This window comes from Bradyrhizobium sp. CIAT3101, assembly GCF_029714945.1.
Taxonomy (GTDB): domain Bacteria; phylum Pseudomonadota; class Alphaproteobacteria; order Rhizobiales; family Xanthobacteraceae; genus Bradyrhizobium.
The window spans coordinates 115,344-573,246 of record NZ_CP121634.1 but is presented as its reverse complement, the minus strand read 5'-3'; the positions used below and the strand labels follow the sequence as shown (position 1 = coordinate 573,246).

The window sequence follows — 457,903 nt, the reverse complement described above, 5'->3', positions numbered from 1 at the left end:
GGACGAGATCGACCAGCTTTCGGAGTTCCTGCAGAAGCTGACGCCGTTGTCGCGCAGCTGTCTGCTGAGCGAACTCGAACGGCTCGAACTGTGCGGCATCGACATGCCGGGCTCGACCGAGATCCAGGCGAAGCTGCGCGCCGAATTCCGCAAGGACGGATCGACCCAGGCGCGCGCCACCAATCCTTCGCGCTATTTCTTCGCGCCGCTCGAGCTGTTGCTGATCGACGGTGCGCCCGAGCACGCCAATGCGGGACGGATCTCGCGCAACACGCTCACCCCGATCTGGGAGTGGATTTGCCGCGACCTGCTGCCGACCATGGCGCGCGACTACGTCAAGGCGATCAACGACCAGGTCACCGCCAACAATCCCAAGGAAGTGCAGAAGATCGCGACGACCTTCCAGGGCAAGGTCGTCAAGGTGCTCGAGAACACGCTCGCCTCAGCCGAGAGCACCGAGTTCGCGCGCGGCAAGCTCGCGCAATACACGGCTTCGCGCACTGCCTTCGACGACGTGAAGAAGATGCAGCAAGTGCTGCGCGCCGGCGACGCATTGGCGAAGTTCAACGAGAAGCTGCCCGAGACCATCACGAAATTCGACGACGGCCAGGTCGCCCAGATCACTGCGCAGCTCGACGCTTTCAAGAAGGCCAATCCCGGTGCGCTGCCCTTTGCGCTGGCGCTGGTGGCGAGGCGCCTGAAGACATTCTGGCAACTCACATACCTTGCGACCAGGGCGGCCGCGAGCAAGAGCGCTGCCGAGGTTGCCGCGGCGCCCTATGCTTGCGTCGTCCCCATGGTGCTCGACCGGCTCGACGACAAGCGCCTCGCCCTGCGGATCGCACTCCGCCACAACCGTTTCCTCGTCGCACGCGATCTGCTCACCGAAATCTACGACGCCGAATATTCGCTCAAGCTTCGCATCGACGGCATCGAACAGAGCGAATGGGGCGTCCGGCTGCAGCAATTGATGGACGCAATCGCGGCGCTGGTGTCGGCCGAGGTCAGCCGCTTCCCCGCCAATGTCGGTCACATCCTGGGATCGCGCCGGCTACGCAGCCAGGATACGCTGGGCGGCAAGCTGAGCTATCTGGCCTGGAAGGGCCGCGACGCCATGCAGGACGGCGCGGCGGCATTTCGCAAATTGATCGGGGCGACCTAGTTCCCCGGCATTCTCTCTAGGCTATTCGGGCGCGTGCGGCAGGCACAGGAAGCGATCGAGAAATCGCCCTGACATCACGAATCTGAACCACCAATAGATCAACCGCCGCGTCGTCATAGCTGCAATCCTTGACAGCCCACCACCGGCTGATGGAACCAATAGCGCAGCTGTCGCAATACGCATGTGAGCTGCTTCACACTTGTCGGCTCGGCGCCTGCGCGAGTTGTCGCATAACCGTCACGCGCGACAGGCAAACATGCGCGCATCGCGCGAAAATGAATTCGTGGACGGAGTGTATCGCTTCTATCCTGCGCCGCATCGCATGCTGCGATGGAAGGACATTCGCGATGAGATCGATCCGACTGACGTTGACCCTCATGATGTGGCTGGCTGGTGCATGCGCGCTCGCGTCAACGACGATGGCGCAGACGGCACCGCCCCCGGGCAACGCCGCACCGACGGCCGACAATGCCGTTCTGCTCACCGTCTTCTTCAAGCACGACCAGTCGCGCCCGCTCAGTGAGCTGAATGCGCAACTCGACAAGCAAGGCTTCCGCAAAGCCTTTCCACCGGCGGGCGTAGAGGTCGTGAGCTGGTACGTGATGATGGGCGTAGGCCAGGTGATCACGCTGCGGCTGCCGGCCTCGCGGTTGCGCGAGGTCAACCGCATCATCGAGGACACCGCGTGGGGTCCGTACCGCACCGAGTTCTATCCGACCTACGACTACAAGGCGGTCGGCATCGCCGAACACGACAAAGCGGCAGCCAATTGAGGCGTCCATTATTCAATTGGGCGAAGCACGCGCAGCTTCGTCCAATTACAGGACACGGCCCCACGCGCCACCGAACAGAGCACCGGGAAAATCCTGCATGATTGTCGCACGCACGAGCGCAACGCACGGACAGACGTAAACACTTCCCGAAAGAGGTCCGAACAATTTTAGGAATGATGGGGGCTTTAACGTTACCCAGATAATTCAACAATCGGCTGAAGCCCTCCTTATTTGAAACTGCTCCCGTCGCTAACACCGGCCGCGGAACGGGAGTGGTTTGAGATGGACGACAGGATCAGTGAGCTCGCCGGACGAAGGCTGAAGACCTTCGGACGGCGGAAGATGATGCCGCGCGCATGCGTGGCCGACAGCAAGCGCCATCTGCGCGCCTTCATGAGCGAAGTGCTCGAGGACCTCGGTTTCGTCACGAGCGAATGCAGCAGTGCAAGCGAGCTGCAGACCATGCTCGCCACCGACCTGCCGGACCTGATCCTGCTCGGCATCGCCGCCGACGGCATCGAGCCCGGCCAATTCCTGGAGACCCTGGTGCGCGAGGCCTTCGACGGCAAGGTTCTGACCGTCGGCGCCCGCGAGTCGATCATCGTGAAGGCCGTGCAGCAGGTCGGCGAGGAATACGGGCTTGCGATGCTGCCGCCGCTCACCACGCCCTTTGCCGCGGAGACGTTGCGCGAGCGCGTCGCGATGCTGCTGCCGGAGGAGCCGGCGCCGAGCCCGGCCGTGCATGTCGGCGAGGCCCTGCATGCGGGCTGGCTCGAGCTCTGGTACCAGTCGAAAATCGACGCGCGCTCGCTGGTCCGCTGCGGCGCCGAGGCGCTGGTGCGGATGCGGCATCCGACCTGGGGCGTGGTGCCGCCGGCCTATTTCATCCCGGAGGAAGACGATCCGCATTTCCGCGACCTGTCGGAGTTCGTGATCGAGCGCGCGCTGCAGGACTGGCACTATCTTCTGGAGCGGCAGAGCGCGGTCGATCTCTCGATCAACCTGCCCGCGCCTTATCTGAAGGAGCCGCAGGCGGTGCGCGATCTCTGCCGCCGGGTACCAACGCATCCGGCCTTCGGCGGGCTGACGATCGAGATCGCCAGCGCGGAGGCGCTCGACGATCTCGCCTTCCTCACCGAGATCGCGCGCGAGATGCGCTTCCACAATATCGGTCTGTCGATCGACAATCTCGGCGCCAACTGGCCGGCGCTGATGGGGCGGGACAGGATCCCCTTCATCAAGCTGAAGGCCGACCGGCAATTCGTCACCGGCTGCGGCAACGACCGCCTGAAGCGGACGGTGTGCCGCCACATCGTCGAGCTCGCGCAGGGCTATGGCGCGCGCGCCGTCGCCGAGGGCGTCGAGAGCCGCGGCGACCTGATGGCGGTCAACGAGCTCGGTTTCGACATGGTGCAGGGCTATCTGTTCGGCAAGCCGATGCCGCTGAAGAAGTTCGCAAGAAACACGCAGACGCGAACGGTGATGGCACAAGAGTGAGGCACGAAGGCCTCACGCGTATCGCCGTGCGAAGAACACGCAGACGACCACGAGCGCGGTCGCGGCGATCATGCTCCATGCGACCGGCTCGTGCAGCAGGAAGCCGGCCAGCGCGAGACCGAAGAAGGGCTGCAGCTGCTGCAACTGGCCGATGCGCGCGATGCCGCCGATCGCGAGCCCGCGATACCAGAAGATGAAGCCGACGAACATGCTGAAGATCGAGACGTAAGCGAGCCCGATCCAGGCAGGCAGGCTGACGCCGCTCCATGCCTGTGGCCAGGTCCAGATCATGACGGGTAGCATCAACGGCAGCGCCAGCAGCAAGGCCCATGAGATCACCTGCCAGCCGCCGATCCGGCGCGACAGCGCGGCCCCCTCGGCATAGCCGAGCCCGCACAGCACGATCGCGGCCACCATCAGGAGATCTCCGGCGACCGATGCGGTGCCGCCATTCGAGAGGGCAAAGCCCGCCACCGTGGCGCTGCCGAGAATCGCGAACAGCCAGAACAGCGGCTGCGGCCGCTCGCCGCCGCGCAGCACGGCGAAGATCGCGGTCGACAGCGGCAACAAGCCGATGAAGACGATCGAATGCGCCGAGGTGATGTGCTGCAGCGCCAGCGCCGTCAGCAGGGGGAAGCCGACCGCGACGCCGATGGAGACGATGACGAGCGAGGCGAGATCCCTGCGCTCCGGCCACGTCTGGCGCAGCAGGCCGAGCACGGCCGCACCGATCAGCGCCGCGATGATCGCGCGCGCCGACGTCAGGAACAGCGCCGAGAAGCCGCCGACCGCGACGCGCGTCGCCGGCAGCGAGCCGCTGAAGATGATGACGCCGAGAAGCCCGTTGCCCCAGCCGCTGCCCGCAGATTGCATGTCCGTCCCACTGTCTTGAGTTGCCATCATCAGCCTTTGGCGGTGGCAAGACCAGCCACAATCCAGTACAATCTCGCCAAACTGTATGGGTGTGGAAGGCAGTACACCTTGAGCATCGAAGCCCGCATGAAGGGTCGCGGCGGTACGCGGACCATCGACGTGATGAGCGCGATCCGCGCCAAGATCGCCGGACGCGCACTCAGTGCCGGCGACCGGCTGCCGTCGATCCGCAGCCTTGCCGCGACGATGGGTGTCGCGCCGTCCACGGTGGTGGAAGCCTATGATCGTCTCGCCGCCGAAAGCCTGATCCGCGCGCGCCGCGGTTCGGGCTTCTATGTGTCGCCGACGGTCACGCCGCCACTCGCATTGACCGAGGTCGAGCCGCGCCGCGATCGGGCGGTCGATCCGTTCTGGGTCTCCCGGCAATCGCTCGACACTGACGCCGCCGTGCCAAAACCCGGCTGCGGCTGGCTGCCGCCGGAGTGGATGCCGGAAGCGGCACTGCGGCGCGCCGCCCGCGCGATTGCCCGCACCGACGCGAGCGTGCTGACCAATTACGGCTCGACATCCGGCTTGCTTGCGCTGCGCCGGCTGCTGCTCGCGCGCCTCGCCGAAGACGAGATCGAGGCCTCGCTCAGCCAGCTGATGCTCACGGGCTCGGGCACGCAGGCAACCGACCTGATCTGCCGCTTCCTGCTCCGCCCCGGCGACACCGTGCTGGTCGACGATCCCTGCTACTTCAATTTCCGTGCGCTGCTGCGCGCGCATCAGGCGAAGATCGTCAGCGTGCCCTACACGCCGTCGGGCCCCGACGTCGCGCGCTTCGAGCAGATCCTTGCCAGCGAACGGCCACGGCTCTACATCACCAATTCAGCGCTGCATAATCCGACCGGCGCGACACTTTCGCTGCAGACCGCCCATCGGCTTTTGACCGCGGCGGCCGCGCACGACCTCACCATTATCGAGGACGACATCTTTGGCGACTTCGAGCCGGAGCGATCGCCGCGCCTTGCCGCGCTGGATGGCTTGAACCGGGTGATCCGGATCGGCAGCTTCTCCAAGACGCTGTCGGCCTCGGTGCGCTGCGGCTACATCGCCGCGCGGGCCGACTGGATCGAGCATCTCGTCGACCTCCAGGTTGCGACCAGCTTTGGCGGCCCGAGTCCCGTGGCGACGGACATCATCGCAAGAGTGCTGGCCGGCGGCAGCTATCGCAAGCACATGGACGAGCTCAGGCAAAAGCTCACGCGGACGCGTCGTGACGTCGCGCGAAAGCTTGGGGCACTGGGCATCGAGCCCTGGCTGATGCCGCGCGGCGGCTTCTTCCTGTGGTGCCGTCTCGCCGATGGAAAGGATGCCACCGCCGTTGCGCGTGCCGCGCTCGAGGAAGACGTCGTGCTCGCGCCCGGCAACGTGTTCAGCGTGTCGCAATCAGCGTCGAATTCCATGCGATTCAACGTGGCGCATATGAGCGATCCGCAGATGTGGGACGTGCTGCGGCGGGCGTTGAAAGCGGGCTCCAGATAGCCGGCAGCTAGTACCACGGCTCCTCATAGATCGGCTCGCCGTCGAGCAGCAGCCGCTTGATGGCCGCGCGGCCCGAGGGCAGCACGGCGGCGACGACGCGCAGCTTCTGCTGGTTACGGGCCTGCTCGAGCTTCCTGCCCTCGCCTTCCGGCACGAAATAGCTTTCGAGGCCGTACCTGATCGTCAGCTTGTCGCAGAAGATACGGCTGGTCGAACCGCAGGAATAGCTGACGCGGCCCCGGATCAGGACTTCGGGCGCCGCAACCGTCACAGGCTCGGCATGCACGGAAACGGCCTGGTAGAGGCCGTTGGCATCCGGCGCGAGCTTGACGAACACGACGGGATTGCGTTCGGCGGTCGGCTGGCCGGCGAGCGCACCCGCCGGCAGTTGCGAGATATCGTAGCCGAGCACGACATAGTCGCCGCGCAGGAGATCGCGAGGATCGACCGGCCGGGTCTGCAAGGTCACCTCACGGCCTTCGCGCAGGATCCGCACGCGGTCGACAACCATCAGAACCAGCAGCGCGCATTGAAGCAGGATGGCGGCACCGAACAGCACGGCCTTCGGGATACGTTGCCACAGCGCGGCGAACTTGATCATCGTTCAGCCCTCCGCAGCGCGCGATTGAGCGCGGTTGCGAACACGACGGCGATGATGCCCGCCACCGCCAGGAAGGCTGAGCGGCGCAGCAGCGAGCCCTTCACCGCCCAGGTGATCGCAGCGATGACGCCGGCGATGCCGAGCCAACCCGCGACGATGCGCGGACGAACGTCGTCGAGCACGCCGGAGACGACGAGACAGAGCATGGCGCAGAGCAGTGCGGCATAGGCGAACCATGGCTCGCCGGCGGCGGATGCCGGCCAGATCGGGGCCGCGACCAGCACGAGGCCAATCGCACAGGCTGCGAGGACTTCGCCAACGCGCTTTGTGATCGCGGCGGACGCGAGCGCAAGGATCACACCTGCGACGCCGCACACGATCGCCCACGGCGGCTGGGCCGCCATCGTGGCCGTCCGAAGGCGGAAGAGATCGTCGACCGTCGTCACCTCCAGGAAGGCGACGATAGCCAGCGAAAATGCGCCATAGATCGACAGAACAGATCCAAGCTGGCGCGCCCGCGGCGACGGCGCCGCGGCGATCGCGAGCCCCGCGCCGAACAGCAGGGCCGCGCCGTTCGCCAGCAAGAAGGACGGCTGGGCACCGTCGAAGTCGAAGCGAAGCGACGTGGCGACCCACCACGGAAGCACCGCAACCGCGACGAGATGGGCAGCCACGCGGGAATTCCACGCGAGCGCGACGGCGGCGGCGATGAGCCAGACCACCACGAACTGAAGATGGAGGGCGTCCGGCGCATCATAGACGCGCATGCAGGTCCAGATGCAGGCGGCCGCGAGTCCGACCGCCAGCGCGCCGCGCGAGCCGGTCAGCAGCGCCGCGGCAAATGCGCCGATCGACCACAACAGCATGCCGCCGGCAAAATCGTCGCCGAGATGATACATCTGGCCGACCAGCGCGATACCGGCGCCGAAGACGATCGCGCCGATGCTGGCGCAGAGGTCGGCGAGAACGATGCGCCCGGTCGCGGCGAACCACGCCCCGAGGCCGCCGGCGACGACCATACCGGCAAGCAGGATCGCGAACCGCAACAGCCGCGCGATCTCGGTCCAGTGCGCCGCGACGAAGGCGAGGAATGCGGCTGCAATCAGCAGGCCGCCGACGATGGCCACGACGACCGCGATGTTGATGCCCGGCGAAAGCGGCGGCAGCGCATTGCGAATGGAGGCGGCGGCCGCCGGCGCGATCACGCCATCGGCCTCCCATCTGGCGAGATCGGCTTCGAGGCGCTGCCGATAGGTCTTGTCGAACATCGTCGTTGATCACCTGACGGCCTGCCCACGGCTGGCTTCCTGCCGCCGCGGGAGGTTGGTCGGACCGCGCCGGTGGCAGGTTCATCGCGACCGACGATCGATGTGATCGCCAACAACCCTGACCAAAAAAAGCATCAGAACATTCAAGCAGATGCCATGGGCGCGTCACATCATCAAGGTTTTGCTGAATCGCCCGACGCAGCCGGCGAAAAACATCATCGCGATTGGACAGGATTTGACAACCGCGACATAGTCGAGGTCGTGGTGATGAGCCAACGGGAGCTTGCCATGGACGTGCCGACCTCTGGTAATGAGCCTCAGGGCACACAAGAGGCGGCAGGCAGCCCGCCCGAAAATGCGCGCTCGGCGACGCGCACGCCTTCGATCATTGTCGGTGCTGTTGCAGCAATCGTCGTCGGGCTTTCGATCTTCTATCTGCTGCGGCCGGAGCCGCTGCTGGTGCAGGGCGAGGTCGATGCCACGCGGCTCGACATCGCCGCGCGCGTTGATGGGCGGGTCAAGGAAATACCGGTCGAGCGCGGCCAGAATGTCACCGCGAATGCGATCCTCGTCCGCATAGACAATCCCGAGACGCTGGCCAAGCATGACCAGGTGAAGGCCGCAAAGGCCGTGGCGGACGCCCAGCTCGCAAACGTTCTCGTCGGAACGCGGGTCGAGGTCGTGGCCGCCCGCAAGGCGGAGATGGATCGCGCGCAGGCAGCTCTGGTCCTGGCGCAAAAGACCTTCGACCGCACCCGCACCTTGACCGAGCAGGGCAACGCACCGCAGGCCCGTCTCGATCAGGTCACCGATGCCTTGCATGAGACCGAGCGCGCGCTCGATCAGGCCAAATCCGCCCATGAGCAGGCGGTGAACGGCTACACGAAGGAAGAGCGCGCGATCGCCAAGGCCAATGTCGAGAAGGCGGAGGCCGATATCCAGAGCGTGCAGTCGATCATCGACCAGCTCGTGGTCTACGCGCCTGTCGCGGCGCAGATTTATCAGCGCAACGTCGAGCCAGGCGAATACGTTTCGCCGGGCGTGCCGCTGGTGACCCTGATCAATCTGGGTGACGTCTGGGTCCATTTCGACCTTCGCGAGGATCTGATCAAGGGGCTGAAGGTCGGCGACAAGTTCGATGTTCGCATTCCAGCGCTCAACGACCGCAACGTCACCGTCGAGGTCAAGCTGATCGCCACCAAGGGCGAATATGCGAGCTGGCGGGCGACGCGCGCTTCGGGCGATTTCGACTTGCGAACGTTTTCGATCCGCGCCTACCCGGTGCAACCGGTGCCGGAGCTGCGGCCGGGCATGAGCGCCTATCTCGACTGGCGGTCGCGGCAATGAGGCTCGGCGCAAAGCCTGGTTTTTTTCTGGTCGCGCAGCGCGAGTGCCGCTGGCTGTTTCGCGATCGCGTGGCATTGCTGCTGATCTTCGGCGTGCCGCTGTTCGCATTTGTGGTGCTCACGACCGTCTTCAGCCATCCGGTCATCCGCGGACTCGGCGTCAGCGTGGTCGACGAAGACAGGTCGGACGCATCGAGCGCCATCGCCGAATATGTCGCGGCGTCACCGAGCCTGGATATCGTCGACCGTCCCGGCAATCTGTCGTCAGCTGTCCAGGACATACGATCCGGCAGGGCGATCTCGGCGATCTACATTCCGCCCGACTTCGAGCGCGATCTGAAGGCTCAGCGTCGCCCGCAAATCGTCGGGTTCTATAATCAGCAATTTCTCACGGCTGCCGGCATTGCGTCCTCGGGACTGAACGATGCGTTGTCCGCTGCGGCCAACGTTGCAGCGCCTGCCACGCGCGCCGCACCCGGGCCGGCCTCGACGGGAACCTTGACGGTGGAAACGATCGCGCTCGTCAATCCGCAAAAGAACTATGCGCAGTTCCTGCTGCGTGCGTTGCTGCCGACGATCATCCACGTCGTGATCACGCTGGCCGCGAGCTATTCGGTCGGCTCCGAATTTCGCCGCCGCGACGCACGGGCCTGGCTCGAGAGCGCGGGTGGCGATCCACTGGTCGCGCTGGTCGGCAAGCTCGCGCCGCTGTTTTGTATTTTTGTCGTGATCATGCTGGCCGAGCCGCTCGTCCTGGAGGGCGTCCTGGAGATTCCCTTCAGGGGCGATCTGCCGTTGATCGTCGCGGCCGGCTCGCTGCTGATCATTGCGTATCTCTCGCTCGGCGCTCTGCTGCAGTTGCTCACGCGCGACCTCGCGTCAGGGCTTGGACTTGCAGGCCTGATCGCGTCTCCCGCGTTCGGCTATGCCGGCGTCGGCTTTCCCACCATCGGCATGAACGCCTTTGCGCAAACCTGGAGCGCGATCCTGCCGCTGCGCTGGTACATGGCCGTGCTGCTGGGACAGGCGGCGCGGGGATTGCCCGTCTCCGCATCAGCCGTTCCGTTCGCCGCACTGGCCGGCCTCGCGCTGCTGTTCGCGGGCCTCGCCTGGTTGCGCATGGCGAGCCTCAATCGCAGCGGTTGGTTTGCGGCGGCACGGCCCGCCGAACCGGCCGAGACAGCTCCGGCGCCGCGCGGCATCGGTGGCGCCTTCACCGCCGAGTGGCGGCGCGTGCTCGGAATGAAGAGCGCCTTCAGCGTGATGTTTCTGGCGCCGCTGGTCTACGGCATCTATTATCCGCAACCCTATCTGAACCAGATCCTGCGTAAGCTTCCGATCGCGGTCGTCGACAACGATCTCAGCGAGCTCAGCCGGCGGATCGTCGAAAATCTGGATGCCAGCGGTGCGCTGAGTGTCGTGGTTCGCGCCCGCACCGTTGCGGAGGCCCGTAACGCCATCGATCAAGGCAAGGCCTTTGCGGCCGTCGAGATACCCGCAGATACCGAGCGCGACGTGCTGAGGGGCATCACCGCGCATCTCCCGATCTACGCCGATGCCACTTACTTGTTTATGTTCAGATCGACAGCCAGCGGCGTGGCTACCGCCATCGGCGCATTGACGTCCGAGCTGGTTTCGCGCGGCGCGCGCTCTGACGGCAGCCTGGTCAAGGCAAAGCTCGCCGGCACGAGCCCGGCCGACGTCCTGCTGCAGCCTATCTTCAATCCCGTCGGCGGCTATGCGAGCTACATCGTCCCGGCTGCGTTCATGCTGATCCTCCAGCAGACGCTGCTGATTGGTGCTGCGATGTTGACCGGGACGGCGCTGGCATCGGCCGGCGGGGCGGTCGCCGGCGTGCTCGGCCGTGGTGTCGCGCATCTGACCATCTACCTTCCGGTGCTCGCGCTCTATCTCATCGTGCTGCCGCGCATCTATGGCTTCTCGACCCTCGGCCATTTGCCGGAGATCTTTGCGCTCGCCACCATCTTCTTGCTGGCGACGAGCTTCATGGGGCAAGCCGTCGGGGCATGGTTCACACGGCCGGAGAACGCGACGCTTCTTCTCCTGGCGACCAGCCTGCCGCAGTTCTTCACCGCCGGCTTCGCATGGCCGCGCGAGGCGATCCCCGAGGCTGCCCGTGCGCTAGGGCAGATATTCCCCGCCGACCACGCCATCGACGGCCTCGTCCGCATCAACCAGCTCGGTGCCGGCATCTGGGAGGTCAGCCATGACTGGCTCGGCCTATGGTGCCTGGCGATCGCCTATTTCGCGCTCGCGGTCATCTCGGCATTTGCGATCAAGAGGGGACAGGGACATGGCTAGGCGTGCCGCCATCGTCGGAGTTGCGCTCGTGCTCGTCGCGGGCTTCTTGTACTACGCGACACGCCGTCCAGCATCGTCGCCGGCCATCGTCGGCGTCGTGCGCGCCACGGAAATTCGGGTCGAGCCGGAGGTGAACGGCCAGCTGGTCTCGATCGAAGTCAAGAAAGGTGCCGCGGTGAAGGCGGGGGACGTCCTGGCGCGGCTGTCGGCAGTGGAATTGACGGCCCAGGCGGATCAGGCGCGCGCTGCGCTCGGGTCCGCGGTCGCAAGCCGCGACAATATCTATGCCGGTGTGCGCCGCGAGCAGGTCGACGTTCTCAAGGCTGCGATCTCCAAGGCGGGCGCGCGGCTCGACTATGTGCAGGCCCAGTTCGCGCGAACGAGCACGTTGGCGCGCCAGAGCTTCGAGTCACAACAGTCGCTCGATCAGGCCGAAAACGACGTCGCCGCAGCGCAGGCCGATTTGGCGCAGGCTCAGGCGAATTATGATGCCGCTGTCGCGGGCCCGACCCGGGAGGAGCGCGCGATTGCCGATGCGGAGGTGCAAGCCGCAGCCACCGCGGTCACGGTTTTGGAGCGGCGCCTCGACAAAATGACCCTGCGCGCGCCCGCCGACGGTGTGGTCAGCGTCGTCGCAGCCGAGATCGGCGAAAACATTCGCGCCGGCCAGCCGATCCTGATGGTCGAGGCATCAGGCAGACAATGGCTCTCGTTCAACGTCCGCGAAGACCATCTCGGCGGGCTCGCGATGGGCAAGACGGTGAACGTGCTGCGGAACGGCGACGCAGCCGCCATCAAATCGGTCATCACCGAGCTACGGCCGATCGGCGTATTTGCGACCTGGCAGGCTGAACGCGTCGTCGGCGACCACGACCGCAACACGCTTCGCCTGCGCCTCGATCAAGACGGCCGGCAAACGGCTCTCGAGCCCGGCATGACGGTCTGGATCGAGTAGCCGCCGCGGCTAGTTCGCCTTGATGCCGGCCTCGCTGATGAGCTTGCCCCATTTCGTGCTCTCGCTCTGAATGAAGCGGCCGAACTCTTCCGGAGACGTTGGTGCGGGCTCTGCGCCGAGGGTTCGGATCTTCTCGGCCACCGACGGGTCCTTCAGGGCTTTCACGAAAGCCGCGTTCAGCCTGGCGACAATGTCGGGAGGCGTGCCTGCGGGCGCGACCAGCCCGAACCAGCCGACGGATTCGAAACCCGCAATGCCGCTCTCGGCCAGCGTCGGCACCTTGGGCAGGGATGGAACGCGACGCGCCGACGACACACCGATCGCGTTGAGCTTGCCGTCGAGGATCAATTGCATCGACGCGGGAATATCCAGCACTGCGAAGGGCACATGGCCCGCGAGAACGTCGACGGCCGCGGGCGCTGTGCCGCGATACGGGACCAGCTCCATCTCGATCCCGGCCTTCTGCGTGAACAGCGCGGCCGTCAAATGCATCGCCGTCGAATTGCCGCCATGGCCGATCGACAGCGCGCCGGGCTTCGCCTTGGCAAGCGCGATCGCCTCCGCAACATTGTGCGCGGGAATGTCGGCCGACGAGACCAGCACGAAGGGGATTTCCGCAAGCAGCGTGATCGGCGCGAGATCCTTCGGATCGAACGGCATCGACGAATTGAGATGCGGGTTCACTGTCAGCGCGCCCGCCGGCGCGACGCCGAGCGTGTAGCCATCGGGCTTGGCCTGCGCGACCGCCGCCATGCCGATATTGCCCCCTGCCCCCGCACGGTTCTCGATCACCAGGCTCTGCTTGAGCTCGGCGGTGACGAGCGGCTCGAGCGCGCGGATGACGGTGTCGGCGCTGCCGCCGGGCGGGAAGGTCACGATGATCTTGATCAACTGCTCCGGATAGGCCGCATCGACTGCCTGCAACGGCAGCGCGGCGAGAACCGCGCCCGACAGCACGGCCAGAATACGGCGCCTTGCAACGTGAAACACGCTCTCCTCCCTGGTACCTTTTATGAGTTGCTTACGCCGCCGCGCCGGTGAGACGCGCCAGCAAGGCTTGTGGATCTTCCGGCGCCGCCTGCCCGCGCCAGGCGATGTGCTGGTCGGGCCGGACCAGCACGAGCTTCTCGGCATAGGCGCCGTTGGCCTCGTCTGGCGCGACGTCGATCAGTGCGAGCGGAACGCCACGCGCGTCCGCTGCGGACCGTAATCGCGCCACATCGATCGCCGGATCGAACCGCAACAGATTGTAGCCTGGCCCGAAGGCATCATAGAGCGATCGCCCGTCGCGCAGGAAAACGTGCGGCGCGCGGGCGCCCGGCACGGTCGAGGGCGTGAAGCTGCCCATCGCGTAGGGAGGCGGGGTCTCGCCGTCATAGGCAATGATCGGCGAGGTGTCGTAGTAATAGCCGAAGTTCAGTCCGGCGCAGCAATATTGCTGCACGTTGAGATCATAGGCTGCTCTCGCCAGCGCCGCGCGCGCCGCCTGGCCGCGCGGCGTATCGTCCTCGATCTCCGCGGAGACGCCGCCGCGCTGCGCCATCATCTTCATGGCGTGATCCATCGCAAAGCGCGACACCTGATCGGTGATGGGCTGGCGCTCCGCCTCGTAGGCATCGAGGATCGAGGCCTGCGCCCAGCCGTTCAGATGCGCCGCCAATTGCCAGCAGAGATCGACGGCATCCGCAATGCCGGCATTCATGCCGTAGCCGGCATAGGGCATCCAGAGATGCGCGGCGTCGCCGCAGATGAAGACCCTGCGGTCGCGGAAGCGATCGGCCACCAGACGGCGCCCGACCCAGTCTTCCTTGCTCAGGATCTTGTACTCGAAACGCTCGTCAACGCCGAGGATCGCCCGGATCGACCAGTCACGATCGACCGAATCGAACTCGGGCTCGTCGGGCTTGAGATGGTTGTGAATCAGCCAGCGGTCGTGGCCGTCGATCGCTACCGTGGTGCCCGAGCGCCGCGGATTGAGCGACAGCACCATCCAGGCCGGCTTGTGCGCGCCCATCAACGCCTTCAATTGCGGCGCTTCGATAAAGGTCGATTGCACACGCTGGATCACCGGCGTTCCGGACAGGCTCGCGCCGATCGACTTGCGAACCAGCGAGCGGCTGCCGTCGCACCCGATGACAAAACCGGCTTCGATTCGGAGCGTCTCTCCGCTGTCGAGATTGCGCCCATGCGCGACCACGTGGTCATCGTCCTGCTCGATCTCGGTGATTTCCGTGCGCGCCAGAATGGTGATGCGCGACTGGGCGGCGGCGTGCGCGAACAGGATCGGCTCGAGATAGACCTGATTGATCCGGTGCGGCGGCTCCGACGTCGGCCACCAGGTATCGGGGCCGCCGGTCGCGCTGTAGCGGCGCGCGCGGGACGGAATGTCGATGCGGCAAAGCTCGATGCCGGTCGCCGTGGTCCGGTAGGAGCAATCGTTCGGGAAGTCCGCGGGCAGGCCTGCATCGCGCAGCTTGGCCGCCACGCCGAGCCTTCGGAACACCTCCATCGAGCGCGCCGAGACGTGATTGCATTTGACGTTGGGCGGATCGCCGGCATGACGGATCTCGGCGACGACGACGTCGATGCCGCGCGAGGCCAGATCCATGGCCGCGGTCAATCCGACCGGGCCGGCGCCCACGATCAGGACCTGTGTCCTCATGCTCGTCTCCATCCCAAGACCGCGATCCCAGAGCCGCGGACTTTGCCGCTGGCGCAGCATGCATTTTATTGCAGGCTCGCTTATAAGATAAGCCGGAAAGAACTCATCAATTCATGAGCTTGACCTATGAATGTCACTCTGCGGCAGCTGCGGGCTTTCACCGGCGTGTACCGCACGCGCAGCATCACGCGGGCGGCGCGCGAGCTCGGAATCACGCAATCCGCCGCAAGCCTCCTGATCCAGCAGCTCGAGGTCCAGCTCGGCGTCAGGCTGTTTGACCGCTCGACGCGCTCCGTGCAGCCGACGCCCGCGGCCGACGAGGCCTATCATTCCGCCGAACGGATGCTGGGCGACGCGCTCGGCCTGTCACGTCGCATGCGCGACCTCGCGCAGGCGCGCGCCGGCCGCGTCGCGTTTCTGGCCTCGGCCGGCGCCGCATCGTCGCTGCTGCCGCGAGTGCTAGCCACATTCCGCACCGCTCATCCCGACATTGAAATCGACATGCGCGACATGGCGGCCGACGATCTCGTGCCACGCATGATGTCGACGGACGCGGAATTCGCGATCGGCAGTGTGGAAGGTGAATTCCCCGAGATGACGATCGAGACCCTGACCCGCGGGCGCCTGAGCGCAATCGGCCGGCGCACGGCGGACTTCGCCGCGCGGCGCTCCCTGACATGGGACGAGCTGGCGGAGCGGCCGACGATCGCGATGCGGCGCGAGACCCGCATCCGCATGCAGATCGATCAAGCGCTGAGCGCGCAGGGCAAGCGCCTCACGCCCACCCATGAAGTGACACTCATCAACACCGCACTCGCCATGACGGCGCAGGGACTGGGACTTGCCATCCTTCCCGCCACGATGCTGCCGGCCGATCAGTTTCCGACCCTGATCGCGAGGCCTCTGGTGCGGCCGGCCATCACGCGGCCGGTGTCGCTGCTTCAGCGTCAGGGTCGATCGCTGTCGCCGGCAGCGCAGGCCTTTGTGGCGACGGCGCGAACGGTGCTGGCGCAGCGATCCGGGTGAGCGCTACTCCGCGAGATTGTGCTGCTGCCAGCGCAGCAGATAGGCCTGCAATCGCCAGATCAACGCGGACAGCGCAACACCGACCAGCATCAGCACGATGACGGCGACCATCATTCCCGAGGCTTCGGCGCGCGCCTCGGACTCGATGATCAGGCGCCCGATGCCCCGCTCCGCGCCGATGAACTCGCCGACGATCACCCCGATCAGGGCGAAGGAAATCGCAGGCGTCAGCGAGGCGAAGACCCAGGCCATGGTCGAGGGGATGACCACCGTGCGGGTGATCTGCCACTCGCTGGCGCCGAGCAGCCGCGCAGCATTGACAAAGCCCTCGTCGATCGAGCGCGCACCCTCGAACGTGTTGAAGAAGACGAGAAACACCACCACGATCCACGACGTGACGATCTTCGAGGTATCGCCAATGCCGAAAGCCAGCACGATGATCGGCGCCAGCGCGATGCGGGGAATCGAATTCACCGCCGTGATGAACGGCTGGAAGATGGCGCTCAGCCGATCCGAACGGCCGAGCACGAGGCCGGCGGCAAAGCCGCTGCTGACGCCGGTGACGAAACCGAAAAACGTGTTCTTCAGGGTGACGGCGGTCGCGATCCAGAGATTGTTTTCGGATCGCGCCATGCAGCGGCCGAATTCGCCATTGAACCAGCCGTTGAACACGCCGAGCTTCGACTTGAGGCAGCTCAGGATCAGGAAGTGCTCGAAGATGTCCGATGGCTTGGATATGAAATAGGGATCGAGCAGATCCGGCACCAGCCAGGGAAGACGGCCGTGCAGATCGTAGCCCCACTGCCAGATCGACAGCAGGCCGAGGCAGATCAGCGCCTGCCATGCCAATGTTCTGCCGGGATGGCGCGCGCGTCTCATGGCTTGCGGCCCTTGATGAATTCTTCCCCAAGCGAGTGCCAGATCAGCTGAAACAGCTCGGCATAACGCGGGGTTTCCCGGATCTTCACCGCGTTACGCGGGCGGGCAAAATCCACCGCAAAACTCTCCTTGATCCGGCCGGGCCGCGCAGAAAACAGGATGATGCGATCCGCCAGCGTCAGGGCCTCGCCGAGATCATGGGTCACGAACAGCACGGTCTGCTGCTCGCGTTCCCAGATGCGCAGCAGCACATCATGCATATCAATCTTGGTGTGGGTATCGAGTGCCCCGAACGGCTCGTCCATCAGCAGAACCTGCGGCTCGACAACCAGCGTTCGCATCAAGGCCGCGCGCTGGCGCATGCCGCCCGACAAGGCGGACGGATAGGCGTTACCAAAGCCTTCGAGCCCGGCATGCTTCAGACAGGCATTGACCCGATCCTTCCGCTCAGCGGCCGGGACGCCCGCCAGCTCGAGGCCATAACCGATATTGTCGGCGACGGTGCGCCAGGGAAACATCGTATCGCGCTGGAAAACGTAACCGACATCAGGCGTCGCCTTCCCGTGAACGACGGGCGTTCCGTCAATCAGGATCTCGCCGCTGGTTGGTTTGAGCAGCGTCGCGATCATGTTGAGCACGGTGCTCTTGCCTGAGCCGGATGGTCCCAAAAGAGCGACGAATTCGCCGCGCCGGACACTGAAGGAAACGTCGCGCACGGCCTCGATGGCGGCCCCCGCCAGCTGGAAGGTCTTGCACAATCCGCGCACGTCGATGCGCTGCGTCTCGGGCGACGCAACGAACTCCGACGCATGCATGGCCTGCACGGTCAAGCCGGATAGGCCTTGCGAGCCGCTTCGATGAAGCTGGTGTTGACGACGTCGGCCATCGCGAGCGGCTTGATGCCGGTCATTTCACGGAACCAGACCTTCTCACCGCGCGCAAAGCTCGCCGCATCGATGATGCAGTCATAGTCGGTGACCTTCTTCATGACACCGATGTCGAGAAGATTCGCCTCGCGCGACGTACTCCCGACATAGGGCTCGATCGCATCATAGATCTCTTCCGGAGAATGCCCCTTGATCCACTGGGTGGCGCGCCACAACGCCGTGACGAACGCCTGCATCTTCTGCGGGTCCTTGTCGATGGTCGACTGCAGCGTGAAGTGCGACGTCACCGGGACCTTGCCGCCGATATATTTGGCCCAGACCGCCTCGTCCGTTCCATCGAACAACAGCGCGCCCCAGCCCTGCTCGACCGAATCCTTCAGGATCGATGGCGAGTTGATGAGAACATCGACCTGTTTCGTTTTCAGCGTGCCCATCATGGTGTCGACATTGCCAGTGCCGATCCAGGTCACCTTGTCGTCCAGCCCCATGGTTTCCATGTAGTAGGAGGCCCAGACGTGGTTGGTGCCGCCCAGCGACGACACCGAAACGATCGGCTTGCGCCCGTCAGGCCTTTTCCACTTCACCAGCGCATCCAGCGTGGTGATGCCCTGATCGAACAGGTCCTTGCGGATGATGAAGATCGCCGCGTTGCTGCGCGTATCGACCGGCATCAGGACGCGCGCACTGCGACCGTGATTGCTGAGCTGCATCGGGTGGGTGATGTCGCCGATGCCGATATCGCCTTGCGACGAGGCGATGATCTCGCGCGTCTTCACGCCACTGCCGCCCTGGATCAGCTTGCAGTCGAGACCAGCGTCCTTGAAGAACCCGGCCCGGTCGGCGACGAATTGGGACTGATAGATCGGTATGGCCACCGGATAGATCGCCCGACCGGACGGGCTGTCCGCCCACGCCCGTCCTGCCGCGATGGAAGCGCCTGCTCCGGCGACAATCGTCAGCGCGGACCGTCTGGTGACCGTGGTCTTCATCACGCGTGCTCCCTCTCCTTGCCCGCGACTTTGTCGAGCGCGTTCAGCACCGCATCGCCCATCTCCTGGGTCGACAGTCTTTTTGCGCCGGGTTCGGCGATATCGGCCGTTCTCGCGCCGCCGGCGAGCGCCGTATCCACGGCCTTCTCCAGCAGCGTGGCATCATCGGGCCGATTGAGGGTGATGCGCAACATCATTGCGACGCTGAGGATCGAGCCGAGCGGATTGGCGATGCCCTTGCCCGCAATGTCAGGCGCGCTGCCATGAACCGGTTCATAGAGCGCCTTGCGGCGGCCCAGCCGGTCCGGCGGGCCGAGCGAGACCGACGGCAGCATGCCGAGCGAGCCGGACGCCATCGCCGCGCAATCGGAGAGAATGTCGCCGAAGATATTGCAGGTCACCATGACGTCGAACTGCGAGGGCGCGCGGACGATCTGCATGGCGGCGTTGTCGACATAGAGATGCGTCAGCTCCACATCCGGGAATTCCGCCTGATGCAGCGCGATGACTTCCTCGCGCCACAGCACACTGGTTTCCAGCACATTGGCCTTGTCGACGGAGCAGACCCGGCCCTTGCGCGTCCGCGCCAGCTCGAACGCGGTGCGCGCCACCCGGCGGATCTGGCTGGTGGTGTATTGCTGGGTGTTGAAGCCGCGACGCTGGCCGTCAGGCAGCGTTTCGATGCCGCGGGGCTCGCCGAAATAGATGCCGCTGGTAAGCTCGCGGATGATGATGAAGTCGACGTCCTTCAGCACAGCGGCCTTGAGCGGCGCAGAGTCCGCCAACGCCGGATTGGCGACGATGGGCCGCAGATTGGCATAGAGGTCGTACTTGCTACGCAGCGACAGCAGGCTTCCCGCCTTGCGCGCCGCCGGAGGCACTTCCGTGGTTTCCGGTCCACCCGTCGCGCCCCAGAGGATCGCGTCGGCCTCCTCCATGGCCTCGACGGTGTCATCGGGCAACACCTTGCCCGTCGCGAGATAGGGGATGAGACCATATTGCGCTTCGCGCAGGACCACCGGAGCACCGCGGCGGTCCGAAAACCATTTGAGAATGCGATGGGACTGGTCGGTCACCTCCGGACCGATGCCTTCACCACCGACTACAGCGACCTTGATCGTGTTCGAGAGCGTGTTCATACCGTTTGTCCTGAAAAATGAATCCACGGCCGCGCATTGCGGTCGGAAGCCTGGAAGGCGCGGATCTCGGGGTCGCGCCGCAGCGTCAGCGAAATCTCATCCAGGCCTTCGAGCAGCCCTGCGCGCCGGCGCGGATCGATCTCGAAGACGTGCCGCACGCCCGATGGTGAGGTGACCGTCTGCTCCTGAAGGTCGACACTGAGGCGCCCGGCGCCCTGGCTCGCTTCGATCTCGGCCGCGAGGCCATCGATGACGGCCTTGTCCAGCACCACCGGCAGGATGCCGTTCTGGAAACAGTTGGCGAAGAAGATGTCGCCGAAGCCGGATCCGATGATGGCGCGGACGCCCATCTCCTGCAGCGCCCACACCGCCGCCTCCCGCGACGAGCCGCAGCCGAAATTCGGACCCGTGACCAGGATTTCCGCCGCGCGATAAGGCTCGCGATTCAGGATGAACGCCGGATTGTCTGAACCGTCAGGCAGATAGCGGAGCGATCCGAACGCCCATTTGCCGAGACTGCCGCGGACGGAGTTTCCGATCATCCGGTTGATGCTGATGATGACATCGGTGTCGACATTGGTGCGCATGATCGGCGCAGCAATCGCGGTCAGCTTGGTGAAGGCCTGCGCCATCTAGCGCTCCATCGTTCGGACATCGGCGATGGCACCGGAGACCGCCGCCGCGACGGCCATGGCCGGGCTCGCCAGATGCGTGCGGGCACGCGGCCCCTGCCGGCCGATGAAATTCCGGTTCGAGGTCGACACCGAGCGCTGGCCGGGCGGTACGGTTTCGCCATTTGCGGCAAGGCACATCGAGCAGCCGGGCTCGCGCCATTCGAAACCTGCCTCGATGAAGACCCTGTCGAGCCCCTCAGCCACCGCATCGCGCTTGACGGTCTCCGAACCCGGCACGACCCAGGCCCGCACGCCCGGCGCCACCTTGCGGCCACGCGCGACCTCGGCCGCGGCGCGGAGATCGCTGAGGCGGCTGTTGGTGCAGGAGCCGATGAAGACCCAATCCACCTTGGTGCCGGCAATCGGCGCGCCCGGCGTCAGGCCCATATAGTCGAGCGCGATCTCGATCGCGCCGCGGCGCGCCGGATCGGCAATATCTGCGGGATCCGGAATACGGCCATCGACACCGAGGACATGTTCCGGACTGGTGCCCCAGGTGATCTGGGGGATGATCGTGGCGACATCGATCGACACCTCGCGATCGAACTTGGCGTCACTGTCGCTTTGCAGCGTTCGCCACGCCGCGACGGCCTGCTCCCACATCTCGCCCTTCGGCGCATAGGGACGGCCGCGGATGTACTCGAACGTCGTCTCATCCGGCGCGATCAAGCCCATCTTGGCGCCGAGCTCGACCGACAGGTTGCAGATGGTGAGCCGCCCTTCGATCGGCATGGCTCTTATCGCGCTGCCGGCATATTCGACAGCGTAACCGGTGCCGCCGGCGGCGCCGACATGGCCGATCAGAGCGAGGATGAGATCCTTCGCGGTGACGCCGAACGGCATGCGGCCGTCGAACGTGACACGCATGGTCTTGGGCCGCCGCTGGATGATGGTCTGGGTCGCCAGCACATGCGTGAGCTCGCTGGAGCCGATGCCGAAGGCGAGCGCGCCGAGCCCGCCATGGGTGCAGGTATGGCTGTCGCCGCAGACGATCAGGCAGCCGGGCAGGCTGAGACCGAGCTCCGGACCGATGACATGGACGATGCCCTGCCCGGGCTGGTCGATATCGAACAGCTGGATGTGGCTTGCCGATGTCTCGGCCCGCAACGCCGCCAGCAGATCCCAACCGGTCTTGATGGTGCCGGCGCGCCCGGACGCGGTCGAAATCGCGTGATCAGGCGTCGCGAAGGTCAGCTCGGGATTGTGGACCGGAATGTTGCGGCTCTTGAGGTCGATCAGGCCGCGGGAGCCGCCGAGGTCATGCAGCAGATGGCGATCGACATGAAGCAGATCAGTGTCATCGCTGACTTGCGCGATGACATGCTGGTCCCAGATTTTGGCCAGCAGCGTGCGACCACGCGTGTCCACGATCCGTCCTCCCTGTTCGGCATCTGACGTGCCGTGTTGCTGCCGATCATGCCGGCCGACAGCGATGTTGGGAAGCAGGATAGAAGTCCGTCGCGGAAATGTGCAGTGACGGTTGGGCAGGGAGCCATCGCGGCCGGCGATGGCAGGCCTCGCTCGCGCGCGACGTCAGCTTCTGCCGCGCACCACCGTCAGCCGGTCGGAGACGCCGCGCGTGACGAGACCGGCATCATCGTGGCTCCGCAAATGGTCCACCAGCAGCTTCGTCACCGGCGGCAGCGACTTGTAATCGCGCACGCCCATCACCAGCTCGCGGCGCGCCCAGGACTCATCGAGCGGGATGGTGACGAGACTGTCGACGCCGTAGCGGTCGCGCACGATCTCGAGCGGAACGATTCCGACCCCCATCCTGGCATCGACGACGCGGAACAGCGCATCGAAACTGCTGACGCGGATGCGCACCTTCATGTGCTGCCCGAGCGCCGCGGCGGCCCTGACGCACAGCGTCTCGATCGAGCTGCCCTTCTCCAGGCTGACGAAGTCGAAATCGACCAGCTCGCGGAAGCGAACGCTGCTCCGAGCCGCCAGCGGGTGGTCGCGCGTAACCAGCGCGACCAGGCTGTCGCTGCGATAGGACAGCAATTCCAGATCCTGTCCGTCGATGTTGCCGCCGAAAATGCCGATGTCGGCCCGGTTCTCCACCACCGCGCGCACGATCGCGGGGCTGAGATCCTCCTCGATGTCGATATGGACCAGCGGATGCCGTTCCAGGAACAGGCTGAGCTCGTCGGCCAGCGCTTCGAGGATCGCGGACTTGTTGGCACAGACCCGGATCAGCCCGCGCTTGCCCTGCCGAAATCCCGTCAGCTCGGCCTCGAGCTTGCTGAGGTTTCCCAGGATGATTCGGGCATGCTCGAGCAGGGCAAAGCCTGCAGGTGTCGGCTCGATCCCTTTCGAATGGCGGTGCAGCAATTCGACCTGGAAGCGCTCCTCGATATCCGAGATGCGGCGGCTGACCGCGGACGCAGCGATGTTCTTCTTCTCCGCCGCCTTCGCGATACTCTGCTCCTCGACGATCGCGGCGAAGAGCTGCAGCGTGAGGAGATCGATTTTGGCGGTCATCCGGAGGGTCCTCGGGCGGGTCTCAGACGAGCCATTGTGGAGAAGCTTGGCGGTCGGTCGCAAGTGCGGCGTCAGATTGCAGTCCGCTAGGGGACGCGACACCATTCAATATGCGAGGGCGGGGCTTTCAGGCCGTTTGTTTTGGCGGAGAGGGGGGGATTCGAACCCCCGATAGGCTTGCACCTATGCCGCATTTCGAGTGCGGTACAATCAACCACTCTGCCACCTCTCCTAGGCGCCAAATCAGGGGCGGACCCCCGCGGTTGGGCGTGTTCTAGGCGAGGATGGCGGGACAGACAAGGCGCGAAAGGGGAAAATCGCTGCCTCTTTCTCTGCACCCCTCGCCTGGAGCCCCGTTTCCATGGGAACGGGACTCTCAATTCTTATTTTGCCGCGTTTCTTGACGCGAACCGGCGTCCACTTCGCTTGAAAACGCTCTGCTTGGAAGGAACTGCCGTGGAGCACCTCAACATCAAGGCCAATGGCGCCGAATTCCACGTGGTTCGCGCCGGAACGGGCAAACCGCTGCTCTTGCTGCATGGTTGGCCGGAATTCTGGCTGACCTGGGAGCCGGTGATATCGAGGCTTTCGGACCGGTTCACGCTGATCGCGCCCGACCTGCGCGGGTTCGGCGACAGCGACAAGCCGGACGGGCCCTTTGGGCCGGACGGCCATGCGGCCGACATGCTGGCCGTGATGGAGGGGCTCGGCATCGCGCGATTCGGGGTCGTCGGCCATGACGTCGGCGGCGCTGTGATGCAGCCGCTGGCGCGGCGGGCGCCCGAGCGGCTCGCCGGGCTGCTCTTCTTCGATTTCGTCTATCCCGGCATCGGGCCGCGGATGGCCGCGCCCGACCGGCTCAACCACATCTGGTATCAATCCTTCCACCAGATGGAGATGGCGCCGCGGCTTGTCGGTGCGAGCCGCGAGAGCTGCCGGCTCTATATCGCGCACTTCCTGAAGAACTGGGCGCATCGCAAGGACGCCTTCGATGACGTCCTCGACCGCTTCGGCGACAACTACTTCAAGGACGGCAATCTCGTCGGCGGCTTTGCGCATTATCGAGCCTCGCATGCAGGCCGCGTCGCGATGATGAAGGGCGAAGCGCCGCAGCTTCCGCCAATCGAATTGCCGACCTGCGTGCGCTGGGCCGAGCACGATCCGCTGTTTCCCTATGAATGGACCGACCGGCTGGGAGAGACGTTCAGCGAGCTTGATCTCGCGATGTTTCCGGGCGTCGGGCACTTCCCGCATCGGGAGAATCCGGATCGGGCGGCGGCCGAAATCGCGGGGTTCTTTCAGCGCATCGGCTGGAGTTGAACAGCGGAAGCGCGGCGAGATGCTCACCTGCGGCCATCCTTCGAGACGCCCGCCGTTGGCGGGCCCTCAGGATGAGGTCGCGTTGTGTGGCGAGATATCAGACGTCAGAGGCGTTCAGAGAACGGGTGGGACCGCCAGACGCGGTAAACACTGGCGGTCCCGTGCCGCTCATCGAAATGCTGGCCAGGAAGGGCGGCTTCGCAGGCCCGCTTGAGGCGACGATTCGACCCTAGCGTGCAGCCGCTGCGCCGCAACGCAATCCGCTCCTTAACCTAACCAGTCAAGGTTACTCCTTGCCGTTCTTGTTGTTTTCCTTGGCCTTTTTCTTGGCGGCGTCCTTGCCGTTCTCCGCAGCGTCCTTGCCGTTGCCGCTGTCCTTGCGGCGATTGGTGAAGCGCGCATTGCCCAAGCCGGTGCCGATGGTGAGCACGCCCCAGCGCTCGACATCCTGCATGAACGGCACCTCCGAGAGGCCCTGAACCACGCCGTCATTGTGCATCAGGATCGCGGTGTCGTGCTCGCCGATCTCTGGAATGCCCTCGATCAAGCTCGCCGGGAGGTTGAATTTGCTGCTCTCCCAATTGCCCGGCAGGTTCTGCGCGCCCTTTTCGATCGAGCCGTCCTCGTTGATCACGCCGGGACAGGCGATGCCGATGAAGGGCGCAATCTTGAAGCCTTCGGTCTCGGCTTCCGTGATCAGTCCCTTCAGCATCTTGATGAGACGCTTCACCGCGCCTTCGCGCGTCGGCTCATCGTCGGCATGACGCCACAGCTCCGACTTCCAGACCGACGCCTTCGACAGATCCTTGGCCTTCTTCCAGCGCGTCTCGACCACGCCGCAGCGGATATTGGTGCCGCCGATATCGACCGCGAGAATCGCGTCATGCGCCTCGAAAATCCACGACGGCGCCAGATGCAGCGTGCCGATCAGGCCGGCTTCATCCGGATGCGCGCGGATCGGCACCAGGTCGATCTTGAAATCCTCGGCCTTGAGGATGATGTCGGTGCGCGCGATCGCGAGCTCGCCGAGCCGCGAGTCGCGAAAGCCGCCGCCGACCACGATGCGCTCGGTCTTCGCCCAGGCCTTGGTCTTGAGGAAACGCCGCGTGACGTAGGCGAGCTCCTGGGCGAATTCCTCGATCGCGCTGTGCACCACGGCGGAGGCCTCGGTGTCGTCGCCGACCAGCATCGCGTCGAGCACCTTCTTGCTGATGCTCTCCGACGGCTCCTTGCCGAACGGATCCTCGCCGGTCTTGCGCAGCGGCTTGCGCCAGCGGTCGAGGATCTTGCGGAACGCGCCCTTGCTGGCACGATCGCCGAGATAGCCGTCCTCGTCCTTCATCTCGATGTTGAAACTGTCGACATCCACCGACGGCAGCCGCCCGGCGCCGTGATGGGCGATGCCCGTCGTCCTGACCAGCTCGTCTGTTGCCATGGAAAGCCCTTGCCCGAATGCCAATTCGCGGGGACAACGGCGGTGGAACCCGTTGGTTGCAGCGCGGGCCGAGATTCGGTGCCCGGCGGGGAAAGAGCCCAAATCCTTCCAATCCGGGCCGTTTTCGGCAGTTTTCCTTGACTCTTCGGGTTTGGCGGCTATAAGTCCCACAATCGGCGCGGGGCGTTTCTCGCGCCGCTTGTTTTTGCGTGGGTTTTCAAAGGGATAACTCCCACCCGCACAAAACTCAGTAAACCCATAGCGACTGACAAAAAGCCGGCCCCTGACGTGACAGTCGTGAGGCCGGGATTGAACACGAAGGAAAACAACGATGTTCGCAGTCATCAAAACCGGCGGCCGGCAGTACCGCGTCGTTCCGGATGATGTCCTGGAAATTGGCAAGATCGAAGGCGAAGTCGGCACGATCGTGCAGCTGAGCGAAGTTCTGGTGGTCGGCGGTGACACGCCGGTGCTGGGCCTGCCCACGGTGGCCGGTGCGACCGTGGCGGTCGAGGTGCTCGACCACAAGCGCGGACCGAAGGTCATCGCGTTCAAGAAGCGCCGCCGCAAGAATTCGCGCCGCAAGCGTGGCTACCGTGACGAGATCACGGTCGTTCGCATCAGCGAGATCCTGACGGACAATGCGAAGCCCACCAAGGGCCCGCGTCCGAAGAAGGAAAAGGTCGCGAAAGAAGAAGCAGCCGCCGCATAAAATCGATCACGCCAATTCACGAATTGATGCGTGAGAAATTTTGAAATGATTCCGTCAAGGAATTGACCTAAGACATACGCAGGATTTCGGAGACGAGCCATGGCTCACAAAAAAGCAGGCGGTTCATCGCGCAACGGTCGCGATTCAAAGGGTAAGCGCCTTGGCGTCAAGGTGTTCGGCGGGGAGCGCGTGATTCCCGGCAACATCATTGCGCGTCAGCGCGGCACCACCTGGCATCCCGGCCTTAATGTCGGCATGGGCACGGACCACACTCTGTTCGCCAAGATCGAGGGCCGTGTTGAATTCCAGGCCAAAGCCAACGGTCGCACCTTCGTAGCGGTGCTCCCGCTCGCAGAGGCTGCTGAATAAACGGTGGATCTAATTTGGAGTCCGCCGGGTCCTTGACCGAACCGGCGGAGTCCAGAGATCAAGAGATCGACGGCTCCAGGGGAGGCAGGGAAACCGGCCTCCCCTTTCGTTTGTCGTGTTCACTTTTCCCTTAGTGACTTTGACGGAGCCGGACATGTTGCAGGACTTTTCGAGCGTGACTCTGCGGGAGGCGAGACCGAGCGTCGTCGCCACCGAGCGGCTGACCTTGCGGCGGCCGACCCTCGCCGACGTCAGGCCCATCGCCCTCCTCGCCAACGACCGCCGTGTCGCGGAAAACACCCGCCGCCTCCCGCATCCCTATTCTCAGGACGACGCCGTCGCGTTCATCCGCGCCACCGCCGCACGCGGCAGCGAGAGCGTGTTCCTGATCGAGCACGACAGCGGGCCGGTCGGCATGGTCGGCATCGACCGCTCCACGCCCGACAATGCCGAGCTCGGCTACTGGCTCGGCGTCGAACATTGGGGCCAGGGCTTTGCCACCGAGGCCGCACGCGGCGCGATCGACTTCTTCTTCGAGGAATTCGAGGACGACCATCTCTATGCGGGGGCGCGCGTCACCAATCCGGCCTCGCGCAACGTGCTGGAGAAGTGCGGCTTCCAGTGGAGCGGCGTGCAGCTGCACCGCTTCCTGGCGCTGGGCTCCTCGACGCCGGTCGACTGCTTCCGCCTCTCGCGCGGCGTCTGGTCGTCGCTGAAGAGCTGGAGCAGCGCGCGGCGGATGAGGTAGGGCGGGCGTTGCGTCATTCTCCACTGCCGTCCCCGCGAACGCGGGGACCCATAACCACAGGGCGGCGTGTGAGGCAAAACTCCCACTCCGAGTCTTCGCCAAACCACGCCCTGTGGGTATGGGTCCCGGATCTGCGCTTCGCTTGTCCGGGACGACAGTGAGCTACACCGGCGGATTGACCTCTTCGCTCGCACGCCCGAGATCGCGCTCACGCAGAAAGATGTAGAACCCGGCGCCGATGATGATCGCGGCGCCGACGATCGTGGCCACCTGTGGCACATCGCCGAACACCACGAAGCCGAAGATCACGGCCCAGACGATCATCGAATATTGATACGGCACCACCACGCTCGCCGGCGCCAGCTTCAGCGACCGGTTGACGCAGAACAGCGCGGTGACCGAGATGCATCCGGCCAGCGCGAAGAATACGAGGCTGCCCGGCGTCGGCGGCACCCAGTGGAACGCCGACAGCGCTGCGCCCAATGAAAACGTCCCGATGAATTGCGAGGACGCCATCACGATGTCGGGCGTCTTGCGCAGGCTGCGCGTGATCAGCATCAGGGTTGCAAAGGAAAGACTGCCGCCGAGCGCGATCAGCGCCGGCAGGCTCACCGTCTGCGCCGACGGCCGCAACGCGATCAGCACGCCGCAAAAGCCGATCAGGATCGCCGTCCAGCGCCGCCAGCCGACCCGCTCGTGCAGGAAGATCGCCGACATCGCGGTGACGAAGATGGGCCCGGCGAGATAGTAGGTGACGACGTCGGCGAGCGGCAGATAGACGGTGGCGAGGAAGAAGGCGGCGACCTCCAGCGTCGACAGCACGACGCGAAACAGCTGAAGCCACGGCCGCTCCAGATGCAGGAACTGATGACGCTGCCGCCAGATCAGCGGCGCCAGCAGCAGCAGTGCCGCGCAGGCGCGCAGGAACAAGAGCTGCCCGACCGAATACGTCCCGACCAGGAACTTGCCCATGGCGTCGCCGAACGAGAACATGGAGATCGACAGCACCATGAGGGCGATGCCGGCCAGGCGCGCCGAGCGGTCGTCATAGGCGGAAAGATTTTTGAAGAAGGGCATCGCTGTCGATCGTGGAAACGCGTCATTGCGAGGAGCTCTTGTGACGAAGCTCGCAATGACGGGCGGAGAGAGCGTCGGAAACCGGCGAATAGAGTCGCTTGCGGTCGTTTTAATGACGTGGGCCGCCGCGACAAGCCCGCGCAAGCCGAATTGAACGGATTGTCGCACTCTTCGCGCCGCGGTAGCGATAGATGCCTCACCGAGAAAAGAGCCGCAGACATGACCGACTTCGACCCCGCCCAGCACCGCATGATCACGGCGCAACGCTGGTTTGAGGATTTCGTGGTCGGCGAGCGTTTCGTGCTGCCGAGCCGCACCCAGACGTCGGCGGTATTTGCCGCATTCCAGACCGCGAGCGGCGACACCCACCCGGTGCACTACGACGTGGAATATTGCCGCGCCCGCGGCATGCCGCATCTGCTCGCCCATGGCTTCCAGACGCTGATCCACACCGCGCCCGGCGCCGGCCTGTTTCCGTTCATGGTGGAGGAATCCCTGGTCGGCTTCCTCGAGCAGTCGAGCCGGTTCCTCAAGCCCGTGTTCGCCGACGACACCATCTATCCGGCGCTCGAGGTGACCGAGCTCGTACCCGGCCGCACGACGGGTGCGGTGACGCTCAAAAGCACCGTGTTCAACCAGCGCAAGGAGCTGGTGCTTGAAGGGATGCAGAAATTCCTGATCCGGCGCCGCCCGACCGGTTAATCAAGGGCGCAAATTCGCGGAATTTCGGCCGATTTGCGGGGTCATCCGGGTTGCCGCGCGGGACCGGCTGGCCTACCTATGGCCCATGAAATTCCTCGACGAAGCAAAGGTCTATATCCGCTCCGGTGACGGCGGGAACGGCTGCGTGGCGTTCCGCCGCGAGAAGTTCATTGAGTTCGGCGGTCCCTCCGGCGGCAATGGCGGCCGCGGCGGCAATGTCATCATCGAGGTCGCCGACGGCCTCAACACGCTGATCGACTACCGCTACCAGCAGCACTTCAAGGCCCAGAAGGGCGAGAACGGCCAGGGCTCGGACCGCCACGGTGCCAACGGCAAGAACATCGTGCTGAAGGTCCCCGTCGGCACGCAGATTTTTGACGAAGACCGCGAAACGCTGATCCACGACTTCACCAATGTCGGCGAAAAGTTCGTGCTCGCCGAGGGCGGCAATGGCGGCTTCGGCAACGCGCATTTCAAATCGTCGACCAACCGCGCGCCGCGCAACGCCAACCCCGGCCAGCCCGGCGACGAGCGCTGGATCTGGCTGCGGCTGAAGCTGATCGCGGATGCCGGTCTCGTCGGCATGCCCAATGCCGGCAAGTCGACCTTCCTGTCCAAGGTCAGCGCGGCGCGGCCGAAGATCGCCGACTATCCCTTCACCACGCTGCATCCGCAGCTCGGCGTCGTGAACGCCGACGGCCGCGAATTCGTGCTCGCCGACATTCCCGGCCTGATCGAGGGCGCGCATGAAGGCACCGGCCTCGGCGACCGCTTCCTCGGCCATGTCGAACGCTGCCGCGTGCTGCTGCATCTGATCGACGCCACCTGCGAGCATGCCGGCAAGGCCTACAAGACCGTGCGCAAGGAGCTCGACGCCTATGGCGGGCTGCTCACCGACAAGATCGAGATCGTCGCGCTGAACAAGATCGACGCGGTCGAGCCGGACGAGCTGAAGAAGCAGAAGGACCGCTTGAAGCGCGCTGCCAAGAAGACGCCGCTGCTGCTCTCGGGCATCACCGGCGACGGCGTCAAGGAAGCGCTCCGCGCGCTCGTCGAGGTGATCGGCGAGGCCCCGGTCTCGGCCAAGGCCAAGAGCGCGGCTGAAGCGGAGCCCTGGTCGGCGTAATTGTCGTCCCGGCGAAGGCCGGGACCCATACCGCGTGATCTATCGGTTGCGGGCGGTTGCAGTACCGAACGACGAATCTTCGCCAAACTACTCCCTGTGGTTATGGGTCCCGACCTTCGCCGGGACGACAGTGGAGCGTATGACTCGGGGCATGCGCATCACTGGCTTGTCTTCGCTGGCGCGATAGCGCAGCATCAAACAATCAAGAAAATGCAGGGTCGACGCATGGCGCGCGCAAAAAACGTTCTCTGGATCATGTGCGACCAGCTTCGCTATGATTATCTCGGCTGCACCGGCCACCCCACGCTGAAGACGCCGAACATCGACGCCATGGCCAAGCGTGGCGTGCTGTTCTCGAAGGCCTATGTGCAATCGCCGATCTGCGGCCCGTCGCGGATGTCGTTCTACACCGGACGCTACATGCGCTCGCACGGTTCGCACTGGAACGGCTGGCCGCTGCGCGTCGGCGAGCCCACCCTTGGCGATCATCTCAAGAAAATCGGCGTCCGCAACGTGCTGGTCGGCAAGACCCACATGGCGCCCGACCTCGAAGGCATGAAGGCGCTCGGCATCCCGCCGGAATCGATGATCGGCGTACACGTCGCCGAGTGCGGTTTTGAACCCTATGAGCGCGACGACGGCCTGCACCCGACCGGACGGCCGCGTCCGAAATACGACGAGTATCTGCGCCAGCAAGGGTTTGAAGCCACGAACCCGTGGGAGCACTGGGCCAATTCAGGCGCCGCGGAAGACGGCTCGCTGCAGAACGGCTGGCTGCTGGTGCACGCCGACAAGGCCGCGCGCGTGCCGGACGAACATTCCGAGACGCCCTACATGACGCGGCGCGCGATGGACTTCATCAGCGAAGCCGAGACCGACGGCCGGCCGTGGTGCCTGCATCTGTCCTACATCAAACCGCACTGGCCCTACATCGCGCCCGAGCCCTATGCGAGCATGTATTCGACAGATGACATGATCCCGGTGATCCGCTCCGAGCGCGAGCGGCAAAATCCGCATCCGGTATTCGGCGCCTATATGGACATGCGCTACTCCCGCAACATGGCGCGCGATGATGCGCGGGAGAAGGTGATCCCGACCTATATGGGCCTGATCACCCAGATCGACGACCAGATGGGCGTGCTGATGAAGTTTCTGGAGGAACGCGACCTCCTGGAGACCACCATGATCGTGTTCACCTCCGATCACGGCGATTATCTCGGCGATCACTGGATGGGCGAGAAGGATCTGTTCCACGAGCAGTCGGCGAAGATCCCACTCATCATTATCGATCCGTCGAAAGAAGCCGACGCCACGCGCGGCACGCGCAGCGATGCGCTGGTGGAAGGAATCGATCTGGCGCCGACCTTCGTCGACTATTTCGGCGGCAAGGTGCCGGGCCATATTCTCGAAGGCCGCTCACTGCTGCCGCTGCTGCGCGGGCCGACGCCGCCTAATTGGCGCAAGGTGGCATTCTCGGAATACGACTACGCCATGCAGGACGTACGGCTGAAGCTGAACCAGCCGATCGAGCGCTGCCGCCTGTTCATGGTGTTCGACGGCCGCTGGAAATATATCCACGCCTCCGGCTTCCGCCCGATGCTGTACGACCTCGAAGCCGATCCGCAGGAGTATGTCGATCGCGGCGACGATCCGGAGTGCGCCGGCATCATCGCGCGGCTCCAGGCCGAGCTGTTCGACTGGGCGCTGCATCCGAACGACCACATCACCACGCCGCGCGAGAAGATCGCGAACTATGCCGACAACCAATTGCAGGTGAAAGGCGGGATCCTGATCGGCGTCTGGGATGAAGCCGAGCTCGCTGCGATCAAGGACGACATCGCCCAGCGCGCGAAGATGTAGACCCTCATGGTGAGGAGGCGCGAAGCGCCGTCTCGAACCATGCAGGCCCCCGCTGCAGCAGCCGGGCCTTCATCCTTCGAGACGCGCGCAAGGGCGCGCTCCTCAGGAGGAGGGGATAGAGCGCGAAGCGCGTCTCAATTCTCGATCTTGTACCCCGTCGCCTTCACGATCGGCTGCCAGAACGCCGTGTTGGCGGCGAGCTCTTTTGTCAATCCATCCGCGCTGCTGCCGACCGGAATCAGCCCGATCGCCGTCAGCTTCTCCTTCACGTCGGGCTTCGCCAGCGCCGCACTCGCGGCCGCGCCGAGCTTGCTCGCAAACTCTGGCGGACTGCCGGCGGGAAGCCACATGCCGTACCAGGCGTCCGCGACGAGATCGATGCCGCTCTCCTTCAGCGTCGGAACGTCAGGCGCGAACGGCGAACGCTCCGCGCTCGAAACACCGATGATCTTCACGCCCTTAGCGCGATGCTGCGGCAGCGCATCCGCCAGCGTGGTGATCCCAAAGGAAATGTGTCCGCCGATGATGTCGTTGAGGATCGGCGCACTGCCGCGATAGGGCACGCGCGTCAGGGGAATGCCGAGATCCTTTTCCAGCTTCGAGCCGGCGAAATGCGGAATGGTGCCGTTGCTCGGGACGCCAAACGAGGTCTTGTCGGGATGCGCCTTCAGCCACGCGACGAACCCCTTGAAGTCGGCGACATCCATGGCCGGGCCGACCACCAGTGCGAACTCGAACCGCGCAAGGAGCGACACCGGCATGAAATCCTTCGCCGTATCGAAGCTCGGCGTCGTTTCCACCATCGGCAGCAGGTACATGGTCGGCCCGGTCGTCACCAACACCATGCTGCCGTCGGGGCTTGCACCTTTCACCGCCTTGATGCCGATCAGGCCGTCACCGCCGGTGCGGTTCTCGACCACGATGGTCCGTTGCAGCACGGGCGCGATCTCCTGCGCGATCAGCCGGCACAGCGTGTCGCCGCCGGCGCCTGCCGCGAACGGGAAGATGATTTTGCTCAGCCCGGCCTGCGCGCGGGCCTCGCCGACCTGCGACAGCAGCGGCAATCCGAAACATCCGACCACGAATTTGCGGCGATCCATTCGTTTCCTCGTCCAGCCCACGATTGATTGGCGGCATTAGAACCGGGCTGGCACGCAAGACAAGGCCGACCTTCGCCGTTTACCGTCCCGCCCGCCTTGCGCCGGCCATCGTCCTGCTGCAAAAGCAGGCCTTAGCCGGCGCCGCTCTCCGCTCCGCCGTTTCCAGAGCAATTCGTCACACGCGCCGACACATACGCACATGGCCAGCCCCGAACTCAATCAATTCCGCCGCATCGTCGTCAAGGTCGGCTCCGCACTGCTGGTCGATTCCGACAGGGGCGAGGTACGTGCGTCCTGGCTCGCCGCACTCGCGGACGACATGGCCAAGCTGCACGAGCAGGGCCGCGACGTCCTCGTCGTCTCCTCGGGCTCGATCGCGCTTGGCCGCAGCCGGCTCAAGCTGCCGCGCGGACCGCTGAAGCTGGAGGAAAGCCAGGCGGCCGCTGCCGTCGGACAGATCGAACTGGCGCGGATCTGGTCGGAGGTCCTCGGGGCGCACGGCATCGGCGCCGGACAGATTTTGGTGACGCCTGGGGACACCGAGGAGCGCCGCCGTTATCTCAACGCCCGCTCCACCATCGGCAAGCTGCTGGAGTGGCGCGCGATCCCCGTGATCAACGAGAACGACACGGTCGCCACCAACGAGATTCGCTACGGCGACAATGACCGCCTTGCCGCGCGCGTCGCCACCATGGCGAGCGCCGATCTGCTGGTGCTGCTCTCCGACATCGACGGGCTCTACGACGCCCCGCCGAAGAACAATCCCAACGCCAAGCTGATCCCGGTGGTCGAGAGCATCTCCTCCGAGATCGAGGCCGTGGCGGGAGATGCCGAATCCGAGCTGTCGCGCGGCGGCATGCGCACCAAGGTCGAGGCGGCCAAGATCGCCACCACCGGCGGCACGCATATGCTGATTGCATCCGGCAAGATCGAGCATCCGCTGCAAGCGATCGCCAATGGCGGCCGCTGCACCTGGTTCCTGACGCCCGCGAACCCCATCACGTCGCGAAAACGCTGGATCGCGGGCACGCTGGAGCCGAAGGGGACGCTGACCATCGACGCCGGCGCGGTGACGGCGCTGCGCGCCGGCGCCAGCCTGCTGCCGGCCGGTGTGATCAAGGTCGAGGGCCAATTCGCCCGCGGTGACGCCGTGATCGTCCGCGGCCCCGACACCAGCGAGATCGGCCGCGGCCTGATCGCCTATGACGCCGAAGTCGCCGAGCGGATCAAGGGCCGGTCCTCCCCGGACGTGATGACGATCCTCGGCATCAGCGGCCGGTCCGAGATGATCCACCGCGACGATCTGGTGGTGGGCGGGTAACTCGGGCTATTGCATATCGTCGGCGCCAATATCCTGACGACCATGCATGACGCGGATGACCTCGATGCCGTCAGGCAACGGGACGTAGAAAATCACGTAGTTGCCGACGGCGAAGCTGCGCAGGTCCAGGCGCAACTCTCTGCGTTCTCGCCCGGCGAGCGGACTTTCCAGAAGCATCTCGAAAATCTCGCCGATGCGCGCGATCTGCTGGTCCGCGGCCCGAACACTGTCCGATGCGATGAAATCCCAGATTGAATCGAGATCTTGATCGGCTTGCGGGGCTTTGCGGAATCTATTCGCCACGTTTGCGCGCGGCCAATCGTTGCCGTCCCCGCGCCTTGATGTCGTTCATCCACTCTTTGGGATCGACCTCTTCCATCGGCCCGCTATCAAATCCCTTCTGGATTTCCTCCCGCAGCACCTCCAACTTGAGCTTGCGCCGCTCTTCGCGTTCCTCGACCAGACGAAGCCCTTCGCGCATCACCTCACTGGCGGTGGCGTAGCGGCCGCTCTCGACCAGGTTGTCGATGAGGTCCTCGAAATGCTTGCCAATGCTGTAGCTGCTAGCCATGGGAAGCTCCCTATCAAATAATGATACTTATTGATATCCGAGCTATTCGCAAGCCCTTGTCCGACTACCCGCGCAACCCCGGCCATTGGCCGACCCGATGGCGCAACCGGGGAGACCTGCCATACCCTCCCCGCCCTTCGCAGGCGCGGGATTTCCGTGCTAGGACACTGCCTTAGCAGAAGGTTGAACTCCCCATGGCCGCCCCTCTCAAAGCCGTTGACGGCAATGCCGATCTTCAGGCGCTGATGTCCGATCTCGCCACCCGTGCCCGCGCCGCCGCGCGCGTGCTGGCGCTGGCGCCGCCGGAGCAGAAGAACCGGGCGCTGGAAGCCATGGAGCGGGCGATCCGCAGCAATGCTGCAGCGATCCTCGCCGCCAATGCCGAGGACGTCGCGGAGGCTCGCGCCTCCGGCAATGCCACCTCCTCCTTCATCGACCGCCTGACGCTGACGCCTTCGCGTGTCGAAGGCATGGCCGCAGGCATCGCCGTCGTGCGCGGCATCGCCGATCCCGTCGGCATCGTGACCGAGAGCTGGCAGCGGCCGAACGGCATGACCATCGAGCGCGTCCGCGTGCCGCTCGGCGTCGTCGGCGTGATCTTCGAGAGCCGGCCCAATGTTGCGGCGGATGCCGGCGTGCTGTGCTTGAAGTCCGGCAATGCCGTGATCCTGCGCGGCGGCTCCGACAGTTTCCGCTCGTGCCGTGCCATCCATGAATGCCTGGTGCAGGGCCTGCGCGAAGCCGGCCTGCCCGAAGCCGCGATCACGCTGGTGCCGACGCGCGACCGCGCGGCGGTCGGCATGATGCTGTCCGGCCTCAACGGCGCCGTCGACGTGATCGTGCCGCGCGGCGGCAAGAGCCTCGTCGCGCGCGTCGAGCAGGAAGCGCGCGTGCCGGTGTTCGCGCATCTCGAAGGCGTCAATCACGTCTACATCGATGGCAGCGCCGATCTCGCCATGGCGAAGTCGATCGTGCTCAACGCAAAAATGCGCCGCACCGGCGTCTGCGGCGCGGCCGAAACGCTGCTGGTCGATCGCGCCGCGGCGGCGAAGACCCTGAAGCCGCTGATCGAGATGCTGATCGAGGCCGGCTGCGAGGTGCGCGGCGATGAAACAGTGCAAGCGACGAATGCGCGCGTAAAACCTGCCAGCGAAGACGATTGGGACACCGAATATCTCGACGCGATCATCGCGGCCAAGGTGGTCGACGGCGTCGACGGCGCGATCGCGCACATCCAGGATCACGGCTCGCATCACACCGATGCGATCGTGAGCGAGAATGAATTGGCTGCGAAGAAATTCCTCAGCGAAGTCGATTCCGCGATCGTGCTGCACAACGCCTCGACGCAGTTCGCCGATGGCGGCGAGTTCGGCTTCGGCGCCGAGATCGGCATCGCCACCGGCCGCTTCCATGCGCGCGGTCCCGTGGGGGCCGAGCAGTTGACCAGCTTCAAGTATCGCGTTCACGGCACAGGGCAGACGCGGCCGTAAGGCATGGCGCGAGGCGTGGGGCATTGAGTAACAATTTCGTCGCGCCACGTTTCTTCGCGCAGGCCATACCGCCCTACACGGAAGGCATGCGTATCGGCCTGCTCGGCGGCTCGTTCAATCCGCCGCACCAGGCCCATCGCGCGATCAGCCAATTCGCGCTGAAGCGCCTTCAGCTCGATCGTGTGTGGTGGCTGGTGACGCCGGGCAATCCGCTGAAGGAGAACGGCACGCTGCACGAGCTCGGCGCGCGCATGCAGGCGGCGCGCGACGTCGCCAACGATTCCAGGATCGAGGTGAGCTGTCTCGAATCCGTCATTCGTACCCGCTATACTATCGACACGATCAACACCTTGCGCCGCCGTCTCAGTGGCCTGCGCTTTGTCTGGATTATGGGCGCCGACAACCTCGCTCAATTCCATCGTTGGCAGCACTGGCGGCGCATCGCCGACCAGGTGCCGATGGCGGTCATCGATCGCCCGCCGCAGAGTTTTCGCGCCCTTGCCTCACCCGCTGCGCAGGCGCTTGCGCGCTATCGCCTCCCCGAGAATAAGGCAGCATTGCTTGCGGATCAGCGGGCACCGGCCTGGGTGTTCCTGACCGGTTTGAAGCTCAACCTGTCCTCGACGGGCTTACGGAACCCGGACGGGAGCTGGAAAGGTACGAAGTGAGACAGAGTTGTGGGGGACTACGGGCTCTCTGGCATATTGAAACCCTTAACCCCACATGATGTAGTGTAACCGGTGAGGGACGGATTCGGCCCTCGCGATACAGTGAAAGGAATGGTCCCTGGCCACGTCTGTATTGTCCAAGTCTGTTTTACCCAAGGCTACGAAACCGACGCGTAAAACATCGACCAAAGCTGCGGCCTTGAAGGCGCAACCCGACGCCGACAAGACGCTGAGCCTGATCCTCTCCCGCCTCGAGGATATGAAGGCGGAAGAGACGGTCACCATCGACCTTCGCGGCAAATCGGCATACTCCGACTACATGATCGTCACCACGGGCCGTGTGAACCGGCACGTTGGCGCGATCGCGGAGAACGTCGCGAAAGGCCTCAAGGAAACCGGCATCAAGAATATCCATGTCGAGGGCTTGCCCAACTGCGACTGGGTGCTGATCGATTCCGGCGATGTGATCGTGCACGTGTTCAGACCCGAGGTCCGCGAGTTCTACAATCTCGAGAGATTGTACACGCAGGGCCCAGGGGCGGCGAAGGCGATCTAGGCGCGGTCCGAGAGGCGACTGGCCGATTTCGAATCGGCCGACGCGCATGCTAGCGTCGTGCGCGCGCGGATTGCGCGCGGTCTGGAAACGCGACCCTAAGATCTCATGCGTGTTGCCGTCATTGCAGTGGGCCGGCTGAAGCAAGGGCCGGAACGGGAGCTTGCCGACCGGTATTTCGAGCGGTTCGACGAGGCCGGCCGCAAGCTCGGATTCCGCGAACTCACCATCCACGAAATCCCCGAGAGCCGCGCGCGCGACACTGCCACACGGATGGCCGAGGAGGCCGCGGCGATCGCCGCGCATATTCCCGAAAAATCGATTCTGGTGGCGATGGACGAGCGCGGGCAAAACCTCGATTCCACCGTATTCGCACGGAATCTCGGACGCTGGCGCGACGAGGGCGCCGGTCATACTATCTTCGTGATCGGAGGGGCGGACGGACTTTCGCCCGAATTGCGCCGTAAGGCCAAGCTCGCGATCGCGTTCGGCTCTGCGACCTGGCCGCACCAAATGGTCCGCGTCATGCTTCTGGAACAGCTGTATCGGGCCGCCACCATTCTGGCCGGCCACCCCTACCATCGCGCGTGATTCGCGCCACAACGAGCACTTTGCCCAAGAATCCTGTCCAACAGATGCGAGCGCCGATCCTCAATTTGCTGCTGATTGCGAGCTGCGCCGGCGCAAGCCTCTTCGCCGAAGAAAGCCTCGCGCAAGCCCAGTCGGCGGCACCGGCGCCACAGACCGCAGCCATCTCGCCCGACGCCATCAAGCAGCGCGAGCAGGAGCTGGAAGCCGCGCGCGCAAGCAAGAAGAGCGCGGAGGAGGCGCAGGCCAAGCTGAAGGCCGAGATCACCTCGCTCGGCCAGGACCGCACCCAGCTCAATCAGCAATTGATCGACACCGCCGCCAACGTCCGCACCGTCGAGACCAAGATCGACGAGGCCGAGACGCGGCTGCGCACACTCAACGGCCGCGAGCAGCAGGCGCGCGCCTCGCTCGATTCGCGCCGCGCCGACATCGTCGAGGTGCTGGCGGCGCTGCAGCGTGCCGGCCGGCGCACCCCGCCGGCGCTGCTGGTGCGGCCCGAAGATGCGCTGCAATCGCTGCGCACCGCGATGCTGCTTGGCGCCGTCGTGCCGGAATTGCGCGGCCGCGCCGAGAAGATTGCCGGTGAGCTCGGCGAGCTCGTGAGCTTGCGCAAGAACATCGCCGCCGAGCGCGACCAACTCGCCTCCGATCGCGACAAGGTCCGCAGCGAACAGACCCGGCTCACCGCGCTCGTCGACGAACGGCAGCGCCAGCAGTCCTCGCGCGAAAAGGACCTCGACGCCGAGAATTCGCGCGCCATCACGCTGTCAAAGCAGGTCGGTGATCTCCAGGGGCTGATCGCCAAAATGGAGCAGGACCTGCAGAGCGCGGCCAAGGCGGCCGAGAAGGCGGCCGAGGTCGCAAAGCAGGCCGAGGCCAAGGCAGCCGCGGCCGCCAACGCCAAACCCGGCCCAGCCGTGTTCAAGGACCGTTCCCGGACCAGCCCGGCCATCCTGTTCGCCTCGGCCAAGGGGCTCCTGCCGCTGCCGGTTAACGGTAACAAGATCAGGGACTTTGGCGGTTCCGACGGGGTCGGCGGGGTCCAGAAGGGCATTTCGCTGGCAACCAAGCCCGGTTCGCAGGTCACAACGCCGTGCGACGGCTGGGTGGTCTATGCCGGCCCGTTCCGCAGCTATGGACAACTCTTGATCCTCAACGCCGGGGGCGGGTATCATGTCCTGATCGCCGGGATGGAGCGCATTTCGGTAAACATCGGACAGTTTGTGCTCACGGGGGAGCCGGTCGCGACCATGGGGTCGACCTCTCAAGTCGCCTCCATTCTCGCCACCAACGCGAGTCAACCTGTGTTGTATGTCGAGTTCCGCAAAGACGGCACTCCAATCGATCCAGGCCCATGGTGGGCCGCAAATGAAGGCGAGAAGGTTCGCGGATGATGCGCAAGACTTCAGTTATCCTCCTCAGCGCTGCGACCGGTGCGGCGCTGACGCTGTTCGTGACCCAGCCGCGTGCGGTGTTCATGGGCTCCAGCGCGCGAGCCGCGACCGCTGACACCTATCGCCAGCTCAACCTGTTCGGCGACGTGTTCGAGCGCGTGCGCTCCGACTATGTCGAGAAGCCCGACGACACCAAGCTGATCGAATCCGCCATCAGCGGCATGCTCACCGGCCTCGACCCGCATTCGAGCTACATGGACGCCAAGAGCTTCCGCGACATGCAGGTGCAGACCCGCGGCGAGTTCGGCGGCCTCGGCATCGAGGTCACCATGGAAGACGGCCTGATCAAGGTGGTCTCTCCGATCGACGATACGCCCGCCTCGCGCGCCGGCGTCATGGCCAACGACATCATCACCAATCTCGACGATGAAGCGGTGCAGGGCCTGACCCTGAACCAGGCGGTCGAGAAGATGCGCGGCCCCGTCAACACCAAGATCAAGCTCAAGATCATCCGCAAGGGCCAGGACAATCCGATCGACGTCACGCTGGTGCGCGACAACATCCGCGTCCGTTCGGTGCGCGCGCGCGTCGAGGCCGACGACATCGCCTATATCCGCATCACCACCTTCAACGAGCAGACCACCGAAGGCCTGAAGAAGGAGGTCGCCAACCTCTCGACCCAGATCGGCGACAAGCTCAAGGGCTACATCATCGACCTCCGCAACAATCCGGGCGGCCTGCTCGAGGAGGCCGTCACCGTCTCCGACTCGTTCCTGGAGAAGGGCGAGATCGTGTCGACCCGCGGCCGCAACGCCGAGGAAACCCAGCGCCGCACCGCGCATGCGGGCGATCTCACCAAGGGCAAGCCGGTCATCGTGCTGGTCAACGGCGGCTCGGCCTCGGCGTCGGAAATCGTCGCCGGCGCGCTGCAGGACCACAAGCGTGCGACCATCGTCGGCACGCGCTCGTTCGGCAAGGGCTCGGTGCAGACCATCATCCCGCTCGGCTCGGGCAACGGCGCGCTGCGCCTCACCACGGCGCGCTACTACACGCCGTCGGGCAAGTCGATCCAGGCCAAGGGCATCGTGCCCGACATCGAAGTGCTGCAGGACGTGCCGGACGAGCTGAAGTCGCGGACCGACACCAAGGGCGAGGCTTCGCTGCGCGGCCATCTCAAGAACGACGGCGACGAGAAGACCGGCTCGCAGTCCTACGTCCCGCCGGATGCCAAGGACGACAAGGCGCTCAAGCTCGCCGACGATCTGCTCCACGGCATCAAGAACAGCGCCTCCGCGGCGCCCGCGCCCGGCACCACCGACAAGGCGGCCGCCGACAAGCCCAAGGCCGCGAACTAAGTCGCAAGCACAGTCATCTACGGAAAAGGGCGGCTCCCGGAGCCGCCCTTTTTGCTTGGGAGCTCATGTTGGGACTCCTGGCATCCCCGGCCTATCCCGGCCTGCCGCCGCTTGACCTCGGCGTGGTATCGTCGGTGGAGTGATTCGGGATCTCGCATGACTGAAACGGCCGATGATCTGAGCGCCCCGCTCGGACAGGACAAGCCGCGCCGGAAACAGCGGCTGCGGCTGCCGTTCACGGCCATGCAGGCGCTGGCCGTGATGCTCGGCCTGTTCCTGGTCGCCTTTGCCGGCTTCGCCATCTTCAACAAGGACCCGCTTGGCGGCGAGCCGATGACGCGGATCGCGATCCGCGATTCCAAGGGCACTGACGAGAAGCCCGCCGCCGAGGCAGTTGCGGCCGGTCATGGTCAGGACAGCAAGCACGCGACCAAGGAAGCGCCGAAGGAAGCGGCTTCCGGCGAGCAAAAGACCGTCACCATGATCGACGGCTCGACCGGCGCTCGCCACGACGTGGTGATCGGCGCAGGCGACGGCGCCGATAAAGGCGAGGCGGCGTCCGCAGCACCCGCCGTCATGGCCGGGATCGATCCAAAACTGCTGGAGAAATCCCGCTACGGCATGATCCCCGCGATCTCGGGCGATCTCAAGCCGTTCAACGTCTACGCAGCGGAGGCCGACCGCGCCAAGGCCGCGAAAATGCCCGTGGTGGCGATCGTGATCGGCGGCCTCGGCGTCGGCGCCGCCAAGACCACCGATGCGATCATGAAGCTGCCGGGCGCGGTGACGCTGGCCTTCACGCCCTACGGCGCCGACCCCGGCAAGCTCGCCGAGCGCGCCCGCGCCCAGCGCCACGAGATCTTCCTGCAGATCCCGATGGAGCCCTACGACTTCCCCGACAATGATCCCGGTCCGCAGACGCTCCTGACCTCGCTCACCGCCGACCAGAACACCGACCGCCTGTACTGGCACCTGAGCCGGATCCAGGGCTATGCCGGCATCACCAATTTCATGGGCGCGCGCTTCGTGGCGACGGATGCGGCGATGCAGCCGATCATCCGCGAGGCGTCCAAGCGCGGGCTCGGCTTCTTCGACGACGGCTCCTCGCCACGCAGCATCGCGCCGCAGGCCGCAGGAAGCCTCGCCGTGCCGTTCGGCAAGGGCGACATCGCGCTCGACGCGGTGCCGACCCCGACCGAGATCGACCGCGCCCTCAACAAGCTGGAATCGGTGGCGAGGGAACGCGGCGTTGCCGTCGGCACCGCCTCTGCGCTCCCCGTCTCGATCGAACGGGTCAGCGCCTGGATCAAGACATTGAGCGACCGGGGTATCCTATTGGTGCCATTGACAACCGCGATGCTGAAATCAAAATCCAGCTAAATCAACGAATTGGTACGGCGCGGGCCCCCACGGCCCAGCCGGCAGTACGCGAGGGGTTTGGCGGAATGGCGCGTTACGAGGATCTGCCCTACCGAACCTGCGTCGGGGTGATGCTGATCAATGCGAAGGGGCTGGTGTTCATCGGCCGTCGTGCCGGCGGGATCGAGCATGTCGACGACAGCCACGTCTGGCAGATGCCGCAGGGCGGAGTCGATCCCGGCGAGGACAATTGGGATGCCGCCAAGCGCGAGCTCTACGAAGAGACCAGCGTGCGCTCGATCGAGCGGCTCGGCGAGGTGCCGGACTGGCTGATCTACGACATCCCGCGCACGGTGGCCGGGCGCGCCTGGAAGGGCCGCTACCGCGGCCAGCGCCAGAGATGGTTCGCGGTCCGCTTCACCGGCAAGGACAGCGAGATCAATGTCGAGAAGCCCGGCGGCGGCGGCCACAAGGCCGAGTTCGTCAGCTGGCGCTGGGAGCCGATGAAAAACCTTCCCGGGTTGATCATCCCGTTCAAGCGCCCGGTCTACGAGCGCGTGGTGAAGGAATTTTCCGCGCTCGCCGATGACTAAATCAAATTGTCATCCCGGCTTTGATGCTAAGGCACCGGCTGGGCTGACAACGAGAGCTTCCGCGTGACGAACGAAAAACCCTACCGTCCCAATGTCGGGATCGCGCTGTTCAATGCCGACGGCCGCGTGCTGATCGGGCACCGCTTCAAGGGCGACGGCCCCGAGATCATCCTGCCCGGACTCGACTGGCAGATGCCGCAGGGCGGCGTCGATGAGGGCGAGGTGTTGCGCGATGCCGCCATGCGCGAGCTCTGGGAGGAGACCAGCGTCGTCAGCGCCGATTATCTCGGCGAGACCGACTGGCTCACTTACGAATTCCCGCCCTATGACGGCCCGCAGACGCATCGGCTGGCCAAGTTTCGCGGCCAGCGCCAAAAATGGTTCGCGCTGCGCTTCACCGGCAAGGACGATGAGATCGATCCGCTGACGCCGCGCAACGGCCAGCCCGCGGAGTTCGACGCGTGGCGCTGGGAGCGGCTCGACCGCGTCGCCGACATCGTGGTGCCGTTCCGCCGCGAGGTCTATCGCGCGGTGGCGCGAGAGTTTGCGGCCTTCGCCGGGTAAGTAGACGAAATCAACCCCATGCACAGTAGAACGGGGGTTGAAATCATGAGCGAATTATTGCCGGAAGTTTGCGCGTGCGCGTGTGAGGGACGCACCACTCTCTCATTCCCTCCCCCCTTGCGGGGGAGGGGCAGGGAGAGGGGTGCCACACAGGGATTCTGTCGGGCCGGCATCGCTTATGTGCATTGATCATCGGGAGTCTTTGCTGGGCCACCCCTCTCCCTAGCCCTCCCCCGCAAGGGGGGAGGGAACGCACCGCCGTCGGGGCGCTCAGTCGGGCCAAGCACCGGAAGCACTAGTTCGTCGGACCGACCGTGAACGGGCCGATGGCGATGACGTGGCAGTCGCTGTCGTGCTTGACGCAGTCGGCCAGTGCGCCGTTGACGGCGGTCTGCTCGTCGGCGGCCTTCAGGCCGAGGCCGGGACGGCCCGCGGTGCCGACGGCGACCGCGTTCCAGCCCATGCCCTCGCCGAGCTTGCGCACCACCTCGTCCCGCGCATCGGCCACGATGGAGGAATTGGTCGCGGCGTGGAAGAAGCCGTTCGGCTTCAGCAGGGTCGGGATCGGCACAACGAAATTGTCGTCGACCGCCACGATCATGCAAGCCGAGCCCGCGATCGCGCCGCAGGACTCCAGTGAACGCCGCGCGGTCTCGTCGACCGACGACGCCCCCAGCACCATGAAATATTGCCCGCCCGGTCCGAGCGCGACCGAGCGCGATTTTGCCGCCGGCGCATAGATGTTCTCGACGCGAGTCCTGGCCTGATCACGCAGCATCGGAAAGTCCTTCGATGCGAACGGGCGCTCGGTCATGGTGTCGTGCCGCACCCAGGGCTGCGGCGGCATCGGCGGATTGCCATGGCTGTAGACGACCTTGTTGCCGACCGCATAGAGCTCGCAGCGCCGCGGCGATTGCGCGGCATCCGCGCGCTTCTGGCACTGATCGAGCGCCATGTTGCGCGCGGCCTCCTCGTTCGGCTGATTGAGCGCGGAGCCGTTGAAGCCGCCGATGTTCAGGGCGAAGGCCTTGTAATCGCCGGCGGCGGCATATTCGTTGCTGAGGAAGGCACGCTGGCGCTCGCCGAGGAACGGCACAGCGTCCACGGCAATCTTGCCGCCCGACGCGGCCGGCGGTGACGGCATCGGTGCCGGTGGCGGTGTCACGGCTGCCGTTTGTGTCGGTGTCGCCGTCGGCACGGGCGACGGCGTCGGCGCCTTCGCGGCCATCGTCGGCGTGGGACTCGGGGATGGCGCAGCGACGGGGCTGGGCAACGGCGCAGCCGCAGTCGATGACAACTGGGCGGTCTCGAGCTTGGTGAAATAGAGGAAGCCGCCGACGCCGATGGCGACGACCGAGACCACGCCGACGACCAGCGGCCACATCCAGTTCGGCGCGGGTGCAGCCTTGGCGACCTTCTTCACCTGCGGCGTCGTGTAAGTCCCGTCCTCGCGCCGCATCGCCACCATGTAGGCGTGCACCGGCGTCGGGATGTTCTTCACCTCCTGCGCGCCGATGTCGGCGAACTGCACCGACAGCTTGTTGGCGACCTGCTCGTGCACGGCACGCGAGACGCAGATGCCGCCGACCTCCGCCAACCCCTCGAGCCGGGCCGCGATGTTGACGCCGTCGCCGAGCAGATCGCCGTCGCGCTCGACCACGTCGCCGATGGTGATGCCGATGCGGAACGACATCTGCCGGCTCGGCGGATAGGCCATGTTACGGGTCCGCAAGCTCTCCTGAATGTCGATCGCGCAGCGCACCGCGTCGACCGCGCTCGGGAATTCCGCGAGCACGGCATCACCTGCGGTGTTGAAGATGCGACCGTTCGCTTTTGCGATGAAATCGTCGATGACTTCGCGGTAGGACGCCAGACGCCGCAGCGTCTCTTCCTCGTCTTCCGCGACCAACCTCGAATAGCCGGCAATATCGGCTGCAAAGATCGCTGCGATCTTGCGTTTCATCTGCAAATGCCCTGGAACAAAATCCGCGAGCGCAGAATGCCGTTATCTCCGGCGCGGTGCAACAAAGTTCAGCGCCCGCCACAACCGTGACGAGCGCTGAACTTATTCAGGAATTTCGCGTGAGCCCCGAAGCCGCGCTCCGGGGCTTAGTGCATGGCCGTCGAGCTGAGCTGCTGCTGGATGCTCTTGTAGTGATCGAGCCGCTCGAGGGCCTGATCGAGCTCGTTACCTTCGTGCTCCTTCAGCCCTTCTTCCATCTCCGAGATGGTCTCGGCGAACTGGGCGCGGTCGAGCTCGTCCAGCGAGGTCGCGACGTCGGCGAGCACGGTGAGGCCCTTCTCCGAGACTTCGGCAAGGCCGCCGAGCACGATGATCTTCTCGTGCTTGCCAGCGGTGGTCACGGTGAGGATGCCGGGGCGGATGGCAGCCACGACCGGCGCATGACCTGCCAGCACGCCGAAGTCACCCTCGACGCCGGGAATGTCGACCTGGTCGACTTCGCCCGAGAACGCGAGCTTTTCCGGAGAGACGAGATCGAAGTGGAAGGTGGCCATTGAGATGCCTTGCGAAACGTGAGTAGCGAATAGCGGGCGATTGAAACAGGAAGCGGCTCCTCACCGCTCCCTATTCGCACTTCGCCAGCTTAGGCAGCTTCCGCCGCCAGCTTCTTGCCCTTCTCGACCGCCTCTTCGATGGTGCCGACCATGTAGAAGGCGGCTTCCGGCAGGTGGTCGTACTTGCCTTCCACCAGGCCCTTGAAGCCCTTGATGGTGTCGGCGAGGTCGACGAACTTGCCCGGCGAACCCGTGAAGATTTCGGCGACGTGGAACGGCTGCGACATGAAGCGCTCGACCTTGCGGGCGCGGGCCACGGTCAGCTTGTCCTCTTCCGAAAGCTCGTCCATGCCGAGAATGGCGATGATGTCCTGGAGCGCCTTGTAGCGCTGCAGCACCTGCTGGACCTGACGGGCGACCGCGTAGTGCTCCTCGCCGACGACCAGCGGGGAGAGCATGCGCGAGGTCGAGTCGAGCGGGTCCACCGCCGGATAGATGCCCTTTTCAGCGATCGAGCGCGACAGCGTGGTGGTCGCGTCCAAGTGCGCGAACGAGGTCGCGGGCGCCGGGTCGGTCAAGTCGTCGGCCGGAACGTAGATGGCCTGCACCGAGGTGATCGAGCCCTTCTGCGTGGTGGTGATGCGCTCCTGCAGCGCGCCCATGTCGGTGGCGAGCGTCGGCTGATAACCCACGGCCGAAGGAATACGACCGAGCAGCGCCGACACTTCCGAGCCGGCCTGGGTGAAGCGGAAGATGTTGTCGACGAAGAACAGCACGTCCTGGCCCTTGTCGCGGAAGTCTTCCGCGATGGTCAGACCGGTGAGCGCGACGCGGGCGCGGGCGCCCGGGGGCTCGTTCATCTGGCCGAACACCAGCGCGCACTTCGACTTCACGCTCGGATCCGGATTGTGTGGATCGGCGTTGACCTTGGACTCGATGAACTCGTGATAGAGGTCGTTGCCCTCGCGGGTACGCTCGCCGACGCCGGCGAACACGGAGTAACCGCCGTGCGCCTTCGCGACGTTGTTGATCAGCTCCTGAATCAGCACGGTCTTGCCGACGCCGGCGCCGCCGAACAGGCCGATCTTGCCACCCTTCGCATACGGAGCAAGAAGGTCGACGACCTTGATGCCGGTGACGAGAATTTCAGCTTCGGTCGACTGGTCGGTGTAGGTCGGCGCTTCCTGGTGGATCGCGCGCAGGCCTTCCGACTTGACCGGACCGGCTTCGTCGATCGGCTCGCCGATGACGTTGATGATGCGGCCGAGCGTGCCTTCACCGACGGGAACGCGGATCGGCGAACCGGTGTCGCTGACTTCCTGGCCGCGGACCAGACCTTCGGTGGTGTCCATCGAGATGGTGCGGACGGTGGACTCACCGAGATGCTGGGCGACTTCGAGCACCAGGCGGTTGCCGCCGTTCTTGGTCTCGAGCGCGTTGAGAATGGCCGGCAGGTGGCCTTCGAACTGCACGTCGACGACGGCGCCGATGACCTGGGTGACGCGACCGAGCTGGGCTGCCATTGAATGTCTCCTTCGATCCGAATTTGTAGACCACGGTCGGCTGGTTGACCGGGATGTTGAGTTTGACGGGTACCGATGCGTCTTCGCTAGACGGCTTCGGCGCCCGAGATGATTTCGATCAGTTCCTTGGTGATCTGCGCCTGACGCGTGCGGTTGTAGACCAGCGTCTGCTTGCGGATCATTTCGCCGGCGTTGCGCGTCGCATTGTCCATCGCGCTCATCTGAGCGCCGTAGAACGAGGCGTTGTTCTCGAGCAGCGCGCGGAAGATCTGGACCGCGAGGTTGCGCGGCAGAAGACGGGTGAGAATCTCGTCCTCTTCCGGCTCGTATTCGTAGGACGTCGTGTTGGCGGCACCGCCCTCCTCGACGACCAGCGGGATGATCTGCTGGGCGGTCGGGATCTGCGCGATCACCGAGCGGAAGCGCGAGTAGAACAGCGTGCAGACGTCGAACTCGCCGTTGTCGAAACGCGCCAGGATCTTCTTGGCGATGTCCTCGGCGTTGACGAAGCCGATCTGGCGCACGCTGCGCAAATCGAGATGCTCGACGATCTGCTTGTCGAACTGGCGGCGAAGCTGCTCGTAACCCTTGCGGCCGACGCAGAAGAACTTCACTTCCTTGCCCTGGTTCATCAGGGCCAGCGCGCGCTCGCGGGCGAGACGCACGATCGACGAGTTGAAAGCGCCGGACAGGCCACGCTCGCCGGTGCAGACCAGCAGCAGGTGAACCTGGTCGCGGCCGGTGCCGGCCAGCAGCGTCGGCGCGCCGGGCGAACCCGCGGCCGCGCTCGCGATGTTGGAGATCACCGCGCTCATCTTGTCGGCATAGGGACGTGCAGCTTCCGCGGCGGTCTGCGCACGGCGCAGCTTCGAGGCCGCGACCATCTGCATGGCCTTGGTGATCTTTTGCGTCGCCTTGGTGGAGGCGATGCGCACGCGCATGTCTTTAAGTGACGCCATTCTTCGTTCACCCCGGCGGTTCGACTGATGCGTCGGACCGCTAGCCTGTCCCTATCGCAATGCCCGGCCGGGCGCCGGGCACGCTTGATATTGTTTTGCCTCTCGCGAAGCGATCATGGCCGGAAGATCCGGCCATGAGGCTCTGCTTAAGCGAAGCTCTTGGCGAAGCCTTCGACCACCGACTTCAGCTTGGCAGCCACGTCGTCCGAGAGGTCGCGGCTGTCGCGGATCGAGTTGAGGATGTCGGTGTTCTTGCCGCGCAGCAGCGAGAGCAGACCGTCCTCGAACGCACGCACCTTGTTGACCGGGAGCGGATCGAGATAGCCGTTGGTGCCGGCCCAGATCACGCAGACCTGCTCTTCCATCTTCAGCGGCGAGAACTGCGGCTGCTTCAGGAGCTCGGTGAGGCGCGAACCGCGGTTCAGCAGGCGCTGGGTCGAGGCGTCGAGGTCGGAGCCGAACTGCGCGAACGCCGCCATTTCGCGGTACTGCGCGAGCTCGCCCTTGATCTTGCCGGCGACCTTCTTGGTGGCCTTGGTCTGCGCCGACGAACCGACGCGCGACACCGACAGACCGACGTTCACCGCGGGACGGATGCCCTGGAAGAACAGGTCGGTTTCCAGGAAGATCTGACCGTCGGTGATCGAGATGACGTTGGTCGGAATGTAGGCCGACACGTCGTTGGCCTGGGTTTCGATGACCGGCAGCGCCGTCAGTGAGCCCGAGCCCTGGTCCTTGTTCAGCTTCGCCGCGCGCTCGAGCAGGCGGGAGTGCAGATAGAACACGTCGCCGGGATAAGCTTCGCGGCCCGGCGGGCGGCGCAGCAGCAGCGACATCTGGCGATAGGCGACGGCCTGCTTCGACAGATCGTCATAGATGATGACGGCGTGCATGCCGTTGTCGCGGAAGTACTCGCCCATGGTGCAGCCGGTGAAGGGCGCGATGTACTGCATCGGCGCCGGATCCGACGCGGTGGCGGCAACGACGATCGAGTATTCGAGCGCGCCCTGCTCTTCCAGCACCTTCACGAACTGGGCAACCGTCGAACGCTTCTGACCGACTGCGACGTAGACGCAGTACAGCTTGATGTTCTCGTCGGGCTGCGCGTTGAGCGGCTTCTGGTTCAGGATGGTGTCGAGCGCGATCGCGGTCTTGCCGGTCTGACGGTCGCCGATGATCAGCTCGCGCTGGCCACGGCCGATCGGGATCAGGGCGTCGATCGCCTTGAGGCCGGTCGCCATCGGCTCGTTCACCGACTTGCGCGGAATGATGCCGGGCGCCTTGACGTCGACGCGCATACGCTTGTCGGCCTGGATCGGGCCCTTGCCGTCGATCGGGTTGCCGAGACCGTCGACAACGCGGCCGAGCAGGCCCTTGCCGACCGGCGCGTCCACGATGGCGCGGGTGCGCTTGACGGTCTGGCCTTCCTTGATCTCGCGGTCGGCACCGAAAATAACGACACCGACGTTGTCGGTTTCGAGGTTCAGCGCCATGCCGCGGGTGCCGTTCTCGAACTCGACCATTTCACCGGCCTGGACGTTGTCCAGACCATAGACGCGGGCGATGCCGTCGCCGACGGACAGCACCTGTCCGACTTCGGAGACTTCAGCTTCCTGGCCGAAATTCTTGATCTGGTCCTTGAGGATCGCGGAAATTTCCGCGGCGCGGATGTCCATCAGCCTGCCTCTTTCATCGCGTGCTTGATCGAATTGAGTTTGGTGCGAAGCGAACTATCGATCATGCGGCTGCCAAGCTTCACGACGAGGCCACCGATGATCGAGGGATCGATCTTCACGTTGAGCGCGACGTCCTTGCCGGTCACCGACTTCAGGGCAACCTTGAGGGCGTCGAGATTCTTGTCCGAAAGCGCTTCCGCAACCGTGACGTCCGCGGTCGCCTCGCCCTTGAACTTGGCGACGAGGGCGCGGTAGGCGCGGATGACGTCAGCCACCGCGAACAGGCGGCGGTTGGCGGTCAGCACTTTCAGGAAATTGGCGGAGATGCCGGCAATGCCGGCCTTGTCCAGGACGGCCGAGAGGGCCTTGGACTGGGCGTCAGCCGCGAAAACCGGACTGCGGACGAGGCGCTTGAGATCAGCGCTTTCGTTCAGCAGACCCTCGAACTTGTCGAGATCGGCTTTGACCTCGTCGACCACCTTCTGGTCGCGGGCCAGTTCAAACAAGGCCGTTGCATAACGGCCGGACACACCTGAAACGGACGTATCTTCTGCAGCCACAGACGCGCTCTTTTAGCTGTCAAATTCGCAAGGGAAAAACCGTCGCCACAACGCGGCGCCTAGCGATCCAAGCCCTTGGAATTCAAGCGGGACTTTGATTCTCGGCCGACACAGGACGTGCCGGGTCCGTTAAAATCGCGGCTTTGCTAACATAGCAGGCGCGCACGTGCAACATGACGGCAACCTAAAGGCTTGGGTGTTTCTCGCCAGTTCGTCGCACACTGCGATCATCCATTGCCGGCTGCGATGAAGCTACCCTGAACCTGCCATGCCACGGAATTGCCACGACCGTTACGTCGGCAACCGGCCCGTTGGTTCCTGCCTCCAGCGCATAGCGGCCATGAACACGGATCGCTGAGGCGTGACCGAAGCCGCCCGGGCCTCGACCTCGGAATACTTACCTAATTCTAAACGCAAAGCATAACAACTTCGTTTTACAGTATTCGTGAGTAATCGATCCGTTAACAAATCATTAAAGTGAAAGATTACGGAACTTCGGCTGAATATCGATTCAGATCACAAGATATTTCAGCATGCCGCCGAACGGGTTTACTGCCCAATTCACGCCTCATTGAGAATCGAAACGCCAAACCGCTCACAAACTGATGGGGGCTCCATTAGCCACACATGTGGCAATACTAGTGTAGGGACCAATAAATGCTGTCTTTGACCCGGCCGCGTACGGCGATCGCTTTCGTCGCCGCGACTCTCCTCGTGGGGGGAACCGCAACCGAAGCTTCCGCCAAATCCCGGCATCACCACCGCTATTCTGCGCATCATCACCGCCACCACGCCGAGAACGATTCCAACGCGACCTCCGATTGGCGCAACGCCAATGCGTCGATGACGCCGACGTCGGGCACGGGCCGCAGCTTCTCGGGCATGGCCTCCTATTACGGCAACGAGTCCGGCAGCCGCACGGCGTCGGGCGCGCGCTTCAACCAGAACGCCATGACCGCGGCGCACCGTTCGCTGCCGTTCGGCACCAAGCTGCGCGTCACCCATGGCGGCTCGAGCGTCATCGTCACCATCAATGACCGTGGCCCGTTCGTGCGCGGCCGCGTGCTCGACCTCTCCACGGGCGCTGCCCGCGCCATCGGCCTCACCGGCGCCGGCGTCGGCCGCGTCACCGCGGAAGTGATCTCGTAAGGCGCAGTTTAGCTGCGCGAAATAAGCCCGCCGTCTTGGGGGACGGCGGGCTTTTTGTTTGTCTCGTCGTAGCGCGGCTGCACCGCGACGGCTGCCGTAGGGTGGGCAAAGGCGCGGAGCGCCGTGCCCACGATTTCTCGCGATGGAAAGAATTCGTGGGCACGCTTCGCTTTGCCCACCCTACGAAGGCTCGCAGCCCTTACAAAAAGCTCTGTGGATCGACGTCCACCTCGAGCTTCTGATTGCCCTTCGGCTTCGGACATACCGCGAGCCAGTTCCGCAAATAATCCGACAGATCGAACCCCCGCGCCGCCTTCACCAGGATGCGGAAGCGGTAGCGGCCCTTGATGACGGCGAGCGGGGCTTCGGCGGGGCCGAGCACCACCACGCGCTCGTCGCGCGGCGCGAGCGCAACGAGGCGGCGGCCCAGGCCTTCCGCGCTCGGACGATCGCCCGCCGAGATGATCAGGCTCGCGAGCCGGCCGAACGGCGGATAGAGCGTGCGCTCGCGCAGATCGATCTCGCTGTCGTAGAAGGCCTCGCGGTCGCAGGCAATCAGCGCCTTCATCACGGGATGATCGGGCTGATGGGTCTGGAGATAGCCGACGCCGCGGCCCTGTTCGCGCCCCGCACGCCCGATCACCTGGTTCAGCAGCTGCCAGGTGCGCTCCGCCGCACGCGGATCGCCGTTGGACAGACCGAGATCCGCATCGACCACGCCGACCAGATTGAGCCGCGGAAAATTGTGGCCCTTGGCGACGAGCTGCGTGCCGATGATGATGTCGACACGGCCCTCCGCGATCTCGGCAAGCTCGCTGCGCATCGTCTCGATCGAGGTGATGAGATCGCTCGACAGCACCATGGTGCGCGCATCCGGAAACAGCGCGGCCGCTTCCTCCTGCAGGCGCTCGACGCCGGGGCCGACCGCGACCAGCGATTCCTCCGCCGCGCAATGCGGGCAGGCGTGCGGACGCGGCATCGAGAAGCCGCAATGGTGACAGACCAGGCGCTGGCGAAAACGGTGATCGACCAGCCAGGCATCGCAGATGGTGCAGGCGAAGCGATGGCCGCAACCGCGGCAGAGCGTCAGCGGCGCATAGCCGCGGCGATTGAGGAACAGCAGCGCCTGCTCGCGCTTCTCGACCGCTTTTTTGATCTCGGACGCCAGCCGCGGCGAGATGAAGCGGCCGCGCGCCGGCGGCTCGCGACGCATGTCGATCGCCTCGATATGCGGCATGTGCTGGCCGCCGAAGCGCGACGGCAGCGCGACGCGCTGATAGCGGTTCTTGCGCGCATTCACCTCGGATTCGACCGACGGCGTGGCGGAAGCCAGCACGATCGGGATCTTTGCGATATGCGCGCGCACCACCGCCATGTCGCGGGCGTGGTAATGCACGCCCTCGTCCTGCTTGTAGGCCTGGTCGTGCTCCTCATCGACCACGATCAGACCGAGATTGGCGTAAGGCAGAAACAGCGCCGAGCGGGCGCCGACCACGACAGGGGCGGTGCCTTCCGAGATCGCCGCCCAATTGCGGGCGCGGGTGCGCGGCGTCAGCTCGGAGTGCCACTCGATCGGCCGCACGCCAAAGCGTTGCGCGAAACGGTCGAGGAACTGGCCGGTGAGCGCGATCTCCGGCATCAGGATCAGCGTCTGCCTGCCGCGACGAATCGATTCCGCGATCGCCTCGAAATAGACCTCGGTCTTGCCCGAGCCGGTGACGCCGTCGAGCAGCGCGACGTGAAAGGTGCCGTTGGCCGCGAGCGCGCGCATCGCATCGACGCCGGCACGCTGCAGCGGCGAAAAATCCGGCCGGCCGAACTCCGGATCGGGCGGCGGCGGCGGAGGCGGCGGCGGCATCGGCTCGACCGTGAGCGTGCCTTCGTCGACCAGGCCGTCGATCACGCCGGCCGACACGCCGGCTTCCCTGGCGGCCTCGGATTTGCCGTGCAGCAGCCGGTCCGACAGCACCTCGAGCACGCGCTGGCGCGCCGGCGTCAGCCGCCGCGGGAGATCGCCAACCAGGCGCACGCCGGCGCGCACGCGCTCGGGGCCGAGATTCTCGCCCATCCGCAGGCACATGCGCAGCACCATGCCGCGCGGGCTGAGCGTGTAATTGGCGACCCAGTCGACGACCGCGCGCAGCTCGGGTTTGAGCGGCGGAAGATCGAGCTTCTCGTTGACCTCCTTGAGGCGGTTGTGCAGGCGCGGATCGGGATTGGCGTTTTCCGCCCAGACCACGGCGAGCACCTCGCGGGCGCCCAGCGGCACGCCGACGAGATCGCCGGCCTTCAGCTCCATGCCGCGCGGCACCTTGTAGGAATAGGTCTGGTCGAGCGCGACCGGCACCAGCACGTCGACCATGCGGGTCGCGTTGGCGGGGGCGGTTGGGCTGCGCGACGAATGATCCATGGAGGGAGAATCGGAACCCCGGGGGCAGTGAGGCTAGCGCCGTGGAGCCGCCTTAGCGAACAGTAAACTGGTGTGATGCGATATACTGTGCGGAATCATTCCGTCCAGAGCGCATGAGCAAAGCAGCCGCCCCCCTTATCGAGCTCGCCAGCGCCGATCCCTCGATCGCGCAGGAGATGACGCGCTGGCTGGCGCATCTCGGCGCCGAGCGGCGGCTGTCGCCGAAGACGCTGGAGGCCTATGGCCGCGATCTCAGGCAGTGCCTGGATTTCCTGTGCAGCCATTGGGGCGAGCGCGTGACGCTTGAACGGTTTTCGTCGCTGGAAGCGACCGACGTCCGTGCCTTCATGGCGATGCGTCGTGCCGACGATATTGCCGGCCGTTCACTGATGCGCGCGCTCGCGGGCCTGCGTTCCTTCGGCCGCTTCCTCGAACGCGAGGGCAAGGGCAAGGTCGGCGCGCTCTCCGCCATCCGCGCGCCGAAAGTCGCAAAAACCCTGCCGAAGCCGCTGCCGATGGCATCGGCCAAACGCCTGGCCGACGCCGACGAGCGCGCCGGCGAGGATCGCGAGACCTGGATTCTGGTGCGCGACGCCGCGGTGATGGCGCTGCTCTATGGATCGGGCCTGCGCATCTCCGAAGCGCTCGGCCTGAAGCGCCGCGAGGTGCCGAAGCCGGGCGAAGGCGACGTGCTCGTCGTCACCGGCAAGGGCAACAAGACGCGCATGGTGCCGGTGCTGCAGAACGTGCTGGCGCTGGTGCAGGAATATGTATCGATGTGCCCGCATGCGCTGCCGCAGGACGGACCGATCTTCGTCGGCGCACGCGGCGGACCGCTGAGCCCGCGCATCATCCAGCTCGCGATGGAGCGGCTGCGCGGCGCGCTCGGGCTACCCGACAGCGCCACGCCGCATGCGCTCCGGCACTCCTTCGCCACGCACCTGCTCTCGCGCGGCGGCGACTTGCGCGCGATCCAGGAATTGCTCGGCCATTCCTCGCTCTCGACCACGCAGATCTATACCGGCATCGATTCTGAACGATTGCTGGAAGTCTATGCGAGCGCGCATCCAAGACGCTGAACCCTGACATCAAGCTGTCATCGCCTCCATGCCTCTTGCGCAGGCCGCGCGGTTCGGTCAATCGTTACCGGACCGACACAGGAGGGGACTCATGAGCGCACACGAAAGCATGGAGCACGCCGAGCATGCCGAGCACGCATCCGGCGAGAACAAGAAGATCGCCCTGCTGATCGCGGTGCTGGCGCTGTTCCTGGCGATCTCGGAAACACTCGGCAAGGGCGCGCAAACCGAGTCCATCAGCAAGAATGTCGAGGCCTCCAATCTCTGGGCCTTCTTCCAGGCCAAGAGCATCCGCCGCACCGTGGTCCAGACCGCCGCCGACCAGGGCAAGCTGACGCTGGGCGCCGCCACCGACGACGCCATGAAGGCCGCGGTGCAGAAGCAGATCGACGACTGGCAGAAGACCGCGGCGCGCTACCGCTCCGAGCCCGAGACCGGCGAAGGCACCGAGCAGCTCGCCGAGAAGGCCAAGGAAGCCGAGCATCAGCGCGACGAGGCGACCGCGAAATATCACCACTTCGAGCTGGCGTCGGCTGCCTTCCAGATCGGCATCGTGCTGGCATCGGCCACCATCATCACCGGCATGCTGCCGCTCGCCTGGATCGCCGGCCTGCTGACGCTCGCTGGCCTTGGCATGACCGTGCTCGGCGCATGGGCGCCGCATCTGTTGCATCTGCACGGGTAGGGTTGCAGTCCGCCGTCGTCCCGGCGAACGCCGGGACCCATACCGCGTGATCTATCGATTGCAGACGGTAGAGGTACCGAACGACGAGTCTTCGCCAAATTCTTCCCTGTGGTTATGGGTCCCGGCGTTCGCCGGGACGACACAGGAGAGCTAGCGCGCCTCGTGCACGCTCTTGCGGAAGCGCTGGATCAGACGGAGCGTGCGCGAGGACCAGCCTTCGCCGTTGCCCTTGATCAGCTCGCGGATGCGCCGCTTGATCGGCTCGACCAGCTCGGTCGCCTTGGCGCGCACTTTCAGCACCAGCTCGTAGAGCCGCTCGAACCAGTGCATCTCCAGAAGCTTGTCGCGCGTGACGTCGAACACGAAGGCGGTGACGCCGACGCCGAGCATCTTGGCGAACAGGATCGTGAACACCGCGCTGGTCCAGTATTCATGCGTGAGCAGCCACAGGCCGACCAGCTTGAGCGGAAACAGCGGAATGATCGGGACCGCGAAGACGATCAACGTCATCGCCGGCGACAGTGCGTCGACGCGCTCCGACAGCCAGGCCTTGAACCGGGCGAGCGGGATCAGTGCGACAACCCGCGCGACGATCGGTTCGAGGTGGTCCCACAGCCAGGCTTCGATCAGGAAGATGATCGCCAGCAGGACCCAGACCGGTTGAAGAAGGCGGCGCAGCATGTGTTTCCCGCCCGATTTAGCCCTGGGCGCGGACCTACATATGGATGGCCCGCTTGCCGACTGCAAGCGCGGCTTCCTTGACGGCCTCCGAGCGGGTCGGATGCGCGTGGCAGGTGCGGGCGAGATCTTCCGCACTGCCACCAAACTCCATGAGAACGCAGGCCTCATGGATCATTTCGCCGGCCTCGATGCCGATGATGTGCACGCCGAGCACGCGATCGGTCTTCGCATCTGCGAGAATCTTCACAAAGCCATCGGTGGTCTGGTTGACCTTGGAGCGGCCGTTGGCGGTAAAGGGAAACTTCCCGACGGTATAGGCGACGCCCGCCTGCTTCAGCTCGTCCTCGGTCTTGCCGACGGAGGACACTTCCGGAGTGGTATACACGACGCCTGGGATAACGTCGTAATTCACGTGGCCGGCCTGGCCTGCGATGATCTCCGCAACGGCCACGCCTTCATCCTCGGCCTTGTGCGCGAGCATCGGGCCGGCGACGACGTCACCGATGGCGTAGACGCCCTTCACGCTGGTGGCGAAATGCGGATCGATTTGCACGCGGCCGCGGGGATCGAGCGCGACGCCGGCTTCCTTCAGACCGAGGCCATCCGTGTACGGCACACGGCCGATGCAGACGAGCACGACGTCGGCCTCCAGCGTCTCGGCGGCACCGCCGGCGGCGGGCTCGATCGTCGCCTTGAGCGTCTTGCCTGAGGTGTCGACAGCGGTGACCTTGGCGCCGAGCTTGAACGCAAAGCCCTGCTTCTCGAGGATGCGCTGGAATTGTTTTGCAATTTCGCCGTCCATGCCGGGCAGGATGCGGTCGAGGAATTCGACCACGACGACTTCGGCACCGAGACGCTTCCAGACCGAGCCGAGCTCGAGGCCGATCACGCCGGCGCCGACGATGAGCAGCTTGCCGGGGACCTTGTCCAGCGCCAGCGCGCCGGTCGACGACACGATGCGCTTCTCGTCGATCTCGATGCCCTTGAGGCGCGCGATGTCGGAGCCGGTGGCGATGACGATGTTCCTGGTCTCGATCACCTGCGACTTGCCGTCGGCGGAGACCTCGACCTTGCCGGTGCCCAGGATCTTGCCGGTGCCCTTGAGCACGTCGACCTTGTTCTTCTTCATCAGGAACTCGACGCCCTTGACGTTGCCGTCGATACCCTGCTGCTTGAAGTTCATCATCGTCGGCAGATCGAGCTTCGGCGCGGAGACGCTGACGCCCATCTTCGCGAAGGAATGCCCGGCTTCCTCGAACATCTCGGAGGCATGCAGCAGCGCCTTCGACGGCATGCAGCCGACATTGAGGCAGGTGCCGCCGAGCGTGGCGTTCTTTTCGACGACGGCGACCTTCATGCCGAGCTGGCTTGCGCGCACCGCGCAGACGTAACCGCCAGGTCCAGTGCCGATGACGACGAGATCGTAGGTAGCCATGAGAGAAAGTCCCGTAAGTTTAGCGTGATGAGGATGTGTCAGCGTCCGCCGGCGCGTCAGCGTCCGCCGGACACATCGAGAATGGCTGAGGTGACGTAAGAGGCCTCGTCCGACATCAGCCAGACGATGGCATTGGCGATTTCGTCCGCGGTGCCGACGCGCTTCATCGGCACCATATGGGCCAGGCGGTGGTGCCGATCGGGCTCGCCGCCGGAGGCGTGGATGTCGGTATCGATCAGGCCGGGGCGAATGCCCGCGACGCGAATGCCTTCGGCCGCGACCTCGTAACCGAGGCCGATGGTGAAGGAATCGATCGCGCCCTTGGACGCCGCGTAGTCGACATAGGTATTCGGCGCGCCAAGCTTGGCAGCAACCGATGACAGATTGACGATGACGCCGCCCTTGCCGCCGTGCTTGGTCGACATCCGCTTCACGGCTTCGCGTGCGCAGAGGATCGAGCCGGTGACGTTGACCGCCAGCACGCGCTGGATGCGCTCGGCCGACATCTCGTCGACGCGCACCCCGCTCTTGCCGACAATGCCGCCATTGTTGACGAGCGCGGCCAACGTGCCGAACTTGTCGGCCTGCTTGAACAGATCGATGATGTCGCCTTCTTCAGCGACATCGCATTTCACAGCGATCGCCTTGCCGTTACCGGCTTCGATCTGCGCGACCACCTCGTCTGCGGCCGCCTGGTTGCTGGCATAGCCGACCACGACGCGGTAGCCGCGCGCGGCCGCCGCAAGCGCGGTCGCGCGACCAATGCCGCGGCTGCCGCCGGTGATGACAACGACCTTATCCGTCACGCGCGCCTCCATGGTTCGACAGGCGCCGTCACCCGAAAGAGCGACGGCGCTCGCAGAGCATCAGCGATCAGAGGTCCAGCACCAGACGCGCCGGATCTTCCAGGCTCTCCTTGACGCGAACCAGGAAGGTGACGGCTTCCTTGCCGTCGATCACGCGGTGATCGTAGGACAGCGCCAGATACATCATCGGGCGAACCTCGATCTTGCCGCCGACCACCATCGGACGATCCTGGATCTTGTGCATGCCGAGGATGCCGGACTGCGGCGCGTTCAGGATCGGGGTCGACATCAGCGAGCCGTAGATGCCGCCATTGGTGATGGTGAAGGTGCCACCCTGCATCTCGTCGATCTTGAGCTGGCCGTCACGGGCGCGGCGACCGAAATCGGCGATGCCCTTCTCGATGTCGGCGATCGACTTGTTGTCGCAATCGCGCACGACCGGCACGACGAGACCCTTGTCGGTGCCGACGGCGACGCCGATGTGGTAGTAGTTCTTGTAGATCAGGTCGGTGCCGTCGATCTCGGCGTTGACCGCCGGGATGTCCTTCAGCGCCTGCACGACGGCCTTGGTGAAGAAGCCCATGAAGCCGAGCTTCGAGCCGTGCTTCTTCTCGAACGCATCCTTGTAGTGAGCACGCAGCGCCATCACGTTGGTCATGTCGACCTCGTTGAAGGTCGTCAGCATGGCCGCGGTGTTCTGCACGTCCTTGAGGCGGCGCGCGATGGTCTGGCGCAGGCGGGTCATCTTGACGCGCTCTTCGCGGGCGGCGTCATCGGCCGGCGAAGCGCTGCGCACCTGCACGGCGGCGGCGGGCTGGTTGACCGGGGTCGGCGCGGACGCCGCACGCTCGATCGCGGCGAGCATGTCGCCCTTGGTGACGCGGCCGTCCTTGCCGGAGCCCGGAACGGTCGAGGCATCGACGCCGGTCTCGGCGGAAAGCTTGCGCACCGACGGGGCGAGCGGCGCATCGGCCGGCGGGGCCTTCGCGGCCGGAGCCGGAGCGGGGGCAGCAGCGGCGGGAGCCGGAGCAGCAGCGGGCTTGGCGGGCGCGGCGGCGGGCTTTGCGCCGGCGGCACCTTCGGTGATCTGTCCGAGCAGCGCGCCGACTGCAACAGTCGTACCGTCAGCAGCGATGATCTCGCTCAGCGTGCCCGCGGACGGCGCCGGGACTTCGATGGTGACCTTGTCGGTCTCGAGCTCCACCAAGGGCTCGTCGACGGCGACGGCGTCGCCGGCCTTCTTGAACCAGCGGCCGATGGTGGCCTCGGTGACGGATTCGCCGAGCGTCGGCACACGAATTTCAGTCATGGTCTTTTCCTTAAGGGATCGCCAATGCGGTCGTGAATTCGGGGGGTGTCATCGGCCGGCGAAAAGCAAGCCATCCAGCAAGCCGGGACGCATCGCATTCACGAGGTCGTCACGACTTACCGGATGCCCCGCCTTGTGGGCGGGGCATGACGCAGTTCGAAAAGATCAGCTCAATGCTTCGTCCAGGAACGCCTTCAGCTGCGCCTGATGCTTGGACATCAGACCAGTGGCGGTCGCGGCGGAAGCGGCGCGGCCGACATAACGCGGACGCCGGCTCACACCGTTCACCTGGTTCAGCACCCATTCCAGATAGGGCTCGATGAAGTGCCAGGCACCCATGTTGCGCGGCTCTTCCTGGCACCAGATTACTTCCGCCTTCTTGAAGCGGGACAGCTCGGCCACCAGCGCCTTCAGCGGCACCGGATAGAGCTGCTCGACGCGCATCAGATAGATGTCGTCGATGCCGCGCTTCTCGCGCTCCTCGTAGAGGTCGTAATAGACCTTGCCCGAGCACAGCACGATGCGGCGGATCTTCTCGTCCGGAACGAGCTTGATCGCCTCGTTCGGCAGCATCTGGGCGTCATCATACAGGATGCGGTGGAAGGTCGTTCCCTTCGCGAGCTCCTCGAGACGCGAGACGGCGCGCTTGTGACGCAGCAGCGACTTCGGCGTCATCAGGATCAGCGGCTTGCGGATCTCGCGATGAAGCTGACGGCGCAGCACGTGGAAGTAGTTCGCCGGCGTGGTCGGGTAGACCACCTGCATGTTGTCTTCCGCGCACATCTGCAGGTAACGCTCCAGACGCGCCGAAGAGTGCTCCGGTCCCTGGCCCTCATAGCCGTGCGGCAACAGGCAGACGAGACCGGACATGCGCAGCCATTTGCGTTCGCCCGAGGAGATGAACTGGTCGAACACGACCTGCGCGCCGTTGGCGAAGTCGCCGAACTGGGCTTCCCACAGCGTCAGCGTGTTCGGCTCGGCGAGCGAGTAGCCGTATTCGAAGCCGAGCACGGCTTCTTCCGACAGCAGCGAGTTGATGACCTCGTAATGGCCCTGCTCGTGGCCGAGATGGTTGAACGGCGTGTAGCGGCTCTCGTCCTCCTGGTCGATCAGGACCGAGTGACGCTGCGAGAAGGTGCCGCGCTCCGAGTCCTGGCCGGACAGGCGCACGTGGTGGTTCTCGTTGAGCAGCGTGCAGAACGCCAGCGCCTCACCGGTCGCCCAGTCGATGCCGGCACCGGTGTCGATCGCCTTCGAGCGATTCTCGAGGAAGCGCTGGATGGTGCGATGGACGCGGAAACCGTCCGGCACCTTGGTGATCTTGCGGCCGATGTCCTTCAGCGCGGTGATGTCGACACCGGTGACGCCACGACGCGCGTCCTCTTCCTGGTCGGCGATCTTGAAGCCCGCCCACTTGCCGTCGAGCCAGTCGGCCTTGTTCGGCTTGTAGGACGTGCCGGCTTCGAACTCGGCATCGAGCCGCGCGCGCCAGTCGGCCTTGGCCTTGTCGACCTCGCCCTCGGTCATCACGCCTTCGCTGACCAGACGGCGGGCGTACAGCTCCAGCGTCGAGGGGTGAGCCGCGATCTTCTTGTACATCACCGGCTGGGTGAACGCCGGCTCGTCGCCTTCGTTGTGGCCATGCCTGCGGTAGCAGAACATGTCGATGACGACGGGCTTGTGGAATTTCTGCCGGAACTCGGTCGCGACCTTTGCCGCGAACACCACGGCTTCCGGATCGTCGCCGTTCACGTGGAAGATCGGCGCGTCGATCATCTTCGCCACGTCCGACGGATACGGCGAGGAGCGCGAGTAACGCGGATAGGTGGTGAAGCCGATCTGGTTGTTGACGATGAAGTGCACGGAGCCGCCGGTGCGGTAGCCCTTCAGATCCGACAGGCCGAAGCATTCCGCGACTACGCCCTGGCCCGCGAACGCCGCGTCGCCATGCATCAGGAGCGGCATCACCGAGATGCGCTGATCCGGCGGATCGCCGTGCTGGTCCTGCTTGGCGCGGACCTTGCCGAGCACGACGGGATCGACGATCTCGAGATGCGAGGGGTTGGCGGTCAGCGACAGATGGATGCGGTTGCCGTCGAACTCGCGGTCCGAGGACGCGCCGAGGTGGTACTTCACGTCGCCCGAGCCTTCGACCGCGTCGGGATTGGCCGAGCCGCCCTTGAACTCGTGGAACAGCGCGCGATGGGCCTTGCCCATCACCTGGGTCAGCACGTTGAGGCGGCCGCGATGCGGCATGCCGAGCACGACTTCCTTCACGCCGAGATTGCCGCCGCGCTTGATGATCTGCTCGAGCGCGGGGATCAGGGATTCACCGCCGTCGAGGCCGAAGCGCTTGGTGCCGGTGAACTTGGTATCGCAGAACTTTTCGAAGCCTTCGGCTTCGACGAGCTTCATCAGGATGGCGCGGCGACCTTCGCGGGTGAAGGAGATTTCCTTATCCGGCCCTTCGATGCGCTCCTGGATCCAGGCCTTCTGCGCAGCGTTGCTGATGTGCATGAACTCGACGCCGAGCGTCTGGCAGTAGGTGCGCTCGCAGATCGCGGTGATTTCGCGCAGATTGGCGTATTCGAGACCGAGCACGTGATCGAGAAAGATCTTGCGGTCGAAATCGGCTTCGCTGAAGCCGTAGGTGCGCGGGTCGAGCTCTTCGCGGTTGCGCGGGGCTTCGATTCCGAGCGGATCGAGCTTGGCGTGGAAGTGGCCACGCATGCGGTAGGAGCGGATCAGCATCAACGCACGCACAGAGTCGCGCGTGGCCTGGAGGAGGTCGGCGGAGGAGATGTCGGCGCCCTTGGCCTGCGCCTTGGCGGCGATCTTGTTGCCGACCGCCTTCTCGACCTCGGCCCAGTTGCCGTCCAGCGCGGAGGTCAGGTCGTCCTTTGGCGTCTGCGGCCAGTTGGCGCGCTCCCAGGACGGGCCTTCGGCGTTCTTGCGGACGTCGGCCGGCTGGTCATTGAGGCTCTTGAAGAACTCCTGCCACTCGGCGTCGACCGAGGACGGGTCCTTCTCGTAGCGGGCGTAGATTTCGTCGATGTAGGTGGCGTTGGTGCCCTGCAAAAAGGATGAGAGGGCAAAGGCTGCGTTCGCGTCCTGGCGAGACATACTTGAGTTCCTGGCGATTTCGGTTCGCGCATAACAAACGGCGCTGGCGTCGGGCTCCCCGGCAGAGGCCCGACGCGACTGGCACCATTTACCCTATTTGCTGCGAAACTTCGCCCGGAAAAGCACGAAGGAGTGAATTAACCCTTCAATTTTTCGGCAAGCGTGTGGCCAAGGCGTGCGGGAGACGGCGACACTGTAATCCCTGCGGATTTCATCGCGTCGGTCTTGGAACCGGCGTCGCCCTTGCCGCCCGAGATGATCGCACCGGCATGGCCCATGCGGCGGCCGGGAGGGGCGGTGACACCGGCGATGAAACCGACCATCGGCTTCTTGCGGCCACGCTTGGCCTCGTCCTTGAGGAACTGGGCGGCGTCTTCCTCGGCCGAGCCGCCGATCTCGCCGATCATGATGATCGATTCGGTCTTGGGGTCGGCCAGGAGCATTTCGAGGACGTCGATGAACTCGGTGCCCTTGACCGGGTCGCCGCCGATGCCGACCGCGGTGGTCTGGCCGAGGCCCTCCTGGGAGGTCTGGAACACGGCTTCATAGGTCAGCGTGCCCGAACGGGAGACGATGCCGACGGAGCCGGTCTTGAAGATGTTGGCCGGCATGATGCCGATCTTGCACTCGCCGGCGGTCATGACGCCCGGGCAGTTCGGCCCGATCAGGCGCGACTTGGAGCCGGCCAGCGAACGCTTCACGCGCACCATGTCGATCACCGGAATGCCTTCGGTGATGCAGACGATCAGCGGGATCTCGGCGTCGATGGCTTCGCAGATCGCGTCGGCCGCGCCCGGCGGCGGCACGTAGATCACCGATGCATCCGCGCCGGTCTTCTCGCGCGCCTCGCGCACGGTGTCGAACACCGGCAGGTTCAGATGGGTCGAGCCGCCTTTGCCCGGCGAGGTGCCGCCGACCATCTTGGTGCCGTAGGCAATCGCGGCTTCGGAGTGGAAGGTGCCGTTCTTGCCGGTGAAGCCCTGGCAGATGACCTTGGTGTTCTTGTCGATCAGGATGGACATGAGGTCTGCTTTCGCGAAACTAACGAGTGAGAGGTCAGTGGATGCGGCGGTAGACGCCAGTGAGCACGTCAGCCCAGCCTTCCGCGTCCGGCGAGAACTGGATCTTCAACGAGTAGGAATTGTCGTCGATGATCTCGTAGACGTGGCGCGCATTGCCGCGGAGCGAGCCGCGCACCAGCGTCAGGGTCTTGCCGACCCACCCGCCGGAGGCGGGCGCGGGCGGCGTGTAGCCGAGTGAATCGTACCAGAACAATTTGTAGGTCCGGTCGTCGCGGTCCCAGGTGAAGATGCCGTGGGTGGCGAAGCTCCGCTTGCCGTCACGCATCTGCACCGCGTCCTGGATCAGGTAGAAGCCGTTGAGGTCCATGCGCGCCACGACATGAGAGGTGGCGGAGCCACCCTCCGTCCAGCGCGACGGAAAGACCACCTCTTCACCATTCCATTCGCCGGCGAACGCCGACAGGCGCATGTGCTCGGTGAGGGGGGATGATGCGGCGAGATGGTCCTGGGTCATGGCCTTAGCCTCCCTTGACGGCCTTCACGATCTTCTGCGCGGCGTCGTCGAGATTGTCGGCCGGCACCACGTTCAGGCCGGATTCACGGATGATCTTCTTTCCGAGCTCGACGTTGGTGCCTTCGAGGCGAACCACCAGCGGAACGCTAAGGCCGACCTCGCGCACGGCGGCGGTGACGCCCTCGGCGATCACGTCGCACTTCATGATACCACCGAAGATGTTGACCAGGATGCCCTTCACGTTGGGATCCGCGGTGATGATCTTGAACGCGGCCGCGACCTTCTCCTTGCTGGCGCTGCCGCCGACGTCGAGGAAGTTCGCCGGCGCCATGCCGTAGAGCTTGATGATGTCCATCGTCGCCATGGCGAGACCGGCGCCGTTGACCATGCAGCCGATATTGCCGTCGAGGGTGACGTAGTTGAGGTCGTACTTGGACGCCTCGATTTCCTTGGCGTCTTCCTCGGTCTCGTCGCGCAGCGCGAGCACGTCGGGGTGACGGAACAGGGAGTTGTCGTCGAACGACACCTTGGCGTCGAGCACGCGGAGCTGGCCCTGCTTGGTCACGACCAGCGGGTTGATCTCCAGCATGGCCATGTCCTTGGCGACGAAGGCCGCGTAGAGCTGCGCGGTGAGCTTCTCGGCCTGCTTGGCGAGGTCACCGGAGAGCTTCAGCGCGTTGGCGACGGTGCGGCCGTGATGGCCCATGATGCCGGTCGCGGGATCGACCGAGAAGGTGACGATCTTTTCCGGGTTGTTGTGCGCGACGTCCTCGATGTTGACGCCGCCTTCGGTCGAGACGACGAAGGAGACGCGCGAAGTCTCGCGGTCGACCAGGATCGAGAGGTAGAACTCCTTGTCGATGTCGGAGCCGTCCTCGATGTAGAGGCGGTTGACCTGCTTGCCGGCGGGGCCGGTCTGGATCGTCACCAGGGTGGCGCCGAGCATCTGCTTGGCGAATTCGGAGACCTCCGCGGCCGACTTGGCGATGCGAACGCCGCCCTTGTCGCCGGCCGAGGCTTCCTTGAACTTGCCCTTGCCGCGGCCGCCGGCGTGGATCTGGCTCTTCACCACATAGACCGGACCCGGCAGCGCCTTGGCGGCGGCTTCGGCGTCGGCGGCCTTCAGGACCGGAACGCCCTTCGAGATCGCTACGCCGAACTCGCTCAGCAGCGCTTTGGCCTGATATTCATGGATATTCATATGATCGCTCCCTGAACCCGCGGGCGGAGACCCCTAGGGGCCCACCTCAGTCTTGTGGCTGGCATACCATATACCACGAGAACTGCAACCCGGATTCTTTGACATCGGAAATCTTGGAACCGGCCCCCGTCCCGGCTAGCCGGGGCCCGGAAATGAAACCGCCGAAGACCGGGTTTCGATCTTCGGCGGGGATTGCTTGCCCTTAGCGGCCGAGAAGGTCGGGTGCGATCTTCTTGCAGGCGTCTACCAGGCCCTGCACTGCGCCGACCGACTTGTCGAAGGCCTCGCGGTCCTTGCCGGCGAGCTCGATCTCGACGACGCGCTCGACACCCTTGGAGCCGATCACGACGGGGACGCCGACATACATGTCCTTCACGCCATATTCGCCGTTGAGGTAGGCGGCCGACGGCAGCACGCGCTTCTTGTCACGCAGATAGCTCTCGGCCATCGCGATCGCCGAAGCGGCGGGCGCGTAGAAGGCCGAGCCGGTCTTGAGCAGATTGACGATCTCGGCGCCGCCGTTGCGGGTGCGGTCGACGATCTCGTCGAGGCGCGCCTGCGAGGTCCAGCCCATCTTGACGAGGTCGGGCAGCGGGATGCCGGCGACGGTGGAGTACTTCACCAGCGGCACCATGGTGTCGCCGTGACCGCCGAGCACGAAGGCGGTGACGTCTTCAACGGAGACGTTGAACTCGTCGGCCAGGAAGTAGCGGAAGCGCGAGGAGTCGAGCACGCCGGCCATGCCGACGACCTTCTTGTGCGGCAGGCCCGAGGCCTTCTGCAGCGCCCAGACCATGGCGTCGAGCGGGTTGGTGATGCAGATGACGAACGCGTCGGGGGCGTACTTCTTGATGCCGGCGCCGACCTGCTCCATGACCTTGAGGTTGATGGAGAGGAGGTCGTCGCGGCTCATGCCGGGCTTGCGCGGCACGCCGGCGGTGACGATGCAGACCTTGGCGTTGTCGAGGGCTTCGTAGGAGTTCGCGCCGGTGTAGTGCGCGTCAAAACCGTCGACCGGCGAGGACTGCGCGATGTCGAGCGCCTTGCCCTGCGGCACGCCCTCGGCAATGTCGAACATCACGACGTCGCCCAGTTCTTTCAGGCCGATGAGGTGAGCCAGCGTTCCGCCGATCTGACCGGAGCCAATCAAAGCAATCTTGTCGCGCGCCATGTGAACCTGTCCTTTAGACACGTGAGGAGGGGAAAACTGAGAGGGTGGTTATCCCTTTCGCTTCCGCCGTTCAAGTCGCCCAATGCCCAATTGTCGGGCTTGCTGCGCATCCGAGCGCAACCCTGTCATTCCCGGGCGCGCGTGGGCGTTAACCCGAAAGTCACGCACCAGATTTCGAGCTCGCCCGCGAAGGCCGGCGCGGCGGAATGACAGCGCTGGCAAATAGGACTTAAGTCTCGACCAAACCCTTGGTGGAGCCGCTGGCGGTGGAATCCTTGCGGCCGTGAGGCAGCGCCAGATAGGATTCCGAGCTCATCTCGATCAGACGCGACGAGGTCCGCTTGAACTCCATCGCCTCGTTGCCTTCGTGGGCGAGGTAGAGCGAGATCGGGTTGGCATCGGCCGAGGCCATCAGCTTCACGGCATTGTCATAGAGGGTGTCGATCAGCGTGATGAAGCGCTTGGCGGCGTTGCGCTGGGAGAAATCCATCACTGGAATATGGTCGACCAGGATCGTGTGATAGTCGTGCGCCAGCCTGAGGTAGTCGGATGCGCCGAGCGGCTTCTCGCAGAGATCGGCGAAGCCAAAGCGCGCCACACCATGGGCCGAGCACGGCACGTGCAGGGTGCGGCCCTTGATCTGGATGTCGCGCGACTTGCACTTGGCGTTGCCGGTCATCTTCGCCCAGGCTTTGTTGAGCGCAGCATCGGCGTCGCCATCCGCAGGCGTCAGCCACATCGGCACGCCCTGAAGTTTTTCCAGCCGGAAATCGGTGCGCGCATCCAGCCGTCGCACGTCCATGTGGTCGGTGATCTGCTTGATGAAGGGCAGGAACAGCGCGCGGTTCAGGCCGCCCTTGTAGAGATCGTCGGGCGCGACGTTGGAGGTCGCGACCACGACGGTGCCGAGCTCGAACAGCTTCGCGAACAGGCGGCCGAGGATCATCGCGTCCGCGATGTCGGTGACGTGGAATTCGTCGAAGCAGAGCAGCCAGCTTTCCTCGAAGATCGCATGCGCGGTCAGCGCGATGACGTCGCCGTCGGCGATCTCGCCGCGCGCGATGCCCTGGCGATAGTCGTAGATGCGCTCATGCGCTTCCGCCATGAATTCGTGGAAATGCGCGCGCCGCTTGTGCTCGACGGTGGAGTGCTGGAAGAACAGATCCATCAGCATGGTCTTGCCGCGGCCGACCTCACCATGGACGTAGAGTCCGCGCGGCGCCTCATCCTTGTCGCCGCCGCTGAACAAGCGGGCGAGCAGCCCCTGCTTGCGCTGCGGCTTGTAGTTCGCGAGCCGCAGGTCGAGCGCCGTGTAGGCCTCGGCGACGTCGGCCTGCGCGGCATCGGGCTCGATCGCGCCGGAGGCGATCTGGGCCTGATATGCTTCGCTGAAGGAGGAATTCTGGGTGGAGAGCATCGCTCCTTACCGCCAGAGACCGGCGGAAATTGCAAGCCGTCAATTGGTGCGGGGCGCTATGCGTTCCCCGTCCCGCTGCGCAGAGCGGGGACCCACTGTTTCGTACATCGTCGCGAGCGACCTACTCGCACAGCTCGTAGGCGTCCTCGACCACATAGGGGCCGCCGCCGGTCGACGCACGCGACGAGAACAGCACGAACCGCTCCGCCATGAACGCCTTGCTCGGGAAGTAGCCGCGGATCGAGAGATAGTCGGCGACGTCACGGTCGGTGGCGTCGTGCAGCCGGGCCAGCGTGACATGCGGAATGAATTTGCGCCCTTCGGGATCGAGGCCGATCCGCTGCATCATGCGTTCGAGCTCGGCCTGCAATTCCATCAGCGGCCTGCTCGGCGCGATGGTGGCGACCACCGCGCGCGGCTTGCGGCCGCCGAAGCTTTGCAAGCCCTGCACTTTCACTTCGAAGGGCTTGCGGTCGACACGAAACAACATCGATGCGATCTCGTTGGCGGAGATGCCGTCGATGTCGCCGATGAAGCGTAATGTAACGTGATAATTTTCGGGATCGATCCACCGGGCGCCGGGAAGGCCGCCCCTGAGATTGGAAAGCGACTGGCCGATCTCGGCCGGAATTTCCAGACCAGTGAACAAACGCGGCATCGTTTCTCACTCCCGATGCTTGGGTACGGTCCTCTCAGCAAGGACCCTATCCAAATTAGAGCCGGCGACGAATCACCGGTACCCTGATTCCTATCGCAGTTGTGTGACTCTGCGAAGTGTTGCCAAGGCTACACCGGGAAAACCCTGGGTGTTAGGGTTAGCATTGCCTGCTTTTCAACGGCGCTGCTCGCCGATCGTGCGCAGGAATGCCTCCACCGTGGGCAGCATCTTGTTGACGACGATGTCGACGCCTTCAGCGGTCGGATGAATGCCGTCGGCCTGATTGAGCTTGGCATCGGCCGCGACACCTTCGAGGAAGAAGGGATAGAGCGGCAGATCGAACTGTTTTGCCAAATTCGGATAAATCGAATTGAAGCGCGCGCCATAGTCTGCGCCGAAATTCGGCGGCGCCAGCATGCCACACAGCATCACGGCGATCTTGCGCGCCCTGAGACGCGTAACGATGTCGGTCAGCGCCGCGCGCGTCAAGTCGGGATCGATGCCGCGCATCGCGTCGTTGGCGCCGAGCTCGACGATGACGCCCTCGGTTCCCTCGGGCACCGACCAGTCGAGCCGGTCGCGGCCGCCGGACGAGGTGTCGCCGGAGACGCCCGCGTTGATCATGTCAACCGCTATGCCTTTGGCCTGCAAGGCCTTTTGCAGCTTGGCCGGAAACGCCTCCTGGGCCGGAAGGCCGAGACCGGCGCTCAGGGAATCGCCCAGAACGACAAGCTTGATCGGCTTTGTCGTTTCTGCCCAAGCCGGGCCACCGACCGTCATCAAAGCGAGCATCAACACGGCTATGTGCATGAAGAAACCGTAACGCCTCTCGACCGCGCGTGCGGAGTTGCCATATGACCGGACCATGGACAGTCGCATCGAATCCTCTTCGCTCGCCGGCACCGCGCCGGACACCATCGCCATCTCCAACGTCAATCTCTCATTGGGGTCGGGGGCGGCACGCGTTCACATCCTCAAGGATATCAGCTTGCGCGTCGGCTCGGGGGAGACGATCGGCCTGATCGGCCCGTCAGGCTCGGGCAAATCCACGCTGCTGATGGTGATGGCGGGGCTGGAGCGTCCTGATAGCGGAGAGGTGGTGGTGTCAGGCACGCCTTTCAATGCCCTCGACGAGGACGCGCTCGCCCGCTTCCGCGGCCGCCAGGTCGGCATCGTCTTCCAGTCCTTCCATCTGATCCCGACCATGACGGCGCTGGAGAACGTCGCCGTGCCGCTCGAGCTCGCCGGCAATCCCGATGCCAACAAGCGCGCAGCCGAGGAGCTGCAATCGGTCGGGCTCGGCGATCGCCTGCATCATTATCCGACGCAGCTCTCCGGCGGCGAGCAGCAGCGCGTCGCGCTGGCGCGCGCGCTCGCACCCGATCCCGCCATCCTCGTCGCCGACGAGCCGACCGGCAATCTCGACGAGGCGACCGGCAAGCAGATCGTCGATCTCCTGTTCACCAAGCATGCCGAGCGCGGCATGACGCTGGTGCTGGTCACGCACGATTCCTCGCTCGCGCATCGCTGCGATCGCGTGATCCGCCTGCGCTCGGGCCGGATCGACACGCAGACGACCAACGCATGAGCATTGCTGTCGAACCGTTTGCGAAGCCGAACGGCGTCGCGCTGTCGCTGCGCTATGCCTTGCGCGAATTGCGCGGGGGCTTGCGCGGCTTCTACGTCTTCATCGCCTGCATCGCGCTCGGCGTGATGGCGATCGCCGGCGTCGGCTCGGTGTCGGCGAGCCTCAGCGACGGCCTTGCCCGCGAGGGACGCACGCTGCTCGGCGGCGACGTCTCCTTCGTGCTGTTCCAGCGCGAGGCGAAGCCCGAAGAAGTGGCCTTCCTGCGCTCGCGCGGCACCGTCTCCGTGGCTTCCACCCTGCGCGGCATGGCGCGCGCGGCCGACGGCAAGCTGGCGCTGGTCGAGATGAAGGCGGTCGACGACACCTATCCGATGCTCGGCCAATTGACGCTGGCGCCGCAAGTCCCGCTGACCGATCTGCTCGCGATGCGCGACGGCGCATTCGGTGCCGCCGCCGACCCGACGCTGCTGGCGCGGCTGTCGCTCAAGATCGGCGACCGCGTCACCATCGGCTCGGCGACGTTCCAGATCCGCTCCAGCGTCGAGGCCGAGCCCGACAAGCTCGCCGGCGGCATCGGCTTTGGTCCGCGCTTCCTGATCAGCGAGGTGGCCCTGCGCGCCACCGGGCTGATCCAGCCCGGCAGCCTGGTGCGCTGGGTCTACCGCGTCAAACTGCCGGACACCGCCAACAGCGATCGTGCCACCGACGCCTTCATCGCGGACGCGCGCAACGCCGCGCCGCAGGCCGGCTGGGAAGTCCGCAGCCGTTCCAATGCCTCGCCGCAGCTCGAGCGCAATATCGGCCGCTTCACGCAATTCCTGACCCTGGTCGGCCTCGCCGCCCTGCTGGTCGGCGGCGTCGGCGTCGCCAACGCCGTGAAGAGCCATATCGACCGCCGGCTCGAGGTGATCGCGGCCTTCAAGGCCGTCGGCGCCACGGGCCGCGACGTGTTCGGCATCTACCTCGCGCAAGTCGTCCTGCTCGCCGGGATCGGCTCGGTGATTGGGCTGGCGCTCGGCGCGGCGATGCCGTTTGCCATCGTCGGCCTGTTCGGCAAGCTGTTGCCGCTGCCGGTGGTGCCGGCGGTGCATGCCGACGAGCTCGCGCTGTCCTTTGTCTACGGCCTGCTGACCGCGCTTGCCTTCGGCCTGTGGCCGCTCGGGCGCGTGCACGACGTGCCGGTCGCCGCACTGTTCCGCGATACCATTGCTTCCGAATGGCACCGGCCGCGCTGGAGCTATCTCGCATTCATGGGCGTCGTGGTCGTCCTGCTGGTTGCGGTCGTGATCGGCCTGTCCTTCGACAAGCGCATCGCTGCGGTGTTCGTGGCCTCCTCCGTCGTCGTGTTCGCCGTGCTGCGCGGCGTCGCCGCCGTGCTGATGGCGATCGCGCGCCGGCTGCCGCGCACGCGCTTCACCATGCTGCGGCTGGCGATCGCCAACATCCACCGGCCGGGCGCGCTGACGCCCTCGGTCGTGCTCTCGCTCGGCCTTGGGCTGGCCGTGCTCGTCACCATCACCCAGATCGATGGCAATCTGCGCCGGCAGTTCCTGGCCGCGCTGCCCGATCGCGCGCCGGCGTTCTACTTCATCGACATTCCGAGCACCCAGGCCGCACCGTTCGACGATTATCTGCGCCAGATCGCCCCCGGCGCGAAGGTCGAGGACGTGCCGATGCTGCGCGGGCGCATCGTCGCCGCCCGCGGCGTCCGTGCCGAGGATCTCAAGCCCACCACCGATTCCGAATGGGTGCTGCAGAGCGACCGCGGCCTGACCTATACCGGCGAGCTGCCGAAGGGCTCCAAGGTGGTCGAGGGCGAATGGTGGGGCGCCGACTATTCCGGCCCGCCGCTGGTCTCGATGGAGAAGAAGATCGCCGACGGCCTTGGGCTGAAGCTCGATGACGAAATCGTCGTCAACGTGCTCGGCCGCGACATCCCGGCGAAGATCGGCAATCTCCGCACCATCGACTGGCAGGGGCTCGGCATCAATTTCGTGCTGGTGTTCTCGCCGAACGCGTTCAAGGGCGCGCCACACACCCACATCGCGACGCTGACCGAAGCCGGCGGCGATGCGACCGGCGACGGCAATATCATCAAGCAGGTCGCGGACGCTTACCCAATGGTGACGAGCGTGCGCGTGCGCGAGGTGATGGAGACGGTCGGCGCGGTCGTGACCAATCTCGCACTCGCCATCCGCGGCGCCAGCGCCGTGACCCTGATCTCGGCGATCCTGGTGCTGGGCGGCGCGCTCGCCGCCGGCCATCGCCACCGGGTCTATGACGCGGTGATCCTGAAGACGCTCGGCGCCACGCGGCTGCGGCTGCTCGGCGCCTATGCGCTCGAATATCTCCTGATCGGGCTTGCCACCGCGGTGTTCGGCGTGATCGCCGGCAGCATCGCGGCCTGGATGATCGTGACGCGGCTGATGACCCTGACCTTCGTCTGGCAGGCCGGCAGCGCGGCCGGCGTGGTGGTTGCCGCCCTGGTCGTCACCGTCGGGCTCGGGCTCGCCGGCACGCTGCTGGCGTTGAACAAAAAGCCCGCCACAGTGTTGCGCAATTTGTGACAAAAGGTAGCGGGTGACTACGCTGGAGCGGAATCGCACGATTCCTGCAATTAACCACGCCTGCTCGCCTGAATTGCGCGCCAAGGGCGACATTCGGCCGCGCGTGGACGGTTGCAGCGAATGTGTTAGTTTCCCACATATCGGATGGGTTCGGAGACCCGATTGTTAGCCAAAATTAATGTCGGCAGACATCGGTATCCGAGATAGAATTAGACGACCCGGCGGCATGGCAACCCTCGTGCCGGACCGGGCAACCAACGGGAATTCGACCATGTCGGACCTAGACCGCAATTACGCTTCTCCTTTCGGCCGGGCCGCCGGGCGTGTTGACGCCGCGACGGTCGACGCCGGTCTGCGCGCCTACATGCTGCGCATCTACAATTACATGAGCATTGGCCTGGCCATCACCGGTCTGGCCGCGCTCGGCGTTTACATGGCTGCCGTGACTGACGTTCCGACCCCGGAAGCCGTCCGCGTCGGCAAGCTGTTCCTGACGCCGTTCGGCTACGCGATGTTCGTGAGCCCGCTGAAGTATCTGTTCATGCTGGCGCCGCTCGCCATGGTGTTCGTGATCTCGGCCGGCATCAACCGTCTCGCCCCCTCGACCGCCCAGATCCTGTTCTGGGTGTTCTCGGCGCTGATGGGCATCTCGCTGTCCTCGATCTTCCTGGTGTACACGCACACCTCGATCGTGCGGGTGTTCTTCATCACCGCGGCGACCTTCGGCGCGCTGAGCCTCTACGGCTACACCACCAAGCGTGACATGAGCGGCATGGGCTCGTTCCTGTTCATGGGCCTGATCGGCATCATCATCGCGAGCCTGGTCAACCTGTTCCTGGCCAGCACGGCGTTGCAGTTCATCGTGTCGGTGGTCGGCGTCCTCGTGTTCGCGGGCCTCACCGCCTGGGATACGCAGCGCCTGAAGAACGACTACATCTACGGCTACGCCTCGGCCGGCGGTGACATCGCCGAGCGTGCGGCGATCTCCGGTGCGCTGTCGCTGTACTTGAACTTCATCAACCTGTTCACGCTGCTGCTGCAGCTCCTCGGCCAGCGCGACTAAGCGCCAGACCCGAGAGAACGGACACGAACCCCGGCCGAAAGGCCGGGGTTTTTGTTTGGGCCTGGCTCTCGTCGATGCCAGCGACGACTTGTCCGCAAAAGCCTTTGGCGAAGACGGAGGCAATCCAGAGCCCCGACGCGGACGCATTTCTGGATTGCTTCGCTGCGCTCGCAATGAGGGGTAAGGAAGCATCCCTGCCCCTTCCAGCCGTGGCGGGAACGCTCTAATCTTCCCCCATGTCCGCACCCGAAATCAGGCCCACCACCGAGGCCGACCTCCCCGCCATCACCGCCATCTATCAGCAGGCCGTCCGCGAGGGCACCGCGACGTTCGAGCTGGAACCGCCCGACCTCGCCGAGATGACGCGGCGCTACCGCGCGCTGGTCGACGGCGGCTATCCCTATTTCGTCGCCATCCTCGACGGCCGCGTCGCCGGCTACGCCTATGCGGGCGCCTACCGGCCCCGCCCGGCCTATCGCTTCACGGTCGAGAACTCGATCTATCTCGACCCCTCCTTCCATCGCCGCGGCATCGGCTCGATGCTGCTGGAGCGGCTGATCACCGAATGCGAGGGGCGCGGCTTCCGCCAGATGATCGCGGTGATCGGCGATTCCGCCAATGCCGGCTCGATCGGCGTGCACACCAGGGGCGGCTTCAAGATGATCGGCACGCATCCGAATGTCGGCCTGAAATTCGGCCGCTGGCTGGATACGGTGATGATGCAGCGCGATCTGGGCGAGGGCGCGAAGACGGTGCCGGGGAAGTAGGTCTCGTAGGGTGGGCAAAGCGAAGCGTGCCCACGATCTGTGGCGATAGAGAAAGAGGGTGGGCACGGCGCTTTGCGCACCCTACGGCACTGATCGTGTGGTCAGACCACCGCCAGCTTCCGGTCGATCACCAGCAGCACGCGGTCGAGCTCGTGGCCGCGGCGCAGGATCAGGCCGGTCGCCGTGATCACGCTGTACATGCCCTGCTTGCGGGCCAGCCGCGGATCCTTCTCGATGCGATAGATCGGCACTTCGGAGGCGCGGCGATAGACCGAGAACACCGCACGGTCCTTCAGGAAGTCGATGGCATAGTCGCGCCACTCGCCGTCGGCCACCATGCGGCCATAGAGATTGAGAATTCGGTTCAGCTCGAGCCGGTTGAACGTCACCCGGTTCGGCTGGGCGTTCGCAGCGGCGGGGCGCGCCACTGCGCGCTGCTCGCTCGGATCGGCATCCTCCGGCGTCAAACTCATGCAGCGCCTCCTGTCGCATCAGCACGACCCGCCTCCGCGAAGACCGTCCCCGGAGCCGCGGATCATGACAATTGCATGATTGCGCCAACCGTTCCCCACCGCAAGGGCCTCTTGAAAGACCTCTTGAGGGACGGCTGCTCAGCTCGCCCGGGTTGCGAATCATGACACACGCAACGGTGGAACTTCTCAGCGGCAAACCGTCACGGGATCGTTAGCAGGAATCACAGGATCGCCGCTTTTCCGCCCATCGCCCGCCGCCCTGCATTGCGAAAAGACTTGTGTGCGTTGACCCGGTCCTTTCGGTTCCGGATTCCTCAGCCCCCAGCCCCCCGGGGTCGGACAGGATCGGGTCTGTACGCGCGACAAGGAGGGCCAACGCAAGTTGGTCCTTTTTTGTTTGTGTCGGGGTGTTCCCGCCGACGCACTCCCTCTCTCCGAACATGTGCGCAGGAAAAACTCTCCCCTCATCCTGAGGAGCCGCGAAGCGGCGTCTCGAAGGATCGAGGCCCGAGATGCGTCAGCGGGCCTGCATGGTTCGAGACGCGCGCAAGAGCGCGCTCCTCACCATGAGGGGCTAGACTGATCGTATATCAGGAAGAAGTTCGAAGCGCGCTTCAGTGCAGCGACGTGTACGCCGCGCCCAGCATCGCACCGGGCTTCTCGCGGCTGCCGTCCTGGACATAGACCACCGCGCCGTCGACGCCATCGCGCGAGGTGAGATTCTCCAGCGGGACCGTCCAGCTTTCCGGATGTCCGTTCCAGTCGCCGACCTTGAGCAGATTGCGCACGACGTTGTGGTAGGTGATCTGCTGACCGCGATTTTCGCCGCGGCTGATTTCGATCGGCACCGACTTCGCAATCGAGCAGATCCAGACCTCGCCGTGCGAGATCGCCGGCTCCTTGCTCGCCGCCACCGACACGTTGATCTGTTTGCCTGCCAGCGACATCGTCACCGGCACGCTCATCACGCCTGTGCCCGCGTCGGTCTTGCCGATCGCGCTTTCGATGCCGGCGCGATCGCTGCCGATGACGTGGGTGGCGCCGTTGACCACGACCTGCGGCGTGTAGACCTCGCGGTCACCGCGCATGCGTGAATAGGCGCGCTGCCGCGCCGAGAAACGTGAATCCGCCAGCGTGTCCTTCCAGCCGAGATAGTCCCAATAGTCGATCGGCATGCTCAGCGCGATGATCGAAGGATCCTTGGCGAGGTCGCCGATGACCTTGTCGGCGGGCGGGCAGGACGAGCAGCCCTGCGACGTGAAGAGCTCGACCACGGCGCGGGGATCGGCCTGGGCGGGACGGATGACAGCGACGATTGCGCAGATGCCGAGCGCTCCCGACCAAAGTGCGCCGGACCATCGCGAAACCAAATGAGAAGCCATCATTCCAGTCATGTCGAACGTCACATCTCGTCGTCGGGGAGGGATATCCTATCGCCTGATGGTCACCGTAATCTTACGGGCGCGGCACATTCAACCGTCCGATGCGAACTGTTCGCCGGGCGGGCCCATCTGAAACATGCCGCAAACGTACAAAGGCGGCCTTGTGATAGGCCGCCTTCGTTTAACCTTCTACTCACGTCGCGGTGAGCCACCGTTCACAAATTCGCGCTTAGGCCGCGAGCTTGCGCAGCACATAGTGCAGGATACCGCCGTTCCGGTAGTAATCGAGCTCGTCCAGCGTATCGATGCGGCAAAGCAGCGAAACGCGCTGCAACGAACCGTCGCCGGAGACGATTTCCGCGGTCAGCTTCTGGCGCGGCTTCAGGTCGCCGACCAGGCCACGCAGCGTGACCTTCTCGTCGCCCTTCAGGCCGAGCGACGACCAGGAGGTGCCGTCCTCGAAGGTCAGCGGCAGCACGCCCATGCCGACCAGGTTGGAGCGATGGATGCGCTCGAAGCTCTGGCAGATCACGGCGCGAACGCCGAGAAGACGCGTGCCCTTCGCGGCCCAGTCGCGCGACGAGCCGTTGCCGTATTCGGCGCCCGCGAACACCACCAGCGGCACCTGCTCCTGCTGGTACTTCATCGCGGCGTCGTAGATCGACATCTGCTCGCCGTCGGGCCAGTGCTTGGTGAGACCGCCTTCCGGAATGTTTCCATCCGCGCCCTTCAGCATGAAGTTCTTGATGCGGATGTTGGCGAAGGTGCCGCGCATCATGACTTCATGGTTGCCGCGACGCGTGCCGTACTGGTTGAAGTCGGCGGGACGCACCTGGTGCTCGCTGAGATATTTGCCAGCAGGCGAGGTGAGCTTGATCGAACCGGCCGGCGAGATGTGGTCGGTGGTGATCTTGTCGCCGAACATGGCGAGGATGCGCGCCTCGACGATATCGGTGACGGGCTCCGGCTCCTTCTTCATGCCGTCGAAATAGGGCGGGTTCTGCACATAGGTCGACGACATGTTCCAGCGATAGGTCTCGCTCTCGACCGTCTTGATCTTGCGCCAGTTGGTGTCGCCCTTGAACACGTCGGCATACTTCTTCTTGAAGATCGACGCGGTCACGAACTTCTTCATGAAAGCGTTGATCTCCTTCGTCGTCGGCCAGATGTCCTTGAGGTACACCGGCTTGCCGTCCTTGCCTTCGCCGAGCGGCTCGACGGCAAGGTTCTTGGTGACGCTGCCGGCGAGCGCGTGTGCGACGACCAGCGGCGGCGAGGCCAGATAGTTCGCCTGCACGTCCGGCGAGACGCGGCCTTCGAAGTTGCGGTTACCGGAGAGCACGGCGGCGGCGACGATGCCGTTGTCGTTGATCGACTTCGAGATCTCTTCCGGCAGCGGGCCGGAATTGCCGATGCAGGTGGTGCAGCCGAAGCCGACCAGGTTGAAGCCGACCTTGTCGAGATCTGCCTGCAGGCCGGAATCGGCGAGATAGCCCGCGACCACCTGGCTGCCCGGAGCCAGCGAAGTCTTCACCCACGGCTTTGCCTTCAGGCCCTTGGCGGCGGCGTTGCGCGCCAGGAGGCCGGCGCCGATCAGCACGCTCGGGTTCGAGGTGTTGGTGCAGGAGGTGATGGCGGCGATCACGACGTCGCCATGGCCGATCTCGTAGTTCTTGCCCTCGACGGCAAAGCGCTTGTTGGGCTCCTCCGCCTTCTTGTACTCGGTGCCGAGCGCGAGCGAAAAGCCTTCGGCGACCGACGGCAGCGCGATGCGGCCTTCGGGACGCTTCGGACCGGCCATCGACGGCACGACGTCGGCGAGATCGAGCGTCAGCGTTTCCGTGAACACCGGATCAGCCGACTTGGCGGTGCGGAAGAGCCCTTGTGCCTTCGCATAGGCCTGCACCAGCGCGACGCGCGGTGCGGCGCGGCCGGAGGTCTTGAGGTAATCGATCGCGGCAGCGTCGACCGGGAAGAAGCCGCAGGTCGCACCATATTCCGGCGCCATGTTGGCGATGGTCGCCTTGTCGGCGACGGAGAGATTGTCGAGGCCGGGGCCGAAGAACTCGACGAACTTGCCGACCACGCCGAGCTTGCGCAGCATCTGCGTGACGGTCAGCACGAGGTCGGTCGCGGTGACGCCTTCCTTCATCGCGCCCTTCAGCTTGAAGCCGACGACGTTGGGCAGCAGCATCGACAGCGGCTGGCCGAGCATGCAGGCTTCCGCCTCGATGCCGCCGACGCCCCAGCCGAGCACGGCGAGACCGTTGACCATGGTGGTGTGGGAGTCGGTGCCGACGAGCGAGTCGGGATAGGCGACCTCGAAGGTGCCGGTCTTCTTGCCGACCGTCATCTTCTCCTTCTTGGTCCACACCGTCTGGGAGAGATATTCGAGATTGACCTGGTGGCAGATGCCGGTGCCGGGCGGCACGACTGAGAAGTTCGAGAACGCCTTCTGGCCCCACTTCAGGAACTCGTAGCGCTCCTGGTTCTGCTTGTACTCCTCGGCGACGTTCTTGCCGAAAGCCTTGTTGTCACCGAAGAAGTTCACGATCACGGAGTGGTCGATGACGAGATCGACGGGGACCAGCGGATTGATCTTCTCGGCATCGCCGCCGAGCTTCTGCATCGCGTTGCGCATCGCGGCGAGATCGACCACAGCCGGCACGCCGGTGAAATCCTGCATCAACACGCGCGCCGGGCGGAATGCGATCTCATGCTCCAGCGACTTCTTGCGCAGCCACTTCGAGACCGCGACGATGTCCTCTTTCTTGACCGAGCGGCCGTCCTCATTGCGGAGGAGGTTCTCGAGCAGGACCTTCATCGAATAGGGAAGTTTCGAAATTCCCTTCAGACCATTCTTCTCGGCCGTGGGCAGGCTGTAATACACATAGGTCTTGGCGCCGACCTTGAGGGTCTTTTTGCATTTGAAGCTGTCGAGCGAGGTCATGTAGGAAATCCCAATTGTTAGTTATACCCGGCAGGGGGTATTTTAACACCGTCAGCGAATCCGGCTGGGTCGCTTGCAGGGGCAGGTTGAGTTGCTGCATCAAGTAGTTCCGGGCTTATAGAAGCTTTCTAACCGCGCCGCCACAGCCACAACAGTACCGAGCAAGTCGCGAGCCACAAATTCTGATGCGCTACCCCAAGGTTTCCTGAGGCATGGCTTGAGCGGGTTGAGACCAGGCCAGATGCAGCTGTCCGGACGCGGGGTGACTTGCGTGCGGGGCGGCCGCGAGGTGTTTTCGGGGCTCGATTTCGAGGCGGTCTCCGGCGAAGCCGTGGCGGTGACGGGGCGCAACGGATCGGGCAAAACCTCGCTGCTGCGGCTGATTGCCGGCCTGCTCATTCCGGCCGGCGGCACAATCGTACTGGACGGGGGCGACGCCGACATGACGCTGCCCGAGCAATGCCACTATCTCGGCCACCGCGATGCCCTCAAGCCCGCGCTGAGCGTGGCTGAAAATCTGTCATTCTGGGCTGATTTTCTAGGCGGCGAGCGCGGCGACGCCACTCAAAGCCTCGCCACCGTCGGCCTCGACCACGCCACCCATCTGCCCGCGGCCTTCCTGTCGGCCGGACAGCGCCGCCGGCTGTCGCTGGCCCGGCTGCTGACGGTCCGCCGCCCGGTCTGGCTGCTGGACGAACCGACCAATGCGCTGGATGCCGCCGGCCAGGACATGTTCGGCGGGTTGATGCGAGACCATCTCGCCCGCGGCGGGATGATTATTGCCGCAACGCATGGGCCGCTCGGCATCGAATCGCGGGAGCTGCGGATCGGGGTGACGGCATGAGGCAGCCCGACCCTCAGCTTTCCAAGCGGCCCGGCCGAACTCTCTCCGTTCCCTCCCCCCTCTCGTCCGCCGAAGCCCGCCTTCGGGCGAAGGCGGATGCGGGGGAGGGTCAGGGAGGGGGTGCCGCACGGCAAGGCATTTCGGTTCTAGCGTTGCCGACGCAGGCGCCCGGTTGTTGGCGGCCCGCTTCTCAAAAACATCTCTCCCGGGGCTACCCCCCTCCCCGACCCTCCCCCACTGTTCAGACCGGGGAGAAGGTGGACAGGTGTTCGGAGACATCGTGGACACTTTCGAGCCGTCCGTCGAGAGGTCGGATGTCGGCGGTTGCAATCGTCTGGGTTCTGAAGAGGACGTCGAAGACGCCATCCTCCATGGTTGGCCGGAATGCGATGTCTTTGCCGCGGAAGGCCTTCGGGACTTTGAGATTGCGACCGCGGAAGCTGACGTGACCGCTCTGCTGAACCCGGCGCACAGCGTCGTTTGGTGCGTATTCGAAGGGCGCGATCGTCTCGACATAATCGCGCGGGCTCGGTTGATAGCGGCTGGCCGGCACTGCGAGCTGGAGCGCTTCGTGCGGCCGTTGCGTGTTATAGACGGTACGCCATCGCTCGAAAGCCCGCTGAGCGGCAGCGATATCGGCGAAGGCAGGAGCCGACAACACTTCGGCCTTGAGGCTGCGGTGGAAGCGCTCGTCCTTGCCCATGGTCTGCGGATGATAGGGCCGGGAATGGCTGATCTTGACGCCATGCTCGATCAACCAGACGCCAAGCGGGGTAAACGGGCTGCCCGGACCGTCGCCCCAGGGCGAACCGTTGTCGGTGATCATCCTCTCGGGCAGGCCATAGCGGCGGAAGGCCGCGATGAGGTGCTGCCTGACCGTCTCGGTCTGCTGGTCGGCGCACGCCGCCAGTGTCACCGAAAAGCGCGAATGATCGTCGAGCACGGTCAATGGATGAAGCCGGCCGGTGTGCATGGCCACGTGGCCCTTGAAGTCCATCTGCCACAACTCGTTCGACCGCGACCGCTCGAAGCGAGTGAAGGTGGGCGAGCCGCCACCAAACTTGCCCAGTTCCACCCCATGACGCTTCAGGATTGCCGTCACCGTCGAGGGCGACGGAACGGCTTCCTGCCCCAGATCCTTCAGCCGCCTGGCGATCTTCCGCCCGCCCCAGGCCGGATGCTCGGCTCGAAGCGCAAGCACGGCCTCCTCGATCGCCGCAGCACTGCGTGCCGGCGACGTCTGTGGCCGCCGCGACTGCTCTTGAAGCCCGCTCATCCCGGCCGCTCGCCAACGCTCCAGCCACTTGTAGCCGGTCGTCGGGCTGATGCCGAACCGACGGCACAACTGCCGAACATTGGCTCCCTCGTCCGAGGCCAGCACGACAAACTCCGATCTCGCGTCCATCCGGGACACCTCGTGGAACGGCATCCGACAGCCTCCTTACTGAGCTGTCGAAAGTGTCCACGATGTCTCCGAACACCTGTCCACCTTCTCCCCGGTCTGAACACCCACAAGGGGGGAGGGAGCACAGTGTGCCCGCGGCCGGCGCACGACCTTAGGGGGGCCACCCCATGACCGCCCTCGCCGCCCTCATTCGCCGCGACATCCGGATCGCGCTCCGCGTTGGCGGCGGGGCGCTGATCGGCGTGCTGTTCTTCCTGACCGTGGTGGTGCTGATGCCGTTCGCGGTGGGGCCGGACCTGGCGCTGTTGTCGCGGCTGGGACCGGCGATCCTGTGGCTCGGGGCACTGCTGGCGAGCCTGCTGACGCTGGACCGGCTGTTCATGGCCGACCACGAGGACGGCTCGCTCGACCTGATCACGATGAGCCGGACGCCTCTGGAACTGGCCTGCGCGGCCAAGGCGCTGGCGCATTGGCTGGCGGCCGGCCTGCCGCTGATTGTCGCAACCCCGGTGCTGGGCCTCTTGCTCAACCTCGACATGGTCGCGACCGGTGCAGTGGCGCTGACGCTGCTAGCGGGCACGCCGGCGCTGACCTTTACCGGCATGATCGGCGCGGCGCTGGCGGTGACCCTGCATCGCGGCGGCCTCTTGATGGCCGTGCTGGTGCTGCCGTTGTCGATTCCGGTCCTGATCTTCGGGGTTGCGGCCTCGCAGGCCGCGATCGTCGGCCCCATGACGTTCGGCGCGCCGTTCTCGATCCTCTGCGCACTGTCGCTGGTCAGCCTCGTGATCGGCCCGTTTGCGGCGGCGGCGAGCCTGAAACATGGACTGGACTGAATGAGTTCGGCTGCCTTGACCCCGATCAACTTTCGCTACGCGCATTCGTGCTGATTGCGTGAGCGCCGACCTGTGATTATCAGATTACCATGACGCTGATCGACCTCGCCAATCCCACCAGGTTCCTCGCGCTCTCAGCGCGGGTGCTGCCGTGGCTCGCGGCCGCGACCGTCATCCTGCTCGCGATCGGCCTCTATCAATCGGCGTACGCGCCCGACGATTATCAGCAGGGCGCGACCGTGAAGATCATGTTCATCCACGTGCCCAATGCGTGGCTGTCGATGTTCGTCTGGGGCGTGATGAGCGTGGCTTCACTGGGAACATTGGTTTGGCGGCATCCGCTCGCCGACGTCGCCGCGAAAGCCGCAGCTCCCATCGGCGCAGCCTTCACCTTCCTGGCGCTGCTCACGGGCTCGCTGTGGGGCCGCCCCATGTGGGGCACCTATTGGGAATGGGATGCGCGGCTGACGTCGGTGCTGATTCTCTTTCTGATGTATCTCGGCCTGATGGCGCTGTGGCGCGCGGTGGAAGATCCCTCGCGCGCGGCACGTGCGGCCGCCGTGCTGACGCTGGTCGGCGCGATCAATCTGCCGATCATCAAATTCTCGGTCGATTGGTGGAATACGCTGCATCAACCGGCCTCGGTGATGCGCATGGGCGGCTCGACGCTCGACAAATCGTTCCTGATTCCGCTTCTCGTGATGGCGATCGCATTCACGCTGCTGTTCGTCACGCTTCACCTGGCTGCGATGCGCAACGAGATTCTGCGACGCCGTGTCCGCTCGCTGCAGATGATGCAGGCGAGCCGCGTCGCGTTTTCAAGCGAGTTGAGCCCCGGTTCGCGTCAAGGAAACGCGTCAGAGGGAGCTGCATGACGATGTCGCTTGGTCCCTACGCGTCCTTCATCGTGACATCCTATGCGGCCGCAGCCATCGTCGTTGCGATCCTGATCGGCTGGGTCATCATCGACTATCGCAACCAGACGCAGCGTTTGCGCGCGCTCGACCGCAGCGGCGTCACCCGCCGCTCGGGCCGCAGCGCGACGGACACACCAAGAACGACGACATGAGCGAGCAATCGACCTCGGCACCGCCGCAGCGCCGCACCTTTCTGATGGTGCTGCCGCTGCTCGCCTTCATCGCCCTTGCCGTGCTGTTCTGGTTCCGGCTCGGCAGCGGCGATCCTTCGCGCATTCCGTCCGCGCTGATCGGCCGGCCCGCGCCGCAGACCACGCTGCCGCCGCTCGAGGGATTGCAGGCCGGCGGCGCGCAGGTGCCCGGGCTCGATCCCGCCGCGTTCAAGGGCAAGGTCAGCCTCGTCAATGTCTGGGCGTCGTGGTGCGTGCCCTGTCACGACGAAGCGCCGCTGCTGACCGAGCTCGCCGGCGACAAGCGCTTTCAGATGGTCGGCATCAATTACAAGGATGCGCCCGACAACGCGCGGCGTTTCCTCGGCCGCTACGGCAACCCGTTCGACCGCGTCGGCACCGACGCCAACGGCCGTGCCTCGATCGAGTGGGGCGTCTATGGCGTGCCGGAGACCTTCGTCGTCGGCCCCGAGGGTACCATCGTCTACAAGCTGGTCGGCCCGATCACGCCGGAGAATTACAGGGCGGTGCTGCTGCCGCAGATGGTGAAGGCGTTGAAGGCGGGGAGCTGATGCAGCTCTCGTGCGCGAGGCACTCGGCCACACACACCGCAGTCATGCCCCGGCTTGACCGGGGCATCCAGTACGCCGCGGCCTCTCCGTATCTCACTGTTGTCTCTGGAATACTGGATCGCCCGATCAAGTCGGGCGATGACAGATGAGGGTGGGTTGCGCGCCTTCGCTCGCGAAAGACCCTCACCCCTTCCGCACATCTCCCGCCTCGGCCTCGCTGGTCTCCAGCGAGACCGGCTCGACGCCGTAGCGCTTGGTCAGCGGCATCTGGGCGATGGCGAAGATCATGGTGATGGGCGTGACGCCGAACACCTTGAAGTTCACCCAGAAGTCCGTGCTCTGGGTGCGCCAGACGATCTCGTTCAGCACTGCCATGCCGGCGAAGAACAGCGCCCAGCGCAGCGTCAGGATACGCCAGCCCTGCGGCGTCAGATTGAACATCTGGTCGAACATCACGGCGATGAAGGAGCGGCCGAACAACAGCCCGCCGCCGAGGATCGCGGCAAACAGCCCGTAGATGATGGTCGGCTTGACCTTGATGAAGGTCTCGTCGTGCAGCACCAGCGTCAGCGTGCCGAACACCAGCACGATCACGCCGGTCACGATCGCCATGATCGGGATGTGGCGCGTCACCACGTAGGAGGCGACCATCGCCGCCACGATCGCGACCATGAAGGCGCCGGTCGCGGCGAACAGATTGAACTTCGCATTGACGAAGAAGAACACGAGCAGCGGACCGAGCTCGGTCGCAAGCTTGAACAGCGGATGCGGCTGGGTCTTGTCCATTCTCTAGCTTTCGATTCCGGCGATCGCGCGGGCGAAATCGCGCGCGGTGAACGGCGCGAGATCGTCGACGCCTTCGCCGACGCCGATGAAATGCACCGGCAGTTTGAATTTTTCCGCAAGCGCCACCAGAATGCCGCCGCGGGCGGTGCCGTCGAGCTTGGTCATCACGAGGCCCGTCACCCCTGCAGTGCGATGGAAGGCCTCGACCTGCGACAGCGCATTCTGGCCGACGGTTGCGTCCAGCACCAGCAGCACGGCATGCGGCGCAGTGTCGTCCACCTTGCGGATGACGCGCACGACCTTCTCGAGCTCGTTCATCAGTTCGGCCTTGTTCTGCAAGCGGCCGGCGGTGTCGATCAGGAGCACATCGACGGCCTGCTCTTTCGCCGCCGTCAGCGCATTGAAGGCGAGGCTCGCCGAGTCCGAGCCCTGCGCGCCGGCAATGACCGGGGTCTTGGTGCGCTCGCCCCAGACCTTGAGCTGCTCGATCGCGGCTGCGCGAAACGTGTCGCCGGCAGCCAGCATCACTTTGCGGCCTTCGGATGCGAATTTCTGCGAGAGCTTTCCGATGGTGGTGGTCTTGCCGGAGCCATTGACGCCGACCACGAGGATCACGAACGGCTTCCTGGCCGCATCGATCTCGAGCGGTTTTGCGACCGGCGCCAGCACCTTCTCGACCTCGGTCGCGACCACGTCCTTGACCTCGTCGGCCGAGATCGCCTTGTCGTAGCGCCCGGTGCCGACAGCGTCCGCGATCCGCACCGCGACCGAGGTGCCGAGGTCGGCGCGCAGCAGCACGTCCTCGATGTCGTCGAGCATGGCGCGGTCGAGCTTGCGCTTGGTGACGAGGTCGGCGACCGCGGTCCCGAGCGAGGACGAGGTGCGCTTCAGCCCGTTGGACAGGCGGCGCCACCAGCTCAGCTTGGGGGGATCTGACGTGGTATCGTTCATGGCGGGGGTGTGTTAGCCGTTCCCGCCCCTAAACGAAAGTCTTGTCCAAAGGTCCTGCAATTGCTCGATGTTCCCGAATTGACCGCCGACGAGATTTTGGCGCGCGTGCTCCACCGCGACGGGCTGATGCTGATCATCGACAAGCCGGCCGGCCTGCCGGTGCATCGCGGTCCCAAGGGCGGCGCCAATCTGGAGGACTCCTTCAACGCGCTCTGTTTCGGCCTGCCGCGGCCGCCGGTGCTGGCCCACCGGCTGGACAAGGACACCTCCGGCTGCCTGGTGCTCGGCCGCCATCGCAAGGCGACCGCCTCGCTCGGCCTGCTGTTCAAGCATGGCAAGATCGGCAAGACCTACTGGACCGTGGTCGAGGGTGGCCCTGCCGAGGACGAAGGCACCGTCGACATGCCGCTCGGCCGGCTCAACGCCGAGCGCGGCTGGTGGCAGAAGCCTGATCCGGAGGGGCAGAAGGCCGTCACCAATTGGAAGGTGATGGGCCGGGGCGACGGTTTCACCTGGCTCGCCATGGAACCGGTGACCGGCCGGACCCATCAATTGCGGGTGCATTCGTCAGCGACCGGCTGGCCGATATTCGGCGATAACATTTACGGCAACGGTCCGCGTTTCGGCGAGCCGAAGCTGCACCTGCATTCCCGCGAGATCGTGGTGCCGATCTCCCGGAACAAGGACCCGGTCCGCGTGGTCGCGCCGGCCCCGCCCCACATGCACGAGAAGCTGCGCGCCTGCGGCTGGAACGGGGAATAACCCTGTCAGTCCCTCATGGTGAGGAGCGCGGAACGCGCGTCTCAAACCATGAGAGCCCCGCTGTTGCAGCCGGGCCTCTATCCTTCGAGACGCCCGCTTTGCGGGCTCCTCAGGATGAGGAGGAGTGCTCGGCTACCAAGCCATGGTTTACGAAACGTTCAGTGCTCGTCTCTAATGATAGCGGTTGCTTAGAACAAGCTTCCCATCCGCTCAGGACGAGCAACGCGTCATGTCCAAGGCCGAGCTATCGATTGTCGACGAGGTCGAATCCGCCATTCGACTGGGCTCCCCGGAAAAGGGCCTCGAAACGGCCCGGCGCGTCACCGACCTGTTCCTGTCCTCCGCCGGAAGTTTTGACGACGAGCAGGTCGCGCTGTTCGACGACGTGCTCGAACGCCTGATCGGCACCATCGAGCTGCGCGCCATCGCCGACATGGGTGCACGCGTCGCGCTCGCCGAGATCAGCGCCCAGCTCGCGCCGGTCGCGCAGGCCCCGCCCTCCGTCATCCGCCGCCTCGCCAACAATGACGAGATCCGTATCGCCGGTCCGGTGCTGCAGGAATCCGCACGCCTCGACGACGGCGAGCTGGTGAGGATCGCATCATCCAAGGGCGAAACGCATCTGCTCGCGGTCGCCGGCCGCTGGTGGCTGAAGGAAATCGTCACCGACGCGCTGCTGGCGCGCCGCTATCCCAGCGTCAGCCGGCGTCTCGCCGCCAATCCCGGCGCGCGCATGTCCGGCAAGGGATTTGCCGTCGTCGTCGGGCAGGCCGAGAGCGATCCCGAGCTCGCGGTGAGCGTCGGCGTCCGCGTCGACCTGCCGTCGGACCTGCGCCGCCAATTGCTGCGTTCCGCGACGGATACGGTTCGCACCCGGCTGCTGTCGCGCGCGCCGCCCGATCTGTTCGACGAGATCCAGAGTGCGATTGCCGCCGTCACGGTTGGCGTCGAACGCGAGATGTCCGGCGTCCGCGATTTCGAAGGCGCCAAGCGGGCGATTGCCAGTCTCAAGGCATCCGGTCAGCTCAACGAGGCGACGCTGCTCGGCTTTGCAAGACACCGACGCTACGAGGAGGCCGTGGCGGCTCTCGCAGCCTTGTCAGGATCGACCGTCGAGGTGATTCGTCCGCTGATGCAGAGCCTGCGCGAAGATGGCCTGCTGGTGCCGTGCAAGGCGGCGCAACTGAGCTGGGAAACCACCGCCGCCGTGCTCGAAAGCCGCTTTGCGACAGGCGCCATGAAGCCGGCGGATGTTGCGAGAGCGCAGAGCAATTTCGCCCGCATGTCGCCGGAGAATGCACGACGCACGCTGCGGTTCTGGCAGGTACGGGCGTCGTAGCTATATCGTGAGCCGCTCGCCATCGGAGCCGGCGATCCTGAGCGGCACGACGCTGCCGACGCGCTCGCCCGCAATCGCCACCGGCAGATAATGCTCGGTGCGCCCCTGCTCCTCGCTCTCGGTCAGCACGTCGCGCGTCGCGCCGATCTCGGCTTGCAGCCGCTGCCGTAACGCGGCCTCGCCCGCTGCGCGCAGCCGCTTCGCGCGCGCCTTGATCGCACCGCCCGCGACCTGCGGCATCCGTGCGGCCGGCGTGCCGGGACGTGGCGAATAGGGGAAAACATGCAGGAATGTCAGGCCGCATTCCTCGACCAAATCGAGCGAGCGCGAGAACATCTCCTCGGTCTCGGTCGGAAAGCCCGCGATGATGTCGGCACCGAAAACGATGTCAGGGCGCAGCCGGCGCACCTGATTGCAGAACGCAATCGCATCCTGCCGCAAATGCCGCCGCTTCATGCGCTTCAGAATCATGTCGTCGCCGGACTGCAGCGACAGATGCAGATGCGGCATCAGCCGCGCATCGTCGGCGATGGCATCCAACAGATCGATGTCGGCCTCGATCGAATCGATCGAGGAGATGCGCAGCCGCTTCAGCTCCGGCACATGCCGCAGGATCTGCCTGGTCAGCATGCCGAGCTTTGGTGCGCCCGGCAGATCGGCGCCGTAGCTGGTGAGATCGACGCCGGTCAGCACGATCTCGGCATGGCCGCGCTCCACCAGCGCCCGCACCTGATCGACCACCGCGCCCATCGGCACCGAGCGCGAATTGCCGCGGCCATAGGGAATGATGCAGAAGGTGCAGCGATGGTCGCAGCCGTTCTGCACCTGCACGAACACCCGCGGCAGGCGGCTCGCAAAACCGTCGATCAGATGCGGCGCCATTTCCCTGACAGCCATGATGTCGCTGACCGCGATCTTCTCGCTGGCGCCGAGATCGAAGGCATCCCGCGCCGCGCGCCAGGCTTCACCGCGCATCTTGTCGTCATTGCCGACGACGCGGTCGACCTCGGCCATCTCGGCGAACATATCGCTTTGCGTCTGCGCCGCGCAGCCGGTGACGACGATGCGCGCACCGGGCCGTTCGCGTTTCAACTTGCGGATCGACTGCCGCGCCTGCGCCACCGCCTCGTTGGTGACGGCGCAGCTGTTGATGACGATGGTATCGGAAAGACCGGCGCCCTCCGCTTCGCGGCGGATCACCTCGGCCTCGAAAGCATTGAGGCGGCAGCCGAAAGTGACGACCTCGACAGCCATTACCCGGCCGGCGCGAACAGCGCCGGATCGAAATTGCCTTCAAATTCGAAGGTCGCGGTGCCCGTCATCAGCACGTGGTCGTCGCGCTCGCGCCATTCGATGCCGAGCTTGCCGCCCGGCAGCGTCATCTCGACCTTGCGTTCGGTGCGCTTCAGGCGTGCGGCCGCAACCGCGGTCGCACAGGCCGCCGAGCCGCAGGCCCGGGTGAGACCCGCACCGCGCTCCCAGGTACGCATCGTGATGTGCTCGCGATCGACGATATGAGCCAGCGTGATGTTGGCGCGCTCGGGAAAGATCGGATGATTTTCCAGGAGCGGACCAAAGCGCTCGAGATCATAGGCGTTGACGTCGTCGACCCAGAAGATCGCGTGCGGATTACCCATGCTGACCACGGACGGCGAATGCAGGATCGGCTTGTCGATCGGCCCGATCTGCAATTCGATGTAGCGGGTGTCGCGAAACTCTTCCGCCAGCGGAATGTCCTGCCAGCCGAACTTCGGCGCGCCCATATCGACGGTGTAGAGGTCTGACGCCGGGCCCTGCCAGGCATTGAGCAGGCCGGCCGCCGTCTCGAAGGTCGCCGTGGCCTGTCCGCTCTTCTCGAAAATGCGGCGAACCACGCAGCGCATGCCGTTGCCGCAGGCACCGGCTTCGGAGCCGTCATTGTTGTAGATGCTGATGAAGGCTTCAGTGCCGTCGAGCCGAGGCTTCTGCAGCACCATGAGCTGGTCATAGGGGACGCCACCGTCCGCGGAGGCCACCGCGCGGGCGTCGTCCGGCGTGACCTTCCCTGCGGAATCGCGCATGTCGACAACGACGATCTCGTTGCCGATGCCGTTCATCTTGGCAAATGCGTGGTTGGCCAGCGCGCTCATGAAAATTCCTGAATTTCGCCTGCCTTATATGGCGATCCTTGCCGGCTTGGCCAGTGTTTTGCCGTCGAGACCCAGGGCGCCTGCCATGACGCATCTGTCATGGGACGAATTCGGCGCTTGCGTGTTAGAACGGCGCGGTTCGCGCGAGCCGGGATGTACGGCCGGGTTAAGGCCTTGGTGGGCAAGGTCTGGGGAGAATAAAATGAATGGTTTTCGTCGCATCGCTCTGGCCGCGCTGATCCCGGCAGCAGCATTATCGCTGGGTCTGTCCGGCGCTCACGCCCAGACCCCGAGCCCGGCACCCGCCGCGTCGGCCAGTCCCTCGCCGGCGCCATCTGCCACGCCCTCCCCGGCCGCAAGTGCCACGCCGGCCCCCGCCGCAACCCCCGCGCCGGCCCCATCGCCGGCGGCCAGCGCCTCGCCGAGCCCGGCAACCCCGCCGCCCGCCGCGGCCGCCACCCCCGCCCCGGTGCAGACCGCCGATCCCTTTGGCCTGGAGACCACGCTCGAGGCCAAGAAGGTCGTGATGGTCAAGGGCACTGCCAATTGGGACTCGGCCTTCGACACCCTGGTCGACGCCTTCAAGGCGCTGAACGCGCTGCTCGACAAGCAGGGCATCAAGCACGCGGGCAATTCGATGATCGTCTACACCTCGACCGACGACACCGGTTTCACCTTCCTTGCCGAGATCCCGATCGAGCAGGATCCCAAGAACCTGACCAAGGACATGAGCATCGGCAAATCGCCGGAGGGCAAGGCGCTGAAATTCGTCCATCGCGGCTCCTACGACAACATGGACAACACCTATGAGGCGATCACCAATCACCTCGACGACAAGAAGCTGGAAGCCAAGGACACGTTCATCGAGGAATACCTCACCGATCCCCTGAAGACGGCCGAGGACAAGCTCGTGATCAATGTGTTCGTACCGCTGAAGTGAGACCGATGAAAAAGCCCGCTGCCCTCGCCGCCCTTCTCGCCGCCACGCTGCTGGCCGCGCCCGCACGCGCCGACGATTTTCCATCCGCCATCACCGTCAGTGGCGAGGCGACGGTCTCCGTCGCGCCCGACCTCGCGCAGATCGATGCCGGCGTCGCCAACGATGCCAAGTCGGCGAAGGAAGCGTCCGACGCCAACAACGCCGCGATGGGCAAGGTGCTGCTGGCGCTGAAAGGCGCGGGGATCGACGAGAAGGATTATCAGACCTCGCGGCTGTCGCTGCAGCCGCAATACGGCCAGAACAAATCGACAGGCGCCTCGCCGGTCGTCGGCTTCCGCGCCTCGAACCGCGTCACCGTGAAAATTCGCGACGTGACCAAGGTCGCCGGCATCATCGACACGCTGGTCGGTGCCGGCGCCAATGACATCGGCAACATCTCGTTCGAGGTGACGCAGGCCTCGAAACTGCTCGACGATGCCCGCGAACGAGCCGTGGCCGATGCCCGCCGCAAGGCCGAGATCTATGCCAGGGCCACCGGCGTCACGCTGGGCGCACCGCTCAGCGTCTCCGAAGGCGGCGCTCCGATGCCGCTGTTCAAGGGCCGCATGGCCGCAGCCCCGATGGCCGCGCCCTCGGCCGTCGCGCCGGGTGAGGAAACACTGTCGGTGACGGTGAATGTGAGCTGGGCGATCAAGCCGAAAGAGCAGTAGGCCGTAAAGGGCACGCTGCGCACAACAGCAACGGTGTCGTCCCGGCGAAGGCCGGGACCCATACGCCGCAGCTGTTGTTGTTGCGCAAGACGATCATTGCCTATCTTCGCCAAACCGCTGCTGCGGCGTATGGGTCCCGGATCTGCGCTTCGCTTGTCCGGGACGACAGCGGAGAATGAAGCTCAATCTCTGCTAAATCTCCACCACCTGCCCCGGCTTCATCGCGACGAACCGCTCCTGCGGAATCTTTGCGGCGTCGAGCGCTTCCACCAGCGCCTTGGCCGGCGCATCGATCGCCTCATCGGTCAGCTGGAACGTGCCGTGATGATGCCCGAGCGCCTGTTGCGCACCGCAATCATCCATCGCTTTCACGGCGTCTTCCGGATTCATGTGTTGGTCGCGCATGAACCAGCGCGGCTCGTAGGCGCCGATGGGCAGGATCGCCAGGCGCAGCGGCCCGTGCTTCTCGGCGACGCGGCGGAAATGTCCGCCATCGCCATAGCCGGAATCGCAGACCACGTAGATTTTCCCCGCCGGCGTCTCCAGCACGAAGCTCGCCCACAGCGCCTTGTTGCGGTCGAACATGCCGCGTGCCGTCCAGTGCCGGGTCGGCACCAGCGTTACGGCGATGCCGCCGCCGAGCTCGACGCGGTCGTGCCAGTCGCGCGCCTCGGCCTTGATGGCGGAGTCGGCGCTCCGCATCGTCACGTCATTGCCGAGCGGGGTGACGACGCGCGGCGCAAAATTCTTCGCGAGCCGCGACAGTGTCGTGATGTCCAGATGATCGTAGTGCCCGTGCGAGACCAGCACGACGTCGATCTTCGGCAGCTTCTCGAAAGCGATGCCGGGATCGTTGTGCCGTTTCGGCCCGGCCCACCCCACCGGCGAGACCCGCGAGGACCAGACGGGATCGACGAGAATGTTGAGGCCACCGGTCTGGATCAGCCAGCTGGCGTGGCCGACGAAGGAGAGCCGCACCTTGTCGCCGTCGACGCCCGCCGGCGGCGTGTCGGCATGAGAATTAGGCACCCAATCCGGCCAGGCCTCGCGCTTCCGCCGCCCGCCGAACTGCCAGCGGAACACCTCTCCGAGCGATCTCGGCGGCGCGCCGTTCGGATCGAAGAAGTGCAGGCCGTCGAAATGATCGGAGACAGGGCCGTCATAATTTTTCATGCGGGCGATCCAAAAGGACGGGATTCCGACCAGCGCGGCCCCGCCTGCGAGCAGTCCAAAGAGGCGGCGGCGGGTGATCTGCACGGGTCGGACTTCAGGGATGGTCGGGGCGGTAAGACATCTCCGCCTATATGGGCGGGGCCGCAGGAAAAGGAACCCGCCCCCAAAACGATCACGTTTTCAGTATCTTGCCCTGGCAACGGGCCTCCAGCCCCCTAACTTTCCTTGACTTTCGGGCGTGAGCGGCGTTTAACCCGCCCACTTTCTCGGAAAGGCTTTCTTTTCGACCCGCCGCCTGGCCCCGGAGGCCAGAGGTCAACGCCCGACAGCGCTGTGCGCCCTCGGGCGTAAAGGTGTTTGGAAGATCGCCTTTCCGGCGGGCATGACAAGGGACAATTGCATTGTTCGACAATCTGTCGGAACGGCTTGGTGGCATTCTCGATCGTCTGACGGGGCGCGGTGCGCTGACCGAAAAGGACGTCGACGCCGCGATGCGCGAGGTGCGCCGCGCGCTGCTCGAGGCCGACGTCGCGCTCGAGGTCGTGCGCAGCTTCACCGAACGCGTCCGCGAGCAGGCGATCGGCGCCACCGTCGTCAAGTCGGTGACCCCCGGCCAGATGGTGGTCAAGATCGTCCATGACGAGCTGATCAACACGCTCGGCGCCGAAAGCCAGACCATCGACGTCAACTCCGTGCCGCCGGTGCCGATCATGATGGTCGGCCTGCAAGGCTCCGGTAAGACGACCACCACCGCAAAGCTCGCCCGCCGCCTGGTCCAGCGCGACAAGCGCAAGGTGCTGATGGCCTCGCTCGACGTCTATCGCCCGGCGGCGATGGAGCAGCTCGCGGTGCTCGGCCGCGATCTCGACATTCCGACGCTGCCGATCGTCGTCGGCCAGCAGCCGCCGCAGATCGCCAAGCGCGCACTCGAGGCCGGCAAGCTCGGCGGTTACGACATCGTGCTGCTCGACACCGCCGGCCGCACCACGCTCGACGAAGAGATGATGGCGGAAGCGGCCGCGATCAAAGTGGCTGCCAACCCGCATGAAGTGCTGCTGGTCGCGGATAGCCTCACCGGCCAGGACGCCGTGAATCTCGCGCGGTCGTTCGATCAGCGCGTCGGCCTCACCGGCATCGTGCTGACGCGCGTCGACGGCGACGGCCGTGGCGGCGCTGCGCTGTCGATGCGCGCGGTCACCGGCAAGCCGATCAAGCTGATCGGCACCGGTGAAAAGACCGATGCGCTGGAAGATTTCCATCCCGATCGTATCGCCGGCCGCATCCTCGGCATGGGCGACGTCGTTTCGCTGGTCGAACGCGCCGCCGCCAATATCGACGCGGAGAAGGCGGCGCGCACTGCCGAGCGCATGCGCAAGGGTCAGTTCGACCTCAACGACATGCGCGAGCAGCTGCTGCAGATGGCGAATATGGGCGGCATCAGCGGCCTGATGGGCATGATGCCCGGCATCGCCAAGATGAAGAACCAGATCGCGGCCGCCGGCATCGACGACAAGATTTTGAAGCGCCAGGTCGCGGTGATCGATTCCATGACGCGCGACGAGCGCCGTCATCCCGACCTGCTCAAGGCCAGCCGCAAGAAGCGTATCGCTGCAGGAAGCGGCCAGAGCGTCGAGCAGGTCAACAAGCTGCTGAAGATGCACCGGAACATGGCCGACGTGATGAAGGCCATGGGCTCTGGCAAGCGCGGCCCGCTCGCCGGCATCGCGCAGGCGATGGGCTTCGGCGGCGGCATGAAGATGCCGTCTCCGGACGAGATGAAGGCGCTGCAGGAGAAGATGCAGAGTGGCGGCGGACAGGGTCTGCCCAGCCTGCCGAAGGATTTGCCGGCCGGTCTTCGCACCGGTCTGCCGAACGTTCCTGGACTGACCGGGCTGAGCGGCAAGCCGACGCTGCCGGGCCTCGGCGGTTTTCCAGGCAAGAAGAAATGAGGAATTCGTCGCGAAGGACGCAAGTCTCGCGCGGCGCGAAAATACCAATCAACCGAACAAAACGTACTTTGAAGGAGAACTGAATGTCCGTCGTTATCCGCCTCGCCCGCGCAGGCACCAAGAAGCGCCCCGTCTATCACGTCGTCGTCGCCGACTCGCGCTTTCCCCGCGATGGCCGCTTCATCGAGCGTCTCGGCTATTTCAACCCGCTGCTGCCGAAGGACAACGAGACCCGCCTGAAGCTCGACATGGACAAGGTGAAGGCCTGGCTCGCCAAGGGCGCGCAGCCGTCGGACCGCGTGTCCCGCTTCCTCGATGCCGCCGGCGTCAAGAAGCGCGAAGCGCGCAACAACCCCGAGAAGGCCGTGCCGCGCAAGGAGCGCAAGGCGCAGGCCGAAGCCGCAGCGAAGGGCTAAGGCTCATCCATGTCGGCGCTGATCTGCGTCGCGCGGATCGGCGCCGCGCATGGCGTGCGCGGCGCGGTCAAATTGTGGACCTTCACCGAAGATCCCTTTGCCGTGAAGCGCTACGGTCCGCTGCTCTCCAAGGACGGCAAGCGCCAGTTCGAACTGGCGCAGGTCCGCGAAGCCAAGGACCATCTGGTCGCGACCTTCAAGGGCGTCACGACCCGCGATGAGGCCGAGCGCCTCAACGGAATCGAACTCCACGTCGCGCGCGAAAAACTGCCCGCGACCGACGAGGACGAATATTACCACGCCGATCTGATCGGGCTCGCCGCCGTCACCACGGCAGGCGATGGGCTCGGCCGCGTGCTCGCGATCCATAATTTCGGTGCCGGCGACATCATCGAGATCGCGCCCCTCAAGGGCCCGACGATGCTGCTGCCGTTCACCAACGCAGTGGTGCCCGAGGTCGATCTCGACGGCGGCCGCGTCGTGATCGAGCTGCCCGAGGTGATCGAGGGCGACGATCCGAAATCGTCGTCATGACGGCACTGTAACGGCACGCTGACCATTCTCCGCAGCGGGGCTTGCGTTTGGCATCCGGCTGGTTCACGCTTGGGTTGCACCTTCCAACCCAGCGATTCCTGACATCCGGAGATAATCATGCTGCGCCGCTGTCTTCTGGCAACGATTGGCCTGCTCGCGTTTGCGGGGGCCGCAAAAGCCCAGACTGCCGCCCAGCCACCCGCGCCGGCGGCCCAGGCCACGTCATCGCAAGAGACGATGGAAGAGCCGGAAATCGGCGATCACTGGACCTATGAGGTGCGCGACGAGATCACGGGTGATCTCAAATCGACGATCACGCACACCATCACCGACATCTCGCCGACGGAGATCGGCATCAGGCTTGCTGTTCTCGGCAAATCCGACCTCGGTTTTCAGAGCTACGATCGCGCCTGGGACATGATCACCAACGGCATCTGGCGATCGACGCCCAATGACGGCATGGGCATCCGCGCTCCACTCGCGGTCGGCAAGAGCTGGCCGGTGAAGGCCACCGACTTCAACAGCTCCAACGGCATAAGCCTGAAGCGGACGGGCACGGCGAAGGTGACGGCTCAGGAGAGCCTCACCACCCGCGCCGGAACGTTCGAGACCTACAAGATCGAAATCGCGATCGAGTCTCGCAATGCCAACGATACCACCAAGAAATATCTGTCCGAGCAGCAGATCTGGTACGCGCCGTCGATCAATCACTGGGTGAAGCGCGCCAGTGTCAGCCGGTCCGACGGCCGCGTCCGCGACCGCAGCATGGCCGAGCTGGTCGAGTACGGGCGCCGCTAGTCGATCAGGCTGCGAACAGAGACATGGTGGGGGACGTTACGATGCTTCGCAAATCGATGATGGCGATTGCCTGCCTGCTTGTTGCAAGCACATCAGCCTGGGCCGCTGACGATGCGACCGCGACTCCGTCGGCGCCTGCCGCGGCAAAGCCGGTGACGGCCATGGAGGAGCCGCTCCAGGGCGACTTCTGGACCTTTGAGTTGCGCGATGAGATCAGTGGAAAGATCACTGCAGTCCGCACGCACCTCGTCACCGAGGTCTCGCCGAGCGAGATCAGCATCCGCGTCACGACCCAAGGCAAGGAAACCGAGGGCATGATCGTCTTCGATCGATCGTGGAACGTGAAGACATCGGGCGAATGGAAATATCAGCCCGGCGACGGCAGCGGCATCCATACGCCGCTGAAGGTTGGCGACAGCTGGAGTTTCTCCGCCGACGACGTCAACAACGCCAAAGGCTACATCTGGAAGCGCTCGGGCCGTTCGAAGGTGGTCGGTCAGGAGACCGTCACGACCAAGGCCGGCACGTTCGAGACCTACAAGATCGAAGCGACGTATCTGCGACGGCCGACCAACGACCCGACGCGGAAGAACGACATCACCACCGTGGTCTGGTACGCGCCGGCCATCGACCACTGGGTGAAGCGTTCCCTTGCCTCGCGGGCCAACGGCCATTTGCTGCTCAACAACACCTTCGAGCTCGTCGAATACGGCCGCAAGAACTGAGGCCGACGGGGCCTCGACCTCCCGGCCGCAATGCCCTAACCAGCGGCCATGAGCAATCCCTCCCCCTGGCGCGCGACGGTGCTGACGCTGTTTCCGGAGATGTTTCCGGGGCCGCTCGGCGTGAGCCTGGCCGGCCGGGCGCTGGCCTCCGGCCTCTGGGAGATCGAGGCGCGGGACATCCGGGCTTCCGCCACCGACCGCCACCGCAGCGTCGACGACACCCCCGCCGGCGGCGGCCCGGGCATGGTGCTGCGCGCCGACGTTCTCGCGGCGGCGATCGATGCCGCTGGAACCGGCCAAGATCCGTCAAAAGCCCGGCCAAAGCTGCTGATGAGTCCCCGGGGTCGGCCATTGACCCAGGCACGCGTTGCCGAACTCGCCCGGGGCCCCGGCCCCCTGATCGTCTGCGGGCGGTTCGAGGGGATCGACCAGCGGGTGATCGACGCTCGCGCCCTCGAGGAGGTCTCGATCGGCGATTACGTGCTCTCGGGAGGCGAAATCGCAGCCCTGGCCCTGATCGACGCCTGCGTCCGGCTGCTGCCGGGGGTGATGGGCAAGGAAGCCTCGGGAACCGAAGAGAGTTTTTCCGACGGCCTGCTCGAATACCCCCAATATACCCGCCCGCAGCTGTTCGAGGGGGTTCCGATCCCGGAGATCCTGACCTCGGGCGACCACGCCAAGGTTGCCGCCTGGCGGCGGGCGCAATCGGAGGCCCTGACAGAGGCCCGGCGGCCGGATTTATGGGCCCAAATCCCGCCGAAAGCCCCGAATCGGCCGAGGCGCCAAAAAACGCCAAAAAACAAGACAGACGGGTGACAAACGCTCCGGCTTGCCTTATAGGAGCGCCCACATCCGCAATGGCTGGATAAACGAATTTCGCGCAGCCCCCGTTTCCAAGGCTGGGCGCGCCGATGGAGATTTACCCATGAACCTGATCCAACAGCTTGAAAAAGAGCAATTCGACAAGCTCTCCGCCACCAAGGACATTCCGGAATTCGGTCCCGGCGACACCGTGATCGTCAACGTGAAGGTCGTCGAAGGCGACCGCACGCGCGTGCAGGCCTATGAAGGCGTTTGCATCGGCCGTTCCGGCGCTGGCCTCAACGAGAGCTTCACCGTTCGCAAGATCTCCTACGGTGAAGGCGTGGAGCGCGTGTTCCCGGTGATGTCGCCGATGATCGACTCGATCAAGGTGGTGCGCCGCGGCAAGGTGCGTCGCGCCAAGCTCTATTACCTCCGCAACCTTCGCGGCAAGTCGGCCCGCATCGTCGAGAAGCAGGACCGCCAGACCGCGGTCGGCGAGTAAGCCCCGCCACCAGGCAAGTTTTCGAGAGCGCGGGGCAAAACCCCGCGCTTTTTTGTTGCGTCAGCCGTGCGTGTCAAAGCTCTCGCGCTTCCAACTCGGCCTGCTATATATTCTTGGAATGTTTCCAGATCTGACCAGCTTCGTAGCTCCCCAGCGCATCGTCATCGACGATCGCTCGCGGCTGCCTGGCCGGTTCTTCGGACGCTTCGCGACCTCGGCAACGTCAGAGCTTAGTCCCGCAGCTTAAAGGCTGCGCTGAAGACTGCCCTGTTGCCCCGCGCGTGACCGCGCATATCCGCTGACACACATTGTTCGGAGCTGAAGCTCATGTCCAAGCCGACCACATTGTACGACAAGATCTGGAACGACCATCTGGTGCACGAAGCCGATGACGGCACCTGCCTGCTCTACATCGACCGTCATCTGGTGCACGAGGTGACCTCGCCGCAGGCGTTCGAAGGCCTGCGCGCCACCGGCCGCAAGGTCCGTGCGCCCGAGAAGACGCTCGCCGTCGTCGACCACAACGTGCCGACCACCGATCGCACCAAGCCGAATCCCGATCCGGAGAGCATCGAGCAGATCAAGGCGCTGGCCGACAATGCCAAGGAATTCGGCATCGAATATTACAACGAGTTCGACAAGCGCCAGGGCGTCGTCCACGTCATCGGCCCCGAGCAGGGCTTTACCCTGCCTGGCACCACCATCGTCTGCGGTGACAGCCACACCTCGACGCATGGTGCGTTCGGCGCGCTCGCACACGGCATCGGCACTAGCGAGGTCGAGCACGTGCTGGCCACGCAGACGCTGATCCAGAAGAAGGCGAAGAACATGCGCGTCACCGTCGACGGCAAATTGCCGGACGGCGTGACGGGCAAGGACATCATCCTGGCCATCATCGGCGAGATCGGCACCGCCGGCGGCACCGGCTACGTGCTGGAATACGCCGGCGACGCGATCAGCGCGCTGTCGATGGAAGGCCGCATGACGGTCTGCAACATGTCGATCGAAGGCGGCGCCCGCGCCGGCCTCGTTGCGCCCGACCAGAAAGCCTATGACTTCCTGCGTGGCCGCCCGAAGTCACCGAAGGGCGCGGACTGGGATGCGGCGATGCGCTACTGGGAGAAGCTGCGTTCCGACGAGGGCGCACATTTCGACAACGAGCTGCGCCTCGACGCCGCAAAGCTGCCGCCGATCGTGACCTGGGGCACATCGCCTGAGGACGTCATCTCGGTGACCGGCATGGTGCCGGATCCCGACCAGATCGCGGACGAAGCCAAGCGCCTCTCCAAGCATCGCGCGCTGAAATACATGGGCCTGACGGCGGGAACGAAGATCACCGACATCAAGCTCGACCGCATCTTCATCGGCTCCTGCACCAACGGCCGCATCGAGGATCTGCGCGCTGCCGCCAAGATCGCGGAAGGCAAGCATGTCTCTGGTCACGTCAACGCCATGGTCGTGCCGGGCTCCGGTCTCGTGAAGGAGCAGGCCGAAGCTGAAGGTCTGGACAAGATCTTCATCAAGGCCGGCTTCGAATGGCGCGAGCCGGGCTGCTCGATGTGCCTCGCGATGAACCCCGACAAGCTGGCTCCGGAAGAGCGTTGCGCCTCGACCTCGAACCGCAATTTCGAGGGACGCCAGGGCTTCAAGGGCCGCACCCATCTGGTGTCGCCGGCAATGGCGGCGGCAGCGGCGATCGCCGGTCACTTCGTCGACGTCCGGGATTGGCGCTGAGCCACTCCCTGCAATTGTAGTGATCGCGGCAAACGGTCGTTAATCCGCGTCACCCACATTGTGTCCTCGCGACGATTTCGCGGGGACACCTCATGGCCAACAAGCCCGAATATGTCGATCTGATCAGCGATGCGACCCGCCAGCACCGGCGGCGCGCAGCGCCGCTACGCATCGTCGCCAAGCCCGAGGTCGAGGAGACATCACGGCTCAGCCATTGGCCACCAGCGATGTTCAAGCGGTGGAAGGTCGAGAATTTGATGCCGTGGAAATCCACGTCGTGGAGGCTGAAGGACTAGCTCCAGGCAGCTCGATGAACAAAGGGCGCCGCTGGGGCGCCCTTTTCATTTCCGCACTCACCAATAGCGGTACGGATAGTGCCAGCGATGCCAATGGTGCCAGCGGCAGATGCGGCGCGGGCCGTAATAGGTCCAGACGATCCGGCAGCGGCGCGGATAGTGGTAGGCGGGATAGTAGCCGCCGTAGTAGCGGCGGTGGAAATGGCGATAGCCGTAGTGCGGGCGATAATAGCCGCCGCCCCAGTGACGATGATAGCCACCATAATGGATGCCGCCGCCATGGAAGGCGGGCGCGGCGCGGAAGCCACCGCCGTGGAAACCACCACCATGGAAACCACCGAAATGGCCTCCGCCGCCGTGGAAACCACCGCCGCCGTGAAAGCCTCCGCCATGTCCGCCACCGCCATGTCCACCGCCGCCGCCACCACCGTGGCGGACCTGGATCATCATGTCGCCGCTTGCAGCTTTCGGCAGCGGCAGCGCGGTCGGATTGATCGGCGTCATCGCTTCAGCGCGACGCGCAGCCCCGCCCGACAGCATCAACGTGGCAATGGCCGCAAGCCCGAGCAAGCGCAACGCGCCTGTCCGCGGACCCAATATCCTCAGCATGGAATTTCTCCCTGAACGTGAACAGCGTCATTGCGGCGCCGCGTCTCGCGCCATCGCTGTTCAATTGCAGCCGCTCCCGAGATTAAGCTAGGGACAGGGACGTGAATGCGCCATGAATGAACGACGTTCCGCGCAGTGCCAGAACAAGGTGCACGGACAAAAGGAATTCGGGAGATGACCGTCTACGCGATTGCGCAGCTGAAGATGACGGATCGCGCGGCCTATGACCGCTACCAGGCGCGGTTCTTCGACGTGTTCAGGAAGTTCAATGGAAGGCTGCTCGCCGCTGACGAGCAACCGCGCGTGCTCGAAGGCGCATGGCCGCATGACAAGCTTGTCATGATGTCGTTTCCCGACGAGGCTGCATTCCTCGCCTTCTCGAACTCGCCCGACTACCAGGACATCTCGCGTGATCGCAAGGCAGGCGCGCAAGCGACGGTGCTGCTGGTGAAGGGATTTGCGCCTGCGGCCTGAGGTATCACCAAAACGGCCCGTAGCCGATCACAAAGGGTGCGGGCACGCCGTAAGGATAAGGCCGATAATACACGGGCCGCGCGTAATAATGCGGATCAGGGCGCGGCGTGTAGCGCGCAACATCGTAGCGGACGTGTCGTCGCCCATCGAACACCGCGCGCCCCGCCGAGGCATCCGGAAGCTTCGTCACGCGCTGCGCAGCGGAAGCGTGAGGCAGGCCCGCGGCGAGCCCGACAACAACAGCCAATGCGATCCATCTCGTCATAACGACCTCCGCCCGCAGCATGAGGGCAACGCGCGGCCGCCTGCAAGTTAAAACAGGCCCGTCATGCGGGCCTGTCCTCAACGCGACCCGCGCATCACCAGCGGCGATGATGATGCCAGCGGTGTCCGCGCCAATGACGCGGGCGCCAGTGATGGCGATGCCAGCGCACCTCGGTCGTCGGCCTGGCTTCATCCTGCACCGATTGCGCGGCGCCGGGATTGATCAGCGACACCGCCTGCGCGCGCTCCACCGGCGCGGCGAGGACGAACAGCGCGCCAGCGGCCGCGAGGCCGAGCATTTTCATTGACTGCATTTCGTTGGATCTCCTGACATCGTTGCGGGTGCACGCACGGATCAGGCGTCGCGTCGCAGGCTCGGCAAGCGCCGAACCTGGAACCGCGGGCCTGAATCTGTTATGGATGAAACGCGCCCCGGACTTGAATGCAGAGAACACGGGCTAGGTTCCTCGGCAGCGGCGCAACATTTCACGCGCCACCAAAACCAGCCGTCAGCGACGTACGTATCTTCTGGTCGAGCGAATGCAGGAGATGGTCATGGCAAGTTTCTTGGCAAGTTTCTTGGCAAGTTCCAGCAGACTGCGGATATCTCGCCTCGCGATCACAGCGAGCGTGCTGCTCGGCGCGAGTTCGGCGCTGGCCTCGCAAGGGCCCGGCGTCGAGGGCGGCACGGCCAGCCCGCTGACGCAGCTCGTGATGGCGATCCTGGTCTATGGCGCCTCTGCGCTCATCGTCGGCGCCGGGCTGATCGGCGCGCTGCGCGGGCACTGAGCGCGGATCAGCCGCGACGCCAGTAGCAGCTCATATGCGGCACGATCACCGTGCCGCTTGGCCGGAATTCCTGCACATAAACGGCGTTGCACTCGCGGACCGCATCCGGGCCCGGGTTGTATCGCGGATAGACGCCGTCCGGGGTGTAGTAGGGCGTGACGCGCAGGCGGGTCTGGGGCCGCTTGCGCGGCGGCGGGACGTCGTCGGGCGAGACCGCCTGGGCCATACGGAGTTCGGTGCCGGCCGTCTGGGCAAGAGGCTGGGCATGGGCACCACCAACGCAAACCAGCGAAAACAACCCCATGCACAGTAGCGTCAGCGCTGTGTTTGCTCGCATTTTATCGCCCACCTGACCCGTCCCCCATCGAGGCCCCAAGCTCCCCGTTTTGGCGGCGCCCGTCAACCTCGCGCGCTTATAAAGCCGGATGCATCAGCGGGAAACCCGCGCTAGAGCCCTTTCCGTTCCGATGGGATCGGAAGGGGGCTCTAGATTCTTTTTTGTCGCGTTTTCTTTACGCGAACCGGTAGCCACTTCGCTCGAAAACGCTTTATGAGAACCCTATGTGGACGGACCTGAAAGCGCCCTCGCTGGCCGAGATGGAAGTGACGGCGCACGACATTTTCGAGCGCCTGCCGGCGGAATTTCGCGGCCTCTGCGAAGGCGTGATCATCCGCGTCGACGACTTCCCCACCGAGGAGGTCCTGGACGAGATGGAATGCGAGAGCGAGTTCGACCTGCTCGGCCTGTTCCAGGGCGTCGGCCTGCCCCAGCAGAGCTTTGGCGACGTGGCGCGGCTGCCCAACATGGTCTGGCTCTACCGCAGGCCGATCCTCGACTACTGGGCCGAGCACGACGAGACCATCGGCCATATCGTCCGCCACGTCTTGATCCACGAGATCGGCCACCATTTTGGCCTCTCTGACGCCGATATGGAGGCGATCGAGGCTCAGGCCGAGTAGGGCGCGGACGTCTCGAGGCGCGCTGCAGGGAGAAGCATCGTCAGCCGATAGTCGGACCAACCCGCGAGCGACAGCGACACCTGCTGATAGTGCAGCAGCCCCATGGTCGGGTGATCGAACGTGCGCTCGCCTCCTTCGCGCGCCAACACTCCCTGCGTTTCCCAGCAGCGTTCGAAGTCGGGGCTTCCCAGTCTCAGTTCCTCGACCAGCCGGCGAATCTCCGGATCGTCGGAGTAGGCCGTCACCGCGGCGCGGAACTCCGCGACGACGCGACGTGCGCGGGCGGTCCAGTCAAGGATCAGGGTTCGCGCCTCGGGCCTGAGGAAGATGTAGCGCAGCAGATTTTTCTCGCCGTCTGCATCAAGCCATCCCGCAAACAGCAGCGACGCCTTCGCATTCCAGCGACGCGCGCGCCACGTGCGATCGAGGATGTAGGCGGGTCCATCGATTGCATCGACGCAGGCCAGGATCTCCTCGGGCGGATCATCCCTAATGCCGGGACGTTCGGGATCGCGCTTGCCGGCGACTTCAAACAAATAGCTGCGCTCGGCTCGTGACAGGCGCAACCCGCTGGCGAGGCGCGCAAGTGCCGAGGCCGAGACGGACACGTCGCGCCCCTGCTCGATCCATGTGTACCAGGTGACGCTCAAGCCGCAGAGCTGGGCGACCTCCTCGCGCCGCAGCCCGGGCGTGCGCCGCCGTGGCCCGGCGGCGAGGCCGAATTCGGCCGGCGACTGGCGCTCCCGGAGCGCCCGCAGGAACGCACTGAGCGAGAGAGCCGGGGCGGCCGGGTCTTGTCCGATCATGGTGGTATTTATACCAGCATAAGTTAGATCCTTAAACCGGTATTAAGTAGGTGTTAGGCTTTCTGTCCAGACTTCGTCGCCGCGCAAAGGACGCAGGACATGGGCAAGCAATTCGCGAAGATCGAACCGGAGCACCGGGCTTTCATCGAGCGTCAAAAAATCTTCTTCGTCGCGAGCGCCCCGCCGAAAGGGCGCATCAACGTGTCCCCCAAGGGCCTGTCCTCGTTCCGGGTGCTCGGAGACAATGACGTCGCCTACCTCGATTGCACCGGTAGCGGCAGCGAGACCCGCGCGCACCTGCTTGCCTCCGACGACAAGCGCCTGACCATCATGTTTTGCGCCTTCGAAGGACCCCCGGTGATCCTGCGGCTCTATGGCCAGGGCCGGTCGCTGATGCGCGGCACGCCGGAGTACGCCGATCTCGCTCCTGGGTTCGAGGACATGACCGGAGCACGCCAGATCGTGCGCCTCTCGGTCGAGCTGGTGCAGACATCGTGCGGCATGGGCGTGCCCCTGTTCGACTACAAGCAGGAGCGCGGCAGCCTGGTGCGCTACTGGACGAAGCAGGGCGTCGACAATCTGCGCAAATACTGGGGCCTGAAGAACATGAAGAGCATCGACGGCCTGCCGACCGGCTTTGTCCCCGAGAGCATGGCCCCGCCACCCTGACAGACCAAGATTGCCGAATCCGGCCTAGGATTTGCGCGCCAACCGGGCTAAACAGCCCTCCCCTGAGTTCCAACCGGGAAGCCCAAGATGGACAAGTTCACCACGCTGGAAGGCGTCGCGGCGCCGCTGAAGATCATCAATGTCGACACCGACATGATCATTCCGAAGCAGTACCTCAAGACCATCAAGCGCACCGGCCTTGGCAAGGGACTGTTCTCCGAGCAGCGCTACAAGGACGACGGCAGCGAGAATCCGGATTTCGTCCTCAACCAGCCCGCCTATCGCACCTCGAAGGTGCTGGTTGCCGGCGACAATTTCGGCTGCGGCTCGAGCCGCGAGCACGCGCCCTGGGCGCTGCTCGATTTCGGCATCCGCTGCGTGATCTCGACCTCGTTCGGCGACATCTTCTACAACAACTGCTTCAAGAACGGCATTCTGCCGATCCGCGTGTCGCAGGAAGACCTCGACAAGCTGTTCGACGACGCCGAGCGCGGCGCCAACGCGACGCTGACGATCGACCTGCCGAACCAGGAAATCCGCGGTCCCGACGGCGGCAAGGTCAAGTTCGAGATCGACCCGTTCCGCAAGCACTGCCTGATCAACGGCCTCGACGACATCGGTCTCACGATGGAGAAGAAGTCCTCGATCGATACCTATGAGGACAAGCTGAAGCGCGAACGCGCCTGGGCTTGATCTCAAGTCTCATTCGAAGCCCCGGTGCGAGACGCGCGCCGGGGCTTTTTCTTTGCCTTTGATATCCCGTATATCTCTGCCTCATGCTGCCCGAGATCGTCACCTTCTGGCATGGCCCGATGGACGCGCTGCGCCAGACCTGTCTGCGCTCGCAGCTCGCTGCCGGCCACAAGGTCACGGTCTACAGTTTCGACACCATCCCGGGTCTGCCCGCCGGCGTCGACAATGCCGATGCCGAGGCGATCCTGCCGCACGCATTCTCCGAACGGCTGCGGCCACCGCAGCCGGACGGTAGCTGGCGCGACTGGACCACGCTGCAGTTCAGCGATTTCTTCCGCATGAAGCTGATGGCGAAGCGCCTCGGCCTCTGGCTCGATGCCGACGTGCTGCTGCTCAAGCCGGTCGAGATCAATCCGGCAAGACCTTATTTCGCCTGGGAGCGGCCGCGCCAGCTCGGCAATTCCGTGATTTATCTGCCGCCGGAGCACGGCATCGTCGCCGCCTTCGAAGAGCTGATGGAGCAGGAGGAGCTGACGCCGAACTGGCTGTCGGCACGCCACCGCATCACCTTCCTGATGCGCCGCCTGCGCGGCGGCTCGAACCGTCTCTCGGATATTCGAGTCGCGATCTACGGGCCGGCGGCACTGACCGCGCTCGCCCGCCGTACCGGCGAATTGCAGAACGCGCTGCCGAAGCAGTCGTTCTACGCAGTGCACGCGGAGCCAAAATTGTTCTTCGATCCTTCGAGCTATCTCGGCCTCGTCACCGATCCCGAGATCATCGGCCTGCACATCTCCCCCAAGGGCCGCGGCGGCGAGAAGCCGATTCACGGTAGCCTGTATGCGTGGGCGACGGAGCGGTTTGGCTGAACGCCAATTCTCCGCTGTCGTCCCGGCGAAGGTGGTTGTTGCGACACTGCCGCACACCTCCGCGACACGAGAGCCGCTTCCTCGATCCCTTCCCAATTTGATCCAGCGCAACGCGCGTCTGCACCATTGTGCCTAGTCTGGCTCCCATCGCACGCGCCCCATGGAGCTTCGCATGAGCACCGCAAGCAGGCCCTATCCCATCGTCCAGGACCTCATCGAATCCTTTGCCGGCTGGCTGAAGCATCGCCGCGAGCTGAACGAGTTGCGGCAGCTCGATCGCTCCGATTTCGACCGCATCGCCAACGATCTCAGGATCGCACCCGACGATCTCGAAGACCTCGTCCGCCACGGCCACCACGCCGCCGACGAGCTGCCGCAGATGCTCGACCGGCTCGGCATCGACAGCGACCGCCTGCAGCGTGCGCAACCGCTGCTGCTGCGCGACATGGAGCGGGTCTGCTCGCTGTGCCATCACAAGGCACGCTGCAACCTGGAGCTCGTCACCGGCACTGCCGCCGAGAACTACCCCGGCTATTGCGGCAACGCGTCGACGCTGGAATCGCTCGATCGCGCCGAAATCGCGCCGCACTGAGGCGACGCGACGAGGGTTCGCTTCGCGTCAGAAGTCGACCGACATCGACAACCACAGCGTCCGCGGCATGCCGCTGATCACGTAGCCGGTCGGGTTGCCGATCCAGTAGCGGTTGTCGAACAGGTTGGTGACGGACGCGCGGAACGTGGTGGGCCGCCCGGCCAGGCTGGTCGCATAACGCGCACCGATGTCGAAGGTCATCCAGGCCGGCACGCTCTGGATGTTGTCCGAGCTGACATAGGCCCGGCTGGTGTAGATGGCGCGCGCCGTCGTTGTCAGTCCAGGCAGGAAGGGCGCATCCCACTCGATGCCGAGATTGCTCTGCCAGCCCGGCGCACCGATCGCATGATTCCCGTCATAGAGATGGCCATCGGTCTTGGTGAGGCGCGCGTCGAGATAGGTTACGCCGCCCAGAACCCGAATGCCGGGGCCGACCTCGCCGAAGGTATTGAGCTCGATGCCGCGATTTCGCTGTTCGCCGTCGAGGCTGTAGATTTTTGAAACGGGATCGGTGACGCCGCTGGGCAGGCTGATCTGGAACGCCGCCAGGCTTGCGCCGAATCGCCCGAGATCGAGCTTGGTCCCGACCTCGTACTGCTTGGTCTTGAACGGAGCGAACACCTGGTTGGTGTTGGCCGCACCGGACGGAGGCGTCGGCCCGGGCGTGAGACCTTCGATGTAGCTCGCATAAAAGGACACTTCCTTGATCGGCCGCACCAGCAGTGCCACGGAGGGCGATGTGGCGCTTTGATCGTAGTGGGTCGTCTCCAGCCCGCTGACGCTGTCGTAGTTGTTCGCGACGACCTGCTGCTGCCGGGCCCCGACGATCACCTGGAGCATCCCGTTCATCATCGAGAGGGTGTCGGCGACACCAACGCTGCGAAGTCCGAGAAAAGCCGACTTGCCTTCCGGGAATGAAGAGACCGGCGTGCCCGGGCTCGCCAGGATCGTCGGCGCGTAGATGTTCGTCAGGTAGTTTCCATAGTTGGTCTGGCCGAGCCAATCGGTACGGTTCAAAGCGCTGCCGCTGACGACCACCTCGTGACTGACCGGACCGGTGTCGAAACGGGCCCGCACACCGGCTTCGCCGGACACGCCCTCGGACTTGCCGGTCTGGAAGCGCGACGTTGAAAGTGCGTCACCCGACGTCGTGAGGAGCGTCGCGCCCGGCGCCTCCCGCTTGTCGTAGCCGAACTGATTTCCGCCGATGGCGCCAAACACGGTCACGTTGTTCGACAGATCATATTCGGCGCGCGTCAGGCCGGTGAGGCTCTTTGCGCGGGCATAATCGAAGGGCTGGGCGAGATTGATGCGCGGATCGGGCGCATTCGGCACTGCGATGCCCTTGACCGGGGTATAGCCACGCGCCGCAGCCTTCATCCAGTCGTCTTGATAGATGACGTCGGCAGACCATCGGAATCGCTCGCCCCGGTAATCGACGCCGAGCGAGCCGACACCGTCACGCACCGACTGGCGATCGATCGTGGTGTTTCCACCATCGATCCCGCCATTGAACCGGACGCCCCATTCCTTCTGATCGCCGTAGCGGCGCGCCACGTCGACCTCCGTGCCGAAGCGGGCGTTCGAGATATAGCCGACGGTCAGGCGCGTCAGATCCTCGTCGGCACGCTTGGTCACCACATTGACGCTGCCGCCGATGCTTCCCTGCGGGGCCATGCCGCTGAGGAACGCCGCCGGGCCCTTGAGCAGTTCAATGCGTTCGATCGGCGCCGGGTTGATGCGATAGGCCGGCACGAGACCGTACAGCCCGTTCAACGCGATCTCGCTGTTTTCGACGCGGAAGCCGCGAATGGTCAGCGCGTCATAGCGATTGCTGCTGCCGATGGCAGCGCGCACCGACGGATCGGAATTGGTGAGAACTTCCGCGACGCTGGTCGCCTGCTGGTCACGGATGGTCTTCTCCGTATAGCTGGTGAGGCTGTACGGCGTTTCCATATAGTCCTTGTTGCCGAGCAGGCCGAGCCGGCCGCCGCGCGCGATTTGCCCGCCGACATAGGGCACCGGCAATGCGGCACGCTGCGCACCGACTGTCGCCGGTGCTGCTGCCGCCGGCGCGCTTTCGCCGCGACCGGCCTGACGTCTCGACCGCGCCGGACTAGACGCATGCTGCCTCCGGGCGGGCGCAGCGCGGTGCTCGGGCGCGGACACGGTCACGGGAGGAAGTGGCTGCGCAGTTCCAGCCGACGATGGACGGTCCGATTGCTGGGCGAACGATGCGGTCGTGGTCAGCAGCATCGATACGCACACGAATCCAATCGTGCGCGTGCACTTCAAGTCGTAAATCATAACACCCCGGAGACTTTTCTTATTGATGCCCCGTCTCATCGCGCCGACGAGACACGATGTGCAATAAACAGCGAGACGCGCGTCGCCTAATAGAAGGCATCTAATATTTTGAGAGCGATCCGGCGCGTCGCGCACTGGAGAACGTCATCGACTGATGTTTCGATTCCACACGGCGACAGGCGCGACACTTGAAATTTCTGCGCGCGTTCGCATGACACGCTTCCGCGCAACGTCGAAACGAAGCCTGCATGGACGAGCTGTCGTGAGACGGATGTGAGTAATTGTCGCAGCCGCCGGACGCCAATCTGGAATCGTTCAAACGCGCCGATATCGTGCCTCACCGAGGGGCTGGTGCAGATATCCTGAATGGCATTGTAGTCGCGGGCTGGAGGGGTATGGTGTCGGGCATCCTGGTGCGAACGAAGCCGCATGACCAACCCAGCCGAGAACGGGACGAAGAAGCGACGGTGGCTTTTCCGTTTGGCAATTGTGCTGCTCGTCTATCTGGCGCTGGCGTATTTCCTCGTGCCCCTGCTGTGGATTCACCACGAGCACGAGGCCGGACTTGCTTCGTTGCCGATGGTGACCAGGACATCGGACGATATCCCCGCCGATCCCCTGAACGTCGGTATCGTCGGCAACGACGAAGACCTCGTCCGCGCCATGAATGCGGCCGGATGGTTTGCCGCCGATGCCGTGACCCTGCGTTCGAGTGTCGAGATCGTCGGGAGCGTGGTGCTGGATCGCCCCTATCACAACGCTCCCGTCAGCCCGCTCTACTATCTAGGAAAGAAGGAGCAATTCGCTTTCGAGAAGCCCGTCGGGCGCAGCGCGGATCGACGGCATCACGTTCGGTTCTGGAGGGCCCTCGACAAGGGTGACGACGGTCGACCGGTCTGGCTTGGCTCGGCGACCTTCGACCGGGGTGTCGGACTAAGCCACGACACGGGACAGGTCACTCATCACATCGATCCCGACATCGATGCCGAGCGTGACCTCCTGATGACCGATTTGCGCAAGGCCAACGTCGTCAGCAATTTCTTTCAGATCTCGGGCATAGGCCCGACGCTGTTCGGCCGAAATGGCGGTGGCGACCCCTACTACACCGACGGCGAGATCCATGTTGCCGTGCTGGTGCCGGGCGCGGCAAATGGACCTGCCGATCCGCCGACCATCCCACCGCCTTCGCTCATCGCCCTGAAGGACGCCGTGTGGCACGGCATCGCCGGCCAGGCCAAAAGCGAGCCCTAGCCCTTCCCCATCGCCGCGATCGCAAGGCTGAAAAATATCCGTCACGATTGCGCTTCCCACCGCGAAGCCGACGATTTGATTAAGATCCGTCACGCCTCGTTACAAAGGCGCGGACGGACAAGCCCGTGGCGCTTGTTCGACGGCACGTAAGACAATCCCGCTTACTCAATTGCACCGCCTCGGAACATCTCCGAGTTGTGAACGTGCGGAACCTATTAGCTGACGAGAGACGTTTCGGTCTGTGTTAAACGTTGGCCGCGCATATCAAGCGGATCAGGGGCAGCACTTCAAATCAGAACAGGAGTGTTCAATGTCAGACCTTGTTGCGATCGTATACCCATCCGAAGCCAAGGCAGAAGAAGTTCGGCAGAAGATACTCAAGCTCCAGAAGGAATATCTGATCGCGATCCAGGATGCCGTGATCGCAGTCAAGACAGAGGATTCCGTCAAGCTCAATCAGCTCGTGAACACTGCGATGATGGGCGCCGCAAGCGGCAGCTTCTGGGGACTGCTGTTTGGAATGGTGTTCCTGAATCCTCTTATCGGCGTGGCCCTCGGTGCCGGCGCAGGCGCATTGGGTGGCGCGCTGACCGATTTCGGCATCAAAGATAACTTCATGAAGGATCTCGCCGCGAAGGTGAAATCGGGCGACGCCGTTCTGTTCCTGCTCATCAAGAGCATGACCGCAGACAAGGTTCTCAATGAGATCAAGGATGCGGGAGGGACGGTCCTCAAGACCTCGCTCGATGAAAAGAAGGAACAACACCTGCGCGATACCCTCGCAGCCGCCAGTCAGTCCAAAGCGGCCTAGCAAGGCTGCCTGGTGATGCAATCCGTCATTCCGGGGCCCGCGCCGCGCGCGGGAGCCCGGAAATCCATGATCGCCGCGCCGCCAGGTATCAGCGAAGAGCAGCGCGATCGCACATCGCCGTGACGATGTCGATCGGATGACTGGGCGTGCGCCCTAGCCCTTCCCCATCGCCGCGATCGCATCCGCGATCTCGATCGTGCGTCGCGCCATGTCGGCGTGCAGGCGCTCGACCATTGCGCCGTCGAGCCGGATCGCACCGCGCGAGACGTTTTCCGGCAGCTCGAACGCCGCGATGATTTTTCGGGCGCGCGCGATCTCCTCGTCCGGCGGGGTGAAGATCGCGTTGCAGGCCTCGATCTGCGACGGATGAATCAGCGTCTTGCCGTCGAAGCCGAGATCACGGCCTTGCGCGCATTCGGTGGCAAAGCCGTCGGGATTGTTGATGTCGCTATAGGGGCCATCGAGGATCTCGAGGCCGGCGGCGCGCGTCGCCAGGATGCAATGGGTGATCATCGGGAGCATCGCGGCGCGGCCCGGCATCATCTTGATGCGCGTCTCGCGCGAGATGTCGTTCGGGCCGAACACGAAACCGGAGAGGCGCGTCTTCGGATCGCGGCCGGCCACCGCCAGCTCCTCGGCATGCAGCACCGCGCGCGCGGTCTCGATCATGGCCCAGACCTTCACGGTCGGCGCCGCGCCGAGCTCGGCGAGATGGTGGCCGATGGTCTGGAGATCCTCAATGCTTGAAACCTTGGGAACCAGGATACCGTCCGGCGACGCCTTGGCCGCCATCGCGACGTCATCGGCCCACCATTGCGTGTCGAGGCCGTTGGTCCGGATCAGGATCTCGCGCTTGCCGAAGCCTTTTGCGGCGATCGCGGCGGCGATGCCGTCGCGCGCCACCGCCTTGGCGTCGGGAGCGACGGAATCCTCGAGGTCCAGGATGAGGCCGTCGGCGGCGAGATTTCGTGCCTTTTCAAGGGCGCGGGGATTGGAGCCGGGCATGAACAGGTGGCTGCGGCGCGGGCGGGTCATGCTACGTTCCTTCCGGTGTCGTCGTCTCTATTATGGCCGAAGCCGATAGCATCTGGCCTGCCTATTCGAAAGGCTTGTTCGCGCTACCGGTATATGATTAGGCATAGGCCATGATCACATTCCCGAAGCATTTGCTGGAAGGCTACAACGCCTTCGCCACTCAGCGGCTGCCGGCCGAGCAGAACCGCTATCGCGAGCTGTCGGTGAAGGGACAGTTCCCGGAAGTGATGGTGATCGGCTGCTGCGACAGCCGCGTCGCGCCGGAGACCATTTTCGACGTCGGCCCGGGCGAATTGTTCGTGGTCCGCAACATCGCCAACCTGGTGCCGGTGTATCAGCCCGACGGCAACGCGCACGGTGTCTCGGCCGCGCTCGAATATGCCGTGACGGTGCTGAAGGTGAAGCACATCGTCATCCTCGGCCACGCGCAATGCGGCGGCATCCGCGCCTTCGTCGACAAGATCGAGCCGCTGACGCCCGGCGACTTCATCGGCAAATGGATGCAGATGTTCATCAAGCCGGGCGAGGTGGTCGAGCAGCGCGACCACGAGACCATGGCGCAATTCGTCGAGCGCATCGAGAAGGCCGCGGTGTTCCGCAGCCTGGAAAACCTGATGACGTTCCCGTTCGTGCGCAAGGCCGTCGAGAGCGGCCAGATGCAGCTGCACGGCGCCTATTTCGGCGTCGCGGAGGGAACGCTGTTCGTGCTGGACAAGACGAGCAAGGAATTCAAGAGCGCGCGGAGCGTGGTGTAGGGCTGCGTCGGCGCGGTTTGAATTCGTAGGGTGGGCAAAGGCGCAACGCGCCGTGCCCACCATCTCTCCCGATTGAAACAGGTCGTGGGCACGCTTCGCTTTGCCCACCCTACGAGACCTGTTACGCCGCCTTCTTCTTCGCGCTGATGAGCTTGCGGTTGATCAGGACTTCCGCGATCTGGATCGCGTTGAGCGCGGCGCCCTTGCGCAGATTGTCCGACACGCACCAGAGCACGAGACCGTTCTCCACCGTGGCGTCCTCGCGGATGCGGCTGATGTAGGTCGCGTCCTCGCCGGCCGCTTCATACGGCGTGGCGTAGCCGCCGGGCTCCTGCTTGTCGATGACGAGACAGCCCGGCGCCGTGCGCAGGATGCTGCGCGCCTCGTCTGCGCTGATCGGATTCTCGAACTCGATGTTGACGGCCTCTGAGTGGCCGACGAACACCGGCACGCGCACGCAGGTCGCGGAGAGCTTGATCTTGGGATCAAGAATCTTCTTGGTCTCCGCCATCATCTTCCACTCTTCCTTGGTGTAGCCGTCCTCCATGAAGACGTCGATGTGAGGGATGACGTTGAAGGCGATGCGCTTGGGGAATTTCTTACTGACCAGTTCCTGGTTGGTGTAGACGGACTTGGTCTGCGCGAACAACTCGTCCATGCCGTCCTTGCCGGCGCCCGACACCGATTGATAGGTCGACACCACGACGCGCTTGATGGTGGCCTTGTCGTGCAGCGGCTTCAGCGCGACCACGAGCTGCGCGGTCGAGCAGTTCGGGTTGGCGATGATGTTCTTCGTCTTGAAGCCGGCGGTCGCATCCGCATTCACTTCCGGCACGATCAAAGGCACGTCCGGATCCATGCGCCAGGCCGAGGAATTGTCGATCACGACCGCGCCGGCGGCGCCGATCTTCGGCGACCATTCCTTCGAGACCTCGCCGCCGGCCGACATCAGGCAGATGTCGACGTCGGAGAAATCGTAATGCTCGAGCGCCTTGCACTTCAGGGTGCGGTCGCCATAGGAGACCTCGACACCGACGCTGCGGCGTGACGCCAGGGCCACGACCTCGTCCGCGGGGAATTTGCGCTCATCCAGAATGTTGAGCATTTCCCGTCCGACATTGCCGGTCGCGCCGACGACTGCGACTTTGTAACCCATCGTTCACTCTCCGATGAAAAAGCCCGTTCCTGAAGCTGACGCTTAAACAGGAAGAGCAGCGCTTCTATGCGAGAACCGGCCTCAAGACAACGTTGGACCATGCCTGAAGGCCGTGGATGCAATCGCCTGAGGCCAGCACGGCCGCAACGCCCACCCAGATCCATCTGGCGCTTGCCAATTTCGCCGACGAGGTCGTCGGCACGCTGGCACGCCTGCTCGCCTATGTGGGGGCGCTGGCGCTGTTTGCCATCCTCGCGCTTGCCGGGCTCGGTCAGCTGCCTGACCTGCGCGACGACGAGCCCGCGGAGAAGCCAGGCTGGGCCGACGCCTCCCGCTCGCACCCGGCCTTTGCTCTTAGCCGGCTCGATTCATCAGATAAAACAGCCTCTTACACCATTTTCAGGCACCCCGAGGGGGGCCGGCGCGACGTGATGCGCTGGACCGGCGAGGCCGACAAGCCTTTGGCCGAGCTCGAGATCTACCGGGAAGGCAGCGAATTCGACGTGACGCGGCCGGCGGCCGCGGGCCTCGCCGTCCAGATGGGACTGGGTGGGGCCACCGCGCTCGAGCAGGCCGGCCTGATCGACACCAAATTCGGCCCCGTTGCCCTGTTCCGGCCGACCGGCACAGCGGACGGGACGCCGGCCTGCCTCGGCTACCTCAAGCGCAACGAGGAGCCGGGCTTGCAGATCTCCGGCTTCTCCTGCCAGGGCGACACGATGCCGGCACGCCGCGCGGCGATCGCCTGCACCCTGAACCGGCTGACGCTGCTCACCTCCGGCAACGAGCCGAAGCTCGCGGAATTGTTCGCCCATGCTGAGCTGAAGCGGCGCTCCTGTGACGCCGGCGGCTCGGCGGACTGGCTGCTGGGTGCCGCCAATGCGCAATTGCGCGGCGCTCTTTGATCCTCATCAAGCTCAAGTCACTGGTACGCATGCAACTTTTGCCGGCGCGCACGATTATTCCGGCGCGGTGTGACTGAATTGACCTAGTTGCGGCCACCCCGGCCGGGCTAGTATGGGGTGAAATCGACTGGCGGCTTGCCGCCTGAAGGGGACGTGATGAGCTCGAATTTCTTTGCCGCGAACAAACTGGCGACGTTGCTTGCGGCGGGCGCCGCGATTGCCGTGGCCTTCGCGACACCGGCTGCGGCCGACACCAAGACCAAGCAGCGCTATGACGATCGCGGCCGGCCGATTTACGGCCCGAGCGGCCCCAATGCGGTCTACCAGCAGGGTCGCACCCGTATCTATGTGAGCAAGCGCTCCTGGCTCGACGGCGGCACCGAGGTCAATCCGGGCGACCGCAAGTTCAGCGACTACGCCTTCCCGCCGGCGGTGGGCTATCCGTCCTTCGCCCGCGAGAACAACAACCGCCCGATCGATCGCCAGCCGCTGCCGACGCCGTCCGATCTCGGCGGCTATCCGCAGAATTTCCCGCTGTACTGAGCGGATCTCACGACCGAATTAAAAGGCCGGGCTCACGCCCGGCCTTTTTGTTTTGGGAGATTATGAATTGGCCGCCGGATCGTATCGCCGGCAAAACTCCTCGATCGCCTCCGAGCGGAAATCGGCGAGGCGCTCGAAGATGAGCTGATCCGGCCAATCCCACCAGGCGATGCGGCGCAGGCTGGCCGCGACGGCATCGTCAAACCGCTTGCGGATGGCGCGCGCGGGAACGCCGCCGACGATCGTATAGGGCGCGACATCGCGGCTGACGACCGCGCCGGCGCCGATCACCGCACCGTCGCCGACCGTGACGCCCGGCAGCAGGATCGCGGCATGGCCGATCCAGACATCATTGCCGACGATGACGCGATCGCCGCGGCGATCCGCGAAGAAGTCGCGGTCGCGCGACGCGCTCGCCTCGTAATATTCCGGGACATAGGTGAAGCGGTGCTGCGAGGCGCGGCCCATCGGATGATTGGGCGCGCCGATGCGCACCGAGTTCGCGATCGCGGTGAACTTGCCGATCACGGCGTCGGCGACATCGCAGTTTTCGCCGAGATAGGAGTAGTCGCCGAGCGTCGCGTATTCGATGCGCGTATGGCTCAGGATCTCGCAACGGCGCCCGATCTGCGCCTCGCGCTGGCGCACCGTCTCATGGATGATGGTTTCCGCGATCTTGGGGCGGGAAGAGGCGTCCATGAGCCAGGCTCCGAGAGCAGGTGCCGCAGGGTGGGCAAAGGCGCACCGCACCGTGCCCACCATCTTTCTCTAATCGCACTCAGAACGTGGGCACGCTTCCGCCTTGCCCACCCTACGAGAGCTGCGTTTGCCGCTTAAGCGTGCAGCTTCTGCAGTTCCTTCAGGATCGCTTCGCCCATCTGCGTGGTCGAGGCAGCGGTCGTCCCTTCCGACTTGATGTCGGCGGTGCGCAGGCCGCTCGCCAGCACGGCGGCGATCGCGGCGTCGACCTTGTCGGCGAGCGCGCCCATGTCGAAGGAATAGCGCAGCGCCATGCCGAACGACGAGATCATCGCGATCGGATTGGCGAGACCCTTGCCCGCGATGTCGGGCGCCGAACCGTGCACGGGCTCGTACAGCGCCTTGCGCTTCTTGCTCTTGACGTCGACTTCGCCGAGCGAAGCGGACGGCAGCATGCCGAGCGAACCGGTCAGCATCGCCGCGATGTCGGACAGCATGTCGCCGAACAGATTGTCGGTGACGATGACGTCGAACTGCTTCGGCCACTTCACCAGCATCATGCCGCCGGAATCGGCGAGCTGATGCTCGAGCGTGACATCGGGATATTCGCGCTTGTGGACCGCGGTCATGACCTCATTCCAGAGCACGCCCGACTTCATGACGTTGCGCTTCTCCATCGACGTCACCTTGTTCTTGCGCTTCTTGGCAAGCTCGAAGGCGACGCGGCCGATGCGCTCGATCTCATAGGTATCGTAGACCTGGGTATCGACGGCGCGCTTCTGGCCGTTGCCGAGATCGGTGATGGTCTTGGGCTCGCCGAAATAGACGCCGCCGGTGAGCTCGCGCACGATGACGATGTCGAGACCCTCGACCGCCTCGCGCTTCAGGCTCGAAGCGTCGGCCAGCGCCGGATAGCAGACGGCCGGACGGAGGTTGGCGAACAAAGCGAGATCCTTGCGCAGGCGCAGCAGGCCGGCTTCGGGGCGCACCTCGTAAGGCACGGCGTCCCACTTCGGGCCGCCGACCGCGCCGAAGATGATGGCGTCGGCGGCGAGCGCCTTGACCATGTCGCCCTCGGAGATCGACACCTTGTGGGCGTCATAGGCCGAGCCGCCGACCAGGCCCGTATCGGTCTCGAATTTGGCGATCCCGGCCGAATTGAGCCAATCGATCAGCCGCTTCACCTCGCCCATCACCTCGGGGCCGATACCGTCGCCGGGGAGCAGCAGCAATTTGTGGGTCGCCATGGTCGTTCTTCCTCCGTTTCGTCATGGCCGGGCTTGTCCCGGCCATCCACGTCTTGCCTCAACAGCGCCGAAGACGTGGATGCCCGGCACAAGGCCGGGCATGACGGCATCTCGTGAATTTCGGCCGGAGTGCTAGAGCGGCGTTGCGCGCTTGGCAAGACACCATTGCCGCCGCGCGGCTGTGCAAGCCGGGCAGGGCCTGCCACACTGAGGGTCGCCGGAGTACCCCTTGCTCGCCCCAGATCGACCCCCGCCCGTCGCACATCCCGCGCGGCTGATCCTGACCCTGTCGCTGGCCGCGACCGTCGGGCTCGGCATCGGCCGTTTTGCCTATGCGCTGGTGCTGCCCGACATGCGGGAGGACCTCGGCTGGTCCTACTCGGCGGCTGGTTTCATGAACACCATCAACGCCGTCGGCTACCTCGTGGGCGCCCTGGTGGCATCCCGGCTGATCCAGCGCGTCGGCTGGGCGGCGGCGATCCGCGGCGGAACCGTGGCCTGCGTCGCCGCGCTTGCGACCTGCGCGTTGACGGGCAATTTCATCGCGCTGAGCCTGGCGCGCCTCGCGCTGGGCCTGGGGGCCGCGGCCGGGTTCGTCGCCGGCGGCGCATTGGCCGCAACCATCGCGCAGTCGCGCCCGGAGCGGGCCAATTTCCTGCTGAGCCTGTTCTATGCCGGCCCCGGCATCGGCATTCTTTCCTCCGGGCTGATCGCGCCGTTCACGCTGCAATATTTCGGGCCCGGCTCGTGGTGGATGGTGTGGTGGGCGCTGACGCTGCTCTCGACCATCATGACCGTGCCGCTGTTCCTGGTCCGGATCGAGAGCGGCGCGCGTTTCTCGGAAGATGGTCACGGCTCATTCCGGATCCTTCCCGCATTGATCTATCTCGCCGCCTACTTCCTGTTTGGCGCGGGCTACATCGCCTACATGACCTTCATGATCGCCTATGTGCGCGACGGCGGCGGCGGCGCGGCGGCGCAAGCCGGCTTCTGGGGCCTGATCGGCATGAGTGCGTTCGTGACGCCCTGGGTCTGGCGCGGCGTGCTCGCGCTCGACCGCGGCGGTCTCGCCACCGCGATCATTCTCGGCACCAACGCGATCGGCGCCGGCCTGCCGATGCTCGGACATTCGACCGCGTGGCTCGCGACCTCGGCGGTGGTGTTCGGCGTCGCCTTCTTCGCCGTGGTCGGCTCGACCACCGCCTTCGTGCGCTTCAACTATCCGAGCGAGGTATGGCCGCGCGCGATCGCGGCGATGACGATCTCGTTCGGTGTCGGCCAGACGCTCGGCCCGATCGTGGTCGGCGCCATCACCGATGCGCTCGGGAGCCTGAGTTACGCGCTGAACGTCTCGGCGGCGCTGCTGGCGCTGGGGGCGGTGCTATCGTTGCTGCAGAGGAAGGTGGGGCCAGCCAGATAGACGGTGCTGTAGGGTGGGTTAGCCGAAGGCGTAACCCACCAACTTTGTTCGGCAAGCGCGGATGCATGGCGGATTACGCTTCGCTAATCCGCCCTACGGCAGCGGTGCAAGCCGTCAGCTTCCGCTGTACGAATTGTATCCCTGGTCTTCCCAATAGCCGCCCTTGTAGTCGTTGGTGACTTCCATCGAGACGACGTATTTCGGGTTCTTGAAGCCGAGCTTTGTCGGCACGCGGATCTTCATCGGGAAGCCATAGGCGCGCGGCAGGATCTCGCCCGCGTATTTGAACGTCATCTGCGTCTGCGGATGCAGCGCGGTGCGCATGTCCAGCGGCGAATTGTAGCCATCCTTGTCGGCGCATTGGAACCAGACGTATTTCGCGCGGGTGTCGGCGCCGATCAGTTTCAGGAAATCGCGCAAGGGCGTACCGGTCCAGCTGCCGATCGCACTCCAGCCTTCGACGCAGATGTGGCGGGTGATCTGGGTGAACTGCGGCAGCTTGGTGAGCTCGGGCAGCGTCCACGATTTCTTGTTGTCGACGAGGCCGCGCACCTCGAGCTTCCAGTCATCGGCCTCGATCTCGGGCGCATCATCGAGATCGTAATAGGCGTTGAACGGAAACGGCTTTGTAATCGCGCTCTCCGGAAACGTCGGCGCCAGCGCGTCGGGATTGAAGATGAAATCCTGCACGGCGTCGTTGAATTTCGAGATCTTCGCCAGCATCGTGTCCGCCGAGGACGAGTCGATCACGTCGCAGCCGGTGAGCAACGTCAACGCGCCGAGGCTGGCGCCGCCGGCGATGAAACGGCGGCGGGTGACGTCCGGCATGGTCTTGAGGGAGTCCTTGATCAGCAGCCGCTTGTCGACGCCGGGGATCAGGAAGGGACGCTTGGCCATATCGATTCTCACATCTTTTGTTTGAGCATGATCTTGCCGGAAAACCGCTTCACACTTTTCCGGATCATGCTCTAGCGACCGATGATCATCGCGCGCAGGCTCTTCGGCACTAGCAGCGCGAGCAGCACATGAATGACCAGGAAGGCGCAGATCGCGGCCATGCAGAAGAAATGGACGTAGCGCGCGGTCGGGTAATCGCCGAACAGCGTCACCAGCCAGTGCAATTGCACCGGCTTCCACATCGACAGGCCGGACAGCACGATCAGGACGCCGACGACGATGATGCCGGCGTAGAGCGCTCGCTGCACGTAATTGTAGACGCTGAGATCGTCATGGCTGAGCTTGAAGGTCAGCGCCGCCCTGACGTCGTGGAGCACGCCCGCCGGCGTGATCGGCAGCAGTTTCTTGCGGAAACGGCCGGAGACGAAACCGGTCACGAGATAGGCGAGGCCGTTCACCATCAGCAGCCACATCGCCGCAAAATGCCAGAGAAGACCACCACCGAGCCAGCCGCCCAGCGTGTACTCGCGCGGGAAGCTGAAGCCGAACAGCGGCGAGGCGTTGTAGATCTGCCAGCCCGACAGGATCATCAGGATCATGGCGACCGCATTGGTCCAGTGCATCACGCGGACCCAGACCGGCTGGATCGCCTTGGCCGGCTTGGCGCCGATGTGCTCGTCCGTGACTGTAAGGCTCGACATGATGGTTCCGTCCTGAACGTCGTGTGTCAGCGATTATACGCCGCTCCGCCCGCCTTCGTTACGCCGGGCCGGGACACGAATCGCCGGCCATGGCGGTCACAATAAAGCGAGCCGGGTCTCCCCGGCTCGCTGTTTCGCCGCATCCTGCGGGGGGATGAAACAGGGGTGCGCGGTGTTACGTTGCCGGCATCAGCACGGTGTCGACCACATGGATCACGCCGTTGGACTGGTTGACGTTGGAGATCGTCACCATCGAGGTTCCGCCCTTGGCGTCGACGATCCAGACCTTGCCGTCCTGCTTCTTGACGGTCAGTTCCTCGCCCTCGACGGTCTTGAGCTTCTTGCCGTCGGTCAGGTCGGAGGCCTCGAGCTTGCCGGCCACGACATGGTAGGTGAGGATCTTGGTCAGCGTCGCCTTGTTCTCAGGCTTGACCAGGGTGTCGACGGTGCCGGCCGGCAGCTTGCCGAAAGCGGCGTTGGTCGGCGCGAACACCGTGAACGGGCCCTTGCCTTCCAGCGTCGGCACCAGACCGGCCGCCTTCACCGCCGCGACAAGCGTGGTGTGATCCTTCGAGTTGACGGCGTTCTGGACGATGTTCTTCGACGGGAACATCGCGGCGCCGCCGACCATGACGGTCTTTTCCTCGGCGCGAGCGGGCGCGATGACGGTCGCGGTGATGGCCAGCGCGCTGAAGGCAGCAGCGGTGAGATAGGCAATGCGCTTCGACATGGAGAAACTCCCGATTGGATTGTGACCGGCGATTCGCCGGCGTTTGCGTTGGGGCAACAACGGCGACTGCGACCGTTTGACGTGAAGCAGCAGCGCGTCGTTGGCCGAACTACGGGACGGTTTGCGAAGGGGTTTCGAGGAATAATTTATTGTGATGCGTGAAACTATGGGGCGGTGTGACCGTGTGGGGTGAGCGCGCGCTCCAAACTCAGGTGCCGTAGGGTGGGCAAAGGTGCGAAGCGCCGTGCCCACGATCTGTCTCGATCACGAAAAATGCGTGGGCTCGCTTCGCTTAGCCCACCCTACGGCAGCGTGCCCGTTACAGCAGCGCGCCGTTGCGGCAGTGTGCCTCCGCTAATCCCTGTTGTTCGGCGTCTGAATGAACCCGCGATTGTGCGTCGGGCTGATCAGGAGTTCGTTGATGCAGACACGTGGCGGCATGCTGGCGATGAACGCGATGGTGCGTCCCAAATCTTCCGACTGCAGCATCTTCGCCTGCTCTTCCTCGCTCGGCACCACCGGGCGCAGCTTCAGGATCGGCGTCGCCACCTCGCCCGGCATCAGGCAGCAGGCGCGCAAGCCATTGACGCATTCGTCCATGTTGAAGGAATGGGTCAGTGCCAGCACCGCATGTTTGGTCGTGGTGTAAGCGGGCCCCGGCATCTTGGAGACGTGGCGACCGGCCCAGGACGAGACGTTGATGATCGAGCCGTCCTGCTGCTTGCGCATCGTCGGCAGCACCGCGCGCATGCAATAGAGCACGCCATTGAGATTGACCTGGACCAGCCTGTCCCAGCCCTCCAGTTCCATGTCCTTCCAGTTGCGCTTGGGGACGTTGATGCCGGCATTGTTCACCAGCAGGTCGATGCGGCCGTGCTTGGCGACGATGTGATCGGCCGCCTTCTGGGCTTCGGTCGCGTTTGACACGTCCAGCGCCAGCGCCTCGGCAGCCCCGCCGGCCTTGGCGATCTTCGCAACCACGGTATCCAGGGCTGACTGCCGCCGGCCGGAGACCACGACGATCCAGCCATCGGCCGCAAGCGCCTCGGCGCCGGCCTCCCCGATCCCGCTGCCGCCGCCGGTGACCCAGGCTACGCGTTTCCCATTTTTGGTCATGCAAACTGTCTCCGTTGCTTCATTGGGGCGGTTTTTGCTAATCCAGCCCTCGGTTTTGACCGGCCTTGTCGTACGAGCTTTGTCGTACAAGCCTTGCGGTCGAGGAAATCTTGCATGAACCCAGCTGCCAACGCCAATCTGTTTTCCCGCCTGTTCGATGGCCTCGACGATCCCAAGCGCCTCGCCATCGAGACGCAGGACGGCGCCCATATCAGCTATGGCGATCTGATCGCGCGGGCAGGCCAAATGGCGAATGTGCTGGTCGCGCGCGGCGTGAAGCCCGGCGACCGCGTCGCGGTGCAGGTCGAGAAATCAGTGGCCAATATCGTGCTGTATCTCGGCACTGTCAGGGCCGGCGCGGTCTATCTGCCGCTCAACACCGCCTATACGCTGAACGAGCTCGACTATTTCATCGGCGATGCCGAGCCGTCGCTGGTGGTCTGCGATCCCTCCAAGGCCGAAGGCCTCGCGCCGATCGCCGCCAAAGTGAAGGCCAAGGTCGAGACATTAGGGCCCGACGGCAAGGGCTCGCTGACGGAAGCCGCCGGCAAGGCGAGCCACGAATTCGCGACCGTCTCCCGCGCAAACGACGACCTTGCCGCGATCCTCTACACGTCGGGCACCACCGGCCGCTCCAAAGGCGCGATGCTCAGCCACGACAATCTTGCGTCGAACTCGCTCTCGCTGGTCGATTACTGGCGCTTCACTGACAAGGACGTGCTGATCCACGCGCTGCCGATCTATCACACGCACGGCCTGTTCGTGGCGACCAACGTGACGCTGTTCTCGCGGGCGTCGATGATCTTCTTGCCGAAGCTCGATCCGGACCTGATCATCAAGCTGATGGCGCGCGCCACCGTGCTGATGGGCGTGCCGACGTTCTATACGCGCCTGCTGCAAAATCCCGCGCTGTCGCGCGAGACGACCAAGCACATGCGGCTCTTCATCTCGGGCTCGGCGCCGCTGCTCGCCGAAACCCATCGCGAATGGTCGGCGCGCACGGGCCACGCCGTGCTCGAGCGCTACGGCATGACCGAAACCAACATGAACACGTCGAACCCCTATGACGGCGAGCGCGTTCCCGGCGCGGTCGGTTTCGCCCTCCCCGGCGTCTCCGTGCGCGTGACCGAGCCCGAGACCGGCAAGGAATTGCCGCGCGAGCAGATCGGCATGATCGAGGTGAAAGGCCCGAACGTGTTTAGGGGTTATTGGCGCATGCCGGAGAAGACCAAATCGGAATTCCGGCCCGACGGCTTCTTCATCACCGGCGATCTCGGCAAGATCGACGACAAGGGCTACGTCCACATTCTCGGCCGCGGCAAGGACCTCGTGATCTCCGGCGGCTTCAACGTCTATCCGAAGGAAATCGAGAGCGAGATCGACGCCATGCCCGGCGTGGTGGAGTCCGCCGTGATCGGCGTGCCCCATGCCGATTTCGGTGAGGGCGTCACGGCGGTACTGGTCTGCAACAAGGGTGCCGATGTAACTGAAGCCGCGGTGCTGAAGGCACTCGACGGACGCATCGCAAAGTTCAAGATGCCCAAGCGCGTCTTCGTCGTCGACGAGCTGCCGCGCAACACCATGGGCAAGGTGCAGAAGAACGTGTTGCGGGATACTTACAAGGATATTTACGCGAAGAAGTGAGGAGCAAGTGCTCCAAGGCTGGAGATGCATGAAGCGCGCGCAGGCTGTCCGGATCAACGACCACCTTCTTGATGCCTACAAGGCCCTCGACCAGGCCGGAATGGCCATCGCAGCACTTGGCAAGACCGAGCGGATTGAGCTCGAAGAATGGCTCGACGGAATCGTTGGCGCACTTGAGGACAAGCTGCTCCAGCCGATCTACGATCAGCATCCGGATCTGGAGCCGCCAAAATCCGATCGGGAGCCGCTAAGGTATATCTGCGAAGTCACGTGGGACGAGGTGCAACTCCCGCCTGGGGTAACCGAGCAGCAATTCGACGAGATCATTTTCTCGGTCATGAAGTCGACCTGGCGGAAGACCGCCATGATGGTCTCCTATGTGATGGAACGCTGCGAAGAGCTTGGATTGCCGATCGAAGACAAGATGATTGCCGCGCGATTGAAGGTGCTTTCCGATTCCGATCGCATCGAAGGCATCGGCGATCTCCAATCGTGGTTCCACAGCGAAGTGCGGTTGAAGGACTAGTTCGGAGTCCGTAGGGTGGGTTAGCCGAAGGCGTAACCCACCTCTTAACTTTCCGCAGCGACAGAAGTGGTGGGTTACGCTGCGCTAACCCACCCTACGATGCCGGTGCTCGCGGCGGCTACTGCCCACCCACCAAACTCATCACAAACCGGCTGCCGACGATAAACAGATAGCATCCGAACGCGACCTCCAGCGTCCGCTTCGACATTGCATGTGCGGCCTTCACACCGAGCGGTGCCGTCACGAGGCTCATCGGCATCACCAGCACGGCACCGATCAGCGAGACATAACCGAGCGCGAACGGAATCTGCAGCGCGGAGACGCTGGGGTACGTCGCCGCCGCGGGCCAGCCGGCATAGATGTAGCCGAGCGCGCCGGGGATCGAGATCAGCACCGCGAGCGCCGAGGAGGTCGCGACCGCCTGATGGATCGGACGTCCGTAGAACGTCATCAGCAGGTTCGAGAACAGGCCGCCGCCGATACCCATCAGCGTCGACAGAATGCCCACGCAGAATCCGTAGACGCGCATCAATGGGCCCTTCGGCAGATCGTCGCCGAGCTTCCAGCCTTCGCGCGCGAAGATCAGGCGGACCGCCGCCGAATAGGCGACGCAGACGAAGACGATCTTGAACAGCCGCTCCGGCGCGTAGCGCGCGACGACGCTGCCGACGACGACGCCGATCAGAATCGGAAGCCACCACACGCGCAGGATCGTCATGTCGACGGCGCCGCGCTTGTAATGCGCCTGGAATGAACGGATCGAAGTCGGGATGATCACCGCAAGCGAGGTGCCGACGCAAAGCGGCATGCGCACGTCCAGCGGCACGCCGGCAATGCGAAAACATTCGTAAAACACCGGCACCAGAATCGCGCCGCCGCCGATGCCGAACACACCGGCCAGAAACCCGGAGAGCGCGCCGACTGCGATCAGCAGCAGCGCGAGTTCCACGAGTTCACGAATATCAAGACCTGCAATCACCCGGACCTGCCCCGACAACCGGCCGCAACGTCTCCGATTCGTCCGTTCGGAATGAGTTGCGCATGAAGCTGTAGGCGATCCGATCTGCGCGGTCGACACGACGCGCCTTCCGGCTGGGGTGGAATGCAAGTTGCGCATATCCGCCGCCGGACGGAAAATCGATGCGCAGGACGGAAATCGCGGATGGTCCGTCGGTGAACCGCGTTGCTTCGGGGCGCATGAACTGACTGGTTCGAACCGTGGCGGGCGCGCGGCGGCTTAGAGCCGTTCCAATAGTAATTTCAATGGGCCTCGCCCACCGCCATAAAGAGTGAATTAATGTTCGATTGTTCGTCGGTGCACCATCGATCTGGTATACCAAGGCCCTGATTGGCTTGTTGCATCAACGCCGTAAGGCTGAACGACGATTCGATTTATGGCGATTTGGTGATTGCGCCGGCCAAATCGACTCCGTAAATAGAGCCGACCTTTCGCGATCCCCGCGCGCCCCCTGCTGGGCCGCCATAAACATCAAAAGCCCATGACCGCACGGATCGAACGACCGCTTTCACCACACATGCAAGTCTACCGCTGGACGTTGACGATGGCGCTGTCCATCGTCCACCGCGCCACCGGTATCGCCCTCTACGTCGGAACCCTGCTGCTGGCCTGGTGGCTGATCGCTGCAGCCTCCGGCCCGGCCGCCTATGCCCACGTCCAGGCCTTCACCGGCAGCATCATCGGCCGGCTGATCATGTTCGGCTACACTTGGGCGCTGATGCACCATATGTTGAGCGGTATCCGGCACTTCGTGTGGGACCTTGGCTACGGCTTCAAGGCCAATGAGCGCGAAGCGCTGACCTGGGGCGCCCTGATCGGCGGCATCGCCCTGACGGTGCTGATCTGGATCATTGCCTACGCGACCGGAGGTGGACGATGAGCACGGCTGATACGCCGAAGCGCAGCATGCGCACCCCGCTCGGCCGCGTCCGCAACCTCGGCGCCGCGCATTCCGGCACGTCCGATTTCTGGCGCCAGCGCCTGACGGCGGTGGCGATGGTGCTGCTGATGCTCCCCGTGATCGTCGTCATCATGATGCTGCTCGGCCGCAACCAGGCCTATGCGAAGCAGATCCTGGGCTCGCTGCCGATCGCCATCATCATGGTGCTCTTCATCATCGCCAGCGCCTGGCACATGAAGATCGGCATGCAGGTCGTGATCGAGGACTACGTCCACAACGAGAAGCTCAAGCTCGCGACGATCATGCTCAACAATTTCTTCTCGATCGCGGTCGCGCTCGCGTCGATCTACGCGATTCTCCAACTGTCATCCGGAGTGTAACCCATGGCCAATGCGACGAATGGCAAGGGCAACGGCGCTCCCGCCACCAACGGCAAAGCCTATCCGATCGAGGACCACACCTATGACGTCGTCGTGGTCGGCGCCGGCGGCGCGGGCCTGCGCGCCACGGTCGGCTGCAGCGAAGCCGGCCTGAAGACGGCCTGCATCACCAAGGTGTTTCCGACCCGCTCGCACACGGTCGCGGCGCAGGGCGGCATCTCGGCTTCGCTCGGCAACATGCACAAGGACGACTGGCGCTGGCACATGTACGACACCGTGAAGGGGTCGGACTGGCTCGGCGACCAGGACGCGATCGAATACATGGTGCGCAACGCACCCGACGCGGTCTACGAGCTCGAACATTGGGGCGTGCCGTTCTCGCGCACCGAGGACGGCAAGATCTACCAGCGTCCGTTCGGCGGCATGACCACCGAGTTCGGCAAGAGCCAGGCGCAGCGCACCTGCGCCGCCGCCGACCGCACCGGTCACGCCATGCTGCACACGATGTATGGCCAGTCGCTGCGTCATGCGGCCGAGTTCTTCATCGAGTTCTTCGCCATCGACCTGATCATGGACGACCAGGGCACCTGCCGCGGCGTCATCGCGCTCAAGCTCGACGACGGCACGCTGCATCGCTTCCGCGCCCAGACCGTCATCCTCGCGACCGGCGGCTACGGCCGCGCCTACGCCTCCTGCACCTCGGCGCACACCTGCACCGGCGACGGCGGCGGCATGGTGCTGCGCGCCGGCCTGCCGATGCAGGACATGGAGTTCGTGCAATTCCACCCGACCGGCATCTATGGCTCGGGCTGCCTCGTCACCGAAGGTGCGCGCGGCGAAGGCGGCTACCTCGTCAATTCCGAGGGCGAGCGCTTCATGGAGCGCTATGCGCCGTCGGCGAAGGACCTGGCGTCGCGCGACGTCGTCTCGCGCGCGATGACCATCGAGATCCGCGAAGGCCGCGGCGTCGGCAAGAAGAAGGACCACATCTTCCTTCATCTCGACCATCTCGATCCCGCGGTGCTCGCCGAGCGCCTGCCGGGCATCTCCGAATCCGCAAAAATCTTCGCCAATGTCGACGTGACGCGCGAGCCGATCCCGATCGTGCCGACCGTGCACTACAACATGGGCGGCATCCCGACGAATTATCACGGCGAAGTGCTGACCAAGAAGGACGGCGACGACAACGCCATCATCCCGGGCCTGATGGCGATCGGCGAAGCCGCCTGCGTCTCCGTGCACGGCGCCAACCGCCTCGGCTCGAACTCGCTGATCGATCTCGTCGTGTTCGGCCGCGCCGCGGCGCTCCGTCTCGCCGAGAAGCTGACGCCGAACGCCAAGCAGCCCGAGCTGCCGGCGAACTCGGCCGATCTCGCGCTCGGCCGCCTCGACCATTATCGCTACGCTTCGGGCGGCACGCCGACCGCAAAGCTGCGCGAAGGCATGCAGCATGTGATGCAGAACAACTGCGCCGTGTTCCGCACCGGCGACGTGCTGAGCGAAGGCCAGCACCTGATCGAGAAGGTCCACAGCGGCATCACCGACATCGCCGTGTCCGATCGCTCGCTGGTGTGGAATTCGGACCTGATCGAGACGCTCGAATTCGACAATCTGATTTCGCAGGCGGTGGTGACGATGGACTCGGCCGCCAACCGCACCGAGAGCCGCGGCGCGCATGCGCGCGAGGACTTCTCCGCGCGCGACGACAAGAACTGGATGAAGCACACGCTGGCCTGGCTCGACGACAACGGCAAGGTCAAGATCGAGTACCGCCCGGTTCACGACTACACCATGACCAACGACGTGCAGTACATCCCGCCCAAAGCGCGCGTGTACTGAGCGAACAGCGAAAGCCTTATCGAAATGGTTGAATTCGCACTTCCGAAGAACTCCAAGATCACCGGCGGCAAGACCTGGCCGAAGCCCGCGGGCGCGACCGAGACGCGCGAGTTTCGCGTCTATCGCTGGAATCCGGACGACGGCAAGAATCCGAGCGTCGACACCTATTACGTCGATACCAACGATTGCGGTCCGATGGTGCTGGACGGCCTGATCTGGATCAAGAACCACATCGACCCGTCGCTGACCTTCCGCCGCTCCTGCCGCGAAGGCGTCTGCGGCTCCTGCGCCATGAACATCGACGGCCAGAACACGCTGGCCTGCACCCGCTCGATGCACGACGTGAAGGACGGCGCGGTGAAGATCAACCCGCTGCCGCATCAGCCGGTGGTGAAGGATCTCGTTCCCGACCTCACCAATTTCTACGCCCAGTACGCTTCGATCGAGCCTTGGCTGAAGACGACCTCGCCGACGCCGCAGAAGGAATGGCGCCAGACCCACGAGGATCGCGAGAAGCTCGACGGCCTCTACGAGTGCATCCTGTGTGCCTGCTGCTCGACCTCGTGCCCGAGCTATTGGTGGAACAGCGACCGTTATCTCGGTCCGGCCGCGCTGCTGCAGGCCAACCGCTGGGTGTCCGATTCGCGCGACGAGGCCACCGGCGAGCGGCTCGACAACCTCGAGGACCCGTTCCGGCTCTATCGCTGCCACACCATCATGAACTGCGCCAAGGCCTGCCCGAAGGGCCTCAACCCGGCCGAAGCCATCGCCGAGCTCAAGCTCAAGATGGTCGAGCGCCAGATCTAGGCGCTGATCACGCTGTAGTCCCCCGGCCAGGATGGCCGGGGTATGCTACGACCGGGCCTGCTTCGGGTAAAATTTACCTTATCCCGCGTCGCGGGCGAATCGACGGACCACAACCTCCGGTTCCAGCCATAAGTCGCTTCCTTCCCGGCGTCAGATTCAAGTAAGCTTCCCGTCGGGGGACCGGGAGCGACCTTGCAGGGCGCACAACGCAATTCGCTGAGACTCTTGCAGTGGATGATGGCCGCATCCCTGGCGCTGCCGATTGCGCTGTTCGCCATCGCCTCCACCATCTCCTACAATTCGACGCGCGACATCGCCGACCGTGAGATCGAGCGCACGCTCGATGTCGCCCATGAGCACGCGCTCAAGGTGTTCGAGACCATCGACCGCAGCCTCGCCGAGATCAACGAGGTCGTGCGCGACCTTCCCGACGACGTCATCCGGTCGCGGGAAGGCGCGCTGCACCGGCGCCTGAAGCAACTGACCGACGCGCTGCCGCAGCTCAAATCGGCCTGGATCTTCGATGCGAACGGCAAATCGCTGGTCAACAGTCTGGCGTCGCCGGCGCCGGATCAGAGCTTTGCCGACCGCGATTACTTCTATGCCCATGTCGACCAGAGCATCGGCACCTTCATCGGCGCCTCGCTGACGCCGCGGCAGCCCTACCAGGGTGCGCGCTTCTTCGGCGTCAGCCGCCGCCGCGCAACCGACGATGGCAGCTTCACCGGCGTGATCCAGGCGTCCGTGCTGCCGGAATATTTCGAGAGCTTTTACGCCAGGATCGGCACCGATCCCGGCTCCTTCTTCGCGATGGGGCGCACCGACGGCGTGCTGCTGGCGCATTTCCCGCGGCTCGACCACCAGATCCAGCTCGACCCGAACGGTCCGGTCGGCCGGAGCATCGCGGCCCATCCCGATCATGGGCTGATGACCATCGCCTGGCCGTCGGACGGGATCGAGCGGCGCATCGGCTACCGGCGCGTCGCCGAATATCCGATCTATGTCAGCGCCGGCCTCGAGACGTCGGCGATCCGCGCGCGCTGGCTCGCCACCATGAGCCAGCATCTGGTGTTCGGCGTGCCCGCGACCGCGCTGCTGTTCATCCTGCTGGCCTTCGCCTTCCGCCGCACCCAGACTCTCCAGACCGAGGCGGCCAGGCGGCGCGAAGCCGAGGACGCACTCAAGCACAGCCAGCGGCTGGAGGCGCTGGGCCAGCTCACCGGCGGCGTCGCGCACGATTTCAACAATCTCCTGACCGTGATCCGCGCGTCCGTCGATCTGTTGAACCGGCCGCAAATCAGCGAGGAACGGCGGCAGCGCTACATCACGGCGATCGCCGAGGCGGTCGCGCGCGCGGCCAAGCTGACCTCGCAGCTCCTGGCCTTCGCGCGACGCCAGACCTTGAAGCCCGAAGTGTTCGACATCGGCGACCGCATGCAGTCGCTGCGCGACATGCTCGCCACGCTGCTCGGACCGGCCATCGAAATCGTCACGCAGCTGCCGATCGAGCCCTGCCTCGTCAATGCCGATGCCGGCCAGTTCGAGACGGCCATGATCAACATGGCGACCAATGCGCGCGACGCCATGCAGGGCAAGGGCCGGATCGTCTTCACGGTGCACGCGGCGACGAATGTTCCGGACACGCTGGCGCACCTCTCGGGAAGTCACGGATTTGTCTGCGTCGCCGTCAGCGACAGCGGCATCGGCATTCCCGCCGCCCAATTGGGCCGCATCTTCGAGCCGTTCTTCACCACCAAGCAGGTCGGCCAGGGCACCGGCCTCGGCCTGTCGCAAGTGTTCGGCTTCGCCCGGCAATCCGGCGGCGAGGTGACCGTCATGAGCGAAGTCGGCCAGGGCAGCACCTTCTCGCTCTATCTGCCGCGCGTGCCGGCGGCGCTCTTGCCGCGCAGCCAGGCGCCGACCACGGCGCCGGCCGTCGCCGGCAGCGGCATGTCGGTGCTGGTCGTCGAGGACAATATCGAGCTCGGCAATTTCGCCGCCGACGGACTGACCGAGCTCGGCTACAGCATCACGCTGGTCGACAACGCCACGGATGCGCTCACCGAGCTGGTCGGCGCTACCGATCGTTTCGACGTCGTGTTCTCCGACGTCGTCATGCCCGGGATGACCGGGCTCGATCTGGCCCAGGCGATCCGCGATCGCGGCATCGGCGTGCCAATCGTGCTGACCACGGGCTACAGCCACGCTTTGTCCCAGGACGGCGTCGCCGGCTTCGAGCTCGTGCAAAAGCCCTATTCGATCGAGGAGCTGTCGCGGGTCCTGCACCAGGCGGCGCGGCTGAAGCGGGTGCGTGACGGCGCTGCCGAGTGATCGGCCCAGCGGAACTCAACGGAACCGGCTGATTTGTCTGGCGTTATCCGGCCATGCAAAAGCCAGCCGCAAAGCGCGAACAGGGCAGGAAGCCGCCCATCGTCGACATCAAGGGCGAGGACGGCGATGCGATCGCACCGCCGCCGCCCGAAGTGGTCGAGCCTGATTCAGACCTCTCGCCCGAAGAGATCGAGCAGGCGCGCAAGGATTATCTGCTGACGCGGTTCTGGATCAGCGCGCGCGGCTTCTGGGCACGCAAGGGCGACCGCCTCGCCTGGCCGTTCTCGATCGGGCTCGTCGTGCTGATCGTCCTCACCGTCGGCTTCCAATACGGCATCAATGTCTGGAACCGCGCGATCTTCGACGCCATCGAGAAGCGCGATGCGACCACGGTCTTCCATCTCACCGCGGTGTTCTTCCCGCTCGCGATCGGCAGCATCGTGCTCGGCGTCGCGCAGGTGTTTGCCCGCATGGGCATCCAGCGGCGCTGGCGTGCCTGGCTCACCAACAGCGTGCTGACGCGCTGGCTCACCAACGGGCGCTATTACCAGCTCAACCTCGTCGGCGGCGACCACAAGAATCCGGAATACCGCATCGCCGAGGATCTGCGCGTCGCAACGGACTCGCCGGTCGACTTCCTCGCCGGCGTGACCTCGGCCCTGCTGTCGGCCGCGACTTTCATCATCGTGCTCTGGACCATCGGCGGCGCGCTCACCGTTACGATTGGCGGATCGTCGATCACCATTCCCGGCTTCCTCGTGATCGCCGCGATGCTCTATGCGGGCATCGCCTCGGGCTCGATCCTGGTGATCGGCCGTCAATTCGTGCAGGTCTCCGAGGACAAGAACCAGGCGGAGGCCGATTTCCGCTACACGCTGACGCGCGTGCGTGAGAACGGCGAGAGCATCGCGCTGCTCGGCGGCGAGGAGGAAGAGCGCGGCGGCATCGACCGCAATTTTACCAGCGTGCTGCGGCAGTGGGCGCGGCTCGCGGGCCAGCACATGCGCACGACGCTGGTGTCGCAGGGTTCGAGCCTCGTTGCGCCCGTGGTCCCGCTCCTGCTCTGCGCGCCGAAATTTCTCGACGGCAGCATGACGCTGGGGCAGGTGATGCAGGCGGCCTCCGCCTTCACCATCGTGCAGAGCGCGTTCGGCTGGCTGGTCGACAATTATCCGCGTCTCGCCGACTGGAACGCCTGCGCCCGCCGCATCGCCTCGCTGATGATGTCGCTCGACGGCCTCGAGCGCGCCGAGCAGGGCGACGGCCTCGGCCGCATCAAGCGCGGCGAGACCAGCAACGAGACGATGCTGGAGCTGAACGATCTCTCCGTCACGCTCGACGACGGCACCGCCGTGGTCGGCGAGACCGAGGTGGCGATCGAGCCCGGCGAGCGGCTTTTGGTCGCCGGCGAATCCGGTACCGGCAAGAGCACGCTGGTGCGCGCCATCGCAGGCCTGTGGCCATGGGGCGACGGCAGCGTCAATTTCCATCCCGACCGGCGGCTGTTCATGCTGCCGCAGCGGCCCTACGTGCCCTCAGGCAGCCTGCGCCGTGCAGTGGCCTATCCCGGCGCCGAGGACGACTGGACCGTCGAGGAGATCGGCGAAGCCCTGCACAAGGTCGGCCTCGACCATCTCAAGGAGAAGATCGAGGAAGAAGGGCCGTGGGACCAGACGCTGTCAGGCGGCGAAAAACAACGCCTCGCCTTCGCGCGGCTTCTGCTGCACAGCCCCGACATCGTCGTGCTGGACGAGGCGACCTCCGCACTCGACGAGAAGAGCCAGGACAAGATGATGAAGATGGTCACCGACGAACTGCGAGAGGCCACCATCGTCAGCGTCGCGCATCGTGTCGAGCTCGAGGCGTTCCACAGCCGCAAGATCGTGCTGGAGCGCCGCAAGGGCGGCGCCAAGCTCGTCAGCGACATCGACCTGATCCCGCGCAAGGGCAAGCGCAAGCTGCTTGGGCGATTCCTGCGTCAGCGGAAGCCGGCGGCGAAAAAGGCGGCGTAGCACTCTCTCTCCGTCGTCCCGGGGCGCGAAGCGAACCCGGGACCCATACCCACAGGGAGGAGTTTGGCGAAGACTCGGAGTGGGAGTCTCGCGTCACACGCCTCCCTGGGGTTATGGATCCCGGCGTTCGCCGGGATGACACTGAAATTGTAGCTCACCGCAAAACCGGCTATGCATGCGCCGCCTGCAACGAGGATCGCCTGCTTGACGCCCGACAATGCCCTTTCATCCGCGCCATTCGGCGCGTTTGCGCCGAATGCCGCGCAGGCCGCGATCATTCGCCTCACGCAGGGATCGGGGCTGAAGCGCGGCGCGTTCCGGCCATGGATGTCGCGGCTGGTCAATCTGCTCCGCGGCGGCCCGATCGACGTGCAATATCAGGGCGCCTCGTTCCGGTTCTATCACCAGGGCAGCGCGACCGAACGCGGCGCGTTGTTCAACCCCGACTACAATCTCGACGAGCTCGACTTCCTCCGCCAGCACACGCAAGCCGGCGGCACGTTCGTCGATGTCGGCGCCAATGTCGGCACCTTCGCGCTGGTGATGGCGCGGCAGGTCGGCACCAACGGCAAGGTGGTCGCGATCGAGCCGCATCCGCTGACGTTTGGACGGCTCTCGTTCAATCACGCCGCATCGAAGGCGACGCAGGTGCGCCTGGTACAGGCCGCCGCGGGCGATCGCGACGGCGAGCTGATGATCGAGAGCGGCGGCGGCAATCTCGGCGCCACGCACGTCGTCACCGGCCCGGCCAGCACTGATGCGATCAAGGTGCCGTCGCTGCGGCTCACGCGCATTCTGGACGAGGCCGGCGTCACACAGGTCGATTCGCTCAAGATCGACGTCGAGGGTTTTGAGGACCGCGTGCTGATCGGCTTCTTCCGCGACGCGCCGCAGGCGCTGTGGCCCCGCGCGGTCGTGATCGAGCATCTGTCACAAAACGAGTGGCAACAGGATTGTATCGCCGACATGGTCGCGCGCGGCTTTACGATCGCGCGCAAGACACGAAGCAATACGTTCCTGTCACGCTGACGACGAACCACGGAGGTTACGATGATCGATCACCTGGGCCTCTCCGTCTCCGACTATGAGGCCGCGAAAGCGTTCTACAGCAAGGCACTGGCTCCGCTCGACTACAGCCTGATCATAGAGGTGACGGAGGCGCAGACCGGTCACGCCGCGGCAGCCGGATTCGGCGCCGGCGGCAAGCCCGACTTCTGGATCGGCGGCGAAGGCGCGATGAACAAGCCGGTGCATGTCGCAATCCTCGCGAAGGACCGCGCCACCGTCGATGCGTTCTACAAGGCTGCGATGGCCGCCGGTGGTCGCGATAACGGGCCGCCCGGCCTCCGCCCGCATTATCACGCGAACTATTACGGCGCCTTCGTGCTGGACCCCGACGGCCACAACATTGAGGCGGTCTGTCACGCACCGGAATAGCGCGGCGCGACCAAAGCGCGATGAGGCCATCTCATCGCGCTTCAGGTCGTTGTTTGAGCATGATCTTCTCGGAAAACCGCTCAGCACTTTTCCGGATCATGCTCTCGGAACATCGGCGCGGCATCATCGTTGTCGTTGTCCGGACAACTGATCTTTGTGATGCCGATGCCGATTGAACCGCCCGAGATACCGCCATCGACACCCGGCACGCCCAGCGAGCCACCGCCCGGAATTCCGCCGGGCAATCCGCAGCCTGAAATCACGCCGCCGGTGCGCGAGCCCGGCGAATCACCGCGGCCCGATGAATTGCCGGGTCGCATGCCCGAAGAGATTCCGTCGCGCGGACCGAGCGGTCCGCTCACGCCGAATCCCGCGACGGATGCCAATTCGTCGCAGCATCACATGTGAGACGCGAGCGATCACATGTGAGGCGATTGCAACATGCGTCTGAATGCGCAATGAACGTTGTCATAGTGACGTGATTTGCGTGCAGAAATAAATCGGGCCGCGACCGCTTCGCCCGCCACAATGCGGCCTAACGCGTAGCCGTTCATTCCAACACTTCGTCAAACCAAGACTTCGTCAAAGAACCTTCCGGGGAAGTTGAACCACATGACCAACCTTCGTCTCTTGCTGCTTGCCACGACGGCTCTGACCGCGATGCAATTTGCAAGCTCCGCATCGCATGCGCAAAGCGCGCCGCCGCTCGTGGTCGCGCAGGCCCAGCCAGAATTGGGCCCTGACGGAAAACCGAAGCAGCCTCCGAAGGAAGCGCCAAAGGGTCCGCCGCCCGCCGCGCGCCCGGCGGCACCGCCTCCGCCAGCCGCACCACCCCCTGCTCCGCCCAAGGCACCGGCCGCGCCGCCGCCGGCGGCTGCCCCGCCGCATCCGCCCGCCGCACCTCCGCCGGCTGCTGCGCCCGCACGTCCGACGCCACCGCCTCCGCCGCCCGCGACGCATCAGGCTCCGCCGCCACCCCCGCCGCCGCCTGCTGCCCCCAAGGCGCCGACGCCGCCTCCGGCCGCGGCTCCGCAACAGCACGCTCCGACACCGCCGCCGCCTCCAGCGGCAGCCCCGCAGCAGCACGCACCGACGCCGACTCCGCCGCCCGCGGCAGCACCGGCGCGCCCGGCGACCTCGCCGACACCTCCGCCTCCGCCTGCGGCAGCCACACCACCTTCAGCGGGACCTGCCGCACGGCCTGCGCCGGCGGCGACGCCAGTTCCGACCCCGACGCCCACTCCGTCGCCCGCAGCACCGGCAGCTCGCCCGGCCACGACGCCTGCTGCCCCGACGACCACTCCGACCGCGACGCCGGCGCCCGGCACCACGCCGCCCGGACGCCCCGGCGGCGCTCCTCCGGCTGCAGGGGCACCCGCTCCAGGCGCCACGCCGGCGCCAGGTGGCACCCCGACGACGCCGTCCGGACGTCCCGGCCCCGGTGGACCGCCGGCCGCAGGAACACCCGCTCCAGGCGCCACCCCGGCCCCGACGGCAACGCCGGCTCCCGGCGGCGCGGTGACCCAGCCTCCCGGACGTCAGGGTGGAGCGCCTGCCGGCGCGCCGGCAGCCGGTGCGCCGCCTGTGGCACCGCAGGCCGGCGCCGGGCCGCGTCCGCCGGCGCCGCCGCCCGGCGCCGCGGCGCCGACTGTCGTCCCTGCGACGCCAGCCGCAGCACCGCCGCCGGACAAGGCGCAATACGCCCCGCCGACGGTTCAGCCGGCCTTCCGCGCCGCGCCGACCATTGCCGCTCCGCTGCCGCCTCCGCCGCGTCCGCCGCAGCGTGACCTGACGCCGCTTGCGTTCGGCGCGGGCGTCGTGGCCGGTGCCGTGATCGGCGCTACCATCGCCGACTACCGCAATCAGCGGCAGGAGGTCGTCGAAGGCGGTCGCACCGTCTACACCGAGCCGGATCGCATCATCATCCGCGACCCGGGCGGGCAGGAATACGTCCGCGGCAACGATCTCTATCGCTTCCGCTACGGTGCCCGCGACATCCGCACCGAGACTGTCGGCGGCGAAACCCGCACCGTCGTGATCCGTCCCGATGGCAGCGAGGTGATCACCGTGGTCGGTCCGGACGGCTCGCTGCTCCGCCGAATCCGCCGGGACCCCCGCGGGCAAGAGCTTGTCATCATCGACAACAGCTACCGCGATCCGCGCGCGGTCGGCGGCTTCTATGTCGACGTACCGCCGCCGGTCGTGAACATTCCCTATGATCGCTACATCGTCGATGCCCAGGAAGCGACGCCGGACGTGATCTACGAGACCATGGAGGCACCGCCGGTGCAGCGGATCGAGCGGCGTTATTCGCTCGACGAGATCCGCTACTCGCCGAACGTCCGCATGGCGATGCCGAGCATCGACGTCAACACGATCAACTTCGAGACGGGATCGTGGACCATTCCGCCGGATCAGGCGGCGCGGCTGCAGGTGATCGCCGACGGTCTCAACCGTGCGATCCAGCGCAACCCGCGCGAGGTGTTCCTGATCGAGGGACACACCGACGCGGTCGGCAACGACGTCGACAATCTGTCGCTGTCGGATCGCCGTGCGCAGTCGGCGGCCGAATTGCTGACCCAGCAGTTCGGCGTGCCCGCGGAGAACCTGACGTCGCAGGGCTACGGCAAGCAGTACCTGAAGGAGCAGACCGACGGGCCGAGCCGCATCAACCGGCGCGTCACCGTCCGCCGCATCACGCCGCTGCTCAATGGTGGCACGGCCTCGTTGCCGCCGCCCCCGCCCGGCACCACGCCGCCGCGCCAGTAAGGCGATCGCAAAAAGAGAATGGCCGGGAGCGATCCCGGCCATTTTTATTTTGGATGTTTTGCGCGACGTTGCGGAACGGCGCGAACTCGTAGGGTGGGCAAAGGCGCGTAGCGCCGTGCCCACGATCTCCTCCATCATGGACAGATGGTGGGCACGGCGCGCGAAGAGCGCCTTTGCCCACCCTACGGCACTACTCCTTGTCGTTCTCGAGCTTGAAGATCTGCGAGCCTTCACTGCCCGAGAGCAGGCCGGTCTTCGCATAGAGACCGAGCTTGGTCCGCGTGTCGGCGATGTCGAGATTGCGCATGGTGAGCTGGCCGATGCGGTCGGCCGGCGTGAAGGCGGCGTCTTCGACCTTCTCCATGCTGAGCCGCTCCGGCGCATAGGTGAGGTTCGGGCTCTCGGTGTTGAGGATCGAATAGTCGTTGCCGCGACGCAGCTCGAGGGTGACCTCGCCGGTGACGGCGCGCGCGACCCAGCGCTGCGCGGTCTCGCGCAGCATCAGCGCCTGCGAGTCGAACCAGCGGCCCTGATAGAGCAGGCGTCCCAAGCGCATGCCGCTGATGCGGTACTGCTCGATCGTATCCTCGTTGTGGATGCCGGTGACGAGCCGCTCATAGGCGATGTGCAGCAGCGCCATGCCGGGCGCTTCGTAGATGCCGCGGCTCTTCGCCTCGATGATGCGGTTCTCGATCTGGTCGCTCATGCCGAGGCCGTGACGGCCGCCGATCGCATTGGCTTCGAGGAACAGCGCGACGGGATCAGAGAAGGTCTTGCCGTTCAGAGCGACGGGCTGGCCCTCCTCGAAACGCACCACGACCTTCTCGGCTTTGACGTTGCAGTCGTCACGCCAGAACGGCACGCCCATGATCGGGTTGACGATCTTGATGCCGCTGTCGAGGCTTTCGAGGTCTTTTGCCTCATGGGTGGCGCCGAGCAGATTGCTGTCGGTCGAATACGCCTTCTCGGCGCTCATCTTGTAGGCAAAACCCTGCGCCGTCATGAACGCCGACATCTCGGCGCGGCCGCCGAGCTCGTCGATGAACTGCTGGTCGAGCCAGGGCTTGTAGATGCGCAAGGACGGGTTGGTCAGCAGGCCGTAGCGGTAGAAGCGCTCGATGTCGTTGCCCTTGAAGGTCGAGCCGTCGCCCCAGATGTTGACGCCGTCTTCCTTCATCGCCGCGACCAGCATCGTGCCGGTGACGGCGCGCCCGAGCGGCGTGGTGTTGAAATAGGTGATGCCGCCGGTCGAGATGTGGAAGGCGCCCGACTGGATCGCGGCGATGCCCTCGTGGACGAGCTGGGTGCGGCAATCGACCAGCACGGCCTTTTCAGCGCCGAACGCTTCGGCCTTGCGCGGGATCTCGTTGTAATCGGCTTCGTCGGGCTGGCCGAGATTGGCGGTATAGGCGTAGCAGCGCGCGCCCTTCTGCTTCATCCAGAGCAGCGCCGCACTGGTGTCGAGACCGCCCGAAAACGCGATGCCGACTTTCTCACCCTTGGGCAGGCTTTTCAGGATCGTGGTCATGGGGCTTCCAATCGGGTCTCAAGGGGCTGATGGCGGGGTGTGGTTGACCGCGCGAATATCAAATTTCGCTGACCTCGGCACCCCTTTAATGGCTCAAATCGACGGTGCGGGGCCGGTCTTGCCGCCGAACAGGCGCTTGCGGAGGCGGTAGGCGGGCATGTTCAGCCGGGTCAGGGCGGCATCGACCGCCTCGTCCGAAAACCGGGTCCGCGGCCAGCGGTAGATCAGTGCGTAGCCGAACCAGATCACGACGAAGGCGACGAGGCCGGCGGTCGCGACATCGGTGAAGAAATGTCCGCCGAAGGCCATGCGGAGCCCGCTGGTCGCGGCGCCGAACACCACTGCGCCGGCATAAGCGAGCGGCCGCCATGCGGGCGGCGCGAGCGCGGCGGGCGCCAGCGTCCAGAACGCCGTCGCGCCTTCGCCCGAGAAGAACGAGCAGTTGCGCGCGCAATCGCCGCGCGGATCCCACCACGCCACGAACTGCTGATCGCCGGCAAATTCGGTCACCACCACCGGCCGCGGCCGGCCCCAATAGGTCTTGAAGGTGAGATTGGTGAGGATGCCGGCCGACAGGATGATCGTGACGAGCAGGAACACGATCGCGCGCCCCGACACCATCAAGGGACGATCGGGCCGGATCATCTTGACCACGAGTGCGACCAGCGGAGGCAGCACGAACGCCCAGGACACCCACATCGCAGCGTCGCGCGCAATCCCGGCCCATTCGTTCAGCTTGAGCGGAAAGGTTTTTGTCTCGGGGTCGAAGAACAGCGCGGCGAGCTTGAGATCGAGCTCGGGATAGAGGCCGAAAACGACGCCGATCACGAGCCACAGCGCCAGGGCGATGAAGAGTCCGGTACGGTTCATGGCGCGCGGTTTAGCGGAGGCAAGCGAGGATGAAAACCCCGGAATCCGTCATTGCGCGCGCCGCTATTCCGGCCTCGAATTCAACGGCAGCGGCGGAGGCGGCTTGCGCGGCGGCGGCGGGATGCGCCAGGCGCCGGCATTGCGGCCGGCGATGAGCCAATACGCGACGCCGGCGACGATGCCCGCGCCGGTCATGATTTCGAGGTGACGGCGCACGATGCCTTCGAACTGAAACGTATCGGGGTGGAACGGGATCAGCCCGAGATAGCAGGCGAGCCCGACGAGGCCGCCGCCGACGGCATAGGCAAGCGCGCTACGGATATAGAGCGCCTCGGTGATCGCGACGATCACCGCCGCCGGCACCAGCGCGAAACCCGAGACGAAGATGAAGCCGAAGCCGAGCAGGATGTCGATCGTGCCCTCGTCGACAGGGCCGGCGCCGAGATCGGAAAATTCCGGGAACAGCAGCGCGCCGACGACGATCATGCCGCCGACGAAACAGGCGGCGAGAAAGCCGATGAAGATGACGACGAGGCGGCCGATCAGGGACATGACGCAAAAACCACCACTGCCGTCATTGCGAGGAGCACTTGCGACGAAGCAATCCAGACTGCTTCCGCGGCGACATTCTGGATTGCTTCCGCCTTCGCTCGCAATGACGAGGAGGCGACAGCACGAACAGATCTAGCTAATCCGTCATCGCCATCGCGCGCAGCGCCTGGCGCTCGCGGGCCGACAGCTTTTCGGTCTCCGACTTGAGCTGGCCGCAGGCGGCGAGAATGTCGCGGCCACGCGGGGTGCGCACCGGCGAGGAATAGCCGGCGTTGAAGATGTATTCGGAGAATTTTTCGATCTGGTCCCAGTCCGAGCATTCATAGGCCGTACCGGGCCAGGGATTGAACGGGATCAGATTGATCTTGGCGTGAATGCCCTTGAGCAACTTGACCAGCAGCTTGGCATCGTCGAGCGAATCGTTGACGCCCTTGAGCATCACATATTCGAAGGTAATGCGGCGTGCGTTCGAGGCGCCGGGATAGTCGCGGCAGGCCTGCAGCAGTTCCTTGATCGGGTATTTTCGGTTGAGCGGCACCAGCTCGTTGCGCAGCTCATCGCGCACCGCATGCAGCGAGATCGCGAGCATGACGCCGATCTCCTCGCCGGCGCGCACGATGTTCGGCACCACGCCCGACGTCGACAGCGTGATGCGGCGGCGGGAGATGCCGATGCCTTCATTGTCGCCGACGATCAAGAGCGCATCACGCACCGCGTCGAAATTGTAGAGCGGCTCGCCCATGCCCATCATCACGATGTTGGTGACGCGGCGCGTGCCGTCCTCGCGATCGGCCCAATCATTGAGGCGATCGCGCGCGACCATGATCTGACCCACGATCTCGCCGGCGGTGAGGTTGCGCACCAGGCGCTGCGTGCCGGTGTGGCAGAACGAGCAATTCAGGGTGCAGCCGACCTGCGAGGAGACGCAGAGCGTGCCGCGGTCGGTCTCGGGAATGTAGACGCACTCGACTTCATGCGCCTTCTCGACATTGTCGCCGCTCGGCAGCCGCAGCAGCCATTTGCGGGTGCCGTCATTGGAGATCTGCTCGGCCACGACTTCGGGCCGGTCGACCGTGAAGTGCTGCGCCAGCTCGGCACGAATGCCCTTCGAGATCGAGGTCATGTCGTCGAAGCTCTGGGCACCGCGGAAATAGAGCCAGTGCCACAGCTGCTGCACCCGCATCTTGCGCTGCGCGGGCGCAACGCCGATGTCGCCGAGTCGATCGGCAAGCTCGGTGCGCGACAGCCCGATCAGCGACGGTCTTGCCGGCGGCACATAGGTTTCGAGTGGGGTCTTCTCCACCAGGATTGCGTCGCGCGGCTCGGTCGTCGGTTGCATCGGTTGCCTGATATCTCTCGTCATGCCCGGGCTCGTCCCGGGCATCCACGTTGTTCTGGCCCGTGGCTAGCACGTGGATGGCCGGGAAAAGCCCGGCCATGACGGCTGTACCTTTGGGATACGTCTATATAGCAACCGGAACCGCCGATTGCGACCGTGGCTATTGCCTAGCCCTAAAGGCTTAAGCGGGCAGCCTTAACGCCGGCAATCCTGCGAGATCCGGTCCAGCGCCTGGGCGAGCCCCTTCAGCGAGAACGTGTCGGTCGTCTCCGTCCCCTTGGCCGAGACGCCCTTGACCACGAGATCGGCGGATTTGCGCATGGCCTCGACCATCCGCTCCTCCTCGGCTGCATTCTTGATCCAGAGGCCGTCGCCCTGCGTGTACATCGCGAACGCGGCGCCCCCGACCTCGACCGAGGATTCCGAGCCCGGCTTCAACGCATAGCCGATCATGACCGAGACTTCGTTGTTCACCTTCTCGGCCGGGCGGGTCGAGACGAAGGCATAGGCGGGATCGCGTGGCCGGTTCGGCGGATTGGTCTTCGACGACGAAGGCTTGGCCAGCGCAAAACAGACCTTCTTGCCGTTGGGCGTCGCCGAATAGGCGCCCCAGGTGCCGAACTGGCCGATCAGGGTCGGCTCGGCGCCGCCCGCAACCGCCGCGGCAGGGGCAGCCGGTTTGCTCTCGGGCTTGGCAGCGGTTTTTGCGGCGGCAGGGGCTGCCGGCTTAGCCGCAGCCTTCGGCGCCGGTGGCGCGGGCTGCGCCGTCTGCGCCCGCGCGGAATCGGTGATTCCACAGGCCATCACGCCAGTCATCAAAGCTAAAATCAGCACCCGCCACATGCTGGAGTGGTTCCCTCAATATTGTGACTGGAAGATGGCCCGGCCGTGGGTTGTCCCCGTCGCAGGGATAACCGGGAAAGTCCAATTTGGGAAGGCAGTTAGCGGGTCAGCCCTTGGATCGCGCGGCGCGTTGCTCGGCCCATTGCGCATCGGTCCAGCGCAACAAATCCTCGGCGCCGGAACTGCGCAAATGCGCGCCACCGTCGATCACCACCATCTCGCCGTTGATGTAGCCGGCGCGGTCCGAGACCAGGAAGCTGGCGAGATCGGCGAGTTCGCTGTGCTCGCCGGTACGGCCCAGCGGATTGCGCGAGGTCCAACCCTCGTCGCGGCCCTCGGGGCGGAGCTGGCCCGATGCGCCGGCGGTCGGGAACGGTCCGGGTGCAATCGCGATGGTGCGGATGCCCTTCGGGCCCCACTCGACCGCAAGGCTCTTGGTCATCGCCAGCACCGCCGACTTCGCCATCGCCGAGGGAACCGTGAAGGCGCGGCCGGTGATGGTCGAGGTCGAGAGGATCGACAGCACGACGCCATTGTGCCTGCCGTCGATCCAGCGCTTGCCGGCGGCGAGCGTGCAGTACATCGCACCATGCAGCGTCGGCGCCAGGATCGCGTCCGCCGCGCGGAACGACAGATGCTCGCTCTGCGCGATGAAGGTCGCGGCAGCATTGTTGACGAGGATGTCGAGCGGCGCCTCGCGCCAGATCGCATCCATCATGTTGTCGACGGCGGCACCATCGCGCACATCGCACGCGATTGTCGTGACCTTGCCGCCGGTCTCTTGGCGCATCTCGCTCGCCGTTGCTTCGAGCCGGTCGAGCTTGCGGCCGCAGATCACGAGCTCGGCGCCGAGCGCGAGAAAGCGACGGCCCATCGCGGCACCGAGGCCGGAGCCGCCACCGGTGACGAGGATGCGCTTGCCCTTGAGCAGACCTGTTTCAAACATCGTTTGAATCCTTCTTTTTGTTCTTCGGTCCTTGCGAGCGCAGCGAAGCAATCCAGAGTCCGTGTCACGGAAAAAATCTGGATTGCTTCGCTTCGCTCGCAATGACGGAAGGATAGGCCTTCGCATTGCTCAAGACAAAGAATCCGGATTGTCCGGTCGCAGTAAATCCGGCAGAAACAGGCCAACCATAACTCCACTCGAAACGCCCCAAGGTGCCGCCATGAAAGCCATCCTCTGCTCGCAATATTGCCAGCCCGACGATCTCGTGCTCGCCGATGTGCCGGATCCGGTGGCTGGTCCCGGCGAAGCCGTGATCGCGATCAAGGCGGCGGCGCTGAACTTCTTCGATATCCTGATGATTCAGGGCAAGTACCAGATCAAGCCGCCGTTCCCGTTCTCGCCGGCCGCTGAAGTCGCAGGCGTGATCGAGAGCATCGGCCCCGGTGTCACCGACCTCAAGGTCGGCGATCGCGTTGTCGCCTCTTGCGGCCACAACGGCGCGCGCGAAAAGATCGCGCTGCCGGCGGCAGGAATCGTGAAGATCCCCGACAATCTCGACTATGACCGCGCGGCCGGCATCATCATCATCTACGGCACCGCGCTGCATGCGCTGGAAGATCGCGCGAGCCCGAAGCCGGGTGAGACGCTCGCAGTGCTGGGCGCTGCCGGCGGCACCGGCCTCGCTGCTTGCGAGCTCGGCAAGCTGATGGGCCTGAAGGTCATCGCCTGCGCCTCGTCGGACGAGAAGCTCGCATTCGCCAAAGCGCATGGCGCCGAGCTGACGCTGAACTACGGCAAGGAAGATTTGAAGGAAGGCCTGCGCAAACTCACCGGCGGCAAGGGCGTCGACATCATCTTCGATCCGGTGGGTGGTGCCTATGCCGAGCAGGCGCTGCGCTCAATCGCCTGGGAAGGCCGCTTCCTCGTGATCGGCTTTGCCGCCGGCGACATTCCCAAGATGCCGCTGAATCTCGCGTTGCTAAAGGGCTGCGACATCCGCGGCGTGTTCTGGGGTGCCTGGACCCGGCAGAATCCGGAGAAGAACCGCGCCAATCTCGAGAAGCTCGTGAAGTGGACGGCGGAAGGAAAGATCTCTTCCCATGTCGACCGCACCTTCCCGCTGGCGCAGACCGCCGACGCATTGAAGGTGCTCGCGGGACGCCAGGCCATGGGCAAGGTGATCCTGCATCCGTGAGGCGACACAATCGCAATGACTGCCCCGGCGAATAGTCCTGGCGAAAGCCAGGACTATTTTGGAGCGTGCGATCGCGCCTCCACCTCGTCCACGCCGCGCTCGGGCGCGGCGCCGTCTGGTTGAGTCCTCCTCAACCATCGCCGCCAAAATTGCGGTGTATTCCCCCGCTCCGCCTCAATCAAACCCAACTATTTCCCAATTCGCGCCAACCGCCGTCGTTTTTTGGGCTGATTCAAATTGCGATTTACCGGTTCCAGTTTGCCGGGGCGCTTCTGGACAACAATAAAAAGACTGAAGCCGGGAATGCCCCTGCGTTGCGTAGTAATGGGGAGCATCACCATGGAGACGACGGCAAATCGCCCGTCGAAGGAGTCGAGAGCGCTCGACTTCAATCGAGCCGCATCACATCCGTCGACCGCGTCCTTTATTCGTGCGCGCGCCGCGCGGGCCGATCTTTCGCAGGACGATCCAATTCCACTGTTCTTGTCCGATCCGCTCGGTGCGCCGGACCCAAGCGAATATGCGCCCGTGGAGGTGCGTTCCAGAATGGTCCCGCGTGTGCTCGCGGCCGTTCTGGCGGCATCCGCCCTGGCAGTCCTGGTCACACTGTTTCAGTCCGACTTTCGCAACCTCTTGCCCGCCAGTGCCGGTAACTGGGTGGGCTTCGCGCCGGAGCAGGCCATGGCGAAGGCCAGCGCGCCGGCCATCCCGCAGACCCCGCTCAAGGATCCGGCCCGCGCGACCGACCCGAGGCCGGTGAGCGCCGACGCGCAGAATGTCCCTGCACCGTCGACCCCGAGCCGCGAAGCGATCGCGACCGCCTATCAGACGGCACTGCAAGCCCAAACGCCTGTGGCCCTGCCCGCGCCCGTCGCGGCGGCGCCTGCACCGCCTCCCCCGGTCAAGACGCTCGACGCCGACACGCTGGCCGGGCTGATGACGCGCGCGAAGAGCCTGTTGAAGATCGGCGATATCGCGGCGGCCCGCCTGCTGCTCGAACGCGCGGCCACTGCGCAGGATGCGACGGCGGCGCTTCTGCTGGCGCAAACCTATGATCCGGCGGTGCTCGGCACACGCGACACGCGGAGCGTCAATGCCGACGCTGCGGCAGCTCGCGACTGGTATCAGAGAGCCGCAGCGCTCGGATCGTCCGAGGCAGAACAGCGCCTCGCTCTCCTCTCGAACTAGAACGGTTCAGGTGACATCATGCGTAACACTTTGAGAATGGCGCTTGCCGCCATCATGACGATCTGTGCCATCGCCGCACGCGCCGAGCAGACCGAATATGACCCGGCCAAAGTCTCGGACAGCCTGAAAGCCATCTTCCAGTTCGGCTCGAGCTCGACCAAGCAGGCGTTGAACGCCAACACCGTCACGCTGATCACCGGCACGATCGGCGGCACCTATGTGCAGTTCGGCGCCGACCTCGCCTCCGTGCTCGACGACGGCAACAAGATCCGCGTCCTGCCGATCGTCGGCCGCGGCTCGGTGCAGAGCGTCGCCGACATCCTGTTCCTTCAGGGCGTCGACCTCGGCGTGGTGCGCGCCGATACGCTCGACTATCTCGAGCGCAAGGGCTTTGCCAAGGACATCAAGCGGCAGTTCACCTATGTGACGAAACTCTACAACGAGGAGATGCAGGTGATCGCGCCGAAATCGGTCGCGACGCTGAAAGACCTCGAAGGCAAGACGGTGAGCGTCGACCTGCCGAATGGCGGCACCTTCGTCACCGCGCTCACCGTGTTCGAGCGGCTCGGGATCAAGGCCAAGTTCGTCTATGTCGAGCAGCGCATCGCGATGGAGAAGCTGAAGGCCGGCGAGATCGATGCCGTGATCGTGGTCGGCGGCAAGCCGTACAAATCGGTTTCGACCTTCGGCAATGACGGTCGCTTTCACCTTGCGAAGGTCGACTATGCCAAGCCGCTCCAGAACGACTATCTGCCGGCGACGCTGACCGCCAAGGACTACCCCAACCTGATCAAGGACGGCGAGAGCGTGGACACTATCGCGGTGCCGGCGGTGCTCGCGGCCTATAATTGGGCGCCCAACACCGAGCGCTATCGCAAGATCGCGCTGTTCGTGGACGCGTTCTTCACCAAATTCCCCGCGCTTCAGAACCCACCGTTCCATCCCAAATGGAAGGAGGTTTCGCTCGCGGCGCCTCTGTCCGGCTGGAACAGGTTGCCGGTGGCGCAGCAATGGCTCGACCGGCACGGCGTCGAGCCGGTGACACAGCAACGCTTCGAAGCGTTCCTGAAGCAGAGCCCGACAGGCGCGAAAGTGTCCGACGCGGACAGGGAAACGCTGTTCAAGCAATTCCAGGCGTGGGATGCGGAGAAGGCGCGGGCGGAGAAGAAGTAGCTTTCTCAAAGTCGTCCTGGCGGAAGCGAGGACGACGCCCGCTTCTACGCCACTTCAGCCTCATCCACCCCGCGCTTGAGCGCAGCGCGCGCGGCCTCGCGATGCTCCGTCGTGATATGGCTGGCGACCATGCGAATGGCCGTCGCGAGCACGGCGGCGTCATCGGTGAAGCCGAGCACCGGCATCACGTCGGGAATGAAGTCGAACGGCAGGATGAAATAGGCGATCGCACCCAGCAGCGACGCCTGGACATGGCGCGGCGTCTGGCGGTCGAACGCACAGTAATAGGCGGCGAGCAGATCTTCGGCAAACGGCAGATGCGCGACGACGCGCTTCAGCTTGCGCCAGAAACGACGACGCACGCTTTCGCGATCTTCCGCGAGCCGATCGGCCGGCTCGAAGCCGACGCTGTGTTCGGCAACCATCTTTGGAAACTCCCGCTCAACCCGGCGCGGCTGAAGGCCGCATCCGACAACGATCACAAGATGGGGATGCGGCTCCGGCCCGCAAGGCGTCAGGCCTGCGTCAGCCTGGCAATCGCGTTCATCGCCGTGGCAAGCTGAACGTCGAGCTTGGTGACGCCGCCGGCGTCATGGGTCGACAGGACCACCTCGACCGTCTTGTAGACATTGCGCCATTCGGGGTGGTGATCCATCTTCTCCGCGACCAGCGCCGCGCGGGTCATGAAGCCGAAAGCCTCGTTGAAATCCTTGAAGACAAAGGTCTTCCCGATCCCTTTGCCGTCCTGGACCTCAGCCCAGCCGGGAATACCCCCTAACGCCTGCTTGCGTGCATCCGCCGATAGAAGCTCTGCCATGGTGACCTCCGTTTTCAGGGGAACTTTACCCTAACACCGTGCTTACGCCCCGGGTTCATGCGGCAATTCGCCGATCCGCTAACCATGACGGAGATGTAACCCTGCGGAACAAGAAATTTGCTACAATTGCGGGCGTAAATCGCCGGCCAAGATGAAACTGAGCCTGAAGCGCCTGTTTGGGAGATCGATGACCGGGGCATCCGACCTGGCCGAAACGCCCTCTCCGCCTTCGCCGCGATCCGCGGCGCGGAAGACGGCGCTCGTGTCGCTGGCGCTGGTGTTCGCCATCGTCGGCGCACTGGTCGGCGGCTACTATTTCGCGATGCGACCGGTGACGCTGAAGATTGCGGTCGGTCCCGCCAATAGCGACGACGTCAAGGTGGTCCAGACGCTGACGCAGGCCTTCGCGCAGAGCAAAGGCTTCGTGCGGTTGCGCCCGATCCAGACCGACGGCGCCACCGCCAGCGCGGACCTGCTCGCCGAGGGCAAGGCCGATCTCGCCATCGTGCGCGGCGATCTCGATGTCCCCAAGAACGCGCAAGCCGTCGCGACGCTGCGCAAGAACGTCGTGGTGCTGTGGTCCGTGCCCGGCAAGGGCAAGAAGAAGGGCGCGAAGATCACCAAGATCGCGCAGCTCGCCGGCCACCGCGTCGGCGTCGTCGGCCGCACCCCGGCCAACGTCAATCTGCTCAAAGTGATCCTGCAGCAATACGGCGTCGATCCCGCCAAGGTCGAGATCGTGCAATTCCCGGCGAGCGAAGTCGCCGAAGCGATCAAGGCCCAGAAGGCCGACGTCTATCTCGCGGCCGGCCCCGTCAACAGCAAGATCACGGCGGACGCGATCGCCGCCTCCGCGAAGGATGGCGGCACGCCGACCTTCCTGGCGATCGATTCGGCGGACGCGATCGCGCAGAACCATCCGGTCTATGAGGCGTCTGAAATCCCGGCCGGCACGTATGGCGGCTCGCCCGATCGTCCCGACGACGAGGTCAAGACCATCAGCTTCTCGCACCACATCGTGGCGCGCAAAGGCCTGTCCGAGACCACGGTCGCGGCCTTCACCCGACAGCTCTTCGCCGTACGCCAGCAATTGCTGACCGATTTCCCGCAAGCCGCGAAGATCGAGACGCCCGATACCGACAAGGATGCGGTGATCCCCGTGCACCCGGGCGCGGCCGCCTTTGTCGACGGCGAGGAGAAGACCTTCCTCGACAAGTACAGCGACTACATCTGGTGGAGCCTGATGGCGCTTTCGGCCACGGGCTCGATCGGCGCCTGGTTCGCGGGCTATCTGAAAAAGGACGAGCGCGACAACAACAGCCATCTGCGCGAACGCCTGCTCGACATGCTCGCCGCCGCGCGCAAGAGCGAGACGGCTGACGAGCTCGACCAGATGCAGGCCGAGGCCGACGAGATCCTGCGCGACACGCTGCGCTGTTACGACCACGGCGCCATCGAGGAAGGCGCACTGACCGCCTTCAACATCGTGCTCGACCAATTCCACGCCGCGGTCGCCGACCGCAAGGCGGTGCTGTTCAGCCTGCCGCAGAACCTGCAGCGCACCGGCGCGCAATTCCGGGCCGCCGGCAACGCATAAGCGCTTGCGCGCGTAATTGCCGCGTCACATTGTCTCAATATAGCCTCGGACTTCATCCTGGCCACCGCCGTCTCGGCGGGCCCGCCGCGCGATATCGAGAGCATCGCCATGAAGATCAAATTCTCCCGCCGCCGTTTCCTCACCACCAGCGCCGGTGCGCTCGGCGCGATCGCGATGCCGCATCTGTCGCGCGCGGCCGACCGGCCTGCGGTCAGCCACGGCGTGCAGTCCGGCGACGTCACCGTCGACGGCGGCGTGGTCTGGGCGCGCACCGACCGGCCCGCGCAGATGCTGGTCGAGGTGGCGACGACGGATACTTTCAAGGATGCCCGCGCGCTGCCGCCGATCGCAGCCCTGCCGGAGAGCGACTTCACCGCGAAGATGCTGGTGGACAATCTTCCTGCCAGCCAGGACATCTTCTACCGCGTCCGCTTCCGCGATCTCTCCCACACCGCCATCGAAGGCGAGCCGGTGGTCGGCCGCTTCCGGACCGCGCCGGCCGACCGCCGCGACGTCAGCTTCGTCTGGGGCGGCGACGTCGCCGGCCAGGGCTGGGGCATCAATCCCGATGACGGCGGCATGGTCACCTTCGCAGCCATGCGCAAGCACCGGCCGGATTTCCTGCTGCATTCCGGCGACACCATCTACGCCGACGGCGTGATCCCCTCCGAGGTCAAGCTTGCCGACGGCAAGGTCTGGAAGAACGTCACCATCCCCGAGAAGGCCAAGGTCGCCGAGACGCTGGACGAGTACCGCGCCGCGCACAAATACAATTTCACCGACGACAATGTTCGCGCCTTCAATGCCGAGGTGCCGATCTTCGTGCAGTGGGACGATCACGAGGTGACCAACAACTGGTCGCTGTCGAAGGATCTGCCGTCGACCTACAAGGTGCGCGACATCTCGCTGCTCGCCGCGCGCGCGGGGCGCGCGTTCCACGAGATGTATCCGATGCGCGAGAGCATCGTCGAACCGGGCCGGGTCTATCGCAAGATCTCCTACGGCCCGCATCTCGACGTGTTCGTGCTCGACGAGCGCAGCTATCGCGGCGGCAATGGCGCCAATCTCGAGACGGAGTACGGACCGGCCAGCTATTTCCTCGGGCCGGAGCAGATGGCCTGGCTGAAGCGCGAACTGCTCAACTCGCGCGCAACGTGGAAGGTGATCGCCTCCGACATGCCGCTCAGCCTGATCGTCTATGACGATGCTACCAACAAAAAGGGCTCGGAAGCGTTCGCGCAAGGCGACGGTCCGGCACGCGGTCGCGAGTTGGAGATCGCCGACATCCTGCGCTTCATCAAGATGGCGCCGATCAGGAACACGGTGTGGCTGACGGCGGACGTGCACTACGCCGCCGCGCACTACTACGATCCGAACAAGGCGCAATTCCAGGATTTCGAGCCGTTCTGGGAATTCGTCTCGGGCCCGCTGCACGCCGGCACGTTCGGTCCGAACGAGCTCGACAACACGTTCGGACCCGAGGTGCGTTTCATCAAGGCGCCGGGCCTCGACAAGCAGAACCTGCCGCCGTCCGCCGGCATGCAGTTCTTCGGTCACGTCAAGATCGACGGTGCCTCCGGCCAGATGACGGTGACGCTGCGCGACCGCGCCGATGTCGCGCTGTGGTCGACCACGCTCGATCCGAAGTTCACCTGAGACTACCGCGCCGTCACACGCCGCGTGCCTGCAACGCCGCCTCCAGCGCATCACTGGAGCACGGCTTTTGAAGCCGCGGACGCACGGCAAATTGCGCCGGGATGCTGGTCTCGGCGCCGTAGCCGGTGACGAAGACAAAGGGAATCTCGAGGGCTGCGAGCCGCTCGGCGATCGCAAAGCTCTTCTCGCGGATCAATTCGACGTCCAGCAGTGCGAAGTCGGGCGCGCGCGTCGTGATCGCATTCAGCGCCTGCGCCACCGAACCCACGGTGCGCACGTTGGTCACGCCAAAGCCGAGCAGTCGATCCTCGAAATCGATCGCGATGATCGGATCATCCTCGACGATCAAGACGTCGGCAGGGATGGCGGCCGCGCCGTCGGGGGAAACGGGTATCATGATCCTGGCTGCTATCGAGGGCTGCATTTTTCTACCGATCTGGACAGCCTCATACCGACGCCTGCGCCCAGCGCATCGGAGGGTTCCCGGAACGAAACTCACCACAGAACAGTTTTGACGTCTGTCCACATGTGCACACAACGGACGGACGGAACTGACTAGAGTTGGGAAGGAGAGCAGGGGATTTGCGATGGACGTGCGGATCAGCAAGACAAACGAGATCGACAGCCGCCCTGCCAACAATCTGCTACGCCGCCTCAATCCGGCGGATTATGCGCTGCTCGCGCCGCATGTTGGCGTTGACAACGTCGGCGCGAACCATTTGCTCTACAGTCCCGGCGACGATGTCCAGGTCGTGCACTTTCCCTGCGGGCCGTCGCTTGCGACGTTCCTCGTCCCGAACGAAGACGGCCGCGATGTCGAGACCATTCTGGTTGGCCGCGAAGGCGCGGTGGGCGGCATCGTCAGCGAGGGATTTCTGCCGGCCTATACCCGCATCTGCGTGAAATTCGGCGGCCCGTTTGCACGCATTCACGTCGGCAAGCTGGAGGCGGCCAAGGCGCGCTCGCCGTCGCTGCGCAACATCTTCGCGCGCTACGCCGACTGCATGCTGGCGCAGATTTTCCAGTCGACGGCCTGCAACGCCATCCACTCGATCGAGCAGCGCACGGCCAAATGGATCATCGCGGCGATGGAGCGGACCGGCGACGAGAGCAGCGTGCCGCTGACGCACGAGCAGCTCGCCACCTTGCTCGGGGTCGGGCGCAGCTACGCCAGCCGCGTGCTGCAATCGTTCAAGGCCGAAGGCGTGCTCGACACCAGGCGCGGCGCGATCCTGGTCCGCAACCACGACGGCCTGCGGCTGCGTGCCTGTCTCTGCAACGACGCCGTGAAGATGCATTTCGAGGAGGTGCTGCGCGGGGTCTATCCGACCGAGGAGACAAACAGCAGCTCCCCCCAGGGCTAGCCGGGGCGGCCGTCCCGCGAATAAAGGGCCGATTTGGCCCACTATCGCCCAAGCTCCGGGGATTCCCGGACAAAATTCAATCAACCAACCCCGAAAGAACGCATTGTTTTTTGGCGTTTTTTCCCTATATTGCGCCGCAAACGCATAGGCTACCCGGTCGATATGGCCGGGTTTCCTTTTAGGGCGTAGCAGGCCCCGTTTTTCACGTTTCAGCGTTGTCCGAGAAGAGGTCCCGGCTTGACCGGCGAGATCGCGCTTAACCCATTGTCCGACCGCAAAGAAGCTCACTCATGAATCTTCGTAACGTCGCCATCATCGCCCACGTCGACCACGGCAAGACGACCCTCGTCGACAAGCTCCTCCAGCAGTCCGGTACGTTCCGCGAGAACCAGAAGGTCACGGATCGCGCCATGGACTCCAACGATCTGGAGCGCGAGCGCGGCATCACCATTCTGGCCAAGGCGGCCTCGGTGCAGTGGAAGGACACCCGCGTCAACATCGTCGACACCCCAGGCCACGCCGATTTCGGCGGTGAGGTCGAGCGCATCCTGAACATGGTCGACGGCGCGCTGGTGCTGGTCGACGCCGCCGAAGGCCCGCTGCCGCAGACCAAGTTCGTGGTCTCCAAGGCGCTCAAGGTCGGCCTCAAGCCGATCGTCGTCATCAACAAGGTCGACCGTCCGGACGCGCGCCCGACCGAAGTCATCAACGAAGTGTTCGACCTGTTCGCGGCGCTCGACGCCAGCGAGGAGCAGCTCGACTTCCCGATCCTCTACGGGTCGGCCAAGCAGGGCTGGATGGCCGAGAGCCCGGAGGGTCCGCAGGACAAGGGCATGGAGCCGCTGTTCGACCTGATCCTGCGCCACGTCGCGCCGCCGAAGGTCGAGGAAGGTCCGTTCAGGATGATCGGCACCATTCTCGAGGCCAACCCCTATCTCGGCCGCATCATCACCGGCCGCATTTCCTCCGGTCAGCTCAAGCCGAACCAGGCGGTCAAGGTGCTGAACGCCGAAGGCAAGCTGGTCGAGTCCGGGCGTATCACCAAGATCCTGGCGTTCCGCGGTCTCGAGCGCACGCCGCTCGAGGAAGCCGAAGCCGGCGACATCGTCGCGATCGCGGGCCTGACCAAGGGCACCGTCGCCGACACCTTCTGCGATCCCACCGTCGAGGTGCCGCTGCCGGCGCAGCCGATCGATCCGCCGACCGTGTCGATGTCGTTCATCGTCAACAACTCCCCGCTCGCCGGCACCGAAGGCGACAAGGTGACGAGCCGCATGATCCGCGATCGTCTGCTGCGCGAAGCCGAGGGTAACGTCGCGTTGCGCGTGGTCGAGGCCGCCGACAAGGACGCGATGGAAGTCTCGGGCCGCGGCGAATTGCAGCTCGCGATCCTGATCGAGACCATGCGCCGCGAGGGCTTTGAGCTCTCGGTGTCGCGCCCGCGCGTCGTGTTCCAGAAGGACGAGGCCACCGGCGGCGCCTTGGAGCCGATCGAGGAGGTCGTGATCGACGTCGACGAGGAGCATTCCGGCGTCGTCGTGCAGAAGATGAGCGAGCGCAAGTCCGAGCTGATCGAGATGAAGCCGTCGGGCGGCAACCGTCAGCGCCTCGTGTTCTACGCGCCGACCCGTGGCCTGATCGGCTACCAGGGCGAACTGCTCACCGACACCCGCGGCACCGCCATCATGAACCGCCTGTTCCACGGCTACGCCCCCTACAAGGGCGAGATCCAGGGCCGCCGCAACGGCGTGCTGATCTCCAACGACCAGGGCGAGGCGGTGGCCTACGCCATGTTCAAGCTGGAAGACCGCGGCCCGATGATGATCGAGCCCGGCTGGAAGGTCTACAAGGGCATGATCGTCGGCGAGCACACCCGCGACAACGATCTCGAGATCAACGTGCTCAAGGGCAAGCAGCTCACCAACATCCGCACGACCTCGAAGGACGAAGCCGTGCGCCTGACCCCGCCGATCCGCATGACCCTCGAAAAGGCGCTGGCCTATATCGAGGACGACGAGCTCGTCGAGGTCACCCCGAAGTCGATCCGCCTGCGCAAGAAGCATCTCGACCCGAACGAGCGCAAGCGCGCCGAAAAGGCCAAGGAAGCGGTGGCGTAAGCCGCCGCACGCCGCGGTGCCGTAGGGTGGGCAAAGCGCAAGCGTGCCCACCACTTTGAATTCCCAATGAACAATGGTGGGCACGGCGCAAGAGCGCCTTTGCCCACCCTACGAAACTGGATCACGCGCTTTCGCGGGTGATGACAGCTCGTGTTGTGGTGGCCCTCCAGCGAACGTGCTAGAGCCCACCCATGTCCTTCCCCTCTTCCGTCGACGTCGCGATCATCGGCGCCGGTGCCGCCGGCCTCGGCGCAGCGCACGCGCTGGCAGGCTCCGGCCGCTCCGTGATCGTGCTGGAGGCGCGCGACCGGCTCGGCGGCCGCGCCTGGACCGTGCAGGCCTCGCCTGAGGTCACTTTCGACGTCGGCTGCGGCTGGCTGCACTCGGCCGACAAGAACTCCTTCGCTCCCATCGCACGCGCGCTCGGCTTCGAGCTCAACAAGGACCTGCCGCCCTGGCGCGAGCGCGCCTATGGCAATGCGTTTCCGCAAAGCGACCGCGACGACTTCATGTGCGCGATGGACGCGTTCTACGAGCGGCTCTGGCAGGCCGCGCAGAAGGGCATGGATCAGCCCGCGAGCCTGAGCCTCGAGCCCGGCAATCGCTGGAATCCGATGATCGACGCGATCTCGACCTATATCAACGGCTGCGAACTCAAGGACATGTCGACGCTCGACTGGGACGCCTACGAGGACAGCGAGCTCAACTGGCGCGTCCGCCGCGGCTATGGTGCGCTGGTTGCGGCCTATGGCGCACCATGTCCCGTCGCGCTGAACTGCAACGTCACGCTGATCGATCATTCGAGCAAGCACGTTCGCATCGAGACATCACAGGGCACGCTGACCGCAGCCAAGGTGATCGTCACCGTGCCGACCAACCTCATCGCCGATGAGGCGATCCGTTTCTCGCCGCCCCTGCCGGTCAAAGTCGATGCCGCGCGCGGCCTGCCGCTCGGCGTCGACGACAAGGTGACACTGGCACTCGACGATGCCGAAGCCTTCCCGAAGGAAGGCAATTTGCGCGGCGCCACCATGCGCACCGAAATGGGCACCTACCACATCCGCCCGTTCGGCCAGCCCTGCATCGAAGGCTTTTTCGGCGGCAGCTTTGCACGTCAACTCGAAGCCGCCGGCGAAGGCGCCATCGCCGCGCACAGCATCGACGAGATCGCGGGCTTCCTCGGCAACGACATCCGCCGCAAGCTGAAGCCGCTGTACGAGTCGCGCTGGGGGCATGATCCGTTCGCGCGAGGCTCCTATTCGCACGCGCTGCCGGGGCATGCGGGGGACCGCGCGGTGCTGGCCGCACCGGTGGATGGACGGTTGTTCTTCGCGGGCGAGGCGACCTCGCCGAATTTCTTCACGACGGCGCATGGCGCGCGGGATAGCGGGGAGCGGGCAGCGAAGGAAGTTTTAGCTGCGAAGCGCTAGCCTATCCCCAGCGTCGTCCCGGCGAAGGCCGGGACCCATACCGCGTAATCTCTGGATGAACCTCGATCGCAGTACCGCGGATTGATGCCTTAACTTCTAGCCTTCGCCAAACTCAGGCCTGTGGTTATGGGTCCCGGCCTTCGCCGGGACGACATCGGGTTTGTGGCGCCGCTATCGAGTCACTCGATCACCCTTGCCCGTAAATCTGCATCCGGCACGAAACACACCTCGTACTTGCCAAAGATGCGATAACGGTTGTGCGCGATGAGGCTGTAGGCCGCATTCCGTAGCGGTTTTGGCACGGCAAACAGGACTCGCGTCCAGCCCCAGCCGGGAAGCAGCGAGAGCACCGTCAGCGCGGCATCGGACTTCATGAACACCTCGCCGCTGTGAACGACGGCGTTCGTATCAGGATCATCCGGATCGATACCGAACGTCCGTGCGAACTTCGCGCCATAATCCGACTGGATCGGCGTGAATCGAAACCGCTTTGCCGTGTCGCGCTGCGCGACGAATCGGACCCAGCGCGAGCAGAAGATGCAGACGCCGTCGAACAGGATCACGTCGTCGTCAGGCCATTTCGGCATCAGCGATTATCCAGCATCAGAAGTGCGACCAGCATGAGCACGATAGCCGGCCCTGTTTTTACCAGCGCGCCGAGCGGCTCGATCCAGAGGTCGGGCGTCAGGATCGCTGCGCCGAACATATAGCAGAGTGAGGCGACGATGCCCGCAACGAGCCCGACCGCAGCCGTGCGGCGGAAGGCGATCAGCACGCCGATGCTCATGTCCATCAGGCTGGTGCCGATGGTGATGGGAGCGACCAGCGCCGGCGGGAAGCTGTGCGCGGTGAGAATCCCGGCGGCGGCATGATACGACACGAACAGCGCGATGAAGCCGGAGGCGATCCAGAACACGACGAGGCTCGCAAAGATCAGCGCCTTGACCAGGAACAGCCGCGCGAACCACTTATCCTGGATGGTGGCGGGATGATGCCCGATCGTCTCAGCCAGCGTCTTCGGCACGATGCCGGTCGCGGCGATCCACGCCGAGGGATCACCGCTCACGCCGCGGCGCAGCTCGGCGATGGCGGTGGAGCGCATCGGGGGCATCCAGCCGAGGTAATTGGCGAGATCGCCAATTCTTGCGCCGAGATCGAGCATGAAGAACGGCATCGCGACATGCGGCCAGCCGGCCGTGCCGAACGCATGCCGGAACTGCTTGACGACAGCGGCCATCGTGATCGGCTCGGATTGCATCAGGTCCCAGCTCACCGCTTTCACGGATGCATCGTCGATCTCGCGCACGGCGAGCCAGGCGATGGTGGCCGAAATATCCTCGACCGCGACCGACTGGAATCGTGTTGCCATCTCCTTATCCGGCAGATCGAGCGGAAAGGCGGCGAGGGCGCGCAGCATGGCGCTGCCGCCATAGGCCGACGGTGCGACCACGAAGCCGGGCCGCAGGATGGCGTGAGAAATGTGGGACGTCGCAATCAGGCGCTCGGCCTCACGCTTGGTCGTCGCGAAGGCGGTGCGATCGGCTTCGGCCGTTCCGGGAATCGAGATGTGCACCAGCCGGATCGCACGACCGCTGCCGGCGATGGCCTGAAGCAGGCGCGCGACGAAATCGCGATGCACGGCACTGGTATCGCTGCCTGGGCCATCCTGAAGCACCCCGAGGCAGTTCACCACGACATCCACGTCATGCTCGCTCAGCAGGCGTGTCAGCGCGGAGGCGTCGAGGTTGAGGATCGGCAGCGCGATATCGAGCGCACTCATTGCCTGCGCGGGCGACAGGCTGCGCGCCAGACCGACCACGCGAAACCCTCGCGCGCGCAGATCGTCGGTGACGAAGCGGCCGATCAGGCCGGAGGCGCCGAGCACCAAAATGGTTCGCTGGTTCATCGCGTCCTTCAAAACGGTTTTGCGATCATCAGCCAGAGGATCGCCATCGTGGCGCCGAAGCCGGGGAAGCCGAACGCGAACCAGCGGCGGAACAGGGTGAAATAGCGCTGCGGCAGCGCCATGCGCTGCTCGGCGGCCTTGCGCGCGAGATCGCGCATCTCGATCTGCATGAAGACGACGGGGATCCAGAACAAGCCTGCAAAGATGTACAGCGCGAGCGAGGCCAGCAGCCAGCGCTCGGTGATCGGCGTCGCCGAGAGCATCATCAGCAGGCCGCCCGTGACCGGCTGCAGGATCACGGCCGACAGCGTGAAGATCGCATCCGCAATCACCACCACGGACGCCGTGCGCGCGATGAACGCCGCGTCGTTGGTGCGATGGGCCATCAGCATGAAGAAGGCGATGCCGGTTCCGGTGCCGAGGATGACGATGGCGCCGAGCACGTGCAGATATTTGACCAGGAAATACAGCGTCATGGCTTCTTGGTCGCCACAGGCTTTGGCAGGTTCAGCGCGCGCGCGAGCTCGCTGCTTGCGGCCTGGACGCCGGCATCCAGCTCGATCATCCAGTGGCCCTCACTGCCCACGGCCGGCAGGATGCGGACATCGTCCTTGCCGCCGCCGCCGCGAAACGCATTCGCGATCTCTTTCGAAAAGGCCGGTGTAAAATAACTGTCATTGGCTGCGACCAGCGATGTGACGGGAATGCGCGCCGCCTTGCCGAATTCGGCCGCAGCCGCGAGCAGCGTATGGGGCGCGCAAACCTTGTTCGGTTCGTCATTGGCGTGACCGCCGCGTCCGGGCGCAAACGCAATGATGGCGGAGATCGTCTTCGGATCGGCATCGGCAAGCGCCAGCGCGCCCCAGCCGCCTGCGGAATGTCCGATCACGACGGCTGCATCCTTGCGGATAAAATCCTGCTTCTGCAGATAGTCCAGCGCCAGCGAAATTTCCTCAGCGGTGGCGCGGCCGGCGCGGGCGTAGTCCGCTTCGTCGCAGCCGCCCTGATCCTCGACATAGCGGCCACCGGTCGCGCCATGGCCCAGCCGCTCCGGCACCAGCACGGCAAAGCCGCGCGCGACGAGAAACGCTGCGAGCGCGCGATATTCCGGCTGCGGCATTTGCGCGCGACGCAGCACGTTCTGCGTCGATGCATGCGCGATCACCGCAAGCCGGAACGGACCGCTACCTGCGGGACGAAACAGCAGCGCGCGCGCGGCAATGTCGGTATCCGGCGACGGCACCCGCCATTCCTGGCGGCGGAACGGCGCGCTCTCCGCGCCCGATGCCCCGAACGTGATCTGCGCGCACACAGGCGACGCCGTCAGCAGGACCAGCAGAGACAGGAGCGCAGTTGTGTTGAAGAGCCGCATGAATGGCCGAGGGCGAACACGGATAGTGCAGGCGAGACTAATCGGAACGAATCACTCTGGGCGGACTTTCTGCGTTGCCATCGGCGTTCATTCGTTGAGACCGCGGAGTTTTGCACCGGTGCATGGCAGTCCATTGCCGCACGAAATGGCGTCTTGTCTTTTTTCGGTACAACATGGTTAAAATACTGATGCAGAAAGTCCACACGTTAACCGATAATTAACGATAGGTCTTGCCGCCGGCGCGGCGACTTGGTTTGATCACGCCCATGAGCACAACCCTGATCGAGGTCCGGCCGGCCAAAGCTGCAGATGCAACTGCGGTGGCGTCCACCCATGACGAAGCCTGGCGTTCCGCCTATCAGGGCATCATTCCCGGCGCCGAGCTGGAGAAGCTGATCAACCGCCGCGGTCCGCAATGGTGGGACAGCGCGATCCGCAAGGGCAGCCGCGTCAGCGTGCTGGTGTTCGGCGACAAGATCGCAGGCTACGCCAACTACGGTCGCAACCGCGCCCGCAGCCTGCATTTCGACGGCGAGATCTACGAGCTCTACCTGCGTCCGGAATTCCAGGGCCTCGGCTTCGGCCGCCGCCTGTTCACCGCCGCGCGCCGCGACCTCATGCAGAGCAATCTGAAGAGCATGGTGGTGTGGGCGCTCTCGGACAACGATCCCGCGACCGAGTTCTACCGGGCGCTGGGCGGCCGCATGGTGGCGCGCTCCTCGGAGCGGTTCGGGCCGAAGTCGCTCGACAAGGTTGCCTTCGCTTGGACCAATTGAGCTGCTGAAAGCTTAATCGGCAGTGCTATCCATCCGTCGATACCGTCCGCCTGCTGCGCCGGTGATCGCTGGATTCATTATTTCACAAAAACACGATGGATCAGCGGGCCAAGCCCGCGTATGACAGCGCCGAAAATCGCTGCCGGGCGAGATTTAACTTCGGCAAATAACGGAGCCTTTCTAATGCGTATCGATGCGGTCTCGATCGGAAAAAACGTCCCCGAGGACGTCAATGTCATCATCGAAGTCCCCGTGGGCGGCGAGCCGATCAAATACGAGATGGACAAGGAAGCCGGCACGCTCGTCGTCGACCGCTTCCTCTACACGCCGATGCGTTACCCCGGCAATTACGGCTTCATCCCGCACACCCTGTCGGATGACGGCGATCCCTGCGACGTGCTGATCATCAACACCCGCGCCATCATTCCCGGCGCCGTCATGAGCGTGCGCCCGGTCGGCGTGCTGTTCATGGAAGACGAGGCCGGCGGCGACGAGAAGATTCTGGCGGTGCCGTCGTCGAAGCTGACGCAGCGCTACGACAAGGTGAAGTCGTATTCCGACCTGCCCGACATCACGCTGCAGCAGATCCAGCACTTCTTCGAGCACTACAAGGATCTCGAGAAGGGCAAGTGGGTGAAGATCACGCGCTGGGGCGGCCCCGAGGAAGCCCAGAAGCTGATCCTCGAAGGCATCGAGCGCGAGAAGAAAAAGAAGGCGTAAGCCTTGCTCCCTCGCCCCGCTTGCGGGGCGAGGTGCTACACCGCCGGCTTCGGCAGGCCCGCGATCGCGCAAGCCGCGCGCAGCGTATTGACGAGCAGGCAGGCGACCGTCATCTGGCCGACGCCGCCCGGCACCGGCGTCACCGCACCGGCCACGCCCAGCGCTTCCTGATAGGCGACATCGCCGACGAGGCGGGTCTTGCCGTCGTCCTTCGGAATCCGGTTGATGCCGATATCGATCACGGTCGCACCCGGCTTGAGCCAGTCGCCGCGCACCATCTCGGGCCTGCCGACAGCCGCGTAGACGAGATCGGCCTGCTTGACGATCCCGGGCAGGTCGCGCGAGCGCGAATGCGCGATCGTCACCGTCGCGTTCTCGTTCAGCAGCAATTGCACCAGCGGGCGACCGACCAGATTGGAGCGGCCGATCACGACGGCATTCATGCCTTCGAGAGACGGGTGCACGCTCTTGGTCAGGATGATGCAGCCGAGCGGCGTGCAGGGCGACAGCGCCTCGAAGCCTCCGGCCAACCGCCCGGCATTGTTCGGATGCAGGCCATCGACATCCTTGGCGGGATCGATGGCATTGATCACGGCCTCGGTGTTCAGCCCCTTGGGCAGCGGCAGTTGCACGAGGATGCCGTGCACGGCGGGATCGCGGTTGAGCTTTGCGACCACCGCCAGCAGATCGGCCTGCGAAACGTCGGCCGGCAGCCTGTGCTCGAACGAGGCCATGCAGGCGGCTTGCGTCTGCGTATGCTTGGAGCGGACATAGACTTCACTGGCGGGGTCGTTGCCGACCAGAACCACTGCGAGGCCCGGCACCAGATTGTGCTCGCGCTTGACGCGGGCGACCTCGTCCGCGACGCGGGCGCGAAGGTCTGCCGCGATGACCTTTCCATCGATGATCTTGGCCGTCATGTCAGTTCCCTTGGTCTGTCGATTTGACGGAAGCGAGCTCGTGCAACGCCTCGGTAAGCCGTGCGGGATCACCCGCGACCGCGATTTGCTTCAGCCGCGACGTCGCCCCCGACAAGAGACTGACGCTGGCCTTGGGCACGCCGAGCGACTTCGCCAGCAGCGCCAGAACCGCGCGATTGGCCTCGCCGCCATCGGCGATGGCCCGCACCCGCACCTTTAACACGCTGCGGCCGTCGGAGAGCTGCTCGATCCCTTCGATGCCGTCACGCCCGCCACGCGGCGTCACGCGCAATGCGATGCTGACGCCCGTGGTGGAGGCACGCCAAGGAACCATCAAGGAACCATCAAGGGACCATCGAGGCTCCGCCACGGTTCCGCCGGGCTACGGCACGTTCGGATAGACGTACTCGGCAAGATAGAGCTGGATCAGCCAGAGCACGAAGAAGGCGACGATCGGAGACAGATCGAGCCCGCCCATCGCGGGCAGCCTGCGCCGAATCGGACCCAAGACCGGCTCGGTAATCCGATAGAGAAACTCCCACACGGCACCGACGAACTGGTTGCGCGTGTTGACGACGTTGAACGCGATCAACCAGGACAGGATTGCCGATGCGATCAGCAGGTAGATGTAGAGATTGATGATCTGGATCAGAATGAAGACTATCGGGCGCATCAGCGAAACACTCTCTGGGCCTGTGTCGTTGGTCGGCGTTTGGGGTGGTGTTTAGGTTGTCTTGGCTAGATATCGGTTCCCCCCGGCCCAAACAAGGGAAGTCGGTGCCCGGATGGCTAAAACCGGGTTACACCCGTCCTTGACTTGACCTTGGCGGGGACTTAAATGGCGCCCGGTTGTCGGCCGCGTTTACCAGAGCGGCCAGCAAAGGGGCCATAGCTCAGCTGGGAGAGCGCGTCGTTCGCAATGACGAGGTCGGCGGTTCGATCCCGCCTGGCTCCACCAGCCTTAGCTCGCTTCGCGAGCTACGGCTCGGCAAGCCAGCTTGGCTGCTTCGTAGCGAAGTGAGCGAAGGCTGCCGCGCCGAAGCCCGCAGGGCGAAGGCGGGCTCTATCGACAGCTCCTCTCCCCCTACTTCCCCGTAAACCTCGGCGGCCGCTTCTCCATGAAGCTCGCGACGCCCTCGCGGAAATCGCTCCCGTTCAGCGCCACCATCATCTCCCGGTTGGCCTCGATGGTTGCCTCGGCCAGGGTCTGGAACGGTACCTCGTAGAGTTGGCGCTTGATCACGGCCATCGCGCTCGGCGAAACCATGTCGGCGAGGTCGCGGGCATAGGCGTAAGTCTCCTCGCGCAGCTTTTCGGGCGAGCAGAGCCGGTTGACCAACCCGATTCGAAGTGCCTCTTCGCTCGGAACACGGCGCGCCGAGAGCAGCAGATCCATCGCATTGGCGTGACCGACGATGCGCGGCAGCATCCAGCTGATGCCGTGCTCGGCAATCAGGCCGCGCCGCGCGAAGGCCGTCGTAAACACGGTGTTGTCGGCGGCAAAGCGCAGATCGCAATAGAGTGCGTGGACAAGCCCGATGCCGGCGGTCGCGCCGTTGAGCATCGCAATGACCGGCTTGCCGATCGACGGATAGAAGCCATAGCGCGTTTGCCAATCCGGCCGACGGTTCATGTCGAACGGCGGCAGGTTCGAGGCGCGCCTGACGTCGTTGGGATCGAGCCCTTTCAGCGCATCCATGTCGGCGCCGGCGCAGAAGGCGCGGCCCGCCCCTGTCAGCACGATGACGCGGACATTGTCATCGGCGCTTGCGGTTTCCATCGCGTGGCGCACGTCGCGCTCCATCACCGGCGTCCACGCATTCATCCGGTCGGGGCGATTGAGTGTGATGGTCGCGATCCGGTCGCTCACCTCGTAGAGAATATGCTCATAGGCCATCGCGCTCTCCCTTTGTCTCGGCACGCGTTCGCGCGTGCTCGTTGGCTGCGAGCCTAGCATATCCAGGGATGAGGCAAGGACTTGCGCCAAGGACTTATGCCAAGGACCTGCGCAATAGCGCGATCTACTCGGCGGCTTGCGCCAGCACCGGGCGGCGCGTCAGCCAGCCGCGGATGAAGTGGTCGAGCCAGGCGCGTTCCGCGGCGTCATGGACTGCGCGATCTGCAAAATGATGATGCCGTTCGCGCGCGCCGGGCGCGCTGAGACCGTCATAGCCGCGCGTGGTCCAGCAATGCATCATCGCGTAGGTCACGTCGGGATGAAACTGCACGCCGAAGGCGTTGCCGGTGCGGAACGCCTGGATCGGGAAATCATCGCCTTCCGCCAGCAATTCGGCACCGCGCGGCAACTGAAATCCTTCGCGATGCCAGTGATACACCTGCGCCGGCCAGTCCGGGCAGAGCGCGCGGCCGGCCGCAGTCGGGCGGATCGGATAGTAGCCGATCTGGGTCAGCGCCTGCGCATGCGGCGCGACGCGTGCGCCGAGCTGCATCGCCAGCATCTGCGCGCCCAGGCAGATGCCGAGGAACGGCCGCTGCTCGCGAAGTGGAATTTCGATCCAGTCGATCTCGCGGCGAACGTAGTCGTCGGGATCATTGGCGCTCATCGGGCCGCCGAAGACCACCGCGCCGGCATGCCGGTCGAGCGTGTCGGGCAGGGGATCGCCGAAGCGTGGCCTGCGAATATCGAGGCGGTGGCCGAGCGCGCGCAGCGCATTGCCGACGCGGCCGGGTGTCGAGGATTCCTGGTGCAGGACGATCAGAACCGGCAGGAGGGGTTCGGAGGCGGCCGCGCTCGGCGTCCTTCCGGGGAAGGGCACCACCTCTGCGCCACCAAACCTGTCCGTCCGAAACGACATGGCCTCTGCGAGTGCTATCGGTTCAAGCCGCCAGCATAGCTAAGCGACGGTTAACATCGTGTGAGTTTGCGCACACGCGCACCGATATTGAAGCAAGCTCCGGGCCACTACGGGGGCTTTGCAGAGCGTTTTCGAGCGAAGTGGGCACCGGCTCGCGTGAAGAAAACGCGTCAAAGCAAGAATCTAATGCCTCTGCCGCTGAAACCGGCTGGTGGCGGACAGGATGAAGCCGCGCGGGAAGAAGCGCAGCGCGAACGGTACGATCTTGATACCGAGACCGGGCAGCACTGCCCGTTTGTTCGCCATCAGGCCACGATAGGCCTGCTGTGCGACATCGGCGGCCGGGACATTGAGAATCGCCGTATCGTGGCCGGCGCCAACGCCGGCGCGCCCCTGGAATTCGGTCTGCACCGGTCCCGGGCACAGCACGGTGACGCGAACGCCGCGCGGCGCGAGCTCCGCCCGCAAGGCCTCGGTGAGCGAAATCACATAGGCCTTGGACGCGTAATAGACCGCCATGCCGGGTCCCGGCAGGAAGCCCGCGACGGAGCCGACATTGAGCAGGCCGCCCTTGTTCCTGATGAGCTGGTCGGCAAAGCGCAGCGACAGGTCGGTCAACGCGCGGACGTTGACGTCGACGATGCCGACCTGCTCGTCGCGGTCGCGCTCGATGGCGTCACCGAACACGCCGAATCCGGCATTGTTGACGAGATTGTCGAGCTCGACCTCTTCGGCAGCGAGTGCGGCGGCGATCCTTTCGCCGGCATCGGCCTGCTGCAGATCGCAGGCGATCACGATCGGCTTCTTGCCGCACTTGGAGGTGAGCTCGTTTGCGAGCGCCTCAAGCCGGTCGGCACGTCGCGCCGTCAGCGCGAGCCGGTGTCCGTTCGCGGCAAATACACGCGCCAGCTCCGTGCCGATGCCTGCCGAGGCACCGGTGATCAACGTTACCCGCTCAGTCACGATCGCAGTCTCTTGAATTGAAGTTTTTTGGCCCCGTAATGGCGGAACTGGAGCATAGGCCACACGCGACAGGCAAGCGGCGCCGGCGGCATGGCGGCCTGAGCGGGCAACAGGGAGCGGCAAAAACGGCGGATTTACAGGGGATTCCGGAACCGGGAGGTCCGGTGGTCACATTAAAGTTTCGTCATGTGGTCCATACAACCAGGAATCATGCCGCGCTGGCGATCGTTCAGCCGCCGACGGCGTTGTCCTTGACCTGACCGCCGGCGCGCTCCGCGACGGCATGCTTCAGATCGATCCGGTCGCGCTGGGAGATCCCGAGCAGGTCGGAGGCACGCCAGACGACGTTGTCCTCGAACTCGGTGACCTGGCCGTCGGCATAGACCAGCTCCCACATCATCTGGACGATGCGCTTGCGGCCCTCTTCGTCGAGCGAGCGCATGATCACGCTGGTAAAGTGATAGAGATCGACAGCCTCGCCCTCGACCTGGGTCGCATCCGCAATCAGCCGGTCAGCCGTGCCCCGATCGAGCTTGAAATGGCTTTCGATCAGATTGTGCAGCTTGCTCTGCTCGGCCTGCGTCGGCTGGCCGTCAAGCGAAACCACGTGGACCAGCAGCGCGGTGGCCGCCAGCCGATAATCGCTGTCGCCGAAGGCGCGGTCCTGGGCGTGAGGTGCAACAATGTCGGCGATGAACTGGCGCAGGCCGTCGAGCATAAGATCCTACCGAAATCGATGGCGCGGCGAGGCCGCTACCAGCCTTATATGAGCGGAAACCCAACCGGCGCAACGTGCGTCAGTGCCGCGCGCTGATTACGTTTCGGCAATCTGGATGACGGTATTCCGGCGAAGGCCGGGATCCATAACCACAGGCCACCGTGTGGCGAAGGCTCTGGCAACGACCATCCTGCCCATTTCAGAAATCACGCGGTATGGGTCCCGGCCTTCGCCGGGACGACCAACTACGGTATCTCGTACACCACCATCTTGTCGGCGATGCCGCGCAGCGCCGCCTGCTTCTGGATCGGCTTGATGGCGCGCTGCTGCAGAACCTCGGCGACCGCCGGCGCATCCAGCACCGGGCCGGTGATATGGATCTCCTGCGCGGTCGACAGGCTCTGCACACGCGCGGCGATGTTGACGGTCTGGCCGAAATAATCCTGCCGCTCGTTGAGCATCACCGCGAGGCACGGGCCTTCATGGATGCCGATCTTGACGATGAGATCATCGGTGCCGCGCTGCTTGTTGAGCTCATCCATCGCCGCCCGCATCCGCAGGCCCGCGACGATGGCATGCTCGGGACGGACGAAGGTGGCCATCACGGCATCGCCGATCGTCTTCACCACCGCACCCTTCTCGGACGAGATGATCTCGAGCAGCGCGTGGAAATGCGCACGCACGAGATCGAAGGCGGCGAGATCGCCGACGCGTTCGTAGAGCGCGGTCGAGCCCTTCAGGTCGGTGAACAGGAAGGTCAGCGAGGTGATCTGGAGCCGCTGGTCGAGACTGAGATTGTCAGCCTTGAAGACATCGCGAAACGTCTGGTTCGACAGCATGCGCTTGGCGGTGAGGAACGGCTTGCGCTGCCCGATCAGATGATGGAGCGCCTCGGCCGCGATGAACACCGACGGCAGCACGCGCACGCCGGCCTGGTTCTCCAGCGACAGCCGCAGCGGCCCCGGCCGCATCGTCGTGGTTCCCGTCGGCGCCTGCACCTTGTTGTACATGATCGAGAGCTGCTGGCGGTCCTTGGTCGGCTCGCCCTGGACGTCGATGAACTGGGCGGCGTGGGTCACCGGCTCGAAGATGATGATGAAGTCGTTCGGGAGTTGCAGCGACATCGTCGCCTTCTCCCCGGCCGGTAACTCCATCGTATCCAGCGTCACCTCGTTGGCCAGTGTCGCAAACGATTCCTTGTTGAAGTCGACACCGGAGCTCCAGAACACCTGCTTGAAATACTCCCACACCGGAAGCGTATCGGGATCGTGCGCGGCGATCCGCCGGACGCGCGGATTCACGGTGAAGGAGACTTCGACCTGATCGTCGACCGAGGCCTTGTAGCCGCAGGCGCAGAGCGCGCAGTGATAATCGTCCGGCTTGAGCGCCTTCAGCGTCGTATGGGCGCCAAGCACGCCGCCGCAGCCGGGGCACAGCACGTTCCAGCCGAGATCGAACAACCCGAGCCGCGCCGAATGCAGGAAGGTGGAGATCGCGTGCTCTTCATCGACGCCGTGCTGCGTGGCGAAGTCGAGCACATTGACGCGGTTGAGCTCGTGATCCTCACCATCCTTGATGAGGCGCGCAATCGCATCGACCACCTTTGCGTCGGCGGTCTGCTTCAGAACGGATAGCTGGGCCTGGATGTCGCTCATGACGCAACTCTATTTGGGGTGGATCACGCCGAGGGCCAGAACCTGTCACCGGCGCGTGATGCGGAACAGGGGTGAATGGTCAGGCTGGGTCGTCACGACGCCACACGGAATGACCGGTGTCGCGTCCGCCAGTTCGACGCGGAACGCGCCGATCAGCCGGGCCAGCGCCAGCACGGACTCGGCTTGCGCGAAGGGCGCGCCCATGCAGACGCGCGGACCCGCGCCGAACGGCAGATAGGCGAAGCGATCGGGCGCCTCTTTCGTCATGAACCGTTTTGGAATGAACGCGTTCGGCTGATCCCACAGCTTCTCGTGCCGGTGCAGCAGCCATGGCGCGATCATGATGATGTCGCCCTTGCTGACCTTGGCACCGGCCACAACGTCCTTGTCGCGCGCAGCGCGGGCGACAAGGAACGCCGGCGGATAGAGCCGCATGGTCTCGTCGACCACGGCGCGGGTGAATTTTTGCCGGTCGATATCAGCCATGCTGTCGAGATGCTCGCCGCGGGTCTCGGAGGCGACCTCCTCCTGCGTATCCGGATCGAGCGCCAGCAGATAGAGCGCCCAGAACAGCGCGGTCGCGGTCGTCTCATGACCCGCCAGGATCATGGTCGCGACCTCGTCGACGAGCTGCGCATCGGAAAAGCCCTTGCCGGTTTCAGGGTCGCGCGCCTCGTCCATGAGATCGAACAGATCGCGTGGCGGCGCGCCGTCCTGCTTGCCTGCCGCGCGCCGCTCGGCGATCAGCATCGCGACGAATTCGGTCCAGCGCGTGCGGAAACGGGCGCGAGCCCGATCCATCGGCGTCGGCCAGGAGACCGGCAGCACCATGTCGAGGAAGTAGGCCCGCCCGAGCCGCTCGGCATATTCCATGACGAAGTTGCGCAAGGTCGGACCGTGCCGGTCCATGCCGAACGAAAACATCGTGCGTCCGGCGATCTCCAGCGTCATGCGCTGCATGACCTCGCGCAGATCAATCGGCTCATTGGTACGAACATCCAGCTTCGCGATGGTCTCGTCGAGCACCGCCGTCATGTGCGGGACGAGATTGGCGGTGGCGCGCGGCGTGAACGCCGGCGACAGCGTGCGCCGTTGAAATGTCCAGGCGTGGCCTTCGGCGAGCAGGAGACCCTCGCCGAGCACCGGACGCAGCATGCGGATGCCGGCCGGCGTTCGCGTGTAGTTCTGATAATTGCTGAGCAGAACGTGCCGGATCGCATCCGGCTGGTTCAGGATGAAGCTCTTGTGCAGGAAGAAGCGGCCCTGGATGATCTCTTCCTCATAGGCGCGCTGCCCCCAGGTCGCGATCATGTTCTGGCGGATCACCGCCAGCCGGCCGAAGAACGACAGATTGTCCGGCGCGCGCGGCGGTGTCGGGGGGATGATGGGCCGACGCACGCTGGCGATGTTCATGGCTCTCTCCCGCAGATATGACGCAGGCAATTAGCTAATAAGTCATCTCGGCAACCGCAATCCTGTTCTCGGCGGCCGGCCAGGCGCGGGCCACAATTCGTTCTTCGTTGAACTGGGCCACGATGTTACGCCGGCCATCGCTGGCCGGAAGGCGCAAGGTCGCTGTCGCATCCGTAGGCACGCCCGGATGGACGTCGGCGGGCTCCTTGCCGTCAAACAGGACGGTATCGCGCGGCAGGCCGAAATAGCCGCGCGGGCGCGACATGATCACGACCGCTCCGGCATCCTTGTCCGCGGGAAGGAACGGGCGCGCGGCGCGCAAATGCACGACGTCGGAAGAGCGCGGGAACGGCGAACGGTAGAAGTGCGTGATCGGGGCGTCCGGCGACGTCAGGACGATTTCGAGCGGCGACGTGGAATCGACCGAGGCCACCCCCCAGCGGCCGTTGGCGCCCGTCGTCGAGCGATGCACCACGCCCCTGCGCTCGCCGCTCTCGCGGTCGACATAGTTGACCTCCACCACCGCCCCGGCGACCGGGCGATTGGTCGGCACGCCGTCCACCGCGCCCGTGACCAGTCCGCTGAGCTGGACGGCGTGCTCCGGCGTGATCGCGATGCGTGCAGGCTCACGGCCGGCGATGAACTTGTAGATCTCGCGGAAGGCGCGCGGGTGATACGCCGTCTCGCGATGGTCGATCGTGCCGAGCACGCGATTGGTCGCGCCCTTCAGCTCCGGTCCCTCGACGGTGACATTGGTCGGCACGCCCGGCTTGCCCATGAAGCGGCCATCGGGTTGCGCATATTTGTCCATGCCGTCGCTGCGCAGGGTGAGGAAAGCCGTGCCCGGCGTCACCTCGCTGTCGCCGCCGTTCAGGCCGCTCAGGAAGGGGCCGCGTCCGTTGAACTCGTTGCCGAGGAGATCATCGAGCGCAAACACGCCGTGATTGGGCGTGCCGCACAGGACTGCGTGGCTGACATCGCCACCGCCGCCGTTCTTGATGACGTTGCGGATGGAATTGCCGCCACGCGAATTGCCGACCAGCGCCACACGCGCCGCGCCGGTGCGGCGCTTCAGCTCGGCGATGGCGGCCGCCAGCTCGCGGCGCTGATCCTCGGTGGAGGAGCGGTTGGCCTGCTCGACCGTATCGTCGGCGCGCGCGGTGGGATTGGTGAAATTGATCGCCATCATCCGGTCGCGCGCGATGCCGTTGCATTCCATCCGCCACAGCGTCGTCATCCACAGCGCATCGTAGTCGCCATTGCCGTGAACGAACAGGATCGGCGGCACCTCAGGGTTGCTGCCGGGATCTTTGGCCGCGGACGATGTTTGCGCCAGCGCATCGCTGCGAAAGTTCGCAACCGCGAAAGCCAGGCCACCTGCACCCTGCAGGATCGTCCGTCGTGACAGCATCATCTTCTCCTCCCCGGCAAAACCCGTCTTTGCACTGCTTATAGCCGCCTAACCACTGGACAGCGAAGGACTTTCGCAGGCATCACTGACGACGCCGGAATCATCGAAGCCATTTCTGCCAGACGACTTGGAAGAGGATATGACCGAGCAGACGAACCGCCAGAGACAGTCCGCCGACGGCATCACCGCACCCCTGCGGTACACCATATTCCGGCGCATCTGGCTCGCGAGCCTGCTCTCCAATCTCGGCCTCCTGATCCAGGGCGTGGGTGCGGCCTGGGCGATGACGCAGATGGCGGCTTCCGCCGACAAGGTGGCGCTGGTGCAGACCGCCCTGATGCTGCCGATCATGCTGATCTCGATGCCGGCCGGCGCCATCGCCGACATGTATGACCGCCGCATCGTGACGCTGGTCTCGCTCATGATCGCGCTGACCGGCGCATCCGCCCTCACCATCCTGGCCGGGCTCAAGCTCATCACCCCGGAAGCGCTGCTGGCCTTCTGCTTCGTCGTCGGCAGCGGCAATGCGCTGTTCGGACCGGCCTGGCAGTCCTCGGTCAGCGAACAGGTGCCGCCCGAAGCCCTGCCGTCGGCGGTCGCGCTGAACGGCATCAGCTACAACATCGCGCGCAGCTTCGGTCCCGCAGTGGGCGGCGTCATCGTCGCCTCGCTCGGCGCGGTTGCGGCCTTTGCATGCAACGCGATCCTCTATCTGCCGCTCCTGGTGGTGCTGCTGCTCTGGCGGCGCGTGGTCGAGCCCTCGCGACTGCCGCGGGAGAAGCTCAATCGCGCGATGGTGTCGGGCTTCCGCTACATCACCAACTCGCCGCCGATCAAGATCGTGCTGCTGCGTACGCTGGTGATGGGCCTGATCGGCGGCGCCATCATGGCGCTGATGCCGCTGGTGGCCCGCGACCTCCTGCATGGCGGCGCGCAGACCTACGGCATCATGCTCGGCGCCTTCGGCATGGGCGCGGTGGTCGGCGCGCTCAACATCCACGAATTGCGCAAGCGCATGAGCGGCGAGGCGGCGATCCGCGCCTGCACGATCTCGATGGCGTTCGCGATGGCGGCGATTGCCTTGAGCAGCGAGCCGGTGCTGACCGCGGCCGCGCTGGTGCTGGCCGGCGCGGTCTGGATGGCCGCGGTGGCGCTGTTCAACATCGGCGTGCAGCTTTCGGCGCCGCGCTGGGTCGCGGGACGCTCGCTCGCCGCGTTCCAGGCCTCGATCTCCGGCGGTATCGCAATCGGCGCGTGGGGCTGGGGTCGTCTCACCGACTATGCCGGCGTCGAGGTCGCGCTGCTGACCGCGGCGGGCCTGATGCTGGTCTCGCCCTTGCTCGGCGTCTGGCTGACGATGCCTCGCGTCGGCGCCCGCAACGAAGACGCGGATGTGCTGGCCGATCCCGAGGTCAGGCTGTCACTGACCGGGCGCAGCGGACCGCTGGTGGTGGAGATCGAATATCGCGTCGCCCAGGAGAACGCGCGCGGCTTCCACAACGTGATGCAGGACGTCCAGCTGTCGCGGCAGCGCAACGGCGCCTATGGCTGGTCGATCGCGCGCGACATCGCCGATCCGGAATTGTGGACCGAGCGTTATCACTGCCCGACCTGGTTCGATTACCTGCGCCAGCGCAACCGTTCGACCCAGTCCGAACGCGCGCTGCATCAGCAAGCGATCGATTTCCACATCGGCCCCGATCCGGTGCGGATCCGCCGCATGCTGGAGCGGCCGTTCGGTTCGGTGCGCTGGAAGGAAGAAACGCCGGACCGCGCCAGTGCCGAGGTGCTGCCGGTGGTCGCGACCGCGGCAGGAAGCAGCACGTAGGCCTTACTGCCCGTGATCCGTCAGCACCTTGTCGCAGGCCTTGCTCAGCTTGGTGCGGTTCTGCTTCAGGCAGGCGAGCACGGCGCTATCGCCATTGTTCATCACGGCGCGGCAATGACGCGTGACGTCGCGCGCGCAGGCGTCGTGGCCGGGCTGCTGTTGCTGCTGCGCCGAGGCGCCGGATGCGCACAGAACCAAAGAAACAATGAAAAGAAATCTGGTCATCGCGTAATGCCTCGTAGCCGGTAGATATGCGGGCGAAGCTAGTGCGACGATCCCCTAGCCGCAACGGCTTTATTGGCAGGCCGACGGTGCAGGCTGATTAGCGCCTCCGCGTGGCCCCGGCTTGACGCCGGGGCGCATCGCGAGGGGGAGCTGACTAACGCAACGACGCGATCGTTGCGCGCTTACTGACCGTCCTGGGCGTCAGCGACCTTGCGTGAGGCGCCTTTGGCGAGGTCCTTGTCCATCACCGCGCGGCAACCGGAGCTCAGATCCGAACGATGCTTCATCATGCACGCGGTGATCTTCGGGATGTTGGGGATCTCCGACGAGCACAGGCGGAAGGCATCGCCGGTGCACATCTGCTGCGCTTCGGCCGAGAAGGCGAAGCTCGAGGTGGTCGAGATGATCGAGACGATGGCGGCAAAGCCCAGAGCCAGGCTGGTGTCGCGGATCTTGGCGGTAAACGACGTCGTCATTTGAAGCTCCCATTGGCACCGCGGGACGCGGGCCCGTTGTTGATGGGAATGACCATGCTCCCGGAAAATCCTTTCCACTGTGATGACCGTCACGGGCGGCCTGCCCTCCGTGAGGTCGGTCACTTTGGCGCACCTGCCTGAAATTCCTCCGCAACCGCTGTCGCGTTGGTGTCACGTTAACTGTTCCTTCGCATTAATGACCGGGCGCGCGGGAAATTCCGCCGGTTTGGTTGCGTATTTGGAAAGAGTAACGATGCGTAATGCGTTGGGCCTGATGCTGGCCAGTGTCCTTGCGGCGGTCGTGATCGCCGGGGGTTGGTATTTTTATTCCTCTCGCGCCGACCAGGGCGCTCCCAAGACAACAGCTGCCCGTGCCGCCGATCCGCTCCCGGCACAGGCCAAGCTCGCCGCCAAGGATGACGTCGAGACCACGGCGGCACTCGCGGGCAAGCCCGCCGCTCCTGCCGCAGCGTCCGCACCTGCGCCGGCACCGGCCGTGGCGCCGGTTCAGCAGACCACGACCTGCACCAATCCGAATGCCTTGGGCGTCGCGCGCGTGGTCGAGATCGACACCACCGGAGGTCCGGGCTTCGGCTTCGAGCAGTACAAGCAGTTCGATTTCCTCGCCGACAAGGAGGTCGTGCTGACCTTCGACGACAGCCCCTGGCCGCACAACACGCCGGCCGTGCTGAAGGCCCTGGCCGATGAATGCACCAAGGGCCTGTTCTTCTCGGTCGGCAAGCACGCCACCTGGCATCCGGAGATCCTGCGCCAGGTTCTGGCCCAGGGCCACACGGTGGGCACGCACACCTGGTCGCACCTCAATCTCAACGGCAAGAAGATGACGGAGCAGCAGGCCAAGGACGAGATCGAGAAGGGCTTCAGCGCGGTGAAATGGGCGCTCGGCACCAACCCGTCGCCGTTCTTCCGCTTCCCGCAGCTTCAGCAGAATCCGGCGCTGGTGAGCTATCTCGGCAGCCGCAACGTCGGGATTTTCTCGACCGACCTCGACTCCTTCGACTTCCGCAAGGAGAGCACGCCGGACAAGATCATCAGCAACGTGATGACCAAGCTCGACAAGCTCGGCAAGGGCATCATCCTGATGCACGACTTCCAGAAGCGCACCGGCGAAGCGCTGCCGACGCTGCTCGCGCGCCTCAAGGCCGGCGGCTACAAGGTCGTGCAGATCAAGGCGAAGACGACGTTCGACTCGCTGCCCGAGTATGACGAAGCCGTGCTCAAGGAATTGAAGGTGCCGGCGACCAATGCGACGAACGCGCGCCCGGTGTCGAGCGTGGTGCAGACGGTCTCGCAGCGCTAAGCGCGTCGGGTCTCAATAAGCATGATGGCCGGGCTCTGCCCGGCCATTTTATTTTGAGGGCTTCGCACCGATTACCAATAGATGCCGTGGCGATGCAGCTCGGCGATGATGCGCCCTTCGGTCCACCGCTTGTGCCGGGGCTTTTCGGCCTTCGCCGTCGTCTTCGCCTTCGGCGCAGGGTTGCTGGTCGTGACCGGCGCCGAGGCCGTCGTCGTGGTCGCGGCGGGAGCCGGCGCCACGGCGGGTTCGGCCGCCGGGATCGCCGGCGGGCGGTCGACATATTTCGGCGCTTCGACCGCCGGGGCGACTTCGCTGATTTGCGTGGTCGTGGTGGCTTGTGGAGCGGCTGTGACCGTGGACAGCGACAGGCTGCGGTCGCCTGCCTGAGCCGATGCAGAGACCAGAACCATGGCGGCAACCAGAATGATCTTGCGCATGTGACATCTCCCCGTGTTTGCGTGACCGGGACAGTACGGGAGGCCTGCGCGAGGTTATGTGATGGAAATCACGCTGGGCGACCCGCGCGTTAAGCCGAGCTCAGCATCCGCGTCGATGGAGCTGTCGGCCGCGAGGCGCAGCAGAATTACTTAGAATGAAAAATTGCGACGAGCGTGGCGGTGGCAAAGCCCGCGGCCAGAGCCGCCCATTCTTTTTGGGTCAATGCCATCACGCCGAATGCGCTGGCGCAGCCGAGGATGCTTGGAAAACCGCCCTCGAGGCAGGCCGCCGCGACGAAAGCGATGAAAAGATTGCCCGGCGCCAGTCGGAAGAATCTCACGAGCGTCCTGTCTTCGCGCATCAGCCCGGCTGCGAGAAACCCACCTGACCGCATGACGTAACTGACGAGGCCGAGCACGCCGATTGCCGCAAGAGTTCGCCAATCAAGCATGATCCCCCCGCAACATGCTGAATCCTGTTCCGACCGCGCCACCGATGAGCATGGCCCAGTTCGGCGCCATGAAGCGACTGACGAGGACTGCGGTGATGGCAGCCAAAAGCCAGGGAAGTATAGAGCGCTTGCCACGCCACTGGCTTGGAAGCAGCGTGGCGATGAAAGCGGCTGGCAACAGCGCGGCGGCAATCGCGATTGGACCGTCAGGTTGCAGAGGCAAGCCGTAGCCTAAGGCTGTTCCGCCCACCCAACCGATCGCCATCGGTGCGCTCGCGCCCAGGAGATAGCCAGCATCGGCATCATTGCGTTCCGCGTCGGCGGTCGTCATCAACCATGACGCATCCGCCAAGAGGAACAGGATCGGAAGCGTGATACGCTTGCGAAGCCTGCCGAAGAGTTGATGGAGGTGGGCCCCCATGACCAGATAGCGTGCGTTGGTCGCCACGCACGCGATGACCATGGGTATGATTGGTGGGGCCGCAGCCCACATTCCGAGCGTGACGGCCTGCGCTGTGGCGGAGTAGACAACGACGCTGAACAGCACCGCAGGAACAAAGCCAAGTCCAACACCGCGATAGGCGACACCCATGACCACGCCCGCGAGACCGTTGCTGAGAAGGAACGGCAACGCCTTGACGAAACCACGCCTGAACCCGGCGCGCGAGCAGCGGGCCGTTGCCGCAGGGATGGCTTCGTTTATAATGGCCATGGGCATTAGATAAGCCACGACCGCAGCAGCCATGTCAAGGGATCCCCTCCGAGCAGCAACGCAGTTTTTTGGCGGGCGGGTTTGCCTGGATTTCGGGAACACGCTTGACTGGCGAACATCTGACGACCCGCAGGAGCTGATACCCGATTACGCCGCGTTCCTCGGATGGTGCGCGCGTCGCGGAATCATGTCGGCGTCGGCGGTCGAGGCTTTGATTTCGGCCAACAAGCGGGAGCCATCCGCCGGGGCTGCGGCATTGGCAGAACTTGTGTCCTTGCGTCAGGATATCTGGAAGATTTGTGACGCCCTGCGCGGCAATAGGCAGCCAGACTTGGGTCTCGTGAACGAGCTTCTCTCGCAAGCGCCGCCTCAGCCGGGTCTTGTTGACCGTGGCGGAGTGTTCTTGCACGACCTTCCGGGGCGTGATGTCCGCGAACCACTTTGGCCGTTGCTGTGGTCTTTGAGCGCCGTTCTGACGTCGACAGACGCGGGACGAATTGGTTGCTGCCAAGCAGCCGGCTGTGGCTGGTTCTATGTCGATGAGAGCCCGAACCGAACCCGGCTGTGGTGTTCGAGCGAGATATGCGGAAATCGCGAGCGAGCGCGGCGCGCTTATACGAAACGCCGGAAGGAAAATCCTCCCAAGGCGGCTCGACCACGACAGCGCAAATGATCGATTCCTGGCGGCGCAACAGGCGCGCGAGCGACCGCCGATCGTCGGTGTGGAAGATGCCGCGTCGAAAAACGGAAAATGGTGCCGCAAGAGGGACTCGAACCCCCGACCCCGTCATTACGAATGACGTGCTCTACCAGCTGAGCTATTGCGGCGAACCCTGCGGGGCCCGGGCGATGCCGGCCCCGATACACGCGCCCCTGATATCGGGCATGGCCCGAATTGGCAAGAACAAGCGGCAGGCGAAATAGGCCTCACGCGCCCCAACGGGACCAGAATCCGCGCCAACCGCCGGCCTGGGCCTTCGCATGGTCCCTGGGCGTGCCGATTTGTTCCGTAAATTCATCGCTGGGGCCGTCGTCATCGATGCCGGGATCATCCGGCGCGCGGACGATCGGGATGACGGCCTGGATCGGTGCCTGGGTGGGCTTGCCGAGGTCCGCACGGGTCCGGAACACCGGGGTTGCCGCGACCGGCGATGATTCGGCGGCCTCAGGGGCCGGCTTGATCGGCTCGGCGGGTGCCACCACCGGTTCTTCCGTCGCCGCCGGGGGCGCGTTGTCCTGCGCGGCCGGAGCAGGGGCAGGGGCTGGGGTCGGGGTCTGGACCTCTGCGATCACGGCCGGTTCCACCGGCGCCTCGCTAACCACCGTCACCCGCTTCGGCGGCGGGGCGGCGAGCATGGCTTCCTCGAAGGCCGAGGACTCGATCGTGGTGCCCTTGTCGGATGGCAGGCTCGCCACCGGCGTCTGCCACTGGAAGGCATCGAGCCGGCCGGTGACCGGGGAGACCGGACGCCAGCGATCGCTGACATAGCCATCCGCGGTCCAGGCCGGGTCGTGACGGGCCCGCACCGCGCGCAAGGTCCAGGCACGGGCACGGCCGCCGTCGCCATGCTCGGTGCGTTCGAGCTCGGCCATCAGCAGCGCCACGCGCTGGGTCGGATCGTTGACGTAAGGCGCCAGCACCTCGCGCGCACGGGCGAACTCGGTCGCATCGATCGCGGCACGCGCGATCGCAAGCTGCCCCTCGACATGCCCAGCCTTGTCGGCGGGCGTTTTCGCCGCAAGCGTCTCGACCCGCTGCAGGCGCTGCCGCGCGGCATCGCCGAGCTTCACATGCGCATAGGCATCGGCAAGGTCGGGATGCGGATTGGCGAGCCAGGCCGCCTCGACCAGCTTCATGGCGCGGCGCACCTGGTGCGCCTCGCTCTCGAATTTCGCGGCGAGCACGGCGGCCGGCACCAGGGTCGGCGCGAGCTTGACGGCTTCCATCACGCTCTCGCGCGCGACATCGCGGTCCATCGTCTCCAACTCCAGCGCGCGCGCCGTCAGCAGCACGCCGCGCTGCCGGCGATAGCCCTGCTTGTCGATCAGGCCTGCAGACAGATTCGAATCCAGGATCGCGAGCGCGCCGCTCCAGTCGCCGCGCGCACAGCGGAAGCCGAGCACCGCGTGCGAGGCCCAGGTCGAGGACGGCGACAGCTTGATCGCTTCCTCCGCGATCATTACGGCACCGACCGCATCGTCGGCGCGCTGTGCCTCGATGAACAGGCCGCGCAAGCCGAGCAGCCGCGTGTCCTCGCGCTCGGCCATGGCGCGGAAGGCGCGCTGCGCCTCGTCGCGATTGCCGTCGAGCTGGGCCGATTGCGCATGCAGGAGAAGCGCGAGCGGATCGTTCGGCGCATGCCGCCGCGCCGCGTCGGCGTGGCGGCGAGCCAGCGCGGTGTCGCCATGACCGATCGCGAGCAGGCCGTGGGTGATGGCGTGGCGGCCACGGGCGTGACGCTTCTCGTGCCGGCGGCGGCGCATGCGCCCCGGCGTGCGCCAGATCATCGTCACGATGCTCCAGAGCAAGACGATCAGGACGGCGAAGATGCCGAGGCAGAGCACGAACACCGGAATGCTCGGCGAGGCCCGGAAACCGCCCCAGGTCAGCACGACATCGCCGGGCTGATCGGCAACCCAGGCCGCGCCTGCGCCTGCGAGCGCAATCAGAACAAGGAAGAAGACGATGCGAAGCATGACTGTTCCTATACGCGCGGATTGTTGCGCGAATCTTATTGAGCGGGCTTGGCGAGACCAGCGAGAGCGTCGTCGGCGAATTTGCGGGAGGCCGCGAGCGCGGCATCGCGCGCGTCGGCCTTGTCGAGCCAGGCTTGCGCAGGCGCGCGATCGGCATCCGGCAGCGTCTTCAGCTCGCGCCGCGCCTCGCCGAAATCGTTGCGCAGCGCTGCGGCCGTGATGCGCGCGACGATGGCGCCGCGGTCGTTGCCGACCCCGTCGGTGCGCTCGATACGGACGAGCTTCGACGCGCCCGCCTGAAGGCGCTCGACGATGCCGGCATTGCTGCTCGGCGTCTCCGGCGGCGGCGCCAATTTCGGCACGATGTTGAGGAGCTCGCGCGTCAGCGCGACCGGCGTCGGAATGCCCGACGCGGCAAACGCATCGAGCGGCTTCAGCAGTTCGGGCTTGGCGGCGAACGACCGCGCAGCCGTGAGCTGTGCCTCATAGGGATCGTTGTGGCGGACGGCGACATCGAGCAGGGTGGCGGCGACCACGTAGCGCAACGGCTTGTCGTCCGCCGCCTTGGCGTCGGCGATCTTTTCGCCCTGCTGCGCGAGCTCGGCGCGCGCGGTGGTGCTAGCGCGCTCGAGCTGGGAGATGCGGTCGTCGAGGGCGGCAAGGCCGGACGAGGCTGCTGCATCGCGCGGCGCGGATTTCGCATCGTTCAATGCGCTCGCGGTCTTGTCGGATTGCGCGCGCAAGCCGGCGATGTCGCCGCGCAGGGTGCCGACGGATTTCTCCAGCGCATCGAGCCGCGCGACGATGGCCGGATCGGCGGCGGGCTTGCCCGCCTTGGCTTCGACTGCGGCGACGCGACCGCTCAGCGCATCGATCGCGGCACTCGTCACTTGCGGCGCGGCCGGCGGCGCCTGCACTGCGGGCCAGCCCAATGCCCAACCGACCGCGATCACGACCGCGGCTGCGGCGGCGCCGGAAAATGGCGCGATGATCCAGGGCGAAATGGCGCTCGATGCAATGGCAGCCTGCGCCTCGCCAGGCTCCGGCTCGGTCTTGGCTGTCTCAACCTTGGCTGTCTCGACCTTGGCCGTGTCGACTTCTGCGTCTTCGGCGGCGGTCTGCGCGGCGTTTGCCTGTTCGGCCGATGGCTGCGCCTCCGGCTCAGCCGCCACATCCTGCGGCTGGGTGGAGACTTCGGTCGCCTCGAGGTCGATGGTGGGCGGGGTGCGCTTGGCACGGCCGGACTCGGGGGCGAGTCCTACGTTTTCACGCTTGCCTGCGTCTTCCGGCTTGTCGTCGGCCATCGTGACGGTTCCTCACACTTTCATACCAGAGACGAGCCCGATTGCCTCGGATTCGGCCCGTCCTCTTACGCCAAACGGGTCCGCAAAGCACGCTCCAAGGCGTCAAACAGGGCATTTTCGTCCGGGGTCGCGGCCACCAGGACCTGCGATGCCCCGGCATCACGCAGCACGCTGGCGACCGTCTCGGACAGGCAGCATTGCGGGATCGCCAGTGCCGAGATTTCGACGCCTTCGTCCCGGGCCGCGTCCAGGAAGGCCCGCGCGCTGCGCCGGGAGTAATGCAGCACCGCCTCGATACCATGCGCGGCAAAGCCGTCGCAGACGTCGCGCGGCAGAAGCTTGACCGGGGCCATACGGTAGGTCGTCTGAGTGACCACGCTAAACCCTTCCGCGCCGAGCTCGCCGCCGAGATCCCGCGACAGGTCGGCGCCCGCAAGATAGAGCAGCGTACTCTTTTTCTTCAGCACCTTGTCGCGCGCGCTCTGCATCACCTTGTCGCGCAAGGACGCGGCGTCGCCGCCGGCGACGATCACATCCGCAAAGCCGACTTCGCGCGCCACGGCAGCCGTGTGCTCGCCGACCGCGAACAGCGGCAGCTCCACGAGGCCGAGGTCCCGCAATTGCGGCGCGACGGCGCGGATCGCATTGGCCGACGTCACGATGATGGCGCTGTAGCCCGCCTCACTCTCGTCATGGAAAGCCACCGGCTCGAACTTGAGCACCGGCGCGAGCAGCACCACATGTCCCCGCACGCGCAGATTTTCCGCCGTCGCCTCATTGTCGGGATGCGGCCGTGTGACAAGAATGGACATCGCTTGTGTTCCCGGACCACGTGGCGGTGACGCATTCGAGGGATGGCTGCGCGTGACGATTGCGCAAGCCGACCCCGGAATGCTACCGCGTTACCAGAACTCTGCTTTACGGATGAGCGCAAGGGCGCAAATTGGATAACAATTCGCCAATGCTGGTACTGGGCATCGAGACCACCTGCGACGAGACCGCCGCGGCCGTGATCGAGCGCGCGCCTGACGGGAGCGGCAGGATCCTGTCCAATATCGTGCGGTCGCAGGTCGAGGAGCATGCCCGCTTCGGCGGCGTCGTGCCGGAGATCGCGGCGCGCGCCCATGTCGACGTGCTCGACGGCATCATCGACCGTGCCATGCACGAGGCCGGCATCGACTACGCCCAGCTCGACGGCGTCGCGGCCGCTGCGGGACCGGGCCTGATCGGTGGCGTCATCGTCGGGCTCACCACCGCGAAGGCGATCGCGATGGTGCACGACACGCCTCTGGTTGCGGTCAACCATCTCGAGGCGCATGCACTGACGCCGCGCCTGACCGATGCGATCGAATTTCCTTACTGTCTGTTCCTCGCCTCCGGTGGCCACACCCAGATCGTCGCTGTCACCGGCGTCGGTCAATATGTGCGGCTTGGCACCACCGTCGATGACGCGATCGGTGAGGCCTTCGACAAGGTCGCGAAGATGCTGGGCCTGCCCTATCCGGGCGGTCCGCAGGTCGAACGCGCGGCGGCGAACGGCGATGCGGGGCGCTTTGCTTTCCCGCGGCCGATGCAGGGACGTCCCGATGCCAACTTCTCCCTGTCGGGACTGAAGACGGCAGTCCGCACCGAAGCGAGCCGGCTGGCTGAGATCACGCCGCAGGACGTCAACGATCTCTGCGCGAGCTTTCAAGCCGCTGTGCTGGATTCCACGGCCGACCGGCTGCGGGTCGGTCTCCGGCTGTTCCGCGACCAATTCGGCGCGCCGCGCGCGCTGGTCGCGGCCGGCGGTGTCGCCGCCAATCAGGCGATCCGCGGCGCATTGTTCGACGTCGCCAGCGAGGCGCAGACGCAGCTGATCATGCCGCCGCCCGCACTCTGCACCGACAATGGCGCGATGATCGCCTGGGCCGGCGCCGAACGCCTGGCGCTCGGCATCACCGATACGATGGAGGCACAGCCGCGCGCGCGCTGGCTGCTCGACGCCAACGCCACCGCGCCCGCAGGCTACGGCAAGACGCGGGCGGGATACTGAATGTCGTGGTGTCGCTACGAGCTCCATTTCACCTCTCCCCGCTTGCGGGGAGAGGTCGACGCGCTCGGCAGCGCACTTGCGCGCCTGAGCGCGGCGGGTGAGGGGGGCTCTCCGCGAATCCATCTCTCACCGAATTTGTGCAGAGAGGCCCCTCACCCCAACCCTCTCCCCGCAAGAGCGGGGCGAGGGAGTAGAGAGATCGCGCCATGACCGCGTTCCAGTCCGTCGCGGTGATCGGCGCGGGTGCCTGGGGTACGGCGCTGGCGGCGGTGGCCGCACGTGCGGGGCGGAACGTGACATTGTGGGCGCGCAACGCGGAACACGCCGCGCGGATCGCATCGACCCGCAACAATCCGCGGCTGCCGGGCGTGCGGCTGGCGCCCGAGATCGTGGTGACGAGCGAGCTCGCGCTGGCGGCGCGCGCGGACATGCTGCTGATCGCGACGCCGGCGCAGCATCTGCGCGGCGCGGTCAACATGCTGGCCTCGCACGTCACGAAGCCGGTGCCGATCATCGCCTGTGCCAAGGGCATCGAGCACGGCACCCACAAATTCATGACCGACGTGATTGCGGAGGCCGCGCCGCATGCGCAGCCCGCAATCCTGTCGGGCCCCAGTTTTGCCGACGACGTCGCGCGCGGCCTGCCGACGGCAGTGACGCTGGCGGCAAAGGACGAGGACTTGGCGAGCGCCCTGGTGCAGGCCCTTGGCTCGGCGACCTTCCGCCCCTATCACACCACGGACGTCCGCGGCGTCGAGATCGGCGGCGCGGCCAAGAACGTGCTCGCGATCGCCGCCGGCATCGTGGTCGGCCGCAACCTCGGCGCCTCCGCGCTCGCCGCATTGACGACACGCGGCTTCAGCGAACTCGCACGGCTCGGCCGCGCCTATGGCGCGCGCACCGAAACGCTCTCCGGCCTCTCCGGCCTCGGCGACCTCCTCCTCAGTTGCTCGACCGCGCAGTCGCGCAATTTCGCACTCGGTATCGCGCTCGGACGCGGAGAAGCTGCCCCCGCCGGCAAGCTGGCGGAGGGGGCATTCACCGCGCCGGTGCTGGTTGAACTCGCGGGCGCAGGGCATGTCGACATGCCGGTCTCGCAAGCGGTCGCTGCCATCCTGAACGGTCAGCTGACGATCGACGCTGCGATCGAGGGATTGCTGACGCGGCCGTTCAGGGCCGAGGAGTAAGGCGACCTCGGCATCTCAGGTAGCACTTCACGGCCTGTACACGCTGGTCTAGCCTGGCGGCACACCGCAGGATCCCGGTCCAACAACAACGAAACGGATCCCAGGGGAAAACGCATGCGCAAACCGCATCGCGCGATCGTTTCGATCGCCATCACCACACTTGCCGCCATGACATTACCCGTCGCTGCCTACGCCCAGGCCGCGATCTCCTATAACGAGCTCGCCAAGAATGAGGCGGCCGCCAATGCCGACAACGGCAAGCGCGTCGCACCCGTCAAATCGATCGCCAATCCCTCCAACGACGTCAGCGCCGACATGCAGGCCATGATCGGCGCGCCGTTTCCGCCGCATTTCAATGCCGACCCGAAGACTCCTACGGAATGGAAGGAGCTGATCGACCGCCGCGCCAAGCTGGCGATCGCCGGGATCCCCGCGATGAAGGAGAAGCTCGGCGTCAAGGTCGAGGAGACCAGGATCGCCGGCGTGCATTGCTTCATCGTCACGCCGAACAGGATCGCGCCCGAAAACCGGCGTCGCCTGCTCGTTCATGTCCATGGCGGCGGCTATGTGTTCGGGCCGGGCGAAGCCGCACTGCCGGAAGCGATCATGATGGCGGGCTTTGGCGGCTTCAAGGTGATCTCGGTCGACTACCGCATGCCGCCCGACTTCCCCTATCCCGCCGCGATGGACGATGCGATGGCGGTCTGGAAGGAAGTCACCAGGGATCACGATGCCCGCCGGATGGCGATCTTCGGCACGTCGACGGGCGGTGCCATGACGCTTGCGATGGTGCTGCGGGCGAAGGACGAGAAGTTGCCGAAGCCGGCCGCCATCGCACCGGGCACGCCCTGGGCCGATATCGACAGGATCGGCGACACCTATGCCAGCAACGAGTGGGTCGACAACGTGCTTGTGACCTGGGACGGCTGGCTTGGCCGCGCCGCAAAACTCTATGCCAACGGCACAGATCTGAAGAATCCCTACATCTCGCCGATCTACGGCGACTTCAAAGGTTTTCCGCCGACCATCCTGACATCGGGCACGCGCGATCTGTTCCTGAGCAACACTGTTCGCACCCATCGCAAATTGCGCCGCGCGGGCGTGATCGCCGACCTCAACGTCTATGAAGGCCAGTCTCACGCGCAGTACCAGTTCAACATCAATGTGCCGGAGACGAAGGAGGCATTCACCGATATCGCAAAATTCTTCGATCGATATCTGAAGGAGTAAGTCGCGCGATGGATAGCGGATGCCCGCGCTTGTCGCAGGCATCCGCGTGGCTGTATGGTCGCGGCACGAGAGGCGCGCATATCCGGGAATGAGGCAGGTTGCGATGAACTATTGGCTGGTGAAATCCGAACCATCGGTGTGGTCCTGGGACCAGCAGGTCGCGAAGGGCGCCAAGGGCGAGGCCTGGACCGGCGTGCGCAATTACACGGCACGCATCAATCTCGTGAACATGAAGAAGGGCGACAAGGCGTTCTTCTATCATTCCAACGAGGGCAAGGAGATCGTCGGCATCGCGGAGATCATCAAGGAGGCCTACACCGATCCCACCGACAAGACCGAAAAGTTCGTCTGCGTCGACATCAAGGCCGACAAGCCCCTGAAGACACCGGTGACGATGGCGGCGATCAAGGCCGAGAAAAAACTCGCCGACATGGCGCTGGTGAAATATTCACGACTCTCGGTGCAGCCGGTGACGGCCGAGGAATGGAAGCTGGTTTGCAAGATGGGCGGGATGTAGGCCAGCTGTCGTAGCCCGGATGGAGCGAAGCACAATCCGGGACATCGCAAACGCGGCCGGCCCCCGGATTTCGTTGCGCTCTATCCGGGCTACGATATCGGAGCTTGCGTCTCCGGCAGCGTGAGCACCTCGCATGGCGAGGCGATGCCGCGCAGCTTGTGCAGTCCGAGCGCGACCAGGGGCATGTCCGTCTCGGCTGCGAGTGCGCCCGATACCAGCACGGTCCTGCCGAGCGGCTTGCACAGGCCTTCGAGCCGGCTGGCGAGGTTGACGGCGGGACCGATCGCCGTGAAGTCCAGCCGATTGGCGGCGCCGATATTGCCCCAGAGCATCTCGCCGAGATGAAGCGCGGCACCGAACGCGAGCGGCGGCAATCCTTGCGCGCCGCGCTCGGCATTGAGATACGCCATCCCGGCTTCGGCTGCACCTGCCGCGCGCAGAGCGGCCTCGCAGGCGCGACGCGGTGACGCCTCGACCACCGGAAAGATCGCGAGCATGCCGTCGCCGATGAATTTGAGCACCTCGCCGCCGAAGGCATGAACGGCACCGGCGATGCGATCGAACCAGGCATCGAGCGCCGCGATGACATCGGCCGGCGGGCTGGCTTCCGACAAGGTGGTGAAGCCTCGCAGATCGGCATAGAGCAGCGCAGCCTGGATGGTCTCGCCGAGGTCGCGCCGCAACGGCGCCGCCAGCACCCGCTCGGCGCTGCGCTTGCCGAGATAGGCCTCCAGCGTGGCCCGCAAGGTGGCGCGCGCAGCGAGCACAGCGAGCGGCGTCGCGGCAAAGCGCGCGGCCTGGCGCAGTTGCTCGATTTCGCCGGCCGTGAACGCACGCGGCCCGATCCAGCCGAGCAGCGGCCCATCGCGCCCGACAACGTCTTCATGGACTTCGCCGCCTGCGATGTCGCGCAGCCAGCGGCGGCCGGCATCGTTGGGCAAATCGGGCGCGAGCCCGCCGGGCGCAAAGCCAAGCGCCTCGATCACCCGGCCGTTGTCCGCCCGCCACAGCCATGTCCGCTTGGCGATCAACGGGTGCGGCACCTCCAGCGTCAGGCTGCCTGCCGCAAGCGGCACACCATCGGCGAGCAGGTGCGCGCCGAGTTCCGCGAGCAGGCGATCGGCGCCGGGACTATCCGATGCGGCATCGACGAGCCAGGCGAGGGTCGGAGACAGTTGCATCAGACGATGATGGCGAAGGTCGGCGGTGTTTGTCACGGGCAATCCTTGACGGGCTGCTTTGGCGCCGCCATGTGCCAGTATCAGCCCAGGGATGATCGCCGATGACCGAGCCGTTCGTATTGCGACGCGAGACGCAGATCGCAGCCCCGCGCGCCACCGTCTTCGCCTATTTGACCGACCCTGAGAAAATCCTGAGCTGGATGGGCTCGGACGCCACCACCGAGCCGCATCCCGGTGGGCTCTATCTGCTCAAGGGAATCGGCCCGCGTGCCAGCGTCGCCCGCGGCGCCTTCCGCGAGGTCGTGCCGGTGCATCGCCTGGCCTACACGTTCGGCTGGGAGGGCGGCCAGGAGGTGCCGCCCGGCTCGAGCCTGATCGAGATCGACTTGATCGAACACGACGGCGGCACGCTGCTGCGCATGACCCATAGCGGGTTGCCGACCGAGGAGCAGGTGGCCGCCCACGCGAAAGGGTGGGCGCATTATCTGGCACGACTCACGAACGCAGCCGCGGGCCGCGATCCCGGTCCGGACAAGGGTCTTTCGGACAATATGTAGCGATGCGGCGGGTTACACCGCCGCGGTCGCGACCACCTGCTGCAACAGCTGCTCGCGCCGGGCCTGCGAGCGCTGGCCCTTCATCGTCGCCGCAAAACGCTCGAGGATGCCGTCCTCGAAGGCGGTGACGATGGTGTCGTGGACGTAGCTCTTGCGGCAGATCGCCGGCGTATTGGAGAGCTTGTCGGCGGCGGCGCGGATCGCATCCAGCACCTGCTTCTTGCGGCCGCGCTGGCTGGTCGCCGGCGTGATCCGCGACAGCGATTCCACGACGACGGCCGAGGCCATCAGCGTACGAAAATCCTTCAGCGAAATCTTGATGCCGGCGATCTCGCGCAGGAACGCATTCACCTGCGTGGTGCTGACCGCGCGCACGATACCGTAGGCATCGCGATACTGGAACATGCGCTTGCCGGGAACGCCGTTGAGGATGCCGATGGCGCGCACCAGCTTGGCCGCGTCGCACTCCTTGCGCACGGCCTTGCCGCCCTTCGCCTTGAAGGTCAGCACGAAAGAATCGTCTTCGAGCGTGACGTTCGACTTCAGCATCGTGGTCGCGCCGCGGGTGCCGTTGAGGCGGGCATAGGATTCGTTGCCGGGACGGATCGCGGTACGCGCAATCAGCTCGATCACCGCCGAAAGCGCGAATTCGCGCGTCGGCTCGTCGCCCGACAGGAACGCCGAGACCTTGCGCCGGATCTTCGGCAGCGCGCCGACGAGCTTTTCCAGGCGATGCGCCTTGCGGTGCTCGCGGACCTTCTCCCAGTCGGCGTGATAGCGATATTGCAGCCGGCCCGCGGCATCGCGGCCGACCGCCTGAAGATGCGAGCTCGGATCAGCCGAGTAGCGCACCTCGCGATAGGCCGGCGGCACCGCCATGGCGTGCAGCCGGCGGATGGTGCGGGCGTCGCGGATATGGGCGCCGTTGGGGCGGACGAAGGAATAGCCCTTGCCGCGGCGGATGCGGCGGATGGTCAGCTCGTTCTGGTCGCCCAGCCGCAGGCCGAGTTCCTTGGCGAGCGCCTCGACCGCCGCCGGGGAGGCGGAATCGAACACCTTTTTGGGGCTGGGACGGGTGGAACCGGCCGGTTTCGGCCATTGTCCGAGGGCTTTGGCCAGCGCAATGGCAGCAGGATCGGCCGAGGCAGGCCGCATCGTCCCGAGATTCTGCTGATCCATCATAGTCTTACGCCTTGGCCCTGTCTGGTACCGTTCAATGCCGCTGTTCTGATGTTTGTTCCAAGCCTCGCTTGGAGGGCCTCTTTGGACCCGGGTTAGCCACTTAGGGTGTTCCGAACCGCATTGCGAGTCCCGAATCAGTGAAAAGCGGTTCCTAAATACCGCCTGCGACGCATGGGCGCCCTGCGCAGCCCTGTTCCGGAGATCTGGGTAAAGAGCCCAAAACCTCTGCCGGTCTGTTTCAGATTTGCGACAGCCGGCCTTTGCCGCTTGATTTCCCGCATGGCCGGCCGATCACCGAAGGTCCAGCTTGTGCTCCTTGTCGGGTCCGGTTAGCCCGACGCATAATCGGTGCAACGATCAAGTCGGCTTGCGCATCGCCAGCGTTTGGCTTGCCGTATGTGGAGGGAAACATGTCCGAGAAGATTTACGACGTGCCCGCGGAATGGGCCAAACGGGCCTGGGTCGACCAGGCCAAGTACAAGGACATGTACGCCCGCTCGATCGCGGACCCGAACGCCTTCTGGGCCGAGCAGGCCAAGCGCATCGACTGGATGCACGCACCGACGAAAATCGAGAACGTCTCCTTCGCGCCCGGCAACATCTCGATCAAATGGTTCGAGGACGGCATCCTCAACGTCGCCCATAACTGCATCGACCGCCATCTCGCCAAGCGCGGCAACCAGACCGCGATCATCTGGGAAGGCGACGATCCCTCGCAGTCCAAGCACATCACCTACAAGGAGCTGCACGACGAGGTCTGCCGGATGGCCAACATCCTGCGCACCCGCAACGTCAAGAAGGGCGACCGCGTCACCATCTACCTGCCGATGATTCCGGAAGCAGCCTACGCGATGCTGGCCTGCGCCCGGATCGGCGCGATCCACTCGGTGGTGTTCGCAGGCTTCTCGCCCGACAGCCTCGCCCAGCGCATCAACGACTGCCAGTCCAAGATCATCATTACCGCGGACGAAGGCCTGCGTGGTGGCAAGAAGGTGCCGCTGAAGGCCAATGTCGACGCGGCGATCGCCAAGGCCGACGGCGTCGACTGGGTCGTCGTGGTCAAGCGCACCGGCGGCAAGATCGAGATGAACCCGACGCGCGACCTCTGGTACCACGAGGCCGCCGCCATGGTGACGACCGAATGCCCGGTCGAGCACATGCACGCCGAGGACCCGCTGTTCATCCTCTACACCTCGGGCTCGACCGGCCAGCCCAAGGGCGTGCTGCACACCTCGGGCGGCTATCTCGTGTTCGCGTCGATGACGCATCAATACGTGTTCGACTATCACGACGGCGACATCTACTGGTGCACCGCCGACGTCGGCTGGGTTACCGGCCACAGCTACATTCTCTACGGGCCGCTCGCCAACGGCGCGACCACGCTGATGTTCGAAGGCGTGCCGAATTACCCGGATAATTCGCGATTCTGGAACGTCATCGACAAGCACAAGGTCAACATCTTCTACACCGCGCCGACCGCGATCCGCGCGCTGATGCAGTCGGGCGACGAGCCGGTGAAGAAGACCTCGCGCGCGAGCCTGCGCCTGCTCGGCTCGGTCGGCGAGCCCATCAATCCGGAAGCCTGGGAATGGTATCACCGCGTCGTCGGTGACGACCGCTGCCCGATCGTCGACACCTGGTGGCAGACCGAGACCGGCGGCATTCTGATCACGCCGCTGCCGGGCGCGACAAAACTCAAGCCGGGTTCGGCAACGCAGCCGTTCTTCGGCGTGGCGCCCGAGATCGTCGACGCCGACGGCAAGGTGCTGGAGGGTGAGACCACGGGCAATCTCTGCCTGACCCGTTCATGGCCGGGCCAGATGCGCACGGTCTATGGCGATCACGCCCGCTTCGAGCAGACCTATTTCTCGACCTACAAGGGCAAATACTTCACCGGCGACGGCTGCCGCCGCGATGCCGATGGTTATTACTGGATCACCGGCCGCGTCGACGACGTCATCAACGTCTCTGGCCATCGCATGGGCACCGCGGAAGTCGAGAGCGCGCTGGTCGCGCATGAGAAGGTGTCGGAAGCCGCCGTGGTCGGTTATCCGCACGACATCAAGGGTCAGGGCATCTATGCCTATGTGACGCTGATGGCCGGCGTCGAGCCGAGCGACGAGCTGCGCAAGGAACTCGTCACATGGGTCCGCAAGGAAATCGGCCCCATCGCGGCACCAGACCAGATCCAGTTCTCGCCCGGCCTGCCCAAGACCCGCTCGGGCAAGATCATGCGCCGCATCCTGCGCAAGATCGCCGAGGATGAGCCGGGCAGCCTTGGCGACACCTCGACACTCGCCGATCCTGCGGTGGTCGACGACCTCGTGAAGAACCGGCAGAACAAGAAGTCGGCGTAGGAACGGCCTCGTGCCCCGGACGCAGCGCAGCGCTTCTTCAGCGGTGCGCTGCAGAACCGGGGCCCATCTATCCACGAAAAGAAGAAGCTGGGTCCCGGCTCTGCGCAACAGCGCAAGAGCGCTGCAGCGCGTCCGGGACACGAGACTGCCTTTCGCGCCAACGTCGTCCCAAACAAACCCCCGTTCACGCCCTCACGCACTTGTCAGGACGGACGCCGGCGCGGCGGCATCTTTGCCGCCGAGTGTTGTTTTCAAGTCATTTACTTTGTTTCGAACATTTCCTTTGTTCCCCCTGCTGGCTGGCCCTCGGCGGCCGTGCGTGGAAACCATCCGGTTAACAGGTGCGGTTAAGAATCTCTGGGCGAGCAGGCGATTGCCGGTTTTTGCGTCATTTTGAACGATGGGAAATATCGATGTCGATGAAGGTTGCTGTGGCGCTGGCCGCCACCATCGGGGCAGGGGTCTTGATGTCGACGGCTGCCGAGGCGCGGCCTGAAATGGTGGGGACGCACGTCGCCAACTATTCGCCCGGCACCATCGTGGTCAAAACCAGCGAGCGCCGGCTCTATCTCATTCTCGATGACGGCCACGCCGTGCGCTATCCGGTCGGCGTCGGCAAGTCCGGCAAGCAGTGGGCCGGTACCACCCGCATCGACGGCAAGTACCGTAATCCGGCCTGGTCGCCGCCCGCCGAGGTGAAGCGCGACAAGCCGCAGCTTCCCGACGTGATCCCGGGCGGCTCGCCGTACAATCCGATGGGCGTTGCTGCGATGACGCTGGCTGGTGGCGAATATGCCATCCACGGCACCAACGTGCCGGGCTCGGTCGGCGGCTTCGTCTCCTATGGCTGCATCCGCATGCTCAACGACGACATCACCGATCTCTACAGCCGCGTCTCCGTCGGCACCACGGTGGTCGTGGCGCGCTGATCGTCGCAACCCAAACAGAGTTTGAAAGAGCCGCGTTTCGACGCGGCTTTTTTTGTTACCAGAAACGCCAGCCGCGCGTGCACCAGCCGTCGCGATGACCGCCATTGTAGCTGCGCGCGAAACCGCCAGCGAGCATCGCCGCCGAAACGTTGGCGGTCCGTCTGGTCGCGACATCGGCGAGAACGCGCCCGTATTTCTCCGAGCCGAGATTGTAGATGGTGACGCCGCCCTGGCCGAGCAGATTGCGCAGCGCCCCGGTGGCCGCTTCCGCCTTGTCCAGCTCGTCCTGGCAGGACGCCTTCATCTCGGGCGCATCGATGCCGCGCAGACGAATCCGTGCAACGAGATCGCGCCCGTCGCGTTGATGCACGCGCGCGAGAAAGGTGTCGCCATCGATGGTACGGATAACGTCGATCGGCAGGCGGCTGTCGGGATTGCCGGACTGCTGCAGGATGATCTCGGCATCCTGCGCGCGCTCGTCAGCCGGATGCGGAATCCGCCAGTCGGTGCCGTGCCGGAAGGTGAGCACGACCGCCATGACGATGCCGACCACGAACATCCACGGCAACAGTCCGGAGAAGCGACGGCCAAACGGCGAACCGCCATAAGACGGCCGATAGGAGCTATCTGGATCGAAGCGCGGCATCCGCGCACGCTAGGGCTGAGTCGGCCAAATCGACAAGTCAGCTTGAAAAGACCAGCGTCTCAGAAATCCGAAGCGATGCCCTTGCGCTCCCAATCGCCGTAGCGCGTCGGCTCAGGTCCCTTCGGCCCCTGCAACTCCTTCGGTGCCGCCTCGGCATGAACAGCGGCGGCTTGCCGGCGCGCCTCGGCTTCGGCCAGCGCGCGCTGGGCGGCCGGCGGCAACGGCTTGCGATCGGGAGCGGGAGGCTGGTCGTTCATAATCCGGGTCCTAGCGCAGGATCGCGACATGCGCGACGTCCAATTACGCATTGCTGAAATGGCCGCGACGGGCTGAAATCGCCAGAGGCCATTCTTACATTTGGCATATTCGCATGCCACAGCTGGTGTTCTTAAGGCATGCGCCCATATTGGCGGAACTGCCGCTCGCTCAGAACCTTACTTCCGCATGCCATCTCAACGTTTTGCCCCTCCGTCCGAAGTGCCTGGTCTCGCGGCACGGCGGATCGCTGCCGACATCGTCGACGGCGTCCTGCACAAGCACCGCACGCTCGATGACCAGCTCGACGGTTCCGGCGCTCATCCCGGACTGAAGACGCTCGCCGACCGTGACCGCGCGCTGATGCGGCGGCTGGTCGCAACCATCCTGCGCCGCCTCGGCACGCTCGGCCATGTGCTGTCGCGCCTGCTCGACAAAGGCATTCCCTCCGAGGCACCGCGCGCGCAGAGCGCGCTCCTGATCGGCGCTGCCCAGATTCTCTGGATGGACGTGCCGGATCACGCCGCGGTCGATCTCTCGGTGCGCCTGGTGCAATCCGACCGGCGCGCCGCGCGCTATGCCGGCCTCGTCAACGCCGTGCTGCGCCGCTGCGCGCGCGAAGGCCAGGCGCTGGTCGAGGAAGTCTCGACGCAATCGCTCGATCTGCCGCCCTGGCTGCTGGCGCGCTGGAGTGCGCATTACGGCGAGGCGACTGCGCGGGACATGGCGCTCGCGCTCGGCCACGAACCGTCGCTCGATCTCACCGTGAAGTCCGACGCTGCACAATGGGCGAGCCGGCTGCATGGCGAGGTGCTCCCGACGGGATCGGTGCGCACGCTGCTGCATGGCTCGGTGACCATGCTGCCCGGCTTCGCCGAAGGACAATGGTGGGTGCAGGACGCCGCCGCCGCGCTGCCGGTCCGGCTGTTCGGCGACATCAAAGGCAAATCCATTGCCGATCTCTGTGCTGCACCTGGCGGCAAGACCGCGCAGTTGGCGCAGGCCGGCGCGCATGTCACGGCGATCGACCGTTCACCCGCCCGGGTGGCACGCCTGCGCGAAAACCTGACCCGGTTGTCGCTCCAGGCCGAGACTGTCGTCGCCGACGCCGTGGAATGGGCGGGCCCGGCGGATGGCCTCGACGGAGTTCTGATCGACGCGCCCTGCACCTCGACCGGGACGATCCGCCGGCACCCCGACGTCGCGTGGCTGCGGCAGGAATCCGACGTCGCCGCGATGACGGTTCTCCAGCAGCGGCTGCTGAAGAAATCCGTTTCGCTGCTCAAGTCCGGCGGGACGCTGGTCTACTGCACCTGTTCGCTGGAACCCGAAGAAGGCGAGCGGGCCGTCGCGACGCTTCTCGCCGCCGAGCCTGCGCTTCGCCGCGTGCCGATCGAGGCCAGCGAGGTCTCCGGGCTCAGCGAGATCATCACCGCCGAGGGCGATCTCCGGACCCTGCCGAGCCACCTGCCGCACGCCGACCCGAAGCTCGGCGGGCTCGACGGATTTTTCGCGGCCCGGCTCGTTAAATCCTGATTTTGCACCGGATTTTGCTACCACTGGACTGATTCGGGGCCATTCAAGGTGGTGTCCGCGGTCCGATTTTGGGATTAATAAGGATTCGTCGGAATCCTCTCCCCCTTCAAGGCAAGGCGTGTCGGTCGCTCAACGCAGACGTATCTCGACGCTGGTGATGAACCGCTTCGCGCGGAACATGCTCGCGCGCGCGAGCGGCGGTCCGGTTGCGCTGTCGCGGGTCTGGCCCGGCCGCACCGATCGGCTGATCATTGCGCCGCATGATCTGCGCACCGCGGATGCGACCCGCGCCGCCGAGATCTATGCCGGGCGCTTCGTCTTCGCCGGCAAGATCGTCAACTGCCACGGCCGCTCGATCTTCGATCTCGATCCGCCCTCGGAGGATTGGGAGGTCGCGCTGCTCGGCTTCGGCTGGCTGCGGCACCTGCGCGCCGCCGACACCGCGCTGACCCGGGCGAATGCGCGTGCGCTGGTCGAGGACTGGATCAGCAATCCCGCCAACAAGCGCCGGCCCGTCGCCCGCCGCGCCGATGTGCTGGCGCGGCGCGTCATCTCGCTGCTGTCGCAGGCGCCGCTGGTGCTCAATGACACCGACAACAAATTCTACCGCCGTTATCTGCGCGCGCTGGCACGCGAGATCCGCTTCCTGCGCTTCACCATGGTCAACATCCCGGACGGGGTGCCGAAGCTCCAGGTGCAGATCGCGCTGTGCTACACGACGCTCTGCCTCGCCAACCAGGCCCGCCACATCCGCAGCGCGTCGAAAAAGCTCTCCGACGAATTGCAGCGGCAGATTCTCCCCGACGGCGGCCACATCTCGCGCAACCCGGGCGCGCTGATCGAACTGCTGATCGACCTGCTGCCGCTGCGTCAGACGTTTGCCGCGCGCAACATCGCGCCGCCGCCGGCGCTGCTCAATGCGATCGACCGCATGATGCCGATGCTGCGCTTCTTCCGGCACGGCGACGGCAATTTCGCGCTGTTCAACGGCATGAGCGCGACGCCGTCGGATCTGCTCGCCACGCTGCTTGCCTATGACGACACCCATGGCGCGCCGATGGCGAACATGCCGCACACCGGCTTCCAGCGGCTCGATGCCGGCCCGACCACACTGATCATCGACACCGGCCCGCCGCCGCCGCCCGGCGTCAGCCACGACGCGCATGCCGGCTGCCTGTCGTTCGAACTGTCCTCCGGCATCAGCCGCATCGTCACCAATTGCGGCATGCCGACCACCGGCCGCGACAATTGGCGGCCGTTCGCGCGCGGCACCGCGGCGCATTCGACGCTGACCTATCACGAGACGTCGTCCTGCCAGTTCGTCGAGATGTCGGCGATGAAGCGGCTGTTGCACGGCGCGCCGATCATCAGCGGCCCCCGTGAGGTGGAGAGCTATCGCGAAGTCGTGCAGGACGGCACGCTGCTCACGACGTCGCATGACGGCTATCTCGCCAAGTTCGGCGTGATCCATCGCCGCGTGCTGATGGTCGCCAATGACGGCGCGCGGATCGACGGCGAGGACACGCTGTCGCCACCGCAGGGCGCGCGCCTCAAGGGCGCCGACGCCGATTTCGCGCTGCGCTTCCATCTGCATCCCGCGGTGAAGGCGAGCCGGCTGTCGGATGCGCGCGGCGTCATGCTGGTGCTGCCGAACCGCGACGTCTGGACCTTCGAAGCGCTCGACGACAAGGTCGATCTCGAGGACAGCGTGTTCCTGGCCGGCAATGACGGCCCCCGCCGCACCGCGCAGATCGTGATCCGCCAGGATGCGCGCCAGGGGCCCTCGATCCGCTGGAGCTTTGTGCGTTCCTCGGCCTCGCCGGCGGTCACCAATGCCCGCCGCAACGCCCGGCGCGAACCGGAACTTCCGCTGTAAACAGGCGCGATTCGGTCCCATCTGATCGTTGTGAAGGGCCTCGAAAGCTGCTATCGAGCGCTCGTTCGCGCGACTGGCGACCTTGGATGGAGCACCATCGGGAAGCGCGACACATATCCGCCGCGCGCCTGGGCATAGACACTCCTTAAGACAGAGGATCTTGCTCATGACTGACCATCCCCGCCGCGTCACCCGCGCCCTTCTCTCCGTCTCCGACAAGACCGGCCTGATCGAATTCGCCAAGGCGCTTGCCGCGCACGATGTCGAGCTGGTCTCGACCGGCGGCACCGCGAAAGCGATCGCCGCGGCCGGCCTCAAGGTGAAGGACGTCTCCGACCTCACCGGTTTCCCCGAGATGATGGACGGCCGCGTCAAGACGCTGCATCCGAAAGTGCATGGCGGCCTGCTTGCGATCCGCGACAACAAGGAACATGCCGAGGCGATGAAGGCGCACGGCATCGCACCGATCGACCTGCTCGTCGTCAACCTCTATCCTTTCGAAGCGACCGTCGAGAAAGGCGCGGGCTTCGAGGATTGCATCGAGAACATCGACATCGGCGGTCCCGCGATGATCCGCGCCGCCGCCAAGAATCATGACGACGTCGCCGTCGTGGTCGAAGCGGACGATTACAAGGCCGTGCTCGACGAGCTCGCCGCCAACAAGGGCGCAACGACGCTCAAGCTGCGCCGGCGGCTTGCCGCAAAGGCCTATGCGCGTACCGCGGCTTACGACGCTGCGATCTCGAACTGGTTCAACCGCCAGCTCGAAATCGACGCGCCCGATTTCCGCGCCTTCGGCGGCAAGCTGATCCAGTCGCTGCGCTACGGTGAGAACCCGCACCAGACCGCCGCGTTCTACGCGACGCCCGACAAGCGCCCCGGCGTTTCGACCGCGCGGCAGCTGCAGGGCAAGGAGCTCTCCTACAACAACATCAACGACACCGATGCGGCCTATGAATGCATCGGCGAGTTCGACACCAAGCGCACTGCGGCCTGCGTCATCGTCAAGCACGCCAATCCCTGCGGCGTCGCCGAAGGCGCGAACCTCGTCGACGCCTATCGCAAGGCGCTGGCCTGCGATTCGACCTCGGCCTTCGGCGGCATCATCGCGATGAACCGCGCGCTCGATGCCGATACCGCGCGCGAGATCACGAAAATCTTCACCGAGGTGATCATCGCGCCTGATGCCAGCGAGGAAGCGATCGCCATCATCGGCGCGCGCAAGAACCTTCGCCTGCTGCTCGCCGGCAGCCTGCCCGATCCGCGTACTGCTGGTCTCACCGCAAAGACCGTCGCAGGCGGTCTGCTCGTGCAGAGCCGCGACAACGCCGTGGTCGACGACATGACCTTCAAGGTCGTGACCAAGCGCGCCCCGAGCGATGCCGAGATGCGTGACCTCAAGTTCGCGTTCCGGGTCGCAAAACACGTCAAGTCGAACACCATCATCTACGCCAAGGATCTCGCCACCGTCGGTATCGGCGCGGGCCAGATGAGCCGCGTGGATTCAGCGCGGATCGCCGCTCGCAAGGCGCAGGATGCGGCCAACGAGCTGAAGCTCACCGAGCCGTTGACCAAGGGTTCGGTCGTCGCGTCGGATGCATTCTTCCCGTTCGCCGACGGCATGCTCGCCTGCATCGAAGCCGGCGCGACCGCCGTGGTGCAGCCCGGCGGTTCGATGCGCGATGACGAGGTGATCAAGGCCGCCGACGAGCACGGCATCGCCATGGTGTTCACGGGAACGCGGCATTTCAGGCACTGATACTGATCTCGCCACACGTCGTCCCGGACAAGCGCAGCGAAGCGGAGCGCTGATCCGGGACCCATACCCCCGAAAAGGTGTTTGGCGAAGACTCGGAGTGGGGCTCTCGCGTCAAACTTGTCACTGTGGCTATGGGTCCCGGCCTTCGCCGGGACGACAGCGGAGAATGGGGCAAGAGAGGAGCTAGGACTCCCGCACCCGCATCAGCAGCGCAAACCCTGTCACGAAGAACACCACCAGCACGGCCATGCCGGCCTTCTGGCTCGCGGTGGCCGCGGTGATCACGCCGATCAGCAGCGGTCCGATGAAGGACGTCACTTTTCCGGTCAGCGCGAACAGACCAAAATACTGCGCGATGCGATCCTTCGGCGCGAGATGGATCAGGAGCGTGCGTGACGCCGCCTGAAGCGGGCCGCCGGCTGCACCGATCAGGCAGCCCAGCACGATATAGGCACGCTCGGCGGCGGCGGCGAACATCGGACCGCCCGGGACCGGCGGCGCGACCTTGACGAACAGCACGCTATCCTTGTCGACCAGCAGGATCGCCGCGACCGCGATCAGCAGGATCAGCAAGCTGCCGGCAATGACGCGCTTCGGCCCGAGGAAGTCGTCGAGCTTGCCGCCGAGCCATGCACCGAAGGTGCCGGCGACAGCGAGGATGATGCCGAAGGTGCCGATCTGGATGGTGTGCCAGCCGAAGGTGCCTGCGGCATAGATACCCCCGAACGCGAACAGCGACACCAGGCCGTCGGTGTAGATCATGTTGGCGAGCAGAAACGCCGCGAGCGATTTCTGCTTCGGCAGATCCTTCAGCGATCGCTTCAGATCCGCCAGGCCTTCATGCAGCGCCTCGCGCACCGGGCGCTTCGCCGGATAATCCGGCGTGAACAGGAACATCGGCGTCACAAAGACGATGAACCACAGCCCGGTCAACGGTCCCGCGGCACGATCGCCCTCGTGGGTGGCGGGGTCGAGCCCGAACAGCGGCGTGAAGCCGAGCAGCGTGCGGCCGGTCTCCGGATTGGCCGCGAGGAAACCGAGCACGATGATCAGGCTGACGATGCCGCCGATATAGCCCGTGGCCCAGCCGGTGCCGGAGAGACGGCCGATGCGCTCCGGCGGCACCAGGGTCGGCATCATCGCATTGTTGAAGACGGTGGCGAACTCGGCACCGACACTGGCAAGCGCGACCGCGATCAGCAACGGCGGAATGATGGCGTGATTGCCGGGCTTGCCGATCCACAGCGCGCAGGAGGCCAGCACGAGCACTGCGCCGAACGCGGCGATCCACGGCTTGCGGCGGCCGGCGGCATCCGCGATGGCACCAAGCACGGGTGACAGCAGCGCGATCGCCATGCCAGCTGCTGCCATCGCAAACCCCCAGAGCGATTGACCCGTGGCGGGATCCGGCGCGATGCTGGTGGCGAAATAAGGTGCGAACACGAAGGTCGTGATCAGCGTGAAATAAGGCTGCGCGGCCCAATCGAAGAAGATCCAGCTGACGACAGCGGCGCGCGGCGGATAGGTCCGCGAGGCGCCGGCCATGCGCGCCTCCGGGGCGATCGTCGTCATCAAGCAGTCCCCATCACAAACAGTTTTGTCTCTCTTAGCGCAAACCGTATAGCATTACAGCGACACCTTTGAATTGGCCTGAAGGCCCCGCGGAAATTTGATGATGTCACTATTTTCGACACGCCGGACGTTTTTCGCTTTCATCGCCACTCTGGCGTTTGGTCTTGCATCGGCGACCGCGCAGGATGCGCGACGGGCTTATGTCCCGCCCGCGCTCGACACGGTGCATGCCGTTCCCGCCGAACACGGCATGGTGGTGGCGCAGGAGAAGATATCCGCGCAAGTCGGCGCCGACATCCTGCAGCGTGGCGGCAATGCCGTCGACGCGGCCGTCGCGACCGGCTTTGCGATGGCGGTAACTTACCCGCGCGCCGGAAATATCGGCGGCGGCGGCTTCATGGTGATCCATTCCGCCGAACGCAACGAGGACATCGCGATCGACTACCGCGAGACCGCGCCGGCGGCGACCACGGCACAGATCTTCCTTGGAGCCGACGGCAAGCCTGATCCCGCCAAGTCGCGCGATTCCGGACTTGGCATCGGCGTGCCCGGCACGGTCGCCGGCCTTGCTTTGGCGCTCGAGAAATACGGCTCGGGTAAATTCACGCTGGCGCAATTGCTCGAACCGGCGATCGCGCTCGCCCGCGACGGATTCATCGTCACCGATGACATCGCCGATACCCTCCCGGGATGGTACCCGCGGCTGGCACGCTGGCCGTCCTCAACGAAAATTTTCGCAAAGCCGGATGGCAGGCCGTTTGGCGAAGGCGACAGGCTGGTGCAGAGCGATCTCGCCGACACGCTGGCGAGTGTCGCAGCGCAAGGACCACGCGGTTTCTATGAGGGCCCCGTAGCGGAGAAGCTCGCCAAGGCCGTGTCCGATGCCGGCGGCATCATGACCTCAGCCGATCTGAAGGCCTATCAGGCCGTGATCCGTTCGCCGGTGCGCGGCACTTATCGCGGCTACGACATCGTCTCGATGCCGCTGCCGTCGTCAGGCGGCGTCGTGCTGGTGGAATCGCTCAACATCCTCGAAGGCTTTCAGCTCCCGGATCTGAAACAGGGTTCGCCGGCATCGCTGCATTTGTTGATCGAAGCGATGAAGCGCGCCTATGCCGATCGTGCGCGCTATCTCGGCGATCCGGCCTTCGTCAATGCACCGATCGAAACGCTTACCGCGAAGAACTATGCGGCCAAACTGCGTGCGAGCCTCTCGACCGATCGCGCGACGCCGTCGAAGGAGATCGTTTCCGCTCCGCCCGCACCGCGTGAAGGCAGCAACACCACGCATTTCTCCGTCGTCGACAGCAGCGGCAACGCCGTCAGCAACACCTACACGCTCAACTTCAGCTACGGCGTTGGACTCGTCGCCGATGGCACCGGCGTGCTGCTCAACAACGAGCTCGACGATTTCACCGCCGCCGTCGGCGCCTCCAACGCCTATGGCCTCGTCGGCTACGAGCCAAATCTGCCCGGGCCCGGCAAGCGGCCGCTGTCCTCGATGTCGCCGACCATCGTGCTGAAGGACGGCAAGCCGGTGCTGGTGACAGGCTCGCCCGGCGGCAGCCGCATCATCTCGACCGTGCTCCAGGTGATCGTGAACGTGCTCGACTACAAGATGGACGTCGCCGCCGCCGTCGCCGCACCGCGGCTGCATCATCAATGGCTGCCGGACGAGGTGCGCATCGAGCACGGCTTTCCCGACGATGTCCTGTTCGAGCTGAAGGCGATGGATCATCTCATCGTCGAGCCGATGGGACAGACGTCGGCCAATTCGATTGCCATAACGCCGACCCCTCGGGGCACCCGATCCACGCACGCGCGGCGCGGAAGCGGCAGGACAGTAACCCTGCCCCTGCAACCCCGCCCCTGCATGGCACGACCGCGCGCGCTGGCTTGCGCCGGCCGCCGCGCGTGCTACCACCGCCCGGCCAAACGAATTTGCCGGGGAAACGCACATGACCACAGCCGATCCGACTGGGCGCATCGAACGCGCCGAGATCGAGGACACCAGCCTTCTCGCCTTCTATCGCGACATGAACGCGCCGGAGCGAAGGACGTTCTGGGCCTGCGCTGCGGGCTGGGCGCTCGACGGCATGGACTTCATGATCTATCCGCTGGTGATCGGCACCATCATCGCACTGTGGAAGGTCGATGCGGCCTCAGCCGGTCTTGCCGGCACGGTGACGCTGCTGGCGTCCGCCATCGGCGGCTGGCTCGGCGGTTATCTCTCCGATCATATCGGGCGGGTCAGGACGCTCCAGATCACCATCATCTGGTTCTCGTTCTTCTCTCTGGTCTGCGCGGTCGTGCAGAATTTCGAACAGCTGTTGATCGCGCGCGCGGTGCTTGGTCTCGGCTTCGGCGGCGAATGGGCGGCGGGCGCCGTGCTGATGGGCGAAGCGATCCGGCCGCAATATCGCGGACGCGCGGTCGGCTCGGTGCAATCGGGTTGGGCGGTCGGCTGGGGCCTTGCGGTGCTGTCGCAGGCGATCCTGTTCTCACTGATGCCGGCGGAGACGGCGTGGCGCTGGATGTTCGTGATCGGCGCGCTGCCGGCGCTGCTGGTGTTCTACATCCGCCGCTCCGTCACCGAACCCGAGATCGCGGCGGAGGCCCGCGCGAAGCAGGCCGCGGCCGGCGACCGCCCCGCGCTCTGGGAGATCTTTTCGGGCCCGATCCTGAAGACCACGATCCTGGCGTCGCTCGCGGCGACGGGCTGCCAGGGCGGCTACTACGCGATCACCTTCTGGGTGCCGCAGTTTCTGACCAAGGAACGGCATCTGTCGATCGTCGGCTCCACCGGCTATCTCTCGACGCTGATCATCGGCTCTTTCATCGGCTATCTCGTCGGCGCCTGGCTCGCCGACCGGATCGGGCGACGCAACCTGTTCCTCATCTTCTCGATCGGCGCGATGGCGATCGTGCTGCTCTATACGCAGCTGCCGCTCACCAACGAGATCCTGTGGGTGCTCGGCTTCCCGCTCGGCTTCTTCGCCTCGGGCTATTTCTCAGGCGTCGGCGCGTTCCTGACCGAGCTCTATCCGACGCGGTTGCGCGGCTCGGGCCAGGGCTTTTGCTACAATTTCGGCCGTGGCATCGGCGCGCTGTTTCCGTTCCTCGTCGGCGCGCTGTCGGCATCGACATCGCTCGCCAACGCGATCGCGATCTTCGCAGTGGTGGCTTACGCGCTGTTCTTCATCGCCGCCTTCGCGCTGCCGGAGACGCGCGGGCGCGTGCTCCACGCGGACTGACGGATCATCGCGGGGCGGTGAGGAAGCTTACCGCCCCACCTGGTACGGCCCGCCCTTCTCGAGGGCACGCGCGTAAGCCGGCCGCGCATGGATGCGCTCCAGGAACGCCATCGCCTTGGGATGGCCCTGCTCGAGCCCGCCGCGCGCTTGGGCTGCTTCAAGCGGAAAGCTCATCTGGATGTCGGCCGCGGTAAACTCGTTGCCGGCGAACCATTCGCTCTTGCCGAGCTCGCCTTCCCAATAATCCATGTGCTGCTTGAGCTGCGGATTGACCAGCGCGGTGAGCGCCTGGTTCGAGACCTTGCGCACCAGCGGACGAAGCAGCGCCGGCGCGCGCTTCGGCATCAGCGTGAACAGCAGCTTCAGCAGCAGCGGCGACATCGCCGACCCTTCCGCATAGTGCAGCCAATAGGTGAAGCGCAGCCGCTCCGGCGTGTTCGGCGGCGGGATCAGTCGGCCGTTGCCGTAGGTCGCGATGAGATATTCGATGATCGCGCCGGACTCGGCGATGGTGTTGCCGTTGTCGGTGATGACCGGTGACTTGCCGAGCGGATGGATCGCCCGCAGCTCCTTCGGCGCGCGCATGTCGGGCTGGCGCTGATAACGCACGATCTCGTAGGGGACGCCCAACTCCTCGAGCAACCACAGCACCCGCTGCGAACGCGAATTGTTGAGGTGGTGGACGGTCAGCATCGCGAGATCCTCGGGGCTTAAGCGTGGTCGGTCGGTCGCGTAGGTGCCAGCCCGGGACCGCAATGTCGAGCCATCCGGATGGATATTTTCATCCGGGTATATTGACCTTCGCAATTTACCCGGGTATTAAATCGCCCAAGATCGTCAATATGGCAATGATTTCAATGCAGAAGATTTTCACCGCTTTCCAGGGACCGCGTCGTCTGGTGTCCGGGCCGGCAGGAGAGGTCGCGCTGGTCGTCAAGCGGGTGGCGCCGCGGCCGGACGAGCCGATCATCATCTTCGAGGACGCCACCGGCCGATCGATCGACTTCGATCTGCGCGGCGGCGACCGCGAGGTGCTGGCGCGCCTGGCCAAGCTGATCCCGCCGCCGGTCGAAGAAGATGCACCACCGACCGAGCCGCGCGGGCGCGGCCGGCCGAAGCTCGGCGTGGTCGCGCGCGAGGTGACGCTGCTGCCGCGACACTGGGAGTGGCTCGGCGCGCAGCCGGGCGGTGCTTCGGTCGCGCTGCGAAAACTCGTCGACGAGGCGCGACGCGCGAGCGGCGACAAGGATCGGGAGCGGCAGGCGCGCGATGCGGCCTATCACTTCATGTCGACCATGGCCGGCAATCTCGCGCAGTTCGAGGAAGCCTCGCGCGCACTGTTCGCAGATGACCGGCGGCGCTTCACCGGACTGATCGCCGACTGGCCGACCGACATCCGCGACCACATCGTCAAGCTCGCCTACAGCGACCGCGCGTAAACCGCGCGGCGCTCTCCAACACCCCCATCGACGGCCGGGCCGCGCGTGCTTCGCGCGGCAACGGCTTCGCTTGCCCTGATGAAAGGCCCATCCATGTCCGCTCCGACACCGCTCTGGAAACACTTCCTGCGCTTTCTCGCACCGTTGATGCTGAGCAACGCGTTGCAATCGCTGTTCGGCACCGTCAGCAATGTCTATCTCGGCCAGATGATCGGCGTGAACGCGCTCGCGGCGGTCTCGGTGTTCTTCCCGGTGTTCTTCTTCCTGTTCGCCTTCGTCATGGGCCTGAGCACCGGCGCGACCGTGCTGATCGGCCAAGCCTATGGTGCGGGCAAGCTCGACAGGATCAAGATCGTGGTCGGCACGACGCTCGCCGTCGGCCTGCTGCTCTCAATATCGGTGGGACTGACCGGCGGCCTGTTCAGCCGGCAGCTGATGATGCTGCTCGCAACGCCCACGGACATTCTCGACCAGGCCAGCCGCTACGCGCGCATCATGCTGCTGACGATGCCGCTCGGCTTCACCTTCCTGCTGATGACGGCGATGATCCGCGGCGTCGGCGACGCAGTGACGCCGCTGCTGGTGCTGGCATTGTCGACGGCGATCGGGCTGATCCTGACGCCGATGCTGATCCGCGGCACTTTCGGGCTGCCGGCGTTCGGCATCACCAGCCCGGCCTGGGCGGCCGCGATCTCCAATGCAGTGACGCTGCTTGCGCTCGCGGCCTATCTGCTGCGGAAGAAGCACGCGCTCGCGCCGGATTTCTCACTACTGCGACAGGTGCGGCTCAATCGCGCTATGATCGGACAAATCCTCGGCATCGGATTACCCAGTGCGGTCGGCATGGTGGTGATGGCGATCGCCGAGCTGGTTCTGCTCGGCCTCGTCAACGGCTTCGGTTCGGATGCGACCGCGGCTTACGGTGCGGTCAACCAGGTGATGGGCTACACGCAGTTCACGGCAATGTCGATTTCGATCGCCGTCTCGATCCTCGGCGCGCAAGCCATCGGCGGCGGCGACCGGGCGCGGCTCGACGGCATCGTCCGCACCGGACTGACGTTCAACCTCGTGCTGACTGGCGGGCTCGTGGCGTTGATCTATCTGGTGCCGCGCGCCGTGCTCGGTATCTTCATCACGGACGGCGCCGTGCTCGATCTGGCGAAGGGGCTGCTCTTCGTCGCCCTGTGGAGCTCGGTGCCGTTCGGCCTTGCGACCACGTTTTCCGGCGCGATGCGCGCGGCGGGCGTGGCGCTGACGCCGATGCTGTTGTCGATATCAGCCATCGTCGCGATCGAGCTGCCGGCGGCGGTGATCCTGAGCCGCACCATCGGCCTCGAGGGCGTATGGGCCGCCTATCCGATCGTGTTCTGCGCCATGTTCGTTTTGCAGATGGGCTATTACCTCCTGGTGTGGCGCAAGAAGGCGATCCAGCGCCTGGTCTGACCCTCAAGATATTATGACCATCATTAAACGGTGGACCTGTGGCGCGCCCTGCGCCACAATGGATGAAAAGTGATGTCAGGGAGAACGATTTTGACCCGCACAGCCCCGCAATTCCTGTTCGATTTCGGCAGCCCGAACGCCTATCTCAGCCATCTGGCGATCCCGGCGATCGAGCAACGCATCGGCGTTAAATTCGAGTATGTGCCGATCCTGCTCGGCGGCATTTTCAAGTCGACCAACAACAAATCGCCGGCCGAAACGCTCGCCGGCATCAAGAACAAGCGCGAATTCCAGCAGGTCGAGACCGAGCGCTTCCTGAAGCGATTCAAGGTCCAGCCTTACGTCTTCAATCCCAACTTTCCCGTCAACACGCTGAACCTGATGCGCACCGCGATCGCGGCACAGCTCGAAGGCGTGTTCGAGAAGTACGTTGACGCCGCCTTCCACCACATGTGGCGCGAGCCGAAGAAGATGGACGATCCTGAAATTGCCGCGAAGGCGCTGGCGTCCTCGGGCCTCGATGCTCAAAAGCTGTTCGCCCGCGCCCAGGAGCCGGAGGTGAAAGGCAAGCTGATCAAGAATACCGAGGAAGCGGTCGCGCGCGGCGCGTTCGGCTCGCCGACCTTCTTCGTCGGCAACGAGATGTTCTTCGGCAAGGAGCAGCTGCGCGAGGTCGAGGAGATGGTGCTGGAGACGTAGTCTCCACATCTCCAGCGACAGAATGTGATCGCGGCACCATTCTGGATTGCTTCGCTTCGCGGGCAAGGGCGATTATAGATAGACCGCCAATAGCAACAATAAGGACTTTCCCATGCGTATCCTCGTGGTCGGCGCCGGCGCCATCGGCGGCTATTTTGGTGGCAGGCTGTTGCAGGCCGGCCGCGACGTCACCTTCCTGGTCCGCCCCAGGCGCGCCGGCGAGCTCGCGAGCGACGGCCTCGTCATCAAGAGCCCGAATGGCGACGTGACCTTGAAGAACCCGCCGACCGTGCAGGCCGACGCGCTCAAGGAAAAATTCGACGTCGTGCTGCTGAGCTGCAAGGCGTTCGACCTCGACGATGCCATCAAGTCATTCGCGGCCGCAGTCGGTCCGAATACCGCGATCATCCCGATGCTCAACGGCATGAAGCATCTCGACACGCTCGATGCCAAGTTCGGCAAGGAGCGCGTGCTCGGCGGTCTCTGCGCCATTGCCGCGACATTGAACGAGAAGCGCGAAGTGGTGCAGCTGCAGCCGATGCAGGCGATCAGCTACGGTGAGCGCGATGGCAAGCCGTCGGACCGCGTCAAGGCGATCGACGAAGCCTTCAAGAGCGGCATTGTCGGCGCCACCGCCAGCCAGAACATCATGCAGGACATGTGGGAGAAGTGGGTGTTCCTGTCGTCGCTCGCAGCTTCCACCAGCCTGATGCGCACCTCCGTCGGCAACATCCTCGCCGCGCCCGGCGGTCGCGACTTTTTGCTCGGCATGCTCGACGAAACCAGCTCGATCGCTACCGCGTCGGGCTACACGCCGGGCGGACCATTCTTCGAGCGCGTGAAGGGCAATCTCACCACCGAGGGCTCGCCGATGACGGCCTCGATGTTCCGCGACATCAAGGGAGGCTTTCCGGTCGAGGCCGACCACGTGATCGGCGACCTCATCGCGCGCGCAGATGCCGCCAAGGTCCCGGTGCCGAAGCTGCGAATCGCGTACACGCATCTGAAGGCGTATGAGAAGCAGCGCGCGGGGTAGTTTACCAACCGCATACTCCGGGGTCGTCCCGGCGAAAGCCGGGACCCGTAACCACAGGGTGCGGTTTGGCGAAGACCGATAGTTGTTCAGCTTTCCGCGGTACTCATACTTCCAATCTCGGATGGAGCACGCGGTATGGGTCCCGGCCTTCGCCGGGACGACAGCTGGACTTGTCGCAACAGCACCGCAGCGCTATTTGAAATACGCGAGATAGTGCGAGACCGCGGTGATTTCCTCTTCGCTCATGTGATAGGCGACGTCGGCCATCGCGGCGCCGCCGCCGCCGACGCGCTGGCTGCTCTTGTAGTCTTGCAGCGCCTTGACGAGATATTCCTCGCGCTGACCCGCAAGCCGCGCGACGGCCTTGGTGCCGGCAAAGCTGTCCGTATGACATGAGGCGCAGCGGCGGCCGACCGCGACCTGCGCGCCCTTCTTCGAGAGGTCCGGGTCCTTGTCTTCCGCCGGCTTCGGCGGCGTCATCGCAGCGAAATAGGCACCGAGGCTGCGGATATCCTCGTTGGTGATCTCCTGGGCGATCGGCTGCATCTGCTCGTTCTTGCGTGAGCCGGCGCGGAAGAACACGAGCTGCCATTGCAGGAATTGATCGGGCTGACCGGCCAGCGAGGGAATGTTCTCGGTCTGCGAGATGCCGTTCTCGCCGTGACAGCCGGAGCAGACGGCCGCCTTCTCCTGGACCGCGGTATTGTCGGCGGCGCCTGCAGAGAGGGCGCCAAGCGTGAGGAGCGCAGCCGCGCTGATTGCGTGCGAGATGATCTGCCGGCGCATGATGGAATTCCGATCTGTCGACTGCGTCATTCCGGGGCGCGCGAAGCTCGCGCCCGGAATCCATAACCCCCAGTCGAGGGTATGAGTTCCGGAGTTGCGCTGGCACGCATTCCGGAACGACATCGAAGTTGAAATGAAAGAGGCTGCGGCGGCTCCCGGCCACCGCAGCCTCGTGTCGTCGTACGCTACTTCTTGCTGTAGCTGATGCGATAGATCGCGCCGGCCCAATCGTCGGCGACGAGGATCGAACCGTCCTTGGCGAGGATGATGTCATCGGGGCGGCCGAGATAGCCCTGGTCACCCTCGATCCAGCCGGAGGCGAACACCTCCTTCTTGGCATTCTTGCCGTCGGGTCCGACGATCACGCGCGTGATGTTGCCGCCCTGGTACTTGTGACGATTCCAGGAGCCGTGCTCGGCGATAAAGATGTTGTTCTTGTACTCGGCGGGGAACTGGTCGCCGGTATAGAACTTCATGCCGAGCGGAGCGACGTGGGCGCCGAGGTTCAGCACGGGCGGCGTGAACTCGGAGCATTTGTGGCCCATGGCGAACTTCGGATCGGGAAGGTCGCCCTGGTGGCAGTAGGGATAGCCGAAGTGCTCGCCCATCTTCGAGACCATGTTCAGCTTGTCTGACGGCAGATCGTCGCTGACCCAGTCACGGGCGTTCTCGGTGAACCAGTATTTTCCGGTGCGCGGATCGACGTCGCCACCGACCGAGTTGCGGACGCCGAGCGCCACGATTTCGGCGTTGCCGGTCTTGGGATCGACGCGCCGGATCTGCGAGACGCTGGTCGGGGGAATGCCGACGTTGAAGGGAGGTCCGAACGGAATGTAGAACCAGCCGTCCTTGTCGGCCGCGAGATACTTCCAGCCATGCGCGGCGTAGGACGGCATGTCGTCATAGACGACCTTGCCCTCGCCGGGATTGTCGAGCTTGTTCTCGATGTCGTCGTAGCGGATCAGCTTGTCGACCGCGATGACGTAGAGCGCACCGTCCTTGACGGCCAGACCCGTGGGCATGTTCAGCCCTTTGAGAATGGTCTTGACCTCTTTCTTCCCGCCATTGTCCTTGATGGCATAGACGTTGCCGAGGCCGAACGAGCCGACGAACAGCGTGCCCTTGTCACCCCAGGCCATCTGCCGCGCGGCCAGCACGCCGGAGGCGTAGACCTCCATCTTGAAGCCCGCCGGCAGCTTCACCTTCTTGATGATGTTGGCGAGCTCGGCATCGGAGGCGCCGGTCGGCGGACCCGAGGGCGGCGCGAGGCCCTTCTGCGCCTCGGTCTCGTCGCCGAGGAACCAGTCATCCGGCGGATGGGTCCAGAATTCCTTGGTGCCGGATTCGTACTTCTTCAGGGCCCGGCCCTTGTCTTGTTGTGCATTGACAACGCTGGTCCCGGCAAGAAGGGCAACCGCTGCAAGCGCCAACACGGATCGATGGATGATCGATTTCATCGCGTCACTCCCCTAAGGCAGCCGTCAGGGCTGCACGTTATTTTGTTCTGATAGTTCGAGAGGCGAAGTTTGGAGTCTGTCGAGGTGGCAGACGCAAAAAGGTTAGCACATCTGCGAACGGTGAAAAGCGCGTCACGTGCACTGCAGTTGCGCTCAATAAAAATTGAGACGGATCTTCCATTCGAACGCACGAGATAACGACAACAATCTCGCTGCAACGCGGAATCGCAATGACGTGCGCCTCATTTGCAGGCAGCAGAATGGTCGACCAATCCAGAACCGCGAAAACAACCCCATGCACAGTAGAACGGTCGAGACCGGACGATGCGCGGTGCCACCAGCCACGCAGCTGAAACATCGTGCGATTTGACAAAAGCGGCGACTGTTTGGCGGAGGGACAGGTTCGTCGTCAAATTGCGCGTCGTGATCCCCTTTCCCGGCCTGCGCCGCACGAGCTGCATGCGGGCACCACGCAGTGAAGCCGTTCACATATGGCATCGATGATCCCTGCTAGCCTTGCCGCGGGGCCGCGCTTGACTTTCGGAGTTTCCAATCAACTCGCGTTTTAGTAGCTTGAGAAGGTAACACTTCCCTTCGTTGCACCCGATCGACTGGGAATTGAGAGGTCTGATCCCCTTCCTGCCTGGACGATGAGAATGTCGGATTCAGGAGATTTGCTGGAATCATGTCTCACCGGGGGTGGAGAGATGGGCGCTGCCATGCGCCAATTCGATTGGTCCAGCACCAGGCTCGGCACGCCTGATCGCTGGCCGGAACCTCTGCGGATCTTTTTGAAAGTCCTTCTGACGACCAATCACCCGATGCTGGTCTGGTGGGGACCGGACCTGATCCAGTTCTACAACGACGCCTTCTCCGCGATCGCAGCGAACGCACTCCAAAAGCCGGCGCTCGGGACATCCGGACGCTCCTATTGGCGGGCTCTTTGGTCGGTTATCGGTCCTGACGTCGAGCACGTCATGAGCGGCAAAGGCGGCGTTTGGCGAGAACATCGATTGATGCCGGCGGACCTCGCCGGGTCACAGCAGCACTACTGGACCTACAGTTTCAGCCCGATCGAGCAGGGAGACACTGTCCAGGGCGTGCTGGTTGTCTGCCGCGATGAGACCCAGGAATATCGGGCGACGCTGGCCCTGTTGGCACGCGAGGCGGAGTTGGCTCGCGTTCAGCAGATCGGAAAGATCGGTGGCCTTGAGGTCAATCTCACCGCCGGCTTCCGCAATCGTCGCTCGCCCGAATACCTCGCCATCCACGGCCTGCCGCCGGAAGCCGCCACCGAAACCCACGAAGATTGGGTGAGGCGCATCCATCCGGAGGACCGATCCAGGGCCGAAGGCACGTTTCTCGACGCCATCAACGGCGACGTCGAGGGCTACTCGATACAGTACAGGATCATTCGGCCCTGTGACGGCGAGACGCGGTGGATTCTCGCGAAGACGGAGATCGAACGCGACGACAACGGAAAGGCCGTCCGCCTGGTCGGCGCTCACGCCGATGTCACGGATCAGGTGCTAGCCGAGCAAGCGCTTCGCCAAAGCGAGGAAAAATACAAGAAGCTGGCGCAGGAGCTTTCCCAATCACTCGAAAAACTGCGCGCCACGCAGGACCGGCTCATTCAAGCGGAGAAGCTGGCATCACTCGGCCAGCTGACCGCCGGCATCGCACACGAGATCAAGAATCCGCTGAACTTCGTCAACAATTTCGCCCGGCTATCGAGCGACCGGGTAGCGGAGCTGATGGCCGTTCTCGGCGACGCCACGACGCCTTCGAAGACGGTCGTCGACATCAATCGCCTGACGATCACCATCCAGAACAATCTCGCGAAGATCGTCCAGCACGGCAAACGGGCGGACAGCATCGTCAACAACATGCTGATGCACTCGCGCTCCGGATCGGGTGATCATCGCCCCATCGAGATCAACGGCCTCCTGGATGAGACTCTCAATCTGGCGTTCCATGGTGCACGGGCGCAACGACCAGGCTTCAGCGTGAAGCTGCAGCGCGAGCTCGACGATGACGCCGGGAAACTCGACCTCTACCCGCAAGAGATTTCCCGCGTCTTCCTCAACCTGATCTCCAACGGCTTTTACGCCGCAACCCATCGTCGGACCGACAGCTCGGGAAAAGACTTTGAGCCGATGCTGAGCGTCAAGACCGTCAATCTGGGCGATTCAGTCGAGGTGCGAATCCGCGACAACGGCGACGGCATCTCGCCGCTGATCCGAGACAAGATCTTCGATCCCTTTTTCACGACCAAGCCCGCAGGCGAAGGGACCGGCCTCGGCCTGTCCATCTCGCATGACGTGGTGGTGAAGCAACATGGCGGCACCATCGATGTCGAGACGGAGCCGGGCGACTTCTGTGAGTTCATCGTACGCCTGCCCCGCGGAAAGCTCGAATAAGCCCGGATTGGAATTGCCATGACCGCAACGGTTCTTGTTGTCGATGACGAGCCCGATCTGAAGGATGTCATCCTTCAGCATTTCGAGCGGCAGATCGGCGATGGACAGATCAGCTTCCTGTTCGCCCATGACGGGCTGGAGGCGCTGCAGTCCGTGCAGGGAAATCCTCAAATCGAGGTCGTGCTGCTGGATCTGAACATGCCCCGGCTGGACGGCCTGTCCACGCTGCAGAAACTGCAGCAGGCGGACGACATGAAATCGACGATCATCGTTTCGGCCTATGGCGACATGGAGAATATCCGCGGCGCGATGAACCGGGGGGCCTTCGACTTCGTGACCAAGCCGATCGACCTCGAAGACCTGGAGCTGACGCTCAAAAAGACAATACGTCACGTCGGCATGATGCGCGATATTCGCAGGCGTCAATTGGAAGCCGAGCGCGCCCACACATCCCTTTCGCGCTATTTTTCTCCCGAGCTTGCCACACGCCTGGCCCGCGGCTCGGAAGGCGACGGCATGAACGCGCACTCTCGCGAGATCGGTGTGATCTTCACCGACATCACCGGCTTCCTGTCTCTCGTCGAGAAGATGCCGCCCTCGATTCTGGGCGACTTGCTGAACGAGTACATATTCGGCATGACCGAGATCGTCTTCAACTATGAGGGCACGGTCGCGAAGGTGGTGGGTGACGCGATCCAGGTCCTGTTCAACGCGCCGGCCGACCAGGCGGACTACGCAACGCGTGCCATTTCCTGCGCGCATGCACTCGATGGCTGGGCCGAGAATTTCAGGTTGCGCTGGAAGCAAAGGGACGTCGATTTCGGCTCGACCCGCATCGGCGTACATGCCGGCACGGCGCTCGTTGGCAATTTCGGAGGAGAAAGGTTCTTCGACTACACCGCTCACGGGGACACCATGAACACGGTTGCGCGGCTGGAGGCTGCGAACAAGTTCCTGGGAACCAGGATTTGCGCAAGCGGCGCCGTCGCCGGCCGGGCGGACCGATTCCATGGCCGGCCGATCGGCGAGTTGATGCTGCGCGGCAGGAGCGAGCCCATCCAGGCTTTCGAGCCGATGTCGGCCGCGGACTTCGCGACCGAGAACACCGCCGGCTATCTCAAAGCCTATGCCAAGCTGGAGGGAAAAGAGGCGGATGCCCTGCCGGCCTTCGCGGCGCTGGTCGCAAACAACGCGGGCGATCGCCTGGCCGGATATCACCTCAGGCGCCTGCTGAACGGAGCCGGCGGCGTGCAGATCCGTTTGGAATGACGGCCAGAGCTACCCGGCGACAGGATACGGCCCGTCGTCAAACTGCCTGTCGTGATAGCCCTTCGATCCCACCTCACGCGCCAGGGAGCTGCGGACATCGGAGCCATCGCGCAGGCTGCTCAGCACATGGACGAAATCGAATTCCGGATGCCAGCCCAGTTCGCGCCGTGCGCGCGCGTTGACATAGACGCGGTCGATCCCGGGAAATAGCCGCCAGCCCCGCGCCGCGTAGAGCTGGGCGCAATCCGGGTAGAGCTCGCGCACGACGCCGGCAGCATCACGCGCGAGCGCAGCGAGATGGTGCTGTCCGAACGGGGTTGTCGCCGACACGATATAGCGGGCGAACTCGATCTCCGGCGCTCGCGCTACGGCCAGCAGATGGGCGCTGACCGCGTCCGCTATGTCCAGCCGCCGATAGAGCAGCTCGTTGGCTTGCGCGTTGTCCAGTGGGTAAGCCGACCGCATCGCGGGATCGTCGTCGTCCTCCGGAAAGAACCGCGAGGTCCGCAACACGACGACCGGCAAGCCGCTCTCGCGAAAGAACAGCTCGCACAGATTCTCCGCCATCAGTTTTGTGGTGCCGTAGATGTTCTTCGGCACCGACGGCAGCTCCTCGGTGACCCACACCGCCGCCTGCCCGGCCTCGGGCCTGAGCTGCGAACCGAACGCGCTGGTCGTGCTGGTGAAGACAAAACTCGTCACGCCGGCGGCGACAGCCGCCTCGAGCAGATTGAGCGTCCCGGTGACATTGGTGTCGACAAAGGCCTGCTTGCCGTGGGTCGCCACATGCGGCTTGTGCAGCGTCGCGGTGTGGATGACGGCGGAGACACCGTCCATCTGCGCCCGGACGAAGCCGGGATCGCCGATCGAGCCGACCGCATCGGTGAAAGGCGATGCTTTCAGGTCGATCCCGCGCGCAGACGACCCGCGGCGCCGGAGCGTCCGAAGAATAGCCTCGCCGAGGTGGCCGGCACTGCCGGTGACCAGAATTGTCATGGGAGACCCAAGCCAGCCGCCAGCGGCGTGGAAAACCACGGCCCGACCCGGTTTGGCTGGATGCGCTGGGAAAAATTGGAGCGGGCGAAGGGGCTCGAACCCTCGACCCCGACCTTGGCAAGGTCGTGCTCTACCACTGAGCTACACCCGCATCCTGTGTCGGTCGCGTGACGCGCCGGCAACGGCTGTCGTATGCCAAAAGCGGGAGGCGATTGCAACAGCTACCGGCGGCATCAATACGTTTTCGGGGCCCCAATATGCGCCCAAATCCGGTCGAATCACCCCAAAATGCCCAGGAACCACCGAATCGCCGCGGACGGATTGAAATTCGGCCGACCCGGCCCAATTTTAGGGCCTGAAACGAAGCATATGTGATGGCGACGTGCTAAAGACCCGCCATTCCAGACATCAGACGAGGGGATCCCGTGACGATCATCGACCAGGGTAACGGAGCGAGCCCGGCTGCAGCCGATCTGATCAAGGACACCACCACACAGACCTTCGTGAAGGACGTCATCGAGGAATCGAAGCGCCAGCCGGTGCTGATCGACTTCTGGGCGGAGTGGTGCGGCCCCTGCAAGCAGCTCACCCCCGTGCTCGAAAAGGCCGTCAAGGCGGCCAAGGGCAAGGTCAAGCTGGTCAAGATGAACATCGACCAGCATCCGGCGATCCCGGGCCAGATGGGCATCCAGTCGATCCCGGCCGTGATCGCCTTCGTCAACGGCCAGCCCGCCGACGGCTTCATGGGCGCGGTGCCGGAGAGCCAGATCAATGCCTTCATCGAAAAGGTGACCAAGGGCGTGACGGCACCCGGCGAGCCCAACATCGCCGAGATTCTGCAGGAGGCCGAGGCCGTTCTCGCCGAGGGCGACGCCGCAGCCGCCGCCCAGATCTACGCCGAGGTGCTCCAGTACGATTCGACCAACATCGCAGCGCTTGCCGGCCTCGCCAAATGCTACGTCACCTCCGGTGCGATGGAGCAGGCCAAGCAGACCCTGGCCATGGTGCCGGAATCCAAGCGCAACGATGCGGCCGTGAAGGCCGTGCAGACCGCGATCGACCTCGCCGAGCAGGCGGAACAGCTCGGGCCCGTCACCGAGCTGGAACAGAAAGTCGCCGCAAACCCGCTCGATCATCAGGCCCGCTTCGATCTCGCCACCGCGCTGAATGCGCAGGGCAACCGTGCCGCCGCCACCGAGCAACTGCTCGCGATCGTCAAGCGCGACCGCAAATGGAACGACGACGGCGCCCGCAAGCAGCTGGTGCAGTTCTTCGAGGCCTGGGGCGGTGCGGACGAAGCGACCGTCGAGGGGCGCAAGCGCTTGTCGACGATCCTGTTTTCATAGGATTAGCGCGTCAGCGGGGACCAGATGCCGATCAACATCGAATATCGCGGCCCCGCCGACCTTCCGGAAATCATCCCGGTGTTTCCCTTGCCGGGCGCGCTGCTGTTGCCGCGCGGCCAGATGCCGCTCAACATCTTCGAGCCGCGCTATCTGGCGATGGTCGACGACAGTTTTCGCGATGGCCATCGCCTGATCGGCATGATCCAGCCGGACGCGGCGCATTCGCCGAAAAATTCCGATAAGCCAGCGCTGTTCCGCGTCGGCTGCGTCGGCCGTATCACCCAGCTCGCCGAATCCGGCGACGGCCGCTACATCCTCGAGCTCACCGGCGTCGCACGCTTCAAGGTGGTCGAGGAGCTCGAGGTGCTGACCGCGTACCGGCAGTGCAAGGTGGACTTCTTCGCCTACGTCGACGACTTCACCGCGCGCAAGGGCGAGGACGACGTCGATCGCGAGGCGTTGCTGACGGTGCTGGCGGATTTCTTGAAGGCCAACAACCTCAAGGTCGACTGGGAAGGCGTCGAGAGCGCGCCCAACGAGGCGCTGGTCAATGCGCTGGCGATGATGTCGCCTTACGGCCCCGCCGAGAAGCAGGCGATGCTGGAAGCACTGGATTTGAAGACCCGCGCCGAGATCTTGATCGCGGTGACCGAGATGGACCTCGCCAAGAAGCGCACCAGCGGCGATCCACCGTTGCAGTAAGACTGAGCCTGTCAGCCTCCAACTCCGTCATGCCCCGGGCAAAAGCGCGAAGCGCGTCTTCGCGGTAGACGTCCCGGGCATCCACGTTTTTCGTGCTGCAGGTAAGACGTGGATGGCCGGGTCGAGCCCGGCCATGACGAGGAAAGAGTTTCGCGCCTAAGAACTCTACGAATGATGGCGGATGCGCTTGCGGCCCGTGATCATCGCGCGGATCAGATTCTCGCGCTGAAGCAGGCCCATCGCGACCACGCCGACGATGTGCAGCACGACCAGGACGATCACGGCGTCGGATGCGTAAGCGTGGGTGTCCTCGATCCACCAGACGCCGAAGAAGGTGACGGTCACCGACAGGGCGCCCGTGATCGCCGAGACGGTGAGCGACAACAGCAGCGCGACCAGCATCAACGTGCCGGCGGGATTGAGCCCGATGTAGCGGCCGGTGATGCCGCGACGCAGATTCCAGAGATAGTTGGGCGCAGCGCGAAGCCTGACACCGATCATGCGAAAGCGCGCATAGCGGCTGCCCCAAAATCCCCAGACCAGGCGGAACGCCAAAAGCCCGATGACGGTGTAGCCGACGATGCGGTGAAGGCTGTCGTAGACGGTGGGCGTGAACCACGCGGCCAGGACACTGGCCGCGAGCGCCCAGTGCCAGAGCCGCAGCGGAAGGTCCCAGACCGCCACCGTCCGATCCGCGGGGCGTCGGTCGGACACCCCGCGCGTCTCTCGCAGCGCTTTGTCGTTCAAGCCGGGACCACCCTTGACCACCCTTTGGCGCAGAGGCCTACTTGGCGATCGTGTGCTTCAGGCTGAGATCTTCCGGGCTGTAGAACAGCTCGTAGAGCTTGCCTTCCTTGACGCCGTAGACCTCATAGCACGAGCCTTCGATCTTGGAGCGGCGCACTTCGTAGCCCAGTGCCTTGGCCTTGGCTTCGGCTTCGCTCGCCGGCTTCCACGACGCCTTGTCGAGCTTGGTGCAGTTCTTGAAACCGTCGGCCATCGCCGTCGACCCCATGCCGATCCCGACCGTCAGTGCGATGGCAAGAACACGAATGACTCTCACGAATGTCTCCTCCTCTGTCGTGTGCGCGAAGCGCGCCCGAAGGAAACAAAGGGGAGGGTGAAGTCAATCGGGGTTCGGAGCCGCGACGCCTTAGAGATATTCTAACGGTCGCCAAAACATCAGCGCGGTCCGAGGGCAGGGCGGGTTTTGCGGCGCGCTGCGGCCTTACGTCTCACGGATTCGACGGGCTGCAATTCCGCACCGCCCTCAGTAGCCGGCCACCGCCATCGCCACGACCACGCTCAGCGCCATCCAGCCGAAATGGCGGCCACGCGTCGCCCATGCGTTGGCGCAGGCGGAGAAGCCGAACACGCAGATCATGGTGAGGACGATCCAGCGGCGCGCCGGCGCGGAGTCCATCCAGGGCGTCGCGATCAGGAGCACGCCGCAGCCGATCCAGGCGACGGTCGAGGCCTGCCAGACCAGGCGGATCAGGGTGCGGAGCCGCGGCGGCTCGATCGTGGCGCGGGGGAAAACCTTGGTCTCGCCGAGGACGCCGTGGATGACGGCCACCACGATGGCAAGGATTCCAGCGCACTGGAGCAAGAGATCACGCATCGACGCCTCCATACATCTGTGTATGGTGAGATAGAGGCTGGCCTGCCGCCTGTCAATACACTAGTGTATGGCCCGACTTCGGAACCCGACATGACCGACCAGCTTTCCGCCGACGACTGGATCAGCCAGGGCCTCAAGGCACTCACCAGGAGCGGCTTCACCGCGCTGAAGGCCGATCCATTGGCAAAAGCCATGGGCGTCTCCCGCGGTAGCTTTTACTGGCATTTTGCCGATCTCGGCGCGTTCCACGCGGCCATCCTGAAGCGCTGGCGCGAGATCGCCGCCGAGGAGATCATCGCGCGCGTCGAGGCCGACAGCGACGAGCCGCTGACGGCGCTGCTGCGCCGGACCTTCGGCGCCCGGCTCGACCTGGAGCGCGCGGTGCGCAACTGGGCGGCGTTCGATCCGGCGGCGCAGGCGGCCGTCCGCGCCATCGACCGCCGCAGGCTCGACTATATCGAGGCCCTGCTGCAACGCCGCGGATTCCCCGCCTCAAGCGCGCAGGCCCGCGCGCAGATCCTGTACTGGACGTTTTTGGGCTATGCGCTCTCGGCCGCGCCGGTGCCGGCCGCACGCCTGCAGGGCCTGCTCGACGAGATCCAGCGGATGGTCTCGGCCTAGCCCGCGATGGGCGGGCGAATTATTCTATGCTACAGGCAGCCGATCGCCGGAGACCACGATGAACACGCCCACCGAACGTCCCGAAAACAGCGTCGATCCCAAACTGCTGGAGATCCTGGTCTGCCCGCTGACCAAGGGCCCGCTGGAATTCGACGCGGCCAAGCAGGAGCTGATCTCGCGGTCCGCAAAACTCGCTTATCCGATCCGCGACGGCATCCCGATCATGCTGCCGGAAGAGGCGCGCAAGATCGATTGAGACCGACGCGAGATTTACGCGATAGCGTCGCAATAGTCTCGCTGTCGTCCCCGCGAACGCGGGGACCCATAACCACAGGGCGTGGTTTGGGACGAAGCTGGTAACTCCGAATATTCGCAAAACTCTTGCTGCGGCGTATGGGTCCCGGATCTGCGCTTCGCTTGTCCGGGACGACAGCGGAGAACGAGGCGCCGGCGGGAACTCGATGGCTACAGCGCCTCGCCCTTCAGCAACTTCGGAATCTCCCCCGTCAAACCCGCCGCCTGGCGGATGAACAGATTCTTCAGCGGCGGGGTGCGGTCGACGATACCGAGGCCGATATCGCGCACCGTGCGCAACAGCGTCGACTGGTTGGAGAACAGGAAGTTCAGCGAGTTGGTGGCAACCCCCATCGCCATGGTGTCGAAGCGACGCCAGCGCTGATAGCGCTCGAGCACATCGGCGCCGCCGAGATCCATGCCGAGCCGCGCGGCATCGACCACGACCTCGGCCAAGGCTGCGACATCCTTCAGCCCCATGTTGAGGCCTTGCCCCGCGATGGGGTGGATGACGTGGGCGGAATCGCCGACCAGCGCGAGGCGCTCCGCGACGAAGGAGCGCGCCACGAAATAGGACAGCGGGAACGCACGTGGCTTGTCGAGCGCCTTGATCTCGCCGAGATGCAAACCAAAACGGCGTTCGAGCTCGCCGTGAAACTCTTCGTCGCCGAGCGCAATGATGCGCGCGGCCTCGGCGCGGCGCTCGGTCCACACCAGCGACGATCGCTTGCCTGCGAGCGGCAGGATCGCAAAGGGGCCCGCGGGCAAAAAGTGCTCTTCGGCGCGGCCGTCGTGATCGCGCTCGTGGCCGACGGTGACGACGATGCCGGATTGATCGTATTCCCAGCCATGGGTGGCGATGCCGGCCCGCTCGCGCAGCTTCGACTTCGCGCCATCGGCGGCGACGAGCAAGCTCGCGGCAATCTTGCTGCCGTCGCCGAGCGTCACATCCACGCCATCGGCGCTCGCGTCGTAGGACGCAACAATCGTCGCGCGGAGATCGATCCCTTCGGCTTCGGCGCGGACGACCAGCGCATCGATCAGGCGGCGGTTCTCGACCATATGCGCAAAGGGCTCGCCGGGCGCGACGTCACCGGCGAAATTCAGGAATGCCGGGCGGGTGGCGTCCTCGAGCTTGGAATCGGTGACGACCATGTCGAGGATCGGCTGGGCCTCAGCCTTGACGTCGTCCCAGGCGCCGAGCGCCTCGAACAGGCGGCGGCAGGCCGCGACGATGGCGGTGGCGCGGGGATCACGGCTCGGCCGTGTGGCGAGCGCGGGATCGGCGACGATGACGGGAATCTCGGGCCCGAGCCCCTGGCGCAAGGCAAGTGCAAGCGCCAGGCCCGCAAACGCGCCGCCGCCAATGACTATGCTATTCTGTGACATACAAAATTCCCGGCCAATTCTCGGGTCTTGCTAGCAGACTTGAGGTGGGCGAAACAGTGCGGTGAAACAAGGGCGGAACGCCCTCATTGTGTCATTCCGGAGCAGCGAAGCTGGAATGACGATGCGAAAGCTGAATTCCATGTCCAAGAGCCTGATCGACCTGATCTCGATCCTCGACCTCGAGCAGCTCGAGGTGAATTTGTTCCGCGGCAACAGCCCGAAGACGAGCTGGCAGCGGGTGTTCGGCGGACAGGTGATCGGACAGGCGATGGTCGCGGCCTGCCGTACCGTCGAAGGGCGGCTGCCGCATTCGCTGCATTGCTATTTCATCCTGCCGGGCGATCCGCAGATCCCGATCATCTACCAGGTCGAACGGCTCCGCGACGGCAAGAGCTATTCGACCCGCCGCGTCACCGCGATCCAGCACGGCAACGCGATCTTCTCGATCATGGTGTCGTTCCATGCCGAGGAAGCGACCGCGTTCGACCACCAGGAGAAGATGCCCGACGTGCCACCGCCGGAAAAGCTCACGGCGGAGGAGGTGGCGAAGCAGCCGATGTTCCGCGAGATGCCGGACTTCATCCGCCGCTACTACGAATCGGATCGCCCGATCGAGCTGCGCCCGGTCGAGCTCGGCCGCTACTTCGGCCAGAAGATCGAGGACGGCCGTATCCATGTCTGGATCAAGACGGCGGCGACGCTGCCGGACGATCCGGCGCTGCACATGTGCGCACTCGCCTATGCCTCGGACTTCTCGCTGCTCGATGCGATCATGGCGCGCTATGGCCGCACGCTGTTCGACAAGCGCATGATGCCGGCGAGCCTCGACCACGCGATGTGGTTTCACCGCCCGTTCCGTGCCGACGAATGGCTGCTCTACGCGCAGGATTCGCCGAGCGCGCAAGGCGGCCGCGGTTTGACCCGCGGCTCGATCTTCAAGCCCGACGGCACGCTGGTGGCGTCCGTAGCCCAGGAAGGCTCCGTGCGCGAGCGGCGGAGCTGATCGCGCCCCAAGCGCGAACAATCGCGCTCGGGGCTGTTTGGGTCGTGCTTACATCGCGCCGCGCGGCGCGAGCTCGGTCTGCGATGCGAACCAGTTCATGATCCAGCGATAGACCCACGGGATCGGGATGATGAAGCTGCACAGGATCGCGGCCACGATTCCGCGCCAGAGAATCCCGAGACCGCTGCCGCGGAAGATGATCTCGCGACGCGTGCCCTGGATGTTGCGATAGGTCCAGCGCAGCTGTGCCGCGGCGACCCAAGCCCATCCGATGATGGTGATGATGGAGATCGCGAACAGCAGGTTCCAGCCGATATAGGCCAGCACCGAGCCGGTGAAGCTGAGGCCGAGCGGCTGCCCGTTGGAGGCGATGTTCGCAATCATCCATTTCAGCAGCATCCAGTAGAGGACGATCTGGACGATGTAGAATGCGGTGCTCAGAATCTGGCTGCCGATGTAGCCGATGACAATGGCTGCGACGATGAAGCCGAAGAACCACGGCACGATCGCCATGGCAGTGCCGGTGAAGGAGAGGTTCGGCCGCCCGGGGACCCTCACGTAGGACACGATCCATTGCGTGTACCAGACGAACAGCCACGGAATCGGGATGATGAAGCACGAGCCGATCAGCATCACCAGCGTGCGCCAGGTGAAGTCGAGGATGCCGAAATCGACCGACAGCGATCCGCCGGCCGCACTGCCGGCACCGGCATAGCTTCCGCCGCCCATCATCGGCGGCCCTCCGGCGGGAATGATCGGCGGCGCGCCGCCGCCTGCCATCAGACCGGGAATTTCGGCCGCCTTCTGCCAGCCCGCCATGCCCTCGGACCAGACCAGCGTATCGCCGCGCACGACGCCCTGGGCGATCAGGTCGCGGAATTGCCCCTCCGGATAGGGCCCCTGCTGCTTGCCCTCGGATGCGTAGAACCAACTCGCCATGAAGCGCCCCCAAAATACTTATGTACCGCTCGACAGGTGCGGGTTCACCGCATCCATGCGAAAAATGCATTGTGAAGGATGAACCGTTGCCCTGTACAGAGGCGGCCGTTCACATGGCCTCCCTTGGCCAAACGTTTTTCCGCTTCAATCTGCAAGTTTTTTGTGCCATTTGCCCGGAAAGATGCCAGATTGACGCGGCGCCGGGGACATACGGCGCGGCGCATCCCCGGGGAATAGGCCTGACCATGAAACTCGTCGTCGCGATCATCAAACCCTTCAAGCTCGATGAGGTCCGCCAGGCCCTGACGGCGATCGGTGTCCACGGCATGACCGTGACCGAGGTGAAGGGCTATGGCCGCCAGAAGGGTCACACCGAGATCTATCGCGGTGCGGAATATGTCGTGAACTTCCTGCCGAAGCTGCGGATCGAAATCGCGGTCGCCTCCGACGTCGCCGACAAGGCGGTCGCCGTGATCACCGCGACCGCCCGCACCGGGCAGATCGGCGACGGCAAGATCTTCGTCACGCCGATCGACCACGCGCTGCGCATCCGCACCGGCGAGACCGACAGCGACGCGCTCTAGATAAATACACGCCTTCTTCGATCGCACCGGGCAACGACGCCATAGCGTGCGACGCCAATTGATGCCGGGGGAAATGACATGGCGGGATTGTTGCGCCGCGTAGCCGCTGTGGCTGCGCCGATCGGATTTGCGTTGGTCATGGCTTCGCCGGCGCGCGCCGCGACGGGCGAGATCAACACCGCCGACACCGCCTGGATGATCGTCGCCACCGCGCTGGTGCTGATGATGACGATCCCGGGGCTCGCGCTGTTCTATTCCGGCATGGTCCGCAAGAAGAACGTGCTCGCGACCATGGCGCAGAGCCTCGCCGCGGTGACGATCATCTCCATTCTCTGGGTCGCGTTCGGCTATTCGCTGTGCTTCGTCGGCGACGGCCCGTGGCTCGGTTCGCTCGACCGCTGGTTTCTCGCCGGCATGACCATGGACAGCGTCAACCCGGCGGCGAAGACGATCCCGGAAGCGCTGTTCATGCTCTACCAGATGACGTTTGCGATCATCACGGTGGCGCTGGTCGCGGGCTCCGTCGCCGACCGGATGCGGTTCTCCGCCTATCTGCTGTTCTCCGTCGCCTGGTTCATCTTCGTCTACATTCCGCTGGCGCATTGGGTGTGGGGCGGCGGCTTCCTCAACAGCATGGGCGTGCTGGATTTCGCCGGCGGTCTCGTCGTGCATCTGTCGGCCGGCACCGGTGGCCTCGTCGCTGCGAAGGTGATGGGGCGGCGTCACGGCTACGGCACTGAAAATCTCTCGCCGTTCGATCTCTCGCTCGCGGTGATGGGCACCGGCCTGCTGTGGGTCGGCTGGTTCGGCTTCAACGGCGGCTCGGCGGGAGCAGCCAATTCGCGCGCGGTGATGGCGATCATCGCAACGCATCTGGCGGCCTGCTCCGGCGCGTTGACCTGGGGCGCGATCGAATGGTCGACGCGGCGCAAGCCGTCCGTGCTCGGCATGATCTCGGGCGCGGTCGCTGGCCTCGGCACCATCACGCCGGCGTCCGGCTTCGTCGCGCCGTGGCACGGCATCGTCATCGGCATCGCCGCAGGCGGGATTTGCTACTGGGCCTGCACCTGGCTGAAGCACCGCTTCAACTACGACGATTCGCTCGACGTGTTCGGCGTGCACGGCATCGGCGGACTGACCGGCACGCTGCTCGCCGGCGTGTTCGCGACCAGCGCAATCGGCGGCACCGCCGGCCTGCTCGAGGGTCATCCGCAGCAATTGCTGATCCAGCTCTACGGCGTCGCCGTCACTTTCGTCTGGTCGGCGGGGGTGAGCTTCATCCTGCTCAAGCTGGTCGGCCTGTTCGTGCCCTTGCGCGTGTCGCGCGAGCACGAGCTCGAGGGACTCGATATCTCGCAACACGGCGAAGCGCTCCAGTAAGCGGGACTGTCAGGAAGGGCTTGCGCAACACATAAGCACGTGCTTATGTGTCGGCATGATCGAAGCGGACATCTTCAAGGCGCTGGCGGACCCGACGCGGCGCAAGGTCTTTGAGAAGCTCGCCGGCGGAAGCCTGAACGCCAGCGCCTTGCGCGACGGTTTGGAGATCAGCCAGCCGGCGATGTCGCAGCATCTTTCGGTGCTGCGCGCGGCAGGGCTCGTGCGCGAGCAGCGGCAGGGCCGCTTTGTGAATTACGAAGTCGACCCCGACGGAATCGTGGCGATCGGGGCATGGCTTGCGCGCTACCGCGCCTATTGGCCGAAGCGCATGGAAGCACTCGCTGACCTCCTGAAGGATATGGATCAATGAGCGACGCAGTCGAAACTGATCGTCCCGATGCAAAGCTGGTGCTCGAATATGAATTCGATGCGCCGCCGGCAAAGGTCTGGCGCGCCGTGACCATTCCGGCCCTGCGCGAGCGCTGGCTGCCGGATTGCGACCTTGCGGGCGCCGAGCCGGAATCAACGATCACAGGCGAAGAGGTGCGCTACCGGCTGCGCGATTCAGAACCGCCGTTTCGCGAGAGCCACGTCATCTTCCGGATCGAGCCGAACGAGGACGGCGGCACGCGCTTCCGGATCATCCAGCAAGCCTGCGAGGTCACGCTCCCGCGAGCAGCCAACAGCAATTGCTGCCTGATGCGCGCGGCTGCCTGACACCAACTAAGACTTCATCACCTGCAGACATGGAGGTCGCCGATGCGCGACATGCTTCAGCTCGTCCCTATGGTCGTCGAACAATCCGCGCGCGGCGAACGATCCTTCGACATCTATTCGCGGCTCCTGCGCGAGCGCATCATCTTCCTCAACGGCGAGGTCAATGATGCGATGTCGGGCCTCGTATGCGCGCAGATGCTGTTCCTGGAGGCGGAGAATCCGAACCGGCCGATCAATCTCTACATCAACTCCTATGGCGGCGTGGTCACCTCCGGGCTCGCCATGTACGACACCATGCAGTTCATCAAGGCGCCGGTTCATACGCTGTGCATGGGCACCGCGCGCTCGATGGGGTCGTTCCTGCTGATGGCCGGCGAGCCCGGTCACCGCGCCGCGCTGCCCAATGCGAGCCTGCACGTGCATCAGCCGCTCGGCGGCTTCCAGGGCCAGGCGTCCGACATCCTGATCCATGCCAACGAAATGCAGGAGACCAAGCGGCGCATCACCCGGCTCTATGCCCAGCACTGCGGGCGTACCGAGGAAGAGGTGGAGCGGACGCTCGACCGCGACCATTTCATGACCGCCCAGCAAGGGGTGGAGTGGGGATTGGTCGACCGGGTCTTTGCCGAGCGCGAGGCCGCCTGACGGTCCAAGTCCAGGTCCAGGTCGGTTGCGCGCATCCCGTGAGCACACCGAGGGCCGGTTCGACATTTCGCAGCGCAGAGGGGCCCCTGGGGGGACCTCTCCTGTAATAAAATACCTTCAACCTGCCCGACGCGTGGGCAGCAATTGTGTCGGCAGCCTGTCGTGCCCGATTTTTGATCAGGCCTGACCACGGATTGAGCGCGACGTAATAGCGCACTGCACCGCAATACCCGTCAAACGCGAAAACCCCCGCTTTCATAGTCCGTTAGGCAAGCCGCCCGATCTGGCACGGCATTTGATTCTAAGGGTCCCGGCTGTGCCCGCGTAGTGAACTTCTCCCTCGTGGCGAACCAGTCGAGAAACGCCCGGCCACGTCCGGACCGGGCCCAAGCGGGGATAGGACCCATGAAAATTGTTATGGCGATTATCAAGCCATTCAAGCTGGAAGAAGTCCGTGACGCCCTGACCGCCATTGGCGTTCACGGTCTCACGGTGACGGAAGTCAAGGGGTATGGCCGTCAGAAAGGCCACACGGAAATCTACCGCGGCGCCGAATATGCCGTGAGCTTCCTGCCCAAGATCAAGATCGAAGTCGCTGTCGCCTCCGAGCAGGTCGACAAGACCATCGATGCCATCACGTCGGCTGCAAAAACCGGACAGATCGGCGACGGCAAGATCTTCGTCATCAACCTCGACCATGCGGTCCGTATCCGCACCGGCGAGGCCGACGCCGCGGCCCTTTGATTTCGCGCTCAACCAAAATCCAATCAGGAGTAAATGAAATGACGTTTAAGCGTCCCTATGGCGCGGGATTGGCGGCTCTCGCAGTCGGCCTGTTCGCTGCGACCGCGGCCTATGCCGAGCCAACGGTCAACAAGGGAGATAACGCCTGGATGCTGACATCGACAGTGCTCGTGCTGTTGATGACGATCCCGGGTCTCGCGCTGTTCTACGGCGGCCTCGTTCGTTCCAAGAACATGCTCTCGGTCCTGATGCAGGTGTTCTACACCGTCTGCGTCGTCACCGTGATCTGGGCCGTGTACGGCTACAGCCTCGCCTTCACCGGCGGTTCCGACTTCATCGGCGGCTTCTCCAAGGCCTTCATGATGGGCGTCACCACCGACTCGAAGGCCGCGACCTTCTCGGTCGACGCCAACATCTCGGAGCTCGTCTATGTGTGCTTCCAGATGACCTTCGCGGCGATCACGCCCGCCCTCATCGTCGGCGCCTTCGCCGAGCGCATGAAGTTCTCGGCGATCGCCCTGTTCATCCCGCTCTGGGTCACGCTGATCTACTTCCCGATCGCGCACATGGTCTGGTACTGGCCCGGCCCGGACGCGATCCAGGACGCTGCCAAGGCTCTGGCCGCTGCGGGTGACGCGGCTGCGAAGACCGCGGCTCAGGCCAAGCTCGACGAGATCAACGCCGACGCCGGCTGGATCTTCAAGAAGGGCGCGATCGACTTCGCTGGCGGCACCGTGGTGCACATCAACGCCGGCATCGCAGGTCTCGTCGGCGCTCTGCTGATCGGCAAGCGCACCGGCTACGGCAAGGAGCTGATGGCTCCGCACTCGCTGACCATGTCGATGATCGGCGCCTCGCTGCTCTGGGTCGGCTGGTTCGGCTTCAACGCCGGCTCCAACCTCGAAGCCAACGGCGGCGCTGCCCTCGCCATGACCAACTCCTTCGTCGCCACCGCAGCCGCCGCGCTGTCGTGGATGTTCGCGGAGTGGATCGTGAAGGGTCATCCGTCGGTGCTCGGCGTCATCTCCGGCGCTGTCGCGGGCCTCGTGGCCGTCACCCCTGCCGCCGGCTTCTCCGGCGTGATGGGTGCGATCGTCCTCGGCCTCGTGGTCGGCGTGGTCTGCCTGTTCTTCTGCACCGTCGTGAAGAACGCGCTCGGCTACGATGACTCGCTCGACGTCTTCGGCGTGCACTGCATCGGCGGCATCGTCGGCGCACTCGGCACCGGCATCCTGGTCAATCCGGCTCTCGGTGGTGCGGGCATCATCGACTACACCGCGATCCCGCCCAAGGTTGCCGATTACGACTTCGCCGCGCAGATGATCTCCCAGATCGAAGCCGTCTGCACCACGCTGGTGTGGTCGGGCATCGGTTCGGCGATCCTCTACAAGGTCGTCGATGTGATCGTTGGCCTCCGCGCCAATGTCGAGAGCGAGCGTGAAGGCCTCGACATCACCGACCACACCGAGCGCGCCTACAACATGTAACCTCTCCTCCCGGACGCGATCTCTCCTCGGGGATCGCGTCCACAACTACGGTTTGGGCACATACCCGGCAATGCCCCGACCGTTGAGGGGCTCCAGCGCAAGTTGGAGCCCCTTTCTTTTTGGCGGGATTCTTTTTGACCCGCGCGAAGCAGAAAAAGATTGCCATTCCAGGTAGCCGGCGCAGAAATAACGACCACAACGAACAACAAAACGGGAGGTCGTCATGCGTTTGGAAGGCGGATGCTATTGCGGCGAAGTGCGCTACGTGGCCGAGGGCGATCCGATGATGCAGGCCCAATGTCACTGCCGCGAGTGCCAGTACATTTCGGGCGGCGCGCCCAACACCTTCATCGCCATGCCGGCGGCAGGCTTCAGCTACATCACCGGCCAACCGAAGCAATTCACCCGCAAGGACCTCGAGCGCGCGGTCACCCGTGAATTCTGCGCCGAATGCGGCACCCATCTGGTGACCAAGGTTCCGGGACTGCCGGCGGCCATCCTCAAGGTCGGCACGCTGGACGAACCCAAACAGTTCCATCCGCAGATGGCGATCTACACCTGCGACAAGCAGGAGTTCCACGCGATCCCCGCGGGCATGGCGACCTTCGAGAAGCTGCCGGCACACTGACCGGCACCGCCTGTCGGCGGATCAACACCGCGGCGGCGATTGCGTCATCGACGCGATCGCGCCGCGGCGACGCGTATAAGCCATGCATCCCGTTGTTATCCGGCCTCATTATTCCCGCTCTGGACGGGTCGGCCGACCGATGGTTAATCGCGTCTTAACCTCGCCCTATCTATGGTGAACTGAACCGCTTTCCCGCCGGCGCCTGCGCGCGACCGGCCGTTCCGAGAGTACTGGCGCCCAGAATGGTCATGACCGCTTCATCCCGTGCGCCGCAGGCCAGTGGAAGCTCCGACACCGAACGCTCGCCCTTTGTCCGGCTGAACGAGCTGTTGGCGCCGCATCAGCCCGGTAAACCCTTGATTTCGCTCGCAGTCGGCGAACCGCAGCATCCGGTGCCCGATTTCGTCGGTCCGGTGCTGGCCAAGCATATCGCCGATTTCGGCCGTTACCCGATGAACCAGGGCACCGAGCCATTCCGCCAGGCAGCGAGCGCCTGGCTGTCGTCGCGCTTCAAGCTGCCGCGGCCGCTCGACCCCAAGGCCGAGATTCTCGTGCTCAATGGCAGCCGAGAGGGGCTGTTCCTCGCCGCGATCGCGGCAGCGCGCTATGTCGGGCCGAAGCCCGGCAAGCCCGCCATCCTGATGCCGAACCCGTTCTATCCGGTCTATGGCGCCGGCGCCGGCGCCGCGGCCTGCGAGTCGGTCTATCTGCCGACGACGCTCGACAACGGGTTCCTGCCCGATCTCGACGCCATCGACGAAGCGACCCTCGCGCGCACGGTGGCGTTCTATCTGGCGTCGCCCGCCAATCCGCAGGGCTCGGTCGCATCGCGCGATTATTTCACGCGCCTGAAGAGCCTCGCCGATCGCCATAACTTCGTGATCCTGAGCGACGAGTGCTACTCCGAGATCTACACCCGCGAGGCACCGGGCAGCGCGCTTGAATGCGCGGGCCCCGATTTCACCCGCGTGGCTGCGTTCCAGTCGCTGTCGAAGCGCTCCAACCTGCCGGGCCTGCGCGTCGGCTTCGCCGCCGGCGACAAGAAGCTCATCGGCATGTTCCTGGAGCTGCGCAACATCGCAGCGCCGCAGGTGCCGGTGCCGCTCCAGCATGTCGCGACCGTTGCCTATGGCGACGAGGCCCATGTCGAGGAGAACCGCCGGCTGTACCGGATCAAGTTCGATCTCGCCGACCAGATCATCGGCAATCGTTACGGCTATCGCCGGCCCGACGCCGGCTTCTGCGTCTGGCTCAATACGTCCGAGATCGGCGACGACGTCTCGGTGACTCTCAAGCTTTTCAAGGAAGCCGGCGTGCGCGTGGTGCCCGGTTCCTATCTGGCGCGGCGTCAGCCCGACGGCTTCAATCCCGGTGCCGGCTACATTCGCCTGGCACTGGTGCAGGATAGTGAGACCACGGCGCAGGCGCTGCACCGGCTGGTCGAAACTCTGGGTTAGGCGGGCCCATGAGCATGTCGGCAATCGAACGTGTGATTCCCCTGGTCGGCCATCTGCCGCCCTCGATCCGCGAGGCGCTGAGCCGGCGCGTGCGCGAGCTCACCGGCCTCGGCCTGATCACGCTGTCGGGTGTCGCGTCCGCCGCGCTGATGACCTGGTCGGTGCAGGATCCGAGCCTCAGCCACGCGACCTCGCGGCCGATCCACAACATCCTCGGCTATGCCGGCGCCATCGGCGCCGACCTTGCGATGCAGATCCTCGGGCTCGGCGCGATCATGCTGATCCTGACGGTCGCGGTGTGGGGCTGGCGGATGATGACGCATCGCCCGTTCGACCGCGAGGCGCTGCGGCTCGGCTCCTGGATTCTCTGCACCGTGATCGCGGCGGGCTTCGTCAGCTGCTGGCCGCATGGTGGCGCCTGGCCGCTGCCGACCGGGCTTGGCGGCGTGGTCGGCGATGCGCTGGTGCGCGCGCCGGCGGTGATCTTCGGGCCTCCCGGCGTGATCTATCGCATGGTGCTCGGAATCATCCTGTTCGTCGCGCTCGCTGCGACCTTCCTGATCGCCTGCGGGCTCGGCGCCCGCGAGCATGACGAAGAGCTCGCGGAGATCGAGGACGACGACAAGCCGCTCGATGACGAGGAGAGCGATCGTGGCTCGGTATCGCTGGGCTGGCTGTTCCACGCGCTGATGAGCACCAAGGCGCGGCTGATCTGGCTGTTCGGCGCGGCCTACCGCTCGCTGGTGTCGAGCGGCTCGAAGACCAAGGCCGTTTCGTTCAGCCGGCAGGAACCCAATCTCGGCGGCCGCGCCGCGCCCTCGATCTCACCGCAGTCCGAGGACGAGGAGCACGAGGACGAGCAGGAAGAAGAAGAGGAAGACGAGGAGGAGGAGGAAGAGGAAGAGGCGCCCGCGCGCGCGACGCGCAAGAAGGCTGCGCCGAAAGCCGCTTCCAAGAAATCCTCCGACAAGTTCGAGCTTCCCTCCGTCTCCGTGCTCGCTGCACCGAAGGCCGGCGATCGCCAGCCGCTCAGCAAGGCCGAGCTGGAAGCCAATTCGCGTTCGCTCGAAGGCGTGCTGCAGGATTTCGGCGTGCGCGGCGAGATCGTGAAGGCCAATCCGGGCCCGGTCGTCACGCTGTACGAACTCGAACCTGCGCCCGGCATCAAGTCGTCGCGCGTGATCGGGCTCGCCGACGACATCGCGCGTTCGATGAGCGCGCTGTCGGCGCGCGTCGCCGTCGTCCCCGGCCGCAATGCCATCGGCATCGAGCTGCCGAATGCGCATCGTGAAAAGGTCTATCTGCGCGAGCTGCTGGTCGCCAAGGAGACCGTCGACACGGTTGCAAAGCTGCCGCTCTGCCTCGGCAAGACCATCGGCGGCGATCCCGTCATCATCGACCTCGCGCGCACGCCGCACATGCTGATCGCCGGTACCACCGGCTCCGGCAAGTCGGTCGCGATCAACACCATGATCCTCAGCCTGGTCTATCGGCTGCGCCCGGACCAGTGCCGGCTGATCATGGTCGATCCGAAGATGCTCGAACTCTCCGTCTATGACGGCATTCCCCATCTGCTCACCCCGGTCGTGACCGATCCGAAGAAGGCGGTGGTCGCGCTGAAATGGGCCGTGCGCGAGATGGAAGAGCGCTACAAGAACATGGCTAAGCTCGGTGTGCGCAACATCGACGGCTACAACACGCGCCTGGGCGAATTGAAGGCCAAGGGCGAAGAGCCGACGCGCACCGTGCACACCGGCTTCGACAAGGAAACCGGCAAGGCGATCTACGAGGAAGAGAAGCTCTCGCTCGATCCGCTGCCCTACATCGTCATCATCGTCGACGAAATGGCCGACCTCATGATGGTCGCCGGCAAGGACATCGAAGGCGCCGTCCAACGTCTCGCGCAGATGGCGCGCGCCGCCGGCCTGCATGTGATCCTCGCGACGCAGCGTCCGTCGGTCGACGTCATCACCGGCACCATCAAGGCGAACTTCCCGACCCGCATCGCCTTCCAGGTCACCTCGAAGATCGACAGCCGCACCATTCTGGGCGAGATGGGCGCCGAGCAGCTGCTCGGCCAGGGCGACATGCTCTACATGGCCGGTGGTGGCCGCATCAGCCGCGTGCACGGTCCCTTCGCCTCGGACGATGAAGTCGAGAAGGTGGTGCGCCACCTCAAGACGCAGGGCCAGCCCGAATATCTCGAGGCGGTTACGGCCGAGGAGCCGACCGAAGACGAGGACGGTGGCGCCGTGTTCGACGCCAGCGGCATGGGCGCGGATGGCGGCGGCGACCTGTTCCAGCAGGCCGTTGCCATCGTCAAACGCGACCGCAAGGCCTCGACCAGCTACATCCAGCGCCGCCTGCAGATCGGCTATAACCGCGCCGCATCGCTGATGGAGCGCATGGAACTGGAAGGCATCGTCGGCCCCGCCAACCACGCCGGCAAGCGCGAGATTCTGGTCGAGGAAGAAGACAGCCATATGTGAGGCAAGCCGCCTCAAAGTCCTATTTCACGCAAAATCGTTATCTGCTTTTGCCCGAAATCACGCTAAAACGACGCCCAGCCATACAGGACGACGCGTTGACCCAACATCCGGACATTCGATTCGCGGCTTCTTTTGCCACGCGCGGCGCGCGCGTGGCGGCCGTGCTTCTCGCCACCGCCGCGATGGTGACCTCGGCGTCGATGGCGCAGACGGTCCCCGTGCCGAAGCCGGCACCGAAGGCCCGCGACGCGGCTCCGCCGTCGGGCGGACCGTCGATCACCGGCGCGACGCAGACACCGCCGAATCCGATCATTCCCGATCCGCGCCGCAACGTGCCGAGCAGCATCTTCCAGACCTTCGACGACAAGCAGAAGGCGCAGGCGGCCAAGGTCAGCGCCTACCTGTCGTCGCTATCGACGCTGGTCGGAAACTTCGTCCAGGTCGGCCCCGACGGCAGCAAGACACAGGGCGATTTCTACATCCAGAAGCCGGGCAAGCTGCGCTTCGAATATGATCCGCCGAGCCCGATCGACATCGTCGCCGACGGATCCTCGGTGGTGGTGCGCGACCGCAAGCTCGCGACCCAGGACGTCTATCCGCTGTCGCAGACGCCGCTGCGCTTCCTGCTGTCGGACCGCATCGACCTGATGAAGGACACCAACGTGGTCAACGTGACCGCCGACGATCTCTTCATCAGCGTCACCATCGAGGAGAAGCAGGCGCTGGTCGGCACCAGCCGCCTGCTGCTGATGATCGGCGCCAAGGACGGCCAGCTCAAGCAATGGACCGTCACCGATCCGCAGGGCTACGACACCACGATCGCGGTCTACAATCTCGATGCCGGCAAGAAGCTCGATCCCAGCATGTTCAAGATCGACTTCACCAATTACAGCGTGCCGTCGCCGGGGTAGGCACCGCCCCTGTGGACAAGCGATTCCCCCACGCCAATCCATGCTAAGACGCAATTCCCATGCGTCTTTCCCTGACAACCTGGAACATCAATTCGGTGCGGCTGCGCATCGATCTGGTCGCGAAGTTTCTCAAGAGCGCGCGGCCGGACGTGCTGTGTCTCCAGGAGACCAAGTGCATCGACGACGCCTTTCCGCTGAAGCGCTTCAAGCGGCTCGGCTACGAGCACGTCGCGCTGAACGGGCAGAAGGGCTATCACGGCGTCGCCATCGTCTCGAAGATTCCGTTCGAATCCACGGACATCCGCACCTTCTGCGACAAGGTGGATTCGCGTCATATCTCGGTGTCGTTCGGCGAGAAGGCGAGCATCGCGAAGCCGCTGGTGCTGCATAATTTCTACGTGCCTGCCGGCGGCGACATTCCCGATCCCGCGCTGAACGAGAAGTTCGACCACAAGCTCCGCTTCCTCGACGAGATGAAGACGTGCGAACCGCTGCATCCGCGCGGGGAGGATCGCCACATCCTGGTCGGCGATCTCAACGTCGCGCCGCACGAGAACGACGTGTGGTCGCACAAGCAACTGCTGAAGGTCGTTTCGCACACGCCGATCGAGACCGAGAAGCTGCAGGCCGCACTCAGCGCCGGCGAGTGGGTCGACGTCGCGCGCGACCGCATCCCGATGTCGGAAAAGGTCTACACGTGGTGGAGCTATCGCTCCGCCGACTGGACCGTCGGCGACCGCGGCCGCAGGCTCGACCACATCTGGGTCTCGCGCGCGCTGAAAGACGCGATCCAGGATTTCAAAATCTTGCGCGATGCGCGAAGCTGGGAACGGCCGTCAGACCACGTGCCGGTGACGGTGACGCTGGACGTCTAGGCCTTCGGAGACGACGATGGGCACGCCCGCACCGTCAGAGCCCCCAGAACCACCGGTTCGTGCGTGGTGGAATTCCCGTTTCGTCGTGCCGGGATTGATGTTGCTGAGCACGGTCCCGTTCTGGTTCGTGCAAACGCCGCCGCTGATCGATTACCTCGCTCATATCGGCCGCTACCATGTGCAGCTGCACCTGGCGGACTCGCCGGCGCTCCAGCAGAGCTGGGATTTTCACTGGCAACTGGTCGGCAATCTCGGCGTCGAATTGCTCATCGCGCCGCTGGCGCCTCTGCTCGGTCTCGAACGCGCGGCCTGGCTGATTGCGCTGGCGCTTCCGCTGCTCATGATCTCCGCGATCGGGCGTATCAGCCGGGCGCTGCACGGCGAGCTCACGCCCTTTGCCATTGCGGCCGCATGGTTCGCGATGGCCTATCCGTTCCAGCTCGGCTTCGTGAATTACTGGCTCGGCTGTGCGCTCGCGTTGCACGTTTTCGCGTCCTGGGTCGAGACGACAGGGAAGAACGGCTCGCTGGTGCGCGTCGCGCTGTTCGCGGCGGCCGCCTGCCTGGTCTGGCTCGCTCACGCCTATGGCTGGGTCGTTCTGGTCGTCCTCGTCGGCGCCTTCGAGCTCTGCCGCAGCTGGAATCGTGCGCCGGCAGCATGGCCTTCCATGGTGCTCGTCATTCTGCGACGCGCCTGGCCCGTCATGATTCCCGCTTTGCTCATGATCGTCTGGCGGCAAGGCAATGGCGCCGCCGCGACGGGGCATTTCTTCGACATCAGTACGAAGATCACTGGACTGGTCTGGACGCTGCGTGACCAGAATATCTGGCTCGATACGCTGAGCCTGCTGCTGGCCATCGGCCTGCTGTACTTTGGAATCCGCAGCCGCGACGTCAGGCGCAATCCGGCACTGTTGGTCGGAGCCGCAAGCCTCCTCATTCTGATCCTGCTGATGCCAGGCGAGATGTTCGGCGCGGTCTATGCCGATGTGCGGCTATGGCCCATCTTCTTCATCGTCGGCCTCACCGCCATCGCGCCCACCGACCGCCTGCGGCGCGGCGCCGCGATGATCGCCGCCATGACGCTGGCTGTTTTTGCGATTCGGATCGCCGCCATGGCTGCCGGATTTGCGGCCTATGATTCCGGTTACGCGCAACATTTGCAGGCCCTAAACGACGTTCCGCGCGGCGCAAGCATCGCCGTCCTGACACGGCCGCCAAGCTGCGAGCGATGGCGTGCGCCGCGTGTCGCGCATCTGGGGTCGCTCGCCATCGTCCGGCGCGACGCCTTCGTCAATTCGCAATGGGACGCATCGGGTGGTCAGCAACTCCTGACACCGCTCCGTGCACGCGGCACCGCGTTCAACGCGGATCCGTCTCAGTACATCGAGGCCCCCCCGGGCGACTGCGATGGCGATCTGAGCGCCGCGCTCGCGCAAAGGATCGCGCAAATTCCGCGCGATCGCTTCGATCATGTCTGGCTGCTCGACGTCGATGCGTCGCACCTGCCGGTCATGCCGGGACTGCGGCTTCTATACCAGGACGACCGCAGCGCGCTGTATGAATTGAGCAAAGGATGACATCGGCGGAGCAGGGCTCGGCTAAATCTGCCGCGCTCAGGTGCTCAGCTTCGCACCCGCCATCAGAATGTCGCTCGCGATCTGGCTTGAGCGAACCGCAAACTCGTCGCGGAGGCGGAGCGCGGCGGCGGGGTCGCTTTCGAGCACGCGCTGAAACAGGCTGCGCGCGACGCGGATGACGGAGGAATGTTCCAGCGCCACCGCGCCCGAGGGCCGCTTCATCGGCACGACCAGCGCGAGCTCGCCGATCAGCGTACCGGGGCCTGCAATCATCTCGGCGCCGGCGCCGTCATCGACGCGAAAGGCGCCGCGCTGGACCACGAAGCCGGCGTCGGCATCGTCACCGAGATTGAAGAGGATGTCGCCGCGCACGAAGTCACGCTGCTCGGAGCCGATCGCCAGCATGCGCAACGAGGCGTCTCCCAACAGGCGCAGTGTCGGGACACGCTCGAGCAGCGCTACGTCGTCATCGATTGACATTCCGGTCCGAGGCTCGTGGAACGCGCTAATTTACGACGAATCGCGCGTTCCTGGAACGTATCACGGCACCAGCTTGTAGCCACCGGCTTCCGTCACCAGGATTTCCGGGTTGGCGGCATCCTTCTCGATCTTCTGGCGAAGACGGTAGATGTGGGTTTCCAGCGTGTGGGTGGTGACGCCCGAATTGTAGCCCCAGACCTCCTGGAGCAGGGTCTCGCGCGACACCGGCATCTGGCCGGCGCGGTAGAGGAAGCGCAGGATCGCCGTCTCCTTCTCGGTGAGGCGGACCTTGCGCGCATTGGCAGCGGTCAGCATCTTCGAGCCGGGACGGAAGGAATAGGGGCCGACCGAGAACACCGCGTCCTCGCTGGCCTCGTGCTGGCGCAGCTGGGCGCGGATGCGGGCCAGCAGCACGGCAAAACGGAAGGGCTTTGCGACATAATCGTTCGCGCCGGATTCCAGGCCCAAAATCGTGTCGGAATCGGTGTCATGCCCCGTCAGCATGATGATCGGCGCCTTGAAGCCGCCCTTGCGCAGGGAGCGGACCACTTCGCGGCCGTCGGTGTCGGGAAGTCCGACATCCATCAGCACGAGATCGGGGGCGTTGGCCTTTGCGGCGCTGGCGCCCTTGGCGCCAGTATCGACGGCGGAGGCTTCAAATTCTTCGTGCAGCGATAATTGCTCCACCAACGTGTCGCGCAGATCGGTATCGTCATCCACGATCAGGATCTTGCGGGCATTGGCCATGGGGGATCATCCTTTTGGGGTCGACCAGGCGCGCATGCATGCCGCACCCAGCCGTGATGGGAAGTTTAAAGGGTCGCTGTTTTTATTGTTGTTCGTGTTGAAGTAGTGGGCTGTTACCGATTCACAAGCCGGAATTACTCTAACCCAGAATAGCAGGGCGGATTGATGAATGTCCTGTAATGAATTCGATACCGCCCGGTCACATGAAAACTCACGCCAAGTCAGATGCTTATACCATGAATCGACGCGTCCAGCAGCTCTCGGCGATCCGCGTTAAGCCTGCCGCCGGCAATCCGCGCCGGGGCTGGCTGACGGCCGGACAGCTGACGATTCCGGTGGCGCTGGGGCGCGGCGGCATTCTGGCCAACAAGCGCGAGGGCGACGGCGGCACCCCCAGGGGCAGCTTTCGACCCCGGCAATTGTGGTGGCGGGGCGACCGGCACAGCCGCCCCCGGACGCTTCTACCGGCCCGGCTCATCACCGGCGCGGACGCCTGGTGCGAGGATCCCGCCGATCGCCACTACAACCGGTGGATCCGGCGCGGGGAGGGCGAGGGCGGTGACCGGCTCAAGCGCGCCGACCATCTCTATGACTTCATCATCGAAATCGACCACAACACCAGGCCGCGCATCGCCGGCCGCGGCAGCGCGGTGTTCCTGCATCTGGCGCGCGACAATTTCGGCCCGACCGCGGGCTGCGTCTCCATGACCAAGGCGGCGATGCTACAATTGCTGCGGCTGATCGGACCAAGAACAAGAATCATCATCGGGTGAGAACACATGCTCGACAAGGATCAGATCGCCGCCGCCTCGCAGGTCCTCGTTCAACATTGGCGCGACGGCAGCAAGCTTGACGCGCTCGAGCCACCGCTTCGACCCCAAAGCCGCGCTGACGGTTACGCGGTGCAGGCCGCACTTGGCGATCAAGTGTTCGGCTGGAAGATCGCCGCGACGAGCGAGGCCGGACAGAAGCACATCAATGTCGCGGGCCCGCTGGCCGGTCGCATCATGCGCGACACCGTCATCGCCGACGGCGGCACCGCATCGATGAAGGGCAACGCGATGCGCGTTGGCGAGCCCGAATTCTGCTTCCGCATGGGACGCGATCTGGCGCCACGGCCTTCGCCCTACAGCGTCGATGAGGTGCTTGCGGCCGTCGACAGCTTGCATCCCGCGATCGAAATTCCGGATTCGCGCTTTACCGATTTTGCCCGTGCCGGCGAGGCGCAGTTGATCGCCGACAATGCCTGCGCGCATTTGTTCGTGCTGGGTGCCGCGACGTCGGCCAACTGGCGCGCGATGGATCTCGTCGAGGAACGGCCGCAAATCACGCTGCGCGGCGAGCGCTATGTCGGTCACGGCAAGAACGTGCTCGGCGATCCCCGCGTGGCCCTGGCCTGGCTCGCCAACGAGCTGCGCGGACTCGGCATCACCTTGCGGGCAGGGGAGGTGGTGACGACGGGCACGTGCCATCCGCCACTCCCGATCCAGGCCGGCGATCATTTTGCGGTGGATTTTGGCGTGTTGGGGAAGGTGTCCGTGAGGTTTGGGTAGGCCTCGCTGTCGTCCCGGCGAAGGCCGGGACCCATAACCACAGGGAGAAGTTTGGCGAAGACCGGCAGTTGCCGAACCTTCGCCGGTACCAAGACCATCCGCCACCGAAAGATCACGCGGTATGGGTCCCGGCCTTCGCCGGGACGACAGCAACTACCTGTGCCCGAAGATCGCGCTGCCCACGCGCACATGGGTGGCGCCCAGCATGATGGCGGTCGCATAGTCTGCGCTCATGCCCATCGACAGGTTCTGCAATCCGTTGCGCGCAGCGATCTTGGCGGTCAGCGCGAAATGCGCCGCCGGCGGCTCGTCGACCGGCGGGATGCACATCAGGCCGGAGATCGTCAGGCCGTAGGTGTCGCGACAGCTCGCGAGGAAGGCGTCGGCGTCAGCGGGCGCGACGCCGGCCTTCTGCGGCTCCTCTCCGACATTGATCTGCACGAAGAGTTGCGGGTGCTTGTTCTGGGATTCGATTTCTTTGGCTAACGCCTGGCAAATGCTCGGACGGTCGACCGAATGGATGGCATCGAACAGCGCCACCGCCTCTTTCGCCTTGTTGGATTGCAGCGGCCCGATCAGATGCAACGCGATGTCCGGGTAAACGGACGTTAACGCCGGCCACTTGCCTTTGGCCTCCTGCACGCGATTCTCGCCGAACACGCGCTGTCCGGCGCCGATAACCGGGATAATTGCATCCGCGGCGAAAGTCTTGGACACCGCAATCAGCGTCACGGATGCGCGCTCGCGGCGCGCATCCTTGCAGGCGCGTGCAATTTCCGCTTCGACCGCGGCGAGCGCATTTGGTGAACCGCCGGTTACCGGCGCGGCGTTTTCATCTGTCATGACGTCGATCAATTGCAGGAGTAACGGAGGTAGTTCCAATTTTACCGAGTTCAAGAAAGAGTTTTTGAACCCTTCGCTTTACCTTGCCCGCGGGGTGGGTAGTGAAGATGGCAAACGTTAGTTTCAACCGCAAACGAGCAAAACTCAAGCAGGTCCTCGGCATCAGGGCCCGGCTTGCGTTGCTCGCGGTGATTCTGGTCGCGCCGTTGATGCTCGAGCGCATTCGCTCGCTTGAGGACACCCGCACCAAGCAGATCGCGCAAGCCACCGCTGAATTCACCACCGTCGCACGGCACAGCGCCGACGCGCAGCGCGAGGTGATCTCGTCGGTCGAGACCATCCTGAAATCGGAAGCCTTCATCCGCGCCTCCGCCGGCGGCGTCAGCAAGAGCTGCGACGTGTTGCGCGCGAGCCTGCCGACGAGTCTTCCCTGGATCCGCACGCTTCTGATCGCCGGCCAGGACGGCCGTATCCAGTGCGCGACCAACAACATGTATGTCGGCCTCGATCTCTCCGATCGGCCCTACTTCCAGCAGGCGCAGGAGACCGGCCGCTTCGTGCTGTCCGACTTCATCCTGTCGCGGCCGGTGCAGTCGCCGACGGTCATGGCGGTTTATCCGGTCTCCGCGTTCAGCGGCGTTGCCGATGCCGTCGTGCTCGCGACCGTCAACCTCGACTGGATGTCGAAGGTCATGAACAATCTGGGCGGCCGCGCCGGCATCACGGCGGTGCTGGTCGACAGCGCCGGCACCGTGCTGGCTGCGCCCGCCGACCAGCACAGCGCGGTCGGACGCCCGCTCGACAATATGCCGCTGATGTCGGCGATCGCCGACATGGCCTTGCGCTCCGACCAGGACGAAGGCTCGCTGTCGTTTCTCGCCGCCGACGGATCGCGGCGCGCGGTCAGCTACACGCGCATCGCCGGCACCAATGCCCGCCTGATCGCCAGCATCGACGAGGATAAGGTGTCCGCGGCGGTCAGCCGCGACATCCGCACCGCCTATCTCCAGCTCGCCTTCGTCGTCGTGTTCGTGCTGCTCGGCGCGCTGATCGCCGCCGAGAAGCTCGTGATCAAGCCGATCGAAATGCTTGCCGACATGGCCAAGCGCCTCGGCGAGGGCGATCTGTCGGCCCGCGCGGCGCGCAACCGGCTGCCGTCCGAATTCGTGCCGCTGGCGCGCGCCTTCAACGCGATGGCGGCGCAGCTCAGCCAGCGCGAGCGCGAGCTGATTGCGACCAATGACCGGCTGACGGTGATGGCGTCGATTGACATGCTGTCAGGACTTGCCAACCGCCGCGGCTTCCAGAGCCGTCTCGACTTCGAGTGGATGCGCGCGCAGCAATATGGCAGCGAGCTTGCGCTTCTGATGATCGACGTCGACCATTTCAAGCTGTTCAACGACACCTACGGCCATCTCGAAGGCGATTCCTGCCTGACCCGGCTCGGCGAATCGCTGTCCGGCATCGCCGCCGACACCATGGGCTTTGCGGCGCGCTATGGCGGCGAGGAATTCTGCCTGCTGCTGCCGAACACCGACGTGCACCGCGCTGTCGAGATCGGCGAGCTGGTGCGTGCCGCGGTGCTGAAGCTTTGCCTGCCGCACATCACCTCCGCCCACATGGTGGTCACGGTGTCGATCGGCGTTGCGGCGACGCGGCCGAACGAGACCTTGCGTCCGGGCGATCTGATCGAAGCCGCCGACGCTGCGCTCTACGCCGCCAAACATCGCGGCCGCAACAATGTCGTCGAGCACGGCATTTTGCGGATCGAGGGCACCACCGCCGAAATCGCGATGGCAGGTTAAAGCGCGACGGCTTGTTCCGCGCGCGTTGTGCTCGATCTAACCCGCAGCCTCGGCACGATCGAGCTCGCTCTCCGTCACCACGCGATTGCGCCCACCGCCCTTGGCAAGATAGAGCGCGCGGTCGCAGCGCTCGATCAGCTCCTCGCCGCCATAGCGCGCGGACAGATCCCGCGGGCGCACCTTTTCGCGCAACACCTTCGCCATCAGACGCAGCACCTGATCGCCGACGCCGTGGCCGAAATTGTCGTTGAAGGTCTTGAAGTGGTCGATGTCGAGAAGAAGCACGCTGAGCGGTTCGCCCCAATCCGCCGTCGTCTGCGCCTTGCGCAGGAATTCATCCAGCGCCCGCCGGTTTGCCAGCCCGGTCAGCGTGTCGGTCCGGGCGCGCTCTTCGGACTTGGATAGCGAATCACGGATCACGTCGAGCTCGCGTGTCTTTTCTGCAAAGCCCGCCTCGAGCCGCGTCGTTCGGGTGGCCGCCCGCGCCAGCTCGTTCATGAGCTGGGCGACCAGTGTCTTCGGATCGACGCCGGCCTGGCCCTGGTCGGCCACCTGGCTGATCGCCTGCATCTGGGAGCGATTGTCGGCGATCGCGGTGGCCAAAAACTCCTTCGCCGCGCCCATCAGGCATGCAACCGCTCGGACGTGTGGACCACGACGGCGCTCACCTGGGGCGCGATATAGGTCTCGAACAGGTCCTGATTGGTCCTGGTGTCGAAGGGACGGTTGTGGTCGATCAGGAGGTCGATGGCGTTGCGCAGGTCATCATGGCTGCCGGCGTAATACTGGAACCAGATGGCAAAATTGGTCGGCGTCGGCGGAATCCGCTGGTCTTCCATGCTCCGCACCGCCCGTCCGGCAATGGACGCGGCATAGTCGTAATCGGGATCGTCGAAGCCTGAATCCATCGCCTGCAGGGGGTGCTGTGAGGGCCAAATTCGCACCGGCCCCTTAATCCGATCCCAATGCCCTGATCCGTACTTTTGCGGAGCAGCATTGCGGGGCACCGCCGCCGGCGGCAACCCATTGACCCCCCGAGGACTTCTATGGCCTAGTCCGGCCTCTTCAGGCCGCCGAAACCACGAAAACGCAACGATTCCATGACCTCCGAACGCTATAACGCCCGCGACGCCGAACCGCGCTGGCAACGCCAGTGGGACGAACAGGCGATCTTCGTCTCGAAGAACGACGATTCGCGGCCGAAATACTATGTGCTGGAGATGTTCCCCTACCCGTCCGGGCGCATCCATATCGGCCATGTCCGCAACTACACGCTCGGCGACGTGCTGGCCCGCTTCATGCGCGCCAAGGGTTTTAACGTGCTGCATCCGATGGGCTGGGACGCCTTCGGCCTGCCGGCCGAGAACGCCGCCATCGAGCGCAAGGTCGCGCCCAAGGCCTGGACCTACGACAACATCGCCGCGATGAAGAAGCAGCTCCGCTCGATCGGGCTGTCGCTGGACTGGAGCCGCGAGTTCGCGACCTGCGACCCCAGCTACTACAAGCATCAGCAGAAGATGTTTCTGGACATGCTCGCCGCGGGTCTCGCCGAGCGCGAGAAGCGCAAGCTCAACTGGGATCCGGTCGACATGACCGTGCTCGCCAACGAGCAGGTGATCGACGGCCGCGGCTGGCGTTCGGGTGCTGTCGTCGAACAGCGGGAAATGAGCCAGTGGGTCTTCAAGATCACGAAGTACTCGCAGGAATTGCTGTCCGCGCTGGATAGCCTCGACCGCTGGCCCGACAAGGTGCGGCTGATGCAGCGCAACTGGATCGGCCGCTCCGAGGGACTGCTGGTCCGCTTCGCGCTGGACCAGGCGACCACGCCTGCCGGCGAGAGCGAGCTGAAGATCTTCACGACGCGCCCCGACACGCTGTTCGGCGCGAAGTTCATGGCGATCTCGGCGGATCATCCGCTGGCGCAGGCAGCCGCGGCGAAGAACCCGAAGCTTGCGGAGTTCATTGCCGACATCAAGAAGATCGGCACGGCGCAGTCGATCATCGATACCGCGGAGAAGCAGGGTTTTGATACCGGCATCCGCGCGGTGCATCCGTTCGATCCGAGCTGGAAGCTGCCGGTCTATGTCGCGAACTTCGTGCTGATGGAATACGGCACCGGCGCGATCTTCGGCTGCCCCGCGCATGACCAGCGCGACCTCGACTTCGTCAACAAGTACAATCTCGGCAACACGCCGGTCGTGTGTCCCGAGGGCCAGGATCCCAAGACGTTCGTCATATCCGACACCGCCTATGACGGTGACGGGCGCATGATCAATTCGCGCTTCCTCGACGGCATGACCATCGATCAAGCCAAGGACGAAGTCGCAAAACGCCTGGAAAACGAGCTGCGCGGCAACGCGCCGGTCGGCGAGCGCCAGGTCAATTTCCGCCTGCGAGACTGGGGCATTTCGCGCCAGCGCTATTGGGGCTGCCCGATTCCCGTCATCCACTGTCCCAAGTGCGACGTGGTACCGGTGCCGGATGACCAGTTGCCGGTGGTGCTGCCGGAGGACGTGAGCTTCGACAAGCCGGGCAATGCGCTCGATCATCATCCGACCTGGAAGCACGTCGCCTGCCCGAAATGCGGCGGCAAGGCGCAGCGCGAAACCGACACCATGGACACCTTCGTGGATTCGTCCTGGTATTTTGCGCGCTTCACCGATCCCTGGAACGAGACCGCGCCGACGACGCCTGCGGTCGCCAACCGGATGCTGCCGGTCGATCAGTATATCGGCGGCGTCGAGCACGCGATCCTGCATCTGCTCTACAGCCGCTTCTTCACCCGCGCCATGAAGGCGACCGGGCACATCGCGCTGGACGAGCCGTTCGCCGGCATGTTTACGCAGGGCATGGTGGTGCACGAGACCTACCAGAAGGCCGACGGCAGCTGGGTGCAGCCGGCCGAGGTGAAGGTCGAAGGCACCGGCAGTGACCGCCGTGCCACGCTGCTCGCGACCGGCGAAGCCGTCCAGATCGGCGCGATCGAGAAGATGTCGAAGTCGAAGAAGAACACGGTCGACCCCGACGACATCATCGCGACCTATGGCGCCGACGTTGCCCGCTGGTTCATGCTATCGGACTCCCCGCCCGACCGCGACGTGATCTGGAGCGACGAGCGCGTCCAAGGCGCCTCGCGCTTCGTGCAGCGGCTGTGGCGGCTGGTGAACGATGCGGTTGAACTCGGCAAGGCCGCCCCCGTGGCCCGGCCGGCCTCGTTCGGCGACGACGCGCTCCTCCTGCGCAAGGCCGCCCACGGCGCGCTCGACAAGGTGACGACCGGCGTCGAGCGGCTGCACTTCAACGTCTGCCTCGCCCATATCCGCGAATTCACGAACACGTTTTCGGAGGTGCTGCAGCGCCCCGGCCAGCCGGCGGCCGATCTCGCCTGGGCCATCCGGGAGGCCAGCCAGATCCTGGTCCAGCTGTTCTCCCCGATGATGCCGCACCTGGCCGAGGAATGCTGGCAGGTTCTCGGCCACAAGGGGCTGGTTTCCGAGGCCAATTGGCCGCAAATCGAACGCGATTTGCTGGTTGAAGACAGCGTGACCCTCGTGGTTCAGGTCAACGGCAAGAAACGGGGTGATGTCACAGTTGCAACAGCGGCCCAGAATCCGGAAATCGAGGCTGCCGTTTTGGCCCTCGATGCGGTAAAATTGGCCCTGGACGGCAAGCCCGTCCGCAAGGTGATCATCGTCCCCAAGAGGATCGTGAATGTTGTCGGCTAGGATCCGTATCGCAGCCCGCTTGCTGGCGGTTGCCGCCTTGGCGGCGACGACGGCCGGCTGCTTCCAGCCGATGTATGCCGAGCATACCGACGGCACCCCCGGCTTGCGCGAGAAGCTGATGGGTGTCGATCTTCCGCCGATCGACAAGGCAAATGCCTCCCGCGAGGCCCGCGTCGGCGTTGAAGTCCGCAACGCGTTGGCGTTCAAGCTCTACGGCTCGGCCACGGGCATGCCGCCGACCCACCGCCTGGTGATCCGCTTCACCTCCAGCAAGACGTCCCTGATCGTCGATCCCAACACCGGCCTGCCGAACAGCGAGAACTACGGCATCGACTGCCAGTACAATCTGATCGAGATCGCGACCGGCAAATCGGTGATGACCGGCACGACGTTCTCGCGCGTGTCTTACGACATGCCCGGCTCCTACCAGCGCTTCTCCCGCAACCGCGCGGTGCGTGACGCCGAGGATCGTGCCTCCAACGAGATTGCCGACAATATCAACACAAGGCTCGCCGCGTTCTTCACCGCGGGCACCTAGTCTGTCCTTTCGGGGTGCCTGACGGGCGAGCCCGGAGTCTCGATCCATATTGGGCCCGATGGTCGCGTTGCGCGGAAAAGAGATCGACGCCTTCCTCGCCCGCCCCGACGCGGGTCGTCCGATCATCCTGCTCTACGGTCCCGATGCCGGCCTCGTGCGCGAGCGAGCCGACGCACTGATTGCGTCCGCCGTCGACGATCCCAACGATCCCTTCTCCCTGGTCAAACTCGACGGCGACGAGCTCTCGGCCGAGCCGTCGCGCCTGGTCGACGAGGCCATGACCGTGCCGCTGTTCGGCGGCCGCCGCGCCATTCGCATCCGCGCCGGCTCGCGCAGCTTTGCCAGCGGCGTCGACACGCTGGCCGAGATGAACGTGAAGGAATGCCGCATCGTGATCGAGGCCGGCGAGCTGCGCCCGGAATCGCCGCTGCGCAAGGCCTGCGAGAAGGCCAAGACGGCCGTGGCGATCGGCTGCTATCCCGACACCGAGCGCGACCTCGCCAAGCTGATGGAGGACGAGCTTCGCATCGCGAACCTGCGCATCGCGCAAGATGCCCGCGCCGCGCTGATGTCGTTCCTCGGCGGCGACCGCCAGGCCTCGCGCAACGAGCTGCGCAAGCTCACGCTCTATGCCCACGGCAAGGGCGAGATCACGCTGGATGATGTGATGTCCGTCGTCGCGGATGCCTCCGAGCTGAAGCTCGATCCGATCGTCGATGGCGCCTTCGCCGGCCGTCCCGATATCGTCGAGACCGAATTCGCAAAGGCCATGATCGCCGGCACTTATCCCGGCGTGATCATCTCGGCCGCGCAGCGCCAGGCCGCGTGGCTGCACAAATCCGCGCTCGCGATCGCCGACGGCCAGCCTGCCTCCGCCGTGCTCGACGGCGGATATCCGCGCTTGCATTTTTCACGAAAGCCGATGGTCGAAACCGCGCTGCGCAATTTCAGCGTGGCACGGCTCGCCGGCATCATCGAGCAGCTCGCGACCGCCGCGCTCGACACCCGCAAGCAATCGACGCTCGCCGCGGCAATCGCCCAGCGCACGCTGATGGCCATCGCGGCGAATGCGAAGCGGCGGGGGTAGGCCCCGCTCTCTCCCCGTCATTGCGAGCGAAGCGAAGCAATGACGACATGGGACCAGACGCGCACCACACACTCGGTGTCGTCCCCGCGAACGCGGGGACCCATAACCACAGGGAGCGGTTTGGCGAAGATTCGCAGTCCGGTACTGCGACCCGATCCAATCGATGGATCGCGCGGTATGGGTCCTGGCTTTCGCCAGGACGACACCGACGCCTACAGCGCGCCCTTCGCGAGCCGCTTCATCACCTCGTCGAGCTGATCGAGGTTGCGGTAGTTGATCTGGACAGAGCCGCCGGGATCGCGGTGATTGACGGTGACCTTGAGGCCGAGCGCATCGCTGACGCGCTTCTCGAGATCGATCGTATCCGGATCCTTTTCCTTCCCGGCAGTCGCACGGGCCTTCTGCGGCTTTCGCTCCGGCACGCCCTCTTCATGCGCGAGCGCTTCGGCCTGGCGGACGTTGAGGCCCTCCGCGACGATACGCTTCGCAGCGGCGAGTGGATCGGGCACACCGATCAATGCGCGGGCGTGACCGGCGGTCAGATCGCCGCTGGTGATCAAGGCCTGCACCTCGGCCGGCAGCTTGGTCAGCCGCATCATGTTGGCGATGTGGCTGCGGCTCTTGCCGACGACCTTGGCGATGTCGTCCTGGCTGCGCTTGAATTCGTTGGCGAGCGCGTGGTAGCCGAGCGCCTCTTCCATCGGGTTGAGGTCTTCGCGCTGCACGTTCTCGACGATCGCGAATTCCAGCGCATCGCTGTCGCTGATGTCGACCGGCACGATCGGCACTTCATGCAGGCCGGCCATCTGCGAGGCGCGCCAGCGCCGTTCGCCGGCGATGATCTCGAAGCGATCCTGCGTGCCCTTCACCGGGCGCACCACGATCGGCTGGATCACGCCGTGTTGCTTGATGGATTCGGAGAGCTCCTTGAGCTCGGTGTCCGAAAAGGTCCGACGCGGATTGCGCGGATTGGCCTTGATGAATTCGATCGGCACCTTGCGCTGCGCGCGCGGACGGTCGACGTGCTGAGCCTCGCCGCCGACATCACCGATCAGACTTGCAAGACCCCGGCCCAGTCGCGAACGCGCTTCGTCGGCCATCGCCAGCTCCCTTGGATTCACGCTGCAGCACTCCAGAACTGAAATTTCGAAACTTGTAGGATGGGTAGAGCGAAGCGAAACCCATCGCCGTTCGTGCAAATGATGATGGGTTTCGCTGCGCTCTACCCATCCTACGAATCAACGTCGCTTCAATGCGTGACGCGCAGCTCGCGCTCGCGCTGGATGACTTCGGTGGCGAGTCGCAAGTAAGCTTCGCTGCCGACGCATTTGAGATCGTAGACCAGCACCGGCTTGCCGTAGGACGGCGCTTCCGAGATGCGCACGTTGCGCGGGATCATGGTCTTGTAGACCTTCTCGCCCATGAACTGGCGGACGTCGGCCACGACCTGGTTCGAGAGGTTGTTGCGCGAGTCGAACATGGTCAGCACGATGCCGTGGATCGACAGGTTCGGGTTCAGCGTCGAGCGCACCTGCTCCACCGTCTGCAGCAATTGCGACAGACCTTCGAGTGCGAAGAACTCGCACTGCAGCGGCACCAGGATCGCGTCCGACGCGGCCATCGCATTGACCGTGAGCAGGTTCAGCGACGGCGGGCAGTCGATCAGCACGTAGGTGTAATCGGCGTCCGGCGAGACGTTGTTGTTGAGCGCACCGATCGCATCGCGCAGCTTGAAAGCGCGTCCGGGCGTGGTGCCGAGCTCGAGCTCGAGGCCGGAGAGATCCATGGTGGAAGGCGCGATGTGCAGCCGCGGCACCGCGGTCGAGACCAATGCTTCGCGCAGCGGGGCTTCGCCGATCAGCACGTCATAGGTCGAGCAAGAGCGGTTGCGGCGATCGATGCCGAGGCCGGTCGAGGCGTTGCCCTGCGGATCGAGGTCGACGATCAGGACGCGCTCGCCAATCGCGGCGAGTGCCGTGCCAAGGTTGATCGCCGTGGTTGTTTTTCCCACGCCGCCCTTCTGATTCGCCAACGCCAGGATGCGTGGGTGACCATGGGGCACTTGATCGGTCTGTTCTTGCTGCGGCTCGTCAATCACGGTCATCGAAAATTCCCCAACTCAACCCCTGAGTGCCTCACCCGCGCCGTTCAACTGAAGTCAGCTCGACGATCCAACCGTCACCGGTCCGGCTTCGGTGGAGTTGCGGCTGAATATTCCAATATTTAGCGGCTTCGGTCAATTCAGCCTCTACATCTTGACCCTTCGGAAACAGCGCTTTTGCGCCCTGGCGCATCAGCGGCTCCGCAAAGCCGATGAGTTGATGTAGCGGAGCCAGCGCGCGGGCGGTGACGCAATCGACGGGGCCGGTGATTCTATCCACATTATCCCCGATCTCAGCGAGATGTACGACTCCCGGAGATGTGGTGACGCGGATTGCTTCGCGCAAAAAAGCGGCCTTCTTGGCGATTCGCTCGACGAGGTGGACGCTCGCGCCCGGCGACCCCGCCATGGCGCACGCCAGCACGACGCCTGGAAATCCGCCGCCGCTGCCAAGGTCGGCCCAGCGTTTTGCCGATGGCGCGAGGTCGACGAGCTGAAGCGAGTCGGCGATGTGACGGGTCCAGAGCTGCGGCAAGGTCGAGGGCGCGACCAGATTGGTCTTGGCCTGCCACTCCCGCAGCAGCGCGATGTAACGATCGAGCCGCGCCTCTAGTTCATGTGAAACGGGCGCGAGCTTCAGGGCCGTGCGCTTGTCCGCGGCGATGATGGAATCGAGCGCCTGATCGTTGGCGTTGGCCTTGTCGATCTTAGGCCTGGTCGGTGCCGGCTCGGTTCGACGACCGGCGCCCTCACCTGTTCCGGGTCGTCGGGAGAGCGGTTTGTCCCCGCCGCGCTGTTTCACGTGAAACGCCTATGCGATTGCTTTGGAAGTCTTGCGTGCCTCGCGGCGGAGATAGGCCGCGAGGATGCCGAGGGCCGCCGGCGTCATGCCGTCGATCCGACCGGCCTGGCCGACGGTGAACGGCCGCGCCTTCTCCAGCTTGGCCCGAACCTCATTGGAGAGACCGGGGACGAGGCTGTAGTCGACCTCCGACAGCACCATCCCCTCGTCGCGCCGGAAGGCTTCGACGTCAGCGCTCTGGCGCTCGAGATAGACGTCGTACTTGGCGTCGATCTCGAGGTGGGTGGCGATGACGGGATCGATGGCGGACAGCTCCGGCCAGATCGCTCGGACCTGGCTCCAGCCGATATCCGGATAGGCCATCAGTTCGAACGCCGAGCGGCGCTGGCCATCCCGGTTCAGGGACAGCCCGTGCTTGATCGCCTCGTTCGGGGTGATGGTCAGTGACTTCGACAGCGCCCGCGCGGCGTTCAGGGCGTCCATTTTGGCGCGATGATGCTGGGTCCGGGCACTCCCGACACAGCCCAGCGCGATCCCCTTCTCGGTCAGGCGCTGATCGGCATTGTCGGCCCGCAAGGTCAGCCGGTATTCGGCCCGTGAGGTGAACATCCGATAGGGCTCGCTGATCCCGCGGATCACGAGGTCGTCGATCATCACGCCGAGATAGCCGTCCGCACGGTCGAACACTGTCAGTGCAGCTCCGCTGGCGGAGAGCGCCGCGTTGAGGCCGGCCACGATGCCCTGCCCGGCGGCCTCTTCGTATCCCGTCGTGCCATTGATCTGCCCGGCCAGGAAAAGACCGCGCAGACGCTTGGTCTGCAGGGTTGGATCGAGTTCGCGGGGATCGATGTGGTCGTATTCGATGGCATAGCCCGGGCGGACCATCTTGACCCGCTCCAGGCCAGGGATGCTGGCGAGGATCGCGAGCTGGACCTCCTCCGGCAGAGAGGTCGAGATGCCGTTGGGATAGACCGTGGTGTCGTCGAGACCTTCCGGCTCCAGGAAGATCTGGTGGCCGTCCCGGTCGCCGAAGCGGACGATCTTGTCCTCGATCGAGGGACAATAGCGCGGACCGGAGCTCTTGATCTGACCGGAGTACATCGGAGAGCGATGAACGTTGGCCCGGATCACCTCATGGGTGGCGGTCGTGGTCCGGGTGATCCCGCACTGGATCTGTGGGGTCGTGATCCCTTTGGTCATGACCGAGAACGGCTCCGGCGGCTCGTCTCCGGGCTGCATCTCGACCGCGGACCAGTCGATCGTGGAGCCGTCCAGACGCGGCGGAGTCCCGGTCTTCAGCCGTCCGAGGGTGAAGCCGGCACGCTCGAAGGAGGCCGAAAGACCCATCGCCGGGGCCTCGCCGACGCGGCCGGCAGGCCAATTCTTCTCGCCGAGATGGATCAGACCGCGGAGAAAGGTGCCGGTGGTGATGACGACAGCCCCTGCCCGGAGCGCCCGACCGTCCGCCAGGCGCAATCCCGTGACCCGGCCATCGACCACGATCAGTTCGTCGGCCTCGCCTTCGATGACGGAAAGACCCTCGGTCGCCCGGATCGCGGCCTGCATGGCGGCGGCATAGAGCTTCCGGTCCGCCTGGGCGCGCGGACCACGGACAGCCGGGCCCTTGCGGCGATTGAGAACGCGGAACTGGATGCCGCCGGCATCACCGACGCGGCCCATCAGACCATCGAGAGCATCAACCTCGCGGACCAGATGACCTTTGCCGAGACCGCCGATCGCGGGATTGCAGGACATCGCGCCGATGGTCGAGAAACGGTGTGTCACCAGAGCGGTCGTCGCGCCCATCCGGGCAGACGCAGCCGCGGCCTCGCAGCCGGCGTGGCCGCCGCCAATGACGATGACGTCGAAACTCTCTCGCTCTGGTCGCATGGCCGGACTTCTAGCTCAGCGGCAGGAAAGCCGGAAGTGGAAACTGGGGAGGCGGGTGTTTCACGTGAAACGGAAGTGCTGGAGCGACTGAGAGCAGTGCCGCGACAACAACCCCATGCACAGTAGGAAGTGCGTCCAAACGGCTGCTGTTTCACGTGAAACAATGCGCGGAACAGACCCTGTAGGGTGGGCAAAGGCGGGTGCACCCTTCGCGCGCCGTGCCCACGAGCCGCCGGCATATTCGGACCGAGATCGTGGGCACGCTCCGCTTTGCCCACCCTACGATACCTGTTTCACGTGAAACGGCCCGGAACCCCCAAACCCTGTTTCACGTGAAACGCAAGCAATGGAACAAGCGCTAGTTCTACATTGAAGAACTAGCGCTACTTCCCGATGCAGAATTTCTGGAAAATGGCCCCGAGGACGTCCTCGACGTCGACCCGGCCGAGCAGCCGGCCCAGGGCATAAGCCGCGGCACGCAGCTCTTCGGCCGCGAGCTCTTCGCCCTCTTCTACAAGGTCGAGACTCCGGCGCAAGCTGTCCGAGGCGCGGCTCAACAAGTCTCGCTGCCGGGCCCGGGTCACCAATGCGCCCTCGGTGGTCCCGAAGAAGTCCGCCGCGAATTTCACGAGGGCCTCGACCAGCTCCGGAATTCCGTCGCCCCGACTCGCCGAGATCCCGAACTCGCCGGGTGACCGTGCTCCTCCAAGATCGATCTTGTTGCGGACGATCCAGACCTGGCCGCCGGACGGATCGACGGCGCGCTCGCCCTCCACCAGCCACAGCACGAGGTCGGCGTCTTCGGCCCGCGCCCTCGCCCGGCGCACACCTTCCTGCTCGACAGGATCATTGGTCTCGCGGATGCCGGCCGTGTCGATCACCGTGACCGGATAGCCGTCGAGATCGAGCTGCACCTCGATCACGTCGCGCGTGGTGCCGGCGTGCGGCGAAACGATCGCGACGTCGCGGCGGGCGAGTTGATTCATCAGCGTCGACTTGCCGACATTCGGCTCGCCTGCGATCGCAACCACCAGACCGTCGCGGAGGCGTTCGGAATGTCCCTGTGCCGCAAGGACTTTTGTGATTTCGTCGTGAAGCGCCTTGATCGCTTTCACCGCCGGCGCACGCAATTCCGCAGGCACATCGCCTTCATCGGAAAAATCGATTCCCGCTTCGATCAGCGCCGAGGCCTCGATGATCCGCTCGCGCCAATCACGCGCGCGATTACCGAGCAGGCCTTGCAACTGCCGCAGCGCCTGGCGGCGCTGGCGATCGGTATCGGCGTGGATGAGATCGTCGAGACCCTCGGCCTCGGTGAGATCGAGCTTGCCGTTCTCGAATGCGCGCCGCGTGAACTCGCCGGGCTCCGCCGCACGCGTATTCGGAATTAACGAAATAACGGCGAGGAGCGCCGCCAGCACGGCGCGTCCGCCATGGACGTGAAATTCGGCGACGTCCTCACCGGTCGCGGTCCCCGGCCCCGGAAACCAGAGCACGACCGCATCGTCGATCGGTTGGCCGGAATGGTCCCGGAGCAGCCGGCGGCTGGCCTGACGCGGCGTCGGCAGCTTGCCGGTCAGTGCCGTCAACACCAGGCCGGCGTGTGGGCCCGAGACTCGTACCATCGCGATCGCGCTCGGCGGACGGCCGGACGACAGCGCAAAGATGGTCTGGTCACGCGGGTGCATGGCCTATTTGTCCGGCTGGCGAGGAAAAGGCAAACGGCTCGTCCGGGACCACGGCAACGACGATTTTGCTGCGGCCTGGCCTGCAACAAATTTCATATTGCTCTGCAATATAATCTTGAGATTCTGGTGCAGAAACCGCTGTCCGAGACAATTTCGGCCGGTCAGAAGTCAATCATTATCCCGATATATCAACAGCTTCAGAGAAGTACGGGATTGAGGTCCGGCCGCTCGCCATGCTGCACTTTTCCCGCAGCAAAGCCGCACAACAAAAAGGGCGCCCGAAGGCGCCCTGTGATCTTCTGCTGCACCCTGGCTCAGGTGTTCATGGAGTCGAAGAACTCCGAATTGCTCTTGGTCGAGCGCAGCTTGTCGAGCAGGAAGTCGATGGCGTCCATGGTGCCCATCGGGTTCAGGATGCGGCGGAGCACGTACATCTTCTTCAGCACCTGATTGTCGGTGATGAGCTCCTCCTTGCGGGTGCCGGAGCGCGAGATGTCGATGGCCGGGAAGGTCCGCTTGTCCGAGACCTTGCGGTCCAGGATCAGTTCGGAGTTACCGGTGCCCTTGAACTCTTCGAAGATGACTTCGTCCATGCGACTGCCAGTATCGACCAGCGCGGTCGCGATGATGGTCAGCGAGCCGCCCTCCTCGATGTTGCGGGCGGCACCGAAGAAGCGCTTCGGGCGCTGCAGGGCGTTAGCGTCGACGCCGCCGGTCAGCACCTTGCCGGATGACGGCACCACGGTGTTGTAGGCGCGGCCGAGACGCGTGATCGAATCGAGCAGGATCACGACGTCGCGGCCATGCTCGACGAGGCGCTTGGCTTTCTCGATCACCATTTCGGCAACCTGGACGTGACGTACGGCCGGTTCGTCGAAGGTCGACGACACGACCTCGCCCTTCACCGAGCGTTGCATGTCCGTGACTTCTTCCGGACGCTCGTCGATCAAAAGCACGATCAGATAGCATTCGGGATGATTGTGGGTAATCGAGTGCGCGATGTTCTGCATCAGCACGGTTTTACCCGTGCGCGGCGGCGCGACGATCAGTGCGCGCTGGCCCTTGCCGATCGGCGCCACGATGTCGATCACGCGCGCAGACAGGTCTTTCCGCGTCGGATCGTCGATTTCCATGCGGAAACGCTGATTCGGAAACAGCGGCGTGAGGTTGTCGAAATTGACCTTGTGCTTGGCCTTTTCCGGGTCTTCGAAATTGAGCGTGTTGACCTTCAGCAGCGCGAAATAGCGTTCGCCCTCTTTCGGGCTGCGAATGTGGCCTTCGATGGTGTCGCCGGTGCGCAGGCCGAAACGGCGGATCTGCGACGGCGAAACGTAGATGTCGTCCGGGCCCGGCAGATAATTCGCGTCGGGCGAGCGAAGGAAGCCGAAGCCGTCGGAGAGCACCTCGACGACGCCCTCGCCGACGATGTCGGTCTCGGCCAGCGCAAGCTGCTTGAGGATGGCGAACAGCAGCTCCTGCTTGCGCATGGTGCTGGCATTCTCGACCCCGTTCTCTTCCGCGAACGAGACGAGCTCGGCCGGCGTCTTCGACTTGAGGTCCTGGAGTTTAATTTCCCGCATTGGGGTGGTCCTGTGGGGTAACCTTGGGAGGGGTGCGAGGAGGCTCTGAAATGCGGACGTGAGAAGGTAAGGTCCGCAGGTCTGGCAAGGTTAAGTGCCGGTGGGGGCTTCAAACCTGATGCGGTGTCCGGCCTTCAAAAAGCTCGGACACAACCACATCCGCCTGCGTTGGGTGGGATATCGATAATATAGAAAATCGCTTCCCACTCCGCAAGCCGAAGCGCTGGGCGATCGTTCCCGATGATTGCCTAGAACGGCTTCACGATCACCATGAAGACGATGATGATCATCAGGACGGTCGGCACCTCATTGATAATTCGGAAGAATTTCTGGCTGTGCGGGCGCCGGTCGGCAGCAAAGTCCTTGAGCCAGCGGGAAAAAAAGCCGTGGACCGCAGACATCGCCAGCACCAGTGCCAGTTTTACGTGCAGCCAGCCGAAGGTGAACCAATGGCCGGCCCAGGCAAGGTAAAGCCCGGCAAGCCAGGTGACGATCATGGCGGGGTTGATGATCGCCTTGAGCAGGCGACGTTCCATCACCTTGAAGGTTTCGGACTGTTTCGAGCCGATCTCGGCCTCGCAATGATAGACGAACAGCCGGGGCAGATAGAGCATGCCGGCCATCCAGGAGATGACGGCGATCACGTGCAGCGCCTTGATCCAGAGATAGACGTCTTCAAACATGTCCGGCGTCCATCTGTGCGCCCAGCCGTTCGGCGATCTGGGGATAGTAAGAACTCGTTAAGATCTTACCTGCACACATATCTCGCTGGAGCGCCCTTCTCCAATAAAGAATCTTAGATTCTTAAGGTTTGAGTCTGAGTGACCGTGGATTGGACTCACACAATGCCGTCCGCCACTTCGCAGACGCTTGTTCACATCCATCAACATGTCCGCGACAGTTCCCGCCCGACCAGATAAGTGGTCCGGACTCAAAGGCTTGCGCATTTCCATCCGCAGCCTATCAAGGGGCTTGTCCGCGCAATCCCGCTTCTCGCGCGACCGACCGCCGGAGTTATTCTGACGGGCCGTGGTGTGAAGAAAATTGGCACTTGTCCCGCCCCTGGTGTCGCGCAACCCTTTCCGAGGGGTTAAGGTCCACAGAAATCCACAAACCACACCGCCGACATACAAAGAGATTTTGTGCCGACCTCGAACAATTATTTCCATCTGCACCTCGTCTCCGACTCCACCGGCGAGACCCTGATCACGGTCGCGCGCGCCGTCGCCGCGCAATACGCGAACGTCACGCCGGTCGAACATGTCTATCCGCTGGTGCGCAGCCAGAAGCAGCTCGACCGCGTGCTCGACGAGATCGAGGAAGCGCCGGGCATCGTGCTGTTCACGCTGCTGGAGAAGGATCTGGTCTCGCGGCTCGAGGACAAGTGCAAGGCGATCAATGTTCCGAGCCTGTCGATCATCGGCCCGGTCATGCAGCTGTTCGAAGCCTATCTCGGCGCTGCGACGACGGGTCGCGTCGGCGCACAGCACGTGCTCAACGCCGAATATTTCAAGCGCATCGACGCATTGAACTACACGATGATCCATGACGACGGCCAGCACGTCGAAGGGCTCGAGGAAGCCGACGTCGTCCTGGTCGGCGTGTCCCGCACCTCGAAGACGCCGACGTCGATCTATCTTGCCAATCGCGGCATCCGCACTGCGAACGTGCCGCTGGTCCCGGGCATTCCTGTCCCGGCGCAATTGGAGACGCTGACCCGGCCGCTGGTGGTCAGCCTGCATGCGACACCGGAACGTCTGATCCAGATCCGTCAGAACCGCCTGCTCTCCATGGGCGCCGAATCCGGATCCGGCAGCGACACCTATACCGACAGGCAGTCGGTCACCGAGGAGGTCGCGTTCGCGCGCAAGCTGAGCGCCAAGCACGACTGGCCGCTGCTGGACGTGACGCGGCGCTCGATCGAGGAAACCGCGGCGGCGATCATGAAGCTCTACAGCGATCGCCAGCGTAACCGGCCTTCTGAATAGCTTTTGAAAATGGCTCTGTGGCGCGGCAAAACTCCGTTGATCCTGGCCTCGCAGAGCAGCGCACGCAAAATGCTGCTGGCGAACGCCGGGCTCGAATTCGAGACTGCGACCGCCGACATCGACGAGCGCGGTATCCAGGCTGCTTCGAGACTTTCAAGCCCGCGCGAGATCGCCCTGCTGCTGGCGGGCGAGAAAGCCAAGGCCGTCTCGGCCAATCGTCCCGGAACTTATGTGATCGGCGCCGACCAGACGCTCGCGCTCGGCGAGCGCCTCTTCAACAAGCCGACCGGTCGGACACAGGCGCTGGCGCAGTTGCGCGATCTCGCCGGTCACAGCCACGAGCTGAATTCCGCCGTCACAGTGGCGCATGACGGCAAGATTGTTTTCGAGGATGTGTCGATTGCCCGCATGACCATGCGAGCTATGACCGAGGCCGAGCTTTCGGCCTATCTCGACGCCGCCGGTGATGCCGTCACCACCAGCGTCGGAGCCTATCAGCTCGAAGGCCTTGGCATCCATCTGTTCGAGCGGATCGAGGGCGACCATTTCACCATTCTCGGCCTACCGCTGCTGCCGCTGCTTGCGTTCCTGCGGCGCGAACGGCTCATGACGGTGTGATTGACAGGGATGGTTTTGCGCTGATGCGGATTCTCGGACTGACCGGCTCGATCGGAATGGGCAAATCCACCACCGCGAAATTGTTCGCGGAGGCCGGTGTGCCCGTCTACGACGCCGATGCCGCCGTCCATCAGCTCTATGAAGGCGAGGCCGCGCCCGCGATCGAGGCCGCCTTCCCCGGCACCACCGCGAACGGCAAGGTCGATCGTCCCAAACTGTCAGCGCGCGTGGTGCATGATCCCGCCGCGATCAAGCAGCTTGAGCAGATCGTTCACCCCATGCTCGGTGCCTCCCGGCAGAAATTCTTTGCCGATGCCGAAGCCGCCAAGGCTCCGGTCGTGGTTCTCGATATTCCGCTGCTGTTCGAAACAGGTGGCGAGAAGCGCGTCGACGCCGTGGTCGTGGTCTCGACCTCGCCGGAGGTCCAGCGCGAACGGGTGCTGGCGCGGGGAACCATGGACGAAGCAAAGCTCGACGCCATCATCGCCAAGCAGACGCCCGATGCCGAAAAGCGCAAGCGGGCCGATTTCGTCGTGGATACCTCACACGGACTTGAGCCGGTGCGCGCGCAAATCACGCACATCCTGGCCGAGGTCGTTAAGATGCCGCAGCGGCGAGCCTGATTCGCCGCTCCACACGGCGCCTCAGACCTCTCAGAATCATGCGTGAAATCGTTCTCGATACCGAAACCACCGGCCTCGATCCCTTGCGCGGCGATCGTCTGGTCGAGATCGGCTGCGTCGAGATCTTCAACCGCATGCCGACGGGCCAGACGTACCACGTCTATATCAATCCCGAACGAGATATGCCGGCGGAGGCTTTCGCGGTGCACGGGCTGTCGGCGGAGTTTCTGTCGACCAAGCCGCTATTCCCCGAGGTGGTCGACGCGTTTCTGGAATTCATCGGCGATGCGCCGCTGGTGATCCACAACGCCTCGTTCGACATCAGCTTCATCAATGCCGAGCTCGACCGGATCAAGCGTCCCGCGATCCCGCGCGAGCGGCTGGTCGATACGCTGCTGTTGGCGCGGCGCAAGCATCCCGGCGTGTCGAACCGGCTCGACGATCTCTGCTCGCGCTATTCGATCGACAATTCACACCGCACCAAGCACGGCGCGCTGCTCGATTCCGAACTGCTCGCTGAAGTCTATGTTGATCTGGTCGGGGCGCGGCAGTCGCAGCTGCTGCTGGCGTCGGACACCCAGGAGATTCGTGTCAATGCCGCGGGCGATGCGCCGCGGCGGCAGCGGTCCGTGCCGCTCGCGCCGCGGGTGTCAGACGCCGAGCGCGAAGCCCACCGGGCTTTCATCGCAACGCTCGGCGATAAGGCGATCTGGAACGAGTTCCTGCCCGCTCCAGCTGCCGTCGATCCTGCTGGTTAGGCCTTAGCCTTACGCTTGGCCGGCCTGACCACCGGCGGCCATTTGCCGCTCCATGTTCTGGCGATAGAGACCGACGAAATCGACCGGGTCCAACATTAGGGGCGGGAACCCGCCGTCGCGCACGGCGGTCGCGATGATCTCGCGGGCGAACGGGAACAGCAGGCGCGGGCACTCGATCATGACCAGCGGGTGCAGGTTTTCCTTCGGCACGTTGACGATCCGGAACACGCCGGCATAGGCGAGCTCGAACGAGAACATCACTTTGCCGGCGTTCTCGGCCTTGCCCTCGACCGACAGCGTGACCTCGAACTCGGAATCGCTGAGGTTGTTGGCGCTGACATTGATCTGGATGTTGATCTGGGGCGCCTGGTTCTGCGGCTGGAGCGAGCCCGGTGCGTTCGGATTTTCGAACGAGAGGTCCTTGGTATACTGCGCCAGCACGTTGAGCTGGGGAGCCTGGGCCGCCTCGGGAGGGGTACCGTTACCGTTGGTCATCGAAGTGTCTCCTTACCCGATTTGGGCTGAATTTCGCGGCGGTTGGCTAACATAGGGCCGCCTCATTCGACAAGGACGAACGGCTCCGGAGGATCGATCCGGGCCGCGCCCGTAACTGTGACGTTTGACCCGTCCCTAACCCGAAATCGCATGTTAAACGCTTGAAGATGCGCGATTTCCGGCCAGGATCGGGTTTCCCCTTAAGCATAAAACGCGCTACACTCCGCGCTGTGCCAAAAGGCGCCATTGGCCGGGCCAAATTTCGTGCCTACATCCGGCGGACGTGACGCTCGGACCCAAAATGGTGATGTAGACTTGCCGTTCCCGTATGGAACGGTCTACTGGCCGGATCGATTTTCCCGGCGACGGCCCCTTCTCGAAAAGACCAGAAAGCGAATACCACGTGGACATCTACACCATCATTTTCCTGGCGCTGGCGGTCTTTATTTTCCTGCGACTGCGCAGCGTGCTGGGGCAGCGGACCGGCAACGAACGGCCGCCGTTCGACCGCACGGCTCGCAACACGCTGGGTGGTGCCCCGGACAAGAACGTCGTGACCATGCCGGGCAAGGTGATCGACCAGGCGCCCGTGGCGCCGACGGCCGAGCCGGCTCCGCCCTCCGATCGCTGGAAGGGCCTGACCGAACCGGGCACTGCGCTCGCCCAGGGCCTCGATGCCATCGTCGACAAGGATTCCACCTTCGATCCGCGTCACTTCATCTCGGGCGCCCGCGGCGCCTATGAGATGATCGTGCTGGCTTTCGCCAATGGCGACCGCCGCGCGCTGCGCGACCTGCTGTCGTCGGAGGTCTATGAGAGCTTCGACGCCGCGATCAAGGACCGCGAGAAGAACGAGCAGAAGACCGAGACGCGCTTCGTCTCGATCGACAAGGCCGAGCTGGTCGGCGCCGAGCTGCGCGACCGCACGGCGCAGCTGACCATCCGCTTCGTCTCGCAGATGATCTCGGCCACCCGTGACAAGGCCGGCAACATCGTCGACGGTAGCGCCGACAAGGTCGCCGATATCACCGATATCTGGACTTTCGCCCGCGACACCACCTCTCGCGATCCGAACTGGAAGCTGGTTGGCACCGGAAGCGCGAATTAAGATCTTTCTGAAGAACAGCGCGACGGCGCTTTGCGCAGGCCTCGTTGTGCTGGCTTCGTTTTCGCTTGGCGCCGAGGCTGCGCGGCGTCACTACCGCAGCCATTACCACCACCTTCCCGAAGTCGCTGCGATCCCGCCGCGGGCCTTGCCCTACCCGCAGCTCCCGCTCCCGTTCGAGATTCCCGGCGCGCAATATCTGCCGCTGGCCTGGGCCGACGTGAAGGGCTGGAGCGAGGACGATCATCTCGCGGCCTACAAGACCTTTCGCGCCAGCTGCCGCTCGATCAATGCGCAGACCGGCGCTCCCGAACAGAAGGCCCTGGGCGGCTCGTTGAGCGAACCCTGCCGGGCCGTCAAATCGCTCGAGCCGGCCGACGACGCCCAGGCGAAGATTTTCTTCGAGGAGAATTTTTCGCCGCTGCGGATTTCGCGGCTCGGCGAGCCCGACGGCTTCGTCACCGGTTATTACGAGCCGGTGCTGGACGGATCGCGCACGCAGACCGATGTCTACAACGTCCCGGTCTATCGCCGCCCCTCCAACCTGTTCGTGCGCGGCTTCAATCAGGCCTCGGTCAGCCTGCCCAACAAGGGATCGGTCTACCGCAAGATCGGCCGCCGCAAGCTGGTGCCCTATTACGACCGCGGCGAGATCGAGGACGGCAAGATCGCCGGCCGCGGCCTGGAGATCGCCTGGCTGAAGGATCCGACCGATCTGCTGTTCGCCCAGATCCAGGGCTCGGCGCGGATCAAGTTCGACGACGGTGCCACCCTTCGGCTCAACTACGATTCCTATAATGGCTATCCCTACACCGCCGTCGGGCGTGTCCTGATCGAGCGCGGCATCATTCCGAGGGAGGAGATGTCGATGCAGAAGATCAGGGAGTGGATGGCGCAGAATCCTGACGGCGCCAAGGAGCTGCGGCGCCAGAACCGCTCCTACATCTTCTTCCATGAGGTCAATCTGTCCGACAAGGACGAAGCGGTCGGTGCGCAGGGTATCCCGCTGACCGCCGGCCGTTCGATCGCGGTCGACAAATCGCTCCACGTCTACGGCACACCGTTCTTCATCGAGGGCGAGCTGCCGATCGAGTCCGACCGCGCCAAGACGCCATTCCATCGCCTGATGATCGCGCAGGACACCGGCTCGGCCATCATCGGGCCTGCCCGCGCGGATCTCTATTTTGGCGCGGGCGCTGACGCCGGCCGCGTCTCGGGCCGGCTGCGTCACCCCATGCATTTCGTGATGCTGGTGCCGAAGAGCCTCGATCCCGGCCTGCGCGCCGCGCGGCTGCCGGTGCCGGATCCGCGGCCGTCGGAGAAGATCGCAAAGCTGTTTCCGCAGACCGATCCCAAGGAGGCGGCCAAGGACACGGCGAAGGGCGAGACCGTCGCAATCGCCGGCCCGGTGCCGCTGCCGGCGCCGCGTCCTGTGATAGAACCTGTTCGCGAACCGCGCAGGCACATGAAAAGTCGTCCCCACCAGCAATGAAGCGATCGTCCCGTCCGCCCGTGCTGGATCCTCCGCGTCCCTCGCCGCGCCGTCGTGGGCTCACCGAGGAAGATCGCGAGCTGTGGGAGCTGGTCGCAAAGCAGGTCAAGCCGCTGCGGAAGCATCGCGCGACGAAGGTGCACACTGCGCCGCGCGCCGAGCCTTCGCCCGCAGCGCATGTTGCCAAGCCCGCGCTATCGCCGCGGCCGCTGGCGGCTGCGGCAGCCCCGCGTCCGTCAAAGCCGGCGATGCCGCCGCTTGCCCCGCTCGGCAAGCGCGAGCGGACAAAGCTGTCACGTGGCCGTAGCGAGATCGAGGCGCGGCTTGATCTGCACGGCATGACCCAGATGCGCGCGCACCGCGCCTTGACCGGTTTTCTCCACCGCGCCCATCACGATGGCCTGACCTTCGTGCTCGTCATCACCGGCAAGGGCCGCAGCGGCGGCGAAAGCGGCGTGCTGCGCCGGCAGGTGCCGGAATGGCTGAGCCTGCCGGAATTCCGCGCCTTCGTCGTCGGCTTCGAGGAGGCTGGCATCGGCCACGGCGGCGAGGGCGCGCTTTACGTGCGGATCAGGCGGGCGCGGTTTTAGAAAGCATGATCCGGAAAAGTGGGCACCGGTTTTCCGACCAGATCATGCTCGACTAAAAAGGCCGGACGATTCCGACGCGCGGGATCAGCGTGACGATCAGGCCGAAAATGTTGGTCTTCTGGTCCTCTTCCGGGATCAGCGCTGCCGCTTGCTTCGCCGGCAGCATCTTCACCGCATGCAGGATCAGGAACATGCAGACCGCCCAGTTCGAGATCCAGCGCGAATAGTCGAACACCATCGCGAACATCACGAGATAGGCGAAGCTGATTCCGATCAGCGCCGCGATGACGAGACGGCGGTGCGTTTGGTTCGCAAGACCGCCGATCAGGTTCGCAAAATAGCGCCAGAGCGGTGTGTGCAGCCAGATCAGCAGCGCGAACACGGGAATGCCGAGGCTGTTGTGCGGCAGCCGGCCCCAAGTATCCGAAAGCTCCTTCGCCAGCGGCTGGTACCAGATGTAGCTGAATTGCAGCAGATCGGTGCGCGAGGGATCGGCCATCCGCGTTTTCAGGTACGCGACGAAATCCGCTTCCGGCACCGGCATCGTTCCGAGGAACTGCGCCGCGAAGAACAGTGCGGAGACCGCGGCGAGGGCGGCGATGCCGAACGCGACATTGCCGCGACTGAGGCCGTAAGCGAGATAGTGCCTGGTCACGACGATGGTGATGATCGTCGGCACATACATCAGGAGATGAATGTGGTGGATCAGCACGAGGATGATCGAGAACAGCGCCGCCGTCGCCACGAACACGAGTGAGCCGGCCGGCATCAGCAACAGGATGATCGCCAGCGCGCAGCCATAGATGTCGAAATGGCCGAGCGTGTGCATGAAGTTCTTCAGGAAGAACGGCGATCCCGCGATGAAGACGAACAGCGGCAGCGTCTTCGCGGTGAAGCCGAACGTCTTCTGAAACAGCTTTGCGTACAGCGCTGTTGTCACCAGCCAGGTCGCGCCGCCGAGTGCGAACACCAGCCACACCGGCACTTTGTCGGTGAACAGCGCGACAACAGCTCCGATCAGCGCGCGCTTGATGAAGCCGAAATGGTAATCGACGAGGAGGTGGATGTAGGGGACGTAAGGCGGCAGCTGGATCTTGTGAACGAACACGCCGACGATGACCGCCGCGTTGATCGCGAGCAGCAGCCGCCAGGGGTTTTGCCAAATGCTAGTGGGCACGCGGCACCCGGCGCGCGTCAACCTCCGGCGTCGTCCCGGCGAAAGCCGGGACCCATAGCCACGAATGTTCGTTTTGAGCCAAGGCTGGGGCCGCTATCTTTTCCAACAATAAGCGTTGGTGGTTATGGGTCCCGGCTTTCGCCGGGACGACGGCGGAATGAATAGCGCGGCCGCCCAGAATTACAAAATAAACCGGCTCAAATCCGCGTTCTTGGCGAGGTCGCCGACGTGCTTCTGCACGAAATCGGCATCGACCCGGACGGTCTCGCCGTTGCGGTCGGGGGCGGTGAAGGAGATTTCGTCCAGCACGCGCTCCATCACGGTCTGCAGCCTGCGCGCGCCGATATTCTCGACGGTCGAATTGACGGCGACCGCGACGTCGGCGAGCGCGTCGACGGCGTCGTCGGTGATGTCCAGCGTGACGCCCTCGGTCTGCATCAGGGCGACGTATTGCTTGATTAGCGAGGCCTCGGGCTCGGTCAGGATGCGGCGCATGTCGTCGCGGGTCAGCGCCTGCAATTCGACGCGGATCGGCAGGCGACCCTGCAATTCCGGCAGCAGGTCGGACGGCTTTGCGACGTGGAAGGCGCCGGAGGCAATGAACAGGATATGGTCGGTCTTGACCGCGCCGTGCTTGGTCGAGACCGTGGTGCCCTCGATCAGCGGCAGCAGGTCGCGCTGCACACCCTCGCGCGAGACGTCGCCGCCGACGCGGCCATCGCGGGCGCAGATCTTGTCAATTTCGTCGAGGAACACGATGCCGTTGTTCTCGACCGCGCTGATCGCCTCCAGTGTCAGCTGGTCGGTGTCGAGCAGCTTGTCGGACTCTTCGTTGACGAGGATTTCGTGCGAGCCCTCGACCGTCAGCCGCCGCGTCTTGCTGCGGCCGCCCATCTTGCCGAAAATGTCGCCGATCGAGATCGCGCCCATCTGCGCGCCCGGCATGCCCGGGATTTCGAACATCGGCATGCCGCTGCCGGACGACTGCGTCTCGATCTCGATTTCCTTGTCGTTGAGCTCACCGGCGCGCAGCTTCTTGCGGAAGGATTCCCGCGTCGCCGAGCTCGCATTGGCGCCGACCAGCGCATCGAGCACGCGCTCTTCCGCGGCGAGCTGGGCCCGCGCCTGCACGTCCTTGCGCTTGCGCTCGCGCACCTGGGCGATCGCGACCTCGACGAGATCGCGCACGATCTGCTCGACGTCGCGGCCGACATAGCCGACCTCGGTGAACTTCGTCGCCTCCACCTTCAGGAACGGCGCATTCGCGAGTTTCGCCAATCGCCGCGCGATTTCCGTTTTGCCGACACCGGTCGGGCCGATCATCAGGATGTTCTTCGGCAGCACCTCTTCGCGCAGCGAGCCGGTCAGCTGCTGCCGCCGCCAGCGGTTGCGCAGCGCGATCGAGACGGCGCGCTTGGCATCGGCCTGGCCGACGATGAAACGGTCGAGTTCGGAAACGATTTCGCGGGGGGAAAAGTCTGTCATGGGACCTTAGCTAGGATTAGAAGCCGGCGGGGACAAGCCGGTTTTTTGACCGTCAAATGATCGGCGGACCGGATTGCCATTGCTTCACGGCCTCGATCGGATGGATGAGCATCAGCACGTTGAGCGTCAGATTGTCGCGAATGTGCAGCGCCAGCATGATCTCGAAGGCAAGCCCGATCACGACGGTTGCAGGAATCGGCAGCACGCGCGCGGTGAGGAACCCCAGCACCATGAACAGATTGTCAGAGACCGAGTTGACGATGCTGTCGCCGAAATAATCCAGCGAGATCGTGCCGGCGCGGTAGCGCTCGATGATGAACGGCGAGTTCTCGACGATCTCCCAGGCGCCCTCGATCAGCATCGCGATGATCAGCCGCGCCGGCCAGGAGAGCTGCAAAGAGGTCAAGCGCCGCGAGAACAAGAGCCAGGTCAGTCCGTAGAACAGGAAGCCGTGCAGCACGTGCGAGAAACTGTACCAGTCGGCGATGTGCTGGGAGTTCTCCGAGCTGTTCACCGCGCCGTGCCAGAGCTTGACATAGCCGCAGGTGCAGATCGGCACCCGCCCCATCGCGAACAGGATCGAGGCCTGCAGCGCCAGCAGCAACAGCGCGATGCCGACCCAGGCGAGCGCCGGAAACGCGGGTCGGGTCGGGCTGTCGCTGCGGGCCAATGCCATCCGCTCAGCCGGCCGTCAGCGCTTCGATGGTGACGTTGCGGTTGGTGTAGACGCAGATGTCGGCGGCGATGTCGAGCGAGCGGCGGACGATGGTCTCGGCGTCCTTGTCGGTGTCGATCAGGGCGCGGGCCGCGGCCAGCGCATAATTGCCGCCGGAGCCGATCGCCATGACGCCGGCCTCGGGCTCGAGCACGTCGCCGGTCCCGGTCAGGACCAGGGAGACGTCCTTGTCGGCCACGATCATCATGGCCTCCAGCCGCCGCAGGTAACGGTCGGTGCGCCAGTCCTTGGCGAGCTCCACGGCGGCCCGGGTCAGTTGCCCCGGATATTGCTCGAGCTTGGATTCGAGCCGCTCAAACAGCGTGAAGGCGTCGGCGGTGGCGCCGGCGAAGCCGCCGATAACGTCGCCCTTGCCGAGTTTCCGGACCTTTTTGGCGTTGGACTTGATCACGGTCTGGCCGATCGAGACCTGGCCGTCGCCGCCGACCACCACCTTGCCGCCCTTGCGGACCGTCAAAATCGTGGTGCCGTGCCAGACCGGCGAGCTGTTCTGGGAATCCTGCATCTTAAACCTCGTTGTCTCGGCTGATTTAGGCGGTCGCGGCGAAAGGGACAACCGGGGCACAACGGGCCGTTCCGGGCCGAATTCGCTCACCATAGGCAGAAGTAGAGGCCCGGCCAGCCGTTCCCGCAGTAGCGAAGGCGTCATTTGGCTGTTAAGAGACAGGCGTTTTCGGCTCCAAGCTAGGATGAAAGCCAGCTTTCAATGCGCACCGCGACGATCAAGCGCAAGACCAAGGAAACCGACATCGAGGTCTCCGTGAACCTCGATGGCACCGGCGTGGCCAATATCGCGACCGGCATCGGCTTTTTCGACCATATGCTCGATCTCCTCGCCCGCCATTCCCGCATCGACCTTACGGTCAAGGCGGTGGGCGACCTGCACATTGATCATCACCATACCACCGAAGACACCGGCATCGCGCTCGGCCAGGCGGTCAGGCAGGCGCTCGGCAACATGGCGGGCATCACCCGCTATGCCGGCGTGCACATGCCCATGGACGAGACGCTGACGCGCGTGGTCATCGACATTTCGGGCCGCCCGTTCCTGGTGTTCAAGGCCGACTTCCCCCGCGACAAGATCGGTGAGTTCGACACCGAGCTGGTGCGCGAGTGGTTCCAGGCCTTCGCTATCAACGCCGGCGTGACTCTCCACGTCGAGACCCTATATGGCGATAACAGCCACCATATCGCCGAGTCCTGCTTCAAGGGCCTGGCGCGGGCGCTGCGCACCGCGGTCGCGATCGATCCCAAGGCGGCGGGCGAAATCCCGTCCACCAAGGGCTCGCTTGGCGGCTGACATCTCCGTTTCGGTGGCCAGGCGCCGCCGGCGGCATTGACCTCAATTCTCGAGAACGGGGCATCGAAAATGCCTGTCTACACAGTTCATGCTCCCACCCCAGGCGGGGCCGACCTGCGCGCGACCGACAAATTCGTGTTCGTGCGCGACGGCTTCCATTTCTGGGCCATGGTGTTCGGTCCGTTCTGGCTGGCCTGGAACAGGCTTTGGCTGGCCCTGATCGGCTGGATCGTCTTCCTCGCCGCGTTCGATGCCGGGCTGCATAGTCTCGGCGTCGGCCGGGGCTCGATCTTCTTCGCCAACATCATCGTCGCGCTGCTGATGGGCTTCGAGGCCTCGAGCCTGCGCCGCTGGACTCTCTCACGCGGCAGCTGGCGGCAACTCGATGTCGTCGTCGCCGATGACGAGGACACCGCGGAGCGGCGTTTCTTCGAGCGCTGGAGCCAGAAGCAGCGCGGCATCGTCAACGATCAATGGGCTGTCGATCGCGGCGGCCCGCCGCCGACCCGCAACGTGCCGGGTCAGCAATTTTCCAACCCGCCGCCGATTCCGGCCGGCGGCATCATTGGATTGTTTCCAGAACCGGGAGGGTCAAGATGAGCGTCGCCATCATCGATTACGGTTCCGGGAATCTGCATTCCGCCGCGAAAGCATTCGAGCGCGCCGCGCGCGGCCTGGAAAATCCGCAAAAGGTGTTCGTCACCAGCGATCCCGATCAGGCCTACGAGGCCGATCGTCTGGTGCTCCCGGGCGTCGGCGCCTTCGCCGATTGCCGGCGCGGGCTCGATGCCGTCAACGGCATGGTCGAGGCGATCACCGAAGCGGTCCGCGTCAAGGCGCGGCCGTTCTTCGGCATCTGCGTCGGCATGCAGCTGATGGCGAGCCGCGGCAAGGAACATGTCATCACCGAAGGCCTCAACTGGATCGGCGGCGACGTCGAGAAGATCACGCCGCGCGACGAGAGCCTGAAGATCCCGCACATGGGCTGGAATACGCTCGATGTGCTCGCGGAGCATCCGGTGCTGAACAAGCTGCCGCTCGGTCCCAAGGGCCAGCACGCCTATTTCGTGCACTCCTACCACCTCAACGCCGCCAACGAGGCGGACGTGCTCGCGCGCGCCGATTACGGCGGTCCCGTCACCGCGATCGTCGCGAAGGACACCGCCATCGGTACGCAGTTTCACCCCGAGAAGAGCCAGCGTTTTGGGCTAGCCCTGATCTCGAACTTTTTGCGATGGAAACCGTGATTCTCTTTCCTGCCATCGACCTCAAGAACGGCCAATGCGTGCGCCTCGAGCAAGGCGACATGGCGCGTGCGACCGTGTTCAATCTCGATCCCGCCGCCCAAGCGCAGAGCTTCGTCGAGCAGGGTTTTGAATATCTCCATGTCGTCGATCTCGACGGCGCCTTTGCCGGCAAGCCGGTGAATGCGCAGGCCGTCGAGGCGATGCTGAAGACGATCAAGATCCCGGTGCAGCTCGGCGGCGGCATTCGCGATCTCGCGACCGTCGAAGCCTGGCTCGAAAAAGGCATCACCCGCGTCATCATCGGCACCGCTGCGGTGCGCGATCCGGAGCTGGTGAAAGCGGCCGCAAAGAAATTCCCCGGCCGCGTCGCGGTCGGGCTCGACGCGCGCGACGGCAAGGTCGCGGTCGAAGGCTGGGCCGAGACCTCGCAGGTCACCGTGCTGGAGATCGCGCAGCGTTTCGAGGATGCCGGCGTCGCCGCCATCATCTTCACCGACATCGCGCGCGATGGCCTACTCAAGGGCCTGAACCTCGATGCGACCATTGCGCTGGCAGACGCCATCTCGATTCCCGTGATTGCGTCGGGCGGCCTCGCCTCGATCGAGGACGTCAAGGCCATGCTGACACCGCGCGCGAAAAAGCTCGCCGGTGCGATCGCCGGCCGTGCGCTCTATGACGGCCGGCTCGACCCCGCCGCCGCCCTCACCCTGATCCGCAACGCGCCCGGGAGCTGACACATGTTCAAGGTGCGCGTGATCCCCTGCCTCGACGTCAAGGACGGCCGCGTCGTCAAGGGCGTCAACTTCGTCGATCTTCGCGACGCCGGCGACCCCGTCGAAGCCGCGATCGCCTATGACGCCGCCGGCGCCGACGAGCTGACTTTTCTCGACATCACCGCGACCCATGAGAACCGCGGCATCATGCTGGACGTGGTCCGGCGCACCGCAGAGGCCTGCTTCATGCCGGTGACCGTCGGCGGTGGCGTCCGCAAGGTGGACGACATCAAGACGCTGCTGCGCGCGGGCGCCGACAAGGTCTCGATCAACAGCGCCGCGGTGTCGCGACGCGAGTTCGTCAAGGAAGCCGCCGAAAAATTCGGCGAGCAGTGCGTCGTGGTGGCGATCGACGCCAAGCGGGTCAAGCGCGCCGGCGGTGGCGAGCGCTGGGAGATCTTTACCCATGGCGGCCGCAACTCGACCGGGATCGACGCCATCGAATATGCCCAGGAAGTGGTCTCGCTCGGCGCTGGTGAAATTCTGCTCACCTCGATGGACCGCGACGGCACCCGGCAGGGCTTTGACATCCCGCTGACCCGGGCGATCGCCGACAGCGTTCCCGTTCCCGTGATCGCTTCGGGCGGCGTCGGCAATCTCGACCACCTCGTCGACGGTATCCGCGATGGTCGCGCTACCGCGGTGCTCGCCGCCTCGATCTTCCACTTCGGGGAATTCACCATCCGTGAAGCCAAGGAGCACATGGCCCGGCGCGGACTACCCATGCGCCTGGATGCCTGACGACTCCCGTTCATAAAAGTGCTACATCAACCGGCGGGGACTGGCCCAACCGGCCAGACGCGCGTTTCGAGTATTCAGTATGCCGCGTTTCACGATCCACGATCTCGCCGTCACCATCGATGCCCGCGCGGCCTCCGGTGGTGAGGGCTCCTATACCCGCAAGCTGCTCGACAAGGGCGCCGAACATTGCGCCAAGAAGTTCGGTGAGGAAGCAGTCGAAACCGTAATCGCAGCAGTCGAAAACGATCGCGATCATCTGATCGCCGAGGGCGCCGACCTGCTCTATCACTTCCTTGTGCTGCTCAAGGCGCGCGGCGTAAAGTTGGAAGAGGTGGAAGCGGCGCTGGACAAACGTACGAACATGTCCGGGCTGGAAGAGAAAGCGTCTCGCAAGAGCGGCAGCTAGCCGAGCTGAGCTCGTTACGGAGAAGGTCGCGTCATGGATATCCGCGCACCCGAGCAGCAATATAATCCATACCGCGTCTACACGCGCGAAGAGTGGGCGCGGTTGCGCGACGACACGCCGATGACGCTGGAGCCGGGCGAATTCGACCGGCTGCGTTCGCTGCACGACCGCCTCGACCTCAAGGAAGTCGAGGACATCTATCTTCCGCTGTCGCGCCTGCTCTCGATCTATGTCGATGCGATGCAGCGGCTGTATTACGCGGAACGCCAGTTCCTCAACATCCGCGACCGCAAGGTGCCCTACATCATCGGCGTCGCCGGCTCGGTTGCGGTCGGAAAGTCGACCACGGCCCGTGTGCTCCAGGCGCTGCTGGCGCGCTGGTCGCCGCGCCCGAAAGTCGAGCTGATCACGACGGACGGATTCCTTTACCCGAAGGCCCTGCTCGAGCAGCAAGGCATCCTTCAGAAGAAAGGCTTTCCGGAAAGCTACGACCTGCAGCTGCTGCTCAACTTCCTGTCCGACATCAAGGCGGGCCGCCGCCATGTGCGCTCGCCGGTCTATTCGCATCTGACCTACGACATCGTGCCGAACGAATGGGCCGAGGTCGACCAGCCCGACATCCTGATCGTCGAGGGCGTCAACGTGCTGCAGACCGGCAAGCTGCCGCGTGACGGCAAGGCAGTGCCCGTGGTCTCCGACTTCTTCGACTTCTCGGTCTATATCGACGCCGACGAGGCGGCGCTGCGGCGCTGGTACATCAAGCGCTTCCTGGCGCTGCGCGACACCGCGTTCACCAATCCAAAATCCTACTTCAATCGCTATGCGCTGTTGTCGGACGAGGAGGCCACCGCCACCGCCACCGCGATCTGGGAACGCACCAACCTCGCCAATCTCGAGGACAACATCCTGCCGACCCGCCCCCGCGCGACGCTGATCCTGAAGAAGGGCGCGGATCATGCGGTGGAGAGCGTGGCGCTGAGGCGGCTGTAGCTTCGCAGCCTCCTATTTGCCGGCCTTTGCCGTCCAATCTGCGAACTTGATGCGTGCCATGAAAGTCGCGGGCCCGGAACCGTTGGCCCGGTAGACGAAGGCTTCGCCTTCCTGAACGTCTCCGGCCTCCTTGCCGAAGGCATCGGCAATGTTCGTCTTGTGCGTGACGAGGACGGTGTTCGTGCCGGGGGCCGGAGATTGATCGACGAGCTGACGCACGGCCGCTCCGGCCTTTGCGTTCGCCGCGGTGGGGTTTGCCATTCCCGATGCGCTGGCGTTGCTGCTGTCCGTCAATGCGTCGACCGGTTTACCCTCCTTGCCGGCGATCAGCTTGCCAGCTTCGATCGCGCGGTTCAGACGGCTCGTGTAGACATTCCCGATCGGAATCGCGCGCTCCTGGATTGCCGCCCCGATCTGACGCGCCATATCCCTGCCCTTCTCACTCAGCTGGCGCTGGGCACTCATGTCGTCGAACTTGAAGGGATAGACGTCCTTCTGGCTGTCGTCGGTCGCGGTATGCCGAAACACCAGCACATAGCCGCCTTGCTTGAGCGATGAGATGAGTTCCGGCGTATCGGCGGCAGCGCCCGGGGAGAGACCAGCGAGAAGGACAATGATTGCGAGCCGGACAAGCACACCCATGCGCAAAATCCTCGATTCAAATGCCCCGGAGGATGGTGGCGCGCCGCGCAGTCGATTTCAATCGTCGATTGCCGGCCGATATCAGGTTGTCGTGAAGTTGTCGATCAGTGCCGTAGGGTGGGCAAAGGCGCGAAGCGCTGTGCCCACGGCCTCTATCCGTATTGCCAAATGCAAATACGTGGGCACGCTTCGCTTTGCCCACCCTACGGCCGTGTCGCCTGCCGCTACACCGCCAGCTGCCGCGACGCGGCCAATCCCGCCAAGGCCTCGTCCAGCTTCTCGCGATCGAGCGGCTTGATCAGAAACCCGTTCATGCCCGCCTCGAAGCAGGCATAGCGATCTTCCACCAGCGTGTTCGCGGTGAGCGCGAGGATCGGCGTGTGGCGGCCGCCGGTGGCCGTCTCATGGGCGCGGATGCGTTTCGTTGTCTCGATGCCGTCGAGCTGCGGCATCTGGATGTCCATCAAGACCAGATCATAGGGCGTGCCGGCCGAGCCCGCCGCGAGCCAGGATTCCAGTGCGGCCTCGCCATGGACCGCAATGACGACGCGGTGACCGAGTTTTGTGAGGAGCGACCGCATCAACAGCGCGTTGATCTCGTTGTCTTCGGCGACGAGGATCGAAAGACCTTTCGCGGGCGTTTTGATCGCGGCAGGCTCGACTGGCTCGGGCGCGAGATCGGGCGAGGCGACTTCGGGCGTCAGCGCAAGACGCGCGGCGAGGGAGGCTGCGCGCAATGGCTTGACCAGGAAGCCGGTGAAGGCCGGCGAAAGCTTGTCGTGACGCGAACTCGGCGTCAGCAGCACGAGCCGCTGCGTCGCGTGACCACGGGCGATGTCGCCCAGGCGGTCGGCAACGACCGGACCGAGCGCGCGGTCGATCAGCACCGCATGCCATGGGCGTTCCGGCAGCAACGCTTCCGCGACGGACGTATCGGAGACCAGGCAGGTCTGGCCACCCCAGCGTTCCAGCCGCCGCGCGATCAGCGACGCTTCGATGCCGTCGGCCACCAGCAGGATCGACTTGCCGGCGAGATCGGGGCTCGGAAACGCGGTATGTCCGGCGTCGCCGTGCGACGGCGCGAGCGGGATTGCGACCTCGAAGGTCGAGCCCTGAGCCGGCGCGCTCTCCAACGTGATGCGACCGCCCATGCGCTTGACGATGCGCTCGGAGATGGCGAGGCCAAGCCCGGTGCCGCCATAGGTGCGGGCGACGCGGTCGTCGGCCTGCTCGAATTCGCGGAAGATACGCTGCTGCGCGTCCGGCGCGATGCCAATGCCGGTATCGCGGACCAGAAAACTGATCTCGTTCGGCCAGATGCCGGGTTCGACGATCAGCGCCACGCCGCCGCTTGCGGTGAACTTGATGGCGTTGCCGGCGAGGTTGAGCAGCACCTGGCGCAGCCGTGCGGCGTCACCGACGACTTCCAGCGGAAGGCGCTCGTCGACGTAAGCCGCGATCTCGAGGTTTTTCGCCTGCGCGCGCGGCGCCAGCAGCTCGGTGATCTCCTCGATCATGGTCGAGAGCGCAAAGGGACGCTGGTCGAGATCGAGCTTGCCGGCTTCGATCTTGGAATAGTCGAGCAGCTCCTCGATCAGCGCCATCAGCGCTTCGCCCGAGGTTTTCACCGCCCGGGCGTAGGTCGTTTGCTCCGGCGTCAGCGAGGTGTCGAGCAGGAGGCCGCCCATGCCGATGATGCCGTTCAGCGGCGTGCGGATCTCGTGCGAGGCCATCGCAAGGAAGCGCGATTTGGCACGGTTGGCGGCGTCGGCCTGGTCGCGGGCATCCGACAGCGCGCGTTCGGTCTCGGTGCGGTCGGTGACGTCGCGCCCGACACTCTGCAATTCCGCGGGCTGACCGGCGTCGTGCCGCACGAAGCCCTCGCGCCAGGCGATCCAGCGCGCGCCGACCGGCGTTGCGATCTTCTGATCGTGGATGCGGGTGCCGTTGCTTTCACGGGCGCTATCGCCCTGCTCCAGCACGTCGAAATCGAAACGCGTGCCGACCAGCGCGCCGCGCTCCTGTCCGGCCAACCCGCAATAGGCGTCGTTGGCGAAGGTGATCCGTCCTTGATGGTCGCGCAGCACGATCAGATCGCCCTGCGATTCGAACAGGCTGCGGGCGCGCTCTTCGGCTTCCTTCAGCTCCCAATTGCGATCGATCAGCACCTCGTTGTGGGCGGCGAGCTTCTTCATCCGCTTGTTGACGAAACGCAGCCGCATGCTCAGCGTTGCCAGCCCGAGGCAGGCCAGTGCAAACAGGAAGCTCGCACCGATCGCAAACGCGTTGGGATCGTAGCCCGAATTCGGCGCGCGGCTGCCGGTGACGAAGCCATAGGCGCCGCCGAACGTGGCCGAGAAGATCATGAAGGAGCGGATCGCGAAGGCAATCTTGGGGTGCTGTCGCCTGAAGCGGCGCATGCGCACCTTGATCCGGAACGTCCGACCCATTGCCACCGACCCCGACTCTTATCCGAAACCTGCCACCGCCGTTCGCGACGATGTCTCGCGGACCTTGCGAACAACTTGAGGCTTTGCGGCGGCCTCCAAACAGGGTTGACGAGGTGTTAACGCCTTAAAGCGAGGCGGCCTGGAGGGGGAGCGGGCGGTTGCCGCGGGCGCCGACGATCAGGGCTGCCGCTTCTTTCTGCGAGAACGTCTTCGACCGGACATAGATGCGGTAATCGGCCGGGCCGTCGGTGGTGAGATAGATCACCGGGCCGCCGTCGACGGGCTGTGAGGCAATCGTAATGAGGCGGGTCGACGGATTGCCCTGGCAGGCGCCCGGCTCGTCGCTTGCGCCATCGTCGACGACCGCGAAGTCGGCAGCGTCGGCATCGTCGGTGATTTGAACCCGTACCGTGGCCCGTTCCGGATCCTCGGTGAAGGCGACATGCACGCCGGCGGTCCAGAACAGGGAGGTGAGCTCGACCGAGGTCTCGCCGAAGGCGATGCAGGGATGCGAGACCGATCCGATCTCGTTGCGGGCGAACACCGCAGCCGCCAACAGGGGAACCACCGAGGCCAGGATCTTGAAACGCAACATGACACGCTACTCGCCAAGGACACGACTAAGCCCGGACTGAAACTTGTGGGCCCTATGGTTTGCAGAGCGTAAAGGAAACTCGTTACCGCCGGGTTGATGCGCGTTCACATCACGCCAGCTGGCGCACATCCTCCGCGAGTGCACGGTAGGACAGCGCTTCGGCGAGATGCAGCCGGCCGATCTTGTCGGCGCCGTCGAGGTCGGCGAGCGTGCGCGCCACCCGCAGCACCCGGTGATAGCCGCGCGCCGACAGCCGCATGGTTTCGGCGGCATCGCGCAGCAGCTTCTGTCCCTGCGCGTCCGGCTTGGCGATGTCCTCCAGAACGGACGCCGGCGCCTCGGCATTGGTGCGGATCTGCGGCAGTCCGGCATCCGCGTAGCGCGCGAGCTGGATGTCGCGCGCGGCTGCGACGCGCGCGGCGACCTCAGCGGAGCCTTCGGCCGGCGGCGGCAGGATCAGATCGGCTGCGGTCACGGCCGGCACTTCGATGCGCAGATCGATACGGTCCATCAGCGGGCCGGAGATGCGCGCCTGGTAATCGCCGGTGCAGCGGTCGATGCGGCCGCGCTTGCAGGAATAGCCGGGCTCGAACGCGTTGCCGCAGCGGCACGGATTCATCGCCGCGATCAGCATGAAGCGGGCAGGGTAGGTGACGCGATGGTTGGCGCGGGAGACCGAGACCTCGCCGTTCTCCAGCGGCTGGCGCAGCGAATCCAGCACGCGCGGATCGAACTCGGGCAGCTCGTCGAGGAACAGCACGCCCTGATGCGCCAGCGAGATCTCGCCGGGCTTTGCGCGCGCGCCGCCGCCGGTGAGCGCGGCCATGCTGGCGGAATGATGCGGCGAGCGGAACGGCCGCTGCGATGTCAGCGCGCCACCCTCGATCTCGCCGGCGACGGAGGCGATCATCGAGACCTCGAGCAATTCGCTCGGCGACAGCGGCGGCAGGATCGAGGGCAGGCGCGCCGCCAGCATCGATTTGCCGGCTCCGGGCGCGCCGATCATCAGGAGGTGATGACCGCCCGCGGCCGCGATCTCCAGCGCGCGCTTGGCGCTCTCCTGGCCCTTGATGTCGCGCAGGTCGAGCCTTGAGGCGGCAGCCTCGTGCACCTTCGGCTCGGGCCGCGACAGCACTTGCGTGCCCTTGAAATGGTTGGCGATCTGAATCAGCGAATGTGCGGCGACGATCTGGATATCCGGGCTTGCCCATGCCGCTTCCGAGCCGCAGGCTGCCGGACAGATCAGGCCTTCCTCGCGCACGTTGGCGCCGATCGCGGCCGGCAGAACGCCGGCCACCGGCGCGATCGAGCCGTCGAGGCCGAGCTCGCCGAGCACGGTAAAGCCGGTCAGCGCATCCGGCGGAATCGCGCCGATCGCCGCCATCAGGCCGAGCGCGATCGGCAGGTCGTAATGGCTGCCCTCCTTGGGCAGGTCGGCAGGGGCAAGATTGACGGTGATCCGCCGCGCCGGCAGCGCCAGGCCCGAGGCGATCAGCGCCGAGCGGACCCGCTCGCGCGCCTCCGACACCGCCTTGTCGGGAAGGCCGACGATGGCGAAGGCCGGCAGGCCCGGCGCGACCTGCACCTGCACGTCGACCGCGCGGGCCTCGATCCCTTCAAAGGCGACTGTCGAAACCCGCTGGACCATTCTCGAACCAGATTTGCCCCTCGCACAATTAGGGGTAGCAGACCCGGACCGCCCTGACAAGAACAATACGGGAACGAAGGCGAGGGCGCCGCATTCCCTAACGACCGGTCAACGGGACGACGACATTAAGCTTCGACTACGCCTCGAATGCGACCGGCTACGCTCAGCACATTCCAACGAATGTCCGCTACTCCTAAGGCTGCGGGATGGGCCGTGGTCTAACGGGTGAAGAATTCAAATGCTTGCAAATCGCCGCAGAAGCGAACGTCGGGTGTGCACGCGGCTCGCCAAGATCCATTTTGGTGCGGGCTCGCTGCCGCGGGACTGCACGATCACGGATATCTCGGATGGGGGCGTGAAGGTCGTGGCGGAGTTTCTGGAAGTGCCGCCGCAATTCACCATCATCTTCGCGCCCGATTATTCCCGCCAGTGCCGCCTGCGCTGGCGCATCGGCTGCGAATTCGGTGCGGAATTCACCGACTAATCCTGACAGACGCGTTTCCTTAACGGGAATTTAGCGTTAATCGGCAAAGCATCTCTGATCAGTCCGCCGGCGGTGATCAGAGTATGTCCAAGCGTTCGTCCCTTGCCTCTCCCCCGGCGAGATTCCTGCTTCCCGCGCTTCTGGTGCTTGCCCTTGGTGGCTGCCAGACCACGAGCCTGGAGGACGTGACCGGCGCGCTCGGTGGCGGCAGCAAGTCGGAGCCTGCGGCGACGGCCGACGCCAGGCCCATGGACGCCCTGCGGGAGCGCTATCGCGCCAAGCCCAGCGATCCCAATGTCGCGCTCGAATACGGCAAGGCGCTGCGCGAAAGCGGCCAGCGTGCCCAGGCGGTCGCGGTGATGGAGCAGGCCGTGCTCGCCCATCCCAGCAACAAGGCGCTGCTCGCCGGCTATGGTCGTGCGCTCGCCGACAATGGCAATTTCCAGCAGGCTTTCGACGTGCTCAGCCGCGCGCATACGCCGGAGGATCCGGACTGGCGCATCCTGTCGGCGCAGGGCGCCGCGCTCGATCAGCTCGGCCGCAACGAGGAAGCGCAGCAATATTACGCCGCAGCGCTCAAGATCGTGCCCGACGAGCCGACCGTGCTGTCCAACCTCGGCCTGTCCTACATGCTGCAAAATAATCTGTCGAAGGCCGAACAGGTGCTCGGCCGCGCTCATCAGCGCAATCAGAACGATGCGCGGGTCCGCGCCAATTTCGCACTCGTGTTGGGATTACAGGGCCGCGAGGCCGAGGCTGAAATCCTTGTGAAAGCAGATTTGCCGCCGGATCAGGCCGCAGCCAAGGTCACGGCGCTGCGCCAGCTGCTGTCGAAGAAGCAGCAGCAGCGGGCGGAGAAGTAATCCGCCGCCGCTGAGAGTCCTGCGCGCCCGAAAACGCGCTCGTGCTTACGACGCCTTGCGATGCGGAGCGGATCCGCGCCCCGATTTGCCCTTCAGCTTCTTCAGCAGCGGTTCGAGCAGCGAACGCTTCGGCTTCTTCACCTCGCCGCGTCCGGCCAGGCGATTGGCCATATTCTGGAACAGCACGGTGGTGCGGTGGCTCTTGGAGACCTCCGCGATCATCTGGCCGTTATTGGCGGCAGTCGAGAACAGCTTTGAATCGAACGGGATCACCGCGAGCGGCTGGCTCTCCATCGTCTTGGCGAACGATTTGACGTCGATCTCGGCGCGCTTGTGCATGCCGACCTGGTTGATGCAGTAGAGCGGTGGCCGGTCGTTCGGCCGCGCCGTCTTGAGCACGGTCAGCATGTTCTTGGTGTTGCGCAGGTTGGCGAGATCCGGCTCGGCCACGATGACGATGTCGTCGGCATTGACCAGCGCGCGCTTGGTCCAGGCCGACCATTGGTGCGGCACGTCGAGCACGATGCAGGGCGTGGTCATGCGCAGCGTGTCGAAGATGGCATCGAACGCTTCCGCGCCGAAATCATAGACGCGATCGAGCGTGGCGGGGGCAGCGAGGAGGCTGAGGCGCTCGGTGCATTTGGCGAGCAGGCGCTCCATCAGCGCCGTGTCCGGCCGGTCCTGCGACAGCACCGCGTTGGCGATTCCCTGCGCCGGATCCTGGTTGTAGTCGAGGCCGGCGGTACCGAAGGCGAGGTCGAGATCGATCACGACGGAGTCGAGCGCGAGGTCGCGCGCGATGGTCCAGGCCACGTTGTGCGCGACGGTGGAGGCGCCGACGCCGCCCTTGGCGCCGACCACCGCGATGACGCGGCCGGTGATGATGGTCTCGGACGCCGAGAACAGGCTGCAGATCGAGCGCACGACGTCGAGGGTCTCGACCGGCCCGACCACGTAATCGTTGACGCCGCGACGCACCAGCTCGCGATAGGGCGCGGTGTCGTTGGGATTGCCGATCACGACCACGCGGGTGCCGGGATCGCAGACGCCGGCGAGATCGTCGAGCCCCTCGAGAATGTCGCGCGTGCCGTCGGATTCGATCACGATGACGTTCGGCGTCGGCATCGTGTCATAGACTTCGATCGCCGCGGCGAGGCCGCCGCTCTTGGCGGTGAGATGCGCCTTGGCGAGACGGCGGTCCTGGCCGGCCGCGGTCACCGCGGCGAGCGTCTGCTCGGTCTCGCAAAAGGCCTGCACCGAGATGCGGGGAACCGGCGCAATGTGTTCCTCGGGGTGCTGCGGATCGTCCGCTTCTTCGTCGTGGATGTCCGTCATTTGCCTGTGTCGCTGAGTTTGGCCTTGTCAGCCTCGGGATAAGAGGTCGCCGTGGTCGTGCCCTTGCGGTAGCGGTCGAAGGCGATGTCGCGCCGTGCGGTATAGGCCGGCGTCTCGGCGCGCGGCTGCTCGAGGTCGGCGGGGTTGTCGATCATCGCGGCGAGGTTGCGCTGGGTGGCGCAGCCGAGATTGAAGTAGGGCCGGTTCTCGTTGTAGCCGGGGTCGAGGATCGACGGTCCCATGTCCTCGGGCCACAATCCGCAGGGGCCGGCGACCGCCGCGATCTTGGAATAGCTCAGCCGGATGGTCGGAAGCAGTCCGGGATCTTCGGGACGATAGGGATGCTGCACGATGGCGCGCGACGGCACGCCGCCGCTGCCGAGCACGGCGCGGATCTCGCGATAGGTCGCAGCCGCCGCGCGCGAATTCGTGGTGTCGATGGGCACGTCGACGACGACGGAGCCGGTGCCTTCGCGCACCCAGTCCTGGGCGATGCCCGTCACGTCGGCGTGCTGCTCGGCCGAAAGCCCGCCGCGCGCCTTGCCGACGAAGATCACGATCGAGCGCTTGCCTTCCTGGACCGCGATCGGGTGACGCATGCGATAGTCGGTCGGCACCGTCTGGGTGGTGACGACATCACCCGTGGTGTTGCAGGCGCCCAGCGCGACGGAGAGCCCCGTCAGCGCGAGCGCGATGCGCCAGTTGCGACGTCGATCATTTGTCTTCGTCATCGCTTCATCCCCCTTGCCCGTATCTCGCCCGGTCCCCGAACCGTTGGTGTCAGTCGATGATGAAGCCGAAATCACCGGCATTGCCGTCGATCGGATCGACCCGGCGCGCGATGCCGTAGAGGCGGTTCATGCGGCCGAGCAGCGCCGACTGCGCATCGGAGGACGGCGCGAAGCCGTCATCGGGCCGCGACAATTCCTTCTGGGCGACCGCTCGCACCACATAGGGGGTCACGATCACCATCAGCTCGGTCTCGTTGTTGACGAAGTCCTGGCTGCGGAACAGCGCGCCGAGGATCGGCACCTGGTCGACGCCGGGCAGGCCGTTGATGGCCTGCTTGGTCTGCTGCTGGATCAGGCCGGCCATCGCCATCGACCCGCCCGAAGGAATCTCGAGCGTGGTCTCGGCGCGGCGGGTCTGGATCGAGGGAATGGTGATGGAGTTGTTCGCGGTCGACGACACCGCCTGCGTCACGGTGATCGCCTGCTGGTTCGACAGCTCCGAGACCTCGGTCATCACGCGCAGGCTGATCCGGCCCTCGCTGAGCACGACCGGCGTGAAGTTCAGGGAGATACCGAACTTCTTGTAGGAGATCTGGGTGGTACAGACATGCGTGGTCGGATCGCAGGAATAGCCGGCGGGAATCGGGAATTCGCCGCCCGCGATGAAGGTCGCGGATTCACCGGAGATCGCGGTCAGGCTCGGCTCGGCCAGCGTCCGCATCACGCCCGCGCTCTCCATCGCGCGCATGGTGGCGCTGACGGTGGCGACGCCCTTGGCGAGGCCGGCGACGCCGAGCCCGTTGCTGGAGACCAGCGGGCCGCCGGAGACCGAGAACGGGTTGGAATTGTTGAAATTCACCACCGCGGTGCCGGCATTCAGGCTGGCGCTGAGATCGACGCCCAATTGCTTGACGATGTCGCGGCGGACTTCGCCGACGACGACTTTCAGCATCACCTGGTCGCGACCGCGCACGACGATGTTGTTGACGACCTTGTCGGCGCCGCCGACGAGCTTGGCGGCGACGTCGCCGGCCTGCTGGGCCTCGACCGGGCTCGACACCGAGCCGGTCAGCATCACGCTGTCGCCGACGCCTTCGATCTGCACGCCCGGCAGCGATGAGCGCAGCGCCGTGCGCATGCCGTTGAGGTCGCGCTTGACCGCGATGTCGTAGGACGCGACCTGCTGACCGTCGGCGGAGAAGAACACCACGTTGGTCTGGCCGACCTGGCCGCCGATGATATAGGCGCGCTGCGCCGAGCGGATTACCGCATTGGCGATCTTGGGATCAGCCACCAGCACATCCTTGACCTCGCGCGGCAGGTCGATCACGACCGACTTGCCGATGCCGAGCGACAGCGAGCGCATCCGCGCCGGCATGGTCGAAACCGGCGACACGCCGAGGTCCGGCGCCTGCATCGGCGCCTGGTCTCCGACCGGCGCATCCGCAGCACGGACGAGATCGGGGACTGCGACCAGCCCCAGTAACAGCATTGCCCCTGCCCAGATCGAGCCGGCGCGCTTCCCCCGAATGCGCAGGCCCATCCGATTGTCCCCGTAGGTCATCATGTCCCCATCACTTCTGTGACGTCAGTTGTCTCGCTTGCACGCCGTAGCGGATCACGTTCACGCCGTTCGAACGCTGCTTGAATGCCTGGTCCTCGGGCCCGTCTGCGGCGCTCGCATCGGCGATGCTGCGCAGCGCGAGTGTCAGCGTGCCGCCCTGGCGCGAGACCGAGAGCGTCGTGATCTGGTCGGGGCGGAGCTCGAGCGTGACGGTCTTGCCGACCACGGCGTTCTGGCCTTCCTTTTCCTTCGGCGCCTGATCGATCGCGAGCACGCGGATATTGGTCAGGATGACCTCCGACAGGATCAGGTCATTGCCGCCGGTCGAGCCGTTGGTGCCGACACCGTCGGGATTCTTCAGGCGTCGCGTCAGGACGATGTCGACGCGGTCGTTCGGCAGGATGAAGCCGCCGGCCGCGGTCTCGGCTGAAATCTCGGTGGATACGGCCCGCATCCCGGACGGCAGGATCGCGGCCATGAAGCCGGAGCCGTCGGCCCTCACCAGCTTCTGCTCGCGGATCGGCTCGCCCTGCATCAAGGGCACGCGTGCGATCGAGCCGGCGATCTGGGTCTGCGCGTCGGGCCGGTTGTCGCGGCGGATGAAGGCGCTGCTTGCGGTCGATTGCGGCCAGGTCTGCCATTGCAGATCCTCGGCCTTCACGGCCTGGCCGAGCTGAATGTCGGATTTGGCGACGAGCACCTCGACCGTCGGCAGCTTCTCGGCCACCGGGAGCGCGGTCGCGGGTTTGTTGTCGTAGCTGCTCGCCAGATACGCAGCGACGCCGCCGGCGCCCAGCGCGATGACGAGAACCACAATGCGTGCGGTGTTCATACGCTTCTACTCTTACGCGGGGTACGCGAACCGCACGTGGCGGGTTCCCCTGCATCGATGAGTAGGGAGTAAAAGTATAAGGGGTGTTGCGAGACCGAGTGTGATGGTCAGTGATGCTGCTGGTTTTCGGCAGATGGTGAATGCCGCGTTATTCGAACGGCGCCGACTCCGTAGATTCACGCATGCGCGCTCGTGCGTTCGCACGAGGCGCGGGGCGCGTCATGGTGAATGGGTGGTTAGTGATGGGTTGCGGTGGAGGTGAGTCGGAAACAACGCGACACATCACCGACGTCGTCCCTGCGAACGCAGGGACCCATAAGCCCACGGAAAAGTTTGGCGAAGACTCGTCGTTCGGAATGTCGATCGTCCGCAATCGATAGATTCCGCGGTATGGGTCCCCGCGTTCGCGGGAACGACACCGGGGAGATTGCGCGCGCCATGGCCGGCGTTATTTCGCCCGCTTCTGCTCGATCACGTCCCAGATCCTGGCCGCGACGTCCGGGCCTCCGAGGCGGGCGATGGCGCGAATGCCCGTCGGCGAGGTCACGTTGATCTCGGTGAGGTTGCCGTTGATGACGTCGATGCCGACGAACAGCAGGCCGCGCTCGCGCAGCGCAGGGCCGACGGTAGCGCAGATCTCGCGCTCGCGCGGGGTCAGCTCGGTCTCCTTGGCCGCGCCGCCGCGCACCATGTTGGAGCGGAGGTCGTCGGCGGCCGGCACGCGGTTCACCGCGCCTGCGAACTCGCCATTGACCAGGATGATGCGCTTGTCGCCGAGCTTCACCTCGGGGATGAACTGCTGGATCACCCAGGCCTCCTTGAAGGTGACCGAGAACATGTCGAACAGCGAGCCGAAATTCATGTCCTGCGGCATCACGCGGAACACCGCGGCGCCGCCATGGCCGTGCAGCGGCTTCATCACGACGGCGCCGTGCTTGTCGCGGAACGCGTTGATCTCATCGAGGTCGCGCGAGATCAAGGTCGGCGGCATCAGCTGCGGGAAATTCATCACGAACAGCTTTTCGGGTGCGTTGCGCACCGAGGCCGGGTCGTTGACGACCAGCGTCTTCGGATGAATCCGCTCGAGCATGTGCGTCGAGGTGATGTAGGCGAGGTCGAACGGCGGGTCCTGGCGCAGCAGCACCACGTCGAAGCCGTTCAGCGCCTCGCGCCGGGGCTCGCCCAGGGTGAAATGATCGCCGGGCTCGTCGCGTACGGTCAGGAGCTGGACCGGCGCAACGATCTCCTCGCCGACCATCGAAAGCTTGTCGGGCGTGTAATAGGACAGGCCGTGGCCGCGCTTCTGCGCCTCCAGGAGCAGCGCAAAGGTGGAGTCGCCCTTGATGTTGATGCGGGCGATGGGGTCCATCTGGACGGCGACGTTCAGTTTCATGGTCTGCCTTTCAGGTCGAGGCGTCGAATGCCGCCAACACATGGCGTGGAAGTGATCGCGGCGCAATCAGCATGGCGTCGAATCGCAATTCGAATTCCGCATGCTCGGGATGCGTGGCCAGCCAGCCCTGCGCGGCGTCGATGATGCGCCGCTGCTGGCGCGGCGTCACCGCGTAGGCGGCCTCATCGAGGCTGGCACGCGCCTTGACCTCGACGAAGGCGATCAAATTGCGTCGCCGCGCCACGAGGTCGATCTCGCCATGCGGCGTCCGGTAGCGCTTGGCGAGGATGCGGTAGCCCTTTGCCATCAGGAAGGCTGCGGCGCGACTCTCGGCCGAGATGCCGGTGCGGAACGCGGCGACGCGCTCGGGCGAGGCCGGTTTCGGTTCCGTTGCGTCCTTAGTCTTCGCCATCGCCGCCCCGCAAATCCTTTGCGAGCTCGAGCGCGCGGGCATAGACCTCGCGGCGGGGCCGCCCCGAGAGCGCGACCGCGTGCGCGACGGCGTCCTTGACGCTATGCGCGGCGAGCTGCGCGCGCAGGAGATCGTCCAGCGCATCCGCCGTCAGCACGTCGGCATCCGCAGCAGGCGGGCCGATCACCAGCACGAATTCGCCGCGCGTCTCGAGGCTGTCGGCGTCGCGGGCGAGCTCGCTCAGCGTCGCGCGGGAAATCTCCTCGTGCAGCTTTGTCAGCTCACGGCAGATCGCGGCTTCACGCGTGCCCATGATCTCGGCGAGATCGGCGAGAGTGTCCTGCACGCGGTTTCCGGAGTCGAACATCACCAGCGTCGCATCGATGCGGGCGAGCTCAGCCAGGCGCGACCGCCGCGCGGCGGATTTCGCCGGCAGAAAGCCCTCGAAGAAGAAGCGATCGGTCGGTAGCGCGGCGACCGACAGCGCTGCCAGCACGGAGGACGGGCCGGGCAGTGCATAGACCGCATGGCCCGCGGCGCAGACCTCGCGAACCAGCTTGTAACCGGGATCGGAGATCAGCGGCGTGCCGGCATCCGATACCAGCGCGACCGAGCCGCCGGCGGCAAGCGCCTCCAGGATCTTTGGGCGGGCGGCTTCGGCATTGTGCTCATGATATTGCTTGAGCTGCGCCGAGATGTCGTAGCGCTCGGTCAGGCGCCGCGTGATGCGGGTGTCCTCGCAGGCGATGACGTCGACCCCGGCGAGCGTCTGCAGCGCGCGCAGCGTGATGTCGCCGAGATTGCCGATCGGGGTCGCCACCAGATAGAGGCCGGCCGCCGGCTTCGGCACCGCGAGCCGATGGGCGTCGATGGAGAAACCGCGCGGGGCGGCGTCTGGGCCTTCAGGCGTATTTATCGGGGCCGGCTTTGCGCGCATAATGATTCGAACTTAGGCATGATCCCCGGGGCTGGGAACCGGTCCTTCGAAAAAGATCGTGCCAGTTGAGGGGCGAGGAAGGACTGGAATGTGATCCATCCGGCATCACATTCTCACGGGAACGAAGCGTCAGCGCCATATTCGCGGCGGAAAGCCCGCCTTGATGCTGGATGACGGACGGCGAACAGCCAGCCAGGCAGCGAGGGCAGCCGCGTTAAGCGGTCATTATCCTTTTGTTTTGGTTAACTATTTGCCGACAATATGCCTGAATCCGCGGGTTCTGTCGCGGCAAGATTTGCTGTGATCGGCCGGCGACGGACGATCAGAAGAGAAGTTGCAATGGTGGGCCCGCGTGATCTGAAGTCTCCCGTTGAGGGGCCCCGTTTCGCGGGTGCGACCCGGCGGAGTGCGCTTGGCCTGCTGCTCGGCACGCCCCTGCTGTCAGCCTGCGCCGGCGTGCAGCAGAGCCTCAGCCAGTTTTCCAACCCGTTCTCGAGTTCCTCTCCGCCGCCGGCCCAGCCGGCAGGCCCGCCGCAGCAGGCGACCACCGCCGGCACCGGCGGGGTGAAGGTTGCGGTGATCCTGCCGCTGTCGGCCGCGGGCAATGCCGGGCTCGCCGCGCAGTCGATGCGCAACGCTGCCGAGATGGCGCTGGCCGAGTTCCAGAACCCGAACATCCAGCTCCTGATCAAGGACGACAATGGCAGCCCGCAGGGCGCGCAAGCCGGCGCGCAGCAGGCGGTCGACGAAGGCGCCGAGATCATCCTGGGGCCGCTGTTCGCGCAGTCGGTCCCGGCCGTGGCGCAGGTCGCGCGCACGCGGGGCATTTCGGTGATGGCGTTCTCGACGGATTCGAGCGTCGCCGGCCGCGGCGTCTATCTCTTGAGCTTCCTGCCGGAGTCCGACGTCAATCGCATCGTCGAATATTCCTCCAGCATCGGAAAACGTTCCGTCGCCGTGCTCCTGCCCGACAATGCCTATGGCAATGTCGTCGAAGCCGCGGTGAAGGCCGCGGTGCCCAGGCGCGGCGGACGCATCGTCGCATTCGAGAAATACGGCGCCGATCGCGCCACGCCCGCGCGCACTGTCGCGCAACAGCTCGGCAGCGCCGATGCGCTGTTCATTGCCGATGACGGCGATGCCGTCGTCGCGGTCGCGGATGCGATGACGGCCGCGGGCGCGAACTTACGCAACATCCAGCTGCTCGGCACCGGCCTCTGGGACAGCCCGCGGGTCTATGCCAGCCCGAACCTGCAAGGCGGCCTCTACGCCGCGCCGGATCCCGCCGGCTTCCGCGCATTCGCCGGCCGTTACCGCACCAAATACGGCGCCGAGCCGATCCGCACCGCGACACTTGCCTATGACGCGGTCGCACTCGTGGCCGCACTCGCGCGCACGCAGGGCACCACGCGCTTCTCGTCCGACGTGCTCACCAATCCCTCCGGCTTCGCCGGCATCGACGGCCTGTTCCGCTTCCGCGCCGACGGCACCAACGAGCGGGGCCTTGCGGTGATGAAGGTGACGACCGGCGGCGGTGTTGCGGTCGCGGGTTCGCCGAAGAGCTTTGGGGCGTAGTTCAGGACGACGGTGCCGTAGGGTGGGCAAAGGCGCCCTTGCGCCGTGCCCACGATCTCTCTCTATTTCAAAGAATGCGTGGGCACGCTTCGCTTTGCCCACCCTACAAGAGCTCGCTATGCCGCGAGATCCGCGACCACAGCGTCCAGCACCGGGAATCCGCTGCTCGTGACGCGCAAACGGCCCGTTGCATCGACCGTGATCGCGCCTTCCTCGCGCAGCAGCGCGATGCGACCGGGGTCCAGCGGGCGACCTGAGAGCGCCGTGTAACGCTCGGGGTCGATGCCCTCGGCGAGGCGCAATCCCATCAGCAGGAATTCGTCGGCGCGTTCTTCGCTGTTGAGGAGATCGTCGGTGACGACGCCGTGGCCGCTGCTTTCGACGCGCATCAGCCAGGCTTCGGGCCGCTTCTCGGTGGCGGTGGCATGGCGCGCGCCGTCGATGTCGAGGCGGCCATGTGCGCCGGGACCGATGCCGGCATATTCCTCGCCGCGCCAGTACACCAGATTGTGCCGGCACTCGGCGCCGCGCCGCGCGTGATTGGAAATCTCGTAAGCCGGCAGACCGAGCTTGTCGCAGGTCTCCTGCGTCACGTCGTAGAGCGCGCGCGCGACGGCTTCGTCCGGCGTCTTCAGCTTGCCGGCCTGGTGCAGGCCGAAGAACGGCGTGCCTTCCTCGATGGTGAGCTGGTAGAGCGACAGATGCTCGGCCGCTTCATCGATGGCGAGACGCAGCTCGTCGGCCCACATCGCCGGCGTCTGGTCCGGGCGGGCGTAGATCAGGTCGAACGAATAGCGATCGAACGAGCGGCGCGCGATCGCAACGGCATCGAGCGCCTCGCGCGCGCTGTGCATGCGGCCGAGCGCTTTCAGCGAGGCGTCATCCAGCGCCTGCACGCCCAGTGAAACGCGATTGACGCCGGCTGCGCGATAGCCGGCAAAGCGCGTGGCTTCGACACTGGTCGGGTTTGCCTCGAGCGTCACTTCGACGTCATTGGCAACGTTCCAATGCTGGCCGATCGCGTCGAGCACGGCGCCGACGGTCGAAGGCTGCATCAGCGACGGCGTGCCGCCGCCGAGAAAGATCGAGGAGACCTCACGGCCGGGCGCGCGCTGTGCGGTGGTTTCGATCTCGCGGGCGAACGCGGAGGCAAAACGCGCCTCGTCGATCGCGGCGTGGCGGACATGGCTGTTGAAGTCGCAATAGGGACACTTCGACAGGCAGAACGGCCAGTGCACGTAGACGCCAAAAGCTTCAGATTCTTGTTTTGACGCGTTTTCCCGGCGCGAACCGGTGTCCACTTCGCTTGAAAACGCTTTAGCGCGGCTCAAGGCAGATCTCCGCCAGTTTCACGAAGGCGCGGGCGCGGTGCGACAGGCCGAGGCCGAGTGGCGGCAGGCCGTGCTTCTCGATGCTTTCCATCTCGCCGAAGGTGCGCGTGTGACCGTCGGGCAAGAACATCGGATCGTAACCGAAGCCGGCGGTACCGCGCGGCGGCCAGACCATTGTGCCGTCGACGCGCGCCTCGACCTCTTCGAGATGACCGTCGGGCCAGGCGACGCAGAGCGCCGAGACGAAATGCGATTTACGTTTGTCGGGCGTCGTGGCGCCGCGCTCCTGCAACAGGCGCTCGATCTGCGCCATGGCCGCGGCGAAATCCTTGGACGGTCCGGCCCAGCGCGCGCTGTAGATGCCGGGCGCGCCGTCGAGCGCATCGACCACGATGCCGGAATCATCGGCGAAGGATGGAAATCCGGTCGCCTGCGCCGCCGCGATCGCCTTGATCGCGGCATTGCTGCGGAAGTCGTTGCCGGTCTCGTCGGGCTCGGGCAGGCCGAGCTCGCCGGCCGACACCACCTCGATGCCGTGAGGCGCGAGCAGCTCCTTCATCTCGGCGAGCTTGCCGGGATTGTGGGTCGCGATGACGAGCTTTCCGGTGATTCGGCGGTGCATGGGCCTATTGACTACGCGACAGCCAGTTTCTGCAAGTCCACCAGACGCGCGATGCCCTTTTGCGCCAGGGCGATCAGCGCGAGGAACTCGTCCTGCGTGAACGGCTCGCGTTCCGCGGTGCCCTGCACCTCGATGATGCGGCCGTCGCCGGTCATGACGAAATTGGCGTCGGTTTCGGCTTCGGAATCCTCGGCATAGTCGAGATCCAGCACCGGCTTGCCCTGATAGATGCCGCACGAGATCGCGGCGACGTTGTCGCGCATCACGTTGGCCTTGATCATGTTGCGCGTCTTCATCCAGTTGATGCAGTCGGCGAGCGCGACCCAGGCACCGGTGATCGAGGCGGTGCGGGTGCCGCCATCGGCCTGGAGCACGTCGCAATCGACCGTGATCTGGCGCTCACCGAGCGCTTCGAGATCGACGATGGTGCGCAACGAACGCCCGATCAGGCGCTGGATCTCGACGGTGCGGCCGCTCTGCTTGCCGGCGGCCGCTTCGCGGCGGGTGCGTTCGGAGGTCGCGCGCGGCAGCATGCCGTATTCGGCGGTGACCCAGCCGCGGCCCTGGCCCTTCAGCCAGGGCGGCAGGCGGTCTTCCAGGGTGGCGGTGACCAGCACATGGGTGTCGCCGAATTTCACGAGGCAGGAGCCTTCCGCGTATTTGACCACGCCACGCTCAAGCGTCACGGGGCGCAATTCGTCGGGCGCACGGCGGCTTGGCCGCATGGGGAATCCTCCAAAACTCTCGGAAAAGGGCTATTCGCGGTGCTTGTAGGTGGGGTGAGGGTGGGCGGCAAGGGGAAAGGACAAGGCTTTTTCACCCCGGGTTTTCCACCCCGCAAACGCCACGCTTGTCAGAACCCTCGGGGATGGACAAATTATGAGCATCTGAGAGGAGTTACCGTCTGTGGCCCATCACGATCCGATCCATCTGATCGCGCCGCGCGCAGGCCTCGCCCAGCTCAACGAGCGTTCACGCGACATCTTTCGTCAAATTGTCGAAAGCTACCTCGCGACCGGCGAGCCGGTGGGCTCGCGCAACATCTCGCGGCTGATCGCGATGCCGCTGTCGCCGGCCTCGGTCCGCAACGTCATGGCCGATCTGGAACATCTCGGCCTCATCTACGCCCCGCACACGTCTGCCGGCCGGCTACCGACGGAACTCGGCCTGCGCTTCTTCGTCGACGCCTTGATGCAGGTCGGCGATCTCAACGAGGCGGAGCGGCAGTCGATCCAGAGCCAGCTGACCTCCGTCGGTCAGGCCCAATCAGTCGAGGCGGCGCTCGATCAGGCGCTGACGCGGCTGTCGGGTCTCACCCGCACCGCGGCCGTCGTTTTGACGCCGAAATCAAATACAAGGCTGAAGCACATCGAGTTCGTCCGGCTGGAACCCGAAAAGGCACTGGTGATCCTGGTCGGCGAGGATGGCCAGGTTGAAAACCGCGTGCTGGCGCTGCCGCCGGGAGTTCCCTCCTCCGCCATCATCGAAGCCGGCAATTTCCTCAATGCGCGGATTCGCGGCCGGACGCTCGCCGAGGCGCGGCTCGAGCTGGAAACCGCGCTAGGCGAGGCTCGCGCCGAGCTCGATCAATTGACGCAAAAGGTGATCTCGGCCGGGATCGCGAGCTGGTCTGGCGGCGAGAATGAGGACCGCCAGCTCATCGTCCGCGGCCACGCCAATCTGCTGGAGGACCTGCACGCGCTGGAGGATCTCGAGCGCGTTCGCCTGCTGTTCGACGATCTCGAGACCAAGCGCGGCGTCATCGACCTGCTGGGGCGTGCCGAAACCGCCGAGGGCGTCCGGATCTTCATCGGCAGCGAAAACAAGCTGTTTTCGCTGTCGGGGTCCTCCACCATCATCTCGCCCTATCGGGATGCCGCCGGCCGCATCGTCGGCGTTTTGGGCGTGATCGGGCCGACGCGGCTGAATTATGCCCGTGTGATCCCGACCGTGGACTACGCCGCCCGCATCGTCAGCCGCCTGCTGGGGGGCTGACCGGCATTTGAGACGATCACGGGCGCTTGATTTTCAGCGCCCGAAGCACGATATCCGGGCCAGCAAAATCCCGTAAGACCAGTTCGAAAAGAGAGCCGATGACCGATCGAGACCGGCAACCCGAAGACACGACTGCCGCGACCGGCGAGCCCGTGGTGTCGAAACCCTACATCATGCCCGACGACCCCGAGCCGGGTTCGGTGGAATTGCTGCAGAAGGAAGCCGCCGAGGCGCGCGACCGCATGCTGCGGACGCTGGCCGAGATGGAAAATCTGCGCAAGCGCACCGCCAAGGAGGTCGCTGACTCCAAGCTCTATGGCGTCACCGGCTTTGCCCGCGACGTGCTCGACATCGCCGACAACCTTCAGCGCGCGCTCGATGCCGTTCCGGCCGAAGCGCGTGCCGCGGCCGATCCCGGCCTGACCGCGCTGATCGAGGGCGTCGAGCTCACCGAGCGTTCGCTGCTCAACGCGCTGGAAAAGCATGGCGTGAAGAAGTTCGATCCGCAGGGCCAGAAGTTCGATCCGAACTTCCAGCAGGCGATGTACGAGGTGCCGGATGCGTCGGTGCCCGCCGGCACCGTCGTGCAGGTCATGCAGGCCGGCTACACCATCGGCGAGCGCGTGCTGCGCCCGGCGCTGGTCGGCGTCGCCAAGGGTGGCGCCAAGCCTGCGCCGGCCGCGAACAGCAACGAAGCGAACTGAGCGCGCTCTGATCCCTCATGGTGAGGAGGCGCGTCAGCGCCGTCTCGAACCATGCAGGCCCAGCTCTCACGCCTCGGCCTTCATCCTTCGAGACGCGCGCCAAGCGGCGCGCTCCTCAGGATGAGGGTTTGAGAGTTGCCGCGCCTTACGCGCTCACTGCGATGTCCGCAGACTGAATCCGCTTCACGCCGGCCTTGGCCATGTCGGCCCAGGCCTTCGCGAGCGAGCCCTGCGTATCGATGCCGCGGCAGGCGTCTTCCACGACATAGACCTCGAAGCCTGCCTTGCGTGCATCGAGCGCGGTCCAGGCGACGCAGAAATCCGTCGCGAGACCCGCAACGAAGACGCGCTTGATCTTGCGCGACTTCAGATAGGCCGCAAGGCCCGTCGTTGTCTTGCCGTCGGCTTCGAGGAACGCCGAATAGCTGTCGACGTCCTTGTGGAAACCCTTGCGGATGATGAGTTCGGCCTGCGGGATCGAAAGGTCCTTCGACAGCGCCGCGCCGTCGGTGCCCTGCACGCAATGGTCGGGCCACAGCACCTGCTTGCCGTAGGGCAGGTCGATGGTCTCGAACGGCTTCTTGCCGGAATGCACCGATGCGAACGAGACGTGGCCGGGCGTGTGCCAGTCCTGCGTCATCACCACGTTCGAAAACGCTTTCGCCATCTTGTTGATGACGGGCACGACCTGCTCGCCTTCCTTCACCGCGAGGCTGCCGCCGGGCAGGAAGCAGTTCTGCACGTCGATCACGAGCAGCGCGGAGGTGTCATCCGGCTTGATCGAGGCTGCCGCGAAAAGTGCGCTTGGTGCGAGACTCGCGAGCGCCGTGGTCCCCAGCGCCGCCAGGATTTGTCGTCGGTCCAGCATCGTCCACCTCCCCTCAAAGGTTGATCCAATGGAGGGAAGCCTAATTCCGTTCGTGTACGAACAAAAGCCCGAAAATGCAGCCGGCTTTGGCTAGCGGTTGAGCTGCCAGCCCCAACATCGCCTTCGCCGGGACGACACCGAGGGTGCTGGACGAACCGTGCTAGCCCTTCGGCTGGATGCCGTCGCGCACGGCGCGGAAGCGGGTGAAGGCGTCCGACCATTGGTCGCGCGGCGCACTGGCGATGATGCGCAGCGAGGTGCCGCCGCCGAAGCGGATCCACTGCACCACCGTCACCGGGGTCTTGTCCTTGCCGCTGACGCCGTCGATCCGGGTCTCAAAGCCCGGCTGGCCGTTGATGCGGATCGGCTCGGACATGGTGACGCGGGACTCGCGTACGCCGGGAATCTGGAGCGCGGCTTCCTGGGCGAAGCGGGCGCGGTCGTCAGCCTGCTGCGGAGTGGCGCCGATCAGGCCGAGGATGATGAAGGGCTTCGATTCATAGCCCGAGCTCTCGTTGCCGTCGGCCAGGATCAGGCTCGAGCCCGGCACCAGCGTGCGGACGTCCTTGAAGCCGGCGAGATCGGTGATCTTGAACGGCATCAGCCCGATCTGCTCGTCAGCCGACACTTCCTTGCGGGTGGTGGCGGTCGCAAACATCTGGCGGACCGCGTCATCGGTGTAGATCTTCGACGCGTTTTCGGGGACCTGCACCGCGACATAGCCGGAGAAGCCGGTGCCCGGCACGATCATCGAATAGCGCTTCACCGGCGTCGTGCCGGCCTTGCCGCTCTCGGTGGTGAAATAGGCAAGGCCCGCCGGCGTCTCGATCTTGTCCGGCTTGACGCCATTGTTGCCGGCCGGATTGGCGGTGAAGGCGCTCACGACCTCGCCGTAAGCCGCCGGCGGCAGTTCGGTGACCAGCACCTTGACGCTGCCATCCTCGTTCTCGAAGCCCGGAAAGGTTTTGGCCGTGTTCAACCCGACCAGCGGCACCATGCCGAGGCGCAAGCCGGGCGGGTAGACGGCATCGGCGGCAAGCGCCGGAAGTGCCGTGGCAACGAGGAGGGCGAGCGCGGCGAGGGGGCGGGTCAGCTTCATGGGCACTCTGATTGGTTCACATTGAGGCCGTTCAATGGTCGGCGATTGGGCCGCTTTGTCGCGCGAGGCGGCCCCATGGCGAGGCTGTCCGGCAGGTCGGCCTTGTAGCGGGTTTGGCGCGCCGGTAACAGGGCCGGGGCCGACCACGGCGGCAGGGCCGGCAGATCGCCGAACCTGTTAATATTTCCTCACCCGCAAGGGCGGTTGAGCCCGGATATGATCTTCCAAAACCCAATGTTTTCACGGCCGAAACTTGCGTTCGGTCCTTGCGGGCCCCTCCCCCCCTCCTATATGAGCGTCAACCATCGCAATATCGCGAATGTTTGATCTTAGGGGGTTTCGGTTCGGGTGCCTTCTGGGCCCAGCCAACCTGCCGCAAAAACAAGGATATCAGGACCATGGGAAAGGTCATTGGGATCGACCTCGGCACCACGAATTCGTGCGTCGCCGTAATGGATGGCAAGAACGCCAAAGTTATCGAGAATTCCGAAGGCATGCGCACGACGCCTTCGATCGTCGCCGTGACGGACGACGGTGAGCGCCTCGTCGGCCAGCCCGCCAAGCGCCAGGCCGTGACCAATCCAGAGCGTACGTTCTTCGCAGTGAAGCGCCTCATCGGCCGCCGCTACGACGACCCGATGGTCGAGAAGGACAAGAAGCTCGTTCCGTACAAGATCGTGAAGGCTTCCAACGGCGACGCATGGGTTGAGGCCGACGGCCAGACCTACTCGCCCTCGCAGGTTTCGGCGTTCATCTTGCAGAAGATGAAGGAGACCGCGGAAGCCCATCTCGGCCAGAAGGTCGACCAGGCGGTCATCACTGTTCCCGCCTACTTCAACGACGCCCAGCGTCAGGCCACCAAGGACGCCGGCAAGATCGCGGGCCTTGAAGTGCTGCGCATCATCAACGAGCCGACCGCGGCTGCGCTGGCCTATGGTCTGGACAAGACCAAGACCGGCACGATCGCCGTGTACGACCTCGGCGGCGGCACGTTCGATATTTCCATTCTCGAAATCGGCGACGGCGTGTTCGAGGTGAAGTCGACCAACGGCGACACCTTCCTCGGCGGCGAAGATTTCGACATGCGCCTCGTGGGCTATCTGGCCGACGAGTTCCAGAAGGAGCAGGGCATCAACCTGCGCAACGACAAGCTCGCGTTGCAGCGCCTGAAGGAAGCCGCTGAGAAGGCCAAGATCGAGCTGTCGTCCACGACGCAGACCGAGATCAACCTGCCCTTCATCACCGCGGACCAGACCGGTCCGAAGCATCTGACGATGAAGCTTACCCGCGCCAAGTTCGAAGCGCTGGTCGACGACCTCGTCCAGAAGACCGTCGAGCCCTGCCGCAAGGCGCTGAAGGACGCCGGCGTCACCGCCGGTGAGATCGGCGAAGTCGTCCTGGTCGGCGGCATGTCGCGCATGCCGAAGGTCCAGGAAGTCGTGAAGCAGCTGTTCGGCAAGGAGCCGCACAAGGGCGTCAACCCGGACGAAGTCGTGGCGATCGGTGCCGCGATCCAGGCCGGCGTGCTCCAGGGCGACGTCAAGGACGTGCTGCTGCTCGACGTGACCCCGCTGTCGCTGGGCATCGAGACGCTGGGCGGCGTGTTCACCCGCATCATCGACCGCAACACCACGATCCCGACCAAGAAGAGCCAGGTGTTCTCGACCGCCGAGGACAATCAGAACGCGGTCACCATCCGCGTCTTCCAGGGCGAGCGTGAAATGGCGGCCGACAACAAGATGCTCGGCCAGTTCGACCTGATGGGCATTCCGCCGGCTCCGCGCGGCATGCCGCAGATCGAGGTGACCTTCGACATCGACGCCAACGGCATCGTCAACGTCTCGGCCAAGGACAAGGCGACTGCGAAGGAACAGCAGATCCGCATTCAGGCCTCGGGCGGCCTGTCGGAAGCCGACATCGACAAGATGGTCAAGGACGCCGAAGCAAACGCCGCGGCCGACAAGCAGCGCCGCGAGGCGGTCGATGCCAAGAACCACGCCGACGCGCTGGTGCATTCCACCGAGAAGGCACTGGCCGAGCACGGTTCGAAGGTCGGCGAGACCGAGCGCCGCGCCATCGAGGACGCCGTCAGCGACCTCAAGGAAGCGCTGAAGGGCACCGATGCCGAGGCGATCAAGGCCAAGACCAACACGCTGGCCCAGGCTTCGATGAAGCTCGGCGAGGCCATGTACGCGCAGCAAGCCGAGGCCGACGCCAAGAGGGATGCGGCCAAGGATGACGTCGTCGACGCGGAATTCACCGAAGTCGACGACGACAAGAACAACAAGAAGTCCGCTTAAGCCCGAGAGGGTATGATGCGGACGGCTTGGACCCCACACGCTGCATTGGCCTCCCCCCTCAGGGGGGAGGCTTTCGTGTCGGGCGCGACGGGCGGCGGATCTGTTTCGATCGGTCCCGTTACGATCAATCAATTCCCAGCCACTAAGCTCAACGCTGCCATGCAGCCCTCTGCCATCGCGCGGAAGGCTGCCTATATGGTCGCGTGGCGACGTTGCTTCGCCCCGACTTGAATCGCGATTGGATAGGCCGAGTCAGAAATGTCCACCAAGCGCTGCTATTACGAAACCCTCGAAGTCGAACGCTCTGCCGACGATTCGGTCCTGAAATCGTCCTTCCGCAAGCTTGCGATGAAGTTTCACCCCGACCGCAATCCCGGGGACGACAGCAGCGAGGTCAAGTTCAAGGAAATCAACGAGGCCTACGAGGTCCTGAAGGACAAGGACAAGCGCGCGGCCTATGACCGCTTCGGCCACGCCGCTTTCGAGCAGGGCGGTCCCGGTGGCGGCGGCGCTGGTTTCGGCGCGGGCTTCGCCTCTTCCTTCTCCGACATCTTCGAAGACCTGTTCGGCATGGCCGGGCAGCGCGGCCGCGGCGGCCGTGAGCGTGGCGCAGACCTGCGCTACAACATGGAAATCACCCTCGAGGAAGCCTTCGGCGGCAAGACCGCGCAGATCGAGATCCCGGTCTCCGTCACCTGCGAGGCCTGCTCGGGCATCGGCGCCAAGGCCGGCACCAAGCCGAAGACCTGCTCGACCTGCGGCGGCGCCGGCCGCGTGCGGCAGTCGCAGGGCTTCTTCACCCTCGAGCGCACCTGCCCCGGCTGCCAGGGCCGCGGCCAGATGATCGAGGACGCCTGCCCGTCCTGTTCGGGCCAGGGTCGCGTCACCCGCGAGCGGACGCTGTCGGTCAACATTCCGCAGGGCGTCGAGGACGGCACCCGGATCAGGCTCGCCGGCGAAGGCGAGGCCGGCGTCCGTGGCGGCCCGCCCGGCGACCTCTACATCTTCCTGTCGCTGGCCCAGCATCAGTTCTTCCAGCGCGACGGCGCCGATCTGCATTGCCGTGTGCCGATCTCGATGGTCACGGCCGCGCTCGGCGGTGAATTCGAGGTGCCGACCATCGACAAGGGCAAGGCCAAGGTGAAGGTGCCGGCCGGAACCCAGTCCGCCCGCCGATTCCGCATTGCATCAAAGGGCATGCCGGTGCTGCGCTCGCGCCAGATGGGCGACATGTACGTCCAGGTCGTGGTCGAGACCCCGCAGAACCTCACCAAGAAGCAGCAGGAATTGCTGGCCGAGTTCGAAAAGCTCTCCTCCGGCAACACCCAGCCGGAATCCGAGGGTTTCTTCACCAAGGTCAAGGATTTCTTCGGTAATCGGGCGAGTTGAGCCGTCTTGACCGTACCGCCTTCGGCCTATACCTGTTTATGACCATTTTCTGACACGCCGCGATCATGCGGTCTCGTCCCGTCCGGTCCAGACATGCCATTGCCGTCGTCCGCGCGTGCGTTGAAGAAGCCTCGTCTTGATGACGAGGTGCGCTTTCTCAGATCGTGGATCGAAAAGCCCCTCCACATGGGCGCGGTGATGCCGTCGGGCAAGCTGCTTGCCCGGACCATGGCTCACTACGTCGATGTCGATTCGGATGCTCCGGTGGTCGAGCTCGGGCCCGGCACCGGCGCCATCACCTCGGCGCTGGTCGAGCGCGGCGTTGATCAGAAGCGCCTCGTCCTGGTCGAATACAATCCCGGCTTCTGCGCGCTTTTGCGCGACCGCTATCCGCAGGCCAAGGTGGTGCAGGGCGATGCCTACCGCCTGCGCGACACGCTCTGGAACGTGCTGAGCGCGCCCGCCTCCGCCGTCGTGTCCGGCCTGCCGCTGGTCACGAAACCGATGCTGACGCGGCTGCGGCTGATCCGCGATGCCTTTACGGCGCTCTCGCCCGGCGCGCCCTTCGTCCAGTTCACCTATGCGGTGGTGCCGCCGATCCCGAAATCGCTGCCCGGCGTGTCCACAGAGGCCTCGGAACGGATCTGGATGAACCTTCCGCCGGCCCGCGTCTGGGTGTATCGCAAGGACTAATTCCGCCGGCTTCCTTTCATGCGCGGCGGGCTCGTTTCGCCGAACGTATGGAAGAGGATGTCAGCCCCGAAAATCCTGGTCATTCCCGGCTCGCTGCGCACCGGCTCGCACAACGCGAAGCTGGCCGCGGTCGCCGCCTATGAATTCGCCCAGGCCGGCGTCGACGTCACCCGCATCTCGCTCGCCGATTTTCCGCTGCCGATCTACGACGGCGATCTCCAGGCCAAGTCGGGCATCCCGAAGCACGCCATCAATCTCAAGCGCATGATCGGTACGCATCATGGCGTGCTGATCGTCTCGCCCGAGTACAACGCCTCGGTGCCGCCGCTGCTCAAGAATGCGATCGATTGGGTCAGTCGCGTGCAGGATCTGCACGAGGCGCGTGGCGACGTCTTCCGCAACCGCGCCTTCGCGCTTGCCGGTGCTTCGCAGAGCCGGCTTGGTGCGGCCCGCGCGCTGCAAGCGTTGCGGCTGATCCTGACATCCTGCCACGCCAATGTGATTGCCAGCCAGCTCACGCTCGCCTTTGCCGACCAGGCCTATGACGATATGGACAGGCTCAAGAACCAGGGCGATATCGACGCCATGAAAGAGATGGTGCGGCAGTTGATCGACATTTCCCAACGCATGATGTGAGGTGACATGACGCAAGCCGAAATCGCCCCGAAAGACCGCCTGATCGTTGCGCTCGATTTACCCAGTGTCGATGCCGCGGAGGCGATGATCGCAAGGCTCGGCGACAGCGTCACCTTCTACAAGATCGGCTATCGCCTCGCCTATGCCGGCGGCTTGCCGCTGGTCGCCAAGCTTGCCGACAAGGGCAAGAAGGTCTTTCTCGATCTCAAGCTGCACGACATCGGCAACACCGTGACGCAAGGCGTCGAGAGCATCACCAAGTTGGGTGCGACCTTCCTCACCGTGCACGCCTATCCGCAGACCATGAAGGGCGCCGTCGAAGGCCGCGGCTCCTCGAAGCTGAAGCTCCTCGCCGTCACGGTGCTGACCTCCTACAACGAGGACGATCTGCACGCGGCCGGCTACCGGCTCGGCGTCTCAGAGCTGGTCGAAGCGCGCGCGCAGCAGGCGCAGGTGCTTGGCGTCGACGGGCTCGTGTCCTCGCCCGAGGAAGTCGGAGCCTTGCGCAAGATCGTCGGCCACCAGATGCATCTCGTCACCCCCGGCATTCGCCCGGCGGGTTCGGCAACAGGCGATCAGAAGCGCATCATGACGCCCGGTCGTGCGATTGTCGCGGGCGCGGATTATCTCGTCGTCGGGCGGCCGGTGGTGGAAGCCTCCGACCCCAAGGCGATCGCAGAGGCCATCCAGGTCGAGATTGCGCAGGCACTTGCCTAACCAACACCCAGGGAGAAGAACAATGGCAAAAGGCTACTGGATCGGACGCGTCGACGTGAGCAGTGACGAGGGCTACAAGCCCTACGCCGTCGCCAATGGTCCGATCTTCAAGAAATGGGGTGGCCGCTTCGTCGTCCGCGCCGGCAAGTTCACCACCGTCGAAGGTGCAAGCCGCACCCGCAACGTCGTGATCGAATTCCCGGACTACCAGACCGCGATCGCCTGCTACAATTCCCCGGAATACCAGGCCAACATCAAGGTGCGCCAACCGCACTCGATCGCCGACCTCATCATCATCGAGGGCTATGACGGCCCGCAGCCATCGGACGGCTGAGGCACGGTCTTCTTTACCCTCCCCTGGAGGGGTCCGGGACGAGCGTAGCTCGCCCGTGGGTCGATCGCGCGAAGCGCGGGCGGGGTGGGGTGATCTCTCCACACGGGGACTGTGCGTCGCGGAGAGACTGTCACCCCACCCCGTCTCACATTTCGCTTCGCTCCATGTGAGCCGACCCTCCCCCTCCAGGGGAGGGTGGGTGCGCGTCGTGCGCCCATGGCCTCTCGGTTGCCGGAACTGCATCCCGCCGCTACAACGGCGCTGAGAGGATCAAACCATGTCAGATATGCGCCTGATTGTTGCTGGAGCCGGTGGCCGGATGGGCCGCGCCCTGACGCGGGCGATTGCCGACAGCAAAGGCGCGGTGCTCGCAGGCGCCCTGGAGGCGCCGGGCTCGGAGTTGCTCGGCAAGGATGCCGGCGTGCTCGCGGGCCTGCCCGAAAACGGCATCAAGCTGTCCGCCGACCTCTGGGCGATGTCCAAGGACGCCGACGGCATTCTGGATTTCACCGTGCCGGCCGCGACCATCGCCAATGTCGCGATCGCCGCCGAGCGCGGGCTCGTCCATGTCATCGGCACGACCGGGCTGTCGGCTTCCGACAACGCCGTGATCAAGAGCGTCACCAACCGCGCCGTCGTGGTTCAGTCGGGCAATATGAGCCTGGGTGTCAATCTGCTCGCCGCGGTGGTCAAGCGCGTCGCCAAGGCGCTCGACGAGAATTTCGACATCGAGATCGTCGAGTCCCATCACCGCATGAAGGTCGATGCCCCCTCGGGCACTGCGCTGATGCTGGGCCAGGCGGCGGCTGCCGGTCGCGGCATCCCGCTCGACGATGAGCATTCGGAACGCGGTCGCGACGGCATCACCGGCGCGCGCAAGCCCGGCGCGATCGGCTTTGCCTCGTTGCGCGGCGGCACCGTCGCCGGCGAGCACAGCGTGACCTTCCTCGGCCAGTTCGAGCGCCTGACGCTGTCGCATCTCGCCGAAGACCGCATGCTGTTCGCACACGGCGCGCTGAAAGCGGCGTTGTGGGCGCACGGCAAGAAGCCGGGACACTACTCCATGGCCGACGTGCTCGGCCTCGCTGACATCTGAACCAAGCAAGCAACGGAAACTGTCAATGAGCGAACGTCTTCTCGTGCTGGTGCGGCACGGCCAGAGCGAATGGAATCTGAAGAACCTGTTTACCGGCTGGAAGGACCCTGATCTCACCGAGCTCGGCGTGAAGGAAGCCTCCGAGGCGGGCCGCAAGCTCAAGGCACAGGGCCTCGTGTTCGACGTCGCCTACACCTCGGTGCTCACGCGCGCGCAGCACACGCTCGATCTCATTCTCGGCGAGCTCGGCCAGAAGGGCCTGCCGACCTCGAAAGACCTTGCGCTGAACGAGCGCGACTACGGCGATCTCTCCGGCCTCAACAAGGACGACGCGCGCAAGAAGTGGGGCGAGGACCAGGTGCTGATCTGGCGCCGCTCCTACGACGTGCCGCCGCCCGGTGGCGAAAGCCTGAAGGACACGTTGGCGCGCGCGCTGCCCTATTACGTGCAGGAAATCCTGCCCGGCGTGCTCAACGGCAAGCGTACGCTGGTCGCCGCCCACGGCAACTCGCTGCGCGCGCTGATCATGGTGCTGGAGAAGCTGTCGCCCGAAGGCATTTTGAAGCGCGAGCTCGCGACCGGCGTGCCGATTATCTATCGGCTCAATGCGGATTCGACGGTGGCGTCGAAGCTGGATCTGGCGTCGTAATCGTTCGGGAGCTGGTGCGGAGCGGCGCAGAAAGGGCGGGCCTCCATGGACGGTTCGGCACGGAGCGGAATCTCCCGACGTGAAGCCGCCAAGCTTGGCATTGGCCTTGGTTTGATGTCGGTCGCCGGCGCCGGAAAGGCGGCCCAGTCCTACGAGGTGATCCTCGAAGCCAAAATCATGGTGCCGATGCGCGACGGCATCAGGCTTGCCACCGATGTCTACCGCCCCGCGCTGAACGGGAAGGCACTGCCCGGCCCGTTTCCTGTCATTCTCGAGCGTACCCCCTACGGCCGCAATATCGTCAGTCGATCCGAAATATCCGTCGCGGAGCCGAAACCGAAATCGCGTGCCGAGGTTGCGGCGTTCTTCGCAAGGACCGGCTATGTCGTGATCTATCAGGACTGCCGCGGGCGCTATGATTCCGAAGGCGAGTTCGTCAAATATCTGAGCGACGGAAACGATGGCTACGATTGCTGCAAATGGATCGTGGCTCAGCCGTGGTGCAACGGCAAGATCGGCACCATGGGGCTATCCTACGCGGCTCATACCCAGGGCGCGCTCGGTTGCACCAACCCGCCAGGCATTGCCGCGATGTTTCTCGACAGCGGCGGCTTCTCCAATTCCTACCAGGGCGGGATTCGCCAGGGCGGAGCCTTCGAGCTGAAGCAGGTGACCTGGGGCTTCAACAACGGACTGGTCAGCCCTGCGGTTCAGAACGATCCAATCCGGCTCGCCGAAATGAAGGCCATCGACCTGAAGGCCTGGTTCGCGCGCATGCCCTGGAAGCGCGGCCATTCTCCGCTGACGCCCGCTCCCGAATACGAAAACTATGTCTACGACCAGTGGGAACACGGCAATTTCGACGATTACTGGAAGCAGATCGGCATTCACGCGGCTGGCTACTACGATCAGTTCAGTGACGCGCCGATGGTGCACATGTCGGCGTGGTATGATCCCTATCCGCGCACGGCGACCGAAAATTACATCGGTCTCAAGGCCCGCAAGAAGGGCCCGGTCAGGCTGATCCTTGGCCCCTGGACGCACGGCGACCGCTCGCTGACCTATGCAGGCGACGTCGATTTCGGGCCGGCCGCCACGCTCGACCGCAATCTGGCGCAGGATTATCTGAGCCTGCGATTGCGCTGGTTCGACGCCTGGCTGAAGGGCGAGCCCAACGGTGTGGCCGAAGAGCCGGCGGTACGGATTTTCGTCATGGGAGGCGGCTCCGGCCGCCGCAATGCTGCAGGCCGGCTCGACCATGGCGGACGCTGGCGCGCCGAAAAGGACTGGCCTATCCCGGACGCGCGCAATACGCCCTACCATCTGCATGAGAACGGCCGTCTCGCGCCGGAACCGCCTGCGGCAGCAGTCGAGCCGCTGACCTTCGATTTCGATCCGGCGCATCCGGTGCCGACGATCGGTGGTACGGTGACTTCGGGCGCTCCCGTGATGGTTGGCGGGGCGTTTGACCAGACCGAGGGACCGCGCTTCTTCGGCTCGCGCGAGCCCTATCTTCCGCTTGCCGCACGCCCCGACGTGCTGGTCTTCGAGACGCCGGTGCTCGATCGCGACATCGAAATCACCGGGCCGATCGTGGCTCATCTCTGGGTTTCGTCCGACCAGCTCGATACCGACATCACGATCAAGCTGATCGACGTCTATCCGTCGTCTGATGATTATCCGCAGGGCTTCGCCATGAACCTGACCGACGGCATCCTGCGGCTGCGCTATCGCAATTCCTGGGAGAAGCCCGAGCTGCTGCACCCGGGCGAACCTGTTGCAGTGACGGTCGAGGCTTTCCCCACCGCCAATCTCTTCCGGCGCGGGCACCGCATCCGGCTCGATGTCTCGTCGAGCAATTTTCCCCACTTCGACGTTAACCCGAACACCGGCGCATCCGAGGGCAAGGGCCTCTCGCGCCGGGTGGCTCGCAACAGCATCTATCTGGACCGCGATCGCCCGTCGCTCGTGGTCTTGCCGGTCATCCCCGAGCGATCGTGACCGGTCGATGCCGCAAGCGGGAGGCATCGCGCGCCGCGTGCGCGACGTCTACTGCATCCCCAGCTGCCCGGCCTCCCAGCCCAGCATCGCCTGCTTGCGGGTGATGCCCCAGTGATAGCCGGTGAGCGTGCCGCTCTTGCCGAGGGCGCGGTGACACGGCACGACGAAGGAGACGGGGTTTTTTCCGACCGCTGCACCGACGGCGCGCGAGGCCTTCGGATTGTCGATGTTGCAGGCGATGTCGGAATACGACACCGCGCGTCCCATCGGGATCTTCAACAGCGTCTCCCACACCCGCACCTCGAAATCGGTGCCGATCATCACCACGCGCAGCGGCTGGTCCGGCCGCCACAGTTTCGTGTCGAAGATGCGTTGCGCCAGCGGCGCGGTGCCTTCGTGATCCTCGATGTAAGTTGCGTTCGGCCAGCGTCGCGTCATGTCGGCCAGCGACGCCTTCTCCTCGCCGGGGTCGGCGAAGGCGAGACCCGAGAGGCCGCGATCGGTCGCGATCACGATCGCAGTGCCGAACGGCGAGGGATGGAAGCCGTAGCGCAAGGTCAAGCCCGCGCCGCCGTTCTTCCATTCGCCCGGCGACATCGCCTCGTGCGTGACGAAGAGGTCGTGCAGCCGGCCGGGACCCGAGAGCCCGGAGTCGAGCGCCGCATCGAGAATGCTGGCGGAGTCCCGCAGCAATCCCTTGGCGTGGTCGAGGGTGAGCGCCTGCATGAAGGCCTTCGGCGTGATCGAGGCCCAGCGGCGGAACAGATGGTGCAGCTCATCCGGCGTGACGCCGGCCGCGTCGGCCATCGCCTCGATGGTCGGCTGCGCGCGCCAGTTCTCCGAGATGAACGCGATGGCCCGGCGCACGGAATCGTAGTCGCGCAGCGCGGCGTTCTGGGGGCCCGGCTTGGCCAGGCGCTGGTCATGTATGGCGAGTGTCATCATGGTCGGAAATGTAGGCGCGGCAGGGATGCGAAACCACCCGATTTCCGACTGCGCTTCAGGTCACCGGGTTGTAGGTCGGGCCGCGCTTGGCGGCGTTCAGCGCCTCGATCAAGCCTTTGTAAAAACTCGCTTTTTCATCAGGCCCTAAAAAACGTGCGATCTGGATCTGGTGACCGCGCGAGATCAGGTAGAGATGCTCGATGCCAAAATCCTCGTCGACCTCCATGTCGAGGCGGACCCAGAGCGGATTGAAGGTGAATTCGGCCACCTGGCCGTGGTGGCTGACGCGGCGCACGCGCAATTCAGAGGTCGTGACCGTGATCTCCTCGCGCGCCCGCCCGGTCCGGAAATTGACCTTGAAGGCCCACCAGACCACGAGCACGTCGAGGCCGAAAAAGCCGAGCACCGGCCAGGCGCCCTTCATCAGGAAGACTATTCCGGTGACGAAGCTGACGACGCTCAGGAACAGCATCACGGCGAGGAAGCCGGTGCGGTTCAGCGAGCGGTGCGGCGTCAGCAGCGCGGAGAAGATCTGCTGTTCGCGCGGATCTTCAGAAGGCTTGCGCTCAATTTCGTTGCCTGTGCTCATCGTCCCTCAGTATATCCCGATCATGGCGAAAATCACCCGCAAGCCGGCCTCGCGCAAAGCGGCGGTGCCGAAGAAAAAGGCAAAGGCAGCCACGGCCAAACCGAAGGCGCCTGCGAAGAAATCCCTCAAGGGCATCAAACCCAATTCTATGAAACCTTGGACGCCGGCGGAAGTTCGCGAGGTCTTCAGCCGTTTCCAACAGGCCAATCCCGAGCCGAGGGGTGAGCTCGAGCACGTCAATCCGTTCACGCTACTGGTTGCCGTGGTGTTGTCGGCACAGGCAACCGATGCCGGCGTCAACAAGGCGACACGCGCCTTGTTCGAGATCGCGGACACGCCGCAGAAGATGCTCGACCTCGGCGAAGAGCGCCTGCGCGAGTACATCAAGACCATCGGCCTCTACCGTACCAAGGCCAAGAACGTGATCGCACTGTCGGCCAAGGTGCTCAGCGATTTCGGCGGCGAGGTGCCGCGTACGCGGGCCGAGATCGAGTCGCTGCCGGGCGCGGGACGTAAGACCGCCAACGTCGTGCTCAACATGGCCTTCGGCGAGCACACCATGGCGGTCGACACGCACGTCTTCCGCGTCGGCAATCGCACCGGACTGGCGCCCGGCAAGACGCCGCTGGAAGTCGAGCTTGGTCTCGAAAAGGTGATCCCGGCCGAGTTCATGCTGCATGCCCATCATTGGCTGATCCTGCACGGCCGCTATACTTGCCTCGCGCGCAAGCCGCGCTGCGAGGTTTGCCTGATCAACGATCTCTGCCGGTGGCCGGAGAAGACGGTGTGAACGTGGCGTTCGGGCCAAGTGGTTTTGGGGGCATTCGTTGAGTCAGCAGGAACAAGTTCCGTCACCGCCGCCCGCAGCCACGCCGGCGCCGCCGCCGAAGCCGACGCAGCGGCCGGCGTCCTCGCTCTGGAGCCGTCTCGCGATCCCGATGTTTGCCGTGATCATCGCGCTCGCCTTCGTCGCGCTGGCGACATTGCGGTTCGACGAATGGGTCGGCAATGCCGTGGTTCAGACCACCAATGATGCCTATGTGCGCGCCGACCTGACCCGGCTCTCGAGCCGGGTCTCCGGCGAGGTGTTGACCGTCGCAGTGGACGACTTCCAGCGGGTCAAGGCCGGCGACCTCCTGATCCAGATCGATCCCGCCGATTACGAGGCCCAGGTCGCGCAGTCCGAGGCGGCGGTCGCCGCCGCGCAAGCCGTGCTCGACAATTTGGCCAACCAGATCGAGCTGCAATACGCGACGATCGCACAGGCCGAGGCCGCGCGGCTGTCGGCGGAAGCGCTGGAGGTCGAAGCCAAGCAGGAGCAGGAGCGCCAGCAATCGCTGACGCAGACCGAAGCCGGCACGCGGCAGCGGCTCGAGCAGGCGGTTGCGGGCTTGGCCAAGGCGCAAGCCGATGTGCGCGCCAGCCGCGCCGTGATCGCGGCCCAGCAGCATCAGCTCGAGGTCCTGCAAGGCACCAAGAAGCAGCGCGCCGCCGATCTCGACGCCACCAAGGCGACGCTGGCGAGCGCGAAGCTCAAGCTCGGCTACACCAAGATCACGGCGCCGTTCGACGGTGTCGTCGGCGAGCGCCAGGTGCAGCCCGGTGACTACGTCAATATCGGCACCAACCTCATCAACGTGGTGCCGCTGCCGAAGGTCTATGTGATCGCGAACTACAAGGAGACCCAGCTCACGCACGTGATGCCGGGTCAGCCGGTCGAGATCACCGTCGACAGCTTTTCGCGCGAGAAGCTGCGCGGCAAGGTCGAGCGTATTGCGCCCGCGACCGGCGCGCAGGTCGCGCTGCTGCCGCCCGACAATGCGACCGGCAATTTCACCAAGGTCGTGCAACGTATTCCCGTCCGTATCCAGTTCGACGACAACCAGCCTTTGCTGGCGCGGCTCGTGCCGGGCATGTCTGTTGTCACCAGCATCGACACGAAGGGCGCGGATGGCGGAAAATGACGACGCCCGTCGCGGACCGGTCTCGCGCGGCGGCATCGCGCCTCAGCCGCTGTTTGCCGTGGCGGCGGTGCTGCTCGGCTCGTTCCTCACCAATGTCGACAGCCGCCTGACCACAATCGGCTTGCCGGATCTGCGCGGCGCGTTCTCGCTCTCGTTCGACGAGGGTGCGTGGCTCTCCACCGCCGGCATCGGATCGCAGATCCTGATCGCGCCCGCAGTGCCGTGGCTTGCGACCGCGTTCGGCCTGCGCCGCGTGCTCGGCATCCCGAGTTTGATCTATGCTGTGATCTCGCTGATCGTTCCCTTGGTGCACGATTATCCGACGCTGATCGCGCTCAGCGTCGTGCATGGCCTCCTGCTCGGCACCTTCGTGCCGGCGACGCTGATGATCATATTCCGGAACTTGCCGATGCGCTGGTGGCTGCCGGCGATCTCGCTCTACTCGATCCGCGTCGGCTTTGCCTTCGACACGTCGAGCTCGCTGGTCGGCTTCTATGTCGATCATCTCGGCTGGCAATGGGTCTACTGGCAGAGCGTGGTGATCGCGCCCCTGATGGGCCTGATGGTTTATCTCGGCACGCCGAGCGAGCCGGTCAACCGCGCGTTGATGCGCGAGGCCGATTGGGGCGGCATGCTGCTGCTCGGCGTCGCGGTCTCGATGATCTATGCCGGCCTCGACCAGGGCAATCGGCTCGACTGGCTGGGCTCCGGGACGGTGATGGCGCTGCTCGTCGGCGGCGCGGTGCTGTTCGCGGGCTTCATCGTCAATGAATCGCTGGTGCGCCAGCCCTGGGCCCATGTCGATGTGCTGTTCTCGCGCAACATCGGATTGGGCCTGGTCTTGATCCTGCTCTACACGCTGACCAGCCTCTCCAATTCGTCGCTGGTACCAAACTTCCTCGGCAATGTCGGTCTGCTCAGGCCGGAGCAGAGCGGCCTCTTGTTGCTGACCTATGGCGCGCTGCCGATGTTCGTGCTGGTGCCGATCTCGATCTGGCTGCTGCGGCATTTCGATACACGCACGGTGGCGGTCGTCGGATTTGCCTGCTTCGCGGCTGCCAATCTCTGGGGGACCCAACTGACCCATGACTGGGCGCGCGAGGATTTCATCGGCATCGTGCTGCTCCAGTCGATCGGGCAGTCGCTGACCTTGCTGCCGTTGATCATCACGCTGCTGTCCAACTCCGATCCGAGCCGCGCCACCGCCTTTGCCGCCTACATCCAGGTCATGCGGCTCGGCGGCGCCGAGATCGGCGTGGCGTTGATGGGAACCTGGTTGCGCGTTCGCGAGCAGGTCCATTCTTTCTATATCGGCCAGAACCTGGAGGTCGGCGACGTCAATGTGGTGCGTGCGCTGAAGCAGCTTGCCGATCTCTTCGCCGCCCACGGCGTCGGTTCGGCGCCGGCGCGCGCGGTCGGCACGCTCGCAAGCTTCGTTGCGCGCGAGGCCAATGTGCTCGCCTATATCGACGGTTTCTGGCTCTGCTTCTGGCTGGCGATATCAGCGCTCGGCTTCATCGCCCTGATCACCCGCGCGCCGCCGGGTCCGTTCACCCCCGCGCCATTCGGCTTCGCCAAGATGCTGCTGAGGAAATGCGGGGTAGCGGTGACGTAGCGAACGTCACCGCATCTGTCGCGCCGGCTCGATCAGCTCGGGCCGCGGTCCCGATAGCCGCTTGTGCATGTGGACCATGAAGGCCATGCCGAAGATCGGCGTCGCCAGGTTGACGATCGGGATCGAGACGAAGGCTGCGATGAAAAGGCCCGCGGTGAAGATGGTCGCGGCATTGTCGCGCCGCATCGCCTTGGCGTCCTCCGGCGAACGGAAGCGCATCGCGGCGAGCTCGAAATATTCACGGCCCAACAGCCACGCGGCGGCGAGGAAGAAGATCAGGAAACCGGCGCCGGCAAACAACACGAGCGGCAGCGCGATCAGATAGACCAGGAGGGTCAGCAGCGCCGTCTTGATGCCCTCGAGGATGGCCTGGTTGAACGGCAGCGCCGTGCCCGGCCGCTCGGCCGGATAATATTCGCGCTCTACGACGTCGGCGACGTCGTCGACGAAGAAGCTCGCGACCAGCGAGGTGATCGCCGGCATCAGGAATACGCTGCCGAACACGACGCCGAGGCCGGCCGCAATCGAGATGATCCAGGCGAGGACTTCGAGGGATGAGTGCCAGCTCGGCCCGAGCAGGCCCTCGAGCCAGACCTCGCCATAGGTTGCGAACCAGCTCAGCATCCGCTGCAACCCGATCGCCAGCACGACGATCAGCACCAGTGCAAGCCCGATCGATCGCCACAGGATCGTGCGCATCGGCGGCGACATCATTTGCGACAGCGCCTTCACGGCGGCATCCAGCATGGGAACCTCTCACCAAACCACCCGCGAGAGGTAGACATACCGGGCCGCTTCGGCAAGGGAGGCTGACCTGCCCTGATTGCGTCATAAGTACTCTCGCCCCTCATCCTGAGGAGCTTGTGCAGCAAGCGTCTCGAAGGATAGAGGCCCCGCAGCCGGGCCTTCATGGTTCGAGACGCGCGTTCCGCGCTCCTCACCATGAGGGGCGACTATGGGGCAATCGAACGACCGCGGCCTATGGCTCCACCACGATGCTGGCCCAGCACGCGATGGCGCTGCAGACCGTGCTCCAGCGGCCAAATCCCTTGTAGATCTGGGCGGCGACCTGCTCCTGCTGCTTCAGCGTGCCCTCGGCCTTGATCTGCGGGTCGGAGACGTTGCGGATCGCGAGCCAGCGCGGCGCCTTGGCGCCCATCTCCTGGGCGACGAGACCGAGGATGGCGTCGCCCATCTCGGAAACGTCGCCAAGTCCCTGGAGCTTGAAGTGATTGTCCGAGGTGTCGAAGCCGAAGAAGTCTGTGGTCACCACGGACGACGACAGCTCGCTCGGCTTGGTCACGAAGATCTTCGGCGCACGGGTGTTCGTCTTCGGCAGTTGCCCGGCATTGGCCTTGAACAGCGTCTTGGCCGTCGCGAATTTCGTCGTCTTGGCCGGCTTGCTGGAGAAATGCTCCTGCGCAAACGGTTGCTTCTTGAACTTCGAGAGGCAGTCGAAGCGCACGATCGGGCTGACGACGACGTCGCCGACCTCGACCTCTTTGCCGATGCCGCCGGCCGTGCCCGTGGTGATCACGAGCGTGGGCTGCACCTCGGTGATGATCTGGCGCCAGACGTCGATGTTCGGCAGTTGCGGGCCGTCCTGCGACATGTGCGAATCTGACTTGAAGACGACGACCTTCTTCTTGTTGATCGTCGTGGTCCAGAAGGCGCCGAGCCGCTTCAGCTCCTTGGCCGGGCAGCCGTTGCGCATCTTCTTCGAGATGGTCGCGTAATTGTGCGTGTAGGGGACGTAGTCGTTGTGCGAGTCCTTGCCCGGCGTCAGCACGCGGCTGGTTGCGTGCCCTTCGTCGACTGTCCAGGTCACGACCAGCACGTCGGCGCGCGGCAGCGGGCCCTTGCCATTGCCCGGCTTCGGCCCGGTCTGCGGCGCGAGCCCCTTGGGCCAGGGAATATCGGTGAAGCGCGACAGCCCGGTCGCGGTCGAGAAGGCCATGAACTCGCGGCCTTCGGTCGATTCGGAATCGAAATCGATGATCTCGCGCTGAAAGTCTTCGGGCGCGACCTTCGCGGTCTTCTTCACGGCGGCATCCGCGATGCGCTTGACCACGAAGGTCCCGCGCGGTGGTGGTGTGGTGATCGGATCGAAGCCGAGGTTCTTCTCAACCCATTTGCGGTCAGCAGGCATTGCGCGATCTCCGCCAATTGTTTTTGACAAGCATCCGTTGTCGACAAGCGTCTTTCATTGGTCGGCCAGGCCAGCCAATGGTTGCAATCTGAGGTCGAAAAAGCAGGCGCCGAATGGTCCGCACTATTGACCGATTCCGTGCCGATTTGAGGCAGTGAGAAATGACTCTACCAAACAAGACTATTTCGGAAAAAATCGCTCAATCATCTGAACCAATTCGCCGCTGAGATTACACCTATAGTTGAGGTGCGACAATCAGCCTTCCAATCACAAACGGAGGAAGTCATGGCAAGCTCGACTAAGCGTGTCACGCTGGCGAACAGCGCCCGTAAATTGCCGAAGGGGGCCAAGGTCGTCGGTGCGGCCGATCCCAAGCAGGAAATCGAGATCAGCATTCGCCTGCGGGCGAAGCGCTCCGACGACGAACAGGTGATGGCGCTCGGCGCGCAACCGCCGCGCGAGCGGCAATATCTTTCCCGCGCCGAGTTCGCCGAACAGATGGGCGCCGATACCGCCGACGTCGCCAAGATCGACGATTTCGCGCATCACCACGAGCTCAACGTCAAGAGCGTGCACTTGGCCTCGCGCACGGTGAAGCTGACCGGTACGGTGAAGGCGATGAACGCCGCCTTCGGCGTCAAGCTCGACAAGGTCAAGCACGACGGCGCGACCTATCGCATGCGCAAGGGCAATGTGCAGATCCCGGCCGAGCTCGAAGGCATCGTGGTCGGCGTGCATGGCCTGGACAACCGGCCGGTGGCGCAGCCGCATTTCCGGCGCAAGCTTGCGAAGAAGGGCGCGACCGCGCGCGCGGGCCAGGGCGGCAGCTTCTCGGTCGAGCAGATCGCGCAGCTCTACAACTTCCCGGGCGGTGAGACCGGCGCCGGCCAGTGCATCGCCATCATCGAGCTCAACGATATCGACACCAAGGGTCATCCCACGGGCGCCGGCTACAAGACCTCGGACCTGAAAACCTTCTTCAAGAAGGCGGGCATCCCGATGCCGCGGATCGTCCCCGCGAGTGTCGACGGTGGCGCCAACAAACCGGGCCATTCCGATGCCGATGGCGAGGTCGTGCTCGACATCGAGGTGGCCGGCGCGATCGCGCCCGGCGCCAGGATCGTGGTCTATTTCGCGCCCAACACCACCAATGGTTTCATCGACGCGGTGAAAGCCGCCGTCCACGACAGCGCGCGAAAACCCTCGGTGATCTCGATCAGCTGGGGCGGACCGGAAGATCCGGCCGGCTCGCAGCAATTCGTCGACGGCCTCAACGAGGCGATCCGCGATGCCGCCGCGATGGGTGTCACCGTCTGTGTCGCCTCCGGCGATAACGGTTCCGCGGACATGGCCGAGGGATGGGACGGCAAGCCGCACGCCGATTTCCCGGCCTCGAGCCCGTTTGCACTGGCCTGCGGCGGCACCAATTTGCGGGCCTCGAACGGGACCATCACCGAAACGGTCTGGAACGGCGGCCCACAGGACGGCGCCGGCGGCGGCGGTGTCAGCATCGTATTCCCGAGGCCGCAATACCAGGCCAACGCACATGTGCCGAAATCGCCGTCGCATTCGGTCGGGCGCGGCGTGCCCGATGTTTCCGGCGATGCCGATCCCGCGACCGGCTACCAGATCTTCCTCAACGGCGTCATGACCACGATCGGCGGCACCAGCGCTGTGGCGCCGCTAATGGCCGGACTGATCGCCCGCATCAACGAGGCCACGACCAAGAAGTTCGGCAAGACGGTCGGCTTCATCAACCCGCTGATCTACGCCTCGCATGCACAAGGCGTGTTCCGCGACATCACGGTCGGCAACAACGATATCACCGGCGATCTGCACGGCATGTACAAGGCCGGCCCCGGCTGGGATGCCTGCTCCGGCCTGGGTGTTCCCAACGGCGCAGCGTTGCAGAATCTGCTGGCAACGTGAGGTCGTAGAGACTGTCTCTTTTCCCTCTCCCCGTTCTTACGGGGAGAGGGTTAGGGTGAGGGGCTGTCTGCGCGGAAAGACTCTGGATTGCTTCGCTGCGCTCGCAATGACGCGAGGAGGGACCGCGGCTACATCGTATCCAACGCCTTGCCGCGCACGTTCGGGCCGAACAGCGCCATCGTGATCACCACGATCAGCATGGCCACGGTGATCAGGCCGAACACGCCGATGACGCCGGCTTCCTTCAACATGTAAGCGACGATGAATCCGGAGAATGTCGCGCTCAGCCGGCTCATCGAATAGACGAGGCCGGAGGCCTGCGCGCGGATCTGGGTCGGGAACACCTCGGTCTGGTAGGCGTGATAGGCGTAGGACATCGTCGTGTTGCAGGCGGTCAGCAGCACGCCGCAGACGATCAGCAATCCGGGCTCGGTCAATTGCGCGAACGCCATGCCGAACACGATGATGGCGATGCAGGCGCCGGCGATGATCCATCGGCGTTCGAACTTGTCGGCGAAGCTGGCGGCGAGCAGCGGCGCGATCGGATAGGCAACGGCGACGATGAAGGAATATTGCAGGCTCTTGGTGACGGTGATGCCCTTTTCCACCAGCAGCGTCGGCACCCAATTGGCAAAGCCGTAGAAGCCGAAGGCCTGGCAGAGGTTGAACACCATGAACAGGACCACGAGCGAGACATAAGGCGGGCGGAACAGATCGGCAAAGCCGATGCGTGCGAGCGTCTGCGTCGTCGGCCGTGCGAGCGAGGGGGCGGGGCCCGGTGCGGCGGTGCCGCTTCGGGCTTCCAGCGTCGCGAGAATTCGGAACGCCTCCTCGGTGCGCCCATGGCGCGCCAGCCAGAGCGGGCTCTCCGGCAGGAACAGCCGGAGCACCCAGATGATCATGCTGGCGGCGGCGCCGATCAGCACCACCCAGCGCCAGCCCTCGACGCCATAAGGCGCCAGCGGCACCAGCCACCAGGCGAGGAAGGCGACCACTGGCACGGCGATGAACATGATCGCTTGGTTCACCGCGAAGGCGCGTCCACGCACCCGGCTCGGCACCAGCTCGGTGATGTAGGCATCGATGGTGATGACCTCGACGCCGATGCCGATTCCGGCCAGGAAGCGCCAGAGCAGCAGGCCTTCCGACGAGGTCTGGCAGGCCATGATCACCGACGCCGCGCTGTAGCCGAGCAGCGCACAGGTGAAGATCGCGCGGCGGCCGAAACGGTCGGCGAGGAAGCCGAGGAAGAAGGTGCCGACGAAGAGGCCGGCGAAGGTCGCAGCGACGAAGGCGCCGATGCCTGAGAAGCCGAAGAAGGCGGTTGTCGTCGTGGAGAGCAATCCGCTGCGGCTGAGCCCCGGCGCGATATAGCCGGTCAGGAACAGATCGTAGATCTCGAAACAGCCGCCGAGCGAGAGCAGGATAACGAGCCGCCAGATGTACGCCGTCGCCGGCATCGCCTCGAGCCGCCGCGAGATCTCGTCCGGTCCGGATGGTGCAGCGCCGAGCTCAAAGCCTGTGTCGATGCCGACAACGCTCATGAAGTCCTCCCGTGGCGCGCGAATCGCGCGCGGTTCCCGGCGGCTCATCTCTGTGGTTTTTCGTAAGCCTTGCCGGACCGCGCCATGTTGGCGCGTCGATGCCGGAAATCCAGAAGAACATATCGATGGAAGCGTTCGAGATTTTCGAACTCAGGCTGATGGGGCAGGACTGTCGGTCGGCACGCTCGGTCACCTCGCCCGCTTGCGGGAGAGGTCGGCGCGCAGCGCCGGGTGAGGGTTCTTTCCGCAACGGGACAATCCCGATGAGGAGATACCCTCACCCCAGCCCTCTCCCGCAAGCGGGAGAGGGAGTGCAGCACCGTCGCCCCCTTACCCCACCAGCTCCGCCTGCCAGGCCCCCTCGCGCACCTGCTCGGCGATCAGCGCCAGTATCAACCGCCGCATCTCTTCCATCGCGTAGGTCATCGGGCGGTTGCGCAGGCGGCAGAGATAGAGCGTGCGGGTGAGTTTCGGGGCGATCACCTCGCGCGCGACCAGGCGGCCGGCGGCGAGCTCCTCCCGCGCGAACAGCTTGGTCGCGATAGTGCAGCCGAGCCCCTCCACCAGCGCGCCGGTCATGCCCGTGATCGAGTTCGCGTGCAGGATGGCGCTGCCTTCCAGCCGCTTGAGCAACACGGGATCGTCGAGCAGCGCACGCGAGGACAGGCCGAGGCCGTAGCGCAGCAGGATCAGCGGCAGCCGGCTCAGTTCCTCGAAGCGGATCGGGGTCTTGGTCTTGCCGACCAGTTTTGGAATGCCGACCAGGAACATCTCCTCCTCAAGCACGGCTTCCGTAATCAGCTCCTTCTCCGACGGCGGGTTATAGACCAGCGCCAGATCGACATTGGAGATCATCAGGTGCATCAGCGTCGCGCCCGACAGGCTCTCGGTCAGCGACAGCTTGAGCTTGGGATATTTGGTCAGCACCGTGCGCATCAGCTCGACGCCGATCGCCTTGACGCCGGAATTGGCCATGCCGATCGAGATCTCGCCGGCAATGACGCGGGCGCCCTCGCGCACCTCGGTCTCGGCTTCCGCCATCGCGCGCAGGATGATGCGGGCGTGCTCGTAGAGCCGTTCGCCGGCCGCGGTCGGGTCCATGCCGCGCGACTTGCGCTCGAACAGCGGCGTTGCGAACTCGGCTTCCAGATTCGAGATATGATGGCTCAGCGCGGACTGCGCGACATTCACCTGGTCGGCCGCCCGCGACAGGTTCCGCTGCTCGTAGACGGCGATGAAGTAGCGGAGCTGGCGCGAATCCATGATGGTCCAGCGTTCTATAAGTGCGAAGGCAATCTTCGACAGATTATATTTTTAAGAAGGCTTGTGAAGGCCTAGTCTTCAAGCCGAACGGACAGGAGTGACGGATGGCTGAGACCGGATTGCCGCTCGAAGGCGTACGAGTCGTCGAGATGACGCACATGGTCATGGGCCCGACCTGCGGCATGATCCTGGCGCAACTCGGTGCCGACGTGATCAAGGTCGAGCCGCCCGCCGGCGACAAGACCCGCTCCCTCGGCGGCATGGGCACGGCATTTTTTCCGCTGTTCAACCGCGGCAAGCGCAGCGTGGTGCTGGACTTCGAGAAGCCTGCGGATCGCGACACCATGCACCGGCTGCTGGAAACGGCCGACGTGTTCCTGGAGAATTTTCGCGACGGCCTGCTCGAGAAGCAGGGATTGGGCGCCGAGGAACTGCGCCGCCGCCATCCGCATCTGATCATCGCCGGCCACAAGGGTTTTCTGTCCGGCCCCTACGAGCATCGCCCCGCGCTCGACGAAGTCGTGCAGATGATGTCGGGCCTCGCCGCCATGACCGGCACCAAGGAGAAGCCGCAGCGTGTCGGCTCCTCCGCCAACGACATCATGGGCGGCATGTTCGGCGTGATCGCGATTCTCGCTGCGCTCTATCAGAAGCGCGGGGGCAAGCGCGACGGCGCCGACATCCGCATCGGCCTGTTCGAGAACTGCCTGTTCCTGGTCGCCCAGCACATGGTCGAATACGAGATGACCGGCAACAAGCCGCGCTCGATGCCGGAGCGCGAGCATGCCTGGCCGATCTACGACATCTTCGATGCCGCCGGCGACGGCCGCATCTTCATCGGCGTCGTCACCGAGGGCCATTGGCAGGCGTTCTGCCGGGAGTTCGGCCTGAGCGAGTTTCTCGATGATCCCACCTTGCGCACCACGACCGATCGCATCCTGGCGCGGCCGCGGATCCTTCCGCGCGTGGCCGAGATCATCCGGCAGCGGGACGTGGCGGAGCTGTCGCAGAGGCTCGACGCGCTCAACATCTGCTTCTCGCCCATCAACCGGCCCGAGGACCTCCTCACCGATCCGCATGTGCTGCGGCCCGGCGGGCTCGTCACCAACATCACCGCCGACGGCAAGCCGTTCCATGTGCCGACGCTGCCGATCGAGTGGAACGGCGACCATCTCGGTGAAGGCCTGAAGGTCGCGCCGCTCGGCGCCGACACATCGGCGGTCCGCGCCGAGATCGACAACAACGACGTCACGTCAAAAGCCGCTGGGAGGCGCACATGAGCCGGATCGAGACCATCTACCCCGCGGACCGCGTCAGCCTGCGCGAGGTCGGCCTGCGCGACGGTCTTCAGCTCGTGAAGAAGTTTCCCTCCACCGAGGCCAAGCAACGCTGGGTGCGTGAAGAATATGCGGCCGGCGTGCGGCATTTCGAGGTCGGCTCGTTCCTGCCGGCAAAGACCTTTCCGCAATTCGTCGATGTCCGCGATGTCGTCACGACGGTGGCGAGCCTGCCGGGGGCCCACGGCATCGCGCTGGCGCTCAATGAGCGTGGGGTGAACGAGGCGCTGCAATCCGGCGTCGGCGAGATCGCCTCGGTGGTGTCGGCGACGGAGGAGCACAGCCAGGCCAATGCGCATCGTTCGCGCGACTCCGCGATCGCCAATGTGAAGCGTCTCTGCGAAATGCGCGACGCCAGCGCCCACAAGCCATTGGTGAATGCCGCGATCTCGATGGCGCTGGGCTGCTCGATCACCGGCGCGGTGGACCCTGCGGAGGTGCTGCGTCTCGTCGACAAGTGCCTCGAGGCCGGCGTCGATTTCGTCGCGATCGCCGACACCGTTGGTTACGCCGGACCGAAGCAGGTGGCCGAGCTGACCCGCGGCGCGGTCAAGCTTTCGGGATCAAAGCCGATCTGTATCCATCTCCACGACACCCGCGGCATGGGCATCGCCAATGCATCCGCCGCGCTGGATGAAGGCGCACGTATTCTGGACGGTTCGCTCGGCGGCCTCGGCGGCTGCCCCTTCGCGCCCGGCGCGACCGGCAACGTGGTGTTCGAAGACCTCGTGTTCCTGTGCGAGAGCAAGGGCTTTGCGACGGGCATCGATCTCGACAGGCTGATCGCGGTCCGCAAGATCCTGCGCGAGGAGATGCCGAACGAGCAGCTCTATGGCGGCCTCGCGCGAGCAGGGTTGCCGGGCGGGAGCGCTGCGAAGGCGGCGTGATCTTGCTTGCCCTCCAGGGGAGGGTAAGAGTGGCCCGCTCTGCTAGTCTAACCTACTCATGCCGATGCCCGTGCTTCCGCACCTTGGCCGGCTTGCCTTCCCCCGTCGGGATCATCACCACACGTCCATAGCGCACGCCGCGCTCCGCGATGATGTGGTCGGCGAAATGCTTGACCTCGGCGGCATCGCCCTTCAGCGCGGTCATCTCCATGCAATTGTTGTCGTCGAGATGGACGTGCAGCGTCGCCAGCGCGAGGTCGTGGTGGCCGTGGAATTCCTGCACCAGCCGTTTTGAGAGATCGCGCGCGGCGTGGTCGTAGACATAGACGAGCCCGGCGACGCAGGGGCCGGTCTGGGCGGTGTCCTCGCTCGATTGCTGCAGGCCGGCGCGGGCGAGATCGCGAATGATCTCCGAGCGGTTCTGGTAGCCGCGCGCCTCGGCCGCGGCATCGATCTCCGCCAGCAAATCGTCCTCGATCGTGATCGTAATCCGCTGCATCAGGTCCTCTCCGCGCGCCTGGTCTCTCTTACCTCGCCCCGCTTGCGGGGAGAGGGTCGGGGTGAGGGGGAGTCTCCACAGGGACGGTAGGAGTTGGACTCGCGGAGAGTCCCCCTCACCCGGAATTCAAGCTACGCTCGAATTCCGACCTCTCCCCGCAAGCGGGGCGAGGGAGCGCACCTTCGCTTCACAGCCGCGTCGCCTGAAGCCGCAGCGCGTTGCCGACCACGCTGACCGAAGACAGCGCCATCGCGGCGGCCGCGATGATCGGCGACAGCAGCACGCCGAAGGCAGGATAGAGGATGCCGGCGGCGATCGGGATGCCGGCGGCGTTGTAGATGAAGGCGAAGAACAGGTTTTGCCGGATATTGCTCATCGTCGCCTGCGACAGCTTTCGGGCCCGGACGATGCCGGTGAGATCACCCTTCAGCAGCGTGACGCCGGCGCTTTCCATCGCCACATCAGTGCCGGTGCCCATGGCGATGCCGACCTCGGCTGCAGCCAGCGCCGGGGCGTCGTTGACGCCGTCGCCGGCCATCGCGACGCTGCGGCCGGCCTTTTGCAGCTTTGTCACCACCGCGCTCTTCTGGTCCGGCAGCACCTCGGCCTCGACGTCGGCGATGCCGAGCCTGCGCGCGACGGCTTGCGCCGTGGTGCGGTTGTCGCCGGTCAGCATGATCACCTTGATGCCTTCGGCGGCGAGCGCCTTCAGCGCCTCCGGGGTCGAAGCCTTGACCGGATCGGCGATGGCAAACAGTCCGGCGAGCTGACCGTCGATCGCCATGTTGATGACGGTGGCGCCGTCGCCACGCAGGCGCTCGGCCTCGGCATCGAGCGCTTTCGTGTCGATGCCGATCGACGTCAGATACTTCGCGTTGCCGAGGACGATGCTCTTGCGGTCGACCTTGCCCGTCGCGCCCTTGCCCGTCGGCGAATCGAACTCTTCGACCTGGCCGAGGCCGAGCTGCTTCTCCTTGGCTGCGCGCACGACCGCGTCGGCGAGCGGATGCTCGCTGGCACGCTCGACGCTGGCCGCAAGCCGAAGGATGTCATCCTCGGCAAAGCCGGATGCCGGCACGATCGCGACCACCTTGGGCTTGCCCTCGGTCAGCGTGCCCGTCTTGTCGACCACCAGCGTGTCGATCTTCTCCATCCGCTCCAGCGCCTCGGCATTCTTGATCAGGACACCGGCCTGCGCGCCGCGGCCGACGCCGACCATGATCGACATCGGGGTCGCCAGCCCCAGCGCGCAGGGGCAGGCGATGATCAGCACGCTGACGGCGGCGACGAGGCCGAAGGCAAGCCGCGGCTCCGGGCCGAACCACGCCCATGCGGCGAAGGCTGCGATGGCGACGGCAATCACCGTCGGCACGAACCAGCCGGCGACCCGGTCCGCCAGTCGCTGGATCGGCGCGCGCGAACGTTGCGCGTCCGCGACCATCTGCACGATCTGCGACAGCAGCGTTTCGCGCCCGACCTTGTCGGCGCGCATGATGAAGCTGCCCGACTGGTTGAGCGTGCCGGCAATCACCTTGGCGCCAACCTCCTTGGTGACGGGCATGGACTCGCCGGTCACAAGCGATTCATCGAGCGAGGAGCGGCCCTCGAGAATGACACCGTCGACCGGCACCTTTTCGCCGGGACGTACGCGCAAGGAATCGCCAGCGTGCAGAGCGTCGATTTCGACCTCATGCTCGCCGCCATCGGAATCGACACGCCGCGCGGTTTTCGGGGCAAGCTGAAGCAGCGCCTTGATCGCGCCCGAGGTGGCATCGCGGGCGCGCAGCTCCAGAACCTGGCCGAGCAAAACCAGCACGGTGATGACCGCGGCGGCTTCGAAATAGACGGCGACCGCGCCCTCATGGCCGCGGAAAGTGGCGGGGAAAATCTGCGGCACGATGGTGCCGATCAGGCTGTAGACATAAGCCACGCCCGTGCCCATCGCGATCAGCGTGAACATGTTGAGGTTGCGCGTGACGAGCGACTGCCAGCCGCGGACGAAGAACGGCCAGCCGGCCCAGACCACGACAGGGGTCGCAAAGACGAGCTGGATCCAGTTCGACAAAGTCGGATCGATCCAGTTGTGGGGCCCTGCGAGATGGCCACCCATCTCCAGCACCACAGCGGGCAGCGCCAGCGCGCCGCCGATCCAGAACCGGTGCGTCATGTCGGCGAGCTCCGGATTCGGTCCGGTCTCCAGGCTCGCGACCTCCGGCTCCAGCGCCATGCCGCAGATCGGGCAGCTGCCGGGTCCGACCTGGCGGATCTCAGGATGCATCGGGCAGGTGTAGATCGTGCCCGCTGGCATCTCCGGCTCGGGCGCCTTGTCCTTCGCGAGATATTTTGCGGGATCGGCGGCGAACTTGGTGCGGCAGCCGGCCGAGCAGAAATGGAAGGTCTCGCCGTGATGTGTGAGGCGGTGCTTTGACGTCGCGGGATCGACCGTCATGCCGCAGACGGGATCAAGAACCTTTGCCGCGGCCGTTCCATGGTCGTGGGCGTGGTGGTGGTCATGGCCGGCATGATCGCCATGGCCGCCGCAGCAGGACGAGGCCGCGGGTTTGGGAGGCGCGGCGGTCTTGGCGGAGCAGCCGCATCCGGAATGCGTGTTCCCGTCGTGATGATGCTCGTGGTCCGCGTCGTTCATTCCTGCACTCCGGCCTTGTAACCTATACCCGGTAGGGGTATATAGACCCCATGCGCAAGGACATCAAGGCATCCGTCGGAAAACGTCTCGGCCGGATCGAGGGCCAGGTTCGCGGCCTGTCGAAAATGGTCGAGGAGGATCGCTACTGCATCGACATCGTCACGCAGATCTCTGCGGTGCGCGCCGCGCTACGCCGTGTCGAGGAAGAGGTCTTGAAGGACCACGTCGCCCATTGCGTCGAGCATGCGATCGCGAGCGGCGACAAGGCGGATCAGCGCGAGAAGATTGCGGAGCTGATGGCGGTGATTGGACGAGCGGAGCGGTAGGGCGCGCTCTCATTGCGAGCGCAGCAACTGTGGAAAAGCGATATCGCGCCACACCCACAGGTGTCGTCCCGGCGAAGGCAGGGACCCATAACCACAGGGAGTGGTTTGGCGAAGACTCGTTGTTCTGTACTTCTACCGTCAGCGAGCGTTAGATCACGCGGTATGGGTCCCGGCCTTCGCCGGGACGACTGCTGTTTATGCAGCTCTTTCGCGAGCTAGCCGGCGGCGCCGTGGGCGGTACATCGCCAGCCGCTTCAGCAGCGGGAAACGCTCGGAGTCGATGTCGCGTTGAACCGTTTCCGCACTCACTTGCTCAGCCGAAACCTCAGCCGGCGCTTCTTCGTCAATCGCTTCAGGAACGAGCGGCGGCGCACGGAGCGTTTCTGGAAACACACCGAATGAGCCCGCTACCTCCTCGAGCGGCTTTTGCTTGTCGGCCCAGTGCAAGGCTGTGTAGTCGAAGCCGTGCACGATGGTGGGTTTGACCACTTCGAAATAGGGCGAGATGTCGAAGTCGCGGGGCATGTAGAGCGAGGAATCGCGGATGTGCAGGATCTCGCGGCGGGCGGCACGGCTGCCGGCCTTGGTGATCTTCGGCAGGATCGGATAGCGCACGGCGTCGAAGGCCTGCGCGATCAGCGCCGAGCAGATGATCTTGGTCGGATCGCCCGACCCGATCGCAATCATGCGCCGCCGCCATCGCTGCGGTATCGGCAGCGGGAACAGGAAGCGCATCAGATCGATGATGTTCTTGGTGTCGTAGCCGAAGCCGATGCGGTTGATCGCATAGCGGCACACCGTGGTGCGGTCCTCATAGGACAGCCCGACCGGGCGGCAGACGCGGGTGTGGTACGGAAAATATTTTGACAGCGGCGCGGAGGTGACGCCTTCGCCGATATTGGCCTCGATCAGCACATGCGGCTCGCCGTTGGGCTCGACCGCGCCCTCGACCGGGCCGACATAGAGCGCGGCATGCGACCAGGTCGACTGCGTCAGATATTTGATGATGCCGGAGATGCGGTTGTTGCCCTCGACCAGCATCACGTCGCCGGGCTGGATCACGCCGCGCAGGTGCTCGGGGTCGCTCGGCGTGAACGGCTCGTAGCCCGGCACCTCCTTCGAGAGGTACGCGGCAATCACCTTGCCGACTGAATCTAGGACCGTCCCCATGAACTCCCCCTGGGCCTTTCTGGCCATCTTTTTTCCATCTGTATCATGGTCGAAACCTGTTGCAATTCAGTTCATGGGTCTGTGAGGTCAAGCACGATTGATTCACCATGATGGTTGCTGCGCAACATCAGATGCGGCAAGGTTCGCTTGCTGTTCCCGTTCGCTGCAAGTCTCCGGAAACCATGACATGACAATCACGCGCCGCAGCTTCCTATCGGCGTCGGCGGCCTTTGCTGCGATGCCGGTCCTGGGCGCAACTGCCGCACCCCTGCCGCGCGAGGCTGACATTGTCGTGATCGGCGCCGGTGCGGCCGGCATCGCTGCGGCGCGGCGCGTCATGGCGGCCAATCGCAAGGTCGTCGTGGTGGAGGCGGCGTCGCAAATCGGCGGGCGCTGCATCACCGACAGCACCACCTTCGACGTCCCGTTCGATCGTGGCGCGCGCTGGATGCACAATCCCGACACCAACCCGATGATCCGGCTGGCGCGCAGTGCCGGGCTCGATGTCTCGCCGGCACCGTCCGGCCAGAAGATGCGCATCGGCCGCCGCAATGCCCGCGCGGGCGAGACCGAGGAGTTTTTGGCAGCGCTGGTGCGCGCCAACCGTGCCATCGACGAGGCCGCGCGCGGCAAGCTCGACACGTCCTGCGCATCGGTCCTGCCAAAAGAGCTCGGCGATTGGGCGGGCGCCGCCGAGTTCGTGCTCGGTGCGAGCTTCGCGGGGAAGGACCTGAAAGAGCTGTCGGCGATCGACAAGGCGCGTGCGCAGGACCGCAACGCTCCGATCGCCTGCCGCCAGGGTCTCGGCACCCTCATTGCCAAGCTCGGCGAGCAGGCGCCGGTCGTGCTTTCGACCCCGGCAAGCCGGGTCGTCTGGAGCAATCGCGACGTCAGCGTGGAGACGCAAGCGGGCAAGATCGCCGCGCGCGCCGCTATCATCACGGTTTCGACCAACGTGCTCACGAGCGGTGCGATCAAGTTTGCGCCCGACGTTCCCAAGCGCACGCTCGATGCGGCGTCGAAGCTCACGCTCGGCAGCTACGATCACATCGTGCTGCAACTGCCGGGAAATCCGCTCGGGCTCTCGCGCGACGACATCCTGATCGAGCAGAGCAACTCGACGCGCACCGCGCTGATGTTCGCCAATATCGGCGGGTCCTCGCTGTGCTCGATCGACGTCGGCGGTTCGTTCGGCCGCGATCTCTCCGAGCAGGGCGAGAAGGCGATGGCGGCCTTCGCCAGGGAATGGATCACGAAGCTGTTCGGCAGCGAAGCGGCCGCCAATGTGCAGAAGACCGCCGTGACGCGCTGGAATGCCTCGCCCTATGTCATGGGCGCGATGTCGGCAGCCTCTCCCGGCGGCCAGCTGTCGCGAAAAATCCTGAGCGAGCCGATCGGCAATGTGTTCCTCGCCGGCGAAGCCACGCACGAGACGCTGTGGGGCACGGTCGACGGCGCCTGGGACAGCGGCGAGCGCGCGGCCGACGCCGCGCTCCGTAAAATTGGCGCGCTGAAGGACGAGCCGGCCGAGGTGCCGACGCAGTCGACGAAGAAGCGGCGTCGCTGAGGCAGTAGGGGCAGAGGCAACCAAGCCGCAACAAACTCCGCCGTCGTCCCGGACAAGCGAAGCGCAGATCCGGGACCCATAACCACAGGAAGTGGTTTGGCGAAGACTCGGAGTTATCACCTCGCCCGATCGCTTCTCCCTGGGGTTATGGGTCCCCGCGTTCGCGGGGACGACGGCGGAGATTACCGCAGCACCCCGTCCAGCACCGGCAACCCGGTGATCACTGCGATCGCGATCAGCCCATAGCAGATTCTGCGAAACACGATCTCGCTCGCGCGGCCGAACAGGGATGCGCCGAAGGCGACGCCGATCGCGTAGACCGGCCCGACGATCAGCGACAGCAGCAGCGACTCGCGCGAGATCAGGCCAGTGGTGGCATAACTGACCATCGAGAAGAAATCGGACGCGCCGAAGAACAGCACGATGTTGGCGCGCGCCACGATGGGAGCGATGGGGCGGCCGAGCCAATAGCCGACGATCGGCGGTCCGCCGGTCTGCGCCAGTCCGCTGCAAAAGCCGGAGAGGCCGCCGATGCCGACCGAAAGCCAGGCATGGTCCTTGCCGCGATAGCGCCAGCCCGACAGCAGCAGCAGAAGCAGCGCAGCGACGAAGCAGGAGATGATCCAGCGCGTGGTGACGGGCTCGAGCACGCTGAGGAAATAGGTGCCGACGGGCACGCCGACCAGCGCGCCCAGCACGATCACCGCGGTCGCCTTGCGATCCGCCTTCCGCCACGCATCAAGCAGCAGCGGCGCCGCCGCGACGAAATCGATCACCAGGAGAAGCGCCGCAACCAGCCGCGGCGCCGCGACGCTGCTCGCCAGCGGCATGAAGATCAGCGCCGAGCCGAACCCCGAAAAGCCGCGCGCAGTGCCTGAAACGAAAGCGATGGCACAGAGCGCCATCGCGATAGTGAGACTGACATCCTTGGGAAGGAAGTCCGTGAGCGTCATGCTCGATGTCTCGTGAGCATGACGTTGTCCGAAAACCGCTTCGCGCTTTTCGGCATCATGCTCTCAGAGAGCCGCCGGTCTTCTTCGTGACCTCCGCCACGATTTTCGCGGCAACCGCCTCGATCTCCTGGTCGGTCAGCGTCTTCTCGCGCGGCTGGATCGTCACGGCGATGCCGATCGACTTCTTGCCGTCGTCGATGCCCTTGCCTTCATAGACGTCGAACACGTTGACGCCGGTGATCAGCTTCTTGTCGACGCCTTGCGCAGCGCGCACGATGTCGCCAGCCTTCACGGCGCGGTCGACGATGAAGGCGAAGTCGCGCGACACCGGCTGGAACGCCGACAGCTCGATCAGCGGCTTTGCGCGGGTCGGCTTCTTCTTGGCTTCCGGAATGCGGTCGAGCGTGACTTCGAACACGACGAGCGGGCCGTCGGCGCCGAGCGCCTCCAGCGCGCGCGGATGCATCTCGCCGAAGGTGCCGAGCACGTTCTGCGGGCCGATCTGGATGGTGCCGGAGCGGCCCGGATGCAGCCAGGCGGGACCGCCGGCGACGATCTGGAGCGCCTGCATCGGCGCGCCGGCCGCGGCCAGCACGGCAAGCGCATCGGCCTTGGCGTCGAACACATCGGCCTGCGCCGAGCCCGACCAGTGCCGTCCCGATCCGTCCGACGACGCAAGGCCGCGGCGCACGCCGCTCGCCGCCATGAACTGATCCTGCGGACGGTCGCCCTTGAAGACCTGGCCGACCTCGAACAGCACGACGTCGCCATAGCCGCGATCGGCATTGGCCTGCGCGGCTACCACCAGGCCCGGCAACAGGCTCGGCCGCATGTCGGAGAGGTCAGCGGCGATCGGGTTGGCGACTTCGAGCTCGCGCTGGCCGCCGCCGAACAGTTTTGCCGCGGGCTTCGTGATGAACGACCACGTCACGGCTTCGATCATGCCGCGGCTCGCGAGCGCGCGCCGGGCGCGGCGGGTGCGAAGCTGCAGCGGCGTCAGCACGGATTTGCGTGCATCCTCGCCACGCTCGAACGGCGTCATCGGCACCTTGTCGACGCCGTAGATGCGGACGACTTCCTCGACGATGTCGGCCTTGCCATGCACGTCAGTGCGCCACGACGGCACCGCGACCTTCACGACGGGGCCCGGGCCCGCCATCATGAAGCCGAGATGGCTCAGGATGCGCTTCATCTCGACCTGCGGCACCTCGATGCCGGAGAGACGCTTGACCTCGGTGAGCGGGAAATCGATCACGCGATCGTCGCCGAAGGTCTTGCCCACCACGACGTTCTCCGACGGCGTGCCGCCGCACAGCTCCAGCACCAGCTTGGTGGCGAGCTCGAGCCCCGGGACCATGAAGGCCGGATCGACGCCGCGTTCGAAGCGGTAGCGCGCATCGGAGTTGATGCCGAGCTTGCGGCCGGTCTGGGCGACGTTGATCTCGTTCCACAGCGCCGATTCGATCAGCACGTCGGTGGTGTTTTCGTCGCAGCCCGAGGCTTCGCCGCCCATGATGCCGGCGAGCGATTCGACGCCATGCTGGTCCGCGATCACGCAGATCGAGGGATCGAGATTGTAGGCGCGGCCGTCGAGCGCGAGCAGCGCCTCGCCGTCGCGGGCGCGGCGCACCACGAGATTGCCCACCACCTTCTTGGCGTCGAACACGTGCAGCGGACGCGCGCGGTCGTAGGTCATGAAGTTGGTGATGTCGACCAGCGCATTGATCGGGCGCAGCCCGATCGCGGTCAGCCGCTTCTGCAGCCATTCCGGCGACGGGCCGTTCTTCACGCCACGCACGAGGCGCAACGCAAAGCCCGGGCACAGCGTGGCGTCCTCGACCGTGACCTTCACCGGGCAGGGGAATTCGCCCTTGATCGGCTTGATCGAGGGATCCCTGAACTTGCCCATGTCGGCAGCGGCGAGGTCGCGCGCGATGCCGTGCACGCCGGTGCAATCCTGCCGGTTCGGCGTCAGGTTGATCTCGATCACGGGATCGCCAAGGGCCGCCCATTCGGCGTAACCCGCGCCGATCGGTGCATCCGCCGGCAATTCCATGATGCCGTCATGGTCGTTGGAGATCTGCAACTCGGCCGCCGAGCACAGCATGCCGCGGCTCTCGACGCCGCGGATGGTGCCGATGCCGAGCGTGATGTCCTTGCCGGGAATGTAGGTGCCGGGCGGCGAGAATACGCTGACGAGCCCGGCGCGCGCATTCGGCGCACCGCATACGACCTGCACCGGCGCACCACCGTCACCGGTGTCGACCATGCAGACGCGCAAGCGATCTGCATTCGGATGCTGCTCGGCCGAGATCACCTTCGCGATGGTGAACGGCTTCAACGCCTTCGCCTTGTCCTCGATGTTCTCGACCTCGAGCCCGATCATGGTGAGCTTGTCGGCGAGCTTTTCCAGCGGCTCGTCGGTGTCGAGATGATCCTTCAGCCAGGAGAGGGTGAATTTCACGAGCTCAGCCCTCCCGCGAGTGTCGGCACTTCGAGCGGCTTGAAGCCGTAATGGTTGAGCCAGCGGACGTCGCTGTCGAACAGCTGGCGCAGGTCGGCGATGCCGTATTTCAGCATGGCGATGCGGTCGATGCCCATGCCCCAGGCAAAGCCCTGATACTCGTCGGGATCGATGCCGCAGGCGCGCAGCACGTTCGGATGCACCATGCCGCAGCCGAGAATCTCGAGCCAGTCCTCGCCCTCACCGAAGCGGATCTCGCCCTTGTCGCGGCGGCACTGGATATCGACTTCCAGCGACGGCTCGGTGAAGGGGAAGAACGACGGCCGGAAGCGCATGTTGATGTGATCGACCTCGAAGAACGCCTTGCAGAACTCGTGCAGGATCCATTTGAGGTGGCCGAGATGCGAGTGCTTGTCGATGACGAGCCCTTCGACTTGATGGAATTGCGGCGTGTGGGTCGCATCGGAATCGATGCGGTAGGTGCGGCCCGGGCAGATCACGCGGATCGGCGGCTTCTGGCTCAGCATGGTGCGCACCTGCACCGGCGAGGTGTGGGTGCGCAACAGCATGCGCGAGCCATCTTCCTTCGGGTGGAAGAAGAACGTGTCGTGCATCTCGCGCGCCGGATGGCCTTCCGGAAAATTCAGCTTGGTGAAGTTGTAGTCGTCGGTCTCGATGTCGGGGCCTTCGGCGACCGAGAAACCCATGTCGGCGAAGATCGTGGTCAGCTCGTCCCACACCTGGCTCAGCGGATGGATGCGGCCGGCTTCGGCCTGGGCATCGCGCAGAGGCAAGGTCACGTCGATTGTTTCGGATGCCAGCCGCGCATCGAGCGCTGCGGACTTCAGCAGGTCGCGCCGTGCGGCGAGCGCCTCGGTGACCTTGTCCTTGGCCAGGTTGATGGCCGCACCTTGCGTCTTGCGCTCGTCGGGCGACATCTTGCCGAGCGTGGCAAGTAGCGCCGAGATCGAGCCCTTCTTGCCGAGGGCTGCGACGCGCACCGCTTCGAGCGCGGCTTCATCGCCGGCGCCGGCGATCTGGTCGAGGATGGATGTTTCGAGCGTTGCGAGGTCGGACACAGTCAAATCCTTGCTGCCAAATTCGGCTGGGTTGTCGCCGCCCGAAGGCCGTAACGTCAAGCAAAAAGCCGGTCATTTCGGGCATGGGACCAGCTGGGTTGAACCTCGCGCGGGGGCCGGGCACCAAGGGGGATACGAGGAGACCTTTGCGATGCTTTCGAAATGCTGCCGTGCCGCTTCCCTTGCCGTCGTGGCCATCGTCCTGTCGGTCGCGGCCACCCCGGCGCGCGCCATGGTCTGCATGGACACATCCATGACGCTGGACGAGGTCGCCGACACCATCAGCGCGCAGAAGAGCTGCGAGAGCGCGATGAAGGTCTTCAGGGATTGCGAGCTGACCGCTAGCGGCGACGTCCAGCTCGGCGCCGCCGTCGAAAAGAAATGCGAGGCGGACTTCAAGCCCGGCCTCAGTGCCGCACAAACGCAGGCGTACAAGCGCGAGATGCACGCATGCGATATCAAGTACCGGAACAAGTCCGGCACCATGTATCTCTCGTTTACGGCATTCTGCCGGGCGGAGGTCGCCCAGCGTTACTCGCAACGCGCGCTGAAGGCTGTGGGCTCGAAGGCCCGCTAGCGCAAGCCTCAGGCCGCCAGAGCAGCCTTGCCGTATTACGCCGCGAGGGCGGCTTTGGCCTTCTCGGCGATCGCCTGGAACGACGCGGGCTCGTGGATCGCGAGATCCGACAGCACCTTGCGGTCCACGGTGATGCCCGACTTGGCGAGACCGTCGATAAATCGGCTGTAGGTCAGGCCGAACGGACGGACGGCAGCGTTGAGACGCTGGATCCAGAGAGCGCGGAAGGTGCGCTTCTTGCGCTTGCGATCACGGAACGCGTACTGCTGGGCCTTCTCCACGGCCGGCTTGGCGGCGCGGATGGTGTTCTTGCGGCGGCCGTAGAAGCCCTTGGCGGCCTTGTAGACTTTCTTGTGCTTGGCGTGAGCGGTCACACCGCGTTTGACGCGAGACATGACAAAAATCCTTCAGAGATGACTTCGGTTTGGGATCGCCGCGAAAGGCGCGGCGCGGATGGCAATGATCTTCGACGATCGCTGGACGCGATCAGGCGTTCGGCAAGAAGTACTTCTTGACGTTGTCGCCGTCGGTCTTGAACAGCACGGATGTGCCGCGGAGCTGACGGATCTGCTTCTTCGTCCGCTTGATCATGCCGTGACGCTTGCCGCGATGGGCGAACATCACTTTGCCGGTGGCAGTCACCTTGAAGCGCTTTTTAGCGCCCGATTTGGTCTTCAGCTTGGGCATTTGGCTCTCCTAATGGCCACAGAGTTCCGCCCGCAAAGGCGGCTGGCCGTCAAAAATGCTCGTTAGAGCGTTGATTGTGCTCAGGTTTTACGAACAAGCGCGAAACCCGCACGAAACACCGCCACGGCAGCCCTTAATCAGCCGGGCGATGAAGGCCGGGCTTATGACAGAGAACGGGCGAATTGGCAACGATGAACCGCCCGAACCCGGGCGCCGACTATTCGGAGTTACTACATCCTTGTCCAAGTCGTGTGACTCGAGCAGGACCAAAATGGCCCATTTTTCCCAATCGCTTTTGTCTGTCGTCGCCCGTCCGCGCCATCTGGCGCTGTTCGCCGTGCTTGCCGCTGCCGCCGTTCCGTCGACGGCCGATGCCCGCATCCGCAGCTATGACGGTGTCTGGAATGTCACTTTCGCCACCACCCGCGGCAATTGCAGCTCGGGCTACAGCGTCCCCTTCACCGTCACCGGGAGCCGGGTGTCGTCGGCCGGCGGCGGCCGGGTGTCCGGCACGGTCAATCGTGGCGGCGCCGTTGCGGTCCAGGTGTCGGTCGGCGCCTCGCACGCCGCCGGCGGTGGAAGGCTCGGCGGTGCGGCGGGTGCAGGCTCCTGGAGGGGCATCATTTCCGGAGACCAGTGCAGCGGCACGTGGCAGGCGACGCGGACCTGACAACAAAACGGCCCGCCGGGGATCCGGACGGGCCGTTGAACTCTCAGTCCTGAAGAGCTGCGCTCAGCGCGGCGCCAGGACCATGACGACCTGACGACCCTCGAACCGGGCGTCCTGCTCGACCTTGGCGAGCTCGGCGACGTCGGTCTTGATCTTGTCCAGCAGCTTGGTGCCGATCTCCTGGTGCGCCATTTCGCGGCCGCGATAGCGCAGGGTGATCTTGACCTTGTCGCCCTCCTCGAAGAACCGCAGCATCGCGCGCATCTTCACGTCATAGTCGTGATCGTCGATCATCGGGCGGAGCTTGATCTCCTTGATCTCGACGGTCTTCTGACGCTTGCGGGCTTCGGCGGCTTTCTTCTGGGCGGAATACTTATACTTCCCGTAGTCCATGATCTTGCAGACGGGAGGGCTGACATTTGGCGAAATCTCGACCAGATCCATGCCGGCTTCCTGGGCCATCTTGATGGCAAGCATCGTCTCGACGGTGCCTTTGTTGTCACCGGTCTGATCGATCAGCTGGATCTGCGCATTGCGAATATCATCATTGATGCGCGGCCCGTCTTTGGCGGCAGGCGCCGGGGCTCTATTGGGACGGCGAATGGGTAGTTCTCCAAAGTTGTGAAAGGAAGCGGCTATTTTGCAGGAAGATGCGTTTGCGGGCAAGCAACTCGCTCCTGCAGGGAGCGAAAAACCCTCAAATGCGAGGCTTTTTGGTCACGCCCATCGACACGGTGCTCGACATAGACACCTTGCACCTGTTCCGCAAGCGTCCCAAAGGGACAATACCAATATAGGGTTGTTTCCCGGAATGCGCCCGGACAGCTCAAACCCCACAGCCAGAGTAAACGTTCCATGACTTCAGCAATTCCAGATGCCGTGCTTGATTTTATCGATGTGGGTGAGGGCCCGTCGGCGCGCCGGATCGCGGTGCGCCGCCGCGCCGGACAAGGGCCCGGCGTGGTCTGGCTCGGCGGCTTCAAGTCGGACATGCAGGGCGGCAAGGCGGTGGCGCTTGACGGCTGGGCCGGCGAGCATGGCCGCGCCGCGGTCCGGTTCGACTATTCCGGCCATGGTGAATCCAGCGGCGATTTCGCCGACGGAACCATCGGAAGCTGGCTCGAGGACAGCGTCGCCGTGTTCGAGCGATTCTGCACCGGCCCGCAAATCCTGATCGGTTCCTCCATGGGCGGCTGGATGGCGCTGCTGCTCGCGCGCGAGATCACGAAGCGCTCGGGAAAGGCCTCGCTCGCCGGCCTGGTGCTGATCGCGCCGGCGCCCGACTTCACGGAAGAGCTGATGTGGAAGAATTTTTCGCCCGAGGTGAAGAAGGAGATCGAGACCAAGGGGTTTTGGCTGCGACCGTCCGAATATGGTGACGGCACGCCCTATCCGATCACGCGCAAGCTGATCGAGGAGGGACGCAACCATCTCGTGCTCGGCAGCGCGATTGATCTCGGCTGCCCCGTCCGCATCCTGCAAGGCGCCCAGGATCCTGACGTGCCGTGGCAGCATGCGTTCGCGCTGACGCATCGCCTGCCCGCCGACGATGTCGTGTTGACCATGATCCAGGACGGCGATCACCGCCTGTCCCGCCCGCAGGACATCGCGCGCATTCTTGCCGCGGTGGCGGAGATCGGGTGAAGTGCCGCTAAGCACTCGGTGTCATCGCCCGACTTGATCGGGCGATCCAGTATTCCAGAGGCAGCAGCGATAGAGCCGATAAGCCTCGGCGTACTGGATGCCCCGGTCAAGCCGGGGCATGACAGAGAATGGAAGGGAGAAACGCCAATGACCACCGCCGCCATGCTGCGCGCCTTCTGCGATGCGGTCGAACAACGCAACGGTCGCGCCTTTGCAGACCTGTTCACCGAGGACGGCGTCTATCACGACGTGTTCTACGGCGCCTTTGCGGGCCGCGAAAAGATCGCCGCGATGGTCGATGATTTCTTCTATCGCACGGCGACGGATTTCCGCTGGGACATGCATGATCCCGTCAGCAACGGCACCACGCTCTATGCGCGCTACACCTTCAGCTACAAATCAACCCTGCCGGAAGCAGGCGGCGCGCGTGCGATGTTCGAAGGCGTCGCGATCATGACGCTGCGCGACGGCAAGATCGTCAGCTATCACGAGGTCGCCAACACCGCGCCGGCGTTCGTCGATCTGAAATTCGCGCCGGAGCGGATTGCCAAGATCGTCGGCAAGCAGGGCGCAGAGCTGAAGGCGCGGGACGAGATGAAGCGGCATCTGGCGTGATGCACCGCTCTCTCATTCCCTCCCCCCTTGCGGGGGAGGGAGCGCAGCGGAGCGAGACGCTGATGTCTGTTGTTCCGAACTACGGCGGCGGCGGTTTCGCCATCGGCTTGCGCTGCGCCAGCGCGGCCACCGTCGCGGTGCCGATCGGTCCCTGCTCGTCATAGAGCCAGCATTCGCCGATCGCGACACCGTCGGTGGCCTGGTGGTTGACCACGTCGAAGCCGATCCAGTTCGTCACCGGCAGGCGATGCAGATAGATCGTCACGTCGCTGTTGATGTAGCCGAGCCCCTTGTCGCCGGCATTGGCAAACGGGCTCGCGAAATCGGCGCCGGTGGCGACGTGGACGAACGGGGTCATCGGCATGCCAGCAACGAGCTCGCGCACCTCGCTCATCCAGAGCCGGCGCGCACCCAACGAACCCATATGACCGACGATCGGCCGCGTCGTCCATTTGCCGTTCATGCCGAGCCTGGGATCGGTCGGCTTTGGAATGTCCGACGGCTTCGGCACGTCCCAGTTCGGCGGCGACCAGACATTGCCGTCGGGATTTTGCGTTTTGCGCAACAGCTGGCACGAGGCCCGCGCCATGCTGACGCCGCCGGAAAAGAATTCCGCCTCGACCACGCGGATGCGCAGGCCGTCACGCACCAGTCGCGTCTTGACCTCGATCGGTTTGTCGATCGTCGGCAATTTGTACATATCGACGGTGAGCCGGGCCGGCACGAATTCAGGCCCGGAATGGCGCTCCTCGATGGCAAAGCCCAGCAGGCCGATGATGACGCGCCCGTGCAGCGATTTCGGATCCCAGGGGCCATTGGCCACTTCCGTCGGATGGAATGTATCGCCGTCGCGGGTGAAGAAAGGCATGGTTGTTGTCATGATGCGCGACTTTGCGGGAATGCGCGGGGAAATCAAGGGCGCGCCTCACACTCCGCTGTCATCGCCCGACTTGATCGGGCGATCCAGCATTCCAGAGGCAGCAGTGATTGAGCCGATACGTCGCGGCGTACTGGATGCCCCGGTCAAGCCGGGGCATGACACCGGAAATTAGGAAGCGGCTTGCCACTCCTGACGAACGCTTTCGTCTTGCTCGTTAGCGCTGACATTTGTTCTAAGCACTTCGAACGCATCGCGCGCCACCAACTGCCCCAGCGCCCACACTGCAGCCCCGCGCACCAGCGGGCTCGCATCATCGAGCAATCGCCGCGCCTCTTCGGCCAGCGCCGCGTCGCCGGAGTTGCCGATCGCGATCAGCACGTTGCGCAAAAAGCGATCGCGGCCGATGCGCTTCACCGGCGACTTCGTGAACAGCGCGCGAAACGCGGCGTCGTCGAGCCGTGAAAGTTCAGCAAGACCGGGTGCACGCAGCTCGTCGCGTGCAGAGAGTTTTGCTTCACGTCCCTCCTGCGCAAACTTGTTCCAGGGGCACGCGGCGAGACAGTCATCGCAGCCGTAGATGCGGTTGCCGATGCTCCTGCGAAACTCGTGCGGGATCGGTCCCTTGTTCTCGATGGTGAGATAGGAGATGCAGCGCCGCGCATCGAGCTTGTAGGGCGCGGGGAACGCCGATGTCGGGCAGATGTCGAGGCAGGCCTGGCACGAGCCGCAATGATCGATCTCGGCATCGTCGCGCGGCAGGTCGAGCGTGGTGTAGATCGCGCCGAGAAACAGCCACGAACCGAATCCGCGCGAGACCAGATTGGTGTGCTTGCCCTGCCAGCCGAGATGGGCGGCTTGCGCCAGCGGCTTCTCCATCACCGCCGCGGTGTCGACGAACACCTTCACCTCCGACGGCGCGGTCGCGACCAGCCAGCGCGCCAGCGCCTTCAGCCGCTTCTTGATGAGGTCGTGATAGTCGTCGCCCTGCGCATAGACCGAGATCGCGGCGCGCGTGCGCTGCTCCAGGATTTTCAGCGGATCAGAGTCGGGGCCGTAATTGACGCCGAGCATGATCACGCTGCGCACGTCAGCCCACAGCCCGCGCGGATCGACCCGGCGCTCGGGCTGGCTCGCGAGCCAGTCCATGTCGCCATGGCCGCCGGAGGCGATGAATTCGAGGAAATGTTTTCCGGCGTTCTCGATCGTGCCTGGCTCGGTGATTCCGATGCAGTCGAAGCCGAGCGCGCGCGCTTCGCGCGCCAGCGCCGCCTTCAGTTCAGTCGGATCGGAGTTCAGAAATCCAGGTCCACGTAGGTCCGCGACGCCGGCACGCCCGCCAGCCATTCGCTCAGCAGCGGACGGAACGACGGACGGGATTTCACCCGCGCGTACCACGCCTTTGCTGCGTCGTCCTCGCTCCATGGCACGTCGCCCAGATAGTCGATCGCCGAGAGATGCGCCGCGGCGGCGAGATCCGCGTAGCTGAGCCGGTCGCCGGCGAGGAAGTTACGCGTCTGCGCCAGCCAGCCGATATAGGCGAGATGATAGCGCACGTTGGCCTTGGCGGCGCGCATCACGTCGGGCGAGGGCGGCCCGCCGCCATTCTCCTCGCTCATGAAGCGCTTGTAGATGCGCTCGGTGACGAGCGGATGGGAGACTTCCTCGAAGAATTTTTCGTTGAACCAGGCCATCAGCCGGCGCACCTCGACGCGCTCGGCGATCGTCTCCGGCATCAGGCGCTTGGGGCCCATCTCGGCGCCATAGGCCTCATCGAGATACTCGGCAATGATGGCCGCGCCGGGGATCGGCGGCTGTTCGTCGTCCACCAGCACCGGCGTCGTGCCGGCCGCATTGAGCAGCAGAAATGCCTCGCGCCGTTCCCAGCTGCGCTCCTCGGTCAGCTTCAGTTCGAGCCCGTATTCGCCCGCGATCAGGCGGATGAAACGCGAATGCGGACAGAACGGATGATGAAACAGCGTAAACATGAACCCTTTGACTATTTGATGGTGCTTAAGAATCCATCAATGTTTGTGTGGCGCCACACTAGTTCCTCAAAACCGCGAGGCAAGGGCGCGTTAGCGCATTTTGCGATTGCGAGCGAGGGACGAATAGGCGAGAAGAACCCCGCTTTTCCAGCGGAAATGGACCGTAAATATGTCAGATACAATACGGGCAGTGATCCTCGGCATCATCGAGGGTGTGACCGAGTTCCTTCCCGTGTCCTCGACCGGCCACCTGCTGCTTGCGGAACGCTTCTTCGGCCTCGGCGAGGGCGCCTTCTGGGATTCGTTTACCGTCCTGATCCAGCTCGGAGCGATCCTTGCGATCGTCGTGCTGTATTTCAAGAAATTGTGGGACGTCGCGATCGGTATGTTTACGGGCGATGCCTATGCGCGCCGCTTCGTGATCGGCGTGCTGGTGGCGTTCCTGCCTGCCGTGATCGTCGGCCTCGTCGCCGGCAAATACATCAAGAGCCTGCTGTTCAATCCCTGGGTCGTGTGCTTCTCGCTGATCGTCGGCGGCGCCATCCTGTTGTGGGTCGACCGGCTCGAGCTCAAGGCGCGCGAGCATGATGCCACCAAATTTCCGCTGCTGATGTATCTCTATATCGGCATCGCCCAGTGCATCGCGATGATCCCGGGCGTGTCGCGCTCCGGCGCCAGCATCGTCGCCGCAATGTTCCTGGGGGCCGACAAGCGCGCGGCGGCGGAGTTCTCGTTCTTCCTCGCCATCCCCACCATGATCGGCGCGTTCGCCTACGATTTCTACAAGAACCGCTCCGAGATGACGATGGACCACATGGGCATCGTCGCGATCGGCTTCGCGGTGTCGTTCATCACCGCGATCATCGTGGTGAAGGCGTTCCTCGGATACGTCACCCGGCATGGTTTCACGGTGTTCGCCTGGTGGCGCGTCGTCGTCGGCACGCTCGGCCTGATCGCACTGGCGCTCGGCCATTAACCTTTGTTGATGCGCCTCAACGCAATATCAGCTTTTGACCGGTAGGCAGTTTCCGGAGCGGGATGGCCCGCGGGCGGAGCTGAACGATGACCCTCGTCAGCGGCTGGGGGCGCTTCCCGGTCGTCGATAGCGAAGTGCTGCGGCCGCGGTCGTTCGAGGCCGTGGGCGAAGCCGTGGTGACCGGTTCCGTGGCGCGCGGCAACGGCCGCGCCTATGGCGATGCCGCGATCGGTGCCGTCAGGACGATCGGGATGACCGGGTTCGACCGGGTCAGGTCGTTCGATTCGGCAACAGGCCGCATCCGCCTGGAAGCCGGTGTGCTGCTGTCCGACCTGATCGATACCTTCGGCCCGCGCGGCTTCCTGCCGTTCGTGGTGCCGGGCACGCGGTTCGTCTCGGTCGGCGGCGCCATCGCTGCCGACGTGCACGGCAAGAACCATCATGGCGAGGGCGGTTTCGGCCGCTATGTCGACAGCATCCTGCTCCGCACCGGGCAGGGCGAGACCATCGAGATCTCGCGCGAGCAGAATTCGGATGCCTTCTTCGCGACCGTCGGTGGCATCGGCCTCACCGGAATCATCCTCGAAGCCACGATGCGACTGCGCCCGGTCGAGACCGGCTGGATTCGCGAGCGCGTGATTTCGGCGGCCGATCTCGATGCCGCGATGCGCGCGCTCGAGGCCGGTGACTCCGCGACCTATTCGGTGGCGTGGATCGATTGCGTGGCGCGCGGCAACGATCTCGGCCGTTCGCTGATCTATCTCGGCGAGCACGCAGCGGCCAGCGAGCTTGCCGAGGGCGCCGATCGCTTTCCCGTGGGTAAAAATCCCGGGCTCGCGGTGCCGATCGATCTGCCGTCGATCACGCTCAATCGCACCAGCATCCGCGCTTTCAACGAGCTCTATTACCGCATGGGCGCGAGGCGCGCCGGCGGCGACCACGTGGTCTCGCTCTATCCGTATTTCTTTCCGCTCGACAGCATTGCCGACTGGAATCGCATCTATGGACGGCGCGGCTTCCTCCAGCATCAATGCGTGATTCCGGAGAGAGGTGCACGCGCCGTGCTCGCTGATATCCTCGATCTTGTTGCGAAGCGCGGCGATGCCTCGTTCCTGGCGGTGCTGAAGAAGCTCGGCCATGGCGACGGCCTGTTGTCGTTTCCGCTGCCCGGCTACACGCTGGCGCTGGATTTCCCGGTGAAGGGCGACATCCTGAATTTCCTCGACGAGATCGACCGCCTCGTCGTCGCTGCCGGCGGACGGCTTTACCTCGCCAAGGATGCGCGCCAGTCGCGTGCGACGTTCGAGGCCGGTTACCCCGCGCTGGCGCGCTTCAACGCGATCCGCAAATCGCTCGATCCCGCCCAAAATATCCGCTCGAAACTTTCACAACGCCTGTTCGATGAGGTTTGAACCGTGACGTCACGCAAGACCGTTCTGGTGCTCGGTGGCTCCTCCGATATCGGCCGCGCCGCGGCACGCGCCTTTGCCAAGGCGGGTTACGATGTCGGCCTCGCAGGCCGCGATGCCGCCGCGCTCGAGCCTGATGCCGCCGATCTGCGCGCGCGCTACAATATCGAAGCGAGCACGCTGGTCTTCGACGTGCTCGACACCGCCTCGTTCGACGGCTTTGTCGCAGGCCTTCCGGCGTTGCCCGATGTCGTCGTCTCGATCATCGGCCTGCTTGGCGTGCAGCCGAACGCCGAGAGCGATCTCGCGCACGCCACCACCATCATGCGCTCGAACTACGAGGGCCCGTCGCTGATCCTCGGCCTGTTCGCGGAAAAGTTTTTAGGCCGCGGCAATGGCACGATCGTCGGCGTGTCGTCGGTCGCCGGCGATCGCGGCCGCGCCTCGAACTATGTCTACGGCTCGGCGAAAGCCGGCTTCTCCGCCTTCCTGTCCGGCCTGCGCGCCCGCGCCAGCCGCGGCGGTGTCCACGTCGTCACCGTGAAGCCCGGTTTCGTCCGCACCAAGATGACCGAAGGCATGAAGCTGATCGGCCCGCTCACCGTCGACGCGCCTGTCGTGGGCGATGCGATCCTCAACGCGGTCGAGAAGAAGACCGACGTCGTCTATGTCAGCGGCAAATGGCGTCTCGTGATGCTGATCATCAAGACGCTGCCCGAGGCGGTTTTCAAGAAGCTGAAGTTTTGAGATCTCGCCGCATTGACGCTGCGCTCCCTCGCCCCGTTCTTACGGGGAGAGGGTTGGGGTGAGGGGCCTCTCTCCGCACGGGAAATCGTCGAGAGACCTGTACCCCCTCACCCGGATCGCGTCGGACGATGCTTCGCATCGCCGGGGGCGATCCGACCTCTCCCCGCAAGCGGAACGAGGTTAAGCAAGAAGCCCTCACGCGTTCTTGCGCTGGAACTGGCCCTGCGGGCGGAAACGCCACAGATATTGCGGGGCGATCGCTTCCAGCGAATCGGCCGTGATGCCGAGGCCTTCCAGCGTCAGCCCGGCGGTCTTCGCCGCGTCCGACACGACATTGTCGCGCTCGAGCAGCGTCACCTGGTCCGGCGTCAGCTTCATCGCGCCCGGCGCGAATTGCAGGAAATTGGCCTGGAAGCGGGCGAGGCCGAACGACAGCGGCACCAGCATCGGCTTGCGATCGGCAATGGCGACGATGGCCTCGATGATCTCGCGCATGCTCAGCACTTCCGGCCCGCCGAGCTCGTAGGTCGCGCCGGCCTTGGCCTTGCCGTCGACGGCATCCGCGATCGCGGTGGCGACGTCGCCGACATAGACCGGCTGCATCCTGGTTTCGCCGCCGATCAGCGGCAGCACCGGCGACAGCCGCGCCAGCGAGGCGAAGCGGTTGGTGAACTGGTCCTCGGGGCCGAACATCACGGAGGGGCGGAAGATCGTGGCCGACGGCACCGCGGCCAGGACCGCGGCTTCGCCGGCCGCCTTGGCCTTGGCATAGCGCGAGGCTGATTCGGCGTCGGCGCCGATCGCCGAGACATGAATCAGGCTGGCGCCGGCGGCGGCAGCCGCCTTGGCGACGGTCTCGGCGCCCTTGGCCTGGACCGCGTCGAAGGTCTGGGCGCCGCCCTCGGTGAGGATGCCGACCAGATTGATGACGATGTGCGAATCACGCACCGCCGCCTCGACCGACGCCGGATAGCGCAGATTGGCCTGGATGGTGTGGACCTGGCCGACCTTGCCCGAGGGCTGGAGGTATCCGGCTAGTTCCGGCCGCCGCACCGCGACCCGGACCCGGTAATCCCGCCGGCACAGCGCGCGGACGACATTCCGGCCCAAAAACCCCGAGCCGCCGAAAACCGTGACGAGAGTTTCCAGATTCGATGCCATGGGGTCAGATCCTGCGGGAAGAGTGCGTGTTATCAGGCTTGTATCGGGCCAGTTTGCAATGCGCAATCCGCATCCCGAACCATGAATTGACAACGGCGTCACCGAACCGTAGTAACCGCCTCCGTGCCCCAAACGGCATGCCCAGGTGGTGGAATTGGTAGACGCGCTGGCTTCAGGTGCCAGTGGCTTAACGGCCGTGAAGGTTCGAGTCCTTTCCTGGGCACCATCGCTCTTCTAAGAGCGTGAAATCCAAAGCAAATTAGCAAATTCAACGGCTTGCCCGCTCCTCAGTGGTACAGAAGGGTGGTACAATGCCGTTGGCTATGTCGCGTCCGTGGAAGCATCCCAAAACTGGAATCTATCAGCTCCGGAAAGCCGTTCCGGACGATCTGCGCAAGATCGTCGGCAGGCGCGAGGAGAAGGTAAGCCTTAAAACCCGCGATCCGGGGGAGGCTAAACAGCGCTTTGCGATGGCGCTTGCCGAGCTCGAGGTGCGCTGGGCAAACCTGCGTGCCGGACCGAAGCCCCTGACGGAGCGCGAGGCGCACCAATTGGCAATCGCCGAGCATGATCGATGGATCGAGCAGTACGGCGATAATCCGAGCCAACAGACGAGATGGGACGTCAGATTAGGCGATTGGCTGTTTGGAGCCCGGGGAAGTGCACCTCTGGTCGAGCCGGGATCGCTCCGATCGGACTCCAGTCAAGAACTGCTCAAGATCCGCCTTATGGAGCAGGACTGTTTAGAAGCAGCAAACGGCTATCTTACCGCCCACGGAATCTTCGCCGATAGGCAAAATCAACAAACTATGGCTAGGGCAATCGGCGCGGCCATACAGCGCGCGTGCCTGACGCTGGCTAAGCTGGCGAGAGGCGAAGGCGATTACTCGCCCGATTCTCAGGCAATTCCATTCCCGCAAAGGAACGCTGCGGCAGAACGAGGAAAGGCAGCCTTCGAGCCTAGCTCCTCGAACGGGTCGCTATCGGCATTGGTCGAGGATTGGTGGAAGGAGGCGAAGGCCGCCGGTCGCAAGCAGAGTACCTATGAGAGCTATCAGAAGACGCTGATGAAGCTCGTGGCCTTCCTGAAGCACGACGAGGCTGGCCGCGTAACGCCGGAGGACATCGTCCGCTTCAAGGATCACCGGCTGCAGGGCGGGGCGAGTGCGAAGACCGTGAAGGATAGTGACCTAGCCGGCCTAAAGACGGTGTTTGGCTGGGCGGTCATGAACCGCCGCATGCACTCCAATCCTGCTGAAGGACTTACCATCAAGGTCGGCAAGTCGCGCAAACTTAGATCAAAGGGATTTTACGACCGAGAAGCATCTGCCATTCTCAAGCATGCCCGGAATGCCGCTGCGGGGAGGGCTGCTCCCAAGCTGGCGTTGGCGAAACGGTGGGTGCCGTGGTTGTGTGCCTTCACGGGATCGCGGGTAGGCGAGATGCTTCAGCTTCGCAAAGAGGACGTTCGCCGTGAAGGCGAAGCTTGGGTCGTGCACGTGACGCCCGAGGCGGGCCCCGTGAAGACTGACGAAGCCAGAGACGTGGTGCTGCATCGGCAAATCATCGACGAAGGTTTCCCGGAGTTCTACGAGAGGTCACCAGGGGGGTATCTATTCATTGACCCCAAGCCCGGCGAGCTAGGCGTTCGCAGGGCGGTGAAGACGGCGCGGAATAAGGTCAACACGTTCGTGCGTGAAGTTGTGAACGACCCGAACGTTGATCCGAGCCATGGCTGGCGCCATCGTTTCAAGACTGTCGGCATTGAGCAGGAGGTTGCTATGCGTGTGCTCGATGCCATACAGGGCCACGCTCCGCGCAATGCTTCTGAGGATTATGGGGACGTAACCATTGCTGCGAAGGCGAAGGCCGTCGACCGGTTCCCAAACATAGACATTAGTTGAAGGCTGCGGGCATTCGTCCGACGGCCTGAGCGTGGTCCGTCGGCGTCGTGGACCGTCGCATGCCTCGAAGGAGGGGAAAAGGATCTCTCGAAGGGCATGTGCTATTCGCTCGCGGATGAACGCGTGGTTACGAGAGGGCTCTCGCCTAATCATTCGTGGTGTAATCAACTGAAGACGCTTGGTCGCTGCCACGGGCTCACTGCGGAAGCAATGACAGGTCCGCACGGTGGCCGACATTTGCGAAGAGTTTCCACCTGAAGCCATGTTGCGGGAGCCATCGATAATCTCGCAAATCAGGCTTTAGCCTCGAAGGGGGAGATCGCCGGCGCCGTCCGTCGAAAGGAGAATAAGATCTTGATAGATGTCCACAATTAACGATCCGATTAAAGGCTATGATAGGAGGAATATACAATTTTAGCGGATTGTTTTGCGCTGCTGTCTGATATGCAGAGCGACTTGGGGTCTTCTCCGGGCACCTGCAACTCAGGAAAATTCCCGTGCTCGGCGTTTCGTTGTCTTTAACGACCATGAGACCGCGCGCATTGAGGCGATCAGACTTTGAGTTCGGGGAGGCTGAGCATGCTCCAAAATAGAAGTACTGGAGACGCTTGATGAAGGGGGCGCTGCATCAGCCTTATCTGATGTCATTCGGGACTGGCGGTCTTTACGTCAATGAGAGTGTGGCGGTTGCCCGTCTGCATACCGCCGGCGCTGATTGGGAAGACACGGTGATCGACGCACAAAAGAGCGGGGCGTTCCCGGTTCGCAAAGCCAGCTCGGCGCGGAGGTCGATTCGGGAGATCGTAAATCGCCTGAAGCGCCTTTCTCCGGACGAACTGGCGCTGCTTATCGAAGGCGAGCGGAGCGAACAGGCAGCGCTCTTGTGGCTTGCGGCCTGCCGCGCTTACAGGTTCATCGCCGAGTTCGCCGTCGAGGTGCTCAGCGACAGGTTCCTGTCACTGCGCACGACCCTGACTTACGACGATTTTGACGCCTTTCTGTCCGCGAAGGAGGAATGGTCCCCGAAGCTGGCGACGCTGTCGGTCACCACACGCGCCAAGCTTCGCGCGGTGCTGTTCCGCCTGATGCGCGAAGCCGAGATCCTGTCGCAGGACGACCAGATACTCGGGGCGATGTTGTCACCGCGCGTGTTGGCCGTCATCCAGGCGGGAAACGCCAATGAACTGCGATACTTCCCCGGCGCCGAACGACAGGTAGGGAGGAAGGGATAATGGCGAGGCTCAGCAAGATGGCAACCGCCAAGGACCGCTTCGACCACCTTCTCAAGGTTATCGCGAGCGAAAGATTCCTCAAGAAGCAGGGTCTTGGCAATGAAGTGCCGTTCTTCATCTGCCCCTATCCGGCCGAGGAAGCGGTCGGCATGGAGACGATGCGCGCCGGCCTCGTGAAGCAACTCGAGAACCGCGGCGTGCGCGTGGTCGAGATCAACCTCTACGACCTCAGCATTTCCCTGCTGCACAATCGCGGCATCTGGGATGACGTTCTTGCGGCGGAGTCAAGCATCGGAAAGGACGAGCTCAAGGAGCTTCTGCAAGGGGTTCTCGATCCGGAAACCCATCTCATTCCGGAAATTGGGGCCCTTCTTGCGAAGCGGGAGTTCGATGTCCTGTTCCTGTCGGGGGTCGGCGAGGTCTACCCATATATCCGCTCCCACAATGTATTGAATAACCTTCAGAGCACCGCCAAGGAAAAGCCGACGGTGATGTTCTTTCCCGGAAAATATACGCAAAGCCTGGATACCGGTGCGTCACTCGATTTGTTTGGAATCTTGCATGACGACAAATACTACCGGGCATTCGACATAACGCATTATGAAATCTGAGGGGGGCATGACCACACTTCGCGACATCTTCGAAAAACCCGTCGATCGCGCGATCGAAGGGGTGATCAAGGCCGATGACGAAGCCAGTCTCAGGGTCGAACTTGAAGAGTATGTCATCACGAATGAGATCGAGCGTCAGCTCGAGAAGTTCCTCGATGCCTATAACAATTACGGCACGGCAAACGGAGTCTGGATCTCCGGCTTTTTCGGCTCGGGCAAATCGCACCTGCTGAAAATGCTGGCGCTCCTTCTCGAGAATCGGGACATCGGCGGAAGCCCCGCCTATGAGCTTTTCAAGCAGAAATGCGCGCAGAATGAGATCCTCGCGGCCGACCTGCGCAAGGCGGTGTCGACCCCGTCGAAGAGCATCCTATTCAATATCGACCAGAAGGCCGACGTCATCTCGAAGGGGCAGATCGACGCGCTGCTTTCCGTGTTCCAGAAAGTCTTCGACGAAATGAGCGGCTACTATGGCAAGCAGCCGCACATCGCCCAGTTCGAGCGCGATCTGGACAGTCGCGGGATGCTCCAGGCGTTCAGGGAGGCCTATCAGTCGGTCGCCGGAAAGGCTTGGGAGCGCGGACGCGAGCAGGCCCTGCTGGAGAGCGCGAATGTCGCCAAAGCCTATGCACAGGCCACGGGCGCTAATCCGTCCGAGGGCGAAGGCATCCTGACCCGGTATCGTCAGGATTTCCGGTCATCGATCGAGGACTTCGCCGAGAAGGTGAAGGCTTACATCGACGCACAGAAGCCGGGCTTCCGGCTGAATTTCTTTGTCGACGAGGTGGGCCAGTACATCGCCGACAACGTCAAGCTCATGACGAATCTTCAGACGATCGCGGAGAGCTTGAACACCAAGTGTCGCGGTCGGGCCTGGATCATCGTCACCGCGCAGCAGGATATGGCGTCCGTCATCGGCGATATGAACCAGCGGCAGGAGAACGACTTCTCTAAGATTCAGGCACGCTTCGCCAATCGGATGCCGCTCAACAGCGCTGATGTCGCCGAAGTGATCCAGAAGCGGCTGCTCAAAAAGACCGAGTCCGGCATTAGCAGCCTGTCCGACCTCTACCATCGCGAGTCGAACAATCTGAAGACGCTGTTCGACTTCACGGATGGCTCAATCAGGTTGGAGAACTTCCGTGACCGCGATCATTTCATTCACAGCTATCCCTTTGTTCCTTACCAATATCCGCTGTTCCAGTTAGCGATCCAGAACCTGTCCCAACACAACGCTTTTGAGGGAAAACACAGCTCCGTCGGCGAACGGTCCATGCTTGGGGTTTTCCAGGAAGTCGCGGTGCGGCTCGCGGATCTGCTGGTCGGCGGGCTTGCGACCTTCGACCAGATGTTCGAGGGCATCCGCACCGCGCTCAAATCGAATGTCCAGCAATCGATCCTGATTGCCGAGAAGAACCTAGGCGATGAATTCGCGACGCGGATTCTGAAGGCATTGTTTCTGGTCAAGTATGTCAAGGGCTTCAAGCCCACGGCCCGCAACGTCGCGATCCTAATGCTGGACAGGTTCGACACGGACCTGACGAAGCACAAGCGGCGGGTTGATGAGGCGCTGAGTCTGCTTGAGCAGAACACTTACATCCAGCGCAACGGCGAACTGTTCGAGTTCCTGACCGACGAGGAGAAGGACGTCGAACAGGAAATCAAGGCAATCGACGTCGACACGGCAGAGATCGCAAAGGAACTGGAGACGCTGATTTTTGATGGCGTCATTAAGAGTCGCAAGCTCCGGCACGAGGCGTCCTCGCAGGACTACGCCTTTGCGCGCTACCTCGATGACCGGCTGCTCGGCCGCGACTACGAGCTGGCGATCAACGTCATCACGCCATTTCACGAGCAGAGCGGTAATGCCGAGGCGACCGCCATGCGCACGATGTCGAGGGACGAACTCGCCATCGTTCTCAATGCCGACAATCGCTTCGTCAGTGACCTGATGACGTTCAAGCGGACGGACAAATATGTCCGTCAGGCGCGCTCCGTGACGCAGCAGCCGAGCATCGAGCGCATCGTCCGCGAGAAGGGCGAGCAGAACAGCAGCCGGCAGCGCGATCTGACGCTCAAAGCCCGCGCCCTGGTGGGCGATGCCCGGCTTTTCGTGCGCGGGGAGGAAGTCGAGGTTCGCTCGGAGGATGCTCAAGCCCGAATCGAGCGTGCGTTTCAGACCCTCGTCGACAAGGTTTACGTCAATCTTAGCATGCTGCGCGGCGTCGCCTATTCCGAAAACGAGATCGGCCGGTTCTTCATGCACGGCAACGACGGCATGTTCGGCGGCGACAGCACCAATCTCACCGAGACTGAACAGGAGATTCTCAACTTCGCGCGGTCAAACGCGCGCAATGGTATTAGGACAACAGTGAAGGCCGTCACCGAGCGGTTCGAACGCAAGCCCTATGGTTGGTCCTACGCCGCCATCCTTTGCACCACAGCCAGCCTGCTTGGACGCGGCAAGATCGAAGCGCGTTCGGACGGCAGCCCGTTGGAAGGCGATGCCTTGCTTCGCGGGCTTCAGAACGCTCACTCCCTCGGCAATATCGTGCTCGAACTCCAGGTGGAGTTCACGCCGGCGCAGACTCGTAAGCTCAAGGAATTCTTCCGCGAATTTTTCGATCAGCAGCCGGCCGGCGCCGAGGGCAAAGCGCTCGGAATCGAGTCGGCCGAGGCCTTCGGCGCGCTCAAGACCGAACTTGCGGCCCTGGAAGGGCAATCGTCCCGCTACCCCTTTCTGTCCGCGCTGGGCCAGCTCCAGGATGCGCTCCGTGAGGTCGCGAGCAAGCCCTATGCCTGGTATCTTCAGGACCTCGGCCGCCACGAGGATCGGCTACTCGACCTGAAGGAGAGCATTCTCGACCCGATCCGTCGCTTCATGGGCGGTGGTCAGAAGACGATCTATGACGAGGCGCGGAACTATCTGACCGATCAAAACGCCAATTTCGGATATGGGGGCGAAGACCGGGCCCATGCCATCCGCGAGGTTTTGGACGATCCCAATTGCTTCAAGGGCAGTGCCATTCAGCAGATCAAGGGCACCCTTGATGCCCTCAAGGCTGAGGTCGACACTCGGCTCGCGGCGGAACGCGCGACGGCGATTGCCGATATCGAGGAGCTTCGCGCCAAGCTGCGGGCGCTCCCCGAATTCGCCTCTTTTGTAGAGCCTGACCGTCAGGAAATCGAGGCGGCCTTCTCAACAGTTCTGGACGCCATTGACGCCAGCAAGTTGATCGCAGTGATCCGGGAGCGCGTGAGCGGATTCCGGGCGTCCGGCTATCCGGCGCTGCTCGGTCGTGTGACGGCGCCGCCTCCCGTGAAGAAGGATGGTGGGGACAGTGAGCAGCGTGGCTTCAGAGATGGGGCGAGCGGCTCGCCGCCGGCGGCGGCCCAACCGGGATACGTGGCCGCCAGCGCGCTGCGCGTCACTTATGCCAAGCCGTACCTCGCCGATGAGCAGGACATTGACGCCTATTTGGACACCCTGCGCGAGAGGCTGATCGCCGAAATCCGCGCAGGCAGGCGGGTGACTGTGTGATGATCGCCGGCATCGAGATCGAGAATTTCACGGCGTTCGGGAGCTTGCAGCTATCGCTCTCTCCGCGGGTGAACGTGGTCATAGGCTCTAATGGGTCGGGCAAAACACACCTCCTGAAGGCGATCTATGGTCTGGCCCTGGCGGGCCTGCCTCTATCCGCCGATCGTTCGGAGAAGGAGGTGGGGGCCGACATATCAAGGAAGCTGCTGCGGCTCTTCTCGCCCGAGGAAAACAAGATCGGTACTCTGCGCGCTAGCGGCGCGAAGGGGCAAACGCGGCTCAGCCTGGTGAGCAGCGATGACACCCGCGTAGCGATTTCGTTCGGCAGCCGCTCCCAATCAGTGCGGATCAAGGTGGATGCCAGCGGCACGGGGCATGAACTGCAACCCGTGTTCATTCCGACGAAGGAGGTGTTATCGCTCATTCGTGGCATGCGCCATCCGGATCATGATCGTGCCACCGTCGAGATGATCTTCGACGATGGCTACATCGACCTCGCGGAACTCCTCGTTCATCCCGGTTTCGAGGACGAGGCTTCGAGCCTTGCCGAGGATCCCAGGCTGTCGAGCATCGTCCGCGAGTTAGTCGACCTCGTCGGAGGACGTTATCGCTGGGCGGACGGCGGGACTTTCCGCTTCGAGCCCGGGCGCTACGAGGAGAAGGTCGATCCCGCCCGGTCGAAGTCGAAGGCAGGGCAAGCCTATCAGGACTCGACGGTCACCCGCTTCGTCACGAAGGACGGTCGGTCGCTTTCGAGCAGCATGACCGCCGAGGGATACCGGAAGATCGGCGTGCTGCATCGACTGCTCAGCAACGGCTCGATTAACCCTGGCGACACTGGCGTACTCCTGTGGGACGAACCTGAAGCAAACCTGAACCCGAAGCTGATGAAGAAGCTCGTTCAGCTTCTTCTCGAGCTATCGCGCAACGGTCAGCAGATCGTCCTCGCGACCCACGACTATGTTCTATTGAAGTGGTTCGATTTGCTCATGGAAAAGGGCAAGGAGGATCATGTCCGATTCCATGTACTAGTTAGAGAGGAGAATGGTGCGGCGATAGTCGTTCACTCCACTGATGACTATGACCAGCTCGTAAATACCGGCATAGCGAAGACCTTCAGCGAGTTGTACGACGCTGAAATCGAGCGCTCCCTAGAGGGAGTCAAGCTATGACAACGGTGCTGGAATACGATTTGGAAATCGCGTTCCCAGAGGCGAAGGCGGTTATTCATTTCGATGACAGCGCCTATCATGGCAATAGCACCATGCAGCGGGTCGATTTCATAGCCGAATATGAAGATCGCTCCGTGTTTGTTGAAATAAAGGATCCCGATAATCCTGCAGCACAGAACGTGCCTGCATTTGAGCAGAAACTAAACTCCGGCAAGCTAGTGCAAAGCCTATCCGGGAAATTCCGAGACACTCTTTTCTTCCGATCCGTTCAGGGAAAGGACGACCTAAGCGTCGTCTATGTTGTGCTGCTTTCAATGAAGATATTGGAAGCACCATTACTGCTAACAAAGCAGGATGAACTGAAGAAATCGATCCCCATACGACATGCGGATTGGGCGCGTGATTGCGCGGCAAGCTGCATCATCTTGAATATTGAGCAATGGAAAAAGCGCTTCGGTGATCGATCAATCCGGCGGATTAGTGAAGGGGCGGCTTGATGGACACCACGAAGCTCAAGAAGTTCGCGCAATTCGCCCGCCGTACCCTGATGGGGCAGGTCAGCGCCAAGCTAGACTCCGTGCTCGCGCCAGATGCCGCCGCGCGGCGCGAGCATCCGGAGGCGATGAAAAAACTCGATGAGGCCACTACGAGGGACGGCAAGAGCCTGGTGATCGAGCGCGTAGCTTACATCTGGTTCAACCGCTTTTCGGCCTTGCGCTTCATGGACATGAACGACCTCAACCCCGTTCGCGTCGTCTCGCCTTTGTCTGGTCAGTTCCAACCTGAGATCCTGGCCGAGGCCAAGGCCGGAAACATCGATGAGGATCGCGTTCCGGAGAAAATCCGCGCCCAGGTCCACGCTCTCTTGGACGGCCGCTCCCCAAGCGTCGATGCGCAGGCCGAGGCTTACCGTTTGCTGCTCGTTGCGATCTGCAACGACTGGCATCGGGTGATGTCGTTCATGTTTGAGCGGATCGATGACTATACCGAACTGCTGCTACCCGATGACTTGCTGTCGAATGCTTCCATCCTCGCCTATCTGCGGGAGGCCATGACCCCCGATGTCTGCGCCGATGTGGAGATTATCGGCTGGCTCTATCAGTTCTATATTTCCGAGAAGAAGGACGACGTCTTCGCTGCGCTGAAGAAGAATGTGAAGATCACGGCCGAGAACATCCCTGCCGCCACGCAACTGTTCACCCCGCACTGGATCGTGCGTTACCTGGTCGAGAATTCGCTCGGTCGGCTTTGGATGTCGAACCGGCCAGGCTCTCCGTTGAAGAAGCGCATGGAATATTACATTCCGCCGGAAGAGCCAGAGACGGACTTCCTGCGCGTTGCGTCACCAACGGAAATCAAGGTCTGCGATCCTGCCTGTGGATCCGGGCACATGCTGACCTATGCCTTCGATCTTCTTTACGGGATTTATGAGGAAGAGGGATACGAAGCGACTGAGATCCCGGGCCTGATACTGAAGCACAATCTGACAGGACTGGAGATCGACGACCGAGCTGGGGCGCTGGCCGCCTTTGCACTGGCGATGAAGGCTGCCGCAAAGATTGGGCGGCGACGCTTCCTGCGGATGGAGGTAAAGCCCGACGTCGTCGTGCTGCAGAACGTAACGTTCACCCCGGCCGAGATGACTGAGGTCGCCGCCGTGGTAGGGCGCGACCTGTTCACGGATGATGTACGTGAGACGCTGCTGCAGTTCGAGCAAGCTAGCAACTTTGGCTCGCTGATCATGCCAAAATTGCGCGACCCAGCTGAGACGCTGCGGGTGGTGGTGTCGCAAGATTTTGGTAGCGATCTCCTGTTGCGAGAGGTTCAGACGCGCGTGGTAGCTGTGTTGCGCATGGCCGAGGCCCTTACACCTAAATATCGCGTGGTGGTGGCCAACCCACCGTATATGGGCTGGAACGGAATGAACGCGAAGCTTCAGGCCTTTGTCAAACTTGCTTACTCTGATGCTCGCTTTGACTTAATGACCTGCTTCATGGAGCGTTGCTCCTCACTAGCCATCCAGAACGGCTATTGGGGGATGATTAACCTGCCTTCTTGGATGTTTCTCGCGTCTTTCAGCAAGTTTCGAAGTCAAATCGTCACTCACTGGGAAATATCATCCTTACTGCATTTGGGCCGAGGAATTTTTGGCTCCGACTTTGGTTCTACCGCCTTCTCGTTCAGAAATTCAAAACCGCGTCAGGGCGTAAAAGCCACCTTCAGGCGTCTGTTTGATCGCCACGTTGACGTGAGATCACCTCAGGAAATCGAATCGAGATTTCTCACGGCAGGGGATGGCGAGTTCCTGTTCGATCAAAGCCGATTCAGGAATATTCCTGGAACTCCTGTTGCCTACTGGCTAAGCGAGGAAGTGCTAAGCAGTTTCGAAATCTGCTCGCCTTTTTCAACGTTCGGTAAAGTGCTCGTCGGCCTCCAAACAGGTGATAACGAACACTTTATAAGATTGTGGCCCGAAGTATCTTTCGACAATACGCGAATGGCGGACGAGGGCGCAGTGTGGGTGCCTTACGTGAAGGGAGGTGAATACCGAAAATGGTATGGGAATCGAGATATGGTTCTCAATTGGTCGCAAGACGGAAGCGCAATCATCCATCATCCAAGCGCGCGTCCTCAAAACCGCGAATTCTATTTTCGTTCGGGAGTTACCTATACGAACGTTTCGAGTGGCGCTTTCTCCGCTAGATTTGTCGATGGAAAAGGCATTTTTGACCAGAAAGGGAGCATGATTTTTTCCGAAGCAGATTTTTCGGAATCATCATTTATGGCGCTTCTGCTTTCGAAGGTCGGAACAAAATTCTTAGAAATTCTATGCCCAACGATTGACTTCAATCCAGGCAGCATCGGACAGTTTCCTGTTCGAGAGAATGTGTTGGAAAGGATCGAACCGTTTGCTACGAAACTGATTGAACTTTCGCGTGCCGACTGGGATGCGTTCGAAAGCTCTTGGGATTTTGCCACCTTTCCCTTGCTCTCACTCGACCACCGGAGCGAAGCGCTGGAGGCTACCTACGCCCGACTGCGCGCCCATTGGCGCAACATGACGGACGAAATGCAGAGGCTGGAGGAAGAGAATAACCGCATCTTCATTGGCGCCTATGATCTGCAACATGAACTGACCCATGAGGTGCCGATTGAGGAAGTCACCCTTACTTGCAATCCCGCGTATCGCTATAGCGGTGAGAAGACGAAGGCGGAACTGGAAGAGCTGCTGCTCGCCGACACGATGCGAGAGTTTGTCTCCTATGCCGTTGGTTGCATGTTTGGACGCTATAGCCTCGATACGCCTGGCCTGATCCTCGCAAGCCAAGGCGAGGGATTTGAGAACTATCGCGCCAAAGTGCCGAACGCGACATTTGAGCCAGATGCCGACAATGTGATCCCCGTACTCGATGGCGACTGGTTTGCAGACGACATCGCGGCGCGGTTCCGCCGCTTCCTGCGAGTCACTTCCGGCGAGGAGCGTTTCCAGGAGAACCTCGCCTTCGTCGAGAAAGCGCTAGGTAAGGACATCCGCAGGTACTTCACGCGCGACTTTTTCAACGATCATGTGAAGCGGTACAAGAAACGGCCGATCTACTGGCTGTTCGCCAGCCCGAAGGGCACGTTCAACGCGCTGATCTACATGCACCGCTATCGTCCCGACACCGTGAGTGTGGTGCTGAACGACTATCTGCGGGAGTTCCGTTCCAAGCTCGAAGGCTATCGCCGGGCGCAGGAAGCGCGCAGCATCAGCGGGGACGCTTCGTCCGCGCAGAAGACCAAGGCCCTGAAGGAGATCGAGGCCACGGTCAGGCAGATCGAGGAGCTCGATGCCTGGGAGCGTGACGTCCTATTCCCATTGGCGACGCAAAAGATCGCGATAGATCTCGATGACGGGGTGAAAGCAAATTATCCGAAGTTTGGCGCCGCCCTGAAGCCCATCAAGGGCCTCAACGATTTGGACGACTGAACATGCAGGACCGGATCTCCAAGGGACTCGAAGTCCAGTTCGACAAGCACCGGATCGTCTTCTGGTACGATCCGGCGCACGAATTCCGGCAGGCGTTCGAGTCGCTGACTCTCGATGGCGTCGAAAAAATCGAGGTTGCCAGCACTGAGTTCGGGGTGAAGCATCGCGTTCTGCGGAAGGAACCGAAGCGGCGGTTTTTGCTCTATTGGGACGGGCCACGTCCGGCCGACGTCGATAACTGGCTACTCGACATCGAGCTGGCGCACGGGGTGTTCAAGACCGATCAGGTCGCCATCTGGTTAGCGGACCTAGGTTTCCCTATCAGTTTCGAGGACCTAGTTCGGGAGCACCACGAGTTCTTTCGCTCCGGGCGTCGGCTGGAGAAGCTCAAGGTTGCCGTTCATGGCGACGACACGAAGGCGAAGCTGCGCTTGAGGATGTTGGGGGTGTGCACCGGGGCTGATGGCGACTTCGACACCGTCGTCGAGGCGCTGCTGGGAGAACTGGCCGCCGGCAAGGACGACAGCCTACGGCTGATCGGTCGTGTCGGCTTGAACGGTTTCCTCTGGGATCAGATGGAGCGAATCTTCGGCTATCGTGCTGATAAGGCGAGTATCGGTGACTTCGCGATCACGATGTTCAAGTCTTGCTACCAGAGCGCGGTCGGCGGCGAATCGATTTTGACTCCTGAAGTGTTGGTGTTCTTCCGTCGTTGGAAGAATAGCCGCAATGCGGAAGAGTCATTCGCAAGACTCTCGGCCGAATATGCAGAGGCGTTGGGCGTGGCCCAGGATCTCGCCAAGCGTGACTTCCGTACCCTGATCGAGGTCGACTATTTCGAGGAGGTCGATCGCGCGATCATCCGCGCATTGGTCCATGAGGTCGGCGCCCAGACAGTGTCGCAAGGCGACGTCCTGAATTGGATCCGCCAACGGCGGCAAAGCTATTGGTATGGTGCCTATCGCGACCTCTACGAAGCGATCGGCTTCGCTGCCGAGTTCCAGCAGGCGATGGCGCATGTTACGCTCGGCATGACCAGTCTCGCGGAAGGCGTGGAGCGCTATGCGAAGAGCTGGTTCAGGATCGATCAGCTCTACCGGAAATTCATCTGGCGCATGCAGAAGTCCGGGCAGGCCACGTTGATGCGCGAGCTGTTCGAACAGGTTGAGAATCACTACGTCAACAGCTACCTGCTGCCCCTGAACGAGGCGTGGCAGACGCATGTCGACGAGGCTGAAACCTGGTCGGCGGCCTCGATCCCCGCGCAGCGTACTTTCTACAGGGAACACGTGGGTGAATTTCGCCGGCGCGATCAGAAGGTGTGTGTCATAATTTCCGACGCGCTTCGCTATGAGGTGGCAGAGGAGCTGCGAGGACGCATTCTCGGCCTAGACCGCTACGAGGCTGGCCTCGATCCGATGTTCGGCTGCCTGCCGAGCTATACCCAGCTTGGGATGGCAGCGCTTCTGCCCAATGGCGAGTTGCAGATTGCGGACAACGACAGCGGCACCGTGCTGGTGAATGATCAGAGTTCGCAGGGAATCGAAAACCGCAAGAAAATCCTGGCGACAGGACGGACGGGCGACAGAACGACCGCCGTGAAGGTGGAGGAGCTTATGGCGCTGGACAAAGACGAGGCGCGAGCGCTCGTCCGCGATCATGACGTCATCTATGTCTATCACAATTTGATCGACGCGACCGGCGACAAGCGGGATTCAGAGGAACGTGTTTTCGAGGCGGCCGAGGACACGATCGAGGAGATCGTGAGGGTTGTCAAAAAGCTCAATGGCGCGAACGCCAACAACATGATCGTCACGTCCGATCATGGCTTCATCTACCAGCACCGGCCGATCGAAGAGAGCGACTTCTCGTCTGCGCAGGTCGAAGGTGACGTGATCCTTTTCCGCGACCGGCGTTTCATTCTCGGACACGGTCTGAAAGGCAATCATGGCCTGCGGCGCTTCACGCCAGCGCAGGCCGGCCTCGAAGGTTCCGTGGAATTGCTCATCCCGAAATCAATCAACCGGCTTCGCCGGCAGGGATCGGGGAGCCGGTTCGTGCATGGCGGCGCGACCCTTCAGGAGATTGTCGTTCCCGTCGTCAAGATCAACAAGAAACGCCAGAGCGACACTACCGCGGTTGACGTGGAGATCATCGGAAGCTCGAACAAGTTGATCACGTCGAGCCAGATCTCGGTCCGCTTCTACCAGGTGGAGGCCGTCACGGAGAAAACCCAGGCGCGAACACTGAGAGCCGGCATTTATGCGCAGTCGGGCGAATTGATCTCCGATAGCCACGAACTTGTGTTCGACTTCCGATCCGAAAACGCGCGAGAGCGCGAAGTTCCGGTCCGGTTCCTCCTGCTCCGCCGGGCCGACGAATTCGACGGCCAGGAGGTGATCCTGAAGCTGGAAGAGCGACATGGCGACACCTCTCACTTCAGGGAGTACCGCACGGCTCGCTACACGCTGCGCCGTAGCTTCTCGAGTGATTTCGACTTTTGAAGGGGGAAGCGATGACCGCGCTGGATGACAAGATCAACGAACGCTTCCCGGGCCTCGTGGTTCGCAAGGACCTGGTCAACGCGGTAAAGGGCAATGCCATTGTCCCGTCCTACGTGTTGGAGTTCCTGCTCGGACAATACTGCGCCACCAATGATGAGAGCTCGATCCAATCAGGGATCGAGACCGTCAAGGAAATCCTTCGCAAGCACTACGTCCATCGTAACGAGGCGGGACTGATCCGATCGAACATCCGGGAAAAGGGCCGGTGGAAGGTGATCGACAAGATTAGCGTCGATCTCAACACCGACAAAGATGCCTATGAGGCGACCTTCGCCAACCTGGGTATCAAGAAGGTCATCATCGACTCCGACACCGTGAAGGCTCATCCTAAGCTGCTAGTTAGCGGTGTCTGGTGCATCGCCGACGTAGAATATGAGCACAGCGAGGACAAGAACGTTGAACCCTGGATTTTGGGGAGCATCAAACCGATCCAGCTATCGAAGTTTGACTATGAGGCTTTTCTCGGCGCGCGCGCGGGATTCACGACCGACGAATGGATCGATCTGCTGTTCCAGACGGTCGGCTTCGATCCCGAGATGTTCGGTCGTCGCAGCAAGCTCCTGCAACTGATGCGCCTCGTGCCCTTCGTCGAGCGAAACTACAATCTGATCGAACTGGGACCGAAGGGCACTGGCAAGTCGCATATCTTCTCGGAGTTCTCGCCGCACGGCATTCTGATCTCCGGGGGAGAAGTGACGGTGCCGAAGCTGTTCGTCAACAACAGCTCGGGAAAGATCGGATTGGTTGGCTACTGGGACGTTGTAGCTTTTGACGAGTTCGCCGGCCGGCAAAAAAGAGTCGACAAGGCGCTTGTCGACATCATGAAAAACTACATGGCCAACAAGAGCTTCTCGCGAGGAGTAGAGACGCTTGGCGCCGAGGCGTCGATGGTTTTTGTCGGGAACACCAAGCATAATGTTCCCTACATGCTGAAGCATACCGATTTGTTTGAGGAGCTTCCCGAGAAATATTACGATTCTGCCTTCATCGATCGACTGCACACCTATGTCCCAGGCTGGGAGATCGACGTCATCCGCGGAGAAATGTTCGCATCCGGGTATGGCTTCGTCGTCGACTACCTGGCCGAAATCCTTCGGCACATGCGCAATAACGACTACTCCAACCGTTACCAGGCCCTGTTCACGCTCTCATCGGATATTTCGACGCGCGACCGCGATGGCGTGAACAAGACGTTCTCCGGGATGATGAAGCTGCTCTTCCCGGCCGACAATGCAACAGAGGCAGAGGTAGAGGAGATCCTGCATCTCGCGGTTGAGGGTCGGAAGCGAGTCAAGGATCAGCTCCTTCGGATCGACAGCACATATCCAGAAACGGACTTCTCATTCACGGCTCGCGATGGCCGCAAGGTGGTCGTGAAAACGCTCGAACAGGCTGAATATCCGCAATATTACAATAAGCGCGCCCCCACCCATGACGAGCCGGTGCCTGAAGGCGTGAAGGAAGGTGGTGACGGGCCTGTCTTGGGCGGTGTGAAGAAGTCAGCCGAGACAAATGGGGGGCTCGTCGGTGCGAGCGAAGGGCACAAGGTTTTCAGCGAGAACCAGAAAGGTGTTACCTACGCGGACCTTTTCTGGCCTTGGCTAAAAGGTGCAACTAACATCGTCATCACAGATCCCTATATCCGGATGTTCCATCAAGTGCGTAATTTGATGGAGTTCATCGAGATGATCGCCGTACGTAAGGCGCCGGAGGATGAGGTCGCGGTGCGCCTCGTCACCCGTCCAGATGAGGTCTCTTCGGAAAAGCAGCATGCGAATCTCGTCGCCGTCGAAAGTGCCTGCACGGCAGCCGGAATAAAATTCTCGTGGGAATTCGATGGAACAAACACGATCCATGCGCGCCACATTGTGAGCGACACCGGCTGGAAAATCAGCCTCGATCGAGGCCTAGACATCTATCAGAAGTTTGAAATGAATGACGCTTTCAGCCTCGCTAATCGGCTGCAGGCCTATCGTCCGGTGAAGGCCTTTGAGGTCACATACTTGAAGACAAACGGCCCACTCACATGAGAGCAAAAGCCGGTCACTGTATGGGCCCTGTTTAGGTGCGAGGTCCCGGACGACGTCTCATGTAGCAACTCAACTGAAAGCCCCGTGGTCCGCCAGATATTGACGTACGATTGTGCTCAATGCCTTCCTTTGGTGCGAGGGTCAGTCCAAAAACGGCGGTAGTTTTTGGGGCTTCTTTCCTCATTCAACATGGACTGTCACGTCGTAGCCCAGCGACCTAAGTGCTTTCGATGTGCGGCCGTTCCTAGGAGGGAAACGATCTGGGAGCGCCCATCCTACCAGTTCGCCAAGAGCACTTATTCCAAGGCCATCAATTTTCCATTTGGGATCACTGACGGCCTGCCAGAGGCGCTCGGGCAACTGTTCGCTAGATCCTCCATACAGGACGTAATGAAGGAGTTCATTGACGCGGACTCCATTTGTCGATTTATCATTCCAAATTCGCCTGGAAAGCGCGGTCACTTTATCCGGTATGGTGTAAGGGGTGCCGTCGTCTGGAAGCCCCACCGCTTTGTTCGGAACACGTCTTGCGTAGTCCTTAATCGAATGTACCCTCATGCAGACCTGACGAAAGGCCTCCTCGGTCATAGAGTGCAAGGACTGCTCCGCTAAGGCTGTGCGGAGGTAGGGAGCAGTAATGTTAAGCATCTCCTCTTCAGAGGACGGAGCCGTACGGAGCTGTCGCCACCACTGCACAGTCTCAGCCACGGCCTGTTCGCGATGGTGGTGATTCTGCTCGAACAACGCAGCGTAGTTGGCCTTCCTTCCATCAAACGTGCGCTGGTAGTAATGTGCGTGTAAGAATTGATCTGCCTGAGATCCAGCAGATGCGGATTCACTGATCCACGCAGGACGATTTTCGGCCCGGCTGATTGTTGCTCCAATGTCTCGAAGGTCCTGTAGCGTCGCATGCCATTCTTCGAGAAATACTTGGCGTTTTCGGTCCATCGCGCTCTTGGGGGCGGTTTGGACCAAGCCCGGCCACCTCTTGATGCTAGGGCTTGCCCAGAAATCCTTAGAGTCGGGAATCGCGGCTGAAAGAACCCGGGCTCTCCTTTTCATCTCCTCCAGCAGCTCCTCGGTGAGCGGTGTAGCGTTCGCCTCGAGGGTCGCAAACAGGTCCAAGATGTCGCTAGCCATATCATCGGTGATTTCTTCGTCGGAAAAGAAACATCCAGCCTCGACATTTCTGTACCACGCGCCGCCTGAGAGATTTGCCGAACCGATGTACACCCCTACTCCGCGCCACCAAATGACTTTGGCGTGGTGATGTTGAACGAGGCGGCAGACAAACTTCTGGGACTTCTTGCGAAGGAAATCAGTAAGGATTGGGACACTGACGGCAACACCGTCATCTAGTCTGCCGTAGAACCTCAACGGAATACTGTTTTGCCAGCACCAGTCAAAGAGAAGAGACGCATCTGTTGCGTACGCCACAGCGGCCAGAACCTCGCTAGTGTCTGAAGCGCAGTTCATAGTGATGTTTCGAAGATAGTGTCCGTTAATGCCACCCATTATGAGCCGCATGAAAGATGTCCAATCTTTAGCGAATCGTCCGATATGACTTGTTGCACGTCACTCGGCTCTGGAAGCTTGGGTGCAATCGAAACATATGAATTAAGGTGAGATGCCGCGCATCAATCTAAGGTCGCTCTGAATCGTCTCAAGACTACCCACGCAGAGGCGGGCACCTTCGGTTTCGCAGCGGATACGAGCTTCTTCAGAAGGCCTGAAAACACGTTCAGGGCAATCTCCTCACTTGGAAACTCTTTTAAAGGTCGATATTCGAAGAGCTCCCAGCCGTCTCCCCTTAATTCCACGTACGCGTACAGTTGGAGAGACCGCTTCTGCTTCTCCAGTTCCAATGTGAAGCCAACTTCAAGCACGGTGGAACTCCGGCCCTTTACGCGGCTCGAATCCCTTAACGTCCCGGTCGCGCAAAAATAGACGTAGCCACCGTTGGCGTAAGCGCCTGTGCTCTTCGGCAACTCGTCATGTGTTGAAAGATCACGGACGGCGCGCTTTAGCTTCGTGACGTCGAAATAGTGATTGACGTAGAAGCGCCTCTGGAAGCGCGCCGGAAGCAAACTCGAATTTGCATCCCGAACTCGCTCACCGATCACTTCCACGTTGCCCAGGAGCTTGTTCATCAACTGCGGTCCGGCTGTCACAGAAGCCGCGCTTTGAAGTCTTCCTAAGCCGGTTTGGTGCGGCATTCCCAACATCTGAACGAGAAGAAATTTGGCAGTCGAACTGTCCTCTCTGTTCAAACTGATAGACTGATATACACCCACTCCAATGTCCTCCAGATAGCGACAGACAAGGTTCGCTAGCGGTCCTTGAGCGCCATTGTTTAGCGCCCGATAAATGTCGTCGTATCTCAAGACCGCTACAGACCGCCCCTTTGAACGAGCGGCCGTCAGCTTCCGGATGTCAGCCTCGCTAGGACGAAAACGGTAAACGTAAAGAAATCCGACTTCATTCGTTACGGCTCTCAAATAATCTGTCAGCTGAGCTCCGTTGGCTGGACTTTTGTTGTCGTATTCCTTCACCTCAACAAAGAGCACTGGCTGCCGGCCCAGTCTAAACAAGAGATCGGCTCTTCGCCGAATGCCGCCTTGTCCGGGAAACGGCTGCTCGCATGCTGCGTTCAGCTCTCCCCTTCTGATTTGATCTGTGAATCGCATCCAGAAACTCGATCCTTTGAGAGTTTCGAGAATTGCGAGAAACGAATCCGGCTCGGTACGAAAGAGCTCAAGAAGCACGATCGAAAAATATCTACCATCGTATTGCTGCTGGAAAAACTGTCGTACAGATTGAAAGAAGCTTGTCATGATCTGCGGTTCAATCCTGAGAATAAATCCTCGAGTGCTTGGCAAACTAAATCGACACAACAGGCTCGCTATGTGCGGTCTGCGTCGATCGGGTACGGCAGGGGTGGATGGACTTCATTTAATATCCAAGACCCGCTCCGCAGTCATAAGCACCAATAATGCCCGGGCGGCGCCGGTTTGATTGCGATAATGCCCAAGCTGCTCACCGTATGTGGCCAGCCTGGACTGGTCTAGAGCCACGTCGCTTTTCCAGTCAACGACGACGCTAATCCTGCCATCCCCATCGCGGGAAGTAGCATCTATGACGCCGGAAATAAGTGTCTCTGTCGTGCCGGTGCGGTCGCAACCCAGAACGATTTGCTCGGGAGCCAAAGATCCACGCAGAGCGGCGACTGCAACCAGAGTCAAGGTCCTCGAAACTGTTGACGCGAGTTCAGCCGGCGAAATGCCTTCGCCGGGGTTTTGGCTAGGCTCCAGTCCAAGCTGAGACAACAGCTCGATCGAACGTCGTTCAAGCTCCGTCGGCGCATCTGGTGTTTCTCCCGTTAACACCTCTTCCATCAGCTTGTGCAGTATGGTGCCGCGAGTAGCGCTGCCAAGAACCTCGATTGATTCTGGCGTGCTGTGGACCTGCTCCGGATCAGAAAAGATCCGTTCCCCACCAGCCTGCGGCGCAGCCTCTACCTCATGACGGCTCGGCCGATTCCAAACGATCGTGTGGTATGCCTCTGAAATCTTACCGGCCTGCTCTCCGAACAGCTCGGCACTCTGCTTGTTTTCTTCGGGAGTGGATAGCGCCGCTTTTTCGGTGCCGAGATCGGCTGGTTCAATCGCCGGCAGAGCCGGAAGACCGAGGTCAACCAGCCGCGCCCATGACTTGTCAGATAGCCGTGCAGAATGCCGCGGCAGGACGAGCAAATCTCGAGCTCTGGTCGCAGCGACATACCAGAGCCGAACGCGTTCACGAGCCAATTCGAGCTCATTCCAGGATTTTAGCTGGGAGTAGCCTGCCGGCTCGATTCCTAAGACCGGAGCCGAAAACTCGCCAGATCGTCGATCGTGCATGATCCCGGTCTCAGACTTGGGTGCTCCAGTCATGTTGATCGGAATAACGACGGGCCATTCGAGACCTTTCGCGGCATGAATCGTGATCAGAGCGACAGATTGCTCCTCGGCGTCCGGACGCCCCTCGACCTGGAGAACCTGTTCCTCCCAATTTGCCCTCATGTCCCTCGCAAATGCGAGGAACCCACGCACATCGTAGGCGCGCGACATCTCCAGGAATAGGTCTAGATTTGCCAGCACACGATCAGCACTGGCGGGGAAACGATGACGAAAATGCGCGCGGACGTTAAGCAGACTGACGGCGTCCGAAAGTAGCGCATAGGGTGTTGTCGAACGCACTCTCCGCGCGAGAGACTGCAAGATCTCGATGGCGTCGCGCGCCAACTCATGATCGATCTTCTCGAGCTCGGTCCAAAGCGTGAGATTCGGAAGGCGGTCGGGATACTTCGGGTCGGTGGGAATGCCGTCGGCAATATCGAGCAGCTCGGTTTCCGATAATCCAACCAGAGGACCGCGCAGTAGAGCCCCCAGGGCAAGCGTATCGCGCGCATCCGCGATTGCGCGAGTTAGCGCGATGAGATCCTGAATTTCCTGCCGTCGAAAGAACCCTTTTCCAGCTTGCGTCGAGACTGGAATTCCACATTGTTCTAACGCTTCTTCAAACCGCCAGAGATCGGTTCCGACCGGGGCGAGAAGCGCAATATCTCCGAATCGGCAAGGCCGTAACTCCCCTTTCTCCCTGACCTTGAGGTTACCAACTATTCTTGAGCAGAGTTCCGCGACCCTGTCCGCCTCTGCATCACGCAATTGCTCGGTACTATCCTCGCCATCCTCGACCGCAACATCGAGTGCCGCGACCGTCAGCGCATTCTGTTCTGGAAGACGGGTAGCTGCCAGAGCTGTAAAACCGGGCTGCCCTGCTGCCGCGGAGAGCGGGCTTGCGAACGCTTTGTTGACGAATGACAGAATTGGCTCAACCGAGCGAAAGTTCGCAACGATGTTGACCACCGATGGATTGCCGATTGCCTCTCGCGCCCGAACATAGGCGTTTACGTCCGCGCCGCGGAATCGATAAATGGCCTGCTTCGGATCGCCGACCAGAAAAAGGGAGCCCGGGCGAAGGGTTCTGGTCAGAGGATCCCCGTCTTCATCAATTGCGGGATCGCCACACAGGCGCCACAGGATCTCGATCTGCAGTGGATCTGTGTCCTGAAATTCATCTACCAGGACGTGCCGATAGCGCCTCCCAAGCGCCTTCCGCACATCTTCGTTGGCGACCAGAAGATCCTTGGCCGTATTTAGCAAATCGTCGAAATCAAGCAGCGCGGCAGAGCGCTTGTACTTGCGCCACTCAGCGGAGAGCCGGTCCATCGCGCTGACAACACGAGTAAGAAGCTCGCCGGCCACCATAGCCATCAATTCACTGAGCACCTGATGACAGGCGTCATAGCGGGCGGCGCAGCCCTGGAAGGCCATCGTGCCTTGGGCCTTGGTCTTGCCCACAGCAGCTGCAGCTTTCTCCCAAGCGCCTTTGGTCCTCAGCTGTCTTTTGCTTCCGGTTTGGGTGAAACAAGCAACATGTCGAGGAATAGTCGCCGCTTGAACAAGGGCGCGGTTGTGAGGCTCGGTGACTAGTAAATCAGAGCCACCGAGCACCACTGCCATTTCGATGAATGCCGTGCACGCTTGGCTGGTTTGTTCCTCTTGAAACTCGAGCTGAGCTATCTCCTTCTCAAAAGCCGCGGCTGCCACAGACAGGTCTTTGGCAAGGGAGATTGACCAGGCGTGATTGGGGAGTCTGGCATCACGGTTTCTTCTTAGAAAATCTGCAATGCTCCGAATAAGACGAAGGCCGCGAGCTTCGTCCGCGAGGACGAGCTCGGCGACGATGCCGTCGTCGCGTTCGCCGGAGAGATGCTCCTTAAGCCAATTGAGATATCGCTCATTGAAGGCGATGTCTCCCTCGGTCGGATCAATAATCTCGGCGCCGGGATCTATTCCTGATTCTGCAGGGTAGGGCTTAATCAGAACTTGCGCGAACCCATGTATGGTGGTGCAGAGTAGCTCATCGAGGGATCGCTTTGCGCGGACGAGATTTTGACGTTGATTGTCTGGTACCCCGTTGGGAAAAGCCCTCACAATGTCGTCTGGAATCTCGCCGACCGAAAGCGAGCTAACGAACCTTTCAATACGGATCCGCAATTCGCTCGCAGCGAACTCAGTGAATGTGATCGCCGCCACATTCTTAGGGCTGACGCCCTGAGCGAATAAGTACGCTACGCGCCCGGCCATGATGGACGTCTTGCCTGAACCCGCACCAGCTTCTACCAACATGGACCGGTCGATGTGGGTCAGGGCCGCAGTGCGGGCAGCTAGATCCGGAAGTTCGCATCCCTTCATTATGGCGCCTCCCAAATCTTGATGGCGTCACCGAGCCGCTTATCGGCAATAGGGCGCTTGCGAGCCAGATAGCTCGGGTTGGCAGGTAACGCGAAAGAGTAGTCGTTAAAGCTGTCGCCCGCATCGATACCAGGAAGCGCCAACCCCTCTTCAAGGCTGGCCCGCGCACACGCTATGGCCGTAGCCAGCGTATCCAGAGCCCCGTTGATATCGTTGAGCGGAAACAATGCCTGCTCCCCGTCGGCTGCTTTCGGATAGAGCAGAGCTGCTTCGACCTTTACTTTTGGACCAAGCAGCGTTCGGACGGCAAAAGCGTACAGGCAGCGCTGCAGCTCAGTGCCGCCTCTGAGCACGACATCCGCCATGTCCCGACTCAGGCGCCCAGTTTTGTAGTCGATGACTCGCGCCTGGCGATTGTCGGCCGACAAATCCAGCCGATCGATTTGGCCTTGAATGACAATCCCCGTTCCCGGAATTCCCACAGATACCGATGGGTCCCATGGGAGGCTACGGCCACGGCCATCTGCCATGCCGAATGGAATTTCAGTCCAACTCTTTTGATTTGGTAGTTGATCAAGACGATAAGCTAACGCCGCAGTCGCGACTTTGCACGTTGCCTGCAAAGCGTTGCGCCAGATTATCGGAGGCGGAACGGGTTGCTCGGTTTCCCATTGTGCGGCCGTTAGACGAACTGCGTCCTCGATCGCTTTGATGACGTCGTCCAACTTGGCTTTCCCGAAGCCGCCATTTGACTCGAGTGCGCCGACGGCAAGCTGAAGAGTTTCGTGGACGAGAACGCCGAACGTGAGTGGATCTACACTGAACGGTTCGTCGGTCTCCTCCGGTTGACGCCATCCCAGAGCGTATCGCCAGACAAAGCGAATAGGGTCTCGCAATAACATCCGCAACGAAGTCGCGGACATGGGCTGCTGGAATACCTTATAGAGACGTGGGTGCTTTGGGCGGACGAGGCCGTCGTGTGAGTTGATTTGGCGCCTATACCAATCTTGCCATGCAGCTAACCCGGACTGCGCCGTCGGTGTAACCCGGAATTCCGTCGGCCGAGCGGTTAAACGGTCTGGCTCGCTTGCCGCATGTTCCGGGACCCTGCCGTAACTTAAGTAGGTCTCCTTGAACTCGCCGATCAAAGGCGAACGCCCTAACAGGCGCCCCTCGACGTCACGCCTGCTGAAGGAGATCGATGCTTGGGTAGCGCTGGCAACAATGGTCGCAAAATCACTGCGGTCCGCGTCTGACACGGGTAGTGGGTCCAGATCCTCGATCGGAATGATGTGATCGGGGATAAGGCGATCCTCTGAAATTCGGCGCGGCCACCGACCGGCATTCAGTGCGAGCAAGCGAACGAAAGGCCGGGGGGAGGCCGCAAGTGAAATCGCCGGTGTCCAAATTGGATGCGAAGCGGGTTCGAGATCGTCGGCAATGCGAAGCCGAGTAAGGGTAACGGGAAGTGCTGTGGCCGGCCCATCCTCAAGTGCGAGCCGCCAGAGCTTCAAAGGCAATTTTGGGAGCAGATTTTCTCCGGCTTCCTGAGCTCCTACGGGGCCTTTTTCAAGGATCTGCAACACGTCGAGCACGGTCTGGGACCGGTCCACCCCGCCCGGCCAAGCGGTAGGCTCAACTGAGGAGAACGCCTGCTTCCAGCGTTCGAGAGTTGAAAGAGGGGCGTCGGCAGGAAGAACGCGGGTCCAGTCCCGTGGTAATCCGGCAAGACATTCGGTGCCATCCAGCCGGCGCAGCAAACGCTGTATGCGCGCTTGGGAAATCCCGTTCACGAGAACGTCAGCCAACGCTGCGGCTGTTTGACCTGCTGGAGTTGCGACAGCTTGGATGCCCTGCACGAAGTGAATTGGGATGTTCGCTTCGTGGGATAGCGTCGAGACGTAGTCGTCGTAATCTGAAGGGCTCGCGGCTGCTATGGCAATATCTTCCGGCCTTGTCTTGCCATCAGCAAGAAGCGATCGCATCCATCGAAAGGCTTCTAAAACCTCGTGCTGCGGCGTGGCGCAAGAATAGACATCTGGCACAATTCCCGATGGCGGATCTTGACGGATTTCAACGTTCTTGCCGATGACCCAGTCCGGGACCGACCGCGGACCGGCTACCCAAACCACGGGTACGCGATCCGCAAGCGCGAGAAGTAAACGGCGCCAGCAAACCGGCATTTCACTATGGCTGTGAATATCGACAGGGCCCAACACCGCGGGCGCATGGGTGAGCCGGCTAAGCGCGAGATCAACCAATACCCGCGGCGTTTTCATTGAAGGCGGCAGCCGCTGCAAAACCTGGGATTCCAGAGCGGCCATCGCCTTGAGTCGAGGGTGCTCAGAGATGGAGAGATCGATATCCGCACGCCAGATTTTGTCGAGAGTGCCAACGACGGCACGGACCATCCCGGGCAGGCCCTTTATTGGCTCAAGTTCACCAAGAGAGACGGCGGGCAACGCGTTTCGGACAGCTTCACGCAATGCATCGATATCGATAGGCCCAAGGAAGCCGCCCGCAAGGCGTCCGGCAACTTGCCCCATGCTCATGATCTGCAGCCCGATTTCTCCCCGCCGCGCGGCCGCCACCCGGGCCATGTGGGCCGCAAAATTTGTGTGGACGACAATGGTACGGCGCGTTGGCAATATTGCGCTCACAAGAGCCCCACCCGGCAAAGAAGTCATAGAAAATCAATTGTTCGAACCACTATTCCTCATCCTAGAAGCCCTGCCAATAGGAAGCCTCAGGTAGAAGGGTTAAGTGCGTCCAAATCTGACGTGCTGCCGTGGAAAACTTAGCCTCTCTTCAGGACTTCAGCTGCTTCCAATGGCCCAAGACAAGATTCGCAAGGCATGCATACGAATTCCAGCCGAATGGGAATCGCACGAGCGTTGCTGGATGGCTTGGGCAGTTCATCGCGAGTGGAGCGCTCGCGACGCCGCCAGAATAAAGCGCGATTTGACTAAAGTCGTGCACGCGATCGCTCGCTTCGAGCCGGTCAGTCTGCTGGCCCCGCCCGGCCACGCATTTCGTGAGGCCAGCAAGCGGTTTGCCGATTGTTCGACCGTCACAGTCATTGAAGCGCCAGTAGATGATTTCTGGATGCGAGACATCATGCCGACCTTCGCTATCCATACTGATCGCGGTCAGAGACAGGTCGTGGCAATTGATTGGAATTTCAACGGCTGGGGCGGTACCCCCGAGCGCGCTGCGCGGGCTGGTGACCAACTCGCTATGTCCGCAGCTTCAATTTTTGGCGTCCCGCGCGTCGAAACGTCGTTTGTCGCTGAGGGCGGCGCGCTCGCATTCGATGGACGCGGCACGCTGATCACGACGCGGAGCTGTCTGCTCAATCCAAACCGCAATCCCTTGCGAGGGGAGGCCGATCGGCAACTGGCCATCGCGTCAGAATTCAAGAAATTGGGTATTCACAGGACAATTTGGCTCGAGGGGGATACCTCCGAGCCGATCACAAGCGGCCATATCGACGGATATGTCCTCTGCGCTCCAGGAAACAAAGTCTTAGTCGAAAGTATCGACGATCCAGATAGCGAACCGCCCTTCTGGCGCGAGCACGACGTGCGTCTCCTGAAACAGGCGAGGACGAGCCATGGGCGCAAGTTGAAAGTGGAGCGGGTCCTCGCGCCACGGAAGCAGTACTTGAAGGGATATCCCGATAGTTTCGCTGCCAGCTATCTAAACGTCTATATCGCCAACGGTGCGGTGATCGGTCCGATGTTCGGCGATAGCGAACGAGATGAACTGGCGGGCAAAGCGCTTGCTAAAGCGTTTCCTCGACGCAAAGCTATTCTTTTGCGAATCGACGCGATCGGAAAAGGGGGCGGTGGTATTCATTGCCTTGCCCAACCGATGCCGGCCTGAAAGGGGCAAGATCTTACGATGGTTGAGACAGTCACGACTTTTCTCAAAGAGAAGGGATTTCAGGGCGCTCAGAATCTTGAGGAGATAACGAGTAGGTTCATCGACGTCGCGCGGCGGATCATGTGCTCACATGAACTTGTCTACGGTGACCGAGAGCGGCCTTGGCGTATTACCGCTCTTGAGTTGTATCTTCACACCGGCCGTGCATCGGATATTTGGCAGGATCCGTACACGCACGGCGCGCCCGCTCAGCTCGAATCCGGAACATGGTATGTTCACGATAGTGGAGCCCGGGCGCCGTTTTATTCGGGGATCGACATTACTTGCGGCTCGAGCGACCGGCATGGTGGCTTGCTGATACGTGAGTTGGATAATGAACATCGCTGGGTCTTCCAGCGAATTGTGCGGGGAGCGAACGTCAACCGGGAAAGGACGAACAACACTTGGTCTGCGGATGAAAAGCGGATCATTCAGCAATCAATCCACGGAAGCCAAATTGGCTCTGGGCTTTTGAGATTGGTCGAGACGCCCTCGCGCAATGAGCAGTTGTTCATTGGGCCACGAATAGGCCTCAATAAGAAGGCCGGAGAGGACGCCTGCTCTCCCGAAAACGTTGCGTATCGAACGGCATCCTTAAGAATCGCTACATCGCCGACGGCATGTTTAAAGACGAGCATGAGGGCACTGGCGAGCACGTAGGCTAGCTTGATCGGTGGTTAGCCTCTGGTTGCCTTTTGCAGTTGCTGTCGTAGCAGCGTTCGCAACCGCCTAGGCTCAATGATCTGCACTTGGTCGCCCCAGGTAAAAAGGTGCCAGCACATTTCCAAAGCGCCGCCGGCGCGGAATCGGACCAGAAGTGAGCCATCATCCTCTTCCTCAAAAGCCTGTGTCGGGTGGAAGAGATACTGCCGGGCATCGGCCGCTGCTTGGGGTGCAAACCGCCATACAACCTCAAGAGGGTCTTCCTGAAATACACCGAACGACCGTTCGGCGAACTCCTGCAAGCTGAAGTCCTTTCGTCTTCGAAACGGCGCCTCCTGAACTTCGACCTTTTCGATATTGGCCAGACTAAATAGTCGGTAGTTGCTAATGCCCTCGCTCAGGCTGTAAGCGACGAGATAGTGCCGGTTGCCGTACAGAAATCCATAGGGACAGACCAACTGGCGGCTCAGTTTCCCGGTGCCTCTTGCTCGATAGTGAAGTCGGACCTTTCGACAAGCGAGAATCGCGGTGCGGAGCTCCTCAAGGAGAGTGCTCGGAATCGCTAGCCTTGGGCCTGGCCTCAGGGCGATTCCCTCTGCCTCCATCAGCGCCTCGAGATCTGGGCCAATCCGGCGTGCAGCGTCCGGGCGTATGAGGGACTTTAATTTCGCAGAGAGCGTCTCAAGCCGTGCGGACAGATCCGCGACATTGTCCCGCTTTGCGATAAGTGCGGCTGTAGTGAGAGCAGACAGCTCGTCAGTTGAAATGCCAGCAAGGTTGACGATTGGCCCGGAGCGAATTCGCCATCGTTTGGGGACTTCTCCCGGATTCGCTTGCTCCATCTGCGGGAATACCCGTTCGATGGCATCGCGCATCCTTTCCGCGGTTCGGCGGCTAACCCGATAGCTGTGCTGAATTTCCTCGAGCGAAATCCCCTCCGCACCGCCTCGCATGTCGAGAGCGACGCGAAGCAGTGCCTCCAGTTTCTCATACCGCATTCTTGTCCCCGACCCCTTCCCGGCGAGAAGAATATTACGGGGGTACAGGATTCGCCAAGCGGGCTCACACAAGATCCGGCAACGACATGTCGACCGGCGGAGGAGCGCCTCTGATCCGCCGGTGTCGCGGTCGGGGCCTCCAATTCAGATTGTCGTTCGCAACGATCTGCGCGATCGAACTGATAACTGCCGCAGAAGGAATTTGGACAGCCTCGAACGCGCTGAGGATCTTATCGTGGTCTTGAGGCTCGAGATCGGCGTTCTCGGGGCCTTTAATCTCGTCCAGAAACCAACCGAGACGACCGCTTCGGGTGACGGAGCAGGCAGCTCGCAAGCCAGCATCACGCCAGAGGTAAATCGCACACTGTCCATGCTCTACGTTCCAGACGTAGCCTTCCAAGCAGTTGCCCCACTTTTTTCCAAGGGCCCGTAGCTGACGTCCGGAATCGATGCGCTCCGCGTACTCCACGCGAGCTGGCGGCAGAGCGTCCGGCAGTGGCAAGCTTTCGACAATAGACTTTAGTTTTGCGAGCAGCTGGTTGGGTTGACGGGCACGTGCCAGCTCAGAGACAAGCTGATCGAAGCTTAGCCTGCCGCTACGCAAAGAGATGCACCGTAGCCCTCTCGAGAAAGAGCTCATGTCTCCGATATTCTCATGCATCGGGAAAACGACCCGGCGTAGCGGCGCCGGAACATCATTCATTGCTCTAATCGTCGAATCACGGATCTCGAACGTGTGAAAGATCAGCCGCGCTGCATCCGGCTCAGCAAGAAGCTTTACAAGCCCGCGGTAGCTTTCGGCTTCCATCAGGAAACTCGGCATGACGCTCACTGCACGCTTAAGGCCCGATGGCTGGTGACCGACGGTCGCATCCAGAATTATTTCCGCGGATCCTCGAAAAAGCACCCTCGCCAACTCCGAACTCGGCTTAGCCTCGACGTGTGCGAGGGCCGTTCCGATCAGATGCATCCGGGTTCGGCTGAGGTGGACCAAATCTGACAAATATTCAGGCTGGTCCCGAAGCATGGCTATAAGAGTCGGGATTGCCCATTTGAACGGTTCGAGCAGAAAACCGGGCGGCCTTTCGGATGGAGCCGAGGTATCAAGTTCGATAGTGTTCTTCATCACAAGCTCCTGGTGGAACTTATGTATCGGGTCGGTGCGACAGTTTTGGACGCATTCAGCGGGCCGAAACCGCGGTTATCTCCCCCAATAAACAGACCGAGCTGGACTTGCTGTGAGGCACCGACGTTTCGGAAGCCAATCAGGGCCAAATTGAACTGATCCGCCTCACCGAGCTGCAACTCGGCGTCGATGCCCGTTCCGCCCTCGCCTTTGTGAAGATAGACGTTTGCGGCAAACGACTGTTCGGAGCTAAGTCCGCCGAGCACGGCAGGACTCAAACCCAGGATCGCATCCCTCTAAGTGCACAGCCGATCATTTGTCGTCCTCAAGAAAGCTGCATGAGGCCCGTATCTCTCCGATTGGCCGTTGGCCGTTCAGGAGGGTCTCCGTGTAAGTGAACGAATTCTGGCGGCCAGTTTGGAGCAGATCGGCTCGCATGCTCCACGCCGGGGTCCCTGCCGGAACGAGCCTCGGATTTGTTCCCGCCCAGGACACTCTGTGGGTCGTCAAACCACCCTCAAACCTTACGGTGTCGAAGAGCTCTGTTGGTTTGGACTGCCTGCCGTCGCCGTAGTTGTGAACGATGGTTGCGGGGACGTTCAATCCGCCACCGTTGTTGAACGAAGCGCAGATCGTTATCGATCGGATGTCCTTGAATGCGGCAGACCGGTAATCGCTGGGGTCAGCGGTGAAGGTGTTCCTTTCGATCTTGCATGTCAGGTTCCAGTTTTCAAATGCGTCATGCCCGCAAGCTTCTTTGTACACGATGACCTCTGCGCGACTGCTCGCGCAGTTGATGGCGGCGCAGGTCGCAACAACGGAGCCGATCTTGAAAAGATATCCTAACCCCATCCGGTGATTCCTTTCGCTACGATTCAGGCGCGTCCAGGCAGCGTGCGACCAACAAGGAGATGTTGTCTCGTGCTCCGGCGCTAAATGCCATGGCGGCGAGTCTCTTCGTGGCCTGAAGAGGGTTCTTGGCTGTTCTCAACGTGTCGCTGATCGCTTGGCCGCTGACCATGTCGGTGAGGCCGTCGCTGCAGAGAAGTAAGGTCTCGCGGGGTGCGAGCGGCGCATCAACGGTGACGTGCGGTCCGATCGACAACGGAAACGAAGAGCCGCCCAGCGCCTGAGTGAGGGCATGGGACCGGCGGGGACCGAAGTGGCTGCTCTCGCCTTCGGGTACATCATCGTGGCTGAGCTGCACCAATTGGTTTCCGCTGAAGAGGTAGCTGCGGCTGTCGCCAATGTTGAATGTGACTAGCTGGTCGACCTTCAGGACGGCTCCAACGAGGGTGGAGCCCATGCCGAGTGCTTCCGGGTGCTCCTGCATGAGTTCATAAAGGTGTTGACTGGCTTCCTCGATCACTTCGGCGCAAGAGGCGGGATTTGAAAGCCGATCGATCGCAGCGACCAGATGATCGAGGACCGCTCGGCTGGCCATCGCGCCGTGCGCGTGGCCACCCATCCCATCCGCGATCATTAGGAGGCGGCAATCATTCGGTGACGTCACGACTATCGGCGCGTCCATGTCGCCGATGAGGACACGGTTGTCGATCGCGATAGCGTCCTCGTTGTTCGGGCGCACACGACCACGATGGGTGAAAGCAGCAACGGTCCAGCCCGGCATACTCAGACACTCGCTCGATCTATTGTGGGCAGCTTCGCTGGTGTGTGACACATTGAGCTACTTCCGGCCATTGCCGTAACCGGTGCACGCGCAAGCGGCCTCAGAGCTGTTCCTTCACCGAGTCCGGAACTTTTTCCGGGGACGGCTTGAAGTTCTTGTATTTCGTCTCGTTCTGTTTGACGCACTCTACAAGCGATGAAAGCATCGAACTGCCCTTGTTCTCGAAACTGAGCGACATGTTTGGAACGTTCCCGGGCATCACAAGAGTGAAGTAACGGGCATTCCATAGCGCCTCCGAGAAGTTCTTGGGCTCGATTTGCAGCATCAAGATCGTGTTCTTGTCCTTGAGGACATAGTCGAAGTTTGCACCTGCGATGAGACCGTTCTTGAGACCGTTGAAGAAATTCCAGCGAAGCTGGCCTCGGTCAGGTCCTTGAATTTCCCATTCGGTGTCGTGGACGATGGCCCAGACCTCACCGTCAACGAGGGAGCGATGGATTTGAATGAACGATCCGTCCCTCTTGTTCGCGCGACCGTAACAAGTGGCTTGCCCGGTCTCCGCGTTTGCTCCGCCGAAAACTGTCCACCACTTATCTGTCTCCTTTTCATAGAAGGAGAGTTCCTCCGCGTTGAGATATCCGATTCGAAAGGCCGAGAGCAGAAGCGCAACCACGATAGTCAGTCGCAATTTCATTGTTCTTTCTCAATGTGAGGGGCGGCGCCAAGCAGTTTGGCCTTGAGGCTGTCGAATTCGACCTGGGAGATCGCTCCCCGGACGAGGAGATCGTGAAGGCGCTCCAGCTCTTGGGCGGTGGACGTCTGCGGCAATGGTGGTGGATCCACGATCTGAATCCTTCTCACGTCGTTAACGAACAGGTTGAGGCCGGACTCTCCGCCGCTGCTCACAGCGCCTATGCGGTGAGCCGCTCGCATCGCCCAAACCATCGCAATCCCCCAGCCGAGGATCGTGCCCCCGAAGACGACGTTGATGACAAGGATGATCCAACGGTTTGGATGGTTACGCCGGAATGCCACGATGCTCGGTGCGATGTAGACGATGCCGATAGTGAGGAAAAATATGGCCAGGAAAATCAGGTCGTCTGTATGTGAATCTGTTTGCACGTCACGCTGCCCGTAAAATGATCGATACGATGAACGTGGCGATCCAAACGAAACCATAAGTCGGCGTCTGGCCCAGGCGTTGCGCGCGTACGAAAAGATAGACCGGTGCCAATAGTAGCGCGAAGAGCGTCAGCCACCCGGAGCTGTAGCCGGCACGCTTGAGCTGTTCTGTGTCGACTAGGCACAGCACCGCATTCGTCAGCACCGGAACGAGCCAACTGAGCGGTGATAGAAATGCCTCGAAAAACTCGTCACCTGCCGGATGACTGTTTTGGTAGTTAAGCAGCGCGACATCAACGAAAAGATAGGCGAGCGGCGCGAAGGCGAGCGCCCACACCAAACCGTTGTTCACATGGCTCGCGGCGATGGGTGGTGGGATATCCTTGAGCTGTGTCCCGATTTCCGTTGTGCGCAGCGGTTGCCAGTTAGCCAAGCCCTTACGCCAGATTTGGGTCTCTCCGTCGATTGCCTGGGTCGCCAGGAGTTCGCGTAGCGTGCCTGTGGGTACAGGGCCTTTGCGTTGGCCGCCCTGTGCATAAAACCACTCTTCGTCGCTTGCGACTGTATTGGTCAAATTGGCCCCCAGTGTTAGCCCGCTGCGCAATCTAGGTTCGGTTGTCGGGTTGTAATGTTTCTATCGGCACCAAGTCCAGAATTTTGTCTGTTTAAAGCGGTGGGTTAATAAGCGGTGCCTTGATTGGCTGAGGCATGGACCTCCGCCAAGTCTTTGCAGCGAACCTGCGCCACTTTCGGCACGCCAAAGGACTGTCCCAAGAGGATTTGGCCTATGAGGCCGGCGTGAATCGAACGTATATGAGCAAGCTGGAAAAGGGTGGGACGTTCGTAGGCCTGGAAATAATCGGAAAGCTGGCAAAGGTACTGGACGTCGAGGCTGCCGAGTTTCTGAAGCCGCCCCCCAAGAAAGCGCGGAAAAAGTAGTCTTCTTATGGAAAGAGCCCCTTTCGGGGCTCTTTAAGCTTCGCACCTTGCGAGTCATCAGGCTACGCCACGTTTTCTGAGTCCCTCACGTGCCGGTACCCCTCGTCGCTGCTCTGGGAAGATTCGCACGAAGCGTATTTGTGTTTCATTCAGCGCAAAGGGATCTTGCGAGCCCTCGAGGAGGCTATCAGGCGTGAGAAGAGGGCGTCATCACCCCTAAATCTGGTTGCTCCAAACCGATGCCAAGTTGTTCACAAATAGCGAGCGCCAATTGGCAGGTGTACAAATAGCTCATCTCAATATCGTCCTCTCGGTCCTCCGCTACATTCATCCGTCGCTCCAAGTAGCGTGTGACTTCTTTGTGCCACTTTTTGGCCGCGCGCGATAAATCACTCGTTCCGGCTTTTCTTATTCGTTTCTTGGGCATTCGATCAACTTTCCCTAGTGAATTGTAAGATGAATTCTACCGCGATTTCCAAGTGTCATAAAACTCCTCTCCTATGTTCTTTGTTGCGCGAGCATGAAATGGCAACCTACGCTCGGGCCCGCATCCTTGGAGTCAAAGCCGTAGCTTTTGTCGGGGCACATTCGGATGAAAACGGCGTGGCGCATCAACGCCTAGGCTCTTATGCAATCGTCTGTAGAGCTGGCTCCCGCCGTCGTTGGGGCGAGGCTTAGTCCCCCCTTTTGCTTGCGATTGGTGATGAGGAGGTCGAAGATCGAAACCGCATGATCTTGCCCGCTTGCCGGTCTTGACCAAGGACACGGCCTCTGGGCACTTGGCCGCGGGGCTAGAATTTGGGCCGGTGCTCCAACGAAGGCGTGAATCGAGGAGAGCCGCGCCATCCTTGCTCACTAGCGCTATCTGAAAGTGGCGTGGAGAGGGAGGTAAGTGTTGGTGGTGCGGGTGGGCGGCGGCGATCAAGGTGAGGGTGAATGGCGGTGGGTGGGAGGGTGGGTGACGGTAGGTGGCGGTGGGGGCAAAAAATATACCGATTTGACAGCACCTCGTGCCGCTGATTTTTTGCCCAATGGTCATAGCGAAACGGTCGCGGGCGTCGGACCGTCACCGATCAAGCAGTACCATCAATCAACTTGTCGGGGCGCATGCGGATGAAGACCGGATGGCGAAAGTTGCCGTGGTCCGTCAGCTGCATGCAGGTGACTTCGATGACTTGGCCGACCAGTCGCCCGGCGTTGGCTTCAGCCCACAGGATTTCGCGCTCGCTGTCCGTAAAGCCCGCGCCCACGGCACCCCTGGCTGTTGTGACGAAGCCTAGCCGGCCGCGGTGTTTGCCCGTCCCCTCTGAGACCGAGGTGATGAGGACATCGTGCGTTTCCGTCGCTTTCACCTTAATCCAGTGTTCGCCCTGACGCAGGACGATGCCCTCGTAGTTTAAAGCGTTGGCGCGGCCTAACATGGCCCGAATGTCCGCGGGAGCGGGGTTCGTTAAGGTGCCCCAATGAAGGCGTGGATCGAGCGGGGCGAGACCGTAGAGGTGCTGTCGCGTGATCGGCGGCGTGTCTCGTTTGAGGCACTTGGTACGGGTGGCTCGAATCGTGTCGCGGAAATTGTTGACGAAGACCTCGCAATCTCTCGGTTGGCCATCTCGCCACGGCGGCAGGTTATGCAAAGGCTTGTTCGCTCTGCTGACCCAACCGTCCTCGCCCCAGATTGCGCGAACTCCATCTAGTTTCAATGACACCGCCCAGTCGCCGGCCAGAGCCATTCCGTTCCACGAACGTGGATTGCTGATCTCCGGGGCAGTCATCGTTCCTCACGCAGATAGTGGTTCTCGCGAATTCGGCTGCGGGGTCGTTATGTTGCGTTCGCGCAGCCCATCTATGAGGGAGAAGTTGCACCGCGCCGGTCTGGGCCATTTGCCGGAAATAGCGCCGTCCTTCTTGAGCTTCCCAATGTAGCTGTGGCGTAAGGGCAGGGAGATCGGGTTGGGAAGGTAAGGTTGGGAGGGGGTAGGGGAAGGTAGGTGGGCGGAGGTGGATGGCGGTGGGTGGGGGCAAGAAAATATAGCCGTTTCGTGCGGGTTCGCAGTTGCATTTTTTTGCGTGGTTGGTGGAGCGAATGATCAAACTCTCCGCTTGTGGTCCTGAATGCGATTCATAGCGGACGAGCACGTGCGGGCATTCGGTCGGGGCGCGTCTTCGGTCTCAGTGTCCGAGGTAGTCACAAGCACAAGGGGCGACTTGCTGGCTGTCAATCGGTGACGCATCTACTCCGCAGTTCGGACACTCGTCATCGCAACCGCAGGACCACGCGTCCTCCCACGCGGTGCCGCAGCTTACGCACGTGTAGCTGTTGATGAAGGCAGGTTGGCAGTGGGACTCGTGGTCCCACTGATGTTCGCAGTGCTTTCGCTTCTTACGCAACGATGCGGCCCTTGGCTCGGGCTTCCGCCGCGTATGCCGAGATCGGCTTGTCCGCGGTGAAATGAAGGTCCCGTTCCACGGGGAGGCCTAGGCGGCCTCTAACTTCCCTGATTTCGGCCAGATGGACCCAACCGAGCTCGGGATGTCCAAGAGCAAGGTCACACAGGGCGAGGATTCGGTCCGGCTCATCGGGGTCACATTGCACAAGCAACCAAGTTGCGCCTGCGTCAGGCGTGAAAAGCTTGGCAACAGGCACTGGATCTTGGTCGTCAGCCAAAGCGTTGACCAAGAGCCGAACGCGGTCTTCGACCGTGAGCAGATCAGTGTCAATCATGGCGGCTGGCCCCAGGTGCGGCAACAACCGGGTCGGTATTGCCCTTGTCGATTCGCACGGCTCGCTTTCCGGCGCCGTCTGCTCTGTCCTCGTATGACGCCGCCTGCGACCCGCCCGCCGCGACGTCTGAACTGAGCCTCGGCGCCAGAACGTTAAGAGCCGCATCATAGATGCGCTGGAAGTTGCAGTAGCGCTGCCAGAGGCGATCGGCCGTGTCCCTGTCGCCGGCGACATCAATCGCATCGATCAAAGCCTCGAGCGTGAAGTGATGGAACGGCACCTGGGATCCGTCAGCAGGATCCAGCGGGAGGAGCTCGTTCGCGTAGACGCGGAAAGCTGCTTGGACACGCCGGTTTAGGCTTGGGCCAATCCCGACGAAGCAGGCTCTGGGCACCGCGCCATTTCGGACTGCCAACTGGGCGGTCATGTGTTCGCGAGTGAGCTGCTCGCAGGGTCCGGAGTGGAGGATTGGACTATCTGGGTCTTTGTAGAGAGCGACCTCACGGAGGGCTTCGAGCTGCCTGGGTTTCCACGGCTTTGTGGTATGATCCAAGCTTTCCGTGTACTTCAACTCAAGGTAGATTACGCCCTTGTCTTGATCGGGAGTCTTTACGAACACTGCTGCATCAAACGCCGATCGATCGCTCAGATATTTTTCGCTTCGGCGGCCTGGTGAATGTTCGAAAATGATCCGGTCCACGGATTGAACGAAGTTTGGAAGGAGTTGTTTGAACACTCGGCCGGCAAGTTTGAGATTCAACGCCAATGGGCCAAGACAATTCAGGGTTGCGGGCATCGACGAAACGCTGTTCATCAGGAGTCGGTCTTCATCGACCGCCGCATCTTCTTCCCTGAGAAGCAGAAGGTCCCTCAAAGCGAGGAGGTGAATGTCCGGAGTGAGGAAGTTCTTCCCCTCCTCGGCAGCATCCGCACGGAGATATGAAGCAAGATGCGATCCGGGCTCGCCGTTGGCCAACGCGTTCGGGATATCGTTGTCGCGCATCCACAATATCTGGAGCATGCGCGCCGCTCGCCGGAACCGGGAATCAATCTCGCACGCTCCCCCAAACTGCGCGAGCAAGCGTTCGGGTATCCATGGCGTGCGCGCAAGCTGCTGAAATCTCGATTTCCGCCCACGAGTACCAGATGAAGCATGAGGCGGGATCGTTGGATCTGCGTTGGTCAAGGTGTCTCTCTCTTTATTGTGGGCCGTTGTGGCGAGAGAGATTCTGCGAAGCGGCTAATGAGTTGACCCTGACGCCGAGATGCTGGTGACGAACAGGTTAGCCGAGTTCCAATGAATGTGGATCCCGGAGTATCTAGGATCAGAGTCGACGGCCTAATTTCTTGAGTAGTTCTTCGTGTTCGCGGCGGGCCGCAGCCCTGGCCAAGGCTTTCGAAATCCAGTCCTTTGGGACTTGTATATCTTCCGCGCGAAGTTGGGAGAACGTGGCTTCGTTGGACGGAGGTGGAACGAAAAAGTTGGAGTCGGGTGGGATTGCCTCGTCGCGTTCAGAAGGTAGCGCCGGTGAGGTAGCAGGCAATTTTGCCTCAGGGGCCTGGGCCATCGACATACTGTTAGGCTCGCCGCGATTGGAGTCGGCGTCGGGTTTAAGAGCCGTTGAAGCTGTTGTTCGCGCTTTCGCCGGGCTGAGGCGATCGAGGATGCTCATCAAGTATGAGGCTTGCCTGTCCGTAAGGCGGGCATTCTTTCCGTATTCTGAAATTCGGGTAGAGATCTTATGAAGGAAGATGGACTCGCGAGGGTTCGCCTTTCCGCTGAGCAGCGCGTTGTTGAGACGCTTTTCCAAGCGGCGGTATTCGTCTCCCACGATCATCGCAGTTCTCCTCTCGAATGAGCATATCGTCCGTTGCGATCGCGCGACCTGGACGCCGGTGCGGGATGGGGAGAGAGAAGGAAGGGAAGGAGGGGAAGTTGTGAGGGGCGCGTTCCCGAAACCTGGTGAACGTCGGAGGGAGGTTCTGTGCCCGAAGGGCATAGCTTCGCCTGCGCGGAGGCGAAGCTGCTGTCGATAGAGTGTCCGAAACCCGGAGCCACGCCGTCGGTCAGTCTTTGGATAAGCGCACCCTGCTTAAGTAGGGTAGGCCGGGGTCAGCCGGTCGGCCTTTGTTGCGCCGCTTCGTCTGGCGGGGCTATTGCGCAACACATCCATCAATTGCGCAACTGCTGCAGGTCGGGAGTCACCGGAGCCTGCTCCTGCTTCCAGCTTTGAAACTGTCAGCTTCTGCCGATGCCTTTCGGCTTGCGATCCGCTAATTCTTCCTAGCCTGGCTAGCCGGAAGTCGCGGAGCCCATAAGGGGCTGGCTATGCTTGTTCGTCGTTGTGACGAACTCCAGCGACCGCGGATAATGTTGAAACAATGATTGCCACGGGGTCAGAGCGATCCTGATTGATGCAATGGGACAGTCCGCTGACGGACGGGATTGCTGCTGCGTAGCCGGGAGAAATTCAAACAACGCGAACGATCAGGACCGGTCAACCCGGCGCAAGCTACGAATAGCTTCGCGCTCGTTCCACCGCCAAAAGCGTTCTCCGCCGCTCACCAGGTGAAACTTGCTCGATTTCCACAAACCGTTCGAAGACTCGGAATTGAACGGCATCATTGTTGCGTGTTGAGAAGCTCGACAAGGTCGACGCGCCGAATCGAAGCGAGACCTCTGCCGGCTGTACGCGGTTTGCTGAAGCGATAGGACATGAAGCCATAGCCATGCCGCCCGGCACGGCAGTGCTAAGGGTAAGAGCCCGTGCGTCCATTCCGACGCCGAAAGTGATGATTGGATTATCTCTGGGCGCTTGCCAGACAATTGCTGCGACAGCAGCGGTGAAATCTGTGACATCGAGCTGAAACTGAGCCGTCGCCGGGCCGTTGTCTGGCCAACTCGGCAAAGGCGGAGCCATCGGCGCAATTATTTTGAGCCGGCCGTCGAGGAGCACGCATTTCTCGCCGGAGACGCCAAGCTGGGTCTCGGACGATTTCAACTGCGTGAGCAAGACACCTAATACCTTGGCGCAGAAGGCCGGCACGCGTAGACAGACGCTGGTCAACCGATCCGATTTCACCGACTGGCACGCAGAGGGCGACATGCCGAGCGCCTCTTGGTCCCAGATCTGCAAAGTGTTCAGGTTGTTTCCCGCTCTGTCATTGTCTCCGGCAAAGTTGCGGATTTCGGCGAGCGTCTGTCTGACCGTACGTGGGTCGACTGATTGGAGGACCAGGCCCTCATGATCGTCGATAGTGACGGAACCGACCTTGGTTAGCGTGTAGGGCCAAGTAACCGTAAAACTCGTCTGAAGCCTCAAGATGCCGACGAAACCTTCCTCTAATTGCACCTCTCCGAATAAAAGTTTGCCGCTTTCATCGAGATCACCGTGACCGAGCGCGGCCAGGCTGTCGCTCGATAGATTCAGGTGAAATTCTTCCCCGACTGTAATGCCTGTGGTGTTCGCGATCGGCACCGTTGCTTCAACCGCGACTTCTCCCTGAGCCAAAAGCCGGATTGAGTCGCGAGAGATTGCCAACGTGAAAGTGCCATCGCCACTTACAGTCGATGCTGCGCGCCATGCGTCACGCAGCCGCGTGAGTTCAACGCCACATTCGATGGTTCTGGCTGGTTGCAAGCCTGCCGGAGCTAGACCTGTCTCTTCGGACGTCATCTCTGGACCTCCGCCGTCATCACGACCGAGAGCCGTGCGTCATCCAGCGGCTCCTCGATGTAGACGGCCTTACTGCCAATGGCGATTTCAATGTTTGCGCTTGAAATGCCCATGGATAGGGTGCGGAGAAGCGGCTCTACATGCATTTCAAGCCGAAGAGGGCCCACGTGCGTGCCCGTTCTGTGGCCGTCCAACGACATTTCAAGCTTGCGGGGCGTTTCACCAGCATCATCTGCCATGAGAACGAGAGCCGCAGCGCCTTGTTCATCAGATTGAATTATCACTCTGCCCCTCTCCCGAAACATCCGGGCACCGCGCTGCACAAAGGTCGCGAACGCGCTCGCTGGCACCAAGAGGGTGTCTGACAAATTGAATGTGCCCGGAAGCTTAGGCAATTGCTGCTGTGCCAGCTCGAAGCCGAACGTCAGTTCATCATTCCTGAACAGGCAGAATTTGTCACTGTGCCAGATCTGGAAAGTAGCTCTCAACTTCAGCGCTGGGATCACCCATCGTAGAAAACGCGGTTTGAAGGTCAAGTTGAGACCCTCGAATACAGCCGAAGCAACCTGAGCCCCCATGCTGACCCGAAGAGCGCGAGCAACCGCATCCTTGACCTCGATATAGTTGAAGTGCGGGGCTGCCTCCTCCGACGGCGCGATCCTGGAGAGGAAGAAAAACGCTTTATGTATTGTAGCCGAGGACACTTGTGGCCGATCAACGCTGGTCTCGACCCCACGGCGCAAAGTATCTGTGTGGGTGGGGTAACCCTTTATCGAGTGCGTGAGTATCGGCCTCTGGAATCGATCCGCGCTGAACCGAAGAGCGCCTTCCTTGATGCGGAAGGTCGCGATGTGGCGAACGGTTCGAGCTGCGGCATACAAGTCAGCGAGGGAGACGATGATTGGGAAAGAGGTGGACGCGTCCAAGTTGGTTGGACGCCCCCTTGTGACATATTCGATGAATGCGTTACCCGTGTTGCCATGCCAAGCCACTCCGGACGAGCTTATGGTGAGCCGACATCGGCGCTGAGTTGCGGATTGAAACTTTAGCAGCGCTGTGAGCGCTTTGAGAATGGTCTGGAGTTCGGCCGCGCTGACGCCGAATGCCACTTCTCCCGGGCCAAGTGGCTCTTCGCCCAGCTCGGGTTCCGTCAGGCCGCTCACGCCTCGCTGGATTTCGTCTGCGCCAAGCGTGCCAAACTCGCCGTCCAAGGAGGCGTTCGCACCCCCGTCGAGGTTTTTCAGCAGATCGTCGAATTCCGATCCCAGATCACCGAAGTGAACATTCTCCATGGGATCAATGGGCGTTCCTTCCCGATGCTCTTCCTTGAAGGGCCCTCCAGCGGAGTCGTTGAGATCTTGTTTGTCGTCACTCATTCCAAACGGTGTCCATGCTCCCGCGAACCGATAAGATATAGACGATTCGGTGTGGCTCAACAGTGTTCAACTGCCATGCCGGGCGAGATGCACGTCGATGGCTGCCGGCAACTTGAGTCTTTCGGAGAAGTACCGCCCACGCATGTTCCGTGACTTCATCGGAAAAGCAGATGCGGTACGATATCTTTCCACACAGGTCCAGGAGAGCCGCGGGCGTAGCGTTTTGCTGCACGGCCCGATGGGCTGCGGCAAGTCATCTTTGGGAGAAGTGTATGCAGCGGGTCTGCTCTGTACGGCTGCAACCGAGCGGCCATGCCGGCTTGAAAGTTGCCCCTCGTGCTCGGCGCTTATGTACGGGACGCACCTCAACCTCGCGCACTTCGAGTATGGCCGGACCTCCGACGAGGAATTTGCCGATCGAATCAATGCTGATGTTCGATCAGAGACGTTCGGCAACGGCCATTTCGTGGTGTTGATCGACCGGGCGGAACTCTTGTCTAACCAAGCGTTCGACATCTTGCACGGTCAGATGAAGAGGCCATCCGAGCGGGTAACCTTCATTCTATGTGCGATCGATAAGGACGCGATTTCGCGAGAGGCATCCGCATTGTTCTACCCGCTTGCCGTTCGTCCTCCCGGCTTCTTGGAGGCGATCGAGTACGTCAACAGCATCAGCAGCAGGGAAGGAATGCTGCTAGATGCAGAGAGTGCGGAGGTGTTAGCGGATCTCGGTCGGTCTTCCTTCGTGGAGCTTGGGCTTACGCTTGAGGTTCTGTCCGCAAATGGCGAGATAACCGCGTCGGCCATACTCGACTACTATGTGAGTGGCGAAGCGGCGGCCTATGTTGATCTGGTCGCGCAGGGAGCTCCTTTTGAGGAGCAGTTGTCGTTGCTCGAAGGATGGCAGTGTCCCGAGAGTGAGAAGATTCGGCGAACTGGGGAGTATCTAAGTCGGCTCTTTGACGTTCGGCACGGGGTCAGCTTCGCCAGTCTTCGTCAACTGGGGCGTGAGGCAAAATTCTCAGGGGCCATTAGCAGGCACTCCGATATGCTGCGGCAGCATCCTCGTGCGCTCGCAAACCGCATGCTCCAGATCTGGGATCCAGAACCTTTCGCTGGACCAACAACATTGCTCAGAAAGGCAAGCGAGTTCGATGCGCTCTTCCGGAGCGCTGCTCCTGGTGTGAAAAATCCAGACGTCACCATCGCAGGTTGGCAAGCTGCAGACCGGCGCACCCGTGACTATAGGGCGGCCGAGGCGCGAGAGTCGAAGGCGCCCGCACCCTCTCAAGCGGAGACGGCAACTGAGGTGACGTCACTGACGTTGGATGAAGCTAAGAAGCTTTGGCATGGTGCATCATTTATGGTGCAAGTCTATGGAGCCCTACTAAACACCCGCATAGAGATCCGGCATGGCAGCTTCGTCCCGAGGCCTGCCAAGAGGCCAGAGCAAGTTGTAACGGATTTCTTGCGGGAGCTACGCATCTTTGTAAACCGGGTCAAGGTCGACGCGAATGCGGAGTTGCACACAATATATGTGCACCGGACGGATAAGAACGGTGGTCTAGTTACAATGATCTTCGCGCACTTGCCCAGTTGTAAGCGGAACGTGAGCGGTTGGATACAAGCGTTCTTTTGTCGCCGCGCGAGCGCCGCTTCTGTCCACGAGGCGCTGTCGGTCGATGCTGTTGATGAGAGCGAGTCATTCGAGCGGCATCTCAAGCTGATTCGAAGCGCTTGCACCGGTCTCATGCCGATTAAGCCCGAGCATCAAGTGTTTCTCCGCAGAACGAGAATTCCTGCGATGCAATGTCGCCCCCTGGGACCAAAGCGGACGCCCCAGCGGGTCGGTCTTTCGAGGTGGATCGACAGTGAGGCGCAAGCTGTTGCATCGGAGGATCTTCAAGTGCTTCACGTGCTCGAAGATCCCACAGCCGACGCTTGCTCCGGCTGGGAGATGAAGGAGTTCGCGTACCGGAAGCGGATAGTTGATGAGCGCCTTCGCCTCGAAGCAGCCGCGCAGGAGCGGATTGACGCGGGCATTACCCTCGCTGCTGTGAAAGTGCAGTGGCGGAATTCCCGCGCGCTTCGTGAGGTCGGCCGGCCTGGATTTTCATAGTTGGTAGAAATTTCGGGCCTTTTGGTTGGTCCAGTTTTCTAGAAAAAATGATGAATAATATCAATTATTTAAGAGCAGACGCCAGGGTAGCGCAATCTCTGCCGAGGGATGATCGTTCATTTTGGCTCATAGATGGTGTAAATCTGCTTTCATAACTAAGCTAGACTCCGAGGACGGCCCCTGCTCGACGAGGGCGTTATCGGAGGGATCCGGATTAATTGCTGCCAGCGCCCCAAGCACCGCCTTCATCGACGGCGCCACCATCGCAAGATCGTAGAAGCCCAGCGACGTCTGAAATGTCTTGAGCTTCCTTGCCATGGACGTCGGCAGCCCTGCGACTTGGTCCTAGCGCCGGCGCGCGACCCAGGTGCCGAGTAGGAACGCGACGAAGAGCGAGGACAAGGGGCTTGTACCGTCACCTTGCGCAGCCGCTCGGCCCAGCGCAGCGCCGCCTCGTTCGAAGGCTGGCGCTGCGACCTTCGCGTCCCGGCCGACTCCGCCTGGCCGCTCGGCCGCGGTGCACCCAGAACGTCCTGATCGCTGACCAGGCGAGAGGCTCCGTCATCGCGGAAGCTTCCTTCACATCCACGCGGTCCTCCTATTTCGACCTCAGGCTGACTTCCGCTGTGGCTTAGCCGACGGCTTCTTCGCAGCCGTCTCCTTCGGCTTCTTGCCCTCGATCGGCATGAGCATCTCTTTCTGGCCGCTCGATGCCTTGCGCGGTTTCTTGGCCGGCTTTGCGGCCTTTGCCGGCGCGGCCTCCCGGCCAACGCTTCGCCGGAGCGCCTCCATCAGGTCGACGACGTTGGTCGCCGCGGGCCGCTCCTTCGGAGTGATCGGCTTGCCGGCGCGCTTCTTGTTGATCAGGTCAATGAGCGCCGTCTCGTAGTGGTCCTCGAACTTCTCGGGCTCGAACCGCCCTGCCTTCTGGTTCACGATGTGCCTGGCGAGATCGAGCATGTCCTTCGTCACTTTGACGTCCTGGATCTCGTCGAAATACTCCTGTTCGCCGCGCACCTCATACGGATAGCGGAGCAGCGTGCCGACGAGTCCCTTGTCCAGCGGTTCGAGCGCGATGATGTGCTCGCGGTTGGTCAGCACCACCCGGCCGATCGCGACCTTGTCCATTTCACGGATGGTCTCGCGGATCACCGCGAAGGCATCGTGGCCCACCTTTCCGTCCGGACGCAGGTAGTACGGGCGGATCAAGTACCGCGGGTCGATATCGGCCTTGTCGACGAATTCGTCGATCTCGATCGTGCGCGTGGACTCCAGCGTGAGCTCCTCAAGCTCCTCCTTCGTGACCTCGATATACTGCCCCTTGTCCAACTCGTATCCCTTGACGATGTCCTCGTTGGGCACCTCGTCGCCCGTGTCGGCGTCGACCTTGAGATACTTGATGCGGTGGCCGGTCTGCCGGTTGAGCTGGTTGAAGCTGATCTTCTCTGACTCGGAGGTGGCCGGATAGAGCGCCACAGGGCACGTCACGAGCGACAAACGCAGGAAGCCTTTCCAGTTGGCGCGGGGGGCCATGTACGCAGAACTCCGGTTCGAGACGGCCTGGATTCAAGACGAACGGCTGACCATGGTTCCGACAACCGCTGCCTCGCCATAAGGCCCAAATTTTCGGTCGAGGACTCGACTCTTCTGTTCTTGTTATGTTCTAATCGGACATGATCGATCGACCCGCGAGCTGGCGCATGCCGACCCCAAAGCAAATGGAAAAGATGGCAGCTCTCGTCCGCAAAAGCGTGCCCCGGGAGCGAGGATTGGCTCCGGACGATGATCTGCCGCAGGAATACTGGGAGGCGCTCTTGGATGACCCGCGCGCCGAGGCCCGCTCGGTCCCATCCGGGGCGGGGCTGCGGCTGAGCCAAATTCCTCAACATATTCTGCGGGTGGGCTGCCGCCGCTGCGCCAGGGTGGTCGAGATCCAGAAGGCAGATGCCGCTCGTCTCTACGGTCCGGACGCGCTCTGGAAGGATGTCGGACAGCGGCTGTTGGACAATACCTGCACCCGGCGGACCGGGCGCCATGAGGAAGATGGCTGTTGGCCTGCGTTCGAGTAGTCGCCGGCGCGTCCGGAACTGGATGCTGCCATGGCACCGAAACATCACCCGACGCCTCTCTCCGGAGGAGACCGCAAGGCGCTCACCAAGGAGCTCGGCCGGGCACGCGCGATGACGACGATCCTCGCTGGACAGGCCGCCGAAGCCCGGGCCAAAGGCGAAGCTCTCATTCGTCAGGCCGACAAGCTGCTCTGCGAATCCTGGAACGAGCGCATGTGGGCAGATGGCGGGCCCATTGATCCATCACCGACGGTCGACCGGGCCATCAACGGGGGCTTCGCCTCGCTCGAGATCGAATGCTCGCGGTGCAAGACCCGACGGAACGTCGACTTGGCGGCGCTGCCTCATCCGCCGACCACATTTGTCCACGACTTGGCCAGTCGGCTCCGCTGTAGCAAATGTGCTAAGGCCGGCCGTCGGCCGTCTGCCACGCTGCTGCAACTGATGTCGCGCCCCCGCCTGCCCGCTCAGGAGACTTGATCGTGTGCAATCTCTACTCGATGACAAAAAACGTCGACGCGATCCGCCGTCTGTTCGGCGCGCTGAACAGCAATGTCGGCAACCTGCCATCGATGCCAGGCATTTTTCCCGACTACCCCGCGCCGATCGTGCGCAACGGTACCGAGGGACGCGAGATCGTCATGGCGCGTTGGGGCATGCCGGGCTCGCAGCGGGCCCTGATGGACGCAACCAAGAAGCGCGCGGAGAAATTGCAGGCCAAGGGCAAGACCGTTGATTTCAAGGAATTGCTCCGGATGGAGCCGGACGGCGGCACGACGAACATCAGAAATGTCGGCAGCACCCACTGGAAGCGATGGCTCGGACCAGAGCATCGCTCCCTGGTGCCGTTCACGTCGTTTTCCGAGTACGACACGATCGACGGCAGGAAAGTGCCGGTCTGGTTCGCTCTGGACGAGACCCGGCCTCTGATCGCATTTGCCGGGCTGTGGACCAATTGGACCAGTGTGCGCAAGGCGAAGGAAGGCGAGATCGCCACCGACGTCTTCGGATTCCTCACCTGTGAGCCGAACGCGGAGGTCAAGCGCGTCCACCCCAAGGCAATGCCGGTGATCCTGGCGACGGCGGAGGAATACGAAGTTTGGCTCCGCGCCCCTTGGGATGAGGCGAAGTCGCTGCAGCGGCCCCTCACGGACGGCGCGCTGCGGATCGTCGCCACGGGCGAGAAGGAAGACCCGGCACTGGCCGCGTGAGCGAGGCAATTTGGTAGCAAACTGCTGCCACATTGGAGTTCGCGGCTGCGCAAAGCGCGGCGGAACAGGTGGACAAGCGGCGGCTCCAGCGATTTCGAATCCCTGCCCTGTGCTAACTGCCGGGAACGATGCGGGCGGCACAAGGATTCGTCCGGCGGGAGCGATCTCGATGCTGATGACCAAGGAGAGACGGCCGGCGATCCGGACGCTGTGCGGCTGGGCGACCTCCGTGCTGCAGGAGGCGGGCGCTATCCGCGAATGCGAAGAGCACAGTTGGATGCAGGATCGCGCCGACCCGCACGCCCGCGATCGGGCCTATGATATCGCTCGTCGGGATCCGCCGGCAGACGTTTCTCCCGACGAAGCCACAGATGCGATCACAGAGCTTTTGGATTCGGTCGGCGATACCTGCCCCGAGTGTCCACCCAAATGACTTGGTCTAGGCTGCGACGGCTGGACGGCGAACGTCTATAATGTAGGGATGGTCCGGTCCGATTCAGAGCAAGGCGACTCGAACGCGTTCGACCGCAAGATCATCCATATCGACATGGATGCGTTCTATGCGTCCGTGGAACAGCGCGATAATCCGGACCTGTGCGGAAAGCCGGTCGCGGTGGGCGGCTCGGCAGAGCGCGGGGTCGTGGCGGCCGCGAGCTACGAAGCCCGCAAATTTGGGGTTCGCTCTGCGATGCCCTCAGTGACCGCGAAGCGACAATGTCCCGACCTGATCTTCGTCAGGCCGCGCTTCGAGGTCTACAAGGCGATCAGCCGGCAAATACGGGAGATCTTCGCCGAGCACACAACGATCATCGAACCTCTGTCGCTCGACGAGGCCTATCTGGACGTCACCGAAAATATTCAAGGCATCCCACTCGCCAGGGACATCGCATTGCGCATCCGCGAGAAGATCAAGGCGGAGACCGGCCTCAACGCTTCGGCCGGCATTTCCTATAACAAATTTCTGGCGAAGCTCGCTTCCGATCACCGCAAGCCCAATGGGCAGTTCGTCATCTCGCCGGAGATGGGGCCGGCCTTCGTGGAGACGCTTCCTGTCGGCAAATTCCACGGAATAGGACCCGCAACGAGCGCTAAGATGAACGCCTTGGGCATATTCACCGGTCTCGACATGCGCAACCAGACGCTGGAGTTCATGAACGCGAACTTCGGCAAGTCGGGCTCGTACTACTATTGGATTTCGCGCGGTGTCGACGAACGGCCTGTTCGAGCCAACCGCACCCGGAAATCCGTGGGCGCGGAGAATACGTTCTCGACCGACCTTACCGAAGCCGAGGTCCTGATCGCCGAGCTTGAACCGCTGATCGACAAGGTCTGGCGACATTGCGAATCGGCCGGCACGCGTGCCCGAACGGTGACGCTCAAAGTGAAGTTTGCCGACTTCGAGATCATCACGCGCAGCCGGTCCGTCTCTTCGGCTGTCGCCAACCGCGATGGCCTCGCCGAAGTGGCCATCGGCCTGCTGCAGGACAACATGCCCTTTCCGAAGCCGGTTCGGCTTTTGGGGGTGTCACTGTCGTCCTTGCAGGTCGGAAATGGTGCGGAGCCGCAACTGGATTTCGGACTTTGATCCGGAATAGATTCACGGCGCTCGCCAAAACCGCTGCGCAGGTATCAGAGGGGCAGTAAGAATCGTATGCTCGAAGCTGACTTAAGTTTGGCCGCGATGGCCGAAAGGTTGACCAAATCCGCTGACTACCGCGTCCTTCGGCGCTTGGTTCACCGCGAGACTTCCGCTCGGATCACAGGTCAAAGCACAAAGACAGCCATCCTGCTCGACGTGGAGACGACCGGCCTGGACCAGCAGAAGGACGAGATCATCGAACTCGGAATGGTCAAGTTCGACTACCTACCCGACGGTCGTATCGCGGCCGTCAGGGATGTCTTCTCATCGTTCAATGAGCCGTCCGAGCCGATCCCGCCGGACGTAATCGCACTCACCGGGATCACGAACGAAATGGTCGCGGGCCATCGGATAGACGAGGCAGCGGTATCATCGTTCGCAGAAGATGCCGTAATCGTAATCGCCCACAATGCCGGCTTCGACCGCAAATTTGCCGAACGCTACTGGCCGGTATTCCAGCGGAAAGCTTGGGGGTGTTCGGCGACCGAGATCGATTGGCGAAAGCACGGTTTCGAGGGCTCGCGCCTCGGCTACCTGCTGAACGGCGTCGGTTTCTTTCATCAGGCTCACAGGGCGGTTGACGATTGCCACGCTCTCCTCGAGATCCTTGCGTTCGAACTGTCGACAGCCGGCGCACCGGCGCTTGGCATCCTGCTCGAGCAGGCCCGCAAAAAGAAGATGCGAGTGTGGGCCGAGCAGTCGCCGTTCGAGCTCAAAGACGCACTCAAGCGGCGCGGCTATCGTTGGAGCGACGGCAACGATGGCAGACCGAGGTCATGGTACGTCGACGTCGACGAAAGCAAGCTGGACGACGAAATCGCGTTTCTCAAGGCCGAGATTTATCTTGGTGAAGTAGAGCCGCGCTTGCGGGTCCTGACGGCATTCGACCGGTTTTCGGTCCGAGCGTAAGGCGCGATAGGCTGTCGTCGATTGCGGCGCTGGCGATTGTCGTCCCCAGCCCATCAGCCGCCAGACAGCGGCATAGCAGACAGGGCAGCTCGCGTTCGGATTGACGTAGCAGCCAGCGATTGACCCGGCCGACTCGCACTTCAGGACACTTATTGCTTCGAGGCGATGCTTGCCGAAGACCAACCGCGCCCGATCGGAGCGCGACATGCGACCTAGTTCACGAACCATCCGCAGGTGCAGTCGGCTTAGTGATTGAAGCCTGGCACGCTGCTCTGCGCGGAAGCCTACTGCACGTTGGTGTGCCGCGCGATCGAACACAACAGACGGCGCCGAATTCTCCTATCTAGAGGTCGGCCACCTGGCGATCCAGTCTCGCAGATCAGCCGATAGGATAAGGGTTCGATTGCCTCGTTTCACAGCACGCAGCTTGCCTTCGTTGATCTCCCTGTACAACATACTCCGGCTCGCGTCGGCGAGCTTGATGACCTCCTTCATGGAATATGCGAGCTTGTCCGGGATTGCCGGTACGGGAAGCTCCCTTTGGGGTGGCTTCGCCTCAACCTTCGGCGGCGGTTCTGCTGTAGCGGCCGGTTGGGTTAGGAGGTCTTCCAGGATATTCACCGCCTGGCGCACGTGATGGAACAGCTCGCCCACCCTCGGGTCGGATTTGCGGGGCATCATTCACCCTCCTGGGAACTCGCGAGCTTACCGTTAATCTGCACTAATTTAGGAGTTCGAGTGTGAGCGAGGCTGCTTTGGAGGCGCTTGCCTTCAGACGATTTCTTGTTCGAGACCTCGAGACCCATGCAGGGCGAGACCGTCCCTCAAAGCGGCTGCGTCTTAAGCCAAAGTCGAGGCCCTGCTCGGTCGGCTCACGTTGGCGCTATCCTTCCGGGCCTAGTACGACTTCCGGATTTTCGTCTTCCTCGAGCTTCGTGCCCAGGCTGTAGCTATGCAGACGAGCGCTCCGGTAGCGGAATTTCGATCCTCGCATGACGACGAACTTCAGGCGCCCGGCGATCAGCATCTGGAGAATTGGCGTCAGCGCGTCCGACGGGATGCTTAAACTCGCAACCAATCGTTCCGGATAGACCTCGATCGCTCCGACGGCGATCGGTTTGAGCTCCTTCCGACGCTCCTCCTCCAGGCTGATTGACGGAAACAGCGACACCTCCATGTGGTCGGTCTTCAACCCGGTTGGCAGCAGAAGCCGGCCCTTGATCTCCACGTGCCGGTGCTCGTGATAGGGATCGAGTGCGTTACGAAGGGTGTTGAGCGCCAGCCAATAGGTGAAATCCCAGTTTTCGATCTCGACGATGTAGTCAATGATCTCCTCCGTCGGCTTGTGCCGGCGCTTTGCCTTTCTAGAGACCTTTTTCTTCGGCTCGGTGACCATCGCGGCCTGTCCGAGAGTTTGGGCTGGAGCGTCGGCCCTACGGAGCTAGACGATCATAGAACACGATCGTTGACACGAATTTGGATAGGGCTGCTGCATCCGCGATTACCATGTCGACTCGTCGAAGTCTCGCGTCTGCACCCGTTCGGCGTCCTCGTCTTCGACGAGTTGCTCGAGCATCTGCTTCTGCTTCTGAAGCGCGGCGGTTTGATCTTCCGCCTCGCTCGCTCCGATCTCGCCCAGGACCATTCGCCGTCTGGCCTCCGACTCCTCCACTCTTTGGTCGAGATTCGGCAACCATCCGACTTCCAGATAATGCGGCGACGTCGATCGCTCGTCGTGGACGTCGCCCAAAATGCGAATACGACGATTGCGAGACTCCGCGAACCAAGAGGTCGGAAGCCCGAGATTTTTCCAGCGGATTAAGGTTATGACCGAAGACGGGTCGATGACGACTGCCCACCGGGGCAGTCTCTCGATGCCTGCTTGTCTCGCGAGATCGGCGAGCAACGTAACGCCCCAACGGAAGACGGGAGGCTTCTCGAAAAGACGGCCGAAGCTGATGTAGATAGCGTGCTCGCGTTCGTTCCCGACGATCCTGTTCTGCTCGATTTCCGCCGCCAGTTTAAGCAGCCCGATATCTTGGAAGCGAAGCGTGCTTTCTTCAATCGTATCGAGGATTGCCAAAAGGCCGGACCAGTTTTGCCGATCATACTCGGCGTATGCGGCAGCGATTGCGAGTAGAGTAAAGTCCTCCGCGGTTCCGCCGGGAATCTTGCCGTTCAGTCTTTTAATCAGTCCCGCGGGATCCGCTATGTTTAATCGTCCTACCGTCAGAAGCTCGTCCCACTCCCTCAGGGAAGTTTCCGAATAGGGCTCGGCGCGAACTCCGCCTTCCGTCTCGAGTACGGCGACGGGCGTTGTCAGGGCCGGAAGCACCCAAATTTCGAATTGGTCCTTATTCCGAACCGCAATCGGGGTCACGGTCGCGTTGGTGAGGTCGGGCTCGTCGGGTCGTACCAGTTCCGGGCCGAAGACATCATCGCGCCGGTAGCGATTGCGGAGGGGCTCGAGGCCGATCTCCTGCGGCAACTGCACTGTGTCGGCCTTAACGCCGACCCTCAGTCTTCTGGTCCAACGGCCCCAGGGGAGATCGATAGTCATCCGGTACTGGCCGGGAGCGAGCAATTCGATCGGATGATCTTCCAGGTCCTGGAGCGACATCTTGCGGGAGGGCATTTCGTCGGAGAAGCTCTCCAAGGTCACGCACTCGTCGTCCTTCAGAAAGCCGCCGAGCAGTGCGGCGCCTGATTTGTCAAAATCGAAATGGACGTTCGGCTCGGCGTTCTTGGGTTGTCCGAACGGTGACATGATCACGCGACCGCCTTCGCCCGGGCTCTCGCGTCTCAGGATCTTCAGCCAATCGATCGCGATCTCGTGCGCATCGCGGATCGAAGTGTCCTCGATACGATTGAATGTGAGTGATGGCCCGTTGGCGTCCTTCCTGAACGTCAAGTTCGGCGGAAGTTTCGCTCCGCCTATTTCTCCGACGGGACTGAGTTGCTTGGCGATTTCCGCCGACATGGGCCCACCTCCCGGACCAGGACCCACCACGATGTTGATCTCGTCCGATCCATCGGTGCCCTTTGGGGCAACGGGAGGCGGCTGCCTCAATTGAAAAATGATGTCGGCGGTCGGATTCCCGAGTCTCTGCTGCAGAGGCACGTTCACCGCCTTCCAAGCGCTTTCGCGAGCGACGGTGCAACCGGCATTGATCAGATCCTGTAGGGGAAACTGCAGCGTGACAGGTATCCTCAAGGGAACGCCCTTCGTGGGCATGAAACAATCGCGCGGGATAAGCTGGGATTGCAGCCTGATCGAGCGTACGTCGCCGACCGCGACGGCCGGATCGACATCGACCGTGACTGCGGCTGTAGGTAGGGGGGGTAGCTCCACGATGGGCGAGAAGCCATCGATCAGAGCCCTGCCATGGGGTTTGCAGAAGGGCGTTTGAAATTTCTGAGCGCCGGCCGCCGCTTGAGAGATCTTGACCGAGATGATGTTCGTAAAAAGCCTGCCCAGATCGACCGTTCGTGCTCCAGTCGTCCAGTCATACTGGATCGCGTCCTGCTCGGGATCGTCGGCCTGCAGCTTCGCCCACAGCGTCGGATTGAGTTCTTCCAGGGAGTACCGAACGAGAACGCCGCGTCCATCCCCAGCCCATGCTCTCTCGCCTGCCGAACAGGCATAACAGGCCGTCAGCGCGTTGCCGGGGGCTGGCTTGTAACTGCCGGGAGGAGCGTCAGGCCCCTGTGCCTGAACGCTGCTGATCTGCCCGATACTCGCAGTAGTATCTTGGCACGCATCGTAGAACAGGAATTGGTCCTTGTACTTCCAGCTCTGAAACCACTCGATGTACTCATCGATCTTAAGATTCGCGCGGGTGATGTCATTGACGAGATAGTTCTGGCAGAGAAAGACCGGACCGGCGCCGGGTACTGACTTTCCATGGCCCGACATGAAGATGAACAGCTTGTCGCCTTGACCGGCCTTGGCCAGTTTTCCGAACGACGCCAAGATGGTGTCGATGTCGGCGGCCTGTATGACGACACCGGGCGGGAATTGTGCGCCATCTATCGGTGCGATATGGACGACGATGCGGGCTGGGGGGACGCCTATCGAGATCAGCCACTTCGCCGCCGCGACCGCGTCGTTGACGCAGCCGGGCAGCGTCGGGATGTCCGAGCGATCGTACTTGTCGATGCCGATGATCAGTGCATCCGCGTTCATAGTCACTATTTCGGCCAGCTCTGGGTGATCTTCTCGTAGAACGCAGATTGACGGAAATACGCGCTGTGCGCTTCTGGGAACGGAACGTTCGACGCGATCTCGAAATCCTCGATCCCGTCGGTCACGCCGGGGAACGCACGACTGGCGCAGAACGACAGGAAATCGTTGCGGTCGAAGATGTTGAGCCATGGCTGGTACGGGGCTCCCGCCGGAAGCGCTTGCTTCAGCCGCATCGTTCCGAGCGCGTCGAACTTGAACAAAACAGGCGCTTGAGAGCCGACCGTGATCAACTTTTCGACTGGCAACCGGCCCGCTTGTCGAGCGCGCGAGAGTAAGTCGACCATCATGATGCCTCCCAGGCTGTGTCCCAAGACAACGACGCGTTTTTTCTGTTCGGCAAGTCCGACGATCTTCCTCTCGATCGCGGTGAGAATGTCGTCACCGCGGCGTTCGTAGAGTAGGATGTCGCCGACGCCCGGAGACACTCCGTTCATAAGGCCAGTTCTTCGGTCGCGTCCGTAATAGGTCGCGACGCCTTCGGCTAGGGATTTCACGCCGTCCCAAAGCCATGATCCTAATCCTTTCGTCCCCGGAAAGAGATCAACGATCTTTTGAACAAGTTCGTCGCGCTCATCCGCGACGTAAAGCGCACTCGGGCCTGTGCCAACTTCGTTGCGATAGCCGATCAGGGCCTTCGCCACGATCGCACGAGCCACCGCTTTCACGAGATCCGTGTCCAAGGCATCGCCTGCCGCTGACGCTGCAGAAGCGAGCAGGGGCTCTTTCAGCAACCAGAGGGCCGCCTGCCGGATGTCTTGAGCTTTCACCTCGCCAGGAAGCGGGTCCGAGACTTTTTGCGCCACGTCGGCAAGCATGTTCGTCATGGCGATGTCCGGAGTCTGAACGCCCGGCATGGCGGCGTTCTGATCGGCCTGAGCCGGAGGTCGCATCGAGGCCATCCGCAGTTCGAGCAGCGGATCGCGGAGCAGTTCGGCCCAAAGTGCCGCCTTCATCCCTATCTCTTCGGGACCGATTTCGTCGGCTTTCGCCGCAGTCGGCGGCAGCACCTGCTTGATAGCCTCGTCGTCGACGTTGACGCCGAGGTCGGGGCCCCAGCAGACGCCCTCGATCTCGATCGGAAGCTTTCCCTCGAATCCTTTGCGCAAAAGAGCCATCGTCTGGTCGAAGCCGCTCTTGCGAACGCCCGTTCCGTGGATAAAGAGCAAGGTATCTGGCATATCCTTCTCCACAATTCTCCAAAAGCTAGTGTCGCATCGAGAATTATCGTTCGGGTCGCGCGTCTTTCGTGGCGCGAGTTTAAGCGGTCCTGCACGTTCGCGTCCGTTGTTGCCGCGCATGCGCAGAAAAGTCGTCGGTCCCACGGCTTCGTGAATGAAGAGATCGAGATGTAGAACGCTTAAGTTTTTCTGATCGGGAGATATTTCACTTTAGCACACTGAGTTGGCGCAACAGGAATCTTGCTCTACCGAGGCATTCGTGAAACGCCGCTTACCGGCGGCCCAGGCCGGTGCAAAGCTGGGCTGCAACCGCCCCGCGCACTATTGCGGTCCCGCGGGAGGAGCCGCGGAATTAGGTGGTGAGGGTGACGCCGCGGGCGGCGATACGTTCGATGACGGTGCGGCGTTTCCTGCCTGAGGTGGCGGTTGCGGAACAGTTTGAGTGAGGTCTGGTTGCTGAGACGAGCCGCCCACGTCCAGATTAGCAAATGAACCATAATCTGGGATGATCGCCGCTCGAAGCCGACGAATCGCATTTGCCCAAGCCTCGATCCGATTGTCTCTCGTGACTGATTTTGTTTGTGAGTCGCATTTCGCCGCAAGGATGATTTCCTGATGTAGCTGGCGCAAGTTGAGCAAGGCACGAGTGTTCTGCGACAATATTCTTGTCGGATCATAAACCTGCTTAAGGCCAGTCAACGAGGTGCCGGCAATCGATAGAGCTATTGCAAAGAAGGCGACCCACCTAAAGCCTGAGCCGGGGCCAAAACTCACATGCCAAAGCCGCGTTCTCAACTTTTCTCGTTGAAGGGTCTTCTGCTCGTCATCGGTCAGCTTAACGGGACTCATCTTACCTTGCAGCGTCACAAAGAGAGTCGCGAATGCAGAAACAATCAATGTAGCCAATCCGAGCCTTTGAACCCAAGGAAAATTCGCGCCGGCCCCCTCTGCCGCCGCTATTCGGGCGCGCGCAATCGAATCGCTGAGGGCCAGGAGGTCGCGGTCATCACCAGTCAGTTGCAAGAGCTTCTGGTCTTTATCTCGGTTTGCAAGAGCGGCCTCATCTCCCGCTTTGGTAAGAAACACATGGCTTCCGGCTGGCGTAAGATCGAGCATCAACGCGCTGAAGGCGTGCCGGGGCAGTACGTCGATTGCAACGTCAGATAATTGTTTGCAATTGAAGACTGCGTAGGCAACTAGCTGATGGTCGGAACGCGCCGCGGACCACTCCGCATCGTCTGCGCTGGGTTGCGGTTTCAAGCCGTCGAGGAAGAAGACTTCGGTGGGGCGTGTCGCATTGGATCCGATGGCAGTGGCCTGAGAAGGCTCCGATTTGCCGATCAATGGTAAACTGCCGCCGCGGTTGATCCAAAACACACCCGCGACCACGATCAGGACTAGTACTCCGAGTCCTGCGATTGATCCAAGGACGGTCCATGACAGGCGGCGCTGCGGTTCACCAGGATACGGCGACGACATTTTCCCAACCACCTTTGCTCACTGCCTGAGCGCAAAAATCGATCTGAAAATCTCGAAAGTCCGGCGTGCCACTTCGCTTTCAGGTTGACATCGCGCTCAGCGGCTCGATAGCATCCTAAGCTAGTATCGGGAAAAAATGCAATTGGGCTATTTGTACTGAACCCGGGATCGCGCGCAGGAATCTTGGGATTTGCAGCTTTCTAAATAGGGCGACGACGTGGGCCGCGCCCTTCGTCGAAACGGATTTTCAGCCGGGGAATTGTGACGGCCTAGCGTGAGGTAGCTCGCGGCCGCACAGGGCCCCGGATTGCTCGGGGCGACTATGCGTACGTCCGCGCCAATTAACGATGTCAGGGACGGCGCAGGCTCCGCAACGCGCGTCGGCCCATCTCCAACCGGGTTCGCGCCCTCCCTAAACCTTCCGAAAGGAGGGGGCGCTCTCAGAGGGATCGGAGAAAAGTTTTCATTCAATGCTCACACAGGCACCGGGTCTTTGTCGGTGCCTTTGCCATTTTTGGAGGCCCGTGGCGCCTTTGGGCCGAACCTCCAGCTGACCTACGATTCAGGCTCCGGAAACGGGCTTTTTGGCGCGGGTTGGCAGCTGGACATTTCCACGATCTCCCGCAAGACCGACAAGGGATTGCCGAAGTACGAAGATGGCGACGTCTTCATTTATTCTGGCGCGGAAGACCTCGTCCCGGTCGCGCTGACAGAAGTACGGGGGGAATATGAAGTGCGTCGTTTTCGCCCCCGCGTTGAAGCGAATTTCGCGCGCATCGAGCTTTGGATCAGCCGAAGAAACGCCGCGAACACCCACTGGCGAGTCATTTCGCGAGACAACGTCACGCATGTTCTTGGCTTTACGTCGGAAGCGCGGATTGCCGATCCAGACGATCCAACGCGTGTTTTCCAATGGCTGCTGCAATGCTCCTTTGACGATAAGGGCAATGCCGTCGCCTATCGCTATCGTCGGGAGGACTTGGTCGGAGTGGATCCGCTGCGGCTTTCCGAAGCGCATCGCGTCGAGGGCCGAGCGCGCTTTGCCGGCAGTCACATCGAGTCAGTCGTTTATGCAAACCGCGAGCCGTTCTTTGCTGAATCGGGCCCGAATTACTGGCCAGCAATTGCCGGCCTGATAGAATCGACGGCTTCGTTCGTCGACAATTGGCAATTTCGCGCCTTTTTCGACTATACGGTTCGGCCGGCCGACGAGCCCACTCTTGACAATGGTGCATGGAATCTGCGGGCCGATGCCTTCTCGAGCTACCGCGCCGGCTTCGAAGTCCGTACGGCCCGTCTGTGTCGGCGAATCGTGTTCGAATCGAACCTGTCGGTCGAAATCGAAGGACGGGAGACCGGTTATGCCGGGCTGACGCACGCGCTTGTGTTCGAATACGGCCCCGCCGATCCGTCAGCCACTGAGACGGCCGCAATCGTTGAATCGCCTATCCTGGCAAAGCTCGGGTCCCTCCAACAGATCAACCTCAGACGAGGCAATCAGGCGACTGCCTACGATCATGCCGATTGGCCGCCTCTTGAGTTTGACTATTCCGTTGCGGGAGCGATGCAGCTTAGGTCGATCGGGCACACCGATGCGCCGGCGCTTGCCACGGGCGTGGACGGCGCGCGAAATGAATGGGTCGATCTCGACGGTGAGGGCATTCAAGGCGTTTTGTCACGCGGGGACGACGCCTGGCGGTACGCGCCGAACCGCTGGTCTCCGCTCGCGGATTCTGGCGGTTTGTCACCTCACGAGCCGTTGTCTGCGGGAGCATTTCGGCCGCCTCAGCCGTTGTCTTTCCAGCCTCCCGCGGCATTCACCGGCGCGACGCTGGTCGATCTTGCTGGGGACGGTTCGCTCGATGTCGTGGCGTACTCGCCGCAAGCAGCCCTGGTTTACAAGCGAAACGAGCGAGGGGGATGGCACGCGCCTCGTGCTCTGCCTCGGCGGCCGGCATATGCGCTGAACGATCCCAATGTCCGACTGGTGGATCTCGATGGGGACGGGCGCGCGGAGATCGTAGTGGCGGAACACGACTGCTTCGTATGGCAGGAGGGCCTCGGCGAAGATGGTTACGGCGCGGTTCATCGCGTCTCGAAACTTCTCGACGAGAAGCTCGGCCCGGTATGCGTCTTCAGCGAGGTGGTGCAAACGATTTTCCTTGCCGACATGTCGGGCGACGGCCTGACCGACATCGTGCGTATTCGCAACGGCGAAGTCTGCTATTGGCCCAACCTCGGCTATGGCCGATTCGGCGCGCGAATTGAGATGGATAATGCGCCGATCTTCGACAGCCCCGATCAATTCGATCCGGCGCGCGTGCGCGTTCTCGACGTCGATGGTTCGGGCGTTGCCGATCTGGTCTATCTCGGGCGGCCGGGCGCCGCCTTCTGGGCCAACCATTCCGGTAACGGCTGGTCGACGCGTCAGCCCATTCCGTTTCGCATCGCGCATAATTTTGCGGAGGTCACGAGCGCGGACTTCTTCGGTCGGGGGACAGGCTGTCTGATCTGGTCGTCGGACGCATCCGCTGACGCGGGCAGCCATTTCTGCGTGGTCGACCTCACGGGCGGCGTGAAGCCCCACCTGCTCACGCGGATACGCAATAATCTCGGTGCCGAAACTAGGCTCTCATATCGCAGTTCGACCGAATTCTATCTGTCGGACCTTGCGGAGGGGCGGCCGTGGATCACGCGGCTGCCTTTTCCGGTGCACGTCGTGCAAACCGTCGAGACCGAGGATGCCATCGCGCGAAATCTGTTTGTCTCCCGTTACGCCTATCATCACGGCTTCTTCGACGGCGTCGAGCGCGAGTTTCGCGGCTTCGGGATGGTCGAGCAATGGGACAGCGAGCATGTCGAGGCGGTATCCCATGCCGGCAGTTATGAGAACTGGGAGTCGACGTCTTACGTTCCGCCGGCGCTGACGAAAACCTGGTTTCACCACGGCGCCTGGTACGACGATGACTCGCTAGTCGCAGCGTTCAAGCGGGAATACTGGAACGCAGATTCGGGTGCGGTCGATGTCGCCGACACCGTGTTTCCGCCAGAGCTGAGTCCAGATGAGGTACGCGAGGCCTGTCGCGCTTTGCGCGGCCGCATGCTGCGGCAAGAGGTCTATGCGCTCGATGCGGAGGCCAATTCCACGGCCGAGGTCAAGGCGCGCGCTGCGAGGCCGTATCAGGTCATCGGGCAGAATTTCACAATTCGCATGCTTCAGGCTCGCGGCAACAATTCGCATGCGGTCTTTTTCGTGCATCCACGCGAGACTGTGCAGGCTCATTACGAGAGGACCGATCCGCCCGACCCGCGCGTCAGCCACGCGCTGAGCCTGAAGGTCGACGACTACGGCAATGTCGAGCAAGCAGTCGCCATCGGGTACGGACGCAGGCAGCCGGAGCCTGAGGATCCGCAGACAAAGCCCCGGCAGAAGCTGACACCCGACGAGCAGGCGACGCAACGACGATCGCTGCTGACTCTTACGGTCAGTACGTTCACGAAAGCGGTCGACACGCTGCCCGATGCCTGGCGAACGCCGCTGCCGGCCGAGTTGCGCATCTATGAGCTTGGCGATCCCGAATGGGAGAAGGCGACGGCGCTTTCGTTCGAGGCGCTGCAAGAGGCGGCAGAACATCTCGCTGATATTCCGGAACTCGCCTATGGGGCAGCGCTGAGCTACACGCGCCGCGAACGCCGCTTGATCGAGCAGGCGCGTACCCACTACCGTCGCAACGACCTCAAAGGGCTACTCGCGCTCGGTGAATTGGAATCGCTGGCTCTTGTCGGCGAGGAGCTCAAGCTCGCGATCACGCCCGGCATGGCTGACAACTTTGAAGGTAAGGTGGACGCGACCGCCGTGACGACCTACCTGCGTGACGGCGCTGCCGGCTATTCGGAGCCGGAGGGTGACGGATCGTTCTGGATCTCCTCCGGCCGCACCTTTTTCGCACCTGACGCCAACGGCACTCCACAGGGCGCGGCGGCTGAGCTGGCGTTCGCGCGCAAGCGCTTCTTCCTGCCGCATCGCTTCGTGGATGCTTTCGGCAATGCCACTCGTGTGGCTTACGAAGACGCCATTCTGCGCATCACCGAAATCACCGATGCGGCAGACAACAGCACGCGTGCCAGCTACGACTACCGTGTGCTACAACCCAAGCTGATCAGCGATGCGAACGGCAATCACGTTGCAGCCGTCTTCGACCTGCGGGGACTGGTCGCCGCGACAGCGGTGCTGGGCCAAGCCGAATCGATCGGCGAGTTTGGGGATACTCTAGAGGATGTAAATCCGGATCCAGGCGATAGCGAAATCACGGCGTTCTTTGCCGACCCGGCCGGAAAGGCTTCGGCCCTGCTTGGGACGGCCACCTGTCGTTATCTCTACGACGTAATGCGTTTCCGCCGCTCGAGCCTCGCCAATCAACAACCGGGCTCGCCGGTATACGCCGCGGCGCTCGAGCGCAGATTTCATGTCAAGGTACCATTCGCCGACGACGCCAGGGCGACGGCCTGGATCGGCGCGGATTTGCCGGCGGCTGAACAAATCCAGTGCCGCTTCAATTATTCGGACGGGTTCGGCCGCGCTGTTCAGCAGAAGATTCGCACAGCGCCGCAGATCAAGGATATGCCGGGACCCGGCAAGCCCCGTCGCTGGCTCGGCAGCGGCTGGACCATCTTCAACAACAAGGGTCACCCCGTACGGCAATACGAGCCGTTCTTCGTCGAGGAAGGGGGCGGCGCTGCACCTCATGAGTTCGAGTTTCGCCGCGCTGGCGTAAGCCCCATCCTGTTCTACGATCCGCTCGGGCGTCTCGCCGCCACGCTCCATCCCGATCATAGCTGGGAAAAAATCGTCTTCGATCCGTGGCAGCAGGCGGCCTGGGACCGCAACGATACGGTTCTCATCGATCCGTTGAACGACCCCGACGTGGCCGCGTTCTTCCGGCGACTGCCGAGCGACGAGTGGACGCTGATCGAGGGCGCTTCGCCTACCTGGTACAGGCGCCGCACCACGACGAGCGGGCTGAACGAGTCGTTCCCGGGCAACAGCGAGGCCATTACCTGGCGTCGCCAGCACGAGCATGATGCCGCGCTCAAGACTGCCTCTACCCCTGACGATCCTGGGCACGCGGGCACGCCGACACGGACGCACTTCGACGCGCTCGGTCGGGCGTTTCTCGTCGTCACCCACAACCGTTACGTCGATCCTCGCTCACAGGCAAAGAAAGAGGAATTCGCGCATACGCGCACTATGCTCGACATCGAGGGTAATCGTCGCTCGGTGTTCGATGCGCTGGGGCGCGCAGTGACGACCTGGGATTATGACTTGCTTGGACGCCTGCTGCGCGAGACCAGCATGGATGCCGGGCGGCACTGGACCCTGCCTGATGCGGCAGGCCAACCGTTGCGACGGTGGGACGATCGCGATCACGCGTTCCGGCACCGCTACGATGCTCTGCGCCGGCCGCTCGAAAACTGGCTCGCAAAGACATCTGATGCTGCTCAGATGCAGGGGGTCTGCTACGAGCGATTCACTTACGGCGAGCGTGAAGGCGCGCCGGCAGACCGCAATCTGCGCGGCCGGGTGTGGAAGCACGAGGATACGGCCGGGCTTGTGACCATCGGCGGCTACGATGCGAAAGGCAACCTCGCCTCCTGGACGCGCCAATTCTGTCGCGACTACAAGACGACGCCGGACTGGTCGACAGGCCCCGCTCTCGAGGAAGAAACCGCAGGCTGGCGCACTGACTACGACGCGCTCAATCGGCCGATCCGGCTGATCACGCCGTACGCCCGCAAGACCGCCGGCGATTGCCAGAGCTTCGTGCGCTACAACCTCGCCGGCCAATTGTTCGCGACGACTGTCAGGACACCGGCCGAACCGTTCCTCGTCGTGCGCGGAATCGATTACAATGCGCGCGGCCAGCGGCGTGTGATCCAGTATGGCAACAACAAGGGCGGTCATGGTCTGCGCACGACGCTGAGCTACGACGACAAGACGTTCCGGCTGCTCAGCCTGGTCACTGCCAACACCGATCCAGACGCAACGACCGACAAATACCAGGCGCTGGACTATGTCTACGATCCGGTCGGCAACGTCATCGCCGTAAGGGACACCGCACAAGCCACTTTTTACTTCAAGCAAAAGGTGGCCGGGCCGGACGCAGACTACGAGTATGACGCGCTTTATCGGCTGACCTCGGCTTCCGGGCGCGAGCACGAGGGGCAAAACCGCCCGCCGAACGCCTGGGACGTGCAGCGCGCCGGCACCTTCGACGGCGGCTGCGGCTTCACCTTCTTTCCCAACCCGAACGACACCAAGGCGATGCGCCCCTATACCCAGCGCTACGCCTACGACATGGTCGGCAACATCGAGGAGATGCTGCATCAGGCCGGCAGCCAGGGCTCGTGGCGGCGCGTCTACGGCTACGAACTGGTGGCTGGGTCGCGCGACAAGCGATCGAACCGGCTGGTGTCCACGACGATCGGTGGCATGACCGAGCGCTACGATTACGACGCGCATGGCAGCATGATCGCGATGCCGCACCTTGCCGCGATGGAGACCGATTTCCGCGACCAGCTATCGCTCACTGCGCGTCAGAGCGTGCGTTGCGCGCAGGACCGGCCCTACTCGAGGGGTGAAGTCACTTATTATGTGTACGACGCGGCGGGCGAGCGCGCCCGCAAGGTGACGGAGCGCGAGGGGCGGCGGGTGAGCGAGCGACGCTACTTCGGCGCCGCCGAGGACTATCGCGCCTACGCGGCAAACGGCAGGGATCTCGACGTCGAGCGAATGTCGCTGCACGTCTCCGACGACGAGCGGCGCTTTGCACTGTTCGAGACGGTGACGAACGGCGGCGACGACGCCGCAAAGCATCTCATCCGTAGCCAGTTTCCGAACCACCTCGGCTCGGCATGTCTCGAGGTGCAGTTCGACAAGAAGGCGCCGGTGATCTCGTATGAGGAGTTCTATCCTTTCGGCACTACCGCTTATCTTGCGGTCAATGCCTCGATCAAGGCGGCCGCGAAGCGATATCGCTACACGGGCAAGGAACGCGACGAGGAGAGCGGGCTCAACTACAACGGCGCGCGCTATCTCGCCGTGTGGCTCGGGCGATGGGTGTCGGCGGATCCGAGCGGGCTAAAGGACGGGCCAAATCGATATTCCTATGCACGCGACAATCCGGTGCGCTTTCGCGATGGTACCGGACGCCTCAGTTCAGAGACCTGGGCCAACGCCGAAGCATTTGGATTGGGAGTGGCAAAAGGAGCGGGTATTGCTGTTTTGGCGGTTGCTGGCATCGCTCTCGTTGTCGCTGCCGCTCCTGCTTTAGCGGTGGCGGGTGCTGCTGCTTTGGGTGCTTCGGCTGCCGTCGCTACCGCGGCAGGCACGGCAACAGCGGGCGCAATAAACATCGCTCTCGCGGGCCTTGCCGTTTATGGCGCTGTTCAGACGGCGAAAACTACCGCAGAGATCGGGTATGGAGTTAATGAACGGGGTCAGCGCCTTTCTCCTTCAGAACGCTGGGAGAAAGCAGGCGAACTCACGGGAGGAATTTTGGGCGGTTTAGCCACCGCTAAAGGAGCGCAATTCGGCGTAAAGCGTTTTGGGCAATTGTTTAGTGAAAGTAACGTCGCTGGCGCGCCCACCGCATCCCGCCAAGGAAGCGTTGCTCAAGCACCAACCGTATCCGGTGAAGCAAGTGCTTCGGTGGCGCGTTCGAACGTCGGGACGGAAATAGCAACGGCGGAAACCGCTCCGTCCGCTGATCCCAAGGCTTCCGGAAAAGCTTTTGAGCGCTTGGTGGTGGAGACCTTTGAGTTTGCGACAAAGCAGCGAGCTGAGAACACGAGTCGCGGCAAATTGATTCCCGATCTCAGAGATGAGTTTGGAGAGGTGGTGGGCGAGGTAAAAACCAATGCTCTGACAAAACCAACTGCGCGGCAGATCGGGCAAGGTCGCGATAAGCTTCAATTTGAGAAGTACCGTGAAGTCTCAGATGACCTGATGCTGGTTACCAACCCCGATGAGGGAGGGAGCGCGCGCTTCAAACCGAATGTACGTGAGACATTCGGATTGGTCATAAAGATATCTGAGGAATCTCTGCGAAGCCTCGCAAAGAGGACCGACTGGAAATGACGCATGAAATTTGCGTGCTCTGAGGGATAACTTATGACGTTCGTCAATTTTGCGAGAAGACACCTGGCGTGAATAGAAGACCAATGCGTTCCGTCTGCATGCGGTCGCTTGCGTAAGGGGGAATAAATGAAAGCTATATTGCCGATCAACGATCCCGCGCATCCCGACAAGGATCGCTTGTCCGGTCTGCAGGATGCGCTCGAATTTCTCTGGGGCATCAAGGATTCGACCGTCCCCAAGCCGGACAACCTTAAAGATTACGGCAACGAAGAGACCACGTCCACCTATGGCCCGATTACTAAGAGCGTGGTGCGGGGCTTCAGGGACGCGCAAAAGCTCGAGCCTGGCGAGAATGTTGACGGCGCGACGGCTGCGCGCCTTAACGAGTTACTGCTAGGTCAGCGTAAGCTTGCGAAGATCATCGGTACGCTCCGCGATGTCTCCAAGCCGGCGGCCGGTGATCCGCCAACGCGGCCGAAGCTTGATCATCCCGGTCTGATCGTGCGCGCACTTCAGGACGACGAACCTTGGCCGGATGTGGCGATCACCGGCGCTGACGACGCTTTCGTCTTGTATCTGGATCTGGCTGAGCCGGAGGAAGAGCGCAAGCCGCAGCGCCCGAAAGTCAGGGTATTCTACCGCGGCACCAAGATTGCGGAAACGGCGGTCCAAGCCGACGTGTTCACGCCAAATGCCGCGCTCGTGCTCCGGCTCGATATTGACGTGAACCCCGCGCTGCTCGCGCCTTATGAATTCGGCAGCGTACGCGATCTCGTCCTGAAGGGCTTGAAGGTGCTGAAACCCTACGAGCCAGGAACGGAGGACGACGCGATCGCCCGACTTCGGCCGGATGACGTGGCGAATCTTGGAGCCTTGGCGGATATGCCGCCGCAAGAGCGGATCGAACATCTGGCCATCGCACATCTTCTCGCCAGCGATGCCGGCAAACTAAATACGCCAACCAAGAAGAGCGTGAATCCCGATGCAGCACTGGTTTACGGGCTGTTGCGGTTGCAGAAGCTGCTTTACGTGGCGTGGCGGATTCCGCCCGAGGCCCAGGTCAGTCTGAAGTTCGAATCGCTTGCCGGGCCGCCACCAAAAGCACCGAAAGACAAGAAAGACCCGTCGGACGACAATCAGCCGGCGCGGCTCCAGCTTCTCGCGCAACTTGTTTTCTACTCGGAATTTGTCGGGAAGGAATCGTTTGGCGTATCTCCGGAGGCCGAGCTCGTAGGCGCGATCAGGGATAGCGTAAAAGCCGGCGTCGTCGAGAACCGATATCTCGACCCACCACTAGCAGTCATGAATGACACCTTGGCGCAAGGGCTCGCAGATTTGCGTGCCTCCTTTGTCACTCAACAACGGGCTTTGGTCCCCGCGCAGCCATTCCATAACAGCGTCGACGGGGAATGGTGTTTTTGCCGCGACGGAACCAAGAACAGCGCCGACCCGCTTCTGCAGCGTCTTTTGGACAGCGCGAAGCTTCCAAAACCCTATGCCGATGTCGCGCAGCTGGTTGCCGACGGTCAAAAACCTGACTCGCCGCAGGACAGCCCCCTGAAGGAATTCCGGCTGGGCTCCGGCAACGTGTACCGCCTTGCCGCGGCGATGAAGTGGAAGACGGAAACCACCGATGCGCTGCTCTCGCTGCAGCGGGTCGTTCTGCTGACTGAGGATCCGGCCGAGATCGCATTCCTGCTCGGTCCTGATCCGGACGGTGAGTGGGACAAGCTCGACGGCGCGTGGAAAATCCGGATGGTCGGACTGAGTCGGTTCACGCGCGCCTACGTAGCTGTGCTGGGGCGTCCAGAGGACGATCAGGCGCTGCTCTCGCAGAAGGCCAAGGCCCTGTTCGATCGTGCAAGTGCGCGCGCCGACGCCACGGCGCATGCCTTCGGCGAGGCGCGCGCGCTCGCCACCGCGCAGCATGTCGATGCTCTTACGACCAAGGCCGATCGTGCGAAGATACAGGCGCAAGTCAGCACGGTGCTGGCGGGGGGAGACGAGGTCACCGCAATTCCCTCATGGGAAATGCTGTTCGGGTCGCTCGATGCCTGTGCGTGCGACGAATGCGATTCGATCTATGGACCGGCGTCGTACCTCGTCGACGTGCTGCAGTATTTCAAGCGGCTGGATGCAAGCGCGTCGTCTGGCGACGCGAAAAACGCCGCCGAAAACGGCAAGCCCGCGGGGCCGCCCCCCTGCCTGTCGGCACAGGGCGCCAAGACGGTGTTCCAGGTGCTGATGAGCCGTCGGTCCGATATCGGCTACCTCGACCTCAACTGCGCCAACGCGATGACCGAGGTTCCCTACATCGATCTCGTCAATGAGCTGCTCGAAGATCGCGTCAGTCCGCCGGTGAAGAAGTACTATGTTAAGCTCGAGCCGGGGCCGATTCCGGGGACCGTGCTGAATGATCTCCTAACAGACGGTTTCCATGAAGTTACCGAGAAAGCAGAGGTGACGGCCGACTCCAAGGATAACCGTCTGGTCAGGGATGAGCGCGCACTGATCCTGTTCGAGCGGGTCGCCGATGATGAAAAGGCAGGTTGCCCAGCCTGGCTCGTGAGTCGGTTGCGCCAGACTTACGGCACCGCCGCGGAGATCGCCGCCGCGCCGGAATATGTCAATCAGGGTGCCGTGGAGAAATTGAAGGGAAAGGAATGCCACTTTGCCCTGGCGTTGCCGTTCGACGCCGATCGCATGGAGACGGCGGCCTATCTCAGCAGGATGGAAACCGATCGCGCAAGCGCGATGCGCGCGTTTGCGAAATGGTCGGAGCTAGGCGGCGAGGATTATCGCATCAAAGTCGCGACCGAGGCCCTCGGCCTGACATCGGTCGAACTCGCTCTCATCACCGAGCCGAAGCCGGATCCGAACGGCCAGCACGAGTTCTGGGCCGAAGAACCCATGACGCTCGTCAAGAACATGTCTCAGCTGCGGCGCTTCCTCGACAAGACCGGATTGAAGACGGAGCCGGTCGGCAAGGGCGAACTAGATGAGCTGCTAGCCGGGAAATACATCAACCCGCGCGGCATCCTGATCATCGAGCCGGACGAGCCGGACAATCCGGCCGCTCGCTGCGATACCGAAAAAATGCATATCAAGGAGCTGGATGCTCCCGCCCTTGATCGCATCAATCGCTTTCTTCGGCTACGGCGAAAACTCGGCTGGGGTATCGACCTGCTCGATCGGCTAATCATGTCTCCGGCGGTCGGAAAGGGCGAGATCACGAGCGACTGCATTGTCGCGCTGGGCGACATTATCCGCCTCGCCCGCGAGCTCGACATGGAGCCGGAGAAGCTCGCGGCGTGGTTTGTCGATCTATCTGTGTTCGGGGAATCATCGGACTATCGGCGCATCTTCCTGCAGAAGGGCGAGGACGGCTACCCCTATCCGCCGTTCCTGCTCCAGAACCTGTGTCCGCCGGCAGACGACAAGCCCGCGGGAAAAAAGACAATCGCCGATCACGCAGAGGCGGTGGCAAGGGCCTTGGGCGTTACAGCCGAGCAACTCGCTACGTGGCTGGCCTATTGCGGCAACGAGCCCGGAACCGACAAACAACCGGTGAAATTGTCATTGCGCAATCTCTCGCGCATCTGGGCCTGGTTCCGCCTGGCCAAGAAGCTCGGCCTGAGCATGCGCAATCTGACGCTGTTGCTCGCCATGCGACACATGAAGGACGCGCTCGAATCTCCGGCCGTGACCCGCGAGCTGTGGGAAATCGTCACGCTTTTGAAGGCGCAGCGTATCGGAGTTGCCGACATTCGGTTTTGGCTTCTGCACCGGACAGAAAACGCAGGTGAGGCGGCTAAGCGCGTCATCCCGGACCTGGCCATCGCGCGGCTGCTCGCGAAAGTTCGTGTGGAGTTCGTCAAGCTCGCAGCCGCACGGCTCGCCAGCGAAATCGTCGAGTGGAAGTCGGAGAAACAACCCGGCGATGCAATGGAGACGTGCCTGCAGAAGCTGCAGTTGGTGCTGGCGCGCGTCAAGGAGCTCTCGCCGGACCAGATCCAACAGATCGCGACATTGCTGCAGGATCGCGCCAAGACGAGCGATGTGGACACACTGCAAGCGCTGCTGAAGAGCAAGCCTCTCGGGGAAATCCCGGGCGTTCGAGATCTTGCCGACAGCGCACCTGTGAATGCGCCGGGAAGCTGGATCGAAACAACCGAGGACCCAGCCAAGGCCTCGGAGATCAATCATCGCCAATATCAGACCTGGACGCACAAGCTGGTCAGTGCAGTGCTCGATCGCCTGGATGCCCTGGCGCGGCAGGAGACCGTCGTCCGAATCGCGAGCCAGGAGCTTCGTGCGCCCGTCGAACAGATATCCGCGATTCTGCCGGGGTGTCGGATGCCGAAGGATGGGCAGCCCGCGAACGGCGCGCCTTTGCTCGACATCCTGACGGCACCGGACTGGGCCGCTGATCCGCGACCCGTGAATCCGTCATCAGAGGCCGCCAAGGCCGCGGTCGCGCTTTTCGACGCGGCGTTTTGCTCAACTGATGAGTGCGTGCTCGCTCTGGAAGACAGGCCACGCCGCTTCCGCAATGCGGTGCTTGCCGATACGAAGATCGACGCCTGGACGGATCCATTGACTGCTGCCGAGGTTGAAGGCTGGCGGACTTTGTTGAGCCCGCTGTTCACCGCCGTGCGCCTCGCGCACAAGGTGGCTGGACTGGCCAAGGCTCTGCGCCTGCAGACCGACGAGCAGCTCACCTGGGGACTGTGGCGCGATCCCAAAAAGCCTACGGAGGGAAATCGATTCCACCGCCTCGATTGGTTCTCTCCCGACGAGATACCACTGGCCCCGCCCGCAGACGCGAGCGAGCTTGTTCCGGCGTTCGCAAGATGGCTGGCGTTCCTTCGGGGCTTGGACTTCATTGCCAAATATCCGCAAACGGAGACACCGAGCGACCCCAATGTCAAACTGGGCGGTTCGACGGCGCTCGAACTCGCTCTTGCAGATCCTCCTTCGGACGCTGCGGGCAACCCGGCAACCGGACTCGACGCCATCCGCGACATCGTTGCGGTCTGCTACCAGCTGTTCGGGTCGCCCGAGGTGGACCTGTTCAAGGTCGCCGAATATCTGGACCTCCCGCGAGACGCCTTCAAGACGGCCAAGACGTATGCCCGGCTCGAGCGCGCTGCTGCGCTTATCGGGAAACTTGGCATTGCCTTCTCCGATCTTCCGGCACTCACGGCCGAAACCGTGACGCGTGAACTTGCCCTGCTGCTCCGTCAACTATTGAAACATCAATCGGATGACGCGACCTGGCTCGACACTCTCAAGGAGATCCAGGATCCGATCCGCGAGCGCAAGCGCGATGCTTTGGTGGCTTACCTGATCGCCGATCCAAGCCACCATTGCTTCCGCGAAGTCAACGATCTTTACGACCACTTCCTGATCGATCCACAGATGTGCGCCTGCATGCCGACGTCGCGAATCGTGCAGGCCCATGCGGTAGTTCAGCTGTTCGCGCAGCGCTGTCTAATGGGACAGGAGCCATCGGTCGATCCGCGTGCCGATGCCCAGACCAGTCAGGATTGGCATGAGTGGACCTGGATGCGCAATTACCGCGTTTGGCAAGCGAACCGGAAAATCTTTCTCTATCCCGAAAACTGGATCGAGCCGGATCTGCGCGACGACAAATCGCAGTTCTTCAAGGAATTCGAGCAGACGCTGCTACAGACCGAGGTGAACGACAGCAACGTCGAGGTTGCCGCGCGCACCTATCTCGACAAACTCGACGACGCCGCTTTCATGGAGGTGATGGCGGTCCACTACCAGGAGACGCCTTATGAGGAGAACGGTAAGAGGGAAGGCCGGGTCCTCCACGTCGTGGCGCGCACGAAAGGAGGCGATCCGCCGACATATTTCTACCGTCGCTTTATTGACGAGCAGTACTGGACGCCTTGGGAAAAGATCGAGGTCGACATTGCCACCGATCACGTCCTGCTGTTCGTGCGCAACAATCGCCTGAACATTGCGTGGCCGGTGTTCGTCGATATCGTGGATGAATCGGCCCAGTTCAAAGTGACAACTCTCAACGACCCCAACCCTCAGCAGCTTCCGAAAGCGCCAAGAGGTTGGACTATTCAGTTGGCCGTGAGCGAGCGCAGCAATGGCCTATGGCAGCCCAAACGAGTCTCGAAGGAAGCGATTCAGACGCCGAAGACGGAGATGGTGATAGCGACCAATGTCGACATGGCGGCGCAACGCCTGCGCTGTCGCTTCGTGATTCGCGACCGCGAGCCGCGAGGCTATTTTCTCGACACCGAGGGAAAAACCGATGTCGGCTTCTTCATTCTGGCGTACAGCCTTGTCAGAAAGGGCGAGAATGGCGAACTCATGCCGACCGGCCCGAACGCCGAGCCGATCTTGATGGGCGCATTTAACCTTGCCGGCTGCAGGGGGTATCCGGAACTCGTGCCGCGAGAGAGTCTCGCCAAGATCGGGGCGGGAGCGCCGCTCAGCGTCCCGCGCATCAGGCATTCGGCTTTCGAAATGCAACGGTGGATCGAACAGGAAAGTGATGCCGAAAACAATTTCGTCATCGAAGGATTGCTCGCAAATAACTTCTCCCCGACCACGGTGTTCGAGAAGACTCCTGGAATCTTCAAGGCCACGACCGTCCAGCAAACCACTCTGGTCGACAACTTCCTGATGGATGCGCTCAAGCTCGCGCATCAGGAGCCGAAGGAGTGGCAGCCTAATGGCATATTTGTTCCGTTCTTCTACGAGGATGGCCGACGCGGCTATGTGGCGATTCCGTCGCTTCGGCTCATGGGTGGGCAGGAAGCGACGATCAGCAATCTCATTCCCAATCTCGATGCGCTCGACGGAGACTTGAGGGACGCGGCGAGCGACAAGGAGATGACGTGGCAGAAGCTGATCGATAAATGGACGAGCGATGACGCGCCGAAGAAGACCAAGGATGCCTTTGCCGAACTGAAAAAGCAGCTGGCCGGGTGCTTTGGCCTGCGCTTTCTCGCCTTCTATCATCCGTTCGTGTGTCTGATGAAGCGCAGCCTCGCTGCGGGTGGTTTCGAGCGGCTGATGGGTGCATCTCCGCTGGAGTGGCAGCAGAGAGGTCACGAATTCAACGGCCTTTTCGGTCCGAAGGATGTGGTCCTCAAACCCCATCCAGTCGAAACGGTCGGCTTTCAGTTCGATCGCAACGATGGTTATGCGAGCTACAATTGGGAGGTCTTTTATCACCTGCCCTCGCTTGTCTCGCAGAAGCTGGTGCTGGGACAGAAATTCGAGGACGCACTGCGCTGGTTCCACTTCGTCTTCAATCCAAGTGGAATCCCCGAACCCCCGGAAGGCTACGGAGACGCCACGATGCCTCCCGCCGCAAAGGGGCCTGGGCGCTATTGGCTGACCAAGCCATTCAGAAGCCGGAGCGATGCCGACACACCGCTGGACCGTGACAGTTATGTCGGACAACGCATCGAGACCATCCTGCGGCTGCTAGGAGATCCTGACCACGCCGGGCTCGGCGACGAGTGGATCCAAGAGGTAAAGCACTGGCGGCAGAATCCGTTTGTTCCGCACCAGGTGGCGCGAGGCCGCACCGTGGCGTTTCAGAAGGCCACGGTCATGCGCTATCTGGACGCGCTCATCCAATGGGGCGACTTCCTGTTCCGGCAGGACGAACGCGAGTCGGTGAACGCTGCTCTGCAGCTTTACGTCACCGCCGAGCGCCTGCTTGGCCCGCGTCCCCGAATCGTCAAGGCGCCCGGCAGCTTCCACAGCCGGACCTTCCGCGAGCTGGAACGCGTCATCCTTGGGGAGCGGCCGGACCAGGAGGGCATCGATCCATTCGGAAACAGTCTGGTCGAGCTTGAAAACCTGCTGCCGCCGCAGCCGCCGACTCAGCAGAGGCCGCCTTGCATGCCCCCGCTGCCCGCCGGCTGCCTGACGACGATCCCGTACTTCTGCATACCGCGCAACGAAAAGCTGATGGGCTATTGGGACACCGTGGCAGACCGGCTGTACAAAATCCGACACTGCCAGAACATCGAAGGTGTCGAGCGCCGTCTCGCTCTGTTCGCGCCTCCGATCGATCCGGGACTGCTTGTGCGCGCAGTGGCGGCCGGACTCAGCATTGGTGACGTGCTGGCCCAAGGCGCGGGCGAAGTCCCGCACTATCGCTTCCCGACGCTCGCCCAGAAGGCGACCGAGCTCACGCAAATGGTCGCGGGACTTGGCAACGCGTTGTTGCAGACGATCGAGAAGAAAGATGCTGAAGGCCTGGCGCAGCTGCGCTCGAATCACGAGATCAGCCTCCTGAAATTGGTTCGCGAGATCAAGCTGCAGGCAATTCGAGAGGCAGACGCCAGCCTGGAAGGATTGAATAACGCGAAGGCCACGACGGAAGAACGGCGGCTTTTCTACAGCGCGATTCAAAACATCAGCGGCGGTGAGCAAAGCGCACTCGACCTCAACGAGGAGGGGGCGCGGTTCGAGACGGCGGCCCTCGTGTTCAGTACCGGGGCCAATATTGCACACATGCTGCCGGACTTCACAATCGGCGCATGGGGATTCGGCGGCGCGCCGGGCACGGACGTCAAATGGGGCGGTATCAACGTCGGCAACGCGCTCAGCGCCATGGGCCAATTCACTGGTGGTATGGGCGGCTTGAAACGCGAGGCTGCTGCCGCCGTGGGCACCAGGGCCGGATACGCACGGCGCTGGGATGACTGGAAGCTGCAAGAGCGGTTGGCGAACCGGGAGCTTGCTCAGATCGAACGGCAGATCGACGCGGCAAAGATCCATTTGCAGATGTCGAAAGACGAACTGCGCGACCATGACAAGCAAATCGAGCAGGCACAGGAAATCCTTACCTACCTTAAAGATCGCAAGTTCTCCAACCAGGACCTCTACGACTGGATGCTTGGCCAGATCTCGGCCAGCTATTTCCAGGCGTGGCAACTCGCCTACCGATTTGCCTTGCGCGTGGAACGTGCTTTCCACTTCGAACTGGGCCCCAACGACCGTGGCGAGTTCGACGGCTATGTGCGGCCCGACAGCTGGAACAGCCTGCACAAGGGACTGCTCGCTGCCGACCACCTGCTATTCGATCTGAAGCGGCTGGAGGTCGATTACATGGATCGAAACCGGCGCGAGCTCGAGATCACCAAGCACATCTCGCTGGTGCGCCTCGACCCGACCGCGTTGCGTCGCCTGAAGGAAAAGGGGACATGCGAGATCGACATTCCCGACTGGCTGTTCGATCTCGACTATCCTGGTCATTATTTCCGTCGGATCAAAAGCGTAAGCCTCAGCCTTCCGTGCGTGGCCGGACCCTATGCGAGCGTGAATTGCACACTGACTCTGACGAAGAGCCAGATTCGCAAGCTCCCCAAGCGCGCTGACGACGAGAGCGATGAGGACAATCTGCTGCGCAACTTCTCGAGCGTCCAGTCGATCGCGACCAGCACGGGGCAGAACGACAGTGGCTTGTTCGAGGTCAATTTCCGCGATGAGCGCTATCTGCCATTCGAGGGTGCCGGTGCAATCAGCACCTGGACTCTGCAGCTCGATCGGCAAGACAATCTGCAGCTCGACTTCGGCACCCTGACCGACGTGATCATGCATCTGAAATACACGGCGCGGCGAGGCAGCAAGCAGTTCGAAACCACTCGGCGCGACGAGATGAAGAATCGTCTGAAAGGAGATCCGAATCCGATCACCCACCGGCTATTTGTCATCAAGGATGAGTTCCCGGCCGAATGGCACCGTTTCACCGCTACGCAGGACTCCAAGCGCGTGCTTTCCCTTGATGGATTGGCGGATCGGCTTCCCTATTTCTCGATGCCGGTCGGCCAGCCAACCGAGGTCGAGATGGTGCGACTGGATTCGCTCAAGCCAATACAGCCGGCGTTCGAGTTCGCTGGGGGGAAGCCTAAGGGGGAATCGTCGAATACCTGGGTCGAGGCCGAGTGGGCCAAATGGGATTTTACGTGGACGGGCACCGATAAAGAGATTCCCCTCGGTTTGCTGGTAAGCTTTCCGCTTGTTGGCAATGGCTAGTCGTCCATGAAGAACGTTTGCGCTCAGCGGGGTAAGCTAAGTATCCCTACGCTGAGGGCCGCCTTGTTTGATGGACGCGAGCGCTGCAGGTCCTAGGGGTAAACCTAGGGGAAGCGCTATGACGATTTCGCGGGCAGAGGTGATCACATCAGTTGAGCGGCGGCGGCGGTGGTCGCAGGTAAGCTAATGTGGCACGATGAGCTGGACGAGGATACGGCTATGAAAGAGGGGTAACCATGAAGCGTGCGAACCGATCCCGTCGCTTGAGCATATAATCCCCAGAAAGACCAAGAAACTAAACAAGGCGGCTGCCGCCGGAGGAAACTAATAAGAGCAATAAACTGCAAGACAAAGACATAAGAGCTGTAAAATAGAAGCCAGCGCTAAGTATCTCTTTGTGCAAGTCGCAGATCTGAGAAGCGTGTAGTCAAATGGCGTGCTTAGGTCAGGCTTCAAAAGAATGGCACCAATGAGCAAGTCCTCCACCGCATCGCTTAACATATAAGCGGAAGGAACACTCCAACAAAGCCAATCGGCCACAATCGGTGAGTCAATCCAATTTAGGTGCGCCAGTAAGATCCTAGAGGCCAGAGCGAGGAACGCGCCAAAGCTCATTAAGAACAGTAGATCACACGGGATGACATATAACGCGTAAGCATGCGCAGATCGCCGATTTTTGCGAGACCATTCCATGACGCTCGTCAGTGAAATCGTCTCATCCGAGGACGGGATAGTGTTGCCTCGTTCAAGGAAACGCGCGCATACATCAATCCCGTATCCCGACGCGACATCCGCAATTACGAACGTTAGGATCAGGCTCAGAGTAGCCAGCGCAATGACTGCCAGCATCAACTTACCAACCCCAGATCAGCGAAGCCAATTATTTGACGCTGTTTGCCGTCCAAAAGGCAGTTTCCGGTGAACCTGAATTCTACTAGCTTTTTTCCCAGGCGAATTGATAGCGTCTCGGGATCTCCATCATGCGCAACCAGCAAAAGCGGACGGCGCCGCGCGAGGTCGTTTCTTCGCACAGCGTAACCTCGCCCCATCGTGAGCGTCCCCTATAACTTCAGTGCCCTTTTAAGGGTGGCCACTGTCTCGTCCTGACGAAAATAGTTGCAGTGGTGGACCTTGCGAGAGTCGCACTTGTGGACTTGCGTAATCTGGGTACCGCAGACGACGGTCATGGATTGGGTGTCAACGACAAGGTCGTTGTTGTCTTTGAAGAGCATGTCTGCGCCCAAGTCGAGCAGTTTGTCCCCAGGGTTTTTGAGATGTTTCCATATCTCCCACCATGCTGCGTCAGTGTCCCAAGGTTCGAAATTTGAAGTCACGGCGTGGAAAGACGGGGTTGATGCCCACCGCCGACCGGTCAGGCGCAAGAGCTCAGCATTGTTTCCGACACGCGACTGACCGGCAAGTCCAGGCACCAGCACCACCGCTGCATCGGCGAGGGGCGTGTTGGCGCCGAGCCGCAAGATGCCACCAAGGATCTTCGATAGTCCTGTCACCGCGACTGCAAAGGGGTTGACGGTGGATGCCAGCGCGCTCGCATGCTCCAATCCTTGGAGGATGTTGGCCAACACCTGTAGGGCCCCGCGAAGACTCGCCGGCGAGGCGAGGCTGGTGCCCTCCAATGGAACTCCGACGAATACAACGTTATCAACCTGACGCTTAGGATTCCGAAGCCACCAAGCTACGACCAATCCTCCACGGCTATGACAAATCACGTCGATCGGGCCGGTGACATTCTCGAGCGCTTCCTCAAGGTCGATCGCATTAGCCCACGGGCTGACCGAGAGCGTCGGGTGATCGAAGGCGAGGATGGCCTCGTACCGATTTTGCCCCGCATTCAGCAGATCTTTCCCGGATGCGATCGAGTTGAGTTCGTCGATGAACATGTCGCACTTGCTAAATGTGCCGTGTACGAGCAGCAATACCCGACCGTCAATCTTGACTTTATCGGCCGGTTCGAACTTCCCGGATTCCAAGCGCTTCAAACCCTGCCCGGGCGTCAACTTATTGTCCAATTGTTCGAGTGCCCAGATCACCTGATTGGGCGGCGTCTCCTTGAAGCTGAACTCATAGACGGGCTCGGCCCCAATCGTGCGAATGGAGCCACGTCGTGCCCGTCGCGACATCGGATCGCGCGCGGAAGGCTGGTAGACCCATCGCAAGAGCCCATCGTCACGCACGAGCGTGAGTGTTGCGAGGCCACTGTAATCTTGCGGAACGAAGCCGCGGCGGCGTTTCATCGGGCCGGCACGCGCCGCGTCCGGTGGATCGGCCATGTGATATTCGGCGACGATGCTATCGAGACGCTTGGCGACGGCGGCGTCGAGTTCGCGCTGCATCATATTGCTTCTCCGAGGATCGGCAGCGGCGTAACCTGCTCCTCACGCGCTAGCACAATGTCGATCATTGCGGCAAACTCCCGCTCTTCGCGAAGATTGTCGCGTCCGGATTCTATAGCCTCCGCAAACCCGCAGTTTTCGGTGAGCCGCACTGTCTCAATCGGCACGAGCTTCCCGGCGTTCACGAACTGCACGATTTCGCGATAAGTTGGCTTGCCGAGCAGCCACGCATCTCGCTGCGCGCCGAAAATTGTCGAGGTTCGGGAATCGGCCTGGACGATCTCATGAATCCGCGATGGGCGGGCCTTCCTGAATTGGTCGTGGTCTTCTGACCTGCGCCAATATGCGGGGAATGCGTGTCCTTCGAGGAGAAAGATGACCGGATAGATGTCAATTAACTCAAGGCACGCCGCGAAGAACAATGCTAGATCGATGCACGTGCCGGAGTTGCTGGTCACGACCATCGATGGCGTTCGAAGCCGTTGCGAGTCGAGCTCATTGCTGTAGCCGGGGGGTGGATTGATATAACCCAGGCGCAACTCATGCACGATCGTCGACCAAAGGGCCTGCACCTGCAGGTCGATGCTTGCCGTTTCGTCGGGACGACTGCGATCGAAGCTCTGATATCCGTCGAACCCAGCGGCGGGATCATCGCGCAAGACACGCACGTAGCGCTGCGCGGTGTCGACAAGCCGCACAATTGCTGGGTCTCGCGGGAACACAAATGAAGGAAGCCATTTGCGATCGTCGTCGCTGTCACGCCATTGGTCCACAGGAATGAGGCGCACGGGAATCGTATTGCGATAAAGAACGTGTTCCCCCCAAGTCACTTCGACAAAAAGGCTCGTGCGAACGCTCTCGTGCACTGAGCGCGTAATATTCGAGGTCAGCGGTACGTGGATATCTTGGAGGTCGATGGAGGGCGGACGTAAGTCCAGCGTGCGGTCGAAAGCGGCCGCCTCTGTCCCCGCATAAAGCGACACCCTGACCCGCACGTGGCGGATAGTTCGCGAATGGGGATTTGGGCACGTCAGTATGAAGCGTTTAAATAGAGAACGCTGGTTGTGCAACATCGAGTAATTGAGGTCCTGAATCGCCTCGATATCTACTGTGATCCATTTGCCGACGTCGCGGGCCTTGACCTCATCGGCTTCGATAGAGGTTTCCTCTTGCTTGCTCAGTTGCTCCGTGAGTTGAGTGTAATGCTGGCCCGATCGACGTGCCGTCAGCACGCCACCGGCCGCGAAAAGTGGCGTCGCGCTCCAAAGGACAATACCGCTCCCCTGACGGGTCCCGGGTTGGCTGCGGACGCGTTCCCAAGCCGAGCGGAAGCCATTCGTCAAATCCCAGCCTGATCGACTTAACCTCGAATACAGGACTGAGAAGAAGAGTTCTGCTAGGTCGTCGTCGAAGATGTCTTGGAAACCGATCGCAGCCCAAGCGCCTGCCGCTACGATGAGTGGTGCGATACGAGCAGCAGAATTTCTGATGTTCAATGAAACGAGCCGTGGGCGATGACCTTTGGACGTTAGAATTTGGCCGAGTTCCTCGGAACGGACGTGGTGGAGACCTTGCGGCCCCGCGAGTACATAACCGTCCTGACGCTCATCGGCCCCATCCTGGCCTGACGGGTCGACCTCCGCGGCTGCGGCGCGTTTGCTGGATTGACGGATCACGGCGCGCGCCTCGTGCGTGTCGAATCCCGCCAGATGAACGAGGTCGGGCTTGAACTCCGATACAGCAGCCGTCAACTCGGCAGCAGTTGGGCTTTTGACCTCGCGCCAATTGACCGGGTTCACCTGTAGGTGAGTCTTCACAAGCTCGCGCTCAGTGTCGAAACTGTAGTAGCCCCGTAGCGGCCCTGGTTCGCTTGCCACGAAGAGCACACGCTTGAGTGCGTCTTTGGGAGGAGCCTTGTCGCCGCGATCGAGGTGACGCATCACGGTGAGCGGCAGGTCCCCTCGCAGGCTGCGGGTCGCCCCCGCAATCACGTATTCCCACGGAAAGATGCGAGCAGCCCAATCTGTCTCCTCGCTCCCCAACCACTTGGTCGAAACCTCGACCATGCCTGCCCGAGCCAAATCGGCGAGCGCGTCGCGATCGACACCTAGCGCTTGCAACAAGTCCGCTGCCCCGCTTGCCTGCTGATTTGCCGTGGTTTCTGCGGAAGACCAACGCTGACGGCTCCGCACTACGTAGGTCCACTGCATCGCTGCTTGCGCGAGATCGACGGCAGGCGCAGCGGTTCGGAGCTGGATAGTCCGTTTCGGGGTACGAAGAACAACCGTAGCCGGGCCACCGGCAGTAGGATGGGCCGCTCGTGAGGCGTCGACGCGGGGGAGGGGTGCCTGGGCGCTTTGCGTACCGACGCGTGATCGCTTGGCCATGGCTATTGCCCTAGATGTGAGAACTCTCCAGTTGCGCGCGCTCCTCTAACAATCACACGATGTAGAATAATGGTCAATGGGCCAGGGTCTGGTCGCCGCGCGGCCGGCGTCAAGGGGCTGGCCTTCCTTCGTTGCCGGGCCGCTCATGTCGGCCGCACTCGACTGGAAGGTGAAAGTCAATTGAGCGGCAGATTGCTGCATGGGTGAATCAGCCAACGCAGAGAATCTCCTCAAAAAGATATCGCGCTAGAGGCAACAGATCACCACGCCGAATCCGAACCCTATTTTGAGCCATGTGGGTGGCGCGATATCGGCTCGACTTCGGGGTACAAGCTTGGCACATGTGATCAATCTAGGCGGAAAATAAGCCTCTGATTTTATTGAATTTATTGGATCTGCGCGGCAATCCCTTCCTCTCCGCCATACTCACCGAGAGTGCCTATTCTTCAGTGCTGCTAGCGCGTAAAGCGACCAGTGCTTGATGCCGGAGCGACTATGCCGCCGTGACGGACCTCATCAGGTCTTCCGGCACCATTACTTTGGTTTCTGCCGGTAGCAGGAACAGCTGATGGATCCGTTCGCCGTTCCAAAGGAAGCAATAGTGCTCGGTCTGCGATGCAGGCTGAACGAACGCGGTGGGCCTCAATACGACGGCTAACGGGTCGTCTTTTCCGCGTGGTCCGCGCACGAGTACGCCGTGCGATTTGGCGGCGCGTGCATTTGCGACGAGACTTCTCAACGAAGGGTCGTCGCGGTCGAGGTGGGTGAGATCCTGCAGTGTTGCCTTCAGCGGTACCTTGATCACCCGCATCACGAGTCGCGTCGGCGCTTCGGCTGTCCGGCGAAGAAAAACCTCACGACGTGAGATCGCGAGCAATAGGGCGGAGTGAAGAGATTCGGCGACGATCGAGTAACCGAACGACCCGTCGCTGAAGGCAGACGGTTCAGGATCCGGATATGCAAAGGGAGCGACCAACCAGCTCTGATCGACCTTTCCTTCATCCTCCGGAAGAAGCGCCCCTCTGCGCAGCCGCGGATTGGTGAGCTCCTCGATGCGTTTGACGGCGTCCCAATCCTGCGGCGCCGACACGCCCTCGTACAGCTGCACGGGCGGGAATCGGGACGGGATCAGCCTGAAGCACGCCGACCAATCGATCTTTCTGTTTCGCACGCGACTCAATTCAACCCCCGCGCTGCGCGTCCAGATACGATCGGACCCTGAAGACGTCGGCGACGTGTCCCGTCGTCGTCATGAACTCGACCGCCGAGAGACCATTCAGGAACGGGGCTTGATTGGGCCTCCTGACCCAGCCGTCGCTGGTGCCGTCGTCGGTGAAGAGAATGCGCAGGCATTTGTGGATGCCGAGAACGTGTGAGAGTCGTTCAACGGTGTCCGCAGGGATCGCACCGCCTTCCTTCTTCCACTTGAAGAACGTCGATCGGGGCGGCGAGCCGAGAAGCTTGATCTGCTCCTCCGTCGACAATTCCCATTTCTCCGCGATGCCGAAGAACGCGCGTAAGGCCGCTTCAGCGTCGTTCTGACGTCTTTCTTCCCGTTCTCGGTCTGGTAGCTGCATACCATCTCCCGTCTCGTTATGGACTTTTAATCAAATTAGTCTATGACTAGACCAGTCCATTGGTGGACCCGAATCGCATCTTAGTCCGGCGAATCAAGCCGGGGAAGGCGGGACACCGGGGGCTCCGAGCATGCCGGTCAAGCCTGCACGTCGACATGGCTGGGTATTCCAGCCGCTCATGAACGAGGACTGGAAATGACTGAACTGATCGAAGAAGTAACCGAGATCATCGCCGTCGTGTTTGCGGCGGAGGGGCAGGCCGGGCACCACGACGCCGAAATTGGCCCCACCACCACGGTGAAGGAATTCATCGACATCGCGGTCACCAAGACAGGCATCGAGGGTCTGCTCGAGGTCTACGTCGAGGACGCCGAAGAGCCGCTCGGTCACGAGTTGATTCTGATCGAGCACCTGTCGATCGAGTTCGCACCGCTTCACGTTGCCAAGCCGGGTAAGATCGCGACCACGGTGCGCTATCAGCGCAACCGTCAGGTCGAGAACGAGTTCCGGCCGGCGGCGACGATCGCGAAGGTGACGAAGTGGGCGGTCGGAAAGCTCGCCCCGACCGAGGACCCGAGCGACTTCCAGCTGAAGCACGACGGCAAGGTGTTGCCGCCGGACTCGCACTTGGGCCAGGCGGCTCACGGCGCGAAGTCGATCGTCCTCGATCTCGTCTTCAAGGTGAAGCCGCAGGGCTAGACCATGGGACCCGATCAGAACGCTCTCCTGCGGGACCTGGCGTCGCCGACCTTCAAGGTCGGCGTACGCCGAGGTCGTTGGGCCTTGCTCGGCGTGAAGTTTCCGATCGCGATGTTCTTTGTCGCGGCGCCGGTGCGGCTCGGCGGACCGACCGGATTCCTGCTGCGGTCGGATTGCTCCGGATTTCCCGCGACGGCGCCGAACTCGGAGCTTTGGCACGGTCGCGACAACCAGCCGCTCGCCGACGCGCATCGTCCCAAGAACAGGCAGGCCGGCACCATGATCTCGTTCAGCACGTGGGGGGCGTGCCTTTATCACCCCATCGATCGTTTGGCGCGGAGCCATTGGCCGGGTCAGCACGAAGAACTGTGCTGGACTGCCGACAAAACCATCGTTTTTCTCCTGGAGACCGTGCATGGCATTCTCGATTCTACGGACTATGCGGGCGCTAATCTTCCCGCCGCGGCACTTGAACTGCCGGCGGAGTTTGTGGCTAGACACGCTGGCGCTGCTGCGTGAGCGCGGCCGTGGTCATCGCGAAAGCGGCGGCTTCCTTCTCGGCCGTCGCTTCGACGGCCTCAGGACGATCGAAGCCTTTCTGCCGTACGACGATCTCGATCCGCATGCCTTGAGGGGTACCATCCTGTTCGACGGCTCGAAGATGGACGTCGTCTGGGATCTCTGCCGTCGCGAGGGCCTGGAAGTGGTGGCCGACGTCCACACTCATCCCGCTGGCGTCGGTCAGAGCCAGACTGACCGCGAAAACCCGATGATCCCGGAGGTCGGGCATGTCGCGCTCATCGTGCCGAACTTCGCCGACCGCGCGTATTTCCCCGGCGACATCGGCATCTACGAATATCGCGGGCGCCGGCAATGGACCGACCGCAGCGACGACGCCGGTCGGTACTTCGCGGTCAGGAGGTTCGCATGAACCTCTCGATCGAGGACGATCGCCTAGCGCATCTGCTCATGCGTGGCGATGGCCATGCCGGTTACGACGCAGCGCGGCGCAAGCTCGACCGGGCCGCGCTCGTCCTGACTGCGGATGTCGCTGCCAGTCGGCCGTGGGGCCAGGCGGCGCTGCTGACCGCCGCGGAATGCGGCGTGCGGATGTTTCCCGGCGGCGTCTATCTCGGTTCGGATTTCGGAGAAACGACCGTGGTCGGCCAATTCGGCAGATGGCCGCTCAGGCGGCATCTCGAACTCGCCGGCTGCAGGACTACGAACGCACCCGAGCATGCGATCGCGTTGCATGTCGGCGCCGGGCGGCGGCGCATGCAACGCGGCGCGCAATGTTGGGCCGACGGCTGGGCCGGCCTCGTCGGCATCGAGGCGCCAGCCGATCCGCCGCGCGGCGGCAACGAGATCGGTGGCGTGCTGGCGGGCGCCATGGGCATCGGCGAGGTCTTCCGTGGCGCCGTGCTCGGAGACAAGCTCGCCTGTCGCAGGACGTCGAGATTCTCGGCGTTGTCGCCCGGCTATGAGGACGGGGACGACATAGATCTTGCCTACCTGCCAGCGGCGTTCTGGCTGCTCGGGCTCGGCAATCTCGGGCAAGCCACGCTGTGGACGATAGGACTTCTACCGTATTCCGATCCCGGCCTGGTCTCGATGTTTCTCCAGGATGGGGACAAGTCGGAGTTCGGCAATCTCGCCATCCAGGTTCTGACCAAGCCGGACTGGATCGGTCGTAGGAAGGCCCGCAGCGCGGCGCTCTGGGCGGAGGAGCATGGCTTCGGCACCACGATCATCGAAAGCAGGTTCGTCGAGGGCGCGAAGCGCTCGATGGCCGAGCCTGGCTTGGCGCTCGTCGGAGTCGACAATCTGGCGGCGCGGCGCGCCGCGGCGGGTTCGAACTTCGAGCTCGTGCTCGATGCGGGCCTGGGCGCCACACCTTCGGAGATTTTCGACATTCGCATCCACGGTTTTCCGGGTGCGCGCTCGCCGATACAGGCCTGGCCCGAACCCGACGTCCAACCGGAAATACCTCTCGACCCGGCCCTCCAGGAGCTCGTCGATGCCGGTCGTCTCGATCGATGCGGAGCCGTCACCATCGCCGGCCGCAGCCTCGGAGTGCCTTCGACCGCGGTCGCCGCGGCCGCGATCCAGGTGGCGCAGGCTTGCCGGGCCGTGTGCGCCGGCGGCTTCTTCGATCTGGCGGATGTGACGTTAGTCAATTGTCGTCGTGCGACAGGCCGTCGGCACGCGTTGGCCAGGCCGGGCATCCTGCCTTTCCTGCAGGTCAGGAGCGAATATTGATCGCGTCCCGGCGATCAGAGCAGGATCGACACGCGCACAATCCAGTGGTACAAGCGTCGAACTTGGCGCAGAGGTAAGTAGCTGTTTTTGCTACAGTTTGATGGATCGGGTCCCAATCCTTTCCTGGGCACCAAGACTTTTAAGGTCTTGATTGTTTTATATATTTTGGGTGGCGGATCCATCCGTGAAGCTCGTTCGGACAGGCTAAGGATGTACCTCGGCTCCGTTCTGGGAGGCGGGCTCGTCTGCCCTTTCATAGAGAGCTCGAAGCCTCTTTAAGTCCCGCTCGAAAAAACTCTTGGCACAAGCTACGCAATAATGGTGCTCGTCGCCGTCTGACTTGATGGTCAGGCGTCGGTCACCCTTCTGTAGTCGATGCCGTTTGTTGTATCGGCAGTCATGGGCTCGTCCAGCGATCGTCCAATCCATACTTACAAGTAGCGATCTAAGTCCCACGGCGAAATTCCTCCTCGAAATTCCTCACGATTTCCGGAAGTGCTTGATGGGCAGCGTCTACCTGATCGAGCGTGAAATTCTGTCGGTCGTCTGATTCGCCGCCGACGGATAAATTCACGCGACGGTTCAACTCGGAAGTAACCCAGGCAAAATTCCGCTGGCGCCGGGCTCGGTCCAGGGTCCGTCCTCCCGGACTTATGGCGAGTCTGGCCAGCATGCCCCCCGCCTCATTCTGAATGCGTTCATTGAGCGATGCGCGTCGAGCCTCGCGCAGGTCCTGTCGCGGTACACGTATGCGCCTCAGCTCTTGAGCGGCCTGTTCGGGCGTGACGCCCAGTTCGGCGAGGCGGCGAATAAGAGCCGCGGCTTGAGGATCGCCGATCGGCTCTAAGTCGGCTGCCCTTACCCCGGTTTCCGCCAATATCTCAACTGGCTGAATGCCGCCGCCGCCGACCTCTCGCTCAGCTATACCTGCGGCGAAATCAACCTCTTCGACCTCGGGTAGCAAATCCGCGAAATAATCCTGATCAGCTTGGCTGAATTGTCTGAAGTCGTTCCATCTCCGAGCGACATTCGCTCCCGCATGAAAGACGACGACACCTCTATTCAGAGGGTGATTTGGCTCATTCTGAACGATCGATCGCATCACGCGGCCGACGAACTGCACGAACGGACCCAAGTTCGCGAAAATGCTACCCACCATCGCGACGGATAGGTATCGGTGGTCGAAGCCCTCGCCAAGCATTCGCGCTTGTACGATGACATCCAATTCATGGGATTCTAGATCCGCGAAAACCCGTTCGTTGACATCCGATCCTTCTCGCGAATGGACATATGCTGCACGAAGACCGCGTGCACGGAATGCTTCTGTGATTTGGATGCAATGTGCTTGGTTTAGTGCGGACGCGATGATTTTGAGCCGTAGTTCACCGGTCTCTTCGCGAAGTCTGCGGAGTTCGCCGATGGCCTGATCCACAATCGAGCTCAGCGTCTCCTCAGACATCACGATGCCACGACGAAATTCTGCGTCAGTCTCCCCCAGTTGACGTACTTCGTTAATGCCAATGACCCTCTCTTGACCGTCAGTCCGATCAATGTACCGCAACTCGGTAGGGCTCAGCATCTTGGCGCGCAGGCGCTTCACATAGCCGGCCTCGATGGCTCGTAGCACTGGGAAAGAGTAAATAACTTCTCCTTCCATAATTTGACCGTCGGCGCGTGTAGGTGTTGCACTGAGGTTGATGATCTTGGCTCGGGGGAACCGTTGCTTTACCTGTTGCCAGCTCGCGGCTGTGTTGTGATGGGCTTCATCAACCAATACCAGATCGAAGAAGTCGTCTGGTAAGCCATCAAGCCATCGGTTCTCTTCACCAGCGATCTGCTGGATGTTGGTGACCGCGAAATCGCAATTCTGAATGTCATCGCGATTTACGCGCCCGCTTTCGATGACGACTGTCTCGGGCAAGTCTGTTTGATTCCCGATCACCTCGCAGCGTTCGTAGAAATTGGTTGGACTATTCGAGCGTAAGTCAGCAGCCAACTGCCCTCGGATCCTCGTACCGGGAGCGATTACAAGCACCCGCCGGGCGTCGACGGCATACGGTGCCACTGCGATAAGTCCTGATTTCCCGCACCCGACAGGCAATACGATGCCAACCTCCCTCGCGGGATTTGGCTGACTGAAATGGTCCCTGATTGCAATCCATCCCTCTTGCTGAGGGATACGAAGACGGGCGTTGCCTACTACCGATACAACTTGATCAAAGGGCATATCTTCCTCAGTCGCGACTCACCCGATGGTGGGCCCGCAACATATGGTTGCAGTCACAGCATCTGCAACAGATCGATTCTGTCAGTAATTCATTGTTTTCTCTGGACTCGGCGCGACTCATGCCGAGATGTGCCCAAGTGGCGCTGGTCGAAAGTTTCGCACCTTGAATTAGGTCTGCGTCCCCTCAAACCACCCGTTTCCCCGCCCGCTCCGCTACCCCTTTCTGCACAAAATACATCATCACCAGCGTGATGATCGTGGTCGTGACCACGACATAGCCGATCCGCTCGAAATGCAGCAGCGAGCCGTCGGGTTGTTGCGAGATGATCGCGGCCGCAAGCACCGAGCCGAGCCCGCCGGAGAGCTGCTGCAGCGATGCGCTGATCGCGCTGAAGGAGCCGCGCTGGCTCTGGTCGGGGATCGCCGAGATCAGCGCCTGCGACGGGATCATGCGCGAGAAGATGCCGACGAACAGCAGCACGTTGACGGCGATGGCCGTCGTGAGCGAGACGTGGCCGAGATGGGTGTAGATCAGCACCATCAGGACGGTCATCGCGCAGCCGAACACGAAGGTCGGGTACTTGCCGAACGCATCGCTCGCCCTGCCGACCAGCGGTCCCGTGATGATGCTGAACAGGCCGGAGACGAGATAGATCGTCGGCAGATGCGCCATGTCGATGCCGATATTGTTCACGGTGAACGCACTGGAGAACGGCATCAGCATGTAGCCGCCGGTCGCCAGCAATGTCGTCACCGCGAAGGCCAGCGTGTAGCGCGGCTCGAACACGGTCGCGAGCAGATGATGGAACGGATTCCTGTCCTGCTTCAGCTTCAGATGCGCATCGACCGGCTCCATGGCGAAGGCGATGATGGCAATTGCGAGGATCGACAGGCCGACGATCGCAATGAAGCAGACATGCCAGTTCCAGTGATTGGCGAGAAACAGACCGGCCGGAATGCCGAGCACCTGGCTTGCGGCGAACGCCGTCTGGATGAATCCCATGACGCGGCCGCGCAGCTGCAGGGAAAACAGATCGGTGACGATGGCGAGCACGATCGAGCCGATCACGCCGCCGAACAATCCGGTCACGATCCGGCCGAGCAGCAGCACCTCGTAGGTCTGTGCGACGGCGCAGAGCGCGGTGCCGAGCGTGAAGCCGGTATAGAAGAACAGCAGCAGCCGCTTGCGATCGAACCGGTCGGCAAAGCCGGCGGCGAGAATACCGGAGAATCCGGCGCTGAACGCATAGGCCGACACCGCGACGCCGAATTGCGAGGTCGTGATGTTGAGCGAGGGCATCAGGATGGCGCCGAGCGGCGACATGATGATGAAGTCGAGGATGATGGTGAACTGCGCGAAGGCGAGCAGCGCCACCAGGAGTGACTGGTAGCGCGAAAAGCCGCGCTGGCGTTCCTGCTGATCGTCGATCGGCGCGGCGAGCGTCTGGTCTGTCATGACACCTGATGTGTGCTGAGGGGCTGGCCTCACATAGGGTGGTTGGAGGCGATTTCCACGGGCGCGGGGCCCAAGTTCCGCTGGTATATCAAGCGCGCGCCGGATTGTGGGATCCTTGCAACAGGCCGGCGCCGGCCCCTTCGACAGCCGAATTAAGCCGCCCTTAGCGAATGCTCCCTAGGCTCGCGGCCGTCCATTTTCCTGCTCCCGGCCTCCCCAACCCCTGGGCCGGTCGTGTTGCAGTCAGTCAGAGCGTTTCCGGATGGAGCAGCCCGTCAGGCAGTACGATCGGAGCGAGGCCGCGCCGCAGGCGACGATCGCGCCTGCCCGTACCCTCGTCATCGATCTCGAGGGCGCGCTGCTGCGCTCGGAGCTGCTGATGGAGGCGCTGTTCTCCGCCCCTGCGCGCATGCTGGCCCGCTTCGGCGCCGGCGGACGCGCCGGCATGGCGGCACTCACGGATATTCTGGCACGCGCCGAGCTCGACTACGCCCACCTTCCCTATGATGCCGACGTGCTGAACCAGGCGCTGGTGGCGCGGGCGCGGGGCGAGCGGATTTTTCTGGTCGCGGGCCGCTTCGCCGATCATGCCGCCGGCATCGCCGCGCATCTCGGCTTTGACGGCGTCGTGACGCCGGCCGATCTCGCCGCGGGCGATCATCTGCCGTTCGATCGCGCGTCGATCGAGCGTATCGCGCACCGAAGCAGCCACCGCGCCAGCCTGAAGATCTGGGCCAAGGCGCTGCGGATCTATCAATACGCCAAGAACACGCTGGTGTTCGTGCCCGTCATCACCGCGCATCAGCTCAATCCGGCCACGCTCGGCTCGACGCTGCTGGCGTTCCTGGCGTTCTCGGCCTGTGCGTCGGGCGCCTATCTGATGAACGATCTGCTCGACCTCGCCGCCGACCGCCAGCATCCGACCAAGCGCCATCGCGCGCTCGCGGCGGGCGACTTGCCGATCTCCTCCGCGCTCACCGCCATCCCCGTGTTGTGGGCTTTCGCCGTCGCCGCCAGCCTCTGCATTTCCGTCACTTTCCTCGGCGTGCTCGCCGCCTATCTCGCCACCACCATCGCCTATTCGCTCGTGCTCAAGCGCAAGATGCTGGTCGACGTCGTCACGCTCGCCGGCCTCTACTCGTTGCGCATCGGCGCGGGCGCAGTCGCGGCCGGTGTCATGCTGTCGGAATGGCTGATGGTGTTCTCGCTGTTCGTCTTCACCTCGCTCGCGCTGATCAAGCGTTTTAGCGAACTCAGCATGCGCGAGGGCGCAGGGCTCTCTGATCCGTCCAACCGCGACTACCGCATCACCGATCTGCAAATCATCGCCGCCATGGCCGCGGCGAGCGCCATGAATGCCGTCACCGTGTTCGCGCTCTACGTCTCGTCCTCCGCGGTGACGCCGCTCTACAGCCGTCCCTGGATGCTCTGGCTGCTCGCGCCCCTGCTGCTCTACTGGTTCGGGCGTGCCCTGATGATCGCGCATCGCCGCGAGATGCCCGACGATCCGATCATCTACGCCTTCCGGGACGGCGCCAGCCGCACCACGGTGGCGGCGATGGTCTGCATCATGCTGGCGGCGATCTGAGCCGGTGCTATCCGCGCTTGCGCAGGCCTCCGGCAGTGGATACATCGCGGGCTATCCAATTTGCTGACGATATCGACGCGACCGATTCGATTAAGGGTTTGAAACGCCATGACCGTACGCCTGCATCGCGGTGACCTGCCCGATCTCTCCCGCTACACCGGCGCGGTGGCGATCGACACCGAGACGATGGGGTTGAACCCCCACCGCGACCGTCTCTGCGTGGTCCAGCTCTCGCCCGGCGACGGCAGCGCCGACGTGGTGCAGATCCCCAAGGGCCACACCGATGCGCCGAACCTGAAGGCCCTGCTGGCCAATCCCGCCATCACCAAGATCTTCCATTTTGCGCGGTTCGACGTCGCGGTGCTGTACCAGAGCTTCGGCGTGATGACCGGGCCGATCTACTGCACCAAGATCGCCTCTCGCCTGACCCGCACCTATACCGACCGCCATGGCCTCAAGGACCTCGTCCGCGAGGTGCTCAATGTCGACCTCTCCAAGCAGCAGCAATCCAGCGACTGGGGTTCCGACAGCCTGACCGAGCCGCAGCTCGCCTACGCCGCCTCCGACGTGCTGCACCTGCACGCCCTGCGCGAGCGGCTGGATGCCATGCTGGTCCGGGAGGGCCGCACCGCGCTCGCCAAGGCCTGTTTCGACTTCCTGCCGACCCGCGCCCTGCTCGACCTTCAGGGCTGGGAGGAAGAGGACATTTTCGCGCATTCCTGAGCCCGCTGGAGGCGGTTAGGTTCAGGCTGCCGCCCCGTTTCGGACACTTTCGTCCGGCCTGTCGCAGGCTGCATATCGTGGCGATGCCGGGTACAATGGCGCGCCTCTCGGACCGGAAGGCGAGCGACTCTCTGGAGCAGCGGTGAACTCGGCCCAGTTTTCCACCTACGACGCCGCGCTTGCGGCGAAGTTTGCCAGCGCGGCGCGCCACAGCCGCCTGGTGCGGATTCTGCGCATCGCCGTGCCGGTGACCGTGGTTCTCTCCATGGCCTCGATCGTCGCGGTCTCCACCTTCCTCAACCCCTTCACCATGATCCCCGTGAAGGTCGATTCCGGAAACATGGTGGTGACGGGCACCAAGATCACGATGGAATCGCCGCATCTGTCCGGTTTCACGCCGGATCAGCGGCCCTACGAGCTCTGGGCCAAGACCGCGACGCAGGACATCACCGATCCCGACCATGTCGACCTCAATGACCTCAAGGCGAAGGTGCTGATGGAAGACCAGTCGACGATCTTCCTGGATGCTCGCACCGGCCGCTTCGACAACAAGCAGCAGCAACTCGACCTGCACAAGGACGTCTTCGTGCGCACCTCGACCGGCTACGAGGCGCGGTTGAACTCCGCTTTCGTCGACATGAACAAGGGCACGGTCTCCTCGGACGATCATGTCGACGTCAAGCTGACCAACGGCACGCTCACTGCCGATCGCTTGCGCATCACCGAGGGCGGCGACGTCATCCGCTTCGAAGGCAATGTCGTGATGCATCTGGACAAGATCAGCACGGATGATGCTGCGCCCGCGCCGGTCGAGCAGCCCGCGCCGGCGCCTGTGCCTCCGCCTGCGAAGTCCAAGAACAAATCTGCGAACTCGAAGTGATTTTCATGGCTCATTTTTTTCCGCGCAACGACAGCAAGCGTCGCGCCATCGTCGCAGCGCTCATGCTTGGCGGCGCGGCGCTGATCGCGACCGGTGCCGCCGTCGCGCAAAGCACCATGTCAGGCGTGCCCAACGCGATGCAGGGCTTTTCGCAGAACCGCGACCAGCCGATCCAGATCGAGGCCGCCTCGCTCGAGATGCGCGACAAGAAGAAGGAAGCGACCTTCTCCGGCAATGTGAAGGTCGTGCAGGGCGACACCACCATGACCTCGAAGACGCTGGTGGTGTTCTACGAATCCTCTGGCGACAAGCAGGCCGCGCCGCCGGCCGAGCCGGCCAAGGGGACCAAGGCGGCGGCCAAGGGGACAGGAGCGGGGACGGGAGCAGCGGCGGGAGCGGGGGCGCCGATGCAATCGGCGACACCGGGGCCGGGCGGCGCCTCCTCGATCAAGCGGCTGGAAGCGCGCGGCAACGTCGTCGTCACCCAGAAGGACCAGGTGGTGACCGGCGAGACCGCGGTGTTCGACACCAAGACCAACCTCATCACCATGCTCGGCGGCGTGGTGCTGACGCAGTGCCAGAACGTGCTGCGCGGCGACCGCCTGATGGTCGACATGACCACCGGTGTCTCCCGGGTGGAATCCGACAGCGGCAAGGTGCAGGGCCTGTTCATCCAGTCGCAGGGCGGCGGCAACGGCAAATGCGGAACGCCCGTCGCGCCTGGCGCGGGCGCGCCAATGCAATTGCCCGGTTCAGGTAAACAAAAGTAAATTCCGAGAGTAACTTCAAAGACTTGGCTCAGATGCGGCCGATCCGAGGTTGAAGCTTGCCCGGCGAGACTGTATCTAGCGGCAGGGCTTTCGAAGCGGCGTCCGCCGCTTTTCGGGCCTGTTTCACTGGGCATGAGACATCCCTACATTCATGCTGCGTCGGCGAAGCAAGAAGCCGGCGTGGCAGACCGCGCGATGACCGCGCTGGATCCGTGGAAGGCTAGAAGGCGGGGATGGTCGATCTGTTCAGCATGTTCCGTCGGCGCCCCGCCAAGCGCGGCCGGCCAGGATTTGCCCGTCAGGACATCACCGCGCTCGGTGACAGCGTCGGCGGCCTGGTGGCGAGCCCGGTGCGGGACGCACCGCCGATTGCCCGTGACCAGCCGATGCAGGCCCCGGACCCCTATGGCGTCGAGGCGCCGCCGCGGGCGCGTCAGCCGGCTGCTCAACCGCCCAAAGCCAGACCCGTCGCGAAGCCTGCCGTAAAGTCCAACGGCACGGGCGCGCCGCAGCTGTTGCGTCGGCCGGGCTTCCTGGCTGTGCATAGCGTGGAAAAGAGTTTCGGCAGCCGCCAGGTCGTGCGCGGCGTCAGCATCTATGTGCGCCGCGGCGAAGCCGTCGGCCTGCTCGGTCCGAACGGCGCCGGCAAGACCACCGTGTTCTACATGATCACCGGCCTGATCAAGGCCGATCGCGGCGCCATCGAGCTCGACGGCCACGACGTCACCAAGCTGCCGATGTATCAGCGCGCCCGGCTCGGCATCGGCTATCTGCCGCAGGAAGCCTCGATCTTCCGCGGCCTCACCGTCGAGCAGAACATCCGCGCCGTGCTCGAAGTGGTCGAGCCCTCGCGCAAGAAGCGCGAGCAGCAGCTCGATTCCCTGCTCGACGAATTCAACATCACGCGGCTGCGGAAATCGCCGTCGATCGCGCTGTCGGGCGGTGAGCGCCGCCGCGTCGAGATCGCGCGCGCGCTCGCAACGCGTCCGAACTACATGCTGCTCGACGAGCCCTTCGCCGGCATCGATCCGATTGCGGTCGGCGACATTCAGGACCTCGTGCGCCATCTCACCAATCGCGGCATCGGCGTGCTCATCACCGACCACAATGTGCGCGAGACGCTCGGTCTCACCGACCGCGCCTACATCGTCTATGCCGGTGAAATCCTGACGGAGGGGAGCCCGGACGAGATCGTCGCCGATCCGGATGTGCGCCGCCTTTACCTTGGCGAGGAATTCCGCCTCTAGCCCTTTTTTCCATTTCGTCAAGGCGTGTACATCGGGCCAGGACTAAGATAAGCAAGAATCGGACCAATTTTCGGGAACGGTTCTTGTTAGATGGCGCTTACGCAGAGATTAGAGTTCCGGCAATCGCAGTCGCTGGTCATGACGCCGCAGCTGATGCAGGCGATCAAGCTGCTGCAATTGTCCAATCTCGATCTCACGACCTTCGTGGAAGAGGAGCTCGAGCGTAATCCCCTGCTGGAGCGGGCCAATGACGAGGCCCCCGGCGGCGAGGCTCCGGCCGAGGCCGGCCAGTTCAGCGACCACGATGGCGATGATTCAGGCAGCCAGGGTGACGGTCATGGCGCCGATGACGGTTTTGGCGGCAGCGGCAACGCCTTCGAGCCCGGTCAGGAAGAATGGATGAGCAAGGATCTCGGCACCCGCGCCGAGATCGAACAGACCCTGGACACGGGCCTGGACAACGTCTTCTCCGAGGAGCCTGCCGAGGCGGCGGCGCGCAACGCCCAGGACTCGGCACCGACCACCTACACCGAATGGGGCGGCGGCGCCTCCGGCGACGAGGACTACAATCTCGAAGCCTTCGTCGCGGCGGAAACCACCCTCAGCGACCATCTCGCGGAGCAGCTCTCGGTCGCCTTCACCGGCGCGGCCCAACGCATGATCGGGCAGTACCTGATCGACCTCGTCGACGAGGCCGGCTATCTGCCGCCCGATCTCGGCCAGGCTGCCGAGCGGCTTGGCGCAACGCAAAAGGACGTCGACGACGTTCTTGCCGTGCTGCAAAAATTCGATCCGCCCGGCGTCTGCGCGCGCAGCTTGAGCGAATGCCTGGCGATCCAGCTCCGCGAGCTCGACCGCTACGATCCCGCGATGCAGGCGCTGGTCGAGCATCTCGATCTGCTTGCCAAGCGCGACATCGCCGCGCTCCGCAAGCTCTGCGGCGTCGACGACGAGGACATCGCCGATATGATCGGCGAGATCAGGCGGCTCAATCCCAAGCCCGGTATGAAGTTCGGCTCGGCGCGGCTTCAGACCATGGTGCCGGACGTCTACGTTCGTCCGGGTCCGGACGGCGGCTGGCATGTCGAGCTCAACAGCGACACCTTGCCGCGCGTGCTGGTCAACCAGACCTACTATTCCGAGCTGTCGAAGAAGATCGGCAAGGACGGCGACAAATCGTATTTCTCGGACGCGCTGCAGAACGCGACCTGGCTGGTGCGCGCGCTCGACCAGCGCGCCCGCACCATCCTGAAAGTTGCGACCGAGATCGTGCGCCAGCAGGACGGCTTCTTCACCCATGGTGTCGCGCATCTGCGGCCGCTCAATCTGAAGGCCGTTGCCGACGCCATCCAGATGCATGAATCCACGGTGTCGCGCGTCACCGCCAACAAATACATGGCGACGAATCGCGGCACATTCGAATTGAAATATTTCTTTACGGCCTCGATCGCCTCGGCCGACGGCGGCGAGGCGCATTCCGCCGAAGCCGTGCGTCACCACATCAAGCAGCTGATCGATTCGGAGGAGCCGTCCGCGATCCTGTCTGATGATACCATTGTGGAACGCTTGCGCGCTTCAGGCATTGATATTGCCCGCCGCACGGTCGCGAAGTACCGCGAAGCCATGCGCATTCCGTCCTCGGTGCAACGCCGCCGCGACAAGCAGAGCGCTCTTGGTAACGTCCTTTCAACGGCGATGTCCGATCGCTCCCGCAACACCGAACCGGCCTGATTGCGCTGGCGCAAAATCGCGCTACTCTCATCCCCCCATCGCGACCGATCCAAGCTGGGCAACCAAGCGAGGCATCACATGACTCTTCGGATTTCGGGCAAGAGCGTCAGCGTCGGCGAGGCCCTGCGAGGCCGCGTGACCGACCGGACTGAAGAGGTCCTGCGCAAATATTTCGACGGCAATTATTCCGGCCACATCACGCTGTCCAAGGACGGCTTCGGCTTCCGGACCGATTGCGCGCTGCATCTCGATTCGGGAATAACGCTGGAGGCCGATTCGAACGCGCAGGACGCCTATGCCAGCGCCGACCAGGCGCTGATCATGATCGAGAAGCGGCTCAAGCGCTACAAGAGCCGGCTCAAGGACCGTTCGGCCCGCAAGGCCCACGTCGCCTCCGCGGCGCTGGCCGCGCTGGACGCGACGGCTTACGTGCTGGAGGCGCCGGGGGAGGGCGACGACGAGGACGAGGTCACCGGCTACAGCCCCGTGATCATCGCCGAGGCGACGACGTCGCTGAGGCAGATGTCGGTCAGCGAAGCCGTCATGGAACTCGACCTCAGCGGAGCACCCTGCCTGGTATTCCAGCACGGCTCCTCGGGCCGGGTGAACATCATCTACCGGCGCGCCGACGGCAATGTCGGCTGGATCGACCCGCCGGGTACCAAATCCGGGGGGTAGGAAGCCCCGTATCAACCACAGGTCTTAACAATGACCGGGGCAAAGCCGCACGCGGGAGTTGGCACCGGGATTGCGTTGGAGTAGAAGCGCCCCACATCAGGACGTAACGGGACTTGGGCTAAGTCCCCCTCCTGCTTCACCTTCTTGACGCCGGCCGGGCTCGACCTAATCGAGACGGCCAATTCGGAACCTGACGGTTTAATTCACCTCGGAACACTTCCATGCCGATTACCGATCTGGTCGCGCCCGAGGCGATTCTCCCGGCATTGAAGGTCAACAGCAAGAAGCAGGCGCTCCAGGAACTCGCGGCCAAGGCCGCTGAGCTGACCGGCCAGAACGAGCGCGCGGTGTTCGAGGTGCTGCTCCAGCGCGAGAAGCTCGGCACCACCGCGGTCGGCTATGGCGTTGCCATTCCCCACGGCAAGCTGCCCAAGCTCGAGAAGATCTTCGGCCTGTTCGCCCGGCTCGATCGCCCGATCGATTTCGAGGCGATGGATGGCCAGCCGGTCGACCTCGTCTTCCTGCTGCTCGCCCCCGAAGGCGCCGGCGCCGATCATTTGAAGGCGCTCGCCCGCATCGCCCGCCTGCTCCGCGACCAGGACATCGCGAAAAAGCTCCGCGCCTCGCGCGATGCCCAGGCGATCTATTCGGTGCTGGCGCTGCCGCCGGCGACCGCGGCGTAAGGCCGCTTTCCTTCCCCGCCGAGCCACGAAGCCGGATCGAAGCCGCGCTGCGACACGCGCGCGGATCGTCGCGGTCTCGCGATAGCCGAACAGGCGTCGCGAAATTTTTGCGCTTGAGACGGGCGGCACATTGTCCGGCGCCGGGGTCCGCTAGAAGTCGTTCAGCGACACGATTGGCAATGAACGGACATGATGCGGAATGGAATGCGCCGCCGCTTGCGCGCGGCGCTGCTGGGCACGGCGGCAAACGGCGCGCTCGGGCTGATGGCGCTGCAGCCGGCGCAAGCCGGACCGGGCGCCTGCACCACGGTCGGAACCACCGCCAGCTGCACCGGCGATCAATCCGGCGGGATCGGCGCTGCTGACTTCAATCAAGCCACGGTCGATACGCTCAACGTCAATTCGCTGACGACCAAGATCACGCCGGCTACGGGCACGTCCGGCATCGATTTCGAGCGCGGGAGCGGTGACGTCACGATCAACAGTGACATGACGCGCTATTCCATCGCCGTGACCGGAACTGCCGACGGCATTCATGTCTCGTCCTTGGCGACGGGATCGTGGGAAACCGGGGTGTTGACGATCAACCAAGCGGGCGACATCAGCTCGGCCGGCGGTTTCGGCATCTACGCGTTCACAGGTGGCATTTTCGGCACCCTTGGCCTCAACATCACCAGCAGCGGCACGATCACAGCATATCGTGATGGCATCAACACCGGTACCCATGCCAGATTTACCGGCGGTGATATTACCATCGCGCACGGCGGCGACATTAGCTCCAGCATTGGTAGCGGCATTTTTGCCGTTTCGTACAGCGCAGGCATCACCGTCAAGGATGTCGGAAACATCAACGCGCAGGGGGCCGGGATCTACGCAGAAGGCAACCTTGGCGTTAGGGTCGAAAGCACTGGGAACATTGTCGCCGCCACCGGCATTATGGCCGGGTCACAGTTTAGCGATATAACGATCGCGCAGAACGGAAGCATCACGGCCACTCAATACGGTCTTGTCGCGCAGACGCCGACGGGTGCCTCCCTGACAATCACGCATGATGGCGGTGATATCTCGTCCGGTGGTACCGGCATCTTTGCGACGAGCCTCGATAACTCAAGCATTACCAACCACGGCAATCTTGTCGCCCGTGACTACGGAATTATCGTGAGCGGCGGGGGCGATGTCACGATCAACAGCATCGGCGACATGACCGTGAGCAACGGCTCCGGCATGTATATCGTATCACAGCGAGCTATCTCGATTACCAACCGCGGAAACATCCGCGCCGCCGATCACGGCATCTATGCGACCATGTTGAATGTCTTCGGCTTCGTCGTCGCGGTCGACAGCATTGCCGACATCACCGCGTCCGGCGGCGCAGGAATTTTTGCATACTCCGCCGTCGGCTATACGACGGTCACCAGCCGTGGAAACATCAGCGCGCATGACGACGGCATCCACGCCGAGGCCGGGGGCGACGTCACGGTGAATAGCATCGGCAACGTCACCTCGCTCGCCGCGAGCGGCATCTATGCCGGCGGTGGCGGCAATGTCGCCGTCACGGTCAATGGCGGCGCGATATCGGGCGCGTGGGGCGTCTATCTGAACGGCGCAACCAATACCTTGACCATTGGCGCCACGGCATCGGTCGCGGGAAGCCTTTACGCCGTCATCGGCAACAGCGGCGACCATACGGTGAACAATTCCGGCATCGTCAGCGGCAGTGTCGCGTTCGGCGCGGGATCGAACGCCTTCAACAATCTCGCGGGCAGCGTGTTCAACAGCGGCACGACGGTCGATCTCGGCGCCGGCAATGTGCTGAGCAACAGCGGCACGCTGGCTCCATCAGGCGTCGGCACGGTCGGTACCACGACGCTCACGGGCAATTTCGTGCAGGGCGCGGGCGCGCAATTCATCGTGGACGTTGACCCGACCGCCCACACTGCGGATCGGCTCAACGTCAGCGGCACGGCGGGCCTCGCCGGCAAGGTGGTGGTGGATCCGCTGACGCGCCTTGCGACGACGACGACCTACACCATCGCGACCGCGGGCACGGTCAATGGCAGCTTTTCCGGTGTGGACTTCCTGATCGCCAACAGTTTTGCGCGGAACGCGCGGCTGAGCCAAGTCGGCAACGACGTGCTGCTGACGCTCGATCCCGGCCTGCTGTCGTACTCGCTGCCCGGCAATGCCAGCGTCAATCAGCGCAACGTCGCCGCGGGTATCGATGCTCCCTTGATCGGCGGCGCGGTCCTGCCGGCCGGCTTCACCCCGCTGTTCGCGCTGGCAGGCACGCCGCTGCTCAATGCGCTGACACAGGCCTCGGGTGAAACGGCAACCGGTTCGCAGCAGGCGACGTTCAGCGCCATGAACCAGTTCATGGGCGTGCTGACCGACCCGTTCGTGGCGGGGCGCGGTGATCCGCGCGCGTCCGGTGGCACGACCGGCTATGCGGCAGAGGACAGCGAGGCGCTCGCTTACGCCGGTGGCCGCAAGGGCGCCGACAAGGGTGCCGAGCGGGAGGCCTATGCGGCGATGTCGCGCAAGGCTCTGTTGGCCCAGAGCTTCGAGTCGCGCTGGAATGTATGGGCCGCGGTTTTTGGCGGCTCTCAGACCACCGATGGCAATGCGACGCTCGGCTCGAACAGCGCGACCAGCCGCATTGCGGGCACAGCCGCTGGAGCCGACTACTGGATCTCCCCCTCTACCGTGGCCGGCTTTGCGCTTGCCGGCGGCGGCACCAATTTCTCGGTCGCCAATGGCGGCACCGGCCGCTCCGACCTGTTTCAGGCCGGCGCTTTCATCCGCCACAATGCAGGTGCGGCCTATGTCACGGGCGCGCTGGCCTATGGCTGGCAGGACATCACCACCGACCGCACCGTCACCATCGCAGGCGCCGATCACCTCCAGGCCCGCTTCAACGCGAACGCCTGGTCCGGCCGGCTCGAAGGCGGCTACCGTTTCGTCGTGCCTTCGATCGGCGGCGCCGGCGTCACGCCCTATGCGGCAGCCCAGTTCACCAGGTTCGACCTGCCGGCCTATGCGGAACAGGCGATCACGGGCAATAGCACCTTTGCCCTTGGCTATGGCGCCAAGAGCGTCACCGACACCCGCAGCGAACTCGGCCTGCGCACCGACAAATCCTTTGCGATGGCCGATGGCGTGGCCACTCTGCGCGGCCGCATCGCATGGGCCCACGATTTCAATCCCGATCGTTCGATCGGCGCGACCTTCCAGGCGCTGCCGGGCGCGAGCTTCGTCGTCAACGGCGCAGCGCAGGCCGCCGACGCGGCGCTGGTCACGGCCTCAGTGGAAAAGACATGGCTGAACGGCTGGTCTGCGGCTGCGACATTCGAAGGCGAATTCTCCAACGTCACGCGCAGCTACGCCGGCAAGGGCGTGGTGCGCTATGCGTGGTGAGAGCGGCGACGGATCCCGCTTCCTTCGTGAATGCGCGCTCGTGCGCTTCAGCAGATCGTCGGCATCAGGCGCCGGACTTCGTCGAGCAGTTCGGGCGTCGCCGTCTTGTCACCCGCGAGGTGCCTGAGCAGCGCGCTCTGGAATAGACCGTCGAACAGCGCATAGAGCGCAGCCGGTGACGACGCCGGTCTCTTGCCGCCGAGCTCGGCATAGCGCGAGGCGATGCGCCAGATCATGGCTTCCAGGCTCTTGTCGATCTCGAGCACATCCTTGCGGAACGCCGCCTCGAACATCGCCTGCGAGCGCAAATCGTACCAAAGACGGTGCATGCGGGCCTCGCTCTGCAGCGTTGCTGCGAGCTTGGCGAGGAAACCCTCCGTCAATTCGTCGCGGCTCGTTGCCGTCGCGACGACATCGTCGTATCGCGTCACGCACTTCGCCTTGTAGTGGCGGACGCAGCAACAGATCAGGTCGAGCTTGTCGCTGAAATAATAGTGGAACACGCCGTGCGTGAATGCGGAGTTTTGCGCGATTTCGCGCAGGCTGGTGCGTGCGAAGCCGAGCTCGCCCAGGGTTTCGAGCGCAGCCTCCGCCAGCTCGATCCGCCGCGCGTTGAACTTGTCGTCCCGCACGACCTCCACCACGGCCTCACGCTTCACCGCTCCTGTCGCTCGCCGCGCCATTGTCGCGCTGTCTCCCGTCTCTTCGTTGCGACGATCACATTGTCCGTCATCGCCTACAGACCATCCTCTTTGACAACTGTCAAATTTTGCCTTGACAACTGTCAAGCTCCGGGAGGAGGGTGCGCGCCAAGAATTTGGACAGTCGTCAAGACGCCAACAAATGGAGGAAATGCCCCCCACCGGCGCCGCGCCGCCGGAACGGACTCGCATGCCGTTGCGCCATTGCGCCGGCACCGTGCTGCGAAGCGCAGCACGCACCGATCATCAGCGACAAGATCAGTCCAAAAGATCAGCAAAGGGAGGATGTGCGATGAGTGAGAAGAGTCTTGATGGCCGCAAAGCCCTGGTCACCGGCGGAGCCCGCGGGATAGGCGCCGCGATTGCGAATGCACTCGCGCAATCCGGCGCGGCGGTCATGATCGGCGACATCCTCGATGACGTCGGCAAGGACAGCGCCGGCCAGATTGCCAAGCTCGGTGTGAAAACCGGCTTCGTGCATCTCGACGTCACCGACGATGCGCAATGGGAGAAAGCGGCCGCTGCGACGATCGCAACCCTCGGCGGCTACGACATCCTGATCAACAACGCCGGCATCGAAATCACGTCGCTGATCTCCGAGGTCAAGGCCGAGGACGCGCGGCGGATGTGCGACGTCAACATCGTCGGCACCGTGCTCGGCATGAAGCACGCCTTCCGTGCCATGCGTCCGGGCGGACCGGCGGGCAAGGGCGGCGCCGTCGTCAACATCGCCTCGGTCGCGGCGACGATCGCCTTCCCGGCCATCGCGGTCTATTCGGGCACCAAATCCGCGGTCGATCGCATGACGCGGGTGGGAGCGATGGAGGCCGGCAAGCTCGGCTTCGGCGTGCGCGTGAACTGCATCTATCCGGGCCTGATCCCGACCGACATGGGCATGCAGCTTGCCAATGACATCGTGAAGATCGGGCTCGCGCCCGACGTCAACGCCGCGGTCGGCTCGGTGGTGGAGCAGACGCCGCTCGGTAAGCTCGCCGAGGTCAGGGACATCGCCGACGCTGCTGTCTTCCTGTGCTCGGACCAGGCGCGCTTCATCACCGGCATCGGCCTGCCGGTCGATGGCGGCATGGGCATGTAAGCGCGGACGATCAACAACAAATCCTTCGGAGGAACGCAATGAGCAAGAAGCCCGTCATCGTCTACGGCGCGTCCGGCTACACCGGCCGCCTGGTCTGCGAATACTTGCGCGAGTACAATATCCCCTTCATCGCCGCCGGCCGCAGCGCCGAGAAGCTCAACGCCGCGATGAAATCGAATGTGGCCGGCATCGAGACTGCCGACTACGAGGTGGTGGAAGTGCCGCACACCGTGAGCGCGCTGACTGAACTGTTCAGGGGCGCCTCGGTGGTGCTCAACACCGTGGGCCCGTTCGCCAAGTTCGGCACCGAGGTGGTGCAGGCCTGCGCCGCTGCCCGGTGCCACTACACTGACACCACCGGCGAGCAGGACTGGCTGATCACGCTCGAACAGGAGTTCGGCGCAAAGTTCGCCAATGCCGGGTTGCTGTTGGCGCCAGGCATCGCGCAGATGTACACCACCGGCGAGATCGCAGCCCAGCTGTGCCTGGAGACGCCCGGCCTCGACACGCTCGACATTGCCGTGTTCTGGGGCGGCAGCCCGACCATCGCATCGACGCAGACCATCCTGGTCAACGCTGCGATGGCCAAGGCCTACTATCTGGAGCAGAACAAATACGTCGAGCATCAGCCCGATGCCGGGCTCTACAACCTCGCCATCCCCGGCCAGCACGAGCTGGCGCTGGCGCTGCCCTGGGGCGGCACTTCGCACCCGGTGTGGTTCAAGCGCGATCCGCGCGTGGCGAACGTGAAGGTGCTCGGCGGCGTGTTCAATCGCGCCCTGATGCTGGGCGTGCCGCAGATCGTCGCCGGCGCGCTGGAGGCGACCAAGAACATGAACCCCGACGACCGCTACGCCGCGTTGGCGCAGACCGCGGCCAGCGTGATGAACACGATGCCGCCGCGCGAGAACCCTCGCGTCAACAAGTCGCTGGATTCAGTGCATGCCTCCGGCCCGCTCGGGCGCGCGCACTGCGTCATCAACGGCAACAGCAACTACAAGCAGACCGGCATGCTTCAGGCCTATGCGGCGGCACATCTGCTGCAGCAGCCGCCGAAGCGCGTCGGCTTCGCCTCCGGCTGCCAGGCGTTCGGCCATCACGAGCTGCTCGGCCAATTGCGCAGTTTTGGCCTTGTCGGTAAGCCGATCCTGACCGTGCACGATTAGGGATGTGGTGCGACGGCGATCTTTCTTCACCTCTCCCCGTCGGGGAGAGGTGAACCTTCACCGCGGCCCGCGTCTAACCAACCTTACGCCGCTTCGGAGGCGACCATGCGCTTCATCGATTACCTCGACAAAGGTGCTTCGCTCGGCGCCGACGCGCCCTGCCTCACCATGGACGGACGCGATCTCAGCTATCGCGAGGTGCAACAGCTGAGCTATCGGATCGCGCGTGGGCTCGACCGCTCGGGCATCGCGCCCGGCGAGAAGGTTGCGATCCTGTCCGGCAACGACCCGCTTGCCTTCTCCTGCGTGTTCGGCATCTCGCGCGCTGCCGCCGTCTGGTGCCCGATCAATCCGCGCAATGAAGCGGCCGAGAACAAGTTCATCCTCGACGGGTTCGATTGCGGCCTGCTGCTGTTCCACTCCAGCTTTGCACCGATGGTCGAGGCGGTCAGGCCGGAGCTGCCGAAGTTGCGCGCACTCGTCTGCCTCGACGCCGAGTTACCCTTCGCGCCATCCTTCGACAACTGGCTCGCCGGCCTCGACGACGGCTTTTATCAGCGCGAGACCATCGACGATCTCGCGATGATCCCGGGCACCGGCGGCACCACCGGCAAGCCCAAGGGCGTGATGCTGTCCGGGCGCAACATCGAGACCATGACGGCGCTGACCCTGATGGGCTATCCCTTCAAGGGCCGGCCGGTCTATCTCGCGCTCGCGCCGCTGACCCATGCGGCCGGCGTGCTGTGTTTCCCGATCATGGCGCTCGGCGGTCGCATCGTGATCATGCATCACCCCGATATCGGCGAATTCCTCGATTTGATCGAACGCTACCGGGTCACGCACACCTTCCTGCCGCCGACCGTGATCTACATGCTGCTCGATCATCCCAAGCTCGACTCCGCGAAGCTCGAGTCCCTGCAATGCTTCTGGTACGGCGCGGCGCCGATCTCGGCCACGCGGCTTGCGGAGGCGCTGCGGCGTATCGGGCCGATGGCGCAGTTGTTCGGTCAGACCGAAGCGCCGATGATGATCTCGATGATGGCACCGAGCGAGCATTACAATGCCGACGGCGCCATCGCGATGGAGCGTCTCGCCTCGGCCGGGCGGGTCAGCCCGCTGGTGCAGGCGGGCATCATGGATGGCGACGGCAATCTGCTGCCGACCGGCGCGCGCGGCGAGATCGTGGTCCGCGGTTCGCTGGTGATGGACGGCTACTACAAGAATCCGCAAGCCACGGCTGAAGCCTCAGTGCATGGCTGGCACCACACCGGCGACATCGGCTACCTCGACGACGACGGCTACCTCTATATCGTCGATCGCGCCAAGGACATGATCATCACCGGCGGGTTCAACGTTTACTCGATCGAGGTCGAGAACGCGCTGCGGGCGCATGAGGCGGTGCAGGATTGCGCCGTGATCGGGCTGGCGGACGAGAAATGGGGCGAGCGGATCGTCGCCGTAGTGCAGCCCCGCGCCGGCCATCGGATCGACCCCGTGGCGCTCGCCGCCTTCGTCAAGGGACAGATCGGCAGCGTCAAGACGCCGAAGCAGATCGAAGTCTGGGACGATCTTCCGCGCTCCAAGGTCGGCAAGGTGCTGAAGCCGGACATCCGCGCGCGATTGACCTGATCGAGCGTGCCCCTACGCCTCGGTCATTCCGGCAGTCCAGCCCGCCGCAGGCCTTCGCCATAGCGCCAGGCATCGTCGGGGCGCCGGTAGGGGCCGAAGATCGCCTCAAGGTTGGACACGCGCTCGCCGGGGTTGATCTGGAGCAGCCGGGCCACGGACTTCTGCGCGGAGCCGAGCTCCCCGGCGAACGCATCGGCGGCTGCGCCGATGCGCAGTGCCGGCAACAGTCTCGGCGTGCCGCGCAAGGCTGCGTTGGCCCAGGACGAGGCTTCCGCGTAGCGGCCGGCGAAGAAGTGCGCGTGGGCGGTGGCGACCTGCATCAGGGGCATCAGTGGATCGACCGGGCTGAGGCGCATTGCATACATCAGATGCGCGACGGCGGCCTCAGGCTCGCCCATCCAGCTCTTGATGAAGCCGGCGAAATAGGAGGCCCACATCATGTTGGGATTGACGGCAAGCGCCTGCGCGATGCACGCGGCACCGGTGTCGAGATCGCGCACGACATAGGAGAGCGCGCCGGCGCTCGTGGCGAGCGCGAGCGCGTCGTCGCCGCCGAGGCGAATGGCGTTCCGCGCCAGCCGATCGGTCTCGGCGATGTCGCGCGCGAGATCGTCGGTGGGCCAGCGATTGGTCCTGTCCTTGACGTAGCAATAGGCGGCCATGCCGTAGGCGGCCGCGAACTCCGGATCGAGCTCGATCGCACGCCTGAACATCTGCAGGGCCTCGACATTGGCCTCGCGGATGGTGAAGCGATAGATCGCCGCCGTGCCGCGCAGATAATATTCGTAGGCGCCCAGGCTCTCCGTCGGCTTGCGCTTGGCGCGCTCGATCGCGGAATGCTCGAGCTTCGGCACCAGGAGCCCCACGACCTGCCGCGCGATCTGGTCCTGCAAATCGAAGATATCCTCGAGCGCGCCGTCGAACCGGTCGGCCCACAGATGCGCGCCGGTCGACGCATCGATGAGCTGCGCGGTGATGCGGACGCGGTCGGCCGATTTGCGCACGCTGCCTTCGAGCACGAAGCTGACGCCGAGCTCGCGGCCGATCTGCTTCACATCGACGGCGCGGCCCTTGTAGGTGAAGCTGGAATTGCGCGCGATGACGAACAGCGAGCGGAAGCGCGACAGCGTCGTGATGATCTCCTCGACGACGCCGTCGGCAAAATACTCCTGGCTTGGATCGCCGCTCATGTTCTGGAACGGCAGCACCGCGATCGCCGGTTGAGCCGGAAGGGGAGGCGCGTCGGTCGCGGCGGGAGGCAACGCGGCGACGGAGGTCTGGTGGTCTGGACTCACCGGACCGACAAACCGGTAGCCGTATTTCGGCATGGTCTCGATCCAGCGTTCGCCGCCCGGCTCTTCTTCGAACACGCGGCGCAGTGCGGCGATCTGCACGGGAAGATTGCTCTCCTCGACGATGAGGCCGGCCCAGGCCGATTTGATCAGCGCATCCTTGGAGACCGGCGTTCCCGCGCGCTCGACGAGCACGCGCAGCACGGCGAGGGCGCGCTGGCTGATCGCGACCGGTGCGCTGCCGCGAAACAGGAGTGCGGCGTCCGCGTCGAGCCGGAACGGGCCGATGATGTAGCTCGTAGCCATGGCGCAATGCTTAAGAACTTTTTCAGAACGACACCATGACTTTCGGCCCGGCCAGGCGCAGATATCTGGCCATTGCTTGCAGCGCTATTCGATCCGGCCGGATTTTCGGTCGCAAAATCAAACAGGTGCAACGCGTCGTCTCGGCCTCGATCAGGGACAGGTCGAAGTTGTATCGGGATTCGTCGCGCGCATTGGCCACCCACCGGAAGACGACAGGAGGACCTGCCTCATGGCACTCGCACTCAACGACATGGCGCCGGATTTCGCGGCGCAGACCACCGAAGGCGATATCCGCTTCCACGACTGGATCGGCGATTCCTGGGCGGTGCTGTTCTCGCATCCGAAGGATTTCACGCCGGTCTGCACGACCGAGCTCGGCACCATGGCCGGTCTGAAGGGCGAGTTCGACAAGCGCAATGTCAAGATCATCGGCATCTCGGTCGATCCGGTCGAGAACCACGACAAGTGGAAGGGCGACATCCACAAGGCCACCGGCCATGCCGTCAATTATCCGATGATCGGCGACCGTGATCTCAAGGTCGCAAAACTTTTCGGGATGCTGCCGGCTTCGGCCGGCGACACGTCGGAAGGGCGCACGCCGGCCGATAATCAGACGGTGCGCTCGGTCTTCGTCATCGGCCCCGACAAGAAGATCAAGCTGGTGCTGACTTATCCGATGACGACCGGGCGCAACTTCCGGGAAATCCTGCGCGTCATCGATTCCATGCAGCTCACGGCCAAATTCCCGGTGGCGACGCCCGCCGACTGGACGCAAGGCGAAGATGTCGTGATCGCGGCGTCGGTGTCGGACGAGGAGGCCGCCAAGCGTTTCGGCTCCTTCGTCACCGTGCTGCCCTATCTGCGCAAGGCAAAGCTACCGGCAGCCTGATTCGAACCTGGCGGGCGCTACCTCTTCGTGGTCCGGGACCGCGTCTACAGCTGGCGCGAGAGGTAGCGGACCGTCTTGCTTCCGTCGTGGATGCTCGCGCTACCGACCTCGGTAAATCCGAGGGCGGCGTGGAAAGCGTCCGAGGCCGGATTCGGCGGCATGCGATTGACTTCGCAAACGATGCGATCGTGGCCGGCCTCGACCGCGCGATCGAACAGGTCGGCGTAAAGCCGGCGCGCGCATCCCATGCCGCGTGCGGTTGCTGCGACCACGATCCGGTCGACATAGACGAAGCGCGCGTAGCGCGCTTGAAACCACAGGAAGTTCGGGCTGTCGTATCGCCCGTCCTGATCGAGTGCGATCAGGAAGGCATCGAGATGGCCGATCCTGCGCGCGTAGAAGGCCTGCGCGACGAGGTCCTGCATCCGCTCGCGCTCAAGCCACGACAATTCCTCTGCATGGCTGTTGTTGAGAGCGAGCATGCTCTCGGCCAGCTTCTCGCCGGGCGACAACTCGGATGTCGTAATCGCGATGGGCATCTGCTGATCCATGGCCATCGTCTAGCAGCGGCGCGGCACAAATGAAAACGGGCATGCCTTCGTGCGAAGGCATGCCCGCCAAATTTCTAGTCGTGCGACGCGCGTGCACTCAGTGCACGCTCACCGCCTGCAACTCGTTGCTCCAGGCATTCGCCACTGCGGCTTCGCGGCTGTCGGTCAGCATGATCGGCGTGCCGTCGGCGGCATGGAGCGCTTCGGGGCTTCGGGGAACAGCCGGGTCTCATCAGTTACGACAACGATTGCATTTCGGTCTTCCTTTATTGACTAGCTTCCCCTAGTGCCCGAGATTTATAGTGTTTGGCGAGCGATGAAATCTCTGATTGTCCTAGGACCTGTAGTCGTTTGGCGGATATCGAAGGCATAGAGATGCTTTCGGTCTGGCGCTCTTTGACTAAGCCTACATGCAAATCGAAATGGCCGGGAGGCAGCACACAATGCGCTATCAATGGAAGGTAAGGCCAACACTAGATCAGTGTGTGAGCGTCTGATGTCAATGTCACAATTCCAGCAGACTCTGAATAGCTATCGAATACTGTCGCACCCACTTTACTCAATCGGCACTTACGACTCCGGGGTCACCGTTCTAAGTCAACAGATTCGGGCTCTCAATCTTGTCTGGGCTTTGGTCGAATCAGAAGCGATCAATTGCAGTGAAAACCTTGAGAAAAAGAAGATCGCGATCGTGGGAGGTGGATTTGCCGGGCTGACGTTCGCGGCAGGTCTTCTCGAAAAAAACGTCAACGCGGAAATTTTCTTGTTTGAAGAGCGTGACACCCTTCTTCCTCTCCAACAGGGCAGCGATTCACGATGGCTTCATCCCCATATTTACAACTGGCCTCGCGAGGGGAGCCAGGTTGGCGCGGCCATGCTGCCTGTCATGAATTGGACTGCGGCTCGCGCGTCGGATGTTGTTGTCCAGGTGCTCACGGAATGGACACGCCTCGCCAAAGACAAGTCGAATATTCATCTGTACTGCAATGCTAGGCATCTCCACATCGATGAGCACCATACCGGCATAGGTCAATTTCATATTGAATGGATCGGTGAGCTTCGAGATGTTGATGGCACAGCTAAGACAAACCATCGAGGCGCCACCGAGGGAAGGTCTGCAGACTTCGACATTGTCGTCCTAGCCGTGGGCTTTGGTGTCGAGACCGGCTCTAGTTCCTACTGGCGAAACGAAACCTTCGCGCAACCAAGCCTGCATCACCCTCGTCGAAACTATCTTGTTTCTGGCCAGGGCGATGGAGCCATGATTGATGTGTTGCGCTTGTGCATCTCGCAATACAGACAAGACCGAATCCTCGAAGAGCTATTTGCTGGCAAGTCCGCGTTGGTCGAGCGGCTCAAGCACTTAGAAACAAGACATCAAGACTTGAACTATCGCGACTTGTTCAATGACTTCGAAGCCCTTCAAGCCGCGTGTGTCGGTGAGTACGACGAATTGCTGAATCAGCTTCGCAATCGATTGCGACGAGACACGGCAGTCATTTTACACCTCCTTGTTGAGAAGTTTGCTCAGCTCTTTGAACCCGCTACGGCCAGGATATCGTTTCAGAACAAGCTACTCATCTACCTTCTCTACAGATGCGGAGGGTTCGTGCCGACCACCGCGGATGAGGATCAGCTCAGGGCTGAGCACGGCATTGACGATGATCGATACGTCAAAAGGCACGGGGTCAAACCGGAACAACAGCTTCGCAGATTGTTGTCTGAGCGGTTGCGCGCCGGACTTCCAACAACCGCAGTTGCGTTGGCTCAGCACAAGCAATCCGACGTCCCACATTGGGAGGGGGGTTATTTTGGCTATCCAGGGCCGAAGAAGCTCGCCAGCGGATTGCCTCCCGAATTGAAAAGAGAATGGCGCAAGGAGTACCTTCCGGATGCCATTTCTCTTCTTGGAACCACCCTCAGCTCAGCAATAGCGGGTGTAATTCGAGCACATCACTTTGACCGGTCTCGGCTCAGAGTGACCCTGCACCGCACTGTGATCATCCAAGATGAAGAGCTTCTTCAGCAAACTTGCGATTACGCGAGTGATTTCGAAGTAGAAGGGAGCGAAGCCACGGCTGGGCGCACGTTCCCGAATGACAATGCGACCATCGGGCTAGCATATGGGACCAGAAAGATAATTCGAATGGTAAAGGGCGTGAGCGCGGAGCGTCTGAATCAAGCTACAGGCGAGCTGAATCTGGAAATGGCGTCACGCCCGATGTCGCGCAAAGTAAGATTTGTGTTGGCCATTCCACTTCTCGAGCCCGAAACCCACTACAGCTTGCAAACGCCAGTAATAGGCGTCATATATGTAGACAGCGAAGCAGACGATTTCTTCGTTTCGGACGAGGAGCTTCAGGAGCTCGTAGTATTGGCTCAACGCTTCCTGACTGAAATTGAGAAGCGAGATGGATTTAATCGAATCCGCAACCAGCATCTGTCGCGTACTTCGACAACAGAATGCATGCGGCGGGAGATTCCGCCTGCAGTAAGCGACGCCTTTGAAGCAGTGGCGAAAATCGAAGCTCCGCGTAGTACGGGACCACTCCAGCTCAATTTCGACTATTCCGACTTTGCTCCACCGCAGTCGGAGGACAAAAAATGCTAAATCAAGCAAACCAAGTGCCGCTCGCTAGCGTCGCGAATATCACTCACCATCTCAAATGCTGGCCGCAGTTCTTCAACGAAATTGTAGCCGGTCGAAAGAAGCATGATTTACGCAGGGCTGATGACCGCAATTTCCGGGTGGGTGATACCCTAGTGCTGGAAGAGTACGATCCGCAAAGGGACGCTTTCACAGGTCGTACGCTGACGGTGGAAGTGACCTATATTACTTCAGCCAACCTTCCCTGCGCTCTATCTAAGGAGGCATTGCATCCTAACTTCTGTATTTTGAGCATATCTCCAATTCCACATTAGCTGCGGTCGGTTATGACGCGTCTGATTGCTATCACGGGATATTCGGGGGCGGGCAAGACAACAGCGCTCGAAATAATTCAAAAGAAGTGCGCCGGCAGCATTTTGTATGTCGGTCGGATTGTAGGCGATGAGGTGCTTAGACGTGGCCTCCCACCCGGCCCGGCAAGCGAAAAATCAGTCAGACTTCAATTGCGTCACGAGCATGGTATGGCGGCTCTCGCCCACTTGGCCACCCCGCAAATTGTTCGCGAACTCGGATCGGACAAGGCGGTACTCATCGATGCCGTATGCAACATTGAAGAGTTTAATCACTATCGTTTGCACTGTGATCGCGAAGCCCTTCTCATTTCCATCGAGGCAAGTTTCGATGTTCGAGCCGAACGGGTGGCCAGTCGACCTAGCAAAGCGCTTTCTCGAGAAGAACTGCTTGAAAGAGACGAGGTGGAGCGCTGCACATTGCGCACAGACAAAGCAATGGAGTCTGCGGCGCTCCACGTTTCGAATGAGGCATCGCTCGATGCCCTCGCTGTCTTACTGTCGAACGAGCTGCGTGACTTTCTGAATCACTAAAGGTGACCGTGCGCAGCTAAGAACGGCAAGATAGAGTTCTGCAAGCTTGGGGCTAGAGTAATGCCAACGGCCTCTGCGGGTTGGAACCATTCTACTTGCTCGATCTCAGAGCAAGGCTTGGGTGAGCCTAGGAGGCGAGCTGCATACAATCTAACTGTAACGACCGTATCCTTTAGATCTGCAGCGACGTCGGAAAACGATCCGAGGTAGTCCAAGCTATCGATATCCAAGGCGCATCCGAGTTCCTCTTCAACCTCTCGCGCCAACGCTTGGTGATCGTTCTCTCCGGCTTCTGGCTTCCCGCCCGGGAGGATGTAACTTGAGCCACCCTTCTTTTTTACAAGAAGAAGGCGCTTGTCTGTCGTAACGGCAACTCCAATCTTTACGATTTGGCGGGCTGAATTTGACATAACCGTTGACCTCGTCGCGGCCGAATCAGCGCATTGAATCTTTGAGAGTCCAGCGACGCAACTGGGTTGTGCTCGAATTGCACAGGAGACTGCCTTAAGCGTCAGTTTCCATGTGCAGCCGGATAGGTGGACAGGGCTAGGCGGCCCAGTCCATCTGAAGCACATCCGGCTTTGGAAAATGCACGTCCTAAACAAAACGGGCACGCCTTCCTGCGAAGGCATGCCCGTCAAATTTCTATTCGTGCGACGCGCGTGTGCTCAGTGCACGCTCACCGCTTGCAGCTCGTTGCTCCAGGCATTCGCGACTGCGGCTTCGCGGCTGTCGGTCAGCATGATCGGCGTGCCGTCGGCGGCGTGGAGCGCGAATAGCTTGAGGCCGGGCGCAATCTTCGGGGCTTCGGGGAACAGGCCGGGCACATCCTCGGAGCGGATCTGCTTCACATAGGCGATGTGGCCTTCGCCGAGATTCGCCAGCGTCTCGGGCGAGGCGTTCCTGGCTTCGTGTTCGAATACAACGTGACCTTCACTCATGGTCTCGACTCCTTCACAGAAACTAAGCGGTCGAGTCCGCTACTCGTTCCATTATTCGTGCTCATTGATAGCGATTGTCTTAACGATCCTCTCCGGTTCAGGCCGGGCCAGGTCGATCGACAACAACCCGTTCTTCAGATCCGCACCCAGCACCAGCATCCCCTCCGCCAGCACGAAGGTGCGCTGGAAGTGGCGCGCGGCGATGCCGCGATGGATGTATTGCCGGGTCTTGTCGTCCTGCTGCCGCCCGCGGATGACGAGCTGGTTTTCCTCAATGGTTACATCGAGTTGGTCGCGGGTGAATCCGGCGACCGCCAGCGTGATCCGCAAACGCTCGGGCTGGCTGTCCGCGCCGCCGCACCTCTCGATATTGTAGGGAGGATAGCCGTCGGCGCCTTTGACGACGCGGTCGAGCACGCGCTCGATCTCGTCGAAGCCCAGAAGGAACGGACTGGATAACGTAGGAACACGAGACATAGTTTACAAAGTCCTCTCGAAGCGACTTTGGCATTTCAGGGCCCGGAAGCGGCGCCCCTTGGTCAGCAATATGGGCATATCTCTGTTTGGGTTCAAGGACGTAGGAGGGGGCTATGGATTCACTGCTTCCGCCGTCTCCCGGCCATGACGACGGCGCGGGCGAATTACCTCAATGAAAACAGTGCCCCGTCTACTGTGCATGGGGTTGTTTTCGCGGTCTTTGCCGGCCTGACCTTTCGGAACCCGTCAGGCCTCGATCCGCGTCCGCCCGTCGCCGCTGAACAAATGCAGTTTTTGGCGCACCGCCGCGACCCGGATCTTCTGGCCGATCGCCGGGGCCTCGGTTCCGGGAATGCGGACGATGACCTCGCCTGCCGGTAGCTCGACCGGGGTGGCGGCGACACGCTGCCCGTCCTGGGCGCGCGAGCCGTAAACGAAGGTCTCGGCACCGACGCGCTCGATCGCCTCGACCGTCAGCGGCAGTGCAACGCCGCCGGCAGGAGTCTGGTCGGTGATCGCCAGATCCTCCGGACGGATGCCGAGGATGCCGGCCTCGCCTGCGCTGCCGCCGAGCTGCGACTTGATCTCGTCCTGGCGCGTCGACATCAGGTTCATCGGCGGTGCGCCGATGAAGGAGGCGACGAAGGTCGTGGCCGGCTTCTCGTAGATCGCCAGCGGATTGCCGACCTGCTCGACCTCGCCGCCGTTCATCACGACCAGGATGTCGGCGAGCGTCATCGCCTCGAGCTGGTCGTGGGTGACGTAGATCGAGGTGACGTTGAGTCGGCGCTGCAGCTTGCGGATCTCGACGCGCATCGAGATGCGGAGCTTGGCGTCGAGATTGGACAGCGGCTCGTCGAACAGGAACACTTTTGGCTGGCGCACGATGGCGCGGCCCATGGCGACGCGCTGGCGCTGGCCGCCGGAGAGCTGGCGCGGCTTGCGCTCCAGCATCGGCGCGAGCTCGAGCACGCGCGCGGCTTCCTCGACGCGGGTCTTGATCTCGGCTTCCTTCATGCCGCGATTGCGCAGGCCGTAAGCCATGTTGTTGAACACGCTCATATGCGGATAGAGCGCGTAGTTCTGGAACACCATCGCGATGTCGCGATCGGCGGGCTCGACCTGGTTGACGACCTTGCCGCCGATGTCGATCTCGCCGCCGGTGACGGTCTCGAGCCCGGCGACCATGCGCAGCAGCGTGGACTTGCCGCAGCCGGAAGGTCCGACCAGCACGCAGAACTGGCCGTCGCCGACATCGACGTTGACGCCCTTGATGGCCTCGAAGCCGCCGGGATAGGTCTTGCGGACGTTGCGCAGGGTGACGTTGGCCATGACTCTCTACTTCTCCGTCTCGACCAGGCCGCGCACGAACAATTTCTGCATGGCGACGACGACGAACACCGGCGGCAGCATGGCCAGCACGGCGGTCGCCATCACGATCGGCCATTCGGTCAGCGCATCGTTGGTGGTCATCATCTTGCGAATGCCGATCTGGATGGTCTGCATGTCGTCGCGCGTGGTGATCAGGAGCGGCCAGAGATATTGATTCCAGCCGAGGATGAACAGGATCACGAACAGCGCGGCCATGTTGGTGCGCGACAGCGGCAGCAGCGTATCCCAGAAGAAGCGCAACGGGCCGGCGCCGTCGATGCGCGAGGCCTCCAGCAATTCATCCGGCACGGTCATGAAGAACTGGCGGAACAGCAGCGTTGCGGTGGCCGATGCGATCAGCGGCAGCGCGAGGCCGGCATAGCTGTCGAGCATGTGCAGATCGGCGACGATCTTGTAGGTCGGATAGATGCGGACCTCGACCGGCAACATCAGCGTGATGAAGATGATCCAGAAGATCGGCATCCGGAAGGGAAAGCGGAAATAGACGATCGCATAGGCCGAGATGATCGAGATCGCGATCTTGCCGATCGCGATCGCCAGCGCCATCACCAGCGAGTTCAGCATCATGTTGCCGACCGGCTCGCGGGTCGAGCCGCTCGTGCCGACGAAGATGGTCTGGTAGTAGACCTCGAAGAAATGGCCGCCGGGCAACAGCGACATCTGCCCGTTGGCGATCAGCGCGTTGTCCTGGGTCGAGGCGACGATGGCGACGTAGACCGGGAAGGCGACGATCGCGATCCCGATCCAGAGGACGATGTGGGCGACGTAGCGTCGAAAGCCCTCTTGCTCGACCATCAGTAGGTCACCTTGCGTTCGACGAAACGGAACTGGATGCCGGTCAGCACGATGACCATGACCATCAGGATCACCGACTGTGCCGCCGAGCTGCCGAGGTTTCCGCCGATCAGGCCGTCATTGTAGACCTTATAGACCAGCGTCTCCGTCGACTTGCCGGGACCGCCGCGCGTCATGGTGTCGATGATGCCGAACGTGTCGAAGAAGGCGTAGACGATGTTGACGACCAGCAGGAAGAAGATGGTCGGCGACAGCAGCGGGAAGGTCACGGTCCAGAACCGGCGCATCGGGCGCGCGCCGTCGATCGCGGCGGCCTCGAGCACGCTCTTCGGAATGGCCGCGAGGCCTGCGAGGAAGAACAGGAAATTATAGGAGATCTGCTTCCAGGCGGCGGCGAGGATCACCAGCGTCGCGGCCTGGTTGCCGTCGAGCAGCGGATTCCATTCGATGCCGGCGGCGCGCAGATAGCGCGAGAGCACGCCGAGCGAGGGATGCAGCATGAAGACCCAGAGCACGCCGACCACGGGCGGTGCCACGGCATAGGGCCAGATCAGCAGCGTGCGATAGACCGCGCCGCCGCGTAAGGGCTTGTCCGCCATCACCGCGAGCAGCAGTGCCACGGAGAGCGAGGACGCGGCGATCGCAAACGAGAAGAAGAAGGTTCGGACGACCGTCTCGAAATAGGCGGGGTCGCTGAACAGCTCGACGTAATTCTCGAACCAGACGAAGCTGGTCGAGAGGCCGAAGGCGTCCTGCAGCAGGAAGGACTGGATGACGGCCTGCGCGGCCGGCCAGTAGAAGAAAATCAGAACGATCGCGAGTTGCGGCGCAACCAGCGCATACGGCAGCAGCTTTGATTGGAAAATCGCTTGCTTTTGCATGGTGGGGTGACGTTGGCGGGCCGCTGATCTTGCGGCCCGCCGGCGTCTTCGCCTTATTTTACGGCGGTCTTTTCGAACTGGCGCAGCATCGTGTTGCCGCGCTCGACGGAGGCATCGAGCGCCTGCTTGGCGGTCTTCTTGCCGGCCAGCGCCTGCTCGATCTCTTCCGACCAGACGTCACGCAGCTGGACCATGTTACCGAGGCGCAGACCGCGCGAATTCTCGGTCGGCTCCTTGTTGGTCAGCTCGAGCAGCGGGGTCTCGAGATAGGGCTGATCCTTGTAGAAGCCCTCGGCCTTGGCCTTCTCATAAGCCGCCTTGGTGATCGGCAGATAGCCCGAGGCCTTGTGGATGTAGACCTGACGATCGGTGTCGGAGAGGAAGGTCAGGAATTTGGCGACGCCCTTGTATTCGTCGGCCGACTTGCCGCCCATCACCCAGAGCGAAGCACCGCCGATGATCGAGTTCTGCGGCGCGCCCTTGACGTCCGGGTAATACGGCATCGGCGCGGCGGTGAAGTTGAACTTGGCCTGCGCCTTGACGTTGCCGAAGAAGGCCGACGAGGTCAGGTAGATCGCGCACTCACCCGAGGTGAAGCGGCCTTCGCCCTGGTTGGTGCGGCCGGCGTAGTCGTAGGTCTTGTCCTTCTGCAGCTCGACCAGCTTCTCGAGATGCTTCTCCTGCAGCGGCGCGTTGAACTCGAGCTTGGTGTCGAAGCCGTCGAGACCGTTGGCCTTGCTGGCGAGCGGCACGTTGTGCCACGCGGAGAGCTGCTCGAGGTTGACCCAGGTGACCCAGGAGTTGGAGAAGCCGCAGGTCGGGTGACCGTTATCGTGCAGCTTCTTGGCGACCTCGAACACTTCGGGCCAGGTCTTCGGGATCTCGGCGTTGACCTTTTTCAGTTCGTCAAGGTTGACCCACATCACGGTCGACGACGAGTTGAAGGGGAAGGACAGCATCTCGCCCTTCGAGGTCGAATAGTAGCCGGTGATCGCGGACAGATAGTTCTTCGGATCGAACTTCTCGCCGGCGTCGGCCATCAGCTTGTAGACGGGCTTCACGGCGCCGGTCGCGGCCATCATGGTCGCGGTGCCGACTTCGAACACCTGCATGATGTGCGGGGCGTTGCCGGCGCGGAATGCGGCGATGCCGGCGTTCATGGTGTCGGGATAGCTGCCCTTGTAGGTCGGGATGACCTTGTAGTCGCTCTGCGACGCATTGAAGTCGTTGGCGAGCTTGACGATGACGTCGTTGTTCGCGCCCGTCATCGCATGCCACCACTGGATTTCAGTCACGGCCAGCGCCGGCGAAGCCGTCATGCCAGCCGCGATTGCAATAGCGGCAGCTGCTCCAAAATGTCGAAGAGCCATTAAGTAACCTCCCTTGGCCGTTCTCTTGGCCGTCAAAAAGAAGCGCTTGCGCTAGCAGCGCCTTATGACGTTCACATGACTGTGTAAGCGGCCGAAACGAAAGCGGCAAGCGCTGGAAAAGGGAAGCCATCAAATAGGCGAACACGGCGCGGGCAGCCTCCTCCGTTCGCGGTGCACACATGTGCCCGCGCCGCAGTGCGGCATCACCCGTTGGGTGCGCGGAGGCTGGGCCCTAGCGCTTGCGCTCGGGCCCGCAGACGACGCCGTTCGCGACCATCGCGTCGATCTCCGCCTTTGAGTAGCCGAACTCGCCCAACACCTCCTGGGAGTGTTGGCTGAACTTCGGCGGCAGGCGGCGCAGGCTCGGCTTGCTGCGATCGAGCCGGATCGGCGAGGCCACGCCCTTGTACCAGTCCTTCTCGATGACATCGCCGCGCGCGATCGTGTGCGGGTTGGTCAACGCCTGGTCGATCTTCTGCACGGGACCTGCGGGCAGGCCTGCGGC

409 protein-coding genes, 5 tRNA genes, 4 pseudogenes and 1 riboswitch (2 of these 419 only partly in view) are annotated in these 457,903 nt (G+C 63.5%); of the genes and pseudogenes, 216 read left to right on the top strand and 202 right to left on the bottom strand.

What is annotated here, in order from left to right; all coding sequences use genetic code 11:
* The 3 genes from QA645_RS02590 to QA645_RS02580 all read left to right on the top strand — a co-directional run.
* Window positions 1–1,162 carry the 3' portion of a hypothetical protein gene (locus QA645_RS02590; RefSeq protein ID WP_283047987.1) on the top strand. It extends 2 nt beyond the left edge of the window, so 1,162 of the gene's 1,164 nt are visible here — the last part of the coding sequence; its start codon straddles the left edge of the window (only 1 of its three bases is visible, at window position 1); its stop codon occupies window positions 1,160–1,162.
* Between the two features lie 347 nt (window positions 1,163–1,509).
* The gene (locus QA645_RS02585) at window positions 1,510–1,935 is read left to right on the top strand and encodes a hypothetical protein (protein WP_254191331.1); all 426 of its coding nucleotides are present in this window, start codon (window positions 1,510–1,512) and stop codon (window positions 1,933–1,935) included.
* A 282-nt stretch (window positions 1,936–2,217) separates the two neighbouring features.
* Complete coding sequence (locus QA645_RS02580; protein WP_254127710.1) at window positions 2,218–3,432, top strand: EAL domain-containing response regulator; 1,215 nt, start codon at window positions 2,218–2,220, stop codon at window positions 3,430–3,432.
* Window positions 3,433–3,444: 12 nt separating this feature from the next.
* Here QA645_RS02580 and QA645_RS02575 read toward each other — a convergent pair whose 3' ends face one another.
* Complete coding sequence (locus tag QA645_RS02575) at window positions 3,445–4,305, bottom strand: DMT family transporter (RefSeq protein WP_283047984.1); 861 nt, start codon at window positions 4,303–4,305, stop codon at window positions 3,445–3,447.
* Window positions 4,306–4,431: 126 nt separating this feature from the next.
* Between QA645_RS02575 and QA645_RS02570 the strand changes: the two genes are divergently transcribed.
* Complete coding sequence (locus tag QA645_RS02570; RefSeq protein ID WP_283053640.1) at window positions 4,432–5,832, top strand: PLP-dependent aminotransferase family protein; 1,401 nt, start codon at window positions 4,432–4,434, stop codon at window positions 5,830–5,832.
* A gap of 7 nt (window positions 5,833–5,839) precedes the next feature.
* On the opposite strand, the gene QA645_RS02565 is transcribed toward QA645_RS02570, so the two are convergent.
* Window positions 5,840–6,433 (bottom strand): GDYXXLXY domain-containing protein, encoded by a 594-nt coding sequence (locus tag QA645_RS02565; protein WP_283047982.1) that lies wholly within the window; start codon window positions 6,431–6,433, stop codon window positions 5,840–5,842.
* Complete coding sequence (locus QA645_RS02560) at window positions 6,430–7,701, bottom strand: DUF2157 domain-containing protein (protein ID WP_283047980.1); 1,272 nt, start codon at window positions 7,699–7,701, stop codon at window positions 6,430–6,432. Before QA645_RS02560 ends, QA645_RS02565 begins: the two co-directional genes overlap by 4 nt.
* A gap of 288 nt (window positions 7,702–7,989) precedes the next feature.
* Between QA645_RS02560 and QA645_RS02555 the strand changes: the two genes are divergently transcribed.
* From QA645_RS02555 to QA645_RS02545, 3 genes are read left to right on the top strand one after another with little or no spacing between them, the layout of a single operon-like run.
* Window positions 7,990–9,048: an efflux RND transporter periplasmic adaptor subunit gene (locus QA645_RS02555; RefSeq protein WP_283047978.1), complete on the top strand. Its 1,059-nt coding sequence runs from the start codon at window positions 7,990–7,992 to the stop codon at window positions 9,046–9,048.
* Window positions 9,045–11,369: an ABC transporter permease gene (locus QA645_RS02550; protein ID WP_283047976.1), complete on the top strand. Its 2,325-nt coding sequence runs from the start codon at window positions 9,045–9,047 to the stop codon at window positions 11,367–11,369. The genes QA645_RS02555 and QA645_RS02550 overlap by 4 nt, the downstream gene beginning before the upstream one ends.
* Window positions 11,362–12,324: a biotin/lipoyl-binding protein gene (locus tag QA645_RS02545; protein WP_283047975.1), complete on the top strand. Its 963-nt coding sequence runs from the start codon at window positions 11,362–11,364 to the stop codon at window positions 12,322–12,324. Before QA645_RS02550 ends, QA645_RS02545 begins: the two co-directional genes overlap by 8 nt.
* Window positions 12,325–12,333: 9 nt before the next feature.
* Here the strand turns inward: QA645_RS02545 and QA645_RS02540 are convergent, their stop codons facing one another.
* The gene (locus QA645_RS02540; RefSeq protein ID WP_283047973.1) at window positions 12,334–13,314 is read right to left on the bottom strand and encodes a tripartite tricarboxylate transporter substrate binding protein; all 981 of its coding nucleotides are present in this window, start codon (window positions 13,312–13,314) and stop codon (window positions 12,334–12,336) included.
* Window positions 13,315–13,345: 31 nt separating this feature from the next.
* Window positions 13,346–14,986: an FAD-dependent oxidoreductase gene (locus QA645_RS02535; RefSeq protein WP_283047971.1), complete on the bottom strand. Its 1,641-nt coding sequence runs from the start codon at window positions 14,984–14,986 to the stop codon at window positions 13,346–13,348.
* Between the two features lie 126 nt (window positions 14,987–15,112).
* Between QA645_RS02535 and QA645_RS02530 the strand changes: the two genes are divergently transcribed.
* Window positions 15,113–16,012 (top strand): LysR family transcriptional regulator, encoded by a 900-nt coding sequence (locus tag QA645_RS02530; protein WP_283047969.1) that lies wholly within the window; start codon window positions 15,113–15,115, stop codon window positions 16,010–16,012.
* A gap of 3 nt (window positions 16,013–16,015) precedes the next feature.
* Here the strand turns inward: QA645_RS02530 and QA645_RS02525 are convergent, their stop codons facing one another.
* The 8 genes from QA645_RS02525 to QA645_RS02490 all read right to left on the bottom strand — a co-directional run bounded on the left by QA645_RS02525 (window position 16,016) and on the right by QA645_RS02490 (window position 23,299).
* Window positions 16,016–16,891: an ABC transporter permease gene (locus QA645_RS02525; protein WP_254127702.1), complete on the bottom strand. Its 876-nt coding sequence runs from the start codon at window positions 16,889–16,891 to the stop codon at window positions 16,016–16,018.
* Complete coding sequence (locus QA645_RS02520; protein WP_283047967.1) at window positions 16,888–17,721, bottom strand: ABC transporter ATP-binding protein; 834 nt, start codon at window positions 17,719–17,721, stop codon at window positions 16,888–16,890. Before QA645_RS02520 ends, QA645_RS02525 begins: the two co-directional genes overlap by 4 nt.
* The gene (locus QA645_RS02515) at window positions 17,718–18,767 is read right to left on the bottom strand and encodes an ABC transporter substrate-binding protein (protein WP_283047966.1); all 1,050 of its coding nucleotides are present in this window, start codon (window positions 18,765–18,767) and stop codon (window positions 17,718–17,720) included. The genes QA645_RS02520 and QA645_RS02515 overlap by 4 nt, the downstream gene beginning before the upstream one ends.
* The gene (gene leuB, locus QA645_RS02510) at window positions 18,767–19,906 is read right to left on the bottom strand and encodes a 3-isopropylmalate dehydrogenase (protein WP_254191329.1); all 1,140 of its coding nucleotides are present in this window, start codon (window positions 19,904–19,906) and stop codon (window positions 18,767–18,769) included. The genes QA645_RS02515 and leuB (QA645_RS02510) overlap by 1 nt, the downstream gene beginning before the upstream one ends.
* The gene (gene leuD, locus QA645_RS02505; RefSeq protein WP_283047947.1) at window positions 19,903–20,538 is read right to left on the bottom strand and encodes a 3-isopropylmalate dehydratase small subunit; all 636 of its coding nucleotides are present in this window, start codon (window positions 20,536–20,538) and stop codon (window positions 19,903–19,905) included. The genes leuB (QA645_RS02510) and leuD (QA645_RS02505) overlap by 4 nt, the downstream gene beginning before the upstream one ends.
* Entirely contained in the window at window positions 20,539–21,951 is a 1,413-nt protein-coding gene (gene leuC, locus QA645_RS02500) for a 3-isopropylmalate dehydratase large subunit (RefSeq protein WP_283053639.1), read from the bottom strand.
* Between the two features lie 162 nt (window positions 21,952–22,113).
* A complete protein-coding gene (locus QA645_RS02495) occupies window positions 22,114–23,067 on the bottom strand; it encodes a LysR family transcriptional regulator (RefSeq protein ID WP_283047945.1) in 954 nt (317 codons plus the stop codon).
* 142 nt (window positions 23,068–23,209) lie between these two features.
* Window positions 23,210–23,299: transfer RNA gene (locus QA645_RS02490), tRNA-Ser, on the bottom strand.
* A gap of 224 nt (window positions 23,300–23,523) precedes the next feature.
* On the opposite strand from QA645_RS02490, the gene QA645_RS02485 reads away from it, so the two are divergent.
* Window positions 23,524–24,387: an alpha/beta hydrolase gene (locus QA645_RS02485; RefSeq protein ID WP_283047943.1), complete on the top strand. Its 864-nt coding sequence runs from the start codon at window positions 23,524–23,526 to the stop codon at window positions 24,385–24,387.
* Window positions 24,388–24,673: 286 nt separating this feature from the next.
* Here the strand turns inward: QA645_RS02485 and QA645_RS02480 are convergent, their stop codons facing one another.
* Entirely contained in the window at window positions 24,674–25,822 is a 1,149-nt protein-coding gene (locus tag QA645_RS02480; protein WP_283047941.1) for an ROK family protein, read from the bottom strand.
* 331 nt (window positions 25,823–26,153) lie between these two features.
* On the opposite strand from QA645_RS02480, the gene rplU reads away from it, so the two are divergent.
* From rplU to QA645_RS02465, 3 genes are all read left to right on the top strand, one after another.
* Window positions 26,154–26,534 (top strand): 50S ribosomal protein L21, encoded by a 381-nt coding sequence (rplU, locus tag QA645_RS02475; RefSeq protein WP_283047940.1) that lies wholly within the window; start codon window positions 26,154–26,156, stop codon window positions 26,532–26,534.
* 99 nt (window positions 26,535–26,633) lie between these two features.
* Window positions 26,634–26,903 carry a 50S ribosomal protein L27 gene (gene rpmA / locus QA645_RS02470; protein ID WP_027533352.1) on the top strand — a complete coding sequence of 90 codons (270 nt, stop codon included), beginning with the start codon at window positions 26,634–26,636 and terminating at the stop codon, window positions 26,901–26,903.
* A gap of 154 nt (window positions 26,904–27,057) precedes the next feature.
* Window positions 27,058–27,651, top strand: coding sequence for a GNAT family N-acetyltransferase (locus tag QA645_RS02465; protein WP_254127694.1), 594 nt, complete (start codon window positions 27,058–27,060; stop codon window positions 27,649–27,651).
* Window positions 27,652–27,813: 162 nt separating this feature from the next.
* On the opposite strand, the gene QA645_RS02460 is transcribed toward QA645_RS02465, so the two are convergent.
* A complete protein-coding gene (locus QA645_RS02460) occupies window positions 27,814–28,728 on the bottom strand; it encodes a DMT family transporter (protein WP_283047935.1) in 915 nt (304 codons plus the stop codon).
* Window positions 28,729–28,947: 219 nt separating this feature from the next.
* On the opposite strand from QA645_RS02460, the gene QA645_RS02455 reads away from it, so the two are divergent.
* The 3 genes from QA645_RS02455 to QA645_RS02445 all read left to right on the top strand — a co-directional run bounded on the left by QA645_RS02455 (window position 28,948) and on the right by QA645_RS02445 (window position 32,416).
* Entirely contained in the window at window positions 28,948–29,430 is a 483-nt protein-coding gene (locus QA645_RS02455; RefSeq protein WP_148778426.1) for a MaoC family dehydratase, read from the top strand.
* Between the two features lie 85 nt (window positions 29,431–29,515).
* Complete coding sequence (gene obgE, locus QA645_RS02450; protein ID WP_254127691.1) at window positions 29,516–30,556, top strand: GTPase ObgE; 1,041 nt, start codon at window positions 29,516–29,518, stop codon at window positions 30,554–30,556.
* A gap of 225 nt (window positions 30,557–30,781) precedes the next feature.
* Entirely contained in the window at window positions 30,782–32,416 is a 1,635-nt protein-coding gene (locus tag QA645_RS02445; RefSeq protein WP_283047932.1) for an alkaline phosphatase family protein, read from the top strand.
* 134 nt (window positions 32,417–32,550) lie between these two features.
* Here the strand turns inward: QA645_RS02445 and QA645_RS02440 are convergent, their stop codons facing one another.
* Window positions 32,551–33,516 (bottom strand): Bug family tripartite tricarboxylate transporter substrate binding protein, encoded by a 966-nt coding sequence (locus tag QA645_RS02440; RefSeq protein ID WP_283047931.1) that lies wholly within the window; start codon window positions 33,514–33,516, stop codon window positions 32,551–32,553.
* A gap of 199 nt (window positions 33,517–33,715) precedes the next feature.
* Here QA645_RS02440 and proB point away from each other — a divergent pair, with 199 nt between their 5' ends.
* Complete coding sequence (gene proB, locus QA645_RS02435; RefSeq protein WP_283047929.1) at window positions 33,716–34,837, top strand: glutamate 5-kinase; 1,122 nt, start codon at window positions 33,716–33,718, stop codon at window positions 34,835–34,837.
* 6 nt (window positions 34,838–34,843) lie between these two features.
* Here the strand turns inward: proB and QA645_RS02430 are convergent, their stop codons facing one another.
* Window positions 34,844–35,140, bottom strand: a complete 297-nt coding sequence (locus tag QA645_RS02430; RefSeq protein WP_254127687.1) for a type II toxin-antitoxin system RelE/ParE family toxin — start codon at window positions 35,138–35,140, stop codon at window positions 34,844–34,846.
* Window positions 35,130–35,408, bottom strand: a complete 279-nt coding sequence (locus QA645_RS02425; RefSeq protein ID WP_254127686.1) for a type II toxin-antitoxin system ParD family antitoxin — start codon at window positions 35,406–35,408, stop codon at window positions 35,130–35,132. Before QA645_RS02425 ends, QA645_RS02430 begins: the two co-directional genes overlap by 11 nt.
* A 194-nt stretch (window positions 35,409–35,602) precedes the next feature.
* On the opposite strand from QA645_RS02425, the gene QA645_RS02420 reads away from it, so the two are divergent.
* From QA645_RS02420 to QA645_RS02380, 9 genes are all read left to right on the top strand, one after another.
* The gene (locus QA645_RS02420; RefSeq protein ID WP_283047926.1) at window positions 35,603–36,898 is read left to right on the top strand and encodes a glutamate-5-semialdehyde dehydrogenase; all 1,296 of its coding nucleotides are present in this window, start codon (window positions 35,603–35,605) and stop codon (window positions 36,896–36,898) included.
* A gap of 23 nt (window positions 36,899–36,921) precedes the next feature.
* On the top strand, window positions 36,922–37,566 hold the full coding sequence (locus QA645_RS02415; protein ID WP_254127684.1) for a nicotinate-nucleotide adenylyltransferase: 645 nt from the start codon (window positions 36,922–36,924) through the stop codon (window positions 37,564–37,566).
* A 199-nt stretch (window positions 37,567–37,765) separates the two neighbouring features.
* A complete protein-coding gene (gene rsfS, locus QA645_RS02410; RefSeq protein ID WP_254127683.1) occupies window positions 37,766–38,122 on the top strand; it encodes a ribosome silencing factor in 357 nt (118 codons plus the stop codon).
* A gap of 105 nt (window positions 38,123–38,227) precedes the next feature.
* Entirely contained in the window at window positions 38,228–38,710 is a 483-nt protein-coding gene (rlmH, locus tag QA645_RS02405; RefSeq protein ID WP_254191324.1) for a 23S rRNA (pseudouridine(1915)-N(3))-methyltransferase RlmH, read from the top strand.
* Between the two features lie 44 nt (window positions 38,711–38,754).
* Entirely contained in the window at window positions 38,755–40,104 is a 1,350-nt protein-coding gene (locus tag QA645_RS02400) for a peptidoglycan DD-metalloendopeptidase family protein (protein WP_283047923.1), read from the top strand.
* A complete protein-coding gene (locus QA645_RS02395; protein ID WP_254127680.1) occupies window positions 40,101–41,459 on the top strand; it encodes a S41 family peptidase in 1,359 nt (452 codons plus the stop codon). Before QA645_RS02400 ends, QA645_RS02395 begins: the two co-directional genes overlap by 4 nt.
* Window positions 41,460–41,615: 156 nt before the next feature.
* A complete protein-coding gene (locus QA645_RS02390; protein ID WP_254127679.1) occupies window positions 41,616–42,839 on the top strand; it encodes a divergent polysaccharide deacetylase family protein in 1,224 nt (407 codons plus the stop codon).
* 65 nt (window positions 42,840–42,904) lie between these two features.
* Window positions 42,905–43,411 (top strand): RNA pyrophosphohydrolase, encoded by a 507-nt coding sequence (locus QA645_RS02385; protein WP_283047922.1) that lies wholly within the window; start codon window positions 42,905–42,907, stop codon window positions 43,409–43,411.
* A 63-nt stretch (window positions 43,412–43,474) separates the two neighbouring features.
* Window positions 43,475–43,975 (top strand): RNA pyrophosphohydrolase, encoded by a 501-nt coding sequence (locus tag QA645_RS02380; RefSeq protein WP_283047921.1) that lies wholly within the window; start codon window positions 43,475–43,477, stop codon window positions 43,973–43,975.
* Between the two features lie 295 nt (window positions 43,976–44,270).
* Here QA645_RS02380 and QA645_RS02375 read toward each other — a convergent pair whose 3' ends face one another.
* The 6 genes from QA645_RS02375 to QA645_RS02350 all read right to left on the bottom strand — a co-directional run bounded on the left by QA645_RS02375 (window position 44,271) and on the right by QA645_RS02350 (window position 51,210).
* On the bottom strand, window positions 44,271–45,938 hold the full coding sequence (locus tag QA645_RS02375; protein ID WP_283047920.1) for an adenylate/guanylate cyclase domain-containing protein: 1,668 nt from the start codon (window positions 45,936–45,938) through the stop codon (window positions 44,271–44,273).
* 146 nt (window positions 45,939–46,084) lie between these two features.
* Window positions 46,085–46,492: a F0F1 ATP synthase subunit epsilon gene (locus tag QA645_RS02370; protein WP_254191319.1), complete on the bottom strand. Its 408-nt coding sequence runs from the start codon at window positions 46,490–46,492 to the stop codon at window positions 46,085–46,087.
* An 89-nt stretch (window positions 46,493–46,581) separates the two neighbouring features.
* Window positions 46,582–48,015 carry a F0F1 ATP synthase subunit beta gene (gene atpD / locus QA645_RS02365; protein WP_254127674.1) on the bottom strand — a complete coding sequence of 478 codons (1,434 nt, stop codon included), beginning with the start codon at window positions 48,013–48,015 and terminating at the stop codon, window positions 46,582–46,584.
* A gap of 86 nt (window positions 48,016–48,101) precedes the next feature.
* Window positions 48,102–48,974 (bottom strand): F0F1 ATP synthase subunit gamma, encoded by an 873-nt coding sequence (locus QA645_RS02360; RefSeq protein ID WP_254191317.1) that lies wholly within the window; start codon window positions 48,972–48,974, stop codon window positions 48,102–48,104.
* A 146-nt stretch (window positions 48,975–49,120) separates the two neighbouring features.
* Window positions 49,121–50,650, bottom strand: a complete 1,530-nt coding sequence (gene atpA / locus QA645_RS02355) for a F0F1 ATP synthase subunit alpha (protein ID WP_254127672.1) — start codon at window positions 50,648–50,650, stop codon at window positions 49,121–49,123.
* Window positions 50,650–51,210 carry a F0F1 ATP synthase subunit delta gene (locus QA645_RS02350; RefSeq protein ID WP_254127671.1) on the bottom strand — a complete coding sequence of 187 codons (561 nt, stop codon included), beginning with the start codon at window positions 51,208–51,210 and terminating at the stop codon, window positions 50,650–50,652. The genes atpA and QA645_RS02350 overlap by 1 nt, the downstream gene beginning before the upstream one ends.
* Before the next feature lie 657 nt (window positions 51,211–51,867).
* Between QA645_RS02350 and QA645_RS02345 the strand changes: the two genes are divergently transcribed.
* On the top strand, window positions 51,868–52,359 hold the full coding sequence (locus tag QA645_RS02345) for a septal ring lytic transglycosylase RlpA family protein (RefSeq protein ID WP_254127670.1): 492 nt from the start codon (window positions 51,868–51,870) through the stop codon (window positions 52,357–52,359).
* Between the two features lie 199 nt (window positions 52,360–52,558).
* Here the strand turns inward: QA645_RS02345 and QA645_RS02340 are convergent, their stop codons facing one another.
* The gene (locus tag QA645_RS02340; RefSeq protein WP_283047919.1) at window positions 52,559–54,769 is read right to left on the bottom strand and encodes a primosomal protein N'; all 2,211 of its coding nucleotides are present in this window, start codon (window positions 54,767–54,769) and stop codon (window positions 52,559–52,561) included.
* A gap of 113 nt (window positions 54,770–54,882) precedes the next feature.
* Here QA645_RS02340 and QA645_RS02335 point away from each other — a divergent pair, with 113 nt between their 5' ends.
* Both QA645_RS02335 and QA645_RS02330 read left to right on the top strand, forming a co-directional pair.
* Window positions 54,883–55,848, top strand: a complete 966-nt coding sequence (locus tag QA645_RS02335; protein WP_283047918.1) for a tyrosine recombinase XerC — start codon at window positions 54,883–54,885, stop codon at window positions 55,846–55,848.
* A gap of 91 nt (window positions 55,849–55,939) precedes the next feature.
* Window positions 55,940–56,533, top strand: a complete 594-nt coding sequence (locus QA645_RS02330; protein ID WP_254127667.1) for a DUF4337 domain-containing protein — start codon at window positions 55,940–55,942, stop codon at window positions 56,531–56,533.
* Window positions 56,534–56,683: 150 nt separating this feature from the next.
* On the opposite strand, the gene QA645_RS02325 is transcribed toward QA645_RS02330, so the two are convergent.
* The 12 genes from QA645_RS02325 to QA645_RS02270 all read right to left on the bottom strand — a co-directional run bounded on the left by QA645_RS02325 (window position 56,684) and on the right by QA645_RS02270 (window position 70,680).
* Window positions 56,684–57,214 (bottom strand): hypothetical protein, encoded by a 531-nt coding sequence (locus QA645_RS02325; RefSeq protein WP_254127666.1) that lies wholly within the window; start codon window positions 57,212–57,214, stop codon window positions 56,684–56,686.
* Window positions 57,215–57,248: 34 nt separating this feature from the next.
* Window positions 57,249–58,649, bottom strand: coding sequence for a dihydrolipoyl dehydrogenase (gene lpdA, locus QA645_RS02320; protein ID WP_283047915.1), 1,401 nt, complete (start codon window positions 58,647–58,649; stop codon window positions 57,249–57,251).
* Between the two features lie 56 nt (window positions 58,650–58,705).
* The gene (locus QA645_RS02315; protein WP_283047913.1) at window positions 58,706–59,467 is read right to left on the bottom strand and encodes an SDR family oxidoreductase; all 762 of its coding nucleotides are present in this window, start codon (window positions 59,465–59,467) and stop codon (window positions 58,706–58,708) included.
* 55 nt (window positions 59,468–59,522) lie between these two features.
* Window positions 59,523–60,764: a 2-oxoglutarate dehydrogenase complex dihydrolipoyllysine-residue succinyltransferase gene (gene odhB / locus QA645_RS02310; RefSeq protein WP_254127663.1), complete on the bottom strand. Its 1,242-nt coding sequence runs from the start codon at window positions 60,762–60,764 to the stop codon at window positions 59,523–59,525.
* A gap of 165 nt (window positions 60,765–60,929) precedes the next feature.
* Window positions 60,930–63,887 carry a 2-oxoglutarate dehydrogenase E1 component gene (locus QA645_RS02305; protein ID WP_283047911.1) on the bottom strand — a complete coding sequence of 986 codons (2,958 nt, stop codon included), beginning with the start codon at window positions 63,885–63,887 and terminating at the stop codon, window positions 60,930–60,932.
* Between the two features lie 137 nt (window positions 63,888–64,024).
* Window positions 64,025–64,909 carry a succinate--CoA ligase subunit alpha gene (gene sucD, locus QA645_RS02300; RefSeq protein ID WP_008145220.1) on the bottom strand — a complete coding sequence of 295 codons (885 nt, stop codon included), beginning with the start codon at window positions 64,907–64,909 and terminating at the stop codon, window positions 64,025–64,027.
* 34 nt (window positions 64,910–64,943) lie between these two features.
* Complete coding sequence (locus QA645_RS02295; protein ID WP_254191313.1) at window positions 64,944–65,423, bottom strand: DUF1579 family protein; 480 nt, start codon at window positions 65,421–65,423, stop codon at window positions 64,944–64,946.
* 4 nt (window positions 65,424–65,427) lie between these two features.
* On the bottom strand, window positions 65,428–66,624 hold the full coding sequence (sucC, locus tag QA645_RS02290) for an ADP-forming succinate--CoA ligase subunit beta (RefSeq protein ID WP_254127660.1): 1,197 nt from the start codon (window positions 66,622–66,624) through the stop codon (window positions 65,428–65,430).
* Window positions 66,625–66,826: 202 nt separating this feature from the next.
* Window positions 66,827–67,795, bottom strand: a complete 969-nt coding sequence (gene mdh / locus QA645_RS02285; protein ID WP_094972741.1) for a malate dehydrogenase — start codon at window positions 67,793–67,795, stop codon at window positions 66,827–66,829.
* 229 nt (window positions 67,796–68,024) lie between these two features.
* Complete coding sequence (gene zapE / locus QA645_RS02280; protein ID WP_254191312.1) at window positions 68,025–69,212, bottom strand: cell division protein ZapE; 1,188 nt, start codon at window positions 69,210–69,212, stop codon at window positions 68,025–68,027.
* A 121-nt stretch (window positions 69,213–69,333) separates the two neighbouring features.
* Window positions 69,334–69,870 (bottom strand): RNA 2',3'-cyclic phosphodiesterase, encoded by a 537-nt coding sequence (gene thpR, locus QA645_RS02275; RefSeq protein ID WP_254127657.1) that lies wholly within the window; start codon window positions 69,868–69,870, stop codon window positions 69,334–69,336.
* 174 nt (window positions 69,871–70,044) lie between these two features.
* Window positions 70,045–70,680 (bottom strand): arylesterase, encoded by a 636-nt coding sequence (locus QA645_RS02270; protein WP_283053637.1) that lies wholly within the window; start codon window positions 70,678–70,680, stop codon window positions 70,045–70,047.
* Between the two features lie 55 nt (window positions 70,681–70,735).
* Here QA645_RS02270 and QA645_RS02265 point away from each other — a divergent pair, with 55 nt between their 5' ends.
* The 4 genes from QA645_RS02265 (at window position 70,736) to QA645_RS02250 (ending at window position 75,855) form a co-directional block, all read left to right on the top strand.
* On the top strand, window positions 70,736–71,458 hold the full coding sequence (locus QA645_RS02265; protein ID WP_254191311.1) for an ABC transporter ATP-binding protein: 723 nt from the start codon (window positions 70,736–70,738) through the stop codon (window positions 71,456–71,458).
* Complete coding sequence (locus QA645_RS02260; protein ID WP_283047904.1) at window positions 71,455–74,025, top strand: FtsX-like permease family protein; 2,571 nt, start codon at window positions 71,455–71,457, stop codon at window positions 74,023–74,025. The genes QA645_RS02265 and QA645_RS02260 overlap by 4 nt, the downstream gene beginning before the upstream one ends.
* A gap of 271 nt (window positions 74,026–74,296) precedes the next feature.
* On the top strand, window positions 74,297–75,088 hold the full coding sequence (locus QA645_RS02255) for a Bax inhibitor-1/YccA family protein (protein ID WP_234684314.1): 792 nt from the start codon (window positions 74,297–74,299) through the stop codon (window positions 75,086–75,088).
* A gap of 236 nt (window positions 75,089–75,324) precedes the next feature.
* Complete coding sequence (locus QA645_RS02250) at window positions 75,325–75,855, top strand: GNAT family N-acetyltransferase (protein WP_283047900.1); 531 nt, start codon at window positions 75,325–75,327, stop codon at window positions 75,853–75,855.
* 101 nt (window positions 75,856–75,956) lie between these two features.
* On the opposite strand, the gene QA645_RS02245 is transcribed toward QA645_RS02250, so the two are convergent.
* From QA645_RS02245 to acnA, 3 genes are all read right to left on the bottom strand, one after another.
* Window positions 75,957–76,328, bottom strand: coding sequence for a DUF2794 domain-containing protein (locus QA645_RS02245; protein ID WP_254127653.1), 372 nt, complete (start codon window positions 76,326–76,328; stop codon window positions 75,957–75,959).
* Between the two features lie 614 nt (window positions 76,329–76,942).
* On the bottom strand, window positions 76,943–77,722 hold the full coding sequence (locus QA645_RS02240) for a DUF1223 domain-containing protein (protein WP_283047899.1): 780 nt from the start codon (window positions 77,720–77,722) through the stop codon (window positions 76,943–76,945).
* A gap of 217 nt (window positions 77,723–77,939) precedes the next feature.
* A complete protein-coding gene (acnA, locus tag QA645_RS02235) occupies window positions 77,940–80,660 on the bottom strand; it encodes an aconitate hydratase AcnA (protein WP_254127651.1) in 2,721 nt (906 codons plus the stop codon).
* Between the two features lie 241 nt (window positions 80,661–80,901).
* Between acnA and ccmA the strand changes: the two genes are divergently transcribed.
* Window positions 80,902–81,504: a heme ABC exporter ATP-binding protein CcmA gene (gene ccmA, locus QA645_RS02230; protein WP_283047897.1), complete on the top strand. Its 603-nt coding sequence runs from the start codon at window positions 80,902–80,904 to the stop codon at window positions 81,502–81,504.
* A 241-nt stretch (window positions 81,505–81,745) separates the two neighbouring features.
* Here ccmA and QA645_RS02225 read toward each other — a convergent pair whose 3' ends face one another.
* Window positions 81,746–82,933 carry an IS481 family transposase gene (locus QA645_RS02225; protein ID WP_283046081.1) on the bottom strand — a complete coding sequence of 396 codons (1,188 nt, stop codon included), beginning with the start codon at window positions 82,931–82,933 and terminating at the stop codon, window positions 81,746–81,748.
* A gap of 143 nt (window positions 82,934–83,076) precedes the next feature.
* Here QA645_RS02225 and ccmB point away from each other — a divergent pair, with 143 nt between their 5' ends.
* The 4 genes from ccmB (at window position 83,077) to QA645_RS02205 (ending at window position 85,404) form a co-directional block, all read left to right on the top strand.
* Window positions 83,077–83,745 (top strand): heme exporter protein CcmB, encoded by a 669-nt coding sequence (gene ccmB / locus QA645_RS02220; RefSeq protein WP_128963386.1) that lies wholly within the window; start codon window positions 83,077–83,079, stop codon window positions 83,743–83,745.
* Between the two features lie 89 nt (window positions 83,746–83,834).
* Window positions 83,835–84,620, top strand: coding sequence for a heme ABC transporter permease (locus QA645_RS02215; RefSeq protein ID WP_254127649.1), 786 nt, complete (start codon window positions 83,835–83,837; stop codon window positions 84,618–84,620).
* Window positions 84,617–84,814 (top strand): heme exporter protein CcmD, encoded by a 198-nt coding sequence (gene ccmD, locus QA645_RS02210; protein WP_283047890.1) that lies wholly within the window; start codon window positions 84,617–84,619, stop codon window positions 84,812–84,814. Before QA645_RS02215 ends, ccmD begins: the two co-directional genes overlap by 4 nt.
* Entirely contained in the window at window positions 84,811–85,404 is a 594-nt protein-coding gene (locus QA645_RS02205; protein ID WP_283047888.1) for a DsbE family thiol:disulfide interchange protein, read from the top strand. Before ccmD ends, QA645_RS02205 begins: the two co-directional genes overlap by 4 nt.
* A gap of 183 nt (window positions 85,405–85,587) precedes the next feature.
* Here QA645_RS02205 and QA645_RS02200 read toward each other — a convergent pair whose 3' ends face one another.
* Together QA645_RS02200 and ftsY are read right to left on the bottom strand one after the other, a co-directional pair.
* Window positions 85,588–86,190, bottom strand: coding sequence for a septation protein A (locus tag QA645_RS02200; RefSeq protein ID WP_254127646.1), 603 nt, complete (start codon window positions 86,188–86,190; stop codon window positions 85,588–85,590).
* A 3-nt stretch (window positions 86,191–86,193) separates the two neighbouring features.
* Window positions 86,194–87,141 carry a signal recognition particle-docking protein FtsY gene (gene ftsY / locus QA645_RS02195; protein ID WP_254127645.1) on the bottom strand — a complete coding sequence of 316 codons (948 nt, stop codon included), beginning with the start codon at window positions 87,139–87,141 and terminating at the stop codon, window positions 86,194–86,196.
* Between the two features lie 60 nt (window positions 87,142–87,201).
* Here ftsY and QA645_RS02190 point away from each other — a divergent pair, with 60 nt between their 5' ends.
* Both QA645_RS02190 and QA645_RS02185 read left to right on the top strand, forming a co-directional pair.
* Window positions 87,202–87,903: an RNA pseudouridine synthase gene (locus QA645_RS02190; protein ID WP_254191307.1), complete on the top strand. Its 702-nt coding sequence runs from the start codon at window positions 87,202–87,204 to the stop codon at window positions 87,901–87,903.
* Between the two features lie 229 nt (window positions 87,904–88,132).
* Complete coding sequence (locus QA645_RS02185) at window positions 88,133–89,242, top strand: DUF2336 domain-containing protein (RefSeq protein ID WP_283047884.1); 1,110 nt, start codon at window positions 88,133–88,135, stop codon at window positions 89,240–89,242.
* On the opposite strand, the gene mtaB is transcribed toward QA645_RS02185, so the two are convergent.
* Both mtaB and dapF read right to left on the bottom strand, forming a co-directional pair.
* Window positions 89,243–90,496 (bottom strand): tRNA (N(6)-L-threonylcarbamoyladenosine(37)-C(2))-methylthiotransferase MtaB, encoded by a 1,254-nt coding sequence (mtaB, locus tag QA645_RS02180; protein ID WP_283047882.1) that lies wholly within the window; start codon window positions 90,494–90,496, stop codon window positions 89,243–89,245. It lies immediately after the preceding gene.
* Window positions 90,496–91,371, bottom strand: coding sequence for a diaminopimelate epimerase (gene dapF, locus QA645_RS02175; RefSeq protein ID WP_283047881.1), 876 nt, complete (start codon window positions 91,369–91,371; stop codon window positions 90,496–90,498). The genes mtaB and dapF overlap by 1 nt, the downstream gene beginning before the upstream one ends.
* Window positions 91,372–91,573: 202 nt before the next feature.
* Here dapF and QA645_RS02170 point away from each other — a divergent pair, with 202 nt between their 5' ends.
* Both QA645_RS02170 and QA645_RS02165 read left to right on the top strand, forming a co-directional pair.
* Window positions 91,574–92,311 carry a GyrI-like domain-containing protein gene (locus QA645_RS02170; protein ID WP_283047880.1) on the top strand — a complete coding sequence of 246 codons (738 nt, stop codon included), beginning with the start codon at window positions 91,574–91,576 and terminating at the stop codon, window positions 92,309–92,311.
* Between the two features lie 5 nt (window positions 92,312–92,316).
* Window positions 92,317–93,021, top strand: coding sequence for an SIMPL domain-containing protein (locus QA645_RS02165; RefSeq protein WP_283047878.1), 705 nt, complete (start codon window positions 92,317–92,319; stop codon window positions 93,019–93,021).
* Between the two features lie 192 nt (window positions 93,022–93,213).
* On the opposite strand, the gene QA645_RS02160 is transcribed toward QA645_RS02165, so the two are convergent.
* Window positions 93,214–94,278: an MBL fold metallo-hydrolase gene (locus QA645_RS02160; protein WP_283047876.1), complete on the bottom strand. Its 1,065-nt coding sequence runs from the start codon at window positions 94,276–94,278 to the stop codon at window positions 93,214–93,216.
* A 317-nt stretch (window positions 94,279–94,595) separates the two neighbouring features.
* Here QA645_RS02160 and ffh point away from each other — a divergent pair, with 317 nt between their 5' ends.
* The 9 genes from ffh (at window position 94,596) to QA645_RS02115 (ending at window position 101,952) form a co-directional block, all read left to right on the top strand.
* Complete coding sequence (gene ffh, locus QA645_RS02155; protein ID WP_283047874.1) at window positions 94,596–96,143, top strand: signal recognition particle protein; 1,548 nt, start codon at window positions 94,596–94,598, stop codon at window positions 96,141–96,143.
* Window positions 96,144–96,226: 83 nt separating this feature from the next.
* Complete coding sequence (rpsP, locus tag QA645_RS02150; protein ID WP_014438992.1) at window positions 96,227–96,559, top strand: 30S ribosomal protein S16; 333 nt, start codon at window positions 96,227–96,229, stop codon at window positions 96,557–96,559.
* Window positions 96,560–96,568: 9 nt separating this feature from the next.
* Window positions 96,569–97,093, top strand: a complete 525-nt coding sequence (gene rimM, locus QA645_RS02145; protein ID WP_283047868.1) for a ribosome maturation factor RimM — start codon at window positions 96,569–96,571, stop codon at window positions 97,091–97,093.
* A 117-nt stretch (window positions 97,094–97,210) separates the two neighbouring features.
* Entirely contained in the window at window positions 97,211–97,891 is a 681-nt protein-coding gene (locus QA645_RS02140) for a hypothetical protein (RefSeq protein ID WP_283047867.1), read from the top strand.
* A 41-nt stretch (window positions 97,892–97,932) separates the two neighbouring features.
* The gene (locus QA645_RS02135) at window positions 97,933–98,616 is read left to right on the top strand and encodes a hypothetical protein (protein WP_283047866.1); all 684 of its coding nucleotides are present in this window, start codon (window positions 97,933–97,935) and stop codon (window positions 98,614–98,616) included.
* Between the two features lie 48 nt (window positions 98,617–98,664).
* Window positions 98,665–99,432: a tRNA (guanosine(37)-N1)-methyltransferase TrmD gene (gene trmD / locus QA645_RS02130; RefSeq protein ID WP_283047865.1), complete on the top strand. Its 768-nt coding sequence runs from the start codon at window positions 98,665–98,667 to the stop codon at window positions 99,430–99,432.
* Window positions 99,433–99,541: 109 nt separating this feature from the next.
* Window positions 99,542–99,922: a 50S ribosomal protein L19 gene (rplS, locus tag QA645_RS02125; protein WP_283047863.1), complete on the top strand. Its 381-nt coding sequence runs from the start codon at window positions 99,542–99,544 to the stop codon at window positions 99,920–99,922.
* Window positions 99,923–100,249: 327 nt separating this feature from the next.
* A complete protein-coding gene (gene leuC / locus QA645_RS02120) occupies window positions 100,250–101,656 on the top strand; it encodes a 3-isopropylmalate dehydratase large subunit (RefSeq protein WP_254191296.1) in 1,407 nt (468 codons plus the stop codon).
* A 92-nt stretch (window positions 101,657–101,748) separates the two neighbouring features.
* Window positions 101,749–101,952, top strand: coding sequence for a hypothetical protein (locus tag QA645_RS02115; RefSeq protein ID WP_283047861.1), 204 nt, complete (start codon window positions 101,749–101,751; stop codon window positions 101,950–101,952).
* Between the two features lie 57 nt (window positions 101,953–102,009).
* Here QA645_RS02115 and QA645_RS02110 read toward each other — a convergent pair whose 3' ends face one another.
* The gene (locus tag QA645_RS02110) at window positions 102,010–102,561 is read right to left on the bottom strand and encodes a hypothetical protein (RefSeq protein WP_283047859.1); all 552 of its coding nucleotides are present in this window, start codon (window positions 102,559–102,561) and stop codon (window positions 102,010–102,012) included.
* A gap of 174 nt (window positions 102,562–102,735) precedes the next feature.
* Here QA645_RS02110 and QA645_RS02105 point away from each other — a divergent pair, with 174 nt between their 5' ends.
* The gene (locus QA645_RS02105) at window positions 102,736–103,035 is read left to right on the top strand and encodes a DUF1330 domain-containing protein (RefSeq protein ID WP_283047858.1); all 300 of its coding nucleotides are present in this window, start codon (window positions 102,736–102,738) and stop codon (window positions 103,033–103,035) included.
* A gap of 4 nt (window positions 103,036–103,039) precedes the next feature.
* On the opposite strand, the gene QA645_RS02100 is transcribed toward QA645_RS02105, so the two are convergent.
* Entirely contained in the window at window positions 103,040–103,300 is a 261-nt protein-coding gene (locus QA645_RS02100) for a hypothetical protein (protein WP_254127627.1), read from the bottom strand.
* A 94-nt stretch (window positions 103,301–103,394) separates the two neighbouring features.
* Window positions 103,395–103,754 carry a hypothetical protein gene (locus QA645_RS43330; RefSeq protein WP_349253164.1) on the bottom strand — a complete coding sequence of 120 codons (360 nt, stop codon included), beginning with the start codon at window positions 103,752–103,754 and terminating at the stop codon, window positions 103,395–103,397.
* A gap of 100 nt (window positions 103,755–103,854) precedes the next feature.
* Between QA645_RS43330 and QA645_RS02090 the strand changes: the two genes are divergently transcribed.
* Entirely contained in the window at window positions 103,855–104,088 is a 234-nt protein-coding gene (locus QA645_RS02090; RefSeq protein WP_283047856.1) for a hypothetical protein, read from the top strand.
* A gap of 7 nt (window positions 104,089–104,095) precedes the next feature.
* On the opposite strand, the gene QA645_RS02085 is transcribed toward QA645_RS02090, so the two are convergent.
* The gene (locus tag QA645_RS02085; RefSeq protein ID WP_254135185.1) at window positions 104,096–104,392 is read right to left on the bottom strand and encodes a hypothetical protein; all 297 of its coding nucleotides are present in this window, start codon (window positions 104,390–104,392) and stop codon (window positions 104,096–104,098) included.
* Window positions 104,393–104,649: 257 nt separating this feature from the next.
* Between QA645_RS02085 and QA645_RS02080 the strand changes: the two genes are divergently transcribed.
* Window positions 104,650–105,048, top strand: coding sequence for a metallopeptidase family protein (locus QA645_RS02080; protein WP_254191291.1), 399 nt, complete (start codon window positions 104,650–104,652; stop codon window positions 105,046–105,048).
* On the opposite strand, the gene QA645_RS02075 is transcribed toward QA645_RS02080, so the two are convergent.
* Complete coding sequence (locus QA645_RS02075; protein ID WP_283047851.1) at window positions 105,036–105,854, bottom strand: helix-turn-helix transcriptional regulator; 819 nt, start codon at window positions 105,852–105,854, stop codon at window positions 105,036–105,038. The two genes, QA645_RS02080 and QA645_RS02075, sit on opposite strands and share 13 nt — an antisense overlap.
* Before the next feature lie 99 nt (window positions 105,855–105,953).
* On the opposite strand from QA645_RS02075, the gene QA645_RS02070 reads away from it, so the two are divergent.
* The 4 genes from QA645_RS02070 (at window position 105,954) to QA645_RS02055 (ending at window position 108,677) form a co-directional block, all read left to right on the top strand.
* The gene (locus QA645_RS02070; protein ID WP_254127621.1) at window positions 105,954–106,523 is read left to right on the top strand and encodes a pyridoxamine 5'-phosphate oxidase family protein; all 570 of its coding nucleotides are present in this window, start codon (window positions 105,954–105,956) and stop codon (window positions 106,521–106,523) included.
* Window positions 106,524–106,610: 87 nt separating this feature from the next.
* The gene (gene leuD, locus QA645_RS02065; RefSeq protein WP_254127620.1) at window positions 106,611–107,216 is read left to right on the top strand and encodes a 3-isopropylmalate dehydratase small subunit; all 606 of its coding nucleotides are present in this window, start codon (window positions 106,611–106,613) and stop codon (window positions 107,214–107,216) included.
* Window positions 107,217–107,299: 83 nt separating this feature from the next.
* Window positions 107,300–108,085: a hypothetical protein gene (locus QA645_RS02060; protein ID WP_283047846.1), complete on the top strand. Its 786-nt coding sequence runs from the start codon at window positions 107,300–107,302 to the stop codon at window positions 108,083–108,085.
* A gap of 172 nt (window positions 108,086–108,257) precedes the next feature.
* Window positions 108,258–108,677: a DUF6455 family protein gene (locus QA645_RS02055; RefSeq protein ID WP_283047844.1), complete on the top strand. Its 420-nt coding sequence runs from the start codon at window positions 108,258–108,260 to the stop codon at window positions 108,675–108,677.
* Window positions 108,678–108,704: 27 nt separating this feature from the next.
* Here QA645_RS02055 and QA645_RS02050 read toward each other — a convergent pair whose 3' ends face one another.
* Complete coding sequence (locus tag QA645_RS02050; RefSeq protein ID WP_283047842.1) at window positions 108,705–111,119, bottom strand: TonB-dependent siderophore receptor; 2,415 nt, start codon at window positions 111,117–111,119, stop codon at window positions 108,705–108,707.
* Window positions 111,120–111,413: 294 nt separating this feature from the next.
* Here QA645_RS02050 and QA645_RS02045 point away from each other — a divergent pair, with 294 nt between their 5' ends.
* On the top strand, window positions 111,414–112,235 hold the full coding sequence (locus QA645_RS02045; protein ID WP_283047840.1) for an LssY C-terminal domain-containing protein: 822 nt from the start codon (window positions 111,414–111,416) through the stop codon (window positions 112,233–112,235).
* Between the two features lie 310 nt (window positions 112,236–112,545).
* Window positions 112,546–113,046, top strand: coding sequence for a DUF1269 domain-containing protein (locus QA645_RS02040; protein ID WP_283047839.1), 501 nt, complete (start codon window positions 112,546–112,548; stop codon window positions 113,044–113,046).
* 153 nt (window positions 113,047–113,199) lie between these two features.
* Here QA645_RS02040 and QA645_RS02035 read toward each other — a convergent pair whose 3' ends face one another.
* The gene (locus QA645_RS02035) at window positions 113,200–114,081 is read right to left on the bottom strand and encodes a CoA ester lyase (protein ID WP_254127615.1); all 882 of its coding nucleotides are present in this window, start codon (window positions 114,079–114,081) and stop codon (window positions 113,200–113,202) included.
* A 110-nt stretch (window positions 114,082–114,191) separates the two neighbouring features.
* Between QA645_RS02035 and QA645_RS02030 the strand changes: the two genes are divergently transcribed.
* Window positions 114,192–114,836, top strand: coding sequence for a carbonic anhydrase (locus QA645_RS02030; protein WP_283047836.1), 645 nt, complete (start codon window positions 114,192–114,194; stop codon window positions 114,834–114,836).
* Window positions 114,837–114,957: 121 nt separating this feature from the next.
* On the opposite strand, the gene QA645_RS02025 is transcribed toward QA645_RS02030, so the two are convergent.
* Window positions 114,958–115,992 (bottom strand): aspartate-semialdehyde dehydrogenase, encoded by a 1,035-nt coding sequence (locus QA645_RS02025; protein ID WP_254191283.1) that lies wholly within the window; start codon window positions 115,990–115,992, stop codon window positions 114,958–114,960.
* A gap of 116 nt (window positions 115,993–116,108) precedes the next feature.
* On the opposite strand from QA645_RS02025, the gene QA645_RS02020 reads away from it, so the two are divergent.
* Window positions 116,109–116,897 carry a hypothetical protein gene (locus QA645_RS02020; protein ID WP_283047834.1) on the top strand — a complete coding sequence of 263 codons (789 nt, stop codon included), beginning with the start codon at window positions 116,109–116,111 and terminating at the stop codon, window positions 116,895–116,897.
* 156 nt (window positions 116,898–117,053) lie between these two features.
* Complete coding sequence (locus tag QA645_RS02015) at window positions 117,054–117,440, top strand: hypothetical protein (protein ID WP_254127606.1); 387 nt, start codon at window positions 117,054–117,056, stop codon at window positions 117,438–117,440.
* Window positions 117,441–117,500: 60 nt separating this feature from the next.
* On the opposite strand, the gene QA645_RS02010 is transcribed toward QA645_RS02015, so the two are convergent.
* Window positions 117,501–118,139 carry a DapH/DapD/GlmU-related protein gene (locus QA645_RS02010; RefSeq protein ID WP_283047833.1) on the bottom strand — a complete coding sequence of 213 codons (639 nt, stop codon included), beginning with the start codon at window positions 118,137–118,139 and terminating at the stop codon, window positions 117,501–117,503.
* A gap of 134 nt (window positions 118,140–118,273) precedes the next feature.
* Window positions 118,274–119,386 carry a 3-isopropylmalate dehydrogenase gene (gene leuB, locus QA645_RS02005; protein WP_254127602.1) on the bottom strand — a complete coding sequence of 371 codons (1,113 nt, stop codon included), beginning with the start codon at window positions 119,384–119,386 and terminating at the stop codon, window positions 118,274–118,276.
* Between the two features lie 229 nt (window positions 119,387–119,615).
* Here leuB (QA645_RS02005) and QA645_RS02000 point away from each other — a divergent pair, with 229 nt between their 5' ends.
* Window positions 119,616–120,806, top strand: a complete 1,191-nt coding sequence (locus QA645_RS02000) for a YbfB/YjiJ family MFS transporter (RefSeq protein WP_283047830.1) — start codon at window positions 119,616–119,618, stop codon at window positions 120,804–120,806.
* Between the two features lie 114 nt (window positions 120,807–120,920).
* Here the strand turns inward: QA645_RS02000 and QA645_RS01995 are convergent, their stop codons facing one another.
* The 4 genes from QA645_RS01995 to QA645_RS01980 form a co-directional block, all read right to left on the bottom strand.
* Window positions 120,921–121,703 (bottom strand): molybdopterin-binding protein, encoded by a 783-nt coding sequence (locus QA645_RS01995; protein ID WP_283047829.1) that lies wholly within the window; start codon window positions 121,701–121,703, stop codon window positions 120,921–120,923.
* Between the two features lie 71 nt (window positions 121,704–121,774).
* Entirely contained in the window at window positions 121,775–122,404 is a 630-nt protein-coding gene (locus QA645_RS01990; protein WP_254127594.1) for a cytochrome b/b6 domain-containing protein, read from the bottom strand.
* Window positions 122,405–122,579: 175 nt separating this feature from the next.
* Window positions 122,580–123,134 (bottom strand): fasciclin domain-containing protein, encoded by a 555-nt coding sequence (locus QA645_RS01985; protein WP_194465444.1) that lies wholly within the window; start codon window positions 123,132–123,134, stop codon window positions 122,580–122,582.
* A gap of 354 nt (window positions 123,135–123,488) precedes the next feature.
* A complete protein-coding gene (locus tag QA645_RS01980; protein ID WP_283047826.1) occupies window positions 123,489–124,250 on the bottom strand; it encodes an SDR family oxidoreductase in 762 nt (253 codons plus the stop codon).
* 114 nt (window positions 124,251–124,364) lie between these two features.
* Between QA645_RS01980 and QA645_RS01975 the strand changes: the two genes are divergently transcribed.
* Together QA645_RS01975 and QA645_RS01970 are read left to right on the top strand one after the other, a co-directional pair.
* Window positions 124,365–125,894, top strand: coding sequence for a malonyl-CoA synthase (locus QA645_RS01975; RefSeq protein WP_283047824.1), 1,530 nt, complete (start codon window positions 124,365–124,367; stop codon window positions 125,892–125,894).
* Between the two features lie 28 nt (window positions 125,895–125,922).
* A complete protein-coding gene (locus QA645_RS01970; RefSeq protein ID WP_283047822.1) occupies window positions 125,923–126,420 on the top strand; it encodes a DUF3658 domain-containing protein in 498 nt (165 codons plus the stop codon).
* Between the two features lie 118 nt (window positions 126,421–126,538).
* Here the strand turns inward: QA645_RS01970 and QA645_RS01965 are convergent, their stop codons facing one another.
* Entirely contained in the window at window positions 126,539–127,399 is an 861-nt protein-coding gene (locus QA645_RS01965) for a sulfite exporter TauE/SafE family protein (RefSeq protein ID WP_283047821.1), read from the bottom strand.
* A 520-nt stretch (window positions 127,400–127,919) separates the two neighbouring features.
* Here QA645_RS01965 and sdhC point away from each other — a divergent pair.
* The 10 genes from sdhC to QA645_RS01915 all read left to right on the top strand — a co-directional run bounded on the left by sdhC (window position 127,920) and on the right by QA645_RS01915 (window position 139,914).
* Window positions 127,920–128,318 carry a succinate dehydrogenase, cytochrome b556 subunit gene (gene sdhC, locus QA645_RS01960; protein ID WP_254127586.1) on the top strand — a complete coding sequence of 133 codons (399 nt, stop codon included), beginning with the start codon at window positions 127,920–127,922 and terminating at the stop codon, window positions 128,316–128,318.
* Entirely contained in the window at window positions 128,315–128,719 is a 405-nt protein-coding gene (sdhD, locus tag QA645_RS01955) for a succinate dehydrogenase, hydrophobic membrane anchor protein (protein ID WP_254127584.1), read from the top strand. Before sdhC ends, sdhD begins: the two co-directional genes overlap by 4 nt.
* 3 nt (window positions 128,720–128,722) lie before the next feature.
* Window positions 128,723–130,558, top strand: coding sequence for a succinate dehydrogenase flavoprotein subunit (gene sdhA, locus QA645_RS01950; RefSeq protein WP_254127582.1), 1,836 nt, complete (start codon window positions 128,723–128,725; stop codon window positions 130,556–130,558).
* A 24-nt stretch (window positions 130,559–130,582) separates the two neighbouring features.
* Window positions 130,583–131,365 (top strand): succinate dehydrogenase iron-sulfur subunit, encoded by a 783-nt coding sequence (locus QA645_RS01945; RefSeq protein WP_254127580.1) that lies wholly within the window; start codon window positions 130,583–130,585, stop codon window positions 131,363–131,365.
* Between the two features lie 192 nt (window positions 131,366–131,557).
* The gene (locus QA645_RS01940; RefSeq protein ID WP_283047818.1) at window positions 131,558–133,696 is read left to right on the top strand and encodes an ATP-binding protein; all 2,139 of its coding nucleotides are present in this window, start codon (window positions 131,558–131,560) and stop codon (window positions 133,694–133,696) included.
* Window positions 133,697–133,749: 53 nt separating this feature from the next.
* The gene (locus QA645_RS01935) at window positions 133,750–135,708 is read left to right on the top strand and encodes an ABC transporter ATP-binding protein/permease (protein WP_283047816.1); all 1,959 of its coding nucleotides are present in this window, start codon (window positions 133,750–133,752) and stop codon (window positions 135,706–135,708) included.
* A 204-nt stretch (window positions 135,709–135,912) separates the two neighbouring features.
* The gene (locus QA645_RS01930) at window positions 135,913–136,737 is read left to right on the top strand and encodes an FkbM family methyltransferase (protein ID WP_283047814.1); all 825 of its coding nucleotides are present in this window, start codon (window positions 135,913–135,915) and stop codon (window positions 136,735–136,737) included.
* 21 nt (window positions 136,738–136,758) lie between these two features.
* On the top strand, window positions 136,759–137,145 hold the full coding sequence (locus QA645_RS01925; RefSeq protein ID WP_283047812.1) for a VOC family protein: 387 nt from the start codon (window positions 136,759–136,761) through the stop codon (window positions 137,143–137,145).
* 165 nt (window positions 137,146–137,310) lie between these two features.
* The gene (locus tag QA645_RS01920; protein ID WP_283053634.1) at window positions 137,311–137,553 is read left to right on the top strand and encodes a hypothetical protein; all 243 of its coding nucleotides are present in this window, start codon (window positions 137,311–137,313) and stop codon (window positions 137,551–137,553) included.
* Between the two features lie 204 nt (window positions 137,554–137,757).
* On the top strand, window positions 137,758–139,914 hold the full coding sequence (locus QA645_RS01915) for an OmpA family protein (RefSeq protein WP_283047811.1): 2,157 nt from the start codon (window positions 137,758–137,760) through the stop codon (window positions 139,912–139,914).
* 190 nt (window positions 139,915–140,104) lie between these two features.
* Here the strand turns inward: QA645_RS01915 and argG are convergent, their stop codons facing one another.
* The 6 genes from argG to QA645_RS01885 all read right to left on the bottom strand — a co-directional run bounded on the left by argG (window position 140,105) and on the right by QA645_RS01885 (window position 145,992).
* Window positions 140,105–141,442, bottom strand: a complete 1,338-nt coding sequence (argG, locus tag QA645_RS01910; protein WP_283047810.1) for an argininosuccinate synthase — start codon at window positions 141,440–141,442, stop codon at window positions 140,105–140,107.
* A 93-nt stretch (window positions 141,443–141,535) separates the two neighbouring features.
* Complete coding sequence (locus QA645_RS01905) at window positions 141,536–142,312, bottom strand: phosphatase PAP2 family protein (protein ID WP_254191269.1); 777 nt, start codon at window positions 142,310–142,312, stop codon at window positions 141,536–141,538.
* Window positions 142,313–142,375: 63 nt separating this feature from the next.
* Window positions 142,376–142,864: a hypothetical protein gene (locus tag QA645_RS01900; RefSeq protein ID WP_254191268.1), complete on the bottom strand. Its 489-nt coding sequence runs from the start codon at window positions 142,862–142,864 to the stop codon at window positions 142,376–142,378.
* A 136-nt stretch (window positions 142,865–143,000) separates the two neighbouring features.
* The gene (gene rlmN, locus QA645_RS01895; protein ID WP_254127565.1) at window positions 143,001–144,203 is read right to left on the bottom strand and encodes a 23S rRNA (adenine(2503)-C(2))-methyltransferase RlmN; all 1,203 of its coding nucleotides are present in this window, start codon (window positions 144,201–144,203) and stop codon (window positions 143,001–143,003) included.
* Between the two features lie 195 nt (window positions 144,204–144,398).
* Window positions 144,399–145,046 (bottom strand): invasion associated locus B family protein, encoded by a 648-nt coding sequence (locus QA645_RS01890; RefSeq protein ID WP_283047806.1) that lies wholly within the window; start codon window positions 145,044–145,046, stop codon window positions 144,399–144,401.
* Between the two features lie 106 nt (window positions 145,047–145,152).
* Complete coding sequence (locus tag QA645_RS01885) at window positions 145,153–145,992, bottom strand: SDR family oxidoreductase (RefSeq protein ID WP_283047805.1); 840 nt, start codon at window positions 145,990–145,992, stop codon at window positions 145,153–145,155.
* A gap of 220 nt (window positions 145,993–146,212) precedes the next feature.
* Here QA645_RS01885 and QA645_RS01880 point away from each other — a divergent pair, with 220 nt between their 5' ends.
* The 3 genes from QA645_RS01880 to QA645_RS01870 all read left to right on the top strand — a co-directional run bounded on the left by QA645_RS01880 (window position 146,213) and on the right by QA645_RS01870 (window position 149,548).
* The gene (locus tag QA645_RS01880; protein WP_254127559.1) at window positions 146,213–147,187 is read left to right on the top strand and encodes an NADPH:quinone oxidoreductase family protein; all 975 of its coding nucleotides are present in this window, start codon (window positions 146,213–146,215) and stop codon (window positions 147,185–147,187) included.
* Window positions 147,188–147,526: 339 nt separating this feature from the next.
* Window positions 147,527–148,375: a hypothetical protein gene (locus tag QA645_RS01875; RefSeq protein ID WP_283047802.1), complete on the top strand. Its 849-nt coding sequence runs from the start codon at window positions 147,527–147,529 to the stop codon at window positions 148,373–148,375.
* A gap of 18 nt (window positions 148,376–148,393) precedes the next feature.
* Complete coding sequence (locus QA645_RS01870) at window positions 148,394–149,548, top strand: TAXI family TRAP transporter solute-binding subunit (protein WP_283047801.1); 1,155 nt, start codon at window positions 148,394–148,396, stop codon at window positions 149,546–149,548.
* Between the two features lie 44 nt (window positions 149,549–149,592).
* Here the strand turns inward: QA645_RS01870 and QA645_RS01865 are convergent, their stop codons facing one another.
* Together QA645_RS01865 and QA645_RS01860 are read right to left on the bottom strand one after the other, a co-directional pair.
* Complete coding sequence (locus QA645_RS01865) at window positions 149,593–149,973, bottom strand: YkvA family protein (protein WP_254127553.1); 381 nt, start codon at window positions 149,971–149,973, stop codon at window positions 149,593–149,595.
* 89 nt (window positions 149,974–150,062) lie between these two features.
* Window positions 150,063–150,365: a 4a-hydroxytetrahydrobiopterin dehydratase gene (locus QA645_RS01860; protein ID WP_283047799.1), complete on the bottom strand. Its 303-nt coding sequence runs from the start codon at window positions 150,363–150,365 to the stop codon at window positions 150,063–150,065.
* Between the two features lie 151 nt (window positions 150,366–150,516).
* On the opposite strand from QA645_RS01860, the gene QA645_RS01855 reads away from it, so the two are divergent.
* Window positions 150,517–151,962, top strand: a complete 1,446-nt coding sequence (locus tag QA645_RS01855; RefSeq protein WP_254191264.1) for a TAXI family TRAP transporter solute-binding subunit — start codon at window positions 150,517–150,519, stop codon at window positions 151,960–151,962.
* 108 nt (window positions 151,963–152,070) lie between these two features.
* Complete coding sequence (locus QA645_RS01850; protein WP_283047797.1) at window positions 152,071–153,618, top strand: alkaline phosphatase D family protein; 1,548 nt, start codon at window positions 152,071–152,073, stop codon at window positions 153,616–153,618.
* 13 nt (window positions 153,619–153,631) lie between these two features.
* Here QA645_RS01850 and QA645_RS01845 read toward each other — a convergent pair whose 3' ends face one another.
* The gene (locus QA645_RS01845; protein ID WP_283047795.1) at window positions 153,632–154,015 is read right to left on the bottom strand and encodes a response regulator; all 384 of its coding nucleotides are present in this window, start codon (window positions 154,013–154,015) and stop codon (window positions 153,632–153,634) included.
* Window positions 154,016–154,205: 190 nt separating this feature from the next.
* Between QA645_RS01845 and QA645_RS01840 the strand changes: the two genes are divergently transcribed.
* The 3 genes from QA645_RS01840 to QA645_RS01830 all read left to right on the top strand — a co-directional run bounded on the left by QA645_RS01840 (window position 154,206) and on the right by QA645_RS01830 (window position 158,529).
* Complete coding sequence (locus QA645_RS01840; protein ID WP_254191261.1) at window positions 154,206–154,982, top strand: Crp/Fnr family transcriptional regulator; 777 nt, start codon at window positions 154,206–154,208, stop codon at window positions 154,980–154,982.
* A gap of 290 nt (window positions 154,983–155,272) precedes the next feature.
* On the top strand, window positions 155,273–157,099 hold the full coding sequence (gene typA / locus QA645_RS01835; protein WP_254127539.1) for a translational GTPase TypA: 1,827 nt from the start codon (window positions 155,273–155,275) through the stop codon (window positions 157,097–157,099).
* Window positions 157,100–157,290: 191 nt separating this feature from the next.
* Window positions 157,291–158,529, top strand: coding sequence for an NAD(P)/FAD-dependent oxidoreductase (locus QA645_RS01830; RefSeq protein WP_283047792.1), 1,239 nt, complete (start codon window positions 157,291–157,293; stop codon window positions 158,527–158,529).
* Between the two features lie 179 nt (window positions 158,530–158,708).
* Here QA645_RS01830 and QA645_RS01825 read toward each other — a convergent pair whose 3' ends face one another.
* From QA645_RS01825 to QA645_RS01810, 4 genes are read right to left on the bottom strand one after another with little or no spacing between them, the layout of a single operon-like run.
* Complete coding sequence (locus QA645_RS01825) at window positions 158,709–159,116, bottom strand: thiol-disulfide oxidoreductase DCC family protein (protein WP_283047791.1); 408 nt, start codon at window positions 159,114–159,116, stop codon at window positions 158,709–158,711.
* Window positions 159,116–160,435, bottom strand: a complete 1,320-nt coding sequence (locus QA645_RS01820; protein ID WP_283047789.1) for an SDR family oxidoreductase — start codon at window positions 160,433–160,435, stop codon at window positions 159,116–159,118. Before QA645_RS01820 ends, QA645_RS01825 begins: the two co-directional genes overlap by 1 nt.
* A gap of 8 nt (window positions 160,436–160,443) precedes the next feature.
* A complete protein-coding gene (locus QA645_RS01815; protein ID WP_283047787.1) occupies window positions 160,444–160,911 on the bottom strand; it encodes a DUF2269 domain-containing protein in 468 nt (155 codons plus the stop codon).
* On the bottom strand, window positions 160,908–161,807 hold the full coding sequence (locus tag QA645_RS01810; protein WP_283047785.1) for an alpha/beta fold hydrolase: 900 nt from the start codon (window positions 161,805–161,807) through the stop codon (window positions 160,908–160,910). The genes QA645_RS01815 and QA645_RS01810 overlap by 4 nt, the downstream gene beginning before the upstream one ends.
* 266 nt (window positions 161,808–162,073) lie before the next feature.
* Between QA645_RS01810 and QA645_RS01805 the strand changes: the two genes are divergently transcribed.
* Both QA645_RS01805 and ppa read left to right on the top strand, forming a co-directional pair.
* Window positions 162,074–162,583: a GNAT family N-acetyltransferase gene (locus QA645_RS01805; RefSeq protein ID WP_027533231.1), complete on the top strand. Its 510-nt coding sequence runs from the start codon at window positions 162,074–162,076 to the stop codon at window positions 162,581–162,583.
* A gap of 183 nt (window positions 162,584–162,766) precedes the next feature.
* Complete coding sequence (ppa, locus tag QA645_RS01800) at window positions 162,767–163,303, top strand: inorganic diphosphatase (RefSeq protein ID WP_254127520.1); 537 nt, start codon at window positions 162,767–162,769, stop codon at window positions 163,301–163,303.
* A gap of 35 nt (window positions 163,304–163,338) precedes the next feature.
* On the opposite strand, the gene folD is transcribed toward ppa, so the two are convergent.
* The 3 genes from folD to QA645_RS01785 are packed head-to-tail and all read right to left on the bottom strand — an operon-like array spanning window position 163,339 to window position 164,896.
* Window positions 163,339–164,223 carry a bifunctional methylenetetrahydrofolate dehydrogenase/methenyltetrahydrofolate cyclohydrolase FolD gene (gene folD / locus QA645_RS01795; RefSeq protein WP_283047779.1) on the bottom strand — a complete coding sequence of 295 codons (885 nt, stop codon included), beginning with the start codon at window positions 164,221–164,223 and terminating at the stop codon, window positions 163,339–163,341.
* A 1-nt stretch (window position 164,224) separates the two neighbouring features.
* Window positions 164,225–164,557: a DUF167 domain-containing protein gene (locus QA645_RS01790; RefSeq protein WP_283047778.1), complete on the bottom strand. Its 333-nt coding sequence runs from the start codon at window positions 164,555–164,557 to the stop codon at window positions 164,225–164,227.
* A 48-nt stretch (window positions 164,558–164,605) separates the two neighbouring features.
* A complete protein-coding gene (locus tag QA645_RS01785; protein WP_148752825.1) occupies window positions 164,606–164,896 on the bottom strand; it encodes a YggT family protein in 291 nt (96 codons plus the stop codon).
* A gap of 209 nt (window positions 164,897–165,105) precedes the next feature.
* Between QA645_RS01785 and QA645_RS01780 the strand changes: the two genes are divergently transcribed.
* A tRNA-Ala gene (locus QA645_RS01780) sits at window positions 165,106–165,181 on the top strand.
* A 126-nt stretch (window positions 165,182–165,307) separates the two neighbouring features.
* Here QA645_RS01780 and QA645_RS01775 read toward each other — a convergent pair.
* From QA645_RS01775 to QA645_RS01745, 7 genes are all read right to left on the bottom strand, one after another.
* On the bottom strand, window positions 165,308–166,120 hold the full coding sequence (locus tag QA645_RS01775; protein ID WP_283047774.1) for an enoyl-CoA hydratase: 813 nt from the start codon (window positions 166,118–166,120) through the stop codon (window positions 165,308–165,310).
* 124 nt (window positions 166,121–166,244) lie between these two features.
* The gene (locus QA645_RS01770) at window positions 166,245–167,039 is read right to left on the bottom strand and encodes a glutamine amidotransferase (protein WP_283047772.1); all 795 of its coding nucleotides are present in this window, start codon (window positions 167,037–167,039) and stop codon (window positions 166,245–166,247) included.
* Between the two features lie 183 nt (window positions 167,040–167,222).
* Window positions 167,223–168,002, bottom strand: coding sequence for an SDR family oxidoreductase (locus QA645_RS01765; protein WP_254127510.1), 780 nt, complete (start codon window positions 168,000–168,002; stop codon window positions 167,223–167,225).
* A 229-nt stretch (window positions 168,003–168,231) separates the two neighbouring features.
* Window positions 168,232–168,720: a TerB family tellurite resistance protein gene (locus tag QA645_RS01760; protein ID WP_254127508.1), complete on the bottom strand. Its 489-nt coding sequence runs from the start codon at window positions 168,718–168,720 to the stop codon at window positions 168,232–168,234.
* 245 nt (window positions 168,721–168,965) lie between these two features.
* Window positions 168,966–170,375, bottom strand: coding sequence for an adenylate/guanylate cyclase domain-containing protein (locus QA645_RS01755; protein ID WP_254127506.1), 1,410 nt, complete (start codon window positions 170,373–170,375; stop codon window positions 168,966–168,968).
* A 45-nt stretch (window positions 170,376–170,420) separates the two neighbouring features.
* Window positions 170,421–171,788: a cytochrome P450 gene (locus tag QA645_RS01750; protein WP_283047769.1), complete on the bottom strand. Its 1,368-nt coding sequence runs from the start codon at window positions 171,786–171,788 to the stop codon at window positions 170,421–170,423.
* Window positions 171,789–171,822: 34 nt separating this feature from the next.
* Entirely contained in the window at window positions 171,823–173,202 is a 1,380-nt protein-coding gene (locus tag QA645_RS01745; protein WP_283047767.1) for a hydrolase, read from the bottom strand.
* 136 nt (window positions 173,203–173,338) lie between these two features.
* Between QA645_RS01745 and QA645_RS01740 the strand changes: the two genes are divergently transcribed.
* Window positions 173,339–175,027, top strand: coding sequence for an MFS transporter (locus QA645_RS01740; protein ID WP_283047765.1), 1,689 nt, complete (start codon window positions 173,339–173,341; stop codon window positions 175,025–175,027).
* 3 nt (window positions 175,028–175,030) lie between these two features.
* Here the strand turns inward: QA645_RS01740 and QA645_RS01735 are convergent, their stop codons facing one another.
* Both QA645_RS01735 and QA645_RS01730 read right to left on the bottom strand, forming a co-directional pair.
* Complete coding sequence (locus tag QA645_RS01735) at window positions 175,031–175,252, bottom strand: hypothetical protein (protein WP_283047763.1); 222 nt, start codon at window positions 175,250–175,252, stop codon at window positions 175,031–175,033.
* A gap of 182 nt (window positions 175,253–175,434) precedes the next feature.
* On the bottom strand, window positions 175,435–175,728 hold the full coding sequence (locus tag QA645_RS01730; protein ID WP_254127498.1) for a hypothetical protein: 294 nt from the start codon (window positions 175,726–175,728) through the stop codon (window positions 175,435–175,437).
* Between the two features lie 253 nt (window positions 175,729–175,981).
* On the opposite strand from QA645_RS01730, the gene QA645_RS01725 reads away from it, so the two are divergent.
* The gene (locus QA645_RS01725; protein WP_254127496.1) at window positions 175,982–177,049 is read left to right on the top strand and encodes a polysaccharide deacetylase family protein; all 1,068 of its coding nucleotides are present in this window, start codon (window positions 175,982–175,984) and stop codon (window positions 177,047–177,049) included.
* Window positions 177,050–177,120: 71 nt separating this feature from the next.
* Here the strand turns inward: QA645_RS01725 and QA645_RS01720 are convergent, their stop codons facing one another.
* The 7 genes from QA645_RS01720 to QA645_RS01690 all read right to left on the bottom strand — a co-directional run bounded on the left by QA645_RS01720 (window position 177,121) and on the right by QA645_RS01690 (window position 183,463).
* On the bottom strand, window positions 177,121–177,486 hold the full coding sequence (locus QA645_RS01720; RefSeq protein ID WP_283047761.1) for a hypothetical protein: 366 nt from the start codon (window positions 177,484–177,486) through the stop codon (window positions 177,121–177,123).
* Window positions 177,487–177,632: 146 nt separating this feature from the next.
* Window positions 177,633–177,938 carry an AzlD domain-containing protein gene (locus QA645_RS01715; RefSeq protein ID WP_283047760.1) on the bottom strand — a complete coding sequence of 102 codons (306 nt, stop codon included), beginning with the start codon at window positions 177,936–177,938 and terminating at the stop codon, window positions 177,633–177,635.
* A complete protein-coding gene (locus QA645_RS01710) occupies window positions 177,931–178,683 on the bottom strand; it encodes an AzlC family ABC transporter permease (RefSeq protein ID WP_283047759.1) in 753 nt (250 codons plus the stop codon). Before QA645_RS01710 ends, QA645_RS01715 begins: the two co-directional genes overlap by 8 nt.
* Before the next feature lie 719 nt (window positions 178,684–179,402).
* A tRNA-Thr gene (locus QA645_RS01705) sits at window positions 179,403–179,478 on the bottom strand.
* A 99-nt stretch (window positions 179,479–179,577) separates the two neighbouring features.
* On the bottom strand, window positions 179,578–181,347 hold the full coding sequence (locus tag QA645_RS01700) for a heme biosynthesis HemY N-terminal domain-containing protein (RefSeq protein WP_283047757.1): 1,770 nt from the start codon (window positions 181,345–181,347) through the stop codon (window positions 179,578–179,580).
* Between the two features lie 35 nt (window positions 181,348–181,382).
* A complete protein-coding gene (locus QA645_RS01695; RefSeq protein WP_283047755.1) occupies window positions 181,383–182,651 on the bottom strand; it encodes a hypothetical protein in 1,269 nt (422 codons plus the stop codon).
* A 65-nt stretch (window positions 182,652–182,716) separates the two neighbouring features.
* On the bottom strand, window positions 182,717–183,463 hold the full coding sequence (locus tag QA645_RS01690; protein ID WP_254191243.1) for a uroporphyrinogen-III synthase: 747 nt from the start codon (window positions 183,461–183,463) through the stop codon (window positions 182,717–182,719).
* A gap of 149 nt (window positions 183,464–183,612) precedes the next feature.
* Here QA645_RS01690 and tsaD point away from each other — a divergent pair, with 149 nt between their 5' ends.
* The 4 genes from tsaD (at window position 183,613) to QA645_RS01670 (ending at window position 187,620) form a co-directional block, all read left to right on the top strand.
* Window positions 183,613–184,686, top strand: coding sequence for a tRNA (adenosine(37)-N6)-threonylcarbamoyltransferase complex transferase subunit TsaD (tsaD, locus tag QA645_RS01685; RefSeq protein WP_254191242.1), 1,074 nt, complete (start codon window positions 183,613–183,615; stop codon window positions 184,684–184,686).
* 206 nt (window positions 184,687–184,892) lie between these two features.
* Window positions 184,893–185,873: an NAD(P)H-dependent glycerol-3-phosphate dehydrogenase gene (locus QA645_RS01680; RefSeq protein ID WP_283047751.1), complete on the top strand. Its 981-nt coding sequence runs from the start codon at window positions 184,893–184,895 to the stop codon at window positions 185,871–185,873.
* Window positions 185,874–185,987: 114 nt separating this feature from the next.
* Window positions 185,988–187,103 carry an alpha/beta hydrolase gene (locus QA645_RS01675; protein WP_283047750.1) on the top strand — a complete coding sequence of 372 codons (1,116 nt, stop codon included), beginning with the start codon at window positions 185,988–185,990 and terminating at the stop codon, window positions 187,101–187,103.
* Window positions 187,104–187,206: 103 nt separating this feature from the next.
* Window positions 187,207–187,620, top strand: a complete 414-nt coding sequence (locus QA645_RS01670; protein WP_254135182.1) for an EVE domain-containing protein — start codon at window positions 187,207–187,209, stop codon at window positions 187,618–187,620.
* Window positions 187,621–187,709: 89 nt separating this feature from the next.
* Here the strand turns inward: QA645_RS01670 and QA645_RS01665 are convergent, their stop codons facing one another.
* Window positions 187,710–188,801, bottom strand: coding sequence for an adenylate/guanylate cyclase domain-containing protein (locus QA645_RS01665; protein WP_283053631.1), 1,092 nt, complete (start codon window positions 188,799–188,801; stop codon window positions 187,710–187,712).
* A 101-nt stretch (window positions 188,802–188,902) separates the two neighbouring features.
* Here QA645_RS01665 and QA645_RS01660 point away from each other — a divergent pair, with 101 nt between their 5' ends.
* Complete coding sequence (locus QA645_RS01660; RefSeq protein WP_283047748.1) at window positions 188,903–189,358, top strand: SRPBCC family protein; 456 nt, start codon at window positions 188,903–188,905, stop codon at window positions 189,356–189,358.
* Window positions 189,359–189,370: 12 nt separating this feature from the next.
* On the opposite strand, the gene QA645_RS01655 is transcribed toward QA645_RS01660, so the two are convergent.
* Window positions 189,371–190,540 carry a DNA topoisomerase IB gene (locus QA645_RS01655; RefSeq protein ID WP_254191238.1) on the bottom strand — a complete coding sequence of 390 codons (1,170 nt, stop codon included), beginning with the start codon at window positions 190,538–190,540 and terminating at the stop codon, window positions 189,371–189,373.
* Window positions 190,541–190,950: 410 nt separating this feature from the next.
* On the opposite strand from QA645_RS01655, the gene acs reads away from it, so the two are divergent.
* A complete protein-coding gene (acs, locus tag QA645_RS01650) occupies window positions 190,951–192,897 on the top strand; it encodes an acetate--CoA ligase (RefSeq protein WP_283047747.1) in 1,947 nt (648 codons plus the stop codon).
* A 413-nt stretch (window positions 192,898–193,310) separates the two neighbouring features.
* The gene (locus QA645_RS01645) at window positions 193,311–193,826 is read left to right on the top strand and encodes a L,D-transpeptidase (RefSeq protein WP_283047745.1); all 516 of its coding nucleotides are present in this window, start codon (window positions 193,311–193,313) and stop codon (window positions 193,824–193,826) included.
* A 55-nt stretch (window positions 193,827–193,881) separates the two neighbouring features.
* Here the strand turns inward: QA645_RS01645 and QA645_RS01640 are convergent, their stop codons facing one another.
* Window positions 193,882–194,472 (bottom strand): thermonuclease family protein, encoded by a 591-nt coding sequence (locus QA645_RS01640; protein ID WP_283047744.1) that lies wholly within the window; start codon window positions 194,470–194,472, stop codon window positions 193,882–193,884.
* Window positions 194,473–194,531: 59 nt separating this feature from the next.
* Window positions 194,532–194,729 carry a DUF1674 domain-containing protein gene (locus tag QA645_RS01635; protein ID WP_254127468.1) on the bottom strand — a complete coding sequence of 66 codons (198 nt, stop codon included), beginning with the start codon at window positions 194,727–194,729 and terminating at the stop codon, window positions 194,532–194,534.
* A gap of 187 nt (window positions 194,730–194,916) precedes the next feature.
* Here QA645_RS01635 and QA645_RS01630 point away from each other — a divergent pair, with 187 nt between their 5' ends.
* The 3 genes from QA645_RS01630 (at window position 194,917) to purH (ending at window position 199,898) form a co-directional block, all read left to right on the top strand.
* A complete protein-coding gene (locus QA645_RS01630; RefSeq protein WP_283047743.1) occupies window positions 194,917–196,263 on the top strand; it encodes an RsmB/NOP family class I SAM-dependent RNA methyltransferase in 1,347 nt (448 codons plus the stop codon).
* 157 nt (window positions 196,264–196,420) lie between these two features.
* Window positions 196,421–198,139, top strand: coding sequence for a heparinase II/III family protein (locus QA645_RS01625; protein ID WP_254135180.1), 1,719 nt, complete (start codon window positions 196,421–196,423; stop codon window positions 198,137–198,139).
* Between the two features lie 59 nt (window positions 198,140–198,198).
* Window positions 198,199–198,280, top strand: a riboswitch (ZMP/ZTP riboswitch).
* A gap of 25 nt (window positions 198,281–198,305) precedes the next feature.
* Entirely contained in the window at window positions 198,306–199,898 is a 1,593-nt protein-coding gene (gene purH / locus QA645_RS01620; RefSeq protein ID WP_283047741.1) for a bifunctional phosphoribosylaminoimidazolecarboxamide formyltransferase/IMP cyclohydrolase, read from the top strand.
* A 183-nt stretch (window positions 199,899–200,081) separates the two neighbouring features.
* On the opposite strand, the gene QA645_RS01615 is transcribed toward purH, so the two are convergent.
* On the bottom strand, window positions 200,082–201,470 hold the full coding sequence (locus QA645_RS01615; protein WP_283047740.1) for an MFS transporter: 1,389 nt from the start codon (window positions 201,468–201,470) through the stop codon (window positions 200,082–200,084).
* A gap of 100 nt (window positions 201,471–201,570) precedes the next feature.
* On the opposite strand from QA645_RS01615, the pseudogene ggt reads away from it, so the two are divergent.
* Window positions 201,571–203,317, top strand: a pseudogene (gene ggt, locus QA645_RS01610) (gamma-glutamyltransferase).
* A gap of 111 nt (window positions 203,318–203,428) precedes the next feature.
* Complete coding sequence (locus QA645_RS01605) at window positions 203,429–204,724, top strand: MFS transporter (protein ID WP_254127462.1); 1,296 nt, start codon at window positions 203,429–203,431, stop codon at window positions 204,722–204,724.
* A 27-nt stretch (window positions 204,725–204,751) separates the two neighbouring features.
* On the opposite strand, the gene QA645_RS01600 is transcribed toward QA645_RS01605, so the two are convergent.
* Window positions 204,752–205,417, bottom strand: a complete 666-nt coding sequence (locus QA645_RS01600; protein ID WP_148752794.1) for a glutathione S-transferase — start codon at window positions 205,415–205,417, stop codon at window positions 204,752–204,754.
* A gap of 149 nt (window positions 205,418–205,566) precedes the next feature.
* Between QA645_RS01600 and QA645_RS01595 the strand changes: the two genes are divergently transcribed.
* From QA645_RS01595 to panE, 4 genes are all read left to right on the top strand, one after another.
* Window positions 205,567–206,163 (top strand): DUF2239 family protein, encoded by a 597-nt coding sequence (locus QA645_RS01595; protein ID WP_283047737.1) that lies wholly within the window; start codon window positions 205,567–205,569, stop codon window positions 206,161–206,163.
* A gap of 93 nt (window positions 206,164–206,256) precedes the next feature.
* A complete protein-coding gene (locus tag QA645_RS01590; protein WP_283047735.1) occupies window positions 206,257–207,606 on the top strand; it encodes an MATE family efflux transporter in 1,350 nt (449 codons plus the stop codon).
* 90 nt (window positions 207,607–207,696) lie between these two features.
* Window positions 207,697–208,305: a 2-hydroxychromene-2-carboxylate isomerase gene (locus QA645_RS01585; protein WP_283047733.1), complete on the top strand. Its 609-nt coding sequence runs from the start codon at window positions 207,697–207,699 to the stop codon at window positions 208,303–208,305.
* A gap of 112 nt (window positions 208,306–208,417) precedes the next feature.
* Complete coding sequence (panE, locus tag QA645_RS01580; protein ID WP_283047731.1) at window positions 208,418–209,341, top strand: 2-dehydropantoate 2-reductase; 924 nt, start codon at window positions 208,418–208,420, stop codon at window positions 209,339–209,341.
* A 192-nt stretch (window positions 209,342–209,533) separates the two neighbouring features.
* On the opposite strand, the gene QA645_RS01575 is transcribed toward panE, so the two are convergent.
* Together QA645_RS01575 and QA645_RS01570 are read right to left on the bottom strand one after the other, a co-directional pair.
* Complete coding sequence (locus QA645_RS01575; RefSeq protein ID WP_283047729.1) at window positions 209,534–210,127, bottom strand: c-type cytochrome; 594 nt, start codon at window positions 210,125–210,127, stop codon at window positions 209,534–209,536.
* 185 nt (window positions 210,128–210,312) lie between these two features.
* On the bottom strand, window positions 210,313–211,584 hold the full coding sequence (locus QA645_RS01570) for a PQQ-dependent sugar dehydrogenase (RefSeq protein ID WP_254127455.1): 1,272 nt from the start codon (window positions 211,582–211,584) through the stop codon (window positions 210,313–210,315).
* A gap of 719 nt (window positions 211,585–212,303) precedes the next feature.
* Here QA645_RS01570 and QA645_RS43325 point away from each other — a divergent pair.
* Together QA645_RS43325 and QA645_RS01555 are read left to right on the top strand one after the other, a co-directional pair.
* The gene (locus QA645_RS43325; protein ID WP_349253163.1) at window positions 212,304–214,004 is read left to right on the top strand and encodes an ATP-binding protein; all 1,701 of its coding nucleotides are present in this window, start codon (window positions 212,304–212,306) and stop codon (window positions 214,002–214,004) included.
* Between the two features lie 18 nt (window positions 214,005–214,022).
* Window positions 214,023–215,273, top strand: coding sequence for an adenylate/guanylate cyclase domain-containing response regulator (locus tag QA645_RS01555; RefSeq protein WP_283047726.1), 1,251 nt, complete (start codon window positions 214,023–214,025; stop codon window positions 215,271–215,273).
* A gap of 9 nt (window positions 215,274–215,282) precedes the next feature.
* On the opposite strand, the gene QA645_RS01550 is transcribed toward QA645_RS01555, so the two are convergent.
* Window positions 215,283–216,269 (bottom strand): NAD(P)-dependent oxidoreductase, encoded by a 987-nt coding sequence (locus QA645_RS01550; protein WP_283047724.1) that lies wholly within the window; start codon window positions 216,267–216,269, stop codon window positions 215,283–215,285.
* Window positions 216,270–216,345: 76 nt separating this feature from the next.
* Window positions 216,346–216,420: transfer RNA gene (locus QA645_RS01545), tRNA-Gly, on the bottom strand.
* 274 nt (window positions 216,421–216,694) lie between these two features.
* On the opposite strand from QA645_RS01545, the gene trxA reads away from it, so the two are divergent.
* Entirely contained in the window at window positions 216,695–217,615 is a 921-nt protein-coding gene (gene trxA, locus QA645_RS01540) for a thioredoxin (protein ID WP_254127415.1), read from the top strand.
* A gap of 24 nt (window positions 217,616–217,639) precedes the next feature.
* Window positions 217,640–218,317, top strand: a complete 678-nt coding sequence (locus QA645_RS01535) for an LON peptidase substrate-binding domain-containing protein (protein WP_283047721.1) — start codon at window positions 217,640–217,642, stop codon at window positions 218,315–218,317.
* A 165-nt stretch (window positions 218,318–218,482) separates the two neighbouring features.
* Here the strand turns inward: QA645_RS01535 and QA645_RS01530 are convergent, their stop codons facing one another.
* The 3 genes from QA645_RS01530 to QA645_RS01520 all read right to left on the bottom strand — a co-directional run bounded on the left by QA645_RS01530 (window position 218,483) and on the right by QA645_RS01520 (window position 219,938).
* Window positions 218,483–219,064: a cytochrome b/b6 domain-containing protein gene (locus QA645_RS01530; RefSeq protein ID WP_283047720.1), complete on the bottom strand. Its 582-nt coding sequence runs from the start codon at window positions 219,062–219,064 to the stop codon at window positions 218,483–218,485.
* Window positions 219,065–219,101: 37 nt separating this feature from the next.
* Window positions 219,102–219,380 carry a PepSY domain-containing protein gene (locus QA645_RS01525; protein WP_254127411.1) on the bottom strand — a complete coding sequence of 93 codons (279 nt, stop codon included), beginning with the start codon at window positions 219,378–219,380 and terminating at the stop codon, window positions 219,102–219,104.
* Between the two features lie 207 nt (window positions 219,381–219,587).
* Window positions 219,588–219,938, bottom strand: a complete 351-nt coding sequence (locus QA645_RS01520; RefSeq protein WP_254127410.1) for a hypothetical protein — start codon at window positions 219,936–219,938, stop codon at window positions 219,588–219,590.
* A gap of 90 nt (window positions 219,939–220,028) precedes the next feature.
* Here QA645_RS01520 and QA645_RS01515 point away from each other — a divergent pair, with 90 nt between their 5' ends.
* Together QA645_RS01515 and QA645_RS01510 are read left to right on the top strand one after the other, a co-directional pair.
* Window positions 220,029–220,559: a TetR/AcrR family transcriptional regulator gene (locus QA645_RS01515; RefSeq protein WP_254127409.1), complete on the top strand. Its 531-nt coding sequence runs from the start codon at window positions 220,029–220,031 to the stop codon at window positions 220,557–220,559.
* A 58-nt stretch (window positions 220,560–220,617) separates the two neighbouring features.
* Entirely contained in the window at window positions 220,618–220,815 is a 198-nt protein-coding gene (locus tag QA645_RS01510; RefSeq protein WP_283047716.1) for a Trm112 family protein, read from the top strand.
* Window positions 220,816–221,024: 209 nt separating this feature from the next.
* Here QA645_RS01510 and QA645_RS01505 read toward each other — a convergent pair whose 3' ends face one another.
* The gene (locus tag QA645_RS01505) at window positions 221,025–222,242 is read right to left on the bottom strand and encodes a ubiquinone biosynthesis hydroxylase (RefSeq protein WP_283047715.1); all 1,218 of its coding nucleotides are present in this window, start codon (window positions 222,240–222,242) and stop codon (window positions 221,025–221,027) included.
* Between the two features lie 139 nt (window positions 222,243–222,381).
* Here QA645_RS01505 and tesB point away from each other — a divergent pair, with 139 nt between their 5' ends.
* The gene (gene tesB, locus QA645_RS01500; protein ID WP_254196118.1) at window positions 222,382–223,245 is read left to right on the top strand and encodes an acyl-CoA thioesterase II; all 864 of its coding nucleotides are present in this window, start codon (window positions 222,382–222,384) and stop codon (window positions 223,243–223,245) included.
* A gap of 48 nt (window positions 223,246–223,293) precedes the next feature.
* Here tesB and QA645_RS01495 read toward each other — a convergent pair whose 3' ends face one another.
* A complete protein-coding gene (locus tag QA645_RS01495; protein WP_283047713.1) occupies window positions 223,294–224,184 on the bottom strand; it encodes a DUF4339 domain-containing protein in 891 nt (296 codons plus the stop codon).
* Between the two features lie 245 nt (window positions 224,185–224,429).
* Between QA645_RS01495 and QA645_RS01490 the strand changes: the two genes are divergently transcribed.
* The 13 genes from QA645_RS01490 to QA645_RS01430 all read left to right on the top strand — a co-directional run bounded on the left by QA645_RS01490 (window position 224,430) and on the right by QA645_RS01430 (window position 237,680).
* The gene (locus QA645_RS01490; RefSeq protein WP_008142802.1) at window positions 224,430–224,768 is read left to right on the top strand and encodes a P-II family nitrogen regulator; all 339 of its coding nucleotides are present in this window, start codon (window positions 224,430–224,432) and stop codon (window positions 224,766–224,768) included.
* A gap of 78 nt (window positions 224,769–224,846) precedes the next feature.
* Entirely contained in the window at window positions 224,847–226,148 is a 1,302-nt protein-coding gene (locus QA645_RS01485) for an ammonium transporter (RefSeq protein WP_254191221.1), read from the top strand.
* Window positions 226,149–226,203: 55 nt separating this feature from the next.
* The gene (locus QA645_RS01480; RefSeq protein WP_018646000.1) at window positions 226,204–226,518 is read left to right on the top strand and encodes a metalloregulator ArsR/SmtB family transcription factor; all 315 of its coding nucleotides are present in this window, start codon (window positions 226,204–226,206) and stop codon (window positions 226,516–226,518) included.
* Window positions 226,515–226,865, top strand: coding sequence for a hypothetical protein (locus tag QA645_RS01475; RefSeq protein ID WP_283047710.1), 351 nt, complete (start codon window positions 226,515–226,517; stop codon window positions 226,863–226,865). The genes QA645_RS01480 and QA645_RS01475 overlap by 4 nt, the downstream gene beginning before the upstream one ends.
* Window positions 226,866–226,907: 42 nt before the next feature.
* Window positions 226,908–227,510, top strand: a complete 603-nt coding sequence (locus QA645_RS01470; RefSeq protein WP_283047709.1) for an ATP-dependent Clp protease proteolytic subunit — start codon at window positions 226,908–226,910, stop codon at window positions 227,508–227,510.
* Between the two features lie 405 nt (window positions 227,511–227,915).
* The gene (locus tag QA645_RS01465) at window positions 227,916–228,254 is read left to right on the top strand and encodes a P-II family nitrogen regulator (RefSeq protein WP_027535364.1); all 339 of its coding nucleotides are present in this window, start codon (window positions 227,916–227,918) and stop codon (window positions 228,252–228,254) included.
* Between the two features lie 38 nt (window positions 228,255–228,292).
* The gene (locus QA645_RS01460; protein WP_283047708.1) at window positions 228,293–229,741 is read left to right on the top strand and encodes an ammonium transporter; all 1,449 of its coding nucleotides are present in this window, start codon (window positions 228,293–228,295) and stop codon (window positions 229,739–229,741) included.
* Between the two features lie 223 nt (window positions 229,742–229,964).
* Window positions 229,965–230,369, top strand: coding sequence for a GFA family protein (locus QA645_RS01455; protein ID WP_254127402.1), 405 nt, complete (start codon window positions 229,965–229,967; stop codon window positions 230,367–230,369).
* 242 nt (window positions 230,370–230,611) lie between these two features.
* On the top strand, window positions 230,612–231,826 hold the full coding sequence (locus QA645_RS01450) for an aminotransferase class I/II-fold pyridoxal phosphate-dependent enzyme (protein WP_283047705.1): 1,215 nt from the start codon (window positions 230,612–230,614) through the stop codon (window positions 231,824–231,826).
* An 8-nt stretch (window positions 231,827–231,834) separates the two neighbouring features.
* Window positions 231,835–234,315: a DNA translocase FtsK gene (locus QA645_RS01445; RefSeq protein ID WP_283047703.1), complete on the top strand. Its 2,481-nt coding sequence runs from the start codon at window positions 231,835–231,837 to the stop codon at window positions 234,313–234,315.
* A gap of 152 nt (window positions 234,316–234,467) precedes the next feature.
* Complete coding sequence (locus QA645_RS01440) at window positions 234,468–235,226, top strand: outer-membrane lipoprotein carrier protein LolA (RefSeq protein ID WP_254135179.1); 759 nt, start codon at window positions 234,468–234,470, stop codon at window positions 235,224–235,226.
* A 59-nt stretch (window positions 235,227–235,285) separates the two neighbouring features.
* Complete coding sequence (gene xth / locus QA645_RS01435; RefSeq protein WP_283047701.1) at window positions 235,286–236,101, top strand: exodeoxyribonuclease III; 816 nt, start codon at window positions 235,286–235,288, stop codon at window positions 236,099–236,101.
* 16 nt (window positions 236,102–236,117) lie between these two features.
* Window positions 236,118–237,680, top strand: a complete 1,563-nt coding sequence (locus QA645_RS01430; protein ID WP_283047699.1) for a hypothetical protein — start codon at window positions 236,118–236,120, stop codon at window positions 237,678–237,680.
* Between the two features lie 36 nt (window positions 237,681–237,716).
* On the opposite strand, the gene QA645_RS01425 is transcribed toward QA645_RS01430, so the two are convergent.
* Both QA645_RS01425 and QA645_RS01420 read right to left on the bottom strand, forming a co-directional pair.
* A complete protein-coding gene (locus QA645_RS01425) occupies window positions 237,717–238,160 on the bottom strand; it encodes a cyclic nucleotide-binding domain-containing protein (RefSeq protein ID WP_254127397.1) in 444 nt (147 codons plus the stop codon).
* A 60-nt stretch (window positions 238,161–238,220) separates the two neighbouring features.
* A complete protein-coding gene (locus QA645_RS01420; RefSeq protein ID WP_007598630.1) occupies window positions 238,221–238,907 on the bottom strand; it encodes a response regulator transcription factor in 687 nt (228 codons plus the stop codon).
* Between the two features lie 203 nt (window positions 238,908–239,110).
* On the opposite strand from QA645_RS01420, the gene QA645_RS01415 reads away from it, so the two are divergent.
* On the top strand, window positions 239,111–239,680 hold the full coding sequence (locus QA645_RS01415) for a L,D-transpeptidase family protein (RefSeq protein WP_283047697.1): 570 nt from the start codon (window positions 239,111–239,113) through the stop codon (window positions 239,678–239,680).
* Window positions 239,681–239,686: 6 nt separating this feature from the next.
* Window positions 239,687–240,460, top strand: coding sequence for a fumarylacetoacetate hydrolase family protein (locus QA645_RS01410; RefSeq protein ID WP_283047696.1), 774 nt, complete (start codon window positions 239,687–239,689; stop codon window positions 240,458–240,460).
* Window positions 240,461–240,613: 153 nt separating this feature from the next.
* On the opposite strand, the gene QA645_RS01405 is transcribed toward QA645_RS01410, so the two are convergent.
* Window positions 240,614–241,303, bottom strand: coding sequence for a YggS family pyridoxal phosphate-dependent enzyme (locus QA645_RS01405; protein WP_283053627.1), 690 nt, complete (start codon window positions 241,301–241,303; stop codon window positions 240,614–240,616).
* A 107-nt stretch (window positions 241,304–241,410) separates the two neighbouring features.
* Here QA645_RS01405 and QA645_RS01400 point away from each other — a divergent pair, with 107 nt between their 5' ends.
* Window positions 241,411–243,108, top strand: a complete 1,698-nt coding sequence (locus QA645_RS01400) for a diguanylate cyclase (protein ID WP_254127394.1) — start codon at window positions 241,411–241,413, stop codon at window positions 243,106–243,108.
* Between the two features lie 36 nt (window positions 243,109–243,144).
* Here the strand turns inward: QA645_RS01400 and QA645_RS01395 are convergent.
* Window positions 243,145–243,947, bottom strand: a pseudogene (locus tag QA645_RS01395) (GGDEF domain-containing protein).
* A 261-nt stretch (window positions 243,948–244,208) separates the two neighbouring features.
* Here QA645_RS01395 and leuS point away from each other — a divergent pair.
* From leuS to holA, 3 genes are read left to right on the top strand one after another with little or no spacing between them, the layout of a single operon-like run.
* Window positions 244,209–246,833 (top strand): leucine--tRNA ligase, encoded by a 2,625-nt coding sequence (gene leuS, locus QA645_RS01390; protein WP_283047693.1) that lies wholly within the window; start codon window positions 244,209–244,211, stop codon window positions 246,831–246,833.
* Window positions 246,820–247,371 (top strand): LPS assembly lipoprotein LptE, encoded by a 552-nt coding sequence (gene lptE / locus QA645_RS01385; protein WP_254127391.1) that lies wholly within the window; start codon window positions 246,820–246,822, stop codon window positions 247,369–247,371. The genes leuS and lptE overlap by 14 nt, the downstream gene beginning before the upstream one ends.
* 58 nt (window positions 247,372–247,429) lie before the next feature.
* On the top strand, window positions 247,430–248,458 hold the full coding sequence (gene holA, locus QA645_RS01380; protein WP_254196117.1) for a DNA polymerase III subunit delta: 1,029 nt from the start codon (window positions 247,430–247,432) through the stop codon (window positions 248,456–248,458).
* A 212-nt stretch (window positions 248,459–248,670) separates the two neighbouring features.
* Here holA and QA645_RS01375 read toward each other — a convergent pair whose 3' ends face one another.
* The 7 genes from QA645_RS01375 to hemJ form a co-directional block, all read right to left on the bottom strand.
* Window positions 248,671–249,558 (bottom strand): ParB/RepB/Spo0J family partition protein, encoded by an 888-nt coding sequence (locus QA645_RS01375; protein WP_283047691.1) that lies wholly within the window; start codon window positions 249,556–249,558, stop codon window positions 248,671–248,673.
* A 149-nt stretch (window positions 249,559–249,707) separates the two neighbouring features.
* Entirely contained in the window at window positions 249,708–250,562 is an 855-nt protein-coding gene (locus tag QA645_RS01370) for a ParA family protein (protein WP_254127389.1), read from the bottom strand.
* 31 nt (window positions 250,563–250,593) lie between these two features.
* The gene (gene rsmG / locus QA645_RS01365; RefSeq protein WP_283053625.1) at window positions 250,594–251,265 is read right to left on the bottom strand and encodes a 16S rRNA (guanine(527)-N(7))-methyltransferase RsmG; all 672 of its coding nucleotides are present in this window, start codon (window positions 251,263–251,265) and stop codon (window positions 250,594–250,596) included.
* Window positions 251,266–251,370: 105 nt separating this feature from the next.
* Window positions 251,371–253,251, bottom strand: a complete 1,881-nt coding sequence (gene mnmG / locus QA645_RS01360; RefSeq protein ID WP_283047688.1) for a tRNA uridine-5-carboxymethylaminomethyl(34) synthesis enzyme MnmG — start codon at window positions 253,249–253,251, stop codon at window positions 251,371–251,373.
* A 383-nt stretch (window positions 253,252–253,634) separates the two neighbouring features.
* Window positions 253,635–254,939, bottom strand: coding sequence for a tRNA uridine-5-carboxymethylaminomethyl(34) synthesis GTPase MnmE (gene mnmE / locus QA645_RS01355; protein WP_283047686.1), 1,305 nt, complete (start codon window positions 254,937–254,939; stop codon window positions 253,635–253,637).
* Between the two features lie 314 nt (window positions 254,940–255,253).
* Window positions 255,254–256,519, bottom strand: a complete 1,266-nt coding sequence (gene rho, locus QA645_RS01350) for a transcription termination factor Rho (protein ID WP_027535007.1) — start codon at window positions 256,517–256,519, stop codon at window positions 255,254–255,256.
* 248 nt (window positions 256,520–256,767) lie between these two features.
* Window positions 256,768–257,202, bottom strand: coding sequence for a protoporphyrinogen oxidase HemJ (gene hemJ / locus QA645_RS01345; protein ID WP_283047684.1), 435 nt, complete (start codon window positions 257,200–257,202; stop codon window positions 256,768–256,770).
* Window positions 257,203–257,661: 459 nt separating this feature from the next.
* Here hemJ and QA645_RS01340 point away from each other — a divergent pair, with 459 nt between their 5' ends.
* The 4 genes from QA645_RS01340 to dnaQ are packed head-to-tail and all read left to right on the top strand — an operon-like array spanning window position 257,662 to window position 260,506.
* On the top strand, window positions 257,662–258,507 hold the full coding sequence (locus QA645_RS01340; protein WP_254127385.1) for a pyruvate, water dikinase regulatory protein: 846 nt from the start codon (window positions 257,662–257,664) through the stop codon (window positions 258,505–258,507).
* Between the two features lie 9 nt (window positions 258,508–258,516).
* A complete protein-coding gene (locus QA645_RS01335) occupies window positions 258,517–259,125 on the top strand; it encodes a Maf family nucleotide pyrophosphatase (RefSeq protein ID WP_283047682.1) in 609 nt (202 codons plus the stop codon).
* 23 nt (window positions 259,126–259,148) lie between these two features.
* Window positions 259,149–259,748 (top strand): dephospho-CoA kinase, encoded by a 600-nt coding sequence (gene coaE / locus QA645_RS01330; RefSeq protein WP_254127383.1) that lies wholly within the window; start codon window positions 259,149–259,151, stop codon window positions 259,746–259,748.
* Window positions 259,749–259,786: 38 nt separating this feature from the next.
* On the top strand, window positions 259,787–260,506 hold the full coding sequence (dnaQ, locus tag QA645_RS01325) for a DNA polymerase III subunit epsilon (protein ID WP_254127382.1): 720 nt from the start codon (window positions 259,787–259,789) through the stop codon (window positions 260,504–260,506).
* Window positions 260,507–260,515: 9 nt separating this feature from the next.
* Here dnaQ and secB read toward each other — a convergent pair whose 3' ends face one another.
* On the bottom strand, window positions 260,516–261,001 hold the full coding sequence (gene secB, locus QA645_RS01320) for a protein-export chaperone SecB (RefSeq protein ID WP_254127381.1): 486 nt from the start codon (window positions 260,999–261,001) through the stop codon (window positions 260,516–260,518).
* A 403-nt stretch (window positions 261,002–261,404) separates the two neighbouring features.
* Here secB and QA645_RS01315 point away from each other — a divergent pair, with 403 nt between their 5' ends.
* From QA645_RS01315 to QA645_RS01305, 3 genes are read left to right on the top strand one after another with little or no spacing between them, the layout of a single operon-like run.
* On the top strand, window positions 261,405–262,109 hold the full coding sequence (locus QA645_RS01315; protein WP_254191207.1) for a Tim44/TimA family putative adaptor protein: 705 nt from the start codon (window positions 261,405–261,407) through the stop codon (window positions 262,107–262,109).
* Window positions 262,087–263,598 carry an MltA domain-containing protein gene (locus QA645_RS01310; protein WP_283047679.1) on the top strand — a complete coding sequence of 504 codons (1,512 nt, stop codon included), beginning with the start codon at window positions 262,087–262,089 and terminating at the stop codon, window positions 263,596–263,598. The genes QA645_RS01315 and QA645_RS01310 overlap by 23 nt, the downstream gene beginning before the upstream one ends.
* Window positions 263,595–264,188, top strand: a complete 594-nt coding sequence (locus QA645_RS01305) for a Smr/MutS family protein (protein ID WP_283047678.1) — start codon at window positions 263,595–263,597, stop codon at window positions 264,186–264,188. Before QA645_RS01310 ends, QA645_RS01305 begins: the two co-directional genes overlap by 4 nt.
* 52 nt (window positions 264,189–264,240) lie before the next feature.
* Here the strand turns inward: QA645_RS01305 and QA645_RS01300 are convergent, their stop codons facing one another.
* The 4 genes from QA645_RS01300 to hslV form a co-directional block, all read right to left on the bottom strand.
* Window positions 264,241–265,365, bottom strand: coding sequence for a hypothetical protein (locus QA645_RS01300; protein WP_283047676.1), 1,125 nt, complete (start codon window positions 265,363–265,365; stop codon window positions 264,241–264,243).
* A 180-nt stretch (window positions 265,366–265,545) separates the two neighbouring features.
* Window positions 265,546–266,850: an ATP-dependent protease ATPase subunit HslU gene (gene hslU / locus QA645_RS01295; RefSeq protein ID WP_283047675.1), complete on the bottom strand. Its 1,305-nt coding sequence runs from the start codon at window positions 266,848–266,850 to the stop codon at window positions 265,546–265,548.
* A 52-nt stretch (window positions 266,851–266,902) separates the two neighbouring features.
* A complete protein-coding gene (locus QA645_RS01290) occupies window positions 266,903–267,526 on the bottom strand; it encodes a DUF2585 domain-containing protein (protein WP_283047673.1) in 624 nt (207 codons plus the stop codon).
* Window positions 267,527–267,530: 4 nt separating this feature from the next.
* A complete protein-coding gene (gene hslV / locus QA645_RS01285) occupies window positions 267,531–268,091 on the bottom strand; it encodes an ATP-dependent protease subunit HslV (protein WP_027534993.1) in 561 nt (186 codons plus the stop codon).
* A gap of 201 nt (window positions 268,092–268,292) precedes the next feature.
* Between hslV and hisB the strand changes: the two genes are divergently transcribed.
* From hisB to coaA, 7 genes are all read left to right on the top strand, one after another.
* Window positions 268,293–268,886, top strand: a complete 594-nt coding sequence (gene hisB, locus QA645_RS01280; RefSeq protein WP_254127374.1) for an imidazoleglycerol-phosphate dehydratase HisB — start codon at window positions 268,293–268,295, stop codon at window positions 268,884–268,886.
* Window positions 268,887–268,955: 69 nt separating this feature from the next.
* Window positions 268,956–269,486, top strand: a complete 531-nt coding sequence (locus QA645_RS01275) for a DUF2628 domain-containing protein (protein ID WP_254127373.1) — start codon at window positions 268,956–268,958, stop codon at window positions 269,484–269,486.
* Complete coding sequence (gene hisH, locus QA645_RS01270) at window positions 269,483–270,133, top strand: imidazole glycerol phosphate synthase subunit HisH (RefSeq protein WP_283047670.1); 651 nt, start codon at window positions 269,483–269,485, stop codon at window positions 270,131–270,133. The genes QA645_RS01275 and hisH overlap by 4 nt, the downstream gene beginning before the upstream one ends.
* On the top strand, window positions 270,130–270,867 hold the full coding sequence (hisA, locus tag QA645_RS01265; RefSeq protein WP_283047669.1) for a 1-(5-phosphoribosyl)-5-[(5-phosphoribosylamino)methylideneamino]imidazole-4-carboxamide isomerase: 738 nt from the start codon (window positions 270,130–270,132) through the stop codon (window positions 270,865–270,867). The genes hisH and hisA overlap by 4 nt, the downstream gene beginning before the upstream one ends.
* A gap of 3 nt (window positions 270,868–270,870) precedes the next feature.
* Window positions 270,871–271,647 (top strand): imidazole glycerol phosphate synthase subunit HisF, encoded by a 777-nt coding sequence (hisF, locus tag QA645_RS01260; protein WP_254127370.1) that lies wholly within the window; start codon window positions 270,871–270,873, stop codon window positions 271,645–271,647.
* A 79-nt stretch (window positions 271,648–271,726) separates the two neighbouring features.
* Window positions 271,727–272,053 carry a phosphoribosyl-ATP diphosphatase gene (locus QA645_RS01255; protein ID WP_148752730.1) on the top strand — a complete coding sequence of 109 codons (327 nt, stop codon included), beginning with the start codon at window positions 271,727–271,729 and terminating at the stop codon, window positions 272,051–272,053.
* Window positions 272,054–272,086: 33 nt separating this feature from the next.
* Entirely contained in the window at window positions 272,087–273,043 is a 957-nt protein-coding gene (coaA, locus tag QA645_RS01250) for a type I pantothenate kinase (protein ID WP_283047665.1), read from the top strand.
* Between the two features lie 12 nt (window positions 273,044–273,055).
* Here the strand turns inward: coaA and QA645_RS01245 are convergent, their stop codons facing one another.
* From QA645_RS01245 to QA645_RS01230, 4 genes are all read right to left on the bottom strand, one after another.
* On the bottom strand, window positions 273,056–273,685 hold the full coding sequence (locus tag QA645_RS01245) for a histidine phosphatase family protein (RefSeq protein WP_283053624.1): 630 nt from the start codon (window positions 273,683–273,685) through the stop codon (window positions 273,056–273,058).
* A 224-nt stretch (window positions 273,686–273,909) separates the two neighbouring features.
* On the bottom strand, window positions 273,910–276,135 hold the full coding sequence (locus QA645_RS01240) for an ATP-binding protein (protein WP_283047663.1): 2,226 nt from the start codon (window positions 276,133–276,135) through the stop codon (window positions 273,910–273,912).
* Window positions 276,136–276,259: 124 nt separating this feature from the next.
* The gene (locus tag QA645_RS01235) at window positions 276,260–276,730 is read right to left on the bottom strand and encodes a hypothetical protein (protein WP_283047661.1); all 471 of its coding nucleotides are present in this window, start codon (window positions 276,728–276,730) and stop codon (window positions 276,260–276,262) included.
* A gap of 109 nt (window positions 276,731–276,839) precedes the next feature.
* On the bottom strand, window positions 276,840–278,378 hold the full coding sequence (locus QA645_RS01230) for a YifB family Mg chelatase-like AAA ATPase (protein WP_254127365.1): 1,539 nt from the start codon (window positions 278,376–278,378) through the stop codon (window positions 276,840–276,842).
* A 238-nt stretch (window positions 278,379–278,616) separates the two neighbouring features.
* Between QA645_RS01230 and QA645_RS01225 the strand changes: the two genes are divergently transcribed.
* A complete protein-coding gene (locus tag QA645_RS01225; RefSeq protein WP_027534981.1) occupies window positions 278,617–278,862 on the top strand; it encodes a PilZ domain-containing protein in 246 nt (81 codons plus the stop codon).
* Window positions 278,863–278,945: 83 nt separating this feature from the next.
* Complete coding sequence (locus QA645_RS01220) at window positions 278,946–279,725, top strand: tetratricopeptide repeat protein (protein WP_254191197.1); 780 nt, start codon at window positions 278,946–278,948, stop codon at window positions 279,723–279,725.
* 45 nt (window positions 279,726–279,770) lie between these two features.
* Here the strand turns inward: QA645_RS01220 and QA645_RS01215 are convergent, their stop codons facing one another.
* The 7 genes from QA645_RS01215 to rsmI form a co-directional block, all read right to left on the bottom strand.
* Entirely contained in the window at window positions 279,771–281,060 is a 1,290-nt protein-coding gene (locus QA645_RS01215; RefSeq protein WP_283047659.1) for an AAA family ATPase, read from the bottom strand.
* The gene (locus QA645_RS01210) at window positions 281,057–281,791 is read right to left on the bottom strand and encodes a CpaD family pilus assembly protein (RefSeq protein WP_254191195.1); all 735 of its coding nucleotides are present in this window, start codon (window positions 281,789–281,791) and stop codon (window positions 281,057–281,059) included. The genes QA645_RS01215 and QA645_RS01210 overlap by 4 nt, the downstream gene beginning before the upstream one ends.
* 49 nt (window positions 281,792–281,840) lie before the next feature.
* Window positions 281,841–283,355: a type II and III secretion system protein family protein gene (locus QA645_RS01205; RefSeq protein ID WP_283053623.1), complete on the bottom strand. Its 1,515-nt coding sequence runs from the start codon at window positions 283,353–283,355 to the stop codon at window positions 281,841–281,843.
* Window positions 283,356–283,365: 10 nt separating this feature from the next.
* On the bottom strand, window positions 283,366–284,187 hold the full coding sequence (gene cpaB, locus QA645_RS01200) for a Flp pilus assembly protein CpaB (protein WP_254127361.1): 822 nt from the start codon (window positions 284,185–284,187) through the stop codon (window positions 283,366–283,368).
* A 448-nt stretch (window positions 284,188–284,635) separates the two neighbouring features.
* Entirely contained in the window at window positions 284,636–285,580 is a 945-nt protein-coding gene (gene gshB / locus QA645_RS01195; RefSeq protein ID WP_254127357.1) for a glutathione synthase, read from the bottom strand.
* Window positions 285,581–285,590: 10 nt separating this feature from the next.
* Window positions 285,591–285,992, bottom strand: coding sequence for a YraN family protein (locus tag QA645_RS01190; protein ID WP_283047656.1), 402 nt, complete (start codon window positions 285,990–285,992; stop codon window positions 285,591–285,593).
* Window positions 285,979–286,929 (bottom strand): 16S rRNA (cytidine(1402)-2'-O)-methyltransferase, encoded by a 951-nt coding sequence (gene rsmI / locus QA645_RS01185; RefSeq protein ID WP_283047654.1) that lies wholly within the window; start codon window positions 286,927–286,929, stop codon window positions 285,979–285,981. Before rsmI ends, QA645_RS01190 begins: the two co-directional genes overlap by 14 nt.
* 339 nt (window positions 286,930–287,268) lie before the next feature.
* On the opposite strand from rsmI, the gene QA645_RS01180 reads away from it, so the two are divergent.
* Window positions 287,269–288,504 carry a penicillin-binding protein activator gene (locus QA645_RS01180; RefSeq protein WP_254127354.1) on the top strand — a complete coding sequence of 412 codons (1,236 nt, stop codon included), beginning with the start codon at window positions 287,269–287,271 and terminating at the stop codon, window positions 288,502–288,504.
* Window positions 288,505–288,620: 116 nt separating this feature from the next.
* On the opposite strand, the gene hemW is transcribed toward QA645_RS01180, so the two are convergent.
* From hemW to rph, 3 genes are read right to left on the bottom strand one after another with little or no spacing between them, the layout of a single operon-like run.
* Window positions 288,621–289,805, bottom strand: a complete 1,185-nt coding sequence (hemW, locus tag QA645_RS01175; protein ID WP_283053622.1) for a radical SAM family heme chaperone HemW — start codon at window positions 289,803–289,805, stop codon at window positions 288,621–288,623.
* Window positions 289,806–289,821: 16 nt separating this feature from the next.
* The gene (gene rdgB, locus QA645_RS01170) at window positions 289,822–290,457 is read right to left on the bottom strand and encodes an RdgB/HAM1 family non-canonical purine NTP pyrophosphatase (RefSeq protein ID WP_283047652.1); all 636 of its coding nucleotides are present in this window, start codon (window positions 290,455–290,457) and stop codon (window positions 289,822–289,824) included.
* An 11-nt stretch (window positions 290,458–290,468) separates the two neighbouring features.
* Window positions 290,469–291,182 carry a ribonuclease PH gene (gene rph, locus QA645_RS01165; protein WP_148777231.1) on the bottom strand — a complete coding sequence of 238 codons (714 nt, stop codon included), beginning with the start codon at window positions 291,180–291,182 and terminating at the stop codon, window positions 290,469–290,471.
* A gap of 181 nt (window positions 291,183–291,363) precedes the next feature.
* On the opposite strand from rph, the gene hrcA reads away from it, so the two are divergent.
* Window positions 291,364–292,452 carry a heat-inducible transcriptional repressor HrcA gene (gene hrcA, locus QA645_RS01160; protein ID WP_283047649.1) on the top strand — a complete coding sequence of 363 codons (1,089 nt, stop codon included), beginning with the start codon at window positions 291,364–291,366 and terminating at the stop codon, window positions 292,450–292,452.
* Between the two features lie 98 nt (window positions 292,453–292,550).
* The gene (gene grpE, locus QA645_RS01155) at window positions 292,551–293,156 is read left to right on the top strand and encodes a nucleotide exchange factor GrpE (RefSeq protein ID WP_254127349.1); all 606 of its coding nucleotides are present in this window, start codon (window positions 292,551–292,553) and stop codon (window positions 293,154–293,156) included.
* A 145-nt stretch (window positions 293,157–293,301) separates the two neighbouring features.
* Here grpE and pncA read toward each other — a convergent pair whose 3' ends face one another.
* Complete coding sequence (gene pncA / locus QA645_RS01150) at window positions 293,302–294,024, bottom strand: bifunctional nicotinamidase/pyrazinamidase (RefSeq protein WP_283047646.1); 723 nt, start codon at window positions 294,022–294,024, stop codon at window positions 293,302–293,304.
* 160 nt (window positions 294,025–294,184) lie between these two features.
* Window positions 294,185–295,123 (bottom strand): hypothetical protein, encoded by a 939-nt coding sequence (locus QA645_RS01145; RefSeq protein ID WP_283047645.1) that lies wholly within the window; start codon window positions 295,121–295,123, stop codon window positions 294,185–294,187.
* A 398-nt stretch (window positions 295,124–295,521) separates the two neighbouring features.
* Between QA645_RS01145 and dnaK the strand changes: the two genes are divergently transcribed.
* The 9 genes from dnaK (at window position 295,522) to QA645_RS01100 (ending at window position 304,938) form a co-directional block, all read left to right on the top strand.
* Window positions 295,522–297,423: a molecular chaperone DnaK gene (gene dnaK, locus QA645_RS01140; RefSeq protein WP_254127346.1), complete on the top strand. Its 1,902-nt coding sequence runs from the start codon at window positions 295,522–295,524 to the stop codon at window positions 297,421–297,423.
* A 258-nt stretch (window positions 297,424–297,681) separates the two neighbouring features.
* Complete coding sequence (dnaJ, locus tag QA645_RS01135; protein ID WP_254127345.1) at window positions 297,682–298,812, top strand: molecular chaperone DnaJ; 1,131 nt, start codon at window positions 297,682–297,684, stop codon at window positions 298,810–298,812.
* A gap of 93 nt (window positions 298,813–298,905) precedes the next feature.
* The gene (locus QA645_RS01130) at window positions 298,906–299,505 is read left to right on the top strand and encodes an rRNA adenine N-6-methyltransferase family protein (RefSeq protein WP_254191187.1); all 600 of its coding nucleotides are present in this window, start codon (window positions 298,906–298,908) and stop codon (window positions 299,503–299,505) included.
* Window positions 299,506–299,562: 57 nt separating this feature from the next.
* Window positions 299,563–300,141, top strand: a complete 579-nt coding sequence (locus QA645_RS01125; RefSeq protein WP_254127343.1) for an NAD(P)H-dependent oxidoreductase — start codon at window positions 299,563–299,565, stop codon at window positions 300,139–300,141.
* Between the two features lie 6 nt (window positions 300,142–300,147).
* On the top strand, window positions 300,148–300,858 hold the full coding sequence (gene pyrF, locus QA645_RS01120) for an orotidine-5'-phosphate decarboxylase (RefSeq protein WP_283047641.1): 711 nt from the start codon (window positions 300,148–300,150) through the stop codon (window positions 300,856–300,858).
* A gap of 22 nt (window positions 300,859–300,880) precedes the next feature.
* Complete coding sequence (locus tag QA645_RS01115; protein WP_212301930.1) at window positions 300,881–301,192, top strand: DUF1330 domain-containing protein; 312 nt, start codon at window positions 300,881–300,883, stop codon at window positions 301,190–301,192.
* 277 nt (window positions 301,193–301,469) lie between these two features.
* Window positions 301,470–302,288, top strand: coding sequence for a 4-hydroxy-tetrahydrodipicolinate reductase (gene dapB / locus QA645_RS01110; RefSeq protein WP_254127341.1), 819 nt, complete (start codon window positions 301,470–301,472; stop codon window positions 302,286–302,288).
* Between the two features lie 25 nt (window positions 302,289–302,313).
* Window positions 302,314–302,937: a 2,3-bisphosphoglycerate-dependent phosphoglycerate mutase gene (locus QA645_RS01105; RefSeq protein ID WP_148777218.1), complete on the top strand. Its 624-nt coding sequence runs from the start codon at window positions 302,314–302,316 to the stop codon at window positions 302,935–302,937.
* A 45-nt stretch (window positions 302,938–302,982) separates the two neighbouring features.
* Window positions 302,983–304,938 (top strand): CocE/NonD family hydrolase, encoded by a 1,956-nt coding sequence (locus QA645_RS01100; RefSeq protein WP_283047638.1) that lies wholly within the window; start codon window positions 302,983–302,985, stop codon window positions 304,936–304,938.
* Window positions 304,939–304,986: 48 nt separating this feature from the next.
* Here the strand turns inward: QA645_RS01100 and QA645_RS01095 are convergent, their stop codons facing one another.
* Window positions 304,987–305,883 (bottom strand): bifunctional helix-turn-helix domain-containing protein/methylated-DNA--[protein]-cysteine S-methyltransferase, encoded by an 897-nt coding sequence (locus QA645_RS01095; protein ID WP_254127338.1) that lies wholly within the window; start codon window positions 305,881–305,883, stop codon window positions 304,987–304,989.
* A 55-nt stretch (window positions 305,884–305,938) separates the two neighbouring features.
* Complete coding sequence (locus QA645_RS01090; RefSeq protein WP_283047635.1) at window positions 305,939–306,472, bottom strand: DUF2244 domain-containing protein; 534 nt, start codon at window positions 306,470–306,472, stop codon at window positions 305,939–305,941.
* Window positions 306,473–306,494: 22 nt separating this feature from the next.
* On the opposite strand from QA645_RS01090, the gene nth reads away from it, so the two are divergent.
* The 3 genes from nth to QA645_RS01075 are packed head-to-tail and all read left to right on the top strand — an operon-like array spanning window position 306,495 to window position 310,051.
* A complete protein-coding gene (gene nth / locus QA645_RS01085; protein WP_283047633.1) occupies window positions 306,495–307,262 on the top strand; it encodes an endonuclease III in 768 nt (255 codons plus the stop codon).
* A 37-nt stretch (window positions 307,263–307,299) separates the two neighbouring features.
* Window positions 307,300–308,436 carry an HlyD family secretion protein gene (locus tag QA645_RS01080; RefSeq protein ID WP_283047631.1) on the top strand — a complete coding sequence of 379 codons (1,137 nt, stop codon included), beginning with the start codon at window positions 307,300–307,302 and terminating at the stop codon, window positions 308,434–308,436.
* Window positions 308,423–310,051, top strand: coding sequence for an MFS transporter (locus QA645_RS01075; RefSeq protein ID WP_283047630.1), 1,629 nt, complete (start codon window positions 308,423–308,425; stop codon window positions 310,049–310,051). Before QA645_RS01080 ends, QA645_RS01075 begins: the two co-directional genes overlap by 14 nt.
* A 6-nt stretch (window positions 310,052–310,057) precedes the next feature.
* Here QA645_RS01075 and QA645_RS01070 read toward each other — a convergent pair whose 3' ends face one another.
* Both QA645_RS01070 and QA645_RS01065 read right to left on the bottom strand, forming a co-directional pair.
* Window positions 310,058–310,798, bottom strand: a complete 741-nt coding sequence (locus QA645_RS01070; RefSeq protein ID WP_283047628.1) for a sulfate transporter family protein — start codon at window positions 310,796–310,798, stop codon at window positions 310,058–310,060.
* Between the two features lie 232 nt (window positions 310,799–311,030).
* A complete protein-coding gene (locus tag QA645_RS01065; RefSeq protein WP_283047626.1) occupies window positions 311,031–312,200 on the bottom strand; it encodes a hypothetical protein in 1,170 nt (389 codons plus the stop codon).
* Window positions 312,201–312,485: 285 nt separating this feature from the next.
* Here QA645_RS01065 and QA645_RS01060 point away from each other — a divergent pair, with 285 nt between their 5' ends.
* Window positions 312,486–314,129 carry a S53 family peptidase gene (locus QA645_RS01060; protein WP_283047625.1) on the top strand — a complete coding sequence of 548 codons (1,644 nt, stop codon included), beginning with the start codon at window positions 312,486–312,488 and terminating at the stop codon, window positions 314,127–314,129.
* 128 nt (window positions 314,130–314,257) lie between these two features.
* On the opposite strand, the gene QA645_RS01055 is transcribed toward QA645_RS01060, so the two are convergent.
* Together QA645_RS01055 and QA645_RS01050 are read right to left on the bottom strand one after the other, a co-directional pair.
* On the bottom strand, window positions 314,258–315,673 hold the full coding sequence (locus QA645_RS01055; RefSeq protein WP_283047622.1) for an MFS transporter: 1,416 nt from the start codon (window positions 315,671–315,673) through the stop codon (window positions 314,258–314,260).
* A gap of 330 nt (window positions 315,674–316,003) precedes the next feature.
* The gene (locus QA645_RS01050) at window positions 316,004–316,936 is read right to left on the bottom strand and encodes a LysR substrate-binding domain-containing protein (RefSeq protein WP_283047620.1); all 933 of its coding nucleotides are present in this window, start codon (window positions 316,934–316,936) and stop codon (window positions 316,004–316,006) included.
* A gap of 104 nt (window positions 316,937–317,040) precedes the next feature.
* Between QA645_RS01050 and QA645_RS01045 the strand changes: the two genes are divergently transcribed.
* Window positions 317,041–318,216, top strand: a complete 1,176-nt coding sequence (locus QA645_RS01045) for a CoA transferase (protein WP_283047618.1) — start codon at window positions 317,041–317,043, stop codon at window positions 318,214–318,216.
* On the top strand, window positions 318,213–319,160 hold the full coding sequence (locus QA645_RS01040) for a hydroxymethylglutaryl-CoA lyase (RefSeq protein ID WP_283047616.1): 948 nt from the start codon (window positions 318,213–318,215) through the stop codon (window positions 319,158–319,160). The genes QA645_RS01045 and QA645_RS01040 overlap by 4 nt, the downstream gene beginning before the upstream one ends.
* A 52-nt stretch (window positions 319,161–319,212) precedes the next feature.
* Here QA645_RS01040 and nikR read toward each other — a convergent pair whose 3' ends face one another.
* Entirely contained in the window at window positions 319,213–319,659 is a 447-nt protein-coding gene (gene nikR, locus QA645_RS01035; protein WP_254127326.1) for a nickel-responsive transcriptional regulator NikR, read from the bottom strand.
* Window positions 319,660–319,846: 187 nt separating this feature from the next.
* Entirely contained in the window at window positions 319,847–322,306 is a 2,460-nt protein-coding gene (locus tag QA645_RS01030) for a heavy metal translocating P-type ATPase (RefSeq protein ID WP_283047614.1), read from the bottom strand.
* Between the two features lie 50 nt (window positions 322,307–322,356).
* On the opposite strand from QA645_RS01030, the gene QA645_RS01025 reads away from it, so the two are divergent.
* Window positions 322,357–322,632, top strand: coding sequence for a metal-sensitive transcriptional regulator (locus tag QA645_RS01025; RefSeq protein WP_007598521.1), 276 nt, complete (start codon window positions 322,357–322,359; stop codon window positions 322,630–322,632).
* A 195-nt stretch (window positions 322,633–322,827) separates the two neighbouring features.
* Here QA645_RS01025 and QA645_RS01020 read toward each other — a convergent pair whose 3' ends face one another.
* Entirely contained in the window at window positions 322,828–323,802 is a 975-nt protein-coding gene (locus QA645_RS01020) for a YiiX/YebB-like N1pC/P60 family cysteine hydrolase (protein WP_283047612.1), read from the bottom strand.
* A gap of 187 nt (window positions 323,803–323,989) precedes the next feature.
* Between QA645_RS01020 and QA645_RS01015 the strand changes: the two genes are divergently transcribed.
* The gene (locus QA645_RS01015; RefSeq protein ID WP_283047611.1) at window positions 323,990–325,369 is read left to right on the top strand and encodes an NAD(P)/FAD-dependent oxidoreductase; all 1,380 of its coding nucleotides are present in this window, start codon (window positions 323,990–323,992) and stop codon (window positions 325,367–325,369) included.
* Window positions 325,370–325,551: 182 nt separating this feature from the next.
* On the opposite strand, the gene QA645_RS01010 is transcribed toward QA645_RS01015, so the two are convergent.
* Genes QA645_RS01010 through pheS form a run of 3 tightly spaced genes read right to left on the bottom strand, consistent with a single transcriptional unit; the run spans window position 325,552 to window position 329,865 of the window.
* Window positions 325,552–326,322: a sulfite exporter TauE/SafE family protein gene (locus QA645_RS01010; protein ID WP_283047609.1), complete on the bottom strand. Its 771-nt coding sequence runs from the start codon at window positions 326,320–326,322 to the stop codon at window positions 325,552–325,554.
* Window positions 326,323–326,377: 55 nt separating this feature from the next.
* Window positions 326,378–328,786 carry a phenylalanine--tRNA ligase subunit beta gene (gene pheT, locus QA645_RS01005; protein ID WP_283047607.1) on the bottom strand — a complete coding sequence of 803 codons (2,409 nt, stop codon included), beginning with the start codon at window positions 328,784–328,786 and terminating at the stop codon, window positions 326,378–326,380.
* Complete coding sequence (pheS, locus tag QA645_RS01000; protein WP_254127321.1) at window positions 328,783–329,865, bottom strand: phenylalanine--tRNA ligase subunit alpha; 1,083 nt, start codon at window positions 329,863–329,865, stop codon at window positions 328,783–328,785. The genes pheT and pheS overlap by 4 nt, the downstream gene beginning before the upstream one ends.
* Before the next feature lie 151 nt (window positions 329,866–330,016).
* On the opposite strand from pheS, the gene QA645_RS00995 reads away from it, so the two are divergent.
* Window positions 330,017–330,442 carry a hypothetical protein gene (locus tag QA645_RS00995; RefSeq protein WP_283047604.1) on the top strand — a complete coding sequence of 142 codons (426 nt, stop codon included), beginning with the start codon at window positions 330,017–330,019 and terminating at the stop codon, window positions 330,440–330,442.
* A gap of 35 nt (window positions 330,443–330,477) precedes the next feature.
* On the opposite strand, the gene rplT is transcribed toward QA645_RS00995, so the two are convergent.
* A complete protein-coding gene (gene rplT, locus QA645_RS00990; protein WP_014490867.1) occupies window positions 330,478–330,837 on the bottom strand; it encodes a 50S ribosomal protein L20 in 360 nt (119 codons plus the stop codon).
* A 91-nt stretch (window positions 330,838–330,928) separates the two neighbouring features.
* Window positions 330,929–331,129, bottom strand: a complete 201-nt coding sequence (gene rpmI, locus QA645_RS00985) for a 50S ribosomal protein L35 (protein ID WP_027535561.1) — start codon at window positions 331,127–331,129, stop codon at window positions 330,929–330,931.
* A gap of 271 nt (window positions 331,130–331,400) precedes the next feature.
* On the opposite strand from rpmI, the gene QA645_RS00980 reads away from it, so the two are divergent.
* Window positions 331,401–331,799 (top strand): hypothetical protein, encoded by a 399-nt coding sequence (locus QA645_RS00980; RefSeq protein WP_283047600.1) that lies wholly within the window; start codon window positions 331,401–331,403, stop codon window positions 331,797–331,799.
* Between the two features lie 63 nt (window positions 331,800–331,862).
* Here QA645_RS00980 and infC read toward each other — a convergent pair whose 3' ends face one another.
* Window positions 331,863–332,402, bottom strand: coding sequence for a translation initiation factor IF-3 (gene infC / locus QA645_RS00975; protein WP_148778009.1), 540 nt, complete (start codon window positions 332,400–332,402; stop codon window positions 331,863–331,865).
* A gap of 252 nt (window positions 332,403–332,654) precedes the next feature.
* Between infC and QA645_RS00970 the strand changes: the two genes are divergently transcribed.
* Complete coding sequence (locus QA645_RS00970; protein ID WP_283047598.1) at window positions 332,655–333,443, top strand: alpha/beta hydrolase; 789 nt, start codon at window positions 332,655–332,657, stop codon at window positions 333,441–333,443.
* 147 nt (window positions 333,444–333,590) lie between these two features.
* Window positions 333,591–334,058: a nuclear transport factor 2 family protein gene (locus QA645_RS00965; RefSeq protein WP_283047597.1), complete on the top strand. Its 468-nt coding sequence runs from the start codon at window positions 333,591–333,593 to the stop codon at window positions 334,056–334,058.
* A 79-nt stretch (window positions 334,059–334,137) separates the two neighbouring features.
* Here QA645_RS00965 and QA645_RS00960 read toward each other — a convergent pair whose 3' ends face one another.
* A complete protein-coding gene (locus QA645_RS00960; RefSeq protein ID WP_283047595.1) occupies window positions 334,138–334,926 on the bottom strand; it encodes an acyl-CoA thioesterase domain-containing protein in 789 nt (262 codons plus the stop codon).
* On the opposite strand from QA645_RS00960, the gene QA645_RS00955 reads away from it, so the two are divergent.
* Window positions 334,925–335,110, top strand: a complete 186-nt coding sequence (locus tag QA645_RS00955; RefSeq protein ID WP_283047593.1) for a hypothetical protein — start codon at window positions 334,925–334,927, stop codon at window positions 335,108–335,110. The two genes, QA645_RS00960 and QA645_RS00955, sit on opposite strands and share 2 nt — an antisense overlap.
* On the opposite strand, the gene queG is transcribed toward QA645_RS00955, so the two are convergent.
* Together queG and QA645_RS00945 are read right to left on the bottom strand one after the other, a co-directional pair.
* Window positions 335,107–336,282, bottom strand: coding sequence for a tRNA epoxyqueuosine(34) reductase QueG (queG, locus tag QA645_RS00950; RefSeq protein ID WP_283047591.1), 1,176 nt, complete (start codon window positions 336,280–336,282; stop codon window positions 335,107–335,109). The two genes, QA645_RS00955 and queG, sit on opposite strands and share 4 nt — an antisense overlap.
* Complete coding sequence (locus QA645_RS00945) at window positions 336,231–336,923, bottom strand: glutathione S-transferase family protein (protein WP_254127313.1); 693 nt, start codon at window positions 336,921–336,923, stop codon at window positions 336,231–336,233. Before QA645_RS00945 ends, queG begins: the two co-directional genes overlap by 52 nt.
* A 169-nt stretch (window positions 336,924–337,092) precedes the next feature.
* Here QA645_RS00945 and QA645_RS00940 point away from each other — a divergent pair, with 169 nt between their 5' ends.
* From QA645_RS00940 to QA645_RS00930, 3 genes are all read left to right on the top strand, one after another.
* Window positions 337,093–337,899, top strand: coding sequence for an undecaprenyl-diphosphate phosphatase (locus QA645_RS00940; RefSeq protein WP_283047589.1), 807 nt, complete (start codon window positions 337,093–337,095; stop codon window positions 337,897–337,899).
* 86 nt (window positions 337,900–337,985) lie between these two features.
* Window positions 337,986–339,311, top strand: coding sequence for an FAD-binding oxidoreductase (locus QA645_RS00935; protein ID WP_283047586.1), 1,326 nt, complete (start codon window positions 337,986–337,988; stop codon window positions 339,309–339,311).
* Window positions 339,312–339,314: 3 nt separating this feature from the next.
* A complete protein-coding gene (locus QA645_RS00930; protein ID WP_283047584.1) occupies window positions 339,315–340,055 on the top strand; it encodes an SDR family oxidoreductase in 741 nt (246 codons plus the stop codon).
* A gap of 195 nt (window positions 340,056–340,250) precedes the next feature.
* Here QA645_RS00930 and QA645_RS00925 read toward each other — a convergent pair whose 3' ends face one another.
* Window positions 340,251–341,216, bottom strand: coding sequence for a complex I NDUFA9 subunit family protein (locus QA645_RS00925; protein ID WP_283047582.1), 966 nt, complete (start codon window positions 341,214–341,216; stop codon window positions 340,251–340,253).
* A 139-nt stretch (window positions 341,217–341,355) separates the two neighbouring features.
* On the opposite strand from QA645_RS00925, the gene QA645_RS00920 reads away from it, so the two are divergent.
* The 10 genes from QA645_RS00920 (at window position 341,356) to brxL (ending at window position 358,240) form a co-directional block, all read left to right on the top strand.
* Window positions 341,356–341,442 (top strand) — tRNA-Leu (locus tag QA645_RS00920).
* 85 nt (window positions 341,443–341,527) lie between these two features.
* Window positions 341,528–343,120 carry a DUF6538 domain-containing protein gene (locus QA645_RS00915; RefSeq protein WP_283047580.1) on the top strand — a complete coding sequence of 531 codons (1,593 nt, stop codon included), beginning with the start codon at window positions 341,528–341,530 and terminating at the stop codon, window positions 343,118–343,120.
* Window positions 343,121–343,731: 611 nt separating this feature from the next.
* Window positions 343,732–344,352: a DUF1819 family protein gene (locus QA645_RS00910; protein WP_283047579.1), complete on the top strand. Its 621-nt coding sequence runs from the start codon at window positions 343,732–343,734 to the stop codon at window positions 344,350–344,352.
* A complete protein-coding gene (locus QA645_RS00905; protein WP_283047577.1) occupies window positions 344,352–344,963 on the top strand; it encodes a DUF1788 domain-containing protein in 612 nt (203 codons plus the stop codon). The genes QA645_RS00910 and QA645_RS00905 overlap by 1 nt, the downstream gene beginning before the upstream one ends.
* A gap of 7 nt (window positions 344,964–344,970) precedes the next feature.
* Window positions 344,971–348,504, top strand: coding sequence for a BREX system P-loop protein BrxC (gene brxC, locus QA645_RS00900; RefSeq protein WP_283047571.1), 3,534 nt, complete (start codon window positions 344,971–344,973; stop codon window positions 348,502–348,504).
* Entirely contained in the window at window positions 348,504–349,676 is a 1,173-nt protein-coding gene (locus QA645_RS00895) for an AAA family ATPase (RefSeq protein ID WP_283047569.1), read from the top strand. The genes brxC and QA645_RS00895 overlap by 1 nt, the downstream gene beginning before the upstream one ends.
* On the top strand, window positions 349,673–350,173 hold the full coding sequence (locus QA645_RS00890) for a hypothetical protein (protein ID WP_283047567.1): 501 nt from the start codon (window positions 349,673–349,675) through the stop codon (window positions 350,171–350,173). Before QA645_RS00895 ends, QA645_RS00890 begins: the two co-directional genes overlap by 4 nt.
* A complete protein-coding gene (pglX, locus tag QA645_RS00885; RefSeq protein WP_283047565.1) occupies window positions 350,173–353,646 on the top strand; it encodes a BREX-1 system adenine-specific DNA-methyltransferase PglX in 3,474 nt (1,157 codons plus the stop codon). The genes QA645_RS00890 and pglX overlap by 1 nt, the downstream gene beginning before the upstream one ends.
* Window positions 353,647–353,648: 2 nt before the next feature.
* Complete coding sequence (pglZ, locus tag QA645_RS00880) at window positions 353,649–356,150, top strand: BREX-1 system phosphatase PglZ type A (protein ID WP_283047563.1); 2,502 nt, start codon at window positions 353,649–353,651, stop codon at window positions 356,148–356,150.
* Between the two features lie 11 nt (window positions 356,151–356,161).
* Window positions 356,162–358,240, top strand: coding sequence for a BREX system Lon protease-like protein BrxL (gene brxL / locus QA645_RS00875; protein ID WP_283047562.1), 2,079 nt, complete (start codon window positions 356,162–356,164; stop codon window positions 358,238–358,240).
* 180 nt (window positions 358,241–358,420) lie between these two features.
* Here brxL and QA645_RS00870 read toward each other — a convergent pair whose 3' ends face one another.
* The 4 genes from QA645_RS00870 to QA645_RS00855 all read right to left on the bottom strand — a co-directional run bounded on the left by QA645_RS00870 (window position 358,421) and on the right by QA645_RS00855 (window position 367,139).
* On the bottom strand, window positions 358,421–359,767 hold the full coding sequence (locus tag QA645_RS00870; RefSeq protein WP_283047560.1) for a phospholipase D family protein: 1,347 nt from the start codon (window positions 359,765–359,767) through the stop codon (window positions 358,421–358,423).
* A gap of 110 nt (window positions 359,768–359,877) precedes the next feature.
* Complete coding sequence (locus QA645_RS00865) at window positions 359,878–361,074, bottom strand: hypothetical protein (protein WP_283047559.1); 1,197 nt, start codon at window positions 361,072–361,074, stop codon at window positions 359,878–359,880.
* Window positions 361,075–361,188: 114 nt separating this feature from the next.
* On the bottom strand, window positions 361,189–364,539 hold the full coding sequence (locus QA645_RS00860) for a UvrD-helicase domain-containing protein (protein ID WP_283047557.1): 3,351 nt from the start codon (window positions 364,537–364,539) through the stop codon (window positions 361,189–361,191).
* Window positions 364,539–367,139 (bottom strand): PD-(D/E)XK nuclease family protein, encoded by a 2,601-nt coding sequence (locus QA645_RS00855; RefSeq protein WP_283047555.1) that lies wholly within the window; start codon window positions 367,137–367,139, stop codon window positions 364,539–364,541. The genes QA645_RS00860 and QA645_RS00855 overlap by 1 nt, the downstream gene beginning before the upstream one ends.
* Window positions 367,140–367,368: 229 nt before the next feature.
* On the opposite strand from QA645_RS00855, the gene QA645_RS00850 reads away from it, so the two are divergent.
* Window positions 367,369–368,424, top strand: a complete 1,056-nt coding sequence (locus QA645_RS00850; protein WP_283047554.1) for an agmatine deiminase family protein — start codon at window positions 367,369–367,371, stop codon at window positions 368,422–368,424.
* 18 nt (window positions 368,425–368,442) lie between these two features.
* Window positions 368,443–369,123: a hypothetical protein gene (locus QA645_RS00845; RefSeq protein ID WP_283047553.1), complete on the top strand. Its 681-nt coding sequence runs from the start codon at window positions 368,443–368,445 to the stop codon at window positions 369,121–369,123.
* A gap of 17 nt (window positions 369,124–369,140) precedes the next feature.
* On the opposite strand, the gene QA645_RS00840 is transcribed toward QA645_RS00845, so the two are convergent.
* The 8 genes from QA645_RS00840 to QA645_RS00805 form a co-directional block, all read right to left on the bottom strand.
* Window positions 369,141–370,124 (bottom strand): WYL domain-containing protein, encoded by a 984-nt coding sequence (locus tag QA645_RS00840; protein ID WP_283047550.1) that lies wholly within the window; start codon window positions 370,122–370,124, stop codon window positions 369,141–369,143.
* A gap of 64 nt (window positions 370,125–370,188) precedes the next feature.
* The gene (locus tag QA645_RS00835) at window positions 370,189–371,250 is read right to left on the bottom strand and encodes a hypothetical protein (protein ID WP_283047548.1); all 1,062 of its coding nucleotides are present in this window, start codon (window positions 371,248–371,250) and stop codon (window positions 370,189–370,191) included.
* Window positions 371,250–371,516, bottom strand: coding sequence for a hypothetical protein (locus QA645_RS00830; protein ID WP_283047546.1), 267 nt, complete (start codon window positions 371,514–371,516; stop codon window positions 371,250–371,252). The genes QA645_RS00835 and QA645_RS00830 overlap by 1 nt, the downstream gene beginning before the upstream one ends.
* Window positions 371,517–371,562: 46 nt before the next feature.
* Window positions 371,563–372,102: a hypothetical protein gene (locus tag QA645_RS00825; RefSeq protein WP_283047544.1), complete on the bottom strand. Its 540-nt coding sequence runs from the start codon at window positions 372,100–372,102 to the stop codon at window positions 371,563–371,565.
* Window positions 372,103–372,118: 16 nt separating this feature from the next.
* Complete coding sequence (locus QA645_RS00820) at window positions 372,119–372,880, bottom strand: protein phosphatase 2C domain-containing protein (protein ID WP_283047542.1); 762 nt, start codon at window positions 372,878–372,880, stop codon at window positions 372,119–372,121.
* A gap of 100 nt (window positions 372,881–372,980) precedes the next feature.
* The gene (locus tag QA645_RS00815; RefSeq protein ID WP_283047541.1) at window positions 372,981–373,574 is read right to left on the bottom strand and encodes a hypothetical protein; all 594 of its coding nucleotides are present in this window, start codon (window positions 373,572–373,574) and stop codon (window positions 372,981–372,983) included.
* Complete coding sequence (locus QA645_RS00810) at window positions 373,571–374,002, bottom strand: superinfection immunity protein (protein WP_283047540.1); 432 nt, start codon at window positions 374,000–374,002, stop codon at window positions 373,571–373,573. The genes QA645_RS00815 and QA645_RS00810 overlap by 4 nt, the downstream gene beginning before the upstream one ends.
* Window position 374,003: 1 nt before the next feature.
* Window positions 374,004–374,576 (bottom strand): DUF4339 domain-containing protein, encoded by a 573-nt coding sequence (locus QA645_RS00805; protein ID WP_283047539.1) that lies wholly within the window; start codon window positions 374,574–374,576, stop codon window positions 374,004–374,006.
* 134 nt (window positions 374,577–374,710) lie between these two features.
* On the opposite strand from QA645_RS00805, the gene QA645_RS00800 reads away from it, so the two are divergent.
* Complete coding sequence (locus QA645_RS00800; protein WP_283047538.1) at window positions 374,711–374,941, top strand: helix-turn-helix transcriptional regulator; 231 nt, start codon at window positions 374,711–374,713, stop codon at window positions 374,939–374,941.
* A gap of 187 nt (window positions 374,942–375,128) precedes the next feature.
* Here the strand turns inward: QA645_RS00800 and QA645_RS00795 are convergent, their stop codons facing one another.
* The 7 genes from QA645_RS00795 to QA645_RS00765 form a co-directional block, all read right to left on the bottom strand.
* Window positions 375,129–375,368: a hypothetical protein gene (locus tag QA645_RS00795; protein ID WP_283047536.1), complete on the bottom strand. Its 240-nt coding sequence runs from the start codon at window positions 375,366–375,368 to the stop codon at window positions 375,129–375,131.
* A 646-nt stretch (window positions 375,369–376,014) separates the two neighbouring features.
* Window positions 376,015–376,713, bottom strand: coding sequence for a hypothetical protein (locus QA645_RS00790; protein WP_283047534.1), 699 nt, complete (start codon window positions 376,711–376,713; stop codon window positions 376,015–376,017).
* A gap of 608 nt (window positions 376,714–377,321) precedes the next feature.
* Window positions 377,322–377,660, bottom strand: a complete 339-nt coding sequence (locus QA645_RS00785) for a DUF2958 domain-containing protein (protein ID WP_283053620.1) — start codon at window positions 377,658–377,660, stop codon at window positions 377,322–377,324.
* Window positions 377,656–378,684 carry a hypothetical protein gene (locus QA645_RS00780; protein WP_283047533.1) on the bottom strand — a complete coding sequence of 343 codons (1,029 nt, stop codon included), beginning with the start codon at window positions 378,682–378,684 and terminating at the stop codon, window positions 377,656–377,658. Before QA645_RS00780 ends, QA645_RS00785 begins: the two co-directional genes overlap by 5 nt.
* Before the next feature lie 304 nt (window positions 378,685–378,988).
* On the bottom strand, window positions 378,989–379,501 hold the full coding sequence (locus QA645_RS00775) for a hypothetical protein (RefSeq protein ID WP_283047531.1): 513 nt from the start codon (window positions 379,499–379,501) through the stop codon (window positions 378,989–378,991).
* 675 nt (window positions 379,502–380,176) lie between these two features.
* Window positions 380,177–381,340, bottom strand: coding sequence for a hypothetical protein (locus QA645_RS00770; protein ID WP_283047529.1), 1,164 nt, complete (start codon window positions 381,338–381,340; stop codon window positions 380,177–380,179).
* The gene (locus tag QA645_RS00765; RefSeq protein WP_283047528.1) at window positions 381,337–382,716 is read right to left on the bottom strand and encodes a hypothetical protein; all 1,380 of its coding nucleotides are present in this window, start codon (window positions 382,714–382,716) and stop codon (window positions 381,337–381,339) included. The genes QA645_RS00770 and QA645_RS00765 overlap by 4 nt, the downstream gene beginning before the upstream one ends.
* A 97-nt stretch (window positions 382,717–382,813) precedes the next feature.
* Here QA645_RS00765 and QA645_RS00760 point away from each other — a divergent pair, with 97 nt between their 5' ends.
* Window positions 382,814–384,835 (top strand): hypothetical protein, encoded by a 2,022-nt coding sequence (locus QA645_RS00760; protein WP_283047526.1) that lies wholly within the window; start codon window positions 382,814–382,816, stop codon window positions 384,833–384,835.
* A gap of 228 nt (window positions 384,836–385,063) precedes the next feature.
* On the opposite strand, the pseudogene QA645_RS00755 reads toward QA645_RS00760, so the two are convergent.
* Together QA645_RS00755 and QA645_RS00750 are read right to left on the bottom strand one after the other, a co-directional pair.
* Window positions 385,064–385,153: pseudogene (locus tag QA645_RS00755) on the bottom strand (cell envelope biogenesis protein TolA); the annotation flags it as partial.
* A 291-nt stretch (window positions 385,154–385,444) separates the two neighbouring features.
* Window positions 385,445–386,368, bottom strand: coding sequence for a Ku protein (locus tag QA645_RS00750; protein WP_283047524.1), 924 nt, complete (start codon window positions 386,366–386,368; stop codon window positions 385,445–385,447).
* A 140-nt stretch (window positions 386,369–386,508) separates the two neighbouring features.
* Between QA645_RS00750 and QA645_RS00745 the strand changes: the two genes are divergently transcribed.
* The 6 genes from QA645_RS00745 to QA645_RS00720 all read left to right on the top strand — a co-directional run bounded on the left by QA645_RS00745 (window position 386,509) and on the right by QA645_RS00720 (window position 390,663).
* Window positions 386,509–386,904: a hypothetical protein gene (locus tag QA645_RS00745; protein ID WP_283047522.1), complete on the top strand. Its 396-nt coding sequence runs from the start codon at window positions 386,509–386,511 to the stop codon at window positions 386,902–386,904.
* A gap of 30 nt (window positions 386,905–386,934) precedes the next feature.
* Window positions 386,935–387,384: a hypothetical protein gene (locus tag QA645_RS00740; RefSeq protein WP_283047520.1), complete on the top strand. Its 450-nt coding sequence runs from the start codon at window positions 386,935–386,937 to the stop codon at window positions 387,382–387,384.
* A gap of 2 nt (window positions 387,385–387,386) precedes the next feature.
* Window positions 387,387–388,115, top strand: coding sequence for an SOS response-associated peptidase family protein (locus tag QA645_RS00735; protein ID WP_283047519.1), 729 nt, complete (start codon window positions 387,387–387,389; stop codon window positions 388,113–388,115).
* A gap of 169 nt (window positions 388,116–388,284) precedes the next feature.
* Window positions 388,285–388,548, top strand: coding sequence for a hypothetical protein (locus QA645_RS00730; RefSeq protein ID WP_283047518.1), 264 nt, complete (start codon window positions 388,285–388,287; stop codon window positions 388,546–388,548).
* Between the two features lie 48 nt (window positions 388,549–388,596).
* A complete protein-coding gene (gene dinB, locus QA645_RS00725) occupies window positions 388,597–389,700 on the top strand; it encodes a DNA polymerase IV (RefSeq protein WP_283047516.1) in 1,104 nt (367 codons plus the stop codon).
* A gap of 66 nt (window positions 389,701–389,766) precedes the next feature.
* The gene (locus QA645_RS00720; protein WP_283047514.1) at window positions 389,767–390,663 is read left to right on the top strand and encodes a 3'-5' exonuclease; all 897 of its coding nucleotides are present in this window, start codon (window positions 389,767–389,769) and stop codon (window positions 390,661–390,663) included.
* Window positions 390,664–391,002: 339 nt separating this feature from the next.
* On the opposite strand, the gene QA645_RS00715 is transcribed toward QA645_RS00720, so the two are convergent.
* The 5 genes from QA645_RS00715 to QA645_RS00695 all read right to left on the bottom strand — a co-directional run bounded on the left by QA645_RS00715 (window position 391,003) and on the right by QA645_RS00695 (window position 397,566).
* Complete coding sequence (locus QA645_RS00715) at window positions 391,003–391,344, bottom strand: helix-turn-helix domain-containing protein (protein ID WP_283047512.1); 342 nt, start codon at window positions 391,342–391,344, stop codon at window positions 391,003–391,005.
* Window positions 391,345–391,546: 202 nt separating this feature from the next.
* On the bottom strand, window positions 391,547–392,059 hold the full coding sequence (locus QA645_RS00710; protein ID WP_283047511.1) for a hypothetical protein: 513 nt from the start codon (window positions 392,057–392,059) through the stop codon (window positions 391,547–391,549).
* A gap of 105 nt (window positions 392,060–392,164) precedes the next feature.
* A complete protein-coding gene (locus tag QA645_RS00705; RefSeq protein ID WP_283047509.1) occupies window positions 392,165–394,849 on the bottom strand; it encodes a caspase family protein in 2,685 nt (894 codons plus the stop codon).
* A gap of 5 nt (window positions 394,850–394,854) precedes the next feature.
* Window positions 394,855–396,087, bottom strand: coding sequence for a hypothetical protein (locus QA645_RS00700; protein ID WP_283047508.1), 1,233 nt, complete (start codon window positions 396,085–396,087; stop codon window positions 394,855–394,857).
* A 321-nt stretch (window positions 396,088–396,408) separates the two neighbouring features.
* On the bottom strand, window positions 396,409–397,566 hold the full coding sequence (locus QA645_RS00695; RefSeq protein ID WP_283047507.1) for a hypothetical protein: 1,158 nt from the start codon (window positions 397,564–397,566) through the stop codon (window positions 396,409–396,411).
* A gap of 499 nt (window positions 397,567–398,065) precedes the next feature.
* Here QA645_RS00695 and QA645_RS00690 point away from each other — a divergent pair, with 499 nt between their 5' ends.
* On the top strand, window positions 398,066–405,703 hold the full coding sequence (locus tag QA645_RS00690) for a SpvB/TcaC N-terminal domain-containing protein (RefSeq protein ID WP_283053618.1): 7,638 nt from the start codon (window positions 398,066–398,068) through the stop codon (window positions 405,701–405,703).
* 126 nt (window positions 405,704–405,829) lie between these two features.
* Window positions 405,830–415,747, top strand: coding sequence for a neuraminidase-like domain-containing protein (locus QA645_RS00685; RefSeq protein ID WP_283047505.1), 9,918 nt, complete (start codon window positions 405,830–405,832; stop codon window positions 415,745–415,747).
* A 1,061-nt stretch (window positions 415,748–416,808) separates the two neighbouring features.
* Here QA645_RS00685 and QA645_RS00680 read toward each other — a convergent pair.
* From QA645_RS00680 to QA645_RS00665, 4 genes are all read right to left on the bottom strand, one after another.
* Window positions 416,809–418,104, bottom strand: a complete 1,296-nt coding sequence (locus QA645_RS00680) for an alpha/beta hydrolase (RefSeq protein ID WP_283047504.1) — start codon at window positions 418,102–418,104, stop codon at window positions 416,809–416,811.
* A complete protein-coding gene (locus tag QA645_RS00675; protein ID WP_283047502.1) occupies window positions 418,101–420,488 on the bottom strand; it encodes a hypothetical protein in 2,388 nt (795 codons plus the stop codon). Before QA645_RS00675 ends, QA645_RS00680 begins: the two co-directional genes overlap by 4 nt.
* 493 nt (window positions 420,489–420,981) lie before the next feature.
* Window positions 420,982–421,596, bottom strand: coding sequence for an RES family NAD+ phosphorylase (locus QA645_RS00670; RefSeq protein ID WP_283047501.1), 615 nt, complete (start codon window positions 421,594–421,596; stop codon window positions 420,982–420,984).
* Window positions 421,597–421,669: 73 nt separating this feature from the next.
* Window positions 421,670–422,065 (bottom strand): MbcA/ParS/Xre antitoxin family protein, encoded by a 396-nt coding sequence (locus tag QA645_RS00665; RefSeq protein ID WP_283047500.1) that lies wholly within the window; start codon window positions 422,063–422,065, stop codon window positions 421,670–421,672.
* A 195-nt stretch (window positions 422,066–422,260) separates the two neighbouring features.
* On the opposite strand from QA645_RS00665, the gene QA645_RS00660 reads away from it, so the two are divergent.
* Genes QA645_RS00660 through QA645_RS00645 form a run of 4 tightly spaced genes read left to right on the top strand, consistent with a single transcriptional unit; the run spans window position 422,261 to window position 425,023 of the window.
* The gene (locus QA645_RS00660; RefSeq protein ID WP_283047498.1) at window positions 422,261–422,764 is read left to right on the top strand and encodes a hypothetical protein; all 504 of its coding nucleotides are present in this window, start codon (window positions 422,261–422,263) and stop codon (window positions 422,762–422,764) included.
* 3 nt (window positions 422,765–422,767) lie between these two features.
* Window positions 422,768–423,283 carry a hypothetical protein gene (locus QA645_RS00655; protein ID WP_283047496.1) on the top strand — a complete coding sequence of 172 codons (516 nt, stop codon included), beginning with the start codon at window positions 422,768–422,770 and terminating at the stop codon, window positions 423,281–423,283.
* On the top strand, window positions 423,252–423,695 hold the full coding sequence (locus QA645_RS00650) for a Mov34/MPN/PAD-1 family protein (RefSeq protein ID WP_283047494.1): 444 nt from the start codon (window positions 423,252–423,254) through the stop codon (window positions 423,693–423,695). Before QA645_RS00655 ends, QA645_RS00650 begins: the two co-directional genes overlap by 32 nt.
* Window positions 423,692–425,023 (top strand): hypothetical protein, encoded by a 1,332-nt coding sequence (locus tag QA645_RS00645; protein ID WP_283047492.1) that lies wholly within the window; start codon window positions 423,692–423,694, stop codon window positions 425,021–425,023. The genes QA645_RS00650 and QA645_RS00645 overlap by 4 nt, the downstream gene beginning before the upstream one ends.
* A 445-nt stretch (window positions 425,024–425,468) precedes the next feature.
* Here the strand turns inward: QA645_RS00645 and QA645_RS00640 are convergent, their stop codons facing one another.
* Window positions 425,469–427,250, bottom strand: a complete 1,782-nt coding sequence (locus QA645_RS00640) for a DEAD/DEAH box helicase family protein (RefSeq protein ID WP_283047490.1) — start codon at window positions 427,248–427,250, stop codon at window positions 425,469–425,471.
* A gap of 184 nt (window positions 427,251–427,434) precedes the next feature.
* On the bottom strand, window positions 427,435–428,706 hold the full coding sequence (locus tag QA645_RS00635; RefSeq protein WP_283047488.1) for an MFS transporter: 1,272 nt from the start codon (window positions 428,704–428,706) through the stop codon (window positions 427,435–427,437).
* Between the two features lie 262 nt (window positions 428,707–428,968).
* On the opposite strand from QA645_RS00635, the gene QA645_RS00630 reads away from it, so the two are divergent.
* The 9 genes from QA645_RS00630 (at window position 428,969) to QA645_RS00590 (ending at window position 440,420) form a co-directional block, all read left to right on the top strand.
* Complete coding sequence (locus tag QA645_RS00630; protein WP_283047486.1) at window positions 428,969–430,294, top strand: UbiA family prenyltransferase; 1,326 nt, start codon at window positions 428,969–428,971, stop codon at window positions 430,292–430,294.
* Between the two features lie 108 nt (window positions 430,295–430,402).
* Window positions 430,403–431,017, top strand: a complete 615-nt coding sequence (locus QA645_RS00625) for a ribonuclease D (RefSeq protein WP_212328139.1) — start codon at window positions 430,403–430,405, stop codon at window positions 431,015–431,017.
* A 142-nt stretch (window positions 431,018–431,159) separates the two neighbouring features.
* Window positions 431,160–431,897 (top strand): LPS export ABC transporter periplasmic protein LptC, encoded by a 738-nt coding sequence (gene lptC, locus QA645_RS00620; RefSeq protein ID WP_283047484.1) that lies wholly within the window; start codon window positions 431,160–431,162, stop codon window positions 431,895–431,897.
* A 5-nt stretch (window positions 431,898–431,902) separates the two neighbouring features.
* Window positions 431,903–432,667, top strand: a complete 765-nt coding sequence (locus tag QA645_RS00615; RefSeq protein WP_283047483.1) for an LptA/OstA family protein — start codon at window positions 431,903–431,905, stop codon at window positions 432,665–432,667.
* A gap of 233 nt (window positions 432,668–432,900) precedes the next feature.
* A complete protein-coding gene (gene lptB, locus QA645_RS00610; protein ID WP_254127293.1) occupies window positions 432,901–433,914 on the top strand; it encodes an LPS export ABC transporter ATP-binding protein in 1,014 nt (337 codons plus the stop codon).
* 90 nt (window positions 433,915–434,004) lie between these two features.
* Window positions 434,005–435,645, top strand: coding sequence for an RNA polymerase factor sigma-54 (rpoN, locus tag QA645_RS00605; protein WP_283047480.1), 1,641 nt, complete (start codon window positions 434,005–434,007; stop codon window positions 435,643–435,645).
* A 78-nt stretch (window positions 435,646–435,723) separates the two neighbouring features.
* Entirely contained in the window at window positions 435,724–436,323 is a 600-nt protein-coding gene (gene raiA, locus QA645_RS00600) for a ribosome-associated translation inhibitor RaiA (protein ID WP_254127289.1), read from the top strand.
* Window positions 436,324–436,544: 221 nt separating this feature from the next.
* Entirely contained in the window at window positions 436,545–437,006 is a 462-nt protein-coding gene (gene ptsN, locus QA645_RS00595) for a PTS IIA-like nitrogen regulatory protein PtsN (protein ID WP_063681444.1), read from the top strand.
* A 189-nt stretch (window positions 437,007–437,195) separates the two neighbouring features.
* Window positions 437,196–440,420: an autotransporter domain-containing protein gene (locus QA645_RS00590; protein ID WP_283047473.1), complete on the top strand. Its 3,225-nt coding sequence runs from the start codon at window positions 437,196–437,198 to the stop codon at window positions 440,418–440,420.
* A gap of 47 nt (window positions 440,421–440,467) precedes the next feature.
* On the opposite strand, the gene QA645_RS00585 is transcribed toward QA645_RS00590, so the two are convergent.
* The gene (locus QA645_RS00585; RefSeq protein ID WP_254127285.1) at window positions 440,468–441,103 is read right to left on the bottom strand and encodes a TetR/AcrR family transcriptional regulator; all 636 of its coding nucleotides are present in this window, start codon (window positions 441,101–441,103) and stop codon (window positions 440,468–440,470) included.
* Between the two features lie 310 nt (window positions 441,104–441,413).
* Here QA645_RS00585 and QA645_RS00580 point away from each other — a divergent pair, with 310 nt between their 5' ends.
* The 3 genes from QA645_RS00580 (at window position 441,414) to QA645_RS00570 (ending at window position 445,012) form a co-directional block, all read left to right on the top strand.
* On the top strand, window positions 441,414–442,217 hold the full coding sequence (locus QA645_RS00580) for an SDR family oxidoreductase (protein ID WP_254191159.1): 804 nt from the start codon (window positions 441,414–441,416) through the stop codon (window positions 442,215–442,217).
* A 38-nt stretch (window positions 442,218–442,255) separates the two neighbouring features.
* The gene (locus QA645_RS00575) at window positions 442,256–443,383 is read left to right on the top strand and encodes a DUF5938 domain-containing protein (protein ID WP_283047471.1); all 1,128 of its coding nucleotides are present in this window, start codon (window positions 442,256–442,258) and stop codon (window positions 443,381–443,383) included.
* 105 nt (window positions 443,384–443,488) lie between these two features.
* Window positions 443,489–445,012 carry an AMP-binding protein gene (locus QA645_RS00570; protein WP_283047469.1) on the top strand — a complete coding sequence of 508 codons (1,524 nt, stop codon included), beginning with the start codon at window positions 443,489–443,491 and terminating at the stop codon, window positions 445,010–445,012.
* A gap of 23 nt (window positions 445,013–445,035) precedes the next feature.
* Here QA645_RS00570 and QA645_RS00565 read toward each other — a convergent pair whose 3' ends face one another.
* The gene (locus QA645_RS00565) at window positions 445,036–446,610 is read right to left on the bottom strand and encodes a winged helix-turn-helix domain-containing protein (protein ID WP_283047467.1); all 1,575 of its coding nucleotides are present in this window, start codon (window positions 446,608–446,610) and stop codon (window positions 445,036–445,038) included.
* Between the two features lie 229 nt (window positions 446,611–446,839).
* On the opposite strand from QA645_RS00565, the gene QA645_RS00560 reads away from it, so the two are divergent.
* Complete coding sequence (locus tag QA645_RS00560; RefSeq protein ID WP_283047465.1) at window positions 446,840–447,499, top strand: peroxiredoxin; 660 nt, start codon at window positions 446,840–446,842, stop codon at window positions 447,497–447,499.
* Between the two features lie 44 nt (window positions 447,500–447,543).
* Here QA645_RS00560 and QA645_RS00555 read toward each other — a convergent pair whose 3' ends face one another.
* Together QA645_RS00555 and QA645_RS00550 are read right to left on the bottom strand one after the other, a co-directional pair.
* On the bottom strand, window positions 447,544–448,038 hold the full coding sequence (locus tag QA645_RS00555) for a GNAT family N-acetyltransferase (RefSeq protein WP_283047463.1): 495 nt from the start codon (window positions 448,036–448,038) through the stop codon (window positions 447,544–447,546).
* 109 nt (window positions 448,039–448,147) lie between these two features.
* Window positions 448,148–448,252 (bottom strand): annotated as a pseudogene (locus QA645_RS00550) (DUF1150 family protein); the annotation flags it as partial.
* Between the two features lie 294 nt (window positions 448,253–448,546).
* Between QA645_RS00550 and QA645_RS00545 the strand changes: the two are divergent.
* From QA645_RS00545 to QA645_RS00535, 3 genes are read left to right on the top strand one after another with little or no spacing between them, the layout of a single operon-like run.
* Complete coding sequence (locus QA645_RS00545) at window positions 448,547–450,661, top strand: FAD/NAD(P)-binding protein (RefSeq protein ID WP_283047461.1); 2,115 nt, start codon at window positions 448,547–448,549, stop codon at window positions 450,659–450,661.
* The gene (locus QA645_RS00540; RefSeq protein ID WP_283047459.1) at window positions 450,655–450,972 is read left to right on the top strand and encodes a DUF3850 domain-containing protein; all 318 of its coding nucleotides are present in this window, start codon (window positions 450,655–450,657) and stop codon (window positions 450,970–450,972) included. The genes QA645_RS00545 and QA645_RS00540 overlap by 7 nt, the downstream gene beginning before the upstream one ends.
* 12 nt (window positions 450,973–450,984) lie before the next feature.
* Window positions 450,985–451,542 (top strand): AAA family ATPase, encoded by a 558-nt coding sequence (locus QA645_RS00535; RefSeq protein WP_283047458.1) that lies wholly within the window; start codon window positions 450,985–450,987, stop codon window positions 451,540–451,542.
* Window positions 451,543–452,210: 668 nt separating this feature from the next.
* Here the strand turns inward: QA645_RS00535 and QA645_RS00530 are convergent.
* The 7 genes from QA645_RS00530 to QA645_RS00500 all read right to left on the bottom strand — a co-directional run.
* Window positions 452,211–452,483 (bottom strand): DUF1150 domain-containing protein, encoded by a 273-nt coding sequence (locus tag QA645_RS00530; RefSeq protein WP_194465218.1) that lies wholly within the window; start codon window positions 452,481–452,483, stop codon window positions 452,211–452,213.
* 51 nt (window positions 452,484–452,534) lie between these two features.
* Entirely contained in the window at window positions 452,535–452,960 is a 426-nt protein-coding gene (locus tag QA645_RS00525) for an Hsp20 family protein (protein WP_254127269.1), read from the bottom strand.
* Between the two features lie 246 nt (window positions 452,961–453,206).
* Entirely contained in the window at window positions 453,207–454,292 is a 1,086-nt protein-coding gene (locus tag QA645_RS00520) for a sn-glycerol-3-phosphate import ATP-binding protein UgpC (RefSeq protein WP_283047455.1), read from the bottom strand.
* 6 nt (window positions 454,293–454,298) lie between these two features.
* The gene (gene ugpE, locus QA645_RS00515; protein ID WP_283047453.1) at window positions 454,299–455,147 is read right to left on the bottom strand and encodes a sn-glycerol-3-phosphate ABC transporter permease UgpE; all 849 of its coding nucleotides are present in this window, start codon (window positions 455,145–455,147) and stop codon (window positions 454,299–454,301) included.
* On the bottom strand, window positions 455,147–456,028 hold the full coding sequence (ugpA, locus tag QA645_RS00510) for a sn-glycerol-3-phosphate ABC transporter permease UgpA (protein ID WP_254127263.1): 882 nt from the start codon (window positions 456,026–456,028) through the stop codon (window positions 455,147–455,149). The genes ugpE and ugpA overlap by 1 nt, the downstream gene beginning before the upstream one ends.
* A gap of 53 nt (window positions 456,029–456,081) precedes the next feature.
* On the bottom strand, window positions 456,082–457,398 hold the full coding sequence (gene ugpB / locus QA645_RS00505) for a sn-glycerol-3-phosphate ABC transporter substrate-binding protein UgpB (RefSeq protein WP_283047451.1): 1,317 nt from the start codon (window positions 457,396–457,398) through the stop codon (window positions 456,082–456,084).
* Between the two features lie 232 nt (window positions 457,399–457,630).
* Window positions 457,631–457,903, bottom strand: the final stretch of a protein-coding gene (locus tag QA645_RS00500; RefSeq protein WP_254127259.1) for a CaiB/BaiF CoA-transferase family protein. The gene runs 930 nt beyond the window's last position; only the last 273 of its 1,203 coding nucleotides appear in the window; its start codon lies off the right edge, out of view; its stop codon occupies window positions 457,631–457,633.

Excerpts from the sequence above, each read along its gene's own strand:
- QA645_RS02585 (WP_254191331.1), top strand. The coding sequence starts at position 1,510 with ATGAGATCGATCCGACTGACGTTGACCCTCATGATGTGGCTGGCTGGT.
- QA645_RS02580 (WP_254127710.1), top strand. The coding sequence starts at position 2,218 with ATGGACGACAGGATCAGTGAGCTCGCCGGACGAAGGCTGAAGACCTTC.
- QA645_RS02575 (WP_283047984.1), bottom strand. The coding sequence starts at position 4,305 with ATGCAATCTGCGGGCAGCGGCTGGGGCAACGGGCTTCTCGGCGTCATC.
- QA645_RS02570 (WP_283053640.1), top strand. The coding sequence starts at position 4,432 with ATGAAGGGTCGCGGCGGTACGCGGACCATCGACGTGATGAGCGCGATC.
- QA645_RS02565 (WP_283047982.1), bottom strand. The coding sequence starts at position 6,433 with ATGATCAAGTTCGCCGCGCTGTGGCAACGTATCCCGAAGGCCGTGCTG.
- QA645_RS02560 (WP_283047980.1), bottom strand. The coding sequence starts at position 7,701 with ATGTTCGACAAGACCTATCGGCAGCGCCTCGAAGCCGATCTCGCCAGA.
- QA645_RS02555 (WP_283047978.1), top strand. The coding sequence starts at position 7,990 with ATGGACGTGCCGACCTCTGGTAATGAGCCTCAGGGCACACAAGAGGCG.
- QA645_RS02550 (WP_283047976.1), top strand. The coding sequence starts at position 9,045 with ATGAGGCTCGGCGCAAAGCCTGGTTTTTTTCTGGTCGCGCAGCGCGAG.
- QA645_RS02545 (WP_283047975.1), top strand. The coding sequence starts at position 11,362 with ATGGCTAGGCGTGCCGCCATCGTCGGAGTTGCGCTCGTGCTCGTCGCG.
- QA645_RS02535 (WP_283047971.1), bottom strand. The coding sequence starts at position 14,986 with ATGAGGACACAGGTCCTGATCGTGGGCGCCGGCCCGGTCGGATTGACC.
- QA645_RS02530 (WP_283047969.1), top strand. The coding sequence starts at position 15,113 with ATGAATGTCACTCTGCGGCAGCTGCGGGCTTTCACCGGCGTGTACCGC.
- QA645_RS02525 (WP_254127702.1), bottom strand. The coding sequence starts at position 16,891 with ATGAGACGCGCGCGCCATCCCGGCAGAACATTGGCATGGCAGGCGCTG.
- QA645_RS02515 (WP_283047966.1), bottom strand. The coding sequence starts at position 18,767 with ATGAAGACCACGGTCACCAGACGGTCCGCGCTGACGATTGTCGCCGGA.
- leuB (WP_254191329.1), bottom strand. The coding sequence starts at position 19,906 with ATGAACACGCTCTCGAACACGATCAAGGTCGCTGTAGTCGGTGGTGAA.
- leuD (WP_283047947.1), bottom strand. The coding sequence starts at position 20,538 with ATGGCGCAGGCCTTCACCAAGCTGACCGCGATTGCTGCGCCGATCATG.
- QA645_RS02495 (WP_283047945.1), bottom strand. The coding sequence starts at position 23,067 with ATGACCGCCAAAATCGATCTCCTCACGCTGCAGCTCTTCGCCGCGATC.
- QA645_RS02480 (WP_283047941.1), bottom strand. The coding sequence starts at position 25,822 with ATGGCAACAGACGAGCTGGTCAGGACGACGGGCATCGCCCATCACGGC.
- rplU (WP_283047940.1), top strand. The coding sequence starts at position 26,154 with ATGTTCGCAGTCATCAAAACCGGCGGCCGGCAGTACCGCGTCGTTCCG.
- rpmA (WP_027533352.1), top strand. The coding sequence starts at position 26,634 with ATGGCTCACAAAAAAGCAGGCGGTTCATCGCGCAACGGTCGCGATTCA.
- QA645_RS02465 (WP_254127694.1), top strand. The coding sequence starts at position 27,058 with ATGTTGCAGGACTTTTCGAGCGTGACTCTGCGGGAGGCGAGACCGAGC.
- QA645_RS02460 (WP_283047935.1), bottom strand. The coding sequence starts at position 28,728 with ATGCCCTTCTTCAAAAATCTTTCCGCCTATGACGACCGCTCGGCGCGC.
- QA645_RS02455 (WP_148778426.1), top strand. The coding sequence starts at position 28,948 with ATGACCGACTTCGACCCCGCCCAGCACCGCATGATCACGGCGCAACGC.
- obgE (WP_254127691.1), top strand. The coding sequence starts at position 29,516 with ATGAAATTCCTCGACGAAGCAAAGGTCTATATCCGCTCCGGTGACGGC.
- QA645_RS02445 (WP_283047932.1), top strand. The coding sequence starts at position 30,782 with ATGGCGCGCGCAAAAAACGTTCTCTGGATCATGTGCGACCAGCTTCGC.
- QA645_RS02440 (WP_283047931.1), bottom strand. The coding sequence starts at position 33,516 with ATGGATCGCCGCAAATTCGTGGTCGGATGTTTCGGATTGCCGCTGCTG.
- proB (WP_283047929.1), top strand. The coding sequence starts at position 33,716 with ATGGCCAGCCCCGAACTCAATCAATTCCGCCGCATCGTCGTCAAGGTC.
- QA645_RS02425 (WP_254127686.1), bottom strand. The coding sequence starts at position 35,408 with ATGGCTAGCAGCTACAGCATTGGCAAGCATTTCGAGGACCTCATCGAC.
- QA645_RS02420 (WP_283047926.1), top strand. The coding sequence starts at position 35,603 with ATGGCCGCCCCTCTCAAAGCCGTTGACGGCAATGCCGATCTTCAGGCG.
- rlmH (WP_254191324.1), top strand. The coding sequence starts at position 38,228 with ATGCGTGTTGCCGTCATTGCAGTGGGCCGGCTGAAGCAAGGGCCGGAA.
- QA645_RS02400 (WP_283047923.1), top strand. The coding sequence starts at position 38,755 with ATGCGAGCGCCGATCCTCAATTTGCTGCTGATTGCGAGCTGCGCCGGC.
- QA645_RS02395 (WP_254127680.1), top strand. The coding sequence starts at position 40,101 with ATGATGCGCAAGACTTCAGTTATCCTCCTCAGCGCTGCGACCGGTGCG.
- QA645_RS02390 (WP_254127679.1), top strand. The coding sequence starts at position 41,616 with ATGACTGAAACGGCCGATGATCTGAGCGCCCCGCTCGGACAGGACAAG.
- QA645_RS02385 (WP_283047922.1), top strand. The coding sequence starts at position 42,905 with ATGGCGCGTTACGAGGATCTGCCCTACCGAACCTGCGTCGGGGTGATG.
- QA645_RS02375 (WP_283047920.1), bottom strand. The coding sequence starts at position 45,938 with ATGAAACGCAAGATCGCAGCGATCTTTGCAGCCGATATTGCCGGCTAT.
- QA645_RS02370 (WP_254191319.1), bottom strand. The coding sequence starts at position 46,492 with ATGGCCACCTTCCACTTCGATCTCGTCTCTCCGGAAAAGCTCGCGTTC.
- atpD (WP_254127674.1), bottom strand. The coding sequence starts at position 48,015 with ATGGCAGCCCAGCTCGGTCGCGTCACCCAGGTCATCGGCGCCGTCGTC.
- QA645_RS02360 (WP_254191317.1), bottom strand. The coding sequence starts at position 48,974 with ATGGCGTCACTTAAAGACATGCGCGTGCGCATCGCCTCCACCAAGGCG.
- atpA (WP_254127672.1), bottom strand. The coding sequence starts at position 50,650 with ATGGACATCCGCGCCGCGGAAATTTCCGCGATCCTCAAGGACCAGATC.
- QA645_RS02345 (WP_254127670.1), top strand. The coding sequence starts at position 51,868 with ATGCTGTCTTTGACCCGGCCGCGTACGGCGATCGCTTTCGTCGCCGCG.
- QA645_RS02340 (WP_283047919.1), bottom strand. The coding sequence starts at position 54,769 with ATGGATCATTCGTCGCGCAGCCCAACCGCCCCCGCCAACGCGACCCGC.
- QA645_RS02335 (WP_283047918.1), top strand. The coding sequence starts at position 54,883 with ATGAGCAAAGCAGCCGCCCCCCTTATCGAGCTCGCCAGCGCCGATCCC.
- QA645_RS02330 (WP_254127667.1), top strand. The coding sequence starts at position 55,940 with ATGAGCGCACACGAAAGCATGGAGCACGCCGAGCATGCCGAGCACGCA.
- QA645_RS02325 (WP_254127666.1), bottom strand. The coding sequence starts at position 57,214 with ATGCTGCGCCGCCTTCTTCAACCGGTCTGGGTCCTGCTGGCGATCATC.
- lpdA (WP_283047915.1), bottom strand. The coding sequence starts at position 58,649 with ATGGCTACCTACGATCTCGTCGTCATCGGCACTGGACCTGGCGGTTAC.
- QA645_RS02315 (WP_283047913.1), bottom strand. The coding sequence starts at position 59,467 with ATGGAGGCGCGCGTGACGGATAAGGTCGTTGTCATCACCGGCGGCAGC.
- odhB (WP_254127663.1), bottom strand. The coding sequence starts at position 60,764 with ATGACTGAAATTCGTGTGCCGACGCTCGGCGAATCCGTCACCGAGGCC.
- QA645_RS02305 (WP_283047911.1), bottom strand. The coding sequence starts at position 63,887 with ATGTCTCGCCAGGACGCGAACGCAGCCTTTGCCCTCTCATCCTTTTTG.
- sucD (WP_008145220.1), bottom strand. The coding sequence starts at position 64,909 with ATGTCCATCCTGATCGACAAGAACACCAAGGTCATCTGCCAGGGCTTC.
- QA645_RS02295 (WP_254191313.1), bottom strand. The coding sequence starts at position 65,423 with ATGACCCAGGACCATCTCGCCGCATCATCCCCCCTCACCGAGCACATG.
- sucC (WP_254127660.1), bottom strand. The coding sequence starts at position 66,624 with ATGAATATCCATGAATATCAGGCCAAAGCGCTGCTGAGCGAGTTCGGC.
- mdh (WP_094972741.1), bottom strand. The coding sequence starts at position 67,795 with ATGGCGCGCGACAAGATTGCTTTGATTGGCTCCGGTCAGATCGGCGGA.
- zapE (WP_254191312.1), bottom strand. The coding sequence starts at position 69,212 with ATGCTCTCCACCCAGAATTCCTCCTTCAGCGAAGCATATCAGGCCCAG.
- thpR (WP_254127657.1), bottom strand. The coding sequence starts at position 69,870 with ATGCCGCGTTTGTTCACTGGTCTGGAAATTCCGGCCGAGATCGGCCAG.
- QA645_RS02270 (WP_283053637.1), bottom strand. The coding sequence starts at position 70,680 with ATGCACATAGCCGTGTTGATGCTCGCTTTGATGACGGTCGGTGGCCCG.
- QA645_RS02265 (WP_254191311.1), top strand. The coding sequence starts at position 70,736 with ATGGACAGTCGCATCGAATCCTCTTCGCTCGCCGGCACCGCGCCGGAC.
- QA645_RS02260 (WP_283047904.1), top strand. The coding sequence starts at position 71,455 with ATGAGCATTGCTGTCGAACCGTTTGCGAAGCCGAACGGCGTCGCGCTG.
- QA645_RS02255 (WP_234684314.1), top strand. The coding sequence starts at position 74,297 with ATGTCGGACCTAGACCGCAATTACGCTTCTCCTTTCGGCCGGGCCGCC.
- QA645_RS02250 (WP_283047900.1), top strand. The coding sequence starts at position 75,325 with ATGTCCGCACCCGAAATCAGGCCCACCACCGAGGCCGACCTCCCCGCC.
- QA645_RS02245 (WP_254127653.1), bottom strand. The coding sequence starts at position 76,328 with ATGAGTTTGACGCCGGAGGATGCCGATCCGAGCGAGCAGCGCGCAGTG.
- QA645_RS02240 (WP_283047899.1), bottom strand. The coding sequence starts at position 77,722 with ATGACTGGAATGATGGCTTCTCATTTGGTTTCGCGATGGTCCGGCGCA.
- acnA (WP_254127651.1), bottom strand. The coding sequence starts at position 80,660 with ATGACCTCGCTCGACAGCTTCAAATGCAAAAAGACCCTCAAGGTCGGC.
- ccmA (WP_283047897.1), top strand. The coding sequence starts at position 80,902 with ATGCAGCTGTCCGGACGCGGGGTGACTTGCGTGCGGGGCGGCCGCGAG.
- QA645_RS02225 (WP_283046081.1), bottom strand. The coding sequence starts at position 82,933 with ATGCCGTTCCACGAGGTGTCCCGGATGGACGCGAGATCGGAGTTTGTC.
- ccmB (WP_128963386.1), top strand. The coding sequence starts at position 83,077 with ATGACCGCCCTCGCCGCCCTCATTCGCCGCGACATCCGGATCGCGCTC.
- QA645_RS02215 (WP_254127649.1), top strand. The coding sequence starts at position 83,835 with ATGACGCTGATCGACCTCGCCAATCCCACCAGGTTCCTCGCGCTCTCA.
- ccmD (WP_283047890.1), top strand. The coding sequence starts at position 84,617 with ATGACGATGTCGCTTGGTCCCTACGCGTCCTTCATCGTGACATCCTAT.
- QA645_RS02205 (WP_283047888.1), top strand. The coding sequence starts at position 84,811 with ATGAGCGAGCAATCGACCTCGGCACCGCCGCAGCGCCGCACCTTTCTG.
- QA645_RS02200 (WP_254127646.1), bottom strand. The coding sequence starts at position 86,190 with ATGGACAAGACCCAGCCGCATCCGCTGTTCAAGCTTGCGACCGAGCTC.
- ftsY (WP_254127645.1), bottom strand. The coding sequence starts at position 87,141 with ATGAACGATACCACGTCAGATCCCCCCAAGCTGAGCTGGTGGCGCCGC.
- QA645_RS02185 (WP_283047884.1), top strand. The coding sequence starts at position 88,133 with ATGTCCAAGGCCGAGCTATCGATTGTCGACGAGGTCGAATCCGCCATT.
- mtaB (WP_283047882.1), bottom strand. The coding sequence starts at position 90,496 with ATGGCTGTCGAGGTCGTCACTTTCGGCTGCCGCCTCAATGCTTTCGAG.
- dapF (WP_283047881.1), bottom strand. The coding sequence starts at position 91,371 with ATGAGCGCGCTGGCCAACCACGCATTTGCCAAGATGAACGGCATCGGC.
- QA645_RS02170 (WP_283047880.1), top strand. The coding sequence starts at position 91,574 with ATGAATGGTTTTCGTCGCATCGCTCTGGCCGCGCTGATCCCGGCAGCA.
- QA645_RS02165 (WP_283047878.1), top strand. The coding sequence starts at position 92,317 with ATGAAAAAGCCCGCTGCCCTCGCCGCCCTTCTCGCCGCCACGCTGCTG.
- rpsP (WP_014438992.1), top strand. The coding sequence starts at position 96,227 with ATGTCCGTCGTTATCCGCCTCGCCCGCGCAGGCACCAAGAAGCGCCCC.
- rimM (WP_283047868.1), top strand. The coding sequence starts at position 96,569 with ATGTCGGCGCTGATCTGCGTCGCGCGGATCGGCGCCGCGCATGGCGTG.
- QA645_RS02140 (WP_283047867.1), top strand. The coding sequence starts at position 97,211 with ATGCTGCGCCGCTGTCTTCTGGCAACGATTGGCCTGCTCGCGTTTGCG.
- QA645_RS02135 (WP_283047866.1), top strand. The coding sequence starts at position 97,933 with ATGCTTCGCAAATCGATGATGGCGATTGCCTGCCTGCTTGTTGCAAGC.
- trmD (WP_283047865.1), top strand. The coding sequence starts at position 98,665 with ATGAGCAATCCCTCCCCCTGGCGCGCGACGGTGCTGACGCTGTTTCCG.
- rplS (WP_283047863.1), top strand. The coding sequence starts at position 99,542 with ATGAACCTGATCCAACAGCTTGAAAAAGAGCAATTCGACAAGCTCTCC.
- leuC (WP_254191296.1), top strand. The coding sequence starts at position 100,250 with ATGTCCAAGCCGACCACATTGTACGACAAGATCTGGAACGACCATCTG.
- QA645_RS02115 (WP_283047861.1), top strand. The coding sequence starts at position 101,749 with ATGGCCAACAAGCCCGAATATGTCGATCTGATCAGCGATGCGACCCGC.
- QA645_RS02110 (WP_283047859.1), bottom strand. The coding sequence starts at position 102,561 with ATGCTGAGGATATTGGGTCCGCGGACAGGCGCGTTGCGCTTGCTCGGG.
- QA645_RS02105 (WP_283047858.1), top strand. The coding sequence starts at position 102,736 with ATGACCGTCTACGCGATTGCGCAGCTGAAGATGACGGATCGCGCGGCC.
- QA645_RS02100 (WP_254127627.1), bottom strand. The coding sequence starts at position 103,300 with ATGACGAGATGGATCGCATTGGCTGTTGTTGTCGGGCTCGCCGCGGGC.
- QA645_RS02090 (WP_283047856.1), top strand. The coding sequence starts at position 103,855 with ATGGCAAGTTTCTTGGCAAGTTTCTTGGCAAGTTCCAGCAGACTGCGG.
- QA645_RS02085 (WP_254135185.1), bottom strand. The coding sequence starts at position 104,392 with ATGGGGTTGTTTTCGCTGGTTTGCGTTGGTGGTGCCCATGCCCAGCCT.
- QA645_RS02080 (WP_254191291.1), top strand. The coding sequence starts at position 104,650 with ATGTGGACGGACCTGAAAGCGCCCTCGCTGGCCGAGATGGAAGTGACG.
- QA645_RS02075 (WP_283047851.1), bottom strand. The coding sequence starts at position 105,854 with ATGATCGGACAAGACCCGGCCGCCCCGGCTCTCTCGCTCAGTGCGTTC.
- QA645_RS02070 (WP_254127621.1), top strand. The coding sequence starts at position 105,954 with ATGGGCAAGCAATTCGCGAAGATCGAACCGGAGCACCGGGCTTTCATC.
- leuD (WP_254127620.1), top strand. The coding sequence starts at position 106,611 with ATGGACAAGTTCACCACGCTGGAAGGCGTCGCGGCGCCGCTGAAGATC.
- QA645_RS02060 (WP_283047846.1), top strand. The coding sequence starts at position 107,300 with ATGCTGCCCGAGATCGTCACCTTCTGGCATGGCCCGATGGACGCGCTG.
- QA645_RS02055 (WP_283047844.1), top strand. The coding sequence starts at position 108,258 with ATGAGCACCGCAAGCAGGCCCTATCCCATCGTCCAGGACCTCATCGAA.
- QA645_RS02045 (WP_283047840.1), top strand. The coding sequence starts at position 111,414 with ATGACCAACCCAGCCGAGAACGGGACGAAGAAGCGACGGTGGCTTTTC.
- QA645_RS02040 (WP_283047839.1), top strand. The coding sequence starts at position 112,546 with ATGTCAGACCTTGTTGCGATCGTATACCCATCCGAAGCCAAGGCAGAA.
- QA645_RS02035 (WP_254127615.1), bottom strand. The coding sequence starts at position 114,081 with ATGACCCGCCCGCGCCGCAGCCACCTGTTCATGCCCGGCTCCAATCCC.
- QA645_RS02030 (WP_283047836.1), top strand. The coding sequence starts at position 114,192 with ATGATCACATTCCCGAAGCATTTGCTGGAAGGCTACAACGCCTTCGCC.
- QA645_RS02025 (WP_254191283.1), bottom strand. The coding sequence starts at position 115,992 with ATGGGTTACAAAGTCGCAGTCGTCGGCGCGACCGGCAATGTCGGACGG.
- QA645_RS02020 (WP_283047834.1), top strand. The coding sequence starts at position 116,109 with ATGCAATCGCCTGAGGCCAGCACGGCCGCAACGCCCACCCAGATCCAT.
- QA645_RS02015 (WP_254127606.1), top strand. The coding sequence starts at position 117,054 with ATGAGCTCGAATTTCTTTGCCGCGAACAAACTGGCGACGTTGCTTGCG.
- QA645_RS02010 (WP_283047833.1), bottom strand. The coding sequence starts at position 118,139 with ATGGACGCCTCTTCCCGCCCCAAGATCGCGGAAACCATCATCCATGAG.
- leuB (WP_254127602.1), bottom strand. The coding sequence starts at position 119,386 with ATGGCGACCCACAAATTGCTGCTGCTCCCCGGCGACGGTATCGGCCCC.
- QA645_RS01995 (WP_283047829.1), bottom strand. The coding sequence starts at position 121,703 with ATGGCCAAGCGTCCCTTCCTGATCCCCGGCGTCGACAAGCGGCTGCTG.
- QA645_RS01990 (WP_254127594.1), bottom strand. The coding sequence starts at position 122,404 with ATGTCGAGCCTTACAGTCACGGACGAGCACATCGGCGCCAAGCCGGCC.
- QA645_RS01985 (WP_194465444.1), bottom strand. The coding sequence starts at position 123,134 with ATGTCGAAGCGCATTGCCTATCTCACCGCTGCTGCCTTCAGCGCGCTG.
- QA645_RS01980 (WP_283047826.1), bottom strand. The coding sequence starts at position 124,250 with ATGACCAAAAATGGGAAACGCGTAGCCTGGGTCACCGGCGGCGGCAGC.
- QA645_RS01975 (WP_283047824.1), top strand. The coding sequence starts at position 124,365 with ATGAACCCAGCTGCCAACGCCAATCTGTTTTCCCGCCTGTTCGATGGC.
- QA645_RS01970 (WP_283047822.1), top strand. The coding sequence starts at position 125,923 with ATGAAGCGCGCGCAGGCTGTCCGGATCAACGACCACCTTCTTGATGCC.
- sdhC (WP_254127586.1), top strand. The coding sequence starts at position 127,920 with ATGACCGCACGGATCGAACGACCGCTTTCACCACACATGCAAGTCTAC.
- sdhD (WP_254127584.1), top strand. The coding sequence starts at position 128,315 with ATGAGCACGGCTGATACGCCGAAGCGCAGCATGCGCACCCCGCTCGGC.
- sdhA (WP_254127582.1), top strand. The coding sequence starts at position 128,723 with ATGGCCAATGCGACGAATGGCAAGGGCAACGGCGCTCCCGCCACCAAC.
- QA645_RS01945 (WP_254127580.1), top strand. The coding sequence starts at position 130,583 with ATGGTTGAATTCGCACTTCCGAAGAACTCCAAGATCACCGGCGGCAAG.
- QA645_RS01935 (WP_283047816.1), top strand. The coding sequence starts at position 133,750 with ATGCAAAAGCCAGCCGCAAAGCGCGAACAGGGCAGGAAGCCGCCCATC.
- QA645_RS01925 (WP_283047812.1), top strand. The coding sequence starts at position 136,759 with ATGATCGATCACCTGGGCCTCTCCGTCTCCGACTATGAGGCCGCGAAA.
- QA645_RS01920 (WP_283053634.1), top strand. The coding sequence starts at position 137,311 with ATGCCGATTGAACCGCCCGAGATACCGCCATCGACACCCGGCACGCCC.
- QA645_RS01915 (WP_283047811.1), top strand. The coding sequence starts at position 137,758 with ATGACCAACCTTCGTCTCTTGCTGCTTGCCACGACGGCTCTGACCGCG.
- argG (WP_283047810.1), bottom strand. The coding sequence starts at position 141,442 with ATGACCACGATCCTGAAAAGCCTGCCCAAGGGTGAGAAAGTCGGCATC.
- QA645_RS01905 (WP_254191269.1), bottom strand. The coding sequence starts at position 142,312 with ATGAACCGTACCGGACTCTTCATCGCCCTGGCGCTGTGGCTCGTGATC.
- QA645_RS01900 (WP_254191268.1), bottom strand. The coding sequence starts at position 142,864 with ATGTCCCTGATCGGCCGCCTCGTCGTCATCTTCATCGGCTTTCTCGCC.
- rlmN (WP_254127565.1), bottom strand. The coding sequence starts at position 144,203 with ATGCAACCGACGACCGAGCCGCGCGACGCAATCCTGGTGGAGAAGACC.
- QA645_RS01890 (WP_283047806.1), bottom strand. The coding sequence starts at position 145,046 with ATGTGGCGGGTGCTGATTTTAGCTTTGATGACTGGCGTGATGGCCTGT.
- QA645_RS01885 (WP_283047805.1), bottom strand. The coding sequence starts at position 145,992 with ATGTTTGAAACAGGTCTGCTCAAGGGCAAGCGCATCCTCGTCACCGGT.
- QA645_RS01880 (WP_254127559.1), top strand. The coding sequence starts at position 146,213 with ATGAAAGCCATCCTCTGCTCGCAATATTGCCAGCCCGACGATCTCGTG.
- QA645_RS01875 (WP_283047802.1), top strand. The coding sequence starts at position 147,527 with ATGGAGACGACGGCAAATCGCCCGTCGAAGGAGTCGAGAGCGCTCGAC.
- QA645_RS01870 (WP_283047801.1), top strand. The coding sequence starts at position 148,394 with ATGCGTAACACTTTGAGAATGGCGCTTGCCGCCATCATGACGATCTGT.
- QA645_RS01865 (WP_254127553.1), bottom strand. The coding sequence starts at position 149,973 with ATGGTTGCCGAACACAGCGTCGGCTTCGAGCCGGCCGATCGGCTCGCG.
- QA645_RS01860 (WP_283047799.1), bottom strand. The coding sequence starts at position 150,365 with ATGGCAGAGCTTCTATCGGCGGATGCACGCAAGCAGGCGTTAGGGGGT.
- QA645_RS01855 (WP_254191264.1), top strand. The coding sequence starts at position 150,517 with ATGAAACTGAGCCTGAAGCGCCTGTTTGGGAGATCGATGACCGGGGCA.
- QA645_RS01850 (WP_283047797.1), top strand. The coding sequence starts at position 152,071 with ATGAAGATCAAATTCTCCCGCCGCCGTTTCCTCACCACCAGCGCCGGT.
- QA645_RS01845 (WP_283047795.1), bottom strand. The coding sequence starts at position 154,015 with ATGATACCCGTTTCCCCCGACGGCGCGGCCGCCATCCCTGCCGACGTC.
- QA645_RS01840 (WP_254191261.1), top strand. The coding sequence starts at position 154,206 with ATGGACGTGCGGATCAGCAAGACAAACGAGATCGACAGCCGCCCTGCC.
- typA (WP_254127539.1), top strand. The coding sequence starts at position 155,273 with ATGAATCTTCGTAACGTCGCCATCATCGCCCACGTCGACCACGGCAAG.
- QA645_RS01830 (WP_283047792.1), top strand. The coding sequence starts at position 157,291 with ATGTCCTTCCCCTCTTCCGTCGACGTCGCGATCATCGGCGCCGGTGCC.
- QA645_RS01825 (WP_283047791.1), bottom strand. The coding sequence starts at position 159,116 with ATGCCGAAATGGCCTGACGACGACGTGATCCTGTTCGACGGCGTCTGC.
- QA645_RS01820 (WP_283047789.1), bottom strand. The coding sequence starts at position 160,435 with ATGAACCAGCGAACCATTTTGGTGCTCGGCGCCTCCGGCCTGATCGGC.
- QA645_RS01815 (WP_283047787.1), bottom strand. The coding sequence starts at position 160,911 with ATGACGCTGTATTTCCTGGTCAAATATCTGCACGTGCTCGGCGCCATC.
- QA645_RS01810 (WP_283047785.1), bottom strand. The coding sequence starts at position 161,807 with ATGCGGCTCTTCAACACAACTGCGCTCCTGTCTCTGCTGGTCCTGCTG.
- QA645_RS01805 (WP_027533231.1), top strand. The coding sequence starts at position 162,074 with ATGAGCACAACCCTGATCGAGGTCCGGCCGGCCAAAGCTGCAGATGCA.
- ppa (WP_254127520.1), top strand. The coding sequence starts at position 162,767 with ATGCGTATCGATGCGGTCTCGATCGGAAAAAACGTCCCCGAGGACGTC.
- folD (WP_283047779.1), bottom strand. The coding sequence starts at position 164,223 with ATGACGGCCAAGATCATCGATGGAAAGGTCATCGCGGCAGACCTTCGC.
- QA645_RS01790 (WP_283047778.1), bottom strand. The coding sequence starts at position 164,557 with ATGGTTCCTTGGCGTGCCTCCACCACGGGCGTCAGCATCGCATTGCGC.
- QA645_RS01785 (WP_148752825.1), bottom strand. The coding sequence starts at position 164,896 with ATGCGCCCGATAGTCTTCATTCTGATCCAGATCATCAATCTCTACATC.
- QA645_RS01775 (WP_283047774.1), bottom strand. The coding sequence starts at position 166,120 with ATGGCCTATGAGCATATTCTCTACGAGGTGAGCGACCGGATCGCGACC.
- QA645_RS01770 (WP_283047772.1), bottom strand. The coding sequence starts at position 167,039 with ATGTCGTTTCGGACGGACAGGTTTGGTGGCGCAGAGGTGGTGCCCTTC.
- QA645_RS01760 (WP_254127508.1), bottom strand. The coding sequence starts at position 168,720 with ATGCTCGACGGCCTGCGCCAGTTCATCGCCGACATTGTTGCACCTCAC.
- QA645_RS01755 (WP_254127506.1), bottom strand. The coding sequence starts at position 170,375 with ATGAGCGACATCCAGGCCCAGCTATCCGTTCTGAAGCAGACCGCCGAC.
- QA645_RS01750 (WP_283047769.1), bottom strand. The coding sequence starts at position 171,788 with ATGAACATCGCCAGCGTGCGTCGGCCCATCATCCCCCCGACACCGCCG.
- QA645_RS01745 (WP_283047767.1), bottom strand. The coding sequence starts at position 173,202 with ATGATGCTGTCACGACGGACGATCCTGCAGGGTGCAGGTGGCCTGGCT.
- QA645_RS01740 (WP_283047765.1), top strand. The coding sequence starts at position 173,339 with ATGACCGAGCAGACGAACCGCCAGAGACAGTCCGCCGACGGCATCACC.
- QA645_RS01735 (WP_283047763.1), bottom strand. The coding sequence starts at position 175,252 with ATGACCAGATTTCTTTTCATTGTTTCTTTGGTTCTGTGCGCATCCGGC.
- QA645_RS01730 (WP_254127498.1), bottom strand. The coding sequence starts at position 175,728 with ATGACGACGTCGTTTACCGCCAAGATCCGCGACACCAGCCTGGCTCTG.
- QA645_RS01725 (WP_254127496.1), top strand. The coding sequence starts at position 175,982 with ATGCGTAATGCGTTGGGCCTGATGCTGGCCAGTGTCCTTGCGGCGGTC.
- QA645_RS01720 (WP_283047761.1), bottom strand. The coding sequence starts at position 177,486 with ATGCGCAAGATCATTCTGGTTGCCGCCATGGTTCTGGTCTCTGCATCG.
- QA645_RS01715 (WP_283047760.1), bottom strand. The coding sequence starts at position 177,938 with ATGCTTGATTGGCGAACTCTTGCGGCAATCGGCGTGCTCGGCCTCGTC.
- QA645_RS01710 (WP_283047759.1), bottom strand. The coding sequence starts at position 178,683 with ATGGCTGCTGCGGTCGTGGCTTATCTAATGCCCATGGCCATTATAAAC.
- QA645_RS01700 (WP_283047757.1), bottom strand. The coding sequence starts at position 181,347 with ATGCTTCGCATCGTCTTCTTCCTTGTTCTGATTGCGCTCGCAGGCGCA.
- QA645_RS01695 (WP_283047755.1), bottom strand. The coding sequence starts at position 182,651 with ATGGCCGACGACAAGCCGGAAGACGCAGGCAAGCGTGAAAACGTAGGA.
- QA645_RS01690 (WP_254191243.1), bottom strand. The coding sequence starts at position 183,463 with ATGTCCATTCTTGTCACACGGCCGCATCCCGACAATGAGGCGACGGCG.
- tsaD (WP_254191242.1), top strand. The coding sequence starts at position 183,613 with ATGCTGGTACTGGGCATCGAGACCACCTGCGACGAGACCGCCGCGGCC.
- QA645_RS01680 (WP_283047751.1), top strand. The coding sequence starts at position 184,893 with ATGACCGCGTTCCAGTCCGTCGCGGTGATCGGCGCGGGTGCCTGGGGT.
- QA645_RS01675 (WP_283047750.1), top strand. The coding sequence starts at position 185,988 with ATGCGCAAACCGCATCGCGCGATCGTTTCGATCGCCATCACCACACTT.
- QA645_RS01670 (WP_254135182.1), top strand. The coding sequence starts at position 187,207 with ATGAACTATTGGCTGGTGAAATCCGAACCATCGGTGTGGTCCTGGGAC.
- QA645_RS01665 (WP_283053631.1), bottom strand. The coding sequence starts at position 188,801 with ATGCAACTGTCTCCGACCCTCGCCTGGCTCGTCGATGCCGCATCGGAT.
- QA645_RS01660 (WP_283047748.1), top strand. The coding sequence starts at position 188,903 with ATGACCGAGCCGTTCGTATTGCGACGCGAGACGCAGATCGCAGCCCCG.
- QA645_RS01655 (WP_254191238.1), bottom strand. The coding sequence starts at position 190,540 with ATGATGGATCAGCAGAATCTCGGGACGATGCGGCCTGCCTCGGCCGAT.
- acs (WP_283047747.1), top strand. The coding sequence starts at position 190,951 with ATGTCCGAGAAGATTTACGACGTGCCCGCGGAATGGGCCAAACGGGCC.
- QA645_RS01645 (WP_283047745.1), top strand. The coding sequence starts at position 193,311 with ATGTCGATGAAGGTTGCTGTGGCGCTGGCCGCCACCATCGGGGCAGGG.
- QA645_RS01640 (WP_283047744.1), bottom strand. The coding sequence starts at position 194,472 with ATGCCGCGCTTCGATCCAGATAGCTCCTATCGGCCGTCTTATGGCGGT.
- QA645_RS01635 (WP_254127468.1), bottom strand. The coding sequence starts at position 194,729 with ATGAACGACCAGCCTCCCGCTCCCGATCGCAAGCCGTTGCCGCCGGCC.
- QA645_RS01630 (WP_283047743.1), top strand. The coding sequence starts at position 194,917 with ATGCCATCTCAACGTTTTGCCCCTCCGTCCGAAGTGCCTGGTCTCGCG.
- QA645_RS01625 (WP_254135180.1), top strand. The coding sequence starts at position 196,421 with ATGAACCGCTTCGCGCGGAACATGCTCGCGCGCGCGAGCGGCGGTCCG.
- purH (WP_283047741.1), top strand. The coding sequence starts at position 198,306 with ATGACTGACCATCCCCGCCGCGTCACCCGCGCCCTTCTCTCCGTCTCC.
- QA645_RS01615 (WP_283047740.1), bottom strand. The coding sequence starts at position 201,470 with ATGACGACGATCGCCCCGGAGGCGCGCATGGCCGGCGCCTCGCGGACC.
- QA645_RS01605 (WP_254127462.1), top strand. The coding sequence starts at position 203,429 with ATGACCACAGCCGATCCGACTGGGCGCATCGAACGCGCCGAGATCGAG.
- QA645_RS01600 (WP_148752794.1), bottom strand. The coding sequence starts at position 205,417 with ATGCTGACCGTCCACCACCTCAACAATTCGCGTTCGCAGCGGGTGCTG.
- QA645_RS01595 (WP_283047737.1), top strand. The coding sequence starts at position 205,567 with ATGGCAATGATTTCAATGCAGAAGATTTTCACCGCTTTCCAGGGACCG.
- QA645_RS01590 (WP_283047735.1), top strand. The coding sequence starts at position 206,257 with ATGTCCGCTCCGACACCGCTCTGGAAACACTTCCTGCGCTTTCTCGCA.
- panE (WP_283047731.1), top strand. The coding sequence starts at position 208,418 with ATGCGTATCCTCGTGGTCGGCGCCGGCGCCATCGGCGGCTATTTTGGT.
- QA645_RS01575 (WP_283047729.1), bottom strand. The coding sequence starts at position 210,127 with ATGCGCCGGCAGATCATCTCGCACGCAATCAGCGCGGCTGCGCTCCTC.
- QA645_RS01570 (WP_254127455.1), bottom strand. The coding sequence starts at position 211,584 with ATGAAATCGATCATCCATCGATCCGTGTTGGCGCTTGCAGCGGTTGCC.
- QA645_RS43325 (WP_349253163.1), top strand. The coding sequence starts at position 212,304 with ATGCGCCAATTCGATTGGTCCAGCACCAGGCTCGGCACGCCTGATCGC.
- QA645_RS01555 (WP_283047726.1), top strand. The coding sequence starts at position 214,023 with ATGACCGCAACGGTTCTTGTTGTCGATGACGAGCCCGATCTGAAGGAT.
- QA645_RS01550 (WP_283047724.1), bottom strand. The coding sequence starts at position 216,269 with ATGACAATTCTGGTCACCGGCAGTGCCGGCCACCTCGGCGAGGCTATT.
- QA645_RS01535 (WP_283047721.1), top strand. The coding sequence starts at position 217,640 with ATGCCGATCAACATCGAATATCGCGGCCCCGCCGACCTTCCGGAAATC.
- QA645_RS01520 (WP_254127410.1), bottom strand. The coding sequence starts at position 219,938 with ATGCGTGATCTCTTGCTCCAGTGCGCTGGAATCCTTGCCATCGTGGTG.
- QA645_RS01515 (WP_254127409.1), top strand. The coding sequence starts at position 220,029 with ATGACCGACCAGCTTTCCGCCGACGACTGGATCAGCCAGGGCCTCAAG.
- QA645_RS01510 (WP_283047716.1), top strand. The coding sequence starts at position 220,618 with ATGAACACGCCCACCGAACGTCCCGAAAACAGCGTCGATCCCAAACTG.
- QA645_RS01505 (WP_283047715.1), bottom strand. The coding sequence starts at position 222,242 with ATGTCACAGAATAGCATAGTCATTGGCGGCGGCGCGTTTGCGGGCCTG.
- tesB (WP_254196118.1), top strand. The coding sequence starts at position 222,382 with ATGTCCAAGAGCCTGATCGACCTGATCTCGATCCTCGACCTCGAGCAG.
- QA645_RS01495 (WP_283047713.1), bottom strand. The coding sequence starts at position 224,184 with ATGGCGAGTTGGTTCTACGCATCCGAGGGCAAGCAGCAGGGGCCCTAT.
- QA645_RS01490 (WP_008142802.1), top strand. The coding sequence starts at position 224,430 with ATGAAACTCGTCGTCGCGATCATCAAACCCTTCAAGCTCGATGAGGTC.
- QA645_RS01485 (WP_254191221.1), top strand. The coding sequence starts at position 224,847 with ATGGCGGGATTGTTGCGCCGCGTAGCCGCTGTGGCTGCGCCGATCGGA.
- QA645_RS01480 (WP_018646000.1), top strand. The coding sequence starts at position 226,204 with ATGATCGAAGCGGACATCTTCAAGGCGCTGGCGGACCCGACGCGGCGC.
- QA645_RS01475 (WP_283047710.1), top strand. The coding sequence starts at position 226,515 with ATGAGCGACGCAGTCGAAACTGATCGTCCCGATGCAAAGCTGGTGCTC.
- QA645_RS01470 (WP_283047709.1), top strand. The coding sequence starts at position 226,908 with ATGCGCGACATGCTTCAGCTCGTCCCTATGGTCGTCGAACAATCCGCG.
- QA645_RS01465 (WP_027535364.1), top strand. The coding sequence starts at position 227,916 with ATGAAAATTGTTATGGCGATTATCAAGCCATTCAAGCTGGAAGAAGTC.
- QA645_RS01460 (WP_283047708.1), top strand. The coding sequence starts at position 228,293 with ATGACGTTTAAGCGTCCCTATGGCGCGGGATTGGCGGCTCTCGCAGTC.
- QA645_RS01455 (WP_254127402.1), top strand. The coding sequence starts at position 229,965 with ATGCGTTTGGAAGGCGGATGCTATTGCGGCGAAGTGCGCTACGTGGCC.
- QA645_RS01450 (WP_283047705.1), top strand. The coding sequence starts at position 230,612 with ATGGTCATGACCGCTTCATCCCGTGCGCCGCAGGCCAGTGGAAGCTCC.
- QA645_RS01445 (WP_283047703.1), top strand. The coding sequence starts at position 231,835 with ATGAGCATGTCGGCAATCGAACGTGTGATTCCCCTGGTCGGCCATCTG.
- xth (WP_283047701.1), top strand. The coding sequence starts at position 235,286 with ATGCGTCTTTCCCTGACAACCTGGAACATCAATTCGGTGCGGCTGCGC.
- QA645_RS01430 (WP_283047699.1), top strand. The coding sequence starts at position 236,118 with ATGGGCACGCCCGCACCGTCAGAGCCCCCAGAACCACCGGTTCGTGCG.
- QA645_RS01425 (WP_254127397.1), bottom strand. The coding sequence starts at position 238,160 with ATGTCAATCGATGACGACGTAGCGCTGCTCGAGCGTGTCCCGACACTG.
- QA645_RS01420 (WP_007598630.1), bottom strand. The coding sequence starts at position 238,907 with ATGGCCAATGCCCGCAAGATCCTGATCGTGGATGACGATACCGATCTG.
- QA645_RS01415 (WP_283047697.1), top strand. The coding sequence starts at position 239,111 with ATGAAAACTCACGCCAAGTCAGATGCTTATACCATGAATCGACGCGTC.
- QA645_RS01410 (WP_283047696.1), top strand. The coding sequence starts at position 239,687 with ATGCTCGACAAGGATCAGATCGCCGCCGCCTCGCAGGTCCTCGTTCAA.
- QA645_RS01405 (WP_283053627.1), bottom strand. The coding sequence starts at position 241,303 with ATGACAGATGAAAACGCCGCGCCGGTAACCGGCGGTTCACCAAATGCG.
- QA645_RS01400 (WP_254127394.1), top strand. The coding sequence starts at position 241,411 with ATGGCAAACGTTAGTTTCAACCGCAAACGAGCAAAACTCAAGCAGGTC.
- leuS (WP_283047693.1), top strand. The coding sequence starts at position 244,209 with ATGACCTCCGAACGCTATAACGCCCGCGACGCCGAACCGCGCTGGCAA.
- lptE (WP_254127391.1), top strand. The coding sequence starts at position 246,820 with ATGTTGTCGGCTAGGATCCGTATCGCAGCCCGCTTGCTGGCGGTTGCC.
- holA (WP_254196117.1), top strand. The coding sequence starts at position 247,430 with ATGGTCGCGTTGCGCGGAAAAGAGATCGACGCCTTCCTCGCCCGCCCC.
- QA645_RS01375 (WP_283047691.1), bottom strand. The coding sequence starts at position 249,558 with ATGGCCGACGAAGCGCGTTCGCGACTGGGCCGGGGTCTTGCAAGTCTG.
- QA645_RS01370 (WP_254127389.1), bottom strand. The coding sequence starts at position 250,562 with ATGACCGTGATTGACGAGCCGCAGCAAGAACAGACCGATCAAGTGCCC.
- mnmG (WP_283047688.1), bottom strand. The coding sequence starts at position 253,251 with ATGCGACCAGAGCGAGAGAGTTTCGACGTCATCGTCATTGGCGGCGGC.
- mnmE (WP_283047686.1), bottom strand. The coding sequence starts at position 254,939 with ATGCACCCGCGTGACCAGACCATCTTTGCGCTGTCGTCCGGCCGTCCG.
- rho (WP_027535007.1), bottom strand. The coding sequence starts at position 256,519 with ATGCGGGAAATTAAACTCCAGGACCTCAAGTCGAAGACGCCGGCCGAG.
- hemJ (WP_283047684.1), bottom strand. The coding sequence starts at position 257,202 with ATGTTTGAAGACGTCTATCTCTGGATCAAGGCGCTGCACGTGATCGCC.
- QA645_RS01335 (WP_283047682.1), top strand. The coding sequence starts at position 258,517 with ATGGCTCTGTGGCGCGGCAAAACTCCGTTGATCCTGGCCTCGCAGAGC.
- coaE (WP_254127383.1), top strand. The coding sequence starts at position 259,149 with ATGCGGATTCTCGGACTGACCGGCTCGATCGGAATGGGCAAATCCACC.
- dnaQ (WP_254127382.1), top strand. The coding sequence starts at position 259,787 with ATGCGTGAAATCGTTCTCGATACCGAAACCACCGGCCTCGATCCCTTG.
- secB (WP_254127381.1), bottom strand. The coding sequence starts at position 261,001 with ATGACCAACGGTAACGGTACCCCTCCCGAGGCGGCCCAGGCTCCCCAG.
- QA645_RS01305 (WP_283047678.1), top strand. The coding sequence starts at position 263,595 with ATGAAGCGATCGTCCCGTCCGCCCGTGCTGGATCCTCCGCGTCCCTCG.
- hslU (WP_283047675.1), bottom strand. The coding sequence starts at position 266,850 with ATGACAGACTTTTCCCCCCGCGAAATCGTTTCCGAACTCGACCGTTTC.
- QA645_RS01290 (WP_283047673.1), bottom strand. The coding sequence starts at position 267,526 with ATGGCATTGGCCCGCAGCGACAGCCCGACCCGACCCGCGTTTCCGGCG.
- hslV (WP_027534993.1), bottom strand. The coding sequence starts at position 268,091 with ATGCAGGATTCCCAGAACAGCTCGCCGGTCTGGCACGGCACCACGATT.
- hisB (WP_254127374.1), top strand. The coding sequence starts at position 268,293 with ATGCGCACCGCGACGATCAAGCGCAAGACCAAGGAAACCGACATCGAG.
- QA645_RS01275 (WP_254127373.1), top strand. The coding sequence starts at position 268,956 with ATGCCTGTCTACACAGTTCATGCTCCCACCCCAGGCGGGGCCGACCTG.
- hisH (WP_283047670.1), top strand. The coding sequence starts at position 269,483 with ATGAGCGTCGCCATCATCGATTACGGTTCCGGGAATCTGCATTCCGCC.
- hisF (WP_254127370.1), top strand. The coding sequence starts at position 270,871 with ATGTTCAAGGTGCGCGTGATCCCCTGCCTCGACGTCAAGGACGGCCGC.
- QA645_RS01255 (WP_148752730.1), top strand. The coding sequence starts at position 271,727 with ATGCCGCGTTTCACGATCCACGATCTCGCCGTCACCATCGATGCCCGC.
- coaA (WP_283047665.1), top strand. The coding sequence starts at position 272,087 with ATGGATATCCGCGCACCCGAGCAGCAATATAATCCATACCGCGTCTAC.
- QA645_RS01245 (WP_283053624.1), bottom strand. The coding sequence starts at position 273,685 with ATGGGTGTGCTTGTCCGGCTCGCAATCATTGTCCTTCTCGCTGGTCTC.
- QA645_RS01240 (WP_283047663.1), bottom strand. The coding sequence starts at position 276,135 with ATGGGTCGGACGTTCCGGATCAAGGTGCGCATGCGCCGCTTCAGGCGA.
- QA645_RS01235 (WP_283047661.1), bottom strand. The coding sequence starts at position 276,730 with ATGTTGCGTTTCAAGATCCTGGCCTCGGTGGTTCCCCTGTTGGCGGCT.
- QA645_RS01230 (WP_254127365.1), bottom strand. The coding sequence starts at position 278,378 with ATGGTCCAGCGGGTTTCGACAGTCGCCTTTGAAGGGATCGAGGCCCGC.
- QA645_RS01225 (WP_027534981.1), top strand. The coding sequence starts at position 278,617 with ATGCTTGCAAATCGCCGCAGAAGCGAACGTCGGGTGTGCACGCGGCTC.
- QA645_RS01220 (WP_254191197.1), top strand. The coding sequence starts at position 278,946 with ATGTCCAAGCGTTCGTCCCTTGCCTCTCCCCCGGCGAGATTCCTGCTT.
- QA645_RS01215 (WP_283047659.1), bottom strand. The coding sequence starts at position 281,060 with ATGACGGACATCCACGACGAAGAAGCGGACGATCCGCAGCACCCCGAG.
- QA645_RS01210 (WP_254191195.1), bottom strand. The coding sequence starts at position 281,791 with ATGACGAAGACAAATGATCGACGTCGCAACTGGCGCATCGCGCTCGCG.
- QA645_RS01205 (WP_283053623.1), bottom strand. The coding sequence starts at position 283,355 with ATGACCTACGGGGACAATCGGATGGGCCTGCGCATTCGGGGGAAGCGC.
- cpaB (WP_254127361.1), bottom strand. The coding sequence starts at position 284,187 with ATGAACACCGCACGCATTGTGGTTCTCGTCATCGCGCTGGGCGCCGGC.
- gshB (WP_254127357.1), bottom strand. The coding sequence starts at position 285,580 with ATGAAACTGAACGTCGCCGTCCAGATGGACCCCATCGCCCGCATCAAC.
- QA645_RS01190 (WP_283047656.1), bottom strand. The coding sequence starts at position 285,992 with ATGGCGAAGACTAAGGACGCAACGGAACCGAAACCGGCCTCGCCCGAG.
- rsmI (WP_283047654.1), bottom strand. The coding sequence starts at position 286,929 with ATGCGCGCAAAGCCGGCCCCGATAAATACGCCTGAAGGCCCAGACGCC.
- QA645_RS01180 (WP_254127354.1), top strand. The coding sequence starts at position 287,269 with ATGGTGGGCCCGCGTGATCTGAAGTCTCCCGTTGAGGGGCCCCGTTTC.
- rdgB (WP_283047652.1), bottom strand. The coding sequence starts at position 290,457 with ATGCACCGCCGAATCACCGGAAAGCTCGTCATCGCGACCCACAATCCC.
- rph (WP_148777231.1), bottom strand. The coding sequence starts at position 291,182 with ATGCGGCCAAGCCGCCGTGCGCCCGACGAATTGCGCCCCGTGACGCTT.
- grpE (WP_254127349.1), top strand. The coding sequence starts at position 292,551 with ATGACCGATCGAGACCGGCAACCCGAAGACACGACTGCCGCGACCGGC.
- pncA (WP_283047646.1), bottom strand. The coding sequence starts at position 294,024 with ATGCTGGACCGACGACAAATCCTGGCGGCGCTGGGGACCACGGCGCTC.
- QA645_RS01145 (WP_283047645.1), bottom strand. The coding sequence starts at position 295,123 with ATGAAGCTGACCCGCCCCCTCGCCGCGCTCGCCCTCCTCGTTGCCACG.
- dnaK (WP_254127346.1), top strand. The coding sequence starts at position 295,522 with ATGGGAAAGGTCATTGGGATCGACCTCGGCACCACGAATTCGTGCGTC.
- dnaJ (WP_254127345.1), top strand. The coding sequence starts at position 297,682 with ATGTCCACCAAGCGCTGCTATTACGAAACCCTCGAAGTCGAACGCTCT.
- QA645_RS01130 (WP_254191187.1), top strand. The coding sequence starts at position 298,906 with ATGCCATTGCCGTCGTCCGCGCGTGCGTTGAAGAAGCCTCGTCTTGAT.
- QA645_RS01125 (WP_254127343.1), top strand. The coding sequence starts at position 299,563 with ATGTCAGCCCCGAAAATCCTGGTCATTCCCGGCTCGCTGCGCACCGGC.
- pyrF (WP_283047641.1), top strand. The coding sequence starts at position 300,148 with ATGACGCAAGCCGAAATCGCCCCGAAAGACCGCCTGATCGTTGCGCTC.
- QA645_RS01115 (WP_212301930.1), top strand. The coding sequence starts at position 300,881 with ATGGCAAAAGGCTACTGGATCGGACGCGTCGACGTGAGCAGTGACGAG.
- dapB (WP_254127341.1), top strand. The coding sequence starts at position 301,470 with ATGTCAGATATGCGCCTGATTGTTGCTGGAGCCGGTGGCCGGATGGGC.
- QA645_RS01105 (WP_148777218.1), top strand. The coding sequence starts at position 302,314 with ATGAGCGAACGTCTTCTCGTGCTGGTGCGGCACGGCCAGAGCGAATGG.
- QA645_RS01100 (WP_283047638.1), top strand. The coding sequence starts at position 302,983 with ATGGACGGTTCGGCACGGAGCGGAATCTCCCGACGTGAAGCCGCCAAG.
- QA645_RS01095 (WP_254127338.1), bottom strand. The coding sequence starts at position 305,883 with ATGATGACACTCGCCATACATGACCAGCGCCTGGCCAAGCCGGGCCCC.
- QA645_RS01090 (WP_283047635.1), bottom strand. The coding sequence starts at position 306,472 with ATGAGCACAGGCAACGAAATTGAGCGCAAGCCTTCTGAAGATCCGCGC.
- nth (WP_283047633.1), top strand. The coding sequence starts at position 306,495 with ATGGCGAAAATCACCCGCAAGCCGGCCTCGCGCAAAGCGGCGGTGCCG.
- QA645_RS01075 (WP_283047630.1), top strand. The coding sequence starts at position 308,423 with ATGGCGGAAAATGACGACGCCCGTCGCGGACCGGTCTCGCGCGGCGGC.
- QA645_RS01070 (WP_283047628.1), bottom strand. The coding sequence starts at position 310,798 with ATGCTGGATGCCGCCGTGAAGGCGCTGTCGCAAATGATGTCGCCGCCG.
- QA645_RS01065 (WP_283047626.1), bottom strand. The coding sequence starts at position 312,200 with ATGCCTGCTGACCGCAAATGGGTTGAGAAGAACCTCGGCTTCGATCCG.
- QA645_RS01060 (WP_283047625.1), top strand. The coding sequence starts at position 312,486 with ATGGCAAGCTCGACTAAGCGTGTCACGCTGGCGAACAGCGCCCGTAAA.
- QA645_RS01055 (WP_283047622.1), bottom strand. The coding sequence starts at position 315,673 with ATGAGCGTTGTCGGCATCGACACAGGCTTTGAGCTCGGCGCTGCACCA.
- QA645_RS01050 (WP_283047620.1), bottom strand. The coding sequence starts at position 316,936 with ATGGATTCGCGCCAGCTCCGCTACTTCATCGCCGTCTACGAGCAGCGG.
- QA645_RS01045 (WP_283047618.1), top strand. The coding sequence starts at position 317,041 with ATGGCTGAGACCGGATTGCCGCTCGAAGGCGTACGAGTCGTCGAGATG.
- QA645_RS01040 (WP_283047616.1), top strand. The coding sequence starts at position 318,213 with ATGAGCCGGATCGAGACCATCTACCCCGCGGACCGCGTCAGCCTGCGC.
- nikR (WP_254127326.1), bottom strand. The coding sequence starts at position 319,659 with ATGCAGCGGATTACGATCACGATCGAGGACGATTTGCTGGCGGAGATC.
- QA645_RS01030 (WP_283047614.1), bottom strand. The coding sequence starts at position 322,306 with ATGAACGACGCGGACCACGAGCATCATCACGACGGGAACACGCATTCC.
- QA645_RS01025 (WP_007598521.1), top strand. The coding sequence starts at position 322,357 with ATGCGCAAGGACATCAAGGCATCCGTCGGAAAACGTCTCGGCCGGATC.
- QA645_RS01020 (WP_283047612.1), bottom strand. The coding sequence starts at position 323,802 with ATGGGGACGGTCCTAGATTCAGTCGGCAAGGTGATTGCCGCGTACCTC.
- QA645_RS01015 (WP_283047611.1), top strand. The coding sequence starts at position 323,990 with ATGACAATCACGCGCCGCAGCTTCCTATCGGCGTCGGCGGCCTTTGCT.
- QA645_RS01010 (WP_283047609.1), bottom strand. The coding sequence starts at position 326,322 with ATGACGCTCACGGACTTCCTTCCCAAGGATGTCAGTCTCACTATCGCG.
- QA645_RS00995 (WP_283047604.1), top strand. The coding sequence starts at position 330,017 with ATGCTTTCGAAATGCTGCCGTGCCGCTTCCCTTGCCGTCGTGGCCATC.
- rplT (WP_014490867.1), bottom strand. The coding sequence starts at position 330,837 with ATGTCTCGCGTCAAACGCGGTGTGACCGCTCACGCCAAGCACAAGAAA.
- rpmI (WP_027535561.1), bottom strand. The coding sequence starts at position 331,129 with ATGCCCAAGCTGAAGACCAAATCGGGCGCTAAAAAGCGCTTCAAGGTG.
- QA645_RS00980 (WP_283047600.1), top strand. The coding sequence starts at position 331,401 with ATGGCCCATTTTTCCCAATCGCTTTTGTCTGTCGTCGCCCGTCCGCGC.
- QA645_RS00970 (WP_283047598.1), top strand. The coding sequence starts at position 332,655 with ATGACTTCAGCAATTCCAGATGCCGTGCTTGATTTTATCGATGTGGGT.
- QA645_RS00965 (WP_283047597.1), top strand. The coding sequence starts at position 333,591 with ATGACCACCGCCGCCATGCTGCGCGCCTTCTGCGATGCGGTCGAACAA.
- QA645_RS00955 (WP_283047593.1), top strand. The coding sequence starts at position 334,925 with ATGGTTGTTGTCATGATGCGCGACTTTGCGGGAATGCGCGGGGAAATC.
- QA645_RS00960 (WP_283047595.1), bottom strand. The coding sequence starts at position 334,926 with ATGCCTTTCTTCACCCGCGACGGCGATACATTCCATCCGACGGAAGTG.
- queG (WP_283047591.1), bottom strand. The coding sequence starts at position 336,282 with ATGGCTGGCGGGCGTGCCGGCGTCGCGGACCTACGTGGACCTGGATTT.
- QA645_RS00945 (WP_254127313.1), bottom strand. The coding sequence starts at position 336,923 with ATGTTTACGCTGTTTCATCATCCGTTCTGTCCGCATTCGCGTTTCATC.
- QA645_RS00940 (WP_283047589.1), top strand. The coding sequence starts at position 337,093 with ATGTCAGATACAATACGGGCAGTGATCCTCGGCATCATCGAGGGTGTG.
- QA645_RS00935 (WP_283047586.1), top strand. The coding sequence starts at position 337,986 with ATGACCCTCGTCAGCGGCTGGGGGCGCTTCCCGGTCGTCGATAGCGAA.
- QA645_RS00925 (WP_283047582.1), bottom strand. The coding sequence starts at position 341,216 with ATGGCATCGAATCTGGAAACTCTCGTCACGGTTTTCGGCGGCTCGGGG.
- QA645_RS00915 (WP_283047580.1), top strand. The coding sequence starts at position 341,528 with ATGCCGTTGGCTATGTCGCGTCCGTGGAAGCATCCCAAAACTGGAATC.
- QA645_RS00910 (WP_283047579.1), top strand. The coding sequence starts at position 343,732 with ATGAAGGGGGCGCTGCATCAGCCTTATCTGATGTCATTCGGGACTGGC.
- QA645_RS00905 (WP_283047577.1), top strand. The coding sequence starts at position 344,352 with ATGGCGAGGCTCAGCAAGATGGCAACCGCCAAGGACCGCTTCGACCAC.
- brxC (WP_283047571.1), top strand. The coding sequence starts at position 344,971 with ATGACCACACTTCGCGACATCTTCGAAAAACCCGTCGATCGCGCGATC.
- QA645_RS00895 (WP_283047569.1), top strand. The coding sequence starts at position 348,504 with ATGATCGCCGGCATCGAGATCGAGAATTTCACGGCGTTCGGGAGCTTG.
- QA645_RS00890 (WP_283047567.1), top strand. The coding sequence starts at position 349,673 with ATGACAACGGTGCTGGAATACGATTTGGAAATCGCGTTCCCAGAGGCG.
- pglX (WP_283047565.1), top strand. The coding sequence starts at position 350,173 with ATGGACACCACGAAGCTCAAGAAGTTCGCGCAATTCGCCCGCCGTACC.
- pglZ (WP_283047563.1), top strand. The coding sequence starts at position 353,649 with ATGCAGGACCGGATCTCCAAGGGACTCGAAGTCCAGTTCGACAAGCAC.
- brxL (WP_283047562.1), top strand. The coding sequence starts at position 356,162 with ATGACCGCGCTGGATGACAAGATCAACGAACGCTTCCCGGGCCTCGTG.
- QA645_RS00870 (WP_283047560.1), bottom strand. The coding sequence starts at position 359,767 with ATGCGGCTCATAATGGGTGGCATTAACGGACACTATCTTCGAAACATC.
- QA645_RS00865 (WP_283047559.1), bottom strand. The coding sequence starts at position 361,074 with ATGACAAGCTTCTTTCAATCTGTACGACAGTTTTTCCAGCAGCAATAC.
- QA645_RS00860 (WP_283047557.1), bottom strand. The coding sequence starts at position 364,539 with ATGAAGGGATGCGAACTTCCGGATCTAGCTGCCCGCACTGCGGCCCTG.
- QA645_RS00855 (WP_283047555.1), bottom strand. The coding sequence starts at position 367,139 with ATGGCCCGGGTGGCGGCCGCGCGGCGGGGAGAAATCGGGCTGCAGATC.
- QA645_RS00850 (WP_283047554.1), top strand. The coding sequence starts at position 367,369 with ATGGCCCAAGACAAGATTCGCAAGGCATGCATACGAATTCCAGCCGAA.
- QA645_RS00845 (WP_283047553.1), top strand. The coding sequence starts at position 368,443 with ATGGTTGAGACAGTCACGACTTTTCTCAAAGAGAAGGGATTTCAGGGC.
- QA645_RS00840 (WP_283047550.1), bottom strand. The coding sequence starts at position 370,124 with ATGCGGTATGAGAAACTGGAGGCACTGCTTCGCGTCGCTCTCGACATG.
- QA645_RS00835 (WP_283047548.1), bottom strand. The coding sequence starts at position 371,250 with ATGAAGAACACTATCGAACTTGATACCTCGGCTCCATCCGAAAGGCCG.
- QA645_RS00825 (WP_283047544.1), bottom strand. The coding sequence starts at position 372,102 with ATGGGGTTAGGATATCTTTTCAAGATCGGCTCCGTTGTTGCGACCTGC.
- QA645_RS00820 (WP_283047542.1), bottom strand. The coding sequence starts at position 372,880 with ATGCCGGGCTGGACCGTTGCTGCTTTCACCCATCGTGGTCGTGTGCGC.
- QA645_RS00815 (WP_283047541.1), bottom strand. The coding sequence starts at position 373,574 with ATGAAATTGCGACTGACTATCGTGGTTGCGCTTCTGCTCTCGGCCTTT.
- QA645_RS00800 (WP_283047538.1), top strand. The coding sequence starts at position 374,711 with ATGGACCTCCGCCAAGTCTTTGCAGCGAACCTGCGCCACTTTCGGCAC.
- QA645_RS00795 (WP_283047536.1), bottom strand. The coding sequence starts at position 375,368 with ATGCCCAAGAAACGAATAAGAAAAGCCGGAACGAGTGATTTATCGCGC.
- QA645_RS00790 (WP_283047534.1), bottom strand. The coding sequence starts at position 376,713 with ATGACTGCCCCGGAGATCAGCAATCCACGTTCGTGGAACGGAATGGCT.
- QA645_RS00780 (WP_283047533.1), bottom strand. The coding sequence starts at position 378,684 with ATGCTCCAGATATTGTGGATGCGCGACAACGATATCCCGAACGCGTTG.
- QA645_RS00775 (WP_283047531.1), bottom strand. The coding sequence starts at position 379,501 with ATGATCGTGGGAGACGAATACCGCCGCTTGGAAAAGCGTCTCAACAAC.
- QA645_RS00770 (WP_283047529.1), bottom strand. The coding sequence starts at position 381,340 with ATGACGTCCGAAGAGACAGGTCTAGCTCCGGCAGGCTTGCAACCAGCC.
- QA645_RS00765 (WP_283047528.1), bottom strand. The coding sequence starts at position 382,716 with ATGAGTGACGACAAACAAGATCTCAACGACTCCGCTGGAGGGCCCTTC.
- QA645_RS00760 (WP_283047526.1), top strand. The coding sequence starts at position 382,814 with ATGGCTGCCGGCAACTTGAGTCTTTCGGAGAAGTACCGCCCACGCATG.
- QA645_RS00750 (WP_283047524.1), bottom strand. The coding sequence starts at position 386,368 with ATGGCCCCCCGCGCCAACTGGAAAGGCTTCCTGCGTTTGTCGCTCGTG.
- QA645_RS00745 (WP_283047522.1), top strand. The coding sequence starts at position 386,509 with ATGATCGATCGACCCGCGAGCTGGCGCATGCCGACCCCAAAGCAAATG.
- QA645_RS00740 (WP_283047520.1), top strand. The coding sequence starts at position 386,935 with ATGGCACCGAAACATCACCCGACGCCTCTCTCCGGAGGAGACCGCAAG.
- QA645_RS00730 (WP_283047518.1), top strand. The coding sequence starts at position 388,285 with ATGCTGATGACCAAGGAGAGACGGCCGGCGATCCGGACGCTGTGCGGC.
- dinB (WP_283047516.1), top strand. The coding sequence starts at position 388,597 with ATGGTCCGGTCCGATTCAGAGCAAGGCGACTCGAACGCGTTCGACCGC.
- QA645_RS00720 (WP_283047514.1), top strand. The coding sequence starts at position 389,767 with ATGCTCGAAGCTGACTTAAGTTTGGCCGCGATGGCCGAAAGGTTGACC.
- QA645_RS00715 (WP_283047512.1), bottom strand. The coding sequence starts at position 391,344 with ATGATGCCCCGCAAATCCGACCCGAGGGTGGGCGAGCTGTTCCATCAC.
- QA645_RS00710 (WP_283047511.1), bottom strand. The coding sequence starts at position 392,059 with ATGGTCACCGAGCCGAAGAAAAAGGTCTCTAGAAAGGCAAAGCGCCGG.
- QA645_RS00705 (WP_283047509.1), bottom strand. The coding sequence starts at position 394,849 with ATGAACGCGGATGCACTGATCATCGGCATCGACAAGTACGATCGCTCG.
- QA645_RS00700 (WP_283047508.1), bottom strand. The coding sequence starts at position 396,087 with ATGCCAGATACCTTGCTCTTTATCCACGGAACGGGCGTTCGCAAGAGC.
- QA645_RS00695 (WP_283047507.1), bottom strand. The coding sequence starts at position 397,566 with ATGTCGTCGCCGTATCCTGGTGAACCGCAGCGCCGCCTGTCATGGACC.
- QA645_RS00685 (WP_283047505.1), top strand. The coding sequence starts at position 405,830 with ATGAAAGCTATATTGCCGATCAACGATCCCGCGCATCCCGACAAGGAT.
- QA645_RS00680 (WP_283047504.1), bottom strand. The coding sequence starts at position 418,104 with ATGATGCAGCGCGAACTCGACGCCGCCGTCGCCAAGCGTCTCGATAGC.
- QA645_RS00675 (WP_283047502.1), bottom strand. The coding sequence starts at position 420,488 with ATGGCCAAGCGATCACGCGTCGGTACGCAAAGCGCCCAGGCACCCCTC.
- QA645_RS00665 (WP_283047500.1), bottom strand. The coding sequence starts at position 422,065 with ATGCAGCTACCAGACCGAGAACGGGAAGAAAGACGTCAGAACGACGCT.
- QA645_RS00660 (WP_283047498.1), top strand. The coding sequence starts at position 422,261 with ATGACTGAACTGATCGAAGAAGTAACCGAGATCATCGCCGTCGTGTTT.
- QA645_RS00655 (WP_283047496.1), top strand. The coding sequence starts at position 422,768 with ATGGGACCCGATCAGAACGCTCTCCTGCGGGACCTGGCGTCGCCGACC.
- QA645_RS00645 (WP_283047492.1), top strand. The coding sequence starts at position 423,692 with ATGAACCTCTCGATCGAGGACGATCGCCTAGCGCATCTGCTCATGCGT.
- QA645_RS00640 (WP_283047490.1), bottom strand. The coding sequence starts at position 427,250 with ATGCCCTTTGATCAAGTTGTATCGGTAGTAGGCAACGCCCGTCTTCGT.
- QA645_RS00635 (WP_283047488.1), bottom strand. The coding sequence starts at position 428,706 with ATGACAGACCAGACGCTCGCCGCGCCGATCGACGATCAGCAGGAACGC.
- QA645_RS00630 (WP_283047486.1), top strand. The coding sequence starts at position 428,969 with ATGGAGCAGCCCGTCAGGCAGTACGATCGGAGCGAGGCCGCGCCGCAG.
- QA645_RS00625 (WP_212328139.1), top strand. The coding sequence starts at position 430,403 with ATGACCGTACGCCTGCATCGCGGTGACCTGCCCGATCTCTCCCGCTAC.
- QA645_RS00615 (WP_283047483.1), top strand. The coding sequence starts at position 431,903 with ATGGCTCATTTTTTTCCGCGCAACGACAGCAAGCGTCGCGCCATCGTC.
- lptB (WP_254127293.1), top strand. The coding sequence starts at position 432,901 with ATGGTCGATCTGTTCAGCATGTTCCGTCGGCGCCCCGCCAAGCGCGGC.
- rpoN (WP_283047480.1), top strand. The coding sequence starts at position 434,005 with ATGGCGCTTACGCAGAGATTAGAGTTCCGGCAATCGCAGTCGCTGGTC.
- raiA (WP_254127289.1), top strand. The coding sequence starts at position 435,724 with ATGACTCTTCGGATTTCGGGCAAGAGCGTCAGCGTCGGCGAGGCCCTG.
- ptsN (WP_063681444.1), top strand. The coding sequence starts at position 436,545 with ATGCCGATTACCGATCTGGTCGCGCCCGAGGCGATTCTCCCGGCATTG.
- QA645_RS00590 (WP_283047473.1), top strand. The coding sequence starts at position 437,196 with ATGATGCGGAATGGAATGCGCCGCCGCTTGCGCGCGGCGCTGCTGGGC.
- QA645_RS00585 (WP_254127285.1), bottom strand. The coding sequence starts at position 441,103 with ATGGCGCGGCGAGCGACAGGAGCGGTGAAGCGTGAGGCCGTGGTGGAG.
- QA645_RS00580 (WP_254191159.1), top strand. The coding sequence starts at position 441,414 with ATGAGTGAGAAGAGTCTTGATGGCCGCAAAGCCCTGGTCACCGGCGGA.
- QA645_RS00575 (WP_283047471.1), top strand. The coding sequence starts at position 442,256 with ATGAGCAAGAAGCCCGTCATCGTCTACGGCGCGTCCGGCTACACCGGC.
- QA645_RS00570 (WP_283047469.1), top strand. The coding sequence starts at position 443,489 with ATGCGCTTCATCGATTACCTCGACAAAGGTGCTTCGCTCGGCGCCGAC.
- QA645_RS00565 (WP_283047467.1), bottom strand. The coding sequence starts at position 446,610 with ATGGCTACGAGCTACATCATCGGCCCGTTCCGGCTCGACGCGGACGCC.
- QA645_RS00560 (WP_283047465.1), top strand. The coding sequence starts at position 446,840 with ATGGCACTCGCACTCAACGACATGGCGCCGGATTTCGCGGCGCAGACC.
- QA645_RS00555 (WP_283047463.1), bottom strand. The coding sequence starts at position 448,038 with ATGCCCATCGCGATTACGACATCCGAGTTGTCGCCCGGCGAGAAGCTG.
- QA645_RS00545 (WP_283047461.1), top strand. The coding sequence starts at position 448,547 with ATGTCAATGTCACAATTCCAGCAGACTCTGAATAGCTATCGAATACTG.
- QA645_RS00540 (WP_283047459.1), top strand. The coding sequence starts at position 450,655 with ATGCTAAATCAAGCAAACCAAGTGCCGCTCGCTAGCGTCGCGAATATC.
- QA645_RS00535 (WP_283047458.1), top strand. The coding sequence starts at position 450,985 with ATGACGCGTCTGATTGCTATCACGGGATATTCGGGGGCGGGCAAGACA.
- QA645_RS00530 (WP_194465218.1), bottom strand. The coding sequence starts at position 452,483 with ATGAGTGAAGGTCACGTTGTATTCGAACACGAAGCCAGGAACGCCTCG.
- QA645_RS00525 (WP_254127269.1), bottom strand. The coding sequence starts at position 452,960 with ATGTCTCGTGTTCCTACGTTATCCAGTCCGTTCCTTCTGGGCTTCGAC.
- QA645_RS00520 (WP_283047455.1), bottom strand. The coding sequence starts at position 454,292 with ATGGCCAACGTCACCCTGCGCAACGTCCGCAAGACCTATCCCGGCGGC.
- ugpE (WP_283047453.1), bottom strand. The coding sequence starts at position 455,147 with ATGGTCGAGCAAGAGGGCTTTCGACGCTACGTCGCCCACATCGTCCTC.
- ugpA (WP_254127263.1), bottom strand. The coding sequence starts at position 456,028 with ATGCAAAAGCAAGCGATTTTCCAATCAAAGCTGCTGCCGTATGCGCTG.
- ugpB (WP_283047451.1), bottom strand. The coding sequence starts at position 457,398 with ATGGCTCTTCGACATTTTGGAGCAGCTGCCGCTATTGCAATCGCGGCT.